At 61.5% G+C, this 461,373-nt stretch carries 411 protein-coding genes, 2 tRNA genes, 1 rRNA gene, 1 other RNA gene, 9 pseudogenes and 1 riboswitch (2 of these 425 running past the window's edge); of the genes and pseudogenes, 170 read left to right on the plus strand and 254 right to left on the minus strand.

Going from position 1 to position 461,373, the window contains the following annotated elements; all coding sequences use genetic code 11:
• Both PverR02_RS21820 and PverR02_RS21830 read right to left on the minus strand, forming a co-directional pair.
• Positions 1-663 (minus strand): 16S ribosomal RNA (locus PverR02_RS21820); it reaches 874 nt to the left of the window's first position.
• A gap of 417 nt (positions 664-1,080) precedes the next feature.
• Entirely contained in the window at positions 1,081-2,262 is a 1,182-nt protein-coding gene (locus PverR02_RS21830; protein ID WP_079444398.1) for a PDDEXK-like family protein, read from the minus strand.
• A gap of 134 nt (positions 2,263-2,396) precedes the next feature.
• On the opposite strand from PverR02_RS21830, the gene PverR02_RS21835 reads away from it, so the two are divergent.
• Positions 2,397-2,543, plus strand: coding sequence for a DUF2986 domain-containing protein (locus PverR02_RS21835; protein WP_017849362.1), 147 nt, complete (start codon positions 2,397-2,399; stop codon positions 2,541-2,543).
• A 24-nt stretch (positions 2,544-2,567) separates the two neighbouring features.
• Here the strand turns inward: PverR02_RS21835 and PverR02_RS21840 are convergent, their stop codons facing one another.
• From PverR02_RS21840 to PverR02_RS21880, 9 genes are all read right to left on the minus strand, one after another.
• Positions 2,568-4,625: a methyl-accepting chemotaxis protein gene (locus tag PverR02_RS21840; protein ID WP_079444399.1), complete on the minus strand. Its 2,058-nt coding sequence runs from the start codon at positions 4,623-4,625 to the stop codon at positions 2,568-2,570.
• A gap of 241 nt (positions 4,626-4,866) precedes the next feature.
• On the minus strand, positions 4,867-5,562 hold the full coding sequence (locus PverR02_RS21845; protein WP_026140332.1) for a tRNA (adenine(22)-N(1))-methyltransferase: 696 nt from the start codon (positions 5,560-5,562) through the stop codon (positions 4,867-4,869).
• A gap of 38 nt (positions 5,563-5,600) precedes the next feature.
• The gene (gene argE, locus PverR02_RS21850; protein ID WP_017849365.1) at positions 5,601-6,752 is read right to left on the minus strand and encodes an acetylornithine deacetylase; all 1,152 of its coding nucleotides are present in this window, start codon (positions 6,750-6,752) and stop codon (positions 5,601-5,603) included.
• Positions 6,749-7,426, minus strand: coding sequence for a DUF1028 domain-containing protein (locus PverR02_RS21855; protein WP_017849366.1), 678 nt, complete (start codon positions 7,424-7,426; stop codon positions 6,749-6,751). The genes argE and PverR02_RS21855 overlap by 4 nt, the downstream gene beginning before the upstream one ends.
• 9 nt (positions 7,427-7,435) lie before the next feature.
• Complete coding sequence (locus PverR02_RS21860) at positions 7,436-8,167, minus strand: class II aldolase and adducin N-terminal domain-containing protein (protein WP_079444400.1); 732 nt, start codon at positions 8,165-8,167, stop codon at positions 7,436-7,438.
• Positions 8,168-8,217: 50 nt separating this feature from the next.
• On the minus strand, positions 8,218-9,048 hold the full coding sequence (locus PverR02_RS21865; RefSeq protein WP_079444401.1) for an ABC transporter substrate-binding protein: 831 nt from the start codon (positions 9,046-9,048) through the stop codon (positions 8,218-8,220).
• A 27-nt stretch (positions 9,049-9,075) separates the two neighbouring features.
• A complete protein-coding gene (locus PverR02_RS21870; protein WP_017849369.1) occupies positions 9,076-9,948 on the minus strand; it encodes a phytanoyl-CoA dioxygenase family protein in 873 nt (290 codons plus the stop codon).
• A 25-nt stretch (positions 9,949-9,973) separates the two neighbouring features.
• Complete coding sequence (locus PverR02_RS21875) at positions 9,974-11,491, minus strand: amino acid ABC transporter permease/ATP-binding protein (RefSeq protein WP_046382612.1); 1,518 nt, start codon at positions 11,489-11,491, stop codon at positions 9,974-9,976.
• Positions 11,492-11,813: 322 nt separating this feature from the next.
• The gene (locus tag PverR02_RS21880; protein WP_017849371.1) at positions 11,814-12,788 is read right to left on the minus strand and encodes a LysR family transcriptional regulator; all 975 of its coding nucleotides are present in this window, start codon (positions 12,786-12,788) and stop codon (positions 11,814-11,816) included.
• A 196-nt stretch (positions 12,789-12,984) separates the two neighbouring features.
• Between PverR02_RS21880 and PverR02_RS21885 the strand changes: the two genes are divergently transcribed.
• The 6 genes from PverR02_RS21885 (at position 12,985) to PverR02_RS21910 (ending at position 19,231) form a co-directional block, all read left to right on the plus strand.
• The gene (locus PverR02_RS21885; RefSeq protein WP_017849372.1) at positions 12,985-13,407 is read left to right on the plus strand and encodes a RidA family protein; all 423 of its coding nucleotides are present in this window, start codon (positions 12,985-12,987) and stop codon (positions 13,405-13,407) included.
• Between the two features lie 54 nt (positions 13,408-13,461).
• Positions 13,462-13,911, plus strand: coding sequence for a type II 3-dehydroquinate dehydratase (locus PverR02_RS21890; RefSeq protein ID WP_079444402.1), 450 nt, complete (start codon positions 13,462-13,464; stop codon positions 13,909-13,911).
• 88 nt (positions 13,912-13,999) lie between these two features.
• Positions 14,000-15,250, plus strand: a complete 1,251-nt coding sequence (locus PverR02_RS21895; protein ID WP_046382610.1) for a flavin-containing monooxygenase — start codon at positions 14,000-14,002, stop codon at positions 15,248-15,250.
• A gap of 75 nt (positions 15,251-15,325) precedes the next feature.
• A complete protein-coding gene (locus PverR02_RS21900; protein WP_079444403.1) occupies positions 15,326-15,682 on the plus strand; it encodes a VOC family protein in 357 nt (118 codons plus the stop codon).
• Between the two features lie 341 nt (positions 15,683-16,023).
• A complete protein-coding gene (locus tag PverR02_RS21905) occupies positions 16,024-18,045 on the plus strand; it encodes an FIST N-terminal domain-containing protein (protein ID WP_079444404.1) in 2,022 nt (673 codons plus the stop codon).
• Positions 18,046-18,190: 145 nt separating this feature from the next.
• Entirely contained in the window at positions 18,191-19,231 is a 1,041-nt protein-coding gene (locus tag PverR02_RS21910) for an alpha/beta hydrolase family protein (RefSeq protein ID WP_079444405.1), read from the plus strand.
• Positions 19,232-19,285: 54 nt separating this feature from the next.
• On the opposite strand, the gene PverR02_RS21915 is transcribed toward PverR02_RS21910, so the two are convergent.
• Entirely contained in the window at positions 19,286-20,497 is a 1,212-nt protein-coding gene (locus tag PverR02_RS21915; RefSeq protein ID WP_046486823.1) for a YeeE/YedE family protein, read from the minus strand.
• A 139-nt stretch (positions 20,498-20,636) separates the two neighbouring features.
• Here PverR02_RS21915 and PverR02_RS21920 point away from each other — a divergent pair, with 139 nt between their 5' ends.
• Together PverR02_RS21920 and dmeF are read left to right on the plus strand one after the other, a co-directional pair.
• Positions 20,637-20,912 carry a metal/formaldehyde-sensitive transcriptional repressor gene (locus PverR02_RS21920; protein ID WP_017849380.1) on the plus strand — a complete coding sequence of 92 codons (276 nt, stop codon included), beginning with the start codon at positions 20,637-20,639 and terminating at the stop codon, positions 20,910-20,912.
• Entirely contained in the window at positions 20,909-21,829 is a 921-nt protein-coding gene (dmeF, locus tag PverR02_RS21925) for a CDF family Co(II)/Ni(II) efflux transporter DmeF (protein ID WP_017849381.1), read from the plus strand. Before PverR02_RS21920 ends, dmeF begins: the two co-directional genes overlap by 4 nt.
• Positions 21,830-21,853: 24 nt before the next feature.
• Here the strand turns inward: dmeF and PverR02_RS21930 are convergent, their stop codons facing one another.
• The 5 genes from PverR02_RS21930 to PverR02_RS21950 all read right to left on the minus strand — a co-directional run bounded on the left by PverR02_RS21930 (position 21,854) and on the right by PverR02_RS21950 (position 27,758).
• On the minus strand, positions 21,854-22,651 hold the full coding sequence (locus PverR02_RS21930; protein WP_046382606.1) for a DNA/RNA non-specific endonuclease: 798 nt from the start codon (positions 22,649-22,651) through the stop codon (positions 21,854-21,856).
• A 168-nt stretch (positions 22,652-22,819) separates the two neighbouring features.
• The gene (locus PverR02_RS21935) at positions 22,820-23,785 is read right to left on the minus strand and encodes a fimbrial protein (protein WP_079444406.1); all 966 of its coding nucleotides are present in this window, start codon (positions 23,783-23,785) and stop codon (positions 22,820-22,822) included.
• Positions 23,786-23,798: 13 nt separating this feature from the next.
• Complete coding sequence (locus PverR02_RS21940) at positions 23,799-26,348, minus strand: fimbria/pilus outer membrane usher protein (RefSeq protein ID WP_227778701.1); 2,550 nt, start codon at positions 26,346-26,348, stop codon at positions 23,799-23,801.
• Between the two features lie 113 nt (positions 26,349-26,461).
• The gene (locus tag PverR02_RS21945) at positions 26,462-27,142 is read right to left on the minus strand and encodes a fimbrial biogenesis chaperone (protein WP_046382604.1); all 681 of its coding nucleotides are present in this window, start codon (positions 27,140-27,142) and stop codon (positions 26,462-26,464) included.
• Positions 27,143-27,236: 94 nt separating this feature from the next.
• Positions 27,237-27,758 (minus strand): fimbrial protein, encoded by a 522-nt coding sequence (locus PverR02_RS21950; protein ID WP_017845895.1) that lies wholly within the window; start codon positions 27,756-27,758, stop codon positions 27,237-27,239.
• 462 nt (positions 27,759-28,220) lie between these two features.
• On the opposite strand from PverR02_RS21950, the gene arsA reads away from it, so the two are divergent.
• Complete coding sequence (gene arsA, locus PverR02_RS21955) at positions 28,221-29,981, plus strand: arsenical pump-driving ATPase (protein WP_079444407.1); 1,761 nt, start codon at positions 28,221-28,223, stop codon at positions 29,979-29,981.
• A gap of 147 nt (positions 29,982-30,128) precedes the next feature.
• Here arsA and PverR02_RS21960 read toward each other — a convergent pair whose 3' ends face one another.
• Complete coding sequence (locus PverR02_RS21960; RefSeq protein WP_017845893.1) at positions 30,129-30,404, minus strand: hypothetical protein; 276 nt, start codon at positions 30,402-30,404, stop codon at positions 30,129-30,131.
• Positions 30,405-30,703: 299 nt separating this feature from the next.
• Between PverR02_RS21960 and PverR02_RS21965 the strand changes: the two genes are divergently transcribed.
• Entirely contained in the window at positions 30,704-30,934 is a 231-nt protein-coding gene (locus PverR02_RS21965; protein WP_017845892.1) for a hypothetical protein, read from the plus strand.
• A 221-nt stretch (positions 30,935-31,155) separates the two neighbouring features.
• Here PverR02_RS21965 and PverR02_RS21970 read toward each other — a convergent pair whose 3' ends face one another.
• From PverR02_RS21970 to PverR02_RS21980, 3 genes are all read right to left on the minus strand, one after another.
• Positions 31,156-32,169 carry an isocitrate dehydrogenase gene (locus PverR02_RS21970; protein WP_079444408.1) on the minus strand — a complete coding sequence of 338 codons (1,014 nt, stop codon included), beginning with the start codon at positions 32,167-32,169 and terminating at the stop codon, positions 31,156-31,158.
• Between the two features lie 547 nt (positions 32,170-32,716).
• Complete coding sequence (locus PverR02_RS21975) at positions 32,717-33,961, minus strand: malic enzyme-like NAD(P)-binding protein (RefSeq protein WP_046382600.1); 1,245 nt, start codon at positions 33,959-33,961, stop codon at positions 32,717-32,719.
• A gap of 486 nt (positions 33,962-34,447) precedes the next feature.
• Complete coding sequence (locus PverR02_RS21980) at positions 34,448-34,678, minus strand: hypothetical protein (protein ID WP_017845889.1); 231 nt, start codon at positions 34,676-34,678, stop codon at positions 34,448-34,450.
• A gap of 141 nt (positions 34,679-34,819) precedes the next feature.
• Here PverR02_RS21980 and PverR02_RS21985 point away from each other — a divergent pair, with 141 nt between their 5' ends.
• Positions 34,820-36,481, plus strand: a complete 1,662-nt coding sequence (locus PverR02_RS21985; RefSeq protein ID WP_026139891.1) for a SulP family inorganic anion transporter — start codon at positions 34,820-34,822, stop codon at positions 36,479-36,481.
• 60 nt (positions 36,482-36,541) lie between these two features.
• Here PverR02_RS21985 and PverR02_RS21990 read toward each other — a convergent pair whose 3' ends face one another.
• The 3 genes from PverR02_RS21990 to PverR02_RS21995 all read right to left on the minus strand — a co-directional run bounded on the left by PverR02_RS21990 (position 36,542) and on the right by PverR02_RS21995 (position 38,706).
• Entirely contained in the window at positions 36,542-36,727 is a 186-nt protein-coding gene (locus PverR02_RS21990) for a ribbon-helix-helix protein, CopG family (RefSeq protein ID WP_017845887.1), read from the minus strand.
• A 131-nt stretch (positions 36,728-36,858) separates the two neighbouring features.
• On the minus strand, positions 36,859-37,026 hold the full coding sequence (locus tag PverR02_RS32235) for a hypothetical protein (RefSeq protein ID WP_158243621.1): 168 nt from the start codon (positions 37,024-37,026) through the stop codon (positions 36,859-36,861).
• Positions 37,027-37,320: 294 nt separating this feature from the next.
• A complete protein-coding gene (locus PverR02_RS21995; RefSeq protein ID WP_079444409.1) occupies positions 37,321-38,706 on the minus strand; it encodes an aminotransferase-like domain-containing protein in 1,386 nt (461 codons plus the stop codon).
• Between the two features lie 521 nt (positions 38,707-39,227).
• Here PverR02_RS21995 and PverR02_RS22000 point away from each other — a divergent pair.
• Positions 39,228-40,013: a sulfite exporter TauE/SafE family protein gene (locus PverR02_RS22000; protein WP_017845884.1), complete on the plus strand. Its 786-nt coding sequence runs from the start codon at positions 39,228-39,230 to the stop codon at positions 40,011-40,013.
• A gap of 22 nt (positions 40,014-40,035) precedes the next feature.
• The gene (locus PverR02_RS22005) at positions 40,036-40,788 is read left to right on the plus strand and encodes an SDR family NAD(P)-dependent oxidoreductase (protein ID WP_079444410.1); all 753 of its coding nucleotides are present in this window, start codon (positions 40,036-40,038) and stop codon (positions 40,786-40,788) included.
• A gap of 435 nt (positions 40,789-41,223) precedes the next feature.
• Here PverR02_RS22005 and PverR02_RS22010 read toward each other — a convergent pair whose 3' ends face one another.
• Positions 41,224-42,741, minus strand: a complete 1,518-nt coding sequence (locus tag PverR02_RS22010) for an efflux transporter outer membrane subunit (protein ID WP_079444411.1) — start codon at positions 42,739-42,741, stop codon at positions 41,224-41,226.
• A gap of 87 nt (positions 42,742-42,828) precedes the next feature.
• On the opposite strand from PverR02_RS22010, the gene PverR02_RS22015 reads away from it, so the two are divergent.
• The 3 genes from PverR02_RS22015 (at position 42,829) to PverR02_RS22025 (ending at position 47,831) form a co-directional block, all read left to right on the plus strand.
• The gene (locus PverR02_RS22015) at positions 42,829-43,449 is read left to right on the plus strand and encodes a TetR/AcrR family transcriptional regulator (protein WP_046382597.1); all 621 of its coding nucleotides are present in this window, start codon (positions 42,829-42,831) and stop codon (positions 43,447-43,449) included.
• 177 nt (positions 43,450-43,626) lie between these two features.
• On the plus strand, positions 43,627-44,748 hold the full coding sequence (locus PverR02_RS22020; protein WP_079444412.1) for an efflux RND transporter periplasmic adaptor subunit: 1,122 nt from the start codon (positions 43,627-43,629) through the stop codon (positions 44,746-44,748).
• Positions 44,745-47,831: an efflux RND transporter permease subunit gene (locus tag PverR02_RS22025; RefSeq protein WP_079444413.1), complete on the plus strand. Its 3,087-nt coding sequence runs from the start codon at positions 44,745-44,747 to the stop codon at positions 47,829-47,831. Before PverR02_RS22020 ends, PverR02_RS22025 begins: the two co-directional genes overlap by 4 nt.
• 242 nt (positions 47,832-48,073) lie before the next feature.
• Here the strand turns inward: PverR02_RS22025 and PverR02_RS32770 are convergent, their stop codons facing one another.
• The 3 genes from PverR02_RS32770 to PverR02_RS22035 all read right to left on the minus strand — a co-directional run bounded on the left by PverR02_RS32770 (position 48,074) and on the right by PverR02_RS22035 (position 49,363).
• Complete coding sequence (locus PverR02_RS32770; protein WP_082643913.1) at positions 48,074-48,328, minus strand: hypothetical protein; 255 nt, start codon at positions 48,326-48,328, stop codon at positions 48,074-48,076.
• Positions 48,320-48,395, minus strand: a tRNA-Asn gene (locus tag PverR02_RS22030). Before PverR02_RS22030 ends, PverR02_RS32770 begins: the two co-directional genes overlap by 9 nt.
• 83 nt (positions 48,396-48,478) lie before the next feature.
• Positions 48,479-49,363 carry a LysR family transcriptional regulator gene (locus tag PverR02_RS22035; RefSeq protein ID WP_046382593.1) on the minus strand — a complete coding sequence of 295 codons (885 nt, stop codon included), beginning with the start codon at positions 49,361-49,363 and terminating at the stop codon, positions 48,479-48,481.
• Positions 49,364-49,464: 101 nt separating this feature from the next.
• Here PverR02_RS22035 and lldD point away from each other — a divergent pair, with 101 nt between their 5' ends.
• Both lldD and PverR02_RS22045 read left to right on the plus strand, forming a co-directional pair.
• A complete protein-coding gene (gene lldD / locus PverR02_RS22040) occupies positions 49,465-50,607 on the plus strand; it encodes an FMN-dependent L-lactate dehydrogenase LldD (RefSeq protein ID WP_046382592.1) in 1,143 nt (380 codons plus the stop codon).
• A gap of 304 nt (positions 50,608-50,911) precedes the next feature.
• Positions 50,912-51,838 carry a GGDEF domain-containing protein gene (locus PverR02_RS22045; RefSeq protein ID WP_046382591.1) on the plus strand — a complete coding sequence of 309 codons (927 nt, stop codon included), beginning with the start codon at positions 50,912-50,914 and terminating at the stop codon, positions 51,836-51,838.
• A gap of 21 nt (positions 51,839-51,859) precedes the next feature.
• On the opposite strand, the gene PverR02_RS22050 is transcribed toward PverR02_RS22045, so the two are convergent.
• The 5 genes from PverR02_RS22050 to trhO all read right to left on the minus strand — a co-directional run bounded on the left by PverR02_RS22050 (position 51,860) and on the right by trhO (position 58,633).
• Positions 51,860-52,630 carry a TenA family transcriptional regulator gene (locus PverR02_RS22050; protein ID WP_186352193.1) on the minus strand — a complete coding sequence of 257 codons (771 nt, stop codon included), beginning with the start codon at positions 52,628-52,630 and terminating at the stop codon, positions 51,860-51,862.
• Positions 52,631-52,708: 78 nt separating this feature from the next.
• Positions 52,709-55,171, minus strand: a complete 2,463-nt coding sequence (locus tag PverR02_RS22055) for an EAL domain-containing protein (protein ID WP_079444414.1) — start codon at positions 55,169-55,171, stop codon at positions 52,709-52,711.
• Between the two features lie 71 nt (positions 55,172-55,242).
• The gene (locus PverR02_RS22060; RefSeq protein WP_046382588.1) at positions 55,243-57,060 is read right to left on the minus strand and encodes an ABC transporter ATP-binding protein; all 1,818 of its coding nucleotides are present in this window, start codon (positions 57,058-57,060) and stop codon (positions 55,243-55,245) included.
• Positions 57,053-57,655 (minus strand): DsbA family protein, encoded by a 603-nt coding sequence (locus PverR02_RS22065; protein WP_169881343.1) that lies wholly within the window; start codon positions 57,653-57,655, stop codon positions 57,053-57,055. Before PverR02_RS22065 ends, PverR02_RS22060 begins: the two co-directional genes overlap by 8 nt.
• 36 nt (positions 57,656-57,691) lie before the next feature.
• On the minus strand, positions 57,692-58,633 hold the full coding sequence (gene trhO / locus PverR02_RS22070; protein WP_017845867.1) for an oxygen-dependent tRNA uridine(34) hydroxylase TrhO: 942 nt from the start codon (positions 58,631-58,633) through the stop codon (positions 57,692-57,694).
• Positions 58,634-58,719: 86 nt separating this feature from the next.
• On the opposite strand from trhO, the pseudogene PverR02_RS32775 reads away from it, so the two are divergent.
• Positions 58,720-58,842, plus strand: a pseudogene (locus tag PverR02_RS32775) (outer membrane lipoprotein carrier protein LolA); the annotation flags it as partial.
• Between the two features lie 17 nt (positions 58,843-58,859).
• Here PverR02_RS32775 and PverR02_RS22075 read toward each other — a convergent pair.
• A complete protein-coding gene (locus PverR02_RS22075) occupies positions 58,860-59,153 on the minus strand; it encodes a BolA family protein (RefSeq protein ID WP_026139887.1) in 294 nt (97 codons plus the stop codon).
• A gap of 6 nt (positions 59,154-59,159) precedes the next feature.
• Positions 59,160-59,678 (minus strand): DUF2059 domain-containing protein, encoded by a 519-nt coding sequence (locus PverR02_RS22080; protein ID WP_010567461.1) that lies wholly within the window; start codon positions 59,676-59,678, stop codon positions 59,160-59,162.
• Positions 59,679-59,871: 193 nt separating this feature from the next.
• On the opposite strand from PverR02_RS22080, the gene PverR02_RS22085 reads away from it, so the two are divergent.
• Positions 59,872-61,260 carry a class II fumarate hydratase gene (locus tag PverR02_RS22085; protein ID WP_017845865.1) on the plus strand — a complete coding sequence of 463 codons (1,389 nt, stop codon included), beginning with the start codon at positions 59,872-59,874 and terminating at the stop codon, positions 61,258-61,260.
• Positions 61,261-61,753: 493 nt separating this feature from the next.
• On the opposite strand, the gene PverR02_RS22095 is transcribed toward PverR02_RS22085, so the two are convergent.
• The 3 genes from PverR02_RS22095 to pap all read right to left on the minus strand — a co-directional run bounded on the left by PverR02_RS22095 (position 61,754) and on the right by pap (position 65,613).
• Positions 61,754-62,710, minus strand: a complete 957-nt coding sequence (locus tag PverR02_RS22095; protein ID WP_046382585.1) for a DMT family transporter — start codon at positions 62,708-62,710, stop codon at positions 61,754-61,756.
• A gap of 108 nt (positions 62,711-62,818) precedes the next feature.
• A complete protein-coding gene (locus tag PverR02_RS22100; RefSeq protein WP_046483950.1) occupies positions 62,819-64,003 on the minus strand; it encodes a thiolase family protein in 1,185 nt (394 codons plus the stop codon).
• Positions 64,004-64,095: 92 nt separating this feature from the next.
• Entirely contained in the window at positions 64,096-65,613 is a 1,518-nt protein-coding gene (gene pap / locus PverR02_RS22105) for a polyphosphate:AMP phosphotransferase (RefSeq protein WP_046382583.1), read from the minus strand.
• 141 nt (positions 65,614-65,754) lie between these two features.
• Here pap and mnmC point away from each other — a divergent pair, with 141 nt between their 5' ends.
• The 5 genes from mnmC to PverR02_RS22130 all read left to right on the plus strand — a co-directional run bounded on the left by mnmC (position 65,755) and on the right by PverR02_RS22130 (position 73,179).
• Positions 65,755-67,740: a bifunctional tRNA (5-methylaminomethyl-2-thiouridine)(34)-methyltransferase MnmD/FAD-dependent 5-carboxymethylaminomethyl-2-thiouridine(34) oxidoreductase MnmC gene (gene mnmC / locus PverR02_RS22110; protein WP_079444415.1), complete on the plus strand. Its 1,986-nt coding sequence runs from the start codon at positions 65,755-65,757 to the stop codon at positions 67,738-67,740.
• 284 nt (positions 67,741-68,024) lie between these two features.
• Positions 68,025-69,797: an N-acetylglutaminylglutamine amidotransferase gene (locus PverR02_RS22115; RefSeq protein WP_079444416.1), complete on the plus strand. Its 1,773-nt coding sequence runs from the start codon at positions 68,025-68,027 to the stop codon at positions 69,795-69,797.
• A 3-nt stretch (positions 69,798-69,800) separates the two neighbouring features.
• The gene (gene ngg, locus PverR02_RS22120) at positions 69,801-71,546 is read left to right on the plus strand and encodes an N-acetylglutaminylglutamine synthetase (RefSeq protein WP_079444417.1); all 1,746 of its coding nucleotides are present in this window, start codon (positions 69,801-69,803) and stop codon (positions 71,544-71,546) included.
• A 161-nt stretch (positions 71,547-71,707) separates the two neighbouring features.
• Positions 71,708-72,892, plus strand: a complete 1,185-nt coding sequence (locus PverR02_RS22125) for an osmoprotectant NAGGN system M42 family peptidase (RefSeq protein ID WP_046382579.1) — start codon at positions 71,708-71,710, stop codon at positions 72,890-72,892.
• Positions 72,893-72,951: 59 nt separating this feature from the next.
• Entirely contained in the window at positions 72,952-73,179 is a 228-nt protein-coding gene (locus PverR02_RS22130) for a YheU family protein (RefSeq protein WP_003236706.1), read from the plus strand.
• Positions 73,180-73,188: 9 nt separating this feature from the next.
• On the opposite strand, the gene csrA is transcribed toward PverR02_RS22130, so the two are convergent.
• Together csrA and PverR02_RS22140 are read right to left on the minus strand one after the other, a co-directional pair.
• A complete protein-coding gene (gene csrA / locus PverR02_RS22135) occupies positions 73,189-73,386 on the minus strand; it encodes a carbon storage regulator CsrA (RefSeq protein ID WP_017845857.1) in 198 nt (65 codons plus the stop codon).
• Positions 73,387-73,555: 169 nt separating this feature from the next.
• Positions 73,556-74,371, minus strand: coding sequence for an SDR family oxidoreductase (locus PverR02_RS22140; RefSeq protein WP_046382578.1), 816 nt, complete (start codon positions 74,369-74,371; stop codon positions 73,556-73,558).
• A 331-nt stretch (positions 74,372-74,702) separates the two neighbouring features.
• Between PverR02_RS22140 and PverR02_RS22145 the strand changes: the two genes are divergently transcribed.
• Positions 74,703-74,855, plus strand: a complete 153-nt coding sequence (locus PverR02_RS22145) for a DUF3309 family protein (RefSeq protein WP_010208879.1) — start codon at positions 74,703-74,705, stop codon at positions 74,853-74,855.
• A 54-nt stretch (positions 74,856-74,909) separates the two neighbouring features.
• On the opposite strand, the gene PverR02_RS22150 is transcribed toward PverR02_RS22145, so the two are convergent.
• The 5 genes from PverR02_RS22150 to PverR02_RS22170 all read right to left on the minus strand — a co-directional run bounded on the left by PverR02_RS22150 (position 74,910) and on the right by PverR02_RS22170 (position 80,696).
• On the minus strand, positions 74,910-76,997 hold the full coding sequence (locus tag PverR02_RS22150; RefSeq protein ID WP_046382577.1) for an LTA synthase family protein: 2,088 nt from the start codon (positions 76,995-76,997) through the stop codon (positions 74,910-74,912).
• A gap of 414 nt (positions 76,998-77,411) precedes the next feature.
• Positions 77,412-77,603, minus strand: a complete 192-nt coding sequence (locus tag PverR02_RS22155) for a PLDc N-terminal domain-containing protein (RefSeq protein ID WP_010567448.1) — start codon at positions 77,601-77,603, stop codon at positions 77,412-77,414.
• A 67-nt stretch (positions 77,604-77,670) separates the two neighbouring features.
• Complete coding sequence (locus PverR02_RS22160; protein ID WP_017845854.1) at positions 77,671-78,201, minus strand: hypothetical protein; 531 nt, start codon at positions 78,199-78,201, stop codon at positions 77,671-77,673.
• A 41-nt stretch (positions 78,202-78,242) separates the two neighbouring features.
• Positions 78,243-78,758, minus strand: coding sequence for an ankyrin repeat domain-containing protein (locus PverR02_RS22165; protein WP_017845853.1), 516 nt, complete (start codon positions 78,756-78,758; stop codon positions 78,243-78,245).
• Positions 78,759-78,869: 111 nt separating this feature from the next.
• Positions 78,870-80,696 carry a long-chain-acyl-CoA synthetase gene (locus tag PverR02_RS22170; RefSeq protein ID WP_079444418.1) on the minus strand — a complete coding sequence of 609 codons (1,827 nt, stop codon included), beginning with the start codon at positions 80,694-80,696 and terminating at the stop codon, positions 78,870-78,872.
• Between the two features lie 395 nt (positions 80,697-81,091).
• Here PverR02_RS22170 and PverR02_RS22175 point away from each other — a divergent pair, with 395 nt between their 5' ends.
• A complete protein-coding gene (locus tag PverR02_RS22175; RefSeq protein WP_016970113.1) occupies positions 81,092-81,370 on the plus strand; it encodes a DUF3509 domain-containing protein in 279 nt (92 codons plus the stop codon).
• A 55-nt stretch (positions 81,371-81,425) separates the two neighbouring features.
• Here PverR02_RS22175 and PverR02_RS22180 read toward each other — a convergent pair whose 3' ends face one another.
• The 4 genes from PverR02_RS22180 to aroC form a co-directional block, all read right to left on the minus strand.
• Positions 81,426-81,692, minus strand: coding sequence for a response regulator transcription factor (locus tag PverR02_RS22180; protein WP_046382574.1), 267 nt, complete (start codon positions 81,690-81,692; stop codon positions 81,426-81,428).
• 210 nt (positions 81,693-81,902) lie between these two features.
• Positions 81,903-82,433 carry an acireductone dioxygenase gene (locus PverR02_RS22185; protein ID WP_017845848.1) on the minus strand — a complete coding sequence of 177 codons (531 nt, stop codon included), beginning with the start codon at positions 82,431-82,433 and terminating at the stop codon, positions 81,903-81,905.
• Positions 82,430-83,593 carry an MFS transporter gene (locus PverR02_RS22190; protein WP_079444419.1) on the minus strand — a complete coding sequence of 388 codons (1,164 nt, stop codon included), beginning with the start codon at positions 83,591-83,593 and terminating at the stop codon, positions 82,430-82,432. Before PverR02_RS22190 ends, PverR02_RS22185 begins: the two co-directional genes overlap by 4 nt.
• 52 nt (positions 83,594-83,645) lie before the next feature.
• Complete coding sequence (gene aroC / locus PverR02_RS22195; protein ID WP_046382572.1) at positions 83,646-84,737, minus strand: chorismate synthase; 1,092 nt, start codon at positions 84,735-84,737, stop codon at positions 83,646-83,648.
• Between the two features lie 142 nt (positions 84,738-84,879).
• On the opposite strand from aroC, the gene PverR02_RS22200 reads away from it, so the two are divergent.
• Together PverR02_RS22200 and PverR02_RS22205 are read left to right on the plus strand one after the other, a co-directional pair.
• Complete coding sequence (locus PverR02_RS22200; protein WP_079444420.1) at positions 84,880-85,842, plus strand: alpha/beta hydrolase; 963 nt, start codon at positions 84,880-84,882, stop codon at positions 85,840-85,842.
• Between the two features lie 99 nt (positions 85,843-85,941).
• The gene (locus tag PverR02_RS22205; RefSeq protein ID WP_017845844.1) at positions 85,942-86,748 is read left to right on the plus strand and encodes a hypothetical protein; all 807 of its coding nucleotides are present in this window, start codon (positions 85,942-85,944) and stop codon (positions 86,746-86,748) included.
• Positions 86,749-86,853: 105 nt separating this feature from the next.
• Here the strand turns inward: PverR02_RS22205 and prmB are convergent, their stop codons facing one another.
• Positions 86,854-87,762 (minus strand): 50S ribosomal protein L3 N(5)-glutamine methyltransferase, encoded by a 909-nt coding sequence (gene prmB, locus PverR02_RS22210; RefSeq protein ID WP_017845843.1) that lies wholly within the window; start codon positions 87,760-87,762, stop codon positions 86,854-86,856.
• A 240-nt stretch (positions 87,763-88,002) separates the two neighbouring features.
• Here prmB and PverR02_RS22215 point away from each other — a divergent pair, with 240 nt between their 5' ends.
• The 5 genes from PverR02_RS22215 to PverR02_RS22235 all read left to right on the plus strand — a co-directional run bounded on the left by PverR02_RS22215 (position 88,003) and on the right by PverR02_RS22235 (position 90,783).
• Positions 88,003-88,593, plus strand: a complete 591-nt coding sequence (locus PverR02_RS22215; RefSeq protein WP_026139885.1) for a cysteine hydrolase family protein — start codon at positions 88,003-88,005, stop codon at positions 88,591-88,593.
• A 140-nt stretch (positions 88,594-88,733) separates the two neighbouring features.
• Complete coding sequence (locus tag PverR02_RS22220; protein WP_046382569.1) at positions 88,734-89,054, plus strand: hypothetical protein; 321 nt, start codon at positions 88,734-88,736, stop codon at positions 89,052-89,054.
• Between the two features lie 75 nt (positions 89,055-89,129).
• The gene (locus PverR02_RS22225; protein ID WP_017845840.1) at positions 89,130-89,687 is read left to right on the plus strand and encodes a Smr/MutS family protein; all 558 of its coding nucleotides are present in this window, start codon (positions 89,130-89,132) and stop codon (positions 89,685-89,687) included.
• Between the two features lie 78 nt (positions 89,688-89,765).
• Positions 89,766-90,311 (plus strand): GTP cyclohydrolase I FolE, encoded by a 546-nt coding sequence (gene folE / locus PverR02_RS22230; RefSeq protein WP_017845839.1) that lies wholly within the window; start codon positions 89,766-89,768, stop codon positions 90,309-90,311.
• Positions 90,312-90,411: 100 nt separating this feature from the next.
• On the plus strand, positions 90,412-90,783 hold the full coding sequence (locus tag PverR02_RS22235; RefSeq protein ID WP_079444421.1) for a glutathione S-transferase N-terminal domain-containing protein: 372 nt from the start codon (positions 90,412-90,414) through the stop codon (positions 90,781-90,783).
• 16 nt (positions 90,784-90,799) lie between these two features.
• Here the strand turns inward: PverR02_RS22235 and PverR02_RS32780 are convergent.
• From PverR02_RS32780 to PverR02_RS22255, 4 genes and pseudogenes are all read right to left on the minus strand, one after another.
• A pseudogene (locus tag PverR02_RS32780) lies at positions 90,800-90,925 on the minus strand (outer membrane lipoprotein carrier protein LolA); the annotation flags it as partial.
• Positions 90,895-91,212: an AtuA-related protein gene (locus PverR02_RS22245; protein ID WP_046382567.1), complete on the minus strand. Its 318-nt coding sequence runs from the start codon at positions 91,210-91,212 to the stop codon at positions 90,895-90,897. The gene PverR02_RS22245 and the pseudogene PverR02_RS32780, both read right to left, overlap by 31 nt.
• The gene (locus PverR02_RS22250) at positions 91,209-92,534 is read right to left on the minus strand and encodes an acyclic terpene utilization AtuA family protein (RefSeq protein WP_079444422.1); all 1,326 of its coding nucleotides are present in this window, start codon (positions 92,532-92,534) and stop codon (positions 91,209-91,211) included. Before PverR02_RS22250 ends, PverR02_RS22245 begins: the two co-directional genes overlap by 4 nt.
• Before the next feature lies 1 nt (position 92,535).
• On the minus strand, positions 92,536-93,828 hold the full coding sequence (locus PverR02_RS22255; RefSeq protein WP_057003893.1) for a CitMHS family transporter: 1,293 nt from the start codon (positions 93,826-93,828) through the stop codon (positions 92,536-92,538).
• Between the two features lie 111 nt (positions 93,829-93,939).
• Here PverR02_RS22255 and PverR02_RS22260 point away from each other — a divergent pair, with 111 nt between their 5' ends.
• The gene (locus PverR02_RS22260) at positions 93,940-94,836 is read left to right on the plus strand and encodes a LysR family transcriptional regulator (protein ID WP_079444423.1); all 897 of its coding nucleotides are present in this window, start codon (positions 93,940-93,942) and stop codon (positions 94,834-94,836) included.
• A gap of 42 nt (positions 94,837-94,878) precedes the next feature.
• On the opposite strand, the gene PverR02_RS22265 is transcribed toward PverR02_RS22260, so the two are convergent.
• Positions 94,879-95,481, minus strand: coding sequence for a glutathione S-transferase family protein (locus PverR02_RS22265; RefSeq protein ID WP_017845833.1), 603 nt, complete (start codon positions 95,479-95,481; stop codon positions 94,879-94,881).
• A gap of 10 nt (positions 95,482-95,491) precedes the next feature.
• Positions 95,492-96,658, minus strand: coding sequence for an aminotransferase-like domain-containing protein (locus PverR02_RS22270; protein WP_017845832.1), 1,167 nt, complete (start codon positions 96,656-96,658; stop codon positions 95,492-95,494).
• Positions 96,659-96,739: 81 nt separating this feature from the next.
• On the opposite strand from PverR02_RS22270, the gene PverR02_RS22275 reads away from it, so the two are divergent.
• The 3 genes from PverR02_RS22275 (at position 96,740) to PverR02_RS22285 (ending at position 99,410) form a co-directional block, all read left to right on the plus strand.
• Positions 96,740-97,174: a MarR family winged helix-turn-helix transcriptional regulator gene (locus PverR02_RS22275; RefSeq protein ID WP_079444424.1), complete on the plus strand. Its 435-nt coding sequence runs from the start codon at positions 96,740-96,742 to the stop codon at positions 97,172-97,174.
• Between the two features lie 196 nt (positions 97,175-97,370).
• A complete protein-coding gene (locus PverR02_RS22280) occupies positions 97,371-98,702 on the plus strand; it encodes an NCS2 family permease (protein ID WP_164887040.1) in 1,332 nt (443 codons plus the stop codon).
• A gap of 66 nt (positions 98,703-98,768) precedes the next feature.
• On the plus strand, positions 98,769-99,410 hold the full coding sequence (locus PverR02_RS22285) for a LysE family translocator (protein ID WP_079444426.1): 642 nt from the start codon (positions 98,769-98,771) through the stop codon (positions 99,408-99,410).
• Here the strand turns inward: PverR02_RS22285 and PverR02_RS22290 are convergent.
• The 6 genes and pseudogenes from PverR02_RS22290 to uraH form a co-directional block, all read right to left on the minus strand.
• The gene (locus tag PverR02_RS22290; protein ID WP_079444427.1) at positions 99,391-104,655 is read right to left on the minus strand and encodes a dermonecrotic toxin domain-containing protein; all 5,265 of its coding nucleotides are present in this window, start codon (positions 104,653-104,655) and stop codon (positions 99,391-99,393) included. The genes PverR02_RS22285 and PverR02_RS22290 overlap by 20 nt on opposite strands.
• 587 nt (positions 104,656-105,242) lie before the next feature.
• The gene (locus PverR02_RS22300; protein WP_079444429.1) at positions 105,243-107,588 is read right to left on the minus strand and encodes a T6SS phospholipase effector Tle1-like catalytic domain-containing protein; all 2,346 of its coding nucleotides are present in this window, start codon (positions 107,586-107,588) and stop codon (positions 105,243-105,245) included.
• Entirely contained in the window at positions 107,576-108,091 is a 516-nt protein-coding gene (locus PverR02_RS22305) for a DUF3304 domain-containing protein (RefSeq protein WP_079444430.1), read from the minus strand. Before PverR02_RS22305 ends, PverR02_RS22300 begins: the two co-directional genes overlap by 13 nt.
• A 102-nt stretch (positions 108,092-108,193) precedes the next feature.
• On the minus strand, positions 108,194-108,949 hold the full coding sequence (locus PverR02_RS22310) for a DUF4123 domain-containing protein (protein WP_052735820.1): 756 nt from the start codon (positions 108,947-108,949) through the stop codon (positions 108,194-108,196).
• 297 nt (positions 108,950-109,246) lie between these two features.
• Positions 109,247-109,348, minus strand: a pseudogene (locus PverR02_RS33250) (IS110 family transposase); the annotation flags it as partial.
• A gap of 129 nt (positions 109,349-109,477) precedes the next feature.
• Complete coding sequence (uraH, locus tag PverR02_RS22315) at positions 109,478-109,831, minus strand: hydroxyisourate hydrolase (protein ID WP_079444431.1); 354 nt, start codon at positions 109,829-109,831, stop codon at positions 109,478-109,480.
• 389 nt (positions 109,832-110,220) lie between these two features.
• Between uraH and puuE the strand changes: the two genes are divergently transcribed.
• The 7 genes from puuE (at position 110,221) to PverR02_RS22345 (ending at position 115,968) form a co-directional block, all read left to right on the plus strand.
• Positions 110,221-111,147, plus strand: coding sequence for an allantoinase PuuE (puuE, locus tag PverR02_RS22320; RefSeq protein WP_079444432.1), 927 nt, complete (start codon positions 110,221-110,223; stop codon positions 111,145-111,147).
• Positions 111,144-111,659, plus strand: coding sequence for a 2-oxo-4-hydroxy-4-carboxy-5-ureidoimidazoline decarboxylase (gene uraD, locus PverR02_RS22325; protein ID WP_017845821.1), 516 nt, complete (start codon positions 111,144-111,146; stop codon positions 111,657-111,659). The genes puuE and uraD overlap by 4 nt, the downstream gene beginning before the upstream one ends.
• A gap of 41 nt (positions 111,660-111,700) precedes the next feature.
• Positions 111,701-112,702, plus strand: a complete 1,002-nt coding sequence (gene alc, locus PverR02_RS22330; protein ID WP_017845820.1) for an allantoicase — start codon at positions 111,701-111,703, stop codon at positions 112,700-112,702.
• A 141-nt stretch (positions 112,703-112,843) separates the two neighbouring features.
• A complete protein-coding gene (locus PverR02_RS22335) occupies positions 112,844-113,347 on the plus strand; it encodes an ureidoglycolate lyase (RefSeq protein ID WP_017845819.1) in 504 nt (167 codons plus the stop codon).
• A 51-nt stretch (positions 113,348-113,398) separates the two neighbouring features.
• Positions 113,399-114,682, plus strand: a complete 1,284-nt coding sequence (locus tag PverR02_RS22340) for a urate hydroxylase PuuD (RefSeq protein ID WP_079444433.1) — start codon at positions 113,399-113,401, stop codon at positions 114,680-114,682.
• Between the two features lie 107 nt (positions 114,683-114,789).
• Complete coding sequence (locus PverR02_RS32045; protein ID WP_152032038.1) at positions 114,790-115,167, plus strand: hypothetical protein; 378 nt, start codon at positions 114,790-114,792, stop codon at positions 115,165-115,167.
• A gap of 15 nt (positions 115,168-115,182) precedes the next feature.
• Positions 115,183-115,968, plus strand: a complete 786-nt coding sequence (locus PverR02_RS22345; RefSeq protein WP_026139882.1) for an outer membrane protein OmpK — start codon at positions 115,183-115,185, stop codon at positions 115,966-115,968.
• A gap of 46 nt (positions 115,969-116,014) precedes the next feature.
• On the opposite strand, the gene PverR02_RS22350 is transcribed toward PverR02_RS22345, so the two are convergent.
• Complete coding sequence (locus PverR02_RS22350) at positions 116,015-117,169, minus strand: patatin-like phospholipase family protein (RefSeq protein WP_017845816.1); 1,155 nt, start codon at positions 117,167-117,169, stop codon at positions 116,015-116,017.
• A gap of 30 nt (positions 117,170-117,199) precedes the next feature.
• Complete coding sequence (locus PverR02_RS22355) at positions 117,200-118,135, minus strand: lipid A biosynthesis lauroyl acyltransferase (RefSeq protein ID WP_046382554.1); 936 nt, start codon at positions 118,133-118,135, stop codon at positions 117,200-117,202.
• Positions 118,136-118,254: 119 nt separating this feature from the next.
• Between PverR02_RS22355 and minC the strand changes: the two genes are divergently transcribed.
• The 7 genes from minC to PverR02_RS22385 all read left to right on the plus strand — a co-directional run bounded on the left by minC (position 118,255) and on the right by PverR02_RS22385 (position 125,007).
• Positions 118,255-118,992 carry a septum site-determining protein MinC gene (minC, locus tag PverR02_RS22360; RefSeq protein ID WP_017845814.1) on the plus strand — a complete coding sequence of 246 codons (738 nt, stop codon included), beginning with the start codon at positions 118,255-118,257 and terminating at the stop codon, positions 118,990-118,992.
• A 200-nt stretch (positions 118,993-119,192) separates the two neighbouring features.
• Positions 119,193-120,005: a septum site-determining protein MinD gene (gene minD / locus PverR02_RS22365; RefSeq protein ID WP_003209098.1), complete on the plus strand. Its 813-nt coding sequence runs from the start codon at positions 119,193-119,195 to the stop codon at positions 120,003-120,005.
• Positions 120,006-120,008: 3 nt separating this feature from the next.
• Complete coding sequence (gene minE, locus PverR02_RS22370; RefSeq protein WP_003175252.1) at positions 120,009-120,263, plus strand: cell division topological specificity factor MinE; 255 nt, start codon at positions 120,009-120,011, stop codon at positions 120,261-120,263.
• Positions 120,264-120,359: 96 nt separating this feature from the next.
• Positions 120,360-120,995 (plus strand): RluA family pseudouridine synthase, encoded by a 636-nt coding sequence (locus PverR02_RS22375; RefSeq protein WP_015885133.1) that lies wholly within the window; start codon positions 120,360-120,362, stop codon positions 120,993-120,995.
• Positions 120,996-121,156: 161 nt separating this feature from the next.
• On the plus strand, positions 121,157-122,446 hold the full coding sequence (locus PverR02_RS22380) for a M18 family aminopeptidase (RefSeq protein WP_017845813.1): 1,290 nt from the start codon (positions 121,157-121,159) through the stop codon (positions 122,444-122,446).
• Between the two features lie 143 nt (positions 122,447-122,589).
• On the plus strand, positions 122,590-122,766 hold the full coding sequence (locus PverR02_RS32325) for a hypothetical protein (protein WP_017845812.1): 177 nt from the start codon (positions 122,590-122,592) through the stop codon (positions 122,764-122,766).
• Positions 122,767-122,838: 72 nt separating this feature from the next.
• Positions 122,839-125,007 (plus strand): mechanosensitive ion channel family protein, encoded by a 2,169-nt coding sequence (locus tag PverR02_RS22385; protein ID WP_079444434.1) that lies wholly within the window; start codon positions 122,839-122,841, stop codon positions 125,005-125,007.
• Between the two features lie 72 nt (positions 125,008-125,079).
• On the opposite strand, the gene PverR02_RS22390 is transcribed toward PverR02_RS22385, so the two are convergent.
• The 5 genes from PverR02_RS22390 to PverR02_RS22410 all read right to left on the minus strand — a co-directional run bounded on the left by PverR02_RS22390 (position 125,080) and on the right by PverR02_RS22410 (position 129,862).
• A complete protein-coding gene (locus PverR02_RS22390) occupies positions 125,080-125,301 on the minus strand; it encodes an MbtH family protein (protein ID WP_017845810.1) in 222 nt (73 codons plus the stop codon).
• 82 nt (positions 125,302-125,383) lie between these two features.
• The gene (locus tag PverR02_RS22395; protein WP_046382551.1) at positions 125,384-126,796 is read right to left on the minus strand and encodes an aspartate aminotransferase family protein; all 1,413 of its coding nucleotides are present in this window, start codon (positions 126,794-126,796) and stop codon (positions 125,384-125,386) included.
• A gap of 174 nt (positions 126,797-126,970) precedes the next feature.
• Positions 126,971-127,738, minus strand: a complete 768-nt coding sequence (locus tag PverR02_RS22400) for an N-acetylmuramoyl-L-alanine amidase (protein ID WP_079444435.1) — start codon at positions 127,736-127,738, stop codon at positions 126,971-126,973.
• Between the two features lie 124 nt (positions 127,739-127,862).
• Entirely contained in the window at positions 127,863-129,182 is a 1,320-nt protein-coding gene (locus PverR02_RS22405) for an ATP-binding protein (RefSeq protein WP_046382549.1), read from the minus strand.
• The gene (locus PverR02_RS22410; RefSeq protein ID WP_046382548.1) at positions 129,182-129,862 is read right to left on the minus strand and encodes a response regulator; all 681 of its coding nucleotides are present in this window, start codon (positions 129,860-129,862) and stop codon (positions 129,182-129,184) included. Before PverR02_RS22410 ends, PverR02_RS22405 begins: the two co-directional genes overlap by 1 nt.
• 177 nt (positions 129,863-130,039) lie before the next feature.
• Here PverR02_RS22410 and dsbD point away from each other — a divergent pair, with 177 nt between their 5' ends.
• The 3 genes from dsbD to dsbG are packed head-to-tail and all read left to right on the plus strand — an operon-like array spanning position 130,040 to position 133,364.
• Complete coding sequence (gene dsbD / locus PverR02_RS22415; protein ID WP_057003883.1) at positions 130,040-131,767, plus strand: protein-disulfide reductase DsbD; 1,728 nt, start codon at positions 130,040-130,042, stop codon at positions 131,765-131,767.
• Positions 131,767-132,627: a TlpA disulfide reductase family protein gene (locus PverR02_RS22420; RefSeq protein WP_046382546.1), complete on the plus strand. Its 861-nt coding sequence runs from the start codon at positions 131,767-131,769 to the stop codon at positions 132,625-132,627. The genes dsbD and PverR02_RS22420 overlap by 1 nt, the downstream gene beginning before the upstream one ends.
• Positions 132,603-133,364 (plus strand): thiol:disulfide interchange protein DsbG, encoded by a 762-nt coding sequence (dsbG, locus tag PverR02_RS22425; protein WP_046382545.1) that lies wholly within the window; start codon positions 132,603-132,605, stop codon positions 133,362-133,364. The genes PverR02_RS22420 and dsbG overlap by 25 nt, the downstream gene beginning before the upstream one ends.
• A 73-nt stretch (positions 133,365-133,437) precedes the next feature.
• On the opposite strand, the gene PverR02_RS22430 is transcribed toward dsbG, so the two are convergent.
• The 4 genes from PverR02_RS22430 to PverR02_RS22445 form a co-directional block, all read right to left on the minus strand.
• Positions 133,438-136,134, minus strand: a complete 2,697-nt coding sequence (locus tag PverR02_RS22430) for a hypothetical protein (protein ID WP_079444436.1) — start codon at positions 136,132-136,134, stop codon at positions 133,438-133,440.
• Positions 136,135-136,426: 292 nt separating this feature from the next.
• Entirely contained in the window at positions 136,427-139,132 is a 2,706-nt protein-coding gene (locus PverR02_RS22435; protein WP_079444437.1) for a hypothetical protein, read from the minus strand.
• Positions 139,133-139,280: 148 nt separating this feature from the next.
• Entirely contained in the window at positions 139,281-152,177 is a 12,897-nt protein-coding gene (locus PverR02_RS22440) for a non-ribosomal peptide synthetase (protein ID WP_079444438.1), read from the minus strand.
• Positions 152,178-152,222: 45 nt separating this feature from the next.
• Positions 152,223-152,975: a thioesterase II family protein gene (locus PverR02_RS22445; RefSeq protein WP_017845801.1), complete on the minus strand. Its 753-nt coding sequence runs from the start codon at positions 152,973-152,975 to the stop codon at positions 152,223-152,225.
• A 302-nt stretch (positions 152,976-153,277) separates the two neighbouring features.
• Here PverR02_RS22445 and PverR02_RS22450 point away from each other — a divergent pair, with 302 nt between their 5' ends.
• Complete coding sequence (locus tag PverR02_RS22450) at positions 153,278-153,829, plus strand: RNA polymerase factor sigma-70 (RefSeq protein ID WP_017845800.1); 552 nt, start codon at positions 153,278-153,280, stop codon at positions 153,827-153,829.
• 36 nt (positions 153,830-153,865) lie between these two features.
• Here PverR02_RS22450 and PverR02_RS22455 read toward each other — a convergent pair whose 3' ends face one another.
• Positions 153,866-154,654, minus strand: coding sequence for a substrate-binding periplasmic protein (locus PverR02_RS22455; RefSeq protein ID WP_079444439.1), 789 nt, complete (start codon positions 154,652-154,654; stop codon positions 153,866-153,868).
• 92 nt (positions 154,655-154,746) lie between these two features.
• Complete coding sequence (locus PverR02_RS22460) at positions 154,747-155,370, minus strand: TetR/AcrR family transcriptional regulator (RefSeq protein ID WP_046382540.1); 624 nt, start codon at positions 155,368-155,370, stop codon at positions 154,747-154,749.
• 154 nt (positions 155,371-155,524) lie between these two features.
• Between PverR02_RS22460 and PverR02_RS22465 the strand changes: the two genes are divergently transcribed.
• The 7 genes from PverR02_RS22465 (at position 155,525) to ppnP (ending at position 164,309) form a co-directional block, all read left to right on the plus strand.
• Positions 155,525-157,303 carry an acyclic terpene utilization AtuA family protein gene (locus tag PverR02_RS22465; RefSeq protein ID WP_079444440.1) on the plus strand — a complete coding sequence of 593 codons (1,779 nt, stop codon included), beginning with the start codon at positions 155,525-155,527 and terminating at the stop codon, positions 157,301-157,303.
• A 75-nt stretch (positions 157,304-157,378) separates the two neighbouring features.
• On the plus strand, positions 157,379-158,995 hold the full coding sequence (gene atuC, locus PverR02_RS22470; protein ID WP_079444441.1) for a geranyl-CoA carboxylase subunit beta: 1,617 nt from the start codon (positions 157,379-157,381) through the stop codon (positions 158,993-158,995).
• A gap of 517 nt (positions 158,996-159,512) precedes the next feature.
• Complete coding sequence (gene atuD, locus PverR02_RS22480; protein ID WP_079444442.1) at positions 159,513-160,670, plus strand: citronellyl-CoA dehydrogenase; 1,158 nt, start codon at positions 159,513-159,515, stop codon at positions 160,668-160,670.
• Positions 160,667-161,434, plus strand: a complete 768-nt coding sequence (locus tag PverR02_RS22485; protein WP_079444443.1) for an enoyl-CoA hydratase/isomerase family protein — start codon at positions 160,667-160,669, stop codon at positions 161,432-161,434. Before atuD ends, PverR02_RS22485 begins: the two co-directional genes overlap by 4 nt.
• Complete coding sequence (locus tag PverR02_RS22490) at positions 161,431-163,344, plus strand: acetyl/propionyl/methylcrotonyl-CoA carboxylase subunit alpha (RefSeq protein ID WP_079444444.1); 1,914 nt, start codon at positions 161,431-161,433, stop codon at positions 163,342-163,344. Before PverR02_RS22485 ends, PverR02_RS22490 begins: the two co-directional genes overlap by 4 nt.
• A gap of 73 nt (positions 163,345-163,417) precedes the next feature.
• Positions 163,418-163,960 carry an exonuclease domain-containing protein gene (locus PverR02_RS22495; RefSeq protein WP_079444445.1) on the plus strand — a complete coding sequence of 181 codons (543 nt, stop codon included), beginning with the start codon at positions 163,418-163,420 and terminating at the stop codon, positions 163,958-163,960.
• A gap of 64 nt (positions 163,961-164,024) precedes the next feature.
• A complete protein-coding gene (gene ppnP, locus PverR02_RS22500; RefSeq protein WP_017849400.1) occupies positions 164,025-164,309 on the plus strand; it encodes a pyrimidine/purine nucleoside phosphorylase in 285 nt (94 codons plus the stop codon).
• Between the two features lie 62 nt (positions 164,310-164,371).
• Here the strand turns inward: ppnP and PverR02_RS22505 are convergent, their stop codons facing one another.
• Both PverR02_RS22505 and PverR02_RS22510 read right to left on the minus strand, forming a co-directional pair.
• On the minus strand, positions 164,372-165,178 hold the full coding sequence (locus PverR02_RS22505) for an MOSC domain-containing protein (RefSeq protein WP_046382533.1): 807 nt from the start codon (positions 165,176-165,178) through the stop codon (positions 164,372-164,374).
• A 39-nt stretch (positions 165,179-165,217) separates the two neighbouring features.
• Entirely contained in the window at positions 165,218-166,153 is a 936-nt protein-coding gene (locus PverR02_RS22510; RefSeq protein WP_046382532.1) for a chemotaxis protein CheV, read from the minus strand.
• 551 nt (positions 166,154-166,704) lie between these two features.
• On the opposite strand from PverR02_RS22510, the gene PverR02_RS22515 reads away from it, so the two are divergent.
• The 3 genes from PverR02_RS22515 (at position 166,705) to PverR02_RS22525 (ending at position 168,983) form a co-directional block, all read left to right on the plus strand.
• On the plus strand, positions 166,705-167,154 hold the full coding sequence (locus PverR02_RS22515) for a hypothetical protein (RefSeq protein WP_169865368.1): 450 nt from the start codon (positions 166,705-166,707) through the stop codon (positions 167,152-167,154).
• A gap of 279 nt (positions 167,155-167,433) precedes the next feature.
• On the plus strand, positions 167,434-168,327 hold the full coding sequence (locus PverR02_RS22520) for a sensor histidine kinase (protein WP_046382531.1): 894 nt from the start codon (positions 167,434-167,436) through the stop codon (positions 168,325-168,327).
• Complete coding sequence (locus PverR02_RS22525) at positions 168,324-168,983, plus strand: response regulator transcription factor (protein ID WP_017849395.1); 660 nt, start codon at positions 168,324-168,326, stop codon at positions 168,981-168,983. Before PverR02_RS22520 ends, PverR02_RS22525 begins: the two co-directional genes overlap by 4 nt.
• Here PverR02_RS22525 and yegS read toward each other — a convergent pair.
• The 19 genes from yegS to PverR02_RS32910 all read right to left on the minus strand — a co-directional run bounded on the left by yegS (position 168,942) and on the right by PverR02_RS32910 (position 186,405).
• Positions 168,942-169,862, minus strand: a complete 921-nt coding sequence (yegS, locus tag PverR02_RS22530) for a lipid kinase YegS (protein ID WP_079444446.1) — start codon at positions 169,860-169,862, stop codon at positions 168,942-168,944. The two genes, PverR02_RS22525 and yegS, sit on opposite strands and share 42 nt — an antisense overlap.
• A gap of 173 nt (positions 169,863-170,035) precedes the next feature.
• Positions 170,036-170,428: a DUF2802 domain-containing protein gene (locus PverR02_RS22535; protein WP_046382529.1), complete on the minus strand. Its 393-nt coding sequence runs from the start codon at positions 170,426-170,428 to the stop codon at positions 170,036-170,038.
• The gene (locus tag PverR02_RS22540) at positions 170,429-170,911 is read right to left on the minus strand and encodes a chemotaxis protein CheW (protein WP_017849392.1); all 483 of its coding nucleotides are present in this window, start codon (positions 170,909-170,911) and stop codon (positions 170,429-170,431) included.
• Between the two features lie 80 nt (positions 170,912-170,991).
• Positions 170,992-171,804 (minus strand): CheW domain-containing protein, encoded by an 813-nt coding sequence (locus PverR02_RS22545; RefSeq protein ID WP_017849391.1) that lies wholly within the window; start codon positions 171,802-171,804, stop codon positions 170,992-170,994.
• Positions 171,804-172,592, minus strand: a complete 789-nt coding sequence (locus tag PverR02_RS22550) for a ParA family protein (protein ID WP_017849390.1) — start codon at positions 172,590-172,592, stop codon at positions 171,804-171,806. Before PverR02_RS22550 ends, PverR02_RS22545 begins: the two co-directional genes overlap by 1 nt.
• 50 nt (positions 172,593-172,642) lie before the next feature.
• Positions 172,643-173,530, minus strand: a complete 888-nt coding sequence (gene motD, locus PverR02_RS22555; RefSeq protein WP_017849389.1) for a flagellar motor protein MotD — start codon at positions 173,528-173,530, stop codon at positions 172,643-172,645.
• A 142-nt stretch (positions 173,531-173,672) separates the two neighbouring features.
• The gene (locus tag PverR02_RS22560; RefSeq protein WP_017849387.1) at positions 173,673-174,413 is read right to left on the minus strand and encodes a flagellar motor protein; all 741 of its coding nucleotides are present in this window, start codon (positions 174,411-174,413) and stop codon (positions 173,673-173,675) included.
• The gene (locus PverR02_RS22565; protein ID WP_079444447.1) at positions 174,413-175,537 is read right to left on the minus strand and encodes a protein-glutamate methylesterase/protein-glutamine glutaminase; all 1,125 of its coding nucleotides are present in this window, start codon (positions 175,535-175,537) and stop codon (positions 174,413-174,415) included. Before PverR02_RS22565 ends, PverR02_RS22560 begins: the two co-directional genes overlap by 1 nt.
• Before the next feature lie 48 nt (positions 175,538-175,585).
• The gene (locus PverR02_RS22570; RefSeq protein ID WP_079444448.1) at positions 175,586-177,847 is read right to left on the minus strand and encodes a chemotaxis protein CheA; all 2,262 of its coding nucleotides are present in this window, start codon (positions 177,845-177,847) and stop codon (positions 175,586-175,588) included.
• An 11-nt stretch (positions 177,848-177,858) separates the two neighbouring features.
• Positions 177,859-178,647, minus strand: a complete 789-nt coding sequence (locus PverR02_RS22575; RefSeq protein WP_017845401.1) for a protein phosphatase CheZ — start codon at positions 178,645-178,647, stop codon at positions 177,859-177,861.
• Positions 178,648-178,665: 18 nt separating this feature from the next.
• A complete protein-coding gene (locus tag PverR02_RS22580; RefSeq protein WP_003192908.1) occupies positions 178,666-179,040 on the minus strand; it encodes a chemotaxis response regulator CheY in 375 nt (124 codons plus the stop codon).
• Between the two features lie 168 nt (positions 179,041-179,208).
• Positions 179,209-179,949, minus strand: a complete 741-nt coding sequence (fliA, locus tag PverR02_RS22585; RefSeq protein WP_017845400.1) for an RNA polymerase sigma factor FliA — start codon at positions 179,947-179,949, stop codon at positions 179,209-179,211.
• The gene (gene fleN, locus PverR02_RS22590; protein ID WP_003192912.1) at positions 179,946-180,779 is read right to left on the minus strand and encodes a flagellar synthesis regulator FleN; all 834 of its coding nucleotides are present in this window, start codon (positions 180,777-180,779) and stop codon (positions 179,946-179,948) included. Before fleN ends, fliA begins: the two co-directional genes overlap by 4 nt.
• Positions 180,780-180,884: 105 nt before the next feature.
• Entirely contained in the window at positions 180,885-182,201 is a 1,317-nt protein-coding gene (gene flhF, locus PverR02_RS22595; RefSeq protein ID WP_017845399.1) for a flagellar biosynthesis protein FlhF, read from the minus strand.
• An 11-nt stretch (positions 182,202-182,212) separates the two neighbouring features.
• On the minus strand, positions 182,213-184,327 hold the full coding sequence (gene flhA / locus PverR02_RS22600; RefSeq protein WP_227778909.1) for a flagellar biosynthesis protein FlhA: 2,115 nt from the start codon (positions 184,325-184,327) through the stop codon (positions 182,213-182,215).
• Between the two features lie 278 nt (positions 184,328-184,605).
• Positions 184,606-184,818, minus strand: coding sequence for a cold-shock protein (locus PverR02_RS22605; protein ID WP_079444449.1), 213 nt, complete (start codon positions 184,816-184,818; stop codon positions 184,606-184,608).
• Positions 184,819-185,168: 350 nt separating this feature from the next.
• Positions 185,169-185,645, minus strand: coding sequence for a DUF6392 family protein (locus tag PverR02_RS22610; protein ID WP_079444450.1), 477 nt, complete (start codon positions 185,643-185,645; stop codon positions 185,169-185,171).
• The gene (locus PverR02_RS32390; RefSeq protein WP_227778704.1) at positions 185,645-186,283 is read right to left on the minus strand and encodes a PAAR domain-containing protein; all 639 of its coding nucleotides are present in this window, start codon (positions 186,281-186,283) and stop codon (positions 185,645-185,647) included. Before PverR02_RS32390 ends, PverR02_RS22610 begins: the two co-directional genes overlap by 1 nt.
• Positions 186,280-186,405, minus strand: a complete 126-nt coding sequence (locus PverR02_RS32910; protein WP_262377362.1) for a hypothetical protein — start codon at positions 186,403-186,405, stop codon at positions 186,280-186,282. Before PverR02_RS32910 ends, PverR02_RS32390 begins: the two co-directional genes overlap by 4 nt.
• A gap of 447 nt (positions 186,406-186,852) precedes the next feature.
• Here PverR02_RS32910 and PverR02_RS22620 point away from each other — a divergent pair, with 447 nt between their 5' ends.
• Positions 186,853-187,134 (plus strand): DUF6124 family protein, encoded by a 282-nt coding sequence (locus PverR02_RS22620; RefSeq protein WP_079444451.1) that lies wholly within the window; start codon positions 186,853-186,855, stop codon positions 187,132-187,134.
• 109 nt (positions 187,135-187,243) lie between these two features.
• On the opposite strand, the gene cspE is transcribed toward PverR02_RS22620, so the two are convergent.
• The 35 genes from cspE to PverR02_RS22800 form a co-directional block, all read right to left on the minus strand.
• Positions 187,244-187,447 carry a transcription antiterminator/RNA stability regulator CspE gene (gene cspE / locus PverR02_RS22625; protein ID WP_017845394.1) on the minus strand — a complete coding sequence of 68 codons (204 nt, stop codon included), beginning with the start codon at positions 187,445-187,447 and terminating at the stop codon, positions 187,244-187,246.
• Positions 187,448-187,825: 378 nt separating this feature from the next.
• A complete protein-coding gene (gene flhB, locus PverR02_RS22635; RefSeq protein ID WP_079444452.1) occupies positions 187,826-188,962 on the minus strand; it encodes a flagellar biosynthesis protein FlhB in 1,137 nt (378 codons plus the stop codon).
• A gap of 3 nt (positions 188,963-188,965) precedes the next feature.
• Positions 188,966-189,751, minus strand: coding sequence for a flagellar biosynthetic protein FliR (gene fliR, locus PverR02_RS22640; protein ID WP_057003870.1), 786 nt, complete (start codon positions 189,749-189,751; stop codon positions 188,966-188,968).
• Positions 189,752-189,755: 4 nt separating this feature from the next.
• Positions 189,756-190,025 carry a flagellar biosynthesis protein FliQ gene (fliQ, locus tag PverR02_RS22645; protein ID WP_003175300.1) on the minus strand — a complete coding sequence of 90 codons (270 nt, stop codon included), beginning with the start codon at positions 190,023-190,025 and terminating at the stop codon, positions 189,756-189,758.
• Positions 190,026-190,029: 4 nt separating this feature from the next.
• Positions 190,030-190,773: a flagellar type III secretion system pore protein FliP gene (gene fliP, locus PverR02_RS22650; RefSeq protein WP_046382522.1), complete on the minus strand. Its 744-nt coding sequence runs from the start codon at positions 190,771-190,773 to the stop codon at positions 190,030-190,032.
• Positions 190,773-191,207, minus strand: a complete 435-nt coding sequence (gene fliO, locus PverR02_RS22655) for a flagellar biosynthetic protein FliO (RefSeq protein ID WP_079444453.1) — start codon at positions 191,205-191,207, stop codon at positions 190,773-190,775. The genes fliP and fliO overlap by 1 nt, the downstream gene beginning before the upstream one ends.
• A 1-nt stretch (position 191,208) precedes the next feature.
• Entirely contained in the window at positions 191,209-191,676 is a 468-nt protein-coding gene (fliN, locus tag PverR02_RS22660) for a flagellar motor switch protein FliN (RefSeq protein WP_017845388.1), read from the minus strand.
• Between the two features lie 56 nt (positions 191,677-191,732).
• The gene (fliM, locus tag PverR02_RS22665) at positions 191,733-192,701 is read right to left on the minus strand and encodes a flagellar motor switch protein FliM (RefSeq protein WP_017845387.1); all 969 of its coding nucleotides are present in this window, start codon (positions 192,699-192,701) and stop codon (positions 191,733-191,735) included.
• A gap of 9 nt (positions 192,702-192,710) precedes the next feature.
• Complete coding sequence (gene fliL / locus PverR02_RS22670; protein ID WP_017845386.1) at positions 192,711-193,211, minus strand: flagellar basal body-associated protein FliL; 501 nt, start codon at positions 193,209-193,211, stop codon at positions 192,711-192,713.
• 200 nt (positions 193,212-193,411) lie between these two features.
• Positions 193,412-194,782, minus strand: a complete 1,371-nt coding sequence (locus PverR02_RS22675; protein WP_079444454.1) for a flagellar hook-length control protein FliK — start codon at positions 194,780-194,782, stop codon at positions 193,412-193,414.
• A 98-nt stretch (positions 194,783-194,880) separates the two neighbouring features.
• Complete coding sequence (locus tag PverR02_RS22680) at positions 194,881-195,225, minus strand: Hpt domain-containing protein (RefSeq protein WP_017845384.1); 345 nt, start codon at positions 195,223-195,225, stop codon at positions 194,881-194,883.
• A gap of 30 nt (positions 195,226-195,255) precedes the next feature.
• Entirely contained in the window at positions 195,256-196,974 is a 1,719-nt protein-coding gene (locus PverR02_RS22685; protein WP_079444455.1) for an ATP-binding SpoIIE family protein phosphatase, read from the minus strand.
• Positions 196,971-197,276: an STAS domain-containing protein gene (locus tag PverR02_RS22690; RefSeq protein ID WP_017845382.1), complete on the minus strand. Its 306-nt coding sequence runs from the start codon at positions 197,274-197,276 to the stop codon at positions 196,971-196,973. Before PverR02_RS22690 ends, PverR02_RS22685 begins: the two co-directional genes overlap by 4 nt.
• A 120-nt stretch (positions 197,277-197,396) precedes the next feature.
• Positions 197,397-197,846, minus strand: coding sequence for a flagellar export protein FliJ (fliJ, locus tag PverR02_RS22695; protein WP_017845381.1), 450 nt, complete (start codon positions 197,844-197,846; stop codon positions 197,397-197,399).
• Positions 197,847-197,849: 3 nt separating this feature from the next.
• Positions 197,850-199,208: a flagellar protein export ATPase FliI gene (gene fliI / locus PverR02_RS22700; RefSeq protein WP_017845380.1), complete on the minus strand. Its 1,359-nt coding sequence runs from the start codon at positions 199,206-199,208 to the stop codon at positions 197,850-197,852.
• The gene (gene fliH, locus PverR02_RS22705) at positions 199,198-199,962 is read right to left on the minus strand and encodes a flagellar assembly protein FliH (protein ID WP_079444456.1); all 765 of its coding nucleotides are present in this window, start codon (positions 199,960-199,962) and stop codon (positions 199,198-199,200) included. Before fliH ends, fliI begins: the two co-directional genes overlap by 11 nt.
• Positions 199,963-199,972: 10 nt before the next feature.
• The gene (fliG, locus tag PverR02_RS22710) at positions 199,973-200,992 is read right to left on the minus strand and encodes a flagellar motor switch protein FliG (RefSeq protein WP_010563975.1); all 1,020 of its coding nucleotides are present in this window, start codon (positions 200,990-200,992) and stop codon (positions 199,973-199,975) included.
• Entirely contained in the window at positions 200,985-202,763 is a 1,779-nt protein-coding gene (gene fliF, locus PverR02_RS22715; RefSeq protein ID WP_017845378.1) for a flagellar basal-body MS-ring/collar protein FliF, read from the minus strand. The genes fliG and fliF overlap by 8 nt, the downstream gene beginning before the upstream one ends.
• 16 nt (positions 202,764-202,779) lie before the next feature.
• A complete protein-coding gene (fliE, locus tag PverR02_RS22720; protein WP_046382518.1) occupies positions 202,780-203,109 on the minus strand; it encodes a flagellar hook-basal body complex protein FliE in 330 nt (109 codons plus the stop codon).
• Between the two features lie 131 nt (positions 203,110-203,240).
• Complete coding sequence (locus PverR02_RS22725; protein ID WP_079444457.1) at positions 203,241-204,617, minus strand: sigma-54-dependent transcriptional regulator; 1,377 nt, start codon at positions 204,615-204,617, stop codon at positions 203,241-203,243.
• Positions 204,618-204,623: 6 nt separating this feature from the next.
• Positions 204,624-205,835, minus strand: a complete 1,212-nt coding sequence (locus tag PverR02_RS22730; protein WP_032804228.1) for a sensor histidine kinase — start codon at positions 205,833-205,835, stop codon at positions 204,624-204,626.
• Positions 205,836-205,945: 110 nt separating this feature from the next.
• On the minus strand, positions 205,946-207,421 hold the full coding sequence (locus tag PverR02_RS22735; RefSeq protein WP_079444458.1) for a sigma-54 dependent transcriptional regulator: 1,476 nt from the start codon (positions 207,419-207,421) through the stop codon (positions 205,946-205,948).
• 169 nt (positions 207,422-207,590) lie between these two features.
• Complete coding sequence (gene fliT, locus PverR02_RS22740; RefSeq protein WP_046385203.1) at positions 207,591-207,887, minus strand: flagellar protein FliT; 297 nt, start codon at positions 207,885-207,887, stop codon at positions 207,591-207,593.
• A gap of 25 nt (positions 207,888-207,912) precedes the next feature.
• Entirely contained in the window at positions 207,913-208,302 is a 390-nt protein-coding gene (gene fliS, locus PverR02_RS22745) for a flagellar export chaperone FliS (protein WP_046382516.1), read from the minus strand.
• 140 nt (positions 208,303-208,442) lie between these two features.
• The gene (gene fliD / locus PverR02_RS22750; RefSeq protein WP_046382515.1) at positions 208,443-209,813 is read right to left on the minus strand and encodes a flagellar filament capping protein FliD; all 1,371 of its coding nucleotides are present in this window, start codon (positions 209,811-209,813) and stop codon (positions 208,443-208,445) included.
• 82 nt (positions 209,814-209,895) lie between these two features.
• Positions 209,896-210,258, minus strand: coding sequence for a flagellar protein FlaG (locus PverR02_RS22755; RefSeq protein WP_046382514.1), 363 nt, complete (start codon positions 210,256-210,258; stop codon positions 209,896-209,898).
• A gap of 72 nt (positions 210,259-210,330) precedes the next feature.
• Complete coding sequence (locus PverR02_RS22760; protein WP_046382513.1) at positions 210,331-212,010, minus strand: flagellin N-terminal helical domain-containing protein; 1,680 nt, start codon at positions 212,008-212,010, stop codon at positions 210,331-210,333.
• Positions 212,011-212,287: 277 nt separating this feature from the next.
• Positions 212,288-213,217 carry a ketoacyl-ACP synthase III gene (locus PverR02_RS22765; RefSeq protein ID WP_079444459.1) on the minus strand — a complete coding sequence of 310 codons (930 nt, stop codon included), beginning with the start codon at positions 213,215-213,217 and terminating at the stop codon, positions 212,288-212,290.
• Positions 213,218-213,496: 279 nt separating this feature from the next.
• On the minus strand, positions 213,497-215,092 hold the full coding sequence (locus PverR02_RS22770) for a flagellar hook-associated protein 3 (RefSeq protein WP_046382511.1): 1,596 nt from the start codon (positions 215,090-215,092) through the stop codon (positions 213,497-213,499).
• Positions 215,093-215,106: 14 nt separating this feature from the next.
• Positions 215,107-217,152, minus strand: coding sequence for a flagellar hook-associated protein FlgK (gene flgK / locus PverR02_RS22775; RefSeq protein WP_079444460.1), 2,046 nt, complete (start codon positions 217,150-217,152; stop codon positions 215,107-215,109).
• A 10-nt stretch (positions 217,153-217,162) separates the two neighbouring features.
• Entirely contained in the window at positions 217,163-218,428 is a 1,266-nt protein-coding gene (flgJ, locus tag PverR02_RS22780; protein WP_046382509.1) for a flagellar assembly peptidoglycan hydrolase FlgJ, read from the minus strand.
• Positions 218,429-218,432: 4 nt separating this feature from the next.
• A complete protein-coding gene (locus tag PverR02_RS22785) occupies positions 218,433-219,521 on the minus strand; it encodes a flagellar basal body P-ring protein FlgI (RefSeq protein ID WP_164887039.1) in 1,089 nt (362 codons plus the stop codon).
• 27 nt (positions 219,522-219,548) lie between these two features.
• Positions 219,549-220,244: a flagellar basal body L-ring protein FlgH gene (gene flgH / locus PverR02_RS22790; RefSeq protein WP_079444461.1), complete on the minus strand. Its 696-nt coding sequence runs from the start codon at positions 220,242-220,244 to the stop codon at positions 219,549-219,551.
• Between the two features lie 53 nt (positions 220,245-220,297).
• A complete protein-coding gene (flgG, locus tag PverR02_RS22795; protein WP_046382506.1) occupies positions 220,298-221,083 on the minus strand; it encodes a flagellar basal-body rod protein FlgG in 786 nt (261 codons plus the stop codon).
• Between the two features lie 67 nt (positions 221,084-221,150).
• Positions 221,151-221,891, minus strand: a complete 741-nt coding sequence (locus PverR02_RS22800; protein WP_046382505.1) for a flagellar basal body rod protein FlgF — start codon at positions 221,889-221,891, stop codon at positions 221,151-221,153.
• Positions 221,892-222,488: 597 nt separating this feature from the next.
• On the opposite strand from PverR02_RS22800, the gene PverR02_RS22805 reads away from it, so the two are divergent.
• Complete coding sequence (locus PverR02_RS22805; RefSeq protein WP_079444462.1) at positions 222,489-223,277, plus strand: hypothetical protein; 789 nt, start codon at positions 222,489-222,491, stop codon at positions 223,275-223,277.
• A 43-nt stretch (positions 223,278-223,320) separates the two neighbouring features.
• On the opposite strand, the gene PverR02_RS22810 is transcribed toward PverR02_RS22805, so the two are convergent.
• Positions 223,321-224,904, minus strand: coding sequence for a sigma-54-dependent phenylalanine hydroxylase transcriptional regulator PhhR (locus PverR02_RS22810; protein WP_017845359.1), 1,584 nt, complete (start codon positions 224,902-224,904; stop codon positions 223,321-223,323).
• Between the two features lie 256 nt (positions 224,905-225,160).
• Between PverR02_RS22810 and phhA the strand changes: the two genes are divergently transcribed.
• The 3 genes from phhA to PverR02_RS22825 all read left to right on the plus strand — a co-directional run bounded on the left by phhA (position 225,161) and on the right by PverR02_RS22825 (position 227,610).
• Positions 225,161-225,952 (plus strand): phenylalanine 4-monooxygenase, encoded by a 792-nt coding sequence (phhA, locus tag PverR02_RS22815; protein ID WP_046382503.1) that lies wholly within the window; start codon positions 225,161-225,163, stop codon positions 225,950-225,952.
• A gap of 105 nt (positions 225,953-226,057) precedes the next feature.
• Positions 226,058-226,414 carry a 4a-hydroxytetrahydrobiopterin dehydratase gene (locus PverR02_RS22820; RefSeq protein WP_017845357.1) on the plus strand — a complete coding sequence of 119 codons (357 nt, stop codon included), beginning with the start codon at positions 226,058-226,060 and terminating at the stop codon, positions 226,412-226,414.
• A complete protein-coding gene (locus PverR02_RS22825; RefSeq protein ID WP_079444463.1) occupies positions 226,414-227,610 on the plus strand; it encodes an amino acid aminotransferase in 1,197 nt (398 codons plus the stop codon). Before PverR02_RS22820 ends, PverR02_RS22825 begins: the two co-directional genes overlap by 1 nt.
• A 130-nt stretch (positions 227,611-227,740) precedes the next feature.
• On the opposite strand, the gene PverR02_RS22830 is transcribed toward PverR02_RS22825, so the two are convergent.
• Entirely contained in the window at positions 227,741-228,550 is an 810-nt protein-coding gene (locus tag PverR02_RS22830) for a UDP-2,3-diacylglucosamine diphosphatase (protein ID WP_057003858.1), read from the minus strand.
• Positions 228,551-228,687: 137 nt separating this feature from the next.
• Between PverR02_RS22830 and PverR02_RS22835 the strand changes: the two genes are divergently transcribed.
• From PverR02_RS22835 to PverR02_RS22845, 3 genes are all read left to right on the plus strand, one after another.
• The gene (locus PverR02_RS22835; RefSeq protein WP_057003857.1) at positions 228,688-229,440 is read left to right on the plus strand and encodes an AraC family transcriptional regulator; all 753 of its coding nucleotides are present in this window, start codon (positions 228,688-228,690) and stop codon (positions 229,438-229,440) included.
• Between the two features lie 96 nt (positions 229,441-229,536).
• The gene (locus PverR02_RS22840; RefSeq protein ID WP_079444464.1) at positions 229,537-230,421 is read left to right on the plus strand and encodes a DMT family transporter; all 885 of its coding nucleotides are present in this window, start codon (positions 229,537-229,539) and stop codon (positions 230,419-230,421) included.
• A gap of 127 nt (positions 230,422-230,548) precedes the next feature.
• Positions 230,549-230,830, plus strand: a complete 282-nt coding sequence (locus PverR02_RS22845) for a hypothetical protein (protein WP_046488286.1) — start codon at positions 230,549-230,551, stop codon at positions 230,828-230,830.
• Between the two features lie 41 nt (positions 230,831-230,871).
• Here PverR02_RS22845 and PverR02_RS22850 read toward each other — a convergent pair whose 3' ends face one another.
• On the minus strand, positions 230,872-231,159 hold the full coding sequence (locus tag PverR02_RS22850; protein WP_046382498.1) for a SelT/SelW/SelH family protein: 288 nt from the start codon (positions 231,157-231,159) through the stop codon (positions 230,872-230,874).
• 84 nt (positions 231,160-231,243) lie between these two features.
• On the opposite strand from PverR02_RS22850, the gene PverR02_RS22855 reads away from it, so the two are divergent.
• Positions 231,244-233,433, plus strand: coding sequence for a patatin-like phospholipase family protein (locus tag PverR02_RS22855; RefSeq protein WP_079444465.1), 2,190 nt, complete (start codon positions 231,244-231,246; stop codon positions 233,431-233,433).
• A 136-nt stretch (positions 233,434-233,569) separates the two neighbouring features.
• Here PverR02_RS22855 and PverR02_RS22860 read toward each other — a convergent pair whose 3' ends face one another.
• Both PverR02_RS22860 and recQ read right to left on the minus strand, forming a co-directional pair.
• Positions 233,570-234,004 carry a MarR family transcriptional regulator gene (locus PverR02_RS22860; RefSeq protein WP_017845349.1) on the minus strand — a complete coding sequence of 145 codons (435 nt, stop codon included), beginning with the start codon at positions 234,002-234,004 and terminating at the stop codon, positions 233,570-233,572.
• Positions 234,005-234,125: 121 nt separating this feature from the next.
• Positions 234,126-236,252, minus strand: coding sequence for a DNA helicase RecQ (recQ, locus tag PverR02_RS22865; protein WP_017845348.1), 2,127 nt, complete (start codon positions 236,250-236,252; stop codon positions 234,126-234,128).
• A 275-nt stretch (positions 236,253-236,527) separates the two neighbouring features.
• Between recQ and PverR02_RS22870 the strand changes: the two genes are divergently transcribed.
• From PverR02_RS22870 to PverR02_RS22880, 3 genes are all read left to right on the plus strand, one after another.
• Positions 236,528-237,115: a UPF0149 family protein gene (locus PverR02_RS22870; RefSeq protein ID WP_017845347.1), complete on the plus strand. Its 588-nt coding sequence runs from the start codon at positions 236,528-236,530 to the stop codon at positions 237,113-237,115.
• Positions 237,116-237,135: 20 nt separating this feature from the next.
• On the plus strand, positions 237,136-237,519 hold the full coding sequence (locus PverR02_RS22875) for a YbaN family protein (protein WP_079445037.1): 384 nt from the start codon (positions 237,136-237,138) through the stop codon (positions 237,517-237,519).
• A gap of 132 nt (positions 237,520-237,651) precedes the next feature.
• Positions 237,652-241,122, plus strand: coding sequence for a hybrid sensor histidine kinase/response regulator (locus tag PverR02_RS22880; protein ID WP_079444466.1), 3,471 nt, complete (start codon positions 237,652-237,654; stop codon positions 241,120-241,122).
• 8 nt (positions 241,123-241,130) lie between these two features.
• Here PverR02_RS22880 and rmuC read toward each other — a convergent pair whose 3' ends face one another.
• On the minus strand, positions 241,131-242,495 hold the full coding sequence (gene rmuC / locus PverR02_RS22885) for a DNA recombination protein RmuC (protein WP_164887036.1): 1,365 nt from the start codon (positions 242,493-242,495) through the stop codon (positions 241,131-241,133).
• Positions 242,496-242,670: 175 nt separating this feature from the next.
• Positions 242,671-242,994: an SEL1-like repeat protein gene (locus PverR02_RS22890; protein WP_057003854.1), complete on the minus strand. Its 324-nt coding sequence runs from the start codon at positions 242,992-242,994 to the stop codon at positions 242,671-242,673.
• 457 nt (positions 242,995-243,451) lie between these two features.
• Here PverR02_RS22890 and PverR02_RS22895 point away from each other — a divergent pair, with 457 nt between their 5' ends.
• The 4 genes from PverR02_RS22895 to PverR02_RS22915 all read left to right on the plus strand — a co-directional run bounded on the left by PverR02_RS22895 (position 243,452) and on the right by PverR02_RS22915 (position 246,620).
• Positions 243,452-243,757, plus strand: coding sequence for a hypothetical protein (locus tag PverR02_RS22895; protein ID WP_057003853.1), 306 nt, complete (start codon positions 243,452-243,454; stop codon positions 243,755-243,757).
• Positions 243,758-244,200: 443 nt separating this feature from the next.
• Positions 244,201-244,425 (plus strand): hypothetical protein, encoded by a 225-nt coding sequence (locus tag PverR02_RS22905; RefSeq protein ID WP_017845341.1) that lies wholly within the window; start codon positions 244,201-244,203, stop codon positions 244,423-244,425.
• A 280-nt stretch (positions 244,426-244,705) separates the two neighbouring features.
• Entirely contained in the window at positions 244,706-245,188 is a 483-nt protein-coding gene (locus PverR02_RS22910; protein WP_046382493.1) for a hypothetical protein, read from the plus strand.
• Between the two features lie 145 nt (positions 245,189-245,333).
• Positions 245,334-246,620, plus strand: a complete 1,287-nt coding sequence (locus tag PverR02_RS22915; protein WP_079444467.1) for an OmpP1/FadL family transporter — start codon at positions 245,334-245,336, stop codon at positions 246,618-246,620.
• A 64-nt stretch (positions 246,621-246,684) separates the two neighbouring features.
• On the opposite strand, the gene PverR02_RS22920 is transcribed toward PverR02_RS22915, so the two are convergent.
• From PverR02_RS22920 to cobO, 14 genes are all read right to left on the minus strand, one after another.
• Entirely contained in the window at positions 246,685-247,236 is a 552-nt protein-coding gene (locus PverR02_RS22920) for a glutathione peroxidase (protein ID WP_046488295.1), read from the minus strand.
• Between the two features lie 34 nt (positions 247,237-247,270).
• The gene (locus tag PverR02_RS32915) at positions 247,271-247,393 is read right to left on the minus strand and encodes a hypothetical protein (protein WP_017845337.1); all 123 of its coding nucleotides are present in this window, start codon (positions 247,391-247,393) and stop codon (positions 247,271-247,273) included.
• Positions 247,390-248,589, minus strand: coding sequence for an MFS transporter (locus PverR02_RS22925; RefSeq protein ID WP_162231515.1), 1,200 nt, complete (start codon positions 248,587-248,589; stop codon positions 247,390-247,392). Before PverR02_RS22925 ends, PverR02_RS32915 begins: the two co-directional genes overlap by 4 nt.
• Positions 248,590-248,652: 63 nt before the next feature.
• Positions 248,653-249,057: a MarR family winged helix-turn-helix transcriptional regulator gene (locus PverR02_RS22930; protein ID WP_017845335.1), complete on the minus strand. Its 405-nt coding sequence runs from the start codon at positions 249,055-249,057 to the stop codon at positions 248,653-248,655.
• Between the two features lie 42 nt (positions 249,058-249,099).
• Positions 249,100-249,828, minus strand: a complete 729-nt coding sequence (locus tag PverR02_RS22935; RefSeq protein WP_017845334.1) for an adenosylcobinamide-GDP ribazoletransferase — start codon at positions 249,826-249,828, stop codon at positions 249,100-249,102.
• Between the two features lie 2 nt (positions 249,829-249,830).
• Positions 249,831-250,406: an alpha-ribazole phosphatase family protein gene (gene cobC / locus PverR02_RS22940; protein ID WP_079444468.1), complete on the minus strand. Its 576-nt coding sequence runs from the start codon at positions 250,404-250,406 to the stop codon at positions 249,831-249,833.
• Entirely contained in the window at positions 250,403-251,458 is a 1,056-nt protein-coding gene (gene cobT, locus PverR02_RS22945) for a nicotinate-nucleotide--dimethylbenzimidazole phosphoribosyltransferase (RefSeq protein WP_079444469.1), read from the minus strand. The genes cobC and cobT overlap by 4 nt, the downstream gene beginning before the upstream one ends.
• Positions 251,455-251,976, minus strand: coding sequence for a bifunctional adenosylcobinamide kinase/adenosylcobinamide-phosphate guanylyltransferase (gene cobU, locus PverR02_RS22950; RefSeq protein WP_079444470.1), 522 nt, complete (start codon positions 251,974-251,976; stop codon positions 251,455-251,457). The genes cobT and cobU overlap by 4 nt, the downstream gene beginning before the upstream one ends.
• Before the next feature lie 91 nt (positions 251,977-252,067).
• Positions 252,068-253,519, minus strand: coding sequence for a cobyric acid synthase (locus tag PverR02_RS22955; protein WP_017845330.1), 1,452 nt, complete (start codon positions 253,517-253,519; stop codon positions 252,068-252,070).
• Positions 253,516-254,505, minus strand: a complete 990-nt coding sequence (gene cobD / locus PverR02_RS22960; RefSeq protein WP_079444471.1) for a threonine-phosphate decarboxylase CobD — start codon at positions 254,503-254,505, stop codon at positions 253,516-253,518. Before cobD ends, PverR02_RS22955 begins: the two co-directional genes overlap by 4 nt.
• A complete protein-coding gene (gene cbiB, locus PverR02_RS22965) occupies positions 254,498-255,406 on the minus strand; it encodes an adenosylcobinamide-phosphate synthase CbiB (protein ID WP_017845328.1) in 909 nt (302 codons plus the stop codon). Before cbiB ends, cobD begins: the two co-directional genes overlap by 8 nt.
• Positions 255,403-256,053, minus strand: coding sequence for a 5,6-dimethylbenzimidazole synthase (gene bluB / locus PverR02_RS22970; RefSeq protein ID WP_046382487.1), 651 nt, complete (start codon positions 256,051-256,053; stop codon positions 255,403-255,405). The genes cbiB and bluB overlap by 4 nt, the downstream gene beginning before the upstream one ends.
• On the minus strand, positions 256,050-257,417 hold the full coding sequence (locus PverR02_RS22975) for a cobyrinate a,c-diamide synthase (RefSeq protein WP_079444472.1): 1,368 nt from the start codon (positions 257,415-257,417) through the stop codon (positions 256,050-256,052). The genes bluB and PverR02_RS22975 overlap by 4 nt, the downstream gene beginning before the upstream one ends.
• On the minus strand, positions 257,414-258,025 hold the full coding sequence (cobO, locus tag PverR02_RS22980) for a cob(I)yrinic acid a,c-diamide adenosyltransferase (protein ID WP_079444473.1): 612 nt from the start codon (positions 258,023-258,025) through the stop codon (positions 257,414-257,416). The genes PverR02_RS22975 and cobO overlap by 4 nt, the downstream gene beginning before the upstream one ends.
• 80 nt (positions 258,026-258,105) lie before the next feature.
• Positions 258,106-258,349, minus strand: a riboswitch (cobalamin riboswitch).
• 99 nt (positions 258,350-258,448) lie between these two features.
• Here cobO and PverR02_RS22985 point away from each other — a divergent pair.
• Entirely contained in the window at positions 258,449-259,762 is a 1,314-nt protein-coding gene (locus PverR02_RS22985) for a PQQ-dependent sugar dehydrogenase (RefSeq protein WP_079444474.1), read from the plus strand.
• Positions 259,763-259,895: 133 nt separating this feature from the next.
• Here the strand turns inward: PverR02_RS22985 and PverR02_RS22990 are convergent, their stop codons facing one another.
• The 5 genes from PverR02_RS22990 to PverR02_RS23010 form a co-directional block, all read right to left on the minus strand.
• Positions 259,896-260,432, minus strand: coding sequence for a C40 family peptidase (locus PverR02_RS22990; protein WP_017845323.1), 537 nt, complete (start codon positions 260,430-260,432; stop codon positions 259,896-259,898).
• 144 nt (positions 260,433-260,576) lie between these two features.
• A complete protein-coding gene (locus tag PverR02_RS22995) occupies positions 260,577-261,206 on the minus strand; it encodes a C40 family peptidase (RefSeq protein ID WP_046382483.1) in 630 nt (209 codons plus the stop codon).
• 213 nt (positions 261,207-261,419) lie between these two features.
• Positions 261,420-262,124, minus strand: a complete 705-nt coding sequence (hda, locus tag PverR02_RS23000; protein WP_017845321.1) for a DnaA regulatory inactivator Hda — start codon at positions 262,122-262,124, stop codon at positions 261,420-261,422.
• A 203-nt stretch (positions 262,125-262,327) separates the two neighbouring features.
• Positions 262,328-263,401, minus strand: coding sequence for an AI-2E family transporter (locus tag PverR02_RS23005; protein WP_046382482.1), 1,074 nt, complete (start codon positions 263,399-263,401; stop codon positions 262,328-262,330).
• A gap of 43 nt (positions 263,402-263,444) precedes the next feature.
• On the minus strand, positions 263,445-264,485 hold the full coding sequence (locus tag PverR02_RS23010) for a DUF2066 domain-containing protein (RefSeq protein ID WP_017845319.1): 1,041 nt from the start codon (positions 264,483-264,485) through the stop codon (positions 263,445-263,447).
• 355 nt (positions 264,486-264,840) lie between these two features.
• Here PverR02_RS23010 and purM point away from each other — a divergent pair, with 355 nt between their 5' ends.
• The 4 genes from purM to PverR02_RS23030 all read left to right on the plus strand — a co-directional run bounded on the left by purM (position 264,841) and on the right by PverR02_RS23030 (position 267,739).
• The gene (gene purM / locus PverR02_RS23015; protein ID WP_017845318.1) at positions 264,841-265,899 is read left to right on the plus strand and encodes a phosphoribosylformylglycinamidine cyclo-ligase; all 1,059 of its coding nucleotides are present in this window, start codon (positions 264,841-264,843) and stop codon (positions 265,897-265,899) included.
• Positions 265,899-266,549, plus strand: a complete 651-nt coding sequence (purN, locus tag PverR02_RS23020) for a phosphoribosylglycinamide formyltransferase (protein WP_017845317.1) — start codon at positions 265,899-265,901, stop codon at positions 266,547-266,549. Before purM ends, purN begins: the two co-directional genes overlap by 1 nt.
• Positions 266,550-266,557: 8 nt before the next feature.
• Positions 266,558-267,271: a DUF3108 domain-containing protein gene (locus tag PverR02_RS23025; RefSeq protein ID WP_046382480.1), complete on the plus strand. Its 714-nt coding sequence runs from the start codon at positions 266,558-266,560 to the stop codon at positions 267,269-267,271.
• A 279-nt stretch (positions 267,272-267,550) separates the two neighbouring features.
• Entirely contained in the window at positions 267,551-267,739 is a 189-nt protein-coding gene (locus PverR02_RS23030) for a hypothetical protein (RefSeq protein ID WP_017845315.1), read from the plus strand.
• Between the two features lie 91 nt (positions 267,740-267,830).
• On the opposite strand, the gene PverR02_RS23035 is transcribed toward PverR02_RS23030, so the two are convergent.
• From PverR02_RS23035 to PverR02_RS23080, 12 genes and pseudogenes are all read right to left on the minus strand, one after another.
• Positions 267,831-268,376: a DUF2058 domain-containing protein gene (locus PverR02_RS23035; protein ID WP_017845310.1), complete on the minus strand. Its 546-nt coding sequence runs from the start codon at positions 268,374-268,376 to the stop codon at positions 267,831-267,833.
• Positions 268,377-268,401: 25 nt separating this feature from the next.
• On the minus strand, positions 268,402-269,235 hold the full coding sequence (mazG, locus tag PverR02_RS23040; protein ID WP_017845309.1) for a nucleoside triphosphate pyrophosphohydrolase: 834 nt from the start codon (positions 269,233-269,235) through the stop codon (positions 268,402-268,404).
• A gap of 152 nt (positions 269,236-269,387) precedes the next feature.
• A pseudogene (locus tag PverR02_RS33175) lies at positions 269,388-269,522 on the minus strand (hypothetical protein); the annotation flags it as partial.
• Positions 269,515-269,598, minus strand: a pseudogene (locus PverR02_RS32050) (nucleoside triphosphate pyrophosphohydrolase); the annotation flags it as partial. The pseudogenes PverR02_RS33175 and PverR02_RS32050, both read right to left, overlap by 8 nt.
• 152 nt (positions 269,599-269,750) lie before the next feature.
• Positions 269,751-269,885 (minus strand): annotated as a pseudogene (locus PverR02_RS33180) (hypothetical protein); the annotation flags it as partial.
• Positions 269,878-269,961, minus strand: a pseudogene (locus PverR02_RS32055) (nucleoside triphosphate pyrophosphohydrolase); the annotation flags it as partial. The pseudogenes PverR02_RS32055 and PverR02_RS33180, both read right to left, overlap by 8 nt.
• A 152-nt stretch (positions 269,962-270,113) precedes the next feature.
• Positions 270,114-272,357 carry a GTP diphosphokinase gene (gene relA / locus PverR02_RS23055; RefSeq protein WP_017845308.1) on the minus strand — a complete coding sequence of 748 codons (2,244 nt, stop codon included), beginning with the start codon at positions 272,355-272,357 and terminating at the stop codon, positions 270,114-270,116.
• Between the two features lie 134 nt (positions 272,358-272,491).
• The gene (rlmD, locus tag PverR02_RS23060; RefSeq protein ID WP_057003846.1) at positions 272,492-273,844 is read right to left on the minus strand and encodes a 23S rRNA (uracil(1939)-C(5))-methyltransferase RlmD; all 1,353 of its coding nucleotides are present in this window, start codon (positions 273,842-273,844) and stop codon (positions 272,492-272,494) included.
• Positions 273,844-274,746, minus strand: coding sequence for a cysteine synthase CysM (gene cysM, locus PverR02_RS23065; RefSeq protein ID WP_017845306.1), 903 nt, complete (start codon positions 274,744-274,746; stop codon positions 273,844-273,846). The genes rlmD and cysM overlap by 1 nt, the downstream gene beginning before the upstream one ends.
• 106 nt (positions 274,747-274,852) lie before the next feature.
• Positions 274,853-280,723, minus strand: a complete 5,871-nt coding sequence (locus PverR02_RS23070; protein ID WP_079444475.1) for an NEL-type E3 ubiquitin ligase domain-containing protein — start codon at positions 280,721-280,723, stop codon at positions 274,853-274,855.
• A gap of 71 nt (positions 280,724-280,794) precedes the next feature.
• Positions 280,795-281,385, minus strand: a complete 591-nt coding sequence (locus PverR02_RS23075; RefSeq protein WP_079444476.1) for a tRNA-uridine aminocarboxypropyltransferase — start codon at positions 281,383-281,385, stop codon at positions 280,795-280,797.
• A 6-nt stretch (positions 281,386-281,391) separates the two neighbouring features.
• Positions 281,392-282,285 carry a LysR family transcriptional regulator gene (locus PverR02_RS23080; protein WP_017845303.1) on the minus strand — a complete coding sequence of 298 codons (894 nt, stop codon included), beginning with the start codon at positions 282,283-282,285 and terminating at the stop codon, positions 281,392-281,394.
• A 149-nt stretch (positions 282,286-282,434) separates the two neighbouring features.
• Here PverR02_RS23080 and speB point away from each other — a divergent pair, with 149 nt between their 5' ends.
• Genes speB through PverR02_RS23100 form a run of 4 tightly spaced genes read left to right on the plus strand, consistent with a single transcriptional unit; the run spans position 282,435 to position 286,757 of the window.
• On the plus strand, positions 282,435-283,385 hold the full coding sequence (gene speB, locus PverR02_RS23085; protein WP_017845302.1) for an agmatinase: 951 nt from the start codon (positions 282,435-282,437) through the stop codon (positions 283,383-283,385).
• Positions 283,385-283,807, plus strand: a complete 423-nt coding sequence (locus tag PverR02_RS23090; protein WP_057003843.1) for a YybH family protein — start codon at positions 283,385-283,387, stop codon at positions 283,805-283,807. Before speB ends, PverR02_RS23090 begins: the two co-directional genes overlap by 1 nt.
• A gap of 21 nt (positions 283,808-283,828) precedes the next feature.
• Positions 283,829-285,340 carry a purine-cytosine permease family protein gene (locus PverR02_RS23095; protein WP_079444477.1) on the plus strand — a complete coding sequence of 504 codons (1,512 nt, stop codon included), beginning with the start codon at positions 283,829-283,831 and terminating at the stop codon, positions 285,338-285,340.
• Positions 285,341-285,374: 34 nt separating this feature from the next.
• Positions 285,375-286,757 (plus strand): sodium:solute symporter, encoded by a 1,383-nt coding sequence (locus PverR02_RS23100; RefSeq protein WP_017845299.1) that lies wholly within the window; start codon positions 285,375-285,377, stop codon positions 286,755-286,757.
• A 158-nt stretch (positions 286,758-286,915) separates the two neighbouring features.
• Here the strand turns inward: PverR02_RS23100 and PverR02_RS32920 are convergent, their stop codons facing one another.
• Both PverR02_RS32920 and ptrR read right to left on the minus strand, forming a co-directional pair.
• The gene (locus tag PverR02_RS32920; protein ID WP_017737772.1) at positions 286,916-287,038 is read right to left on the minus strand and encodes a PA1414 family protein; all 123 of its coding nucleotides are present in this window, start codon (positions 287,036-287,038) and stop codon (positions 286,916-286,918) included.
• 139 nt (positions 287,039-287,177) lie between these two features.
• Entirely contained in the window at positions 287,178-288,071 is an 894-nt protein-coding gene (gene ptrR, locus PverR02_RS23105; protein ID WP_079444478.1) for a putrescine utilization regulator PtrR, read from the minus strand.
• A gap of 105 nt (positions 288,072-288,176) precedes the next feature.
• Between ptrR and PverR02_RS23110 the strand changes: the two genes are divergently transcribed.
• A complete protein-coding gene (locus PverR02_RS23110) occupies positions 288,177-289,394 on the plus strand; it encodes a YbfB/YjiJ family MFS transporter (RefSeq protein WP_079444479.1) in 1,218 nt (405 codons plus the stop codon).
• Here the strand turns inward: PverR02_RS23110 and PverR02_RS23115 are convergent.
• Together PverR02_RS23115 and PverR02_RS23120 are read right to left on the minus strand one after the other, a co-directional pair.
• Entirely contained in the window at positions 289,306-290,748 is a 1,443-nt protein-coding gene (locus PverR02_RS23115) for an NCS1 family nucleobase:cation symporter-1 (protein WP_079444480.1), read from the minus strand. The genes PverR02_RS23110 and PverR02_RS23115 overlap by 89 nt on opposite strands.
• 372 nt (positions 290,749-291,120) lie before the next feature.
• Positions 291,121-291,957: a CvfB family protein gene (locus tag PverR02_RS23120; RefSeq protein WP_028617391.1), complete on the minus strand. Its 837-nt coding sequence runs from the start codon at positions 291,955-291,957 to the stop codon at positions 291,121-291,123.
• A gap of 322 nt (positions 291,958-292,279) precedes the next feature.
• Between PverR02_RS23120 and PverR02_RS23125 the strand changes: the two genes are divergently transcribed.
• From PverR02_RS23125 to PverR02_RS23135, 3 genes are all read left to right on the plus strand, one after another.
• On the plus strand, positions 292,280-292,459 hold the full coding sequence (locus PverR02_RS23125; RefSeq protein ID WP_003193095.1) for a hypothetical protein: 180 nt from the start codon (positions 292,280-292,282) through the stop codon (positions 292,457-292,459).
• Positions 292,460-292,666: 207 nt separating this feature from the next.
• Positions 292,667-293,389, plus strand: coding sequence for a TorF family putative porin (locus tag PverR02_RS23130; RefSeq protein WP_079444481.1), 723 nt, complete (start codon positions 292,667-292,669; stop codon positions 293,387-293,389).
• A 66-nt stretch (positions 293,390-293,455) separates the two neighbouring features.
• A complete protein-coding gene (locus PverR02_RS23135; RefSeq protein WP_079444482.1) occupies positions 293,456-294,322 on the plus strand; it encodes a DUF6279 family lipoprotein in 867 nt (288 codons plus the stop codon).
• A 32-nt stretch (positions 294,323-294,354) separates the two neighbouring features.
• Here the strand turns inward: PverR02_RS23135 and PverR02_RS23140 are convergent, their stop codons facing one another.
• Together PverR02_RS23140 and PverR02_RS23145 are read right to left on the minus strand one after the other, a co-directional pair.
• Positions 294,355-294,744, minus strand: coding sequence for a hypothetical protein (locus PverR02_RS23140; protein ID WP_046382471.1), 390 nt, complete (start codon positions 294,742-294,744; stop codon positions 294,355-294,357).
• Between the two features lie 213 nt (positions 294,745-294,957).
• Positions 294,958-296,304 carry a DEAD/DEAH box helicase gene (locus PverR02_RS23145; protein WP_017845291.1) on the minus strand — a complete coding sequence of 449 codons (1,347 nt, stop codon included), beginning with the start codon at positions 296,302-296,304 and terminating at the stop codon, positions 294,958-294,960.
• 193 nt (positions 296,305-296,497) lie between these two features.
• On the opposite strand from PverR02_RS23145, the gene PverR02_RS23150 reads away from it, so the two are divergent.
• The 6 genes from PverR02_RS23150 (at position 296,498) to PverR02_RS23175 (ending at position 302,879) form a co-directional block, all read left to right on the plus strand.
• On the plus strand, positions 296,498-297,787 hold the full coding sequence (locus PverR02_RS23150) for a mechanosensitive ion channel family protein (RefSeq protein ID WP_079444483.1): 1,290 nt from the start codon (positions 296,498-296,500) through the stop codon (positions 297,785-297,787).
• A 440-nt stretch (positions 297,788-298,227) separates the two neighbouring features.
• Complete coding sequence (locus tag PverR02_RS23155) at positions 298,228-299,451, plus strand: iron-containing redox enzyme family protein (RefSeq protein WP_227778707.1); 1,224 nt, start codon at positions 298,228-298,230, stop codon at positions 299,449-299,451.
• Between the two features lie 12 nt (positions 299,452-299,463).
• Positions 299,464-299,778: a Rieske 2Fe-2S domain-containing protein gene (locus PverR02_RS23160; RefSeq protein ID WP_017845288.1), complete on the plus strand. Its 315-nt coding sequence runs from the start codon at positions 299,464-299,466 to the stop codon at positions 299,776-299,778.
• Positions 299,779-299,786: 8 nt separating this feature from the next.
• A complete protein-coding gene (locus PverR02_RS23165; RefSeq protein WP_046382468.1) occupies positions 299,787-300,968 on the plus strand; it encodes an MFS transporter in 1,182 nt (393 codons plus the stop codon).
• Between the two features lie 11 nt (positions 300,969-300,979).
• Positions 300,980-302,197 carry an ATP-grasp domain-containing protein gene (locus PverR02_RS23170; protein WP_079444485.1) on the plus strand — a complete coding sequence of 406 codons (1,218 nt, stop codon included), beginning with the start codon at positions 300,980-300,982 and terminating at the stop codon, positions 302,195-302,197.
• Between the two features lie 4 nt (positions 302,198-302,201).
• The gene (locus PverR02_RS23175; RefSeq protein ID WP_017845285.1) at positions 302,202-302,879 is read left to right on the plus strand and encodes a phenylalanine--tRNA ligase beta subunit-related protein; all 678 of its coding nucleotides are present in this window, start codon (positions 302,202-302,204) and stop codon (positions 302,877-302,879) included.
• A gap of 37 nt (positions 302,880-302,916) precedes the next feature.
• Here PverR02_RS23175 and PverR02_RS23180 read toward each other — a convergent pair whose 3' ends face one another.
• From PverR02_RS23180 to PverR02_RS23195, 4 genes are all read right to left on the minus strand, one after another.
• Entirely contained in the window at positions 302,917-303,333 is a 417-nt protein-coding gene (locus PverR02_RS23180) for an Lrp/AsnC family transcriptional regulator (protein ID WP_017845284.1), read from the minus strand.
• A gap of 68 nt (positions 303,334-303,401) precedes the next feature.
• Complete coding sequence (locus tag PverR02_RS23185) at positions 303,402-304,277, minus strand: carboxylate/amino acid/amine transporter (protein WP_017845283.1); 876 nt, start codon at positions 304,275-304,277, stop codon at positions 303,402-303,404.
• Between the two features lie 202 nt (positions 304,278-304,479).
• Positions 304,480-305,079 (minus strand): FMN-dependent NADH-azoreductase, encoded by a 600-nt coding sequence (locus PverR02_RS23190; protein ID WP_017845282.1) that lies wholly within the window; start codon positions 305,077-305,079, stop codon positions 304,480-304,482.
• 151 nt (positions 305,080-305,230) lie between these two features.
• Positions 305,231-305,545: a hypothetical protein gene (locus tag PverR02_RS23195; protein ID WP_026139816.1), complete on the minus strand. Its 315-nt coding sequence runs from the start codon at positions 305,543-305,545 to the stop codon at positions 305,231-305,233.
• 49 nt (positions 305,546-305,594) lie between these two features.
• Here PverR02_RS23195 and PverR02_RS23200 point away from each other — a divergent pair, with 49 nt between their 5' ends.
• From PverR02_RS23200 to aqpZ, 5 genes are all read left to right on the plus strand, one after another.
• Positions 305,595-306,518, plus strand: coding sequence for a LysR family transcriptional regulator (locus PverR02_RS23200; RefSeq protein WP_017845280.1), 924 nt, complete (start codon positions 305,595-305,597; stop codon positions 306,516-306,518).
• A gap of 14 nt (positions 306,519-306,532) precedes the next feature.
• A complete protein-coding gene (locus PverR02_RS23205) occupies positions 306,533-307,336 on the plus strand; it encodes an alpha/beta fold hydrolase (protein WP_046382465.1) in 804 nt (267 codons plus the stop codon).
• Between the two features lie 3 nt (positions 307,337-307,339).
• The gene (locus PverR02_RS23210; RefSeq protein WP_017845278.1) at positions 307,340-307,903 is read left to right on the plus strand and encodes a peptidylprolyl isomerase A; all 564 of its coding nucleotides are present in this window, start codon (positions 307,340-307,342) and stop codon (positions 307,901-307,903) included.
• Positions 307,904-307,986: 83 nt separating this feature from the next.
• Positions 307,987-309,819: an ABC transporter ATP-binding protein gene (locus tag PverR02_RS23215; RefSeq protein WP_046382464.1), complete on the plus strand. Its 1,833-nt coding sequence runs from the start codon at positions 307,987-307,989 to the stop codon at positions 309,817-309,819.
• A 176-nt stretch (positions 309,820-309,995) separates the two neighbouring features.
• On the plus strand, positions 309,996-310,697 hold the full coding sequence (gene aqpZ / locus PverR02_RS23220) for an aquaporin Z (protein ID WP_046382463.1): 702 nt from the start codon (positions 309,996-309,998) through the stop codon (positions 310,695-310,697).
• A gap of 12 nt (positions 310,698-310,709) precedes the next feature.
• Here aqpZ and PverR02_RS23225 read toward each other — a convergent pair whose 3' ends face one another.
• Positions 310,710-311,834, minus strand: a complete 1,125-nt coding sequence (locus tag PverR02_RS23225; RefSeq protein WP_079444486.1) for a GNAT family N-acetyltransferase — start codon at positions 311,832-311,834, stop codon at positions 310,710-310,712.
• A gap of 284 nt (positions 311,835-312,118) precedes the next feature.
• Between PverR02_RS23225 and PverR02_RS23230 the strand changes: the two genes are divergently transcribed.
• A complete protein-coding gene (locus tag PverR02_RS23230) occupies positions 312,119-313,441 on the plus strand; it encodes a putative porin (protein WP_079444487.1) in 1,323 nt (440 codons plus the stop codon).
• A 120-nt stretch (positions 313,442-313,561) separates the two neighbouring features.
• On the opposite strand, the gene PverR02_RS23235 is transcribed toward PverR02_RS23230, so the two are convergent.
• From PverR02_RS23235 to aceK, 5 genes are all read right to left on the minus strand, one after another.
• Complete coding sequence (locus PverR02_RS23235) at positions 313,562-313,795, minus strand: anti-sigma factor family protein (RefSeq protein ID WP_017845273.1); 234 nt, start codon at positions 313,793-313,795, stop codon at positions 313,562-313,564.
• Positions 313,789-314,403 carry an RNA polymerase sigma factor gene (locus PverR02_RS23240; protein ID WP_017845272.1) on the minus strand — a complete coding sequence of 205 codons (615 nt, stop codon included), beginning with the start codon at positions 314,401-314,403 and terminating at the stop codon, positions 313,789-313,791. The genes PverR02_RS23235 and PverR02_RS23240 overlap by 7 nt, the downstream gene beginning before the upstream one ends.
• A gap of 86 nt (positions 314,404-314,489) precedes the next feature.
• Positions 314,490-315,611, minus strand: a complete 1,122-nt coding sequence (locus PverR02_RS23245) for a beta-ketoacyl-ACP synthase III (protein WP_017845271.1) — start codon at positions 315,609-315,611, stop codon at positions 314,490-314,492.
• A gap of 228 nt (positions 315,612-315,839) precedes the next feature.
• The gene (gene hrpA, locus PverR02_RS23250) at positions 315,840-319,751 is read right to left on the minus strand and encodes an ATP-dependent RNA helicase HrpA (protein ID WP_079444488.1); all 3,912 of its coding nucleotides are present in this window, start codon (positions 319,749-319,751) and stop codon (positions 315,840-315,842) included.
• Positions 319,752-319,821: 70 nt separating this feature from the next.
• The gene (gene aceK, locus PverR02_RS23255; protein ID WP_046489433.1) at positions 319,822-321,543 is read right to left on the minus strand and encodes a bifunctional isocitrate dehydrogenase kinase/phosphatase; all 1,722 of its coding nucleotides are present in this window, start codon (positions 321,541-321,543) and stop codon (positions 319,822-319,824) included.
• Between the two features lie 257 nt (positions 321,544-321,800).
• Here aceK and PverR02_RS23260 point away from each other — a divergent pair, with 257 nt between their 5' ends.
• Entirely contained in the window at positions 321,801-322,697 is an 897-nt protein-coding gene (locus PverR02_RS23260; protein WP_079444489.1) for a DMT family transporter, read from the plus strand.
• Between the two features lie 32 nt (positions 322,698-322,729).
• Here the strand turns inward: PverR02_RS23260 and PverR02_RS23265 are convergent, their stop codons facing one another.
• Positions 322,730-323,590, minus strand: a complete 861-nt coding sequence (locus tag PverR02_RS23265) for a DMT family transporter (protein WP_057003831.1) — start codon at positions 323,588-323,590, stop codon at positions 322,730-322,732.
• A gap of 425 nt (positions 323,591-324,015) precedes the next feature.
• On the opposite strand from PverR02_RS23265, the gene PverR02_RS23270 reads away from it, so the two are divergent.
• Both PverR02_RS23270 and PverR02_RS23275 read left to right on the plus strand, forming a co-directional pair.
• The gene (locus PverR02_RS23270) at positions 324,016-324,807 is read left to right on the plus strand and encodes a CPBP family intramembrane glutamic endopeptidase (RefSeq protein WP_079444490.1); all 792 of its coding nucleotides are present in this window, start codon (positions 324,016-324,018) and stop codon (positions 324,805-324,807) included.
• A 73-nt stretch (positions 324,808-324,880) separates the two neighbouring features.
• Positions 324,881-326,446 carry a methyl-accepting chemotaxis protein gene (locus PverR02_RS23275; protein ID WP_079444491.1) on the plus strand — a complete coding sequence of 522 codons (1,566 nt, stop codon included), beginning with the start codon at positions 324,881-324,883 and terminating at the stop codon, positions 326,444-326,446.
• A gap of 203 nt (positions 326,447-326,649) precedes the next feature.
• Here the strand turns inward: PverR02_RS23275 and PverR02_RS23280 are convergent, their stop codons facing one another.
• On the minus strand, positions 326,650-327,342 hold the full coding sequence (locus PverR02_RS23280; protein ID WP_046382458.1) for an alpha/beta family hydrolase: 693 nt from the start codon (positions 327,340-327,342) through the stop codon (positions 326,650-326,652).
• Between the two features lie 79 nt (positions 327,343-327,421).
• Here PverR02_RS23280 and ccoN (PverR02_RS23285) point away from each other — a divergent pair, with 79 nt between their 5' ends.
• The 14 genes from ccoN (PverR02_RS23285) to hemN all read left to right on the plus strand — a co-directional run bounded on the left by ccoN (PverR02_RS23285) (position 327,422) and on the right by hemN (position 341,602).
• Positions 327,422-328,846 (plus strand): cytochrome-c oxidase, cbb3-type subunit I, encoded by a 1,425-nt coding sequence (gene ccoN / locus PverR02_RS23285; RefSeq protein ID WP_017845263.1) that lies wholly within the window; start codon positions 327,422-327,424, stop codon positions 328,844-328,846.
• A gap of 10 nt (positions 328,847-328,856) precedes the next feature.
• Positions 328,857-329,465 (plus strand): cytochrome-c oxidase, cbb3-type subunit II, encoded by a 609-nt coding sequence (gene ccoO / locus PverR02_RS23290; protein ID WP_017845262.1) that lies wholly within the window; start codon positions 328,857-328,859, stop codon positions 329,463-329,465.
• Between the two features lie 3 nt (positions 329,466-329,468).
• Positions 329,469-329,675 carry a cbb3-type cytochrome oxidase subunit 3 gene (locus PverR02_RS23295; protein WP_017845261.1) on the plus strand — a complete coding sequence of 69 codons (207 nt, stop codon included), beginning with the start codon at positions 329,469-329,471 and terminating at the stop codon, positions 329,673-329,675.
• On the plus strand, positions 329,672-330,619 hold the full coding sequence (ccoP, locus tag PverR02_RS23300) for a cytochrome-c oxidase, cbb3-type subunit III (RefSeq protein WP_017845260.1): 948 nt from the start codon (positions 329,672-329,674) through the stop codon (positions 330,617-330,619). Before PverR02_RS23295 ends, ccoP (PverR02_RS23300) begins: the two co-directional genes overlap by 4 nt.
• A gap of 483 nt (positions 330,620-331,102) precedes the next feature.
• On the plus strand, positions 331,103-332,545 hold the full coding sequence (gene ccoN / locus PverR02_RS23305; protein ID WP_017845259.1) for a cytochrome-c oxidase, cbb3-type subunit I: 1,443 nt from the start codon (positions 331,103-331,105) through the stop codon (positions 332,543-332,545).
• A complete protein-coding gene (ccoO, locus tag PverR02_RS23310) occupies positions 332,545-333,153 on the plus strand; it encodes a cytochrome-c oxidase, cbb3-type subunit II (protein WP_017845258.1) in 609 nt (202 codons plus the stop codon). The genes ccoN (PverR02_RS23305) and ccoO (PverR02_RS23310) overlap by 1 nt, the downstream gene beginning before the upstream one ends.
• A gap of 6 nt (positions 333,154-333,159) precedes the next feature.
• On the plus strand, positions 333,160-333,345 hold the full coding sequence (locus PverR02_RS23315; RefSeq protein ID WP_016775513.1) for a CcoQ/FixQ family Cbb3-type cytochrome c oxidase assembly chaperone: 186 nt from the start codon (positions 333,160-333,162) through the stop codon (positions 333,343-333,345).
• Complete coding sequence (ccoP, locus tag PverR02_RS23320; RefSeq protein ID WP_017845257.1) at positions 333,342-334,319, plus strand: cytochrome-c oxidase, cbb3-type subunit III; 978 nt, start codon at positions 333,342-333,344, stop codon at positions 334,317-334,319. The genes PverR02_RS23315 and ccoP (PverR02_RS23320) overlap by 4 nt, the downstream gene beginning before the upstream one ends.
• A gap of 343 nt (positions 334,320-334,662) precedes the next feature.
• Positions 334,663-336,078: a cytochrome c oxidase accessory protein CcoG gene (ccoG, locus tag PverR02_RS23325; protein WP_017845256.1), complete on the plus strand. Its 1,416-nt coding sequence runs from the start codon at positions 334,663-334,665 to the stop codon at positions 336,076-336,078.
• A 15-nt stretch (positions 336,079-336,093) separates the two neighbouring features.
• Complete coding sequence (locus PverR02_RS23330; RefSeq protein WP_079444492.1) at positions 336,094-336,633, plus strand: FixH family protein; 540 nt, start codon at positions 336,094-336,096, stop codon at positions 336,631-336,633.
• 115 nt (positions 336,634-336,748) lie between these two features.
• Positions 336,749-339,199: a heavy metal translocating P-type ATPase gene (locus PverR02_RS23335; RefSeq protein WP_079444493.1), complete on the plus strand. Its 2,451-nt coding sequence runs from the start codon at positions 336,749-336,751 to the stop codon at positions 339,197-339,199.
• A gap of 22 nt (positions 339,200-339,221) precedes the next feature.
• Complete coding sequence (ccoS, locus tag PverR02_RS23340; RefSeq protein ID WP_046382456.1) at positions 339,222-339,440, plus strand: cbb3-type cytochrome oxidase assembly protein CcoS; 219 nt, start codon at positions 339,222-339,224, stop codon at positions 339,438-339,440.
• Entirely contained in the window at positions 339,433-340,116 is a 684-nt protein-coding gene (locus PverR02_RS23345) for a sulfite exporter TauE/SafE family protein (RefSeq protein ID WP_046382455.1), read from the plus strand. Before ccoS ends, PverR02_RS23345 begins: the two co-directional genes overlap by 8 nt.
• A gap of 103 nt (positions 340,117-340,219) precedes the next feature.
• Positions 340,220-341,602: an oxygen-independent coproporphyrinogen III oxidase gene (gene hemN / locus PverR02_RS23350; protein WP_017845251.1), complete on the plus strand. Its 1,383-nt coding sequence runs from the start codon at positions 340,220-340,222 to the stop codon at positions 341,600-341,602.
• A 5-nt stretch (positions 341,603-341,607) separates the two neighbouring features.
• On the opposite strand, the gene PverR02_RS23355 is transcribed toward hemN, so the two are convergent.
• On the minus strand, positions 341,608-342,105 hold the full coding sequence (locus PverR02_RS23355) for a hypothetical protein (protein ID WP_079444494.1): 498 nt from the start codon (positions 342,103-342,105) through the stop codon (positions 341,608-341,610).
• 155 nt (positions 342,106-342,260) lie between these two features.
• Here PverR02_RS23355 and fnr point away from each other — a divergent pair, with 155 nt between their 5' ends.
• A complete protein-coding gene (gene fnr, locus PverR02_RS23360) occupies positions 342,261-342,995 on the plus strand; it encodes a fumarate/nitrate reduction transcriptional regulator Fnr (RefSeq protein WP_017845249.1) in 735 nt (244 codons plus the stop codon).
• Between the two features lie 81 nt (positions 342,996-343,076).
• The gene (locus PverR02_RS23365) at positions 343,077-343,625 is read left to right on the plus strand and encodes an adenine phosphoribosyltransferase (protein WP_079444495.1); all 549 of its coding nucleotides are present in this window, start codon (positions 343,077-343,079) and stop codon (positions 343,623-343,625) included.
• Positions 343,626-343,695: 70 nt separating this feature from the next.
• Here the strand turns inward: PverR02_RS23365 and recR are convergent, their stop codons facing one another.
• The 4 genes from recR to dnaX form a co-directional block, all read right to left on the minus strand.
• The gene (recR, locus tag PverR02_RS23370) at positions 343,696-344,298 is read right to left on the minus strand and encodes a recombination mediator RecR (RefSeq protein ID WP_017845247.1); all 603 of its coding nucleotides are present in this window, start codon (positions 344,296-344,298) and stop codon (positions 343,696-343,698) included.
• A 66-nt stretch (positions 344,299-344,364) separates the two neighbouring features.
• Positions 344,365-345,399 (minus strand): NADP-dependent oxidoreductase, encoded by a 1,035-nt coding sequence (locus tag PverR02_RS23375; protein ID WP_046489424.1) that lies wholly within the window; start codon positions 345,397-345,399, stop codon positions 344,365-344,367.
• Between the two features lie 171 nt (positions 345,400-345,570).
• A complete protein-coding gene (locus PverR02_RS23380; protein ID WP_017527493.1) occupies positions 345,571-345,909 on the minus strand; it encodes a YbaB/EbfC family nucleoid-associated protein in 339 nt (112 codons plus the stop codon).
• 43 nt (positions 345,910-345,952) lie between these two features.
• Entirely contained in the window at positions 345,953-348,007 is a 2,055-nt protein-coding gene (gene dnaX, locus PverR02_RS23385) for a DNA polymerase III subunit gamma/tau (protein WP_079444496.1), read from the minus strand.
• A gap of 133 nt (positions 348,008-348,140) precedes the next feature.
• Between dnaX and PverR02_RS23390 the strand changes: the two genes are divergently transcribed.
• Positions 348,141-348,902: a substrate-binding periplasmic protein gene (locus PverR02_RS23390; protein WP_017845244.1), complete on the plus strand. Its 762-nt coding sequence runs from the start codon at positions 348,141-348,143 to the stop codon at positions 348,900-348,902.
• Between the two features lie 51 nt (positions 348,903-348,953).
• Positions 348,954-349,325, plus strand: coding sequence for a VOC family protein (locus PverR02_RS23395; RefSeq protein WP_057003821.1), 372 nt, complete (start codon positions 348,954-348,956; stop codon positions 349,323-349,325).
• Here the strand turns inward: PverR02_RS23395 and PverR02_RS23400 are convergent.
• Entirely contained in the window at positions 349,239-350,204 is a 966-nt protein-coding gene (locus PverR02_RS23400; protein ID WP_079444497.1) for a DMT family transporter, read from the minus strand. The genes PverR02_RS23395 and PverR02_RS23400 overlap by 87 nt on opposite strands.
• A gap of 102 nt (positions 350,205-350,306) precedes the next feature.
• On the opposite strand from PverR02_RS23400, the gene PverR02_RS23405 reads away from it, so the two are divergent.
• On the plus strand, positions 350,307-351,176 hold the full coding sequence (locus tag PverR02_RS23405) for a LysR family transcriptional regulator (protein WP_017845241.1): 870 nt from the start codon (positions 350,307-350,309) through the stop codon (positions 351,174-351,176).
• Positions 351,177-351,183: 7 nt separating this feature from the next.
• Here PverR02_RS23405 and PverR02_RS23410 read toward each other — a convergent pair whose 3' ends face one another.
• From PverR02_RS23410 to PverR02_RS23445, 8 genes are all read right to left on the minus strand, one after another.
• Entirely contained in the window at positions 351,184-351,774 is a 591-nt protein-coding gene (locus tag PverR02_RS23410; RefSeq protein ID WP_017845240.1) for an SH3 domain-containing protein, read from the minus strand.
• 1 nt (position 351,775) lies between these two features.
• Positions 351,776-352,822, minus strand: coding sequence for an N-acetylmuramidase family protein (locus PverR02_RS23415; protein ID WP_046382448.1), 1,047 nt, complete (start codon positions 352,820-352,822; stop codon positions 351,776-351,778).
• 244 nt (positions 352,823-353,066) lie between these two features.
• Positions 353,067-353,163, minus strand: an RNA gene (ffs, locus tag PverR02_RS23420) — signal recognition particle sRNA small type.
• Positions 353,164-353,296: 133 nt separating this feature from the next.
• A complete protein-coding gene (locus tag PverR02_RS23425) occupies positions 353,297-354,466 on the minus strand; it encodes a zinc-binding metallopeptidase family protein (RefSeq protein ID WP_017845236.1) in 1,170 nt (389 codons plus the stop codon).
• A 117-nt stretch (positions 354,467-354,583) separates the two neighbouring features.
• On the minus strand, positions 354,584-356,950 hold the full coding sequence (gene ligA, locus PverR02_RS23430; RefSeq protein WP_079444498.1) for an NAD-dependent DNA ligase LigA: 2,367 nt from the start codon (positions 356,948-356,950) through the stop codon (positions 354,584-354,586).
• 86 nt (positions 356,951-357,036) lie between these two features.
• Positions 357,037-357,900 carry a cell division protein ZipA gene (zipA, locus tag PverR02_RS23435; RefSeq protein ID WP_017845234.1) on the minus strand — a complete coding sequence of 288 codons (864 nt, stop codon included), beginning with the start codon at positions 357,898-357,900 and terminating at the stop codon, positions 357,037-357,039.
• A 259-nt stretch (positions 357,901-358,159) separates the two neighbouring features.
• A complete protein-coding gene (gene smc / locus PverR02_RS23440) occupies positions 358,160-361,648 on the minus strand; it encodes a chromosome segregation protein SMC (protein WP_046489415.1) in 3,489 nt (1,162 codons plus the stop codon).
• Positions 361,649-361,650: 2 nt separating this feature from the next.
• Positions 361,651-362,310: a GntR family transcriptional regulator gene (locus PverR02_RS23445; RefSeq protein WP_017845232.1), complete on the minus strand. Its 660-nt coding sequence runs from the start codon at positions 362,308-362,310 to the stop codon at positions 361,651-361,653.
• 280 nt (positions 362,311-362,590) lie between these two features.
• On the opposite strand from PverR02_RS23445, the gene xdhA reads away from it, so the two are divergent.
• From xdhA to guaD, 4 genes are all read left to right on the plus strand, one after another.
• The gene (xdhA, locus tag PverR02_RS23450; RefSeq protein WP_079444499.1) at positions 362,591-364,036 is read left to right on the plus strand and encodes a xanthine dehydrogenase small subunit; all 1,446 of its coding nucleotides are present in this window, start codon (positions 362,591-362,593) and stop codon (positions 364,034-364,036) included.
• Positions 364,029-366,428: a xanthine dehydrogenase molybdopterin binding subunit gene (gene xdhB / locus PverR02_RS23455; RefSeq protein WP_079444500.1), complete on the plus strand. Its 2,400-nt coding sequence runs from the start codon at positions 364,029-364,031 to the stop codon at positions 366,426-366,428. Before xdhA ends, xdhB begins: the two co-directional genes overlap by 8 nt.
• 190 nt (positions 366,429-366,618) lie before the next feature.
• On the plus strand, positions 366,619-367,458 hold the full coding sequence (gene xdhC / locus PverR02_RS23460; protein ID WP_079444501.1) for a xanthine dehydrogenase accessory protein XdhC: 840 nt from the start codon (positions 366,619-366,621) through the stop codon (positions 367,456-367,458).
• Positions 367,459-367,470: 12 nt separating this feature from the next.
• On the plus strand, positions 367,471-368,775 hold the full coding sequence (guaD, locus tag PverR02_RS23465; RefSeq protein WP_057003812.1) for a guanine deaminase: 1,305 nt from the start codon (positions 367,471-367,473) through the stop codon (positions 368,773-368,775).
• Between the two features lie 66 nt (positions 368,776-368,841).
• Here the strand turns inward: guaD and PverR02_RS23470 are convergent, their stop codons facing one another.
• Positions 368,842-369,606, minus strand: a complete 765-nt coding sequence (locus PverR02_RS23470; protein WP_046382440.1) for a GntR family transcriptional regulator — start codon at positions 369,604-369,606, stop codon at positions 368,842-368,844.
• 226 nt (positions 369,607-369,832) lie between these two features.
• On the opposite strand from PverR02_RS23470, the gene PverR02_RS23475 reads away from it, so the two are divergent.
• Entirely contained in the window at positions 369,833-371,023 is a 1,191-nt protein-coding gene (locus PverR02_RS23475) for a benzoate/H(+) symporter BenE family transporter (protein WP_046489409.1), read from the plus strand.
• 37 nt (positions 371,024-371,060) lie between these two features.
• On the opposite strand, the gene PverR02_RS23480 is transcribed toward PverR02_RS23475, so the two are convergent.
• On the minus strand, positions 371,061-371,405 hold the full coding sequence (locus PverR02_RS23480) for a YggL family protein (RefSeq protein WP_046382438.1): 345 nt from the start codon (positions 371,403-371,405) through the stop codon (positions 371,061-371,063).
• A gap of 237 nt (positions 371,406-371,642) precedes the next feature.
• Here PverR02_RS23480 and dacB point away from each other — a divergent pair, with 237 nt between their 5' ends.
• Positions 371,643-373,103, plus strand: a complete 1,461-nt coding sequence (gene dacB / locus PverR02_RS23485; RefSeq protein WP_079444502.1) for a D-alanyl-D-alanine carboxypeptidase/D-alanyl-D-alanine endopeptidase — start codon at positions 371,643-371,645, stop codon at positions 373,101-373,103.
• A 57-nt stretch (positions 373,104-373,160) separates the two neighbouring features.
• Here dacB and PverR02_RS23490 read toward each other — a convergent pair whose 3' ends face one another.
• On the minus strand, positions 373,161-375,545 hold the full coding sequence (locus PverR02_RS23490) for a sensor domain-containing diguanylate cyclase (protein ID WP_079444503.1): 2,385 nt from the start codon (positions 375,543-375,545) through the stop codon (positions 373,161-373,163).
• A gap of 139 nt (positions 375,546-375,684) precedes the next feature.
• Entirely contained in the window at positions 375,685-377,955 is a 2,271-nt protein-coding gene (gene rlmKL / locus PverR02_RS23495; protein WP_017845222.1) for a bifunctional 23S rRNA (guanine(2069)-N(7))-methyltransferase RlmK/23S rRNA (guanine(2445)-N(2))-methyltransferase RlmL, read from the minus strand.
• Positions 377,956-378,485: 530 nt separating this feature from the next.
• Here rlmKL and rmf point away from each other — a divergent pair.
• Positions 378,486-378,701, plus strand: a complete 216-nt coding sequence (gene rmf / locus PverR02_RS23500) for a ribosome modulation factor (RefSeq protein ID WP_002553055.1) — start codon at positions 378,486-378,488, stop codon at positions 378,699-378,701.
• Positions 378,702-378,825: 124 nt separating this feature from the next.
• Here the strand turns inward: rmf and PverR02_RS23505 are convergent, their stop codons facing one another.
• The 5 genes from PverR02_RS23505 to sctC all read right to left on the minus strand — a co-directional run bounded on the left by PverR02_RS23505 (position 378,826) and on the right by sctC (position 382,652).
• Entirely contained in the window at positions 378,826-379,854 is a 1,029-nt protein-coding gene (locus PverR02_RS23505) for a quinone-dependent dihydroorotate dehydrogenase (protein WP_046382434.1), read from the minus strand.
• A gap of 86 nt (positions 379,855-379,940) precedes the next feature.
• A complete protein-coding gene (locus PverR02_RS23510) occupies positions 379,941-380,402 on the minus strand; it encodes a transglycosylase SLT domain-containing protein (protein WP_046382433.1) in 462 nt (153 codons plus the stop codon).
• A 7-nt stretch (positions 380,403-380,409) separates the two neighbouring features.
• On the minus strand, positions 380,410-380,787 hold the full coding sequence (locus PverR02_RS23515; RefSeq protein ID WP_026139810.1) for a winged helix-turn-helix domain-containing protein: 378 nt from the start codon (positions 380,785-380,787) through the stop codon (positions 380,410-380,412).
• Positions 380,788-380,955: 168 nt separating this feature from the next.
• Positions 380,956-381,171, minus strand: a complete 216-nt coding sequence (locus tag PverR02_RS23520) for a FliM/FliN family flagellar motor switch protein (RefSeq protein ID WP_017845218.1) — start codon at positions 381,169-381,171, stop codon at positions 380,956-380,958.
• A gap of 14 nt (positions 381,172-381,185) precedes the next feature.
• Positions 381,186-382,652: a type III secretion system outer membrane ring subunit SctC gene (gene sctC / locus PverR02_RS23525; RefSeq protein ID WP_079444504.1), complete on the minus strand. Its 1,467-nt coding sequence runs from the start codon at positions 382,650-382,652 to the stop codon at positions 381,186-381,188.
• A gap of 273 nt (positions 382,653-382,925) precedes the next feature.
• Between sctC and PverR02_RS23530 the strand changes: the two genes are divergently transcribed.
• The 5 genes from PverR02_RS23530 to cobA all read left to right on the plus strand — a co-directional run bounded on the left by PverR02_RS23530 (position 382,926) and on the right by cobA (position 388,628).
• Positions 382,926-384,152, plus strand: a complete 1,227-nt coding sequence (locus tag PverR02_RS23530) for a CmpA/NrtA family ABC transporter substrate-binding protein (protein ID WP_079444505.1) — start codon at positions 382,926-382,928, stop codon at positions 384,150-384,152.
• A 13-nt stretch (positions 384,153-384,165) separates the two neighbouring features.
• A complete protein-coding gene (locus PverR02_RS23535; RefSeq protein WP_017845215.1) occupies positions 384,166-384,741 on the plus strand; it encodes an ANTAR domain-containing response regulator in 576 nt (191 codons plus the stop codon).
• Between the two features lie 235 nt (positions 384,742-384,976).
• Positions 384,977-386,188 (plus strand): nitrate/nitrite transporter, encoded by a 1,212-nt coding sequence (locus PverR02_RS23540; RefSeq protein WP_017845214.1) that lies wholly within the window; start codon positions 384,977-384,979, stop codon positions 386,186-386,188.
• Positions 386,188-387,858 carry a bifunctional protein-serine/threonine kinase/phosphatase gene (locus PverR02_RS23545; protein WP_079444506.1) on the plus strand — a complete coding sequence of 557 codons (1,671 nt, stop codon included), beginning with the start codon at positions 386,188-386,190 and terminating at the stop codon, positions 387,856-387,858. Before PverR02_RS23540 ends, PverR02_RS23545 begins: the two co-directional genes overlap by 1 nt.
• A gap of 26 nt (positions 387,859-387,884) precedes the next feature.
• Positions 387,885-388,628: a uroporphyrinogen-III C-methyltransferase gene (cobA, locus tag PverR02_RS23550; RefSeq protein WP_079444507.1), complete on the plus strand. Its 744-nt coding sequence runs from the start codon at positions 387,885-387,887 to the stop codon at positions 388,626-388,628.
• 60 nt (positions 388,629-388,688) lie between these two features.
• Here the strand turns inward: cobA and PverR02_RS23555 are convergent, their stop codons facing one another.
• The 8 genes from PverR02_RS23555 to ppsA all read right to left on the minus strand — a co-directional run bounded on the left by PverR02_RS23555 (position 388,689) and on the right by ppsA (position 396,788).
• The gene (locus PverR02_RS23555) at positions 388,689-389,672 is read right to left on the minus strand and encodes an OmpA family protein (protein ID WP_079444508.1); all 984 of its coding nucleotides are present in this window, start codon (positions 389,670-389,672) and stop codon (positions 388,689-388,691) included.
• A gap of 107 nt (positions 389,673-389,779) precedes the next feature.
• Positions 389,780-390,370 carry an RNA polymerase sigma factor SigX gene (sigX, locus tag PverR02_RS23560; RefSeq protein ID WP_046382425.1) on the minus strand — a complete coding sequence of 197 codons (591 nt, stop codon included), beginning with the start codon at positions 390,368-390,370 and terminating at the stop codon, positions 389,780-389,782.
• A gap of 87 nt (positions 390,371-390,457) precedes the next feature.
• On the minus strand, positions 390,458-391,282 hold the full coding sequence (locus tag PverR02_RS23565; protein ID WP_017845209.1) for a mechanosensitive ion channel family protein: 825 nt from the start codon (positions 391,280-391,282) through the stop codon (positions 390,458-390,460).
• 2 nt (positions 391,283-391,284) lie between these two features.
• Complete coding sequence (locus tag PverR02_RS23570; protein WP_005790375.1) at positions 391,285-391,530, minus strand: hypothetical protein; 246 nt, start codon at positions 391,528-391,530, stop codon at positions 391,285-391,287.
• A gap of 86 nt (positions 391,531-391,616) precedes the next feature.
• Entirely contained in the window at positions 391,617-392,612 is a 996-nt protein-coding gene (locus tag PverR02_RS23575; protein WP_017845208.1) for a zinc transporter ZntB, read from the minus strand.
• A 25-nt stretch (positions 392,613-392,637) separates the two neighbouring features.
• The gene (gene rraA / locus PverR02_RS23580; RefSeq protein WP_017845207.1) at positions 392,638-393,129 is read right to left on the minus strand and encodes a ribonuclease E activity regulator RraA; all 492 of its coding nucleotides are present in this window, start codon (positions 393,127-393,129) and stop codon (positions 392,638-392,640) included.
• 188 nt (positions 393,130-393,317) lie between these two features.
• Positions 393,318-394,307: an alpha/beta fold hydrolase gene (locus PverR02_RS23585; RefSeq protein WP_046382424.1), complete on the minus strand. Its 990-nt coding sequence runs from the start codon at positions 394,305-394,307 to the stop codon at positions 393,318-393,320.
• Positions 394,308-394,412: 105 nt separating this feature from the next.
• Positions 394,413-396,788 (minus strand): phosphoenolpyruvate synthase, encoded by a 2,376-nt coding sequence (gene ppsA / locus PverR02_RS23590; protein ID WP_026139809.1) that lies wholly within the window; start codon positions 396,786-396,788, stop codon positions 394,413-394,415.
• Positions 396,789-396,966: 178 nt separating this feature from the next.
• Between ppsA and ppsR the strand changes: the two genes are divergently transcribed.
• Positions 396,967-397,785, plus strand: a complete 819-nt coding sequence (gene ppsR, locus PverR02_RS23595; RefSeq protein ID WP_046382423.1) for a posphoenolpyruvate synthetase regulatory kinase/phosphorylase PpsR — start codon at positions 396,967-396,969, stop codon at positions 397,783-397,785.
• Between the two features lie 110 nt (positions 397,786-397,895).
• Here the strand turns inward: ppsR and PverR02_RS23600 are convergent, their stop codons facing one another.
• Complete coding sequence (locus tag PverR02_RS23600; RefSeq protein ID WP_079444509.1) at positions 397,896-399,320, minus strand: aminotransferase-like domain-containing protein; 1,425 nt, start codon at positions 399,318-399,320, stop codon at positions 397,896-397,898.
• A gap of 160 nt (positions 399,321-399,480) precedes the next feature.
• On the opposite strand from PverR02_RS23600, the gene PverR02_RS23605 reads away from it, so the two are divergent.
• From PverR02_RS23605 to PverR02_RS23625, 5 genes are read left to right on the plus strand one after another with little or no spacing between them, the layout of a single operon-like run.
• Positions 399,481-400,374, plus strand: a complete 894-nt coding sequence (locus tag PverR02_RS23605; RefSeq protein WP_162231523.1) for a DMT family transporter — start codon at positions 399,481-399,483, stop codon at positions 400,372-400,374.
• A 23-nt stretch (positions 400,375-400,397) separates the two neighbouring features.
• Positions 400,398-402,260, plus strand: a complete 1,863-nt coding sequence (gene moeB, locus PverR02_RS23610) for a molybdopterin-synthase adenylyltransferase MoeB (RefSeq protein ID WP_079444510.1) — start codon at positions 400,398-400,400, stop codon at positions 402,258-402,260.
• Positions 402,261-402,283: 23 nt separating this feature from the next.
• Entirely contained in the window at positions 402,284-403,198 is a 915-nt protein-coding gene (locus PverR02_RS23615) for a PLP-dependent cysteine synthase family protein (protein WP_017845200.1), read from the plus strand.
• 37 nt (positions 403,199-403,235) lie between these two features.
• Entirely contained in the window at positions 403,236-404,228 is a 993-nt protein-coding gene (locus tag PverR02_RS23620) for a serine O-acetyltransferase (protein WP_046382420.1), read from the plus strand.
• Positions 404,229-404,230: 2 nt separating this feature from the next.
• Positions 404,231-404,959 (plus strand): alanyl-tRNA editing protein, encoded by a 729-nt coding sequence (locus tag PverR02_RS23625; protein WP_046382419.1) that lies wholly within the window; start codon positions 404,231-404,233, stop codon positions 404,957-404,959.
• Positions 404,960-405,032: 73 nt separating this feature from the next.
• Here the strand turns inward: PverR02_RS23625 and PverR02_RS23630 are convergent, their stop codons facing one another.
• The 9 genes and pseudogenes from PverR02_RS23630 to PverR02_RS23670 all read right to left on the minus strand — a co-directional run bounded on the left by PverR02_RS23630 (position 405,033) and on the right by PverR02_RS23670 (position 415,620).
• Positions 405,033-406,160, minus strand: a complete 1,128-nt coding sequence (locus PverR02_RS23630) for a DUF4200 domain-containing protein (protein ID WP_152032040.1) — start codon at positions 406,158-406,160, stop codon at positions 405,033-405,035.
• A 188-nt stretch (positions 406,161-406,348) separates the two neighbouring features.
• On the minus strand, positions 406,349-407,833 hold the full coding sequence (gene prpD / locus PverR02_RS23635; protein ID WP_079444512.1) for a 2-methylcitrate dehydratase: 1,485 nt from the start codon (positions 407,831-407,833) through the stop codon (positions 406,349-406,351).
• Between the two features lie 199 nt (positions 407,834-408,032).
• Positions 408,033-408,215 (minus strand): annotated as a pseudogene (locus tag PverR02_RS23640) (PrpF domain-containing protein); the annotation flags it as partial.
• A 257-nt stretch (positions 408,216-408,472) separates the two neighbouring features.
• A pseudogene (locus PverR02_RS23645) lies at positions 408,473-408,655 on the minus strand (PrpF domain-containing protein); the annotation flags it as partial.
• A gap of 257 nt (positions 408,656-408,912) precedes the next feature.
• Complete coding sequence (gene prpF, locus PverR02_RS23650) at positions 408,913-410,103, minus strand: 2-methylaconitate cis-trans isomerase PrpF (protein ID WP_017848471.1); 1,191 nt, start codon at positions 410,101-410,103, stop codon at positions 408,913-408,915.
• Between the two features lie 11 nt (positions 410,104-410,114).
• Positions 410,115-412,709: a Fe/S-dependent 2-methylisocitrate dehydratase AcnD gene (gene acnD / locus PverR02_RS23655; protein WP_046382417.1), complete on the minus strand. Its 2,595-nt coding sequence runs from the start codon at positions 412,707-412,709 to the stop codon at positions 410,115-410,117.
• Between the two features lie 129 nt (positions 412,710-412,838).
• On the minus strand, positions 412,839-413,966 hold the full coding sequence (gene prpC / locus PverR02_RS23660) for a bifunctional 2-methylcitrate synthase/citrate synthase (RefSeq protein WP_079444514.1): 1,128 nt from the start codon (positions 413,964-413,966) through the stop codon (positions 412,839-412,841).
• A 41-nt stretch (positions 413,967-414,007) separates the two neighbouring features.
• Positions 414,008-414,901, minus strand: a complete 894-nt coding sequence (prpB, locus tag PverR02_RS23665; protein ID WP_017848474.1) for a methylisocitrate lyase — start codon at positions 414,899-414,901, stop codon at positions 414,008-414,010.
• Positions 414,898-415,620 (minus strand): GntR family transcriptional regulator, encoded by a 723-nt coding sequence (locus tag PverR02_RS23670; RefSeq protein ID WP_046382415.1) that lies wholly within the window; start codon positions 415,618-415,620, stop codon positions 414,898-414,900. The genes prpB and PverR02_RS23670 overlap by 4 nt, the downstream gene beginning before the upstream one ends.
• A 272-nt stretch (positions 415,621-415,892) precedes the next feature.
• On the opposite strand from PverR02_RS23670, the gene rloA reads away from it, so the two are divergent.
• From rloA to PverR02_RS23700, 6 genes are all read left to right on the plus strand, one after another.
• Positions 415,893-416,441 (plus strand): retropepsin-like aspartic peptidase RloA, encoded by a 549-nt coding sequence (gene rloA / locus PverR02_RS23675; RefSeq protein ID WP_026140213.1) that lies wholly within the window; start codon positions 415,893-415,895, stop codon positions 416,439-416,441.
• Positions 416,442-416,446: 5 nt separating this feature from the next.
• On the plus strand, positions 416,447-417,979 hold the full coding sequence (gene rloB / locus PverR02_RS23680; RefSeq protein WP_046382414.1) for an osmotic stress tolerance membrane protein RloB: 1,533 nt from the start codon (positions 416,447-416,449) through the stop codon (positions 417,977-417,979).
• On the plus strand, positions 417,979-418,965 hold the full coding sequence (locus PverR02_RS23685) for an alpha-L-glutamate ligase-like protein (protein ID WP_079444515.1): 987 nt from the start codon (positions 417,979-417,981) through the stop codon (positions 418,963-418,965). The genes rloB and PverR02_RS23685 overlap by 1 nt, the downstream gene beginning before the upstream one ends.
• Before the next feature lie 99 nt (positions 418,966-419,064).
• Entirely contained in the window at positions 419,065-420,408 is a 1,344-nt protein-coding gene (gene pabB, locus PverR02_RS23690; RefSeq protein ID WP_079444516.1) for an aminodeoxychorismate synthase component I, read from the plus strand.
• A 227-nt stretch (positions 420,409-420,635) separates the two neighbouring features.
• On the plus strand, positions 420,636-420,938 hold the full coding sequence (locus PverR02_RS23695) for a type II toxin-antitoxin system HigB family toxin (RefSeq protein ID WP_046382411.1): 303 nt from the start codon (positions 420,636-420,638) through the stop codon (positions 420,936-420,938).
• On the plus strand, positions 420,938-421,294 hold the full coding sequence (locus PverR02_RS23700; protein ID WP_017848481.1) for a helix-turn-helix domain-containing protein: 357 nt from the start codon (positions 420,938-420,940) through the stop codon (positions 421,292-421,294). Before PverR02_RS23695 ends, PverR02_RS23700 begins: the two co-directional genes overlap by 1 nt.
• A gap of 115 nt (positions 421,295-421,409) precedes the next feature.
• On the opposite strand, the gene thrH is transcribed toward PverR02_RS23700, so the two are convergent.
• Positions 421,410-422,027, minus strand: coding sequence for a bifunctional phosphoserine phosphatase/homoserine phosphotransferase ThrH (gene thrH / locus PverR02_RS23705; RefSeq protein WP_017848482.1), 618 nt, complete (start codon positions 422,025-422,027; stop codon positions 421,410-421,412).
• Between the two features lie 152 nt (positions 422,028-422,179).
• Here thrH and PverR02_RS23710 point away from each other — a divergent pair, with 152 nt between their 5' ends.
• The 3 genes from PverR02_RS23710 to PverR02_RS23720 all read left to right on the plus strand — a co-directional run bounded on the left by PverR02_RS23710 (position 422,180) and on the right by PverR02_RS23720 (position 425,587).
• The gene (locus tag PverR02_RS23710; RefSeq protein WP_046382409.1) at positions 422,180-422,914 is read left to right on the plus strand and encodes a phosphoadenylyl-sulfate reductase; all 735 of its coding nucleotides are present in this window, start codon (positions 422,180-422,182) and stop codon (positions 422,912-422,914) included.
• A 408-nt stretch (positions 422,915-423,322) separates the two neighbouring features.
• Positions 423,323-424,852: an NCS1 family nucleobase:cation symporter-1 gene (locus tag PverR02_RS23715; protein WP_079444517.1), complete on the plus strand. Its 1,530-nt coding sequence runs from the start codon at positions 423,323-423,325 to the stop codon at positions 424,850-424,852.
• A gap of 12 nt (positions 424,853-424,864) precedes the next feature.
• A complete protein-coding gene (locus tag PverR02_RS23720) occupies positions 424,865-425,587 on the plus strand; it encodes an aspartate/glutamate racemase family protein (RefSeq protein ID WP_046382407.1) in 723 nt (240 codons plus the stop codon).
• A gap of 15 nt (positions 425,588-425,602) precedes the next feature.
• Here PverR02_RS23720 and PverR02_RS23725 read toward each other — a convergent pair whose 3' ends face one another.
• Positions 425,603-426,526, minus strand: coding sequence for a LysR family transcriptional regulator (locus PverR02_RS23725; RefSeq protein ID WP_017848486.1), 924 nt, complete (start codon positions 426,524-426,526; stop codon positions 425,603-425,605).
• Between the two features lie 126 nt (positions 426,527-426,652).
• Between PverR02_RS23725 and PverR02_RS23730 the strand changes: the two genes are divergently transcribed.
• The gene (locus PverR02_RS23730; RefSeq protein ID WP_017848487.1) at positions 426,653-427,399 is read left to right on the plus strand and encodes a 3-oxoacyl-ACP reductase family protein; all 747 of its coding nucleotides are present in this window, start codon (positions 426,653-426,655) and stop codon (positions 427,397-427,399) included.
• Between the two features lie 18 nt (positions 427,400-427,417).
• Here the strand turns inward: PverR02_RS23730 and PverR02_RS23735 are convergent, their stop codons facing one another.
• Both PverR02_RS23735 and PverR02_RS23740 read right to left on the minus strand, forming a co-directional pair.
• Entirely contained in the window at positions 427,418-428,107 is a 690-nt protein-coding gene (locus tag PverR02_RS23735; protein ID WP_017848488.1) for an HAD-IA family hydrolase, read from the minus strand.
• Between the two features lie 90 nt (positions 428,108-428,197).
• On the minus strand, positions 428,198-429,166 hold the full coding sequence (locus tag PverR02_RS23740) for an NAD-dependent epimerase/dehydratase family protein (protein ID WP_079444518.1): 969 nt from the start codon (positions 429,164-429,166) through the stop codon (positions 428,198-428,200).
• 93 nt (positions 429,167-429,259) lie between these two features.
• On the opposite strand from PverR02_RS23740, the gene PverR02_RS23745 reads away from it, so the two are divergent.
• The 6 genes from PverR02_RS23745 (at position 429,260) to PverR02_RS23770 (ending at position 433,433) form a co-directional block, all read left to right on the plus strand.
• Positions 429,260-430,144 carry a LysR family transcriptional regulator gene (locus tag PverR02_RS23745; protein WP_046382404.1) on the plus strand — a complete coding sequence of 295 codons (885 nt, stop codon included), beginning with the start codon at positions 429,260-429,262 and terminating at the stop codon, positions 430,142-430,144.
• Between the two features lie 54 nt (positions 430,145-430,198).
• Positions 430,199-430,777: a DUF4337 domain-containing protein gene (locus tag PverR02_RS23750; RefSeq protein WP_017848491.1), complete on the plus strand. Its 579-nt coding sequence runs from the start codon at positions 430,199-430,201 to the stop codon at positions 430,775-430,777.
• A gap of 77 nt (positions 430,778-430,854) precedes the next feature.
• Positions 430,855-431,514 carry a M24 family metallopeptidase gene (locus PverR02_RS23755; RefSeq protein ID WP_079444519.1) on the plus strand — a complete coding sequence of 220 codons (660 nt, stop codon included), beginning with the start codon at positions 430,855-430,857 and terminating at the stop codon, positions 431,512-431,514.
• Between the two features lie 18 nt (positions 431,515-431,532).
• On the plus strand, positions 431,533-431,886 hold the full coding sequence (locus tag PverR02_RS23760) for a gamma-glutamylcyclotransferase family protein (protein WP_079444520.1): 354 nt from the start codon (positions 431,533-431,535) through the stop codon (positions 431,884-431,886).
• Between the two features lie 93 nt (positions 431,887-431,979).
• The gene (locus tag PverR02_RS23765; protein ID WP_046382401.1) at positions 431,980-432,315 is read left to right on the plus strand and encodes a hypothetical protein; all 336 of its coding nucleotides are present in this window, start codon (positions 431,980-431,982) and stop codon (positions 432,313-432,315) included.
• 77 nt (positions 432,316-432,392) lie between these two features.
• A complete protein-coding gene (locus PverR02_RS23770) occupies positions 432,393-433,433 on the plus strand; it encodes a DMT family transporter (RefSeq protein WP_046382400.1) in 1,041 nt (346 codons plus the stop codon).
• On the opposite strand, the gene PverR02_RS23775 is transcribed toward PverR02_RS23770, so the two are convergent.
• Entirely contained in the window at positions 433,430-435,022 is a 1,593-nt protein-coding gene (locus tag PverR02_RS23775) for a sensor domain-containing diguanylate cyclase (protein WP_079444521.1), read from the minus strand. The two genes, PverR02_RS23770 and PverR02_RS23775, sit on opposite strands and share 4 nt — an antisense overlap.
• A gap of 286 nt (positions 435,023-435,308) precedes the next feature.
• Positions 435,309-435,398: transfer RNA gene (locus tag PverR02_RS23780), tRNA-Ser, on the minus strand.
• Positions 435,399-435,718: 320 nt separating this feature from the next.
• On the opposite strand from PverR02_RS23780, the gene PverR02_RS23785 reads away from it, so the two are divergent.
• The 3 genes from PverR02_RS23785 (at position 435,719) to PverR02_RS23795 (ending at position 438,387) form a co-directional block, all read left to right on the plus strand.
• Positions 435,719-436,411, plus strand: coding sequence for a crotonase/enoyl-CoA hydratase family protein (locus PverR02_RS23785; protein ID WP_017848500.1), 693 nt, complete (start codon positions 435,719-435,721; stop codon positions 436,409-436,411).
• Positions 436,412-436,626: 215 nt separating this feature from the next.
• Positions 436,627-437,373 carry a lysophospholipid acyltransferase family protein gene (locus PverR02_RS23790; RefSeq protein WP_046382398.1) on the plus strand — a complete coding sequence of 249 codons (747 nt, stop codon included), beginning with the start codon at positions 436,627-436,629 and terminating at the stop codon, positions 437,371-437,373.
• Positions 437,374-437,415: 42 nt separating this feature from the next.
• Complete coding sequence (locus tag PverR02_RS23795; RefSeq protein WP_079445038.1) at positions 437,416-438,387, plus strand: magnesium and cobalt transport protein CorA; 972 nt, start codon at positions 437,416-437,418, stop codon at positions 438,385-438,387.
• Here PverR02_RS23795 and PverR02_RS23800 read toward each other — a convergent pair.
• From PverR02_RS23800 to PverR02_RS23810, 3 genes are all read right to left on the minus strand, one after another.
• Positions 438,365-439,108, minus strand: coding sequence for an amidotransferase (locus PverR02_RS23800; protein ID WP_017848503.1), 744 nt, complete (start codon positions 439,106-439,108; stop codon positions 438,365-438,367). The genes PverR02_RS23795 and PverR02_RS23800 overlap by 23 nt on opposite strands.
• Before the next feature lie 85 nt (positions 439,109-439,193).
• On the minus strand, positions 439,194-441,341 hold the full coding sequence (locus PverR02_RS23805; protein WP_079444522.1) for a 3-hydroxyacyl-CoA dehydrogenase NAD-binding domain-containing protein: 2,148 nt from the start codon (positions 441,339-441,341) through the stop codon (positions 439,194-439,196).
• 15 nt (positions 441,342-441,356) lie between these two features.
• Positions 441,357-442,562, minus strand: a complete 1,206-nt coding sequence (locus PverR02_RS23810) for an acetyl-CoA C-acetyltransferase (protein ID WP_046382396.1) — start codon at positions 442,560-442,562, stop codon at positions 441,357-441,359.
• A gap of 640 nt (positions 442,563-443,202) precedes the next feature.
• Between PverR02_RS23810 and PverR02_RS23815 the strand changes: the two genes are divergently transcribed.
• Positions 443,203-444,009: a c-type cytochrome gene (locus PverR02_RS23815; RefSeq protein ID WP_079444523.1), complete on the plus strand. Its 807-nt coding sequence runs from the start codon at positions 443,203-443,205 to the stop codon at positions 444,007-444,009.
• Position 444,010: 1 nt separating this feature from the next.
• Here the strand turns inward: PverR02_RS23815 and PverR02_RS23820 are convergent, their stop codons facing one another.
• The 14 genes from PverR02_RS23820 to PverR02_RS23885 all read right to left on the minus strand — a co-directional run bounded on the left by PverR02_RS23820 (position 444,011) and on the right by PverR02_RS23885 (position 455,573).
• Positions 444,011-444,814, minus strand: coding sequence for a transglutaminase family protein (locus PverR02_RS23820; protein WP_017848508.1), 804 nt, complete (start codon positions 444,812-444,814; stop codon positions 444,011-444,013).
• Positions 444,811-445,761, minus strand: a complete 951-nt coding sequence (locus PverR02_RS23825) for an alpha-E domain-containing protein (protein WP_026140215.1) — start codon at positions 445,759-445,761, stop codon at positions 444,811-444,813. Before PverR02_RS23825 ends, PverR02_RS23820 begins: the two co-directional genes overlap by 4 nt.
• Before the next feature lie 4 nt (positions 445,762-445,765).
• Positions 445,766-447,175 carry a circularly permuted type 2 ATP-grasp protein gene (locus PverR02_RS23830; RefSeq protein ID WP_046382394.1) on the minus strand — a complete coding sequence of 470 codons (1,410 nt, stop codon included), beginning with the start codon at positions 447,173-447,175 and terminating at the stop codon, positions 445,766-445,768.
• Between the two features lie 447 nt (positions 447,176-447,622).
• Positions 447,623-447,964: a ribonuclease E inhibitor RraB gene (locus PverR02_RS23835; RefSeq protein WP_003193463.1), complete on the minus strand. Its 342-nt coding sequence runs from the start codon at positions 447,962-447,964 to the stop codon at positions 447,623-447,625.
• 213 nt (positions 447,965-448,177) lie between these two features.
• Positions 448,178-448,414 carry a hypothetical protein gene (locus PverR02_RS23840; protein WP_079444524.1) on the minus strand — a complete coding sequence of 79 codons (237 nt, stop codon included), beginning with the start codon at positions 448,412-448,414 and terminating at the stop codon, positions 448,178-448,180.
• A gap of 103 nt (positions 448,415-448,517) precedes the next feature.
• Positions 448,518-449,123 carry an START domain-containing protein gene (locus PverR02_RS23845; RefSeq protein WP_079444525.1) on the minus strand — a complete coding sequence of 202 codons (606 nt, stop codon included), beginning with the start codon at positions 449,121-449,123 and terminating at the stop codon, positions 448,518-448,520.
• A gap of 40 nt (positions 449,124-449,163) precedes the next feature.
• Entirely contained in the window at positions 449,164-449,418 is a 255-nt protein-coding gene (locus PverR02_RS23850) for a YkgJ family cysteine cluster protein (protein WP_017848513.1), read from the minus strand.
• 162 nt (positions 449,419-449,580) lie between these two features.
• A complete protein-coding gene (locus PverR02_RS23855; RefSeq protein ID WP_046489326.1) occupies positions 449,581-450,072 on the minus strand; it encodes a hypothetical protein in 492 nt (163 codons plus the stop codon).
• 104 nt (positions 450,073-450,176) lie between these two features.
• The gene (locus tag PverR02_RS23860; protein WP_017848515.1) at positions 450,177-451,616 is read right to left on the minus strand and encodes an aminotransferase-like domain-containing protein; all 1,440 of its coding nucleotides are present in this window, start codon (positions 451,614-451,616) and stop codon (positions 450,177-450,179) included.
• 205 nt (positions 451,617-451,821) lie between these two features.
• Positions 451,822-452,637, minus strand: coding sequence for an OmpA family protein (locus PverR02_RS23865; protein ID WP_017848516.1), 816 nt, complete (start codon positions 452,635-452,637; stop codon positions 451,822-451,824).
• Positions 452,634-452,996, minus strand: coding sequence for a DUF4398 domain-containing protein (locus PverR02_RS23870; RefSeq protein ID WP_046382390.1), 363 nt, complete (start codon positions 452,994-452,996; stop codon positions 452,634-452,636). Before PverR02_RS23870 ends, PverR02_RS23865 begins: the two co-directional genes overlap by 4 nt.
• Positions 452,997-453,005: 9 nt before the next feature.
• Complete coding sequence (locus tag PverR02_RS23875) at positions 453,006-453,824, minus strand: substrate-binding periplasmic protein (protein ID WP_046382389.1); 819 nt, start codon at positions 453,822-453,824, stop codon at positions 453,006-453,008.
• Positions 453,825-453,891: 67 nt separating this feature from the next.
• On the minus strand, positions 453,892-454,821 hold the full coding sequence (locus PverR02_RS23880) for an electron transfer flavoprotein subunit alpha/FixB family protein (RefSeq protein ID WP_017848519.1): 930 nt from the start codon (positions 454,819-454,821) through the stop codon (positions 453,892-453,894).
• Between the two features lie 2 nt (positions 454,822-454,823).
• Positions 454,824-455,573, minus strand: a complete 750-nt coding sequence (locus tag PverR02_RS23885; RefSeq protein ID WP_017848520.1) for an electron transfer flavoprotein subunit beta/FixA family protein — start codon at positions 455,571-455,573, stop codon at positions 454,824-454,826.
• A gap of 530 nt (positions 455,574-456,103) precedes the next feature.
• Here PverR02_RS23885 and PverR02_RS23890 point away from each other — a divergent pair.
• A complete protein-coding gene (locus PverR02_RS23890) occupies positions 456,104-457,768 on the plus strand; it encodes an electron transfer flavoprotein-ubiquinone oxidoreductase (protein WP_017848521.1) in 1,665 nt (554 codons plus the stop codon).
• A 180-nt stretch (positions 457,769-457,948) separates the two neighbouring features.
• On the opposite strand, the gene PverR02_RS23895 is transcribed toward PverR02_RS23890, so the two are convergent.
• Positions 457,949-458,842: an AraC family transcriptional regulator gene (locus PverR02_RS23895; RefSeq protein WP_017848522.1), complete on the minus strand. Its 894-nt coding sequence runs from the start codon at positions 458,840-458,842 to the stop codon at positions 457,949-457,951.
• A 181-nt stretch (positions 458,843-459,023) separates the two neighbouring features.
• On the opposite strand from PverR02_RS23895, the gene PverR02_RS23900 reads away from it, so the two are divergent.
• Positions 459,024-460,076, plus strand: coding sequence for an NAD(P)-dependent alcohol dehydrogenase (locus PverR02_RS23900; protein WP_079444526.1), 1,053 nt, complete (start codon positions 459,024-459,026; stop codon positions 460,074-460,076).
• Here PverR02_RS23900 and PverR02_RS23905 read toward each other — a convergent pair whose 3' ends face one another.
• Both PverR02_RS23905 and araH read right to left on the minus strand, forming a co-directional pair.
• Positions 460,077-460,880 (minus strand): IclR family transcriptional regulator, encoded by an 804-nt coding sequence (locus tag PverR02_RS23905; RefSeq protein WP_046382387.1) that lies wholly within the window; start codon positions 460,878-460,880, stop codon positions 460,077-460,079.
• A 188-nt stretch (positions 460,881-461,068) separates the two neighbouring features.
• Positions 461,069-461,373: the 3' portion of an L-arabinose ABC transporter permease AraH gene (araH, locus tag PverR02_RS23910; RefSeq protein WP_079444527.1), read on the minus strand. The gene runs 664 nt beyond the window's last position; only the last 305 of its 969 coding nucleotides appear in the window; its start codon lies off the right edge, out of view; the stop codon is at positions 461,069-461,071.

Genomic DNA, 461,373 nt, shown 5'->3' on the forward strand with positions numbered 1-461,373 from the left:
ACCCTCTACCATACTCTAGTCAGTCAGTTTTGAATGCAGTTCCCAGGTTGAGCCCGGGGATTTCACATCCAACTTAACTAACCACCTACGCGCGCTTTACGCCCAGTAATTCCGATTAACGCTTGCACCCTCTGTATTACCGCGGCTGCTGGCACAGAGTTAGCCGGTGCTTATTCTGTCGGTAACGTCAAAACAATCACGTATTAGGTAACTGCCCTTCCTCCCAACTTAAAGTGCTTTACAATCCGAAGACCTTCTTCACACACGCGGCATGGCTGGATCAGGCTTTCGCCCATTGTCCAATATTCCCCACTGCTGCCTCCCGTAGGAGTCTGGACCGTGTCTCAGTTCCAGTGTGACTGATCATCCTCTCAGACCAGTTACGGATCGTCGCCTTGGTGAGCCATTACCTCACCAACTAGCTAATCCGACCTAGGCTCATCTGATAGCGCAAGGCCCGAAGGTCCCCTGCTTTCTCCCGTAGGACGTATGCGGTATTAGCGTCCGTTTCCGAACGTTATCCCCCACTACCAGGCAGATTCCTAGGCATTACTCACCCGTCCGCCGCTCTCAAGAGAAGCAAGCTTCTCTCTACCGCTCGACTTGCATGTGTTAGGCCTGCCGCCAGCGTTCAATCTGAGCCATGATCAAACTCTTCAGTTCAAACATCTTTGGGTTTTTAAGAAACCCTAAACTTGGCTCAGCAATCGTTGGTTACATCTTTGATTTCTCGCGGAGTAACTTGTGATGCTGATAATCTTGTTGACTATCAGTCTGACTCCACAAGCACCCACACGAATTGCTTGATTCAGTTGTTAAAGAGCGGTTGGTTAAGATCTTTCGTCTCAACCGAGGAGCGCACTCTACAGCACACTCTTCGAAGTAGCAACCCTAAAAGTTTTTAATTTTATCAACAAAATCAATTACTTAAGCCAGACCAGCAGCGAACTGCTCGTTAGCGGGAGGCAAATAATACAGGATTAAATTACGTGGTCAACCCCCGCCTGAAAATTCTTTTCCCTACTCAGGCTCGGGAGTCTGAGTAGGGCAAGTAGCTGTCCAGCGGCGCGGCCCCAAACCTCAGCCTGGCTGATCGGCCGTCATGCGGCCCGCGCCCGACGCTGCTGCGCCGTAGAGTTCATGCGCCTTGTACCAGAGGTCGTACAGGTCGTCTGCCATGCGCTCTGCCGCTTGCGCTCGCGTCCCCGATGCAAGCAGTGTCATCAGGTGCTCGTCGCTGGGGTGTTTCATATTGAGTTCGGTGGTGAAGCGCCAGAGCAAGCCATTTTCGCTGACGCCATCGTTCTCCAACAACAGCGTCAACATTTCCAGTTGCCCGAAATCGCGAGGATGGGATTCGGCATCGCAGCAATAGCCACAATAGAAGCGATGATTGAGCTCGATGTAGACCGAGCCCGCCATAAAGCCCAGCTCGTAGTGAAGGCCGTAATAACGGTTATCCCTGGCCGCGCTGTAGTAACGGTCGATAACCGCCGCGGTGGGCGCTTCAGAGGGCTTGGGCAGCGCGGGGTATTTATCTTCGACGCACTTGGCAACGGCTTGCCAGAGTTCCAGTTGCAGGTCTTTGAGCGTCTCGGTGAAGGCTCTCTGCAGGTCCTTGACCACGAGCAGGTTGTTGTCCTGGCGTAACGTCTGCTTGAGCGCGTCCATGTAGGCGTGTCCTTGGTTCTGGAAAGTCAGTTTTGCGATGAGGTCGATGTACTGCAGCAGGCTTTCTCGCACGCCCGCTTCGCGGATCACCCAAGGTTGGCATTGCGCAAGCCAGGGCAGGATGTCGGCGGCGTAGCTGATACGTTGGTAGTCGATCCCCAGGCAACTGCGCGTGTCGGCGTCGCGCCCGTCCAGGGTGAGGTACAACGGCGGGAACGTCTGGTAGCCCTCGCCCTGGAGCGCTTCCAGGTAACGGTGCAACTGGGCGTCCTGGTCCTCGGCGTTGAGCTTGTTCTCAATGATGATCGCCTGGCGCTTGCCGTTGCGGATCAGGATGTCGACATTGCGGTACTCGACATCCACCGTGACAGCGCGACAATCGAAGCCTTCTATATTCAACGCCGCGAGCCACAGCTCCAGCAGTTTCCCGCCCGCGGCGTGGGCGCCCTTGGGGTTAAGCAAAAAAGCCAGATAGCGAGAGTGCAGGCGGACCTCGTCCGAAGCGCTGCGCAACAGCGTGAACAGATTGAAGGGTTCAGGGCGATGAAGCGTGGCCCTGAGTGAGGCGGCGCGAGTGATCAATAGGTGCAAGGCTCATCTCCTTGTGCTTGCGATGCCTGAGGATGAGGCATTGTGCCACTATTTTATGACACCGCACCGTCAAAATCGGGCCCATTGTTTTTAGCTGATATCATTCGAGAATTGACCAGGTGGGTGAGACCAACATGAACCGTCGTAAAAAGATCAATCAGCTATTAAAGGCCAACGCGAAAAAGGCCAGTGCCAAATTGGCGCCGAAAACCAAGGACAAGTACATCAGCAAGGCTGACCGATTGAAACTCGAAGTAGAGTCCAGTCAGGACACAAACTAGACCGGCTTACACCCGGCGGCCTATTCAGCTCAGGCGGAAACGTGCGGTGTTGTCACTCAGCGCACGACTGCCCTTGCTCAACGTATCCGCTGCCTGATTCACCGCCCGCGCGCCATCGAGCAAGCGCCCCGCCGCCTGGTCCACTTGCTGGATATTGCCGCTCACCTCGTCCGCCGTCGTCGCTTGTTCTTCCACCGCCGCCGCGATGTGCGCCAGGGTGTCGGTGACGTTCTGCACGGCTCCAGCGATCTCGCCCAGCCGCGCGCCCAGCCCGGTAACGGATTCGGCATCGGTCAGCGCCTGGGCACAGGCGACGCTCATCAGTGTGACGGCCTGGCTGACCGTGGCGCGCAGGCTGTCGACGGTGCCGGCGATTTGCGCGGTGGAGGCCTGGGTGCGTTGCGACAGGCTGCGCACTTCATCGGCGACCACGGCAAACCCCCTGCCCTGTTCGCCGGCTCGCGCGGCTTCGATGGCGGCGTTGAGTGCCAACAGGTTGGTTTGCTCGGCGATACCTCGAATGGTGTCGACCACCGACTGAATCTGCTGGCCCTGTTGGCTCACTTGCTCCAGGGCGTTGGCGGTGTCGGTCAGGCGCTGGTTGAGTTGCTGGATGCTCGCCGTGGTGCGCTGGCTGTCGCGGCTGCTGTCTTCAGCGATGCGGCGGGTGTGTTGGGCACTGCCGGAGGCTTGCTCACAACTTTTGGCGACGCCCATGGAGGTGGCGGCCAATTGCGTCGCCGCCGCAGCGATCTGGCTGATCTGGTGTTGCTGGTCTTCGACGTCGCTGAGGGTACTGCCCGACTGCGAATTGAGCGTAAGCACCGCCGACCCGAGTTGCTGAGTCTCGTGATTGACCCCCAGCAGGCTGGTACGCAGTTGCACCACCGCCACGTTGAGCGCCGCGCTGATCGCCGCCAGCTCATCGCGACCGTCCACAGCCACTTCCACACACAGGTTGCCGTCGCGCAACGACTCAGCCAGCGTGGTGATACCGCTGGCACTGCGGCGGATCGACGCTTGCAGGCACATGAACAGGTACAGCGCCGCCAGGGCCAGCAGGCTGAAAACAGCCGCTACGGGGATGAATTGCTGCAAGGAGCGGTCGTGGTAATGGGTCAGGCGCGCATCCAGCGAGCCGAGAGACTGCTTGCGCAACGCGCCCAGGCTGCCGAGCATGGTGTCGACACTGCGCTCGAAACTGGCAGGGTCAAGCTTGATGGTGCCGCCAAACACGCCGTCGTCGAGCACTTTGAGCTCGCTGTCCAGTTGTTGCAGGCTGTTGTCGTACTGCGCGGTCCAGGGTTCCAGGCCGGCGTATGGCTTGGCCTTGAGCGATGCCGCAGCCTTGACCAACTGGTCCCGCGCATCGCCGATACGGCCGCGCAGGTCGCGCATCTGCAAGCGGCTTTGCAAGGTGAACTGGCCCGAGGCGATGGACGACTGACCGATACTGGCCATGCGCCCGATACGCTCGATCAGGTCCGGCGTGTGCTGGCTGGAAATCTGCATCAGCAGGTAAGTCTCCAACCAGGGGTCGAGGATCAGGCCGGCGTCGAGGGTGATCTGTTCACGCAGGGTTTGCATGGCGCTCAGCGCTGAGGTGAAGCGGTCGTAGCCGTCTGGCCACCAGCCGACGGTGCGCAGGGATTGCACATCCATCCCCTTGACCGCTGCCTGCAACGTATCGAAGCGGGCCAGGGTATCGGCGCTCGCGCCCTGTTTCTTGAGCGCGTCGCCCAGGGCTTGCAGGCTTTGCAGGATGAGCGGGTTGTTCGCATCCACCTGGTCCATCGCCGCCTTGGCTGCGGGAGTCGGTTCACGCAGCAGGTCCAGCGCTTTCCAGCGCGACGCCAGGTTGCGTTGGGCCGTTAATTGGCCATCTAGCGCGTCCAGGGTCAGCAGTTGAGAAACGCCGGACTTTTCGCTGGAAATCACCGCGAGTTTGTCGCGATAGTCCAGCCCGATCATCCAGAGGCTCCCGGCCAAGGGCAGCATGAACAGAATGAACAGAATCTGGAATTTGCGTGCGAAGCCGAAACGTCCGAGCAGGCGGATACCGGGTGACAAAAGACTGTGCATGGCCGACTACTCCCTAAAACCACCCACACGCGGCAACGATGGGTGACGCCTTGAAATGACTAACGGCAAAGTGCCATGTCATTGATTGGGAAGGCTCAAGCAAGATACGGGCCGCAGAGAGCGCCCCCCTGAACAGGCGGTGCGACACCCGAAAAATCGTGTGCCGTGCGCGAAGATGGGGCGAAAGCACTCAGCGCCGGGAACGACCGCGTAGCGAGTGGGTTCGATCAACCCGCTGCGGTCACGCCAGCAACGCGGTGATCCACTGCACTTGCCGGGCGACCTCTTGCACCTTGGCCGGCGGTAACGCCTGGCGGGCCTGTTCGAAACCGGCCAGGGTTTTCTGCTTTTGCCGCAGCAGGCGTTGCCACTTGGCCAGGAAGTCCGGGCTGCGGGCCTGCAGGTGCAGCGGGCCGAAGTACAACTCCTCGGCACTGTACACCCGCGGTTCGGCGCGCTCGGCGACGATGATCTCGTAGTAGAAGCGGTTTTCCCGCAACAACTCTTCGACCAGGATGCGGTAACCGTTGTCCATCAGCCATTGGCGCAACGGTTGTTCACCGCCGTTGGGTTGCAGGATCAGGCGCTCCTGGCCGGTGAGGCAGGCCTTGCCGCTGTCGAGGATGTCGCGGATGGTCTCGCCGCCCATGCCGCAGACGCTGATCGCACTGATCGCGTCGCCGGGTTCGATGGCTGCCAGGCCATCGGCCAGGCGCACGCTGACATGTCGCTCCAGGCCATTTTCACGCACGGTGCGTTCGGCGGCCTGGAATGGCGTCGCGGCCACCTCCCCCGCCACCGCCGCCGCGATCAGGCCGCGGCGCAGCAACGCCACCGGCAGGTAGCCATGGTCGGAGCCGATATCCGCCAACCGCGCCCCGGCCGGCACATGCGCCGCCACGCGTTCCAGGCGCATGGACAATGTGTGTTCGTTCAACTGGGGCCCCTTCTTCACCACGAGTGTCAGTGCGAGGGCTATTGACGCACAAACTCCACCACCCGCTCCAGCATTCGATCACAGGCATCCAGTTGTTGCAGGCTGATGAATTCATCCGCCTTGTGCCCCTGCTCCATGCTGCCCGGCCCGCACACCACGGTGGGAATCCCCGCCTGATCGAACAACCCGCCTTCGCTGCCGAAGGCGACGGTACCGAAGTCCCGCGAACCGCAAAACTGCGCGACCCACTCAGCGGCCTGGCTTTGCGACGAAGTCGCCAACCCCGGATAGCTGGACAACTCACTGAAACCGATCGCGCACTGCGCACTCACCGCCTGCATCGCCGGCAGCAGGGTGTGCTCGGCATACAACCGTAACTGGTGCGCCACCTGCCACGGGTCCTGGGCCGGCAGCGAGCGTACTTCGAAATCGAAGCTGCACTGCTGCGGCACGATATTCAGCGCCTTGCCGCCGCTCATCACCCCGGTTTGCACCGTGGAAAACGGCGGATCGAACGCCGCGTTCAGGTGTTGCGGCGCCTTGAGTTCTTCACCGAGCCGCACCAGCTCCCGGATCAAGCAGGCCGCGTATTCGATGGCGTTGACGCCCGACGGCGCATAGGCCGAATGACACGCCGCGCCATGCACATCGCAACGCATGGCCAATTTGCCTTTGTGCCCCAGCACCGGCTTGAGCTCGGTGGGCTCGCCGATCACGCACAACAGCGGCTTGACCGGCTGCGCGCAAAACCGTTCGATCAATGAACGCACGCCCAGGCACCCCACCTCCTCGTCATAGGACAGCGCGATATGCACCGGCATGCGCAACGACGCCCGCACCAGCGCCGGCACACAGGCCAACACACAGGCGATATAGCCCTTCATGTCGGCGGTGCCACGCCCGTACAACTTGCCGTCTTGTTCGGTGAGGTCGAATGGCGCCACGCTCCAGCGCTGGCCGTCCACCGGCACCCCATCGGTATGCCCGGACAACACGATGCCGGGCACATCCGCCGGGCCGATGGTCGCCAGCAGGTTGGCCTTGTTCTTGTGTTCGTTGAACACCAGTTCACAGGCGACGCCGTGGCCCTGCAAATAAGTACGCACGAAGTCGATCAACGCGAGGTTGGATTCGCGGCTGGTGGTGTCGAAACGCACCAGTTGCGCCAGCAGGTCACGGCTGTGGCTCATCGGTCATCTCCCGGCACCGCATAGCCCGGCGCGATGTGCGGGTGCAGGGCGCGGTCGAGGTAGTCTTGCAGTTGCCCGCGATAGGCCTGCCACAACTGATCGAGGGCGCCGATCGGCTCGGCATCGGCCCAGTCCACGCGCAGATTGACGATGGGCCAGAGCAGATCGTCGACCACCACCAGGGCCGCCGAATGCACCGGCCCCGCTTCGCCGCCGAGGGCCTGGCCTGCGTGCATCGCGGCGAGCAGCCGGTCAGCCAGATGCCCCGAGGCGTTTTCGAACGCGCCGACCATCGCGGCAATCACACCGGGATTGGCCAGCATGTTCCCGGCCGCAACACATTGCTCGCCGCTCTGCGCGGCATGCAGGCCGAGGGTCTGCGCGCCGCTGAAGTGCGCGGTGCGGCCCAGCCTATCGATCACCGTCACCTGCCGATAGTCGCGATGGTCCTGCCCGGCGAACACTGCCGCCACGGCTTCACTCGGCGTCATGCCCTGCTCCAGCAGGTCGAGAATCTGCGGGCCCAGGCTCGGCAAAGTGATGTTCTGCGACGCCACCGCGCCCACACCGGGGCGCAGCCACGGGCAACGCGCGCCCACGGCGATGCTCGACGAACTGATGGCGATCCCCAACTGGCCCGTCTCGGCACAGCGGGCAACAACGGAAAAGGTCATAGCGCTTCCTCAGTCGAGCACCGACGCATCGGCATCGATCATCATTTGCTTCATTTCTTCAAAATGCTGGCGCGAGAAATCGGTGATGCCTTCCCAGCCCCGCGCGGTTTTTTCCGCCACTTCATCGGACAACACGCGCAGCGGCTGCCCGGTGGACCACGCCGTGACGAGGATCTGGCAGGCGCGCTCCAGGGTCCAGATATCGTCGAACGCTTCATCGATGGACGAAGCGGTCACCATCACGCCATGGTTGCCCATCAACAGGCGGCTCTTGCCGTCGAGCAGGCCGACCAGGCGCGCGCCTTCGGCTTCGGTATCGGCCATGCCGCCGTAGAGTTCGTCCACCGCCACGCGGTTGAAATAGCGCGCGGTGTTCTGGTCGATCGCCGGGATGTGCGGCTTGGCCAGGCACGCCACCGCCGTGGTGTAGACCGGGTGCAGGTGCAGCACGGCGCGGGTGTGCGGCAGCAGTTGGTGGATCTGCCCGTGGATCGACCAGGCGGTGGCGTCCACGTTCGGGTGGTCGGCACAGTTGGGGTCATCGGCGTTCAATAGCAGCAGGTCGCTGGCGCGAATGCGCGAGAAGTGCTTCCACTTCGGGTTGAGCAAAAACTGTTTGCCATCGGCCGACACGGCAGCGCTGAAGTGGTTGGCCACCGCTTCGTGCATACCCAGGTGGGCGACGATGCGAAAGGTCGCTGCCAGGTCGATGCGCGTCTGTTCTTCGAGGGATAACGCCATGGATCGGTCTCCGCAGGGCGCGACCGCAAGACAGCGGCCGCGCAATAGGCTTACTTGGGCATCAGCGCCGCAAGGTCGGCATCGGTGGGGGCCTCGAAGTTGTACTTCTTGAGCAAGGCCGCGTATTCCGGCGTGGCGCGGTACTTCTCCAGGCCGTCGAGCAAGGCTTTTTTCACCGTGTCGTTGCCCTTCTTCACGCCGAAGCCGTTCAGCACCGGGTAGATCAAGGCGTCGGAGGAAATCACCACGCGGCTGCCCAGCTTGTCGATCACGCCACGGGCCACGGCCGCGTCGGTGATCTGCGCTTCGACCGCATGGGCCAGCAACGCCTGGGTGGTTTGCGGGTCGGTGCTGTACTCGCTGATCTGGATCGGCTTCAAGCCCTTGGCCACGCAGTACTCGGCCGACAGTTTGTTCATCTGCGCGAGCCAGGACGTAGCGCCCATGGAACCGATCTTGTGGCCGCAGAACTCCTCGGGGGTCTTGGGTTGGAAGGTGCTGTCCTTGAGGGTCAGGATCGACTCACCGCTTTTCAGGTAGGGGATCATGTCGATGACCTTGACCCGCTCGGCGGTGATGTACATCGACGAGTTGGTCACATCGAAACGCCCGGCCTGCAGGCCGGTGATCAGGTTGGGGAAACGCGTGTCGAGGGTCTCGACCTTGCGCCCCATGACCTTGCCCAGGCCGTCCATGAACTCGATATCGAAGCCCGCTGGCTTGTTGTTATCCATGTACTCATAGGGGAAGAACGTCACATCGGAACCGGCGATGATCTTGCCGTCCTGCTGGAACGCCGAAGCCGCCAACGAGGTCATCGCAACCGCTGCGCCCAGCAGGCACACGGCAAGGGGACGAACACTTTTACGAAACGCTGTCATGGTCAATACCTGCAAGGGGTTGGGAGGTTAGGCAGTGGCAGAATCTTGTCCGGCCTGTTGCACGAAGAAAGACGCGCCACGGGGTTTCTGCGGCAAGCGCAGTTGGTTGTCCGTGGAACGTATCAAGCCACTTTCTTCACCGGCCACCAGCAGGCCGGCATGTGCGCTGGGCAGAGGGTTTTCGCCGAATGGCAGCGCGTCTTCAGCGGCGTAGACGCTGATGAACAGGGTGCGCGGCAGTTCGGTCTCGTTAGGGCTGGAGGCATGCAAAAGCCGGGTGTGCATGAAGCACACGGAACCGGCCGGGCCGTAGCAGGCGACCGGTTGCCGACAGTGTTGCGCGACCACGGCATCGTCCACCGCGCCGGTGAAACGCTGGTTCTGCCAGTGCGACCACAGCGGGCCTTTATGGCTGCCGGGGATCACATTCAGCGGGCCGTTTTGCGGGGTCACTTCGCTGACCATCAGCAAGGCGGTGATGATGTCGTCGTTGCTGTGGGGCGTGAATAAAAAGTCCTGGTGCCACTTCACCTGGGTCGCGGTGCGGGGCAGCTTCGAGTTGATCTTGCTGTGGTGAAAGCGCGTGCCACTGGCGCCGATCAACTGCGCGGAAATCGCCGCCATGCGTGAATGCAACGCCACGCGCTCATACACCGGGGAAATCTCGGTGGGCGAACTGACCCGCCGCAGCGACGGGTGATCGGCGCGATGGTCGCCCTCCAGATCGAAGCGTGCGCGGCCATCCACGGTGGTGCCCCAGCCCTGGTCATGGCGGCGACTTTCCTCTACCCATTGGTCGAAGTCGTGCTGCAACGCGGCCACTTCGTCCATCGACAACACGCCTTCCACCACCAGGTAGCCGTCGCGCTGGAACTGCTCGATTTGATGTTGCTCGATCATTTTGTTTTTCCTGAACGTTAGAGGGTCACGCCAGCGAGACGTCCTTGAGGAACGCCTCCACGCGTGGGTTCTGGCCGCTGCGCAATACCGCAGGCGTGTCGTCGCAGACCACACGCCCCTTCTCCATGAACACGATCCGATCGGAGACCTTGAACGCGAAATTCATCTCGTGGGTGACGATCACCATGGTGATGCCCTCCTCGGCCAAGGCTTCGATGACTTGCAGCACTTCGTTGACTTTCTCCGGGTCGAGCGCCGAGGTGGGCTCGTCGAACAGCATGATCTGCGGGCGCATCATCAACGCGCGGGCGATCGCCACGCGTTGCTGCTGGCCGCCGGAGAGTTGGTGCGGGTACTTCCAGGCGTGGTCGAGCATGCCAACCTTGTGCAGCAGCGCGTAGGCCTGTTGCTTGAGCGCGTCGGTACGCCCCAGGCCGTGGTATTTCGGCGCCATCAGCAGGTTGTCGAGCACGCTCAAATGCGGGAACAGGTTGAAGCTCTGGAACACCATGCCGATGTTCAGGCGATGCTCGGCGTGTTCGACGTACTGCGGTTTCTGCGCGCCGGTTTTGTTCAGGTGGATGAACGGCTGGCCGTTGATCTTGATCTCGCCGTTGTCCAGTTGCTCCAGGCCGTTGAGCAGGCGAATCAAGGTGGTTTTGCCCGACCCCGACGGCCCGATCACCGACACCACTTCACCGGGCTGGACCTGCAGGTTGACCGAGCCCAGCACCTCAATGTCGTTGTAGGCCTTGTGCAGCCGCGTGGCTTGCAGCGCCGGGGCCCCGGTGGTTGCCGGGCGTTGCAGCGCAACCCGTTGTTGCGTGGCCAGCGCCAGCACCGCCGCATCGGGAACCCGCGACACATTGCGTTGGTTGACGTCGAGAAAGCGCTCCAGGCGTTTGAGCAGGAAGTCGAACACGGTGACGATAAACACGTAGAAAAACGCCACCGCCGCCATGGTTTCGATCACCAGGAAGTTCTGCGAATACAGGCGCTGGCCGACCATCAGGATTTCCGTCAGCGAGATCACCGACACCAGCGAGGTGAGCTTGACGATGGAGATGTATTCGTTGGCCAGGGACGGCAGCGCCACCCGCACAGCCTGGGGGATCACCACGCGCCATTGGGTGCCGAAAAACTTCAAGCCCAACGCCCGCGCTGCCTCGCCCTGGCCTTTGGGGATCGAGAGCAGACCGCCGCGATGGATCTCGGCCACATACGCCGTTTCGCAGATCACCAGGGCCAACAGGCCGGACCAGAACGGGTCGGCCAGAATCGCCGACGTGCCGGGCAGCGCTTGCGGCAGGTTGTAGATAAAGATCAACAGCACCAACAACGGCAGGCTGCGGAACAGCCAGATATAGCCACGCGCAGGAACGCTGAGCAGCCCATGTCTGGATTGCTTGGCCAGCGCCAGCAGAAAGCCCAGACCGATACTCAAGACCCAGGTCAGGGTGCTGAGCTTGATCACCGTCCACGTTGCGCGCCAGAACTCGGCGTCACCCAGCAGACCCAACATATAATTCCAGTCGAATGTCATCGTCGCGCTGCCCTGCCCCAAAAAAGAAGTTGATCTGCGTCAATGAATTCAGAGTCGTGGGGACGGGCCCTTGGGGTCAATTCGTAAAACCCGGTCCACTGGGTAGGCAGAACCTACGCAGCCCGCCGCCGCCCTCGAAACCACCAAAAATCAATGTGAGAGGGGGCTTGCCCCCGATAGCGGCGCATCAGCAACACATCAGCAAGCTGACCCACTGCAATCGGGGGCAAGCCCCCTCCCACATTGGATAGGCTGTAGGCCCTGACCGAAAGGGTGCGCGCCTGAACTCACCGCGCCGAACACGCCACCTTTTGGTGCAAATTCAGCTCACACTGCTGAGCGAGCGCACCGCATGCGGGTCAAAAAAGCTCGGCGGGGCCATGCCGGGGATGTACTGGTCGGACACAAACATGCGGCAGCGCTCGGCAAACGCCGACACCACACGCGACAGCTGGGTGTTGCTCGCCGTGGCGTAGCCCAGCTTCATCGGCCGGTGCGCGCCCGCCAGGCGCAGGCGGATCACGCGTTTGCCGTCCTGGGACAGGTTCGATTTGGGCCGCGCATTCGCGAAGGAATAACCGATCCCGTTGCCGACCATGGCGCGCACCGTTTCGAGGTTGGTGGAGCGCATGATGATGTTCGGCGTGGTGCCTGCCTGCATAAACAGGCTGAGGAAATAGTCGCGGCTCCAGGGCGTGTCGAGCAGCACCACCGGGTACGCCTCCAGGTCCTGCATGCTGACTGCCGACAGACTCGCCAGCGGGTGGTACTCGCCGACCATCACATACGGCGGCAGGTGCGCCAGGGGTTGGAAATCGATGTCGGGGCTGGTCACCAGGTCGTAGGTCAGGGCGATGTCCAGCTCGCCGCTGCGCAGTTTTTCCAGCAATTCCTCGTGGTTGCCTTCGGCCTGGGTCAGGCGCACGCCGGGAAACGCACGACCGAAACCAAACACCAGCTCGGGGGTGATCATCGGCGCCAGCGACTCCAGGCAACCCACGCGCAGCGGCCCGCGCACGGTGTTCAACGACTCCGAGGCGATGGTGTAGAGGTTGCTCACCTGCTCCAGGATCTGCTTGGCTTCTTGCATCACCAGGCGCCCCACGGCCGTCAGCGAAATGCCCTGGGCGTGATGCCGGATAAACAGCTGGATGCCCAGCTCGGCCTCCATGTGAGTGATCGCCGCCGAGATCGACGGCGACGAAACATGGATGCGTTCAGCCGCGGCACTGATGCTGCCGGCCTCGCCCGACGCGACGAAATATTCCAGTTGGCGCTGAGTGATACGACTGAGCATCAGGCCTGTACCTCGGTAATGACTGTATGCCCAGCGCGTTGCAGGGTTCATGCCGGGATAGGCGCGGGCCCTGCGCAGGGCGATGACCTGCACGGGCTTCGGTTTTTCCTAAGCACTACCCCGCACAAATGCTGGTTTCGTCCGGCGACCGGCGATGTGAAGCTGATTGCATCCCGCTGCCGACGAGTCGCTCGCCATGCCCACCCATACCCGTATCCGCATGTTCAATACCAAACAGACCTATCCCAACCAGGCGCTGGACAACGACCTGTGCCAGGCCGTGCGCGCCGGCAACACCATCTATGTGCGCGGCCAGATCGGCACCGATTTCGACGGCAACCTGGTCGGCCTCGGCGACCCGCGTGCCCAGGCCGAACAGGCCATGAAAAACGTCAAGCAACTGCTTGAGGAGGCGGGTTCCGACCTGTCCCATATCGTCAAGACCACCACCTATCTGATCGACCCGCGCTACCGCGAGCCGGTGTACCAGGAGGTCGGCAAATGGCTCAAGGGCGTGTTCCCGATTTCCACCGGGCTGGTGATTTCCGGCCTCGGTCAACCGGAGTGGTTGATGGAGATCGATGTGATCGCCGTGGTGCCGGACGACTGGAGCGTATGAAGGCGGCCGACGCCCACCTCGTGCTGCACCTCGCCGAATAAGCCGGAGAACCTCATGCCCCACACCGTGTACTTCCTCAATGGCCCCAACGCCAACCTCTATGGGCTGGGCAAGGACGGCACCTACGGCAGTGCCAGCTTCGCCAGCATCGAAGCGCGTTGCCAGGGCCACGCCGCGAAGTTGGACCTGACCCTGGACTTTCGCCAGAGCAACCATGAAGGCGTGCTGGTGGACTGGATTCAAGAGGCCCGCCTGAACGCCGACGCCATCGTGATCAACGCCGCCGGGCTGAGCTACAGCTCGGTGCCGATCCTCGATGCGCTGCTGGCGTTCGACGGCCCGATCATCGAAGCGCACATGAGCAATATCTGGAAGCGCGAAAGCTTCCGGCATCACTCCTACGTGTCCAAAGCCGCCACCGGCGTGGTCGCCGGGCTGGGCGCGCTGGGTTACCAACTGGCACTCACGGCGGTGGCCGAACTGCTCACAGAGCCGCCGCAGTGAACGGTATCACCCACGCGTCCACATTGGCGGTCCACCGCGACCGCGCCCGTTCTTTTCAGACAGACTTCTTACTATTCAGGCCCTTCCTATGTCAGTAGAAACCATCAACACCCTGGTAGTCGGCGCTGGCCAGGCCGGCGTCGCCATGAGCGAACACCTGTCCCTGATGGGCGTGCCGCATATCGTGCTGGAGCGCAGCCGCATCGCCGAGCGCTGGCGTTCGGAGCGCTGGGACTCGCTGGTCGCCAACGGCCCGGCCTGGCACGACCGCTTCCCCGGCCTGAAATTCGACGGCATCTCCCCCGAAGCCTTCCCGCCCAAGGAGCGCATGGCCGACTACTTCCAAGCCTATGTCGAAATGCTCAACGCCCCGGTGCGTACCGGCGTCGAAGTGCAGCAAGTGGAGCGCCATGTCGGGCGCCCCGGCTTCAAGGTGACCACCTCGGCGGGCGTGATCGAGGCCGCTAACGTGGTGGCCGCCACCGGCCCGTTCCAACGCCCCTCGATCCCGGACATCGTCCCCGCCACCGCGCCGCTGCATCAGTTGCATTCCTGCGCCTACAAGAACCCCGGCCAACTGCCCGAAGGCGCCGTGCTGGTGGTCGGCGCCGGGGCCTCCGGCGCGCAAATCGCCGAAGAACTGCAAAAGGCCGGCAAAACCGTGTACCTCTCGGTCGGCGAACACTACCGCCCTCCCCGCGCCTACCGCGGCCGCGACTACTGCTGGTGGCTCGGCGCCCTGGGCCTGTGGGACGAAGTCAAAATCCAGCCGAAGAAAAAACACGTGGCCTTTGCCGTCAGCGGCTACGAAGGCGGCAAGACCGTCGACTTCCGCCGCCTCGCGCATCAAGGGATCAACCTGGTGGGCGTCACCGAACAGTGGAACGCAGGCGTCATGACCTTCGCCCCAGGCCTGGCCGCCAACGTGGCGCAGGGCGATCGGGCGTACTTCGACGTACTGCGCGACGCCGATGCGTACATCGAGGCAAACGGCTTGCCGTTCCCCGAAGAACCGCAAGCCTGGGAACTGCTGCCCGACCCGCAATGCCTGCTGAACCCGACCCTCAGCCTGGACCTGGCCGAAGCCGGCGTGACCACGATTCTATGGGCCACCGGCTTCAAGTTCGACTTCAGTTGGTTGAAGGTGGATGCGTTCGACGAGAACGGCGAACCGTTCCACAAACGCGGGATTTCGGCACAGAGCGGGATCTACTTCCTGGGCCTGCCAAACCTGGTAAACCGGGCGTCGTCGTTTATCTATGGGGTTTGGCATGATGCGAAGTACGTGGCGGATCACATCGTGTTGCAGAACGAGTACATGGCGTATGGCAAGGCTTAGCGCCTTGTTCCCAGCGACATTTCAACGCTCGAACCGTTACAATCGCCGCTTTGGACATTCGCCAAGGAGGCAACCATGAGCGTTCGTGGTCAAGATCGACAGATCGACAATATCGAGTTCAATGTCAGCGACATTGCCCGCAGCAAAGCCTTCTACGGCAACGCCTTCGGCTGGACGTTCGTCGACTACGGCCCGACCTATACCGAGTTCAGCGATGGCCGGCTGACCGGTGGTTTCACCACCGGGGAGCCGGTTCGACCGGGCGGCCCTTTAATCATCTTGTATTCGGACAATCTGGCAGACACGCAACAGCGGCTCAAGGCTCTGGGCGCGGTGATCTCCCGCGAAATTTTTGCGTTCCCCGGTGGAAGCAGGTTCCACTTCATTGATCCCGACGGCTATGAACTGGCCGTGTGGACCGCGCAACCGTAGATCCAGTTGGAATACCAGCGGCTTCGACACTTTATGTTTGCCGACCTTGAGTTCAATGGCGCCCGCGACCAAAAGACAATTGCGCGCGCAAAGTATATTGGCCTCAATCAATGGGAAATCTGGCTGGAAGGTGTCAAGACCGGTGAAGTTGTCAGTCAACGCCCACACTGATCCGCGATAAAGGGGGCACACTTATTCGCCAGTTAAATGGCGGCAATAAATTGTCCTGTTCACTTTGTCGCACCCCCTCTGTTACGGCTCCAGCCCCCGCCATATCGGCCGATAACTTGATTAACCGCAAGCCCAACGCATGCGCCCCTCACTGGATCGAGCCCGCCGCCATGAACCCACTCAACCTTCTAAAAAAAGCCCGGGCCGATCGACAAGGCACCGCCACCCTCACCTGCACCGCCAATGAACTGGAGTCCTCATTGGCCAACCTGCGCATCGCGCCCGTGCTGATCACCGGTTTCATCTCTCCGCACCTGGACATCGACCAGATTGCCGCCAAGCTCAAGCGTCGCTTTCCCCACACCAGCATCAGCCTGTGTACCACCGCTGGCGAGTTGTGCAACGCGGCGAATTCGCTGTATTGCACCACCGGCGAGCGCTGGGACCGGATTGTCCTGCAGTTGTTCGACGACAGTCTGATCGCCTCGGCCGAGGTGGTGATGGTGCCGCTGGAGTGTGAGGACATCCGCAGCGGCGGCAAGCGCATGGGGATGAAGGAGCGGATTGCCAAGCTGACGAGCAATATCAAGCGGGTACAGGCACACACGCCGATCGACCATCGCGACACCCTGGCCTATGTGGTGTTCGATGGGCTGTCCGCGTCGGAGTCGTTTTTCATGGAGGCGCTGTATGAGTCGGGGCGCTTCCCCTGCCTGTTTGTCGGCGGTTCGGCCGGGGGTAAGTTGGATTTCCAGAAAACCCTGATCCATGACGGCCAGCGCAGTTATCAGAACCACGCACAGATCGTGTTCCTGAAAACCGCCGCGAATGTACGTTTTGGCGTATTTAAAAGCCAGAATTTCAAACCGGCTGACTTGACCTTCAGCGTGCTGACCGCCTCCGAAGAGGACCGCACGATTGACCAGGTGATCGACAGCGCGGGCAATATCAAGAGCATGGTGCAGGCGCTGTGTGACGCGTTCAGTTGCGCGCCCCAGGCGCTGGAAGCGAAGTTGGCGGATTTCTCGTTCGCCATCCGCGTGGGCAATGAATTGTTCGTGCGCTCCATCGCACGGATCGACTATGAACAGCAGATCGTCCAGCTGTATTGCGACGTGGCCCCCGGCGAGGAGCTGGTGATGGTGCGGCGCACGCCGTTGCGTGAGGCCACCCGCACGGACTACGCGCAGTTCCTGCGCGGCAAGGGCGGCCAGCCGGTGGCGGGCATTCTCAATGACTGCATTTTGCGCAGGCTGAACAACCCCAGCGAATTGGGCAGCATGGCCGGGACGTTTGGCGATGTGCCGCTGGCGGGGCTGTCGACCTTCGGTGAAATCCTTGGCCTGAACCTGAACCAGACCCTGACCGCGATTTTCTTCTTTCGAGTGGCCAAGGGCGCCAGCTACAGCGACGAATACCTGGACAACTTCATTGCGCACTACGGCGAGTTCAAAGCCTTCTTCCTACGCCGCCAGGTAAATAAACTGGCCGGATTGAACCATGTGGTGGTCAAGCAGATTGCCGCGTTCAAAAACAATGACTTCAGCGGCGCCCTGAATACCCGCGGGCTGGACAGCAATATCCTGCCGGTGTTCGAGGGCCTGGCAGACCTCGGCCAGGTGCTGGCCCAGGCCGAACGTCAACAGGCGGAAATCGCCTCGCAGATCAAGCATTACTCCGGCGAACTGCACGCCTCGATGGACGAACTGGTGGGCACCATCGACCAGCAGAACAGCGTGTCTGCAAAGGCCGGGGCGACGGTCGAGGGCTTGTCCAGCCAGGCGGATGATGCCGTGGTCGGCGCGCGGACCCTGGCCGGTTCGAGTTTGCGTATCCAGTCGATTGTGCAGGTGATTCAGCAAATCGCCGGCCAGACCAACCTGCTGGCGCTCAACGCCGCCATCGAAGCCGCGCGCGCAGGCGACCTGGGCCGCGGTTTTGCGGTAGTGGCGGATGAGGTGCGCAAGCTGGCGGAAATCACCCGCAAGAATGCGGCGGAAATCGGTGTGGATATCGACCTGCTGTCCGGCGAAATCCAGCGTGTTGCCCAGCAGATTGAAGACCAGTCCAGCGGCGTCGGCGCCTTGCGCGAAATGCTCGATGCGCTGGAGGCGTCAAGCCGCGCCACCGAGGGGACCGCGCAACGGACCAAGACGATTGCGGATACGCTGACTGGGCTTACGCATGCGTAGGTCCCCACGGGGTCGACGTCGGATGTTCGAGTAGCGAGAACAGCGTGTTCAGCCAGAGGGCGCGCGTGTTGGGCCGCTCGCGAGTATCTGGCTGGGCCGCCTTTCAGGCTATGATGCGGCGCTCACATCAAGGACGATAGAAACCGTGAAAACCGCCCTCACCGCTCTGCTCCTGATCTGCCTGACCACGCCCGCGCTCGCGGTCGACAACGCCATCGGCTTCCAAACCGCTACGCTGGCCGATGCTCACCATGAGCGTCCGCTGGAGATGGTCGTCTGGTACCCCGCCGCCACCACCGCAACCGCCGAACCGATCGCCGACAGCGTGGCTTTTATCGGCGCCCTTGCGGTGCCCAACGCGCCGCCGGCGAGCGGCGAGCATCCGCTGGTTGTGCTCTCCCACGGTTACGGCGGTAATTGGGGCAATCAGGCGTGGCTGGCCAGTGCATTGGCGCACCGGGGTTACATCGTCGCAGCGGTCAATCACCCGGGCACCACCACCAGGGATCGCAGCCCGCAAGCCGCCGCGCAGTTATGGCAACGGCCCAAAGACGTGAGCCGGGCCATCGATGCGGTGCTGGCGCAGCCGAAGCAATTTGGCGCGGTCGCCAAAAACCGGATCGCTGCGGCGGGCCATTCCCTCGGTGGCTGGACCGTGATGGAACTCGCCGGGGCGCGGTTCGACCCCGACCTTTTCGCCCAGGACTGCGACGCACACCCGAAGTTGGGCGGTTGCATCGTCTACCACCAGATCAACCCCGCCAACACGCCAGCCGCAAAGGCCCAACTGGCCGCGGACCTGCGCGACAAGCGCGTCAGCGCCGTGGTGTCATTGGACCTGGGCCTGTCACGCGGTATGACCGACGCCAGTCTGGCCGCATTGTCAGTGCCGACGCTGGTGATCGCGGGAGCGGTGCCCTCGGAGGATATGCCCGTCGAGTTGGAGTCCGCCGACTTGGCCAGGCGCCTGCCAACAGCCTCGACGCGCTACGTAGCGATCAGCGACGCGACCCACTTCAGCTTTATGTCGATCTGCAAGCCCGGCGCGGTGGTATTGATTGAGGAAGATTCGCCAGGCGATGGCGTGATCTGCCGGGACGGCGACGGCGCGCGGCCACGGCAGGTGATCCAGCAGCAGGTCGTCGCGCTGATCACACAGTTTCTGCAGCCGACACCGCGCAATTAAAACAAAGGGTGGCTCAAGACAAAACGCATCGGGGCAGCACGTGTGCGGGCATTCTCAGCACCCGCTCAACGCCACCTGCGGCCGCTCGCCGGCAAAGAAGAACGGGCGCAACCGCACGCCGACGCTGTTGCCGATGAACGCCGCCACCAGCCACACCCAGCCATGCAGGCTGCCGGAGGCGATGCCGCTGAAGTACGCGCCGATGTTGCAACCGTAGGCCAGGCGCGAGCCGTAACCGAGCAGCAGGCCACCGATCACCGCCGCCATCAGCGAGCGCGCAGGAATGTTCAGGTTGGGGGCGAAACGCCCGGCCAGGCCGGCGGCCAGGAGCGCACCGAGGACGATGCCGATGTCCATCACGCTGGTGATGTCTTCCCACACCGGCGCGGCCAGGGCCTTGGCGTTGCCCGGCATTTGCCAGAACGCCCAACTGCCCACCTCCACACCCAGGCCACTCGCCACCTTGGCGCCCCACAGCGCGAACGCCGAGGTGATGCCCCACGGTCGCCCGGCCAGGGCCAGGGTTGCGTAATTGAGCAGGGCCAGGCCAATCGCGCCCCACACCAAGGGCCAGGGGCCACGCAGGAAGCGGCGCAAGCCTTGATGCTCGCTGGTCACGCCGGCTTCCAGTTGACCATGACGGGCCTTTTCCAGGCGCACGCTGACGGCTGCGATAAGGCCGAACACTGCCAGGTTCAGAAGCAGCGCCGGCATGACGCCGACACTTTTGACGATGGACGTCGCCGGGAACGCCGGCAGTGCAAACCACCAGCCCACATGGTGCGTGGCGATCAACGAACCACAGATAAAGAAGAACAGCGTCACCAACATGCGCGCATTACCGCCGCCCACGGTGAACAGGGTGCCCGACGCACAGCCGCCGCCCAACTGCATGCCGATGCCGAAAATAAATGCGCCGAACACCACCGATACCCCGGCCGGCGCTACCAGCCCGACCACCGGCTGGCCGAACAACGTGCCCGCCCCCAGCGCCGGGAAGAACAGCAATACCGCTATCGCCAGCATCACCATTTGCGCACGCAAACCGGCGCCGCGCCGGTCATTGATAAACACGCGCCAGGCCGAGGTGAAACCGAAGGCGGCGTGGTACAGGGTCAAGCCCAGCGCCGCGCCGACGACCAGCAACAGCACCTGGCGCATGCCGACAAGGTTGTGCAGGAACACGGCGCCCAGCACCAGGAGCACAAAGGCCACCAGGGGCGCGACAGGCTTGCGCGCAGAGGTTGTGGAAAGAGAGGTGCTCATGAGGTATCTCAATTCATTTGAAGGGGGTTGATGACCAGACCGTCGAGTATAAACCGAGAGGGTCTGTCTCTCGGCGGAAGATTGCATAGGGGGGCGGGGTATGCCATGCTCCGCGCCTCGTAGGTAGGGGGGGTATATTTTGAGCCATATAGCGGCCAATAAAGACAGTCTGATCAAGCGCGTCAAGCGCATTGCCGGTCAGATTCAAGCGGTGGAAAGAGCGTTGGAATCGGACAGCGATTGCGCCAAGACCCTGCACCTGGTCGCCGCCACACGCGGCGCCATCAACGGCTTGATGGAAGAAATCATCGAAGAACATGCCCGGGCGCATGTGGCGGACCCATCCCTCAGCGAGGAAGAACGCAACCAGGGCGTCGAAGAGTTGCTTGAAGCCATTCGGCGGTACTCCAAATGAGCCTTGATCATACCCACGAGCATGTCTTCCTCGGCTCGGCCCACGAAGAAAACGCCAAGCGCACCTTATGGGTGGTGATGTTGACGGTGGTGATGATGGTCGCGGAAATCGCCGCCGGCGCCCTCACCGGTTCGATGGCCCTGCTGGCCGACGGTTTTCATATGGCCACCCACGCGGGTGCGTTGGGCATCGCCGCCGCGGCCTACGCCTATGCCCGACGCCATGCGTCGAGCCCGCGTTTCAGCTTCGGCACCGGCAAGGTCGGTGATCTGGGCGGCTTTGCCTCGGCGCTGATCCTGGCGCTGGTGTCCCTGGGCATCGGCATCGAGTCGGTCATGCGCCTGTTGCAACCGACCGACGTGCAGTTCGGCACCGCGACGCTGATTGCCGTGGTGGGGCTGGTGGTCAATATCGTCAGTGCGCTGTTGCTCGGCCACGGTCATAGCCACGGGCATGACCACGAACACGAACATGCCCACGGCCACCATGGCCACGATAACAACCTGAGATCCGCCTATGTGCATGTGCTCGCCGATGCACTGACCTCGGTGCTGGCAATCGCTGCGCTGCTGGCGGGGCGGTACCTGGGTTGGGTCTGGCTCGACCCGTTGATGGGTATCGTCGGCGCCATCGTGATCGCACGCTGGGCCTGGAGCTTGATGGGCGTGACTGCCGGCGTACTACTCGATCAGACCCATGAGCATGTTGCTGCGGAGATCCGGGAGCTGGTGGAACAACCGGGCGACGCGACGATTACCGACTTGCATGTCTGGCAGGTAGGGCCTGGTGTGCATGCGGCAATCGTGAGCGTTGTCGGCCGCTCCACAGCGGATGCCGACAGCATTCGCGAGCGCCTCAAACCGGTGCATGAAGTGAGTCATCTCACCGTCGAGTTTCGCACGCTCGATGTGGCGTAGCGCGACGCCGGGTGACTCCCCCTCTTACGTGCGCCCTACTGACCCGGAGACCGGAAGATTACCGAGCAACTTCAGCCCGGTACTCTTCACGAACGCGTCATAGTCCATTGGCCGCTGGATGCGCGTCTGCGCGTTGGGCAGCACGTAAGCCCAGGCGCGTTTCGACGAAGCGTCGTACACCAGCTTGAACAGGCGCGTCGGCACCCAGACCTGGTTGTCGCCGATGGTGCCGTAGCCGGGGTCAAACAACGGGCCGGTGAACACAAACACATCACCGCCAGCGCGCTTGGCGAACTTGCGCACATCCGCCTCGACCTTGCTCCAGATCTTACGGTTGTTGGTAGGGTCTTGCGGCACCATGTTCGACAGTGCAAACGACTGCGCCATGGCATGGGCGTTCGGTGCGTCGGCGGCCGGCGACTGGTGGCCACGGTCGACGGCCGGATGCTGGCTGTGGTAGTCACTCAACTCTGCACGGCCATCCTTGGGGATGCGCGGGTCGGGGTAGAACAGGTTGGTGCGCTCCTCGCCTTTGGCATCCTGCAATTGCTCGGCGTTCAGGCGCTCGACCACCACCAGCGGCGTCTTGCTGGTCTGCGAATAGAGCACCGCAAAATTGTCCGAACACAGGGCCAGGGGCCGCATGCTGGCGGGCACGGTGGCAGTGTTGATGGGTTTGGCGGCGGGGAAAAGATCGGCACAGCCATCAAAGGAGGCACGTTGTTCGGTGGCCGTGTAGAGGTCAGGCAGACTGCGGGCATGGGCCGCGGTCGAGAGTAAAACAAGGGCCGACAGCCCGACTGCAATGTTGCGTAGGTACATGTTCTAGATCTTTTGGCTGAGGATAAACCGACAACCATCAACGATGGTGCGGGGGCTGTTGACCGTGAAAAACCAGGTTAGTGCCGCAGGGCTGCGCCTGCTCTAGCCCCGGCATTACAGCAGAAAATTCCCACACCCCGCAGCGCTACGTCCGACCTCCGGGTTTGGTCAGTTGTAGGTCATGGTAAACGTCGCGGTGCTGTTGGCCTGGCCGGCGGTAACGTTGGCATCGGTCTGGTAGTAACGTGCCACCAACTGGATTGCATAGGGGCCGTCGCTGACCGTAGTGCCCGCGGCAATCGGCGTTCTAAGCGTGACGGGGGCATTGTTGTAGTAGAGCCTTACGCCAACTCCGGTTGCGGCGGTAGGAGACGCATTCAGTGCCAGCACCCCAGCAATCCCGGAGCTGTGGGCGTTGCCATCCAGGGCAACTTTGACCCGTGTATTGGCATCGCAGTCGAGCGGGATGGAAAAGTTGATTTCATCTCCCGCGCTTCCCGGGCCGGTGAACTGGCTTCGCGGCACATTGCCCATGGGCACAGGAATGGACGTATTGGAGACCGAACAAGCGACGGGAATGATGGTATTGCTGCCGGACAGGCTGGCGTAAGCAGCATAAAAATAATTAACGATACTGCCTGAGGCAAGTCTTCCATTCGTCAGAACACCGGCCCCAACTGCCCCCGAAGTGGTTTTTACCAACTGCACGGTAATTCCGGGTTCAGGCAGCGCAACAGTGCTGGGCCCGTTAAAGTTGACATCGTAAGGCATAGCGCCGCCGAAGAATAATACACGAATCCCCACACCCGCTATATTGGTGTTGTATACGTTATTCCCATATGCACTGATGACTCTGAACTGTTCCATTGCAAAGCGATGCACATAATTCACACTGCAGCCGTAAAAATACCGGCCACCATTGTAGGCGCCGGTATTGGCGGTTGCCAAAACCGTGCCGATGGGAGTATCACGCTGGACAATCAACGTTCCAAAATTTACCGTTCGCGTCAACGCCGACGACACGCCATTGTAAAAACGGCACGAAGCCAATGCGTTATTCGATAACACCGTTAAAACCCATGCCGCACTGCCAAAACAGAACAACCTAATCAGCGTCCGTTGTACACCCAGCATAAAAAGCCCTCCATTAATTGCATGACACCGATAACGTCCTGATGATTGAAAACGGCTGCGACCCTTCAATGGATATCGGTAAAACAAAAGCTGCCGTGCATTGTTGGTCCGCTTGCTCACCCCACTGAACCTTCACTTCACCCTGTTCCGGCATGCCGCTTAGATAAACCTCCCCTTCCAGGCCGACAATGCCGCTGCTGGCAAACGTCGTCGACTCTTGCACCAGCGTTGCGCTGGCGCCGAACGTGACGGGTTTTCCCTGATATGTGAGGGCCATCAGTACCCGGCTGCCGACGCGGGTCTGGAAATCCGCGAGCACCAAGGCGCCACGGGTCGGGATGACCGATTGGGTATTGGCCTCGATGTCGATGTCATCGGCCAGTGTTTCGGTGCTCAACGCAATGCGGTTGCGACGATAGGTGCTGACATGAGGAACCAGCGCATAACCGCGCCAATCGGTATTGACCCCGGTGTTGTTTTGCACTTTGACCCCGGCAGCGCCAGGCGCGCGCACCAGTGCCATGGTTTCGCCCTGGGGTTGGGAGAAAGTAATACCGAACGGGTGCGCAACGACGCCACCCTGTGCGCCATAGTTGAGTTGTCGGGAGTGTCGCTCGTAGTTGTAACCGAGCTTGGTTTCCGCGTAAGCGCCTTTATACGTCGCGTGAGCATTGCCGCTGTTGCCTTGCCCTGGGCTGGCATAACCCTGGCTGACGCTGTAGATCAGATTATCGTCCGGCAGCGTCGCGCCACTGAGCCCCAGTTCGTGGGCGGTCTTTCCCTGTGCATCGGTATTCAGGTTGTAATTCACCCAGCTATTACGCAGAGCACTCCCCAGCGGCAACTGGATATTGAATGCCAGTTGCTGGTCATTGCGCTTGCGCCCGTTATACGCGGGGGTCTGCGTGTAGGCATAACTCAAACCGTAGGTCACGCCGCCCCGGCTCAGGTTATAACCGGCACTCAGGCTCCGTTCGTAACCGGTTTGTCGCCAGAAGTCCTGCTGATAACCATTGATATAAAAGTTGCCGTATTCGCCCAGGGACTGATTGATATTGAGTTGCGCACGGCTGCGCCGGTTATACAGGCGTCGCCAGTCATTGAAGTTGCCGGGGTCGATCTCATTGGCTTCCTGGAAATCGTAATAACCGCTGGTGGAATAACGGTAACCGGCCAGGGTGAACGTGGTGTTGGTGGCCGCGACATCCTTCGCATATTGAAAGCGCACCGACTGACCATCGTGCCGGGAACCCTGGCGCAACTCGGTGCGGGCCTGGCTCACATCCATGGAAAGCGAGCCCCATTCGCCAAACCCGTGGCCGACGCCCAAGGACGTCGCCGAATACTTCGCCGAGGCAAGGACACCCGCGTACACGGTGGTGTCACCGGGCAACCCGTAAATCAGCGTACCCTGGGCAAATGCGGGGGTGCTGCTCTTGCTCGCCGTCGAACGGTATTCGCCCACGACCAACGAATACTTGAAGCGCCCTTCCCGGACCATCACCGGCACCGCCGAAAAAGGCTGAATCGAGCTGCGCACGCTGCCATCAGCCTCGGTGATGGTGACTTCCATATCGCCGCTGGAAGACGTGGGGTACAAATCCGTGATTTCGAATGCGCCAGCGGGCACATAAGTCTGATAGATGATGTAACCGTTCTGGCGCACCGTCACCTGGGCGTTGCTGCGGGCGATGCCTCTCACCACCGGGGCGAACCCACGCAGGCTGTCGGGGTACATGTTGTCGTCCGAGGCCAATTGAATGCCCTGATACTGCACGCTGTTGAACAACTCCCCCGGCGTGAAGCTGTCCCCCACGACCAACTGGCTCTTCAACGAATGCACATCACGCTGAAGGTACGTATTGAGGCTGGCCCATTGGGCTCGGCTGTCACCTTGGGTGTAAGTCGAGTAGTTACGTAGCCGCCAGGCGCCCAGGTTCAACCCGCTGCGCAGGTTCAGGTAGTAATTGTCATCGCTGCCGGAACGCCCTTCGCGCCGGGTGTTCGCGCCGCTGAAACTGTAATTGAGCAGCGCGGCCGGCAGGCCTTGGTCCCACTGTTCAGGATCAATCTGCCCGCGTGCTTCACGGGTGAGTGCCGCTTGGGGAATGCTGATGTCCAGACGGCGCTGATGAAAGTTGAACACGCTGCCCGCATCTGGAATGTATGCCTGCAGGTTGCTGATGGGGGTTTCCTGGGGCAGTTCGCGCAACGCAGGAAACGCCTGCAACTTGACGCCCATCTCCTGTAATTGTCGTGGGGTAAGTTCAGGTTGCAACAGACCGTCCAGCGCAACGAAGTTAATATCGCGACTGGCTATTCGTCGGTCGTTCAAGTAGAGGTCCACTGAATAACTTCCAGGCAACTGCCCGCCCTGATTGGAGAATGCGTCGAGGTCGACCCACGTTTGTTCTGCATTGTCGATCTCCAAGGCACTGGCATTGAAATACTCGCGCGCCAGCGCATTGGACGCACACAGCGTAATGCCTATCATGCATTTGAGTGCATGCGCGGCCAGCACCTTTAGTTTCAGGCGTAGCATTCCATTATTTATAGCGTTCATATAAGAAGCCCCGCAATCCGGGCAACACAGTGCCCGCCACCCCAACACCAAAGGGCGGTTGATCCAACGCATTAACGAAACAGGTAGCCGTTAAAACTAACAGCCCTTATGAATTAGAGTGGCGCACTGGCCTGCGGCGTAATACCGCCATAATCATTGATGGCTTGCCAACTGACGGCTCCACTTGCACCATCCGGCATCGGCCAGGCCAATGTACTTTTGGGAGCAACCATACCGGCATCGTTAATAACCTGGTCACCCACGCTCACGCGAAAAAAAGATACGTGATACGCCGTAGGGTTGTTGACCTGCAACGCTTTACCTACCCGAGTAAAGACCAGTGCCTTATAAGCATTCAGCGACTCTCCTGGCATTCCCGGCGGGCGATAGAAGAGTTTTATCCGACTCTTCACAGAAATCAGCAGTTGGTTTTCTTCGGTTTTTTCCGAGGCGGGAATCGACTTGATATTCACCCAGAACACCGACTCTCTGTCCTGCGGAAAATCCCCTCCGGTGCGAATGATGCGCAGCACATTCTCCTGCTCGGCATCCAGCCGAAACAGCGGCGGCGTCATGATAAACGGCGCCTTGCCAGGTGCAGTCTGCGCCCCGTCATCAACCCATGACTGAATCAGATACGGCTTGGTCTTCTCGGTGTTTTTCACCGAAATCGAGGCTTCTTTCCTTGAGCCGTCGTACACCACCCGCGTGCCCCCCACCACCACACCCGCAATAGCCGTATGCACCGTACCGACCAGCAGGCCGGCGGTTAACATGTATTTCAGCCACCCCATCGACGTATCTCCTACCGACGCTTTGCTCAAGCCTGCACGTGAGCAAACCCACTTGTTGAGAAGGCCGAGCAGCGTGCCCGGCCTGTCTTAGTGATCAGTTATAAATAACTGTGAAATCACTGACGGCGTTGCCGGAACCGGCCACCACTGGAGCGGTTGCCACATATTTGGCGAAGAAGTTGAAGGTGGTGTCGGCTACCGGAGAAAGAGGCTTGCTGACGGACGGGGAGCCCACGGGAATCAACGTAGCGGCATCCCCCTCATACACACCGATCGCCACACCCTCGGCGGTTCCAGCCCCACTCGTCAGGGCAATCAAACTGCTGTTATTCCCGTCGGTCGGGCCATCAAACTTTACGACCGCGCTGGTGGCCGTGGCCGGGCAGTTAGTCAGGACGATATCGAACCGGGTCGGGGCCGCGGTATCGCCGACATTGGCCAATGCCGTTGAACTGACCGTCCCCATTGTCACCGTCTGATTGGCAGTACCGGGTGTAACAGTACACGCGGCATCGGTGATCGTACCGGTGAAGTTAATAGTGCCGTCCGCCGCATGGCTGAGCGCCGAAAATGCAGAGCACGCCAACAATGTGCATACGATTAATTTTTTATTCACACGACTATTCCTTATCACGTCAAGTTATGCAGGCATTCAACTAACTACTGGGGAGCAAGTCTCAATGCCAACCTTTTTCTAGAGCAAACAGCTCCACAGGCGGATGACTGTCAGCCAGCTCGTCTTTGCTTTTCAGATTTGCCCTCTTGTTGTGAGAGAGCGGCGTCGATGATCAAGGCTTTTTAAAGAAATACCTACGTCGAAAAATCGGCGTGTGCTGTGGGGCTTTTCTCTGTTTTCCAATTATTTGAATTGCAGCACGCTCGACTATGTGATCCGCAGGGCAAAAACCAGCCAAACAGGCTGTTCACTTGGGCTGTGGATTACCGCCCTCTTCCGACAGAACACTCCTCTATCAGGACGGTAAAAATTACCGTTTGATTGATATGACCCCATTGGCGATTCTGAACATCGGTCTAAACTGCAAAACCCAGTCATGCTCCGCAAGGGAGTCAGCGTGCCATGCAGCCCACCCTCAAATTGCTCGATCAACCCACCCGATATATGTTCTTCACCGGCAAGGGCGGTGTCGGCAAAACGTCGGTCTCAACCGCGGTATCACTCGCCCTGGCCGAGGCCGGCAAGAAGGTACTGCTGGTCAGCACGGACGCCGCCTCGAACCTTGACGAGATGCTCGGCGTCGAGCTGAGCAATCAGCCTGTCGCGGTGCCGCACGTGCCTGGAATGTTCGTGCTCAATATCGACCCAGGGACCGCAGCAATTGACTATCGGGCCCGGGTGATCGAGCAAATGGGCGACCAGGCCCGCGATGAAGACATCGCCTTGGTGCGTGAGCAACTCTCCGGGGCATGCACGACCGAAATCGCAACCTTCGATGAGTTCTCCCACCTGCTGTCGCAGGGCAGCGCGGCGTATGACCACATCGTGTTCGATACCGCGCCCACGGGGCACACGCTCAGATTGTTGAGCCTGCCAAAAGCGTGGAGCGGCTTTCTAAAAGGCAACGATCGTGGCGCATCATGCCTGGGGCCGCACTCGGGCTTGAAAATGCAGGAGCAGTTGTTCAATCAGGCATTGGTGGCGCTCAATGATCCAGCCCTGACCACCGTTGTTCTGGTGACGCGCCCTGATAAAGGCGCCCTCAGCGAGGCTGCACGCTCCAGCGACGAACTCCGTGAACTGGGCTTGAACCACCAGCGCCTGGTGGTCAATGCTGTATTTAAACGCAGCGACTTGAATGACCCGATCGCCGCCGCGATCGAAGCTATGGGCCAGCAGGCGCTCGACGAGATGCCCGCATCACTGCGTCAGCTTTCAGCCGACTACATCCCACTCAAGGCCGTGGATTCGGTTGGCTTGCCCGCGCTTCGCGCACTGCTGACACCCGAGCTTGCTGTCCCAGCCAGCATTGCAAACCCAGTACCGTCGCGCCTGGAATATCACGCACTCGCGGAATTGATCGCCGAGTTAGCCCACGACCAGCGCGGCCTGATCATGGTCATGGGCAAAGGCGGTGTGGGCAAAACCACCATTGCCGCCGCCATCGCCCTGGGACTGGTACAGCATGGCAAGTCCGTACACCTGAGTACGACAGATCCTGCAGCGCATCTGGCGGTAACCCTCAATGCCGACGTGCAGGGACTCAGCGTCGGCCGCATCGACCCTAAGGTCGAGACCCAAAAGTACGTGGACAAGATCGTCGCCTCCCGCGCGCCAAGCCTGACGGAAGACGAAACCGCCTTGCTCATCGAGGATCTGCAATCCCCGTGTACCGAAGAGGTCGCGGTGTTCCACGCATTCTCCCGTGTGGTTGCGCAAGCCAGAAGCGCATTCGTGGTACTCGACACGGCCCCCACAGGTCACTCCCTGCTCCTGATGGACGCCACAGGCGCCTATCACCGCCAGATGGTTCGCGAATTCAAAGGCAAAGCCTCGGACCACATCGTCACGCCGTTGATGCGCCTGCAAGATGCGGACTACACCAAGATCATCCTCGTCACGCTGCCCGAAGCCACCCCGGTGTCGCAGGCGGCGGCGCTGCAGGATGACTTGCGCAGGGCCGACATCGAACCGTTTGCCTGGGTGGTCAATAAGTCGTTGCTGGCCACCGATACGACAGACCCGCTGCTACGAGCGCGCCTGGATAGCGAGCGCAAACAAATGGCGAGAGTGGCCGAAGAAACCAACCATGCTGTCATCGTAGTGCCGTGGACAGTGGAGCCGCCGGTTGGCGTCGCCGGGTTGAAGCGCTTGCTGGATTGAAGTGTCGCTCGGCTTGCTCACACCGTGCGCCTGGATGACTGGAACGACACCAGCAAAAAAGCCTGCATGGCTGCAGGCTTTTCTCTATCTGGCACGACCTGGCTGCGCTCAGCCAAGCGTACTGTCGATCAGAGCCGTGACTGCCTGTCAGTCTTCAGACCCTGCTCTCAGCACCGAGACAAAGCGTTCCAATGAAGGATCTTGCTCAGCGTGCCGCTTAATCCGGCCGATGAACATCCACTCATATTCCGCCCAAAAAACCCGAGCAGTCTTGGGGGCTTTGCAGTCGAATACAACTTGATAGATTCCTGTTTCTCGCTGCCGAACGACGACGCATTGCTCAAGGCCAACCAACAGTCGCTGCCCTGGCTCCAGGGGCGGAGCATTCAGCGCAAGGCGTTTCTCAATTGCTGTTTTGCGCATGATGACTGTCGTCCTTAAAATTCAGAAACCTTATGCATTGAATCAAAAGCAAAGCCAGCCGCATGGCGGTGTGCCTTGAACGCCAGGGCATCGGGCGGACCCGCGTGGCTCAGGCGCTTCGACAGCTCTGCACACGACTATCCTCCACTGGATCATATGTGCATAATATTATCATGCAGTGATAATAGAAAGGCAATCGACGTCGCCCTGGCCTCAGGCCCGGACGAGGTCTTTTGATTGATTGCCAGGAGGCAGAGACATGCATGAAAGCAGCACTACGTGAGCGCTTGGAGACCCGTATGAAACGTGAAGACGTAAAAACCAAATACGCTGAAGGCATTCAGTTTGATACCCATTTGATTGCCAACCCGGCCAACACCCAGGAGTGGATCGTCTTCTTTAAAAAGGATGCCGGAAGAAGCTTCTTCCTAGTCAATGACAACGAAGAAATCGAACCTTTTCGGTACCTTGATGATTTGATTCATGAGCTGCGCGAAATCGGTATCAAGGTAGCTGAAATTCATTTCTGAATTGTTTCCTTGGCACCTCGCGCATCTACAAGTGCGATCGCAGCAAATAATGATGTTGGATTAACGTCTATTAACGCCAACGTTACGGCAACAAAAGACTGCTGGAGGACTCGAGTATCGGAAGGTTTTCCAGCCAGCGGCCCTACGGGCAGGTCCGCGTGGAGCACACGTAGAAAGTCGCCAGCTCGCAGTGAGCTGGCGCGCGTTTCCTGACGCTCTACTCAGGCACGCAAGTAGGCCACCAAGGCATCGGCGAAGGACTCAGTGGTACCGGCCCCGCCCATATCGGGTGTCACTTGGTCACGGGAGTTTTCCAGAACAACGCGGATAGCAGTACGAATGCGCGTGCCCTTGTCCACCATGCCCAGGTAATCAAGCATGTCTGCGGCGGCCAATAACAATGCACACGGGTTCGCGATGTTCTTGCCGGCGATGTCCGGTGCCGAACCGTGGACCGCTTCGAAGATGGCAGCATCGGCGCCGATGTTGGACCCCGGCGCCAAGCCCAACCCACCGACCAGGCCTGCGCACAGGTCTGAAAGGATGTCGCCAAACAGGTTGGTGGTGACGATGACATCGAACTGATGGGGATTCATCACCAACTGCATACAGGCATTGTCGACGATCATCTCGTGGAATTCGATTTCCGGATAATCCTCGGCGACCTCACGCGCCACGTCAAGGAACAGCCCGGAGCACGACTTGATGATGTTGGCCTTGTGTACCGCGGTCACTTTTTTGCGGCCTTTGCTACGAGCCAGCTCGAACGCGTAGCGCACGATGCGTTCGGAGGCTGTGCGTGTTACGCGAATGCTTGCCAGAGCGACTTCGCCGTCTTCCGAAATACTTTGCCCTTCTGGCAGGTACGCCCCTTCGGTATTTTCACGCACCGTGATGATATCGATACCCTCGAAGCGCGAACGAGTGCCGGGGAAACTGATCGCCGGTCGGACGTTGGCGTAGAGATCGAAGTGGCGGCGAAGGTGGACGTTGATCGAGGAGAAGCCGCGGCCAATCGGCGTGGTCAGAGGGCCTTTGAGTGCGACGCCGTGTTTGGCGATCGTATCGATGGACGCGGGCGGCATCAGCTGCCCATGCTGCTGCAAGGCCTCCAAGCCGGCCTCAACGAAGTCGTACTGAAGATTGCAGTCAAGGGCATCGAGTACGCGTAGCGTCGCTTGCATGATCTCAGGGCCGATGCCGTCACCCTTGATGATTGCGATGGTTTTGCTCATGGTCTCTTCCTTAACAGCGCTGTGTCAGCCTGCTGTATTGATGGGGTCACTGAGACTGGTGTCACGAGTCTGCTGATAGGCATTGACTGTCTGACGGCTTTCACCGCGGCAGAGTGCTATGTTTCATCCTCCGCGCCGTGACCGCGCAGGTCATTGCGGATCAATTGACGAGCGACCTGAACGGGTGTCAGCTCTCGCTATGGATGCGGCGGTTACAGGTGAGCGCCCGGATCAAGCGTGCAGTCATTTGCTCCATCGATGACGCGCATAACATTAACATACAATGCTAATTCCACGTGGTAGAAAGCAGCGTTTTCCGGATGATACCAAGGTCTTAGAACGCCTGTGCGTGACAGGGTGAGATCGCTTTTAGGCAGGCATAAAAGGAAGACGGGTTGTGACTCGGATCATTCAGAACGGATGATCTTGCAAATGGCGGGCTGTCGATGTTCAGGAGCTGCGGCGGCCGGATGTCCGCCGAGTGCGACAGCTGCCAACCGTGCAAAAGGTCGTGCAACTGCCGCACATCAGCCTGATTGACCTCCGCTTACAGCGGGTAGTGCGCCGGGTAATGCAGCTTCGCAACACCGGTGTCGATAGCGGCCTTGGCCACTGCGCCGGCGATTGCCCCGAGCAGGCGAGCATCGAGCGCTTTGGGGAGAATGTAATCGCGCCCAAACTCAAGCTTGTCGACGTTGAACGCTCGCAGCACTTCCACAGGGGTTGGCTCTTTGGCCAATTGGCGCAGTGCTTCCACTGCCGCAATTTTCATCGCTTCGTTGATCCGGGTTGCCCGAACATCCAGGGTGCCGCGGAAGATGAATGGAAAGCCCAGAACGTTATTGACCTGGTTCGGGTAGTCGGAGCGACCGGTCGCCATGATCAAGTCATCACGCGTGGCCATGGCCAATTCGTAGCTGATTTCAGGATCGGGGTTCGAGCAGGCAAACACGATCGGCTTGGGAGCCATCGCCGCCAACGCTTCAGCCGGAAGCAGATTGGCGCCAGACAACCCCACGAACACATCGGCACCGTTCATGGCTTCCATCAACGTGCGCGGGCCACCGTCGTTAACGAATTGTGCTTTGTATTGGTTGAGGTCTTTGCGCGCCGAGTGGATGACCCCGGTACGATCGACCATGTACAGATTGCTTTTTTGCGCGCCAAGGCTGAGCAGCAGGCGCATGCACGCCGTGGCTGCGGCACCGGCGCCGAGGCAGACGATTCTCGCGTTCTCCAGCGTTTTGCCCTGAATCTCCAGCGCATTGAGCATGCCGGCCGCGGTGACGATGGCGGTGCCGTGCTGGTCGTCATGGAAGACCGGGATGTTGCACTGTTCGATCAGTGCGTCCTCGATTTCAAAGCACTCAGGGGCTTTGATGTCTTCCAGATTGATCCCACCGAAGGTGTCGGCGATACGCACGACGGTGTCGATAAAAGCCTGGGAACTCTCGGCATTGACTTCGATATCGATCGAGTCGATACCGGCAAAACGCTTGAACAGCAACGCTTTGCCTTCCATCACCGGCTTACTGGCCAAGGGGCCCAGATCGCCGAGGCCCAAAATGGCCGTACCGTTTGTGATCACGGCCACCAGATTGCCTTTTCCGGTAAAGCGATAGACGTTCTCCGGGTCCTTCGCGATTTCGCGAACGGGCTCGGCCACGCCAGGGCTGTACGCCAGTGCGAGTTGGGCGGCGGTATCGGCAGGCTTGGTCAGCGCAATGCCGATTTTTCCTGGGGTCGGGAATTCATGGTAATCCAGTGCAGCCTTCTTGAAGTCGGTAGTCATGCGAGCCCATAATTAGACGTTGATTACAATATTATGTTAACACTATTATAATACAAGGCAACGAGGTCCTGAGCCACAGACCAGGATCGAGTTGCCGGCTTGAATGCTGCTGACGAAGGGGTTTGTCAGCCAGCAGACCAACGCTATTGGCCCTAAGACTTCAGGGCGGGCCTGTATTTTTTGGCCAATAGAGCCCTCCTATGCTTGAACCCGTTTAGGCCACCTTGCGTGGCCTTTTTTTTGCGCGCTCGAAAGCCCGGCGCGCTACGCACCAAGCACGACACACTAGGACTCGGGGGTTTGCTTATCGCGTCTTGGAGCCGCCCTACGCACTTCGACAATCGCGTAAGGGCGTCGACGCGGCTCATGGGGCCGGATCAGCGTTGATCCGTGTCAGGCGATCGCGGAAAAGGATGGGGGGCGTCGATTCTTTCTTTAACAGAACTCAATCTTTACTGACCTGCTCAACCTTTCTGAGGGTGGCTGTCAGAAATGCACTTCGGCAGATTTGATACCCAGCTCGCGAAGCTCATGGATCAGATCATCGAGGCGTCCAAATGACTCCACTTCCTCGTTGTCATTGACCAGAAAATAGCTTCTCCCGGCATCCTTTTTGAAAAGAATGATCCACTCGTGCGTGTTGGCCGGGTTGGCTATCACATGCGTGTCGAAGTGCATGCCTTCCCCGTGTTTGGTTTTGACATCTTCGCGTTTCATGCGCGGTCTCCGAGCATAGGGCTCAGCTCTCTGAGCACTGAATCTAGAGCGTCGCCGGTGTTGTACCGAGGCTAGGCCAATTGCTTTGCTATTATCATAACGTGTGAATAGTATGCACATGCCACCAGAACGAGGCTAGTCATGATTGCGATACGAGAAGCTTGGAAAGCGGGCTTGTTAGGGCGCGAGCATTGGCTTGGAAATATCGTCTCAGGGATCATCGTCGGCGTCGTGGCGCTGCCCTTGGCCATGGCATTTGCCATCGCCTCCGGCGTCAAGCCGGAACAGGGGATCTACACGGCCATTGTGGGTGGTTTGCTGGTTTCGCTGTTCGGCGGAAGCCGGCTGCAGATTGCGGGCCCCACAGGCGCATTCATCGTCATTCTGGCCAGCGTGACAGCCAAGTACGGCGTTGATGGCTTGCAGGTCGCGACAATGATGGCCGGGGCAATTTTGTTGCTGCTCGGCATCACCAAACTTGGCGCACTCATCAAGTTCATCCCTGACCCGGTGATTGTGGGATTCACCGCCGGCATCGGGGTGATCATTTGGGTCGGGCAATGGAAAGACTTTCTGGGCTTGCCGAAAATCAGTGGCGAGCACTTCCACCAGCGGCTGTGGCACCTCATCCAGGCATTCCCCAACCTTCATGTACCCACGACACTGTTAGCCCTGCTGAGCCTGGCACTGGTGATCCTTGCGCCTAAACTGCCGGGTTTAAAGCGTGTTCCCGGCCCGCTGATCGCGATGGTCGTGGTCACGGCATTACATGCCTATTTTCAGTTCGACGGCGTGGCCACGATCGGCAGTGCATTTGGGGGCATTCCTCAAGGCCTTCCCCAAATCGGCCTTCCAGCAATAACGCTGCCCCAGGTCATTGAGTTGATTGGCCCTGCGTTTGCAATCGCGATGCTTGGGGCTATCGAGTCACTGTTGTCGGCGATTGTCGCCGACGGGATGGCCGGCACCAAACATGACTCCAATCAGGAACTGATCGGACAAGGCATCGCCAATCTGGTCACCCCTCTGTTCGGTGGCTTCGCTGCGACAGGGGCGATCGCTCGAACGGCCACCAACATCCGCAATGGCGGCAATAGCCCAATCGCGGGCATTGCCCACTCCCTCACGTTGATTTTGCTGATCTTCTTTCTGGCGCCGCTGGCTTCGGATATCCCGCTTTGCGCATTGGCGGCGATCTTGTTCGTGGTCGCTTACAACATGAGCGAACTGAAGCACTTCAAGCGCATGGTCAAACGCGCGCCCAAAGCCGACGTTGCCATCTTGCTAATCACCTTCGGCCTGACCGTATTCAGTGACCTGACGATCGCCGTGAACATTGGGGTGATTCTTGCCATGCTGCAATTCATGCGTCGCATGGCGTCCTCTGTCGAGGTACAGCTAATGGTCGAAGATGAGCTGGAGGCAGAGTTGCGTACAAATGGACATGCACATCTTCCTCCCGGTGTTTTGGTCTACACCATCGAGGGGCCTCTGTTCTTTGGCGCCGCAGAAACCTTTGAACGTGTTTTGGCGCAAACGCACACCGATCCCAGAACGTTGATTATTCGCCTGAAGCGCGTGCCGTTCATGGACATCACGGGCTTGCAAACGCTGCTCGAAGTCATTGAGCAACTGCACAAGCGCGGCATTGTCGTAAAGCTGTGTGAAGCCAATGAGAAAGTGCTTGGCAAGCTCGACCGGGCCGGGATTCTTCAGGTGCTCGGTTCACAGCATTATCATGCCGACTTCAATGGCGCACTGGTCAGTCATACCCAGATCAACGAGAGTCAGGGCGAGACGTAGGAGACAGTGAATGACGCGCGATGAGCAGGCACTTGTCGTGCCCGCTCAGACAGGGATGAATTACTTGGCATTGGCCGCAATTTTGCTTTTGGTCGCGTAGGACACGCCATGCGTCTCGAGGTAGTCCCGAATCAGCTGACGAACGACCTGAGAAGGTGTCAGGTCCTGAGACGCGCAAAGCTCCTCAAGGGCTTTTTTCTTGACGGGATCAATGAGCACAGTCAGTCGTGCAGTCTTGTTTTCCATGGAATTGCCTGTCGCCTAAATCGATCAATGATAATCAAATTATAATAGCAGGGCATTCATTTGTCACCGCTTAGGTTCGCTGCTGCACTGTTCGATCCGAAAGCCCGAGCACCTTCGAAAACACATGGTGGTCACGTAGCGGGGGCGATTACCAACTCCGACGGAAATCCTTTCTCCATCATCGAATGAAGCTCAAATGCGCTGGTGATCTTGAGTTTCGTGCCTTCACCAAACAGCAGCGGTAAAGGCCTGGCCGGATCGTATGCTGTTGCTTGTAGGGTTTTGCTCGCCGGAATCATGCCCTCCCTCCTCCGCCATATGGCTAAAAAAAACGCCAACAGCAAAGAAAGCCATCCGACGATGGGCAGCTAGATCACACGAACCCTAAAAAACCGCGAGGCCGAATGGGTGACTGGCCGCGCAAGGTTTTGGGCGAGTCGCATCATGAAAGGACTACGCTGACATCCGGTTTGCCAACTCTCGCGGCAGAGAAGGTGAGCCGAGGAACGTCGCACGAGCGGCGCTCAATCTTGAGAGCGCAAAAGACCTCAAGACAATCGCCTTCAGGCCTCCCACCGACCGCCCCACAACAATCAATAAAACAACCGCGGCTCCGGCGCAGCCAGCAGGCTGACCAACTTGGTCAACGCAAACCCCAACTCCGCACGGCTAGGGCCCATCAGGGCGATGCGTACCCCACGGGTGCTGGCGCTGCGCTGGGCCAGGAACTGGCTGCCACTGACCACGATCACGCCGTTGGCGCGCGCGAGGTTGGCGAACTCGTCGCTGGTCCAGGGCTCGGGCAATTCGAGCCATACATGGAAGCTGTTGGGTTGGGTGCGAATGTCGTACGAGCCCAGTAGCTGCCGCGCCAGGCGCTGGCGCTCCGCGGCTTCCTCCTGCTGCACCCGCACCAATTGCGCCCCACGGCCACTGGTGATCAGGTTGCTGGCCAATTGAGCCATCAACGGCGACGGCATCCACACACTGCTGCGCACCATGGACGACAGCCGCGATAGGGTTTGCGGCGGCGCGTACAGGTAACCGATGCGCAGGGCCGGTAACAAGCTCTTGGACAGGCTGGTCAGGTATACCGAGCGCTCCGGGGCATAGGCCGACAACGGCTTGTGCGCGGGGCGTGTCTCAAGAAAGCCGTAGATATCATCATCGATGATGTACAGATCAAATTCGCGGGCGATCTCGGCGATTTCCAGGCGACGCGATTCGGGCATGATCGAGTTGGTGGGGTTCTGGTGCGTGGCCACCGTCACCAGCAGCGTGGGCCGGTGCTCGATGCACGCGGCCCGCAGCGCCGCCGGCACCAGGCCGTACTCATCGACCTGCACCCCGTGCAGGCGACGACCCAGACTGTGGGCCAGGGAGATGATCCCTGGATAGCAATATTCCTCACACAAAATCATATCGCCGACGCTGGACAGGCCGCCGATGGCCACCAGCAAGCCGTGTTGGGCACCGGCGGTCAACACGATCTGTTGGGCGTTGGCGTCCGGCAGGCAGCGCTGCACCCACAACGCGCCGGCCTCCTTATGCACGGAATGGCCGCCGTCGGTGACGTAATCCAGGATCGATCCCAACTCGGGCGCCTGCGCCAACTCCTCGATTGCTCCTCGCAGCCAGTCGCTCATGCCGGCGTCGCAGGGCTTGATGATCGACAGGTCTATCTGCCCGGTATCTACCTTGGAGGCAACGCCGAGTCTGGCCACCGGCGCCAAGACAGCGCGGGTCGGCAGCACGAATGTGCCTCGCCCCACTTCCCCGATCACCAGGCCGCGCTTGGCCGCCTCGTCGTAGGAGCGGCCTATGGTGCCCGGCGTCACTTTCAACGCCTCAGCCAGTTCCTTGAGGGTAGGCAGGCGCTCGCCCGCGGCCAGGCGCCCGGAAGCGATGTCACGCGCCAGTGCGTCGGCGATCATCAAGTAAACCGGCTGACCATGGCCGCTGTATTCAGGAACCCACATAGGAACGACACCAGAAACAACTGAAGCGCGAAATCCTACCATGAAATTTTTCATAAGCGTAATCGCACAACAATCGACTCAATATTAGTCGATTCAAAACATTACACCGATCAAATACATGTCATTGATTTTCTATCGAAACACAAGACTTCAGCCGTCATCGCAAGGCAACGCGACCGAATTTTGCACGGAGCATCTGCGCCATAACGGAGGGAAAGTGCAGTCCGGCAGCAGCTGTTGCAGATTTTATTGCCAATTAAAATCAATAAAATCATCAGGTTATGATCAGTCAAGCGAAACAATGTCAATTTAGGTATCAAAAACATATTGAGTCGATTTATTTCAAGGAATTAGAATGATTGCATCGATTCAATATTTTTTACCCATCCACATCAAAATATGGAACTTCACCTGAAATGGAAAGCGCAAACCTCAAGACCGCAGTCGACGCCGCCACAGCCGCGCCGACCACCTTTACGAAGTCCTTTCCTGATCGCCACATTGACTAAACAGGTACCACCATGGAATTACTCGGATCGTTCTGGGCCCAGCACTGGATACTGGCCATCATGCTGCTGGGCACAATCGCTTTTGTCGCCGGCTTCGTAGACAGCATTGCCGGAGGGGGCGGGCTGTTCCTAGTGCCCGGTTTCCTGCTGGTGGGGCTGCCGCCGCAGGTAGCGCTGGGCCAGGAAAAGCTGGTCAGCACCCTAGGCACTCTGGCCGCCATCCGCAACTTCTTCGCCAACAGTAAGATGGTGTGGAAAGTGGCGCTGGTGGGCGTGCCGTTCGCGCTGCTGGGCGCTTACATGGGCGCCCACCTGATCGTGTCGATTTCCCCGGAAACCGTGGGCAAGATCATCCTGGCGCTTATCCCTCTTGGCATCTTGATCTTTCTCACGCCCAAGGACCGGCCGGTACAAGAGCACACACTCAGCAACCGCATGCTCTTCACCGTAGTGCCCCTGACCTGCTTGGTCATCGGTTTCTACGACGGCTTTTTCGGGCCGGGCACTGGCAGCATGTTCATCATCGCCTTCCACTACCTGCTGAAGATGGACCTGGTGTCCAGCTCGGCCAACTCGAAAAGCTTCAACTTCGCCTCCAACATTGGCGCGCTGGTCGCCTTCATTGTGGCCGGCAAGGTGGTGTACCTGCTGGCCCTGCCACTAGTGGCCTGCAACATCCTGGGCAACCACATAGGCAGTGCCCTGGCCATCCGTAAAGGCAACGATGTTGTGCGCAAGGTGTTGGTGCTTTCGATGCTTTGCCTGTTCGCCAGCCTTGGCGTGAAGTACCTGGCTTGATTCAACCCTCAAGGAGAACCTGATGAAAACTGCATTTGTGACCGGCGCTTCGGCTGGCTTCGGCAAGGCCATCTGCCGCGCATTGATCGCTGACAATTACCGCGTGATCGGCGGCGCCCGCCGCGCAGATAAATTGGCGGAACTGAAGCGCGAACTGGGCGAGCACTTCATTGCCCTGCCTCTGGACGTGACAGACGTCGCCTCGCTGGACGCGGCTTGCGAATCGATTCGCGACGCGTCGCTGCACATCGACCTGCTGGTGAACAACGCCGGCCTGGCACTGGGTATCGACCGCGCCCAGAGCGCCGATGCCAAGAACTGGGAACGCATGATCGCCACGAACGTCACCGGCCTGGCCATGGTCACCCACAAGCTGCTGCCGGCCATGGTGGAAGCTAACAACGGGCTGATCATCAACATCGGCTCCATTGCCGGCACGTATCCCTACCCGGGCGGCAACGTATATGGCGCCAGCAAGGCCTTCGTTAAACAGTTCAGCCTGAACCTGCGCGCAGACCTCGCAGGCACCAGGGTACGGGTCAGCAACATCGAGCCGGGGCTGTGCTCGGGCACGGAATTTTCACTGGTACGCCTGGCCGGTGACCAGGACGCGGTGAACGCGCTGTACCGCGACGTGGAGGCAATCCGCCCTGAGGATCTGGCCAACACGGTGGTGTGGATCGCAGGCCAGCCGCCGCACGTGAACATCAACTCGGTGGAAATCATGCCGGTAGCCCAGAGTTACGCCGCGCTGAACATCGCCCGCAACCTGTAGCCCGGGCATGCAGGTGGCTGGCACCAGGGCAGGGATTTATGCCGGGCCAAGCGCTCCAAGCGTTGCTATAACGCGCCACTACCCATGAAGGAGTCTTATGGATACCGCGCGACACCGCCAATACCCTGCTCACTTTCCGGTAGTCGCCCGTAAGTGCAGCTTTACCTAGGCCGTGGCCAGGCGAAACGACTGCAGTGACTTTCATGGGGCTTACCTCTGAATCGAAGGATCAGAGACGCATTCATGCTGTTCACGCTGTGCGCTTTGATCGGCCTGGCGAAATCCAAGGCAAAAAAAGCCTTCATCGCTGCAGGCTTTTCTCTATCTGGCTCCACGACCTGGACTCGAACAGAAAAATAAACATTTGTTCTACAATGAAATTATTCTGTTTTTTAGTCTATACATCCCTACGATCATCCTGATCCAGCCCGTATTTTATTGGAGTTCTTTCGATATCCCTGGATCAGGAAAAAACATTCGAGCTTCCGCTCTTTTTGAGACAACGCGAGCATCTGAGTCATCTCGCTGCCAACCGCCGCCCAATGCTTTGAACGTGGCCACTGCAGCGCGAGCCGATTCAGTTTGTGCCTGGGCTCTGCCATCAGATGCCGCTAGGAGATGCTCATCGGCATCCAGCACTTCGATCAAGCTGACCACGCCTTTTTCATAGGCGGCAAACGATGTCGCTCTGGCTTTCGCATACGCCGACTCGCCCTGGGCGAGCCGGGTCGATTGTTGCTCGCGGTTGATCCGTGCCGAAACAGCGCTTTCCACATCTTCGCAGGCCCGCAGAACGGACTGGCGGTAAGCGGCCAAGGCTTCGGCTTCCTGGCCCTTTGCCAAATCAATCTGGGCGTTGATGCGGCCAAAATCGAACAGCCGCCAGCGTAATCCCAGTGCCGCCGAAGCCTGACTGGCGCCGTTGCTGAACAGGTTCGCGCTGGATACCGATGTAGCACTGCCGAGCAGCGCTGCCACAGACAGTTTGGGGTAGTACTCGGACATGGCTTCGCCGATACGCGCGCTGGATGCCGCAAGACGGCGCTCCGCGACGATCAAGTCTGGACGCCGACGCAGCAGGTCGGCAGGAGCGCCCATGTCCGAGAGGCCTGGCACCTCAGGGATGGGCGCCAGCTTAGTCAACTGCGCGCTGTAAGTACCGGGCGCCTTGCCCAACATGACATCCAGCGCATTCATTGCCGTGTCAATGCCTGCTTGCAGTACCGGCACGGTGGCCTGCGCTTGGTTCAGCGCGCCTTGGGCCTGGCTCAACTGCAGTTCAGCCGCCAGGCCTTTTGCGTAAAGATGTTCGATGGTGGTGAGCAGTTGTTGTCGTGTGTCGACTTGCCGCCGGGCAATTTCCAGGCGTGCTTGCAGGCCACGGATGCTGATGTAAAGGTCGGCTGTTTGCGCGACCACTGCCAGGCGTGTGGCAATCGCTCCGGCTTGCGAGGCCTGATAATCGGCGAAGGCCGCTTCTTTACCTCGGCGCAGCCCGCCAAACACATCCAGCTCCCAGGCGGCATTCAAGTTCGCCTCATAGGCACTGCCGTAGCGATTATAGGAAGGGTCTGAATTCAGCACTTGGCCCAACGGCGTCTCCAATGACTGACGGGCTCGGGCCGCTTGACCGTTGACGGTAGCCGACGGCAGGAGGGCTGCGTTAGCTGCGCCCAAACCGGCGCGAGCCTGCTCGATCCTTGCGCTTGCCTGGGCTAAATCGAGGTTCTGTTCAAGTGCTCGATTTATCAGTTGACTGAGTATCGGGTCATTAAATGCATTCCACCAAGCAGCGAGATCGGCATTTGCGGCGTCCACTTGTCGTGCCTTGGACGTTTGCACCGAGAAATGCTCGGGCAATTCCACACTGGGTTTTGAGTAGTCGGGGCCCACTGCGCAACCTGCAACCATACCCAAACCCAGTAAGACGGCGAAACGAAGAGGAGGATGCATGGGGTACCTGCGAAAGGGTCGATTTGTGACGATATTACAATTTGGTCACAAGTTGTCAACCACCGTTGGGATGAGTAAGCTGCTCGCATGAATCAGCCATCAGTTTCTTCGCCCAGCGCCCGCGGCCCAGCCGATCACGACATTCGAGACCAGATTGTTGCGGCGGCCAACGAACATTTCAGTCAATACGGTTATGGCAAAACAACGGTTTCTGACCTAGCCAAGGCCATCGGCTTTTCCAAGGCTTACATCTACAAATTCTTTGAATCCAAGCAGGCGATTGGTGAAGCAATCTGTACAAATTGCCTGACTGAAATCGTTACGGCAGTGGAGCAAGCCATCAATGTAGACGGCATCTCGCCGACCGAACGTTTTCGGCGCCTGGTCAAAACCTTAATCGCTACAGGTGTGAGCCTGTTCTTTAACGACCGTAAACTCTACGATATCGCAGCGTTCTCCGCGTCGGAGCGATGGCCCAGCTCACAAGTCTATGACGCTCGGATCAAGAGCTTCGTGTTGCAAATCGTGCGTGAGGGGCGAGAGCTCGGCGAGTTTGAACGCAAGACTCCGCTGGACGAGACGGTAGAGGCGATTCATCTCGCTCTGCGGCCCTTCATCAATCCTCTGCTATTGCAGTACAACCTCGATTTTGTTGAAGAAGCCCCTTCTCTCATCTCCAATCTGGTTCTGCGCAGCCTGATGCCTTAAACCTCTGCTGACGGATGCGCTGCGCATCCGTATCAGCGTGTGCGCCTGAAAAAACTAGCTATCGAGCCTCTTTGCTTTGCTCTGATCAAGTGGGCGACGTTCATTCATCTCGGCAGTGACTATTGACAGAAATGGTCACTTGAATAAGCATGGTGCATCCGCTACCGAGAGGTCTTTATGATCCGGCGCCACCGCATGTCACTCATTTTCATTGTCTTGTTGCCGTTTGCCCTAGCGGCCTGCAACGAGGCCACGCCCGCCGATCCTCGCCTTCAAGTGCCCTTGGTACGCATCGGCGTGGTTCAACCCTCCGCGCCTGCAGCACGGGTATTCACCGGTATCGTCGCGGCTCGAGTTCAGAGCGATCTCGGTTTTCGGGTGCCAGGGAAAGTCTTGGAGCGCTTGGTGGACTCTGGGCAGAGTGTCAAACGTGGGCAGCCACTCATGCGTATCGATGCCAACGACCTGACGCTGACCGCGAGGGCGCAGCAGGAAGCGGTGCTGGCCGCTATGGCCCGAGCCCGGCAGACCTCCGATGATGAGCTTCGCTACCGTGATTTGGTGTCCGTCGGTGCGGTATCTGCCTCAGCTTACGCGGGGATCAAAGCGGCTGCCGACTCGGCGAAAGCTCAGCTAAACGCTGCCCAGGCTCAGGCTGATGTGGCGAAAAACGCGACCGGTTATTCGACGTTGGTGGCGGATGCTGACGGGGTGGTAGTGGATACCTTGGCGGAGCCGGGACAGGTAGTTGGCGCAGGACAGAGGGTGGTACGCGTTGCCCATTCAGGGCAGCGCGAGGCCGTGATCCAGTTACCCGAGACGCTACGTCCTGCGCTGGGCTCGGCGGCGACGGTTGAGCTCTACGGGCAGAACCAGCGTGCAGGCAGCGCCCATTTACGTCAGCTGTCCGACTCTGCGGACCAACAGACCCGAACGTATGAAGCGCGTTATGTGCTGGAGGGGGCGCTCTCCAACGCCACCCTGGGTTCGACTATCTCAGTGTCTATCGCTGACACGGATGTTGCTGATGCCAAGGAATTACAGGTGCCCATAGGGGCCCTCTACGACGCGGGTAAAGGCCCGGGTGTCTGGGTGGTTGAGGGAGAACCGGAGCATGTGGTGTGGCGCCCGATCAAGGTTCGCAGCTTGAACAACGAGGCCAGTGTGCGCGTGACGGGTGATCTCCAGGTGGGTGATCGTGTCGTCGCATTGGGTGCACACCTATTGAATGAGGGAGAGAAGGTCAGGACTGAACTTGCCGGTGCCACGCAAAAAACGGTGGTTGAGGTGAGTCGATGAGCGGCTTCAATCTTTCGGCGCTGGCAGTACGCGAGCGCTCAATCACCCTGTTTTTGATCCTGCTGATTTCTGTGGGTGGGTTGTACGCCTTCTTCAAACTGGGGCGTGCGGAAGACCCCGCATTCACCATTAAACAAATGACGGTGGTCACAGCCTGGCCTGGGGCGACGGCCCAGGAGATGCAGGACCAGGTGGTAGAAAAGCTGGAAAAACGCATGCAGGAACTGCGTTGGTACGATAGGACCGAGACCTTTACCCGGCCCGGCTTGGCATTCACCACGGTTTATCTGCTCGATAGCACGCCACCCTCAGCCGTCCAGGAGGAGTTTTACCAGGCGCGCAAGAAAGTCCTGGATGAGCAGAAGGGGTTGCCGTCTGGGGTGATCGGCCCGATGGTCAATGATGAGTATTCCGATGTCACCTTCGCGCTCTATGCGCTCAAGGCCAAGGGCGAGCCGCAACGTCTGTTGGTGCGCGAAGCCGAGAGCTTGCGCCAGCGTTTGCTGCATGTAGCGGGTGTGAAGAAGGTCAACATCATCGGTGAACAGGCCGAGCGCGTTTTTGTCGAGCTGTCCTACGAGCGCCTGGCGACGCTGGGCATTTCTGCACGAGACATCTTCAGTGCGTTGAACACGCAAAACATGATAACGCCGGCCGGTTCGGTAGAAGCGAAGGGGCCCCAGGTTTTCATCCGCCTGGATGGCGCGTTTGATGACCTGCAGAAGATTCGCAATACCCCGCTGACAGTGCAGGGCAGAACCCTCAAGTTGTCCGACGTGGCTGAGGTCAAGCGCGGTTATGAGGACCCCGCGACATTCCTGGTACGCAACAACGGCGAGCCAGCACTGTTGCTCGGCGTGGTCATGCGCGATGGCTGGAACGGTCTGGATTTGGGGAAGTCGCTGGACGCTGAGGCAACAGCGATCAATGAGCAGATGCCTTTGGGCATGAGCCTGACCAAGGTCACGGATCAGGCGGTGAATATTGACGCATCCGTCAACGAGTTCATGGTGAAGTTTTTTGCTGCCTTGGGCGTGGTGCTGCTGGTGTGTTTTCTCAGCATGGGCTGGCGTGTCGGCGTTGTGGTTGCCGCAGCGGTGCCGCTGACCCTGGCGGCCGTGTTCATTGTCATGGCGGCCACGGGCAAAGACTTCGATCGAATTACCCTGGGCTCGTTGATTCTGGCGCTGGGACTGCTGGTGGACGATGCCATCATTGCCATTGAAATGATGGTGGTGAAGATGGAGGAAGGCTACGACCGAATCAAGGCCTCCGCTTATGCCTGGAGCCACACGGCCGCGCCGATGTTGTCGGGGACGTTGGTGACGGCGATCGGCTTTATGCCCAACGGTTTTGCCAAGTCGACCGCTGGTGAGTACACCGCGAACATGTTCTGGATCGTTGGCATTGCGCTGATCACTTCCTGGGTGGTGGCCGTGGTGTTTACCCCTTACCTGGGCGTCAAACTGCTGCCGCAGATCAAGGTGCCTGAAGGTGGGCATACAGCGATTTACGGTACACCGAACTACCAGCGTTTCAGGCGCCTGCTGGGCAGTGTGATCCGCCGCAATGGCCTGGTGGCGACATCCGTCGTGGGCTTGTTTGTTGTTGCGATTATGGGCATGGGCGTGGTCAAGAAGCAGTTCTTTCCAACATCCGACCGACCTGAGGTGCTGGTTGAGGTGCAGATGCCTTACGGCACCGCTATCGAACAGACTGATATGGCGGCGGCCAAGGTCGAGGCGTGGTTGACTCAGCAGCCGGAAGCCAAGATCGTCACCGCTTACATTGGCCAGGGCGCGCCACGCTTCTATTTGGCGATGGCCCCTGAGCTACCCGATCCATCCTTCGCAAAAATCGTCGTCCTGACGGCGAATCAGCAAGAGCGTGAGGCGCTCAAGATTCGGCTCAGGCAAGCCACGACCGATGGTTTGGCGCCCGAAGCCCGCGTGCGGGTGACGCAGTTGGTATTCGGTCCTTACTCACCGTATCCGGTGGCCTTTCGGGTGATGGGCGCCGACCCCGCAGTGTTGCGGGATATCGCCGCGCAGGTGCGTGAGGTCATGACCGCCAGCCCCATGATGAGGACCGTCAACACCGACTTGGGCGAGCGCGTGCCGGCACTTCATCTCACGCTGGATCAGGATCGCCTGCAAGCATTCGGCTTGACCTCGACCGATGTCGCGCAACAGCTGCAATTTCTGCTCACGGGGGTGCCTGTCACCGAGGTGCGTGAGGACATTCGTTCGGTTCAGGTGGTCGCTCGCTCCGCTGGTGAGACGCGTCTTGATCCATCGAAAATTGCCGCCTTCACGCTGACCGGCGCCCAAGGCCAGCGCGTGTCGCTGTCCCAGGTAGGGGCGGTGGATGTGCACATGGAGGAGCCCATCCTGCGGCGGCGTGATCGGACGCCGACCATCACCGTGCGCGGTGACGTGGCTGAAGGTCTTCAGCCTCCCGATGTCTCCAACGCCTTGATAACGCAGCTGCAGCCCATCATCGAAAAACTGCCGGTGGGCTACCGCATTGAGTTTGCCGGCTCGATCGAAGAGTCGGGTAAAGCGAACAAGGCATTGCTGCCGTTGTTCCCGATCATGATTGCGCTGATGTTGCTGACCATCATCATTCAGGTGCGCTCGATGTCGGCAATGATGATGGTGTTCGCCACCGCGCCTTTGGGCCTGATTGGTGTGGTGCCAATTCTGCTGTTGTTCCAGCAGCCGTTCGGGATCAACGCCTTGGTGGGATTGATTGCCTTGTCAGGGATTCTGATGCGCAACACGCTGATCCTCATTGGCCAGATCCACTCTAATAAGCAAGCCGGTCTGTCGCCTTATGACGCAGTGGTCGAAGCCACTGTGCAGCGTGCACGGCCAGTGATTCTCACGGCGTTGGCGGCGATGCTGGCGTTCATTCCGCTGACCCATTCGGTGTTCTGGGGAACGCTGGCGTACACCCTGATTGGCGGTACGTTTGCCGGCACAGTACTGACCTTGGTGTTCCTGCCAGCGATGTACACCCTCTGGTTCAAGATCAAGCCCGAGCCCGCGCATGAGCTTGCAGCGAACACTCATGTTGCTTGATACCTGCGAGCCTGGGCTGCGGCACCATCATCTGCATCGCTGTGACCGTGCGAGCCGCCGGACGCTAATCGCACTTTGGGAGAACCACCACGGCGTGGCGTAGCCTTAAAGGTTCTGGCTACCGGGGTTGCTGTCAACGACAGCGCTTTGCCCGACCTTTTCTACGCCTGGGGAGAATTCGGCTCAAGGCTCGAATTGTTGGGCGTTCTGCGGCTGCGGATGAAATTATCCACCGATGGAAATCAGAAGCGCAGCTCGCTGGAGCGTACAAACACGTGCAGCGACAGCAAGACCGTCAGCCGGGTAAGCGCGCGGCCTTTATAGGTGTCGATCCGTTCCTGCAATTCAGGCAAGCGCGATAAGGGTTCTACCCTTGAAATGGCTGGCACCCACCGGGGTCCGACAGAACGCCAAAACGAAAAAACCCGCCAGAAGGCGGGTTTTTCGGGGTGTTCAGAGATTTTGAAAGCCTTCTCTGAAACCTTGTCTGGCTCCACGACCTGGACTCGAACCAGGGACCCAATGATTAACAGTCATTTGCTCTACCAACTGAGCTATCGCGGAATTCACCGTATGTTACTGATTAAAAAGGACAAGTCAAGCACTACCTGGCATTGCCGAACGCAATCGGATAACCCGTTCGGCTTTTACCCTGCGTGGGCCATTTCCTTGGCCAGGTCCAGCCAGGCGCGCGCTGCGGGTGGCAGGTGGGCGCTGGCGCGCCAGGCCAGGGCGATGTGCCAGTCGGTGTGGGGTTCGTCCAAGGGGATCAGGGCGATGCCGGCGTGCTGGTGCTTGTGCGCGAGCATGCGTGGCAGGAAGGCGACGCCCAAACCTGCCGCCACCAGGTCGACGATGAAGTCGATCTGCCCACTACGGGCGGTGACGCGGGGCGTCACGCCCTTGCGTTCGCAGGCGGCGAGGATTAATGCGTTCAGGGCAAAACCGGCTTCGAACAGAATGAACGGTGAATCCGCGAGGTCGGTGAAGTCGATGCGCTTGCGCCGCGCGAGCGCATGGCTCATGGGCAGCACGGCCATCAGCGGCTCATTGCGCACGGGCTGGTAGTCAAAGCCATCGTCTACCGGCAGCAACAGGGCCGCCAGGTCGACCTCCCCGGCTTCCAGGCATTCATGCAGTTTTTTGCTGCCGTGCTCGGTAAGTTCGATATCGATGTCCGGGTAGCGGTTGCGGTAGGTGGCGAACATAGACGCGAACAACACGCCGCATCCCACCGGCGGCAGGCCGATGCGCAGCACGCCGCGCTTGAGGTCGCGCAGGTCGTTGATCTCGGCGACCAGATCGCTGCGTTCGGCGAGCAGCACCAGGGCGCGACGGTAGGCAATTTCGCCTGCGGCGGTAAGTTCGTTCTTGTGTCCAAGACGATTAAGCAGCGGCGCACCCAGTTCTTCTTCCAGGGTCTTGACGGCCTTGCTCACCGTCGACTGGGTCAGCGACACCACCTGCGCCGCCTGGGAAAACCCGCCCTGGCGCACCACCTCAACGAAGACACGCAGTGTTCTCAGGTTCATCGGTATTCCTTTTGCGACTGGGCACTAGCGATAAAAGTTGTTTTTATCATGCCAGAAGTTTGCTTACCGTAACCCCCCTTTGCCCTGTGGAGTCACTGCTCATGATCATTTCGTCGGCATCCGATTACCGTGCCGCCGCCAAGCGCAAGCTGCCGCGCTTCCTGTTCGACTACATCGACGGTGGCGCCTACGCCGAACACACGATGCGTGCCAACAGTTCGGACCTGGCCGAGATCAGCCTGCGCCAACGCATTCTGCGCAACGTGGATAGCCTGAGCTTGAAGACCACGCTGTTCGGTCAGGAACATGCCATGCCGATCATCCTCAGCCCCGTTGGCTTGACCGGTATGTACGCACGGCGCGGCGAGGTGCAGGCGGCCAAGGCGGCGGCCAACAAAGGGATTCCCTTCTGTCTGTCGACGGTGTCGGTGTGTTCGATCGAGGAAGTGGCGTCGCAAAGCGCGCAGTCGATCTGGTTCCAGCTCTATGTGCTCAAGGACCGCGGCTTTATGCGTAACGCGCTGGAACGGGCGCAGGCCGCCGGGGTGACGACGCTGGTGTTCACCGTCGATATGCCGACGCCGGGCGCGCGTTACCGTGATGCACACTCGGGCATGTCCGGGCCGTATGCCTCGGCGCGCCGGATGCTGCAGGCCGTCACCAAGCCACAATGGGCCTGGGATGTCGGCGTGCTGGGCCGCCCGCACGACCTGGGCAATATCTCCAAGTACCTGGGCAAGCCCACCACCCTCGAAGATTACGTCGGTTGGCTGGCCAACAACTTCGACCCGTCGATCAGTTGGAAAGACTTGGAGTGGATACGCGAGTTCTGGAAAGGCCCGATGATCATCAAGGGCATCCTCGACCCGCAGGACGCCAAGGACGCAGTGAGCTTCGGCGCCGATGGCATCGTGGTCTCCAACCATGGCGGCCGCCAGTTGGACGGCGTGCTCTCCACCGCCAAGGCACTGCCGCCCATTGCCCAGGCAGTCGGCGATGACCTGACGGTGCTGGTGGACTCCGGCATCCGCTCCGGGCTCGACGTGGTACGCATGCTCGCCCTGGGCGCCAAGGCATGCCTGTTGGGACGTTCGACCGCCTATGCGTTGGCCGCCGATGGCCAGCACGGGGTGGAAAACCTGTTGGATATCTTCGCCAAGGAAATGCGTGTGGCCATGACGCTGACCGGCGTGACGTCGATCGAGCAGATCGACGCCACCACGCTGGTTCAGTACGGCGGGTAAAACCGCCGTCACCTGCCAAATAACTGACATCCTTTCGCCATGGCTGTTTTTGACCCCTTAAACAGCCTTTGATTTATAAGGATTTTATTCAAAATAAAACAAAGTGGCATGAATCTCGCTCTAGCCCTTTCAAGCAGGTTAAGCGATGACAAGACGTGTGGCAGTGCCCAAGGGCTATAACCCCCGGCAAAGCGGTTTAAACTGTTTCCAATGTTTTACGGAACTGAAGGAACAGTAAGACGCTTGGCACTCGCCACTCTCATCGAGCCTGTAAGACAGCTAAGTGCTTAGAGGCCGACTGCTTATGAAAAACCCGCCCCAGCTCCACGCAATTGACTTCGACAGTGCCAAATTGCAACGCCTGGGCTTTAGTCAGTCATCCCCTCTCTCGCACCGCCCCACCACGGTTGCTCAACTGCGCCAACAACTGGGCCTGCAACTGCAGACCAGCCTGGAACCGCAATGCATCCTCGGTCTGTTCTTTCGCGAGATCCAGCGCCTGGTGCCCCTGGACGCTCTGCACTACAGCCATCAGGCCAGTGACCTGCGCCTGGAATTCGGCCATCGCGGCCATCATTCGGTGAGCTACGCCTTGAGCCATGAAGGCGAACATCTGGGCGAGCTGGTATTCCGTCGCAACCAACGTTTGATGGAAGAAGAACTGAGTCAACTCGAATCGCTGCTGGCCACCCTGCTCTACCCGATGCGTAACGCCCTGCTCTATCGCGCCGCGACCCGCAGCGCCCTGCGTGACCCGTTGACCGAAACCGGCAACCGCATCGCCATGGACCAGACCCTGCAGCGGGAAATCGACATGGCGCGGCGACACTCGACCCCGTTGTCCCTGCTGATGCTCGACATCGATCACTTCAAACGCATCAACGACACTCACGGCCACGCGGCCGGCGACAAGGTACTGCGCGCCGTGGCTGCGTCGATCAAGGGCCAGTTGCGCAATGTGGACATGGTGTTCCGCTTTGGCGGGGAAGAGTTCCTGATCCTGCTCTCCAACACCGGCCGGGATGCGGCGGCGGTCGTCGGCGAGCGCCTGCGCCAGGCGACACAGGCCCAGGAATATTGGGCGGATGACATACGCATCGATCTGACGGTGAGCCTGGGCTGCTCGACGTTGTTGCCTGCCGAGTCTGCCGAAAGCCTGTTGCGTCGGGCCGACAGCGCCTTGTATGTGGCCAAGCGCGAAGGTCGCAACCGCTTGGCAATGGCGGGGTAACCCCCCGCCACGCGTTTCACATCACGCTTCGCTGGCGACGCGCACCAGGCGCTCGCGAACAGGCGCGGCCGCCGGTTTGTCTTTCTCCAGGCGCATGCAGTTTTCCAGGAACAGGTACATGTAGTTGTAGCTCTTGCACACGGCCTGGCGCAGCTCTGCCTGCAGTTGTCGGCTGGGGTTCGTACCGGCCAGGGTGCAGACAATTTCCAGCGCTTCCCAAGGGTGGGCATCGTCGTACTGGGCATGCATCTTCAGCCACTTCATCGCGCGCTTGCGGTCTTCCTCGGGGAAGGCTGCCGCATAAACGCCGGTGGAGCACACCAACGCGGACCACTCCCCCGTCGCGCCCTCGATGGCGTAGTTGGTGGCGGCGATCGCAACGATCAACGAATCGGCCGAACTGGTGTGCCAGCACCAATGGCTCAGTGCATGCAATTCCGGGGGTACGTTCTGTGCTTGCAGGTCTTCGAGGCTGACGCCGTGGGCGCGGGCCCAATGCAGCCAGTAATCGGCGTGGTTCAATTCCACCCGAATATTGCGCATCAGCCAACGCCGCGCCATATCCTCGCCAGGATGACGGGCAAACTTGGTCTTGGTGAGGTTCTGTGCCATATACAAGGCAAACTGTTCGACCACCGGCCAGCCACCGATCAGGTATTGGCGCATGGTCTTGGCGCTCAGCGTGTTATCACGCATGCGCTGATACAGTTCGTGTTCGACAACTCGGCGCTTGCTCTCGCTACAGTCCTGGATCAATTGCTGAGCCCAGGTGGGGTAACTCGAGGCTTCCATAAGCGGGCCGGTTCGGTTGAAGGTGTCGATCACTGTAAGGCTCCTTTTTAAGTGTGATTGTACAGACCAGCAAATGTTTCAGCGGAATGTGCCGGGCGCCTTGAATAACAGAGGCTGCGGCCGCACAGGTCGACACTGCAAACTATCAAAGGTAAACAATTGCGGGCGTTCAATCACATAGCCCTGAGCGTAATCCACACCAATCTCAAGCAATGCCTGTTCGATGTGCGGCGTTTCAACAAACTCAGCAATTGTGCGCTTACCCATGACGTGGCCGATGTGGTTGATCACTTCGACCATGGCGCGGTTAATCGGGTCGTCCAGCATATCCTTTACGAAACTTCCATCGATCTTCAGGAAGTCTACAGGTAAATGTTTCAGATAAGCGAATGAGGACATTCCGGCGCAGAAGTCATCCAGTGAGAAATGGCAACCTAAGGCTTTGAGTTCATTAATAAAGCGAATCGCACTGCCCAAATTGGCAATAGCGCAGGTCTCAGTTATTTCAAAACAAATCATTTCTGGCGGAACACTGTAAGCCGCGAACTTCTCGCGTAAAAAACCGAGAAAAGCGTCATCACCAATCGTTATGCCTGACAGATTAATCGCACACATTGCCATGGGCCGGCCCGGACGCTCATGCATGCAACGGGCAATCAGGTTGAACACGTTGTCCACCACCCAGCGATCCAGGGAACTCATCAACCCGTAACGTTCGGCGGCCGGAATGAAACTGTCGGGCAGAATGATGCGGCCGGCCTCGTCATGCAGGCGCAGGAGGATTTCAATGTGCCCATTGTCGGCGTCGGTGGGCCCCAGGGGCGCGATTTCCTGGGAGTACAGGCAAAAGCGGTTTTCTTCCAGGGCCATGTGCAGGCGCTGCACCCAGGCCATCTCGCCAAAGCGCAAGGACAGCTCGGAGTCGTCCGCGTGGTAGACCTGCACGCGGTTGCGGCCCTTTTCCTTGGCCATATAGCAGGCCATGTCGGCGGCGCGCAGCGACGTTTCCAGGGTGGTCGGCACCTGGGAGATATGCACCAGGCCAATGCTGACGGTGGTCATGAACGGCCGGCCCTTCCACACGAAATGCAGGTTCTGCACCGTGTGGCGCAGGCTTTCGGCGATTTTTTCCGCCACCGACGCCGGGCAGTTCTCCAACAGGATGCCGAACTCGTCGCCCCCCAGTCGCGCCAGGGTGTCACCTTCACGCAGATCCGATTGCAGCAGTGCGCAGATATGCCGCAACAGCTCGTCGCCTGCCGCATGGCCGCAGGTGTCGTTGACCAGCTTGAACTGGTCCAGGTCGAGGAACATCAAGGCATGCCGCCCGCTGTGCTCACGCGCGACCTGTTGCAGCACCTGTTCCAGGCGGAACTCGAACTCGCGACGGTTGGCCAGGCCGGTCAACGCGTCATGGGTCGCTTGCCACGACAGGTTGGCGATGTACTGACGTTCCTGGGTCATGTCGTGCAGCACCAGCACCGCGCCGCTGACTTTGCCGGCGCTGCGGATCGGCGCGCCCACCAGGGTCACCGAAACGGTGCTGCCGTCCAGGCGCTGGATGGTTTTGGAGTGTTCGCTGCCGCCGCTCAAGCGGCCCTTGGTGATGTGCTCGATCAGCGCAAAACCATCGGGCTGAGCATTTTCATCCAACAGGTTGAACAGTGCCGCCAGGGGCAGGCCCTGGGCATGGGCCGACGTCCAGCGCGTCAGGGCCTCGGCGGCCGGGTTCATGTAGGCAATGGCGCCATCGACATCGGTGGTGATCACCCCATCGCCGATCGACTCCAGGGTGATCTGTGCCCGCTCCTTCTCCACTTGCAGGGCATCGGCGAACGCGTGCCGCTGCGCCAACAACTTGTGGGTACGCAGCAGCGCCAGGGCGATCAGGCACAAGGCCGTGGCCAGGTTGGTGATCAGCAACAGCCGCAGGACGACGCGCGAGCCTTCACCCAAGGCATCGCTGAACGCCTTGGCCGCCGGCGTCACGCCGTCGTTGATGGCAAAGATATGCGCCTTCCATTGCCGCACATCGTCGTCATGGACCTGACCCGCGGTGATCGCCCGGTGCATCGACCGGGCCAAATCATCCAGCTGGACCAGGTAGCCATCGCCCACGGTCCACAGTTCGATGGCTTTTTCCAGGTAGCTGAAATGGCGAAAGTTGAGGTACAGCCAGATCACGCTGGAGACGTCGTCCGGGTGGTTGCCACCCTTGATGATCCCCTCGCGCGCCGCCTTGAGGTCGGGGGCGGGACGGTCCAGGGCGACACGCAGTTCATGCCCGCCCTGGGGCACGGCAATGGCTTGCTGGTATTTGAGGTAGGTGGCTTCGTCGCGATTATCGGCGTACAGCGTCAGATAGTAGATGGCGTCTTTCTGGCCCTTGGACCACAGGCTTTCGCCGCCCACATAGACGCGCACCGCTGAAAGCACATACAGACTGACACAGCCTAATAATGCCTGGAACAATACGACGGCAATAAAGGGCCAGACAATGCCCAACAACCTTGGCGTTCCGAGAGTCCGCTTCTGCTTCATGAAGTCCCTTGCACATGCACAGCTGAATACGCACGCGAACATCCGCTCCTAATAGCACAGCGTAGGCTAAATCAACGCACTTGTTGCAAGTGCCCGTAAAGTTTGGCGTACAAGCCACCCTCCGCGATCAGTTGCTGATGGTCGCCGTCCTCGGCGATATGCCCACCGTCGAACACCAGCACCCGATCAGCTTGTTTCACCGCCGAAAGCCGATGGGCAATGATCAGTGTAGTCCGCCCACTGAGAAACCGCGCCAACGCCTGGTGCAGGTTGTACTCGGTGGCGGCGTCCAGGGCCGAGGTTGCCTCATCCAGGATCACCACCTTCGGCTCGGCCAAGACCATGCGCGCAATCGCCAGGCGTTGGCGCTGGCCGCCGGAAAAGCGCACGCCAGAGCGCCCCACCACACTGTCCAGGCCCAGGGGCAACGCCTTGACGGTCGCCTCCAACTGGGCGATTTCCAGGGCCTGCCAACACGCCTGGTCACTGCGGTTGCGGCCCATGGTCAGGTTGGCACGCACGGTATCGTTGAACAGCGCGGGGTGTTGCAGCACCACCGCGACGTGCTCGCGGATGGTCTCCAGGCCGATTTCCTGCTGGGTTGCACCACCGAAACGAATACTGCCGGCCTGCGGTGTGTACAGCCCCAGCAGCAGTTGCACCAGGGTACTTTTACCGCCGCCGCTGGCGCCAACAATCGCGACCTTCTCACCGGGTTCGATGCTGAGGTTCAACTGGTCGAGCACCCGCTCTTCGCCATAGCCGAACGTCAGGCCACGCACGTCGATGCCGACCGTTTCGCGCCCAGTGAACGGGTCTGCGCCGCCGACATATTGCGGCTCATCGGCACGGGCGAGCAGCTCGTTGATCCGCGTCAGCGCCCCGCCCGCCGCGTAGTAGGCATATTGTAGGTTCAACAACTGCTCCACCGGGCCGATCATGAACCACAGGTAGCTGAACACGGCGAGCATCTGGCCGATGGACAGGTCGGAAAACAGCACGGTGAGCATGGCCGCCGCGCGAAAAATATCGATGCCGAACTGGAACAGCAAACCGCTGGCGCGGCTGGAGGCGTCGGTTTTCCATTGGGAGTGGATCGCATAGTCACGCACTTCCTGGGCGCGCTGGCCGAGGCGCCCGAGGAAAAAGCCCTGGCGATTGCCGGCACGCACTTCCTGGATGGCGTCGAGGGTTTCGGTCAACGCCTGGGTGAAGCGCGAGGTGCTGTCGTTTTCCAGTTTTTTCAGGTGTTTGACGCGCTTGCCCAACTGCACCGTGGCATAGATCACCAGCGGGTTGAACAGCAGGATCAGCAGCGCCAGTTGCCAGTGCATCCACACCAGAATCGCCGAGGTGCCGACCAGGGTCAGCATGGCCACCAGGAAACGGCTGAGGGTTTCGCCGACGAATTTGTCCAGCGTGTCCAGGTCGGTGACCAGGTGCGTGGTGACGGTGCCGCTGCCGAGGCTTTCGTACTCGCCGAGGGAAATACGCTTGAGCCGCTCGATCAGGCGCACGCGGATGCGGTAGACGATGTCCTTGGCCAGCCGCGCAAACAAGCGCGCCTGCACCACGTTGAACACCAGCGCACCACAGCGCAGGGCCAGCGTCACCAGCAGCATCAGGCCGATATAACCGGCGGCTTTCTGCCAGCCCAGGGGCAGCGCGTGGTTCATTACCTTGAGCGCGGCATCGCCATGGCCCAGCAGTACTTCGTCGACCAGCAAGGGCAACAACAGGGGGATGGGCACGCTGCACAGGGTCGCCAGTACGGCGACACCATTGGCGATCCACAGGGATTTCTTGTGACGCAAAGCCAGGCGGCGGATTTCCGCCCAGGTCAGTCGATCGACGCGGTGGGAGGGCTCTGTGTCAGGCTGATCAGGCACAGGCGGCTCGCTCCAGCCAGCGGCCGAGCAGCGGCGACAGCTCGGACAGCGGCTGGTAGCCATTGGTCAGCAAGGCCAACTGGCCATTGCGCTCGGCCAGCAACGTCGGAAAACCGGCGATCCCCAAATCCTGCACCCAGGTGAAATCGGCGGCGGTGGCGGCGTGCTGCTCAGCGCGGTCAAACGCCCCGGCGAACTCGATACGCGGTATGCCGGCTTTTTCCGCCAGCTCCACCAGAATACTGGCGAGGGTCACGTCGCGCCCCTCGACATAAAACGCATGCTGGATCAGCCCCAGCAGCTTCCACGCGCAATCCGGCGCCAGGCTGCGCGCGGTGACGATGGCGCGGCACGCCGGCTCAGTGTCGTAGACAAAACCGTCGGGCAGCGCGCCTTCATGCTTGAACGTCTGCCCGGTGGCGTCGGTGACCGCCTGCCAGTGTTCCAGGATATAGCGCCGGGTCGACGGGTCCAGCGCCGCGCCGCTGCCGGTGCGCAAGCCGCCCACCACCAGGTGCAACTCCACGCCGGCCGCCTGGGCCTGCTCGACCAACGCCTCGGCCACCGGAGCAAAGCCCCAGCACCAGGAACACATCGGGTCCATTATGTAGAGCAGGCGCGCGGACATGGTTCAGGCCTCGGAAGGGGTTTGCTTGTAGTTGTAGCCAATCGGGTGCGGCATATTGCGAGCCTTGGCCAATTCAATCTGCTTTTGCCGGTCGATCGCGCTGCGACGGGTTTTCTCCGGCAGCTTATCCCAGCAATGCGGGCAACTGATGCCCGCCACGTAGTGCTCGGATGCGCGGTCTTCCACACTAACCGGTGTGCGACAGGCATGACATTGATCGTAGTCGCCTTCGCTCAAGTCGTGGCGCACAGTGACGCGGTTGTCGAACACAAAGCAGTCGCCCTGCCATTTGGTCTCGGCCTGCGGCACCTCTTCGAGGTACTTCAGGATGCCGCCCTTGAGGTGGTAAACCTCATCGAAGCCTTCGCTGAGCATATAGCTGGAGGCCTTCTCGCAACGAATGCCGCCGGTGCAGAACATGGCGACTTTCTTGTGCTTGGCCGGGTCGAAGTTGGCTTTGATGTAGTCGGGAAATTCGCGAAAACTGGTGGTTTTCGGGTCGATCGCGCCTTCAAAGGTGCCGATGGACACCTCATAGTCGTTACGCGTATCGATCAACAGCACTTGCGGGTCGCTGATCAGCGCGTTCCAGTCCTGCGGCTCGACATAGGTACCGACTTTTTTGTTCGGGTCGACGCCTTCGACGCCCAGGGTCACGATCTCTTTCTTGAGCTTGACCTTGGTGCGATAGAACGGCTGCTCGTCGCAGTACGACTCTTTGTGGTCGATATCGACCATGCGCGGGTCGTTCTTCAGCCAGGCCATCAAGCCATCAATGCCTTCGCGGCTGCCGGAAACGGTGCCGTTGATGCCTTCTTCGGCGATCAGCAAGGTGCCTTTGATGCCGTTGTCGACCATCGCCTGCAGCAAGGGCTCGCGCAGGGCGACGTAATCTTCGAGGGTGACGAACTTATACAGTGCCGCCACGACAATCGGTTGAGTCATGGGTGTTCTCTCCAGGTGGCTACCCTCGTAAGGGGTGAACCGGATGCAAAAAAAACGCGCCGGCTAAGCGGCGCGTTGCGGATTCTATCAGGGATGAACCGTTAACTGTAGGAGCGAGCTTGCTCGCGAAGGTCGTGAACGATGACACGGATAACCTGACGCCCAGCGGCGCTCTGAGTTTTTTCGCGAGCAAGCTCGCTCCTACAGTAGATTCAACATCAACCCGTCAATGGCCGCCCGCGCAGGTCGGCGAGGCCGGGGCTGCGTCGGTTTTCGCCCATTCCTCAGGCGTATAGGTATGCAGCGCCAGCGCATGAAACTCGCTCATCAGGTCACCCAGGGTGGCGTAGACCTTCTGGTGGCGCTTGACGCGGTTAAGCCCTTCGAACTGCTGGCTGACCAGCACGGCCTTGAAGTGGGTCTGCAACCCACGGCTGTGCATGTGGCTTTCGTCCAGCACGCTCAGGTGGTCCGGGCCCAGGGCGGCAAGCGCCGTTTCGATACGCTGTTGCATGGTCATTCCTGCTTACTTCTTCTTGGCCGGTGCGGCGGCTTTAGGTGTCAGCTCGTTGGTCATGTCTTCCAACAGCTTGTTCACCACCGGCACGGCGCTTTCCAGCTTGGCCTGGGTCATCTGGGCCGATTGCTGGGTCAGTTGCGGCATTTTTTCCAGGACTTTCTTGCCCAGCGGCGACTGGTAGAAGGCAACCAGATCCTTGAGTTCGGATTCGCTGAAGTTGCTGGTGTAGAGCTTGACCATGTCCGGTTTCAGTTTTGGCCAGCCGATGGCCTGGTCCAGGGCGGCGTTGGCCTTGGCCTGGTAGCTGTCCAGTACGGACTGCTTGGCGGCAGGCGCTTTGGTCTGTTCGAAACGCTGGGCGAACATTTGCTGCACTTGCATGTACACCGGGGTCCCCAGCTTGTCAGCGTGGGCCAGGGTAAGGAAGGCTTCGGCACTGGCGTTGTGGCTGGCGGTATCGGCAAAAACCTGGCCGCTGGCGCAAACCAGAGCAACCGCGGTACAGATGGCACGAAGACGAGTCATCAAGTTTCCTTTTCTAGCAGGCGAGGTAAGACCCCAAGGGCGCCCATTCTGCGCCTAAAAAACGCCATGGCTCAACCCCACCGCTTGTCAGGCATGGATTTGCGGTGGATGAATCCGATGAAACGGCTTTTATGGAACCCCCAGGGCCGATCACGGCCTAAACTGCGCAAACGAACCTGAAGGAGTGTGCCCGATGAGCCGTATCGAAACCGACAGCCTGGGAGAAGTCCAAGTCCCGGATGACGCTTACTGGGGCGCGCAGACCCAACGCTCGCTGGTGAACTTCGCCATCGGTGAGCAGCGCATGCCCCTGGCGGTCTTGCACGCCCTGGCCCTGATCAAGAAAGCCGCCGCCCGGGTCAACAGCCGCAACGGCGACCTGCCCGCCGACATCGCACGCCTGATCGAACAAGCCGCCGACGAAGTGCTCGACGGCCAGCATGACGACCAGTTCCCGCTGGTGGTGTGGCAGACCGGCAGCGGCACCCAGAGCAACATGAACGCCAACGAAGTGATCGCCGGGCGTGCCAACGAGCTGTCGGGCAAGACGCGCGGCGGCAAGAGCCCGGTGCATCCGAACGACCATGTGAACCGCTCCCAGAGTTCCAACGACTGCTTCCCCACCGCGATGAACATCGCGGCGGTGCAGGCGGTCAACCAGCGACTGCTGCCGGCGATCACGCACCTGTCCGGCGGGCTGGCGGAATTGTCGGCGCGGCATATGAAGCTGGTGAAGACCGGTCGCACCCACATGATGGATGCCACACCGATCACCTTTGGCCAGGAACTCTCGGCGTTCATCGCCCAGCTCGATTACGCCGAACGCGCGATCCGCAGCGCCCTACCCCAGGTGTGCGAGCTGGCCCAGGGCGGCACCGCCGTCGGCACCGGGCTCAATTCGCCCCACGGCTTTGGCGAGGCGATTGCCGCCGAGCTGGCAGCCTTGTCGGGTTTGCCGTTCGTGACCGCACCCAACAAATTCGCCGCCCTCTCCGGCCACGAACCGCTGGTAACTCTGCACGGCGCCCTGAAAACCCTGGCCGTGGCCCTGATGAAAATCGCCAACGACCTGCGCCTGCTCGGCTCCGGCCCGCGCGCCGGGCTGGCGGAAGTCAAACTGCCGGCCAACGAACCGGGCAGCTCGATCATGCCCGGCAAGGTCAACCCGACCCAGTGCGAAGCGCTGTCGATGCTCGCCTGCCAGGTCCTGGGCAACGACGTGACCATCGGCATTGCCGCCAGCCAGGGGCATTTGCAGTTGAACGTGTACAAACCGGTGATCATCCACAACCTGCTGGAATCGATCCGCTTGCTGGCCGACGGCTGCAACAACTTCCAGGAACACTGCATCACCGGCCTCGAGCCCGACGCCGAACAAATGGCCGCGCACCTGGAACGCGGGCTGATGCTGGTGACCGCGCTCAACCCACACATCGGCTACGACAAATCGGCGCAGATCGCCAAAAAGGCTTACGCCGAAGGCCTGACCCTGAGGGAAGCCGCGCTGGCCCTGGGCTACCTCACCGACGAACAGTTCGACCAATGGGTACGCCCGGAAAACATGCTGGAGGCCGGACAATAAGCGCATAGCGCGTGCTTTTGCTTTGCTCTTGCTCTTGATCTGCTTTTGATCTTGATCTTAGGCGCCCCGTAAAACCACGCTGGCCGAACGCAGGTTTGAATCCGTGGGTAACCCGGCAGGACGCCGGGTTAGCCGTCCTGGGCCATGGATGGCCCATGACGGCGGCCCACGGATTCAAACCTGCGTTCGGGCACACCGAGCCTAAGCGAGGTGCCGAGTGGTGGGGCAAGAGCCCTTTTGGTTACTTTTGGGGCTCTTTTCCAAAAGTGACCCGCTGTAAGAGCGGAACCTATAGCAGCCGTTACCAAAGAAACGGATATGTACTCAACCCAAAAAAATGGTCGGCCCAGAGGCCGCCATCGGGGGCAAGCCCCCTCCCACATTTGGAACGAGGTGAACCTGTTAGATATGTATCGGCTGTCAGGGCGCCATCGCAAGCAACCCCCCTCCCACACTTAGGCCCGCGTACACCCGATAAAAACACCTGGGCCGATCAAGACACCAACCGCGCCCGCCGCGCCTTGAGCCCCGCAAACAACGACGGCGCCAACGCCACGGTCGCCGACCCCAACACCACCACCAACGCCCCCACATACCCCAGCGCATTGATCTCTTCAGCCTGCACAAAATCCGGCCACCACCACGCCGCCAGGGCCACCGCCACAAACGTCACCAACGGCGTCAGCGCCAGGGTCGCACTCACCCGCGAGGCTTCCCAATGGGCCAGGGCCTCGGCAAATGCGCCGTAGGCCACCAGCGTGTTCATGCAGCACGCCAGCAGCAGCCAGCCTTGCAGCGGGCTCAGCTGCAGGGCCTCCAGCGGATGCGCCCAAGGCGTGAGCAACACCGCGCACGACAGGTAGATCACCATCATCACCTGCAGCGAATTCCACACCGTCAGCAATTGCTTCTGGCCCAAGGCGTAGAACACCCAGATAGTAGTGGCGAGCAGAACCGTCAGTACCCCGGCGGTGTAGCTGCCCAGGGACGTCAGCAACTCCACCAGACGCTGGTTGAAGAACAGGCCAAAGCCGATGACCAGCACCACCAGGCCCAACACCTGGCCCAGGCTGAAGCGCTCTTTAAACACAAACACGCTGGCGACCATCAGGAAGATCGGCCCCATCTGCACCACCAGTTGCGCCGTGCCGGGGCTGAGCATGTTCAGACCCACCAGGTACAGCACGTAGTTGCCCACCAGCCCGCACACGGCCATCGCCACCAGCCAACCGCGGCGCGGCCCGAGCACGCGCAGGCTGGGCAAGCGCTTGACGGCGGCGAGGTAGACGAACAGGCAACTGCCGGCGACCGTCAGGCGAAACCAGGTGACGGTGATCGGGTCCATCACCTGCAACACTTGTTTGAGTTTGACCGGGAGAATGCCCCAGAGCAGCGCGGCCAGCAGGGTCAAGCAAAAGCCATAGACCCAGCGGCCGGAAGAGATGTGCATGAGTGCCCCAGAAGCCAGAGGAAGTGGAACCGGCATTCTAGGGGCAAGTACGCGGATTGGGATACGGCACTGTGCAAGTGCGGGAGCCGGCCTGCCCCCACAGTGGGCTCAGCGCACAGCTTCGAACAGCCCGGTCGCCCCCATGCCGCCGCCCACGCACATAGTGACGATGCCGTAACGCAGATTACGCCGCTGCAACTCACGCACCAGGTGCCCGACTTGCCGCGAGCCGGTCATGCCGAACGGGTGGCCGATGGAGATCGAGCCGCCGTTGACGTTGTATTTGGCATTGTCGATTTCCAGGCGGTCGCGCGCATACAGGCACTGGGAGGCGAACGCCTCGTTGAGTTCCCACAGGTCGATATCGGCCACCTGCAAGCCCTTGGCCTTGAGCAACTTGGGCACCGAGAACACCGGGCCGATGCCCATCTCGTCGGGCTCGCAGCCAGCCACGGCAAAGCCACGGAAAAACGCCTTGGGCTTGAGCCCCAGGGCCAGGGCTTTTTCCAGGCTCATCACCAGGGTCATCGAGGCGCCGTCGGACAATTGCGAAGAGTTGCCCGCGGTCACCGAGCCGTCTTCGGCAAACACCGGCTTCAAGCCCTGGAGACTGGCCAGGGTGGTGTCGGGGCGGTTGCAGTCGTCGCGCTCGACCACACCGTCGAGCACCTGCACGGCGCCGCTGTTCTTGTCCTCGACCGCGTACTTGACCGCCATCGGCACGATTTCATCGTTGAACAAGCCATCGGCCTGGGCCTGGGCGGTGCGCTGCTGGCTTTGCAGGGCATACCGGTCCTGGTCCTCGCGGCTGACGTGATAGCGGCGCGCAACGATTTCGGCGGTCTGGCCCATGGGAAAATAGAGGCCCGGCACCTGCGCTTTGAGCAACGGGTTGATCAGGTTGTCGGTGTTGACGCTTTTCATGGTCAGGCTGATGGACTCGACGCCGCCGGCGACAATGATATCGCTGCAGCCCGAGGCGATCTGGTTGGCCGCGATGGCAATCGCCTGCAAGCCCGAGGAACAGAAACGGTTGAGAGTCATCCCCGCCGTGCCGGTGCCCAGTTGCGACAGCACCGCGACGTTGCGCCCGATGTTGTAGCCCTGGGCGCCCTCGTTGGAGCCCGCGCCGACGATGCAATCTTCCACCGTGGCCGGGTCGATACCGTTGCGTGTCAGCAGCGCGTTGACGCAATGGGCCGCCATATCATCCGGTCGGGTCTGGTTGAACTTGCCGCGAAAGGACTTGGCCAGGCCGGTTCGCACGCTGTCGACGATCACTACTTCACGCATGGGGCTACCTCGATCTTGTCGTTGTTGGGAGAGCGCTCGAGAATAAATCCAGGCCCGCCCAACCGCGATGATCATTCACCCCGCCTATAGGCCTACTTCTTCTTGCCTTTCTGGTCGTGCTTGTCGGACTGGGCGAACGCCTCCTCCAACGCCAGGTTGATAGTGCGCAACACCTTGACCCGCGCCCAGCGCTTGTCATTGGCTTCGACCAGGGTCCACGGCGAGACCTCGGTGCTGGTGCGGTCGACCATATCGCCCACGGCGGCACGGTATTCGTCCCACTTCTCGCGGTTGCGCCAGTCGTCGTCGGTGATCTTGAAGCGTTTGAACGGGATCGCTTCGCGGGCCTGGAAGCGCTCCAGTTGGGTCTGCTTGTCGATGGCCAGCCAGAACTTGACCACGATCACTCCGGCATCGCGCAGTTGCTCTTCGAAATCATTGATCTCGCCATAGGCGCGCATCGAGTCCATCGGAGTGCAGAAGCCTTCGATGCGCTCCACCAGCACGCGGCCGTACCAGGAGCGGTCAAACACGGTGAACATGCCCCGTGCCGGAATCTGCCGCCAGAAACGCCACAGGTAAGGCTGGGCGCGCTCGTCCTCGGTGGGCGCGGCGATCGGCACGATGCGGTACTGGCGAGGGTCGAGGGCCGCGGCGACCCGGCGGATCGCGCCGCCTTTGCCGGCCGCATCGTTGCCTTCGAATACCGTGATCAACGCGTGCTTGCGCATGCGCTTATCCCGCATCAGGCCGGAAAGACGCGCCTGCTCGGTGATCAACTGCTCTTCGTAGTCTTCTTTTTCCAGGCTCAGGGTCATGTCGAGACTGTTGAGCAGGCTCACTTGGTCCACGGCCGCCGGCAACGGCGCCGGGTTCATGCCGCTGACTTTGCCCTTGGGTTGCCTCAGGGCGTTTTGCAGGCCCTCGAGCAGAATCTTGCCGACGGTGAGGCTGCGGTAATTGCTGTCGACCCCTTCGATCACATGCCAGGGCGCGTAGTCGCGGCTGGTGCGACGCAGCACACGTTCGCCGAAGTGGACGAACTTGTCGTAGGTCTTGGACTGCTGCCAGTCCAGCGGGCTGATCCGCCAACTGTGCAGCGGGTCGTCGGCCAGGGCCTTGAGCCGCGCCTTCATCTGTTTCTTGGACAGGTGAAACCAGAACTTGAAGATCACCGCGCCTTCGTCGCAGAACATCTTCTCCAGGCGTTCGGCGCCGGCGATGCCCTGGTCGAGCCGGGCGTCCTTGATTTCGCCCTGCACCCGGCTCTGCAGCATCTGGCTGTACCAGTTGCCGAAGAACACCCCCATGCGGCCTTTTGCGGGCAACTGCCGCCAGTAACGCCAGGCGGGCGGATGGGCCAGTTCTTCGTCGGTCTGCTGGTCGAAGGTACGCACTTCGATCAGACGCGGGTCCATCCATTCGTTGAGCAGTTTGACCGTCTCGCCCTTGCCGGCACCTTCGACGCCGTTGATCAGGATGATCACCGGGAAACGTTTCTGCTGTTGCAGCTCGAACTGCACTTCCAGCAAGGCTTCGCGCAGGGCCGGTACTTCGGTGTCGTAAGTGTCTTTGTCGATGGCATGACCGATTTCAGCGGATTCGAACATGAGCAGCTCCGTTTCAAGATCGCTCAAGACTAGCGGATTGAGCAGCAACACGCGGGAGGAAATTCCACATGCGCTTGCCGTGGGTCAATTCATTGCCGGTTGATCGGCTAGAATGGCCACCTTGCCTTTGCCGAGTCGCCCATGAACCCTGTAACCCACGCCCAGCTCGACTGGGATGACCAAGGTCGCCCGCATTCGCGGGTCTTCGACGATGTGTACTTTTCCGACCAGTCGGGCCTTGAAGAAACGCGCTATGTGTTCCTCGAACAGAACCGTTTGCAGGCACGGTTTGCCGCCTTGCCGGCGGGCGGGCGCCTGGTGATCGGCGAAACCGGGTTCGGCACAGGGCTGAATTTTCTCTGCGCCTGGCAGTTGTTCGAACAACACGCGGTGGCCGGCGCGCGCCTGCATTTTGTCAGCGTGGAAAAATACCCGCTGAGCCACGCCGACCTGCAACGCGCCCTACTCCTCTGGCCGGAACTGCAGCCGTTCGCCGCGCAATTGCTGGCGCAGTACATCGCCATCCACCCAGGCTTCCAGCGCCTGGTGCTGGATAACGGCCGTGTGACCTTGACCCTGCTGATCGGCGATGCGCTGGAGCAGTTGCCGCAGTTGGATGCACAAATCGACGCGTGGTTTCTCGACGGTTTCGCCCCGGCGAAGAACCCCGACATGTGGACCGCCGAGCTGTTTGCCGAACTGGCGCGCCTGGCGGCCCCGGGGTCGACCATCAGCACCTTCACCAGCACCGGCTGGGTACGGCGCCTGATCAATGCCGCCGGGTTCAAGATGAAGCGCACGCCGGGCATCGGGCATAAATGGGAAATCCTGCGCGGTGAATTCCTCGGCTGGCCGGCCGAGACGCCGTTGCCTGCCGCAGGTAAACCGTGGTTCGCCCGCCCGGCGCCGCTGCACGGCGAACGCAGCGCCCTGGTGATCGGCGGCGGCCTGGCCGGCTGCACCACGGCGGCCAGCCTCGCCGCGCGCGGCTGGAACGTCAGCCTGCTGGAACGCCATGCCCACCTGGCCGAGGAAGCCTCGGGCAACCCGCAAGGGGTGCTGTACCTCAAGTTGTCGGCCCATGGCACGGCCCTTTCGCAATTGATTTTGAGCGGGTTCGGCCACACCCGGCGCCTGCTCGAACACCTGCACCGGGGCGTCGACTGGGACGGTTGTGGCGTGCTGCAGCTGGCGTTCAACGCCAAGGAAGCCGAGCGCCAGGCACAGCTGGCCGCGGCGTTTGCGCCCGGTCTGCTGCAGCCGTTGGACCAGGCCCAGGCTCAAGCGCGCGCCGGGGTGGCGCTGGAACACGGCGGGCTGTTTTTCCCCGAAGGGGGCTGGGTACACCCGCCGGCCTTATGCGAATGGCAAGCCCGGCACCCGTTGATCAACGTGCTGACGCATCATGAGGCCCTTGAGTTGCAACGGGTCGACGGGCAATGGCAAGCCCTGGCCGGCGACACCCTGCTGGCCAGCGCCACGGTGGTGGTGCTGGCCGGCGCGGCCGAGATCAAGCGCTTCCCGTTCAGCGCCGAGCTGCCCCTCAAGCGCATTCGCGGGCAAATCACCCGCCTGGCGCAAACCCCAGACAGCCAGGCGCTGGCCACCGTGGTCTGTGCCGAGGGCTACGTGGCTCCGGCGCGCCTCGGCGAGCACACCCTGGGCGCCAGCTTCGACTTCAAGAGTGACGACCTGACGCCGACAGTCGCCGAGCATGTCGGCAATCTGGAGATGCTGCAGGAAATCTCCGTCGACCTGGCCCACCGCTTGATCGCCGACACACTGGCCGCCGATCAGCTCGAAGGCCGCGCCGGGTTCCGCTGCACCAGCCCGGACTACCTGCCGATTATCGGGCCGCTGGCCGATCGCGCCCTCTTCGACCAGGCCTACGCCGCGCTGCGCAAGGACGCCCGTCAGCCCCCCGAGGCCGAGTGCCCGTGGCTCGACGGCGTGTACATCAACAGCGGCCACGGCTCACGCGGCCTGGTGACCGCGCCGCTGTGCGCCGAACTGCTGGCGGCCTGGCTGGACGATGAACCCCTGCCGCTGCCCAGAAGCGTGGCCGACGCCTGCCATCCCAATCGATTCGCCGTGCGCGCGTTGATTCGCGGCACCGGCGGGTCATAACAACGGCGCGGTCAAGCGCCCGAGCGACACACTGTTGGCCCTCTTCAAACAGCCGGTCCACAACGGCAAACCGCGCAAAACTTGTATATTTGCCAACCCTATTTACCACCCGCAAATCCGCCGCCACACGCTGCGCAGGCTCACGCCCGAACAGTCAAGGCGGTTTGCCTTATAACAGATTGATCTAAAACTCCACTGATAGCCGTGTGTCAGTTTCTGGGTACGCGCCTTTTGGGCGTATTGAGTATTGACCCCTCCCCAACGGAAAAACCGGTAAGGAATTTATGTGCGGATTAGCTGGAGAACTACGTTTCGATGCCCAACCTGCCGACCTGGCTGCGATTGAGCGCATCACCCATCACTTGGCCCCACGCGGCCCCGACGCCTGGGGCTTCCATGCCCAGGGGCCGATTGCCCTGGGCCATCGACGCCTGAAAATCATGGACCTGTCGGACGGCTCTGCCCAACCGATGGTCGATGCACAGCTGGGTTTGTCCCTGGCCTTCAACGGCGCGATCTATAACTTCCCGGAACTGCGCCAGGAGCTCGAAGCCCTGGGTTACGCCTTCTATTCCGGCGGCGACACCGAAGTGCTGCTCAAGGGTTATCACGCCTGGGGCGAAGCCCTGCTGCCCAAGCTCAACGGCATGTTTGCGTTTGCGATCTGGGAGCGCGATGCCCAGCGGCTGTTCATCGCCCGCGACCGTCTCGGCGTGAAACCTTTGTACCTGTCGCGCACCGGCCAGCGCCTGCGCTTTGCCTCGACATTGCCGGCCCTGCTCAAGGGCGGCGATATCAACCCGGTGCTCGATCCGGTAGCGCTCAACCACTACCTGAACTTCCACGCCGTGGTGCCCGCGCCGCGCACGCTGCTGGCCGGCATCGAAAAACTGCCGCCAGCCAGCTGGATGCGTATCGACGCCCACGGCAACACCGAGCAGAAAACCTGGTGGACCCTGCCTTACGGCCCGCGTGAGGATGAGCAGCACTTGACCCTCGAAGACTGGACCGAGCGCGTACTCGACAGCACCCGCGCAGCCGTGGCCATCCGCCAACGCGCCGCGGTGGATGTCGGCGTGCTGCTGTCCGGCGGCGTCGATTCGAGCCTGCTCGTCGGCTTGCTGCGCGAGGTCGGTGTGCAGGACCTGTCGACCTTCTCCATCGGCTTTGAAGACGCCGGTGGCGAACGCGGCGACGAGTTCCAGTACTCGGACCTGATCGCCAAGCACTACGGCACCCGGCACCACCAACTGCGCATCGCCGAGCGCGAGATCATCGAGCAATTGCCAGCGGCGTTCCGCGCCATGAGCGAGCCGATGGTCAGCCACGACTGCATCGCCTTTTACCTGCTCTCGCGGGAAGTGGCCAAGCACTGCAAAGTGGTGCAGAGCGGCCAGGGCGCCGATGAACTGTTCGCCGGTTACCACTGGTACCCGCAGGTGGACGGCGCCAGCGACCCGTATGCAGCGTACCGCGAAGCGTTTTTCGATCGCAGCCATGACGACTACGCAGCCACCGTCGCGCCGAAATGGCTGACCGCCAATGACGCCGCCGGCGACTTCGTGCGCGAGCATTTCGCAATGCCGGGCGCCGATGCCGCCGTGGACAAGGCGCTGCGCCTGGACAGCACGGTGATGCTGGTCGACGACCCGGTCAAGCGCGTCGACAACATGACCATGGCCTGGGGCCTGGAAGCGCGCACACCGTTTCTCGACTACCGCCTGGTGGAACTGTCGGCCCGCGTACCGGGAAAATTCAAATTGCCCGATGGCGGCAAGCAGGTCCTCAAAGAGGCGGCGCGTCGGGTCATCCCGAGTGAAGTCATCGACCGCAAGAAAGGTTACTTCCCGGTGCCCGGCCTCAAGCATTTGCAAGGCGACACCCTGAACTGGGTCCGCGAGTTGCTGCTGGACCCGAGCCAGGACCGCGGCCTGTTCAATCCGGCCATGCTCGACCGCTTGCTCACCGACCCACACGGTCAACTCACCCCGCTGCGCGGCTCCAAGCTGTGGCAACTGGCGGCGCTGAACCTGTGGCTCAGCGAACAAGGAATCTGATCGATGAAACCTCTCGCAGCGGCTTACAGCCAACGCTTGCTCAAAGGCCAGGCGCCGACCTACGAGCGCCTGCAAGCGCGCCTGGCCGAAGACGGCAGCCCACTGGCCGCCGAGCCGATCGCGGTGCATTGCGGCTGGGGCCGGTTGTTGATCGGCCACACGTTTCCCGACCCGGCCAGCCTGGCCGAGGAACTGCTCAACGAGCAGGCCGGCGAGCGCGACATCGCACTGTACGTGGCGGCGCCCCAGCAGATCCTCGGGATCGATCCGCAGCAACTGTTCCTCGACCCGTCCGACACCTTGCGCCTGTGGTTCTCTGACTATCGTCCGTCGACCCGCGTGTTTCGTGGCTTCCGTATTCGCCGCGTCCAGACCGCGGCCGATTGGCAGGCGGTCAACCAGCTCTACCAGGGGCGCGGCATGCTGCCGGTCGACGCCGAGCGCCTGACGCCCCGCCACGCGGGCGGCCCGGTGTATTGGCTGGCCGAGGACGAAGACAGCGGCGCGGTGATCGGCAGCGTGATGGGCCTCAACCATCAGAAAGCCTTCCGAGACCCGGAACACGGTTGCAGCCTGTGGTGCCTGGCGGTCGACCCGCACTGCACGCGCCCCGGCGTCGGCGAAGTGCTGGTGCGCCACCTGGTGGAACACTTCATGAGCCGTGGCCTGAGCTACCTGGACCTGTCGGTGCTGCACGACAACCGCCAGGCCAAGAGCCTGTATGCCAAGCTCGGCTTTCGTGCCCTGGCCACCTTTGCGATCAAGCGCAAGAACGGCATCAACCAGCCGCTGTTCCTCGGCCCGGGCCCGCAGGCGGGGTTCAACCCTTACGCGCGGATCATCGTCGAAGAAGCCCATCGCCGTGGCATCGACGTGCAGGTAGACGATGCCGATGCCGGCCTGTTCACCCTCAGCCATGGCGGGCGCCGCGTGCGCTGCCGTGAATCGTTGAGCGACCTGACCAGCGCCATCAGCATGACCCTGTGCCAGGACAAAAGCCTGACCCACAAGGTGCTCAAGGCCGCCGGGTTGAAACTGCCGGCGCAACAGCGGGCGGGCAGCGCCGACGACAACCTGGAGTTCCTCGACCAACACCAGCGCATCGTGGTCAAACCGCTGGATGGTGAACAGGGCCAGGGCGTGGCGGTGGACCTGCAGACCATCGAAGAGGTGCAACAGGCGATTGAAGCAGCGCGTCAGTTCGACAGCCGGGTCTTGCTCGAAAGCTTCCACGCAGGCCTGGACCTGCGCATCCTGGTGATCGGCTTCGAGGTGGTCGCCGCGGCGATCCGCCGCCCGGCCGAAGTGGTCGGCGACGGCCAGCATTCCATCCGCGCCCTGATCGAGGCGCAAAGCCGCCGACGCCAGGCCGCCACCGACGGCGAAAGCAAAATCCCGCTGGACGCCGAAACCGAACGCACCCTGCACGCGGCCGGTCATGACTACTCCAGCATCCTGCCCCGTGGCGCGCAATTGGCCGTGCGCCGCACCGCCAACCTGCACACCGGCGGCTGCCTGGAAGACGTCACCGGGATCCTCCATCCGACGCTGGTCGACGCCGCCGTGCGCGCCGCGCGTGCCCTCGACATCCCGATGGTCGGCCTCGACCTGATGGTGTCGGCCGCCGATCAACCGGAGTACGTGTTTATCGAAGCCAACGAACGGGCCGGGCTGGCCAATCATGAACCGCAGCCGACAGCGGAGCGGTTTGTGGATTTGTTGTTTCCGCACAGTCAGCCGAGCGCTTGAAAGATGTATTGCCTGGAGCGGCGCTATCGCGGGCAAGCCCGCTCCCACAGGTGACCGCATTCCAAATGTAGGAGCGGACTTCCCCGCGCTGAAGCCAGCACCGCCACCGCCGCTAACCCCTCATCGAAACCATCGATGCCCTCAACCCATCAGGAGTTTCCATGACCCGAACCATTCCCGAACCGGACCTCAACTACCTGCAAAAAGTGCTGCTGGAAATGCTCGCCATTCCCAGCCCGACCGGGTTTACCGACACCATCGTGCGCTATGTCGCCGAACGCCTGGAAGAACTGGGCATCCCCTTTGAAATGACGCGCCGCGGCACCATCCGCGCCACCCTCAAGGGCCAGAAAAACAGCCCCGACCGCGCAGTGTCGGCGCACCTGGACACCATCGGCGCCGCCGTGCGCGCGATCAAGGACAACGGCCGCCTGACCCTCGCTCCGGTGGGCTGCTGGTCGAGCCGCTTCGCCGAGGGCAGCCGCGTCAGCCTGTTCACCGACAATGGCGTGATCCGTGGCAGCGTGTTGCCGCTGATGGCCTCCGGGCATGCGTTCAACACCGCCGTGGATGAAATGCCGGTGAGTTGGGACCATGTCGAACTGCGCCTGGACGCGTACTGCGCCACCCGCGCCGATTGCGATTCCCTGGGGATCGGCATCGGTGACTATGTGGCGTTCGACCCGCTGCCCGAGTTCACCGAGAGCGGGCATATCAGCGCGCGTCACCTTGACGACAAAGCCGGTGTCGCCGCGCTGCTCGCCGCCCTCAAGGCGATCATCGACAGCGGCGAACCCTTGCTGATCGACTGTCACCCGCTGTTCACCATCACCGAGGAAACCGGCAGTGGCGCGGCCGCCGCCCTGCCCTGGGACGTCAGTGAGTTCGTCGGCATCGACATCGCCCCGGTCGCCCCCGGCCAGCACTCCAGCGAACATGCGGTCAGTGTGGCGATGCAGGATTCCGGCGGGCCGTATGACTATCACCTGTCGCGCCACCTGCTGCGCCTGGCGGCGGATAACGACCTGCCGGTGCGCCGCGATCTGTTTCGTTATTACTTCAGCGACGCACACTCGGCGGTCACCGCCGGTCACGACATCCGCACCGCCCTACTGGCGTTCGGGTGCGATGCGACCCACGGCTACGAGCGCACCCACATCGACAGCCTCGCGGCCCTCAGCCGGTTGTTGAGCGCTTACATTCTCAGCCCGCCGGTGTTCGCCAGCGACGCGCAACCAGCGCAAGGGTCACTGGATCGGTTCAGTCATCAGATCGAACACGAGACCCAGATGGAGAGCGATACCCGCGTGCCGTCGGTGGACAGCCTGGTCGGCCAGAAGTCCTGACACTGGCAACAACGGTCCCGGCGCAGTAGCATCGCCGGGACTTAACCCCAGAGGCTTGTATGCTGATTCCCTACGACGCACTTGAAGTCGACACCCTGACCCGCCTCATCGAAGACTTCGTGACCCGCGACGGCACCGACAATGGCGACGACACGCCCCTGGAAACCCGCGTACTGCGCGTGCGCCAGGCACTGACCAAGGGCCAGGCATTGATCGTCTTCGACCCCGACAGCGAGCAATGCCAGTTGATGCTCAAGCACGACGTGCCCAAGCACCTGTTCGACTGAAGGTGCAGTTCAGGGATTGGGCAGCGGATGGCTGGCGGTGTCCTGGCGTTCGACGATCTTCTGGTACACCTCGGCGCGGTGGACCGACACCTCGGCCGGGGCTTGAACCCCGAACTTCACCTGGGAACCGTTGAGTTCGAGGATGTGCAAGGCGATGTCATCGCCGATGGAAATGATTTCGCCTACGGTGCGGCTTAAGACCAGCATGGCGGTTGTCCTTTTCGAGTGACAGGACCCCGACCTTGCGCGCTTGGGTGATGCTCAGCAACGGCTTGCGGTCAAATCAGGCACCACCTACAACGGTAGGTAACTTGCCTGACAGACCACATGATTTTTTGCGCCGAGCCCCGCTCCGAGATTTACGACAGTGCCCCGCTCAGCCTTTAATCGCCTGGGCCTTGGCGCGCATTTTGTCGGCCATCACGGTCATCTCGTCATACAGCAACTGCGGGTTTTTCTGCTTCAATGCCCAAGCCATCCGCCCTTGTTCGTGGGGCAGGATCATGAACTCGCCCTCGGCCACCCGCTGATAGATGTAATCGGCGATATCCGCCGCCGAGATCGGCGAGCTTTCCAGCAGCTTGCCCACCTGCGCCTTCATCGCCGGGGTCGGCCCACGGAACGAGTCCAACAGGTTGGTCTGGAAGAACGACGGGCACACCACGTGAACCCCGATTTCCTGTTGTTTGAGTTCCACCAGCAGGCTCTCCGACAACGCCACCACGCCCGCCTTGGCCACGTTGTAGTTGCTCATGGCCGGCCCTTGCATCAGCGCCGCCATCGAGGCGATGTTGATGATGCGGCCCTTGCTCTTTTCCAGCAGCGGCAGAAAGGCCTTGCAGCCCTTGACCACGCCCATCAGGTTGATTGCGATCTGCCAGTCCCAGTCTTCCAGCGACAGTTCGGCGAAGAACCCGCCGGAGGCCACGCCGGCATTGTTGACGATCACATCGATCCCGCCCAGCTTGACCTCGCAGGCCTGGGCAAAGGCGGTGAGCTGGCTGTAGTCGCGCACGTCGCAGCGTTGGACAAACCCATCGCCACCCGCCTCGCGCACCAACCTGAGAGTCTCTTGCAAGCCTGGCTCGCTGACATCCGACAAGGCCAACTGCCAACCCTCGCGGGCCCAGCGCAGCGCGATTTCGCGACCCAGGCCGGACCCGGCACCGGTGATCATCATGCGATTTTGCATAGGAAAATAGCCTTGTGGTTCACAGAAGAAGTGATCGGCAGTGTAGCGAAGGTTTTTCCTACACCCACGCACCATCCAATTGATGAATGCCCCGAGCAAACCACGGGCCGGGTCGGATACCACGGCACGCCCTAAGTTCAATCTTTTTCAACTAAGCGCAGGCATTCAGCGACGCATTAAAAGAAATAAGCAGGTCTTCGAAATGCTTTAAAAAAACACGGAATTTTCTGCGAAGCGGCACAGTCGGAGTTATTAAGGCGTCCGCGATTAAACCCACGGGCCTAACTTTAAACAACCGGTCCTTGCAGAAGGCCTATAAGGAAATACAATTATGAGCCTCATTTTAATCATCATCCTGATTCTCCTGCTGGTCGGCGGTTTGCCAGTGTTTCCGCACTCCCGTAGCTGGGGTTATGGTCCGTCGGGTATTCTCGGCGTAGTCCTGGTGGTGCTGCTGGTGCTGTTGTTACTCGGCAAGATATAAACGCCGGACAAAAAAAGAGGCCTTCATGAAGGCCTCTTTTTTATTGCCGGTCAATCAGTCCGGCTTGCCATCGACAACACCGGCGGTGTTATCCAGCAAACTTTTGGTCGCGGTCTGCAGGAACGATTCGAGCTTCTGTTTCAGCCCTGCCTCGTCCGGCGATTCCGCGATCACTTTACCGGTCGGCTCAGCGCCCAGTTCGTATTCCCACAGCTTCGGAGGCATTTCCTTAGGCAATACCAGCACGCGGTCGCCGGTGACCAGCGCCACGGTCTGATCGCTGCCCGAAGGCTTGATCACGCCGAAACCCTTGTCGCCTTCCGGCAGGTTGAGCAGGTCACGCCCCCAGCACTGGTGCAGGGTATCGCCACCCAGACGGCCCATGATGGTCGGCACGATGTCGATCTGGGTGCCCACGGTGTGGTCACGCACGCCGAACTTCTCTTGCATGCCCGGAGCAATCATCAGCATCGGCACGTTGAAGCGGCCCAGGTCCATCTCGGTGATCTGCTGCTCGTTGCCGAAACCGTGGTCGCCCACGATCACAAACAGGGTTTCCTTGAAGTACGGCTCCTTGCGGGCCTTTTCAAAGAACTGGCCGAGGGCCCAGTCGGAGTAGCGCATCGCCGTCAAATGCTCGTTGAGGCTGCCACGGTCGGTGACTTTCTCCACCGGCAACGGGGTCGGCAAGGCATACGGTGTATGGTTGGACAGGGTTTGCAGCAGGGCGTAGAACGGCTTGCCGCCTTCACGCGCTTTCAGTTCTTCCAGGCCACGGTTGAACATGTCCTGGTCGGACACGCCCCAGGTCGGGTCGGAGAACACCGGGTCGACAAAGTCGTTGCGGCCGATGAAGTTGGTCATGCCCTGGTTGCTGAAGAAACCCGACTGGTTGTCCCAGGCGAAATCGCCGTTGTAGACATACACGTCGTCAAACTTGCGCGCACTGAGCAGCTGCGGCAGGCCCGACAGCTTGTGGCTGCCTTCCGGGGTCTGCATCAGGTATTCGAAACCCGGCAGGTTCGGGAAGCACGCCATGGTGGCAAACATACCCTGGTGGGTGTGGGTGCCGTTGGAGAAGAAGCGGTCGAACAGCAGGCCTTCCTTGGACAGTTTGTCGAAGTACGGCGTGATATTGCCCGGACGCCCCAGGGCGCCCACCGAGTGACCGGCGAAGCTCTCCATCAGGATCACCACGACGTTCTTGATCGGCAGGGTTTTCTCGGCCGGTGGCGTGAAATCACGGCGCACGGCGGCGGTGTCGGTATCCACCAGCTTCTCTTGCGGCAACACCAGCATGTCGCGCACGGTCTGGGTGGCCAGTGGTTGTTCGAGGGTGGCCTTCCAGATGTTGGTGCGTTCTTCGGAGAAGCGCGACTTGGCCGCGGCGATCAACGACAACGTGCCATTGAGGCCCAATTGGTTGGCGAAGTTCGAGTCGGTGGTGTAGACGTCACCCCAACGCAGCGGCGGGCCCTGGCGCAGGGTGCCGCGAGCGGCGACCACGGCAACCAGCAGGCACACCACAAACACCGCGATGCGCGAATACCACGGCGCCACCTGGCGGGTGCCGATACTGCCGCCGCTGAACGGGCCGCGTGGGCGCGTCGCCCGGTCGGCGCCCTTGAAGGCCACGCTGAGGATCAGCGTGCCGACGGCCCAGGCCAGCAGATAGCGCACCACCGGAAAACCGTACCAGAGCATGCTCATCACGGTTTTCGGGTCTTCCTTCACGTACTGGAAGACCAGGCCGTTGAGGCGCTGGTGGAATTCGCGGTAGAAGTCCATCTCCATCAGGCCCAGGAACAGCGCGATGCTGGAGGCAAGGGTCAGCCAGAAACGGAAGAACCCCCGCGCGGCCATGGCCCGCACGCTGAACAGTGACAGCAGCAAGGGGATCGTCAGGTACACCACCAGGCGAATGTCCAGGCGCAGGCCGTTGGCGAACGCTTCCAGGAAGGTCGAGGCCGGTGTGTCGAGGATCATCTCGCGGTTGTAGGCCAGCAGCGCCAGGCGCAGCAGGGAGAACATCACCATCATGACCAGTGCACAAAGCAGCGTGTATGCCAGATGGGATTTGACGGTCGGTTGCAGCAGGCGATTAGAAGCTCGCTGCTGATTCAGGGCGTCCGGGTTTGCCATGTCGTTTCAGGACCCATTGGAGGTTTAAGTTGCGAAAAAGAGTGCAGTGGCGTCCGGCCCTCGCCCAGGCTGGCTGGGGTAGGCGGTAAACGCGATGGCGCAAATGGTGCCCGATCACTGCCGGCAACGCCATTAATTACTGAGCGCGTGCCGCAAACCTGCAACTGGCGGTGCTTGAGATAGAGCCGTTGCAGGGAGATAAAGCCGGCGAATTGTCTTGGATGAGATGTGAAAATTTCGTACAGCGAATATTTCGACACACAATATCAAGGCATTTGCTGAAACCATTGTGGGAGGGGGCTTGCCCCCGATAGCGGTGGTTCAGTCACTGTTGTAACGACTGATACACCGCTATCGGGGGCAAGCCCCCTCCCACATTTTCCGTGCCCGCTTCAGCTTGAGTGAAGCGGGCGCTCAGAACCGCACGTTGCCCCGCGGCCCGGCAATCGCCCAGATGATCAGGCCCAGGACCGGCAGCAGCAGGATCAACAGAATCCACAACACCTTGGCACCGGTGCTCGCGCCGCTTTTGAACACATTGATGATCGCCCAGATATCCAGCGCGAGGATGATCAGCCCGACCAGACCGTTGAAAGTGGAACCCATGGTGTCGCTCCTAAGTGAGGGCATGCCCTTGTAGGATAGCCAGCCCTGGCTGGGGTTCCGTTTTATTTCAGACGTGGACCGCGACCCGCAGGGCTTCCAGGGACGGTTCGCCGTGGATGCCGACTTCGGCGCACAGTTCCAGTACGCGCGGCAGGTCGTTGCCGTACACCAGCACGGCCTGGATCTCGTCATCCAGCGGCTGGCTGAAGTTCAGCAACACATAACCACCGTCTTGCGGGCTGAGCGCACTCATCTGGATCTGGATGCGATTGAGCGCGGTGAGGGCTTCGGTCTTGGCCAGTTGCTTGGGCTTGAGGTTGAACGCCACGCCGGGGCCGAACGAGGCGACGATCTGCGCAAACAGGTCGCCATAGGTGTCGGCCTGGAACAGCACCGTGTCCGGCAGGCTGCCGACCACCACCCACTCGCCCAGCGGAATCGGGAAAGTATCGTCGTAGTTGATGTCCGGGTTCGCCGCCAGAAAGGCCACCGGGTCGGCGTAGGCCTGCGCCGCTTCCTCGGCGATTCGCGCCACCTCGTCGTCGCCCATGACGCCGGCGCTGATTTTACGGATGAGTTCGACGAGGGCGTTTTTCATGAAGGGGTCCTGTGGCGGGCGGGTTTTCGAGGGCGCGTAGCCTACACCAGTTTCTGCAACTGCGCCGCCGTATCCACCGCGCCCATGGTCTGTGCCGCGGCCAATGCCGTGGCGCCCTGGGCGTCGGCAGTCTTGGGGTTGGCGCCCTGGCTGAGCAGGTAGTCGACCATTTCGACGCGGTTGAACATTGCGGCCATCATCAACGCCGTGCGGCCGTCGGACGACGACGCGTCAACCGGCGCGCCGCCTTCGATCAGCGCCTTGACCACGGGCAAGTTGCCCTTGAACGCCGCGCCGGCGATCGGCAGTTGATGCTTGTCGTTGGCGATCTGTGGGTCGGCCTTGAACTCCAGCAGCACTTTGACCGCGTCGGCGTGGCCGTGATAGGCGGCCAGCATCAGCAAGGTGTCGCCATTGTGGTTACGCAGGTTGGCTGGCAAGCCCTTGGCCAGCAGCGCGGCAAGCAAGGCGGCATCGCCTCTGCGCGCGACGTCGAAGACCTGCTCGGCAAATTCGGCGGCTTCGTCTTCGGTCATTTGTTTGGCATGGTCTGACATGTGGGGGCTCCTTGTCTGGTGCGGCTTCGGGTACTGAAGAGTAGGCGCCCAGTGTCGCGAGGGAGTTCCCCACTGTCATGGTTTTTTTGTCAACAGCCACCATAGGCAGAATCAATAGCGGAACTGTCCGCCCTGGATCTGCGCCAACAATTGCCCGGTGACCGGCACATAGCAATCCGAACCGGGCAGCCAGGCGTAGACCGGGTCGTTGCCGGCCTTGGCCGGGTCGAACGCTTCTTCCTTGAGCCGCACTTTCTGGTATTTGAACGTGCCCGTTGTCTCCATCTTCATCTTGATCCGCAGGAACAGCGGCACCGCATAGTGCGGCAACTGGCCATGAGCGAACTGCAGCAACTCGCGCATATCCAGGGCGGCCAGGGATTCGCTGGGGGTGATGGCGACCATGCCGGCGCGGCCATTGGTGTTTTCGATCTCGACACCGTAGGCCACCACCTCGGCGATCTGCGGGTGTTGCAACAGGATGTTCTCGACCTCGGTGGTGGAAACGTTTTCGCCTTTCCAGCGATAGGTGTCGCCCAGGCGATCGACAAATTGCGCATGGCCGAAACCGATGCTGCGCAGCAAATCGCCGGTATTGAAGTAACGGTCGCCCTTTTCGAACACGTCGGTCAGCACCACCTTGCGGTTCTTTTCCGGGTCGGTGTAACCGTCGAACGGGGCCTTTTCATCGATCCTCGCCAGCAACAGGCCCTGCCCGCCCGTTTGCACCTTGCGCATGAAACCATCGGCGCCACGCAGCGGCTCACCGTTGTCGTGGGCGTAGTCCACCAGCGCCCAGCGCTGCAGGCAGAAGCCGATGGTGTTGTCGAAATTCAACACATTGGTGAAGCCGATATTGCCGTCACTCGCGGCATACAGCTCACAGATATGCTCGACGCCAAAGCGTTGCTTGAACTGCGCCCACACACCGGGCCGCAGGCCATTGCCGACCATCTTGATCACCCGGTTGTCACGGTCCTGGGCGCTGGCCGGCTGGTCGAGCAGGTAACGGCACAGCTCACCGACATAACCCAGGGTGGTCGCGTTGAACTTGCGCACATCGCCCCAGAACTGGCTGGCGCTGAATTTGCGGCGAATCGCGAACCCCGACGCGCCGACGATCGCCGAGCCCCAGCACACGCAAAGGCCGGTGGCGTGGTACAGCGGCAAGGTGCAATACATGACGTCGGCGGGGCCCATGTCGAGGGCGATGCTGGCGAAGCTGACCGCGGTTTTGGTCCAGCGGCCATGTTTCATGATGCCGGCCTTGGGCAAGCCGGTGGTGCCGGAGGTGTAGATATAGAAGCACGGGTCGTTGAAAAAGATCTGCCGGGAACTGGCCGGGTTGTCCAGCGCGCACTCGGCGCTGGCCGCCATCAGGTCGATATAGCCGGCAGGCACCGCGCTGCCGGGTTGATCCGCGACAAACCAGGTGCGATCGGCCGCGATCGCCACTTGATCGCGCACCGCTGTGTAGGCCTCCACCAACTCCGCCCCCACCACAATCGCCACCGGGTTGACCAGATTCAGGCTGTGTACCAGCGCCGCCTGGGTTTGCGAGGTATTGAGCATGGCGCAGATGCCGCCCAGCTTGGCCACGGCCAGCACGTTGAGCAGCAATTCGGGGCGATTCTCAATAAACAGCGCCACCACATCGCCTTTGCGGATGCCCTGGCTCTGCAGGTGGTGGGCGATGCGGTTCGCACGCTGGTTGGCATCGCGGTAACTGAGCACGCTGTCGCCGTACAACAACGCCGCGCCGTCAGGGTTGCGCAGGGCGGCTTGCTCGAAATGCCAGCCCAGGCCACAGGGCTGCGCGGGGTCGGTGACATTCGCGGCACGCATGCCGCGGACCACCCGTGGCAAGGCGCGGACGATGGCGGGCACCTTACGCAGCAGCATGCTCCAGGTAATCATGTCGTTTTGCGGATGGCGCATGGAGGAACGTCCTTTTTCTTATTCTTCGTCGGGGCCAGAAACTCCGGCATTTTTTGCAGGCAGGAAGCCAAATGCTCAGGGGAAAATACGCCAGCCGTTCTTCGACTGTACACGCGGGATTTGAAATGTTTTGTATCCCGAAGCCGCAACCGACCCACAGGGAATTTTGCGACACATCGGCAGTCCCTATCAGTGACGAGGCGCCCGCCCGGCCGGATCGAGTAGCGCAAAATGCAGGATGCATGATGGCCATTCATGCAATTTGCACGAAATCAAAAATCCTGACTTTTTACAAGTTATTGATTTTTAAAGACTTTATATAAAAACGTGAGATGGCACAATCACTGCACCTATCACTCCATGCTTGCCAACTTGAGCCAACGGAGCTGATAGACATGAGCCTGATCCAAGATAAATTCGCCTCAGTATTCTCCCAATACGACGTCACCACTCAGCCACGCCCGGACGGCGGTATCCTGCTGACCCTGCGCAACAGCGAAGGCAAGCAGGTCAAGCGCTCGATCTCCTACCAGCAACTGCACACAGCCGATCAACTCACCTGGGTGATCAGTGCCATTCGCCGCGACCTGGCCGAACAAGCCAGCGAACTGCCGCAGATTTCCATGCTGCAGAGCCAGAACCGCTTTGCCCTGCCGACTTACCATTCGGCCTAAGACACACAAAAAAGGGCCGCGACGCCATCCAGCGTCGCGGCCCTTTTTCATGGGTTCAGGACAGGCCCAATCGGGCGGCTTCATTCATCGCTTGTACACGATTGTTGACTTGTAACTTGCCATAGATGTTACGCAGGTGGAATTTCACTGCGGCTTGGGACGTTTCACGAATCCGGCTGATTTCCCAGATGGTCTTGCCTTCGGAGGCCCAGCGCAAGATCTCCAATTCGGTCGGAGTCAGGGGCTTGCCGGACAAGGCCAAGCGTTTTCTGACATCGGTGGGCACGCTCAACGGCGCACCTGACGCCTCTGGATCACTCATCGCTTTCTCTCCTTATTGTTGGCTGATGCTTATCGCCTTTCGGATTCCTCCTATTGACAGGCGATACAAACATTAAGACCGGAGAGAGTTACATAATGGAGCGCGTCAAAGCGTAAGGCCGGCGATAAACAGCCAGGCCTTACAGATAAATAAGCTTCTTCCCACAACAACTTCCAACTCGTCGGGGTTGAAGATTCAAGTCGATTAAGCCTAGTCATCCAACCCAGGGAAACCAGCGGCGATATCGTCCCCGCTGAATTCAGGCACCCCGCCGCCTGCCGCATGGGACAGGCGCAGCGTCACGAAATGTGGGTGCTCGCCCATATCAAACCAATGGGGCATGCCGGCCGGGATCAGCAGCAGGTCATTTTTTTCACAGCGCACGCCGTACACATAGTCACCAATGTGCAAGGCAAACAGGCCTTGGCCGGCGATGAAAAAGCGCGCTTCATCTTCGCTGTAACGCCGTTCGGCAAGGAACTGATCGCGCAATGCCGCCTTCTGCGCAGGATCGCCGGGGGCATGCAGCACCTCGACGCAGGCGTAGCCGAGGGCGTCGATCCGTGGCTGATACGCCGCGATCATGGTGGCGTCGTCCGCGCCTTTTTCAATAACGGCGGGCTGCCAGCGCTCGAATCGCACGCCATGCTCGGCCAGGGTCGACGCGATATCGTCGAAGTGGGTCAGGACTTTGTTCGGTGTGTCCGGTGTGGCGACGTGGTAAACGGCTACATAACTCATAGGACGGTTCCTTGGTTCTGCTCGTGCAATCGAAAGCCGATGATAAGGGCGGCGGCCAGGGCCGCGACGCTGGCGATACTGAAGGTCAGGGCCGGCCCCAACAGGTTCCAGCTGTAACCAGCGTACAGCGCGCCAAGCGCGCCGCCGGTGCCGGCCAAGGCCGCGTATAACGCCTGGCCCTGACCTTGCTGGCGCGCACCGAAGCTGCGCTGCACAAAGGCAATCGCCGCCGCATGAAAACTGCCGAAGGTAGCCGCGTGCATCACCTGCGCCAGCAGCAGCACCCAGAAAAATTCCGCGAACGCGCCCAGCAACAACCAGCGCAGCGCCGCCAACAGGAAACTCGCCAGCAGCACCCGGCGCACCGAGAAACGCGTGAGGATGCGGCTCATGCCCAGGAACATCAACACTTCCGCCACCACCCCGAGGGCCCACAGCATGCCGATCACGCCACGGCTGTAGCCCAAGTGTTCCAGGTGCAGGGTGAGAAAGGTGTAATACGGGCCATGGCTCATTTGCATCAACGCCACGCAGGCGTAAAACGCCAGGACGCCGGGGCTGCGCAACTGCTTGAGGAAGCCCTCGCCCGCCAGGCGGGGGCCGTGGTTCGCCGGCTGCGCATTCGGCACCCACAGGCTGGCACCGATGATCCCGGCCATGATCACCACGACCACCACCGGGTAGATATCCAGGCTCAGCCAGTCGAACAGGCGGCCCATGATCACCACCGTGAGGATGAAGCCGATGGAGCCCCACAGGCGGATCTGGCTATAGCGCGAGGTCTGCTTATGCAGATGGGCCAGGGTGATCACTTCAAACTGCGGCAGCACCGCATGCCAGAAAAACGCATGCAGGGCCATGACCAGGGCCAGCCAGGCATAGGTTTTGCTGACGAAAATCAACGCAAAACTCACCAGCGTACACAGTGCGCCCACACGCACGATGGCCAGACGCTGGCCGGTATAGTCGCCCAGCCAGCCCCACAGATTGGGGGCCACGCAGCGCATCAGCATGGGGATGGCCACCAGCTCGCCGATACGCGCGCTGGAGAACCCCAGGTGATCGAAGTACAGCGCCAGGAACGGCGCCGTGGCCCCCAGCAGGGCGAAGTAGAAGAGGTAGAAGCTGGAGAGTCGCCAGTACGGAAGTGCTGGAGTCATGCAAGGGGCCGCTTTGCGGCAAGGCGCGAGCAAGCTCGCGCGCCACACACCGTCACAACTGGCCCAGTACCGGAGTACTCACGCGCACATCGGCGTTTTGCCCACGGTTGCGCAGCAGGTGGTCCATCAACACGATCGCCATCATCGCTTCGGCGATCGGCGTGGCACGGATGCCGACGCACGGGTCGTGACGGCCCTTGGTGATCACGTCCACCGGGTTGCCGTGTACATCGATCGAACGGCCCGGGGTGGTGATGCTCGACGTGGCCTTGAGCGCCAGGTGCGCAACGATCGGCTGGCCGGAGGAAATACCGCCGAGGATGCCGCCGGCATTGTTGCTGAGGAAACCCTGCGGGGTCAGTTCGTCGCGGTGCTCGGTGCCGCGCTGGGACACGCAAGCGAACCCGGCGCCGATTTCCACGCCTTTGACGGCGTTGATGCTCATCAGCGCGTGGGCCAGCTCAGCGTCCAGACGGTCGAAGATCGGCTCGCCGAGACCCGGTTTCACGCCCTCGGCGACCACGGTGATTTTCGCCCCGACCGAATCCTGGTCGCGGCGCAACTGGTCCATATAGGCTTCCAGCTCCGGCACTTTGTCCGGGTCCGGGCTGAAAAAGGCGTTGTCGTCGACGCTGTCCCAGGTCTTGAACGGGATTTCGATCGGGCCCAGTTGGCTCATGTAGCCACGGACGACGATGCCCTGGGTCGCCAGGTATTTCTTGGCGATGGCACCGGCAGCCACGCGCATCGCGGTTTCGCGGGCCGAGCTGCGGCCGCCGCCACGGTAGTCGCGTTCGCCGTATTTGTGGTGGTAGGTGTAGTCGGCGTGGGCCGGGCGGAACAGGTCCTTGATCGCCGAGTAGTCCTTGGACTTCTGGTCGGTGTTGCGGATCAACAGGCCGATGGCGCAGCCGGTGGTGCGACCTTCGAACACACCGGAGAGGATCTCGACTTCATCGGGTTCCTGGCGCTGGGTGGTGTGGCGGCTGGTGCCGGGCTTGCGGCGGTCGAGGTCACGCTGCAGGTCTTCCAGGGACAGCTCGAGGCCGGGCGGGCAGCCGTCGACAATGGCGACCAACGCCGGGCCATGGCTTTCGCCCGCGGTGGTGACAGTGAACAGCTTGCCGAAGGTATTGCCGGACATGCAGGGCGCTCCGTGAAATCAGTTGTAATCACTCAGCGGTGATAACCAAGCGCACCAGTATACGCGGGCCAACCGACTAGTTCATCCTCGAAACCTTACCGGTAGACGTTGGTCGAACCGGCACCTCCTGAATAATGGCGCAATGATGCTTCGAGTTTTGCTGTTTACCCTCACCCTGTTCACCGCCGTAGCGCATGCCGCGTCCCCCGTGGTGTTGCAACGGCCCATCAGCCTCGACACCGGCAGCGGCGAGCTGTTCGGCTCGCTGCTGCTGCCGCAGTCCGACAAACCGGTGCCGGTGGTGCTGATCATTGCCGGCTCCGGCCCGACCGACCGCAACGGCAACAGTGCCGACGGCGCGCGCAACGACAGTCTCAAGCGCCTGGCGTGGGTGCTGGCCCGGCATAACATCGCCAGCGTGCGCTATGACAAGCGCGGCGTGGCGGCCAGCCTGGCCGCCACGCCCGACGAACGCGACCTGACCCTCGACGCCTACGTGGCCGACGCCGTGGCCTGGGGCAAGCTGCTCAAGGCCGACAAGCGCATGGGCCCGCTGATCGTCCTGGGCCATAGCGAAGGCGCGCTGGTGGCCGCCCTGGCGGCACCGCAACTCGACCCGGCCGGGGTGATTTCCCTGTCGGGCAGCGCCCGCCCGGTCGACCAGGTGATCCGCCAGCAACTGGCCGGTCACCTGCCCCCGGCCCTGCAGTTGCGCAGCAATGAAATCCTCGATCACCTCAAGGCCGGCCAAGTGGATACCGATGTGCCTGGCCCGCTTGAAGGGATTTTCCGACCCAGCGTGCAACCGTATCTGATCAGCCTGTTTCGCGCCGACCCGTCGGCCGCCTTTGCCAGACTGCGCATGCCCGCGCTGATCATCCAGGGCACCAACGATATCCAGGTGGGTGTGGGCGATGCGCGGCAATTGAAGAACGCCAAGCCCGATGCCGAGCTGACGGTGATCGAAGGCATGAACCATGTGATGCGTATCGTGCCCAAGGAGGTGAAGCAACAGTTGGCGTCCTACAACGACCCGCGATTGCCCCTCGCCGCCGAGCTGGAAACCCGCCTGGTTGGCTTTATCGACGGACTTCAGCCCCGTTAACCGACTAATTGCCTCCAGTACTGGGAAAAACGGCCGATAAGCCGAAAGTCGACAGCAAAAAGCCTGTCGACTGGCTGGGCTAGGACAGGATCGCGCCGCATGACTAACACCGAAGCAACACCAGAACCTACCGCCGACACCCCGGCGGAACACACCGAGGTCGTCGACGCGGCGCCCCTGCCGTGGGCGGACGTACAGGCCGAACATTTCAAAATGCTGCGCCTGGCGCCCCTGCCCACCGACCGCTCCACCGGGGTACGCCCCTTGCGGTTTGTGCAATTTGGCTATGTCGAACGCCACGACCACCATCACAGCCTGTTGCGCATGGTCATCCAGTTGCCGGGCCAACGGGTGCGCCGCGAGCAGAATCACCTGGATATCTGGGTCGATCACGCTAAACACCGTGTGCATTTCGGCCCGGGCAACAGCCTGGAAATCGAACCGGCCAACCGTGGCATCGGCCGTTTCCTGGTGGCCCAGGGCGCCGCGTGGGCGAAGAAGAAGTGGTCGCACTACCGCGTCGACGGGGTGGACCTGGCCAACAAGGACGCCCTCAACGAAGCCACACGCCTGCGCCGCGATCACTTCCTGCGTATCCAGGGCTTTGATGTAGCCTACGCCGACGTGCAGCATCTGAAGGGCAACGTGCAGCCCGGCAAGGTCAGCGACGTGCTCGATAGCTGGAACACCGAGAAAGTGCAGTTCGTGGAAATCCTCGAAGCCGCGCAAATGCTGCAACAGGCCGAGCAGAACCTGACGGAGCAGGAAGTGAAGCTGCGCAAGGAAGAGGAAAAGGTCACCAAGTTCAAGCGTGAGGACAGCGGGCTACGCTTCACCATCACCTGTCTGGTGGCGTTTACCGTGTTTCAGGCGGGGTTGTTGATCTGGATTGCCACCCATCGGTGATGTGGGAGCGGGCTTGCTCCCGATAGCGCTGCATCAGTCAATGCATTCAGTGACTGACACGCCCTCATCGGGGGCAAGCCCCCTCCCACACGTCAGAGCGGTCGATTAAACCCGGGCGGCGAATACCGCCTGATGGTTGCGGCACTGCTCGGCCGTGAGCATGAACACACCGTGCCCGCCGCGCTGGAACTCCAGCCAGGCGAAGTCGACTTCCGGGTACAGCGCCTCGACATGCACCTGGCTGTTACCCACTTCGACGATCAACAAGCCCTTCTCGGTCAGGTGGTCCGCCGCTTCGGCGAGCATCCGCCGGACCAGGTTCAAGCCATCGTCGCCGCAGGCCAGGCCCAGTTCCGGTTCGTGCTGGTACTCGTCCGGCATGTCGGCGAAGTCTTCGGCGTCCACATACGGCGGGTTCGACACGATCAAGTCGAAGCGCTGGCCCGGCAGCCCGTCAAAACCGTCGCCCTGTACGGTATACACACGCTCGTCGACGCCATGGCGCTCGATGTTCTGATTGGCCACTTCCAACGCTTCGAACGACACGTCACCCAACACCACTTCGGCGTCCTGGAACTCGTAGGCACAGGCGATGCCGATGCAACCGGAGCCGGTACACAGGTCGAGAATGCGTGCCGGCGGCTGGGCCAGCCAGGGTTCGAAGCGGTTTTCGATAAGTTCGCTGATCGGTGAACGCGGGATCAGCACGCGCTCGTCGACGATAAACGACATGCCACAGAACCAGGCTTCGCCAATCAAGTAGGCTGTCGGCACCCGCTCATGAATGCGACGGTGCAGCAGCCGTTGCAAGTGGGAAACTTCCTCTTCTTCCAGGTTGCAATCCAGGTAGCTGTCGGCAATTTCCCAGGGCAGATGCAAGGCGCCGAGCACCAATTGCCGGGCGTCGTCCCAGGCGTTGTCGGTACCGTGCCCGAAAAACAGCTCTTCCCCATGGAAACGGCTGACAGCCCAACGGATATGGTCGCGCAAGGTGCGCAGGCGGGAAGTGATCACGGGGGCAGACTCCTGGAAAAAACGACTGGCGATTCTAACAGCCTTCGTCTGTAGCGACGACGTGCGAAAAACCTCAACCGTATGTCGGATTTCATCCAATTTGCCATCATTGCGTCAAACAACCGCACCGCTTGACACGGCTGCACGCCAGCAACGGCGTAGCTTACGATGGAAGCGATTCACAGAACCGCTCAGCCAGTGGACAATGGCGCAAAAGCCCCCCTCACAGGAGCCCCCAGAATGTCCGTTCCAAAGACGATGTTTCAAATCAGCGGTCGAGGTTATGCAGCGGCCAATCTCAGCCATGCGACCCTCGTGATCATCGACGCCCAGAAGGAATACCTCAGCGGTCCACTCGCCCTCGCGGGCATGGATGCGGCGGTGGGCAATATCAAGCAACTGGTCGCTGCGGCGCGCAACGCCGGTCGCCCGATCGTGCATGTGCGCCACCTGGGCACCGTCGGCGGCCTGTTTGACCCACAAGGCGAGCGCGGCGAATTCATTCCCGGCCTGGAGCCAATGGGCAACGAAACCATCATCGGTAAACTGCTGCCCAGCGCGTTCCACGGCACCGGCCTGGAAAAACACCTGCAGGACCTCGGTTCCCTGGACCTGATCGTCTGCGGCTTCATGAGCCACTCCAGCGTCAGCACCACCGTGCGCGCCGCCAAGAACCTGGGCTTTCGCTGCACCCTGGTGGAAGACGCCTGCGCCACCCGCGACCTGCCTTACAAGGGCGGCGTCCTGAGTGCCGAGCATGTGCAACAAACCGAAATGGCCATCATGGCCGACAACTTCGCCACCCTCGCCTTGACCAAAGACCTGATCTGATTGCCCCGAAATGAGCGGTGCGGCCGATTCGAGGCCCCGCTCATCTGCAAATGCCTGTCATTTGCTGCAATTACCTCTGGCGCCGGAACAACCTGTGTATCTTCCGGTCGAAGGGCCGATACCCTGGAGGAAAGGTCGGAATGAAGATATCCGATGGTTTTGATGCTCGTCGCTTGCGCCCCAAGGGCCCGAGCAACTGGCGTCTGCGCCTGGTAGCCGGCATTGCCGCGCTGCTGGCGATCATAGGTGTGCTGCTGGCGGTCGCCGGTGGCGCGGGCTTGTCGGGGCATTCCCCGGCGCTGGGCGAACTGAATGCCAGCCCCGGTGGCTCGGCGATGCTGTTGGTGGGCGGCCTGCTGGTGCTGTGGTTCGGCGTGTGGTTATGGCGCCGCAGCCGGCGGCGGATGCGCCAGCCGTTGTCGCTGAACATCGCCTCGCACCTGATGAAAAAGCACGACTGATGGCGCTTGGATAGCGTTTCCTGCGCCCCGGCCGCCGCGATTTAGGTAAACTGCCCGCCCCTCGCGGAGGCTGACATGCAAGACGACGATTTTTCCCTTTTCAAAAACGAGCTGCGCGGCGTCAAGCCGATCAAGCACGACCGCGCCGACACCGGCAAACCCAAGAGTGACCGAGCGCAGATCGCCAAGCTGCGCCAGGCCGCGACTGTACGCACTGACGCCACCACCGTGGACGGTCTGTCGGACCAGTTCGTGATTGACGTCGGCCCCGAAGACGAGCTGATGTGGGCCCGCGACGGCGTGCAGGAAAGCCAGATACGCAAGCTCAAGACCGGCCAGATCCCCTTCGAAGGCAGCCTCGACCTGCACGGCATGAGCGTGGAAAAAGCCCGGGAAACCCTCTGGGCCTTCCTCGCCGAAGCCACCCGGTTCGAAATCCGCTGCGTGCGCGTCACCCACGGCAAGGCCGTGCGCCTGGACGGCAAGCGGCCGATGATCAAGAGCCACGTCAACACCTGGCTGCGCCAGCATGCCCAAGTACTCGGCTTTACCTCCTGCCAGCCCCGCCACGGTGGCGCCGGCGCGGTGTATGTGATGCTCAAGCGCACCATGCTGGAAGGGCGCGACGAGTAACCCGTGCCATCGTCAGGCTTGCAGCGATGGGTCGGCCACCGTACCCTTGCGCTTTGCGAAAATCCCACAGGTAGTTTCATGTCCCTGGAACAGAATTACACCGCGATCCTCGGCCAACTCGGCGAGGACGTTACCCGCGAGGGCCTGCTCGACACGCCAAAGCGTGCCGCCAAGGCGATGCAGTACCTTTGCCGCGGCTATGAACAGACACTGGAAGAAGTCACCAACGGTGCCTTGTTCAGCTCCGACAACAGCGAAATGGTGCTGGTCAAGGACATCGAGTTGTACTCGTTGTGCGAACACCACCTGCTGCCGTTTATCGGCAAGGCCCACGTCGCGTATATCCCGAGCGGCAAAGTGCTGGGCCTGTCGAAGGTCGCGCGGATTGTCGACATGTATGCGCGCCGCCTGCAGATCCAGGAAAACCTCAGCCGCCAGATCGCCGATGCCGTGATGCAAGTGACCGGCGCCCTGGGCGTGGCCGTGGTGATCGAAGCCAAGCACATGTGCATGATGATGCGCGGTGTGGAGAAACAGAATTCGTCGATGATCACCTCGGTGATGCTGGGTGAGTTCCGCGAAAACGCGGCGACCCGCAGCGAATTCCTCAGCCTGATCAAATAACCGGTCGGGTAGGAAAAAGCCGGCGTTCATCGCCGGTTTTTTTTCGCCCCCACAAATCAAGTAAGATGCGGCCCTCTGTTCTGGGCAAGAGGTTTCAGCCATGTTCGTCAAAGCACTTCGAGTGGGCCTCGGCCACGTCATCATCGCGGGCGACTACATTACCCGTCCACGCAAAAAGCAGCGCCCCGCCGAGCAGCAAGCGCAGGTCAACGCGGCCGCCAAGGAACTGACCCTGTATCAGTTCCACGCCTGCCCGTTCTGCGTGAAGACCCGTCGCACCCTGCATCGCCTGAATGTGCCGGTAGCGTTGAAGGATGCGAAGAACAACGAACAGGATCGCCAGACCCTGCTGGAGCAAGGCGGCAAGATCAAAGTGCCGTGCCTGCGCATCGAAGAGAATGGCCAGACCACCTGGATGTATGACTCCAAGGTGATCATCGATTACCTGGACAAGCGCTTCGCCTCCGCCTGACAAACGCCCTCTCCTCTGTAGGAGCGAGCTTGCTCGCGAAAAACCTGAGGACGCCGCTGGGTGTCAGGTTCCCCTCGTTATCGTTGACGATTTTCGCGAGCTGGCTCGCGCCTACAGAGGGGGAATTTCCATGTCCAGTAATGCGGAGCCCAGGCACTTGCCATGGGCGTCCAGCGCCAGCGAACGGGTCACGCCGCCGCGCAAGATCCCCGGCAACACGAAGTTCAGCGCCTGCACGTTGGGCAATTCATAGCGTCGCACCGGCGCCGCACCCGGCTCCAACAGCCCGGCGAAGAACGCCGTCACGCGCGCTGCAGTGAGCTGTTCGCAGAGCAGCGGATAATCCTCAGGGCGATAGGCAATGATCGAAATGTTCGAGGTGTCGCCCTTATCCCCGGTGCGGGAATGGGCCAGGGTATGCAGCTTCATGCTTCGATCCTCGGGTTGACGGCGTCACGCGGCAACAACAACGAGGCCACCGCCACCACCTGGCGCACGCTCTTGCTGGCACCGCCGCCGCCGGACGGGCCGTTGGTGTAGAGGGTTTCCACTTCATTGCCGACCCGCACCGCTTCGCGGCGTTCCTCACAGCGCGCAGCGACGCGCAGGCGCACTTCCCACGGCTCGACGCGGCTGCGCGGGCCGTGCAGCGAGTCCATACCGATCAACTCGGCGCGCACGTCCTGCATCTTCACCCCCATCAGTTCCAGGCGCTTGAGCACCACCTCTCGCGCCAGTTCGGCGCGTGCGACGGCTCCCGGCCCGCCGTAGGACATCTGCCCCTCGCCGATCCAACCGTCCAGGTAACCCACGCTGACTTTCAACCGGTCCGGCCGCGCCCGTCCCGCAGCACCCTGGGCGCGTACCCGGTCGACGCTTTCCTCGATAAAGCTCACCTGGGAAAAGTCGGCCGTCACGTCCGGCGTCAGATAGGCCGCCGGGTCGTGTACTTCGTAGATCAATTGTTCAGTACACGTAGCGCGGCTGACGCGCCCGCCGGACCCGCTCACTTTGGTGATCACGGCGTTGCCCTCGGCATCAATCTCGGCCAGCGGGAAGCCCAGGCGCGCCAGGTCGTCTACGTCCTTGAACCCGGGATCGGCGAAATAGCCGCCGCTGACCTGCCCCGCGCATTCGAGCAAATGCCCGACCAACGTGCCGCGCCCCAGGCGCAACCAATCATCAGCCGCCCAGCCGAACGCAAACATCTGCGGCGCCAGAAATAGCGACGGGTCGGCCACGCGCCCGGTGATCACCACATCGGCCTCGGCGCGCAACGCCTGCAGAATGCCGTCGACGCCCAGGTAGACGTTCGCGGAAATCAGCCGCGCACCCAGCGAGCCAAGGGTCTGGCCGTTATCCAACACCTGCTCGGGGCGCAACACGTCGAGCACATCATCGCCCACCACCGCCACGACCTTGAGGCTCAGGCCCAGCTCATTGGCAATGCGCCGCACTTCAACGGCCGCCGACACCGGGTTGGCCGCGCCCATATTGGTGATCACGCGCAAGCGCCGGCGACCTGCCTGCTCACCGACAAAGGGCAGCACCCGGCGCATGCGCTCACTCAGCAACGGGTCATACCCACCCTGCGGATCGCTGATGCGTGCCTGTTGCGCCAAGGCGATGGTGCGTTCGGCCAGGCATTCGAAGACCAGGTAATCGAGGTCGCCCTGTTCGGCCAGTTCCACGGCAGGTTCGATGCGGTCGCCGGAATAGCCGGCGCCGGAACCGATGCGCAAGGTTTTCATCTCAAAATACTCCCAGGAGCAACGCGGTCAGGGTCATCAACACCGACGCGGCGAACAGAAACGGAATCGTGAAGCGCTGGTGATCGGCCAGCTCGATCTTGCACAGCCCCACCAACAGGAAGGTCGCGGGGGTCAGCGGGCTGACCGGGAAACCGGTGGTGTGTACGCCCAGCAGCGAGGCCTGGGCCACTTGCAGCGGGTCGACGCCCAGGGCCTTGCCGACTTCGGCGATCACCGGCATCACGCCGAAATAGTAGGAATCGGGGTCGAACAACATGCTCAGCGGCATGGAAATAAAGCCCACCACCGCCGGGATCAACTTGCCGTGGCCGGCCGGAATCTGCGCCACCGCCACTTCGGCAATCGCCTTGAGCATGCCGGTGCCTTGCATGATGCCGGTGAACACGCCGGCGGCGAGCAGGATACTGGCCATGGTCAGGGCGGTCTTGGCATGGGCGTCGATGCGTGCGCGCTGGGCGTCGACATTTGGGTAGTTGATGCACAGCGCGACCACGGTGCCGAGCATGAACATCACCACCGGGTCGACCCAGCCGGCGATCATCACCACCATCACCAGTACGGTGAGCATCAGGTTGACCCAGAACAGCCGCGGGCGTCGCAGCTTGATGTCGTCGTCGCTGAGCACCCGTTGCGGCACGGCATCCACCGTCGAACCGGCGCCCAGGCCAAGGCGTTTTTCTTCACGATGGCCGAGCCACCAGGCGCAGGCGAAGACAAAGATCAGGCCGACGATCTGCACCGGGATCAGCGGCTGGAACAGATCCGCCACCGGCACATGCAACGCCGCCGACGAGCGCAGCACCGGGCCGGTCCACGGCAGGAAGTTGACCCCGGCAGCCATCGCGCAGACGCAGGCGAGGATGCGTTTGTCGATGCCCAGCCGCGTATACAGCGGCAGCATCGCCGGCACCGTCACCAGAAACGTCACCGCGCCGGAACCGTCCAGGTGGACCAGCAAGGCGAGGGTCGCGGTGCCAACGACAATTCGTGTAGGACGCGTCCCTACCGTGCGCAGGATGCGATCAATGATCGGGTCAAGCATGCCGGCATCGGTCATGATCCCGAAAAACAGAATCGCGAACACAAACATGCCCACCACCGGGGCAACGTTCTTGATCCCGGTAATGATGAAGGCACTGGTTTGCAGGCCGAACCCGCCGAGCAGCGCAGCGATGATCGGCAAGGCGATCAGCGCCACCAGGGGCGAGAGGCGTTTGCTCATGACGGCAGCGAGCAAGCAAAGGATGGTAATGACACCCAGGGTAGCGAGCATGGGTTACTCCAGAGCGGCCTTGGTGGCCGGTTATTGTTTTCCCTGGAGTATTGGAAACGCGTTAGTCTTTGTAAATTGGAATATTCACCAGCTAGTGTTCGGAAAAACAAAATGAAGAACTCTATCCAACACATCCAAGCCTTCCTCGCTGTCGCGCGCACCGGCAGCTTTACCAAGGCAGCCAACGAACTGCACCTGTCGCCGTCCGCGCTCACCGTGCAGGTTCAGCAACTCGAGGACTGGCTCGGCGTCGCCCTGCTCGACCGCAGCCCGCGGCATGTCAGCATCACGGCCGCCGGCCAGGAAGCGCGCGGGCCGATGGAAAAGCTGCTGCTGGACCTGGACAACATCGTCACCGGCTCCCGCGACCTCGCGGCGTTACGTCGTGGCGTGGTGACCATCGCCGCCCTGCCCTCGGTGTGCGCCGGCGCCCTGCCACCCGCGCTGCGCCTGTTTCGCGAACGCTTCGGCGGGATCGAAGTGCGCCTGCATGACCTGGTGGCCCATCGCATTCATGCCCAGGTGCGCTCGGGCGAGGTGGACTTCGGCATCGGCGTGCGCGCACGGCTGAACCACGGGCTGGCGTTCGTGCCGGTATTGAATGATCGGCTGTGCGCGTTCGTACCGCTGGATCATCCCCTCGCCCGCTATCCGGCGCTGAGCCTGAGGCAACTGGCGGATCAGCCGATCATCCTGACCGGGCGCGACAGCAGTGTGCGCGAACACGTCGAGGCGTTATTTGACGAGACACGCCTGACGATGAACGCGGGCATGGAGGCCAACTACATGTCGACGGTGTTGGCGCTGGTGCGTCAGGGCTTGGGGATCAGTGTGTTGCCGGAGTCGGCGGCGGACAGCCTGGAGGGGTTGAAGCGCATCAGCATCGATCATCCCGGCGTGAACCGCGAGATCGGGTTGATCAGTCGCAGCGCGATGGCGCTGAGCCCGGCGGCGCAGCGCTGTTTCGACTTGCTGCATGACAAATTATCCGACACACCACTGAGCTAAATGTGGGAGGGGCTTGCCCGCTCCCACAATTGACCGAGTGAGTCAGTCGAGCATCGCCACATGTCTGGGATGGCTGGCCACACGCTTCAGCCATGCCTGCAGCGCCGGGTAAGGCGTCAAGTCAAAACCGCCCTCATGCGCCACATGGGTGTAGGCATATAGCGCAATATCCGCAATCGAATACTGCTCGCCCACCAGGTACGGCGTGCTTTGCAGTTGGCGCTCCATGACCTTCAACGCCTTGTAACCGCCCTTGTGGGTGGTTTTGTATTCGTCGAGGCGATCCTCGGGCATCCCCAAGTACAGTTGGATAAAGCGCGCCACCGCAATGTACGGCTCATGGCTGTACTGCTCGAAGAACTGCCACTGCAACACTTGGGTACGCAAGCGCGGTTCGGTCGGCAGAAACTCGCTGCCATCGGCGAGGAAGTTGAGGATCGCATTGGATTCCCACAGGCAGGTGCCGTCTTCGAGCTCCAGCACCGGGATCTTGCCGTTGGGGTTCTTGGCCAGGAATTCGGCGGTCTGGGTGTCGCCCTTGAGGATGTCGACATCCACCCATTGATACGGGATGCCCAACAGGTTGAGCATCAATTTGACCTTGTAGCAGTTGCCCGACTTGTAATCGCCATAAACCTTGTACATGGGGCTCCCCTTATGCCGCTCGCGCGTGCTGTGCTTGACGGACCACTGCGGCCAGGCGCTTGAGACCTTCGTCCAGACGGGACGGGTCGATATGGCTGAAATTGAGCCGCAGTGAGCCAAGGTGCTGGTCCGGCTCGGAAAAGAACGGTTCACCGGGCATGAACGCGACGTTCTGATCGAGCGCAGGTGCCAACAAGGTGCGGGTGTCGAGCGGCTGTTTCAAGGTCAACCAGAAGAATAATCCGCCCTGGGGCACTTGCCAGTCGGCCAATTCGCCGAAATGCCGCTCGAGTGCCGCCTGAAAAGCATCCCGGCGCGCGCGATAGAAACCGCGCAGCTCGACCAGATGCTGTTGATATTTTTCGCTGCCGAGCCACTGCATCGCCTGCCACTGGCCGACGCGGTTGGTGTGCAGGTCGGCCGACTGCTTGAGCTTGAGCAAGTGCGGGAACAGGTCGGGGCTGGCGATCAGGTAACCGACGCGCAGGCCGGGCAACAAGGTTTTCGACACGGTGCCGGTGTAGATCCAACTGGCCTTTTTCAGGCGGCCGGCGATGGGCTGCGCACTGCCGCCGTCGAAGGTCAGTTCGCGGTACGGTTCGTCTTCGATCAGGGTCACGTCGAATTCATCGAGCAGCGCCGCGACGGCTTCGCGCTTGGCCTCGCTGTAACGCACGGCCGACGGGTTCTGGAACGTCGGGATCAGGTAGATGAACGCCGGGCGGTAGCGTTCGAGACGTGAGCGCAACGCGGCCAGGTCCGGGCCGTCGGCTTCCAGTTGTACGGTGAGGCACTCGGCGCCGAACAGTTGGAAAATCTGCAAGGCCGCCAGGTAGGTCGGGCCTTCCAGGAGGATGTTCGTGCCCTTGTCGATATACAGCTTGGCCGCCAGGTCCAGGGTCTGCTGGGAACCGCTGACCACCAGCACCTGGCTGGCCTGGCACGGCACACCCAATGCACGCGCCTCGGCGGCGAGCAATTCACGCAGCTGCGGCTCGCCTTCGCTCATGCCGTATTGGCCGATGTTCACCGGCATGTCGTCCCAGTTCAACGCGGGCAACATCGCTTCGGCCGGCAGCCCACCGGCGAACGACATCATTTCCGGGCGCTGGGCCGCCGCGAGGATTTCACGGATCAAGGAGCTTTTGAGGCGCGTAACACGTTCTGAGAAGGCCATAGGGTCACCGGTAGCAAAGCCTGTGGAAAATACGTCAAACTGGTTGACCGAAATTACGACGACTTGTGTGGATACGTCAATATGCTTGACCTTAAAAACCAGACCAGCCAGCAAACCGCCATGGAAGCGTTCTTCTTCGGCTACCAGGCGTTCACCGCCAAGGCCGACGAAATGCTGGAGCGCCGGGGCCTGAGCCGGGTGCATCAGCGCATCGTATTTTTTATCGCGCGCTACCCCGGCCTGAGCGTGAAGGAACTGCTGGAATTGCTCGGCGTGAGCAAGCAGGCGCTGAACATGCCGCTGCGCCAATTACAGGAAATGCACCTGGTGCAGAGCATCGCGTCGGAGACCGACAAGCGCAAACGCCTGCTGGAATTGAGCGCCGAAGGCCTGCGTTTCGAGCAGTCCTTGCGCCGCGAACAGGTGAAGTTGTTGCAGCGCGCCTTCAATGAAGCGGGGGAAGCCGCGGTGAACGGCTGGCTGGCGGTCAATCAGGCGTTGAGTGCGGTGAATTAGCCTTTCATCCTTTTTTGCGCAGACAATCGAAAACATTATTTGCTTTTTTTGTATACAAAAGCATAATTCGCTTCGTGCGAGTTCCTGACCTATCAGTCAACAAACCCGCCAGTACCTCACAGCGCCTGCGCGCTGACCATAACAATAAAATGCTTGAGGAGTACTTGCTGTGGATAGCCGCAAATCCGAAGCCCCGCTGGACCTCGCCGCGCCGAACCTCTCCGCCGCCGACAGCGGCTGGCTCGAACGCCTGTTCAAACTGCGCGTGCATGGCACCACAGTGAAGACCGAGTTGATCGCCGGCCTCACGACGTTTATCACCATGGCCTACATCATCTTCGTCAACCCGAACATCATGGCCGATGCCGGTATCGATCACGGCGCCGCCTTTGTCGCCACGTGCATCGCTGCCGCGCTGGGGTGCCTGTTGATGGGCCTGTATGCCAACTGGCCGGTGGGCCTGGCGCCGGGCATGGGCTTGAACGCGTTCTTCACCTACACCGTGGTCGGGACCATGGGCTACACCTGGGAGACGGCCCTCGGCGCGGTGTTTATCTCCGGCGTGTTGTTCATGGTGCTGACGCTGTCGCGCATCCGCGAATGGCTGCTCAACAGCATTCCGGTGAGCCTGCGCCATGCGATGGGCGCCGGTGTCGGCTTGTTCCTCGGGGTGATCGGCCTGAAAACCGCCGGCATCATCGTCGACAGCCCGGCCACCCTGATCAAGCTCGGTTCGCTGCACGAGCCGGCACCGTTGCTGGCGGCCATCTGCTTTCTACTGATTGCCATCCTCAGCTACCACCGGGTGTTCGGCGCGATCCTCATCAGCATCATCGCCGTGACCCTCGCCGGCTGGGGCCTCGGGCTGGTGCACTACAACGGCATCCTCGCCACCCCGCCGAGCCTGGCACCGACCTGGTTAGCCATGGACGTGATGGGTGTATTCAATGTGAGCATGATCAGCGTGGTATTCGCCTTTCTGTTTGTACACATGTTCGACACCGCCGGCACCCTGATGGGCGTCGCGCAACGGGCCGGGCTGGTCAACCCCGACGGCAAGATCCACAACCTGTCCCGTGCGTTGAAGGCCGACAGCGCCTCCAGCGTGTTCGGCGCCATGGTCGGCGTGCCACCGGTGACCAGCTACGTGGAAAGTGCCGCCGGTGTCGCCGCCGGCGGCCGTACCGGGCTGACCGCCGTGACCGTGGGCGTGCTGTTTGTGGCGGCGATGTTTTTCGCGCCGCTGGCGGGCATGATTCCTGCGTATGCCACCGCCGGCGCGCTGATTTATGTGGCGATGCTGATGATGGCGAGCATGGCCCATATCAATTGGGACGACGCTACCGACAGCATTCCGGCGATCGTTACCGCGATCATGATGCCGCTGACCTTCTCGGTCGCCGACGGGATCGCCCTGGGCTTTATCACTTACGTGGCGCTCAAGGCCGGCAGCGGCAAGTACCGCGAAATTTCCGTCAGCCTGTGGGTGCTGTGCGCGATCTTTATCGCGAAATTCATCTTCCTCTAGGTCGGCAACCCCCGAAGAAACCGCCTCACCGTTGGGTGAGGCTTTTGCGTGAAAGGAGCACTGTGAATGAACCTGGAAACCTGGCTGCTGTTCAGCGGCGCCGCGCTGGTGGTGATCCTGATCCCCGGTCCCCTGTCGTTGCTGATGATCAGCAACAGCTTGAACTACGGCCTGCGCCGTTCGTACCCGGCGTTCCTCGGCGGCGTGTTTGCCTCGATCTGCCTGTTGAGTGCCTCGGCACTCGGCCTGGGTGCGCTGTTGCTCGCGTCGGAACAATTGTTCAGCGCCTTGAAGATAGTCGGCGCGCTCTACCTGTTTTACCTCGCCTGGCAGAGCTGGCAGCAATCGCGCCAACCGGCCCACGGCGCGGTGGTGCCCCTGGCCGTCGCCACGCCGCGTTTTCGCGCCTTGTTTGGCCGTGCGTTTGTGCTGGGCGCCAGCAACCCCAAGGACATCCTGTTCTTCGCCGCCTTCCTGCCGCAATTCCTCAGCAGCCAGCAGCCGTTTCTGCCGCAACTGCTGGTGATGATCGCCACCTGGTCCGTGCTCGACCTGTTGTGCAAGCTCGCCTACGGCCTTGGCGCCCACGGCGCGGCACGCTATCTGCGCAGCGGCAACGGCCAGAGCTGGTTCAACCGCACCAGTGCCGGGCTGTTCGGGGCGGCTGGCGCGGTCTCGCTGCTCAATGTCAGAGCGGGGTCACTTTGACAAAATACACGCTGGGGCGGACCGACCCCGTCGACTGCCACTGAATGCCGGCGGCGATCCGAACCAGACGGTTTTCCCGCAGCGCACTCTTGACCGCAGCCAACGCCAGCGAGGTCGGGTGTCTGATGATCGCGGCATTGAACCAATGGTCTGTCAGGCGGTTTTCCAACGGTACAGAGCCGCGCCCAAGCCAATGCAACGACACGTAGTACAGTTTGTTTGAACCGCAGCGCGAATGTGTCACGAGCAATTCATGGCTGGGCTTTTTGCCGCGCATGACCTGCAGTTCCTGCACGTCGAAGCCCTGCTGTTCGAGCACGCGCTTGACGGCTGCGCGCTGTGCAATCTCCCGCTGCGGCGCACGCGCGCGGCCGCCGGTGCGCAGGGTCGGGTCCAGGCCGGCGACGTTGAAGTCGACGCGAGTGAAGCCCGGTGCCTTGCCGTCGAAGCCGATATAGATCGATCGGCCGCTGCTTTCGGTGGGCCGCAGCATTCTCAGCAAATCATCGGTCTGGCCCAGCCGGTTGGCGGAGGGGGTCAACCAATTGTCCAGCGCTGCACGCACATTGAGCAGGTGGCTGGCCGTCGCCGAGCGAGAAGTATCGGCCAGTTCGACCAGCCGGGCGACGGCCATGCTGCGGCTATGGGTAGTAAGGTTCGGGAACGCCGTGGCGACAGACCGTTCCAACGGCGTGTCGAACAACGGCGCATGGAGCTGCCACTCGCCCGCCTGGGTGCGTGATACCGGGATGGGCTGTTCCTCCAGCGCAGTGTCTGTCCAACGCTCAAGGTCCGCCCGGGCCAGTGACACCAGCGGTTCATCCTTGGTAATGAATGCAAGGCCGCTCCAGGGCGCACTGTCCCCCGGCGCCAGCACCCGGTAATAACCCACCCCCGATGCTGTCGGGCGGTCGTACTGGGCGCCGATATAGATGACATCGTAGGGAAACCCCGGCGGGTCCATATGCACATGAAACGTGCCGAACGCCGAGGAGCCAGGCACTTGGCCCGTGGGCACGCGCGCGCGCCAGGCGAACCACTCGGTGTTCGGCGCAGACGAGCGATAAATGCGGCTTTCCGTAGCGGCGCGCACCGTCGGTGGGCGCCAGTCCGGTGGCGGCGTCACGGGTGGACGCCATGGGTTGAGCACCCCGGAACTGGTACCCGCGACCGGTTGCGGTGCATCCGCGCCGAGTAACCATTCCTTGGACTGGTGGATGTGCAAAATCAGTTCGTCCTGCCCCGGTGCCTGCGGGTTCTTCAGGCGAAACGCCGGTTCGTCTCCACGTCGGTAAAGGGGGTAAGTGTGGGTGTCGTCCGCCACAAAGAGCTCACCGTGTTTCACCTGTACGCCTGCCGTGTCCGGCCCTTTCAGCGCAACGGCGCCCTCAGGCACGCCGTTGATTTTGAAGCGATCCAAGGCCTTGAGCCGAGTCACGGGCGGCGTTGCCACGCGGGAAACCCCGGCATCCGTCGCCATCCGTAAACGATGTAGCCGCCCCAGCACGGCCCTCAGCGCCGGCCGCGCGACACCTGCGCCGACACGTCCGACTTTCCTGGGGCCGGGGACAAAGTTCAGCAACACGTCGATCACCATAAAGGCGCTCATGAAACCCACATCGACCGCGTCCCGGGGGTCGCCGAAACGGTGATAACGCCGTGACACCAGCAGCAGCTCATGGAAGTCATTGAACGTCCCGTACAACGGCGAAAAAAACCCCACCAGCGCCCGTGCGCGGGTATCGCCCTGCTCATTCAGGCGCTGGTTCCGATAGTGCTCCAACGCCTTGCCGGAATGACTGGCCGCTTGAGTGCGGCGTTGCAGCTCCTGCACGCTGGCGTGGTAGAGCAATGCCTGGGCGTTGCAGTGGGGCACGGCCACAAGCGCGAGCCAGTCCTGCGGAGCACTGGCGATCTGTTCAAGGGTCTGGGCTTCGATCTCCTCGAGCACCACCGCAGGTTCCAGGTGCTTGATGCCGAATGAGCGCACGAAGTCGATCCCCCGCCAGATGCCCTTCATCATGAAAAACGCCGGTATGGCTTTCAGCGTTTTGGCGGCCTGGGCGCGCGCATCGACACCCTCCGGTGGCTGGGGGAGCGCCTCGAATGCCCAGCCCGGCGCGACCTGCCGCGCCAGCGTCTTGACGTTATCCGCTAACGCACCGATGCGGTTCAATGCAGCATGGGCCTGTTGCAAGCTGCCGTACTCGGTCAGGACCAGGGCCGGCGGCGCATCGGGCCAGTAAACCACGCACAGGTCGGTACGCGGGTCATGTACCGCGACGATCCCTGCAACATAGCGATCATGCTGCAGGGTGTGGCCGACCAGATGGACCACATACAGTTGCAGCGCGGGCTGACTGCTCGACAGGTCCTGCGGCGTGCGTGCCGCCATCGCCGTCTTGAACAGGCTTTGTGCCGTTGCCGTCAGCCCCCGTTGCACCGCATCGAACAGGTGATATGCAGCGCCCGCTTGCAAGGCGCGATTCAATAACCCAGGGATACGTCCGTTGCTGAGCACACGGTCGGTTTCACGACGGGGATAATAAACTTGGTGGATCAGGGCATCGTAGCGGCCACCGATGTCCAGCGAAGACACCAGCCCGATCAAGTAAGCCGCATTGAGGCGCTGCTTCCACTCGGGTTGCAGATAACGCGCGTGATCGAATCGCCACTGCGTCCAGGGTGCCAGCGGGTCCAGGTTATGCAGCGCCAGTTGCAGCAGGCTGAAGGAGGTGCGCGTCGCGGTCGGGGTCAGCACGATGCGGCGATCGCCCACGGCGCAGCCACTGGTCCAGCCACAGAAAGCACCGTGGACATCATCGGGCATCTCAATCAACGCTTGGTCGATATCCAACTGCGGAAAAAAACCGTCCTCGCGCAAACGGGCGATCAAGGTGCGCCGGGCAAAGGTGTTCAGATCAGGCAGGCATTGCTCCAGCCGGCTTTTGAAGGCCAACGCGTTGCCCAGGTACAAGCGCAGCAAGCGCTTGAAGTGTTGACGCTGGGCCCGTGGTGCGTGCGCGAGCCAGGCGGGCAACGTTTTCGCCTCAGACGCCGCCGTGCGCAGCAGCTCAATATTGGCCAGCGCCTGGCTCAGGGCATTATTGGGCGGGATCTTCAACTGCGCTTCCAGATCGACCATCAGCAGCGCGCGGCTCAGGTCGGCATCCGTCACTTCGCTGAACACCCGCGTGATGTCCTCGCTGCTGCGGTGTAAGCGGTCGTAGCTCCCCAGCAGTTTCTTGAGCGCAGCCAGCGCGGGCTTGCCGTTGATTTCAACGTAGCGCACGCCGAGTGTTTGCGCGGCGGCATGGGCGCGCAGGTCGGCGCGTTTATCGTGCTCGACGCAGCGCCACAACACCGAGTCGTCTGGGCTGTTCAGGCTCGCCTTGAGGCTGCGGGTCAACGCGTCCAGCCCGGCAAACGCCTTGATCCCGCCCTCCACGCCGAAAGCGTAAAGCACCACCGGCAGTTGGCGCGACGAGCGCTCTAGCGCCGCAGCCGTGGTCACCACCCACACGTTATGGAGCGGGTAGAAAGCGTCCGGCGCACTGCCCACCGCGATCGACAGCACTTGGGCAAGACTGCCCGGGCGACGGCTGGCCAAGGGTTGGTCGACCACCTCGATCATCAGGTCGCGATGCGCCGTACTGATCAGCTTGAGGCGGTGTTGCAACTCCACCTCGCAACGCAGGGCCGCGGTTTGGGCCTGCATAAACAACGACACGCGCCTGGGCGTGCCCGCTCCCCCCGGACGTTCAGCCCAAAAAGCCAACTCCAGCAGCCGTTGCCCGGCATCTTGCATCAACGTATTCAACGCTTGGATATGCACGTCAATTTGGCTCATCAGCGACGCAATGACCCGGTACGCCAGGGTATCCGCGCTGGGATCAGCCGGGACCAGCAGCGCGAGCAGCGCATCTTCGTAGCGTGCGACCTGACGCTGCGCCGTGTGCAGGGCCAGGCCGGAGGCCGTGCTGGCGAAGATGATTTCTGCGCCTCGGCGTTGCCGGTCCCACTTGAGTAATTGCGCGCCGATCACGCCAAGCCGAGCGCCGCCAACCCATTGCTGCCTCGCCCCTTCGACCGCGGCCAGAAACGGTGCGGCATCCGGCAGTCGAGGCCGCCCTTCGGAAAACACGTAGCCGTCATTCATCTTCGCCGCACACGCCAACTCGTTGCTCCATTGCCCACTCAGCAAGGCCTCGGCACCCAGCGCCAGCGCATCGGCCATCAGCGGCAGGCCGCGCATAAAGGCGCTCGTCGCAGACAAGGCAGCGGGGCGGTACACGTTATCGCGCCGACTTAACGGCAGGCACTGCCAGAGTGCGTGGAACCGCGACCGGTCCAGCGCCAGCAGGCCGTCCTGCAGGGCGGCGAAGGACGGGTACTCGTAGAAGTTGCGGCCCCCACCCGGCAGGTAAACCACGTGCGGCGCATCGCTGGGGTCGCCCTCGCGATACAGATGCAGTGCCCCTGGGATCGCGACCGCCGATGCCCCCGGCCACAGCAACTGGCCGACGCGCAGCGTAGCCCAATCCCCGCCCGCACGTCGGCGCGCCTCGGCGCTGGGCGCATCGATCAGGGCCTGAACCATGGCGAATCCCGCACGCGATAGCTCGTCCAGTTGCCACGCCAAAAAGGCCCGGTCCGCAAACAGCTCCGTGTGCAACTCAACCCAGCGTTCCCGGCGTGTGAGCCAGGTGCCCTGCGCCAGGCAGTCCCAGTAGGCGCTCACCGCATGGGCGAGCCGCTCGAACAGCTGCAGCGCGACGACGCGGCGCAGGGCTTCCAGCGGCGTATACGGCAAGTGCCGTTCCGGCGCGTCTTTGACACTCAGGGCGGTGAATTGATTGACGTTGATCACCACCGTCGGCAGGACCAGCAACGCCAGCGCCCGCTCGGTCAGGCTCTCGACTTTGCGCGGCGCGGCGGGCGGCTTGGGCTCGCTGAACAAGAGGTGGTCCGGGTCCATTTCGAAGGCTTTGCGCAGCTCGGCGCGAATGACCGTCAAGACTTTCGGCGAACGGCCTATCAGCCGCGCCAGTGCGCGTGTCGCGGCGACGCAACGCGCGTCGGCAAGCGCAATTCGATTGATCAGGCGACTGGGGTGCGTGTAGGCGTTAATCCGCCGTATCAGTTGCTCGCGAATCGCCTGCGTTTGTACTTGGGCGGCAAGGTCCGGGTCGTCGGCATTAACGGTGTCGGGTGAAGCACTCGCGTGGTCGGGGGACGAGGTCATGGGGTTTTCTTCTGCATGAGGAAAACACCCAGCCTAGGCAGCGCCGCAGGGCAAAAGGCGCTAGATAGTTGCATGCGCAAGCGGCATAAAATCTATGGTCACCCCCATTTTTGCAATACTGATTAACGGGTGGTCCAGACAAAGCGTCAGCCAAGAGAGTTCGAATTCCCTACGGTTATTGAAGTCACCGAGTTCCTCGCGATATGTCAGCGCTTGAACATCCCCTCCGATATTGCTCCCATCGCAGAACATTGCGCAGTGGTTATCGAGCCGACGTCCATATATCTGGCAACTGCTCGCAGATCGACAGCAGGAAGTCGCTGATGACAATGCGATCCGCATTTTGCTTGAACAGCTACACAGCCATGAAGGTTTGCCACCCAAGGCCGACAGCGTCTGCCATTTGATCAATCAGCATCTGTTGGAACACCCTCAACTGCTCTGGCCAATTGGTTGGGCAGCCGAGAACAGTTGCGGGCTGAATGGGGTGGGAAGCGAGAAGGTGCAGCTCGATTATCAAAGCCATCAGTTGAAATTGGAACTGAGGTTTGTAGGGTAATCGACCAGAATGATTTATTTTTCGCGTCTTAAACGACACTATCCGGTTCGAACAAGCTGCCCGTCTTGCGCAACATGGCTGTGGTTCGTTCCATGCGTCGGGCAAAGTCATCCAGTTCAATCTGATGCTTTTGCTCCGACGCGACCTGACCCACATGGCTGCTTGGTTGCAGGAGTTGTTCCGCGCCTGGCAAGAACGGTACCACTAGGCCAGTGGCCTTATCGATCACCTGGTAGCCGATGGTCGCCGCCCCAATGCCCGCCGCCAGTCCGCCAACACCACCTAATACACCACGGCGCTTGATGCCATACACCGTAGCCCCGGCAATCATCGCCACGCCCAATATGCGACCGGCCACTACGACTGGGGACAGATCACGGCTATTGTCATTGCCGAAATAGATCATGCGGTAAAAGAAATAACCGGCCCACAACTCCCTCGACTTCAACTTGTCGTGCATGAACCAGGCCCGCGAGTCGTGTATCTGGTCATCGAACAACGCCACCAGTAGGGCCATCTCAGGGTCTGCACCGGACGTGCCTTGAGCATCACGGAACAGTTGCTTACTGCGCAGATCACCTGCCGTCTTGAGGGCGTCATGGTCCTTGGACTCGTCATTCTCGTTAAGTAAATAGATCGCATCGCGTAACACCACGTCGGTCACCGTGCCTTGCCAACTGGATTGCTCACGCTTCTGGCCGGTGTAGTCAGACTTGAATTCCTCGGCAGCTTGACTGAGTTGGGTCTGATCAATCTGCGGTTCATAGATTCGTGGGCCGGGATACTGAGGGTTATCCCGCCGCATTTTCACGGCATCAGCCTGGTCTTTTTTATACTGTTCGCGCTCAGTAGTTTCCTGATAGGGCGTCGCCTCTTTGGCTTGGGTGAAAAAAGGCTGGCGCTTATAGCTGTCGTTATTACCTTGAGGATCATTGACGTAACGACCAATACGCCAACCGGTGATCCAGCCCAGTTGATCGGCCAGGGTGTCTTCTACGGTGGTGTTCAAACGCAGCGGCTTATAGGCCGAGTCCTCGACGGATTCGTCAGCCGCAACACCTGATAGGGTTTTGAGGCGCCAGGCGTTGAAGCGCTCAATCAGTTGCTGACTGACCACAAACTCTGAGGAAGTCCCAGGCCCCATTTTTCTCCACAACCTCTCCGAGCTAGTATTAAACGTGTCCGGCAGTACCTCTTCTGGCACTTGCAGAGGGGCACCCGCTGCAAAAGCAGCGGCATACAAGTCGTGCAAGACAATCTGCGACACCAGCTCATGAGTACCTTCACGAGCTTTGCCCTGGTCATTTTTCGGGTAGCCGCCGCCCACATCCGAATGCACACCGGGGTACACCACTTCGTAGGTATTGGCCGGATACTGGCCGTTTTCGTTACGAATCGAATCCAACGGAAAGCATGAGCGTTGCTCGAAGCCCGCGACAAAATGCCGACAACACTTGACCAGTTCCGGGAACCGCTGCGCATCCGGTAGCAACTGGGTGTTATCGGCCCAGTCCATATGCCCAGCAAAGAATGGGGCTACATGGGCAATACCCACCGAGGCCACCGTGTCCAGCACGCCAAGAAACTCGACGCTGACAGGCAAGCCCAACAGTTCCTGTTTTGGCAGTTCATCCCCTTCTGGGGTGTCGAACAACTGACTCAACCAGGTAACAAAAGTGCGAGCCTCTGCCGCTCCCCGAGAGAAACCGTACACGTACAGTTTGACCGCCAGCACTTTAGGCTGGGCCTCGTCCTTGCGAGCGTGTAAAGGGGCCAGCAGCTCTTTCATGATTCGGCGGCGATTGCCTTCACCCAGAGCACTCATCAGCGGTGCCTTCCAGGTGCTCATGGCCTCGACCTTGGTCTTGGCGACAATGTCATCAATTCCGCTTTTATTGTTCAGAGCATAAGATAACGCGCTGGCCACCTGTACCAAGGCCCAGTTGATCCGGTCTTCCCCCCCAGTGGCATATTGCAGCCCGCTATCGCTGTAATCCAGTTCGCCAACTTCGGGGAATGGCGTGCCGACATCGGGCATGTAATACGAAAAATAACCCTGCCCCATCGCGTCTTTACCTCGTAGTGAGGCATGAAACAGCTTGGCGATATTAGTGGGATGACCATTCTGGGTGTCGCTCTTTTCGTTATTGTTGGTGCCATCGAAAAACAGACTGATATGCAGGCTATGACAACAGGTAAAACGCTGTGTGCGACGCCCTTGATCGTCACGTTTTTGTTGAAGCCGATTTTGCTCAGCAATTTGCTTATTGTAGTTATCTGTCACATCCGATGTTTTCGTCGGGAAACGCCCTGCAGCAGGAAAAACTGGCGGTCCCCAAGCTTTGTCTTTTGAATTATTGTTCACTTCGGACATAAGGCCGGCTCCTTCATTTGCGAGGGTTCTTTAATCGGGTAATGCTCTGAGTTAAATGCCCAACATGAGCTCGTAACCTTGATCTGGTTACAAACCAAAAAGTGTACCTTCAGGCCGCATCGCTCCGTTCCAGGCCACTCTGGAATATCCACGGTGGTGCTGTGGCGCTGATAGTTGGCTGCATGTTTGGCATAAACCTCTCTGAACTCATCTGATGTTACAGAGGGCATTTTTGCAGACGGCTCAGGATCGACCTCCCATTCAATCTGGGCCTTTAAGCCAGGACGCCATTTGACGGGCATGATGATGCAACACGAGCTTCCACCACCACCGTCCGCTCGGTAACCATTGACCGACATCCAGTTAATACCATGCATGGTATGGTTGATGGCTTGCAGGTTTCCCCCTGCCATTTCATTGTTCGCTGAAGAACACCCAGATAACGCGAACCCCAACAAGTAAAGCGCGACTTTTTGTGTTGTTTTTTTTATTATCGACTGCATCGCTAGCAACTTCCTTGCTGATTACCTTGACCGCGCAAACCATTCAAACCACTTGTGCATGCAATACACTCTTGTCCCAGCGCAAAGTGGTTATCCAGGCACCTAGGTTCTGCTTAAGTTCTGTTTCACATACTCGGTCAAATCGCCGAAATAATTTTCCTGACCCGCTTGCACAACAAGTGAGTGAATTAGCGCGAAACGCCGCTCTCGGCTCTCATCCAGGAAATCAAAGTTTTTGCCATTTAACAGTTGCTGTGCATCGCTGATACAACCAAGCAGGTCAAATTGTTGATCGTTCATTTCCACGAAGGGACTGACCTGGATATTGCTTTGATGGGTGAGCCTCGTGCCTTGTAACCACTGCGGCTGGTTATCCCGATCAAGCCAGCCCCAATAAGCAGCGGCTTGCAGAAACTCGGCGCGCTGCTGATCGGTGAGGATCGAGGACATCAGCAGGGGAAAGATGCGTGAATCGTAATACCGTAACAAACCGGTTTGTCCACCCCAAGCCAATTGCGAAAACCCTTGCAGGACTTTACTCAACACTTCGAAGGGCAATGACGAGATCACCACCATTAGGCGGCCATCGGTGGCATGCTCCACCAACTGTTCCAGCCAGGCCTTATGTCGCCACTGCGTCAAGTCCAGACGCATCAACAGAGGGGCCTGATCCAACAGGTTTTGCTCTGACGTGCCGGTGAACAACGAGAACCAGGGGACTTTTGGCGTTAGCATCTCCAAGGCAGGCACAGCACGGTGGCTCCATCCTGCTTGGTCGAGCAGTAGGTCAATCTGGCTTATGCCAATGTGGGCGCAGACATGTTCGATCTGTTCTTGCCATTGAGTGGGCATCGTCATGTCCATATTCCCTCGATTAATTATCGCGGATCAGTCCGGTCGAGGTTCTCGCGTCGGCGGGCAGACGCTCAAACGATGCGCCAAAGGCTGCACACATAAAAATCGAGAGTAAATAGGACATTTCCCAAAGATGAGAGCCTAGTCATGCAAAATATTTCATGGCGATCACACTGGAAACTACTCCCTGGTGCAATTGCCACAAAGCAGCACTGATGTACTTAGCGTGTCAGAAAGGCGATGAATGCGAGTCGCATATTTTTCAAGCGCGAACCGTTACAAGTAGGCAGAGTTTTGGTGTGAGCATTTTCTGCGAAAGACCTCGCGGCCCGACTTATCCTGGCCGTGCAGGTGGAAAGTGTGTTTACCGAGATCGATACCGATCAGTGCTGACTCGCTCATGATGATGGCCTCCGAAAACAAAACACCCCGTGAAAGCGTAGCCCTCACAGGGTGTTGGGAGTGACCATCTCATTAGCCCGCAGTGTGGGCGGGCAAAAAAACCAACGAAGAGCGTCGAGGGGATGATGCTCAGCTACCGCGATAGGTGGAATAGCTATAAGGCGAAATCAACAGCGGCACATGGTAGTGCTCCTGTTCGGCGCTGATGCCGAAGCGCAGCACCACCACGTCGAGGAACGCCGGCTCCGGCAATTGCACGCCACGCGCCCGGTAATAGTCGCCAGCGCTGAATTGCAGTTGGTACACACCGCTGCGGTAGCCGTCGCCTTGCAGCAACGGTGCGTCGCAGCGGCCGTCGCTGTTGGTGACGGCAGTGGCGACCAGTTCCAGTTGCGCGCCGTCGACGCGGTACAGCTCAACCGTGATGCTGCTGCCGGGACAGCCGTGAGCGGCGTCCAAAACGTGTGTGGTCAAACGTCCCATGGCGTGTACGCGCCTCCCGAGGTCAGTAGAAATGAGTGCCGCACTTTTTCAGGGCAGCGAAAAAGCTGGTGCGGGACGATTAAGACACTTTTAAAAAAAATTGTACACAATAAAAATCACAAACCTTGCGATCCTTCCACTGGCCTGGCGCGACCGGCCGATTCATGAGTCATCCTTGCTTTTAAACGACCTTTTGTCCATTAGCTGACCAGTCAGGCAAGTTTCTTGCTACACCCTTGAAGGTGAGCGTTGCGGAAAAAATGCAGAAATCCGGGCTTACAAAGTGGCGAATAAGTTGTATACAATCAATCATCGCTGTGACGCCACTCAGTCTTTTCACTGCCCGGCCGCCACACCCACCGCTACCACGCACAAGAAGGAAGACTGCAGTGAGCGCTGACTACCCACGCGACCTGATCGGTTACGGCAGTAACCCTCCTCACCCCCACTGGCCGGGCAAGGCACGCATTGCGTTGTCTTTTGTACTCAACTACGAAGAAGGCGGCGAGCGCAATATCTTGCACGGTGACCAAGAGTCCGAAGCCTTCCTTTCCGAAATGGTCTCGGCCCAGCCGCTGCAAGGCGAGCGCAACATGAGCATGGAGTCGCTGTACGAATACGGCAGCCGTGCCGGCGTGTGGCGCATCCTCAAATTGTTTAAAGCATTCGATATCCCGCTGACCGTCTTCGCCGTGGCCATGGCCGCCCAGCGCCACCCGGACGTGATCCGCGCGATGGTCGCCGCCGGCCATGAAATCTGCAGCCACGGCTACCGCTGGATCGACTACCAGTACATGGACGAGGCCCAGGAGCGCGAGCATATGCTCGAAGCCATCCGCATCCTCACCGAACTGACCGGCGAACGCCCGCTGGGCTGGTACACCGGCCGCACCGGTCCGAATACGCGGCGCCTGGTGATGGAGGAAGGCGGCTTCCTCTACGACTGCGACACCTACGACGACGACCTGCCCTACTGGGAACCCAACAACCCCACCGGCAAGCCGCACCTGGTGATCCCTTACACCCTGGACACCAACGACATGCGCTTCACCCAGGTGCAAGGCTTCAACAAGGGCGATGACTTTTTCGAGTACCTCAAAGACGCTTTCGACGTGCTCTACGCCGAAGGCGCCGACGCGCCGAAGATGCTTTCCATCGGCCTGCACTGCCGCCTGATCGGCCGCCCGGCGCGCCTCGCGGCGTTGCAGCGCTTTATCGAATACGCCAAGGGCCATGAACAGGTGTGGTTCACCCGCCGGGTCGACATCGCCCGCCACTGGCACGCCACTCACCCTTATAAGGGTGCGGCGCAATGACCAGGTTCCAGACCGTCAAACCGTCGACCTTGAGCCGCGATGCATTCATCAGCGCCTTTGCCGACATCTACGAACATTCGCCATGGGTGGCCGAAAAAGCCTTCGACCTGGGGCAGGACGCTTCGCTCGACGAGATCGAAACCCTGCACCAGCGCATGCGCGATATCCTGCTCAGCGCCGATCACGCCACGCAACTGGCGCTGATCAACGCTCACCCGGACCTGGCAGGCCGTGCAGCCGTCCAGGGCCAACTGACCGAAGCCAGCACTCATGAACAAGCCGGCGCCGGTATTCACCAATGCACGGCCGAAGAGTTCTCACGCTTCACCGAGCTGAATGAGGCCTACAAAGCCAAGTTCAAGTTTCCCTTCATCATGGCGGTAAAAGGCAGCAACCGGCATCAGATCATCAAAGCGTTCGAAACGCGCATCCACCACCCGGTCGACACCGAGTTCAAGTGCGCGCTGGACGAGATCAACAAGATCGCGTTGTTCCGCTTACTGACCCTCTAAACGACCATCCCCAGCCACTCTATCCAAGGCAGACAAGAAGAATGAAAGCGCAACCCGTACCTTTCGAGAAGTTCGTCAACCTGGCCGACGCCCGCCTCGGCACCAAAATCATCTCGGTGACCGATGACTGGTTCGCCGACGCCAACCGCCTGTTCCAGCCGACCCCGGCGGTGTGGAAGGAGGGCGTTTTCGATGACAACGGCAAGTGGATGGACGGCTGGGAGTCGCGCCGCAAGCGCTTCGAAGGCTACGACAGCGCGGTGATCCGCCTGGGCGCACCCGGCTCGATCAAAGGCGTGGACATCGACACTTCATTCTTCACCGGCAACTTCCCGCCGTCGGCCTCCCTGGAAGCCTGCTTCCTCGCCTCGGGCGAGCCGGATGACAGCACCCAGTGGGTGGAAGTGCTGTCGGCCGTCGAGCTGCAAGGCAACAGCCACCATTACCACGCGATCAACCACGACCAGGCCTTCAGCCACCTGCGCTTCAACATCTACCCGGATGGCGGCGTGGCCCGTCTGCGCGTGTACGGCGTACCGTTCCGCGACTGGTCCGCAGTGGGCGACAACGAACAGGTCGACCTGGCGGCGGCGCTGAACGGCGGTCGCGCCCTGGCCTGTTCCGACGAACACTTCGGCCGCATGGGCAACCTCCTCAACCCCGGCCGTGGCGTCAACATGGGTGACGGCTGGGAAACCGCGCGGCGTCGCACGCCAGGCAATGACTGGGTGATCGTCGCGCTCGGGCATGCGGGCGAGATCGAGAAAGTCATCGTCGACACCCTGCACTTCAAGGGCAACTACCCGGACACCTGCTCGATCCAGGCCGCGTTCGTGAAAGGCGGCACCGACAGCCAGATCGAAACCCAATCGCTGTTCTGGCGCGAACTGCTGCCGGCGCAGAAGCTGGAAATGCACGCCGAACACACCTTCGCCGAGCAGATCAAGGCGCTGGGGCCGATCACCCACATCCGCCTGAACGTGTTCCCGGATGGCGGTGTGAGTCGCCTGCGCGTCCTGGGCAAGGTCGCCAAGTCATGCTGAACCTGTAGGAGCAAGCTTGCTCGCGAAAAACTCAAGGACACCGCGTTCATTCAGGATGCACGCGTTATCGTTGACGACCTTCGCGAGCAAGCTTGCTCCTACAACGGTCCATCAATAACCCAACAGATTAAGAAGCCAGCCATGCGCACACTGATGATCGAACCCCTGACCAAAGAAGCCTTCGCCCCCTTCGGAGACGTGATCGAAACCGACGGCAGCGAGCACTTCATGATCAACAACGGGTCGACCATGCGTTTTCACAAGCTGGCAACGGTGGAAACCGCCCAGCCGCAAGACCACGCCATCATCAGCATCTTCCGCGCCGACGCGCTGGAAATGCCGCTGACCGTGTGCATGCTAGAGCGACACCCGCTGGGCAGCCAAGCCTTCATTCCGCTGCTCGGCAACCCCTTTCTGATCGTGGTCGCGCCACTTGGCGATGCACCTGTATCGGGCTTGGTCCGCGCCTTCGTCACCAACGGCAGGCAGGGCATTAATTACCATCGCGGCGTCTGGCACCACCCGGTGCTGACGATCGAAAAGCGGGATGACTTCCTGGTGGTTGATCGCAGTGGCACCGGCAATAACTGCGATGAGCATTTTTTCAAAGAGGATGAGCGGTTGATCCTCGCCCCCCACCAATAAGAGAAGGCCGGATCACCCGACAACAAGGGTGACAGGCGAGAGGTAAAGACTGTGGAAGCACATCTGTTGGAATGGCTGAACCTCAGCGTGCGCTGGGTTCATATGATCACTGGCGTGGCCTGGATCGGCGCGTCGTTTTACTTCGTCTGGCTGGAAAACAACCTCAACCGCGTCAACCCCAAGGACGGCCTGTCCGGTGACTTGTGGGCGATCCACGGTGGCGGTATCTACCACCTGGAAAAATACAAACTGGCCCCGCCGACCATGCCGGACAACCTGCACTGGTTCAAATGGGAAGCCTATTTCACCTGGATGTCGGGCGTCGCGCTGCTGTGCGTGGTGTTCTACCTCAACCCGACGCTGTACCTGCTCGCACCCGGCAGCAGCCTGAGCGGCACCGAAGGCGTGTTGCTGGGCATCGGCTCACTGTTCGCCGGCTGGTTCATCTACTCCTTTCTCTGCGACTCGGCCCTGGGCAAACGCCCGGCCCTGCTCGGCTTGATCCTGTTCGTGCTGTTGATCGCGGCGGCATACGGCTTCAGCACAGTGTTCAGCGGTCGGGGCGCGTACCTGCATGTGGGGGCGATCATCGGCACCATCATGGTGGGCAACGTGTTCCGCATCATCATGCCGGCACAACGCGCGCTGGTGGCGGCGATCGCGGAGCAGCGCACGCCGGACCCGGCCCTGCCGGCCAAAGGCTTGCTGCGTTCACGGCACAACAACTACTTCACCTTGCCGGTGCTGTTCATCATGATCAGCAACCACTTCCCGAGCACCTACGGCAGCCACTACAACTGGCTGATCCTGGCGGGGATCGCGGTGGCGGCGGTGTTGGTGCGGCATTATTTCAACACCCGGCACAACAGCCAGAAATATGCCTGGACCTTGCCGGTGGGCGCGTTGGCGATGATTTGCCTGGCGTATGTCACCGGGCCCAAGCCGATCACCGAAGTGGCCAAGGCACCGGCGGCCATCGAGTACCAGCCGTTGCCGGAGACCGCATTGGGCGGCGGCGAGAAACCCGTCGCACCGGCCGCCCCCGCTGCGGCACCCGCGCCGGCCCAGGCGACAGTCGACTTCGACAAGGTGCATGGGGTGATCCAGGCACGCTGCGCCGTGTGCCATTCGGCCAAGCCCACCAGCCCGCTGTTCAGCACCGCACCGGCGGGGGTGATGTTCGACACGCCGACGCAGATCCAGCAACAGGCCGCGCGCATTCAGGCGCAGGCCGTGGCGAGCCAGATCATGCCGTTGGGCAACATCACCCAGATGACCCAGCAGGAACGCGATCTGATCGGCACCTGGATCAACCAGGGCGCCCGCACGAACTGACTGACTCACACAGATCCCAATGTGGGCGGTTCTGAACGACCCGCCGTCGCCCACACTCATTGATTCCTTCGTCACAACAAAAACAATAACGAACAGGGAACGCCCACATGTACACCTTTGACCTGGGGACGGCCACAAGCCGTGCCCCATTCTCGCCCCACGCGCGCTCTAACAGCGCACTTGAGCCAAGGCTTTGGAGCCAGTATTCTCCGCGCCCGCTCGAATCGACTGAAAAAAAAACAGCGAATGTAAAAGCTGACTGCAAGGCCAACTTATCCCGGCCTGCGGGCGGCGGCCCAAGTGCGCAAAAGCCCTCTGAATTCGACTGCAGCCGTTGCAGCCGACGGGGATTTTTTTGGCTTTTTTTACACCTTGGCGCAGCTCTTGCTAAAAGCATTAAAGCTGACCGAACAGACGATTTTTTCAGCAAACCAAAAGGCGCCACACCAGAGCGCCTGCTTAGAAGAAAAACCATAAAACTTTAACTCGGGAGCAACCGAATGAAACCTATGTTCAAAGGCCTGATGCTGGCGGCAACCCTGCTGGCGGGCGGCCAAGCCGTTGCCGGCGACTTGTTGCAGTGGCAGAACAACAGCCTGACGTACCTGTGGGGCAAAAACTTCACCGTCAACCCGCAGATCCAACAGACCGTCACGTTTGAACACGCCGATGCGTGGAAGTACGGCGACAACTTCTTTTTCCTCGACCGCATCTTTTACAACGGCAAGGAAGACGGCAACGTCGGCCCCAGTACTTACTACGGCGAGTTCAGCCCGCGTCTATCGTTCGGCAAGATTTTCGACAAGGACTTGTCCTTCGGACCGATCAAAGATGTATTGCTGGCATTCACTTATGAGTTCGGCGAAGGCGATAACGAATCGTACCTGCTGGGCCCGGGCTTCGACCTGAACATCCCTGGTTTCGACTACTTCCAGTTGAACTTCTACCAGCGCCAGACCGAAGGCAATCGCCCGGGCGACGGTGTGTGGCAGATCACCCCGGTGTGGTCGTACACCCTTCCCGTGGGCAACTCCAACATCCTGATCGACGGCTATATGGATTGGGTGGTCGACAACGACAAGAACGCCCGTGGCACTTATCACGCCAACCTGCACTTCAACCCACAAGTCAAATATGACCTGGGCAAGGCGTTGAACTGGGGCGAGAAACAGCTGTACGTCGGCTTTGAATACGACTACTGGAAGAACAAGTATGGGATCGAAGATTCCGGCGCGTTCAAGACCAACCAGGATACCGCGAGCTTTTTGGTCAAGTACCACTTCTGACCACACCGCGGGCCTGATGGGGGAGCTGGCGTGCCTGCTCCCAAATTCAGCTAGGGGACAGCCCCAAAAACCGGGTTATCTCCTCGCGCTTGGCCAGCGCATCACTGCGCCCCAACTCGATCAACTCGCTGCAATACCCCGCCTCGAACAGCAAGTAACTAAGCACCCCCGCCCCGCTGGTCTTGGTCGCACCCGGCCCGCGCAGGAACAGGCGCAACGCCGCGGGCAATTCCTGCCGATGCCGCGCCGCGATTTCATCGATCGGCTGACTCGGCGCAATCACCAGCACATCCACCGGCGCCAGGCCCCGGGCCGCGCTGTCGGCGGGCTGAAAATGGCTGAACTGGTTCAAGCGCTCCAGCAACTCGATATCGCTTTCCAGGCTGTCAATGAACGTGCTGTTGAGCATGTGCCCACCGATCTGCGCCAGGGTCGGCTGCTGGCCGGTGTAGGCGCGCTGCGAGGCGTGTTCATGCTCGACGCCGCGCGGGTTGCCGCTGACACCCACCACCAGCACGCGGCTGGCGCCCAGGTGCAAGGCCGGGCTGATGGGGGCCGATTGCCGCACCGCGCCATCGCCGAAATATTCCTGGTCGAGCTTCACCGGAGCAAACAGCAAGGGGATCGCCGAACTGGCCAACAGGTGTTCGACCGTGAGCCGGCTGGGCACACCGATACGTCGATGGCGCAGCCAGGCATCGATGGTGCCGCCGCCCTGGTAAAAGGTCACTGCTTGCCCGGACTCGTAACCGAAGGCCGTGACCGCCACCGCCTTCAGGTGTTTTTCGCGGATGGCCTGGTCGATGCCATCCAGGTGCAGCATCTCGTGCAGCAGGTCCCGCAGCGGCGCGCTGTTGAGCAGCGCCACCGGGACCTGGGCGCCCAGGCCGAGCAGGCTGTGGAAACAGAAACGAGCGGCCTGGTGAATCACCCCCGGCCAATCGCTGCGCAGCACCAGGTGGCTGCGAAAGCCCTGCCAGAACGCCGTCAGACGCTCGATCGCCGCGCTGAAGTCCATGGCGCCGCTGGCCAGGCTCACCGCGTTGATCGCGCCGGCCGATGTGCCGACGATCACCGGAAACGGATTGGCCGCGCCCGGCGGCAGCAACTCGGCAATCGCCGCCAGTACCCCCACCTGATACGCCGCACGCGCCCCGCCGCCGGAAAGAATCAAGCCTGTAACCGGTTCAGCTGGGCGCATTGCGTCACTCCATGTAGAGAAAGGCGGGTCTTACCGACGGCGTTTTTCGTACAACCTGGGCTCACCCGGCGGCCGGCTCTTGAAGCGGCGATGGGTCCAGAGGTATTGCTCGGGGCATTCGCGCACCGAGGTTTCGACCCACTGGTTGATGCGCAGGCAATCGATCTCATCGGTTTCGCCGGGGAAATCGCTCAACGGCGGGTGGATCACCAGGCGATAACCGCTGCCGTCGGCCAGGCGCTCCTGGGTAAACGGCACCACCAGCGCCTTGCCCAGGCGGGCGAACTTGCTGGTAGCGGTCACGGTGGCGGCCTGGATGCCGAACAGCGGCACGAAGATACTTTGCTTGGCGCCGTAGTCCTGGTCCGGCGCGTACCAGATGGCGCGGCCGGCGCGCAGCAGCTTGAGCATGCCGCGCACGTCTTCACGCTCCACGGCCAGGGAGTCGAGGTTGTGGCGCTCGCGGCCACGGCGTTGGATAAAGTCGAACAGCGGGTTGCCGTGCTCGCGGTACATGCCGTCGATCGTGTGTTTTTGCCCGAGCAGGGCCGCGCCGATTTCCAGGGTGGTGAAATGCAGGGCCATGAGGATCACGCCCTTGCCGTCCAACTGAGCCTGCTTGAGGTGCTCCAGGCCTTCGACGTGGGCCAGCCGCGCCAGGCGCTGGCGCGACCACCACCAACTCATGGCCATTTCAAAGAAGGCGATGCCGGTGGAGGCGAAGTTTTCCTTGAGCAAATGTTTACGCTCTTGCGCGGACTTTTCCGGGAAGCACAGTTCCAGGTTGCGCGCGGCGATGCGGCGACGTTCGCCGGCCACGCGGTACATGCCCGCGCCCAGCAGGCGACCAATGGTCAGCAGCGCGCGGTATGGCAATTGAGTGACCAGCCACAACAGGCCGAGTCCCAGCCATAGCAGCCAAAATCGCGGGTGAAAAAATACAGCTCGAAAACGCGGGCGATCCATTACAGATTCCGGTAAAGACAAGGGCCGCGCATTCTACAACGGTTCGACTCGGCTTGCGGCCAGTGGTTGTTCTCGTTATAAGTCTCGACACTTTTCGTGACAAGCCGCTTTTGCCGACCATGAGCCAAACCGAACCGCTAGACCAAGATCCCGTGTTCCAGCTGAAAGGCAGCATGCTCGCCATTACCGTGCTGGAATTGGCCCGCAATGACCTCGACGCCCTGGACCGCCAGCTCGCCGCCAAGGTCGCCCTGGCACCGAACTTTTTCAACAACGCGCCGCTGGTGCTGGCCCTGGACAAGCTGCCAGCCGGCCAAGGCGCAATCGACCTGCCGGGCCTGATGCGCGTGTGCCGCTCCCATGGCCTGCGCACCCTGGCGATTCGTGCCAGCCGTATCGAAGACATTGCCGCCGCCATCGCTATTGAACTGCCAGTACTGCCACCGTCCGGTGCCCGCGAGCGCCCACTCGATCCGCTGGCCGGTGAAGTGAAGAAAAAACCGGAAAAACCGCCGGAGCCGACGGTCAAGCCGACCAAGATCATCACCTCCCCCGTGCGCGGCGGGCAGCAGATTTACGCCCAGGGCGGCGACCTGGTGGTGATCTCGTCGGTCAGTCCGGGCGCGGAACTTCTGGCCGATGGCAACATCCATGTATACGGCCCCATGCGCGGACGTGCCCTCGCCGGCATCAAGGGTGATACCAAGGCACGTATTTTTTGCCAGCAGTTGACCGCTGAACTCGTTTCGATCGCGGGTCAGTACAAGGTTTCCGAAGATTTGCGCCGCGATCCGCTGTGGGGCGCCGCGGTACAAGTCAGCCTGTCGGGCGATGTGTTGAACATCATCCGTCTTTAACGGATACTGCCGCATTTTCCAAGCATCTCTAGACTCTGATAGCACAGCGAAACCGGCAAGACTTGCGTAGGACTAGTTTGAAGTTGGCGTTTCCACGCGGAAACCACCTCTTTTCCCTACAAAGGCTGTCCGCCTGCAGCGAGTTCCAAGAGATGTTTTTCGGGGGCTGAAAAGTCCTTTTTCCTTAGGGGTGAAACACCTTGGCCAAGATTCTCGTGGTTACATCCGGCAAGGGTGGTGTGGGTAAGACCACCACCAGCGCCGCTATCGGTACCGGCCTCGCTCTGCGCGGCCACAAGACAGTCATCGTCGACTTCGACGTCGGTTTGCGTAACCTCGACCTGATCATGGGCTGCGAACGCCGCGTGGTGTACGACTTCGTCAACGTGGTCAACGGTGAAGCCAACCTGCAACAGGCCCTGATCAAGGACAAGCGCCTTGAGAACCTGTACGTACTGGCCGCCAGCCAGACCCGCGACAAAGATGCGCTCACCAAGGAAGGCGTAGGCAAAGTCCTCGCTGAACTGAAGGAAACCTTCGAATACGTGGTGTGCGACTCCCCGGCCGGTATCGAAACCGGTGCTCACCTGGCGATGTACTTCGCCGACGAAGCCATCGTGGTGACCAACCCGGAAGTCTCCTCGGTACGTGACTCGGACCGCATGCTCGGCCTGCTGGCCAGCAAGTCCCAGCGCGCCGAAAAAGGCGAAGACCCGATCAAGGAGCACCTGCTGCTCACCCGCTACAACCCTGAGCGCGTCAGCAATGGCGAGATGCTCGGCGTTGAAGACGTCAAAGAGATCCTCGCAGTGACCCTGCTGGGTGTCATTCCCGAGTCCCAGGCGGTGCTGAAGGCCTCCAACCAGGGCGTCCCGGTGATTCTGGACGACCAGAGCGACGCCGGCCAGGCGTACAGCGACGCGGTTGATCGCTTACTGGGCAAGACCGTGGAACACCGCTTCCTCGATGTCAAGAAGAAGGGATTCTTCGAGCGTATCTTTGGAGGCAACTAAACAATGAAATTTCTCGACTTCTTTCGCGCCAACAAAAAGCCAAGTACCGCGTCGGTAGCGAAAGAGCGTCTACAGATCATCGTGGCGCACGAACGCGGCCAACGCAGCACCCCGGACTACCTGCCAGCCTTGCAGAAGGAACTGGTCGAGGTGATCCGCAAGTACGTCAATATCGGCAACGACGACGTACATGTCGCCCTGGAAAACGACGGCAGCTGCTCGATTCTGGAACTCAATATCACCCTGCCCGATCGTTGATCGAAAGGGCGGTCGCCACGGCGGCTCCGTCACCTTGATCCCTTTGCGGGAGCCGGGTGATCGAGCCGCCGTTGGCGTTTGTTACGAGGCTGTTTAATGCCGTTGTCCAACATCCATATCCTCTACCAGGACGCCGCCGTCCTGGTGGTGAACAAGCCGACTCTGCTGCTCTCGGTGCCCGGCCGCGCCGACGACAACAAGGACTGCCTGATCACCCGCCTGCAGGAAAACGGCTACCCAGAGGCCCGAATCGTCCATCGCCTGGATTGGGAAACTTCCGGGATAATCCTGCTCGCGCGGGACGCCGACACCCACCGCGAACTGTCCCGCCAGTTTCATGACCGCGAAACCGAAAAGGCCTACACCGCCCTGGCCTGGGGTCAACCGGAACTGGACAGCGGCAGCATCGACCTGCCCCTGCGCTACGATCCGCCGACCAAGCCACGCCATGTGGTCGACCACGAGTTCGGCAAGCATGCGCTGACCTTCTGGAAGGTGCTGGAACGTTGCGGTGACTGGTGCCGCGTCGAGCTAACGCCGATCACCGGGCGCTCGCACCAGTTGCGGGTACACATGCTTTCCATCGGCCACCCGCTGCTCGGCGACGGCTTGTACGCCCATGAACAAGCCCTGGCCGCCTGGCCGCGCCTGTGCCTGCACGCGAGCATGCTGAGCTTCACCCACCCGCAAAGCGGCGAGCGGCTGCGCTTCGAGTGCCCGGCGCCCTTCTAAAGCTGTAAACACCGTCAAATGTGGGAGGGGATTGCAGTGGGTCAGTGAACAAATGCAGTGACTGACACTCCGCCATCGGGGGCAAGCCCCCTCCCACATTTGTGCTGTGCACTTCTCGCCATCGAACGGTAAACTCCGCGCATTGCTGTCTGGAGCTATTTATGCGCGAAGCGTTGAATCAAGGCCTGATCGACTTCCTCAAGGCCTCCCCTACTCCTTTTCATGCCACTGCGGCCCTGGCCCAACGCCTCGAAGCGGCCGGTTACCAGCGTCTCGACGAGCGCGACACCTGGACCACCGAAGCCAACGGGCGCTATTACGTGACCCGCAACGACTCCGCGATCATCGCCTTCAAGCTCGGCCGCCATTCGCCGCTGCAGGGCGGCATCCGCTTGGTCGGCGCCCACACCGACAGCCCGTGCCTGCGGGTCAAGCCACAACCCGAGCTGCAACGCCAGGGTTTCTGGCAACTGGGCGTCGAAGTCTACGGCGGCGCATTACTGGCGCCGTGGTTCGACCGCGACCTGTCCCTGGCCGGCCGCGTGACCTTCCGCCGCGACGGCAAGGTCGAAAGCCAGCTGATCGACTTCAAGCTGCCGATTGCCATCATCCCCAACCTGGCGATCCACCTGAACCGTGAAGCCAACCAGGGCTGGGCGATCAATGCCCAGACCGAACTGCCGCCGATCCTCGCGCAGTTCGCCGGCGACGAGCGCGTGGACTTCCGCGCCGTGCTCACCGAGCAGTTGGCCCGCGAGCACGGGCTGAACGCCGATGTGGTGCTCGATTACGAGCTGAGCTTCTACGACACCCAAAGCGCCGCCGTGATCGGCCTCAATGGCGACTTCATCGCCGGCGCCCGCCTGGACAACCTGCTGTCGTGCTACGCCGGCCTGCAAGCCTTGCTCACCAGCGAGACCGATGAAACCTGCGTGCTGGTGTGCAACGACCACGAAGAAGTCGGCTCCTGCTCGGCCTGCGGTGCCGATGGCCCGATGCTCGAGCAGACCCTGCGTCGCCTGCTGCCCGAAGGTGATGAATTTGTCCGCACCATTCAGAAATCGCTGCTGGTATCGGCCGACAATGCCCACGGCGTCCACCCGAACTATGCCGACAAGCATGACGCCAACCACGGCCCGAAACTCAATGCCGGCCCGGTGATCAAGGTCAACAGCAACCAGCGCTACGCCACCAACAGCGAAACCGCCGGTTTCTTCCGCCACCTGTGCATGGCCGAGGAAGTCCCGGTGCAGAGCTTTGTGGTGCGCAGCGACATGGGCTGTGGCTCGACCATCGGCCCGATCACCGCCAGTCACCTGGGCGTGCGGACCGTCGACATCGGTTTGCCGACGTTCGCCATGCACTCCATTCGCGAACTGTGTGGCAGCCATGACCTGGCACATCTGGTGAAAGTGCTCGGCGCGTTCTACGCAAGCCGCGATCTGCCCTGATCCAAAGGCCGAATGCAGTTAAACATGTGGGAGCAAGCCCCCTCCCACATTTGGCTTCGCGTGGACCTGATCTATATCACCTGCATTTCCCGCAATCCCACCTAGACTTGTCAGTATTCCCACTCTGAGAAGGCCATCGCCTCATGATCACCATGTCCTCCTTCCACGCCATGCTCATCCCTATCCTGATCGGCATGATCATGCTCGCGGTCGGCTTCAACTTTCGTGACAAGCCCCTCGGCGTGTTCGGCATGTGGATCGGCATGCTGTTGATTCTGGGCACCGTGGTTTACAAGATCCTCGCTAAACTCGCTGAATAACAAATGCACTCGCATTGGGCATAGGGGCCTCGTACACTCGGTCAATTCGTCGTTTTCAAGGTTGACCGCCTCGTGCTTTCCCGTCTGCTTGCCCTGCCCTGCTGTTTGCTGATCGCCCTGCTCACCCTGCTCCCGCTCGCCCCGGCCCAGGCCGTGGGTTTGCCCGGGCTGCTGGGTGGCACCAGCAAGCCGCAACCCCAGGCCGAGCTGCCGCTGGGGCAGTCGCTGGACGAGGTGATCAAGACCCTGGAAAACGACCAGCAACGCACCCAGTTGCTGAACGACCTGAAAAAGCTGCGCCAGACCACGCAAAAGGCCCAGCCGGCCGCCGAACAAGGCGTGCTCGGGCTGATCGGCAGCACGTTGTCCGGCCTTGAGCAGCAGTTTTCCGGCGCCGACAGCCCACTGGGACGCTGGTCCGACGAAGTGGACATGGCCACGGATGAACTCAAGGCCTTGATGCTGCCGGCCAGCGAATGGCTGCCGATCATCTTCGGTTTTGCCCTGATCCTCGCCGTGTGGAGCCTGCTGGCCGCCGCGCTGATCTGGCTCAGCCACCGGGTGCGCGAGCGCTTCGGCCTGACCGAAGAACTGCCGCAACACCCGCGCACCTGGGACATGCTGCGCTTCGCCCTGCGCAAACTGGGGCCGTGGCTGATCGCGCTGGTGATCACCGTGTACCTGAGTTACGCGTTGCCCTCGTCCCTGGGCAAATCCCTGGCGATGGTGCTGGCGTATGCGCTGGTGGTCGGCACCTGTTTCTCGGCGATCTGCGTGATCGCATTCTCCGTGCTGGACGGCCCCCATCGCCGTCACGCGTTGTATATCCTGCGGCGCCAGGCGTTCCGGCCGTTGTGGTGGATCGGCAGTTTCGCCGCCTTTGGCGAAGCCCTGGGCGACCCCAGGCTGGTCGCTGCGCTGGGCCAGCACCTGGCGCACACGGCGGCAACCGTCGCCAATGTGATGGCCGCGTTGTCCACCGGCGTGTTCATCCTGCGCTTCCGCCGGCCGATTGCGCACCTGATCCGCAACCAGCCGCTGTCCCGTCGCCTGACCCGCCGCGCCCTCAGCGACACGATCGAAATCATCGGCACCTTCTGGTACATCCCGGCCCTGCTGTTGGTCGGCATTTCACTGTTCGCCACCTTCGTCTCCGCCGGCGACACCAGCACCGCCTTGCGCCAGTCGCTGCTCTGCACGGTGTTGCTGGTGCTGTGCATGGTGATCAACGGCCTGGTACGCCGCCATGCCCTCAAGCCGCAACGCGGGCACAAGCGCCATGCGCTGTACTCCGAGCGCCTGAAGAGTTTCGTCTACACCCTCGCCCACCTGCTGGTGTGGCTGACGTTTATCGAGCTGGGGCTACGGGTCTGGGGCCTGTCGCTGATCCGCTTCACCGAAGGCGACGGCCATGAAATCAGCGTCAAGCTGTTCGGCCTCGGCGGCACGCTGCTGTTTGCCTGGCTGATCTGGATTCTCAGCGACACCGCGATCCATCACGCCCTCACCCGTTCGCGCAAAGGCCTGGCCAACGCCCGTGCGCAGACCATGATGCCGCTGATCCGCAACGTGCTGTTCGTGACCATCTTCATCATTGCCGCCATCGTCGCCCTGGCCAACATGGGCATGAACGTCACGCCGCTGCTGGCCGGTGCCGGTGTGATCGGCCTGGCCATCGGTTTTGGCGCGCAGTCGCTGGTGGCGGACTTGATCACCGGCCTGTTCATCATCATCGAAGACTCCCTGGCCATCGACGACTACGTCGACGTCGGCGGCCACCTCGGCACGGTCGAGGGCCTGACCATCCGTACCGTGCGCCTGCGCGACATCGACGGCATCGTGCATACCATCCCGTTCAGCGAGATCAAGAGCATCAAGAACTACTCCCGTGAGTTCGGCTACGCGATCTTCCGGGTAGCGATCCCCTACAACATGGAAATCGACGATGCGATCAAGTTGATGCGCGACGTCGGCCAGAAAATGCGCAACGACCCGCTGCAACGCCGCAATATCTGGTCACCGCTGGAGATTCAGGGCGTGGAAAGTTTCGAGTCGGGCAGCGCGATTCTGCGGGCGCGCTTCAAGACTGCGCCGATCAAGCAATGGGAAGTGTCGCGGGCGTTCAACCTGTCGCTGAAACGTCATCTGGACGAGGCCGGGCTGGACCTGGCCACGCCGCGCCTGAGTGTGCAAGTGGTGACCGGCGCGTCGGGCGGGCTGGAGAAAGACAAGAACGCCTGAGTCCTGAGGGTCAATGTGGGAGCAAGCGGTCGAGCCCCACATTGGATCTTCGCTGATGTCAGTGTCGCGGGCTCAAGCCAGCGCGGTGCCGTCCATTTTCTGGCGCAGGCTCAACGGACGCATGTCGGTCCAGACCTCTTCGATGTAGGCCAGGCACTCCTTCTTCATGCCGCTCTTGCCCACGGTGCGCCAGCCTTCCGGCACGGCCTTGTAGTCGGGCCAGATCGAATACTGTTCTTCATGGTTGACCACTACCTGAAACAGGATGTCGTCGCGGTCGAATACTGAGGTCATTGCTGTTCTCCATCGCTCAAAGGCCGGCTGCGCACCACGCGCAGCGCTGATATCTGTAGGAACGTACCAGGCGGGTAAAAAATTAGAGGCTGGCGACCGCCGCAGCCAGGGCACGCCCGAAGATCTCGGCGACCTGATCGATCTGGGCGGCACTGATCACCAACGGCGGCAGGAAGCGCACCACGCTGCCATGGCGGCCGCCCAGTTCCAGAATCAGGCCGCGCTTGAGGCATTCGCGCTGCACCAGCGGCGCCAGTTGGCGGTGGACCGGCGGGTGGCCCTGGATATCCGGCGCGCCGTTCGGGTCCACCAGTTCCACGCCGAGCATCAGCCCGCGCCCGCGAATATCGCCCAATTGCGCAAAGTCGCGCTGCAGGATGCGCAACTGCTCCGCCAGGCGCTCGCCCATCGCCGCCGCATGGCCGGCCAGGTCGTGCTCCTTGAGGTAGCGCATCACCGCCGACCCTGCCGCCATCGCCATCTGATTGCCACGGAAGGTGCCGGCATGGGCGCCCGGCAACCAGGTGTCGAGCCAGTCGCGGTACACCACCACCGCCAACGGCAGGCTGCCGCCGATGGCCTTGGACATCACCACCACATCCGGAATGATGCCCGCGTGTTCGAAGGCGAACATCTTGCCGGTGCGCGCGAAACCGCTCTGGATTTCATCGACGATCAACGCCACACCCGCCTGCTCGGTGATCCGCCGCAGGCCGCGCAGCCAGTCGAGGTCCGCCGGGATCACGCCACCCTCGCCCTGCACCACTTCGACAATCACCGCCGCCGGCAACAGCACCCCGGCTTCCGGGTCGTTGAGCAGGTTTTCCAGATAATGCAGGTTGACCCGCACGCCTTGCGCGCCGCCCAGGCCGAACGGGCAACGGTAATCGTAGGGGAACGGCAGGAATTGCACGCCATTGCCGAGCAAGGCGCCCAAGGGTTTCTTCGGCCCCAGGCTGCCCATCAAGCTCAGCGCGCCCTGGCTCATGCCGTGATAACCGCCCTGGAACGACAGCACCGTGCTACGCCCCGTGGCGGTGCGTACCAGCTTCAACGCGGCCTCCACCGCGTCAGTGCCGGTGGGGCCGCAGAACTGGATTTTCGCCTCCTGCGCCAACGCGGCCGGCAACAGGCCGAACAGGTCTTGCACGAATTGATCCTTGACCGGGGTGGTCAGGTCGAGGGTGTGCAACGGCAGTTCGTCGCTCAACACCTGCTGGATGGCGGCGATCACCACCGGGTGGTTATGTCCCAACGCCAAGGTACCCGCGCCGGCCAGGCAGTCGATGAAACGGCGGCCTTCCACGTCTTCCACGTAGATGCCCTTGGCGCGCTTGAGTGCCAAAGGGATGCGCCGCGGGTAGCTGCGGGCGTTGGACTCCTGCTGGCGCTGGCGTGCCAGCAGCGGGCTTTCGTCGAACTGGTAGAGCGTTTCCACGGGCGCCGGGCTGACCTGCACCCGAGCGTCTGCGATTTGGCTGGTAGCGACTGACATCTCTGGATCCCTCGATACGCGGGTGATGGTGACCAAACTGCCGATCCGTTGGCATCTGGCCCAAGGGCCTGCGCGCGGATTGCCTGTTGTGGAAACGCACCAGCGTCGAATGGATTTAGGAGTTGTGGCGGTTAACGGACGGATCAAGCGCCGCCAATTGAGCCGCGCTCGCTGTCAAAGGCCCCGATACTTGTCATTCAGCGCATACAAAATCGCACACGTCTCAGCATCCAGGGCCCCGCCGTAATCCCTGGGCCGAAAGTGCATTTGAAACGCGCGGGTCCGCAGCTCGAACGCCTGGCGATTCTGCGCCGGTTTATACCCGTAGCGCTGAAACGCCCGCTCCACTTCCACCTCGGGCGGTAACCCGACACAAAAGCGGCGCTGATACATCGCCCGCGTCGCGTCATCGAACCAGGCCCCCACGCCCGCCTCGAACAGGCCGCGCCAAGGCAAGCGCGGCCCCGGATCGCTCTTGCGCCAGTACGCCACATCCGAATGCCCGAGGATGTCGCTCGGGCCGATGTGCGGGTAACGCGCGAGAATGTCGCGCAGCAATTCAATCAATACCTCCACCTGCTCCCGAGGGTACGCAGGAAAGGTAAACACCCCGCCCTCATCCCGCGCCAGGTTGACGACCTCGATGCCGATCGCGCGGCTGTTGAGGTTGTCCCGTCCGCCCCAGTGGCTCGCCCCGGCATGCCAGGCGCGCTGGCCCTCATCCACCAGGCGGAACACGCGCAACTCGTCGTAACCGGCGGCGCGGTAGCCGGGCTCGGCCGGATCAGGCAGCAGATAGTGCGCGCTGACGCCGTGTCGCGTCAGGGTGTGCAGGGATGACATAAAGGGCGCGGCGGTGTAATGCAGGACCACTTGCGCCACGGGCTCGCCGTTGCGTGCGTTGAAGTCCTTGGCGGGAAAACTGGTATCGATGACCAACATAAGAAGCGTCCTTTTCGGTACAGGCCGAGTCATTCGGCCCGTTCAAGCGCAAAACAATGACCGCCATCCTGAAGGGTTGAACGTCAGGCGGGCGGTAACTATTTGGCACACGAAAGAACGCGGGTCAGCGCCGCAGCGGCATGCCCAGATCGACCCGCAGGCCATCCGGCTGGCTGTCGAACGTCAACGAGCAGGAGCAGCGCTGGACGATCGCCTGCACAATCGCCAGGCCCAGGCCGCAGCCCTCGCTGTTGCCGTTGCGCCAGAAGCGCTGGGTCAGGTATTGCAGGTCTTCGCTGGCGATCTGTTTGCCGTGGTCGCGCACGCGGAACACCACCTGATCGCCGGCCATCAACACACTCAGCTCCACCCGGGTATCGGCCGGGGTGTGGCGCAGGGCGTTGTCCAGCAGGTTGCGCAGGGCCGCGACGGCCAGGCCCACCGGCATTTCCAGCGGGGTATCGCTGAGGTCGTCCGGCAGGATCAGGTCGATGCGCTGGTTGTCGCCGGCGTTGGCATCCTGGATCGCCAGCCGTGCAACTTGCTCGGCACTCGACTGCACGCCGTCGTCGAACGACAGGCTGCCCTCCACCCGTGCCAGCAACAGCAATTGCTCGAGGGTGCGGTGCAGGCGGTCGGCGCCCTCCTCGGCATGGGCCAGGGACTGGTCGCGGGCCGCGCCGTCGGTCATGCGCGCCACTTGCAGGTGGGTCTTGATCGCAGTCAGCGGGCTGCGCAGTTCGTGGGCGGCGTCGCCGGTGAGGCGGCGTTCGCGCTCGATGGTCTTGGCAATGCGCTGCAACAGCTGGTTCTGGGTGTCGAGCAGCGGTTTCAGCTCGCTGGGCAGCGGGTGGATCTGCAACGGTTCGAGGGAATCGGCGCTGCGCCGCATCAATGCATCGCGCATGCGATTGAGCGGCTGCAGGCTTTGACCGATCCCCAGCCACAGCAGGCACAGGCAGCCCAACAACGCCACACCGACCGGCACCGAGGCCGCCAGCAGGATCGACAGGTTCAACGCCTCGCGCTCCACCTGGCGGTCGGCGGTGGTAATGAACAGATCGCCACGGGCCAGGGTGAAGCTGCGCCACGCCGCGCCATCGATGATCTGGTCGCGAAAACCGCTGCGATGGGATTCCAGCCCCTGGTCCGGCGTGGTGTGGCTGCGCGCCAACACTTCGCCGCGCAAGGAACTGACCTGACAGGCCATGCCGCCCGGCACGTTCAGTTGCTCGGCGCTGAAGTGCTTGCCCTCGGCGCTGCTCGCCAGGCCCGGCATCTGCTCCATCAAACCGGCGACCATACGCGCCGACGCGACCAGGCGCTGGTCGAGGGAGAACATCATCTGGTTGCGCAGATCGTTGAGCATCCAGGCCGCCGCCAGCGCCCAGATCAACACAAAAGCGGCACCGAGCTTGAAGGTCAGGCGCAGGCGCAGGCTCATCACGAAGCGCTCTCTCCACCATCCGCCGGCCCCAGGCGGTAGCCCAGGCCACGCACCGTTTCGACGATGCCGTTGCCCAATTTGCGCCGCAGATGGTGGATATGCACGTTGAGGGCGTTGCTTTCCAGTTCGTCGTTGAAACCGTAGACGCTGTCTTTGAGCTGTTCGCTGGAGAGCACGCGGCCCTTGTTGTGCAGCAGCGCCTGCAACAGCGCTTGTTCACGGCGGGAAAGGTCCACGGGCTGCCCGGCCAGCAGGGTTTCGCGGCTGCTCGGGTCGTAACTGAGGCGGCCGTGTTCGATCAGGTTGACGCTGCGCCCGGCCACGCGCCGCAGCAAGGTTTGCAGGCGCGCGGCGAGTTCGCGCAGGTCGAAGGGCTTGAGCAGGTAATCATCGGCGCCGGCTTGCAGGCCGTCGACGCGGTTGGTCACCGAATCCCGCGCGGTGAGGATCAGCACCGGAATTTCCAGGCCCTGGCTGCGCTGTTGTTGCAGCAACTTGAGGCCGTCTTCGTCGGGCAGCCCGAGGTCGAGCACCATGATGTCGAATTCGGCAGCCTTGAGCATCGCCCGCGCGGCGGCGGCGGTGGCCACGCGCTCGACGGTAAAGCCCTGGGCGCCGAGGCCGGCCACGATGCCGCTGGCGATCAGTTCGTCGTCTTCACAGACCAGTACGTGCATGCTGAACCCTTCATGAAAGATGCGGGGGATTAGAAGACAGATCGATTAAGCGCGCATTATGCCGGCAAAGTTCGCAACATCAGATAATCCCTACGCTCTAGAATAGCGTCCGGTTAATCATCGGTTAATCAACGCCACACATTGTGTGCCTCACTTGCATCGAACTAAGGCTTGACCATGCGGCATCTATTTACCTTACTGCTGATGTTGTTCGCGGGATTCGCCCAGGCTGCGCCGGGTAACCCGTTCGAGACCAAACCCGACTTCCTCCCGGTGGGCAAGGCCTTCACCTTGACGTCCGAACGCCTGGAGTCCGGCGAAACCCAGCTGTTCTGGCAGATAGCCGATGGTTATTACCTGTACCAACAACGCATGAAGTTCGACGGCCTCGCCGAAAAACCCGCGCTGCCCGAGGGTGAAGCCCATAGCGATGAGTTCTTCGGCGAACAGCAAGTATACCGCCAAGGCCTCGAAGTGAAGATTCCGGCGGGGACGACCGGCCAGGTCAAGCTGGGCTGGCAGGGCTGTGCCGATGCCGGCCTGTGTTACCCGCCACAGTCGATGACCGTGGACCTGGGCGGCAACCCGGCCGTCGCCGCCACCGCACAAGCCCAGGACCAGAGCCTGGCCAGCGGCCTGCAGCAGCGCAGCCTGGGGTGGAGCCTGCTGGTGTTCTTCGGCCTGGGCCTGTTGCTGGCGTTTGCCCCGTGTTCGTTGCCGATGTTGCCGATCCTCGCCGGCCTGGTGGTCGGCAGCGGGGCCAACCCGCGTCGCGGTTTTGCGTTGGCCGGCAGCTACGTGGTGTGCATGGCGCTGGTGTATGCCGCGCTGGGCGTACTGGCCGCGCTGCTCGGCAGCAACCTGGCGGCGCTGCTGCAAACCCCGTGGATACTCGGCAGCTTCGCGGCCTTGTTCGTGATCCTGGCCCTGCCGATGTTCGGCTTTTTTGAACTGCAACTGCCGGTGGCCCTGCGCGATCGCCTCGACAACGTCAGCCGCAACCAGAGCGGCGGCAGCCTGATCGGCGCCGGAGTGCTCGGCGCCCTGTCCGGCCTGCTGGTCGGCCCCTGCATGACCGCGCCCCTGGCCGGCGCCCTGCTCTACATCGCCCAGAGCGGCAACGCCCTGCACGGCGGGCTGATCCTGTTCGCCATGGGCATCGGTATTGGCGTGCCTCTGTTGCTGCTGGTGACCGTGGGCAACCGCTTCCTGCCCAAGCCGGGCACCTGGATGAACGTGCTCAAGGGCGTGTTCGGCTTCCTGTTCCTGGCCACCGCCGTGTTGATGATCCGCCCGGTGGTCGGGGAAAACCTGTGGCTCGGCCTGTGGGGCGCGCTGGCCATGGCCATGGCCTATTGCGGCTGGCGCCTGGCCCAGGATTTCGGGCGGGTCGCCATGCTGTCCGGCGCCGTTTCCGTGGTGCTCGGGTTGTGGGGCGGCTTGCTGCTGGTCGGTGCGGCAGGTGGCAGCGACGATGTGTGGCAACCGCTGAAGGTCTACAGCGGCTCGCGGATCAGCGGCGCGCCGAGTGCCCACGATGCGTTCATGACGATCAACGACCCGGCCGTGCTGCAAAGCCAGCTCGACAGCGCCAAGGCCCAGGGCCAATGGGTGCTGGTGGATTACTACGCCGACTGGTGCGTGTCATGCAAGATCATGGAAAAACAGGTGTTCGGCAAACCCCACGTAATGGACGCCTTGAAAGACGTGCGCCTGCTGCGCCTGGACGTCACCGCCGACAACGCCGCCAGCCGCGCACTGCTCGATCGCTACAAAGTGCCGGGGCCACCGAGCTTCGTATGGATCGGCCCGGACGGTGAAGAACGCCGCGCCCGACGCATTACCGGCGAAGTCGATGCCGATACGTTCCTGCAACGCTGGACCCAGACGCGGGACGCCCGCTGATGCTGACCCTGACCATCGGCACCTTCGCCATCGCCCTGAATCACATCCTGCTGATCGGCGCGCTGATTCTCGCCACCCTGGTGGGCTGGCGCGTGGCCAAGCGTGGCGGGGAGAACCCGGAGTCGGTGCTGTTCAGCCTGTTCCTGCTGGGCATGTTGACGGCCCGCGTCAGCTTTGTGCTGATGTACTGGAGTTACTACCGCAACGACCCGTTGCAGATCGTCGACCTGCGCGACGGCGGCTTTCTCGCCTGGCCCGGCGTCATTGCACTGATCCTCGGCGCGCTGCTGTATGGCTGGCGCCGCCCGGCCCTGCGCAAACCGTTGAGTGCCGGGGTCATCACCGGCCTGCTGTTCTGGGGCATGACCAGCCTGTCGCTGAGCCTGTATGACAAGGGCTCGCGCCTGCCGGACATCACCCTGCGCAACGCCAACGGCGAGGTGGTGCAACTGGGCGATTACCAGGGCGGCCCGCTGGTGATCAACCTGTGGGCCACGTGGTGCCCACCGTGCCGTCGGGAAATGCCAGTACTGGAACGCGCCCAACGCCAACGCCCCGACGTGACGTTCCTGTTCGTCAACCAGGCCGAAAGCATGCAAAGCGTCAGCACTTACCTGGCGACCCAGGGCCTGACCCTGGACAACGTCTTGTTCGACGCCAGCGGCCGCCTCGGCCAGGCCGTGGGCTCCATGGCCTTGCCGACCACGCTGTTCTACCAAGCCGATGGACGCCTGATCAACAGCCACCTCGGCGAACTGTCCCAGGCCAGCCTGGCCCGTGCCATGGAACCCTTCGACACCGCCCCCGCCGTCACGCCCCCTACAAGGAAACCGACATGCCCCGCCTCCGCCACCTGCTGACCCTGTTATCACTGAGCATGGCCGCCACCCTGGCCCAGGCCGAAGACTGGCCGGCCCCGATCAAACAGATCGAAGCCAAGGGCGCCAAGATCCTCGGCAAGTTCGACGCCCCCAGCGGCCTCACCGGCTACGCCGCGCAGTACCAGAACCGCGGCATGGCGCTGTACCTGAGCGCCGACGGCAAAAGCGTGCTCGCCGGCACCCTGTACGACGCCCAGGGCAATGACCTGAGCAGCGCGCCCCTGGAACAATTGGTGTACGCGCCGATGGCCAAGGAAGTCTGGGCGAAGATGGAAAAAAGCAGCTGGATCCAGGACGGCGACACCAACGCGCCGCGCACGGTCTACCTGTTCAGCGACCCCAACTGCCCGTACTGCAACATGTTCTGGGAACAGGCGCGGCCCTGGGTCAAGGCCGGCAAGGTGCAGTTGCGTCACATCATGGTCGGCATCATCCGCCAAGACAGCCCAGGCAAATCCGCCGCCCTGCTGGCCAGCCCAGACCCGCAAAAAGCCCTGCAAGAACACGAAGCCGCCGGCAAGGGCAGCAAGTTGCAGGCGCTGGACAAAATCCCGGCGGCGATTGAAGCCAAACTCGAGGCCAATATGAAGTTGATGGATGAGCTGGAGTTGTCGGCGACGCCAGCGATTTTCTATCTGGATGACAAGGGCGGCTTGCAGCAACAGCAAGGGGCGCCGTCGCCAGATAAGTTGATAAAAATTCTCGGGCCGAAGTAACCCCTCGACGGTTTACGGAAAAGGCCTCCGTTTCGAGGAGGCCATTTCCTTGATGCCCTTCAATGTCGCTTGATCAAACTTCTTCGACAGTCATACCTGTTATATCGTAGTCATTATTTGGATCTATCCCCATCCTAAGATTATCGAAGGTGAGTAGAGCATTGGTTGAAGTGGCGGTAAACACGCCTGCGAGCAACTGCCAAGTTCTGCCGGGTTCGGTTATTGGAGAAATTTCCAGCCCTTGGGCCACTAGTACCAAACGAGGCGCAGGAGCCCCATTTGTCTCACGGACCCAGACACTGAACTTATAGTCACGTCCCGCCTCCAGTTGGGTGAAGTCTTTGTATAACTTCACGCGCTGAGTGACAGGATTGGTCGTGTTGGTATAACCCCAGTCTTGCAGATAATACCCATTTGACGATCCGGGAACCGCCCCTGTTTTAAGCACCAGATCCTTGATATTTGCGGCACCCGGCCCTCTTTGCCAAGCATTCCAACCTTTGCCGTTCGGATCAAAGTCAGTGTGGTCATAAAATGCCTTATGGAACGCCAACCGCAACTGCGGAAAGGCAATCGCATTACCCACAACGCCACCCACATCTGGCGTCGCCTTGAACGCAATGACCAGATCGGTTCTATTCTTCAGTTTCTCCAGCTCTGCACGCGGGAGCAGCTTCGTCAATCCACCGGACACCTCAGTAATCGGCTCGGCAATGGACACTTTGATGGTGTAGGGCGCGCCATTTTCGGCAGTGCCCACGCATTCCAACCAACCAATCTGCCCCTGCAGAATGAACCACCACGGCTCTATGGTGATTTCAGCATCCCCAGTAAAACTACGCAGATCCAAAATACCGCCTTGAACGGCGGGAGGCGTCGCCTGCGGCACAACCGGCGTCGGCAGACGCACCGGAACACTGACGTGCAAGTTCAAATCAGCCGAGGTCTGCATCTGGCAGGCGCTGGTCACGGTGTAATTGATCTTCACCGTTTTGCCGATGCTCTCGATCACCGCTTCGCGCGGCACGAAAAAGATGACCGCGCCCGACGCGCTGCCCGGCTCGGCGGCCAACGGCCAGCAACTGCCGTTGGGGCGGGTCCAGCACACACTGATGCTCTGGCCGGGATGGCTGCCGACGTAATCCACCGCCACATGTACACCGTCGCGTCCGTTCCAGACGGTCAAGTCGCTGCCCACTGCCTCGGTGACGCTGGGCGCCAGCAACACACTGGGCTCTTGGACGATCGTGAAGGACTTCGGTGTAAATTCAAGGGCCGTCGCCCGATTGCACGCGCCATCGAAGCTTGCGGCAAAGTGCAGGACGAACTCACTGCAGTCCGCTAGTTTTTTCAGTTCTGCCCGTAGGATGGGCGCATCAACCCCCTCTCTGAGCCAGCGCGCCGTAAGGGGTTCATCCATCAGGATGTCAAACCGGTAAGGGCTGTCATCCAGACGCACGCCGGTCACCCACATCCAGCAACATTGCCCCTCGGCGGCGTACTCCCAGATCGGCACCAGCCCCGTGGCATTCGCCGTGAACGTCTTGAGGTTCAACTCTCCCGCCGTTGCCTCTTCGATATCCGGCGAGGTCAGTTGAGGCCCCAGTACCTTGATCACCCGCTCCGGAGAGTACTGGGGCAGAAAACCACCGAATTGAACGCTGTAGTTCAGTGTCAAGTTCCGGTTGAACAGCGCAGCGATGATCTCGGGAGGCACGTCAAATGACAGGCTCACCGCCCCCCGACTCACCTCCTGGCAACCGAGGGACACCGGCCCATAATTCGGCCCGGAAGCATAAGCGCACACGTAATCACCTTCGCTCATGCCGTCGTAGACCACGATTGCATGGCCGCCCTGGGTGGTATTGGTCGGGTTCACCTGCCAGTGACCGGGAGGTAGCTCCACCGACTCCCGTAGGTGCGGCGCAACCAGATGCAACTGCGGATCAACGCGCAGCAGCGTCGTAGAGCGCTGATGGAAATCCTGGGCATTGTCCGGCAGCGGGTTGTCAGCCGACACCGGCTCACCTGGCGCAGTGCCGTCCCAGATAACCCCCAAATGGCAGGTAAGGGACGAGTAGTCTTCCAGGCGTGAGAGCCAGCCACGCGACAAACTGAACTCGAACACAAACCCCGGATGCGCTTCCTCCGCGGTCACAAGGTGGTCATAGGCCACCCAATAAAACCTGAACGGCACCTGATGCTGATTACCGGCGACCACCACAAACAAGCGCTCCCCTTCCCGGATCATCGGCCAGGCCTTGATCCGGATGGTTTCATCGCCCTCGAAGGTGAACATGTTCAGCCACAACGTGCTCCACTCCAACTCGGCATGCACAAACTCAGGCATAGACTCACGCAGATCCTCTTCGCGGATGTGCTGGATCTCAAGCTCAAGCACCAGCGACTCTTTGCGCACACCACTGACGACAGCCTCATACCAGATCAGCACCGTATGCCCGATGCAGGTACTGATCCATTGCCACGGAATCTCGGCCACGTCGCCGCTCGCCACATTGATCGGCGGGAATGTCGGGGCAGCCTGGTCTTTGATCGCGAAATGCACAACGACCTGGGTGCTGCCGGCCGGCAGCGTCAGCGTCGCGGTCGTGCCTTGGGCTGCATCCAGGGGATAAAGCACACTGTTGTTCTGGGCGAATTCGATGATTGCAACGGGCAACTCCGCAGCGGCGGCGTTGGCTGTTGGAGGAGACGCAACCCTCGCCGTTTGCGCGGAAGGTGTAGTTTCAGGGATCGGTTTTTTAGCCACGATAAGACTCCTGTCCAGCGTTAGATAACCATCGGGGCTGGCCCTCGCGGGCCAGGAACTCTGTTTATCTAACGCTTGGATCAGGGCACTCGCCTACTGTCAGAATTGACAGTTACTACTTGAAAGCTGCGTAAAATCGACCAATGGTAGTTCCGCAAGTCCAACCTCGAAAACACCGCCCCCCCTGCTGGGCATACTAAAATGTTCCTGAAAAAACACAGGAACATTATTTAAAGCAATCATCCTGAAGAAAATAGAAGCGCCGCTTCTCCAGAGGCGCTCATACAAATGATTAGAAGTAGAGTTCCCAGTTATCCGTAAAGGAATGCTGCCGAGTATGCACAACTACTGTTGTGATCAATTCACCAGCGCCGCCCGTAAATTCAACCCAATTATCAACCGGGTCTCCAGCAGAGAACACGCGCTCGCCCAGCTTTCTTCCCAACGCATTATAAAACTCAAAGCTACCGTAATAGACATGTCGCATATAAGAAAACCTCAATTGCATATAGCCTGAGTTAAGCGTGAAATCCACCCGTTGAAGCGGCAGCTCTCCATCGCCGTTGCTACAGGAAAACGCAATGGCCTGTCCCGACGTCATCGTCGGATTGCCGCCGGAGGCCGCATGAACCCCCATGATCGCCTGATAATGCTTCACCGTCATAAGCGGCGTACGCAAGATACTTCCAACTGAATAGTAACCTCCAACAAGACTCTCGAATGTCTCTGTAACTTTCGAGATGACACGCACGATCAGCTCGCGCGACGGGCATACCACTGCGTCGCTCTCATTCGAACTGCCGTCTGGCGTCACGCTGAAGGTGAAGGTCATTGAGGAGCCATCCTTCGCCTTTTCCAATTCGGCACGCGCCACTGGGCTTGCCACCCCTGCGCCTGCCTCTGCCGCCGTAATGGTCCTGGCCGAATACACCATAAACGAGTAGGCAGTGCCGTCCTTTTTCGTACCGTTTGCCCGCAGCCAGCACTTCTGCCCAGCCCTCAGGAACCACATCGGATCTTCGAGGGAATTGGGATTTCCAGTGAATGCTCTCAGGTCCAGCGTAGCGTTCTGCGTCCTGGGAGGCGTCGCCTCCAGTAGGTTCGGGGTTTCCAGGCGCACCGGGTTGCTGATATTCAAGTTCAATGGCAGTGAAGCCTGCACCTTGCACGCGGTGGTCACGGTGTAAGTGATTGGCACGGTTTTGCCCATGCTTTCGATCACCGCTTCCGGCGGCAACTCGAAGATCACGGCTCCCGTAGTACTTCCGGGTTTGGACGCCAAAGGCCAGCAAGCGCCATTCGGCTTCTTCCAGCAAACGCTGATGCTGTGTTTGGTGTGGTTACCCACATAATCCACTTCGACGTGTACGCGATCGCGTCCGTTGTAGGCGGTCAAATCGGAACCCACCGCTTCGGTAACTTTGGGCGCGGCCAGCAGTAGAGGCTCTTGCTCGATCTTAAACGTCTGAACGGGGAACAAATGGCCGCTCGCTAGATCGCTGACCTCACAAAAGCTCACCGCAAAGTGCAGTTCAAAATCGCTGCAATCAGCCACCTTTTGCAGTTCAGCTCTCGGGATAGATGCATCGACACCGCGAGTCTTCCAATCATCCATGACAGGCTCAGCCTTCAAAATGTCGAATCGGTAGGCACTGCCGTCTTCACGCTCACCCGTGATCCACATCCAGCAAAGGTTCGAGCACTCAGCATAGGCCCACACAGGCACTGTCGCCGTTGCGTTCCGAGGGAAGGTGTTGAGGTCCACCGTACCGTTAGTCGCTTCTTCAATAACCGAGTGGGGAAACTGGGGGGTTAAAACGCTGACAACTTGTTCAGGTGAAGCCTGCGGTTCCTCACTGTTGGGGAACTGGACGGTGTAGGTCAGCGTCATCGACTTGTTGAAATAACAGGCAACGATACACGGCGGGAGCTTGACGGACGCCAACTCCCCATCATTTTCAAGCGTCACACAGCCCAACGGCTCAGCCCCGTGATCGGCCCCCCTCACATAGAAACAAATTTGGTCGCCTGCATAGGTTTCCAGGGTTGGGGCATCCACATTGCCCCCCTCTTTGGTGAGTTCGGGATTAAGGCACCACTTCTCGTTGTACAGCACAGATTGCCGCAAGTGCGGAGGCGGCAAGTTCTCAAGGCCGTGATCGACAATCAGAGCAGCCGTTCGACGACGCTGGATTTCAAGCGCGTTTCTCGGCAGGCGGGTCTCCAAGTGAGGATCAATATCGGCCGCAGGTTCAGCTGGCAAGCCGCTTGTGATCCAGGCACTTTGCAGGGTGATCGATCTCCAGGGTTTACGTCGTGCCAGCCAACCACGTGAAACAAAGAATTGGAGTACATGGCCTGGCATAGCCTCCTGCTCAGTCAACACGTAATCATAAACCACGGTGTAGAAGGTATACGGAACAACGTCTTGCTCGGTAACAGCAGTGCAATAAACCTTATCGCCCTGTTGGGCAAGCGGCGGAACCGGCACAAGAACCGTCTCATGGCCTTCGTGATCGTGCATGTCATAGGTGGGCGTGTTATGCACGATTTTTTCGTGGAGCAGGTAGGGGGCGAGCTCTTCACTTTCACTTGCTGGGTAAAACGATATCCCCACTTCCTTGACCAACGAAGTCACTGCCTGCCCTTGCGCCTTGCCGGTATAGAAAATGAGGGCCGTAAACCCCATGAGTTTCGTCAAGTAATCCAAGGGGATCGCTATCTTCCTTGCTCCTGACTCACCACTCGAATCCACAATATCAGCAAGGACCAGCTCAGGTGCCTCCTTTGCGCTGAACTTGACGGTGATAGTCGACGCGTCCATACGTGAGTCAACTGTCAGGTATGAATCCGGCATGTTGGCGGGAAGTACTGTGCTATCCACCTCACTGGAGATTGTCGGGGCGGCAACCTCCAGAGTTTTGGGCTTGAGCGATTTTGGCGTTGTTGCTTCGACCGCGGTTGAGGAGACTTCAGGCGGTATTTTTTCTTTAGTCATGACAAGAACTCCGTGTTCCAGGGGGATACCCTCAGCCCGTCTGAAGCCGAGGACTCTCCCTTTAGTGAGCGCCTTTGACTCTCCTTCGCCTACTGTCAGAATTGACAGTTCTTTTTAAGAAACAGCCCATTTCCGACCGATGGCAGCCTCACAAGCCCTCCAACTCCGCCATCAAATCACTCAACCGATCCACCTTCTCGGCACTGATCGCTGTCGCCGCCAGCCCATCGATGTACTCGGCCAACTGCGCCACCGTGCTGCACTCGAACATCGCCCGCAACGGCACATCCCGTTGCAACGTCTTCTGCACGCGCGAGGCGATCTGCGTGGCCAGCAACGAGTGCCCGCCCAGTTCGAAGAAGTTGTCCTGCACGCCCACCCGGTCAACCTTGAGCACCTCGGCCCAAATCGCGGCCAATGTCCCCTCCAGTGCCGTGCGCGGCGCCAGGTAGGCCTGGTCGTGCAACTGGCCGATCTCCAGGGCCGGCAGGGCGTTGCGGTCGAGTTTGCCGTTGGCGTTGAGCGGCAGGCGCTCGAGCCACAGCCAGTGCAGCGGCACCATGTATTCCGGCAGTTCGGCGCGCAGGCGTTGTTTGATGCGCTCCAGGCACTCGCCGGGGTCGAGGGTGGTGTCGGCGGCCACCAGGTAACCGACCAGGTGTTTGCCATTGACGCCCTCCTGCACCCCGACCGCCGCGTCGCGCACTGCCGCTTGTTCATGCAGACGCGCTTCGATTTCCCCCAGCTCGATGCGGTAGCCGCGGATCTTCACCTGATGGTCGATACGCCCGACGTACTCCAGCACCCCATCGCTGCGCCGCCGTGCCAGGTCGCCGCTGCGGTACAGACGCTCGCCCGCGGCGCCGAACGGGTTGGGCACGAACACCTGGGCGGTGCGCAGCGGGTCGCTGACGTAACCGCGCCCTACGCCGGTACCGGCGACGCACAGCTCGCCCACCGCGCCCTGCGGCACCAACGCCAGTGCAGCGTCCAACACGTACAAGCGGTTGTTGTCGGTCGGCGCACCAATCGGCAGGTAAGTGCCACGGGTCGAGGCCAGGTCGACACGGAAGAACGCCACATCATCCGAACATTCCGCCGGACCATAAGCGTTGACCAAGCCAATCTCGGGGTAACGCAGCAACCACTGCTGCGCCAGCTCCGGCGGCATGGCTTCACCGGTCGGCAGCATCCAGCGCAGGCCGTCCAGGCGGATGCGTGCCTCGGCCAGCATGCCCTGGATCAGCGACGGCACGCTTTCCAACACGCTGATGCCCTGGGCCTGCACATGGGCGAGCAAGCCCTGGGGATCGTGGGCGACGGCATTCGGCACGATATCCACCCGCGCGCCGAACAGCGGCGCGGCAAGGAACTGCCACACCGAAATATCGAAACTCTGCGAGGCGGTTTGCGCGATCACATCCACCGGGCTCAGGTCCAGATACGGCACCTTGCTCAACTGGTTGTTGAGCATGCCGCGCTGTTCGACCATCACGCCTTTGGGCTGGCCGGTGGAGCCCGAGGTATAGATCACATAGGCAAGGTTGTCCGGGCCACTGTAAATGCCGGGGTTCGCCCCACGAGCAGGCACCTCCTCCCACACCAGCAACTGGCATTCCACGCCTTGCAGCAGCTCAATGGCCTGCTCGCGACACGCCTCGGTACACACCAGCAACGGGGTGCGGCTCAGCTCGATAATCCGGCTCAGACGCTGACCGGGCAGCCCCGGGTCGAGCGGCAGGTAACCGGCACCGGCCTTGAAGCTACCGATGATCATGCCGAGCAAATCGAGACTGCGCTCCGCCAGCAATGCCACCGGCTGATCCAGGCCGACACCCGCGGCGATCAGTGCGTGGCCCAGGCCGTTACTGCGCCGGTTCAACTCGGCATACGTCCACTGTCGGTCGAGGCACGTGGCGACGATGCGTTGCGGATGCTGCGCCACCTGGGCTTCGAACAGCTCGATATAGCTGCGCTCCAGCGGGTAGGCGTGCTCGCTCCGGTTGCAGCCGTGTACCAGGAATTCACGCTCCTGCGCGCCCATCAATGGCAGCTCGGCCATGTCGCCATGAAACCCCTGCATCAGCGCCAGCAGCAGGCGCTTGAACTCACTCAACATGCCCTGCACGGTGCTTTCGTCGAAGTAACGCTGGTCGTAGGACAGGTGCAAACCAAGCTCATCGCCCGGATAGCACACGGCCGTCAGCGGGAAGTTGGTGTGGGTGCGGCCGGAGTCCGAGGTGGCGTTCAGGCTTTGCGCACGGTCGAGTACCGAGACTTCCACCGGGGCGTTTTCGAACACGAACAGGCTGTCGAACAGCGGTTGGCCCTTGGGCAATTCGCTGTGTTCCTGAAGGGTCACCAGCGGCAGGTATTCGTACTCGCGCAGTTGCATATTGCTGTCGAGCAGGCCATTCAACCAGTGGCGCACGCTGCACTGTTGGCCCTCCTCGGGCAGCTTCACACGCAGCGCGATGCTGTTGATGAACAGGCCGACGGTCCGTTGCATGTCCGGCATGTCCACCGGACGCCCGGCCACGGTAACGCCGAACAGCACGTCACGCTCGCCGCTCAAGCGCCGCAGCACCAGGGCCCACGCGGCCTGGGCAAAGGTGTTGACGGTCAGCTGATGGGCCTGGGCCAGTTCGCGCAGGTGTATACCGTCGCGGGCATCGAGGCGGGTGTAGCAATCGCCCACTACCATGCCGCCGCTGCCACCGGCGTGTTCGCGCAGGAACGGGCGGTCGCTGGGGATCGGCGTGGTGCGCTCGAAGCCCCGCAGGTTGTGCTGCCACCACTGGCGCGCCGCACTCAGGTTCTGGCGTTGCAGCCAGGCGATGTAGTCGCGATAACGCGGCGGCGTGGCCAGTTGCGCGTCGTGGCCTGCGCCGAGGGCCGTGTAGAGGTCGAAGAAGTCATTCATCAACAACGAACGGCACCAGGCATCGATGAGGATGTGGTGGTTGCTCATCATGAACCAGTAGCGCGCTTCAGCGACGCGGATCAGACGCAGGTGGAACGGCGCCTGGTTGAGCAGATCGAAACCGGCTTCGCGCTCGGCCTTGAGCAGCGCTTGCAGGCGCGGTTCCTGTTCGGCCTCGGCAACGGCGCGCCAGTCCAGGTACTCGATCGGCGTACTGCCGGGTTTGTGGATCACTTGCAGCATGTCCTCGCCGACGTTCCAGCAGAACGAGGCGCGCAAGGCTTCGTGACGGGCGATCACCGCTTGCCAGGCCTGGGCGAAACGCTCGGGGTCGAGGGCGCTGTCGATGCGGTAGCGGTCCTGCATGTAGTAGAGGCCGGTGCCCGGTTCAAGCAGGGTATGCAGCAGCAGGCCTTCCTGCATCGGGGTCAGCGGGTACACGTCTTCGATCGCACTGGCGGGCACCGGCAAGGCGTCCAACTGCGCCTGGGTCAGGCGCGCCAGGGGGAAGTCGGAAGGCGTGAGGCCGCCGGCGCCGTCCTTGAGGCAATGGGCGATCAGGCTGTGCAGTTCGTCCAGGTAGGCCGCGGCCAAGTCGCCAATCGTCTGCTGATCGTGGCGTGCGCGGCTGAAGGTCCAGCGCAGCACCAGTTCGCCGCCGTACACCTGGCTGTCGACACTCAGTTCGTTGGGCAGCGGCGCATCCGGGTCATGGGCGAGGCCGGCGGATTCCTCCAGCGGGTGGAACAGTGCATCGGCGCCGAAGCTCTGGTCGAACTGGCCGAGGTAGTTGAAGGTGATGTCGGCACTCGGCAGTGCGGCCATCGTCTGTTTGCACACGTCGTCCGCCAGGTAGCGCAGCACGCCGTAGCCCAGGCCTTTGTGCGGCACGCCGCGCAGTTGCTCCTTGATGGCTTTGATCGATGCGCCCTGCTCCGCCAGCGGCGTCAGGCGCACCGGATAGGCGCTGGTGAACCAGCCGACGCTGCGGGTCAGGTCGATCTCATCGAACAGGGTTTCGCGGCCGTGGCCTTCCAGCTGGATCAGCGCCGAGGCGTGACCGCTCCAGCGGCACAGTACGCGGGCCAGGGCGGTCAGCAGCAGGTCGTTGACCTGGGTGCGATAAGCGCTGGGGGCCTGTTGCAGTAACTGGCGGGTGCGTTCGGCGTCCAGGCGCACGCTGAGCGTCTCGGCATCGCGATGGCGCAATGCGCCGTGCGGGCGCGCCACCGGCAAGGGCACCGCCGCACCGGCCAAGCGCTCCTGCCAGACGCACAATTCTTCGCGCAGGGATTCGCTGCCGGCATAGGCCTGCAAGCGGGCGGCCCAGTCGCGCAAGGCACTGGTCTTGGCCGGCAGGCTGACGGATTGGCCGTCGCTCAATTGGCGATAGACGTTTTGCAGATCCTCAAGCAACACACGCCACGACACACCATCCACCACCAGGTGATGGATCACGATCAGCAGGCGCTGCTGGCCTTGCGGGCCGTCCACCAGCAACGCGCGCAACAGCGGGCCGTGGGCCAGGTCGAGGCTGCGTTGGGTGTCGCTGAATAACGCGCTGCACTGTTGCAGATCACACACTTGCGCCTGCATCAGCACACCGCCCTCCGGCACGGCCAGGTGTTCGGCGTGCCATTGCGCGTCGCGCCGGGTGAAGCTCAGGCGCAGCGCGTCATGCTGTTCCAGCACCGCCAGCAGGGCTTGCTCCAGGCGATGGGGATCGAGCAGTTGCAGCGGTTTGAGCACCAGCGCCTGGTTCCAGTGTTGACGCGCGGGAATCTCTGTCTCGAAGAACCACTGCTGGATCGGCGTGAGCCCCGAGCGGCCGCTCAGCACGCCTTGCTCGGCGCTGACCTGCTCGGCGCGCGTGGCGACGGCGGCCAGGGTCTGTACGGTCTGGTGCTGGAACAAATCCCGCGGGCTGAAGTGAATCCCGGCCTGGCGCGCACGGCTGACCACCTGGATCGACAGGATCGAATCGCCGCCCAGTTCAAAGAAGTTATCGTCGAGACCGACCTGCTGCACGTTCAACACCGCGCACCAGATCGCCGCCAACGCCTGCTCCAGCGCGTTGCGCGGCGCCACGTAGTGTTGGCGATTCGCCTCGGCATCCGGCGGCGGCAAGGCGCGGCGGTCGAGCTTGCCGTTGGCGGTCAGCGGCATGCTGTCCAGCACGAGCCAATGGGCGGGCACCATGTAGTCCGGCAGTTGCGCTTTGAGGTGCGCCTTCAAGGCGTCGCGCAAGGGGCCGTGCTCGGCGTCGCTGGCCAGATAGGCCACCAGCTGTTTGCCGCTCGGCGAATCCAGCGCCAGCACCACCGCTTCGCGCACGGCGGGATGTTCGAGCAGGCGCGTTTCGATCTCGCCCAGTTCGATGCGGAAACCACGGATCTTCACCTGATGGTCGATCCGCCCGAGGTATTCCACCTGGCCATCGCTCAGTTGGCGCACCAGATCGCCGGTGCGGTACAGGCGACCGCCATGGGCCGCGAAGGGGTCCGCGACAAAACGCTCTGCGGTCATCCCCGGACGCTGGTGATAACCCTGCGCCAGCCCTGCCCCGCCGACGTACAACTCGCCGCTCGCGCCTTGCGGCACCAGGGCCAGGTCGGCGTCGAGAATATAGGCCACGCGGGCGCCGACGATGCTGCCGATCGGCACGCTGCCGACGCCCTCCGCCAAGTGCTGCGGTGCGAGGCCGGCCAGCGGCATCACCACGGTTTCAGTCGGGCCGTAGGCGTTGAAAAACACCTGCGGCTGGAACGCCGCGCGGATGCGCTGCAGGTGTTCGCCGGTCAGCGCCTCGCCGCCGGTGATGCACAACCGCACTGGCAAGGTCTGCCGCTGGGTCGCCAGCCATTGCGCCAACTGGCTGCCGTAGCTCGGGGTGAAGCCCAGCACATTGATGCGATGGGTGCGGATCAGCCCGCAGATCTGCTCGGCATCCCACTGGCCCTGGGCGCGCAATACCAGTTGTGCGCCGCTGAGCAACGGCACCAGCAAACGCTCGGTGGCGGCGTCGAAGTTGATCGAATAGAAGTGCAGCTCACAGTCATCCGGGCGCATGCCGAAACGCTCGATCACGGCCTGGCAGTGCATGGCGATTTCGCCGTGGCACACCACCACGCCTTTCGGCTTGCCGGTGGAGCCGGAGGTGTAGATCAGGTACGCCGGGTGTTGCGGCAGGCTGAGAAACGGCGGCTCACTGGCCGGGTAGTTCGCCAGCACCGGCAGGTCGTCTTCCAGGCACCAGCACGCCAGCGTCGCCGGCAGTTCACCGAGGGCGGCGAACATCGCCGCATCACTGAGCAGCAAGCCGATGCCGCTGTCTTCGATCATGTAATGCAGGCGGTCCAGCGGGTACTCCGGGTCCAGCGGCACATAGGCGCCGCCGGCCTTGAGAATCGCCAGCAGGCCGATGACCATTTCCAGGGAGCGCGGCAACGCCAGGCCGACGCGCACCTGCGGGCCGACGCCACGCTCGCGCAGCATCCAGGCCAGGCGGTTGGCGCGGGCATTCAGTTCGCGGTAGCTGAGGGTCTCACCGGCAAACGTCAGTGCCGGCGCGTCGGCACGGGCCAGTGCCTGCTGGTTGAACAGTGAGTGAAGGCACTGGTCGAGGCGCTGTTCAGCCGCGTCGCTCCCCAGGCTGCGCTGCAATGCGTGCTGCTCGTCGGCACCCAGCATCGGCAGTTCGCTGAGGCGTTGCTGCGGGTCGGCGATCAGCGCTTCGAGCAGGTTGCGCCAATGTTCGGCCATGCGCGCAACGCGCGGCTCATCGAACAAATCGGTGCTGTAGGTCAGGCAGCATCCCAGGCGATGGTCAAGGTCGGTGACTTCCAGGTTGAGGTCGAACTTGGTCGCACGCGCATCGTTGGCCAGGTACTCGACGCTCATCCCGCCCAGTTGGCGGCGCTGCTGGAATTCCCAACGCTGCACGTTGCACATCACTTGGAACAGCGGGTTGTACGCCGCGCTGCGCGGTGGTTGCAGCGCTTCCACCAGATGGTCGAACGGCAGGTCCTGGTGAGACTGGCCCTCGATCACGGTGTGACGAACTTGCTCGAACAACTCACCGACGCTCATCTGCCCGTCGAGCCGGCAACGCAGTACCTGGGTGTTGAGGAAGGCGCCGATCAGCCCTTCGCTTTCCGGGCGAATCCGATTGGCCACCGGAGCGCCGATGCGCAGGTCGGTCTGGCCGCTGTAGCGGTAGAGCAACACCGCCAGGGTGGCGGTCATGCTCATGAACAGGGTCAGGCCGTGCGCAGCATTGAAGGCCCGAACGCGCGCGGCCAGTTCGTCGCTCAAATCAAAACGGTACAGCCCGCCGCGGTGGCTTTGCACCGGCGGCCGCGGGCGGTCGCCGGGCAGTTCCAGCAGCGGATGCTCATAACCCAATTGCGCGATCCAGTAATCGAGCTGGCGCTGGCGCTCGCCGGACTCCAGCCACTGGCGCTGCCACACGCTGTAGTCGAGGTACTGCACCGGCAGCGGCGCCAGCGGCGAGTCGCGCTCATCGATGAAGGCTTCGTACAGCGCGCTGAGTTCACGGGCAAAGATGTCCATGGCCCAACCTTCGGTGACGATATGGTGCAAGGTCAGCACCAGGTAATGTTCCTGCGCGCCGGCCTTGACCAGGCACACGCGCAACAGCGGCCCGGTTTCCAGGTTGAACGGCGTGTGCGCCTCGACATCGGCCAGCTGCTGCAAGCGTTGCTCGCATTCGAGGTGGCTCAGCGCCGAGAAGTCCTGCCAGCCCATGCGCAGGCCGGTCTGCGCCGACACCTGCTGATGGGCCACGCCATCGACGCTCGGGAAGGTGGTCCGCAGGGTTTCGTGACGCATGACCAAGGCCTGCAACGCGGCCTCGAAACGCCCCACGTCGAGCACCCCGCGCAAACGCGCCATGCCGCCGACGTTGTACGCCGGGCTGTCCGGCTCCAACTGCCAGAGGAACCACATCCGCTGCTGGGAATAGGACAGCGGCACCGGCCGGCTGCGGTCGACCTGGGCGATGGCGGTCTGTTGGTTGCGTTGGCCGGCGGCCTGGATCTGCCCGACCTGCTCGGCAAACGCGCCGAGTTCGCTGGCTTCGAACAGGGTGCGCAACGGCAGCTCGACGTCACACGCCTGGCGGGTGCGCGAGATGATTTGCGTGGCCAGCAACGAATGGCCGCCGAGGGCGAAAAAATCATCGCGCAGGCCGATCCGCGGCAGGCCCAGCACTTCGCGCCAGATCGCCGCAATCTGCTGCTGCAACGGGCTCTCGGGTTCAACATGTTCGCGGGTTTGCCACACCGGCTCGGGCAGCGCACGGCGGTCCAGCTTGCCGCTCGGGCTCAGGGGCATGGCGTCCAGGCGCATCAGGTGCGCGGGCACCATGTATTCCGGCAACCCGGCGGCCAGGGCGGCTTTGACGGTTTGGGCGTCGAGCGCGGCAGTGGCGGTGTAATAGCCGATCAATTGATCATCGCGCACCAGCACCACGGCCTGGGCGATACCGTCGAGGGCCAGCAGGCGCGCTTCGATTTCTTGCGGTTCGACGCGAAAGCCGCGCAACTTGACCTGCTGATCGAGACGACCGAGGTAGTCGAGCACGCCGTCAGCGCTCCAGCGTGCGCGGTCACCGCTGCGATACAGACGGCTGCCCGGCGCGCCCAAGGGGTCGGCGACAAAACGCTCGGCAGTAAGCCCGGCGCGGCCGAGGTAACCGCGTGCCAGGCCGATGCCGCCGATGCACAGCTCGCCCGGCACCCCCGCCGGCAACGGGTTGAGCTGCTCGTCGAGCACGCGGCAGATCACATTGCCCAACGGTCGGCCAATCGGCGAACGCTCGCCATCCTCGGCGCGGCAGTGCCAATGGGTGACGTTGATCGCGGTTTCGGTCGGGCCATAACGGTTGTGCAACTGCACCGCCGGCAACCGCGCAAGCACACGGTCACGCAACTCGGCGGGCAAGGCTTCGCCGCCGCAGAACAGACGGCGCAGGCTGGTGCATTCGGCCGCCAACGGCTCGTCGATAAACAGCTGCAACAGCGGCGGCACAAAGTGCAGAGTGGTCACGCCATGGGCCTGCACCAGTTGCGCGATGCGCTGCGGGTCGCGCTGCTCGCCCGGCCCCGCCAACACCAGGCGGCAGCCGGTGATCAGCGGCCAGAAGCACTCCCACACCGACACGTCGAAACTGATCGGGGCTTTTTGCAGCAGCACGTCGCTGTCATTCAGCGCGTAGGTGGCCTGCATCCACTGCAAGCGCTCGGCCAGGGCCGCATGAGTGTTGCCCACGCCCTTGGGCTGGCCGGTGGAGCCGGAGGTGTAGATCACGTAGGCGAGGTGCTCGCCGTCCAGATGCAGGCCCGGCGGCTGGGTCGGCCAGCGGTCGAGGTGCAGGCTGTCCATGGCGATCACGCACACGTCTTCGGCCGTGGGTAATTGCGCCAGCAACGCGGTCTGGGTCAGCAGCAGGTGGACGCCACTGTCCTTGAGCATGTAGGCCAGGCGCTCGGCGGGGTAATCCGGGTCCAGCGGCACGTAGGCGCCGCCGGCCTTGATGATCGCCAGCAGGCCGATCAACAGTTGCGGCGAACGCTCGGCGGCGATGGCCACGCACACGTCGGGGCCGACGCCCTTGTCGCGCAGGTAATGGGCCAGGCGGTTGGCCTGGGTGTGCAGTTGGGCAAAGCTCAGGCTGCCGCCCTGCCAGACCAGCGCGGTGCGGTCCGAGGTGTGTTGGTTGAGCTGTTCGGGCAACCATTGCCGGGCCGGCGCGCAAGGCGCTTCGCTCCAGGGCCGCTGTTCGTCGTGTTGCATCAATTTGAGGTCGCCGAGGGCCCGCTGCGGTTGCTCGCACACGGCGTGCAGCAGGTTGATGAAGTGCTCGGCCAGGCGTTGGATGGTGGTGCTTTCGAACAATTCGTCGGCGTAGTCGAACGCCAGGCTCAGGCGCCCGTTGCGGTCTTCTTCGCTGTGCAATTGCAGGTCGAACTTGGCTTCGCGGCTGTGCCACGCCAGTTCTTCGGCGAGCAGGCCCGGCAGGCGACGCAAAGCGCCGAGGTCGCGCTGCTGATGGTTGAACATCACCTGGAACAGGCCCTGTTCACGGGCGTGGGGGAACGCTTCGAGCAGTTGTTCGAAGGGCAGATCCTGATGGGCCTGGGCGCCCACTGCCGCCTGGCGCGTGGCCGCCAACAGCTGGTTGAACGGCAGGCGCCCGTCCAGCTCGGCGCGCAGTACCAGGGTGTTGATAAAGAAGCCGACCAGGCCTTGGGTTTCCTGGCGCGGGCGGTTGGCGCTGGGCACGCCGATGCGGATGTCGCGCTGGCCGCTGTAGCGGTAGAGCAAGGTCTGGAACGCCGCGAGCAACAGCATGAACGGCGTCGATTGGTTGGCCTGGGCAGTCTGGCGAATCGCCGCGCTGAGGCTTGCGCCCAGACGCACGCTGTGGCGCGAAGCACTGTTGCGTTGCCGCGCTGCACGCGGGTGATCGGTGGCCAGGCTCAAGGCTGGGTGTTCGTCTCCCAACTGCGCCTTCCAGTACGCCAGTTGCCGCTGGCCTTCGCCCTCGGCCAACCATTGGCGCTGCCAGTTGCCGTAGTCGGCGTATTGCACGGCCAGTGGCGGCAGTTGCAGGGGCTGGCCCTGGGACGCCGCGGCGTACAGGCGCGAGAACTCATCGATGAGGATATTCAGCGACCAGCCGTCGGCGATGATGTGATGCAGCGTCACCAGCAACTGATGGTCTTCGTCGTCCAGGCGCACCAGGCTCACCCGCAGCAACGGGCCGTTTTCCAGGTCGAACGCGGTGTGCGCCTGCTCCTCGCGGATCTGCTGCGCACGGGCTTCGCGCGCGGCGGCGGGCAGGTCACCAAGGTCGATGACGTGCAAGTCGAATGCGCTGCTGGCCAACACCCGTTGGAAGGCTTGCCCATCCCGTTCGTAGAAGCGCGTGCGCAGGGCTGGGTGGCGCTGGATCAGGTGCGCGAAGCTGGCGCGCACCGCGTCTGCATCCAGCTCGCCGCGCAGGCGCAGGGCACCGGGGATGGTGTACGCGTGGCTCTGCGGGTCGAGTTGCCAGGTGATCCACAGGCGATTCTGTGCGAGGGATTGCGGCAGTTCATCCTCATGCGACAAGCACTGGATCGTGCCTTGGGCGACGCCGCCATCCTGCTGCAACTGTGCCACATCGGCAGCGAAGGCCGACAAGGTCGGCGCTTCGAACAGCAGGCGCAGGTTCAGTTCCAGGCCCAGGGTTTCGCGCAGGCGCGCAACCACTTGGGTCGCGCTGATGGAATTGCCGCCGAGCAGGAAGAAGTGGTCATCCGCCGCTACCGTCGCCACCTGCAACTGCTCGCACCAGATCGCCGCGATCTGGGTCTGCAAGGTGGACGCCAGCGCGACATCACTGGCCGCGCCTTGCAGACCGGGGAACTGCGCATAGCTGTCGAGGCTGCCATCGGCGTAACGCAACGCACATGCCGAACGCTGCAGCTTGCCGCTGGAGGTCTTCGGCAACGCGCCGGGGTTGAGCAACACCACCACGCACGGCGCCTCTTGATAGGCTTCGGCCACGGCTTGGCGGATCGCCGTGATCAGCGCTTGCGGCGCGAGGATTTTCTGCACGCTGCGGCTGATCTCAGCGGCGATACCGATGCCTTCCTGGCCCTGCTCATTCACCGCGAACGCCGCAACCCGGCCTTTGCGCACCACCTCCACTTCGCGCTCGATGGTCTGCTCGATGTCCTGCGGGTAGAGGTTGTGGCCGCGCACGATCAGCAGGTCTTTCAAGCGCCCGGTGATGTACACCTCGCCCTCGCGGATAAAGCCCAGGTCGCCGCTGCGCAGCCAGGTGCGGCCGGCGTGCTGGACGAAGGTCTTGGCGCTGGCTTCGGGGTTGCGCCAGTAGCCGTGGGCAATGCTCGGGCCGCTGGCCCAGAGTTCGCCGACGCAGTTGTCAGGCAGTTCGCTCAAGGTGTGGGGATCGGCGATCAGCACCGCGTGGTCCGGCTGATGTGTACCGCAACTCATGATCGCCGCGCCCTGCCCCGGCTCGGCGCGGTTGGCGGCCAGCGCCTGGGCATCCAGGCGCAGGGCCGGGATGCCGTGGCCACGGCGGCCGCCGGCGACAAACAGGGTTGCTTCGGCCAGGCCGTAGGAGGCGAAGAAGTTGTTCGCGGTGAAACCGCACGGGGCGAACTTCTCGGCGAAGCGTTCCAGGGTGTCGAGGCGGATCGGTTCGGAGCCGGAATACGCCACGCGCCAGCGCTTCAAATCCAGGCGTTCCAGGGCCGATTCGCTGACCCGGTCGCTGCACAAGCGGTAGGCGAAATCCGGGCCGCCGCTGATGGTGCCGCCGTATTCGCTGATCGCTTCCAGCCAGCGCAAGGGCCGGCCGAGGAAGTACGCCGGCGACATCAATACGCAGGGCACGCCGCTGAAGATCGGTTGCAGCAGGCCGCCGATCAGGCCCATGTCGTGGTACAGCGGCAGCCAGCTGACGATCACGTCATCCGGGTTCAGGTCGATGCCGAAACCGCGCCGGATCAGCAGTTCATTGGCGACCAGATTGCCGTGGCTGACCTGCACACCCTTGGGCAAGGCGGTGGAGCCCGAGGTGTATTGCAGGAAGGCGATGTCGTCGGCTTGTACATCGGTGGCGACCCAGCGCTCGGCAAGCGCGCTGTCGAGGGTGTCGACCGCCAGCAGCGGCGGCGCGTTTTCGATCTGCGCCAAGTCATCGCCGAGGCTGGCGATGGTCAGCAACAGGCGCGGTTCGGCGTCGGCGATGATCGACAGCAAGCGCGCCTGGTGATGGTGACGAGCGGACTCCGGCGGATAGGCCGGCACCGCGATCACCCCGGCGTACAGGCAACCGAAGAACGCCGCCACATAGTCCGGCCCGCTGGGGAACAACAATACGGCACGGTCGCCCAGGTCGGCGTTGGCCTGCAGGGCGGCGGCGATGGCACGGGCGCGTCGGTCGAGGTCGCGGTAGCTGAGGACCACGTTGTGTTCGGCGGACTCAGCGAGGAAACGCAGAGCGATCCGCTCCGGAGTCTGCGCGGCGCGGCGTTGAAGGGACTGGGCCAGGGTGCGGGGAAGTTCGAAGGCGTCCATCATGGGGGTTCCTGCCTGAAATCGGCTTACGGGAAAATCGGGAAGGGTTCAGCCGGCGGTCAGTCGCCGCGCCGCGCCATTGCGCCAGCGCGCCAGGTGTTCCTCGGCGTAGCGCCGCACACAGCGCAGCACCGCGCTTTCGTGCTGCACCAGAAAGAAGTGGTGGCCGTCGAACAGGTCCAGGGAAAAACCGCTGGCGGCGTCTGCCTGCCAGTCGAGTAACTGGTCGGCGCGCACGCTGTCCTGCTTGCCGCCGAACACATGGATCGGCATGCCCAGCGGCTCGCGTCGGCCATAGGCGAAGCTGCCGCACAACAGGAAGTCGGCGCGCAGGATCGGCAGCATCAACTGCATCAATTCGCGGTTGGCCAGGGCTGCTTCGGCGGTGCCTTGCAGGTCGCGCAGGCGGGCGATCAGTTGCTCATCGGTCTTTTCGCGGGCGTACTCGCTGACGTCGCGCCGCGCCGGGCCGGCGGTGCCGGACGCAAACAGCGCCAGCGGCGCAGGCACGTTGCGCGCTTTGAGCGCGTGCGCCAGCTCGAACGCCAGCAGGCCGCCAAGGCTGTGGCCGAACAACGCGTAGGGGCCGTTCAGGTCACGACTGATTTCATCCGCCAACTGCGCAGCCAAGGCGCCGATGTCGCGTTGCAACGGCTCGTCCATCCGCATGCCGCGCCCCGGCAACTCCAGCGGGCACACCTGCAACCAGTCCGGCAGAACACGCCGCCAACGCACGTACACCATGGCGCTGGCCCCCGAATAAGGCAGGCAGAACAGGCGCAGTCGAGTCGGTGCGCTCATCGCTCGACGCCCCCCACCTGAAACGCGCCATATGCACGATAAAAACCCATCTCGCCCTCCTGCGGGTGCTGATCCTTGGCCGTTTTACCAACGAACCTGTCACCCAGAAGAACGGACGGCGCTGCCAAATAATTAGTCGTCGAGGACGAGCGAGACGGGGTTCACACCTTCAGCCCACGGACAAAATCAGTCAGACTTCTCATTTGACAATAATTATCATTCAGCATAATTTGTTGCCCGATGTGTAGGAGGCCTCAGCACGGACGCCCTCCCCTAACCTCTTTGCGATCAAGGTGATTTCCATGACGGAACAAGTATCCACAGGCAGGTGCGACTCACCGCTGCTCCAGGCATTCGTCGATAATCGGCTGATTCTGGTAAAGATCGCAGCACGTATTACCGGCTGCCGCTCCCGGGCCGAAGACGTCGTGCAGGATGCCTACTTCCGGCTGCAATCGGCGCCGACGATCACCTCATCGTTCAAGGCGCAATTGAGTTATCTGTTCCAGATCGTGCGCAACCTGGCGATCGATCACTATCGCAAGCAGGCCCTGGAGCTCAAATATTCGGGGACCGAAGAGGAAGGCTTGAATGTGGTGATTCAGGGCGCGTCACCGGAAACTTCGCACATCAATTTCAACACCCTGGAGAACATCGCCGACGCCCTGACGGAACTGCCCCAGCGCACCCGCTATGCGTTCGAGATGTACCGCCTGCACGGCGTGCCGCAAAAGGACATCGCCAAGGAACTCGGCGTCTCGCCGACCCTGGTCAACTTCATGATTCGCGATGCGCTGGTGCATTGCCGCAAGGTGTCGGGCAGTCACAGCGATACATTTGCACGGCGGCTCTGAAACTCGCCCCGGCGCGAAGCCTGGTCTCCCGAAACCTCAGGGCACCGCCGTCACATCGATGCGATAGGGCTCGAATATCTTCAACAGCTCGCCGTCATCGCGCAAACGTTTGAGCAGGCCGGCAAACGCTGCGCTGCTGATCGGCGCCTTGGGCCGCAGCAACGCGTAGTGGTGGTACACCTGGTCGACGCGCTCCGAGATCAGGAACTGGGCGGCCATGTCGACGTTGCGCGCCAGAAAATCACTCAGGTACGAGCGGGTCACCAGGGCGATATCGGCGCGACCGCGCGCGACCATCAGCAGGTTACTGTCATGGGAGTAGGTCAACGTCGCGTTGAAGTGCTCGGCCATGAACTTGGGGTCGGCATTGAAGTTGGCGAAGGCGTAGTGATAACCGCTGAATACCGCCAGGCGCTTGCCGCCAAGGCTGGCGAAATAATTCTGGTCGCGATCGGGCTCACGCTGGGCGACGAAGATTTCGGCATCTTCCAGGCCCATGTCGACCGTGGTGTGAGGAATCTTCTGCCAGCCCCAGTCGGGGTTTTCGAAAATCGCCACGTCGACCCGGCCCTGCTCGAAATCGCGAAAGCGTCGCGGGATCGAGGTCGGCACCAACACGAACTGATAATCGGTTTGCGAGGCGTTCAGGGCTTCGACCAACTGCGGCAGCAATCCGGTGTCGGCGCCCTGCTCGGGGCGCACGGTGTACGGCGGAAAATGCGCAGCGCCGATCCTCACCAATTGCGCAGCCGAAGCCGGCATCCACGCAACGGTGCCCAGTGCCCATAAAGTAAGTCCTGCAGCCAGTCGCCATGGCGAAAACATTAAGGCACACACCGTTTAACCTGCTGATGGCAATAAGCTAGGCGTTTTTGTCTGGCGAGACAACTTCCACCGGAAAATTAATAGCTTGCGCCTCAATCAGCCTTCAAAACCATCAACAACGCCTCTTCGGCCAACTGCTCGAGGGTCAAGCTGCCCTCGGCGCGGAACCAAGTGGTGGTCCAGGACAAGGCACCGGTGAGGAAGCGCCGGGCGATAAACACATCCCCCTTGATATAGCCGGCGGCCTTGGCCTCGCCCAGCACCTGCAGCCAGATCGCTTCATAGACATCACGCAAGGCCAGCACCTGGGCCTGGCCCTCGGCCGACAGCGAACGCCACTCGTACACCAACACCGCCATGGCTTCGCCGCTGCCGCCCATGATCGACTGCAATTCGCAGCGAATCAGCGCCAGCACGCGCTCGCGCACCGTGCTAGCCTCTTCCAGCGACGCACGCATCAGCGCAGTGTTGTAGCGGATGGTTTCTTCCATCACCGCGCGCAGGATCTCGTCCTTGCTCTTGAAGTGATGAAAGATGCTGCCGGACTGGATGCCCACGGCACCGGCCAGGTCGCGCACGGTGGTGCGCTCGAAGCCCTTGTTGCGAAACAGGTGAGCCGCGGTTTGCAGCAACTTGCCCCGGGCACTGTCGGGGTCGGTCAATTGGCCGCCGTCGACCATGGCGCGCATCACCCGCAGGGCTTTGTGCTCATCCATGCTGCTCTCCTTTACGTCTGCTGACATCTTGGGCGGCAATTTAGGCCGTGCCTGCCAGCCAAGCAAGCGCTTGGCTGAAAACTTGTGTCCGGAGTTTACAAACCAAGCGCTTGCTTGGTAGTCTCGTCTCCAGCCATTCGAGGAAGGATTTCTCATGAGCAAGACGGTTCGCATCGGCTGCGCCAGCGCCTTCTGGGGCGACACCTGCACCGCCGCCGCCCAGTTGGTACACGGCGGCAAGCTGGACTATCTGGTGTTCGACTACCTAGCGGAAGTCACGATGTCGATCCTCGCCGCTGCGCGGATCAAAGATCCCCAGGCCGGCTACGCCACGGACTTTGTCGAGGTGCTGTCGCCGCTGCTGGCCGAGATCCAGCGCCAGGGCATCCGTGTGATCAGCAACGCGGGGGGCATCCACCCCCAGGCCTGCGCCGCCGCCCTGCAAGCGGCCTGCGACGCGGCGCAACTGCCGCTGAAAATCGCCGTGCTGCTGGGCGATGACCTGCAACCCCAACTCAAACACCTGCGCGGCAGCGTCGACATGTTCAACGGCGCGCCGCTGCCGCCGCTGTGCGTGTCCGCCAATGCCTACCTCGGCGCGCCGGGCATTGTCCGCGCGCTTGAGCTGGGGGCGGATATCGTCATCACCGGGCGGGTGGTCGACAGCGCGGTGGTCAGCGCCGCGTTGGTGCATGAATTCAACTGGTCATGGCAGGACTACGACCGCCTCGCCCAGGCCGCCCTGGCCGGGCATATCGTCGAATGCGGCGCGCAGTGTACCGGCGGCAACTTCACCGACTGGCGCGACGTGCCGGATTACGAGCACATCGGTTTTCCCATCGTCGACGTCAGCGCCGACGGCCAGTTCACCGTGAATAAAGTCGCGGGCAGCGGCGGGTTGATCAGCGAGCTGAGCGTGGCCGAACAACTGCTCTACGAAATCGGCGACCCGCGCGCCTACTTGCTGCCCGATGTGATCTGCGATTTCAGCCAGGTCAAATTGCAGCAGCAAGGCAAACACAGTGTGCGTCTGCACGGTGCCAAGGGTTTGCCGCCGACCGCTCAATACAAAGTCAGCGCCACTTACCCGGATGGCTTTCGCTGCACCGCCAGTTGCCTGATCGCCGGGATCGACGCGGTGGCCAAGGCCGAGCGGGTCGCCCAGGCGATTATCGACAAGACGTCGGAGCTGTTCAGCCAACGCGGTTGGGCGCCCTACACCGAGGTGAACATCGAACTGCTCGGCAGCGAAGCCACCTACGGCGCGCATGCCCGACGCCGGGACTGCCGCGAGGTGGTGGTGAAGCTGGCGGTGCGCCACCCGAGCAAGCCGGCGCTGGTGCTGTTCGCCCGCGAAATCGCCCAGGCCGCCACCGGCATGGCACCGGGGCTGACCGGCATCGTCGGCGGGCGGCCGACGGTGTATCCGTTGATTCGACTGTTTTCGTTCCTGATCGATAAATCGTCCTGTGAGCTGGCGATTGATTTGCAGGGTGAACGCCACGCTTGCGCGCTTCCGGCCACCCACGCACTGGGCACGCCGGCGGCCGCCCTCGAACCGCCCAAACCCCAAGGCCGCGCCGATGCCAGCGTACCCCTGGTGAAACTCGCGGTGGCCCGTTCCGGCGACAAGGGCAACCACAGCAACATCGGGGTGATTGCCCGCGACCCGGCGTACCTGCCGTGGATCGCCGAAGCCCTGACCCCCGCCGTGGTCGTCGACTGGATGGGCCACGTGCTCGACCCGGTCCACGGTCGCGTCGAACGCTGGTACCTGCCCGGCAGCCACAGCCTCAACTTCCTGCTGGAAAACGCCTTGGGCGGCGGCGGCATCGCCAGCCTGCGCATCGACCCGCAGGGCAAGGCCTTTGCCCAGCAGTTGCTGGAAATCCCCATCGCCGTGCCGCAGCACATCGCCGATCAACTCACGTAAAGGAGCGTTGCCGTGGCCTTCGACTCGATCTTCAAAGCCGACCTGCCGGATGTCCTCAAAGGGGAGTCATAAACCATGCCGGTGATCGAAACCCTGATCGACGCCCACAGCCCAGACTTTGTGCGCAACCGTGAAGCGCTGCTGGCGAGCCTGCAGCAACTGCGCCTGTTGGAGCAGAACCTGTTGAGCAAGGCGCAGGAAGCCAAGCCCAAGTTCGACAAACGCGGGCAATTGCTGCCGCGTGAACGCCTCAACCTGCTGCTGGACCCTGGCGCGCCGTTCCTGGAACTGGCCAGCCTGGCCGGCTACAAACTCCATGACGACAAGGACGGCAGCGCCGCCGGCGGCGGGTTGATCGCCGGCATCGGTTACGTCAGCGGCGTGCGCGTGCTGGTGGTGGCGAATAACAGCGCGATCAAGGGCGGCACTATTTCCCCCACGGGCCTGAAGAAATCCCTGCGCCTGCAACAGATCGCGATGGAAAACCAACTGCCGGTGGTGACCCTCGCCGAAAGCGGCGGTGCCAACCTCAACTACGCGGCGGAGATTTTCGTCGAAGGCGCGCGCAGCTTCGCCAACCAGGCGCGCATGTCGGCCATGGGCTTGCCGCAGATCACCGTGGTCCACGGCTCGGCCACGGCGGGCGGCGCGTATCAGCCGGGGCTGTCGGATTACGTGGTGGTGGTGCGCGGCAAGGCCAAGCTGTTCCTGGCCGGCCCGCCGCTGCTCAAGGCCGCGACCGGCGAAGTCGCCACCGATGAAGCACTGGGCGGCGCCGAGATGCACGCGCAAATCGCCGGCACCGCGGAATACCTGGCGGAAAACGATGCCGACGGGGTGCGGATCGTGCGCGAGATCGTCAGCCTGCTGCCGTGGAACGAGCGCCTGCCGTCGATGCCCAAACGCACGTATGCCGAGCCGCTGTACCCCATCGACGAACTGCTCGGGCTGATCCCCGATGACCCGAAAAAACCCTACGACGTCCGCGAAATCCTCGCACGCCTGGCCGACGGTTCGAACTTCCTCGAGTTCAAGGGCGAGTTCGACGCACATACCGTGTGCGGCCACCTGCACATCCAGGGCCGCGCCGTCGGCGTGATCGGCAATAACGGCCCGATCACGCCCAAGGGCGCCAGCAAGGCCGCGCAATTCATCCAACTGTGCGACCAGAGCCGCACGCCGCTGCTGTTCCTGCACAACACCACCGGCTTTATGGTCGGCACCGAGGCGGAACAGCAAGGCGTGATCAAGCACGGCGCGAAGATGATCCAGGCGGTGGCCAATGCCCGTGTGCCCAAACTCACCGTGGTGGTCGGCGGCTCCTACGGCGCCGGCAACTACGCCATGTGCGGCCGCGGCCTCGACCCGCGCTTCATCTTCGCCTGGCCCAACAGCCGCACCGCCGTGATGGGCGGCGCCCAGGCCGGCAAAGTGCTGCGCATCGTCACCGAAGCCAAACAACGGAAAGACGGCCTGACCCCCGACCCCAAGATGCTCGACATGCTGGAACAAGTCACCGCACAGAAACTCGACAGCCAATCCACCGCACTGTACGGCAGCGCAAACCTATGGGATGACGGCCTGATCGACCCACGGGATACCCGCACGTTGCTGGGGTTCCTACTCGATATCTGCCAGGAAGCCGACATGCGGACGTTGCAACCGAACAGCTTTGGCGTAGCACGGCTCTAAAGTCATCAAGACAACAAAACCCTGCTGTTGCTCTGCTTTTGCTCTGCTTTTGATTTTGATCTTAGGCGCCCCGTCAAACCACGCTGGCCGAACGCAGGCTTGAATCCGTGGGTAACCCGGCAGGACGCCGGGTTAGCCGTCCTGGGCCAGGGATGGCCCATGACGGCGGCCCACGGATTCAAGCCTGCGTTCGGGCACACCGAGCCTAGGCGAGGTGCCGAGTGGTGGGGCAAGAGCCCTTTGGTTACTTTGGGGCTTTTCCAAAGTGACCCGCCGTAAGGGCGGAACCCATAGCAGCCGTTACCAAAGAAACGGATATGTACTCAACCCAAAAAAATGGTCGGCCCAGAGGCCGCCATCGGGGGCAAGCCCCCTCCCACATTTGGAGCGAGGTGAGCCCAATTTCGAGCGAGGTGAGCCCATTGGATATCTACCCGCTGTAAGACCGCCAGCAAACCAGCTCCCACAGATGGAGCCATGCACACCCGAAGAACGCCCACACGGAGAACAATAAAAAATGATCTTCACCCAGGAACACCAGGCACTGCGCCGCACCGTCCGCGCCTTCGTCGACCGCGAGATCAACCCCCACGTCGACGAATGGGAAAAAGCCGGCCGCTTCCCCATCCACGATATCTTGCGCAAGGCCGGCGACCTCGGCCTGCTGGGCATCTCCAAACCCGAACAATTCGGCGGCATGGGCCTGGACTACAGCTACTCCATCGTCGCCGCCGAAGAATTCGGCAGCATCCGCTGCGGCGGCATCCCCATGTCCATCGGCGTACAGACCGACATGTGTACCCCCGCCCTCGCCCGCTTCGGCTGCGACGCACTGCGCGAAGAATTCCTGCGCCCGGCGATCAGCGGCGCGCAAGTCGGTTGCATCGGCGTCTCGGAAGCCGGCGCCGGTTCCGATGTGGCCGGGCTGAAGACCCAGGCACGCAAGGACGGCGACGACTACGTGATCGACGGCAGCAAAATGTGGATCACCAACTCGCCGAGCGCCGACTTCATGTGCCTGCTGGCCAACACCTCCGACGACAAGCCGCACCTCAACAAGTCGCTGATCATGGTGCCGATGAACACACCGGGGATCAGCGTCAGCCCGCCCTTGGAAAAACTCGGCATGCACAGCTCCGAGACCGCCCAGGTGTTCTTCGACGGCGTGCGTGTGCCGCAACGCAACCGCATCGGCCATGAAGGCACGGGGTTCATGATGCAGATGCTGCAATTCCAGGAAGAACGCCTGTTTGGCGCGGCCAATATGATCAAGGGCCTGGAGTCCTGCATCGACAGCACGATCGAATACTGCAAGGAGCGCCAGACCTTCGGCAAAGCGCTGATCGACAATCAGGTGATTCACTTTCGCCTGGCCGAACTGGCCACCGAAATCGAATGCCTGCGCGCCCTGGTCTACCAGGCCACCGAGCAGTACATCAAAGGCCAGGACGTGACGCGCCTGGCCTCCATGGCCAAGCTCAAGGCCGGGCGGCTGGGCCGCGAAGTCAGCGACAGTTGCCTGCAATACTGGGGCGGCATGGGCTTTATGTGGGACAACCCGGTGGCCCGCGCCTATCGCGATATGCGCCTGGTGTCGATTGGCGGCGGCGCCGACGAAATCATGCTGGGCATCATCTGCAAACTGATGGGCACCCTGCCGGGGAAAAAACCATGAACACCCTGCTGCTCGAACCCCATAACGGGGTGCTGCACATCACCCTCAACCGTCCGCAAAGCCGCAACGCGATGAGCCTGGAGATGGTCAATGAACTGCGCGCGGTGCTGGCGCAGTTGGACGATCAGGTGCGCGCGCTGGTGATCAGCGGCGCGGCCGGGCATTTCTGTGCCGGGGCGGACGTGAAAGACCTGCTCGGCGCCAGCGACAAGGCGCAATTGCAGGCGCTGAACCGCGCGTTCGGCACCTTGCTGCAGGAAGTTGAAGCCGTGCCCCAAGTGGTGATCGTGGTGCTGCAAGGCGCGGTGCTGGGCGGTGGCTTTGGTTTGGCGTGCGTCAGTGATATTGCGCTGGCTGATCACCAGGCGCAGTTCGGCTTGCCCGAGACCAGCCTGGGCTTGCTGCCGGCGCAGATCGCGCCGTTTGTGGTCAAGCGCATCGGTCTGACGCACGCGCGCCGGCTGGCGCTGACGGCGGCGCGGTTCGACGGGGTCGAGGCTGAGCGCTTGGGCGTGGTGCATTTTGTCGAGCGTGATCCGCAGGCGTTGGCCGAACGCCTGGATGAAGTGCTGGGCCAGGTATTGCGTTGCGCGCCGGCGGCGAATGGGCGGACCAAGGCCTTGCTGCTGGCCAGCGCGGAGCAACCGCTGGGGCCGTTGCTGGATCAGGCCGCCGCGTGGTTCGCCGAGGCGGCGACGGGCGAAGAAGGGATCGAAGGCACCCAGGCCTTTGTGCAACAGCGCAAGCCACGGTGGGCCGAATGAACAAGATCCTGATCGCCAACCGCGGCGAAATCGCCTGCCGCATCCAGCGCACCGCCCAGGCCTTGGGCTATCGCACCGTAGCGGTCTACAGCGACGCCGACGCCCAGGCTGCGCACGTGCAGATGGCCGACGAAGCCGTGAATATCGGCCCGGCGCCGGTGCAGCAGTCCTACCTGAATATCCCGGCGATTCTCAGCGCAGCCCAACGCACGGGTGCCGACGCGGTCCACCCCGGCTACGGCTTTCTCTCTGAAAACCCCGATTTCGCCCGCGCCTGCATAAACGCCGGGCTGACCTTTATCGGCCCCAGCGTCGAGGCCATCGAACTGATGGGCAGCAAGCGCCGGTCCAAACTCGCCATGCTCGAGGCCGGTGTCCCGTGCATCGCCGGCTACCAAGGCAGCGCCCAGGACGACGCCACGTTGCAAATAGAAGCTGAACGCATCGGCTTCCCGCTGATGATCAAGGCCAGTGCCGGCGGCGGCGGCCGAGGTATGCGCCTGGTGCATCAGCGCGAACACCTGCAAGAGCAACTGCGCAGCGCCCGCTCCGAAGCCCTGAATGCGTTCGGCAGTGACGAACTGATCCTGGAACAGGCGCTGATCGAGCCGCGCCACGTCGAAATCCAGCTGTTCGGCGACAGCCACGGCAACCTGATCCACCTCGGCGAACGCGACTGCTCGGTCCAGCGCCGCCATCAGAAAATCATTGAAGAGGCGCCCTGCCCGGTGATGACCCCGGCCCTGCGCCAGGCCATGGGCGACGCGGCGCTGAAGGCCGGGCGTGCGGTGAATTACGTCGGCGCCGGCACGGTGGAGTTCCTGCTCGACCGCGACGGCCGGTTCTACTTCCTGGAGATGAACACTCGCCTGCAAGTCGAACACCCAGTCACCGAACTGATCAGCGGCCTCGATCTGGTCGACTGGCAACTGCAAATTGCCGCCGGCCAACCGCTGCCGTTACAGCAAGCGCAGGTCAGCCTCAGCGGCCACGCCATGGAAGTGCGCCTGTACGCCGAAGACCCGGCCCAGGGCTTTCTGCCGCAAACCGGTGCGGTGTTGCGCTGGGAACCGGCCGCGGGCGTGCGGGTCGACCACGGCGTTCTCGAAGGCCAGCGCATCAGCCCGTTCTATGACCCGCTGCTCGGCAAGATCGTCGCCCATGGCGCCACCCGCGAGGAGGCGCGGCGCAAGCTGCTGCGCGCCGTGGAGGACACGGTGCTGCTGGGCATGGCGAGCAACCAGCAGCTGTTGACCGACCTGCTCAAGCACCCGAAGTTTATCCACGGCGACTTCAGCACCGCGTTGATCGCCGAACACTTCAGCGAGATCCGTCGCCCCCGCGCATCCGCCGAACAGTTGGCCCTGGCCGCCGTGCTGTTTTATCAACACAGCGCTCAGGCCCATGCCCCGGCCTTATCGGGGTGGCGTAACGGCGCTGACGTGCCGTGGAGCTATCAGTTGGCCGTCGACGATGCGGTCCAGGACATCACGGTCAGCGTCCTCGCCGACCATCACCTGCAGGCCAACGGCATCGACATCCGCCACCTCAGCAGCGACGGCCGCTGGGCCACCGCAGTGATCAACGGCATCCGCCGCCGCAGTGCCTACCACCTCGACGGTGCCCAGCTGTGGCTACCGGGCGTGAGCGTGACCAACCGCAACCACCACGTTGCCAACCGCCAGCCCCCAACCGGCGGCGGCAGGGTCGAGGCGCCGATGGACGGCGCCATCGTCGATGTGCGCGTGCGCGCCGGTGAACGCGTCACTCAGGGGCAACTGCTGCTGGTGCTCGAAGCGATGAAAATGGAGCATCCGCTGAAGGCCGGCATCGACGGTGTGGTCAAGGCCGTGCAGGTCATGGCCGGCGATCAGGTGCGCAATCGCCAGGTGTTGCTGGAGATCGAATAAAGCCTGGGCGGAACTACGCGGCCGGGCTACGCTCTATCCCCATCAGGACGGGAAGAGTACGGGAACCTGCACGATGCCTCATTGGCTGATTATTGACCTTGAAGCCACAACGGATGACGGCGGCTGGCCCGTGACGGAGATGGAAGTCATCGAGATCGGCGCAAGCCTGGTCAACCGCCAGGGCCGCGAGTTGGATCATTTCCAGCGTTTTGTGCGACCGCAGCGGCGTCCATTGCTGACGCCCTTCTGCCGCAAGCTGACCCATATCACCCAGGCGAACATGGACAGCGCCGCGCCTTTCGGCGAAGTGTGGGCGCTGTTCGAGCGCTGGCTGGGCCAGCATCAGGCACACCTGGAAGGTTGGGCCAGCTGGGGCGACTACGATCGCCAGCAGCTCGAGCTGGAGTGGCAGCGCCATGGCCTGAGCAGCGCGCTGGCCCAAACGCCCCATATCAACCTCAAGCAACGCTTTGCCAAGGCCAGGCGCCTGGACAAGCCAACGGGGCTCAATAGCGCCCTGCAATTGGCGGGAATGCAGTTCAATGGCCAGCAACACCGGGCGCTGGAAGATGCGCGCAACACCGCACGCCTGTTACCGCTGATTTTGCCGGTCTAGGCAGCTCCCTTGCCCTTGGGCATACTGGCCGACCTTTCCAGACCCTTTTTCCGAGGATTCGCCCATGTTTAAAGTCAACGAGTACTTCGACGGCACCGTCAAGTCGATCGCTTTCGGCACCGCAGAAGGTCCGGCGACCATCGGCGTCATGGCCCCGGGTGAATACGAATTCGGCACCGCCCAGCGTGAAATCATGCACGTGGTATCCGGCGCCCTGACCGTCAAGCTGCCCGACAGCAGCACCTGGGAAACCTTCGCCGCCGGCAGCCTGTTCCACGTTCCGGCCAACAGCAAGTTCCAGCTGAAGGTCGCCGTGGACACCGCTTACCTGTGCGAATACCGCGGCTAAGCAATTCCCGCGCGAAAAAAATGCCCGTCTCGCAGGAGACGGGCATTTTTTTGGGGGACGCATTATTCGAGGACAGTCACCGGCATGCCCACTTCCAGGCGGCCCACGCCATCGTTGACCAGGTTCTGGCCGAACATCGCGCCGTCTTCGGTCTTGCGATAGGCCTCCAGCGTCACGAAGGGTTCGCGGTCGGCACTGCGCTCGCCGGTCTGCGGGTCGATGGTGGTCAGAATGCAGCGTGAGCACGGCTTGACCACACGAAACTCGACATCGCCGATGCGCAGGCGTTTCCAGCCGTCTTCGGCGAACGCATCGCCACCGTCGATCACCAGGTTGGGGCGAAAGCGCAGCATTTCCATGGGCCGACCGACGTGCCGGGACAGGTCGTCCAGGGAGGCCTGGCCGATCAGCAGCAACGGGTAACCGTCGGCGAACGCGACCTGATCATCGTCCTTGCCATAACCGGCTTGTGTGGTGCGCGCGCGCTCCAGCGGGATGTGGACCAACCGCGTCGGCTTGCCGATAAAGTCGCTGACCCAGGCGGCGGCGGCATCGCCGGCATCCGGCACGCGCAAGGTGTCGCGCCAGATGGTCACACCGCGCAGTTCAGCCTCGCTGCCGGGCAACGCCACGTCCAGCGCTGCGTAGCCAGGCGAACTGAGGGTCAGGCCACCGCTGCGGTTCCACAGCGCCGACAGCTGGCTCATCGTCGCCACGGCGCGCTGCGTCAAAAAACGCCCGCTGGCTTCGTCCACCAGCATCCAGCGTCGATCGCCATCCAACCCGAGCTTGTCCAGGCCGATCTGCTGCAACGTTTCGGCCTTGCCGGATTTCAAAGGGTAACGGTACAGCGCGCTGAGACGGAGCATGAGCCTGCATTCCTGAGGGGCAAAACCGTCACCCTAAGGTCAAGCCGGCGCTTCGTCCAGCATCAGTCGCTGACGCACCACATCCACCAGCTTGTCCGGCTGGAATTTGGACAGGAAGTTATCGCACCCGACCTTCTTCACCATCGACTCGTTGAAACTGCCCGACAGCGAGGTGTGCAGCACCACGTACAGCTCACGCAGGCGTGGGTCATTGCGGATCTCGGTGGTCAGGCGGTAGCCGTCCATCTCAGGCATTTCGGCGTCGGTGAAGATCATCAGCAATTTGTCGGTCATCACCTGGCCGCTGTCGGCCCAGGCCTTGAGCATGTTCAGCGCCTTGAGGCCGTCACTGGCGATGTGCATCTTCACGCCCAACTGGCCCAGGGTGTCGCGCAACTGCGACAGCGCGACATTGGAGTCGTCCACCAGCAGCACTTCACGGCCACGGGCGCGCTCCAGTATCGGGTCATCGAGTTTATCGCGGGAGACCTTGGCGTTGTATGGCACGATCTCGGCGAGGACTTTTTCCACGTCGATGATTTCCACCAACTGGTCATCGACCTTGCTGATGGCCGTGAGGTAGTGCTGGCGCCCGGCGCTGGTCGGCGGCGGCAGGATGGCTTCCCAGTTCATGTTGACGATGCGATCGACGCCGCCCACCAGGAACGCCTGCACCGAGCGGTTGTACTCGGTGACGATGATGGTGCTGTTGGGCCCCGGCACCAGCGGGCGCATGCCGATGGCCTGGGACAGGTCGATCACCGGCAGGGTCTGGCCCCGCAGGTTGACCACGCCGCACACAAACGGGTGGCGCTGAGGCATCAGGGTCAGCTTGGGCAGTTGCAAGACCTCCTGCACCTTGAACACGTTGATCGCGAACAGCTGCCGCCCGGCCAGGCGAAACATGAGAATCTCCAGGCGATTCTCACCCACCAATTGTGTGCGTTGATCTACCGTGTCGAGAATGCCGGCCATTAAAAGCTCCTGATATGCGCGCAGGTCGCGCTAAGGGATTATGCGGTTCGCTAAGCTTGTTATCGGCGGCAAGCGCCAGACCTTGACCCCTGTAAAATGCCACGCAAATCCATTGATGTCACACTGACATCATGCTTTACTGCACAGGCCTCTTCATTGGGCAGAATAGCAACATTGCGCGACATTCAAATCGGCGCAAGGTTCCGCTGCGTAAGGGATTCCCCTAGGCACAATCAGGCCCAACCTGATATTCGCGATATCTAATTGCCATTAATGTGACGCCATTCTCATTGCATGAATGGAGTCAGGCTTTTGTTTGCCATCGTAAGCCCAAGGTCCGCGGGCCTTCCAGACACTCACCTGTCGGCAATCGAAGTTGCGCAATCGGCCCCGATGACGAGGGCAGTGCGCGCCTCGCATGATCATTCAAATAAACGTCCTACTAAAGTCTCAGAAGCGCCCTACAGATTTCAGTCATCTTTCAGCGGTAGTTTTACGCTATTCACGCAGTGCGACATCTCATCGCCCGACCGTATGCTGTGGAGACTTGCATGATGAATAGCGCGAACGAGTGGCAAACCACACTTCCCGAATTCCTGCTAGAGGCCGAAAAGCTGCTGAGAAAGTCGGAAGAGTGCTTGAGCCATCTGCATTTGATTCGTAATGACAGCGATGCCATCGACTGCATGAAATTCAGCCTCACGGCGCTCGCCGAAAAAGCCGATGACCTGGCTCTGCAGGCGATCAGCGAGTTCTCGCGACATATCCAAGACCTGATTGCCAACGCGCAGAGCCCTTTGCAACTGCACGATCAGGCCCTCGATGCCTTGAACAACTGCCTGACGTTACTGGCGTGGCAGCTGGAGTTGATCGACACCCGCACCGGTGAGTTGAGCCTGGATGAAAGTGAACAAACCTCACTGATTGCGACGGTCACTCTCCAGATCCCGCAGAAGGACTTCACCAATAAGCCGCAACAGCGTCTGCACCACGTTTCATGAATGACTGCGCCGTTAAGCACTAAGGTGTCGCTTTCACCCAGCGTCTTGCCCAAAAACGACAAGAATAACTAATGTGCCCTGCAATAAGTGGCGACAACCAAGTTGCCCGCGCTATAAAGCCAATCCATACCAAATAACCGCCAACATATAACTATTCTTAATAGGCATGCCCCCACACCGTGCAAATGACGCCTGGCGACCAACGGTAAGCAAAGTGGTACCATGCCGCCCTCGAAGTGACCTAACGTCATGATGCATAAAACGTGAAAAGCATCCGCTATGTACGCCAGCCTCAAGTCACTCCTCGTCAAATCCGCTTCCCGCAGCAATGCCCGTCGACTGGTTCTCGTGTTGTGCCTGTGCTCACTGCTGCTGGGGCTGTGGGCCTACGCTCGCTCCACGCCCTTGCCATTGATGGTGTTACTGATCAACGTGGCCACCCTGGTGCTGGTGGGCCTGCGGCAGTGGAACTCACGTAAATCGATCAAGTTCCAACCCCAGGAACTGGCCGATCGCCTGTTGCAAGTCCAGGAAAACGAGCGGCACCGCCTCAGCCGAGAGCTGCACGACGATATCGGTCAATTGCTCACCGCCGCCAAGCTGCAAAGCGAATGGCTCAAGCGCCGCCTGCCGGAAGACCTGCAGGGCCAATGCACAGTGCTGTGCAACACCCTGAACGAGACCTTGGCCAAGGTGCGCGACGTGTCCGCCATTCTCAACCCGCGTCAGTTGGCCAGCCTGGGCCTGGAAGCCAGCCTGCGCGCGCACCTGCTCAAGACCCTGGGAAACACCTCGATTCATTGGAGCCTGGAATGCCAGCAACGGCTGACCGGCATTCCCGAAGAAATGGCCGTGGCCGCTTTTCGCATCACCCAGGAAGCGGTGACCAACATGCTGCGCCATGCCCAGGCGCAAAACCTGCTGGTTCGCCTGCAACGCCTGCCCCAGGGCCTGTCGCTGTTTATCAGTGATGACGGCCAGGGCTTTTCGCCCGCCAGCAACCCAGGCCTGGAAGGCCAACGGGGCATGGCGGGCATGTCCGAGCGGATTGATCAACTGGGGGGCACCTTGTCCGTCAGCAGCCAGCCAGGCAAAGGCACGCGGATCGACGCACTTTTCCCCTGGGCGCCGCGCGCCCTCGAACGGGCCAGTCCCCTGAAGGTTCTCGAGTGACCCGCACTTTACTCCTGGTGGATGACCACGCACTGATCAGGGCCGGCGTCCGCGCGCTGGTCCTGGACATTCCCGGCTACACGGTGATTGGCGAAGCCAGCGATGGCGCGCAGGTGCTGGAAACATTCAGCGCCCTGCTGCCGGATATCGTGCTGCTGGACCTGTCGATGAAACACACCGGCGGCCTGGATGCGTTGCACCAGCTCAAGACGGCCTACCCCAAAAGCAAGGTGCTGATCCTGTCGATGCACACCGACCCGGAGCTGATCATGCGAGCCCTGGAGGCCGGCGCCCATGGCTACCTGCTCAAGGACACCAGCGCCAACGAACTGGAGCAGGCACTGCTGGCGCTGAGCAATGACGAGCGCTACCTGAGCCCGGCGATTGCCCACACCGTGATCAGCCAGGCGCTGGTACGCAATCAGGCCCCGTCCTCCCCGGTCGTCCACAACCACAACCTCACCGCTCGCCAGTTGGAAATCCTGCGCCTGGTGGTGCGTGGCAAATCCACCCGGGAAATCGCCCACGGCCTCGGGTTGAGCATCAAGACCGTGGAAGCCCACCGCTCGCAAATCATGAAGCGCCTGCAGATATTCGATGTGGCGGGCCTGGTGTTATTTGCCGTGCGCGAGCAGATCATCAGCCTGGACGACTAAGGGCGAACCCGGCGGCAGATGGACGCGCAGGGCCTTGGGCACGACCTCGAAATGCAGGTCATCGCCTTGCAGCGGTTCGCCATCCAGGTTGATATACAAACCTTGCGCGACCTTGATCTTGACCCACGGCAGGCGCGCGCGGACAAACATGGTGTCCAGGCCCCAGCCATTCTTCATCAGTTCACGCAGGGTGCCGACCACTTCCTGGGGGGCCGGCAAAATGCTGATGTCCAGCAGCCCATCGTCCGCCAGTGCGTCGGGACACAGCACATGCCCACCGCCTGCCTGGCGGCCGTTGCCGATGCCCAGCGCGAGCAGCTCGCCTTTCCAATGGAAATCCGGGCCTTCCAGCTCGCCATACGCGGCCTTCAACTCACTGAAGCGCGACAAGCCGGTGAACAGATAGGCCGCGCCGCCCAGCACTTTCTTCAGTTCTTCGGAGGTATTGGCGGTGACCTGGCTGCCGAAGCCGCCAGTGGCCATGTTGAGGAATACTTGCCCGCCGACGCGGCCGAGATCGATCGCCCTGGCCGGCACATCCAGCAACGCCAGGGCCTGATCGGGCTGCAGCGGCACACCGGCGGCGCGGGCAAAATCATTGGCGGTGCCCAACGGCATCAGCACCAGGCTCGCGTCGGTCCCGGCCTGGGCCATCGCCTCGGCCACATCGCGCAAGGTGCCGTCACCGCCGCCGGCAATGATGTGCGTGTACCCGCCGTCCAGGGCCTCGTTGACCAGCCGCTGCGCGTCGCCGCCCTCCCATGTCACCCGCACCGCCAGCTCCCAGCCCTGCTCACGCCGAGCCAGCACGGCAGCGCGCACGTCCTCGTTGAGGGCTTGCTTGCCGTGGAGGATCAACAGGGCTTTGTGGGTGGTCATGGGGGGAGCTCTCCTGGGGTCAAAGGTGCTTGAAGGATGTTGACCTTTGAGGAGATAAAAAAAGCCATCGGGTTTGCAATTTAATTGGCCAGGGGCGACGCCAGGCTGCTTTCCTGTAAGCGCGGGCAAGCCAGCGCCTACAGTTGGATCGCTAGATACCCATCAGCGCGCAATCAGCTTTTGTGCAACTTACTCATCAACTGCGCCTCAGCCTGGGTCAAGCCGCACGACTGCGTCAGCTCATCCACGGTCGCGCCCATGCCAACCAGCTTCGCCGCCTGGGCAAAAGACAGGCTGGAGGGATCACGCTGTTCAATCTGCGCCAGCTTGTCCGGCAACGGCCCGAGGATCGCGCGCAGTTCATGCACCTCATCCCCGACCCGCACCGCACTTTGCTGGAAGTGATCGACGCGCTTGGCCAACTCCACCACGCGCCGGTCACGCACGGCATCGCGTTCGGCCTGTTGCACCACCCACTCGCGTTGCTGGCGCACATAGCGCAGCAAAAACGCCAACGTCCCGGCCCACAACAGGGCCAGGACGATCACCGCTGCTTCAAGGAACAATCAGATGTTCTCCAGATCCGACCATTCTTCTTCGCTCATCATTTTGTCCAGCTCGACCAGAATCAGCAGTTCGCCGTTCTTGTTGCAGACGCCCTGGATGAACTTGGCCGACTCTTCGTTACCCACGTTCGGCGCGGTTTCCACTTCCGATTGGCGCAGGTAAACCACTTCGGCCACGCTGTCGACCATGATCCCGACCACTTGCTTGTCGGCCTCGATGATGACGATGCGGGTGTTGTCATTGACTTCGGTCGGTATCAGACCGAAACGCTGGCGGGTGTCGATCACCGTCACCACGTTGCCGCGCAGGTTGATGATGCCCAGCACGTAGCTTGGCGCACCCGGAACCGGAGCGATTTCGGTGTAGCGCAGCACTTCCTGCACGCGCATGACGTTGATGCCGTAGGACTCGTTGTCCAGTTTGAAGGTAACCCATTGCAGGATCGGATCATCCAAACCTTGTGCGGACGCTGACTTATTCATACCCCTGACCCCTTCAAATGCCGTTGGACACGGCGTGTGTGCTTCTTTGGCCGCACAACCGTGCGGCCGATCTTGTTCAATTAACTGCGTTGCTGGCCCGGCATCGACTTGACCGCGCCGCTGGCGATCAACTCGGCCAGTTCGGCGACGTCGAGCAACGCGCACATGTGTTCGATCACGGTGCCCGCCAACCAAGGGCGCTGGCCCCGTTGGCTGCGCCATTTGATTTCATTCGGGTCCAGGCGCAACGAGCGGCTGACTTGATGCACGGCCAGCCCCCACTCGTAGCCTTGCACCGAAATCACGTATTGCAAGCCCTGGCGGAAATCATCGCGGTAGCGGTCGGGCATCACCCAGCGCGCGGTGTCCAGCACCTTGAGGTTGCCGGCCTGGCTGGGCAGGATGCCGAGGAACCACTCCGGTTGCCCGAACAGCGGTGTCAGCTCCTGGCCTTCCAGGGAATAGATCGAGCCCAGGCACACCAGCGGCACCGCCAGGGTCAACCCGGCGACGTCGAACAGCAGGCATTCGAACGGCTCGGCGGCCCACGCCGGGCGGCCGTCGCCGGTGACCGGCGGCGGCGTGATGCTCGGCGGCAGGTGGACTTCAACCACCGGCTCGACCACCACCGGTGCGACCGGCACAGGCGCAACCACTACAGGCGCAACCACGACCGGTGGACTCGGCACCATCACCTGCGCATCACGCGCCTGTTCTTCCAGCACCGCCAACTGGAATTCATCCAGTGTGCTTTGTGCGTCTACGGCGGGTTCGAGGACCAGCAGCGGTTCCGGCAGTTCTTCCTCGGTCGCGTCCTGCAGCAAGGCATCCAGGTAGGATTCCAGTGCCAGTTGCGGCCGCGTCTTGACCTTGAGTTCGACAGGACGGTTCATCACGCCACCTGCGCCACAAGCTGTTGCGACAGCAGGTGCTTGAGCAGCGCGCGGTACGCCAGCACGCCGCGACTTTTACCGTCGAACTGCGAAGGGGTCAGGCCGGCGCGGCTGGCGTCGCGCAGGCGCGTGTCCACCGGGATATAGCCCTGCCAGATGGTGTCCGGGTAGGCATCGCGCAGTACGCGCAAGGTGCCGAGGGACGCCTGGGTGCGGCGGTCGAACAACGTCGGCACGATGCTGAACGGCAGCGCCTGTTTGCGTGAGCGGTTGATCATCGCCAGGGTGCTGACCATGCGTTCCAGGCCCTTGACCGCGAGGTGCTCGGTCTGCACCGGGATCACCAACTGCTGGCTGGCCGCCAAGGCGTTGACCATCAGCACGCCGAGCAACGGCGGGCTGTCGATGATCGCGTAGTCGAAGTCCTGCCACAGTTGCGCCAGGGTCTTGGCGATCACCAGGCCCAGGCCGCTCTGCCCCGGCGACTGGCGCTCAAGGGTGGCCAGGGCGGTGCTCGACGGCAGCAGGGAAATGCTTTCATTGCTGGTGGGCAGCAGCAGTTGCCCGGGCAGATCGCTCGGCACGCTGCCCTTGTGCAGGAACAAGTCGTAGCAGCTGTGCTCCAGCGCGTCCGGGTCGTAGCCGAAATAGCTGGTCATCGAGCCGTGGGGGTCCAGGTCGACCACGACCACGCGCTTGCCCGCCTCGGCCAGCAAGCCGGCTAAGGCGATGGAGGTGGTGGTCTTGCCGACTCCACCTTTTTGATTGGCAACTGCCCAGACTCTCATTCGGTTGATTCCTCCCGGCGGGCACAGGCGCGACCGAGACAGTGCATAGGTTATTGAGCCGGTGACGGAGAATTGACGGAGCTTTGCCGTACCGGCGGCTTTGCAAGGGCCGGTGCAGTTTGTGTGCCAGCCCGCTTCAATGCCGCGTCCGGGGTTGCATTTGCCGTGCCGGTGCCGGTCAGGCTGCGGCGCACATCCAGGTTGCGCGAGACCACCAGCACCACCCGGCGGTTGCGGGCGCGGCCTTCCGCCGTGGCGTTATTGGCCACCGGCTGGAACTCGCCGTAGCCGACCGACGCCAGGCGACCGGGGTTCACGCCCTGCATCGCGAGCATCCGCACGATGCTCGCCGCCCGGGCCGACGACAGCTCCCAGTTGGTCGGGTACTGCGCGGTACTGATGGGGATATTGTCGGTGAAGCCTTCGACGTGGATCGGGTTTTCAAACGGCTTGAGGATCGCCGCCACCTTGTCGATGATGGTGAACGCCTGGTCGCTGGGCATGGCATCGGCGCTGGCGAATAGCAGGCTCGAATTGAGCTCGATCTCCACCCACAACTCATTGCCGCGCACGGTCATCTGGTTGGAGCTGATCAAGTCGCCGAACGCGGCGCTGATATCGTCGGCGATGCTTTTCAGCGGGTCGCCGGTGCCGCCCATGCCGGCGGAGGTCTCATCGCTGTCGTTGACCAGCGGCTTGGCCGGGGTCACGGTCTTGGGCCGCTCTTCGCCGATCGGGATCGGCTTGAGCGAACGATCGGCGTCGTTGAACACGCCGATCAGCGCTTGGGAAATGACTTTGTACTTGCCTTCGTTGATCGACGAGATGGAGTACATCACCACGAAAAACGCGAACAGCAAGGTGATGAAGTCCGCGTAGGACACCAGCCAGCGTTCATGGTTGACGTGTTCTTCAGGCTCGCGACGGCGACGGCTCACAGACGATTACCTCCGCAAAACGAATCACCTGCAGGAGCGGGCTTGCTCGCGAAAAATCCGAGAGCAACGCGTTCATCCAAGATGCCCGCGTCATCGTTGACGATTTTCGCGAACAAGCTCGCTCCTACACGTTTCATGTACATCAATCCATGAAGCCCTGGAGCTTCAATTCGATGGAGCGCGGGTTCTCGCCCTCGGCAATCGACAGGATGCCTTCGAGCAACATTTCACGGTAACGCGACTGGCGCAGGGCAATCGACTTGAGCTTGCTGGCCACCGGCAACAGCACCAGGTTGGCACTCGCCACACCGTAGATGGTGGCGACAAACGCCACGGCAATGCCGCTGCCCAGTTGCGACGGATCGGCGAGGTTGCCCATCACGTGGATCAGGCCCATCACCGCACCGATGATGCCGATGGTCGGCGCGTAGCCGCCCATGCTTTCAAAGACTTTGGCGGCGTTGATATCGCGGCTTTCCTGGGTGTAGAAATCCACTTCCAGGATGCTGCGAATCGCCTCCGGCTCGGCGCCGTCCACCAGCAATTGCAGGCCTTTGCGCGCGTAGCTGTCGGGCTCGGCATCGGCCACGCCTTCCAGGCCCAGCAGGCCTTCCTTGCGTGCGGTGAGGCTCCAGTTGACCACGCGGTCGATGCCGCCGGCCAGATCGACGCGCGGCGGGAAAATAATCCAGATCAGGATCTGCATGGCACGCTTGAACGAACTCAAGGGCGACTGCAGCAATGCCGCGCCGACGGTGCCACCGATCACGATCAGCGCCGCCGGGCCGTTGGCCAGGGCGCCGAGGTGCCCGCCTTCGAGGTAGTTGCCGCCGATGATCGCGACAAACGCCATGGTGATACCGATCAGACTCAGTACATCCATCAGAGGCAGGCCTCCACCAAATGCCTGCCGATATCGTCCAGGCTGTAGATCGCGTCGGCCAGCTCAGCCTTGACGATGGCCATCGGCATGCCATAAATCACGCAACTGGCTTCGTCCTGGGCCCAGATCGCACTGCCGCCCTGCTTGAGCAGGCGCGCGCCTTCGCGACCGTCGGCGCCCATGCCGGTGAGCACCACCGCCAGAACTTTGTCGCCGTAGGACTTGGCTGCCGAACCGAAGGTGATATCCACGCAGGGTTTGTAGTTGAGGCGCTCATCGCCCGGCAGGATTTTGATCGCGCCACGGCCATCGACCATCATCTGCTTGCCCCCAGGCGCCAGCAGCGCCAGGCCAGGACGCAGGATGTCGCCATCCTCGGCTTCCTTGACGCTGATGCGGCACAGCTTGTCCAGGCGCTCGGCGAAGGCCTTGGTGAACGCGGCGGGCATGTGCTGGATCAGCACGATCGGCGCCGGGAAGTTGGCCGGCAGTTGGGTCAAGACCCGTTGCAGGGCAACCGGGCCGCCGGTCGAAGTACCAATGGCAACCAGCTTGTAGGCCTTGCGTTTCGGCGCCGGCGAATGGGCGCTTGGCGCAGGTGCCCGCACGGTTGCCGCGGCAGGCCGGGCAACCGCTGCCGGCGCCGGGCGACCGAACGCCGTGCTGGTGGGCGCCGCCGGAGCCGCGACCGGCGCAGGCGCCGGGGCGCTGAACAGGCTGCGACGGTTGCTGCGCGAAATGCTGTGGACCTTCTCGCACAGCATCTGCTTGACCTTCTCGGGGTTGCGCGAGATGTCTTCGAAATTCTTCGGCAGGAAGTCCACCGCACCGGCGTCCAGCGCATCCAGGGTGACCCGGGCGCCTTCGTGGGTCAGCGAGGAGAACATCAATACCGGGGTCGGACAGCGCTGCATGATGTGTCGGACTGCGGTGATGCCATCCATCATCGGCATCTCGTAGTCCATGGTGATCACGTCCGGCTTCAACGCAATGGCTTGATCAATCGCCTCTTTACCGTTGGTGGCCGTGCCGACCACCTGGATCGTTGGATCGGCGGAAAGAATTTCCGAGACGCGGCGGCGGAAGAAACCCGAATCGTCCACCACCAGGACCTTGACTACCATAAACACTCCGTTAGGCGGGGCAGGCAATACCGCCCTGCCCCACCAGAATCAAATACGCCGTGCGGCGTAACGCTTGAGCATGCTCGGAACATCGAGAATCAACGCGATACGACCGTCACCGGTGATGGTCGCACCCGACATGCCCGGGGTTCCCTGCAGCATTTTGCCCAAAGGCTTGATGACCACTTCTTCCTGGCCGACCAGTTGATCGACGACAAAGCCGATGCGCTGGGTGCCCACGGAGAGAATCACCACATGGCCTTCGCGCTGCTCTTCATGGGCGGCCGAGGCGACCAGCCAGCGCTTGAGGTAGAACAGTGGCAACGCTTTGTCGCGCACGATCACCACTTCCTGGCCGTCCACCACGTTGGTGCGCGACAGGTCGAGGTGGAAGATCTCGTTGACGTTGACCAGCGGGAAAGCGAAGGCCTGGTTGCCCAGCATCACCATCAGGGTCGGCATGATCGCCAGGGTCAACGGCACCTTGATGACGATCTTCGAGCCCAGGCCCTTGGTCGAGTAGATATTGATCGAACCGTTGAGCTGGCTGATCTTGGTTTTCACCACGTCCATGCCCACGCCACGGCCCGACACGTCGGAAATCTCGGTCTTGGTCGAGAAGCCCGGCGCGAAAATCAGGTTGTAGCACTCGGTGTCGGTCAAGCGGTCGGCGGCATCCTTGTCCATCACGCCACGCTTGACGGCGATACCGCGCAGGATCGCCGGGTCCATGCCTTTGCCGTCATCGGTGATCGACAGCAGGATATGGTCACCCTCTTGTTCCGCCGCCAGAATCACCTTGCCGTTACGGGACTTGCCCGCGGCCTCGCGCTCTTCCGGGGTTTCCACGCCGTGGTCGACGGCGTTGCGCACCAAGTGGACCAGCGGGTCGGCCAGGGCCTCGACAAGGTTTTTGTCGAGGTCGGTTTCTTCACCCACCAGTTCCAGGTTGATTTCTTTCTTGAGCTGGCGAGCCAGGTCACGAACCAGGCGCGGGAAGCGACCGAAGACTTTCTTGATCGGCTGCATCCGCGTCTTCATCACCGCGGTCTGCAGGTCGGCAGTGACCACGTCGAGGTTCGACACGGCCTTCTGCATGGCTTCGTCGCCACTGTTCAGGCCCAGGCGCACCAGGCGGTTACGCACCAGCACCAGTTCGCCGACCATGTTCATGATGTCGTCCAGGCGCGCGGTATCCACACGCACCGTGGTTTCGGCTTCGCTGGCAGGCTTGTCGGCCGCAGCGGCGGCCGGGGCACGCGCGGCAGCGGCAGGAGCGGCGGCAGCCGGGGCCGGGGCCGGCTTGGCGGCAGCAGGTGCCGCGGCTTTGGCCGGTGCCGGTTTGGCCGCCACCGGGGCTGCCGTCGCCGCAGCGCCAGCGGCCACTTCGGCGAACTTGCCCTTGCCGTGCAATTCGTCGAGCAGGGCTTCGAATTCGTGATCGGAAATCAGCCCGTCGCCGGCAGGTGCGGCAGCGGCAGCGGCAGCAGCCGGTGCAGCAGCAGTTGCGGCGACTTCCGGCAAGGCATCGGCAGCAAAGGAGCCCTTGCCATGCAACTGGTCGAGCAACGCTTCGAATTCGTCGTCGGTAATGTCGGTGCCGGCGGCGGCGGTGGCTGCCGGAACTTGCGAGGCACTCGCAGGTGCTTGCGCCTCAGCCGCAGGTGCAACGGCGTCGGCAGCGAACTGGCCCTTGCCGTGCAACTGATCGAGCAGGGATTCGAATTCTGCGTCGGTAATGTCTTCGCCGGTCGGCGCGGCGGGCGCGGCAACTGCAGCGACCGCTTGCGGCGCTTCGGCTTCGGCCTTGACCGCATTGAGGGAGTCGAGCAGTTGCTCGAACTCGCTGTCGGTGACATCCGCTTCGGCTTCGACCACAGGCTCCGGAGCCGCTTCCACCACCGGCGCGGCCGCGGTGTCGGCAGGTTCCGCCAGACGCGCCAGGGCGGCCAGCAGTTCCGGGGTGGCTGCGGTGATCGGGGCACGTTCGCGAACTTCGCTGAACATGCCGTTGACCGCATCCAGCGCTTCGAGAATCACGTCCATCAGCTCCGAATCAACGTGACGCTCACCCTTGCGCAGGATGTCGAACACGTTCTCGGCGATGTGGCAGCACTCCACCAGCTCATGGAGCTGGAGGAAGCCGGCGCCCCCTTTTACAGTGTGAAAACCGCGAAAAATTGCATTGAGCAGGTTCGCATCATCCGGTCGGCTTTCCAGCTCGACCAGTTGTTCGGACAGTTGCTCTAAAATTTCGCCGGCCTCTACAAGGAAATCCTGAAGGATTTCTTCATCGGCGCCGAAGCTCATGGGTGTGCTCCTTAGAAGCCTAAACTGGATAACAGGTCATCTACGTCATCCTGACCTGACATAACGTCTTCACGTTTATCGGCATGAATCTGCGGACCTTCACCCTTGGCGAGATGTTTTTGTGGATCTTTTTCCGAGAGGATCGCTTCGCGGTCATGTTCGATGCCGGCGAAACGATCAACTTGGCCTGCCATAAGCACCAATTTGAGCAAGTTGCTTTCCACTTCGGTGACCAATTGGGTCACGCGCTTGATCACCTGACCGGTGAGGTCCTGGTAATCCTGGGCGAGCAGAATGTCATTGAGGTTGCTGGACACCGTGTGGTTGTCCTGTTCGCTGCGCGACAGGAAACCCTCGACCCGACGGGCCAACTCACGAAACTCCTCAGCCCCCACTTCCCGACGCATGAAGCGGCCCCAGTCAACGCTGAGGGCCTGGGCTTCGTTGGCCATGCCGTTGACCAGAGGCGTGGCGTTTTCCACCAGGTCCATGGTGCGGTTGGCCGCCGCTTCAGTCAGCCTGACCACATAGGACAGGCGCTCAGTGGCATCGGTGATTTGCGAAATTTCTTCAGCCTGGGGCATGTGCGGGTCAATCTGAAAATTGACGATCGCACTGTGCAGCTCGCGCGTGAGCTTGCCCACTTCCTGATACAGGCCGCGGTCACGGGTCTGGTTAAGCTCATGGATTAACTGCACCGCGTCGCCGAACTGGCCTTTTTCAAGGCTCTCGACCAGTTGGTGAGCATGCTTTTTCAGGGTCGACTCAAAGTCCCCCTGTGACGTTTCTTTATGCTCCATAGCTCCCCCGCGATGGCATTAGCCGTGGATGCGTTCGAAGATTTTTTCGATCTTCTCTTTCAAGGCCAATGCAGTGAATGGCTTGACCACGTAGCCGTTGACCCCGGCCTGGGCGGCTTCGATGATCTGCTCACGCTTGGCTTCGGCGGTCACCATCAACACGGGAAGGCTGCGCAGTTTTTCATCGGCGCGCACATGGCGCAGCAAGTCGATACCGGTCATGCCGGGCATGTTCCAGTCGGTTACCAGAAAGTCGATGCTCCCGCTGTTGAGGATCGGAATCGCCGTAAGGCCGTCATCCGCCTCGACCGTGTTGGTGAACCCCAGGTCACGCAACAGGTTTTTTATGATCCGCCGCATCGTTGAGAAGTCATCAACGATGAGGATTTTCATGTTCTTGTCCAATTCGACCTCCAAGCAGTCTTAAAACGCGTCCAGCACCTGGACGCGCCATTTCAATCAACAGGCGTTACACAAAAAGGACTGCCCAGGGCACCACGAAACTCACCCGCGAAAACCAAGGGCCTCGCGGTAGTGTCTGCAGTGTCCCCACACTGCCTGTCAGCGCGCGCGCCACTCTCCCAGGCGTCCCCGCAAGCGGGCTGCGCACTGGCTGTGCAGCTGGCTGACACGCGATTCGCTGACCCCCAGGACCTCACCGATTTCCTTGAGGTTCAGCTCTTCGTCGTAGTACAGCGCCAACACCAGTCGCTCACGCTCCGGCAGATTGGCAATCGCGTCCGCCAGCGCCCCCTGAAAGCGTTCATCTTCCAGGTCGCGCGACGGTTCGAGATGAGCACTCGCGCCGTCCTCGTGCAGCCCTTCGTGTTCGCCGTCCTGCAACAGGTCGTCGAAACTGAACAGGCGGCTGCCCAAGGTATCGTTCAAAATCCCGTAATAATCGTCGAGACTCAATTGGAGTTCGGCCGCAACTTCGTGATCTTTAGCGTCGCGACCGGTTTTTGCTTCAATTGCACGAATTGCGTCACTGACCATGCGCGTATTGCGGTGTACCGAACGCGGCGCCCAATCCCCTTTACGCACTTCATCGAGCATCGCACCACGGATACGGATACCCGCATACGTCTCGAAACTCGCACCCTTGCTCGCGTCGTATTTGGTCGATACTTCGAGCAGGCCGATCATGCCGGCCTGGATCAAGTCTTCGACCTGGACACTGGCGGGCAGGCGTGCCAGCAAGTGATAGGCAATGCGCTTGACCAGCGGCGCATAGCGCTCGATCAATTCGCCCTGACGGTCACGTGCCGAATTTTTGTAAAGGTTATAGCCGCTGGCTGTCATAGCACCGGTCCTGCGCTCGTCTGATGCACCAATCGCTCGACGAAAAACTCCAGATGCCCCCGAGGGTTGGCGGGCAACGGCCAGGTATCGACCTTCTGAGCAATAGCCTTGAACGCCAACGCGCATTTCGAACGAGGGAACGCTTCGTAGACCGCACGCTGCTTTTGCACGGCCTTGCGTACACACTCGTCATAGGGAACTGCGCCGACGTATTGTAAGGCGACATCGAGAAAGCGATCAGTGACCTTGGTCAACTTGGCGAACAGGTTGCGTCCTTCCTGCGGGCTCTGGGCCATGTTGGCCAGCACGCGGAAGCGGTTCATGCCGTAGTCGCGGTTGAGCAGTTTGATCAGGGCGTAGGCGTCGGTGATCGAGGTGGGTTCATCGCAGACCACCAGCAGGACTTCTTGCGCGGCGCGCACGAAGCTGACCACGGACTCGCCAATCCCGGCGGCGGTGTCGATCACCAGCACGTCGAGGTTGTCGCCGATATCGCTGAACGCCTGGATCAGGCCGGCATGCTGCGCAGGGCTCAAGTGGACCATGCTCTGGGTGCCCGAGGCGGCCGGCACGATGCGGATGCCTCCAGGGCCCTGCAGCAGCACGTCGCGCAGCTCGCAGCGACCCTCGATCACATCGGCGAGGGTGTGTTTGGGCGTGAGCCCCAGCAAAACGTCAACGTTCGCCAACCCAAGGTCAGCATCCAGCAGCATGACACGACGGCCAAGCTCTGCCAGGGCCAGGGACAAATTCACTGACACGTTAGTTTTCCCGACGCCACCTTTGCCGCCGGTCACCGCGATCACCTGTACGGGATGCATGCTGCCCATTTTAATTCTTTACCTTGTCTTGCTTAGACGCAGGCTACATGGCTTGGCCGCGTGAATCGCTTGCAGACCATCGATGTAGATACATTTCATGGTGTTCATGCTGCCTCAACCCACCCGCTTTGCCGGGTTGTGGTAAAGGTCAGCGAACATATCGGCCATCGCTTCCTCGCTAGGCTCTTCTTGCATTTGCACGCTGACGGCACGGCTGACCAACTGATGACGGCGCGGCAGATGCAAATCATCCGGAATCCGCGGCCCGTCGGTCAGGTAGGCGACCGGAAGTTCATGACTGATAGCCAGGCTCAGCACCTCGCCCAGGCTCGCGGTTTCGTCGAGCTTGGTGAGGATGCATCCGGCCAGGCCGCAGCGCTTGTAGCTATGGTACGCAGCGGTAAGAACTTGTTTTTGGCTGGTGGTTGCAAGCACCAGGTAATTTTTTGCCTTGATGCCACGCCCGGCCAGGCTCTCCAGCTGCATGCGCAACGCCGGATCGCTGGCTTGCAGGCCGGCGGTATCGATCAGCACCACACGTTTGCGCAGCAACGGATCGAGGGCGTTGGCCAGGGACTGGCCCGGGTCGACGTGGGTCACCGACACATTGAGGATGCGGCCCAGGGTCTTGAGTTGCTCCTGGGCACCGATGCGGTAGCTGTCCATGCTTACCAGCGCGATGTTCTGGGCGCCGTACTTGAGCACGTAGCGCGCCGCCAGCTTGGCCAGCGTGGTGGTCTTGCCCATGCCGGCAGGGCCGACCATGGCGATCACGCCGCCCTCTTCCAGGGGTTCGAGTTCCGGGGTGACGATCATCCGCGCCAGGTGGGCCAGCAACATGCGCCAGGCCTGGCGAGGCTCTTCGATTTCGGTGGTCAGCGCCAGCAGGTCGCGAGACAACGGGCCGGACAGGCCGATGCGTTGCAGGCGACGCCACAGGTTGGCCTGTTGCGGCTTGCTGCCTTGCAGTTGGGTCCAGGCCAGCGAACCGAGCTGCACTTCCAGCAGCTCGCGCAGGCCGTTGAGCTCAAAGCGCATCGAGTCGAACACACGCTGGTCGACTGCGGCGGCCGGGGCAGGCGCGGCAGGACGCGGCGGTTCGATGAACGTCGGCTCGACCAGCGGCTCGGCGGCAGTCAGCGGCAGGCCGGCGAACAACTGGCGATTGGTGGTCGCATCGCTGTCACCGCGCATGCTCAGTTCGGCCTGGGCCGAGACAATGCGCGAGGCCGTCTTGCGCAGCTCGTCTTCAAGCTCCATGTTCGGGACACGCGGGGCCAGCGCCGAAGGGGTGTAATCCAGGGCAGCCGTCAGCTCGACACCGCCGGCAATACGACGGTTACCGATAATCGCAGCGTCGGCGCCCAGCTCGTCACGTACCAGTTTCATGGCCTGACGCATATCGGCGGCGAAAAAACGCTTTACTTGCATAACCCACTACCTCAGCCGTTGGGCCCTACTGTCGCGACGATAGTCACTTGCTTGTTGTCAGGGATTTCCTGATAAGCCAAAACGTGCAAATTCGGCACTGCCAGGCGTCCAAACCGCGACAACATCGCCCGGACCGGGCCTGCCACCAGCAGAATCACCGGCTGGCCCTGCATTTCCTGACGCTGCGCTGCTTCGATCAATGAACGCTGCAGTTTTTCAGCCATGCTTGGCTCCAGCAGAACGCCCTCTTCCTGGCCCTGTCCTGCCTTCTGAATACTATTGAGCAATATTTGTTCCAACCTTGGCTCCAAGGTGATCACAGGCAGCTCAGACTCAATCCCTACAATGCTTTGTACGATAGCGCGGGATAATCCAACGCGCACGGCGGCCACCAACGCGGCAGTATCTTGACTCTTGGCGGCATTGTTGGCGATGGCCTCGGCGATGCTGCGAATGTCGCGCACCGGCACCTGTTCGGCCAGCAGCGCCTGCAGCACCTTGAGCAATTGCGACAGCGACAGCACGCCCGGCACCAGCTCTTCGGCGAGCTTGGGCGAGGCTTTGGCCAGCAAACCCATTAGTTGCTGGACTTCTTCGTGGCCGATCAGCTCGTGGGAGTGCTTGTACAGAATCTGGTTGAGGTGCGTGGCGACCACGGTGCTGGCGTCCACCACGGTGTAGCCGAGGGACTGCGCCTGACTGCGCTGGCTGACTTCGATCCAGACCGCCTCCAGACCAAAAGCCGGATCTTTGGCGGTTATACCGTTCAACGTGCCGAACACCTGGCCCGGGTTGATCGCCAGCTCGCGGTCGGGGTAGATCTCCGCTTCGGCGAGGATCACGCCCATCAGGGTCAGGCGGTAGGCGCTGGGGGCCAGGTCGAGGTTGTCACGGATATGCACAGTGGGCATCAGGAAGCCCAGGTCCTGGGACAGCTTCTTGCGCACGCCCTTGATCCGCGCGAGCAATTGGCCGCCCTGGTTGCGGTCGACCAACGGGATCAGGCGGTAGCCGACTTCCAGGCCGATCATGTCGATCGGGGTCACATCGTCCCAGCCCAACTCCTTGGTTTCCTGGGCGCGGGCCGGCGACGGCAGCAGTTCCTGCTGGCGCGCGATTTCTTGCTGGGCCTTCACCTTGACCAAGTTCTGCTTTTTCCAGAACAGGTAGGCGCCACCGGCGGCCATCGCCGCCATGCTCAAGAACGAGACGTGGGGCATGCCGGGCACAATGCCCATGATCGCCATGATGCCCGCCGCCACGGCCAGCGCCTTGGGCGAGGCGAACATCTGCCGGCTGATCTGCTTGCCCATGTCTTCGGAGCCCGACGCACGGGTCACCATGATCGCCGCAGCTGTGGATAACAACAGTGATGGCAATTGCGCCACTAAACCGTCACCGATGGTCAGCAGGGCGTAGACCTTGCCCGCATCGCCGAAGGTCATGCCGTGCTGGAAGATCCCGACCGCCATGCCGCCGATCAGGTTGATGAACAGAATCAACAGGCCGGCGATGGCGTCACCGCGCACGAATTTGCTGGCACCGTCCATGGAACCGTAGAACTCGGCCTCCTGGGCCACTTCCAGGCGGCGCGATTTGGCCTGGTTCTGGTCGATCAGGCCGGCGTTGAGGTCGGCGTCGATGGCCATCTGTTTGCCGGGCATGGCGTCGAGGGTAAAGCGCGCGCTCACCTCGGAAATCCGCCCGGCGCCCTTGGTCACTACCACGAAGTTGATGATCATCAGGATCGCGAACACCACGATACCGACCACGTAGTTACCGCCGATCACCACCTCACCGAAGGCCTGGATCACCTTACCGGCGGCGGCATGCCCGTCCTGGCCGTGGAGCATGACCACGCGGGTCGACGCTACGTTCAACGCCAGCCGCAACAGCGTGGCGATCAGCAGAATGGTGGGAAACACCGCGAAATCCAGCGGCCGCAACGCATAGACGCAGACCAGCAGGACCACGACGGACAAGGCGATGTTGAAGGTGAAGAACACGTCGAGCAGGAACGGCGGCATCGGCAACATCATCATTGCCAGCATCACCAGCAACAACAACGGCACACCCAGATTGCCCCGCGAGAGGTCAGTCAGGGTGCTGCGGGCCGTGCTGAGCATTTGAGAGCGATCTACCACCGGTACTCCTCGCATCCTTGAAGCAAACTTTTGACGCCGGGAGGCGTCCTGGAGGCGCTATTGCAAGAAGCCTTCCAACTTTTGTTTTGCGACTCAGATCGCGAGGCAGTGGCGCGTGCGGACTGACAGGGCACAGGGATTTGCGCGGGCGGACCGACTCAAACGTGGGAGCCGGCTTGCCCGCTCCCACATATCGATCTGCGGACACCCGCTGCTGACAGAGAAATCTTCGACGAAGATGAGGGTTGCCGCGCGCGTGCTCAGAGCACGCGCACGCCAATGGCTCGTAGGTCTTTTGCGCCTTTTGGGCCTAGCATGACTTCGTATTCCACCCGCTGACCTTCTTCGAGCACGGTGAGGTCACTACCCCTGAATGATGAGACGTGGACATAAAGATCAGGCCCCCCTCCGTCCGGCGTAATGAACCCAGAGCCTTTCTCAACGTTGAAGAACTTCACGGTGCCTGTTTCCATTTCCTTTCTCCTGCCTACCCATCAGAACCCGAAGCCCTATCAAACCTCCAAGCGCTGACGATGGCTACTGTCAAAGTTAACAGGTAGACGCTGACGCCAAGTGGTAAGCACGTCAGGCACACGATCAGCGCCACTTTCGGGCTTGGTATGTACGCCGTAAGCGTCGAATCACCGATACCCCTTTTCACTAAGTTTTGACACTGGGAGGCGACTTGGAAGCGGGGCGGCAAGAAGCCTTCCAACTGCTGCTTGAGGGTGACCAGATGAGGGAGTTCATAGACAGGTGCGTTGCGATATCGGCCAGCGAGTGTATTCACCAACTGACCGAAATCGAAGTAATGAAGCAAAGATCAATCGTGGCCCTTATCAATCAATGTAAACACCAACGTTTTTACCTGAAAAGTGGAGTTGTACTTGCAAATCAGCTTGATATTCGGATACATGCTCGGATCAAGGCGATAGGCATCCCATCCTCCAGTCATGCCCACGGGCTGTGGGATTTTTACAGGATCACTCCATTCTAGAGGGGCGCCGAAATGAGACCGGATGTCAGATTTTGTCATCATAGAGGTGAGCGGCTTGGGTAGACCGCCTTTGTACTCAACCGTGGAGGGAGTGCTTTTAATCAGAGTGATGAATAGCGTTTCCAGTCGCTTGGTTTCAGCCCAAAAACTCAGGGATAGGCCTAATGTTGGTTCTAGATATAATCGATCCCGCCCTTCATAGAGTTCCCGTAGCGGCTGGCTCGGTATCAGCCCCTCGGCAATCAAAACTTCGTAGCGCCTGCCAAGACTCTTGATCCAGCCCTCGATAGTTGTTGCATTCATCAATACCACCCCTGTTCTTTGTTGAGCCTATGCAGTTGCTCTCGAGCCACTTCAACGCCGGCTTCGGTGAAGCCCTCGGCCCAGGCGCCAAGGTCGCTGCCGCGTGTTCCGGCGACCCTCCCGACAGCGCCCGCAGTGCCGGTCGAAGCCATGACGGCCGTGGTGCCAAAGTTTGTCGCGTGTTCAGGGCTGGTTCCTGCCGCCGTGGAACCGACCGGCACCGAAACGCATGACTTGGCGAACACACACGCATCAGCGGCACGATTCATTATGCCGGGGGTGGATAAGTTGGAAACGGGCGGGTTGGGGGTGCTTGGTCCGGTCCAAGTGAAGGCGACACGCTGGGGTTGCGTTTCGAACACCTGACACTTGAAGCGCTGGCAGGCGATCAGCTCCGGTGGCGGGTCGCATTTGCACAGACAGAGATCGCCCTCTAGCGCCGCTTGTTTGCCGCCCCAGTCTTCGTGCAGGTGAGGCCCAACGAGCGCGATGACGCCTTCAGTGCCGCATGCCGGACAAGCGACCCGGTCACCCTCCCTGGCGATCATTTGGCCGTTGAAGCTGGTGCGCTCCAGGCCACTGATCACTTTGCCGCCTGCTGTGGTCGTCGCGCCAGTGGTGATGTTGTAGCGCTTCACATCTGGCTCTCTACGCGATATCCAGGCTGCAGAAGGTCAGGGATGCCATCGTCGTCCGCGTATTCCACCACCTGAGCCAGGTTTTGCAGGTTGCTGATCAGTGTGTTATCGGAGCTGTTCATGTCACTTCCTTTTTTTGCGTGCAGAGGCCTCACACACCATCGTGGTGTTGAGTCGTGCAGAGGGGATCGCGCCGGGAGTGGCGCCAGGAAGAGGCTGCTGAATGATGAAGGACCAAACAACTGACCGTTCGGCTAGGTGTTTGTAAAAACAGAAACTTCCGACAAGTGTTTGAGGTTGTCCCTAGGAAACTCGCTCTCTAGTCTCCGTACTTCGCTGCACGCGCAGCGGTCGGGCGTCGCGGCCCATGTAAATTCAGGCGCAAAGTGCCATTGTCCGCTTTCAGTTGACGTCTTTTTATCGTCTACTGTGCGGCGCTATGGTGGCTGTGCGCGGGATACCTTCGGGTATGCCGGTTTCCTGATTCCGGTCCGCGAACCTGCGTACAGCTGCCACCCCATCGCATCGCGGCGATCAGTGGCAGCTCCACTTAAATCAGGAGCGTCACAATGGTTGAACCAACCCCAAATCCCCCGCGCGGCACCAATACCCCACCCACCGTGCTGTTCACCCTCATCGACGGCATCAGCACCGAAGACCTGCTGGTCAACCTCACCGAAACCCTGGCTTGCGCACACGCCCTGACCTGCGACTTCGCCTTTGATCTGGAAGGATCACGGCGAGAAGGGGCGCTGGGAATTGCGCAATTGGTTGAGGTAGCGCGGTTATTGGCCGAGCGAGTACTGGATGACATCGAGCCATCAGCCGAGACAGAACTGGGTAAACCCTAGACAGGCATCCAACCCAGTGATCGTTCCCGCCAGTGGGAACGATCAACTTTTGCTTCAAGGGGGCAGAACGCTGATGGGCGCGGCGAAGGGATGCTATCAGTGGCGATCTTTATACAGGACGCACATTCTCGGCCTGCGGGCCTTTTTGGCCCTGCGTCACGTCGTATTCCACTTTTTGATTTTCTTCCAAACTTTTGAAACCGGTGCCGGTGATTGCTGAATAGTGGACAAACACGTCCGTGCTGCCGTCGTCGGGAGAAATAAAACCAAACCCCTTCTCCGCGTTAAACCATTTCACAGTGCCCGTTGCCATGGCCGTTCTCCGTACACTTCAATTAAGAACTTACACAGGTGTCGTCAGATCAGTTGAATGTCGCATGCATAGATGCCCGCCGGTCGATGGATCATCCAAAACTGCACTTTCTGCCCCTCCGAAAGCAGGCATCCATCCGAACTGCACAGATCTACCAACACATCGTCTCCCCCACTATCCAACGCAATCGAACCCAATCCGGTCTGCTGGTCATAAGACTTAACCCGGCCTGTGAATAGCTGCATCGCCCCACTCCCGGCATTTTACTTCGCAGTACCTGAGGCAATAGAACCGCGAGAAGGCGAAAGTGACGACTGTCAAAGTTGACAGGTCAGGAAGGTTTACGACGAATGGCACGGTGCCAATTTGAACAGTTGGTCAGGAATCGCGCCGCAAATCCGGCGGAATCGGCAGGTCCTTGAGCGGATCGGGGCGCTTGCCTTTGCCCGCACGGTACTGGCGGATCTGGTAGACGTAGGCCAATACCTGGGCCACGGCCAGGTACAGCCCGGCGGGGATTTCCTGGTCGAGGTCGGTGGAGTAGAAGATCGACCGCGCCAGTTCCGGCGACTCCAGCAACAGGATGTCGTTGGCCACGGCGATTTCGCGGATTTTCAGCGCCGTGAAATCGCTGCCCTTGGCCAGCAGCATCGGCGCGCCGCCCTTCTCCGGGTCGTACTTGAGGGCCACGGCGTAGTGGGTCGGGTTGGTGATCACCACGTCGGCGTCGGGCACCGAAGCCATCATCTTGCGCTGGGACATTTCGCGCTGCAGTTGGCGAATGCGCTGCTTGACCTCGGGGCGGCCTTCCTGATCCTTGTGTTCGTCGCGCACTTCCTGCTTGGTCATCAGCAGTTTCTTGTGGCTTTCCCACAGCTGGATCGGCGCATCCACGGCGGCGATCAGGATCAGCCCGGCGGCCATCCACAACGCACTCCAGCCCACCACTTGCACGCTGTGGATGATCGCCGACTCCAGCGGCTCATGGGCGATGCGCAGCAGGTCATCGATGTCGGAGGACAATACCACCAACGCCACGAACAGAATCAGGATGAACTTGGCCAGGGCCTTGAGCAGTTCCACCAACGCCTTGGTGGAAAACATGCGCTTGAGCCCGGCGGCGGGGTTCATGCGGCTGAATTTTGGCGCCATGCTGTTCGCGGCGAACAGCCAGCCGCCAAGGGCGACGGGGCCGATCAGCGCGGCCAGGAGCAAGGTGATCAAAATCGGCTGCACGGCCAGGATCGCGATTTTCCCCGAATGCAGCAGGTACTGCCCCATGGCGCCGGGGCTGAGCAGCACTTCACGGGGCAGGCTGAAGTTGAGTTTCATCAACTCCATCAGGTCGAGCGCCAGGCCGCCGCCGTAGATCAGCAAGGCGCCGGCACCGGCCATCATCGTCGCGACGGTGTTGAGCTCTTTGGAGCGGGCAATCTCGCCCTTTTCCCGGGAGTCCTTTTTACGTTTCTCCGTGGGGTCTTCTGTTTTGTCCTGACCACTCTCGCTCTCGGCCATGGCTCAGCGCGCCCGTGCCAGATCACGTAAGAACTGCAAGGCGTCGCTCGCCAGCGGTTGATACTGATTGAGAATGTCGGCCATGCCGATCCAGAAAATCCCCATGCCCAACACCAGGGTCAACGGGAAACCGATAGAGAAGATATTCAGCTGCGGCGCCGCGCGGGTCATCACCCCAAACGCGATGTTGACCACCAGCAGCGCGGTGATCGCCGGCAGCACCAGCAACAGCGAAGCACCCAACACCCAACTGAGGCGCCCCACCAGTTCCCAGAAGTGATTGACCACCAACCCAGAGCCGACCGGCAAGGTGGTGAAACTTTCGGTCAGCACCTCGAACACCACCAGGTGGCCGTTCATGGCCAGGAACATCAAGGTCACCAGCATGGTCAGGAATTGCCCGATCACCGCCGCCGACACGCCGTTGGTGGGGTCGACCATCGACGCAAAACCCATACCCATCTGGATCGAGATGATTTGCCCGGCGATCACGAATGCCTGGAAGAACAGTTGCAGGGAGAAGCCCAGCAGCGAGCCGATCAGGATCTGCTCGGCAATCAGCATCAGCGCACTGAGGTCCAGCGCATTGACCGCAGGCATCGGCGGCAAGCCCGGCACCAGCACCACGGTGATCGCCACCGCGAAGTACAGCCGGATGCGCCGTGGTACCAGGGTGGTGCCGAACACCGGCATGCTCATCAGCACCGCCGTGACCCGGAACAGCGGCAAGATAAACGACGCGACCCAGGTGCTGATCTGGGTGTCGGTCAACGCCAGCAGCGATTGCATGCGGTCAGCCGATCAACTGCGGAATACTGCCGTACAGCTGCAGGATATATTCCATGAAGGTTTGCACCAGCCACGGGCCGGCGACAATCAACGTGACCAGCATCACCAGCAGGCGCGGCAGGAAGCTCAGGGTTTGTTCGTTGATCTGGGTCGCGGCCTGGAACATCGCCACCAACAGGCCAACCAACAGGCTCGGCACCACCAGCACGGCAACCATCATCGTGGTCAGCCACAACGCTTCACGGAACAGGTCGACGGCAACTTCTGGGGTCATAGCCCTACACTCCGCCGAAACTGCTGGCCAACGTGCCGATGATCAGTGCCCAGCCGTCCACCAGCACAAACAGCATGATCTTGAACGGCAACGAGATGATCAGCGGCGACAGCATCATCATCCCCATGGCCATCAGCACGCTCGCCACCACCAAGTCGATGATCAGGAACGGGATAAAGATCATGAAACCGATCTGGAACGCCGTCTTCAGTTCCGAGGTGACGAACGCCGGCACCAGGATCGTCAGCGGCGCCTGGTCCGGCGTGGCGATGTCGGTGCGCTTGGACAGGCGCATGAACAGCTCAAGGTCGCTGGAGCGGGTCTGCGACAGCATGAAGTCCTTGATCGGACCTTGGGCCTTGTCGATGGCGTCTTGCGCCGTGAGCTTTTCCGCGAGGTAAGGCTGCAGGGCTTGCTGGTTCACCTTGTCGAAGACCGGCGCCATGATGAACATCGTCAAGAACAGCGCCATGCCCGTGAGGATCTGGTTCGATGGCGTCTGTTGCAGGCCCAGGGCCTGACGCAGGATCGAGAACACGATAATGATGCGGGTGAAGCTGGTCATCAGCATGACAAACGCCGGGATAAAACTCAGCGCCGTCATGATCAGCAGGATCTGCAGGCTGACCGAATACTCCTGGGCCCCGGCCGCGTTGGTGCCAAGCGTAATCGCCGGGATCGACAACGGGTCGGCGGCGAACGCCAATGGCGCGGCCAGCCACAGCATGAGCGTCAATAAAACGCGCATTACTTCTTATCCTTCTGATCCTTGCCCAGCAACTCCATCAGGCGTTGGGCGAATTCTGGCGTGGCGGCTTGGGTCGGGGCGACGTTGACCGGGGTCTTGAGCACATGCAGCGGGGTGATGCGGCCGGGGGTGAGGCCCAGCAGGATCTGTTCCTCGCCCACCTGCACCAGCACCAGCCGATCACGCGGGCCGAGGGCGCGCGAGCCGATCATCTCGATGACCTGGGCGTTGCCCGGGCCAATGTTCTGCACCCGACGCATCAGCCAGGCCAGCACGAAAATCAGCCCGACCACCAGCAGAAGGCCCAGTACCAGTTGGGTCAACTGACCGCCGATACCGCTGCTCACCACCGGTGCCGCCGCCTGCGCGACCGGCTCGGCCGCGAGGGCGCTCAATGGCAGCGCCAGCAACAGTCCCGCCATCGAATACTTCATGTCAGCGCAGCTTCTTGATGCGTTCGCTCGGGCTGATCACGTCGGTCAGGCGAATGCCGAACTTTTCGTTGACCACCACCACTTCGCCATGGGCGATCAGCGTGCCGTTGACCAGCACGTCCAGCGGCTCGCCGGCCAGGCGGTCAAGCTCGATCACCGAGCCCTGGTTGAGCTGCAGCAGGTTGCGGATGTTGATGTCGGTGCTGCCGACTTCCATGGAGATCGACACCGGGATGTCGAGAATCACGTCCAGGTTCGGGCCGTCGAGGCTCACCGGGTCGTTGTTCTTCGGCACGCTGCCGAATTCTTCCATGGGCAGGCGGTTACTGGCCGGTGCAGTAGAGGCATCGGCCGCCAGCAGCGCGTCGATATCGTCCTGGCCGACATCGCCGGTTTCTTCCAGGGCCGCAGCCCATTCGTCGGCCAGGGCCTGGTCTTCGGCGGAAGTGTTTTCGTGTTCGGTAGCCATTACATGTCCTCGGCGGAGCAAACATTCATAAATAGGGGTGCATCAATACGGGTGACTCAACGCCGGTTGATCGGCTCCACCACTTGCAGCGCCAGGTTGCCCTTGTGGGAACCGAGCTTGACCTTGAACGACGGCACGCCGTTGGCGCGCATGATCAGTTCTTCCGGCAACTCGACGGGAATCACGTCGCCCGGTTGCATGTGCAAGATATCCCGCAGGCGCAACTGACGACGCGCCACGGTGGCGCTCAGCGGCACGTCGACGTCCAGCAGGTCTTCGCGCAGGGCCTTGACCCAGCGTTCATCCTGATCGTCGAGGTCGGACTGGAAGCCGGCATCGAGCATTTCGCGCACCGGCTCGATCATCGAGTACGGCATGGTCACGTGCAGGTCACCGCCACCGCCATCGAGTTCGATGTGGAACGTCGACACCACAATCGCTTCGCTGGGGCCGACGATGTTGGCCATGGCCGGGTTCACTTCCGAGTTGATGTACTCGAAGTTGACTTCCATGATCGCCTGCCAGGCTTCCTTCAAGTCGATGAAGGCCTGCTCCAGCACCATCCGCACCACTCGCAGTTCCGTGGGGGTGAATTCCCGGCCTTCGATCTTGGCGTGACGGCCGTCGCCGCCGAAGAAGTTGTCCACCAGCTTGAACACCAGTTTGGCGTCGAGGATGAACAACGCCGTGCCGCGCAATGGCTTGATCTTGACCAGGTTGAGGCTGGTAGGCACGTACAGCGAGTGTACGTATTCACCGAACTTCATCACCTGCACGCCGCCCACCGCCACGTCCGCCGAGCGGCGCAGCATGTTGAACATGCTGATGCGGGTGTAACGGGCGAAACGCTCGTTGATCATTTCCAGGGTCGGCATGCGTCCACGGACGATGCGATCCTGGCTGGTCAGGTCATAACTTTTGACGCTGCCGGGTTCGGCAGCCGTTTCGGTCTGTACCAGACCATCGTCCACGCCATGCAGCAGCGCATCGATTTCATCCTGGGACAGCAGGTCTTGCACGGCCATGTGGTGATCCTACTGCAATACGAAATTAGTGAAGAGCGCCTGCTCGACCACCACTTTGCCGAGCTCTTTCTGGGCCACTTCCTGCACGCTGGCAGTGACCTTCTGGCGCAGCATTTCCTGGCCCACCGGGGTGGCCAGGTTGTCGAAGCTTTGCGCGGAAAACAACATCACCAGGTTGTTGCGGATCACCGGCATATGCACCTTGAGCGCATCAAGGTCCGCCTGGTTGCGCGCCAGCAAGGTGATGCTCACCTGCAGGTAGCGTTGACGACCGTTCTGGTTGAAGTTGGCGACAAAGGCCGGAAGCATCGGTTCGAAGATTGCCGGTTGCTTGACGTTGCTGGCAGTTTCGGCGGCGGGCGCCGGTTTGCTCGCACTGCTGTGCATGATGTACCAAGTGCCGCCCACAGAGGCGCCGATGGCCAGGACCAGGGCCAGGACAATCAACAGGATAAGCTTGAGCTTACCCTTGCCTGCAGGTGCTTTTGCTGCGTCGTCGCTCTTCGCCATGCCAATAATCCGTCACTATTCGGGGATTCATAGATCTACGGAAAGGCAAGAGCAAGTGTTATGCCAGAGTTGTCAGGCAGAGCAGGACAGCGGCCATGCCCCCTCCCACCTTTGGATTGCGATCGACTCAGGCCAGGCTTAATGGTCGTGATCATCAGGGGCAAGCCCCCTCCCACACTCAGGCCGGTGTTGGCCCTGAATCAGGCGTAGTAGTCGACGGCGCTGGAGCCGATCACGGTGGACGTCACCGGCGCGACGGCCGCTGCCACTTCGGCGTGATCGGCAACGTCGCCGTTGTCACCCCGACCGCCACGGCCACTGACACCGTTCGCCTGGTTCTGTTGCTGTTGGCCCTGGCCCTGCCAGCCGCGGGATTGGTCGGACACGTTGACGTCGACCTGCCCCATGCCCTGCTGGGCGAACATCTCGCGCAACCGGCCGGACTGGCTTTCCAGCGCGTCACGCACCACGGCGTGACCGCTCATGAACGTGACCTGGGCCTGCTGGTCCGCTGTCATGTTGACCTTGATATCCAGGCGCCCGAGTTCGGCCGGTTGCAGCTGGATCTCCGCCGACTTGAGGTTGGCGCTGGACAGGTACATCACGCGGTTGACGATTTCCTCGGTCCAGCCGCTCTGGTGCATGGCCAGCGGTGCGTTGGTCACCGGCGGCAACGCGTTGGCGGTTTTCGGCGTGGCGGCCTGGGTCAGCGCGGCCAGGCGGTTGGCGAAGTCATCGACACGGGTGTCGCTGCTGGCGCCCTTCAAATCCTTGAGGCCTTCTTCGATCAACCCGCCAAAGGCTTTGTCGCCGCCCTGGTCGGTGCTGTCCTTGCTGGCTTGCTGATCCACCATGTTAGCCAGGCCCGTGGCGAAGTTCTGCGCGACAGTCGGCTGGTCCTGGGACGTCGGCGCGGCTTTCTGCGGCGTCTGGCTGCTGGCCGACACATGGCCGCCCTGCTCCATCGCCAGGCGTACCGCCGGCAGGGCGTCCAGAGGGTCTGCCGCGGGATCGAAGGCTGGCTTGGCCGCATCGGTCACTGCCGGCGGTGTCGTGACCAGCGGCTGGGCCTTGTCATCCTTGGCGGCGGCCGGGGCTGGCGTTTCCACCGGCACCGGCACAGCAACTGGCGTGACCGTGACAATCAACGCGGGGTCAACCACCGGCGCAACCGTCGGGTCTGCCGCGGGCTGCTGCGCCAGGGCCGGGTCGGCGGGCGGGGTTTGATCACTGCTGGCGCTGTCGGCCGGCTTGGCCGGCGGGTCGGCAGGCAAGGGTTTGCCGCTATCGGCAACCGCTGGCGTACCGGCGGCAGGTTTATCGTTGTTCGCGACAGGCTTATCGTTGCCGGCAACCGGTTTGGCACTCGCGTCGGCAGGCTTGTCGCGCGTGGGTTTGGCCGAGTTGTCGTCGGCCTTGGCCGAGGGCTTCGAACCTTGGCTGGCGAACACCTGAGCAAAGCCAGGGCCCTTATCCCGTGGCTCCGCAGCCGCCGCCGGTGGATTGGCGGCAGGCGCTTGAGGCTTGGCCGCGGAGGCAGCCTGAAGGAGCGAATTAGGGGCGACTGGCATAGGTAAGGTCTCCACTGCATGGGGATCGGGGATGCAGTATCAGGAGATAGAGCAAGAGTCGGGCCAGCTCCTATCGAAAAGCCGTCCCGCGCCTGAAATTAAAGCTGAAAGCGCTGGCGCTCCGACTCATACAGCGGCTTGACCAGCGCAAACTCATGATCGATCTGATCGACCAAGGCCCCCAGGTCCGCCGCCGCCTCGACGGACTCAACCTCCAGGCGCTGGCACAAGTGCGCCAACCGCACCGCCCCGAGGTTGCCACTGCTGCCCTTGAAACTATGGGCGATAAGCGCCAATGCCTTGGCATCGTCGCGCGCCTTGCGCAGCGCTTCGACGCGCTTTTGCGAATCATCGAGAAAGGTATCGAGCAACTTGGGGTACTCGCCTTCCATGACTTCCTGCAAACCCGATAACACGTCCGGGTCCAGATGAACCTCAACCACTTGTTCGCTCCTTGATCAAGAATCGGCGGATTATGCCAGAGCCTCCCAGCAAAACTCTACGCAGACGCTACGCCCGCCGTCGGACCAGCGTACATCGCTGCTCAGTTGCCGTACCAGGCTCAAGCCGCGACCGGACAGGCGGTCGACATCCAGCGGGCGCGCCAGTACCTGTTCCACATCGAACCCGGGGCCGCTGTCTTCGATGCGCAAGCTCATCCTGCCGCCGGTAACGGTGGGCGCCACCTGCACCTGCACGCGCACATAACCGCTGTTGAGCTGCATCAGCCGTTCGTTGCGCTCGCGGTAATACTGCGCGAACCCTTTGGCATCGCGCTTGAGCCGCGAGTCCAGGCCCAGCACGCCATGCTCCAGAGCGTTGGAATACAGTTCGGCCATCACGCTGTAGAGCGCCCCGCTCTGCTCGCGCAGGCCGTGGATCTCGAGCAGCAGTTGCAGCAGATAGGGCAACGGGTTGTAACGCTTGAGGGTCTCGGCGCGGAATTCAAAGCCCACCGACCAATCCAACGGGCACGACTGGCCGCTGTCGGCGTACAACGGCCCCGTCGCGCGCATCGACTGGCCGGCCTGCAGGGTGATTTCGACCATGCTCACATCATCCCGCACCTCACCACGAAACGCCGCCAGAGCCTGCTCGATATCCTCGAACAGGCGGTCGGGCTCGCGATTGGCGGCAAACACCTGCTGCAAGCGCTCGGCGCCGAACAACTGTTCGTTGGCGTCGGCGGTGTCCAGTACACCGTCGGAGAGCAGAAACACGCGGTCGCCCAGGGCCATCGGCCAGACTTCGGTATGATCCTCGAACGCCTGCGCCGACAGCACACCCAACGGCAAATGCCGTGACACCAACGGTGTCCGCTTGCCGGTGGCGACTTCATGTACATAGCCATCAGGCATGCCGCCATTCCAGACCTCCACCACGCGCCGCTGCGTGCTCAGGCACAACAGCGCGGCGCAGCAGAACATGTCCACCGGCAGGATGCGTTTGAGCTTGGCGTTCATCTCCCGCAGGATCTGCGTCAGCCCGTAGCCCTTGGCCGTCATGCCGTAGAACACTTCCGCCAACGGCATCGCGCCGACCGCCGCCGGCAGGCCATGCCCGGTGAAATCGCCGAGCAGCACATGCATATCACCCGCCGGCGTGTAGGCCGCCAACAACAAGTCACCGTTGAACAGCGCATACGGCGATTGCAGGTAACGGATGTTCGGCGCCGCATTGATACAGCCGGAATGGGCAACCTTGTCGAACACCGCCTTGGCCACGCGTTGCTCATGCAGCAGGTAGTCGTGGTGCTTGGCGATCAGGTCGCGCTGCTGCAATACCGTGGCCTGCAGGCGGCGCAGGCGGTCCATCGCATTGATCTTGGCCGCGAGGATCAGCGGGTTGTAGGGCTTGGGCAAGAAGTCATCGCCACCGGCATCCAGGCATTCGGCCAGGGCTTCGCTTTGGCGCAGGGAGGTGAGGAAGATGATCGGCACCAGGGCTTCGCCCGCCAGTTGCTTGATCCGGCGCGCGGCCTCAAAGCCATCCATCACCGGCATCAGGGCGTCCATCAGCACCAGTTGCGGGCGTTCGCGGGCGAACAGGTCGACCGCTTCCACACCGTTGCTGGCGGTGAGCACGTGGTGGCCCTGGCGCCGGATGATGGTCGACAGCAACAGCAAGTCGGTGGCGCTGTCTTCGGCGATCAGGACGGTCAGCGGTTCGAGGACCGGAGCCAGAGCGCTCAATTGATATCGAACAGTTTATCGAAGTTGGATATCGCGAGGATCTTGCGCACGTCGGAGCTGATGTTGATCACCTGGACTTCCGCATCATCGCCCCCGGCATGATCGCGCAGCAGCAGGAGCATGCCCAGGGCGGAACTGTCCATGTAGGTGGTTTCCTTCAGGTCGACCACGTACACGTCCGGCACCTTGTAGAAACGCTCGTAGGCCTCACGAAAGATCTGGTGGCTGCCGAAATCGAACCGGCCTTTGATTGCAATCGTCAACTTCGTCCCATCCAGGGATACTTCTGACACGACTGACATGTGACTGCTTCCTTGTCATGGGTCTAGATAGAAGGTGTAGCAGGCGAATGGGCTATGGGCAACACGGCGAATCAAATATGGGAGACAAGCCCCTTCCCACATTGAACAGCGGGCCTGGCGCTAGTAGGGATTCTGCCGCGGCAGGCGCTGGGACAACTCGTCGAGCAGCTTCTGCTCGCGCTTATCCTCGATCGCCCGCGCTTCGTCGATGTAGCGCTGCACCAGCTTGCGCAAGCCTTCGACCCGGGCATACGCCTGCTGCCAGCTCTCGCGGGCCTTGTCGAGGTTGTTCTGGTGCCAGGCCAGGCTCTGGCGCTGCTGGCCGACGGCGGTCTCAAGTTGGTTGAGAAAGCCCTGGTAGCCCATCAGCCACTGGCCGGACACGCCTTTGGTGCCGCGCTCGATCCACTGCTGCTGGTACTCGCCGCGAAAGCGCTCCAGGTCGCCGAGCTTGCTTTCTGCCAGGCGCACCTGGCCCTGGAAGTAACCCAGGCGCTGGACCGCGGTTTTTTCGGCCTTTTCGGCCATGTCCACCACCGGGGCCAGGCGTGACGAGCGGCTGCTGGCCATGGCTTAGCCGCCTGGCGCGGGGGCGAAGATGGACTGCAAGTGCGCTTCGCTTTCGCCCATGCTGATGTTGTCGTTGAGGCCCTGGCGCAGGTAGGTGACCAGTTGCGGTTGCAGGGCAATCGCCAGGTCGGTCTCACGATCGCCACCGGCCACATAGGCGCCGACGCTGATCAGGTCGCGACTCTGCTGGTAGCGCGACCACAGCTGCTTGAACTGCTGGGCGCGGGCCATGTGCTCGGGCGTGACCACTGACGGCATCACCCGGCTGATGGAGGCTTCAATGTCGATCGCCGGGTAATGCCCCTCTTCCGCCAGGCGCCGCGACAGCACGATGTGACCGTCGAGCACGCCGCGCGCCGAGTCGGCGATCGGGTCCTGCTGGTCATCGCCTTCAGACAACACGGTGTAGAACGCAGTGATCGAGCCTCCGCCCGCCTCGGCATTACCGGCGCGCTCGACCAGCTTGGGCAGCTTGGCGAACACCGACGGCGGATAACCCTTGGTGGCCGGCGGCTCGCCGATGGCCAGGGCGATTTCCCGCTGGGCCTGGGCGAAACGCGTGAGGGAATCCATCAGCAACAGGACGTTCTTGCCCTTGTCGCGAAAATATTCGGCGATGCGCGTGCAGTACATGGCCGCGCGCAAACGCATCAGCGGCGCATCGTCGGCCGGGGAGGCAACCACCACCGAACGCTTGAGGCCTTCTTCACCGAGGCTGTGCTCGATGAACTCCTTCACTTCCCGGCCCCGTTCGCCGATCAGCCCCACCACGATGATGTCGGCCTCGGTAAAGCGGGTCATCATGCCGAGCAACACCGACTTACCCACGCCGGTACCGGCGAACAGGCCCAGGCGCTGGCCGCGACCGACCGTCAATAAACCGTTGATGCTGCGAATGCCCACGTCCAGCGGCTGGCTGATCGGGTTGCGCTTGAGCGGGTTGATGGTGGGGCCGTCCATCGGCACCCAGTCTTCGGCCTTCATGCCGCCCTTGCCGTCCAGCGCGCGACCGGCGCCGTCCAGCACGCGGCCGAGCATGCTCATGCCCATGGGCAGGCGGCCGGTATCGGCCAGCGGCACCACGCGGGCACCGGGGGCGATGCCCGCCAGGCTGCCGACGGGCATGAGGAAAATCTTGCTGCCGGAAAAGCCCATGACTTCGGCTTCGACCTGCACCGGGTGGTAGCTGTCGTCGTTGATCACCAGGCAGCGGCTGCCCATGGCGGCACGCAGGCCTTCGGCTTCGAGGGTCAGGCCGACCATGCGCAGCAGGCGCCCTTCGAGAATCGGCTGGCCGGGCAACCCGGTGGCCTCGATATAACCGCCCAGGCGCTTGGCGAAGCTGGTGCGATCAAGGCGCATCGGCGGCGTCCAGGTCCACGCTCATGTCCGGTTCGGCCGGGTTCAGGAGCTGCTCGTGGACCTGATCCAGCAGCTGGGCCATGATCTGGCTGATGCGCGTTTCCACGGTGGCGTCGATGCGGCTGTATTCGGTCTCGACGCGGCAACCACCGGGCTGCAGATCGGCATCTTCGACGATGCGCCAGGTTTCTTCATGGCGCTCGCGCAGGGCTTTGACCTGTTCGAAATCCTGCGGGTTGATGTGCAGCCGCACATTGCCGACGCCCAGGGGCAGCAGCTTGAGGGCTTCGCGCATGACGCTTTCGATCTGGCTGGAGTCCAGCACCAGTTCACGCTGGATCACCTGACGGGCGATGTGCTCGACCAGCCCAACCATGGCTTTTTCGATCTGCGAATCCTGCTCGGCGATGGGCTCGAACAGGCTGCCCATCAGGCGTTCGAGGCTGGCCAGCTTGACGCTCAAGGCGACTTCGGCTTCCTGGCGGACCTTGAGCGTGGCGCTGCGAAAACCATCTTTTTCGCCAGCGGCAAAGCCTTCGTTGTAGGCCTCCTGGCGGATGCTTTCCAACTCTTCCAGGGTCAGTGGTTGGACTTCCTCCAGCGGCACTTCTTCCATTTCCGCCGGCGGTTCTTCCACAGGCTCGGGTTCGGGCTCCGGCACATGCGGATCGAAGCTGGGCAACGACCAGATGTCGAACCCGCCCACGTCCCGCGCGCGAATCAGATCGCTGGGCGTCTCATCTTTGTTCGACATGCGAGGCGCCTTAGATCATTTCTTCGCCGCCCTTCCCGCCGAGAACGATTTCTCCGGCTTCGGCCATACGGCGGGCAATGGTGAGGATTTCCTTCTGGGCGGTTTCCACGTCGCTGACGCGCACCGGGCCTTTGGCTTCCAGGTCGTCGCGCAACAGTTCCGAGGCGCGCTTGGACATGTTCTTGAAGATCTTCTCCTTGACGCCTTCGTCCGAGCCCTTGAGGGCCAGTACCAGCACGTCGGAGGAGACTTCGCGCAACAGCGCCTGGATGCCACGGTCGTCGACATCGGAGAGGTTGTTGAACACGAACATGAGGTCTTCGATCTGGCCGGACAGGGTGTCGTCGATCTCGCGGATCGAGTCCATCAACTGGCCTTCGACCGAGCTGTCGAGGAAGTTCATGATGTCGGCGGCGCGCTTGATACCACCCAAGGTGGTGCGCGAAGCATTCGAGTTGCCCGAGAACTGCTTCTCGAGAATCGTGTTGAGTTCTTTCAGGGCCGCCGGCTGCACGGTGTTCAACGACGATACGCGCAGGATGATGTCCAGGCGCACTTTATGGTCGAAGTGGCCGAGCACTTCGCCAGCCTGGTCCGGGTCGAGGTACGCCACCACGATCGCCTGGATCTGCGGGTGTTCGTAGCGGATCACGTCGGCGACGGCGCGCGGCTCCATCCATTTGAGGCTGTCGAGGCCGCTGGTGTTGCCGCCCAGCAGGATGCGGTCGATCAGGCCGTTGGCTTTGTCTTCGCCGAGGGCCGAGGTGAGCATCTTGCGGATGTAGCTGTCGGAGCCGACACCCAGGCTGGTCTGGTCGCCGACGATCTCGACGAACTCGCTCATCACCTGTTCGACCTGCTCACGGTGAACGTTGCGCATTTGCGCCATGGCCACGCCGACCCGTTGAACCTCTTTGGGGCCCATGTGGCGCAGCACTTGGGCGGCGTCGGTTTCACCCAGGGACAGCAGCAGGACTGCGGCTTTGTCGACCTTGGTGAGTTTGGCAACAGCGGCTCGATTATCACTCATCTGCGTTAATCCACTCTTTCACGACCTGGGCCACACGGCCCGGGTCTTCTGCCACCAGACTCTTGATTGCGTTCAACTGAGCGTCATAGCCTTCGCTCGGGCTTGGCAACAGGATGCTTTGCGGGCCGCCGAGGCTGACGCGGTCGTTGGCCAGTTCGCCGTCCAGGCCGCCCATGCCACCCAACTCGACGTCGCCGCCAGCGAAGGCCGCCAGTTGTTTCTTGCCATTGCCGGTGATGTTGTTGAGCACCGGACGCAGTACGCCGAACACCAGCACCAGGATGAACAACACGCCCAGCACTTGCTTGACGATGTCCCAGAACCACGGCTGGGTGTAGAACGCCGCTTCGGCGATCACTTCGCCACGCTCGGCGGAGAACGGCATGTTGATCACGCTGACGCTGTCGCCACGGCTGGCGTCGAAACCGACGGCATCCTGCACCAGGCGGGTGAAGCGCGCCAATTCGTCGGCGCTCCACGGTGCGCGGGTGACGGCGCCGTCAGCGGCGTTGACCTTGACCTGGTCATCGACCACCACCGACACCGACAGGCGGTTGATCCGGCCCTGTTGCTGCTTGGTGTGGCTGATGGAACGGTCGAGTTCGAAGTTCTTGGTCGACTGGTTACGCTTGTCCGCCGGGTACGGAGCGAGCATCGGCTGGCCGGTGGCCGGGTCCATGATCTGCTGGCCGTTGGCGTCCAACAGTGGCTGGCCGGGAGCGATGGCGCCCGCGGTCGCGGCGGCGCCGCCGGTGGTTTGCGGTGCCGAGGCCGGGGCCGGCGGCTGGTTGCTCAGGGCACCCGGTACGCCTTGCGGGCCGTTGCTGGCGGTGCGTTGTTCGCTGGTGGACTGCTCGCTGCGCAGGGCCGGCTGGTCCGGGTTGAATTGCTCGGAGGTCGACTCGACGGCACTGAAATCCACGTCGGCGGACACTTCAGCCTTGTAGCGGTCGTTGCCCAGCACCGGTTGCAGGATGTTGTGGACACGCTGGGTGAGCATGCTTTCCATGCGGCGGCTGTAGTCGAACTGCTTGCCGGCCTGGGTCAGCGCAGAATTTTCGGCCATGTCGGACAAGAGGTTGCCCTTCTGGTCGACCACGGTGATTTGCGACTTGCTCAATTCGGGAACGCTGGTGGCCACCAGGTTGATGATCGCCAGCACCTGGCCAGGCTCCAGGGAGCGGCCGGAAAACAGTTCGACCAATACCGAGGCACTTGGCTTGCGCTCGTCACGCACAAACACCGAACTCTTCGGAATCGCCAGGTGGACCCGCGCGCCCTTGACGTTATTGAGGCTGGAGATGGTGCGCGCCAGTTCGCCTTCCAGGCCACGACGGTAGCGGGTGGCTTCCATGAACTGGCTGGTACCCAGGCCCTGGTCCTTGTCGAGGATCTCGAAACCGATGTTGCTGTCGGACGGGGTCACGCCGGCAGCGGCCAGCTTCATGCGCGCCCGGGCGACGTCATCGGCCTTGACCAGCAGTGCCCCGGAGTTGGGCTCCACGGTGTAGGCGATGTCGGCGGCGGCCAGGGTTTCCATGATCTGCTTGGAGTCCATACCGGCCAGGCTGCCGTACAGCGGCCGGTAATCGGGTTGCTGCGACCACAGCACCACAGCAAAACCAATCGCCACGCTGGCCGCCAGGCCGACCATCAGGCCCACCTGACGCAGCATGGTCATTTCCGAGAGGTTTTCCAGGAACGACAGGCCAAACAGCGGCGGCTTGCCGTCTGTCTTGGCGGGTACGTTGTCCACGACTGCTTCTGCCATGACTTAAATCTCGTCCTTAAACCGGCATCTGCATGATGTCTTGATAAGCCTGGACCAGTTTGTTGCGCACCTGGGTCAAGGCTTGAAAGGACACACTGGCTTTCTGCGAAGCGACCATCACGTCGGTCAGGTCCACGCCGCTCTTGCCGATCTCGAATGCGGTCGCCAACTGGTTGGAGGCTTGCTGGGTGTCACTGACTTTGTTGATGGCCTGGCCGAGCATATCGGCGAAACTGCTTTGGCCCAATTCCGGCGCTTGTGCGACGGATTTCGGTTGAGCCATGGCGTCCATTTGCATGGAGCGCATATCCAACATCAACCGATTGAACTCAATACCCTGGCTCATGACCTTCTCTCTCCGACGACCCGCAATTTTTTGACACTACGCAGCGGTTACTAGGGGTGGTAGCAACAAGGGTGCCAGCTCTGTATCAACCTGTAAGAAAAGGCGACAAAACTTGTCGGCCTTGTTACCGCTCAGATAGCAAACAGATAAGCTTCCACGTCCATCCCCGCATCCCGCATCTGCGCCAACTTGTAGCGCAGGGTGCGTGGGCTGATGCCCAGGCGCTCGGCCGCTTCTTTACGGCGGCCGCGTTCGGCGCGCAGGGTGTCGATGATCATCTGGAATTCGCGGCGGCGCAGATCATCGCCCAGGGCCCCGGCGGATTCGGCTTCGGCGACCAGCGGCGCGGGCGCCAGGCTCGGTAACGGCGCGGCGCCGCTGCCCATGGCCAGACAGAAGTCCTGGGGCTGGATCAAGCCGCCCTGCTGCAGAATCAACGCGCGCTGAATGGCGTTATCCAGTTCCCGCACGTTGCCGGGCCAGGGGTAGCCGATCAGGCATGCCTGGGCTTCGGCCGACAGCCGCGCCTGGGCGTGCTTCATTTTTTTGACGTGGTTGTTCAGCAGGCGCTCGGCCAGCGGGATGATGTCCGCCGGGCGCTCGCGCAGCGGGCACCAGGCCAGGGGGAATACCGAGAGGCGGTAGAACAAGTCTTCACGAAAGCGCCCCGCCGCCACTTCACCCGCCAGGTCGCGGTTGGTGGTGGCGACCACGCGGATATCCAGCTGGATCGGCTTGCGCGCACCGACCCGCTCCACTTCACGCTCCTGCAGCACCCGCAGCAGTTTGGCTTGCAGGCCCAGGGGCATTTCCGAAATTTCGTCGAGCAGGATGGTACCGCCGTCGGCCTGCTCGAACTTGCCCGCCTGGGCCGCGATGGCGCCGGTGAAGGAGCCCTTTTCGTGGCCGAACAGCGTGGCTTCGAGCATGTTGTCGGGGATCGCCGCGCAATTGATCGCGATAAAGGGCTGCTGGGCGCGCCCCGATTGCTGGTGGATATAGCGCGCCAGCACTTCCTTGCCAGTGCCCGACTCGCCGGAAATCAACACGGTGGAATCACTGCGCGCCACGCGGGCCGCGAGCTCCAGCAATTGTGCGCTGGCCGGCTCAAAAGCAATCGGGCCGTCTGCCTCGCCGACAGGAATCACCCCCAGGGCATGCCGCGCCACCAGCTCGATCAGCGCCTTGGGCTCGAACGGCTTGACCAAGTAATCCGCCGCGCCCTGGCGCATGGCATCCACTGCGCGCTCGACGGCGCCATGGGCGGTCATCAGCAGCACCGGCAACTGCGGCTGGCGTGCGCGCAGCAGCGCGAGCAACTGATGGCCGTCCATGCCAGGCATGTTCACGTCGCTGACCACCAGGCTGAAGGCCTCTTGCTCCACCGCCGCCAAGGCGTCCTCGGCAGAACCGACCGCCCGATAGTCATGGCCCGCCAGCAGCAGCGTGTCAGCCAATGCCTCACGCAGGGCACGATCGTCTTCCACCAACAGAACCTTGATAGCCATAGCCTTTTACTCCGCGCTTGCCGCGCATGAAAACAGCGGCAAGGTCATCAATGCACAAGTGCCACGCCCCAAGCGGGAACGCAGTTGCAATTCTCCCTGATGGGCGCGCGCCACGGCCTTGACCACCGTCAGGCCGAGGCCCGTACCGTTGGTCTTGGTGGTGAAAAACGGTTCGCCCAGGCGCTGCAGCACCTGCGGCTCGATACCGCTACCGCTGTCGCTGATGCACAGGCGCAGGGTTTGCGCACGGGCGTACACATGCACCTTGAGCCGCGCACCGGGGCCGCTGGCCTGGGTCGCGTTTTCGATCAGGTTGAGCAGCGCGCCGACCAGGGTGTCGCGGTTGCACAGCAATTCGCCTTGGTGGCTGTCGCACTGCCAGCGCACATTGGCGTCCTGCACATGGGTGGCGGCCGCCGCTTGCAACGCCTGCATCAGGCCGGACGGCGTGATGCGGTCGGTCAGCGGCAATTCGCCGCGGGCAAACACCAACATGTCGCGCACCTGGTGCTCCAACTCATGCAAGCGCTCCTTGAGGCGTCCGGCAAAACGCTGGTGGGTGTCGGCGGGCAATTGCTCATCAGTCAAATGACTGGCGTAGATCAACGCCGCCGACAACGGCGTGCGGATCTGATGCGCCAAAGAAGCGACCATCCTACCCAGCGACGACAAGCGCTCATGGCGCGCCAGTTGGTCTTGCAGGTGACGGGTTTCAGTCAGGTCGTTGAGCAGCACCAGTTGACCGGGCTCCGCGTCCAGGGAGCGAGTGGCGATGGACAAGCGGCGCCCATCCTTGAGGGAGATTTCATGGCCGTCATCTTCACGCGGCGCGAAGCAGCGGCTGATGACATGGCGCCACAGTTCGCCCTCCAACGGCAGTCCGAGCAGGTCGCAGGCGGCCGGGTTGGCTTCGCGCACACGGCCCTGGTCGTCGATGACGATCACACCGCCAGGCAACAGATCGAGCAGGTTCTGCAGACGGTTGGCCAGGCGCTCTTTCTCGGCCAGCTCTTCCATGCGCTGGGCACTGACCACCGCCAATTCGCCCTTGAGCTCGGAGACCCGCGCTTCCAGCAGGCTGTAGGAGTCGGTCAACTGGCTGGACATCTGACTGAACAGCGAGAACGCCTGCTCAAGGCCATGCCGGCTGAGCTGTTCGGCGGACGGGACAGGCCCCTGGAGTTCAGGGGCCGAAGGTAGTTGGGCGGCGTGGGGCATCATGCTCTCTCGCTTGGCTGACCGTCAGTTAAACGGAACGTTGCGAGGGCTGTAGCAATACCCGTGCCTAAAAAAATGCGCTTAGTTTTCAGTTACTTGAAAAACAGGCGTCAATCATCTGCCTGTTCATCACCGTCTCGACGGCTCATCCCGTACTTGCGCATCTTTTCCACCAGGGTGGTTCGACGGATGCGCAGGCGCTCGGCGGCACGCGCGACGATGCCGTTGGCGTCGTCCAGGGCTTGCTGGATCAGCCCTTGTTCAAGGTTGCCGAGGTAGTCTTTGAGGTCAAGGCCTTCGGGCGGCAGCATGGCATTGGCACCGAAGTCCGGCGTATGACCGTTGATGGCGATCCGCTCTTCCATGTCGCTGCGCAGGCTGTCCACCAGATGCTCGTCTTCTTCGTCGACGTAGCGGAATTTCTTCGGCAGCTCGACCACGCCGATCACACCGTAGGGATGCATGATCGCCATGCGCTCCACCAGGTTGGCCAGCTCGCGGACGTTGCCCGGCCAGCCGTGACGACACAGGGACATGATCGCTGCCGAATTGAAGCGGATCGAACCGCGCTTTTCGTGCTCCATGCGCGAGATCAGTTCGTTCATCAGCAGCGGGATGTCTTCCACGCGCTCACGCAGCGGGGCCATCTCGATCGGGAACACGTTGAGGCGGTAATAGAGGTCTTCGCGGAAGCTGCCGACCTCGATCATGCTTTCGAGGTTCTTGTGGGTGGCCGCAATGATCCGCACGTCAACGCTCTGGGTCTTGTTGCTGCCCACGCGTTCGAAGGTGCGCTCCTGCAACACGCGCAACAGCTTGACCTGCATCGGCAGCGGCATGTCGCCGATTTCGTCGAGGAACAGCGTGCCGCCGTTGGCCAGCTCGAAACGCCCGGCACGGCTGGTGATCGCCCCGGTAAAGGCGCCCTTCTCGTGGCCGAACAGTTCGCTTTCGAGCAGCTCTGCCGGGATCGCCCCGCAATTGACCGGCACAAAGGGCCCGTCGCGGCGCTTGGAGTGATAGTGCAGGTTGCGCGCGACCACTTCCTTGCCGGTGCCCGACTCGCCGAGGATCAGCACACTGGCGTCGGTATCGGCCACTTGCTGCATCATCTGGCGCACGTGCTGGATCGCCCGGCTGGTGCCGACGAGGCTGCGGAACAGGTTGGGTTCGCGGTGACGACCGCGCTCACGGGCCTGGTCGTACATCTCGCGATAGACCTGGGCGCGGTGCAGGGAGTCGAGCAATTTGCTGTAGCTGGGCGGCATTTCCAGGGCGGACAACACCCGGCGGCGCTGGTCTTCCGGCAGGTCGAGCGAAGAAATATCGCCCATCAGCAACACCGGAAGGAACTCATCCCAGGTTGACAGTGTCTTTAACAAGCCCAGAACTGCGCCAGGAGCGTTTACCGTCCCGATCAGTACACAAATGATTTCACGGCTCGAGGACAACGAGCTGACCGCCTGCTGCCAATCATGGCTACCGCAGGGCAGATTTTCTTCGCCAAGAAAATTTAAAATCACCGCTAAATCGCGGCGGCGGACGCTATCGTCATCAATCAGCAGAATTTTGGTTTCACGCCACATGCAATAGCAACTTCCCTAGTAAAACGCTCTGCCCAGAGTACGGGCTATCTAGATGCCTGTAAGACTTCTTACCTTACTAGACGTCTGAAATCTGAAAACAGCACTAGTTAAGTCAAAAATGCTGGCACAGTCAAATATATGACGCGCCGTTCGGATTAACTGCGCCCGTTCAACCGAACAGATGGTAAACCTTTGACGCATTTTTCGCTTGGTTGATCTGCGACATCTCTTCGAAAATTGCCTGGCGCTCGCCCATCGTTACTTCAAGCAATTGCTGATACACCGCCAGCAGGCTCTCCAGCTTCTCCCGCAGCGCATCTTCGTCCACCGGCGGCTCACTGAGCACTTCATCAATCGCTGCGCGGCACCCCAGGTCCAGCTCGCCAACGGCTTCCCAGTTGCGTTCAGCAAGCGCGCCGATAAGGGCTTCGCGGGTTTCATCGATGCGTTGCAGTGCGCGGCTCATGATGCGTACCTCAAGGCGGTCCGCCTTATTGTGGAGCGATGGCATCCCAACCTTCCTTGACAGTGATCAGCAAGCGAGCAACTTCATCGATCACTTCTGGATCATTGTCGGCATTCGCTCTCAGCAGACGTACGTTCATATAGTCGTACAGGGCTGCCAAACGCTGGATTGTGGCCGGGTCTTCAGCCTTGGTTTCGTCCAGGCCCTGACGCAAGCCTGTGATGATGTCGATAGCCTTAGTCAGCAACAGCCCCTTTTGTGGGATATCACCACGCGCCATTGCGCCTTTGGCCTGGGCGAGACGCTCAAGCCCGCCCTCCATCAGCATTTGGATCAAGCGATGAGGGCTGGCCTCGGACACTTGGGCGTGGGAATTGACCTTCTGATATTGGCGAAGGGCTCTCATCGGGTTCATGTTGCTACCTCATTACAGACCACAGACGAATAGGTTTACTCTACTCAGTATTTCGACTGCACTGACAAAAACTTTAACTCAAAACAAAAAACCTCCGCCTTTGGGCACACCGTTCACCGAGCTCCCTACGCTGTCAATCCTCAGTTTGACTTCGGATTATTCAGCGCATTCAGGGTTGTCATGATGCTGGAGCTGGTGCTGTTGATTTGCGCAATCATGCTGTCCATTGCAGCGTACTTGGCGGTCAGCGATGTCTGCAAAGAATCCATCCGGCGATCCAGAGCACTCTGCTCAGTGGTCAGATCCGTCAATTTGGTGTTGAGATCTTTCGCGCGCGAGGCCAGCGTGCCCGTGGTGCCGACATAGCTTGATGTTGCGCTGTTCATTCGGCTGATCAAGCCCTTGTCACCAGTGAACATCTTGGCAATATCAGCGGCGCCAGTCACTACAGCCTTGTCCCAGGTCTTGTCGTCAAGACTGAGCAGGCCGGTCTTCTGGTCGGTGGTAACGCCCATCTGGGCCAGGCTGCTGATGGAGCCACCGCCCGAACCGTTGACCAACTCGGCACGCAAACCGTTCACCAACTGACGCATTGACGCGTCACCCGTCAAGGCTGCTGCAGTAGTGGTCGACGCGTCGCCTGTGGCCGTGACCTTGGTTTGCGCGTTGATTGAGGTCATCAGCGCATTGTAGGCCGTAACGAACGACTGCACCGATGTCTTCAGGGTGTCAGTGCTGCTACCCACAGTGATAGTGGTCGTGGTCGGTTTGGTCGGGTCTTCAGTCAGTAACTCAAGGCTCACACCACTGATCGCAGAGGTAATCTTGTTGGTGGTGGACTCCATCGCAACGCCATCAATAGAGTACTTGGCGTTCACCGGCACCTTGCCAGGATCATAATCGGCAGCCAGTTCGGAGTTGCCACTCAGGGTGATCGCCGTGCCATCACCACTATTGCTGGAGCCAATGACCAGACGGGCGCCCTTCGAGTCACTCAGAACGTTGGCACTGATACCTTGCGCCGATAACTGGGTGTTGATGGAGTCACGTACCTGTTGCAGGGTCGCGCCGCCAGGGATAGTCACATCGTAACTTTTACCCGACTGATTGATGGTCAGCGTCTGGTTGTCGTCGGAGCTATTCGCCTTGGCGGAGGTTCCACCTTCGAATACCTTGCTCGTAACTTTTGACGTGGTCGCCAGATTACTCACCACAACGGTGTACTTACCGCTGGATGCGCCGTCACCCAGAGTGACCTTGACGTTTTTATCTTCAGAACTGGTAGCAGCCAAGCCATTGAACGAGGAAATATTGTTCAACTTGGTGATCGCCGCCTGGAAAGCCTCCAGCGCAGTCTTCACCGTACCGACAGCCGACAATTGGACTGTCGCATCTTTTTGTTGACTGGTAATCTGGGTCTGTTTGGGTGCTCTCTCAGCACCCACCAGCGACTTGACGAGGGCTTGCGTGTCGTAGCCCGAACCTGGGCCGGAAATTGTTGAACTAGCCATTTGCTATTCTCCTTGTCCTGCGGCTGCTGCTTTAATGGCGCACTAATGCTTAACAGCAATCAGAAACATGTTTCGTGCCAACTCAAGCCTTGGTATCAAACAACAGGCTGCTGGCTTTGCTCAAATCCTGGGCCAATTTCAGCGCAGTCTCTGAGGGAATCTGGCGGATTACCTCTCCGCTGTCAGTGGCGATGACTTTGACGACGACGGTATGGGTGGTGTCGTCAATGGAGAAGTCGAGGTTGCGCTGACTCTCCTGCACAAACTTGCGGATATCTGTTACCGCTTTTTCCAACGCTGCGCGTTGGGGCTCGTCGGCAGGAGCCGATTCATCCTTTGCCGCAGGAGTAGCCTTTGCCGCTGGGACATCCTGGGCGACAGACTTGCCGCTGGCCGGAACCGCTACAGCCGGGTAAGACGCGTTAAGCTTAATGCTCATGTCCATGTCATCACCTCAAAACTGAAAAAACGAAAGGGCACGTATACGCACCCTTCCGTCAGTTAACCGCTAGCGCTATTACTGAAGCAGCTTCAGTACAGCAGATGGCAGTTGGTTAGCCTGGGCAAGGATCGCAGTGGATGCCTGTTGCAGGGTTTGTTGCTTGGTAAGCTCAGCAGCTTCGGCAGAGAAGTCAGCATCTTCTACGCGGCCTTTGGCAGCGCTGGAGTTCTGCGAAATGCTCTGCAGGTTAGCGGTGGTACTGTCGAAGCGGTTTTGTACGGCACCCAGCTGCGAACGCTGGCTGTCGATCTGCTGCATGGCGCCGTCAAGAGCCTGGATAGCCTGTTGCGAGCTGGCAGCGGTCAGAACACTGAGATTGGAAACTGTGGTTTCCAGGGTAGTGGAAGTAGTGGTGCCAGCAGTCAGCCCCAGAGCAGTCAGACCAGTACCCGCGCTACCGTCAGCTACAACGATGTCTTTCTTGGAGAACAGAGCCAAGCTGCCATCAGAGTTTTTGCTGGCAGTAGCGCCAGTGCTTGCACTGTTGATCGAGGAAACGATCGCGTCAGCGGTATCGCCAGCCTTGAACTTCACTTCAACGCCGTTCAGGCTGATCGAAGTATCTGCGCTCAATTTGGCTTGGGAAGTACCAGCCGACAGACCCAGAGCCGACAGAGAGCCAGCAGTGGTGTTGGACAGGGCCACGTCAGCGCCGCCTGCGGATTTAACCTGGATGCGGCCGTCTGTACCGATAGTAGCGTCGCCAGTACCACCTACAGCAGTTTTGATGCTGGTCAGTACGCTAGTGATGGTTGCGTTGGCAGCCCATGTCACAGCCTTGCCGTTAACACTGATTGCACCAGCAGCGCTCAGCGTAGTCGCACCGGTTGCAGCTGAAGTAGCAGTCGTCGTGTCGGTCAAGCCTACAGCGGCACCACCTGTAACAGTGATAGCACTGCTGGAGCTCAGAGTCATTTTGTTGCCTGTGTCATCCCATACAGCGGTGGCACCGGTGTTGGCAGCGTTGATCGCAGTGGCGATGGCTGCACCTTTGTCTGCGACAGAAATAGCAACGTTTTTGCCGTTGATGGTCAAGGTTGATGCTGCGGCAGCGCCAGCGCCACCGGAGTTAAGCGCAGCGGTAGCAGCACCCGTAACCTTGGCACCCGACAGGGACGCACCGATGGCAGTAGCGCTGATACCCGCCAGAGCGCCGCCGTTAACGCTGGCTTCGCTGTAGGTACCTTTCAGGGCTGTGGCGCTGATGTCGGTCATACCGAACGAAATAGTTTCGTTGGCATTGGCACCGATTTGGAAAGCGACGTTGTTGAACGTACCGTCCAGCAGGTTACGACCACCGAAGGTAGTGGTGTTGGCAATACGGGTCAGCTCACCCACTTTCGCAGTGAATTCTTGCTGCAGAGAAACACGGTCAGCGTCGCTTTTATCACCGTTCGCCGCTTGCAGGGCGAGTTCACGCAGACGCTGCAGGGTGTTGGTGGATTCTTGCATCGCGCCTTCAGCTGTCTGGGCGATCGAAGTACCGTTGGCGGCGTTAGCAATTGCAACGTTCAAGCCTTTAACCTGGTTACCCAGACGGTTGGCGATCTGCATGCCGGCGGCGTCATCTTTGGCGCTGTTGATCTTCTTACCAGTCGACAGACGGTTCATCGCAGTGCTCAGAGCGTCGGAAGCTTTGTTCAGGTTCTTCTGGACACCCAGGGAAGTGATGTTAGTGTTTACTGATAATGCCATGACAAAATCCTCGTTGATTGGATGCTTCGGCTTCCGGCCCTGGCAACCGCCGGGTGTGGCCTAGAGAACCTACGTAATAGTTATCGTCGTGGTAGCCGGTTGCTTGAGGAGTTTTTTGATTTTTTTTACTAGCACCGTGCCACCCCTTGTAATTCAAGGGCTTAGTTCGGCAAAAAGGCCTGATTTCATTGGTTTTTCTGGCGTCAAATAAAAAACGCCGATGATCGTTCGATCATCGGCGTCTTCATGCTTGAAGCGCGTGCAACCTATTTAAGCGTCACGGACGATAGAGAATCGCCGAGCCCCAGGACAGGCCCACCCCAAATCCGCTGATTGCCACGCGTTTCCAGGTGGAGTCCATCGCGTGCTTTTCCAGCAGCAACGGAATGCTCGACGACACGGTGTTGCCGGTCTCGACCATGTCCTTGATGAACTTGTCCACTGGCGCATCTTCGAAACGCCGCGCCACGGCGTCGACGATCGCCGCACTGCCCTGGTGAATGCAGAAGGCATCGATGTCGTCGGCCTTGAGGTCCGACTCATCGAGCAGCGCGTGCAAGTGCGCCGGCACTTTGAGCAAGGCGAAGTTGAACACCTGGCGGCCATTCATGAAGAACACGCCGTCGCTGACTTTCAAGTGCGGTGCGCCGGAGCCGTCGGTGCCGAACTTGGCTTTGCCGAGCAACCACGAGGCATCTTCACCCATCCAGGTCGCAGTGGCGGCATCGCCGAACAGCATGGTGGTGTTGCGGTCTTCCGGGTCGACGATCTTCGAATACGGATCGGCGGTGATCAGCAGGCCGTTCTTCAGGCCGGTGGCCTCCATGAAGCCCTTCATCGCGTAGATGCCATAGACGTAGCCGGAGCAACCCAGGGAAAGGTCAAAGGCAGCGACGTGAGTCGGCAGGCCAAGTTTGTCCTGGACGATGGCGGCGGTGTGGGGCAAGCCCTCTTCGTCGCCGTTCTGGGTGACGACGATCAGCGCGTCGATGGACTCACGCTTCAACTGCGGGTTGTTGGCAAACAATGCATTGACCGCTTCGACACACAGGTCGGAGGTCTCCTGCCCAGCTTCCTTGCGCGGCAGGAATGCCGACCCGATCTTGCCAATGATGAACTCTTCATCCTTGGCGAATTTGGCACCCTGGGCGTAATTATCGATCCCGTCGGCCGGCACGTAACTGGCGATGCTTTTTATGCCAATCATTGTGGCTTCCCAATACTAAATAGCTGGAGAACACCCCTCGGACGACGCCTGGAGTGCTGACAATAAAGGGGATAACCCCATGACAATTTCGCTGAAAGCCGCCCAGCAAGGACCCTGTGACGACTTATCCTTTTCATACGATACAGTGAAGATGCGCTTTATGACTCACAGGTCACTCAATTTTGTGCGGTTTGTGCAAAACCTTCAAAAAATTGCGAGCCAAAAATGACAACGGCCCAGCCTGTTTCCAGGGTGAGCCGCTGCGTGACCGCCAGCTGATTACATCTTATTGAACAGGCTCAACTGGGAAATTTTCACGAACGCCAGTTGCGATGCCTGCAACATGGTTTGCTGCAAACTCAGATTGATCGCGGCATCAGCGAAGTCAACGTTACCCAACGCGTTCATCGTCGTGGCATTCGCCAGGCTCAGGCTGGTGTTCTCCTGCGTCTGGATATCCAGGCCGTTAAGTCGCGCACCAATAGAGCCACGCACTTGGTCGATCTGGCTGTAGGCATTGGTCAGATTGCCGATGGACCGGGCGACCACATCCTTGAGTTCCTTCTGCGCCGCAGGATTACCATCCGACGGTGCTTCAAGGGTTTTGCGCAAATGGCTGAGGGTGTCGAGAACGTTTTCATTCTTGTTACTGGTGGCCCCGATCGTAAACTGGTCGCCATCAGCCGGCGCCGGCGCGGTGGTAACGCCAAACGTCACGCCTGCGGTCGTAATCGAGGTGTCGCCTACGGCCAAGGTGCCGTTGGCGATGGCCTTGCTGTCCGCCGTAAATGGTTGTGCATAGACATTGTAGACACCCGCCGCCCCAAACTTGACGACCATACCGGAGTTGGGAAAGGTGCTGGCGTAAGCAGTCGGATCAGTCACCTGACCACCGCTCAATTGCGCCGAGGTCGGATTGCTTGGGGTACGCGAAACACTGAATGTGTCCGGCTTGACCGACAAGCTGAATTCTCGATCCTTGACCAGCGCATCCGAGGCTGCGCCTGGTGCCACGCCTTCGCCCAAGTTCAAGCCAATGTCGAACTTGACCCCGCGCAGCTTGATGGTCGAAGCGCCTTCCTTGGTCGAGTCAAAGGTACCGTTACCGGGAATTTCGGAGGTGATGTCGTTGCCGGCACTGTCGCTCACCGTGTACTGGGTGCTGCTGGTGAACGTCAGCTTATACGGCTGGCCGTCGGCAAAGCTGCTGTTGTAGCTAGCCCCAGAAGCAATCAAACCGGCCGATACAGTCACTTTGTTGTCATCGACCGCCGGCGGCACGAGCACGCGCGTCGTTTGGGTACGGCCGGTGTTCGCCGAATTTTCGAGCATGGCCTTCGCGGTATCCCCCATCGATATCGACAGGTTTTCCGCCACTTTCAGACTCAAGGGGACGTCATCCCCCTGGTAGCTGTAAGTGCCATCATTGTTACGCAAGTAAGGCTGCGTGTCGGTCTTGCTCCCGGAGAACAGGTAGTTACCATTGGCATCCTTGGTATTGAGCAGGCCTAGCACCTGGTCTTCGATCGAACCGACCTCGGCGGCAATCGATTTACGGTCAGCGTCACTGATCCCGACGTTACCGGCCTTGAGTGCCAACTCACTGGCCTTTTGCAGCGCAGTATTAATGTTTTCCAGTACGCTGTCTTCGGTGTTCAGCGAATTCTTCAACGTATCGATATTGCCGTTGAACTGCCCCAGCATGTCTTTCTGCTGCTGCAGCATCAACAACCGTGCCGCCGCCACCGGATCATCCGCCGCCGTTTGCACCCGCACGCCGGAACTTGCCTGGTCCTGCGCCTTGACCACACTGGAATAGTTATCCTGATACTTGGCGGAGCTGGTTTCAAAATATTGCTGTGTAGAAATACGCATCGCCGCAGTCTCCTTTAAAGGGCATTCATCAGGGTGGTGAAGGTTTCTTGCGCAGCCTTGATGATCTGCGACGACGCGGTGTAGTACTGCTGAAACCTGATCATGTCGCCGGCCTCGTCATCCAGGTTAACCCCGGACACTGAGTTGCGCGCTTCCTTGTTGGCGCTGAGCAACGCGCCAGTAGCCGTGGTGTCGACGCCAGCCTGGCTCGCCTTGGAACCGACCTGCGACACGAGGCGACTGTTCGCCGCAACCAGGCTCACGCCCGTGTTTCCGTCCCCCATCCCGACACTAGCCTTGGTCTGCAGGTCGAGCAGGGACTGGGCGTTACGGCCGTCGGACTTACCGCCGCTGTTGAAGGCAAAGGTGGTGCTGTCACCCGCGGCCGGAGAACCGTTGACTGTCGTGTCGAACTTGAAGCTCTTGCCCGGGATCGCAGCGCCGGCGGCGTCACGCATCGGCACATCCACGGTGATCTTGTTGCCCTGCCCCGGAATAATGGTGCCGGAGCCAATCGGGTTGCCCTGCGCATCATTCAGGGTATAGGACTGAGTACCGTCGGTGGCCGGTTTGCCGAAGACCATTTTTACCGGCATCGAGTTCTCGATGCCTGCACGCAACTGTGCGGTGTCGGCGCCGCCATGAATATCCAGGGGCGCGGTCAAGACGGGCTGGGTAAACGTCCCCGTGCCACTGTTGGTGCTGCTGCTGGTGCCCGCCAGCGGCCCGGCAAACGCCAGCTTGTTCGCGTCGGTGAGCGCGACGCCGATACCGCTTGCGCCAGTGGCGGTCGGACTGACCTTGAAACTGTCGCCCAACGCCATCGGACCTTTGCCGTCCAGCGACAGGGTGAAACCATCGATCTGAGTCGGCGGCGTGGCGCTGAGATCAACGACCCCCATGGCCTTGCCATCCGAGCGCAGCACCGTCACCTTGTTGAGGTTGGTGCTGTCGCTAAAGGTCATCTTGTAATCGAAGGTCGAGAGCTTGCTGCTGTCACTGATCGATACATTCAGGTTACCTGAACCCGCACTATTCCCCGCAGTACCCTGGCTGCGCGAAGCGATGGCGACTGCGCTGTTGACATCCTTGAACAAGGACACACCAAAGTCGCCGTTCAAATCCAGGCCTTGACCAAGCTGATTGTTAAAGGTGTCCGCAGTCGCGATGGCGATACGCCCCAGGTCATTGATCGCCGGCATCAAGGCATCATTGCGATACCGCAGCAGGCCACCGATGCTTCCGCCACTGACCACTGACCCCAGGTCCATGGCGGTGCCGCTCACATTCAGTTGGATGGTGTATTGACTATTGTCGGTGCTACTTGGCACCGCCGAAATAGTGTTGGAAGTCCCCCCCTCTACCAGCGACTGGCCGCTGCCAGTGTTCACGCTGAACTGGCCATTCTTCTCAGTGACCGTTACCCCAATCAACTCATTCAGCGAGCGAACCGCCTCGTTGCGCGAGTCAAGCAAGTTGGCTGGCGCATTGCCCGACGCGCCCTGAACCTGGAAGATCTGTTTGTTGAGCGCGGCAATCGATGAAGTCAATTGATTGACCTGATCACTCATGGTGCTCAACTGGCTGTTGATGGTTTCTTTCTGCTGAGTCAGCTGGGTAGAGATGGAGTTGAAGCGATTGCTCAAGGTCTGTGCATTGCTGACCAACAGTTGCCGGGCGGAAAGATCGTTGGGGTTGGACGATGCCGTCTGCAGGGTCGCGAAAAAGGAGCTGAGCACCGACGACAGGCCGGTGTTTTTGTCCGACAGTACCTTATCCACGGCACCGATCTGGTCCTGATACGCCTTGGCGTCATTATTCAGCGCAGTACTGTTCTGGTAAGCCGAATCCAGGTACTCGTTGTACACGCGCCGCACATCCGCCAACGTCGTGCCACTGCCGATGAACACACCGCCGTACTGGTTCGAAGCGCTGGCGCTCTGAGTGGTCTGCTGACGCGAGTAGCCTGCGGTATTGGCGTTGGCGATGTTGTTACTTAAGACCGACAACGATCCTTGAGCGGCGTTTAGCCCCGACATCCCGATATTGAGCAAACTCATGATTCAGACCTTATAAATGAGTGGTCGCGCCCGCGGCAGCGTAGTTCTGGTAGCTGTTCATCGTTTTGGCAATCTGCGAAATCTTGCTGGCGTAATCCGGATCGGTGGCATAGCCGGCTTTTTGCAACTCGCGCACAAACTGTTCCGGGTTGTCGGCTGACTTCACAACTTCTTTATAGCGATCATTGCTTTGCAACAACGTCACCAGGTCATGGAAGCTGTCCTGGTAGGAATCGTAGGAACGGAACTGCGCCGTTTCCTTGACCATCGCGCCATCGCGAAACTCGCTGGTGATCGCACGGGCCTGGCCGCCCTGCCAGCTCTGGCCGGCCTTGATACCGAACAGGTTGTGGCTGCTGCTGCCGTCGTCGGCGCGCATCACCGACTTGCCCCAACCGGTTTCCAGGGCGGCCTGGGCCACCAGGTACTTCGGATCGACACCGATACGCGCCGCGGCAGCCTTGGCCATCGGCAACATGGTGGCGACAAATTCGTCCTGGGAACTGAAGGCTTTCTTCGCCGGGGCCAACGGCGGCTGGGCCACGGCGCGGCCGTAGACCTGCATGCGGCCGCTGGGCACGGCAAAACTGCGTGCGCTGCTGTTGATCACGTTGTCATCGGCGACGCTGTTACGCAGTGGCGCGCGATTGGCATCGATCGCGACCGGCGCGCTCGGCACGATGCCGGCGAGCAGTCGATCGGTCAGTTTGCTCGGCAAGGCGAGGCGGCGCTGGTTCATCAGAGCCACGTCGTTGGTGTGAGCGCTGGCGCCTTCGGGGACAGCCACGCGGTAGGCCCACAGTGGGCGCTGGCCATTGGAGCGGCCCAGCGGCCCGGTCGCCTGGGTGCCGGCGGCGATTTCCGTCGGTACGTCGACTTTCTTCACCGGCTCAGCCGCCGCCGGGCCCTGCAAGGTGGCCGCCTGGGCGTCCACCGGCTTGTTCTTCTGCATCTGACGCATCAGCACGTCGGCCAGGCCGATACCACCGCCTTCGCGGGACATCGAGACAGCCAACTGCTGGTCGTACATTTCCTGGTACTGCTTGGCGGCCGGAGTGTTCAGCGGATTGTCCTTGCCCAGGGCGTCGGTGGCCGAGCGCATCGACTTGAGCATCTCGCTGAGGAACAGCGACTCGAACTCCTGCGCCACTTTGCGCATGTTGCCGTCGCTGTTCTTGTCGGCGCCGACCTTGAGCTGGTTAAGCCGGTTCAGGTCGGAATAAGACCCCGAGTCCGCCGTGCTGCTGATCCCGCTGTTGCGCATATCCATGGCCATGGCCTCAGATCACAATCAGGTCGGCTTGCAAGGCGCCGGCCTGTTTCAATGCTTCGAGGATCGCCATCAAGTCGCCGGGCGCCGCGCCCACCTGGTTCACCGCGCGGACAATCTCGTCCAGGGTGGTGCCGGGGCCGAACTTGAACATTGGCTTGGCTTCTTGCTGGGCGTTCACCCGCGAGCGCGGTACCACGGCGGTCTGGCCATTGGACAACGGCCCAGGCTGGCTGACGATCGGGTCTTCGGTAATGGTCACTGTCAGGCTGCCGTGGGTCACCGCGGCCGGCGACACTTTGACGTTCTGGCCGATCACGATAGTGCCGGTGCGCGAGTTGATAATGACTTTGGCCACTGCCTGGCCGGGGTCGACCTCGAGGTTTTCCAGGATCGACAGGTAATCCACGCGCTGGCTTGGGTCCAGCGGCGCAGTGACCCGGATCGAGCCGCCGTCGATGGCCTGGGCGACGCCAGGGCCGAGCATGTCGTTGATCTTGTCGACCACGCGCTTGGCGGTGGTGAAGTCGGAACGGTTGAGGTTCAGGGTCAGGCTGTTGCCCTGGTTGAAACCGCTGGGCACGGTGCGTTCAACCGTGGCGCCGCCAGGGATGCGCCCGGCCGATGGCACGTTCACCGTAATCTTCGAACCGTCGCGACCTTCAGCGTCAAACCCGCCCACCACCAGGTTGCCCTGGGCGATGGCGTAGACGTTGCCGTCGATACCTTTGAGCGGCGTCATCAACAGGGTGCCGCCGCGCAGGCTTTTCGAGTTACCGATGGACGACACGGTAATGTCCACCACCTGACCCGGCTTGGAGAACGCCGGCAAGTCGGCACTGATGGACACGGCCGCGACGTTTTTCAGCTGCACGGTGCCCGAGCCCGACGGCACCTTGATGCCGAACTGCGAGAGCATGTTGTTGAAGGTCTGCAGGGTGAACGGGGTCTGGGTGGTCTGGTCACCCGTACCGTTAAGCCCGACCACCAGGCCGTAGCCGATCAACTGGTTAGAACGCACGCCGGAAATGCTGGCGATGTCTTTCAGGCGTTCAGCCTGGGCGACTGCGCTCAGGGACAGCAACAGTGCCGCCGCCATCAGCTGTTTGAATTTCAAAGTGGCCACCTAGAAAGGGAACAGCGGGCTAAGGAAGAAACGGTCGAACCAGCCCGGCTGACTCGCATCAGCAAACGAACCCGTACCCGAGTAGGTAATGCGCGCATCGGCAATACGCGTCGAAGGCACCGTGTTGTCGGTGGCAATGTCATCGGCACGGACCATGCCGGCGATGCGTACCAGCTCGTCACCACTGTTGAGGGTCATCCACTTCTCACCGCGCACGGCGATGATGCCGTTGGGCAATACATCGGCCACCGTCACGGTGATCGAACCGGTCAGGCTGTTGTTCTGCCCAGCGGAGCTCTTGCCGTTGGTGGCGCGGTCACCGCTGTAGCCTGCGCTCAAACTCAAGTCGCCACTGCCCAAGGGGTTGTTGGTGTTCGGCACGGCACCAAACAACGAGGTCAGGCCAATACCGGTCTTGCTGGTCTTGCCCACCTGCGAGTTGGCGTTCTTGCTGGCCGTGGTCTTCTCGTTGAGGGTGATGGTGATGATGTCACCGACCCGGAACGCCTTGCGGTCGCTGTACAGGTTCTGTTCGAAACCGGCCTGGTAGATCGAGCCGTTATTGGCCGCCGCCGGCAGCGGTGTGCGTGGCAACACCGGCGCGTAGTACGGGTCATTGGGTTTTGGCGTCGGGGCGACACAGCCCGCGAGCACGGCAATCCCACTCAATGCCAGAACGGAAACATAGCGATTCATGACCCTAACCTCACGGTGTTGCAGGCGCCCTCAGGAGCGCCCCATAGACTTGATTACAGATTCTGCGTAACGAACGAAAGCATCTGGTCGGCGGTGGAAATCACCTTGGAGTTCATCTCGTAGGCGCGCTGAGTGGTGATCATGTTGACCATCTCTTCCACCGTGCTGACGTTGGAGGTTTCCAGGGTGCTTTGCAGCGTGGTGCCGAAGCCGTTCAAGCCCGGAGTGCCGATTTGCGGCGCGCCACTGGAGGCGGTTTCCAGGAACAGGTTGCCGCCGATGGCTTGCAGGCCGGCCGGGTTGATGAAGTCGGCGGTTTGCAGGTTGCCGATCACTTGCGACGCCGGGTTGCCCGCCACGGTGATGGACACGGTGCCATCGTTGCCGACGGTGAAGGTCTGGGCATTGGCCGGCACGATAATGGCCGGTTCCAGGGCGAAACCGTTGGACGTGACGATCTGGCCGTTGGAGTCCAGGTGAAAAGAACCATCACGAGAGTAGGACGTCGTCCCGTCTGGTTGCAGGATCTGGAAGAACCCTTTGCCGTTGATCGCCATATCCAGAGGCTGACCGGTTTGCTGCAGGTTACCGGCCGTGAAGTTCTTCTGGGTGCCGACGATCTTCACACCGGTACCCAATTGCAGGCCCGACGGCAGTTCGCTGTCCTGGGTCGACTGGGCGCCTGGCTGGCGCTTGATCTGATAGAGCAGGTCCTGGAACTCGGCGCGATCACGTTTGAAGCCCGTGGTCGAAACGTTCGCCAGGTTGTTGGAGATGGTGGTCAGGTTGGTGTCCTGGGCGGACAGACCTGTTTTGGCAACCCATAGAGCCGGAAGCATGCTGTTCTCCTTCGTGCGCCTGTTTGTTGGCGCTGCGCCGCAAAATTAGTATTCAGTGAAACCGCTATCAGCTCATCGCCAGAACGCGGGTCATGGCCTGGTCGTCTTCTTTAGCGCTGTTCATCATCTTGATGTGCAGCTCGAACTGCTTGGAAAGCGCCAGCACCGCGGTCATTTCTTCCACCGCATTGACGTTGCTCGCCTGCAGGAACCCCGAGGTCAGCTTGACGTTCGCGTCGGCCTGGGCCGGCTGGCCGTCCTTGGTGTGGATGGTGCCGTCCAGGCCTTTGGTCATGTTCTTGAGGTCGGGCTGGACCAGCTTGATCCGGTCCACTTCAGCCATCACCCGCGGGCCTTCACCCATTGCGCGGATGCTGACGGTGCCGTCGGCGCCTACTTCGATCTTCTGCTGCGGCGGCACGGCGATCGGACCACCGTTGCCCATGATCGGCATGCCATTGCCGGCCCGCAGCACGCCGAGCGCATCCACATTCATGCTGGCGCTGCGCACGTAGGCTTCGCTGCCATCGGGGGTTTGCACGGCCATCCAACCGTCACCGCTGACCGCCACATCGAGGTCACGACCGGTTTCGATCATGGCACCCGGAGAGAAGTCGGTGGCAGGCCGCTCGGTCATGGCAAACGCCCGCGCCGGAAAGCTGTCACCGAACACCGGCATCGAGCGCGCCTGCTCAAGGTCACGCTGGAAGCCGTTGGTGGAAATGTTCGCCAGATTGTTGGCATGGGCCTTCTGCGCCAGAGCATTCTGGCTGGCGCCGGTCATTGCCACGTAAAGGTACTTGTCCACGCTCTATCCTCTTTCTGACGGACGCTTGCCGCCCACCGCTGTACTGATGAGGCTTAAGCAATTTGCGAACCAACTTTCAAAAAGTGCAGAAAGCCCAGGCGGGGCAAGGGTTTGCGGCAAGGCGTGAAAAAAGGCAGGCCCAGGCGGAGTCGAAAAAACGGCGGAGTTATGCCGCAGACGGCAACGCTTGGTGTCCCGCAGGCTTTTCCCGGCGCTCAAGCGCTACGCATGGGTGGAGCGCGGAGCACGCCGAACCGCTGAAACACTTGGCAAGCCACTGGGCACTTGCCCTCCCCGTTGGCCACCTCGAAACGACGGGGCCGAGGTTTTGTTGTCCGACCATTACAAGCGCCAAAAAAACCATATGCCTGACGGCCCCGTAAATGCGTGAGTACATATGTAGCTGGCTTGTTTTTTATAAAACCCCGACAAAGCCAACTCCAAACAAGAATAGTCCGATAGCTTTTTACATTTACTGATCAAAACCCACTTGGCGTTCAAATACAGCACCCGTAACTTCGGTGCGACGCAAAGCGGTCACGACTACTTTCCGATCATTCGCACCTTATCAACTTATTATTTTCCAAGGATACTGAAATGCCTGGCATTGATAATGCACCCCATACGCACATGACGACAACTTGGCAAAAACAATTTTCTTATAACGAAATTCTAGACCGGTTCGAGCCATTAAGCAGCCTATCACCCGAACAACGGCGCGAGTTGGAGATACACCCGGAGCTGAATCCTAACAATAAAGAATACTGGGAAAGCCGAGCTGGGGAGTACGATGCCGGGACACTGCCGCCCTGTTGCGACCTAGACCCGACGAACTCGGCGTTCCTGGAGCTGCTGGACAACATCCCCGGCAGGACCATCGAGACCGGCCTGGGCGTGTCCGCCAACGATGTACGCAGCGGCAAGTTTGGAGCGTTATCGCACAGCGCACTCAGGGAACTGGAAAAACTGGATAAGAACCAAAACTACCAATTGGTCTCTCGCGTTAAAGAGGAGAATGACTCAATAAGCGGATCATTGGCATGGTTCCCTGAAAACGGCGGCAGCCCCATTGAAATCGAAAGTTCTACAGAGGGGACGGTATTTCCGCCCAATGGCTCAGCGTTACTTGAACATATCGACTTATCAATGCTTATACCCACCTATAACAACGAAGGGATTTCTGCCAACGAACTGAGATCCGGAAAGTACGGGCGTCTTCCTCCGGAGATCAATCAGAGCCTTGAAAAACTGCAGAACCATAAAGACTACGCACTGACCACACTCTTTTCCCCCCCACCCAATGAAGCGCCTTACATGGCCTGGGTTGAGAAAGAAACAGATGACACCGTGCTCATCCATCAAGATCCAAGCTACGCGATGTATTGACGCCGCCGTGTCACCCCTCGCAGAAAAACCCTGGACATGGCGTCTATCGAGCAGCGTGTTCAGGGGTTTTGCCCTCTTTGCCCAAACCATAATCCCGCAACTTGTTGGCAATCGTTGTATGGGAAACGCCCAAGCGCTTGCCCAACTGCCGACTGCTGGGATGTTCGGCATACAGACTTTCCAGCACGGCCTTTTCAAACCGGCCGACGATGGCTTCCAGGCCGCCCTCCAGAGAGAAATCGCCAAGCGGCTGACGCACGCCATAGTCCGGCAGACGAATGTGTTCAGCCTTGACCGTCCCGCCCTCACACAGCGACACCGCCTGGAACAGGACGTTTTCCAGCTGCCGTACATTGCCCGGCCAGTGGTAATGGCTGAGTCGCTCCATGGCCGCCGAAGCCAGTTTGGGCAACGGGCAGCCGATCTGCCGGCTGGCTTGATCGAGGAAGTGTTCCACCAGCGGCGCCAGGCCATCGAGGCATTCGCGCAGCGGCGGGATATGCAGCGACAGCACGTTCAGGCGGTGATAAAGGTCCTGACGGAATTCGCCCCGCGCGCAGAGTTCCGAGAGGTCCACCTGGGTTGCGCAGATCACCCGCACATCCAGGTACACCTCTTCATCGCTGCCGACTCGGCGAAAGCAACCGTCCTGCAGGAACCGCAGCAACTTCACCTGCAGGCGTGCGCTCATTTCCCCGACGCCATCAAGAAATAGCGTACCGCCCGCCGTCAGCTCCAGCAGCCCCAGCTTGCCCTCGGCCCGTGCCCCTTCAAAAGCGCCGGGGCCGTAGCCGAACAGCTCGGTCTCGGCCATCGACTCCGGCAAACCGGCACAATTGAGCGCCATCAACGGCGATTGGCCACGAGGGCTGGCCAAGTGACAGGCGCGGGCAAGCAGCTCCTTGCCGGTGCCGGTTTCGCCTTCTATTAGTAGCGGCGCATCCAGCGGCGCCATGCGTCGGGCCTCACGGACCACGGCAGCCATGACCTTGGAACTCTGGAAGATGCTGTCGAAGCCACGCAGCTCCTGCTTGCGCACATTGTAGATGCGCTCACCGACGCGGTCGGCACGGTGCAGGGTCAACACTGCGCCGGCCATGGCTTCGCTGTCGTCGTGTTCGGCGGATTGCAGCGGCGCGATGTCCGCCAGGAATACGTCACCCTTGACCTTGACCCGCAGGCCATTGATCCGCGATTTGCTCGCGCGCACCAGTTCCGGCAAGTCGAAATCCTCGGCGTAACGCGACAGCGGGATGCCCGGCACCTCGTCCACCCGCACCCCGAGCAACTGCGCGGCCGCGCGGTTAGCGGCGACGATCGAGCCGCCCATGTCGATGGACAGCACCGGAAACTCCAGGGCCCCGAGCAACGCATTGAGCTCCATGTGCCGACGTTCGCTGGGCATGAGCCCCACACGCTTTACGCCAAACACCCCGGCAATCGCCTCGAACTGCGGGCGCAAGGCCTGGAATTGCATGTTCACCAGATTCGGACAGAACAGGTAGATGGCATTGCCATGCTCACCGCCGACCTCGCCCTTGGCGACGTTGACGCCGTACTCCACCAACAGGTTGAGAATGTCCCGCAGGATGCCGATGCGGTTCTGGCAATGCACTTTGATACGCATGAAAAGGCCCGAAGAAGGGTAGGCGCCGCGTCTTTTTGTCGCTGGGCGCAGATAGTCGTCAAGATTATGTGACAGTCAGTCGTCTTTTCACAGCCCAACACATCAATGAACAGCCAATTCGTAACGAATACTTTACGAATATCGGTAAATTTTCCTACGGCCCCCTTATGCAGGTCGCTGAAATCTCGCCCCAATCGGGTTATCAATACGTACATCGCAGGACATAACAAGAACGAATGCCTAGCAGGAGAGCCGTATGAAGCAGACGCACTACGTGGCCCGCGAGCCCGATGCGCAAGGTTTTATCCACTACCCGCCGGAAGAACACGCGGTGTGGAACACCCTGATCACACGCCAGTTGAAGGTGATCGAGGGCCGGGCCTGCCAGGAATACCTGGACGGCATCGACAAGCTCGGCCTGCCCCTGGACCGCATCCCGCAACTGAGCGAAATCAACACGGTGCTGGCCGAGACCACCGGCTGGCAAGTCGCCCGCGTGCCGGCGCTGATCCCCTTCCAGACGTTCTTTGAGTTACTCGCCAACAAGCAGTTTCCGGTGGCGACTTTTATTCGCACCCGTGAAGAACTGGACTACCTGCAAGAGCCGGATATTTTCCACGAGATCTTCGGCCACTGCCCGCTGCTGACCAATCCCTGGTTCGCCGAATTCACCCACACCTACGGCAAGCTCGGCCTCGCGGCCACCAAAGAGCAGCGCGTGTACCTGGCGCGCCTGTACTGGATGACCATCGAGTTTGGCCTGGTGGATACGCCCGCAGGCCGGCGCATCTACGGTGGCGGTATTTTGTCGTCGCCCAAGGAAACGGTGTACAGCCTGTCGTCCGAACCCGAGCACCAGGCCTTCGACCCGCTGGAGGCGATGCGTACACCGTATCGCATCGACATCCTGCAACCGCTATATTTTGTCTTGCCCGAGCTCAAGCGCCTGTTCGATGTCGCCCAGGAAGACATCATGGGCATGGTCGAGCGCGGCATGCAGTTGGGTCTGCACGCACCGAAGTTCCCACCCAAACCCAAAGCGGCGTGAACCGTAGGTTTTGATACCAGGTGAATCTGTTCCCTGGCCCCGCGTTGCTTTAGGGTGACGCCACTGACGACCGTTTTCCAGACACTCGAATTCAGGACACCCCACATGACCACCTTGAACCAAGCCCACTGCGAAGCCTGCCGCGCCGATGCCCCGCAAGTCAGCGATGAAGAACTGCCGGTGCTGCTCAAGCAGATCCCCGACTGGAACATCGAAGTCCGCGATGGCGTCATGCAACTGGAAAAGGTTTTCCTGTTCAAGAACTTCAAGTTCGCCCTGGCCTTTACCAACGCCATGGGCGCCATTTCCGAAGCCGAAGGTCACCACCCAGGCCTGCTCACCGAGTGGGGCAAGGTCACGGTGACCTGGTGGAGCCACTCCATCAAAGGCCTGCACCGCAACGACTTCATCATGGCCGCGCGCACCGACGAAGTGGCCAAGGATGCCGAGGGCCGCAAATAATGCACTTCGATGCGATTGGCCGCGTGCCCGGCGACCCGATCCTCGGGCTGATGGACCTGTATGCCCAGGATGCCAACCCGAACAAGTTCGACCTCGGCGTGGGCGTGTACAAGGACGACCAGGGGCTGACACCGATCCTCCCTTCCGTGAAACTCGCCGAGCAGCGCCTGGTGGAGCAGCAAACCACCAAGACCTACATTGGCGGCCACGGCGACGCTGCGTTCGGCAGATTGATCAGCGAACTGGTGCTCGGCGCCGAGTCCACGCTGCTGCGCGCACACCGTGCCGGTGCGACCCAGACTCCAGGCGGCACCGGCGCCCTGCGCCTGAGCGCCGACTTTATCGCCCACAGCCTGCCCGGCCGCGGCGTATGGCTGAGCAACCCGACCTGGCCGATCCACGAAAGCATCTTCGCCAAGGCCGGGATCAAGGTCAGTCACTACCCTTACGTCGGCGCGGACAATCACCTGGATGTGAGCGCGATGCTGGCGACCTTATCCACGGTGCCCGAGGGCGACGTGGTGCTGCTGCACGCCTGCTGCCATAACCCGACCGGTTTCGACCTGTCCCAGGCTGACTGGCGCCAGGTCCTGCAGATCGTGCGCGAGCGCCACCTGCTGCCGCTGATCGACTTCGCCTACCAGGGCTTTGGCGACGGCCTGGAGCAGGATGCCTGGGCGGTGCGCCTGTTCGCGAGCGAGCTGCCGGAAGTGTTGATCACCAGCTCCTGCTCGAAGAACTTCGGCCTGTATAGCGACCGTGTCGGCGCGCTGATCGTGTGTGCGGCGGATGCCGAAAAGCTGACGGATGTGCGCAGCCAGTTGGCGAATATCGCGCGCAACCTGTGGTCGACTCCGCCGGATCACGGCGCGGCAGTCGTCGCGACGATCCTCGGCGATGCCCAGCTGAAGGCACAGTGGAGCGACGAAGTCGAAGCCATGCGCTCGCGCATCGCACAGTTACGCGCCGGGCTGGTGGAGGCCCTCGCGCCACACGGGCTGGCCGAACGCTTTGCACATATCGGCGCGCAACGTGGGATGTTTTCCTATACCGGCTTGAGCGCCGAACAGGTCAAGCAACTGCGCGAGAAACACAGCGTGTATATGGTCAGTTCGGGGCGGGCCAACGTCGCGGGGATCGATGCGACGCGATTGACGCTGCTGGCGCAAGCCATTGCAGACGTTTCGTACACTTAACCGAAGAAATGCAAAACCCAATGTGGGAGGGGGCTTGCTCCCGATAGCAATGGATCAGTCGCCAAATACAGTGACTGACACTGCGCAATCGCGAGCAAGCCCGCTCCCACTTGTTGGGCCGAGCCAGGCCTTAACCCGCGACCATCTCCGATTTCAGCTGCGCCTCTTTAGCCTGCGCATCCGCCAACCGATACAACTCGATATGCCCGTCCCAGTGCTCGATCAACGCCGAGCACGACTCCACCCAATCCCCGCAGTTGAGGTAATCCACCTCGCCCACCTTGCGAATCTCCGCATGGTGAATATGCCCGCACACCACCCCATGCAATTCGCGCCGGGTCACTTCATGGGCGATGGCTTCTTCGAAATCGCTGATAAAGCTCACCGCCGTCTTCACCTTGTGCTTCAGATACGCCGACAGCGACCAGTAACCGTAGCCATACCGCGCACGCCAGTGATTCAACCAACGGTTCAACGTCAGGGTGAACTCGTAGGCCGAGTCGCCGAGGAACGCCAGCCAGCGGTGATAGCGCGTGATCACATCGAACTGGTCGCCGTGGATCACCAGGAGATGGCGGCCATCGGCGGTGACATGGATGGCTTCGTCCACCAACTGGATGTTGCCCAGGATCAGCTTGGAGTAGCGGCGCAGGAACTCGTCGTGGTTGCCGGTGACATAGATCACCTCGGTACCGCGCTTGGCCATGGTCAACAGGCGGCGGATCACGTTGGTATGGGCCTGGGGCCAATACATGCCGCCGCGCAGTTTCCAACCGTCAATGATATCGCCCACCAGGTACACCTTGTCGGCGTGGTAGCCCTTGAGGAATTGCGCCAAGTGTTCGGCCTGGCAATCCCGAGTGCCCAGATGTACATCGGAAATCCACAGGGTACGAACCCGTTGCTTGCGGCTGGGTGTAGCGAATTCGGCACGGGTCATGGGCATCCCTCGACGGTGTTTTCGCGAGCTTGCGCCCTGGCGATTAATAGCCCATGACAGCTGTGCGTCAGTCTGATGACAGCGCCCGCCGACGGCGAAGCGTTGTAGACTGGCAACCTGCTGCCCAGGAGAGCGCGATGAGAGCGTCCCTCACGCTACGCCACTACATCGAAGCACCCATTGCCCACAGCCATGACCATGCGCAGTTGGTCTTCGGCCTGTCCGGGCACCTGGACCTTGAAGTGGAAGGGCGCGGCAGCCAGGTCCGCGAGAGCAGCGTGATGGTGTTGCCCTTCTCGGCCCACCACACCTGCGGCAGTCGCGATGGCAGCCGATGCCTGGTGCTGGACGTGCCCACCGAACACTGGGTGCTGCAATCGTTGGGCGAGCATGCCGATGCCAGCCGCCGCCTGCTCGACCAACCGGCGCGTCTGGCCCTGGATTCGCGGCAAAGCCAGTTGGTGCAATGGCTGGCGCACAGCCCGGTGGACGACCCGCTGATCGTCCAGCAAGGCGCGGTACTGCTGCTGGCCAGCCTCAATCATCCGCTGCCCCCCAGCGTGCCGGGCCGCCGCCTGCCCTACGCCGCGTTCAATGCACATATCGAACGGCACGCCGCCCACCCTCTGCAAGTCGCGGACCTGGCACGCCTCGCCGACCTGTCGGTAGCGCGCCTGCATGCCCGTTTCATCGCCGAGTGCGGGCAGACGCCCATGGACTTCATCCGCAGTCGCCGCCTGCATAAGGCCTTGGGCCTGTTAAGGGAAACGCCGTTGCCCATCGGCGAAATTGCCGAGCGCGTCGGCTATGCCTCGCAAAGCGCGTTTGCCGCAGCGATGCTGCGCGAATTCGGCGCCGCGCCCAGCGCGCTGCGGCGCACCACAAAATAGCGAGTCCTGCGCTAAAAATCGCCAGTCGGGCGACAGACACTCACGCCCCCAGCCTCTAGACTGCGCGCCTGTCACCCCGTTGGTTCAAGGATCCCAATGACTCCCCGCTCAGCCCTCGGCGCCCTGCATATCGGCGCATTGATGTTTGGCCTCACCGGCGTATTCGGCAAACTCGCGGCCGCCTCGCCGACCATCATCGTGTTCGGCCGTGCCGCGTTTGCGGTGATTGCCCTGGCGATCTTTGCGCGGTTCGCCAGCAATGCGCCGTGGAAACAGCTGCAGATGCGCGACTGGCGCCGGCTGCTGATCAGCGGTGTATTGCTGGCGGCGCACTGGGTCACGTTCTTCATCGCGGTCAAGGTCGCCGGCGTGGCCGTCGCCACCCTGGGGTTTACCGCGTTCCCGGCGTTTACCGTGATCCTCGAAGGCTTGATCTTCCGCGAGCGCATCCGCGCCAACGAAGTGCTGCTGGTGGCCCTGGTCACGGTGGGCCTGGTGCTGGTGACACCGGACTTCAACCTCGCCAGCCAAGCCACGGGCGGCCTGCTCTGGGGCATCGCCTCGGGGTTGCTGTTCTCCCTGCTGTCACTGAATAACCGCGCCAGCTCCGGGCGGGTTCCAGCGGTACAGGCGGCGCTGTGCCAGAACGTGGTGGTCGCGCTGTGCCTGCTGCCCGTGGCGACGCCGGGGCTGGCGGATGTGCGCGCGCTCGACTGGCTGTGGATCGGCCTGCTCGGTGTGTTCTGTACCGGCCTGGCCCACAGCCTGTTTGTCGCCAGCCTCGCGGTGATCAAGGCCCGCACCGCCTCGGTGGTGTTCGCCATGGAACCGGTCTACGGCATCACCGTCGCCTGGCTGCTGTTTGCCGAAACCCCGACCTTGCGCATGCTGCTGGGCGGCGCGCTGATCATCGTCGCCATCGTGCTTTCCGGCCTGCTGGGCAGCGCCAGCCAGGCCAAACAGCCGGCTGCAACGGCCTGATCTATACTCTGCCCATCCGCAACAGTGTGTCGTCGTCGACGGATAAAGACTTCTCGACGACAGCCAGGGTGTTTAACGGTGCTGCAAGCGAGTGGTCACGCCATTAACGCTATGCAGGAGTTGCATCATGGAAACACTTATCAGCTTGCTGGTTCAGATCATCAGCGGTGCCGTCGGCGGTAATCTGGCGGGGATGACCAAGCAGAGCCTGGGCACCGGGCTCAATACCTTCCTCGGCGGTGTCGGCGGCCTGGTGCTGGGCCAGCTCGTCTCGGCGCTGACGGGCACATCCGGCGGCGAAGCGATGGATGTGGCGACGGTCGGCAGCAACATCGTTGGCGGTGGCGTCGGCGGCCTGGTGCTGACGTGGGTCGTCGGTTTCATCAAGAGCAAGATGGCCGCCAAGTAGGGGCGCATCGCCCGGTCACCGCCCCTGTGCGGCGGTGACCTTCACACCTTGCGATCGTTGTGCCCCAGGTCGCGCTGCGGGTCGATCTGGTCGCGCACGCGCTGCTTGAGCACCTTGGCCTCCGGAAAGCCGCCGTCAGCCTTACGCTCCCAGATCTGCACACCGTCGCAGGTGATGCGAAAAGCGCCGCCGGTAGCCGGTTCCAGCGCCACTTTGCCCAGGTCGTCGGCAAAGGTACTCAACAGCTCCTGGGCCAACCATGCGGCGCGCAACAGCCACTGGCACTGGGTGCAATAGGTGATGACGATCTCGGGTTTGTTCGGCGACATAATTTGACAGGTTCCTGGCGTAACGGGCTGGGAGGGTCGGGTGGCTATAATACCGGCCTTTATCGTCCAGCCCTGAGATTCATGATGCGCCGCCTGTTGTCCTGCCTGTTGCTGTGCCTGCTGCCCCTTCTTGCCGAGGCGGTTGAAACCCCACGCCCGAAAATCGGCCTGGTGCTGTCCGGCGGCGCCGCACGCGGGCTGGCCCACATCGGCGTGCTCAAGGCCCTGGAGGAACAAGGGATTCATATCGATGCAATTGCCGGCACCAGCATGGGCGCGGTGATCGGCGGGTTGTACGCGTCGGGCTACAAGATCGATGAGCTGGAAAAGCTCGCACTGGGTATCGATTGGCAGCAGGCACTCTCCGATGCGCCACCCCGGGAGGACGTGCCGTTTCGCCGCAAGCAGGATGACCGGGACTTCCTGGTCAAGCAGAAACTCAGTTTCCGCGACGATGGCAGCCTCGGCCTGCCGCTGGGCGTCATCCAGGGCCAGAACCTCGCGCTGCTGCTGGAAAGCATGTTTGCCCACAGCAGCAACACGCGAAATTTCGACAAGCTGCCGATCCCCTTTCGCGCCGTCGCAACCGATATCACCACTGGCGAAAAAGTGGTGTTCAGCAAAGGCCACCTGCCCCAGGTGATCCGCGCCAGCATGTCGATCCCGGCCGTGTTCGCGCCAGTGGAACTCGACGGCCGGCTGCTGGTGGACGGCGGCATGACCGATAACATCCCGCTGGACGTGGCGCGGGAGATGGGCGTCGACATCGCCATCGTGGTGGACATCGGCACGCCGCTGCGCTCGCGCAAGCAACTGGCCACGGTGGTGGACGTGCTCAACCAGTCCATCACCCTGATGACCCGGCGCAATTCCGAAGAACAACTCAAGGCCCTGCACCCCAAGGATGTGCTGATCCAGCCGCCTCTGGCCGCCTACGGCGTCACCGACTTCGGCCGCGCCAAGGACATGATCGACGCCGGCTACCGCGCCACCCGCGCCCTCGATGTGCGCCTGGCCCACCTGCGTCCCGCCGAGCCGATCGACCCGGAACTGGTGGCCGCGCGCGCGCCGGGCGAACGGACTCCGATCATCACTGCGATCAGCGTGGAGAACGACTCGAAAGTCAGCGACGACGTGATCCGCTACTACATCCGCCAAACCCTCGGCGAGCCGCTGAACCTGAGCCGCCTGCAAGTGGACATGGGCACCTTGTATGGCCTGGATTACTTTGAACAGGTGCAATACCGCGTGGTGAAAAAAGGCCACGACAACACCCTAGTGATCAGCGCACGCGGCAAACGCAGCGGCACCGACTACCTGCGCCTGGGCCTGAACCTGTCGGACGACATGCGTGGCGACAGCGCCTTCAACCTCGGCGCCAGCTACCGCATGAATGGCATCAACCGCCTCGGCGCGGAATGGCTGACGCGGGTGCAGATCGGCGATCGGCAAGAGCTGTACAGCGAGTTCTACCAACCGATGGACACCGGCTCGCGCTATTTCGTCGCCCCTTACCTCAAGGCCCAGGCGCAGAATGTCGAACTGATTCTGGACAACGACCCCATCTCCGAATACCGCCTGGAACGCTACGGTTTCGGCCTGAACGTCGGGCGCCAGATCGGCAACAGTGGCGAGCTGCGTTTCGGCGTCGGCGAAGCCTGGGGCAAGGCGGATGTACGCATCGGCGACCGCGACCTGCCAAGCGTGAGCTTCAGCGAAGGCTTCTACGAACTGAAGTACTCCTTCGACTCCCTGGACAACGTGTACTTCCCCCACACCGGCGAAGACATCGGCCTGGCTTGGCGCGAGTTCGAACCGGGGCTGGGGTCCGATCAACGCTACCGGCAATGGGAATTCAAGCTGGACAAGGCCATGAGCCACGGCCCGGACACACTCGTACTGGGCGGCCGTTACGGACGCACCATGGATAATACGGACGTGGTGATATCCAGCTTCCTACTGGGCGGCGCACGGCAGCTGTCAGGCTTCCGCCAGGACGCGATCTCGGGGCAGAACGTCAGCTTGATGCGCGCCGTGTACTACCGCCGCCTGACGCCGCGCTCATACTTGCCGCTGGATTTCCCGCTGTACCTGGGCGCGTCGCTGGAACGCGGACGGGCGTGGAACAACGACAATGAGTTCGACAGCGGTTATATCAACGCCGCGAGTATTTTCCTGGGCTTCGACACACCGTTGGGGCCGCTGAATTTCAGCTACGGGTTCAACGACGACAATCAGCAGGCGGTGTACCTGAACCTCGGCCAGACCTTCTGAAACGCTGACCGTAAAAACCAAGATGGGAGCTGGCTGGCTTGCGATGGCGGTATTTCAGTCGCCAGATCAATTGACTGAATGTCCGTTATCGCAGGCAAGCCAACTCCCACCTATTCGATCTCTGTTGCGCCTGACGTCAGGACTTTTCCAGATTCGCCAGAATGTGCCCATGCACGCGCATGCACACCCGCAGGTCCTCTTCATTCACGCCCACGAACAACTCATGGCGCAATGCAGTGGCGATGGTTTCAATCTGCTCGATCAACGGTCGGGCGCTGTCACACAGCAGGATGCGCTTGGCGCGCCGGTCTTCCACCACCGCCTGGCGCTGCACCAGCCCTTGGCTTTCCAGGCTGTCGAGCAAGCGTGCCAGTGTCGGCCCTTCGACGCCGACACTTTGTGCCAGCTCACGCTGCGTCGGCGCTTCTTCGAAACGCGCCAAGTGCAGCAGCACCAGCCAGCGTGCCTGAGACAAGCCCAGCCCCGCCAAACGGCGGTCCAGTTCGGCGCGCCAACCTCGGGACATTTGCGCCAACTGCATGCCAAAACGGTGTTGATCGGTTAACGGCATAAAAAACTCATGGTTTAGACTGAAAACAAAGTATGACTAATTATTAGTCAGCTAAGCATGAGCCATGTCAGTAGGCAAGCGCTCGTCTGTACTGATTCGTTTCATCGTCGCAATTGGCACACTAAATTTCGAACTCAGACTGCAACGCGGCACGCACACAGTACAAAACACCCTCGGGAACCCGCCCCGTGAACAGCGGTGCAATCTCCGCAACTGGTGGCAGTTCGCCTTCACCGTCCAGGAAGGCATCCTGGATTTCACCGAGCAAATCTTCTGGCAAATCAAGGGCCTGCTCTAACGACAACTGTTGCTTACCGATGGATTCGGCCAGCAGCGTGTAGACGTTTTTTTCCGAGCATTGCAACTGGCCAGCGATCTGGATCGGGGTCATGCCGGCCCGCGCCAGGCTGATCAATTCGTGGCGAATATCGGCAATTTCCTTCGGCGCTTCGGCCTGGCCGCCGAGCACTTCGAGGAAGGCCTGGCCATAACGTTCCAGCTTGCGCGCGCCCACGCCACTGACCCGGCCCATTTCGGCCAGGGTGGTCGGCTGCTCGCGCAACATCTCCAGCAAGGTCGAGTCGGGGAAAATAACGTAAGGCGGCACGCTGTGTTCCTGCGCCAGCTTGCGCCGCAGGGCACGCAAGGCTTCCCACTGTTCACGCTCCTCGAAGCGCACCAGTTGGCTGGCCTGGCTGGTACTGCTCTTGGCAGTGGTCTGCGGCTTGAGGTCGCGGCGCAGTTCCAGGCTCACTTCCCCCTTGAGCAACGGCCGGCAACTGTCGTTCAGGCGCAGGCCGCCGTAGCCTTCGATGTCGATGTCCACCAGGCCGCGCGCGACCATCTGGCGGAACAGCGATCGCCATTCGCCTTCGGCACGGGCCTTGCCGACGCCGTAGACCGAGAGTTTCTCATGGCCGAAGCTGCGCACCTTCTCGTTGTCCTTGCCCAGCAACACATCCACCAGATGGCCGACGCCATAACGCTGGCCGGTGCGGTAGATGGCGGACAAACCCTGGCGCGCCGGTTCAGTGGCATCCCAGGTTTGCACGCCGTCGACACAGTTGTCGCAATGGCCGCAGGGTTCGGGCATGTCTTCGTCGAAATACGCCAGCAAGGTCTGGCGGCGGCAACGCGTCTCTTCGCAGAGTGACAGCATGGCGTCGAGCTTGTGCTGTTCCAGGCGTTTGTGGCGCTCGTCACCTTCGGAGTTCTGCAGCATTTGCTTGAGCATCACCACGTCTTGCAGGCCGTAGACCATCCACGCATCGGCCGGCAGGCCATCACGCCCGGCGCGCCCGGTTTCCTGGTAATACGCCTCGAGGGATTTGGGCAGATCCATATGGGCCACGAAGCGCACGTTGGACTTGTCGATGCCCATGCCGAACGCGATGGTTGCCACCATGATCAGGCCTTCCTCGTTGAGGAAGCGCTTCTGATGATAGGCACGCAAGTCGTTGGGCAAGCCTGCATGGTAGGGCAACGCCGGATAACCCTGCTCGCACAGGAAGGCGGCCACTTCGTCGACCTTCTTGCGCGACAGGCAATAGACGATGCCCGCATCGCTGCGCCGCTCGGACAGGAACGCCAGCAACTGCTTGCGCGGCTGCTCCTTGGGCACGATGCGATAGAAAATATTCGGCCGGTCAAAGCTCGACAGGAAGCGCTCGGCGTTCTGCAAATGCAGGCGCTCGACGATTTCTTCGCGAGTGCGCTTGTCGGCGGTGGCGGTCAGGGCGATACGCGGGACGTCGGGGAACAGTTCCGCCAACTGCCCCAACTGCAAATATTCGCGACGGAAATCATGCCCCCATTGCGATACGCAGTGCGCTTCATCGATGGCGAACAGGGCGATTTCCAGGCTCTGCAAGAAGGCCAGCATGCGCGGCTGCACCAGGCGCTCGGGGGCCAGGTAAAGCATTTTCACTTCGCCGCGCTTGATACGCGCGGCCAGGTCGCGCTGCTGTTCGGCGCTGAGCGTGGAGTTCAATGCGGCGGCAGCAACGCCGAGCTCCTCAAGGGTCGCCACCTGATCGTCCATCAGCGCGATCAACGGCGACACCACCACGGCAAGGCCGTTACGTAGCAACGCCGGCACCTGGAAACACAACGACTTGCCCCCGCCGGTCGGCATCAGGACGAGGGCATCACCGCCATTGGCCACGCGCTCAATGATCGCACCCTGGCGGCCACGAAAACTGTCGTAGCCGAAGATGTCCTTGAGGACGCGTTGAGCCTGCTCGAGCATGTAAAACTCCAAATATCGCCGAAATCCCTCCATACAGGCTGGCCGAAAAAGCGCGTATCTACGGAAAATAATCCGTAAGCGAAGTTTTCTCGGGTTGGCGCTGGCCTGCAGGGGGCATCACAAAACGCGGCAGTATACCCGAGCGTCGGCCGGCAAAGGGCGCGGCTGACGAACAGCGGCCGCTATCTAAAACCGGCCAAATATGCAGTGTGGCTGGCCTGGGCGCTCAAGAAAGCCTAGAATTCAGCATCGTTTATTCCCAAGGTAGTCCTTCAATGTCCTTCGCTGAGCAACTAACCCGCCTGCAAGCCTTCCTCGACGCCGATGAGCTGCATGACGAGGCGCTGGACTACGTGGCCGCCCACGGCTACCTGACCGCCCTGTCGATTTCTTCCGACATCGTGCCGGACCGTGAGTGGATCGACGCCTTGTTCGCCGAAGAGCCTCATTACGCTGACGCCGCCCAGCGCGAAGAGATCGAAGCCACCCTGCTCGCCCTCAAGGCCCACATCGGTCGCCAACTGGCCTCCGACGAGGAATTCGAGCTGCCGTGCGACCTCGACCTGGGCGAAGAGCCGGACGACTCCGACCTGCGCGGCTGGTGCATCGGCTTCATGGAAGGTGTGTTCCTGCGCGAAGCCGCCTGGTTCGAAACCGCCGAAGAAGAAGTCAGCGAAATGCTGCTGCCGATCATGGTCGGTTCGGGCCTGTTCGACGACCAGCCGGAGTTCTCCGACATCGCCGCCGACGCCAATCTGATGGACGACATGATCGTACAGATCCCGGAAGCCCTGACCGCCCTGTACCTGCTGTGCAACGCCCCCGACGAAAAACCGGCGCTCCTCAAGCCACGTCACCACTGAGTCGCACGCCCGTGATCGCCATGGGCAAGCGCTCGCCGCTCCTGCGTTACGCACTGCTGGCTATCGGCTGGCTGAGCGTAACGCTGGGCGTGATCGGCATCTTCCTGCCGGTATTGCCCACCACCCCCTTCCTGCTTCTTGCCGCCGCCTGCTTCGCGCGCAGCTCCCCGCGTTTCTACGCCTGGCTGGTGGAACACCCGCGCCTGGGCCCATGGATTCGTGACTACCTGGACGGCAATGGCATCCCGCTCAAGGGTAAGGTCTACGCCATCGGCCTGATGTGGCTGAGTATCGGTTTTTCCTGCTACCTGGTGCCTCTGCCGTGGGCCCGCGGCTTCATGCTGACCAGCGCGGTACTGGTGACGATCTACATCCTGCGCCAGAAAACCCTGCCGCCGCGCTGAGCCTCTTTAACACCGTGCTCTGCGACATTAGTGCTCACAAGACCTTGGTCGACACTGACTAATCCCCAGGCATCATGCGAGACTGTCCAACCGGGCCCGAAATGCCTGGGCGTGTTTCTGTCCGGAGTTACCATGACGCTGTCCAGCGGGCTGATCGCCGCCGTTGCCTTGGCCTATATGGCCATTATGTTTTCCATCGCCTTTTACGGTGACCGCCGCCATGCGCCGTTGCCGCCGCGCATGCGTGCCTGGGTGTACAGCCTGTCGTTGGCCGTTTATTGCACCAGTTGGACCTTCTTCGGCGCCGTAGGCCAGGCGGCCGAACAACTGTGGGCGTTTATACCTATCTACCTGGGACCGGTGCTGTTGCTGGTATTCGCCCCCTGGGTCCTGCAAAAGATGATTCTGATCAGCAAGCAGGAAAACATCACTTCCATCGCTGACTTTATCGCCGCACGCTACGGCAAATCCCAGTCGTTGGCCGTGGTGGTCGCGCTGATCTGCATGGTCGGCGTGTTGCCTTACATCGCCCTGCAACTGAAGGGCATCGTACTCGGGGTGAACCTGCTGATCGGCGCCGGCGCGGATACCACCGGCACCCGCGCCCAGGACACGGCGCTGATCGTATCGCTGGTGCTGGCGCTGTTCACCATTGTCTTCGGTACGCGCAACCTCGATGCCACCGAACACCACCGCGGCATGGTGCTGGCGATTGCCTTCGAGTCGCTGGTCAAGCTGTTCGCGTTTCTCGCAGTCGGCGTGTTTGTGACCTACGGCCTCTACGACGGTTTCGACGACTTGTTCAGCCAGGCGATGTTGGCACCACGCCTGGAGGAATACTGGAACGAAACCGTCAACTGGCCAACGATGGTGGTACAGACCGGCGTCGCGATGATGGCGATCATCTGCCTGCCCCGGCAGTTTCACGTCACCGTCGTGGAAAACATCGACCCCCAGGATTTGCGCCTGGCCAAATGGGTTTTCCCTGCGTACTTGATCCTCGCCGCGCTGTTTGTCGTACCGATCGCCCTCGGCGGCAAAATGCTCTTGCCCGGCTCGGTGCTACCCGATTCCTACGTGATCAGCCTGCCCTTGGCTGAGGCCCATCCGATCCTCGCCCTGCTGGCGTTCATTGGCGGCGCGTCAGCCGCCACCGGCATGGTGATTGTGGCGAGCATCGCGTTGTCGACCATGGTGTCCAACGACATGCTGCTGCCTTGGCTGTTGCGCCGCTCCAGCGCAGAACGGCCGTTTGAAGTGTTCCGCCACTGGATGCTCTCGGTACGCCGCGTCAGCATTGTGCTCATCCTGCTGCTGGCGTATGTCAGCTACCGATTGCTCGGCTCCAGCGCGAGCCTGGCGACGATCGGCCAGATTGCCTTCGCCGCGGTGACCCAACTGGCACCTGCCATGCTCGGCGCGCTGTATTGGAAACAGGCGAATCGACGCGGCGTGTTTGCCGGCTTGGCGGCAGGCACGTTCCTGTGGTTCTACACCTTGGTCCTACCGGTTACCGCGAAAAGCCTGGGCTGGTCGCTCAGCCTTTTCCCCGGCCTGACCTGGTTGCATTCCCACCCGCTCGGCTTGCCCCTCACGTCGCTGACCCTGGGCACCGTGTTCTCCCTGGCGGGCAACTTCACACTGTTCGTCTGGGTCTCGATGCTTTCGCGTACCCGGGTGTCCGAACACTGGCAGGCCGGGCGCTTCATCGGCCAGGAAACCAGCCAGCGCGCCAGCACTCGCTCCATGTTGTCGGTCCAGATCAGCGACCTGCTGAGCCTGGCGGCGCGCTTTGTCGGCGAAGAACGCGCGCAGCAGAGTTTTATCCGCTTCGCCTATCGCCAGGGCAAAGGCTTCAACCCCAACCAGAATGCCGATAACGATTGGATCGCGCATACCGAACGCCTGCTGGCGGGTGTACTCGGCGCCTCTTCGACTCGCGCAGTCGTAAAGGCCGCGATTGAAGGTCGGGACATGCTGCTGGAGGACGTAGTACGGATCGCCGACGAAGCCTCCGAAGTGCTGCAATTCAATCGGGCCCTGCTGCAAGGCGCCATCGAAAACATCACCCAGGGCATCAGCGTGGTGGATCAGTCCCTCAAGCTGGTGGCGTGGAACCGCCGTTACCTGGAGCTGTTCAACTACCCCGAGGGATTGATCAGCGTCGGCCGGCCGATTGCCGACATCATTCGCTATAACGCCGAGCGCGGCTTGTGCGGACCGGGTGAGGCCGAAGTGCATGTGGCGCGACGCCTGCACTGGATGCGCCAAGGCCGCGCGCACACCTCCGAACGCCTGTTCCCGAATGGACGGGTGATTGAACTGATCGGCAACCCGATGCCCGGCGGCGGTTTCGTCATGAGCTTCACCGACATCACCGCGTTCCGCGAGGCCGAACACGCACTGACCGAGGCGAACGAGGGCTTGGAACGACGGGTCACCGAGCGGACACACGAGCTGTCGCAGCTCAACGTGGCGCTCACCGATGCCAAGGGCGTGGCCGAGTCCGCGAACCAATCGAAGACGCGCTTTCTCGCAGCGGTCAGCCATGACCTGATGCAACCGCTGAACGCCGCACGCCTGTTCTCCGCAGCCCTCTCCCACCAGAACGACGGCCTGTCGAACGAAGCCCGGCAACTGGTGCAACACCTCGACAGCTCGCTACGTTCCGCCGAAGACCTGATCAGCGACCTGCTGGACATCTCGCGCCTGGAAAACGGCAAGATCAACCCGCAACGCCAGCCGTTCGTGCTCAACGAACTGTTCGACACCCTCGGCGCCGAATTCAAGGCGCTCGCCCAGGAACAAGGCCTGCGCTTCCGCTTGCGCGGCAGTCATTTGCGCGTGGACAGTGACATCAAGTTGCTGCGCCGGATTTTGCAGAACTTTCTGACGAATGCTTTCCGCTATGCCGACGGTCCAGTTCTGCTGGGTGTACGCCGACACCAGGGCGAGTTGAGCCTGGAAGTCTGGGATCGCGGCCCCGGCATTCCGCAGGATAAACAGAAGGTGATTTTCGAGGAGTTCAAACGCCTGGACAGCCACCAGACCCGCGCCGAAAAGGGCCTCGGCCTGGGCCTGGCGATTGCCGATGGCCTGTGTCGCGTATTGGACCATCGCCTGAGCGTGCGCTCATGGCCGGGCAAGGGCAGCGTATTCAGCGTGCGCGTGCCGCTGGCTCGCAACCAGACCAGCACACCGGTCAAGACCGCGCAGGAAACCGGTCTGCCCCTGAGCGGCGCGCGGGTGCTGTGTGTGGATAACGAAGAAAGCATCCTGATAGGCATGCGCAGCCTGCTGACGCGCTGGGGCTGCGAAGTATGGACCGCCACCGACCAGGCACAATGCGCGGCGCTGCTGGCCGACGGCGTGCGCCCACAACTGGCGCTGGTGGATTACCACCTGGACCACGGAGAAACCGGCACGGAGTTGATGGGCTGGCTACGCACACAGTTGGCGGAGCCGATTCCCGGCGTGGTCATCAGCGCCGACGGTCGTCCGGAGATGGTGGCGCAAGTGCATGCGGCGGGGCTGGATTATCTGGCCAAACCGGTGAAGCCGGCGGCGTTGCGCGCCTTGCTCAGCCGGCATCTGCCCCTTTGATCAGCCACCTATTCGGGCAGGTGCGCCACCCCGTCGGAGTCGGTCATTGCCCGCTCCAACAGGTCGGCGGGCAAGCTTTTGCTGGCGCGGGCGCCGAGCAACCTTAACTGTTCGGTGCGGCTGACCAGATTACCGCGACCATCTGTCAGCTTATTCCGCGCTGCGCTGTAAGCCTTATCCAACTGCTGCAGACGGTTGCCCACTTCATCCAGGTCCTGGATAAACAGCACGAACTTGTCGTACAGCCAGCCGGCGCGCTCCGCGATTTCCCGGGCGTTCTGGCTCTGGCGTTCCTGCTTCCACAGGCTGTCGATGACCCGCAGGGTGGCGAGCAAGGTGGTGGGGCTGACGATGACGATATGACGGTCGAAGGCTTCCTGGAACAGGTTGGGCTCAGCCTGCAAGGCCGCCGAAAAAGCGGCTTCAATCGGCACGAACAGCAACACGAAATCCAGGCTGTGCAAGCCCTCCAGGCGTTTGTAGTCCTTACCGGCCAAACCTTTGACGTGATTGCGCAGGGACAGCACATGCTGTTTGAGCGCCGCCTGGCCGATCACCTCGTCGTCCGCCGCCACGTACTGCTGATAGGCCGTCAGGCTGACCTTGGAGTCCACCACCACCTGCTTGTCACCGGGCAACATGATCAGCACGTCCGGCTGGAAGCGCTCACCGTCCGGACCTTTCAGGCTGACCTGGGTCTGGTACTCGCGACCCTTCTCCAGGCCGGCGTGTTCCAGCACGCGCTCAAGGATCAGTTCACCCCAGTTGCCCTGGGTCTTCTGGCCTTTCAGCGCACGGGTCAAATTCGTGGCTTCGTCCGACAGACGCAGGTTCAGTTGCTGCAGGCGTTCAAGCTCCTTGCCCAGGGAAAAGCGTTCACGGGCTTCATTCTGATAGCTTTCTTCGACACGCTTTTCGAAGGACTGGATGCGTTCTTTCAAGGGATCGAGCAACTGTCCGAGGCGCTCCTGACTGGTTTCGGCGAAGCGCTGTTCGCGCTCGTCGAAAATCTTCCCGGCCAGTTCGGCGAACTGCGCCCGCAATTCGTCCCGCGAGCCCTGCAGGTCGGCGAGGCGTTGCTGATGGCTGTCCTGTTGCTCGCGCAGCTCCGCACGCAAGGCCGCCGATAACGCGTCGAGGCGACGCAGTTCGGCTTCCTTGGCGCTGCGGTCGAGGTTCCAGGCGTGGGCGGCGTCGCGGGCATTGTCGCGATCGATCTGCAGCAATTCGACTTCGCGGCGCACGGCGGCCAGGTCTGCCTGCTTGGCGGCGTTGGCCTGGCTGAGGTCGCTGATTTCGTCACGGCTGGCGTCCAGTTGGGCCGCCAACCCTTCCTGGGCCAGTTGCGCGGTGGTCAGGCGCTCTTCAAGCAATTCCCAGCCGGCCATGCGCGCAGCCAGACGGCGCTGGAGCTGCCAGCACACGGCCAATAACGGCACTGCCGCGCCAGCAAGTCCCAGGGCAATACTGGTCCAGTCAAAAGCCATAGCCATGTCTGCCATCACCGAAAAAGAGCAAGGTTAACCAAGCAAGGGGATTGAGGACAGCTCAGTCTTCGACCTGGCCCAATTCACGCTGGGCGCGGCGGTCACCGGCACGGGCAGCCAGGCGCAGCAGGTCGTGGCCGATGCGGCGGTCGCGGGCATTGTCGCATTCGCGGCACATCAATTGGCCGAGTCGGCTTTGCGCTGCGACCACGCCATCACGGGCCGGCTGTTTGAGCAAGCGCCCGGCAAAATGTTTGATGTTGGTGCTGTGACCAAGACGCGGGCTGTCGAGCAACCACAAGGCCACTTTCAAGGAGAAACGTTTGGGTGGGGTAACAACCGGAGGGGTGTCGGTAACAGAAGATGATACTGAGCGAAACTTCATAAAGCACTGCGGGACAGAACGGAAGGCGCGCCACTCTACTCTTTTTTTCGTACAGGTAAAGCCGAAAAAACCCTGCACGCCCGTGCTAGAGCAAGCGCTCGGGACAATCCACAGAAGCTGTGGATAACTCAGTGGACAACCCACCTTTAACTCGCGCAAAGCCCCATGGAATGGGGGCCGCAGTCAAACTGACGATTTTTTCACCAATAAAAAAAAGCGATATTTTTCATTGACTTAAATTTTCATTACAGGCAAATGGGGCCCTATGGAAACACTTGACAGAACGGTGACACATACCGTGAACAATGTGTACAAGTCCCTTTGCTCCGGTTATATCGCCAAGGTTTTTTGATCCGACACGGCTTGAACATGTTACCGGCACGACCAGGCAGGGACTTTTCAAATTCAATGCGGGTCGCCACACTGCCGCACCTACAACGCAACCATGTACGGGTCGATGAAAGGAATTCTGTTATTCACCGTGTTGCTGCTGGCCATTTGCGCGACCTCCCTGGGAATCAACGCCGCTCTGCCTTCGCCGGACGGCGCATTGTTTGCGATCGCGATCCTGCTCTCCGCCGCGTTCACCGCCGCCAGCCTGTGCATCGAGTTGGGCGAAGGCCGGATCAATGACATGGGCGACGTCATGAAAATGATCGAGACCGGCCAGTCCCTGCGCCTGACCCTGGCCGCGTATGCGCTGGGCTGCTCGCTGGCGGCAGCGGTCACGGTGCTGGTGTATCACGGGGTGCTGGAGGGCTGACTGAAGTTTTTTTACCGATACGCTTCCATTCCCCACTTCGATCCGTTACTATCCGCGGCGTTAGTACCAAGCTGAAAGTCAATTCTGGTCGAACAACTCCCCTGAACAACACGGGATCGACCACCTTGATGGTTTCCAGGTATCACTTGCGACGACACAGCCTTTGAACAAGCAAAGGGTATCGCGAAGTCTCAATACTCTGACCGAACCAACCTGCCAATTGATCAGGATCTTCACCCCGGGCCCAGAACCTTAGCCCCTGTTGTGTTGCCTGCCCTCCTAAGTACCTACCTGCCAGCCCAAGCGCGCCTAAACTATTAGCGCTTCAAACTGGCTGCTTTGTTCCAGTCGGGTTCTTCGTTCGATCAATAGTGATCGACGTCACTGGAACGTTTTAACGTTGCGCGGTTCTTAACCGTGTCATTTGTAGGAACACCCATAATATGTCCACTCAAATCCATACTCAGGACGCCATTCGCGCCCTCACCAACGCTTTTGCACCAATGAACTGCCTGATCATGGCCGCTCGCAAAGGCTGCTTCAGCTTCACCCTGGTCAACGAACACGGCATCGCTCGTCACAGCGAACGCCTGTACCCCGATCAATACTCCAGCGCAGAGCCGCTGCAGGCCGTGATCGAGCGTACCCGTCAGGCACTGATTGCCTGATCGACCGAAGTCGCTGAAACCCAAAAACCCTGTTTAACAAGCAGGGTTTTTTATTGCCCGGCATTCAGGTTTTGAATATTTGCACTCAGCACGAATAGATATAAACGTTATAACTGAATAAAGAAGATGTTTTTAAAACAGTCCTTTACACCACGAATATGACACTACACTTCAACTCAAGCGGCATGATCCGCTTCCGACGGGCCTGAGATCCGATCCACCGCTGCCAAGCCCCCACCCGCTCAGGCTTCGTCGACCACTTTCACGGACAGAGGCGAGTATGGGTATCGCTGCCAGCGAATTGTGTCGTTATGTGATCAGGCCGACGCTTGTTTACCTCGGGCGCCACGACCAGACCGCTGAATCCCTGCTGCTGGGTATTGCCGCCAGCCAGTCGGAACTTGGCTCCGCCTTGCACGACCGTCGCGGCCACGGCCTCTACAGCATCTCCGACCAGCGTCACCGCGCCCTATGGGACACCTACCTGGCGCTGGACCCCGAACGCGCCAGCCTGGTACGCGGCCTGGCCAGCCAGCACGCCTTCCTTGGCGCGCCCCAGCTTGAGCTGACCGTCAACCTGCGTTATGCCACCGCCATCGCCTGGTTACTGGTGGAACAACAGCGCCCCGCCTTGCCCGAACCGGGTGACATATTGGCCATGGCGCGTATCTGGAAAGAAATATTTCACCCTCAAGGCCGTCTTCGCGATTTCACCCACGCCTGGAAAACCTGTGTTTCATCCATGAATCAGGTGACCTGCTGATCGGGCAATTTACAAAATCCGGCAAAATGCGGCGATTTTGGTAGGATTGTCCTACAAAACAGCTCTATCTCCTGTGTTACAGCCTATAGCGCGATATGTAATTTGTTGATACTTTCCGCTGCGGTGATCACACGGAGTTCTAATAATGAAAAAAGTAATGCTCAAGACCACACTTAGCCTCGCCGTTGCCATGGCCTCTTCCTACGTCTTCGCAAGTGGCTTTGCCCTTAACGAACAAGACGTCGCCGGGATGGGTACGGGCTTCGCAGGACGCTCTTCTACTGCCGAAAACGCAAGCACTGTCTACGGTAACCCAGCCGGTATGGCTCGCCTGGAAGGCCAACAAATTACCGGCGGTTTCGCGGTGATCGATGCCTCCACCGATATCAAAGATGCCGGCGGCCGTTCCAGCGGGACTAACAAAGGCGACATGGTGCCTTTCACTGGCGTGCCTTTCGGCTTCTACACCAACAAACTCAACGATCAATGGTCTATCGGCTTCGGTGTTTATGCACCGTTCGGCCTGAAAACCGACTACGAAAGTGGTTTCCAGGGTCGCGGGTTTGGCAACAAGAGCGAAGTATCGGTCATCACCTTCCAACCGACTGTCAGCTACGCGTTCAATGATCGCGTTTCCATCGGTTTTGGTCCGACCATCAACCGTATCGACGGCACCCTGGAATCGCGGCCGAGCCTGGCTGGCCTGGGGATGCCAGGCGACAACAAAGTCAAAGTCAAAGGCGACGACACCGCCCTGGGCTTTAACGCCGGTATCCTGGTTCAAGCCACCGATACCACTCGCGTCGGCCTGACCTACCACTCGGCAGTGAAGTACAAACTCGAAGGCCACACCGACGTCACCAAAGCGTCCACGGTTCCATCGGGAGTGCTGGCCAATAACCGCTACGACGCCTCATTGAAAGTCGACACGCCTGAATCCTGGGACCTGTCGGTCACTCAAGACCTCAGCGACGCCTGGAAACTGTATGCGGGTGCGACCTGGACTCGTTGGAGTCGCTTGAAAGACATCACCATCAAAAACGAAGGTGTGACAGCGACTAACGGAGGCGCACTGGCACCTGCGCTTGTCGGCACTATCACTGAACCGCAGAACTGGCACGACACCTGGGCTTACGCCTTGGGTACCTCGTATCAGCTCACCAAGCAGGTGGTACTGCGTACCGGCCTGTCCTTCGACCAGTCGCCAACCAACAACACCGATCGTTCGCCGCGCATTCCTACCGGTGACCGGACCATCTTCAGTGTTGGTATGGGTTACGCAGTGATGGATAACATGACCGTTGACCTGGCTTACTCCTACCTCAAGGAAGAGCCGGTCAAAGTCAACAAATCCAACGCGCTGGGTTCCTACAGCTCCAAATACGAAAACAGCGCCAACGGTTTCGGCCTGGGCGTGACTTACAAGTTCTGACCTGCTCGCGCATAAAAAGCCCCGCTCTCCGGCAAAGGAGGCGGGGCTTTTCAATGGGTAACGATCAGGGTTTCGACGCCAACGCTGCCTCTACCGCCTTGAGCAAGTCCGGGCTGTCCGGCTTGGTCAGGCTGGAAAAATTGGCGATCACCTTGCCCTGGCGATCCACCACGTACTTGTAGAAATTCCACTTTGGCGCGCTGCTCTGCTGCGCCAGCACCTTGAACAGATGCACTGCGTCCGGCCCCTTGACCGCCTGCGGCTCGGTCATGGTGAAGGTGACGCCATAATTCACGTAGCAGACCTTGGCGGTTTCCTCGCCGGTCTTGGCTTCCTGCTTGAAGTCATCGGACGGCACACCAATCACTTCCAGCCCCTGGTCCTTATAGCGCTGGTACAGAGCCTCAAGGCCTTTGAATTGCGGCGCAAAGCCGCAGAAGCTGGCGGTATTGACGATCACCAAAGGCTTGCCGGCAAAGCGTTGGCACAGGTCGATGGATTCCTTGGCGCGCAACTTGGGCAACTGCCCCTCCAGCAACGGCGGGCAACCGGCGGCCATCGCCGCACCGCTAAAAGCAGCCATCAGGACGGGTACTGCAAGCCAGCGCATCTGCATGTCGTGTGTCCTTCAAAATAGTCAGACCACGAACTTAACAGATCGACATACCCAGTTGCATCAACGCCAGCCCACCGCGCTGCCAGCCCCACCATGCCAGAAGCAGCAGCAGCGTTGCCGCCGCTGCCCCAACGAACCAATACCCATTGGAACTCATGCCGCCTCCATCTGCGTCTGCAACCGCGCCACCGGCCGCTCGCGCACCGGCCAGTTCAGGGCGGCGGCGAGCAGGCTCAAGAGAATCGCCACTTGCCAGATCAAATCGTAGTTGCCGGTTCGATCATAGACCACCCCGCCCAACCAGCCACCGAGGAACGAACCGAGCTGATGGAACAGGAACACGATCCCACCGAGCATCGAGAGGTTTCGCACACCAAACAGCGTGGCGACCGTGCCGTTGGTCAGCGGCACGGTGGACAGCCACAGGAAGCCCATCGCCATACCGAACAGGTAGGCCGTGACTTCAGTCACCGGCGCCCACAGGAACAGCACGATCACCACCGCGCGCAACAGATACAAAGCGGTCAGCAGGCGCGGCTTGGACATGCGCCCGCCGAGCCAGCCGGCGGTGTAGGTGCCGGCGATGTTAAACAGGCCAATCAAGGCCAATACGGTGGTGCCGGTAGTCGCCGGCAAATGCTGATCGACCAGGTAGGCCGGCAGATGCACGCCGATAAACACCACTTGGAAACCGCAGACGAAAAAACCGAACGCCAGCAACCAGAACCCGGAGTGAGAACAGGCTTCCTTCAGTGCTTCACGCAAGGTTTGCTGGCCGGCCATGACGGGCAGCGGCCGATCCTTGAGCATGCTCACCAGCGGCAGAATCAGCGCCACCATCAAGCCCAACGCCAGCAGCGCCGCCGACCAGCCCAGCCAACTGATCAAACCCAGGGTGCCCGGCACCATGGCGAACTGGCCGAAAGAACCGGCGGCGCTGGCAATGCCCATGGCGATGCTGCGTTTTTCCGGCGGCACCGCACGGCCGACCACGCCCAGGATCACCGAGAATGAAGTGCCGGACAGGCCGATACCAATCAACAAACCGGCGCTCAACGACAGTGACCAGGCCGAGTCGGACATGCCCATCAATACCAGGCCGACGGCGTACAACACCCCGCCAACCAGCACGGCCTTGCTCGCCCCAAAACGGTCGGCCAGGGCGCCGGTGAACGGCTGCGCCAAGCCCCAGATCAGGTTCTGCAGGGCGATAGCGAAGGCAAACGTCTCACGGCCCCAGCCGAATTCGGCGCTCATCGGTGCCAGGAACAGACCGAAGCCATGCCGTACACCCAGCGACAACGCCAGGATCAGCGCACTTCCCACAAGAATCCAGCCACTGGTGCGCCACATCGAAGTCATTTCTTATTCTCCATTTACGGGTATATACCCGCTTATAGTCGAACAAACCCGCGCTCAGGCAAGTTCATCCAGCAAGGCCAACAGGGTTTCGCGTTTTTCCGCGCCCAGCCGATCAATCAATTTCTGCTGCGCCGCTTCCCACGCTGGCAACGCTGCGGCCAGTCGTTCTGCACCGGCTTCGGTCAACAGCACCAGGCGGTTGCGCAGATCGTCGCCTTCGACCAACCGCACCAGGCCTTCGCCTTCCAGCACGCGCAGGTTGCGCCCCAAGGTACTGCGATCCAGGCCCATGGCGTCGGCCAGGCTGGAAATGCTCGGTTGATCGAGACGCTGCAAATTGCACAGCAGAGAATACTGGGCGACGTTGATCCCGAAGCCGTCGAGAGCGCCGTCGTAATGCCTGCTGACGCCACGGGCGGCACGTCGCAGGTTGGTGCATAAACATTGGGAGGCAAGCATGGAACGTGTATATACCCGCGATTAAGGAAATGCAAGCAAGTGTTACAGCGCCAATCCGACCACAACCGCCACTTCCAGCAGCTCCAGCAGGGCGCCAGCGGTGTCCCCGGTGGTGCCGCCGAGACGCCTGACCATCAACTGACGCAAGCCGATAAAACACAGCGCCGCGAGCAGGACCGCGATCCCACCGCTGAAACCACCGATCAGCAGGCAGGCCAGGCCGCTGAGGATCAGCACCTGCTGGCCGACAATCCTTGGTAAGTGATCCGACAATGCCTGGCCCAATCCTCCGGCACGCACATAGCGCGTGGTGAGAAACAGCGCGAGCATCGACGCACGCCCGATCAGTGGCGCGAGGATCAGTGCCGCGCCGTTGTGCTGCTCGATCAGCGCCACCAGGGCGGTGAACTTGAGCAGTAATACCAGGCCGAGGGTGACCACGGCGATCGGCCCGCTGCGCGGGTCCTTCATGATGGTCAGGGTGCGTTCGCGATCGCCAAACCCACCGAGCCAGGCGTCCGCGCTGTCCGCCAGCCCGTCCAGGTGCAAGCCGCCGCTGAGCAACACCCAGGCCGTCAGTAACAACGCGGCATGCAGCAACAACGGCGCGCCCGCCAACGCGAGGTTCAGGCCCCACAACAGCAGGCCGAACAACAGGCCCACCAGCGGATAAAACAGCAGTGAGCGCCCCAGTTCCTGCGGTTGCGGCATGCCCGGCAGACGAATCGGCAGGCTGCTCAGGAACTGCAGGGCGATCCAGAACGGCAGCATGTTCAGCGCCCTTCCTTCAACGCGCCGTCGGCCGCAACCTGCAGGCTGAACAGTGCGCCATGGGCGACTTCGACATTCAGCAACTGCGCTCGGGGTAAACCGCGCGCCCGGGCCAGCAGCAGACGCATCACCCCACCGTGGCTGATCAACAACACACGCTGTCCGGCATAAGCCTGATGCAAGCGTGAGACCGCGCCGAGAACCCGATCGGAAAAGTCGCTGACACGTTCACCGTCAGGTGGCGTGAAGCTATAGGGGTCGGCCCAGAACGCGCCCAGCCCGTCGGCGTCGGTCTCCATCAACGCCGCCGCGCCCTGCCCTTCCCAGGCGCCGAAGTGCAATTCCTGCAGGGCCTTTTCCAGGCTCACCGGCACGTTGAGTGTTGCGCCCAGTTCTTGCGCGAACCGCGCACACCGCTGCAGCGGCGAACTGATCAATCGGTCCCATGGGCCCTGCCCGGCCACCGCAGCATGCATCTGCGCCCAGCCGTTTGCGGTGAGCGCATCGTCGAGGCTGCCGCGCAGGCCACCGCCCAATTCGGTTTCGCCGTGGCGCAACAGGTCCAGGTGCAAGGTCATGCCGGGCGGTCCGCCACGGCGGCTTCGGCGAATGTCGCCATCTGCCCGTGCAGCGCGCAGGCCAGGCGCAGCAGCGGCACCGCCAACGCCGCGCCGCTGCCTTCGCCGAGCCGCAGGCCGAGTTCGAGCAACGGTTGCGCGTCGAGGCAGTGCAGCACGTGGCGATGGCCAGGCTCGGCGCCGCGATGGCCGAACACCAGCCACTCCCGGCACGCCGGGTTCAGCCGCGTGGCGACCAACGCGGCGACGCTGCAGATAAAGCCGTCCACCAGCACCACGATGCCGTCCTGGGCGCAGGCCAGATAGGCACCGACCAACGCCGCGATCTCCAACCCGCCGAGGTTGAACAGGGTGTGCAGCGCATCACCGCGTTGCGCGGCATGCACCGCCAGTGCGCGTTCGATGACGGAGACTTTGTGGCTGACACCTTGGGCATCCAAGCCGGTACCCGGCCCGGTCAAATCACTCACCGGGCAATCAAGCAAGGCACACGCCAACGCGCTGGCGGCGGTGGTGTTGCCGATCCCCATCTCGCCGCCGATAAACAGCTGCGCGCCGCTCGCCAACGCACGGCGCGCGCTGTCGCGACCGGCCAGCAGCGCCAGCCGCCCTTGCGCCTCGGTCATCGCCGGGCCGTTGACGAAGTTGGCGGTGCCCGCTGCGATATTCAGGTGACGCACGCCGGGCAGGTTCAGCGACGGCGTCACCGTGCCGAGGTCGATCACTTCCAACTGCGCCGCCAGTTGCTGCGCCAATACGCTGATGGCCGCACCGCCGGCGACAAAGTTATGCAGCATCTGCCCGGTGACTGCCTGGGGATACGCCGACACACCTTCGGCCACCACACCGTGGTCGCCGGCAAAGATGGCGATCCACACCTGCTCCATCGCCGGTTTGACCCGGCCTTGCAGGCCGGCCAACTGCACCGCCAACGCTTCCAGGCGGCCGAGGGAGCCGGCCGGCTTGGTCAATTGCTGTTGGCGCGCCAAGGCGTGTTGATACGCCGAAGCGTCGCTGGCCTTGCACGGGTTGAGCCACCAGGTTTCCGTCATAACGCAGTACCTTTCAAAGTCAGGGGCAGGCCGGCAACGGTCAGGACAACGCGCTGACACCGTTCGGCCAAGGCTTGATGCAGCCAACCGGCTTCATCCACATAGCGGCGAGTCAATTCGCCCAGCGGCACGACACCCAAACCGGTCTCGTTGCTGACAAACAGGATTTCACCTGGCAATGAGGCCAGGCTTTCGAGCAATTGGTCACGCTCAAAAGCCAGGCGCTCGGGGTTATCGAGCAGCAGCAGATTGGTCAGCCAGAGCGTGAGGCAATCCACCAGCAGGCAGCGCTCGGGCGTGGCGTTTTCGCGCAGCACCCGTGCCAGTTCGATCGGTTCTTCGATCAGGCCCCAGTGATCCGGGCGGCGCTGGCGATGCAGGGCGACACGCTGGTTCATCTCACCGTCCAGCGGTTGGCTGGTGGCGATATAAATGACGGGCAACGCGCTGTCGCTGGCGAGTTTTTCCGCCAGGCGGCTCTTGCCGGAACGGGCGCCGCCGAGAATCAGTTGGAGCATGGGATGGCACCTCGGTATTCGAGCCGGGCTCGGTCAACGGTGGGAGCTGGCGTGCCAGCAATGCTGACACCTCGGTGTCTCAGGCAAGCCCTCAAATCCCACACAACCTGCGCAACAGCGCGGTATCCAGATGCTGTTCCACCAGATCGGCCAACCGTTCGATGTCGCGCTCGCGCAAGGCGTGGTAATCGACCTCTTGCACCGCCTGCACACCGGCCCAGCGCAACAAGGCGCTGCACGCGGCCGGGGTTTCGAACACACCGTGCAGATAAGTCCCGAGGATTTGCCCGTCAGCGCTCTGGGCGCCGTCATGTCGGCCATCGTCCAGATGCACAGCAGGACGTTCCAGAGCCGCGCCGGACGTCACGCCCGCATGGATCTCATACCCACTGACCTCGGCGTCCTCCAGCAACAGGCGCCCACGCACATTGCGCAACTGCTTCTCTTGCGCCAGCGTCGTACTGAACGCCAGCAGCCCCAGACCGTCACTGGAGCCGGCCGGCCCCTCAAGCCCGAGCGGGTCATGCACCTGCTCGCCGAGCATCTGCAACCCGCCGCAAATTCCCAGCACCTTGCCGCCGTAGCGCAAGTGCCGCGCCACCGCAGTGTCCCAGCCATTGGCGCGCAGGTACGCGAGGTCACTGCGCACGCTTTTCGAGCCCGGCAGAATAATCAGGTCGGCGGCGGGAATCGGCTGGCCCGGGCCGATGAACTGCAAGTCCACCTGGGGATGCAGGCGCAGCGGGTCAAAGTCGGTGTGGTTGCTGATGCGCGGCAACACCGGCACGACCACCTTGAGCACCTCGGCCGCCTTGTCGATCTGACGCTGGTCGATGCCGTCTTCGGCCTCCAGGTGCAGGTCCATCACGTAGGGCAATACGCCAACCACCGGTTTGCCGGTGCGCGCTTCCAGCCAATCCAGGCCCGGCTGCAACAAGGCGATATCGCCGCGAAAACGGTTGATGATGAAGCCTTTGACCCGCGCCTGTTCGGTCGGCGAAAGCAATTCAAGGGTGCCCACCAGATGCGCGAACACGCCGCCGCGATTGATGTCGGCGATCAGCAGCACCGGGCAATCCACGGCCTCGGCGAAGCCCATGTTGGCGATGTCATTGGCGCGCAGGTTGATCTCCGCCGGGGAGCCTGCGCCTTCGACCATCACCACCGGGTAGGCGTCGCTCAAACGCGTGTGGGACGCCAGCACCGCCTGCATCGCGATGGCTTTGTAGTCGTGATAGGCCACTGCGTTCATGCTGGTCACGGCGCGGCCATGGATGATCACTTGGGCACCGGTGTCGCTGTTGGGTTTGAGCAGCACCGGGTTCATGTCGGTGTGCGGCGCCAGGTTGGCGGCCTGCGCCTGCACCGCCTGGGCACGGCCGATTTCGCCGCCTTCGGCCGTCACCGCGCTGTTGAGCGCCATGTTCTGCGGCTTGAACGGCACCACCGCCACGCCCTGGCGCACCAGCCAGCGGCACAAGGCGGTGACCAGGGTGCTTTTACCGGCATCGGACGTCGTGCCTTGCACCATCAGCGTACTCATACCGCGTCCTTGTAGGCGATCAGGGCCTGTTCCAGGCGCTGCCAATCGGCGTCGGTGTCGGGCAGGCCGAAACGCAGGCTGCTGTCGTGGACAAACAGGCGCAGTAGAATGCCGCGCTGGGCCATGAAGTTGTGCATGCGTTCGGCGTGAGGGGTGATCAGCCATTGAAACAGGGCGCAGCCGCCCTGGGGTTGGAAGCCTTGGCGCTCGAGCAAATCGAACAAGCGCTGGCCGGCTTCCAGGCAACGGTTGCGTTGCCGGGTGTGCCCGGCGGTATCGCGCAGACACGCTTGGCCGATCACCCGCGTCGGCCCGCTGACCGCCCACGGCCCGACCTGTTCGGCCAACAGCTTGAGCAACTTGCGCTCCGCCAGCACAAACCCCAGGCGCACACCGGCCAGGCCGAAGAACTTGCCGAACGAACGCAGCACGATCAGGCCGACCTGATGGGCCTGGCTAGCCAGGCTCAGGTGCGGCGTGACGTCCATGAACGCTTCGTCCACCACCAGCCAACCGCCGCGCTGGGCCAGCCGCGCATGCCAGTCGAGCAGCCGTTGCGGGGTCAGGCTCAGGCCCGTGGGGTTATTCGGGTTGACCACCACCAGCACGTCCAGGCTGTCGAGAAAGAAGTCGACCTCCTGCTCCTGCACTTCGCGCACCACGTAGCCGGCGCGACGCCAGGCCTCGGCGTGCTCGGCATAGCAAGGTGACAGCACGCCGACCTTGCCGCCCCGGCGCAAGCGCGGTAGCAGTTGGATCGCCGCCTGGGAACCCGGCACCGGCAATAAATGCGCAGTGCCATAGTATTCGCTGGCGGCTTGCTCCAGACCGTCGTCGGTTTCCGGCAGACGCGCCCAGGCGCGCAACGGAATCTCGGGGACCGGCCACGGCCAGGGCGCCAGGCCGCTGGACAGGTCGAGCCATTCGGCCTCGGCAATCCCATATTCAATCGCCGCCTTACGCAGCCGGCCACCGTGCTCAAGCATACAATTGCCCCCCGACGCATAGGATCAGCAGCCACAACCATACGCCGCGCTGCACCAGTTGCCAGCCGCGGTCGATGGCGTCCGCATCCGCCGCCGGGCCTTCGCCCAGTGGCGGACGCTGGTGCAGCTCACCGTGATAGATCGCGGCACCGCCCAACTCGACGCCCAAGGCACCTGCCCCCGCCGCCATCACCGGACCGGCGTTGGGGCTGTCCCAGGTCGGGCCCTGACGGCGCCAGCATTTGATGGCCAGCCTGGTTTTACCGAGTACGGCGTAGGTCAACGCCACCAGGCGTGCCGGAATATAGTTCAGTACATCGTCGATCCTGGCCGCCGCCCATCCGAAACGCTCGAAGCGTTCGTTGCGATAGCCCCACATGGCGTCAAGGGTGTTGCTCAAGCGGTACAGCACCACGCCCGGCACACCCGCGACGACAAACCAGAACAGTGCGGCAAACACCGCGTCGCTGCCGTTTTCCAGCACCGATTCGGTGGCGGCGCGAGCGACTTCAGTGCGATCCAGTTCACTGGTCTGGCGACTCACCAGGTAACTCACGCGCCGCCGGGCTTCGTCCAGGTCATCACCGCGCAGGGCCTGGGCCACCGGGATCACGTGCTCGCCGAGACTGCGCATGCCGAGGGCACAGTACAACGCGAGGATCTCCAGCACCCAGCCGATGTAAGGCGCCCACGACAACGCGGTGGCCAACAGCGTCAACGGCACCACCGCAATAAACCAGGCGGTCACGCCATGGCTGCGCCAGCCACGGCCACCGCTGTTGAAACGCTGCTCGATGCGCGCGGCGAAGTTGCCGAACGCCACCAGCGGATGCCAGCGCCTGGGCTCGCCCAGCAGCGCATCCAGCGCCACCGCAGCGACACACAGCAAGGCCACACTCATTGACGCACTCCCCAGGTATTTTCATACAACATGTCGCTCAGCGGGCGCGGTTCGGCCCAGCCTTCGAGCTGCAACATCGGTGCCGGATAGAACGCTTCGACCGGCCCCAGGCACAACACCGCCAAGGGTTTCGCGCCGGGCGGCAAGCCCAGCAGGTCGGCCAGGGCCTGCGGTTCGAACAACGACACCCAACCCATGCCCAGCCCTTCGACCCGCGCGGCCAGCCACAGATTCTGGATCGCGCAGGACAGCGAGGCCATGTCCATTTCCGGCAAGGTACGCCGGCCGAAGATATGTCGCTCGCGCTCATCCATCAGCGCCGCCACCAGCACTTCGGCGCAGTCGTGGATGCCTTCGACCTTGAGCTTCATGAACGTATCGGAACGCTCGCCCAAGGCCTCGGCGGTGCGTATGCGTTCTTCCTCCACCAACTGTTGAATCCGCCCACGCAATGGGCGGTCGCTGATGCGGATAAAACGCCACGGCTGCATCAAGCCGACGCTCGGCGCCTGGTGTGCGGCCTGGAGCAAGCGCTGCAGCAGTTCGGGAGCCACGTCACCGCCGCTGAAGTGACGCATGTCACGGCGTTCGGCGATGGCACGGTAGACGGCGTCGCGCTCGGCCTGGGGGAAAGCGTTGTCGGTCATGAGCCTATCGCGGGCAAGCCCGCTTCCACCGTGGATTCGTGCTGTGGCGCAGCGTGCGGTGCGACTCGCTCGGGCGCAAACAGAGCGGCCACGGCCCGGGGGTTGGAGGGGAAGTAGAAGTGAACGTAGGAAGCGGTCAGCCGCCCCTGTCGATACACCGCCTCGGCCCCGCGCCCGCCATTGGGGCTCACGCCACGGGCAATGGGCACCCAGTCGGTGCTGGTCAGCGAGTGGTGATAGGTGTGCCCACGCAACACGCCCTCGGGCAATTCGACGCTTTGCAGAGCCAGCGCCGCGAGCTTCTTTTGCATCACCGCAGCGCCCTGCAGCAGGCCGACCAGTCCGGCGCGGAGGCCGTCGACATCGGTGAGCGAGTCCAGTAGATAGAGCATGCCGCCACACTCGGCGAGCAGCGGTTTGCCGGCAGCGTGATGGGCACGGATCGCCTCCAGCATCGCGGTGTTTTCCGACAGCGCCTGGTGATGCAATTCCGGGTAACCACCGGGCAGATAGAGGCTGTCGGCGTCTGGCAATTGGCGATCATGGATCGGCGAGAAGAAGCTCAACTCGGCGCCCATCGCCCGCAGCAGATCGAGGCTGGCACCGTAAGTGAAGGCGAAGGCTTCGTCACGCGCGACGGCGATCCGCACGCCAGCCAGCAACGGTTCGGCGCGGGTTACCGGCGGTGCGGCAAAGGTGACCGGCGGCGGCAACGCAACCTCGCAACTGCTGCCCAACGCTTGGGCGGCGGCGTCCAGGCGCAGGTCGAGGTCATTCAGTTCGCTGGCTTGCACCAGGCCCAGGTGGCGACTGGGTAATTCGATAGCAGTCTCGCGGGACAACGCGCCATACCAGCGCAGGCCTTCGGTGAGGCTGCCTTCGAGCAATTGCGCATGGCGCAGGGTGCCGACGCGGTTGGCCAGCACGCCGGCGAACGGCAAGTCCGGCTGATAGCGTGCCAGGCCGAGGGCCAGGGCGCCGAAGGTCTGCGCCATGGCCGTGCCATCGATCACGCCGAGCACCGGCACACCGAAGTGCCGCGCCAGGTCGGCGCTGGAAGGTGTGCCGTCGAACAGCCCCATCACGCCTTCGATCAGGATCAGGTCCGCCTCCCCCGCTGCTTCCCACAGTAGGCGGCGACTTTCCTGCTCACCCACCATCCACATGTCCAATTGATACACCGGCGCACCGCTGGCGCGCTCGTGGATCATTGGGTCGAGGAAGTCCGGGCCGCATTTGAACACACGCACCTTGCGCCCCAGGTTGCGGTGCAAGCGCGCCAGCGCGGCGGTGACCGTGGTTTTGCCCTGGCCGGACGCCGGTGCGGCGATCAAGACAGCCGGGCAATGGCGGGGCTGATTCAAAGTTCGACGCCTTTCTGTGCCTTGATACCGGCCTGGAACGCATGCTTGAGCATGCCCATGTCGGTGACGGTGTCGCCCATTTCGATCAGTTCAGGCTTGGCGCCACGGCCGGTGACCACCACGTGCTGCATCGGCGGGCGGGCCTGCAGGTCGCTGAGGACTTGATCGAGGTCGAGGTAGCCGTGCTTGAGCGCGATGTTCAGCTCATCCAGCACCACCAGGCCGATGCTCGGGTCTTGCAGCAATTGGCGGGACACCGCCCAGGCGGCCTCGGCGGCCGCGATGTCGCGCTGGCGGTCCTGGGTTTCCCAGGTAAAGCCCTCGCCCATTACATGGAAACGCACTTGCTCGGGGAAACGGCGGAAGAACAGTTCTTCGCCGGTGCTGTTGCGCCCCTTGATGAACTGCACCACGCCGCACTGTATGCCGTGGCCCATGGCGCGGGCCAGCATGCCAAACGCCGAGCTACTCTTGCCTTTGCCGTTGCCGGTCAGCACCAACAGCAAGCCGCATTCGTTCGGGGAATTGGCGATGCGTTCATCGATCACGGCTTTTTTGCGCAGCATGCGCGCCAGATGGCGTTCGTCGCGCTCGGGGGAATCGGTCATGGCAGCTCTCCGTTGGGGCTGGACAAAAAACGGCGGGCAGGAAAAAACAACAACAGACAGCCAAGCATCGCCCACCGTGATGCTGTTGGATGATCCAGGCCGGTCTCCGGGCTCATGAGTGGCGCGCTAGAGCGCACGCCGACGGCGCGCCTTCCCATATCGCGGGCGATACAGTGGCAAACAGCACCGTCTTGACTCATTTACCGTTGCGGGGGCAGCGCCGGAATCGCGGCAGCACTGTGTACAAGTGCGCTCACTCACCGGCTTCCCTGTTTCACTCAGTCGACCCGTGGGTCACAGAGCACCTGGAACAAGCGGCGAAGGTTAGTGGGTTGGGGGTGGAGCGTCAATTAAAGCTGGCCTTGCACTTGAACCATCGCCGCATCGGGCGCCTCTACCCTTACAGGCATCCAGGAGAAAACCATGCATAAAACAAGACTCGCCTTACTGATCATGCTCGCGGGCACCCTCGCCGCCTGCGGGGAAAGCTCGACCCTGAAGGTGTCCGATGGCACCGGGCCTTCACCGCAGCTGCCGGAGCCGAACAAGACCCTGATCCCCACTGTGAACATCGCCCCGGCCATCGGCTGGCCGGCGGGCACCCAGCCCACGGCCGCCGCCGGCACCCAGGTGGTGGCGTTCGCCGAAGGCCTGGACCACCCGCGCTGGCTGTATGTACTGCCCAATGGCGATGTGCTGGTGGCGGAAACCAACGCGCCGCCCAAGCCGGACGACGCCAAAGGCGTGCGGGGTTGGGTGATGCAGACAGTCATGGGCCGCGCCGGCGCCGGTGTGCCGAGCCCGAACCGCATCACCCTGCTGCGCGATGCCGACCATGACGGGGTCGCGGAGACCCGCACCGTGTTCCTGGAAAACCTCAACTCGCCCTTCGGCATGACGCTGGTGGGCAATGACCTGTACGTGGCCGATTCGGACAAGCTGTTGCGCTTTCCCTATCAGACCGGCGAAACCGCGATCAAGGCCGCCGGCAGCAAGGTCATCGACCTGCCAGCGGGCAGCATCAACCATCACTGGACGAAAAACGTGGTGGCCAGCAAGGACGGCAGCAAGTTGTATGTGAGCGTCGGTTCCAACAGCAACGTCGCCGAGAACGGCCTGGAAGCGGAACAAGGCCGCGCGGCGATCTGGGAAGTCGACCGCGCCAGCGGCCAGCACCGTATCTTCGCCTCCGGCCTGCGCAACCCGAACGGCATGGCCTGGGAACCGCAGAGCGGCAAGCTGTGGACGGCAGTGAACGAGCGCGACGAGATCGGCAGCGACCTGGTGCCGGACTACATCACCTCGGTCCAGGATGGCGCCTTTTATGGCTGGCCCTTCAGCTATTACGGGCAGCATGTGGATGTACGCGTCACACCGCAGAACCCGGACCTGGTGGCCAAAGCCATTGCGCCGGACTACGCCGTAGGCCCACACACCGCCTCGCTGGGCCTGACCTTCGCCGAGGGCAGCAAACTCCCAGCGCCCTTTATCAACGGTGCGTTTATCGGCCAGCACGGCTCGTGGAACCGCAAGCCGCACAGCGGCTACAAGGTGATCTTCGTACCGTTCGAGGGCGGCAAGCCGAAGGGGCCGCCAGTGGACGTGCTGACCGGGTTCCTCAACAGCGAAGAACAAGCCATGGGACGACCGGTTGGCGTGGTCATCGACAAGCAGGGCGACTTGCTGGTGGCGGACGATGTGGGGAATAAGGTGTGGCGGGTTTCTGCGGCTAAGTAACTATTACAAATGTGGGAGGGGCGGTGCGACGATTCGTCTTGCCCACGATAGCGGTGGGTCAGTCACTGAATGCATGGACTGACACGCCCTCATCGGGAGCAAGCTCCCTCCCACATTTGGATCCTGGTTTGGCTTAGGGGTTGCGGGCCAAGTGCTCAGCCGGCAACACGCGCTTGGCGCTCAGGTAGGCGTTCTGCCAGTAGGCTTTGGACAAGGTGTCCAGCTTCACCGTACCGCCCGTCTGCGGCGCATGCACAAAGCGCCCTTCGCCGACATAGATCCCGGCGTGGCTGACCTGCGAGCCGCCACCCGTGGCGAAGAACAGCAGGTCACCGGTTTGCAGGTTCTGTGCGCTGACGTCCTGGGCGCGCATCACGATCAGTTCGCGCGTGGTGCGCGGCAGAGAGATACCCGCGGCATCACGGTAGACAAACCCGATCAACCCGCTGCAATCGAAACCGGAGTCCGGCGTATTGCCGCCCCAACGATAAGGCGTACCGACCAGGCCCAGCGCGCGGAACAGCACGTCTTCAGCGACCGGCGAACTCTGGCTGGAATAGTTGAACACTGGTTTAGGCTTGGCCGCTACGGGCGCAGGCTGCGGGCGGCTTGCGCAGGCGCTGAGCAGCGCGGCGCAAACAATAAGAATCAGGCGGGCCGAGGTCGACATGTGCAGAACAATCCTGGTCTGGATGCGGCTTTCGCTGCCGAACGCTGAAAACCAGAACGCGCAAGCATGGCTTGCGCGAACGGATTACAACAATGTCCAGAGATTCTAGCGCTTACACGTCAAACTTCAAGTATCACTTTAACTTTACTTGCTAGCGGTAATCGTCGTCGGGGCCATGGCGAGTGCGCGCTTGGCTTCGATGAAGGTTTTGCTCCAGTAGCTGTCGCCCAGGCTGTCGACTCGAACACCACCGCTGCGGCGGCTGCTGGAGTGGATAAACTGGTTATCGCCCAGGTAGATACCGGCGTGACTGACGCGACCGCGGCCACTGGTACTGAAGAAAAGCAGATCCCCAGGCTTGAGGTTGTTACGCGCGACCAACGGTGCATTCACGTTGATCATTTCGCGGGTGGAGCGTGGCAGGTTCATGCCAGCTTCTTCGCGAAACAGGTAACCGATAAAACCGCTGCAATCAAAACCGGCTTCAGAGGTACCGCCGAAACGGTAACGGGTACCGATCAGGGACATGCCGCGTTCGAGGATGCTGTCGGCCAGAACGGGAAGCTGATAAGGCTTGTTGCCAGCGAAGGCGGCCAGTTCTTTTTCGGTTGCCAGCTCTTCCTCATAAACAGTGGAAGACTGCGCAGCAACGAATTTTGCCTGATTTTTATACTGTTGATTGTGCTGCTCGGCCACTTGTTGAGGGTGGGAGGCGCAACCAAACAACAGAGCGACAAGTGCGAGAGGCACGAGGGGTGCGAAGCGATTTAGCATGGGCACGACCGTGGCTGATGTGTAAAGAAGTCGAGACTATGCCTTCTATCACATCGATTTGCAAATTCAATCGTGATCCATGTGACTTACTGTTTGCGTTATGACATCTAAGCCCTTAATACCCTTTGCGCGTGTTTTGCGTGGCCAAGCCGGCCAAAACGCAGGTTTCCTGGCGCCTGAAATTTGCCGAAGCCCCCGAAATACAAGGGCTGGCTACCAGCCGAGGGTTTCCTTGAGGAAGGGAATCGTCAGCTTGCGCTGGGCCTGCAAAGAGGCCTGATCGAGCTGCTCGAGCAAATCGAACAATGCGCTCATGCTGCGGGTGCCGCGGGTGAGGATAAAGTGCCCGACCTCGTCGGTGAGGTGCAGGCCGCGACGGGATGCACGCAATTGCAGGGCACGCAATTTGTCCTCGTCGGACAGCGGGCGCATCTGGAAGATCAGCGCCAGGGTCAGGCGCGACTTGAGGTCGGCCAGCTTGACCGGCAACTCACGGGGCGAGGTCGAAGCCGCGATCAGCAGGCGGCGCCCGCTGTCGCGCAGGCGGTTGAACAGATGAAACAGCGCCTCTTCCCAATCCGCCTTGCCGGCGACGGCCTGCAGATCGTCCAGGCACACCAGTTCGTATTGTTCGAGGTTGTCGAAAATCCCGATCCCGCGGTCCATCAACTCCGCCAACGGCAGGTAAACCGCCGGTTCGCCCATCTGCTCGAAGCGCAGGCACGCGGCCTGCAACAGGTGGGTGCGCCCCACGCCTTGCTTGCCCCACAGGTAGATCAGGCTTTCAGTCCACCCGGCGTCGGCTTCGCAGAGCCGCTCGACATAGCCGAGTGCTGCGGCGTTGGCGCCTGGGTAGTAATTGATAAAGGTGGCGTCGTCACGCAGACGCACACCTAAGGGCAGCTGAATCGGTTTCATGCTGACTGAACGGCTCCGATCGAACCGTTAGTGGCCTCTGTGAAAAGTTTGCAAAGTTTATACCCGTGACGCCGGGCGCACAATGCAGCAGACCATAAGCAAAATCAAAGGTTTGCGTTAACTTGTTGGATTTACGCAAATTGTTTGACGCCACAGCGCCAGAAACAACAAACCCGGCCTGGGCCGGGTTTGTGACACCGCGATTACAAATCGGGGTCTTCAACGCCCCCGTACATATCCGAATCCTTGTACAGATCGTGGACATGACGCACCAGCACCATGATCACCGCCGCCACCGGCAGCGCGAGCAGGATGCCGGTGAAGCCGAACAACTCACCGCCAGCCAGGATCGCAAAGATCACCGCGACCGGGTGCAGGCCGATGCGATCACCCACCAGCAACGGGGTCAGCACCATGCCTTCGAGGGCCTGGCCGACCATGAACACCGCGACAATCCCGAGCATCGGGTACAGGTCACCGCCAAACTGGAACAGCCCGGCCACCAGCGCCGCACCGATACCGATCACAAAGCCCATGTACGGCACGATCGCGGCCAGACCGGCAATCAAGCCAATCAACAGGCCCAGCTCCAGGCCGATCGCCATCAAGCCGGCGGCATAGATAATCCCCAGGGCCAGCATCACCAGCAGTTGGCCGCGCACGAACGCCCCCAAGACCTCATGACACTCCCCGGCCAGGGACACGATGCGCGCTTCACGGTCACGCGGCAGCAGGCTGCGGATCTTGGCCATCATGATGTCCCAGTCCCGCAACAGGTAGAACGCCACCACCGGGATCAACACCAGATTGGTCAGCCAGCCGATCAGCGCCAGGCTGGATGCCGTGGCCTGGCTGAGAACCACGCCGACGATGTCGGTGGTCTGGCCCATATGCTCGCTGATCGCAGCCTTGACCTTGTCGAACTTCCAGAAGCCATCCGCCAGCCCCAGCTTGGCCTGGGCCCACGGCATCGCCGTGTGCTGCAGCCAGTCGAGCATCTGCGGCGCCAGTTCATACAAACGGAACAACTGCTTGGCCAGCATCGGCACCAGCACCAGCACCAACGCCGTGATGATCAGCGTAAACAGCGCAAACACCGTGACCACCCCCAAAGTCCGCGACAGGCCGGCTTTCTCCAGGCGATCCACCACGGGATCGAACAGATAGGCGAGCAACAGCGCGACCAGGAACGGCGTCAGGATCGAATGCAGCAAGAACACAAAAACGCACAGCAGGGCGATCCCGCCAAGCCACACCCAACGACGCGTATCCGCCATACACCACTCCATCTTTTATCGGCTGCTATATAAAGCAGAACATTTACCAGCGAAAACGCAGTTGCGCCTGCGGCTCAGGGGCGACGACCGGCTGGGTGCCGTCCACTGGCGGTTGCGCAGCCAGTGCTTCACCCGCGGGAATCTCCTGCAACCTGGCCAGGCTCAGTTGAGTACGCAACTGATCGGCGCTGCCATTGACGCGATACACAATACGATTGCCATCCACGCGCTGCGGCTGGCCGCCAAACGGCTCGAGCAAGTGGCCCAACGCGGCGTAGCGCTCCAGGGTCATGCCCTGCACTTCGAGCAATTGCTCGGTGCTCGCGCCCGGCTTGACCACAAAGCGCGGCGCCAGTTTCTGGCTGACCGCCAGCATCACAGCATCGGCCACGGCGGCGGTGTCGGCGCCTTGCGCGGTGCCCTGCTCGCTCTTGTCGCCCAACCACAGGCGCCATTTGGCCTGCCATTGGCTGCCCTCCTGGCGCGCATGCACTGCGAGCATCGCATCGGCGCCGTAGCGTTCCGAGGCTGCACGCAACGGCGTGGCGTCCGCGCTTTCGAGGTTGGGCGCGGTGGCGACCACCTGTTCATCCAAATCCCCCAACGGCAGGCGCAGCGGCAAGCCGCGATGTTGCGCCGCACGGCGCAGCGCCTGCGCGACGGCCTGGCCATCCCCGACCAGGTTGCTGCCGTCGGTAGAGTCATTCAGCCACCAACCCAGGATCGACGGCCGATTGCTGCCCCAGATCGACAAGCCGGCCTCACGCAAGGCGCGATCGGTGCTGACGGGGTCGAAATCCACTTGCAGGCTTTCCGGCGGGCCGGCGTCGTAGCCGTATTGCGTGATGATTTGTTGCGGGTCCTTGCGCACCGCCGCCAGGCCGGGGCCTTCGGCGGCCTTGGCGTCGCCAGTGAGGCGGATCACCAGGGTCTGTACGGCGCGCTGGGTCGCCTGGTCGCGTTCTTGCGGTGACTGGCTGCTGACCGGCTCCAGTACTTGATAAAGGCCATTGAGGGTTTCGGCATGACTCGCCAGGCTGACCAACGACAAGCAGCCTACAAAAAACACATTACACAGACGCATGGAAGATTCCCGAACGACAAAATTAGCGGCTGGAACAGACCGCGTGATCTCGGTTTGCCAAGGCTGTGACCACAGCGATCGGTAAAACATTCACGGGGTCTCGGTAAGTTTTCCTACTGTCATAACGATAGCGGGTTCAAGGCTATACCTTAATACGGAGCTGGGCAGACCCGATTAGCATTTTTTTAACCGGCTTTTTTATCTATGTGGCTCTGCCCGTCGGCCCGAGGATGGCCGCTGACCCTCAAGCCTGATAAAATCGCGCGCCTTCGCAGACCGTCAATGGCTGGGCCTTTTCACAAGAGCCCTTGCCCAATCGGTCGTTACCCCTGAATCCCCCCTAAAGGCCTGGATCATGAGCAAGCAACCCTCCCTGAGCTACAAGGACGCCGGTGTAGACATCGACGCCGGTGAAGCATTGGTCGAACGCATCAAGAGCGTCGCCAAGCGCACTGCGCGCCCCGAAGTCATGGGTGGCCTGGGCGGTTTTGGCGCCCTCTGTGAAATCCCGGCCGGCTACAAACAGCCCGTGCTGGTTTCCGGCACCGACGGCGTGGGCACCAAACTGCGCCTGGCCCTGAACCTGAACAAACACGACAGCATCGGCATCGACCTGGTCGCCATGTGCGTCAACGACCTGGTAGTGTGCGGCGCCGAGCCGTTGTTCTTCCTGGACTACTACGCCACCGGCAAGCTCAACGTCGAAACCGCGACCCAAGTGGTCACCGGCATCGGTGCCGGTTGCGAATTGTCGGGTTGCTCCCTGGTCGGCGGCGAAACCGCTGAAATGCCAGGCATGTACGAAGGCGAAGACTACGACCTGGCCGGCTTCTGCGTCGGCGTGGTCGAAAAAGCCGAGATCATCGACGGCTCCAAAGTGGCTGCCGGCGACGCCCTGCTCGCCCTGCCGTCGTCCGGCCCGCACTCCAACGGCTACTCGCTGATCCGCAAGATCATCGAAGTGTCCGGCGCCGACATCGAGAACATCCAGCTCGACGGCAAGCCCCTGACCGACCTGCTGATGGCGCCGACACGCATCTACGTCAAGCCACTGCTCAAGCTGATCAAGGACACCGGCGCGGTCAAAGCCATGGCCCACATCACCGGCGGCGGCCTGCTGGACAACATCCCGCGCGTCCTGCCCAAAGGCGCCCAGGCGATTGTCGACGTGGCCAGCTGGCAGCGTCCTGCGGTATTCGACTGGCTGCAAGAGAAAGGCAACGTCAACGAAACCGAAATGCACCGCGTGCTGAACTGCGGCGTGGGCATGGTGATCTGCGTGGCGCAAGAGCACGTGGAAAGCGCGTTGAACGTGCTGCGCGAAGCCGGCGAACAGCCTTGGGTCATCGGCCAGATCGCTGCTGCCGCCGAAGGCGCGGCTCAGGTTGAACTGAAGAACCTTAAGGCGCACTGATGTCTGCAACCTGTGATGTCGTGGTGCTGCTCTCCGGCACCGGCAGTAACTTGCAGGCCCTGATCGACAGCACGCGCACCGGCGACAGCCCGGCGCGCATCGCTGCGGTGATCTCCAACCGCAGCGACGCCTATGGCCTGCAACGCGCCAGGGAGGCAGGCATTGCCACGCGCACCCTGGATCACAAGGCTTTCGAAGGTCGCGAGGCCTTCGACAGCGCCCTGGTCGAACTGATCGACGCCTTCAACCCCAAACTCGTGGTACTGGCCGGCTTCATGCGTATCCTCAGCGCTGATTTCGTGCGGCACTACGCTGGGCGGCTGTTGAATATCCACCCTTCCCTGCTGCCCAAGTACAAAGGCATGCACACCCATCAGCGCGCCCTCGACGCGGGCGACAGCGAGCATGGCTGCAGCGTGCATTTTGTCACCGAGGAACTCGACGGCGGGCCTCTGGTCGTACAGGCAGTGGTTCCGGTAGAGTCTGACGACTCGGCGCAGACGCTTGCGCAACGGGTTCATACGCAGGAACACAGGATTTACCCGCTGGCTGTTCGCTGGTTTGCCGAGGGGCGGTTGATTCTTGGTAAACAGGGTGCATTATTGGACGGTCAGTTACTCGCGGCCAGCGGCCACTTGATTCGAACCTAGGAGATTTTATGCGTCGCGCCTTGCTCTTCGCTTTTGCGCTGTTCGCCTTGCCTGCGGTGCAAGCAGCAGATTTACATCCTTTCTCCGCCAGCTACACCGCCGACTGGAAACAGTTGCCTATGAGCGGTTCGGCCGAGCGCAGCCTGACCCACAATGGCGATGGCACCTGGACCTTGAACTTCAAGGCTTCCATGATGATTGCCAGCCTCACCGAAACCAGCGTGATCCAATTCGACAAGGACGCCCTGCAGCCGAAGAGCTACACCTTCGAACGCGGCGGCCTGGGCAAGGCGAAAAGGATCAACCTGGACTTCGACCAGACCGCCAAGAAAGTCACCGGCTTTGAAAACAAAGACCCGGTCAACGTTGCCCTGCAAAGCGGCATGCTCGACAAGTCGACCTACCAGTTGGCGCTGCAGCGCGATGTCGCGGCCGGCAAGAAGAGCATGAGCTACAACGTGGTTGAAGGCACCGACGTCGACACCTACGACTTTCGCGTGATCGGCCCGGAAAAGGTCCAGACCAAAGCCGGCTCCATCGACGCGATCAAGGTCGAGCGCGTGCGTGACCCGACCCAAAGCAAGCGCATCACCCAGATGTGGTTTGCCAAGGACTGGGGCGGCATCCTGGTTGCCCTGCGTCAGGTGGAAACCGACGGCAAGGAATACAACATCATGCTGCAAGACGGCACGGTTGACGGTCAGCCTGTCAAAGGCAGCTGATTGAACTGATACGTTGGAAAAGAGCCTCGCGCAATGCGGGGCTTTTTTTCGCCTGGAATATTCAGGCAAGGCCGTTATTGCCTGACGCAATCATGAAGCTTTTTTCATAAAACCCAGCCGCCTGTGGCGCAATGTCGCGGTTTACGCGGCCTGCACAATTGTTGCTATTTCTGTAAAGGACTGTTGCAGGAAAAATCGGTTTACTTAGCAAGCTAACAAAACATATAACAAATGCCTGCGACGACTTGCCGCAGATCAACCTGAGATTGGAGCAAGCAGATGACTGTAAAAGTGACTGAGCGCGACGACGAACATATGTCCCACGAAGCATTGGGCCATGGGATTCACATCTGGGACGTACACCAACAAGACCTGCTGGTCGGCATGTTTCATAACGAGAGCGACGCTCATAACTATAAAAACGAGCTCGAAACCCTTGAGATGAAACGCCAGGCACAAAGCTCCTGACTATTTGCCAGACTCAGGCGCCAGGCCCACGCAGCCTGGTTGCCTGAAAACAAAAACCCCGCCGGTGAGCGGGGTTTGTTGTTTTACAGCCTTACCACATCAGATCATCCGGGATCTGGTAGGCGGCGTAAGGATCATCCTCATCCGGCACCTGGCTTTCGGTGAGGATATTGAGCTGGACGATACGCTCCGGTGCGCGCTCCTGGATCTTCAGCGCCGCTTCGCGCGGGATCACCTCGTAACCGCCGGCGTGATGCACGATCGCCAGGGAGCCGTTGCTCAGCTTGTTGCGCATCAGCGTGTTGACCGACAGGCGCTTGACCTTCTTGTCATCCACGAAGTTGTAGTAGTCCTCGGTGGTCAGCTTGGGCAGGCGCGAGGTCTCGATCAGTTGCTTGACCTGGGCCGTGCGGGCCTTGGCCTCGGCTTTCTCCTGCTGCTGGCGGTTCAGTTCCTGGTCGCGCTTGACCTTCTCGGCCATGGCTTCCTGGGCCAGGCGTGCCTGGGTGTCATCGGCCTCGGCCTGGCCTTTGTGGACCAGACGTTGATGTTTCTGTTTCTCTTTGCCGACCTGCTTGGCCTGCTTTTGGTTGACCAGACCTGCTTTGAGCAACTGGTCGCGAAGGGAAAGGCTCATGGTGCTTACTCACTTAGGCAACTGCTCAACCGCAGCTGGACACGTTCTTTTCCTGGCGTTTGGCTTCGCCCCACAGGGCGTCCAACTCTTCGAGGGTGCAATCTTCCATGGATTGACGCGTATCGCGCAATGCCTGTTCGATAAATCGGAAACGTCGCTCGAATTTGGCATTGGCACCGCGCAAGGCGGTTTCCGGGTCGACCTTGAGGTGACGGGCCAGGTTGACCGCGGCAAACAGCAAGTCACCGACTTCATCGGCGATGGCCACTGCATCGTTATCGGCCATGGCTTCGAGCACTTCATCCAGCTCTTCGCGCACGTTATCCACCACCGGCAACGCAGCGGGCCAGTCGAAACCGACCTGGCTGGCGCGCTTCTGCAATTTGGCGGCACGGGACAGCGACGGCAAGGCGGTGGGCACATCGTCGAGCAGGGACAGTTGCTCGGGGGCGTCGGACTTTTCCGCGCGCTCCTCGGCCTTGATCTGCTCCCAACGCGTCTTGACCTGCTCTTCGCTCAACTGCGGGATATCCAGCGGCGCGTACAGATCGCCGGTGGGGAACACATGGGGATGACGTCGAATCAGCTTGCGGGTAATGCTGTCGATCACCCCGGCAAACTCGAAGCGCCCTTCTTCCTGTGCCAGCTGGCTGTAATACACCACCTGGAACAACAGGTCGCCCAACTCGCCTTGCAGGTGATCGAAGTCGCCACGTTCGATGGCGTCGGCGACTTCGTAGGCCTCTTCCAGGGTGTGCGGGACGATGCTCGCGTAGGTTTGCTTGATGTCCCACGGGCACCCGTATTGCGGGTCGCGCAGGCGATTCATCAGGTGCAGCAGGTCTTCAAGTGAATACATCATTCTATTTCCGATCAGGTATGAACACCGCCGATCAACTGTGGGAGGGGGCTTGCCCCCGATTGTGGTGGATCAACCAAAAATCTGGTACCTGACACTCCGCTTTCGGGGGCAAGCCCCCTCCCACATTCAGCCTGCATTCATCCAGATGCTCATGGGGTACGGTTGCGCCGCGTCTCGATGATGTTCGGCAACTGGGAAATCCGCCCCAGCAACCGCCCCAACGCGTCCAGCCCCGGAATCTCGATGGTCAGGGACATCAACGCGGTGTTGTCCTCCTGTTTGCTTGATGTCCCACGGGCACCCGTATTGCGGGTCGCGCAGGCGATTCATCAGGTGCAGCAGGTCTTCAAGTGAATACATCATTCTATTTCCGATCAGGTATGAACACCGCCGATCAACTGTGGGAGGGGGCTTGCCCCCGATTGCGGTGGATCAACCAAGAATCTGGTACCTGACACTCCGCTTTCGGGGGCAAGCCCCCTCCCACATTCAGCCTGCATTCATCCAGATGCTCATGGGGTACGGTTGCGCCGCGTCTCGATGATGTTCGGCAACTGGGAAATCCGCCCCAGCAACCGCCCCAACGCGTCCAGCCCCGGAATCTCGATGGTCAGGGACATCAACGCGGTGTTGTCCTCCTGTTTGCTTGATGTCCCACGGGCACCCGTATTGCGGGTCGCGCAGGCGATTCATCAGGTGCAGCAGGTCTTCAAGTGAATACATCATTCTATTTCCGATCAGGTATGAACACCGCCGATCAACTGTGGGAGGGGGCTTGCCCCCGATTGCGGTGGATCAACCAAGAATCTGGTACCTGACTCTCCGCTTTCGGGGGCAAGCCCCCTCCCACATTCAGCCTGCATTCATCCAGATGCTCATGGGGTACGGTTGCGCCGCGTCTCGATGATGTTCGGCAACTGGGAAATCCGCCCCAGCAACCGCCCCAACGCGTCCAGCCCCGGAATCTCGATGGTCAGGGACATCAACGCGGTGTTGTCCTCCTTGTTCGAGCGGGTGTTGACGGCCAGCACGTTGATCCGCTCGTTGAGCAGCACTTGCGACACGTCGCGCAGCAGACCGGAACGGTCGTAGGCACGGATGATGATGTCCACCGGATAGGTGAGCACCGGCACCGGGCCCCAGCTGACCTGGATGATCCGCTCCGGCTCGCGCCCGCCCAGTTGCAGCACCGAGGCGCAGTCCTGGCGGTGAATGCTCACGCCACGGCCCTGGGTGATGTAGCCGACGATGGCGTCGCCCGGCAGCGGCTGGCAGCAACCGGCCATTTGCGTCATCAGGTTGCCGACGCCCTGGATCTGGATATCGCCACGCTTGCCGGGCTTGTAGCCGGTGGCTTTGCGCGGGATCAGTTCCAGCTGTTCGTTGCCGCGCTCCGGCTCCACCAGTTGCTGGGCCAGGTTGACCAGTTGCGCCAGGCGCAGGTCGCCGGCACCGAGGGCGGCGAACATGTCTTCGGCGATCTTCATGTTGGCCTTTTCGGCCAGCTTGTCGAAGTCCACCTGAGGCAGGCCCAGGCGCGCCAGTTCGCGTTCGAGCAGGCTTTTGCCGGCGGCGACGTTCTGGTCGCGCGCCTGCAGCTTGAACCAGTGGACGATCTTCGCCCGCGCCCGCGAGGTGGTGATGTAACCCAGGTTCGGGTTCAGCCAGTCGCGGCTCGGCGTACCGTGCTTGCTGGTGATGATCTCGACCTGCTCGCCGGTCTGCAGGCTGTAGTTGAGCGGCACGATGCGCCCGTTGATCTTGGCGCCCCGGCAGTTGTGGCCGATCTCGGTGTGCACGCGGTAGGCGAAGTCCAGCGGCGTGGCGCCCTTCGGCAGGTCGATGGCGTGGCCGTCGGGGGTGAAGATGTAGACCCGGTCCGGCTCGATATCCACCCGCAGCTGTTCGGCCAGGCCGCCGATGTCGCCGAGTTCTTCGTGCCACTCCAGCACTTGGCGCAGCCAGGAGATCTTCTCTTCGTACTGGTTGGACCCGGCCTTGACGTCGGTGCCCTTGTAGCGCCAGTGCGCGCACACGCCCAGCTCCGCCTCTTCGTGCATGGCGTGGGTGCGGATCTGCACTTCCAGCACCTTGCCCTCGGGGCCGATCACTGCAGTGTGCAGCGAGCGATAGCCGTTTTCCTTGGGGTTGGCGATGTAGTCGTCGAACTCCTTGGGGATGTGCCGCCACAGGGTGTGGACGATACCGAGCGCGGTGTAGCAGTCGCGCATTTCCGGCACCAGCACGCGCACTGCGCGCACGTCGTAGATCTGGCTGAAGGCCAGGCCCTTGCGCTGCATTTTGCGCCAGATCGAATAGATGTGCTTGGCGCGGCCGCTGATGTCGGCGTCGACGCCGGTAGCCTGCAACTCGGCGCGCAGTTGGCCCATCACGTCGGTGATGAAACGCTCGCGGTCGAGCCGGCGCTCATGCAGCAGCGTGGCGATCTGTTTGTATTGGTCGGGTTCGAGGTAGCGGAAGGACAAGTCCTCCAGCTCCCACTTGATATGGCCGATACCCAGGCGGTGCGCCAGCGGTGCGTAGATGTCGAAGACTTCGCGGGCCACGCGGTTGCGCTTTTCGTCGTCGGCGGTTTTCACCGCACGGATCGCGCAGGTGCGTTCGGCCAGCTTGATCAAGGCGACGCGCACGTCGTCGACCATCGCCACCAGCATCTTGCGCAGGTTTTCCACCTGGCCCTGGGTGCCCAGCACCATGGACTGGCGCGGGCTGAGGCTGGCGCTGATGGCGGCCATGCGCAGCACGCCGTCGATCAGCTTGGCCACCACGGAGCCGAAGCGCTGGCCCACGGTGGCCAACGGGATATGCCCTTCACGCACGCCGCGATAGAGCACGGCAGCGATCAGCGAATCCTGGTCGAGCTTGAGATCGGCGAGGATCTCAGCGATTTCCAAGCCGGTGCGAAAGCTCGAAGTGCCTTCGGCCCACAGGTTCTTGGCCGCATTGTCTTGCTGTTCAGACTCACGAGCGAACTCGCAGGCTGCTTTCAAGGCTTCACGGTCCAGTGCCGGGTCGACACTGATGGCATGATCCAGCCATGCCTCGAGATTGATACTGCCGTCGGTGTTGATCGGCTGGTGTGCTCTCACCTGTACCATCTTGCTTACCTTCCCTACGACGCACCTTCGATGCGCCAAAAATCATCGCTGACCTGCTTTATCACTAAAGCTCACACACTCCCTGGCAGGTCACGGCCCAGGAGAATGCAGGCCAGTCGGATTAAACGGGCATCCTAGCCCGCCTCAAATAACGCCATCGCCTCGACATGCGCGGTTTGCGGAAACATGTCGAGGATCCCGGCACGTTTTAGCCGGTAACCCTGCTTGACCAACTCAACCGTGTCCCGCGCCAGCGTCGCCGGATTGCAGGACACGTACACCAGGCGCTTGGCCCCCAGGCTGGCGAGCTTGCGCACAACCTCCAGGGCACCGTCGCGAGGTGGGTCCAAGAGTACCGCAGAAAAGCCCTGTTTGGCCCATTCCGCGTCAGTCAACGACTGGGACAAATCGGCCTGAAAAAACTGCACATTATGCAAATTATTGCTGACGGCATTCAGCGCCGCACGCTCGACCATGGCCTGCACGCCTTCCACCGCGACCACTTCGCGCACCTGGCGCGCAAGTGGCAGGGCGAAGTTGCCCAGGCCGCAAAACAGGTCCAGCACGCGCTCATCGGCTTGCGGCGCCAGCCATTCGAGGGCCTGGGCCACCATCGCCGCGTTGACCCCGGCGTTGACCTGAACAAAATCGCCGGGCCGATACGCCAGCTCCAGATCCCACGGTTCCAACCGATAACCCAGGGCCTGGTCAGGCTCGACCGGCTCCGGCTGGCCCTCGCCATGCAGCCACAACTGGGCCTCATGGAAGGCGCAGAATTCTTTGAGGATCAGCAGATCGGCGTCGGACAACGGCGCCATATGGCGCAGCAATACGGCGATGGACGACCCGCTGAACAGCTCCACATGCCCCAATGCCTGCGGTTTGCTCAAGCGCCGCAGCATGTTGGGCAAACGCTGCATGATCGGTTGCAAGGCCTGTACCAGCACCGGGCAATCGTCGATGGCGACGATGTCCTGGCTGGCCACGGCGCGAAAGCCCACTTCCAGGGTCTTGGCCTTGGCGTCCCAGCGCACCGCCACGCGGGCGCGACGCCGATAGCCCAGCTCCGGGCCACTCAACGGTGCCGCCCACGCCTGCGGTTCGACCCCTGCCACACGCGACAGTTGCTCGGCGAGCATGCGCTGTTTCAGGGCAAGTTGTTCAGCATGGGGCAGGTGCTGCACGCTGCAACCGCCGCAACGGCCGAAGTGCGCGCACGGCGCCGGGCGCCGCAGTTCGCTGGGCTTGAACACACGCTCGGTGCGCGCCTCGACCACTTTGCCGTGGGCGCCCAATACCCGCGCTTCGACCTCTTCACCGGCCAGCGCACCGTTGACAAACCAGGTGCGGCCTTCAAAGAACACGATGCCACGGCCGTCATTGGCCAGGCGCTCGATGGTCAGGCGTTGCTTCTTGCCCACCGGAATCTGTGGGGTACGGCTGCCGCCCGTCGGCTGGAAGCGCAGGCCTCTCTCGTGCTTGGCCATCAGTTGGGTTCGTCGAAAATGCCGGTCGACAAGTAACGGTCGCCACGGTCACAGATGATCGCGACGATCACCGCGTTTTCCACTTCCTTGGACAATCGCAACATGCCGGCCACGGCGCCGCCGGAGGACACACCGCAGAAGATGCCTTCTTCACGGGCCAGGCGGCGCGTGGTGTCTTCGGCTTCACGCTGGGCCATGTCGATGATGCGATCCACGCGCGTGGCGTTGTAGATCTTCGGCAAATACTCTTCGGGCCAGCGGCGAATCCCGGGGATCGACGCGCCTTCCATCGGTTGCAGGCCGACGATCTGGATCGCCGGGTTCTGCTCCTTGAGGTAGCGCGAGTTGCCCATGATGGTGCCGGTGGTGCCCATGGAGCTGACGAAATGGGTAATCGTGCCCTGGGTCTGGCGCCAGATTTCCGGGCCGGTGGTGGTGTAGTGCGCCTCGGGATTGTCGCCGTTGGCGAACTGGTCCAGCACCTGGCCACGGCCTTCGGCGGCCATGCGCTCGGCGAGGTCGCGGGCGCCTTCCATGCCTTCTTCCTGGCTGACCAGGACCAATTCGGCACCGTAGGCGGTCATCGCGGCCTTGCGCTCGGCGCTGCCATTGTCGGGCATGATCAGCACCATCTTGTAACCCTTGATCGCCGCGGCCATGGCCAGGGCAATCCCGGTGTTACCGGAGGTGGCTTCGATCAGGGTGTCGCCCGGCTTGATCTGCCCGCGCAGCTCGGCGCGCGTGATCATCGACAGCGCCGGACGGTCCTTGACGGAACCGGCCGGGTTGTTCCCTTCGAGCTTGAGCAACAGGGTATTGCTGGTTTCACCCGCCATGCGTTGCAAGCGGACCAGGGGCGTGTTGCCGACGCAATCGGCGATTGTAGGGTACTGCAAGGTCATGGCGTATTCGCAATCCAGACTGCGGGGCGAACATCATACCGGGAAAGCCTGGCGCGCCATATCACGCAAAGTGCGGTGCTTATGGCTTAAAGGCATAAGCACGCAATCAGCCGGTCACGAAGCGGGTCCACTCCTCGCGCGTCAGTTGCTCAATCAATTGCTCCTCGTCGTGCGCCCTCAAGGCTTGCACCTTACGCACCAGCAGCAGGTACGCGCCTTCGCTCATCTCCGCACTTTCGACTTGCGCCTGCGCACGCTCCATTTCTCGATCGTATTGCCCAAGGCGCGCGTCGAACCGCGATCGGTATTTACGCGCCAGAAACTGCCGCCAATATTCTGCTTGCACCAATAAAGCCGGCCAGTCGAACTGAGCCTCGGCGGCCACGATCATTCCGTGCATCCTGGTGATTGAGTTCGCATTGGGACCGCCCAGTGTCCTGGCCAAACGCTCTTCGAATCCAAGGGGTAAATCCAGGCTGTGCGCCAACGCAATGCGGCTGGCAAGGATCATGCTGCTCACCACATCCCACGTTTGATGGCGGTCGAAACGCAACACCATCTCATCGATGGCCTGCAACCGTTTCAGGGCTCGAAAGTAATTCAAGAGTGGCGCCGCATCACCGTCCGTGTCGCGGGCGAGCAGTTCGATCGGCAGGAACTCAAGCTCCAGCGCATTGAGTGATAACAGCCAGCCATCCACCCCACGATTGAGCTCGAAGCGGTGCTGAAACAGGATCACGGCCAGCTGCTCGTTATGGGTTGCACTCTCGATCAACTGCCACACGCGGCGCGTCAGGTCTTCTCGCAGCGCCCGAAAGCCGGTGGCGATGAGCGACGGATAGGCCGCGATACATGCCAGCAGCTCAAAAAAGCGATCAGACATCGGGCGTTGCTGCAGTTGCGCCCAAAGTGCCTGGTAGTGGGGAACCTCAGCGAAAGGCAGCACCGCCAACCATGTGTCGGGACGTGTGGATGCCGCTGCGGGCTGGGCGCCCAGGCCAAAATCGATATCCGCCTGCCCCGGCCACTCACGGTAGCGGCGCATCATTTGCAGGGAGCCCTGTGAAAGCGGGTTGCCTTGCAAATTCATCGCTCGATGAACATTTGGGTAAATGAACAAATCGAGGCTGGTCAAGATCGATATTCGATTGTCACGCAAATCAAAGACCTCCAGTGATCGCAAGATGGCGGCGCCAAGGGGCAGGCTTTCAATTTGCGTATTGCGCAGGTTAAGCACGCGCAACTTCTTCAACCCATGCAGCTTCAAGCGCTGCCCCAGTCTCAGTGGGTTTACCGATAAATCCAGTGTCACCAGGCTGGTCATTTCAGCGAGCAGTATTACGTCCCCCAGTTGAAGCTTGAGCCGATTATTCGAGAGGTTGAGCAGCGATAAATAGCCCAGCTGTGCCAACCCGACGGGAAGGCGCTGCAGATGATTACCGTTGAAAAACACCCAGCGAAGCTGCGGAAAACACCTGAAAAAACTGGTTGGAATGGTTTCCAGCCGATTGTTTTTCAGGCTCAACAGTTTTACATGACCGAAATAGGCGCCCAGCGGCGGCAAATCATTTAATGCCAAGTCATCCAGGATGAGTTCATACGGTACCCCGCGAACGGAGTCTTCTTTAGCCCAGCAGCGCTGAATGCGCGCCGCCGCCTCACGTTGTGCGGGCAAGTCCTCGGGCTTCCCCTGTCGGCACCATCGCTCAAGGTTGGCATTCAAGACGGCGCGCTCTCTGAACATGAAGTTGATCGCGCTTTCCCGCTCTCGGACGGAATCACTCAGGCCCTGGAGCAGCGCGAAGGCCTGCTCATCGGTTTTCGCCGGAAACAGCTGCCGCAGCTTGGCGACGTGTTCACGGTCCACCGGCCCCCAATGATCACCGCCGCTCAGCGGGTAACCCATGCGCCCATCCGCCAGGCGCCGTGGCGGGACGTACCAGGGGCGTCGCTGTGGGTCGAACAGGCTGAGGGCGCGTTGCGAACGCTGTTCGATCTCCCGGCGCAGCGCATCGTGGGTGTAGTGCAGCGCTTCACGTTCAATCGACGGTAATGCGTCCAACAGCACCGCCAGGAACGCCCCGGGACGCCCGGTCGGTTGCCGTTCACCGTTCGCTTGAAGAATGTAGGCCTGATAATCCACGTCGACCGCTTCCAGTATCCGTCTGAGCGCGCCGTCGACCGGGCCGATGCTATCGATCAGGCGACCGCGCTCCCACACCTCGACCCGCAGGTGGTTCGGCCATCCGTCGATGTCCGGCAATGTATGCAGGATCAGTCTCGAGGTGTCTTCACTCGCTGCAGCCGGCAGATACAATCCCTCCAGCGCCCTGATCTTGCGCGCGACGCTCACCCGCCAACGCGCGGCCGACATCAGGCTCAAGGGGATGCGGCCGGCCTGCAGGCTGAGGCGCTCCTGCGCGGTGACGTCGCGCACCAGTTCTTCGGCGAGTGCCGCCGTCAAACTGGGAAAATCGCGCTGCAGCACCTGCGCCAATGGATCGCCCGATGGCTGCTGTTTTTGGCCCAGCGCCTTGAAAAACAAGCGCTCCATGTGGGGCCGGTTGCGCGCGACCTCGGCCTCGAGCACCGCGACCTGCTCGGCGCGGGTGGCCGCCGCCGGCCCCACCAACGTCTCGGCGCTGTCGGCACCGACCTCGCCGAGCAACCTGTCGAAAAAATCCCGCCCCGTATCCACGCCGGTGTTGATCCGTTGATGCCGCATGAAGCGCTCGACGGTCTCCACCACGATTGCCGGCGCGCGCTCATTGCGCAGATGTATCCGGCGCAGGACGTCCGCTGTCACCCCGCTGATCTGCTGAATCTGCTCGATGGCATCCGCCGGCACTGCACGGGTAAACGGCCCCAGGCGCTGGAACGCCTTGGCGCCGTCCCACGTCAGCGGGTTTTCCCATTCGTGCCGCCAGGCGCCGGCACCGTTGTGGCTCAACAGCGGGGCATACGCATCGTTCAGGGACGGGTGCAATAGGCGCCATGGCTGCTCCGCCACCTTGAAATAAGCATCGTCCAGCCACAGGTAGCGCTCCGCCCCAAAGTGGTAAAGGCCAAGGGCATCAGGCTCTGCGGCGATACGGGCGGTATCGACATGACTGACGTAGTGCGCGATCTCGCGCCGGTCGGGATAAAACGCGCCATCCGGCGCACGATGGCGCAACAGGGCGCGAGCGACCTGACGCCGAAAGTCGGCAACGCTGTGCTCCGCGCTCAAGCCGAGTAGACGCCGGTCATCGTCGGACAGCTGGCGCATGATCGCCAGATAGAAACCGTTGGCACCACTCAGCATGGCGCCGGTGCGCGACTCACGGTGGTAATACGGCGAAAATCGCCCTTGGCCCTGATCAATGACCACCACGCTGCGGTCCTGCGCCCCCTGCGAAACATAGGGCAGCGCTTGCGTGGCCGGGCTGACGAGCAACGCCTGGGCGCTGCCGTCGCGCAGCACGCTGTGGGCGAAATGCGCGGCCCAATCCTGGGTTTGCCGGTCAAATCGGCGCGGATGAAAAAGCCCATCGACGATGGCTTCGCGGCGCGTCACCAGGCGTGCGGCGCGCAATGCGTCATAAAGCGCCTCGGGTTGCAGTTGCGACTGCAGCAGCTGGGTTTGCTGATGCTCCGATAACGGGTGTTCGCGCAACACCTCGAGCAACCGCGCCATGCTCAGTTCGGGGTGCAAGGCCCGTAGTTGGGTAATCACCGCCGGTACGGGCTGGTCGGGGCTGACGCGCTCGGGCAACAATTTGAGTACCGACGCACTGGCGCCCACCGCGTCAGCACGGCAGGTGTCGGCAAACCGCGTGAGCGCGTCAAACAGGTCAATCCTCAAGGCCTTGGCTTTCGTCGCCAATTGCTGGCGAAGCAACTGCGCGTCACCCGAAACAAGCGTCGGCACCAACGCCACAATGGCCTGTGCCACATGGGCGGTGAAGCGGCGCGGCGTGGCATAGGCGAACTCATGATTTTCCAGCGCGGTCAGCGTAACCACTGCCGTTGTCGCACGCGTTGCCTCCTTATTGTAGCGACGCACCTCCAGGCCCTGATGGTCTTCAATGCTCAACGACATTCCCGCCGGCCAACCCTCCAACTGAGTGAGCAGCGGCGCCATGACGTCCAGCGCGTCGACGGGCGCGGGGCGGCTGGGGTCGGCGTCTGCGGCCAGCCAATCGATCAGCCGGTCGGCGCGCAACCGATGCACGGCGTCGACCAAAGACGCCGACGCCGGCGCGCCCTCCCATACCTGGTTCAAGGTCTGTGCCGAGGTCGCGCTCGTTTCGAGCAAAATCTCGATTTGCCGTGGCAATACGTCCTGGCTGCCGAGCATTCTTTCGAGCACCTGCGGGCTCGACAGATGCCGGTGTTCAGGCACGGCGCTGTAGCGCTGGGACAAGCGTTGATACAAGTGCTGATGGCGACGCAGCACGCTGCGCCCCAAACGCGTATGCAATCGACCACTGATCAGTAAATCGGCAAGGTCGGCAAACCCCTGGAGCAATTCGGCAGGCTCGCCGAGCAGCGCCTGCCGCCCCCCTTCGACCAACGCTTGCTCCATCGCTATGAACATCGCAAACGCCCTCACCCGCCCCAACCCTTTTAACGCCCCCGGCACCGGGATCAGCAGCACATCAAGGATTTCCCCGATCAGGGTCTGGAACAGCTCGATCATGGTGGGCATGAAACCGGGCGTCTGGTGCGCCAATTCCTGCAGATTGGCGCGACTGCGTTCGCGATAGAAATCGTTCAGGCTCAGCGCCGGGGACTTTTGCACGACGTTGCGCACATAGCCGACTTTATCGACGATGTTGACGCTCGGAATGACACGGGCCAGCCAGTCGACCAGTTTTTCCAACCCCTCAAGGTCGCGACGCGGCTGCGCGGTTTTACCGATTTGCTTGAGTCGCGCACAGTCACGCAGCCACATGATCTGATACAGCCAATCGACCCGCCCCGCGCGGTAGGCCGCATGAAACTCCGCATGAAACACCTCGCAAGCTTGCCGATGGCTGGCATGATGACGCAGCGACCCGCCGGGGCGATTCGGGATAAAACTGAAAGCCCCCTTGCAACCGCTGACGGAAAAAACGATGTGGGGAATGCTCAAGCTGTCGCCGGGAGGCTGGCCGGCGTAATGCCCGACCAAGCCGATCGATTGGGGCAACCAACTGATGTTGTCCGTCCCATGGGGCACGAAAAGCAGCATTTCCTCTACGCGCTCCCAGCGCGCTTCTCCCGCCAGCGCACGTTTCACCTGCTGGTATTTGTCCCGGTCGACGCGGCTGGCTTCGGTGTTTCTCAAGGCCTCGATGAGGGCGAACTCAAACTCGGCATTCGCCAACCGCATGATGCTGCTGCCCAGCGAGGCGTTGGCCTGCAGCGCCTGGTCGAGACGGCGACGCAGTTGCCCGCCGAGATCGAGCCGGCGCACCAGCGCAATGAATTCGCCGGCGGTCGCGTTGATGTTCCTGTCGAGGTAACTGGCATCGGCCAGGCCGGTGCGGCCGGGGTAGCTCCAGCCGGTCAGGCCGTCATAGTTCATACAGGCGGCGTCCCATAAGGTCACGCTAGAGATCTTGATCTCATCGCCTTTCAATTCGCGCCGGACGCGACCGGAGTGCTTGAGGTAGCGGGTATTGATCTTCGCCACCTTGGGGTCGATGTACTGGCCGGTCAGGGTCATCAACGCGCTGCGCAACGACTCCAGGGCATGTAGCTCGAACGCTTCGGTGAGTTGGCGGATGCCCTGCTCCATGGTGTGCTGGGCATCGATCCAGGCCCTTTGCAGGCGCACGTACTCACGTTTTTCGGCAAGATCGAGCCCGCCGAGAAGGCCGTCGAACTCAGCTCTCAAGCCATCCAGGGCTTGCAGGACTGACCACTCCAGGCCGGCCATCAAGGGTGCGCGCTGCTGCGCGATAAAAGCGCTCAGCGTGTCCTGCGGTGTGGGGGTAATCGGCTCGCTCATGGCTCTGCTCCTGAAAAGCTCAGCCTATCGCCTCGCCGTCAGCGTCTCAGGTAGCTATGTAGCGCCATGGATCAGCTGTGGTTCTTGTCGAAAACCGCCGGCCCCATCGCCGCAATCTGGCCCTCGATCAACGCATCGAAGGGTTTGAGTAACGGCTCGAAAGAAGTGGGCGCCTCCAGCACCTGCAACGCCTGCACAATCGCCTCCACCGTCGACAAGGCACCGGGGCCCGGCGCCTTGCGCAGCCGGTAGCGCGAGACGGCGCCCGCGGCCAGCGTCACCCTGGGCAGCGCCGCCAGCAGCGGGTTGAGGTGCAACAGCTTGCGCGCCTTGCGCCAGGTGCCGTCGGGGACCACCAACAACAACGGCTCGTCGCTCGGCCCATAAGCCTGCAGCGGCTGGGCATCGTCTGCCGGAAACAACAGGCGCGCCTGATAGCCGGGCGGGTTCAGCAAGCTCGGCAGATCGTCGAATACCTCGCCCACCACCAACTGCGCATTGTTCAAGCCCAACGCCGCCAACCGCGCGGTATTGAGCGCATGGTTGACCTCGCTCGGGTGCTGCAGCAGCAACACGCGGGTGCGACTGTCGAGGCTGGGGATCAGCGCGCACAGGCAATGGGTGGCGGGCCGCAGGCAACGGGAACACTGGGGTCTGGACATGGTTTTTCAGGCCTGGTTGAGCTGGGTTTTGAGCAAGTCGCGAAACGTCTGGATCAGCGGCTCGCGGCTACGGCCACGGCGCATGATCATCGAGAACGGCGCCTGGTAGCCGAAGGTCGCCGGCAGCAGCACGCGCAGGTCGCCCTTGTCGGCCCAGGCCTGGGCGTAGTGTTCGGGCAGGTAGCCGATGTAGGCGCCGGACAGCACCAGGATCAGTTGCGCCTCCATACTTTCCACGGTGGCGGCGCTGTGCTTGAAGCCGTGGCGCGCCAGTTCCGCCTGGCTCCAGTAGCCGCGCCCGACCATGCGCTGCTGGGTGATCACCTGTTCGGGGATGCGCCGCTCATTGAACAGCGGGTGCCGGGTGCTGCAATACAACCAGTGTTGTTCACGGTACAGCGGCATGTAGATCAGCCCGCTCATGCGGTTGGAGAACGCGCCGATGGCCAGGTCCAGGCGGTTGTCCTGCACACCCAGTTGCAGTTCGTAAGGGCTCAGCACCGACAAATGCAGGTGCACCGCCGGGTGTTCCAGGCTGTAGGCGCCGATCACCTCGGCGAACGGCAGGGCCTTGTCGCTGACAGTGGAGTCGAGCACGCCGAGCTTGAGCGTGCCGCGCAGCTCGCCTTTGAGCGCGGCGGCGTATTGCTCGAAACCTTCCAGTTCGCCCAGTAGCCGCAGGGTCTCCTGATGGAACAACTCGCCCTTGCTGGTCAGGCTGAACCCGCCCCGGCCACGGTGGCACAGCACCAGGCCCAACGCCGATTCGAGCTGGCTCATATAGGTGCTGATCGCCGAGGTCGACAGGTTGAGCTCGTGCTGTGCATTGGCGAACCCCTGGTGGCGCACGACGCTGACGAAGATGCGCAGGAGTTTCAGGTCAGGCAAGGCGTTGGCCATGGTCGGCTCCGGGGAGGTGATCGCAGTAGTCTACCTGCCGGCATTAGTTTAGAAAAATCTGAACTAAGTATTTGCCTCTGCCGATTCTTCCCACTCCGGGCTTTTCGCAGAATCGGCCGCTAATAAACACAACACGATGAGGCAATCCCGTGGACAAGATTTTCCACCAACCACTGGGCGGCAACGAAATGCCGCGCTTCGCCGGCATCGCCACCATGATGCGTCTTCCCCATTTGCAATCGGCCAAGGGCCTGGATGCGGCCTTTATCGGCGTGCCGCTGGACATCGGCACCTCGCTGCGCGCCGGCACCCGCTTCGGCCCCCGGGAAATCCGCGCCGAATCGGTGATGATCCGCCCGTACAACATGGCCACCGGTGCCGCGCCGTTCGATTCGCTGTCGGTGGCCGATATCGGCGACGTGGCGATCAACACCTTCAACCTGCTCGACGCCGTGCGGATCATTGAAGAAGCCTACGACGAGATCCTCGAACACAACGTCATCCCCATGACCCTGGGCGGCGACCACACCATCACCCTGCCGATCCTGCGGGCGATCCACAAAAAACACGGCAAGGTCGGGCTGGTCCACATCGATGCCCATGCCGACGTCAACGACCACATGTTCGGCGAGAAGATCGCCCACGGCACCACCTTCCGCCGCGCAGTGGAAGAAGGCCTGCTCGATTGCGACCGCGTGGTACAGATCGGCCTGCGCGCCCAGGGCTACACCGCCGAAGACTTCAACTGGAGCCGCAAGCAAGGCTTTCGCGTGGTGCAGGCCGAAGAATGCTGGCACCACTCCCTCGCGCCGTTGATGGCCGAAGTGCGCGAAAAAGTCGGTGGCGGCCCGGTGTACCTGAGCTTTGACATCGACGGCATCGACCCGGCCTGGGCGCCCGGCACCGGCACCCCGGAAATCGGCGGGCTGACCACTATCCAGGCGATCGAAATCATCCGTGGCTGCCAGGGCCTCGACCTGATTGGTTGCGATCTGGTAGAAGTTTCGCCGCCTTACGACACCACCGGCAACACCTCGTTGCTGGGCGCCAACCTGCTGTACGAAATGCTCTGCGTACTGCCCGGCGTGGCGCACCGCTGATGAGCACCCATGAGGTGTTGAAAGCGGCGGCCGACCTAGTATCGGCCTTCGCACGCAACGACCGCGAGGCTTACTTCGGCGCGTTCAGCGCCGATGCCAGCTTCGTGTTCTACACCCTGCCCCAGCCGCTGCTCAGTCGCGATGCCTACCAGGCATTGTGGGACAGCTGGCGTCGGGACGAGGGGTTCGAGGTGCTGTCCTGCGTCTCGAGCAACGCCGTTGTCAGCCTGCAGGGTGATGTGGCGATTTTTATGCATGACGTGGCCACCGAGCTGCGCATGAACGGGGAGCAATTCAATAGCCAGGAACGCGAGACCATTGTCTTCAGACGGCAAGGGTTGGACGTACAACAAAAACAAGGCCTGTGGCTGGCCTGTCACGAACATTTGTCCGCTATGCCGGAAGGGCTGCCGCCCCCTTAGCCAATGTGATCGGAGCTGATCATGAATAATAAAAACAACGAAAACAGTATTCGCAAGATAGAAACCAACGGGGTCGAACAGATCCCGGACCATGAACGTACCGCCGGGCCCAAGGATCTGTTTCGCCTGATCTTCGGCGGTGCCAATACCTTTGCCACAGCGGTGTTGGGTGCCTTTCCGGTGCTGTTCGGCCTGTCGTTCCAGGCCGGTGTCTGGGCGATTGTGCTGGGCGTGCTGGTGGGTGCGCTGATCCTGGCGCCCATGGGCCTGTTCGGGCCGATCAATGGCACCAACAATGCTGTGTCGTCCGGGGCGCACTTCGGTGTCCACGGGCGGATCGTCGGCTCGTTTCTGTCATTGCTGACGGCGATTGCCTTCTTCTCACTGTCGGTGTGGAGTTCGGGCGATGCGCTGGTCGGCGGTGCGAAGCGGCTGATCGGCCTGCCGGAAACCGACCTGACCCTGGGCCTGGCCTACGGCGTGTTTGCCATCCTGGTGCTGACGGTCTGTATCTACGGCTTTCGCTTCATGCTGTGGGTCAACCGCATCGCGGTGTGGGCGGCGAGCCTGCTGTTTCTGCTGGGGATCTTCGCGTTCGCGCCGACCTTCGACAGCCACTTCGCCGGCAGCGTGGCCCTCGGCCAGAGCGGCTTCTGGGCCGCGTTTATCGGTGCGGCGCTGGTGGCCATGAGCAACCCGATCTCCTTCGGCGCGTTCCTCGGTGACTGGTCGCGCTACATCCCGCGTGAAACGCCGAAAATTCGCGTCATGCTGGCGGTGGTCGCGGCACAGATCGCCACCTTGATCCCGTTCCTGTTCGGCTTGGCCACGGCGACCATCGTCGCGGTCAGGGCACCGGACTACATCGCGGCCAACAACTACGTCGGCGGTCTGCTGGCGGTGGCGCCGAGCTGGTTCTTCCTGCCGGTGTGCCTGATCGCGGTGATCGGCGGCATGTCCACCGGCACCACGTCGCTGTATGGCACGGGGTTGGACATGTCCAGCGTGTTCCCGCGCCTGCTGTCGCGGGTCAAGGCCACGCTGCTGATCGGGGTGATGTCTATCGCCTTCATCTTTATCGGACGTTTCGCCGCCAACCTGGTGCAGAGCGTGTCGACCTTCGCGGTGCTGATCATCACCTGCACCACCCCGTGGATGGTGATGATGATCATCGGCCTGATCGTGCGTCGCGGCTTCTACTGCCCGGACGACCTGCAGGTATTTACCCGCGGCGAACGCGGCGGGCGCTACTGGTTCAGCCACGGCTGGAACTGGCGCGGCCTGGGGGCCTGGATTCCGAGCGCGTTGGTGGGGCTGTGCTTCGTCAACCTGCCGGGGCAGTTTGTCGGGCCATTGGGCAACCTCGCCGAGGGCATCGATATCAGCCTGCCGGTGACATTGGGGCTGGCCTCGGTGGTGTACCTGAGCTTGCTGCGCCTGTTCCCGGAACCGGCCGCCGTGTACGGCCCTACCGATCCACGCAGCGAACGCACGGACGTGCGCGCTGAACCGGCGCTGCAAAAAGCCGCCTGATTTCCATAAAAAAGATAATCGGAGACCCGCCGTCATGGCTTTGGATTTATTCGTCGTCCTCATCTACGCCGCCGGCATGCTCGTGCTCGGCTATTACGGCATGCGCCGCGCCAAGACCCACGAAGACTACCTGGTCGCCGGACGCAATCTCGGCCCGTCGCTGTACATGGGCACCATGGCCGCCACGGTATTGGGCGGCGCGTCCACCGTCGGCACCGTGCGCCTGGGGTATGTCCACGGCATCTCCGGCTTCTGGCTGTGCGCCGCGCTGGGCATGGGGATCATCGCGCTGAACCTGTTCCTGGCCAAGCCGTTGCTCAAGCTGAAAATCTTCACCGTCACCCAGGTCCTGGAAAAACGCTACAACCCCATGGCCCGCCAGGCGAGCGCGGTGATCATGCTGGCCTACGCGCTGATGATCGGCGTGACCTCGATCCTGGCCATCGGCACCGTGCTGCAGGTGCTGTTCGGCCTGCCCTTCTGGATTTCGGTGCTGCTCGGCGGTGGCGTGGTGGTGATGTACTCGACCATCGGCGGCATGTGGTCGCTGACCTTGACCGACATCGTGCAGTTCGTGATCAAGACCGTCGGCCTGATGTTTATCCTGCTGCCGATCTGCCTGTACCGCGTCGGCGGCTGGGACGAACTGGTGGCCAAGCTGCCGGCGTCGAACTTCAGCTTCACCGCGATCGGCTGGGACACGATCATCACCTACTTCATGATCTACTTTTTCGGCATCCTGATCGGCCAGGACATCTGGCAACGAGTGTTCACCGCCCGTGACGAAAAGGTTGCCCAGTATGCAGGCACTTTCGCCGGTTTCTACTGCATTCTCTACGGCCTGGCCTGTGCGTTGATCGGCATGGCGGCCCATGTGCTGATTCCCGATCTGGATAACGTCAACAACGCGTTCGCCGCGATCGTCAAAGTGTCGCTGCCCGATGGCATTCGTGGGTTGGTGATTGCGGCGGCGTTGGCGGCGATGATGTCGACGGCCAGCGCCGGCTTGCTGGCGGCGTCCACCGTGTTGACCGAGGACCTGCTGCCACGTTTGCGCGGCGGCAAGCAGTCGAGCCTGAACATCAACCGCCTGTTCACCCTGCTGACCGGTATCGCGGTGCTGGGCATCGCGCTGGTGGTGAACGATGTGATCAGTGCCCTGACCCTGGCTTACAACCTGTTGGTGGGCGGCATGCTGATCCCGCTGATCGGGGCGATCTTCTGGAAGCGCGCGACAACTTCGGGGGCGATTACGTCCATGACCCTGGGCTTCGTGACGGCGTTGGTGTTCATGTTCAAGGACGGCTTGGACGCGAACACGCCGATCTACTACAGCCTGGCGGTGGCGTTGGTGAGTTTTGTCGGGGTGAGCCTGTTGTCGCGCCGACCTGAAACGGAACCGGCGCGAGCCGCCTGAACAAGCACGCGGGAAATCAGGTTTTCTTCAGCGGGTGCGACGTCGGATGTCGCACTCGTTTTTTTTGCGTGGCGTACCAAGCATCGCGAGGGCGGGTTTGCTTGCTCCCACACAAGCCCGTTCCTACATAGATTCTGCGGTGTTCCGACGACTGCGGTTCAACGCCGACGTGGACGACGCTGCTCATCATCCGTGCGAATGGGCACCGGCTGCAGCGGGGGCTCGATCAGGCCCAGCGCAACGCCAAGGTCGTGGAGCCAGGTTTGGATTTTCTCTTTCATGATTGCCCCCTTTGAGGGTAGTGCGGGTCGGCGGAAATTCTTTCGCCTCTTCCTACAAATAATAGCCCTAACTCCTACACATTGCATGAACGAAACCACAACGAACTATTACCAAATTCATGCAAATACGACAGATCGGTCAGGCGATCGCCCGGCTATCTTGCAGGAACCCTGCCTGGCCTTCGCGCTGCAGTTCGATCCATGCGTTGAGATTAGCGCCGAGCATACCCTTTCGCCACATCAGCCAGGTGGTCGCAGTGGCAAAAGGCTCAGATAGGGGATGAACGGACACGCTGTCCTTGCCTGGCAGGCTGTCGAGTATCGATTCGGACATCAAGGCCACGCCGGAACCGGCGATCACGCAGGCGAGCATGCCTTGATAAGACTCGATCTCAATGGCACGGCCCATCGCCACGTGCTCGTGGGAAAACCACGTCTCCAAACGTCGGCGATAGGAACAACTGCGTCGGAAGGTGAACACTGCGCGGCCGGCAACATCCTGAGGGCCGAGTACTGGCGGGTGGTCGGCTTCGCAAATCAGCATCAGCTTTTCGTCGCACAAGGGCACACCGTCCAGGGACGCGATAGTCAGCGGGCCGTCGACCAGCGCCGCGTCGAGACGCCCGGTGATCAAGCCTTCGAGCAGCTCGCCGCTGGGCGCCGATTGCACCTGCAGATTCACCATCGGATACGCCTTGTGATAGCGCGCCAACAGTTTCGGTAAGTGAATCGCCGCGGTGCTGTACATGCTGCCCAGCACAAAGTCACCGGCCGGTTGCCCGCCTTGCACGGCACCGTGGGCTTCGTCGTGCAGCGCCAGCAGACGGGTGCTGTAGTCCAGCAACACTTTGCCCGCAGGGGAAAGCTGCAGGCGTTGACGCTCACGAACAAACAACTCGACGCCCAGTTGCTCCTCCATCTGCTTGAGCCGGGTCGACAGGTTCGATGGCACGCGGTGCAAGCGCTCGGCAGCGCGGGTGATGGAGCCCTCTTCCGCCACGGCCTGGAAAATGCGCAATTGACTGAACTCCATACCTTTCTCCAAAACTGAACAAGTTGCTCACTATTATTCATTTTTACAGAAAGTCAATCCACCTTAGCCTGCACGTCATTCGCTTTCCCGCAGGAAACCTTGCACATGTCGCCGTTGACTCGCCTCCTCGCCAGCTTTATCGCCCTGATGATGGCCATGGGCATTGGCCGCTTCGCCCTCACCCCGCAAATGCCACATCTGCTCAGCGAGGGGCAGATTGATCTGACCGGTGCCGGACTGATCGCCGCCGCCAACTACCTGGGTTACTTCGTCGGCGCGGTGGATTCGATTTTCGCGCGCAGCCATCACCCTGTACGCGGTCGTTTGTACGGCGGGTTGTGGTTGTGCGTGCTGCTGACCCTGGCGTCGTACTGGGCCCATGGGTTCTGGCCGCACCTGCTGTTGCGCTTCGGCACCGGCGTGGCCAGCGCCTGGGCGCTGGTGATGATCACCAGCCTCAGCCAACCGCTGGCGATTGCCGCCGGGCGGCCGCGCTTGGGCGCCCTGGTGTTTGCCGGGCCGGGCCTGGGGATTCTGTTGACCGGCCTGCTCGCGCTGGGTTCGAACCTGCTGGGACAAAGCTCCGCAACCCTGTGGCTGGTCTACGGCGGGGTGGCGCTGCTGATGCTGCTGGCGATCCTGCCTTTCCTGCCTCAACCGAGCGTCACTGACACGCCCGTCAGCGACGCGAGCAGCAATGCGAGCATCGCGCACCTGGGTTGGGTTTATTTCCTCTACGGCCTCGGCTACATCATCCCGGCGACCTTTCTGTCCCAGATGGCCAGCGCGCAGTTCAAGGGCGCCTGGCAGGCAGACCTGTTCTGGCCATGCTTTGGCCTGGCGGCTGCGCTCGGGGTGGTCGTGGCGAGCCTGCGCCGCAAGGCCGCGAACACAACCCGCCGCTGGCTGATGACAACCTTATGGTTGCAAGCGGCGGGCGTATTTACCTGCTTGCTCGGCAACGGCTGGGGCCTGGCGCTGGGCGTATTGCTCTGCGGCGCACCGTTTCTGGCGTGTATGCAGTTGGTGATGGCACGCTTGCGCGAGGTGGCGCCCCACGGCTACCAGCGCAGCACTGGGGTGCTGACCGCGAGCTTTGCCATCGGACAACTGAGCGGCCCATTGCTCGCGTCGATAAGCAGCCACCTGAGCGGCGGCCTGCAACCGGCGCTGGTGATCGCCGGTTGCGGGTTGTTATTGGCCGGCGCGCTGTTGCTGCGCCCGGCCGCGGCAGTCAGCCAGCCATCAGCGGCGTTGGCACGCGAGCCTGTTCGCGCCGAGCGAGCACCAGGAAAAACAGCCCACCCAGGAAGCAACCGGTGAACCAGGCGAAGTTGGCCATGCCCTGCAAGGCCGGGGTGAACGTGATCGCGACACCCACCAGCGTCGCCGGCAACAGAGCCTTGACCGCCGTCCAGTTCACGCCGCCGTCGAAGTAATAACGCCCGCTCGGGCTGTCATCGAACAGCGCATCCACGTCGATCTGCTGTTTTTTGATCAGGTAGAAGTCCACCAGCAAAATCCCGAACAACGGCCCGATAAACGCGGCGAGGATGTCCAGGGTGTAGTGGATCATCAGCGGGTTGTTGAACAGGTTCCACGGGGTGATAAAGACTGAAGCCACCGCTGCAATCATGCCGCCGGCGCGCCAGCTGATTTTGCTCGGCGCAACGTTGGCGAAGTCGAACGCCGGGGACACGAAGTTAGCGACGATATTGATGCCGATCGTGGCCGTGACAAAGGCAAAGGCGCCCAGCAACACGGCCATGCTGTTGTCGATACGCGACACGGTGGCGATCGGGTCGTGGAGCATTTCACCGAATACCGGCAAGGTGCCCGAGACGATCACCACGGTCACCAGGGAGAACGCCAGGAAATTCACCGGCAGCCCCCAGAAATTACCGCGACGCACATCCTGCATGCTGCGACAGTAGCGGCTAAAATCGCCGAAGTTCAGCGTCGGCCCGGAAAAGTACGACACCACCAACGCCGTCGCCACAATCACCTGGCCAAAAGCCTGCCAGCCCGACAAAGATTTTTCCGCCAGGGTAAAGCTGATATTCGCCCAGCCCGCCTTCCACACGATCCAGCCGGCCAAGGCGAACATCACCGCATAGACCACCGGCCCGGCCCAGTCGATAAAGCGCCGGATAGACTCCATGCCCGCCCAGAATACGGCCGCCTGCAACACCCACAAGCTGAGGAAACCAAACCAGCCCAGGTAGGACAGGCCCGCGAAGTGCGGCTCTGCATACACGGCCATCTGTGGGAAAAAGCGCAGCACCACGATGATCAGCGCACTCGACGCCAGATACGTCTGAATCCCGTACCACGCCACCGCGATCAAGCCGCGTATCACCGCCGGAATATTCGCACCGAACACACCAAACGCCAGTCGGCAGATCACCGGGTACGGTACGGCCGCTTGCTGGCTCGGCCTGGCCACCAGGTTAGCGATCAATTGCACGATGCAAATACCCGCGAGCAACGCAATCAGCACCTGCCAACTGGCCAGCCCGAGGGCGAACAGGCTGGCGGCGAAGACATAGCCGCCGACGCTGTGTACGTCGCTCATCCAGAAGGCAAAGATGTTGTACCAGGTCCACTTCTGCGGCAGTGGGCCCAGGTCCTGGTTGTACAGGCGCGGGCTGTAGCCTTTGGGCAATTGTTCGGTCATCGCTTGGCTCCTCGAAATACCCGCCTGCGCTGCCGTAACGGGATGCATACGGAAGGCGGCGCGGTTTGTATACGAAAGAGTCAGCAGAATGCGTGCCAATGGCACACAATCCCCACTGGCCGGGGTGCCAAAGGATGTATAGAGAGTTAGATCGGTGTATACCGCTCAGCAACGGTGCACGCCTTAATCCTGTACACAATCACTTGCACACCCGTTGTGCACACAGGTGCCTGACTGCGCACTAGGCGGCGCTGAGGAATGTGTTCAAGTTGCTCAGGTCATCTGCGCCGTAGGCCGACAGAACAAGGATTTACGGGGCATCGGCACAGCTTCTGTAGGAGCGATTCGCTCCTACAGAAGAGCAAACCGCACTCAGCTCAGTTCAATGCGATCGGCATGAATCACAATCTGGCCCTGCTTGTAGAGCGCACCAATGGCCTTCTTGAAGTTGCCTTTGCTGACGCCGAACAAGTTGCTGATCACCGCCGGGTCGCTTTTATCGCTGACCGGCAGGCTGCCGTTGTTTTCGCGCAACTTGGCGAGGATCTTCGAGTTGAGGCTGGAAGCCGCTTCCTGGCCGACCGGTTGCAGGCTCAGGCTGATATTGCCGTCGGCGCGGATTTCCTTGATAAAGCCCTTCTCTTCCTTGCCCGGACGCAGGAACTTGAACACTTCGTTCTTGTGGATCAGGCCCCAGTGCTTGTTGTTGATGATCGCCTTGAAGCCCATGTCCGTGGCCTCGGCCACCAGCAGGTCGACTTCCTGGCCAACCTGGTAGTTGGCGGGCGTCTTGTCCAGGTAGCGGTCAAGGCGCGCGGTGGCGGTGATGCGCTTGGTGTGCTTGTCGAGATAGACATGCACCACGCAATATTCGCCAGCGGTCAATTGACGCTTTTCTTCCGAATACGGCAGCAACAGATCCTTGGGCAAGCCCCAATCGAGGAAGACACCGATGCTGTTGACTTCCACAACTTTCAAACTGGCAAATTCGCCAACTTGAACTTTTGGTTTTTCAGTGGTGGCGATAAGTTTGTCATCGCTGTCCAGATAAATGAATACGTTAAGCCAGTCTTCATCTTCACTGGGAATATCTTTGGGGATATACCGATTAGGCAAGAGGATTTCACCGTCTTGCGCACCATCCAGGTACAAACCAAAGTTAGTGTGTTTAACCACTTGCAAGCTGTTGTAGCGCCCGACTAAAGCCATTTCCAATACCCTCATTGCGTGGGCGGCATTCTACCCGAGTTGCGTCCGGCACGCGCGCACGCCTGAAAATTCGCGGGTTCGCATGGCATTCTACCGGCACCGCCCCGCTCGTCTGATCAATCGGCTGAATTCCGCCGCGCCGGCGGCGCCCGACAGACCGCGTGGTTTCGAGTTAAAACAGTAAGTTAGAGGCTTATTTCGACGACGAACTTTGCCGATTTCAGCCAGCGCACCAAATACAAGGGGATATTTACCAAGCAATTGTCAAGCATTTCCTGTACGATGCCTGGCCAAGTTAATTTTCTACAGGTTAGTGGCCGCCATGCGCGTAAAAGCATCCAACAGCAAAGCAAAGCCAGCTCCCGCCGTCGAAACCAGCGAGTCGATCAACAGCCAGATCGCTGCGTTCCTCAAGTCCGGTGGCGAAATCCAGCAGATTGCCAAGGGCGTCAGCGGCCAGACTTTCGGCCCGTCCAAGCAGATCAGCCTGGGCAAGAAGTAAGCTGACCGCGCAACACACCTGGTCCCTAAGCGTCTTGCCAACAAGGCGCTAGGACTAGAGCCCGAAACACCCCATTGCTTCTCCCGCGACACAAAATCGACCAACGGACCTCACCGTCCGGCATTCGCCGGTATGCTTGCACACGTCTAGCACGGGCATCTGCCTGATACCTTCCGTTACTGCTCCTCGCTTTTCATGGAGTGAAGCATGCTCAAAACCTGTATTTTCCTGCTCGCCGCCCTCGCCGCCAGCCCTTTGGCCGAAGCGCAGATTTTCCAGCGCGAATTGGGCGACTTCGATCTGAAACTGGGCACCACGCCCAGCCGCAGCATGGCCCAGGGCCTGGTCAAGCCAACATCGCCGGGCAGCGACGCCTTCCACGGCGGCCTCGACCTGAGCCACGACAGCGGCCTGTACATCGGCCAGTTCTCACCGAACATGGGCCTGTCTTCGGCGAGCAACCTTGAAATCGACTCGTACATGGGGTTCAAACACCCCTTCGACCAGACGCTCGGCTACGAAGTGGGGTTGATCCACTACAGCTATCCCTCGCTCAGCCCCCTTGACAGCCAGGAGTTCTATGGCGGCCTGAACCTGCTGGGCAATCGCTTCGGCGCGTCCTTCAGCAACGACCCCGACCGCCAGGACAGCACCCTGTTCGCCGACCTTGGCGGCACACAGCCGTTCGGCATCGGCGTCAGCATGAAGTACACCACGCATCAACTGGGCAGCCCGGTCTCGGTGGACGGCGGTTCGATCCGCAGTTTCAGTGACTGGTCGGTGCAATTTTCACGGGCGTGGATGGGCGTTGACCTTGACCTGATCTACAGCGACTCCAGCCTCAACGGCGGCGACTGCTCGGCCTACTCCGGACACAATTCGCAATGCGATGGGCTGTTGACCTTGAAGGCAGCGCGGACGTTTTATTGATGGGCTGAACTGTCGCACCCAGCGCGGGTTCACATGCATTAACCCCCTCTGCGCAAGGACCCGCCCATGCTGAGCCGGCTCAACTTTCTGCTGCCATTCGTGATCCTGAGCCTGGTGCTTGGCGGCTGCAACCGCGTGGGTTTGGCCTACCGCAATCTCGACGTGATCATCCCGTGGACCCTCAGTGACTACCTGGACATGAACGCCGGGCAGAAACGCTGGTTCAACGACACCCTCCAGCAACACCTGGCCTGGCATTGCACCACGCAGTTACCAGGTTATCTGGACTGGCTCGACCGCCTGCAACAGATGGTCGACAACCATCAGGTCAGCGACAGCGCCTTGCAGAGCCATACCGACGAAGCCAAACAGGCGGTGAGCGAGATCGCGCGCGCGATCACGCCGTCGGCGGTCCACTTGCTGCGCGGGCTGGACGACCAGCAGGTCAAGGACATGAACGACGCCCTGGCCAAAGACCTGCGCAAACGCCAGGACGAATACCTGAAACCGCCCCTGCCGCGACAGATCCAGGCGCGCGCCGAGCGCATGAGCAAGCGCCTCGATGCGTGGATCGGGCCGCTCAGCGCCAGCCAGCAGCAACGGGTGGTGGCCTGGTCTGCGGAGCTGGGTGACCAGAACCAACAGTGGATCGGCAACCGCGCCCGCTGGCAGGCGCAGTTCATCGACGCTGTGCAACAACGCCACGACCCTGACTTTGCGCAGAAAATGCAACAATTGTTGGTGGACCGCGAACGCGCATGGACCCCGGAATATCGACAGGCCGATGCCCAGACGGAAACAGCCGCGCGCAGCCTGATCGTGGATCTAATGGCGCAAAGCAGCGTACAACAACGCCAGAAATTGACGCACAAAATCGCGGGCGTGCGCAGCGATTTCAAGGCGCTCAAATGCCTCAACGCCGCCGCTGACTAGAACGTGGGAGCAACATCGCGCCCACAGGCCCTTCAGGCAATCGCCGCCTTGGACGCCACGTCGTCGAACGTCGCCGGTTCCAGCGCATCCGCCTGCTCATCGAGCACCTGACGCGGGTGAGCGTGGCCCGGTATCGAGCTGTCGATCAACGCCAGCAATTGGGCTCCTCGTGGCGTCAGGATAAAGTTCTCACCATTACCCCCCTCGTCCTCGGGCCGCGACTCGATAAACCCGCGCTTGAGCAACAGCGCCTCGTAATCCGCAGCGGTTTTTTTCAACACATCCAGATTGCCGGTGGACTCGCCCGCCATGACCTTCTCGGCGGCCTCCTGCTCGGCGTACTTACGCGGGGCAAAGCTACCCTCGCCATTCTGCACTTCATGCAACAGCCGTTCGATCAGATCCCAGTTGTAAGTCGTCATCCTGATTCCTCCTGCGGGCCAAAAGGAAAAGCAGCCCGTTCAGAGTTGGGACACGTCTCGTCAGCGGCCGTTCAGCCGAATGGACAGACGTCACTTCTGTGTACTTTCCAGACGTTCGCCGCCTCAACTGGGCAGAAAGAAGCTGCGGCCAAGGCAAAAAACCGCAGGCAAAAAAAACCGGACAGCGTCCGGTTTTTTTATCGCGGCCCAGCCTTATTCGGCAGCCGGTGCTTCTGGCTTGCGGCGCTTGAGCGGCGCCATGCCGTCCTTGCTGACCAACGACAGGTTGTCGGTCTTCGGCCGGTTGGCGATCTTGCGCTTGGTCGGCGACTTGGCACCGGCCTTCTTCTTGTCACCCTTGCCGTCGACTTTTTTCTTCTTCACGCCTACGGCCTTGCCCGAAGCCTTGACCTTCTTCGGCCCGGTGTAGGTGCCTTTGACTTCCTTGATGGTGCGGCGCTCGAACGACTGCTTGAGATAGCGCTCGATGCTCGACATCAGGTTCCAGTCGCCGTGGCAGATCAGTGAGATCGCCAGGCCATCGTTGCCAGCACGCCCGGTGCGACCGATACGGTGGACGTATTCGTCGCCGCTGCGGGGCATGTCGAAGTTGATGACCATGTCCAGGCCGTCGACGTCCAGGCCGCGCGCGGCGACGTCGGTGGCGACCAGGATCTTCACCCCGCCTTGCTTGAGGCGGTCGATTGCCAGCTTGCGGTCCTTCTGGTCTTTCTCGCCGTGCAGGACGAACGCCTTGTAATCCTGCGCCACCAAGCGGCCGTAGATGCGATCAGCCGCAGCGCGGGTGTTGGTGAACACGATGGCCTTCTGATAGGTCTCGTTGGCCAACAGCCAGTTGAGGATCTGTTCTTTGTGGACGTTATGGTCAGCGGTGATGATCTGCTGGCGCGTGGTCGCGTTCAGGTCGCTGACATTGTTGACCTGCAGGTGCTCGGGGTTGTTCAGGACCTTGGCAACCATGTCGCGCAGGGTCGAACCGCCGGTGGTGGCGGAGAACAGCATGGTCTGCTGACGATTCACGCACTCGGCCACCAGGCGCTGCACGTCATCGGCAAAGCCCATGTCGAGCATGCGGTCGGCTTCGTCGAGCACCAGCACTTCGACTTCCTTGAGGTCGAGGTTGCCAGCGTTGAGTTGCTCGATCATGCGGCCCGGGGTGCCGATAAGGATGTCCGGGACCTTGCGCAGCATGGCGGCCTGAACCTTGAAGTCTTCGCCGCCGGTGATCAGGCCGGACTTGATGAAGGTGAACTGCGAGAAACGTTCGACTTCTTTCAGGGTCTGCTGGGCCAGCTCGCGGGTCGGCAGCAGGATCAGGGTCTTGATGCTGACGCGGACTTTGGCCGGGCCGATCAGGCGGTTAAGAATAGGCAGGACGAAAGCGGCCGTCTTGCCACTCCCGGTTTGAGCCGTCACCCGCAGGTCACGCCCTTCGAGCGCGAGCGGGATGGCCGCTGCCTGCACAGGCGTAGGCTCGACAAATTTAAGCTCGGCCACGGCTTTGAGCAGGCGTTCGTGCAGGGCGAATTGGGAAAACACGGGTGCTACCTCGAAGAAATACAAAATATCAGCTGCATAGGGTAACGGTTTCGAGCGTCCAAACCGAGTTTCTTTACGCGAACAGGGCTAATCAGCTGCTTTTTTGTTAAGGCGTTTGTCTGTAACGCCAATGTAGCTGCTCTTAAATGCTCTAATCGACCGGTCTTGTCTTACAGAAGAATCGGTTTCACCCATGGATATCAAACAGCTCTGGCTCAACGTCAAAGACCTTTGGAACGCCCTCGATGAACACCCGCTGCTGCATTCCAGCCTGGGCTTGCTGGTGTTGTTGGTGGTGGCACTGTTGCTCGGACGGGTGGCGCGTTACCTCATTCTGCATGCGGTCAAATTGCTCGGCCGGCAACCGGCCCTGCACTGGCTCAACGACTTGCGCCACAACAAAGTCTTCCACCGCCTGGCGCAGATGACCCCATCGCTGGTGATCCAGTTCGGCCTGCACCTGGTGCCGGACCTGAGCAAGACCGCAACGCTGTTCATCGGCAACGTGGCGTTGGCGTTCACCATCCTGTTCGTGGTGCTGGCCATGAGCGCGCTGCTCAACGCCCTGCTGGACATCTATGCGCGCACCGAACATGCACGTACCCGCTCGATCAAGGGCTATGTGCAGTTGGCGAAGATGATTCTGTTCGTGTTTGGCGCGATCATCATCGTCGCCACCCTGATCGACCGCTCGCCGCTGTTGCTGCTGTCCGGCCTGGGTGCGATGTCGGCGGTTATCTTGTTGGTCTACAAGGACACCTTGCTGTCGTTCGTCGCCAGCGTGCAGTTGACCAGCAACGACATGCTGCGGGTCGGCGACTGGATCGAAATGCCCCAGGTCGGCGCGGACGGTGACGTGGTGGACATCACCTTGCACACGGTCAAGGTGCAGAATTTCGACAAGACTATCGTCTCGATTCCGACCTGGCGCCTGATGTCCGAGTCGTTCAAGAACTGGCGCGGCATGCAGGCGTCAGGCGGGCGTCGGATCAAGCGCAGCCTGTTTATCGATGCCAGCGCCGTGCGCTTCCTGCGCGACGATGAAGAAGTCCGCATGACCCAGGTCCACCTGCTCACCGACTACATCAGCCGCAAGCAGGCCGAACTCAAGGCCTGGAACGAAGCCCAGGGCCAAAGCGCGCAGTTGTCGGCCAACCGCCGGCGCATGACCAACCTCGGCACCTTCCGCGCGTATGCCCTGGCTTACCTGAAAAGCCACCCGGACATCCAGCCGAACATGACCTGCATGGTGCGTCAGATGCAAACCACCGCCCAGGGCGTGCCGCTGGAAATCTACTGCTTCACCCGCACCACGGCGTGGTCGGATTACGAGCGGATTCAAGGGGATATCTTCGACTACCTGCTGGCGGTGCTGCCGGAATTCGGCTTGAGCCTGTATCAACAGCCGAGCGGCACGGACCTGCGCAGCGGGCTGTTCGCAATGACGCAGAACACCACGACCGCCCAAGCGCTGGAGCGCTGACAAGGCAGACGGCGCGGGGCTCGCGTGCCCCTCGCCGGTCGAATCACCACGCGCCCCCGCGCCCAATCAGGCCTTGCGCTACAGGCCAGGCCAACTCGGTAAATAACCGAGGAACATGTCTAGTTGCCGCACGCGGCAAAATCAAACCGACGCCGCAACTAAGAAAACTCTACCTATACGTTTAGTGAATTTCACTATTCAGGCACCCGGTTTTTAATCTGTTTTTAGAAAAACCAAAGCTATAGCATCTGGCCATCGAACAACTCTGTGAGAAGGCGTTACTTATGTTATGGACAACTAAGCTTTCAGATGATGCGGCACACTTTGTATTAAGTTCGGATGCGGAAGCATTGACTCATTACTGCGGTGCAACTGCCTTTTCTCAACCTCGCGACTTTTATACCGACAGCCCCTACCAGCGGCCTTCAAGGCCGCAGGACGTGACCGATTCGATTATCAGCAGTTGCCTGACAAGCGAGCAACTCTCACACAGCCAGCATCTTTTGGCGCAACGTTTATTATTGAATATCTATGAGCAAGACTTGGTCTTTTTACCCAAGCCGCCCATGGCGCTGGATCTCAAGGTATTCAAGGAATTTTATGACCCATTGCATGCCGCGTCGGGTAAAAAGATTCGTCCGTTATTGGAGCACTACCTCTACAACTGGCTCAAGGAAGAGGTGCACATCAACGGCCCCTGGTGCCTGGACGCCTTTGTCGCCCACACCGACAAGGTCTTGGACGATGTGGCCCGCTCCGATTCAAAACTCCATGAAGTCCTGACCACCAGCCGCCATCCCGAACGTGCCGCGCGGTTCTTCATGACGCAATGCGCCGGCGACTTCCTCAGTGAAGCCTCGGCCATGGCGCGCAATGTGCTGGGCAACAGCGGCGTGTACACCAGCGAGCTGTTCAAGATCCTGATCGACGAATACGGCTACGGCATCGACAAGAAAAAGCACAGCACCATTTTTGAAGACATGCTCAAAGACATGGACATGTCCCCTCACGTGCATCACTACTGGCAGTTCTATACCCCGGCCTCGCTGTCGCTCACCAACTACTTCCACTACGTGTCGGCCAACCATGGCGAGCTGTTCCGCTATATCGGCGCCATGTACTACACCGAAGCCACCTTGGCCCTGACCACCCAGCATCAGTCGCGCGCCATCAAGACCATCTTCAACGGCACCGTCTCCACCGAATACTTCGACGAGCACTCACACATCGATGTGCATCACGGAAGAATGGCCCTGCAACGCCTGATCCTGCCGATGATCAAGCAGTTCGGCAACGCGATCATCCCCGACCTTATCCGCGGTTTCGAGGAGTTCCGCTTACTGCAGGACATCGCCGACGAAGAGCTGTATGCCCATATCAAGTGGCATGACGAGTTGGACGAACACCGTGCCCAAGCCAGCGCCCTCCAAGGCCGCAAGCCAGTGGACCTGACGATCACCGAGCCTGAACACGAGCTTTCGGTGCTGCATACCCACCCCAACGATGAGCTGTTCTGGGTCGAGTCCGGCGAGCTGGATTTCGTCGCCAGCCCCGAACTGAGCGTGCGCCTCAAGGCCGGGGAAGGCGTGGTGATTCCCAAGGGCATGCTGCATGGCACCCGCGTCGTCAGCCCGTCCTGCACTTACACCGTCACGGCCATTTGAGGACGCCGCCCCATGAAAGCCATCAGCCTGAACCTCAGCCACACCCACTATGTGGCGGTGGAAGGGAAAACCTACTTTCTCAAGCGCCATGCACATTCGACTCAACTGCTGCCGACCGCCTGCCCCCATCGCGGCGGCCCGCTGCACATGGGGGAAGTGACGGGTGACGGGCAAAGCGTGATCTGCCCCTGGCACGACAACGCCTACAAGGTCTGCAACCTGGAAAAGAAGTCGCTGCCCACCGTTCGCGTCAGAAACCAGATCAGCACCGTCATTGGTGACACCGAGCGGTGCGTACCTCTCCTTAAACTCTCTCGTTACGACTGATGGTGCCCATGAATAATAAATCGACCCTTGCTGCGTTTTATTCGATCGTGACCCTCTTCACCGGCCTGGACATGGCGATTGTGATTGCCATGGTCTGGTTCGGCCTGGAGACCACCGGCTCGACCTTCCTGGTGGGCGCCACCTTATGCGTGGCGACCGTGGTGCCGTATCTGTGCGAGCAGTACATCGGCCGGTTCTTCACCATTGAACTGAGCATGAAACGGCTGTTGTACATTCGCCTGACCGCGTTCGCCGCCGTGCTGGGGCTGTCGTTTACCGACGCGGCGCTGTTGCCGATCGGCTTCCTGGCGATTGCCTTCGTGGTGGGAGTCACCGACTACTTCACCATCAGTACCCTGGAATCGAAAAACACCAAGCTGGTGCTGGCCGGGCTGACCAACAGCGACACCTCGGCGCGCTTGATGCAAACCTCCATCCAGATCGGGGCCTTCGGTGGAGCGCTGCTGGGCGGGGTGATTGTGGATGTGTTCACGGTCAACCAGACCCTGCAGATCATCAGCCTGGGGGCGATCCTGTCGTTGGCGGCGATTCTTTTTGTCGCGGCCACGCCCACCGCCGACGCCACCGAGCAAGTCGCCGACACCCACACGGCGCAGTCTCTACAGTTGCCGCGCAACCTGTACATCCTGATCATCGTGTTGAGCATGATCGGCTTCCATATCGGCGCCTTCAACAGCCTGGTGCCGATCGTGTTCCAGAAGCTCAACGAATGGAACGCCACCCTGTTTGGCGTCGCCAGCGGCCTGGCGGGCCTCGGTGCGTTCAGTGCCGCGGTGCTGCCACGGATCAAGCTCAACAGCTACAGCGCGATCCTGCTGGTGATCCTGGCCGACGTGGCAATCGTCTATTTCCATAACCTCTACGTGATGATGGCCGCCGCTTTCCTGCTGGGTTTCTGCATCAACAGCCTGCGCATCCAATTGCGTAAAACCCTGATCGAGTCGGCGCCCAACGCACGGATCGCCGACGTGATCGCCGCCAAAAGCTCGCTCTACTACCTGCTGGTCAGTGGCTCGGCGCCGATGATCCTGACGTTCTTCACCACCACAAGCTTCCTCGGCCTCGAAGGTGCGCGCGTGCTGATGATCGTTTCCGCCGCGCTGTTGGCCGCTGCCGTACTGGCGTGGAACCTCACCCCTGCCGTCGCGGCCACCGCCACCACAAAATAGGAGTACCTGCTTTGGAAACCGTACTGATCGTTGACCCGTTCTCCACAGGTAAACTCTACGCGCCCTTGCTCAAGGCTCAGGGCGTGAGGTGCTTTGCCGTGATTTCCACCGACAGCTTGCCCGCGCATTTCACCGATGACCTGATCAGGGAAAACTTCGAGGCGGTCTACCACTGGGAAGAGGGTTTGCTGGAGATCCTCGAACCGCTGTCACTGAGCGCCGTGATCGCCGGTTGCGAAACCGCGATCTACCTGACCGACTACCTCACCGAAGTCCTGCGCGTTCCCGGCAACAGCCGCGTCACCAGCGACCTGCGTCGCAACAAGTTCTCCATGCAGCACGCCCTGAAAAAACACGGGCTGGCGAACATCGAATCGCAACTGCTGAGCTCACCGACGCGCATTGCAGAGGTGGTTGCCACGCTGGACGACAAGACCACCTACGTGGTCAAGCCGCTCAATTCCGCCGCCACCGAAGGCGTGGTGTTCGCCCAAGGCCGGGCCGGCGTCAAGAGTGCCTTGGACACTGCGGCCTGGCAGCGCAAAAACGACCTGGGGGAAATCAACCTCGGTTTCATCGTGCAGCCGTTCGTGTCGGGCCCGGAATATGTGGTGGATATGGTCGCCTTTGACGGCGTATACATCATTGCCTCGGTGTGCAGGTACACCAAGGTCCAGAGAAACGGCAGCATGTTTGTCTACGAAAGCCTGGACACCCTCGACCCCCGCGCCGAAGACCTGCAACCGCTGACCGACTATGCCCGCCAGGCGGCCGCGGCGCTGAGCATCGAGGTCGGCCCGATTCATATGGAGATCATCTGGTCTGCCCACGGCCCGGTGATGATTGAAGCCGGCGGCCGCTTGCATGGCGGCATCGCACCGCTGCTGTTTCAACAGGTGTATCACCCGGATTTGCTCTCGCTGGCCATCGACAGCTACCTCGGCCGCCCACGCCCGCGCGCCGATGCGGTCAGCCAGATCAGCCACGGTCGGATCGGGTTCTTCTGCTCCGACGAACAACGCACCTTCGCCACGCCCTCGCCGCAGGCCCTGCAGAGCGTAATGGAGGACGAGGCCTATTGCGGCCACCGCTACTTCATCCGCCCGGGCGACACCACGCCGGTCACGATCGACTTCGCCACCTGTCCGGGGCTGTTCTGGCTGCAACACCTCTCGGCGCCGCAACTGGACATCAGCAGCGCCAATCTACGTAAACAGCTGTGGTGTTAAGACCATGAAAAGTCGTTTGATCATCCGAAAGTCAGCCAGTGATCTGGGCATCAACAACGCGTGCGCGGCGGTTATCGAAGACATTACCGTGTCGGACGACCAGAGCTTCGTCAGTGTCCTGCAAAGCAACCTGAATCACGTTGCGTCCCACCTCAACGAGCTGGACTCCAACGTCATTTACGAAGGTTTTGCCAAGCAACTCAAGAAGCTCGGCTACGAAAACACCGTGAGCGCCAACGAGAAACTGTTGCGGCGCTTCATCGCCAAGGGCGTATACCCCATCAACAACATCGTCGATGCCTATAACGCCGTGGCGATCCGGCATGGGGTCAGCATCGGCGTACACACCTACCATCGGCGGGATGACATCTACGTCATGCGCTCGGAGGCGCCCAGGGCTTTCCGCCCGCTGTTCGCCAAGAAGGAGATTACGATTCCAGCGGGCGATATCGTCTATACCTGCGGTGACGTGCCCCTGGCGAGCATCGGCAAGGTCGACGCCGACGCCCATGACTTCAGGCTGACGAAGGACTCGTCGAGCCTGCTGGTGGTGGTGCTGGGGCACGACGATACGCCGTTGGCCTTCAACCAGGCCGTCATCGAAGAGTTCGTCGACACCCTGCGCCAGCGAATGCCGGCCTTGAGTCATCACTTTCTCGAGACCGTACACGATCACGCCTGAGGCTGGAACCGCATAGCCGCTGCCAGAACAGCAGCGGCTACCGCCAGGCCTTGAGCACCGGGTTGACCACCACCTCGCGCACATGCTCGATCTTCAGCAGGTTGTCCTTGAACACCATCAGCTCTTCAAAGTTGCGGTATTTGACCTCGAGCATCATGTCGACGTCGCCGAACAGCGAATAAGCCTGAACCACTTCACGGAACTGGTAGATCTTCGGAAACACCAGGTGGCAGTTGCTGCCATTGAGCGTGAGCATCAAAAACGCCGATTGCTGGGCTTCTTCATCGGCGGCGACGTTGATGGTGAAGCCGAGGATAATGCCCTTCTCGATCAGTTTCTGAACCCGTGATTCCACGGCGGTTCGCGACTTGTGAACTTGTCGCGCCAGCTGCGCCAGGCTGACCCGGGAGTCGTCCTTCAAGGCAGCAATGATCTGTTCGTCAACCTTGTCCACTCTGCCGCCCCCACACTTTTCTCTTCTATAACAGACTTTCATTCCCGCTCACGCCTGCCCTGGGCCTATCACCTCGCAGACTGTACGCCAGGCCCGGGCTTTATGCCCAACCGACTGATCCACACTGCCGCCAGAATCACCAAACCGCCCAGGGCCAGGCGGCCCAACGGCTCGTGCTGGTTCCAGATCAACAGGTTCAATAACAGCCCCACCGGCACATGCAGGTTGTTCATCACCGCCAGGGTCCCGCCGTTGACCAGGCACGCGCCCTTGTTCCACCAGTACATGCCCAGGGCCGTGCTGACCAGCCCGAGGAACACCAGCACGCCCCACTGCAGCGGCGCTTCGGGGAGGAAATCAGCCTTGCCGAACACCAGGAATGCCGGCAACACCACCAGCAGCGCACCGAGGTAGAAATAACCGAAGCGCCGGTAGTGCGGCAGATCACTGGGGTAGCGCGCCACCAACTGCTTGTACATGACTTGCCCGGCGGCGTAGGTGAAGTTGGCCAGTTGCAGCAGCAGGAAGCCCCCAAGGAAGTGCGGGGTGACTTGATCGAAGCGGATGACCGCCGCACCCGCCACCGCGACCAGCGCGGCGACCAGGGCCCAGGGGTTGAAGCGCCGGTTGAGGGCGTCTTCGATCAGAGTCACATGCAGCGGCGTGAGGATGGTGAACAGCAGCACCTCGGGTACCGTGAGCACGCGAAAGCTCAGGTACAGGCAAACGTAGGTCACGCCAAATTGCAGCGCACCGATGACCAGCATGCCGCGCATGAAGGTCGGCTGCACCGAGCGCCAGCGCGTCAGCGGAATGAACACCAGCCCGGCCAGCAGCACGCGCACCAGCACCGCGAAGTAGCTGTCGACGTGACCGGCAAGGTATTCGCCGATCAAGCTGAAGGAAAATGCCTGTATCAGGGTGACAACCAGTAAGTAGCCCATGCGCGCCTCGTATCGAATGGGCGGGACATTAAAGGTTTTCGGCGGCTCACGAAACTCGGCGCAAAAAAAACCCGACCTCGCGATAGCGGCAGTCGGGCAGGAGCACTCAGGAGCAACAAGTGCAAAGGGAGGTTTTTACGCGGACTTGAAGGGTTTGCGTGGTGAGATATAAACACCGCGCGATTATGTGACGATTAAAGGATCACGCGACTTGCGCCAGCAACGCCTTGGCGTGGTTGATGCCTTTTTCCTGGAAGTCGCCGCTCAGGTTCACCCCTTCGGCGTGAATGAACGTCACGTCATGAATCCCGATGAATGCCATCACCTGACGCAGGTAAGGTTCCTGGTGATCGGAGCTTGCGCCGGTGTGAATCCCGCCCCGGGCGGTGAGCACGATGGCCCGCTTACCGATCAACAGCCCCTGGGGGCCGGTGGCGGTGTACTTGAAGGTCACACCTGCGCGCAACACATGATCCAGCCAGGCTTTGAGGGTGCTGGGGATGGCGAAGTTGTACATCGGTGCCGCCATCACCAACACGTCGGCGGCGAGCAATTCGTCGGTCAAGGTGTTGGAGCGATCCAGGGATGCCTGTTCGCTGGCGCTGCGCTGATCCGCCGGTTTCATCCAGCCGCCGAGCAGGTTGGCGTCCAGGTGCGGAAGCGGGTTGAGCGCCACGTCGCGCACGGTGATCTGATCCGCCGGGTGCGCAGCCTGCCATTGGCTGATGAACTGCCGGGTCAGTTGGCGGGAGATCGAATCCTGCTGGCGGGCGCTGCTTTCGATGATCAGTACGTTGGACATGGCTGCGTAGGCTCCATCTGTAATTGCTGTAAGTCGATGGAGAAAAGATTAACCAGAGCCAATTCGATAAAAAAGCGCAAAAAACTGCTACAACCCATCTAGAAATTTGTTTATAAGCGGAGTATTGCTGTAGGCATGCTCCGCTGTCGCTTTATTTCGGTGCACATTCCAGTGCGATACGCATCTTGATGATCGCGCGGTTGAACTTGACGGTGGTGTTGGTGCTTTTGCCCGCCGGCACGCTGACAGTACGGCGACGGGGTGATTCCGGGCCGTTGGTGAAAGTCACCGAACACAGCGCGTCGCGCGTGCCGTAGTTGTTCAGTTGGATCGAACTGATGTCTCCGTCCACGTCGGACGCGGTGTAATCCACGCTCACGCCGTCGATCTTTTTTGTCACATCGATGGGGTAGGCAAACGCACTGAGCGGCAGCAGTGCCAGCACCACACAACACAATTTTCTCATTCGGCAGTCTCCAATAAGGACTGTCAGCTTAGGACAAGAGGAGCTCATCTTGAAAGCGCCCCGCGTTACCCTCGATCAATGGCGCACGCTGCAAGCCGTGGTCGACCATGGCGGCTTCGCCCAGGCGGCCGAAGCGCTGCACCGTTCGCAGTCCTCGGTGAGCTACACCGTGGCCCGCATGCAAGACCAGCTCGGGGTGCCGCTGCTGCGCATCGACGGGCGCAAGGCCGTGCTCACCGACGCCGGCGAAGTGCTGTTGCGCCGCTCCCGGCAGTTGGTGAAAAACGCCAGCCAACTCGAAGACCTCGCCCACCATATGGAACAGGGCTGGGAAGCCGAAGTACGCCTGGTGGTCGATGCCGCCTACCCGAATGCACGCCTGGTGCGCGCCCTGACCGCCTTTATGCCGCAAAGCCGCGGCTGCCGCGTGCGCCTGCGCGAAGAGGTGTTGTCGGGGGTTGAAGAGCTGTTGATCGAAGGCGTGGCCGACCTGGCGATCAGCAGCTTCAACATCCCCGGCTATCTCGGCACCGAGATGAGCAACGTGGAGTTTGTCGCCGTCGCTCACCCCGAGCATGCCTTGCACCGCATGAACCGCGAACTGAGCTTCCAGGACCTGGAAAGCCAGATGCAAGTGGTGATCCGCGACTCCGGGCGCCAGCAGCCGCGCGATGTCGGCTGGCTCGGCGCCGAACAGCGCTGGACCGTCGGCAGCCTCGCCACGGCCGCCAGTTTCGTCGGCAGCGGCCTGGGCTTTGCCTGGTTGCCCCGGCACATGATTGAGCGCGAACTCGCCGAAGGCGTGCTCAAGCAGCTACCCTTGGAGCAGGGTGGCAGCCGTCACCCTACGTTCTACCTGTACTCGAACAAGGACAAACCCTTGGGGCCAGCGACGCAGATCCTCGTGGAGCTGCTGCGCACATTTGACACCGCCCCCCTGGATGCGCCTTTCGCCGCACCGCAGCAAGCCTGAAACGGAGTTCATGCATGGCCTGGTTCGAACATGAAGGGTGCAGCCTGCATTACGAGGAATATGGTCACGGCACCCCGCTGATTCTGATCCACGGCCTGGGCTCCAGCAGCCAGGATTGGGAACTGCAGATTCCGGTGCTGGCCCGGCATTACCGCCTGATCGTGGTGGACGTGCGTGGCCATGGGCGTTCCGACAAACCCCGGGAGCGCTACAGCATCAAAGGTTTCACCCTCGACCTGATCGCCCTGATCGAACACCTGGACCTGCCCGCCGCGCACGTGGTGGGCTTGTCCATGGGCGGCATGATCGCGTTTCAACTGGCGGTGGACGAACCGGCGCGGGTCAAGAGCCTGTGCATCGTCAACAGCGCGCCCGAGGTCAAGGTGCGCAGCGCCGACGATTACTGGCAATGGGCCAAGCGCTGGACCCTGGCACGCGTCCTCAGCCTGGCCACCATCGGCAAGGCCCTGGGCGACCGGCTGTTTCCCAAACCGCAGCAAGCCGACCTGCGCCGCAAGATGGCCGAGCGCTGGGCAAAAAACGACAAACATGCTTATCTCGCCAGCTTCGATGCAATTGTGGGCTGGGGCGTGCAGGAACGACTTTGCAGAATTGCCTGTCCAACCCTGGTCATCAGCGCCGACCACGACTACACCCCTGTGGCGCACAAAGAAATCTATGTAAAACTGCTGCCCGATGCGCGGCTGGTGGTCATCGAAGATTCCCGCCATGCCACACCCTTGGATCAACCCGATGTCTTTAACGCTACCCTGCTCGATTTTCTAAAGACAGTCGAAACCACTACCCAGGATCACTGACCCATGCTGAAAAAAATCGCCTTCTTTGCCGGTTCCGTTCTGTTCGCTGCCAACCTGATGGCCGCCGAGCCCGCCAAGGCGCCCCACGTATTGATCTCCACCACCAACGGCGACATTGAAATCGAACTGGACCCGGTCAAGGCGCCGATCAGTAGCAAGAACTTCCTGGCCTACGTCGACAAGGGCTTCTACACCAACACGATTTTCCACCGTGTGATCCCGGGCTTCATGGTCCAGGGCGGCGGGTTCACTGCGCAGATGGCGCAAAAAGACACCAACCCACCGATCAAGAACGAAGCCAGCAACGGCCTGCATAACGTGCGTGGCACGCTGTCGATGGCCCGCACCTCGAACCCGGATTCGGCCACCAGCCAATTCTTCATCAACGTCGCGGACAATGCCTTCCTCGATCCAGGCCGCGATGCCGGTTATGCCGTGTTCGCCAAAGTGGTCAAAGGCATGGACGTGGTCGACATCATCGTCAACTCGCAGACCACCACCAAACAAGGCATGCAGAACGTGCCAATCGATCCTGTCCTGATCAAGTCGGCCAAGCGCATCGACTGAGGTCCGCAGGTAGTTCCGCGCGGCGCTCACAAGGCGTCGCGCGCCTTTGAACAGGAGAGCCCGCCGGGCGGGCGTCAACCCTAATGCTCTATCGTCGTTTCGAACAACTGATCGATATTTTCCGCGACGCGCCCAGCGCCGCCCCTCCCGATAAAGTCCTGCCTTTCTACCTCTACTACCTGCGTCAGGTGTGGCCGTGTTTCGCCGCGCTGTTGGTGGTGGGCCTGATCGGCGCACTGATCGAAGTCGCGCTGTTCAGCTACCTGAGCCGCATCATCGACCTGGCCCAGGGCACGCCGCCCGCGAACTTTTTCCAGATCCACAGCACCGAGCTGATCTGGATGGGCGTGGTCGCCCTGCTGCTGCGCCCGATCTTCGGCGCCCTGCATGACCTGCTGGTCCACCAGACCATCAGCCCCGGCATGACCAGCCTGATCCGTTGGCAAAACCACAGCTACGTGCTCAAGCAGAGCCTGAATTTCTTCCAGAACGACTTCGCCGGGCGCATCGCCCAGCGCATCATGCAAACTGGCAACTCCCTGCGCGATTCCGCCGTGGCGGCCGTGGATGCGATCTGGCACGTGGCGATCTACGCCATCAGTTCCCTGGTGCTGTTTGCCGAAGCCGACTGGCGCCTGATGATCCCGCTGGTGACCTGGATCGTCTGCTACAGCCTGGCATTGCGCTACTTCGTGCCGCGGGTGAAAGCGCGTTCGGTGATTTCCTCCGAGGCGCGCTCCAAGTTGATGGGCCGCATCGTCGATGGCTACACCAACATCACCACCTTGAAGTTGTTCGCGCATACCCAATCCGAGCAGGAATACGCCAAGGAAGCGATCATCGAGCAGACCGAAAAAACCCAGTTGGCCAGCCGCGTGGTGACCAGCATGGACGTGGTGATCACCACCATGAACGGCCTGCTGATCGTCACCACCACCGGCCTGGCCCTGTGGTTGTGGACCCATTCGCTGATTTCCGTGGGCGCGATTGCCCTGGCGACCGGCCTGGTGATTCGCATCGTCAACATGTCCGGCTGGATCATGTGGGTGGTCAATGGCATTTTCGAAAACATTGGCATGGTGCAGGACGGCCTGAAAACCATCGCCCAGCCGCTGGCCGTGGTCGACCGCGACAACGCTCCACGCCTGACCGTGCCCCATGGCGAAGTGCGCTTCGAGCAGGTGGATTTCCACTACGGCAAGAAGAGCGGGATCATTGGCGGCCTGAACCTGACCATCGAGGCCGGTGAAAAAATCGGCCTGATCGGCCCCTCCGGTGCAGGCAAATCGACCCTGGTCAACCTGCTGCTGCGCCTGTACGACCTGCAAGGCGGGCGCATCCTGATCGACGGTCAGAACATCGCCGAGGTCGCCCAGGAAAGCCTGCGCGAACAGATCGGCATGATCACCCAGGACACGTCGCTGCTGCACCGCTCGATCCGCGAGAACCTGTTGTATGGCAAGCCGGACGCCAGCGACGAAGAACTCTGGGCGGCCATACGCAAGGCGCGTGCCGATGAGTTCATCCCGCAGCTGTCGGACGCCGAAGGCCGCACCGGGCTGGATGCCCATGTGGGCGAGCGCGGCGTGAAACTGTCCGGCGGGCAACGCCAGCGCATCGCCATCGCGCGGGTGCTGCTCAAGGATGCGCCGATCCTGATCATGGACGAAGCCACCTCGGCGCTGGACTCGGAAGTCGAAGCGGCGATCCAGGAAAGCCTGGAAACCCTGATGCAAGGCAAGACGGTGATTGCGATTGCGCACCGCTTGTCGACCATTGCGCGGATGGACCGCCTGGTGGTGCTGGAGAAAGGCCAGATCGCCGAGACCGGCAGCCATGCCCAGTTGCTCGCCCACGGCGGATTGTATGCGCGGCTGTGGCAGCACCAGACCGGAGGCTTCGTCGGCATCGACTGAAACTGCCGGGCCTACACAACTCAAAAGGTGGGAGGGGCTTGCTCCCACATGGGTGTCCTGGATTTGTGCCGCAACCGTGCTGTACTCAGTGCAGTGCCAAGACGGGCGCTGAAGTAAATCGCAGGGAGCATCACTGATTTACTGATTCGGTAGAGCGATCTATCAAGGACGGGTACATGTCTTTGTTCAAGCGTTCAGTCACAGAAGGTTTAGGTACGTTTTGGCTGGTGCTGGGCGGTTGCGGGAGTGCGGTGTTGGCCGCGGCGTTTCCCGCAGTCGGCATCGGGTTGTTGGGGGTGGCCCTGGCCTTCGGGCTCACGGTACTGACCATGGCGGTCGCCATCGGGCACATCAGCGGTTGTCACCTCAACCCGGCGGTATCGGTGGGGCTGGTCGTGGGCGGCAGGTTTCCGGCCAGGGAGTTACCGGCGTACATCGTTGCCCAGGTCATTGGCGGCATTGTCGCCGCGGCGCTGTTGTATGTGATCGCCAGCGGCAAACCGGGGTTCGAACTGGCGTCAGGCCTGGCCTCCAACGGCTATGGCGAGCATTCGCCTGGCGGCTATTCAATGGCAGCGGGGTTTGTCTGTGAGCTGGTGATGACAGCGATGTTCGTGCTGATCATCCTCGGCGCCACCGACCCGCGTGCCCCGAAGGGCCTCGCCCCCATCGCCATCGGCCTGGCGCTGACCTTGATCCACCTGATCTCGATTCCCGTGACCAACACCTCGGTCAACCCGGCCCGCAGTACGGGACCGGCGCTGATCGTGGGCGGGTGGGCGATCCAGCAATTGTGGATGTTCTGGCTCGCGCCGATCCTCGGCGCGGTGATCGGCGGCGTGGTCTATCGATGGTTGGGCAAGGAGGAGCCGGCCTGAGGCAAAACGGGTTCAGCCCTGCCGATACGGCAGGGCTGCCCTCGCCTCTTCGGCATACGCCAGAATCCCCACCCGCTCGCGCTCCAGGAAGTCTTCGACGGCCGTCTTCAACCCTGGATGACGCAGGTAGTGCCACGACCGGGTGATCACCGGCTCGAACCCGCGAATCAATTTATGCTCGCCCTGGGCACCGGCATCGAAGCGCTGCAAGCCGTGGGCGATGGCGTAATCCATGCCTTGGTAGAAGCAGGTTTCGAAATGCAGGCGGTCGAATTCCGCCAGGCAGCCCCAGTAACGCCCAAAGAAGCTGTCGCCGCCGATCAAGCTGAACGCCATCGCGACCGGGCGCGTGCCTTGTTTGGCCAGCACCACGCGGATCGCTTCGGGCATGCGTTCGGCCAGCAGGCTGAAAAACGCACGGGTCAGGTACGGCGCCTGGCGGCGCACCGCGTAGGTGTTGGCGTAGCAGGCGTAGACGAAATCCCACTGCGCCTCGCTCAGTTCATGGCCTTGCAACCATTCGAACTCGATGCCCTGCCCCGCCACCTGTTCGCGTTCCTTGCGCATCTGTTTGCGCTTGCGCGAACTCAAGGCGTCAAGGAAGTCCTGGAAATCCCGGTAGCCGCGGTTCTGCCAGTGAAACTGACAGCCCAGGCGCGGCAACCAGCCCGGCTGTCGGGCCAGGGCGTCATCCGCCAGCGGGTCGGTGAAGTTGATATGGGCGCTGGAGAGCCCTTCGATTTCCAGGTAACCGGGCAGGCTGCCGAGCAACTCGAAACCGTCTTCGGCGCTGGCGGCCAACAGGCGCGGGCCGCTGACCGGGCTGAACGGCACGGCGACCAACAGCTTGGGGTAGTAATCGATACCGGCCCGCTCGCAGGCCTGCGCCCAACCGTGGTCGAAGACGTACTCGCCAGAGGAATGCCATTTGCGATAACCGGGCAATGCCGCCACCAGCCGATCACCGTCCCAGTGCAGTAAATGCTCAGGCTGCCAACCCGAATGCGGGCCGAGGCTGGCGCTGTCTTCCAGCGCGCTCAGGAACGCATGTCGCACGAAGGGCTGGGCCTGCGGCACCAGGGCGTCCCAGGCCTGCGGGGCGATTTCGGACAGGCTGTCCAGGCGTTGCAGCGGCATAGGCATCCTCACTACTTCAGGGCGTGAAAGCCTCGCGAGTATCGCTTATCGCCGCTGCCGACACACCTCCAAATCGCCGGACAAGGCTCTAAACCAATAGTTCCGTTCATAAATAATTTGTCATCTACCTGACATCAGTTCGCCACTGCGCCGTCATAAACGATCGCGATACTGACGCCTGTTTTTAGCGCGCCTGGTTCTACCCCGGCAGTTATTTTTCCGTCCGTCATCGGTCGGTTGTGTCCTGGATGGTTTGCCATCCCTCCTCACTTTCGGAGATTGATATGCGTCTTGCTTCCACTAAAACTGCGGCGGCCCTTTGTGGCGGCTTGCTGCTGGCCCTGAGCGTTCCGGCCAGCGCTGCAGTCGACGCTAAATTGCTCGACATGCTCAAGGCCAACGGTCAAATCTCGGCTTCGCAGTACACTGAACTGCAAGCTGAGCTGGCCAAGGATCAGAAAGAAAAGCAGATCGCACAGCAAGCTCAACAAGAGACCAACGAACAGATCGCGGCCACCGCGAAAAAAACCAACGACCTGAGCGTGTTCGACCAGAAACTTGCCTGGGCCGCCAAGACCCAGTTCAAGGGTGACGTGCGCTTCCGTCAGGAAACCGTGAAGATCCAGGGCGAATCCAACAACGGTGGCCGTGACAAGGACCGTCAGCGTATCCGTGCCCGTCTCGGCGCCTACACCGAGATCAACGACCAGGTCGACACCGGCATTCGTATCGCCACCGGCAGCAGCGACGATGCACGCTCCACCAACCAGGACCAGGACAACTACTTCGACAAGAAGTCGATCTGGCTGGACCTCGGCTACATCGACTACCACCCGAAGCAGATCAAGAACCTGCACGTCATCGGCGGCAAGATGCTCCAGCCATGGGTGAACATGGGCGACGTGATCTGGGATAGCGATATCAACCCGGAAGGTCTGGCCCTGACCTACAAATACCCGCTGGGTAGCAGCGCCGAGCTGTTCGGCAGCCTCGGTAACTACAACCTCAAGGACAACGTCGACGGCGACGGCGTGCAATTCCGCCACGACCTGCGCCTGACTTCCGGCCAGTTGGGCACGCGTTTCTCGGTGACCGACAACCTGAAAATGACCCTGGGCGGCAGTATCTACGCCTACCAGAACGACGAAAACAGCACCTGTACGAGCAGCACCACGCCTTGCGCACTGGCGGTCAACGGCAACTCGGCGAACGAACAATTCCGTCTGTACGAAGGTTTTGCCCAAGCCGACATCGGTGGCCTGGCCGTGCCGCTGGCGTTCTACGGTCAGTACGTGAAGAACAACGATGCTTCCACCGATCAGGACACCGCCTGGTTGCTGGGTGCCAAGTCCAAGGTGTTCGGTTTCAACCTGGACTACAACTACCGCGATACGCAACGTAACGCTGTGGTAGGCGCCTTCACCGATTCGGACTTCGCCAACGGCACCACCGGTTCGCGCGGTCATAAGATGAAGGTCAGCTACGACATCGACAAGAACTTCGCTGTCGGCGCCACGTACTTCCTGACCAAGGCTGACTACGCCAGCCGCACGCAGCGTGATGCCAACACCAACACCCTGCAGTTGGATGCTGAAGCCAAGTTCTAACTGTAAGTGCGACACGCCTTGGGCCAGGATGGCCCGGGGTGGCTGTAACAGCCTGGCGTGGGTAAATCGGTCCCCATCATCCGTCCGATTCTCCCACGCGAGTCTGCCTTCCCCCCGCCGTTACTGATCCTTGCGCCGCTCGGCGGCCAGCCGTTCAGCCAAGGCATCCACATCCTGTACCGGCGCCTGCGGCATGATCCGCAATGTAGCCTGCAGCAAGCGCATCTGACGGATAAAACGCCGGCAATTAGGGCAGAACATCAAGTGATGACGCACCAGCAGCCGCTCGCGAAAGGTCAACTGACCATCGAGAAAGTCACTGGAACGCGCCACTTGCTCTTTACACGTCAACATTCGCCGGTTTCCTCAAAATGCTCCACCGTGGCGAAGACTTTAAGCCGTGCGCGATGCAACAGCACCCGCACATTGGAGAGCGAAAGCGTCAGAAGATTACAAATCTCCTCCAACTCCAGGCCCTGGCGTTCACGCAGCACCAGTACGCTGCTTTGCAATTCCGACAAACTCAGCAACGTATGTTCCAGGCATTTACGCAGTTCGTCCTCCGTGAGCAGGGCTTCCGGGGTGTCCTGGTGCCAGGCAAAAGGGGCGACCGCCCAGTGACCGTCATCCGCGCTGAAACGCTCATCGCCGATCGTGCCGTGGGGCGAGGGCAAATCATCGAGCAACACTTCGCGACGATTCTGTTTGTAGCGGCTCTTGGCAGCATTGGCGGTGATGGTCAGCAGCCAGGTTTTGAGGCTGGAGCGCCCTTCGAACTTGGGCAGGTTGCGTACCACCGACAGCCAGGCGTCCTGTACCACTTCGTCGGCATGACGCTGACCGGCAATCGCGTAGGCCACCGCGCGCATGGCGCTTTGGTATTGGCTGACCAATTCCTTGTAGGCCCGCTGCTCGCCCTTGAGCAAGCGTTCAAGCAGGTGCGCGTCGTCCGCTACTGCCATTCGAGACCTCGGTTTCCAAGTGAGAACGCGATCGGTGTGGGGGCTGGTTTGCCAGCGCCCACATTTGATCGCGGCGAGCCGCAGGATCAGCGTTTGCGCAGGATCACGCTGCCGATCGAATAGCCAGCGCCAAACGAGCTGAGTACCGCCACGGCGCCTTTGGGCAGGTCGTCCTGGTAAGTGTGGAACGCAATCACCGAACCCGCCGAGCTGGTGTTGGCGTAGGTGTCGAGAATCACCGGTGCTTCTTCCACCGTGGCTTCACGCCCCAGCAGCTTCTTCACGATCAGGTGGTTCATGCTCAGGTTGGCCTGGTGCAACCAGAAGCGCTTCACGTCGTTCACGTTCAACTGGTTTTCTGCCAGGTGCGTGCCGATCAACTCAGCGACCATCGGGCAGACATCCCGGAAGACTTTACGGCCTTCCTGCACGAACAGCTTGTCGGGCGCGCCGATGCCCTCTTCCGCCGCGCGGTTGAGGAAGCCGAAGTTGTTGCGGATGGTATTCGAGAACTTGGTCAGCAGCTTGGTGCTGACCACGTCGAACTGGTGCTCGGAGGTCGCCAGGTCAGCGCGCTCGAGGATCACCGCAGTGGCCGCGTCACCGAAAATGAAGTGGCTGTCGCGGTCGCGGAAGTTCAAGTGGCCGGTGCAGACTTCCGGGTTGACCATCAGGATCGCCCGGGCCTGGCCCAGCTTGATGCTGTTGGCGGCGTTCTGGATGCCGAAGGTCGCCGAGGAACACGCCACGTTCATATCGAAGCCGAAACCGGCGATGCCCAGGGCTTCCTGGACTTCGATGGCGATGGCCGGGTAGGCGCGTTGCAGGTTGGAGCAGGCGACGATCACCCCGTCGATGTCGGCGGCGGTCTTGCCGGCGCGCTGCAGGGCCTGTTCGGCGGCGCCGATGGCCATCTGGCAGAGCACCGACCATTCGTCGTTGCTGCGCTCGGGCAGGCGCGGGGTCATGCGCTGCGGGTCCAGGATGCCGTCCTTGTCCATCACAAAACGGCTCTTGATGCCCGACGCCTTCTCGATGAAGGCTGCGCTGGACTCGGTCAGCGCCTGCACGTCACCGCGCTCGATGGCGGCGGCGTTCTCCGTGTTGAACTGCTGCACGTAGGTATTGAAAGACTGCACCAGCTCTTCGTTGGAGATGCTGTTGGCCGGGGTGTACAGGCCAGTGCCGCTGATGACGACGTTATGCACGGTCGTTCCTCTAAATCTGTCAGGCAGAAGATATTGGTACCGTCGTACCAAACTGTAAGTCGTTTGATTCCGTCCAGCGGGCATCAAACTGGCAACGCTTTATTCCATCGCGCCGCGGCTGCACACCAGCCCATCACGACGCTCCCGGCATTTATAACCGCGAAGTTTGCCACAACCCTGGGGATTTGGCGCCATATCCCGGATAAGCGCCATTGCCCATTGGTGTGATTACGCTTCGACCAGGCTCCATTGCTTGCTCAGGCGCTTGTCGGAAATCGGCACCCGGGTGCCCAACTGCTGGGCAAACAACGACACCCGATATTCCTCCAACCACCAGCGATAGAGCGCTAGCTGGGGGTCGTGCTTGCCTTCCTGGGCATGCTTGTTCAAACGGTTCTGGTACTGCGCCCACAGGCCCGCCAGCTCGCCGCTCCACACCCGATCTTTTTGCACCTGGCTGGGCAGTTTTTCCAGACGCAGCTCGATCGCCTTGAGGAAACGCGGCAACTCCTTGAACCACTGCGCCGGAGTTTCGCGCACAAAGCCGGGATAAACCAGATTGCTCAGTTGCAGCTTGATATCGTTCAAGGCCACCGCCTGGGCCAGGTCGATCTTGCCTTTGAAGCGCTTTTGCAGGCCGTGCCAGAGTTTCAATACGTCCAGGGTCAAGCGCGCCAGGCGCTCGGCGTGTTCGGTCCAGCCGCCACGCTTGCGCTCGGCCAGCGCCGCCAGCCCGGCGCCGTCACGCGGCAGGCTGGCTTCGCCTTCCAGCACGCAGCTGTCGAGGCTGGCCAGCAAAATATCTTCCACCAGCGCCTCGATGCGCCCCAGTTCGCGGTACATCAGGCCCAGCTCGGTCAGGCCGGGCAATTTGCCGCGCAGGAATTTTGCCGGTTCGGCCAATTGCTGCATCAGCAGGCGCTGCAAGGCGCGACGGTGCTGGAACTCGGCCTCGGCGGCGGTGGAGAAACGTCCTTCCTTGACCGTGCCGTTTTCTTCCACCAGCGCCGGGTACACCGTCATCGACAGCCCGGCGATCTTTTGCTGGGTCTTCTCGGCCACCGCCGCGAACACCTTGGCTTCCACCGGCTGTTGGCTTTTTGCCGTCTGCGGCACGGCCAACGCGGCCTGGCTGGCCTCGGCAAAGCGCGCGGTCAGTTCGGCCAGGTCGCGGCCTTCGCCGAGAAACTTGCCCTGGCCGTCGACCACTTCCAGGTTCATCTTCAGGTGGCTTTCCACCTGCTGCGCGGCCTCGGCCCAGGCTTCATCGCTGACGCGCGCGCCGGTCATGCGCAGCAGTTCGCGCCCCAGCGCCTGGGGCAGCGAGCCCTGGGCGAATTCGATACGTTGCAGGGCGGCCCTGACGAAGTCCGGCACCGGCACGAAATTCTTGCGCAGGGCCTTGGGCAGGTTGCGCACCAGGGCGATGCACTTGGCTTCGATCACCCCCGGCACCAGCCATTCCAGGCGTTCGGCGGGCAAGGCCGGCAACAGCGGCGCCGGCACGCGCAAGGTCACGCCGTCACGCGGGTGGTTGGGTTCGAAGTGGTAACTCAAGGCCAGCGCCAGATCGCCCAGGTGCAGGGTGTCCGGGTAATGCGCGGCGGTGACTTCGCTGGCGTCGCGGGCCAGCACGTCTTCCTCGCGCATGATCAGCAATTGCGGGTCTTTCTGGCTGTTGACCTTGTACCAGCTGTCGAACGTCGCGGTCTGGTGGATCTCCGCCGGCAAGCGCGCATCGTAGAACGCGTACAGCGTCTCTTCGTCGGCCAGGATGTCGCGCCGACGCGCCTTGGCTTCCAGCTCGTCGAGCTGCTCCAGCAGTTGCTGGTTGGCGATCAGGCACTTGGCCCGGGACTGAATCTCGCCGCGCACCAGGCCTTCGCGGATAAACAACTCGCGCGACACCACTGGGTCGACCGGCCCGTAATGCACCGGCCGGCGCCCGACCACGATCAGCCCGAACAGGGTGATCTGCTCGAACGCCACCACTTGGCCGCGCTTCTTCTCCCAATGCGGTTCGAAGTGGTTTTTCTTGATCAGGTGCCCGGCCAGCGGTTCGATCCAGTCGGCATCGATCTTCGCCACCATGCGTGCGTACAGCTTGGTGGTTTCGACCAGCTCGGCGGTCATCAGCCACTGCGGACGTTTCTTGCCGATGCCCGACGACGGGTGAATCCAGAAGCGCCGCTGACGCGCACCGAGGTAATCGCCGTCTTCGGTTTTCTGCCCGATCTGACTGAGCAGGCCCGACAGTACGGCTTTGTGCAGTTTCGCGAAGTCGGCCGGGTCCTTGTTGACGGTCAGCTGCATGTCGCGGCAGATCAGGCTCAACTGGCGATGGGAATCGCGCCACTCGCGCAGGCGCAGGTAGTTGAGGAAGTTCTTGCGACACCAGTTGCGCAGCGGGCTGGCGGTCAGTTCCTGGCGCTGCTCTTCAAAGCCACGCCACAGATTGACCAGCCCGGCGAAGTCCGAATCGGCGTCCTTCCATTGTGCGTGGGCCTGGTCGGCGGCCTGTTGGCGTTCCGGCGGGCGCTCGCGCGGGTCCTGGATCGACATGGCGCTGGCCACGATCAGCACTTCCTGCAGGCTGCCCAGCTTGGCGGCTTCGAGCAGCATGCGGCCCATGCGCGGGTCCACCGGCAGGCGCGCCAACTGGCGGCCCAGCGGGGTCAGTTGGCTGTTGCGGTCGACCGCCGACAGTTCTTGCAGCAGGTTGAAACCATCGCTGATGGCCTTGCCGTCCGGCGGTTCGATAAACGGGAAGTCGCTGATTTCGCCCAGGCGCAGGTGCAGCATCTGCAGGATCACAGCCGCCAGGTTGGTGCGCAGGATCTCCGGGTCGGTAAATTCCGGACGGCCGATAAAGTCTTCTTCGCTGTACAGCCGGATGCAAATCCCCGGCTCGACCCGGCCGCAGCGGCCTTTACGCTGGTTGGCGCTGGCCTGGGAGATCGCCTCGATGGGCAGACGCTGCACCTTGGCGCGGTAGCTGTAGCGGCTGATGCGCGCGGTGCCGCTGTCGATCACATAACGAATGCCCGGCACGGTCAGCGAGGTTTCGGCGACGTTGGTCGCCAGCACCACGCGCCGGCCCGGGTGGGACTGGAAAATGCGCTGCTGTTCGGCCGGTGACAGGCGCGCATACAGCGGCAAAATCTCGGTGTGCTTGAGCTGGGCCTTGCGCAGCATGTCGGCGGCATCGCGAATCTCGCGCTCGCCCGGCAGGAACACCAGCACGTCGCCAGGGCTGCGCCGCTCGCTGCGCTCGTAGGCGGCGATTTCATCGAGGGTGGCGAGGATCGCCTGGTCGACGGTCAAGTCGTCCTCGACGCGGTTGCCCTCCTCGTCCTGTTCCAGGGTCAGCGGGCGATACCAGGTGTCCACCGGGAAGGTGCGGCCCGACACTTCGACAATCGGCGCATCGTCGAAATGCTTGGAGAAGCGCTCCAGGTCGATGGTGGCCGAGGTGATGATGACTTTCAGGTCCGGGCGACGCGGCAACAGGGTTTTCAGGTAGCCGAGCAGGAAGTCGATGTTCAGGCTGCGTTCGTGGGCTTCGTCGACGATGATCGTGTCGTAGCGTTCGAGGTAGCGGTCGTTCTGGGTTTCCGCCAGCAGGATGCCGTCGGTCATCAGCTTGATCAGGGTGTTGGAATCACTCTGGTCTTCGAAGCGCACCTGATAACCGACCAGTGCGCCGAGCGGCGTGGCCAACTCTTCGGCAACCCGGCTGGCGACGCTGCGCGCTGCGATCCGACGCGGCTGGGTGTGGCCGATCAGGCCGTATTGGCCGCGACCGATCTCCAGGCAGATTTTCGGCAACTGGGTGGTCTTACCCGAACCGGTCTCGCCGGCGATGATCAGCACCTGATGCTTGAGCAACGCCGCCTTGATTTCGTCGCGCTTGGCGGCGATCGGCAGGCTGTCGTCGTAGCGGATCAGCGGCAGGCTGGCGCGCCGCGCCGTGACCTGGGCGCAGGACGCCTGCATGCGCGTCACCCACTGCGCCAGCTTCTCCTCATCGGGCTTCTTGCGCAGCTCGAGCAACTGCCGCCGCAAACGGTGGCGGTCGGCGAGCATGGCGTGATCGAGGTTTTTCAGCAGTTGGTCGATAGCGGGCGCTTGGTCAGTCATCAGGTGCGTTTTGGTCGTCTATTTATGCAGGGGGCGGATTGTCGCAGAAAACCGCCGGCATGCGCGCCCCTCATTCGTTCTCGCGCTCCTTGCGCCGGTATGGAAACACATCAATGACCTTTCCGGCGCGAATCGCGTCCTGCAGGCCCTTCCAGTAGTCAGCATCGTACAACTCGCCGTGCAGTTGATCGAACAGCTTGCGCTGGCCGGCGTCGGCGAACAGGAACGGCGGGAACTCTTCGGGGAACACATCCAGCGGGCCGATGGAGTACCAGGGCTCCGAGGCCATTTCATCCTCCGGCGTGCGGGGCGCGGGGATGTGGCGGAAGTTGGCTTCGGTGAGGTAGCAGATCTCGTCGTAGTCGTAGAACACCACACGGCCGTGGCGGGTGACGCCGAAGTTCTTCAGCAGCATGTCGCCGGGGAAAATGTTCGCCGCCGCCAGTTGCTTGATCGCCAGGCCATAGTCTTCCAAGGCTTCGCGCTCCTGGGCGGGGCTGGCGTTGTCGAGGTAGAGGTTGAGCGGGGTCATGCGCCGTTCGGTCCAGCAGTGGCGGATCAGCACGGTGTCGCCTTCGACGGCAACGGTGCTGGCGGCCACGTCGAGCAATTCGGCCAGGCACTCGGGCTCGAACTTGCTCAACGGAAAGCGAAAATCGGCGAACTCCTGGGTATCGGCCATGCGCCCGACGCGGTCGACGCTTTTGACCAGGCGGTACTTCTCGATCACGGTGGCGCGGCTGACGTTTTTCGACGGCGAGAAGCGGTCCTTGATGATCTTGAACACCGTGTTGAAGCCCGGCAACGTAAACACGCTCATGACCATGCCGCGGATACCGGGAGCCATGATGAACTGATCGTCGGTGGTGGCCAGGTGGTTGATCAGCGCGCGATAGAATTCCGACTTGCCGTGCTTGTAGAAGCCGATCGAGGTGTACAGCTCGGCAATGTGCTTGCCCGGCAGGATGCGCTTGAGGAAGCCGATGAACTCCGCCGGCACCGGCACGTCGACCATGAAGTAGGAGCGGGTGAAGGAAAAAATGATCGACACATCGGCTTCGTCGGTGATCAGCGCGTCGATCTGGATGCCCTGCCCTTCGCGGTGCAGCAGCGGAATCACGAGGGGCCACTGCTCGTCGCGGGTGTAGATGCGTCCGACAAGGTAGGCACCCTTGTTGCGGTAGAGCACCGAGGAAAACAGCTCGACCTTCAGCTCAGGGTCCTTGCACACCCAGTCCGGCAGGTTCTCGCGCAGTTGCACTTCGAGGCGGCGCAGGTCGGCCGGCAGGTCCGCGTAGGGCTCGCTGAAGCTGTAATCAGCGAAAATCTGCGCCAGCATGTCGGAAATTTTGCCGACTGGGGTGTAGACCCGGGTTTGCGCCGCCCTCGCCCGGCGCAGGCTCGGCCGCGTGGTGTGGACGAACATGCAGCCGTCACTGATCAGGTCATGGCTGAACAGGCCACAGAAGATCGAGTTGTACCAGGTCTCGGACAGCTCATCGTCAAAGCGCAGGTCGATCAGGCCGATGTAGGCGCTTTTCACCAACGGCCAGGCCTCGATGTCCATCAGGGTGGCGTCATCGAAGCTCGCCCGCAGGCGGCTCGTCACTTCGCTGACTTTCTCCTCATACAGGTTGATACGCGCCGCCGAAGCCGCCTGGCCCTGCTGCCACTGGGCCTTTTCGAAACGTTCACGGGCACCATCGGTGATCTGGCGGAAGTGCTCGCGGTAATCGTCGAAGCCATCGAGGATCATCTGGGCGATAGCGAGGGCGGGTGTGCGCTGCGACATGCGGGAAACCTCGGACGGGTATCTGGAAGCCCAGAGCTTAGCCAGTGAATGCAGGCAGGAGAAGCAGTCATTTAGCATGTTGGCTTGTGGACTTTCGTTCATTTCGCCGATTGATGGGCGTTGTTGGAAACACTCAGCGCTGCCCCCCGCGCAAATTGGCCAGCAGAGGCCGGTGACGCGGTTTTTCCGGTAATCAGCGATTGTGTCGAGCCGGGCGCTGGGCAACACTCGCCGTCCGATTGATGTAGGAGTTTTCCGTGAGACCTGTCGACACCCTATACCTGCTGGGGCTGGCCGCGATCTGGGGCGCGAGTTTCCTGTTCATGCGTATTATCGCCCCGGAAATCGGCACGCTGCCGACCGCGTTCTTCCGCGTGTCGATTGCCGCCGCCGGGTTGCTGGTGATGCTCGCGGTGATGCGCGTGAACTGGGACTTCCAAGGCAAGTTCAAGACCATCCTGCTGCTGGGCGTGATCAACTCCGGCATACCCGCGACCCTGTACTCCGTGGCGGCCCAGGTGTTGCCGGCGGGTTACTCGGCGATCTTCAATGCCACCACGCCGTTAATGGGCGTGCTGATTGGCGGATTGTTTTTCAGCGAACGCCTGACGCCATCGAAAGTCGCCGGGGTGTGCCTGGGCCTGTTTGGCGTGGGCGTGCTGACCCGCGCCGGGCCGGTGGCGTTTGACCTGGAATTGTTGATGGGCGCGTTGGCCTGCTTGTTGGCCACCACTTGCTACGGCTTTGCCGGGTTTCTCGCGCGCCGCTGGCTGGATCAGCGCGGCGGGCTCGACAGTCGGCTCGCGGCCCTGGGCAGCATGCTCGGCGCGACCTTGTTCCTGCTGCCGCTGTTTGCCTACAGCGCCATCGTTCATCCGCCGGCAAGCTGGGGCGGTTGGCACGTGTGGTTGTCGTTGCTCGGGTTGGGGCTGATGTGTACGGCGTTAGCCTACGTCCTGTACTTTCGCCTGCTGACAGCCATTGGCCCGGTGCGATCGATGACCACCACGTTCCTGATCCCACCGTTCGGGGTGCTGTGGGGCGCGTTGCTGCTGGATGAGCCGCTGTCGATGGCGCATCTGTATGGCGGGATATTGATCGCGGGGGCATTGTGGTTGGTGTTGCGGCCAGGGAAATTGGCCAAAGCGCTGTAGGAGCATGCCTGCCCCTACAGCGTGTCCGCTGGTTAGCGTTGACGGAACACAAAAACCAGACCAATGATGATCAACCCCATCCCCAGTAAGCTCAACCACGCGAGCCGATTGCCGAAGATCAGGTAATCCATCACCGCCGTCACCGCCGGCACCAGGTAGAACAGGCTGGTGACATTGACCAGGTTGCCGCGGGCGATCAGGCGGTACAGCAACAGCGTCGCCAGCAGCGACACCACCAGGCCCATCCACAGCACCGGCAGGTAAAAACTGGCGGTGTGTTCAAAGTGGAACGGCTGGAACGGCACGAACACCGAGCACAACACCAACCCGGCCAGGTATTGCACGGGCAGCGTGCCCAACGGGTTATCGGTGATGCGCTTCTGCATGATCGAGCCGAAGGTCATGCTTGCCAGGGCCAGCAAACCGAACAGCATCCCGGCCAGGGACATCCGCGACAACCCGATGCCTTGGTACACCACCATGATCAAGCCGGCCAACCCCAGGCCCAGACCGAACATCCGGCGCCAGGAACGCTGGCGCTCCATCAGCACCACGGTCAGGATCGGCTGCACGCCCATGATGGTCGCCATCATCCCCGGCGTGACGTTGAGGTCCAGGGCCAGCAGATAGAAAATCTGGTACGCCCCCAACAACACCAGCCCCGTCGCCGCCGCATACCACAGCGGCTTGCCGGGTTGTGGCAGTTTCAGCTTGAGGATCGGTACCAGCATCACCAGCCCCGCCAGGGCGATGGCAAAACGGATCAGCAAAAAGGCAAAGGGCGACGCATGGGCCAGGCCCAACTTGGAGAAAATCGCCCCGCTGCTCCACAGCAATACGAACAGGCTCGTCGAGGCCGCCGCGGCCACGGATTGTTTCGACATAACAGACATGGTTACCACCTGTAATCAGGCAAAAAAGCCGATTCAGCCAAGCAAGGCTGAAACTCAGTAGGTTTTTTTCAGGCGGGCATAGGGCAACAGCAATCAGCTGATCAGCCCGAAATGCCAACACCCGGCGGTGATACGACTGCGTACACCGGCGTGCTACTGACAGGTGGGGGGTAGTGGCTGATCTGCGCAGGCTGCAGGTTCCCGCACGGCACGACCACAGCGCTGGACGCTGAATCGACTACCGCTATGCACAGGAATGCAGGCATGGGCTGATCTTTTGAGGAGGTGAAGACGCGGCGACTATAACCAACCGCCGACATATTTTGCAATCGCTCCGACAGCGCCCTTTTCGCGTGACGGCATTTTCATTTTGGCGCCGGAACCCACTCGCTATACTACCGAGCAGTTTTTTCCAAGGATGTCACATGACCGCATTGCCCTGGGTGTATCTCGTCCTCCTGTCCATCGGCTATGCACTGGCGTTGCTCTACGGCCAACTGGGTGTGCTCGCGGCCATCTCCGTGGCGCTGTTGTTGATCGCCGGGTATGCGGTACGCCAACAACGTACCCCGTGGGCGCGCTACGTCGGCCACGGGTTGTTCATCGTCTTGGCCTTGGGCCTGGCGATGCACTGGCTACCGGGGTTCTACAACGGGCGTGGTATCGCCCCCCAGCGTTTCAGCGCCGATGCCGTGCCCTTCTCGATGTACCTCAACCAAGACAAACCACTGATCGGTTTCTGGCTGCTGCTGGCCTGCCCGTGGATTGTGGCGCGGCGTTCATTGCGCCTGTCGATCTGCGTCACCGCCCTGGCGCTGGCGCTGACGGCCATGGCGGCGCTGGGCGGCGCGGCGTTGCTGGGGATCATCAGTTGGGCGCCGAAGTGGCCGGAGCAGGCGTGGCTGTGGGTGCTGAATAACCTGTTGCTGGTGACGCTGGTGGAAGAAGCGCTGTTTCGCGGCTACATTCAGGGCGGCCTGAGCCAGCGCCTCAAACACTTGCCCTACGGCGAAAACCTCGCATTGCTGCTGGCCTCGCTGCTGTTCGGCCTGGCGCACCTGAGCGCGGGCTGGCAGTGGGTGCTGCTGGCCAGCATCGCCGGGGCCGGTTATGGCCTTGCTTATCGTTTTGGCGGCCTGGGTGCGGCAATTGCCACGCATTTCGGCCTGAATTTGCTGCATTTCGGACTGTTTTCCTACCCAATGCTCGCCGGCTGATTATTACGAAAATAAGTTAAATAAATGATCGCCACCGCCGATACCCCTTGAAAGCCTTGCGGATTGAATAACCATGCGTAATAACCAACCCGTTACCCAGCGCGAACGTACCTTCCCCGCTCAGCAACGGTTGATCTCCACCACAGATGCCAAGGGTGTCATCACTTATTGCAACGACGCTTTCGTCGAAATCAGTGGTTTCTCCCGCGACGAACTGGTGCGTGCCCCGCATAACCTGGTACGCCACCCGGACGTTCCGGCGGCTGTGTTCGCACACATGTGGTCCACGCTCAAGCAAGGCTTGCCATGGATGGGCATCGTCAAGAACCGCTGCAAAACCGGCGATCACTACTGGGTCAACGCCTATGTAACGCCGGTGTTCGATGGCAACCAGGTGATCGGCTATGAATCGGTGCGCGTCAAGCCCACCGCCGAGCAGGTCCGCCGGGCCGAAGCGCTCTACCACCGCATCAATCAGGGCAAGCCCGCCATTCCCCGGCGGGACAAGTGGCTGCCGGTGCTGCAGGACTGGCTGCCATTTATTCTGGTCAGCCAGTTGAGCTTCATGATTGGCGCATCGCTCAATTCTCAATGGGGCTTTGCCCTCGCGGCAGGGTTGTCGGTGCCGCTGGGCCTGCTGGGCCTGAGCTGGCAACAGCGCGGCCTCAAGCGTTTGCTGCGCCTGGCCGAACAGACCACCTCCGACCCGTTGATCGCGCAGATGTATACCGACAGCCGTGGCGCCCAGGCGCGACTGGAAATGTCGATCCTCAGCCAAGAGGCACGTCTGAAGACCTGTCTCACGCGCTTGCAGGACACCGCCGAACACCTCAACGAGCAGGCCGCGCAGTCCAACACCCTGGCGCACAACAGCTCCAGCGGCCTGGAACGCCAGCGTGTGGAAACCGAACAAGTGGCTACCGCGGTCAACCAGATGGCGGCGACCACCCAGGAAGTCGCCAGCCATGTGCAGCGCACGGCCGATGCCACCCAGGAAGCCAATCGCCTGACCGGGCGCGGCCGCGATATCGCCGGGGAAACCCGCGAGGCGATTCAGCGGCTGTCGGCCGCGGTTGGCGAGACGGGCGTGACGGTCACCCAACTGGCCAAGGACAGCGATGAAATCGGCGGCGTGGTCGACGTGATCAAAGGCATCGCCGACCAGACCAACCTGCTGGCCTTGAACGCCGCGATCGAAGCGGCGCGTGCCGGTGAGATGGGCCGTGGTTTTGCGGTGGTCGCCGATGAAGTCCGCCAATTGGCGCAGCGTACCGCTGAATCGACCGGGCAGATCCATACCCTGATCGCCAAGCTGCAGCAGACCGCCGCCGCTGCCGTACAAACCATGGACGCCGGGCATCGCCAGGCCGAAGAAGGCGTGGCGCGGGTGATGGAAGCGGACCAGGCACTGGTGGGCATCAGCGAAGCGGTGGCCAACATCACCGACATGACCACCCAGATCGCCGCCGCCACGGAAGAGCAAAGCTCGGTGGCCGAAGAGATCAGCCGCAATATCAGCACCATCGCGCTGTTGGCGGACCAGACCTCGGAACAGGCATTGAACTCGGCGCAGTTGAGTGAAGAGCTTACTGTTACCGCCAATACTCAGTATTCGCTGGTAGAGCGTTTTAACCGTTAAACCGCTATCGGGGGCAAGCCCCCTCCCACATTTAACCGCGTACATACCTTGGAATGCAGTCGAATGTGGGAGAGGGCTTGTTCCTTCCCACATTTAACCGTGTACACACCTTGGAATGCGGTCGAATGTGGGAGAGGGCTTGTTTCCTCCCACATTTAACCGTGTACACCTCATGTGGGAGGGGGCTTGCCCCCGATAGCGCTCTAACAGGCGCCGATAAACTGAGCCACTTGCACCGCCGCCGCCTCCAAATGCTGCTCATGGCTGAACCCTGAAGCCTTCAACGGTTTCAAATCATGATCCCCCGCCGCCAGCCACAGCACCTCGATGCTCGGTGACAAGTCATACCCCTGCACCGCGGCTCGATTACCCAAGGCATCGCGTTCGCCCTGCACAATCAATGTCGGCGTGTTCAACCCGGCCAAATGCGCGACTCGCGGCTTTTCCGGCTTGCCCACCGCATAGAACGGATAGCCCAGGCACACCAAGGCATCGGCCTCCAATTCATCGGCGAGCAAACTGGCCATGCGCCCGCCCATGGACTTGCCACCAATGGCCAGTTTCCCAGCGGCATGGCGTCGCACCTCGGCATACACCTCGCGCCAGCTTTCCAGCAGTTTCGGCGCCGGGTTGGGCGGGCGTTTGCCCCCGTCCAACCGGCGCTGGGCCATGTAGGGAAACTCAAAGCGCACCACATTGACGCCATGCCTGGCAAGGCGCGCAGCCATGTCGTTCATGAAAGATGAGTCCATCGGTGCGCCGGCACCGTGGGCCAGGATCAGCGTCACAGGCGTATGCGCTGACGCACCCGAGGCGATATCCCACAGCCAGCCATGCTCCTGCACACACCGTGCCCATTGATCCCCGTCAATACTGGCCTTGTGCTCTTTGCCCATGCTTACCTCGCTTTTTAGTCTGCCTATAACTCCAGCCCAAGTGTCGCATCTGCTTGGGTTGAACCGTGGATGGGGAACCATGAACACTACTTTAAGTACCGCCTATAACTACAAGGTGGTCCGCCAATTCGCGATTATGACGGTGGTGTGGGGCATCGTCGGCATGGGGCTCGGGGTTTTTCTCGCGGCTCAATTGGTGTGGCCTGCACTCAACTTCGACTTGCCTTGGACCAGCTTTGGCCGCTTGCGCCCGCTGCACACCAACGCGGTGATCTTCGCCTTCGGGGGTTGTGCGCTGTTTGCCAGCTCCTTCTACTCGGTGCAGCGCACCTGCCAAACCCAGCTGTTCGCGCCGAAAGTCGCGCAGTTCTGCTTTTGGGGCTGGCAACTGGTCATTGTCCTGGCAGCGATCACCTTGCCACTGGGTTACACCAGTTCCAAGGAATACGCCGAGCTGGAATGGCCGATCGACATCCTGATCACTATCGTCTGGGTGGCTTATGCCATTGTGTTCTTCGGCACTGTGGCCAAGCGCAATACCAAGCACATCTATGTCGGTAACTGGTTCTTCGGTGCGTTCATCATCACCGTGGCCATCCTGCATATCGTCAACAACCTGGAAATCCCGGTCAGCCTGACCAAGTCCTACTCGCTGTACGGCGGTGCGACGGATGCCATGGTGCAGTGGTGGTATGGGCATAACGCAGTAGGTTTCTTCCTGACTGCCGGCTTCCTCGGGATGATGTACTACTTCGTACCCAAGCAAGCCGAACGTCCGGTGTATTCCTATCGCCTATCCATCGTCCACTTCTGGGCGCTGATCACCCTGTACATCTGGGCCGGTCCGCACCACCTGCACTACACCGCGTTGCCGGACTGGGCACAGTCGTTGGGCATGGTGATGTCCCTGGTGCTGCTGGCGCCAAGCTGGGGCGGCATGATCAACGGCATGATGACCCTCTCGGGCGCCTGGCATAAGCTGCGCAGCGACCCGATCCTGCGCTTCCTGGTCGTCTCGCTGGCGTTCTACGGCATGTCGACGTTCGAAGGGCCGATGATGGCCATCAAGACCGTCAACTCGCTGTCGCACTACACCGACTGGACCATCGGCCACGTACACGCCGGCGCGCTCGGCTGGGTGGCGATGATCTCCATCGGCGCGCTGTATCACATGATCCCGAAAGTCTTCGGCCGCGAGCAGATGTACAGCGTCGGCCTGATCAACGCGCACTTCTGGCTGGCCACCATCGGCACCGTGCTCTACATCGCCTCGATGTGGGTCAACGGCATCGCCCAGGGCCTGATGTGGCGTGCGATCAACGAAGACGGCACCTTGACCTACTCCTTCGTCGAAACCCTGGTGGCCAGCCACCCTGGCTTCGTCGTGCGACTGGTGGGCGGTGCGGTGTTCCTCAGCGGCATGTTGCTGATGGCTTACAACACATGGCGCACCGTGCGCTCGGCACAACCTGTCGAAGCCACCCCTGCCGCGCAGACGGCCTGAGGAGTCAGTGATGAAACACGAAACGATTGAAAAGAACGTCGGCCTGCTGATGCTGCTGATGGTGCTTGCCGTGAGCATCGGCGGCCTGACCCAGATCGTCCCGCTGTTCTTCCAGGACGTGACCAACAAACCGGTGGAAGGCATGAAGCCCTACACCGCGCTGCAACTGGAAGGCCGCGACATCTACATCCGCGAAGGTTGCGTACAGTGCCACTCGCAGATGATCCGTCCGTTCCGTGCCGAGACCGAGCGCTACGGGCACTACTCGGTTGCGGGCGAAAGCGTCTGGGATCACCCGTTCCTGTGGGGCTCCAAGCGTACCGGGCCAGACCTGGCGCGCGTCGGCGCACGCTACTCGGACGACTGGCACCGCGCGCACTTGTACAACCCGCGCAACGTAGTGCCTGAGTCGAAAATGCCGGCCTACCCATGGCTGGTGACGGCACCGCTCGACAGCAGCCACACCGAAGCCAAGCTCAAAGTGATGCGTACCCTCGGCGTGCCCTACACCGACGACGACATCAACGGCGCAGTGGCCAGCCTCAAGGGCAAGACCGAGATCGACGCGCTGGTTTCGTACCTGCAAGTCCTCGGCACCGCCATCAAGAGCAAGAGGTGAGCCATGGGATTTGAATTCGATGCGGGCACCATCCGCGGCCTCGGCACGCTAGTCGTCGCCATCGCCTTTATCGGCCTCTCGCTGTGGGTATTCAACAACCGACGCAATGCGGAATTCGAGCAGGCACGCCTGCTGCCGTTTGCCGACGAACCCACCGCCACCCCATCCGACGCTCAAGAAGCGCCTGCAACAAGGAGCAATCGGCCATGACTACCTTCTGGAGTACATGGATCTGCGTACTGACCATCGGCAGCCTGATCGGCCTGACCTGGCTGCTGTTCGGCACCCGCAAGGGCGAGACCAAGGGCAGTGTCGACCAGACCATGGGCCACGCCTTCGACGGCATTGAGGAATACGACAACCCGCTGCCTCAGTGGTGGTTCATGCTGTTCGCCGGCACCCTGCTGTTCGCCGTCGGCTACTTGATCCTCTACCCGGGCCTGGGCAACTGGAAAGGCGTCCTGCCGGGCTATGAAGGCGGCTGGACCTCGACCAAGGAATGGGACAAGGAAATGGCCAAGGCCGACGCCAAGTTCGGGCCGATCTTCGCCAAATTCTCGGCCATGCCAGTGGAAGAAGTCGCCAAAGACCCACAAGCGCTGAAAATGGGCGGGCGCCTGTTCGCCTCCAACTGCGCGGTGTGCCACGGCTCGGATGCCAAGGGCGCGTATGGCTTCCCGAACCTGGCGGACAATAACTGGCGCTGGGGCGGTTCCGCCGAGGCGATCAAGACCACCATCATGGGCGGTCGCCACGCGGCGATGCCGGCCTGGGGCGAAGTGCTGGGCGAAGACGGTGTGAAAAACGTCGCCGCCTATGTGCGTCACGACCTGGCCAAGCTGCCACTGCCAGCCGACAGCGGCGCCGACCTGGTCGCCGGCCAAGCCACGTTCAACACCACCTGCGTGGCCTGCCACGGTCCGCAAGGCCACGGTGTCGAAGCCATGGGCGCGCCGAACCTGACCGCGCCAAGCGGCTTTATCTACGGCACCAGCCTGGCGCAGTTGCAGCAAACCATTCGCCACGGCCGCCAAGGCCAGATGCCGGCGCAGGAAGTGCTGCAAGGCAATGACAAGGTTCACCTGCTGGCCGCTTATGTTTACAGCCTCTCCCACAACGCTGACGGCGCAACGCCGCAACGCCAGGCAGAGTAACGCTCCACCCCTGAACTGCCGCCCCTGATCCGGGGGCGGTAGCTCAACCTTCCTACGCGACCAAGTGTCGCACCCTTCCAAAGCACTGCTTTCCCCTCCTGCCATTCGGGTCTACGCTTGTCTGCACAGCGGATCGGTACAGACCGGTCGACGGTCGACTTGCACGCGCTGGGTTGCACACTTCTGCAGGGATGACAGGCGCAAAGGCTGGCAGCGACCGGCTGTCGTGCCACTGACCGTTCATCGCTTCAGCAGCGTGTCGACACACAGCGAGTCACCCGCCGACGCGTCACGCAAAAATTCCTGTCCGATCGATCAGTTTTTGATTTCGGACTTTGTCCTTACATCAAACATGGAAAGGGCGCAGAATCTGGCGTGGCACGCATTGACACAGGTCACCCTTGCGTTGCAATGGCACCTCGGTTTCTACATACTTGCGACCGATTTTTACCTATAAAAAAACCTAAACCGTGGAACCTTAGAATGAGCACAGCAATCAGTCCGACTGCTTATAACTATAAGGTAGTCCGCCAGTTCGCCATCATGACGGTGGTCTGGGGGATCCTTGGCATGGGGCTCGGGGTCTTCATCGCCTCGCAACTGGTCTGGCCGGAATTGAATTTCGGCTTGCCATGGACGACCTTCGGCCGCCTACGCCCGCTGCACACTAACCTGGTGATTTTCGCCTTCGGCGGATGTGCATTATTTGCCACCTCCTACTATGTCGTGCAGCGAACCTGCCAGACGCGACTGATTTCCGACGGCCTCGCCGCCTTCACCTTCTGGGGATGGCAAGCCGTGATCGTCGGGGCCGGCATCTCGTTGCCGCTGGGCTACACCACCACCAAGGAATACGCCGAGCTGGAATGGCCCATCGCCATTTTGCTCGCGATTGTCTGGGTGATCTACGCGGTGGTGTTCTTCGGCACCATCGCCAAGCGCAAGACCAAGCACATCTATGTGGGTAACTGGTTCTACGGTGCCTTCATCCTGGTGACGGCGATGCTGCACATCGTCAACCATGCGTCGTTGCCGGTCACCCTGTTCAAGTCCTATTCGGCCTACGCCGGAGCGACGGATGCGATGATCCAGTGGTGGTACGGCCACAACGCCGTGGGGTTCTTCCTCACCACCGGTTTCCTGGGGATGATGTACTACTTCGTGCCGAAACAGGCCGAACGTCCCATCTACTCTTACCGTCTGTCCATCGTCCACTTCTGGGCGCTGATCACCCTGTACATCTGGGCCGGTCCGCACCACCTGCACTACACCGCGCTGCCGGATTGGGCACAGTCGTTGGGCATGGCGATGTCGATCATCCTGCTGGCGCCAAGTTGGGGCGGCATGATCAACGGCATGATGACCCTCTCGGGCGCCTGGCATAAGCTGCGCACCGACCCGATCCTGCGCTTCCTGGTCGTCTCGCTGGCGTTCTACGGCATGTCGACCTTCGAAGGGCCGATGATGGCCATCAAGACCGTCAACTCGCTGTCGCACTACACCGACTGGACCATTGGCCACGTACACGCCGGCGCGCTCGGCTGGGTAGCGATGATCTCCATCGGCGCGCTGTACCACATGATCCCGAAAATCTTCGGGCGTGCGCAGATGCACAGCGTTGGGTTGATCAATACGCACTTCTGGCTGGCCACCATCGGCACCGTGCTCTACATCGCCTCGATGTGGGTCAACGGCATTACCCAAGGCCTGATGTGGCGTGCGATCAACGATGACGGCACCCTCACCTACTCCTTCGTCGAAGCGCTGCAAGCCAGCCACCCGGGCTACATCGTCCGTGCCCTGGGTGGCGCGTTCTTTGCCTCCGGCATGCTGTTCATGGCCTACAACGTCTGGCGCACCGTGCGTGCCTCCGACCCTGCAGAAGCCGAAGCCGCCGCCAAGATCGCCGTTGTGGGAGCCCACTGATGAAGCACGAAGTAGTCGAGAAGAATATCGGCCTGCTGGCCTTCTTCATGGTCATCGCCGTGAGTATCGGCGGCCTGACCCAGATCGTTCCGCTGTTCTTCCAGGACGTGACCAACAAGCCGGTCGAAGGCATGAAACCGCGTACCGCCCTTGAACTGGAAGGCCGCGACATCTACATCGCCAACGGCTGTGTCGGCTGCCACTCGCAGATGATCCGTCCGTTCCGCGCCGAAACCGAACGTTATGGCCACTACTCCGTGGCCGGTGAAAGCGTGTGGGACCACCCGTTCCTGTGGGGTTCCAAGCGCACCGGGCCGGACCTGGCCCGTGTCGGCGGACGCTACTCCGATGACTGGCAACGCGCGCACTTGTACAACCCGCGCAACGTTGTGCCTGAGTCGAAAATGCCGGCGTACCCGTTCCTCGTGGAAAACAAGCTCGACGGCAAGGACACCGCGAAGAAGATGGAAGTCTTGCGCACCCTGGGCGTGCCCTACACCGACGAAGACATCGCCGGTGCAGCCGCAGCCGTGAAGGGCAAGACCGAAATGGACGCATTGGTGGCCTACCTGCAAGGCCTTGGCACCATCATCAAAAGCAAACGGTGATTCTTCATGGATATCGGGATGATTCGTGGCCTGGGCACCGTTGTCGTGATGGTGGCCTTTATCGGCCTGGCGCTGTGGGTGTTCAGCCCCAAGCGCAAGTCGGAGTTTGACGACGCAACCATGCTGCCCTTTGCGGATGACCCCGAAGCCATCAAGCACGTCGAGCAAGCTTCTAGGAGTAACAAAGAATGACTACGTTCTGGAGTCTGTACGTCACAGTCCTCAGTCTGGGTACCATTTTCGCCCTGACCTGGCTGCTGCTGTCGACCCGCAAGGGCCAGCGCGCCGAGCAAACGGACGAGACTGTCGGCCACTCGTTCGACGGTATCGAGGAGTACGACAACCCACTGCCGAAATGGTGGTTCATGCTGTTCGTCGGCACCATCGTCTTCGCCCTCGGCTACCTGGTGCTGTACCCCGGCCTGGGCAATTGGAAAGGCCTGCTGCCGGGCTACAACTACCTCGACAACGACAAGCAGACCGCCTTCGCCAACGGCCAGACCGGCTGGACCGGCGTGCATGAGTGGGAAAAGGAAATGGCCAGGTCGGACGCCAAGTTCGGGCCGATCTTCGCCAAATTCGCCGCGATGCCGATTGAGGAGGTTGCCAAAGACCCGCAGGCCCTGAAGATGGGCGGCCGTCTGTTTGCCTCCAACTGCTCGGTATGCCACGGTTCGGACGCCAAGGGAGCCTACGGCTTCCCTAACCTGACCGACGCCGACTGGCGCTGGGGCGGCGAGCCCGCGACCATCAAGGAAACCATCATGAAAGGCCGCCACGCGGTGATGCCGGCCTGGGCCGAAGTCATCGGCGAACAAGGCGTGGCCGACGTGGCGGGCTTCGTGGTGACCAACCTCGACGGCCGCAAACTGCCGGAAGGCGCCAAGGCCGATGTGGCCAACGGCGGGAAACTCTTCGCCGCCAACTGCGTGGCCTGCCACGGCCCGGCCGGTAAAGGCACACCCGCCATGGGCGCACCCGACCTGACTCACCCGGGCGCGTTCATCTACGGTTCAAGCTTCGCCCAACTGCAGCAGACCATCCGTTACGGCCGCCAGGGCCAGATGCCTGCACAGGAACTACTGCAAGGTAACGACAAGGTGCATTTGCTGGCCGCATATGTTTACAGCTTGTCCCATGGGGATAAGAAGGCTCAAGAGCAGTAAGCTTCATCAGAAACACAAAAGCCCCGTACAGTACAAACTGGCGGGGCTTTTTTCTGGCAGCTATACGGGCCAATGAAATCGATGCGTTGATCGCCGCTATTGCTCTGGTTCATGGGTTAACCCATGGGACGAATGACCGCTCCACGCGCAAAAACCGTCCATACTTCACAAGTCAATTGATCCACGTCACCTACACCATCAATTGATTTCCCCCAACGCGACCAAAGGTCGCACCCTTTGCGCGTCATCGGGGGCGTATCATTACGCCACTGCAAGACCCTTCATTTGACCCCGACCGGCACGTACTGGCCGAGGCAAATCTCCACCGCCGTGGGATGCAATGATGAGCAAGCAAATACCGGTACAAGACGTTACTCCACCTGCCAAAAACTCCAACAACGGTGTCGACCTCTACGCGTCGCGAGAGAAAATCTACACCCGCGCCTTCACGGGCCTGTTCCGCAACCTGCGCATGCTTGGCGGCGCCGGTCTGTTCCTGCTCTACTTCGGCACGGTGTGGCTGAACTGGGGTGGCCACCAGGCCGTGTGGTGGGACCTGCCGGAACGTAAGTTCTTCATTTTCGGTGCGACCTTCTGGCCCCAGGACTTCATCCTCCTCTCGGGCATCCTGATCGTCGCGGCCTTTGGCCTGTTCTTCATCACGGTGTACGCCGGGCGCATCTGGTGCGGGTATACCTGCCCGCAAAGCGTGTGGACGTGGATCTTCATGTGGTGCGAAAAAGTCACCGAAGGCGACCGTAACCAGCGCATCAAGCTGGACAAGGCGCCGATGGGCGCCAACAAGTTCCTGCGCAAGTTCAGCAAACACACGCTGTGGCTGCTGATCGGTTTTGTCACCGGCATGACCTTCGTCGGTTATTTCTCGCCGATCCGCGAACTGGTGTTCGACTTCTTCACCGGCCAGGCCGATGGCTGGTCGTATTTCTGGGTCGGTTTCTTCACCCTCGCCACCTACGGCAACGCCGGCTGGCTGCGCGAGCAGGTGTGCATCTACATGTGCCCCTATGCGCGCTTCCAAAGCGTGATGTTCGACAAAGACACCCTGATCGTCTCCTACGACCCACGTCGTGGCGAAGTGCGTGGCCCACGTAAAAAAGGCGCCGACTACAAGGCCCAGGGCCTCGGCGATTGCATCGATTGCACAATGTGCGTGCAGGTGTGCCCGACCGGCATCGACATCCGCGATGGCCTGCAGATCGAATGCATCGGCTGCGCCGCGTGTATCGACGCCTGCGACAACATCATGGACAAGATGGATTACCCGCGCGGCCTGATCAGCTACACCACCGAGCACAACCTGTCGGGGCAGAAAACCCACAAGCTGCGTCCGCGCCTGATCGGCTATGCGCTGGTATTGCTGGCGATGATGAGCCTGTTGGCCACGGCATTTTTCATGCGTCCGCTGGTGGGTTTCGACGTCAGCAAAGACCGTGTGCTGTACCGCGAAAACGCTGAAGGACGGATCGAGAACGTCTACAGCCTGAAAATCATGAACAAAGACCAGCGCGACCACACGTATGTGCTTGATGCTGCCGGGCTGCCGGACCTCAAGCTGCAAGGCCGCCGCGAAATCAAGGTGGCTGCCGGCGACATCGTCAGCATGCCGGTCGAACTGTCGAGTGCGCCGGAGCAATTGCCGTCGAGCACCAACGAGGTGAAATTCATCCTCAAGGATGCCGATGACGCCAGCGTCCACATTGAAGCCAAGAGCCGATTCATCGGCCCACAAGTTCGTTAACGAGAGAGCTGAACAATGCCCGTAGCCACTGCCGCAAGCCCCTGGTACAAGCACCTCTGGCCCTGGATCATCATTGGTATCCTGGCTTGCTCGGTGACCTTGACCTTGTCCATGGTGACCATTGCAGTGAACAACCCGGACAATCTGGTCAACGACAACTACTACGAGGCCGGCAAAGGCATCAACCGCTCCCTGGACCGCGAACGCCTGGCCCAGACCCTGCAACTGCGCGCCAAGGTGCATCTGGATGAGCTGACCGGTGAAGTCGAACTGCGCCTCACCGGCTACAGCAACCCGAGCACCCTGGAACTGAACCTGATTTCGCCGACTCAGCCCGAGAAGGACCGCAAGATCAACCTGGCCCGCAGCGACAGCGAACCCGGTCGCTACATCGGCCAGGTCACCGACAAGGTCGAAGGTCGGCGCTTCGTCGAACTGCTCGGCGTGGAAGGCGACAGGACCTGGCGCTTGTTCGAAGAAGAACAGGTCAACCACGACAAGGACTTGCTGCTCGGGGATGAACCGCTGCAGGGTGCTGAAGACCTGAAGAAGTAAACAGGCTGCGCTTCACGCATCGCGGGCAAGCCCGCTCCCACATGGACACCGCGATCCACTGTGGGAGCGGGCTTGCCCGCGATGAGGCCCTACCCGCCACCAAAGATCTAACGCCATGACCACCCCAACCCCCTGCTACCACTGCGCCCTGCCCGTTCCACCCGGTAGCCGCTTCACCGCCGTGATCCTCGGCGAGCGCCGCGAACTCTGCTGCCCGGGCTGCCAGGCCGTGGCCGAAGCGATCGTGGCGGGCGGGTTGGAAAGCTATTACCAGCACCGCAGCGAAGCCTCGGCCAACCCCGAGGCACTGCCGGTGCAATTGGTCGACGAACTGGCGCTGTACGACCGCGCCGATGTGCAAAAACCCTTCGTGCGCCACGATGGCGAACTGGCCGAAGCCACGCTGTTGATGGAAGGCATCAGTTGCGCGGCCTGTGGCTGGCTGATCGAAAAACACCTGCGCAGCCTGCCCGCCGTGGCCGAGGCGCGCCTGAACCTGTCCAACCATCGCCTGCAGGTACGCTGGGCCGACGGGCAACTGCCGCTGAGCCAACTGCTCAGTGAGCTGCGCCATATCGGTTACGCCGCCCACCCCTATCAGGCAGATCGCGCCGCCGAGCAATTGGCCGGCGAAAACCGTCTGGCCTTGCGCCAACTCGGCGTTGCCGGGTTGCTGTGGTTCCAGGCGATGATGGCGACCATGGCCACCTGGCCGGAATTCAATATCGACCTCAGCGCCGAACTGCACGTCATCCTGCGCTGGGTCGCGATGTTTCTGACCACGCCCATCGTGTTCTACAGCTGTGCGCCGTTTTTCAAGGGCGCCATGCGCGACCTGCGCACCCGCCACCTGACCATGGACGTGTCGGTATCCCTGGCCATTGGCGGGGCTTACCTGGCCGGCATCTGGACCGCGATCACCGGCGTCGGTGAACTGTATTTCGATGCGGTGGGCATGTTCGCGCTGTTCCTGCTGGCCGGCCGCTACCTGGAGCGGCGGGCCCGCGAACGCACGGCCGCCGCTACCGCGCAGTTGGTCAACCTGCTGCCTGCCTCATGCCTGCGTTTGAACGCTGAAGGCCAGAGCGAACGCATCCTGCTCCCCGAGCTGGCCCTGGGCGACCGCGTGCTGGTTCATCCCGGTGCCGTGCTGCCGGCGGACGGGGTGATTCTCGACGGCCAGTCGAGCATCGACGAATCCCTGCTCACCGGCGAATACCTACCGCAACCGCGTCAAGTCGGCGATGCGGTAACGGCCGGCACCCTCAACGTCGAGGGCGCGCTGACCGTCGAAGTGCGCGCCCTGGGCCATGACACACGCCTGTCCGCCATCGTGCGCCTGCTGGAGCGGGCCCAGGCCGAGAAACCGCACCTGGCGCAAATCGCCGATCGCGCCGCACAGTGGTTCCTGCTCGGCTCGCTGGTCGCCGCCGTGCTGATCGGCCTGTTGTGGTGGCAGTTGGACGCGTCGCGGGCGTTCTGGATCGTCCTGGCAATGCTGGTGGCGACCTGCCCGTGCGCGCTGTCGCTGGCCACGCCGACCGCCCTGACGGCCGCCACCGGCACCCTGCACAAACTCGGCCTGCTGCTGACCCGCGGCCATGTGCTGGAAGGCCTGAACCAGATCGACACGGTGATTTTCGACAAGACCGGCACCCTCACCGAAGGGCGCCTGGCGCTGCGTGCGATCCGCCCCCTGGGAGCGTTGAACAGCGACCAGTGCCTGGGCCTCGCCGCCGCCCTGGAAAATCGCTCAGAACACCCGATCGCCCGCGCCTTCGGGCGCGCGCCCCTGGCCGCCGACGAAGTGCTCAGTGCCCCCGGCCTCGGCCTGGAAGGCTGGGTGGGCGAACGGCAACTGCGCATCGGCCAACCGGGCTATGTGTGTGAACTCAGCGGCTGCCCGATCCCCGCCGCGCCGGATGAAGCCGGGCAATGGCTGCTGTTGGGCGACCGCGACGGCGCCCTCGCCTGGTTCGTCCTGGATGACCGCCTGCGCAGCGACGCCCCGGCCCTGCTGGCGGCCTGCAAGGCACGCGGCTGGCGCACGCTGCTGCTGTCGGGCGACAGTTCGCCGATGGTCGCCAGCGTCGCCGCCGAACTGGGCATCGACGAAGCCCACGGCGGCCTGCGCCCCGATGACAAGCTGCAAGTGCTGCAACAACTGCACAAAGAAGGGCGCAAAGTGCTGATGCTCGGCGACGGGGTGAACGATGTGCCGGTGCTGGCCGCCGCCGATATCAGCGTGGCCATGGGCTCGGCCACCGACCTGGCAAAAACCAGCGCCGACGCGGTGCTGCTGTCCAACCGCCTCGACGCCCTGGTGCAAGCGTTTACCTTGGCGCGGCGCACCCGTCGGGTGATCATGGAGAATCTGCTGTGGGCCGGGCTGTACAATGGCCTTATGCTGCCGTTTGCCGCGCTCGGCTGGATCACGCCGATCTGGGCCGCGGTCGGCATGTCCCTCAGTTCGTTGACCGTGGTGCTAAACGCCCTGCGCCTGACTCGCCTGCCGAGCGCGCCGACCGCCAGCACCCCCTCAGTAACCCGCCCGTTGCCGGCTTGAGCCGCGCGGGCATGGAGCGCAGATGCCAGCTTTATACGTGATGATTCCGGCGGCGCTGCTGATTGTGGCCATCGCCATCTACATCTTCTTCTGGGCGGTGGACAGCGGCCAGTACGACGACCTCGACGGCCCGGCCCACAGCGTGCTGTTCGACGATCAGGACCCAAACCACCTGGCCGCCGTCGACGAGGCCAACAGCCCCGAGCCCCCGACCGACCCGAAAGATCCACCCCATGCTTGATCTGGCGCCGCTGCTGGTCTCCGCGCTGATCCTTGGCCTGCTGGGGGGCGGCCATTGCCTGGGCATGTGCGGCGGCCTGATGGGTGCGCTGACCCTGGCGATCCCCAAGGAGCAACGCAGCCGCAGGTTCCGCCTGCTGCTCGCGTACAACCTGGGGCGCATCCTCAGCTACGCCACCGCCGGCCTGCTGATCGGCCTGGCCGGCTGGGCCGTGGCCAACAGCCCGGCGGCGATGTTCATGCGCGTGCTGGCCGGCCTGCTGCTGATCAGCATGGGCCTGTACCTGGCCGGCTGGTGGAGCGGCCTCACCCGCATCGAAAGCCTCGGTCGCGGCCTGTGGCGGCACATCCAGCCGGTTGCCAACCGTTTGTTGCCGGTGTCCAGCCTGCCCCGCGCCCTGCTGTTGGGCGCGCTGTGGGGCTGGTTGCCGTGCGGGTTGGTCTACAGCACCCTGCTGTGGGCCGCCAGCCAAGGCAATGCGCTGGACAGTGCGGTGCTGATGCTGGCGTTCGGCCTGGGTACCTGGCCAGTGCTGCTGGCGACCGGGCTGGCCGCCGAACGCGTCACGGCATTATTGCGCAAACGCAGTGTGCGTACCGCCGGCGGCGTGCTGGTGATTCTGTTCGGTATCTGGACCTTGCCCGGCCCACATCAGCACTGGCTAATGGGCCACTAAAAGGCCATGTGGCATAGCGCCGCTCCCCGTTGACGCAAATCAAGATGCCATATCCGCCACGCCCCTAGACTCGGCCGACTAGTCTATCCGGGGGAACGCCCGCATGCTCGACGCCATTCGTTGGGACAGCAACCTGATTCATCGCTACGATTTGGCGGGGCCACGCTACACGTCCTACCCCACCGCAGTGCAATTCGACAGCCAGGTCGGCTCCTTCGACCTGCTCCACGCCCTGCGCGACAGCCGCAAGGCTGCACGCCCGTTGTCGCTGTATGTGCACGTGCCGTTCTGCGCCAACATCTGCTACTACTGCGCCTGCAACAAAGTCATCACCAAGGACCGCGGCCGCGCCCAGCCCTACCTGCAGCGCCTGGAACAAGAGATCCAACTGATCGCCTGCCACCTCGATCCGAAACAGACCGTGGAGCAACTGCATTTCGGCGGCGGCACCCCGACTTTTCTCAGCCATGACGAACTGCGCCAGGTGATGGCCTGCCTGCGCAAGCATTTCAACCTGCTCGATGACGATTCCGGCGACTACAGCATCGAGATCGACCCGCGCGAAGCCGACTGGGCAACCATGGGCCTGCTGCGCGAGCTGGGCTTCAACCGCGTCAGTATCGGCCTGCAAGACCTCGACCCGGAAGTGCAACGGGCGGTCAATCGCCTGCAAAGCCTGGAAGAAACCCGCGCCGTGATCGATGCCGCGCGCACCTTGCAGTACCGCTCGATCAATATCGACCTGATCTACGGCCTGCCCAAACAAACCCCGATCAACTTCGCGCGCACCGTGGAAGAAGTGATCAAGCTGCAACCGGATCGCCTGTCGGTGTTCAACTACGCGCACTTGCCGGAACGCTTCATGCCTCAGCGGCGGATCAACGCCGATGACCTGCCGTCCCCGGCGGCAAAACTGCAGATGCTGCAAACCACCATCGAACAGTTGACCGACGCCGGCTACCGCTACATCGGCATGGACCACTTCGCGCTACCGGACGACGAATTGGCCATTGCCCAGGAAGAAGGCACCCTGCAACGCAACTTCCAGGGCTACACCACCCACGGCCATTGCGACCTGATCGGGCTCGGGGTGTCGGCCATCAGCCAGATCGGCGATCTGTATTGCCAGAACACCAGCGACCTCAATAGCTACCAGAACGCCCTGGCCGACGCGCAACTGGCGACCAACCGCGGCCTGGTCTGCACCACGGACGATCGGTTGCGGCGGGAAGTGATTCAGCAATTGATCTGTAATTTCAGCCTGACATTCGAGCAGATCGAACAGGCGTTCAATATCGATTTTCGCGGCTACTTCGACGAGATCTGGCCGCAACTCGAAACGATGGCCGACGACGGCCTGATCGAACTGGACGCACAAGGCATTCGCGTTCTACCGGCCGGGCGGCTGCTGGTGCGCTCGGTGTGCATGGTGTTCGATGCCTACCTGGAACATCAGAACCGGCAGCGCTTTTCGCGGGTGATCTGAAGGTTCTATGCCATCGCCAGGGAGGCCGCCTTCATGGCGTCTTCGCCGCTCAGGCCTTTCATGGCTTTGGCCAGCGAGGCTTGCGCGGTCACCAGGCTCGCCTGCAGTGCGCTGAGTGAGGCTTGCAGGTTGCTGGCCTTGACCCGCGCCTGGTCAGGCGTCAGGCTCGTGTCCGCCATCACTGCGGCCAGCTCGGCCTGTTTCTTGGCGATCTGCTCCTTGATCTGACGGATCATTTTCAGCGTTTGCTGAATGTTATCCGGCAGGCCACTCTCTTCGATATCGCTGTTGGCTTTCTTCGCGGTACCCGCCGCCTTCAATGCCGCTCCGGAAATAGTCACGGTCACGCCCTCGACCGCCTTGGCCGGACGCAGCGGCGCCGACGTGGCGTCCTCAAGTGCTTTGGCTGCCTTGGCTTCTTTAGCCTCCGCCACCAGGTCCTTGGGCTCGCGAACCGCCGGAACCGGCAGCTTGGCAGCAGAGTTTTCACCGATGGAAAGCATGATGTGAGCCTCCAGGCTCTAAGGGACACTGACTTGTATCGGCATCGATACAATAATCTTTATCCCGGCATCGGTTTTTCGTCCATGCTGGCCTCTTCTACCCACAGTGCGTTACCCTTATGTCTTATGTGTGTTTTCCCACAAGGATTTAAGAAATGTCCGAGCCCGTTAAGCTGCGCGCTAACAGCCAGGCCCATTGCAAGGATTGCAGCCTGGCCCCCCTCTGCTTACCACTTTCATTGAATCTGGAAGACATGGATGCGCTGGACGAAATCGTTAAACGTGGACGCCCACTGAAAAAAGGCGAGTTTCTATATCGCCAGGGCGACAAGTTCGATTCTGTCTATGCAGTACGTTCGGGTGCATTGAAGACCTTCAGCCTGAGCGACAGTGGCGAAGAGCAGATCACCGGCTTCCACCTGCCGAGCGAGCTGGTCGGGTTGTCGGGGATGGACACCGAGATTCATCCGGTGTCGGCTCAGGCACTGGAGACCACATCGGTGTGCGAAATTCCTTTCGAACGCCTGGACGAACTGGCCCTGCAACTGCCGCAACTGCGCCGCCAACTGATGCGTGTCATGAGCCGCGAGATCCGGGACGACCAGCAAATGATGCTGCTGTTGTCGAAGAAAACCGCCGACGAGCGCATCGCCACCTTCCTGGTCAACCTGTCGGCGCGGTTCCGTGCCCGTGGTTTCTCGGCCAACCAGTTCCGCCTGAGCATGTCGCGCAATGAAATCGGCAATTACCTGGGCCTGGCGGTGGAAACCGTGTCCCGGGTATTTACCCGTTTCCAGCAGAACGAACTGCTTGCCGCCGAAGGCAAGGAAGTACACATCCTCGACCCGATCCAGCTGTGTGCGTTGGCGGGCGGCTCCCTGGAGGGCTGATCCAGACACTTGCGGCCGCGCCAATCGGCCAGGCCGCAAGGTATACTTCGAGTCCGTTTTCCGCCCCTGGACTCTGCGACGATGACCTTCGATTCGTTCGACATCAAATCCCTGATCCGCCCTGTCATCGACTTCCCCAAGCCTGGGGTGATCTTTCGTGACATCACGCCGCTGTTCCAGTCGCCCAAGGCCCTGCGCCTGGTGGCCGACACCTTCGTCCATCGCTACGTCGAAGCCGATTTCAGCCATATCGGTGCGATGGATGCCCGGGGTTTCCTGATCAGCTCGATCATCGCCTACCAATTGAACAAACCGCTGATCCTGTTCCGCAAACAGGGCAAGCTGCCGGCCGACGTGTTGGCCGAGGGTTACCAGACCGAATACGGCGAAGCCTTCCTCGAAGTGCATGCCGACAGCCTGTGTGAAGGCGACTCGGTGCTGATCTTCGATGACCTGATCGCCACCGGCGGCACGCTGATCGCCGCAGCAAACCTGGTGCGGCGCATGGGCGCGAAGGTGTTCGAAGCGGCGGCGATTATCGACCTGCCGGAACTGGGTGGCACGCAACGCCTGGAAGATATGGAGATTCCGACGTTTTGCCTGACGCAATTTGCGCTGAGCGAGCGTTGAGGATTATCACCGACACCACTCAACCCATGTGGGAGCAAGCCCCCTCCCACACCTTGACCTGCCGCGTGGCTTAAAGCGCGATGGGTTTGCGACCGGCAAACGAATGCGCCAGGGTGCCGCCGTCCACCAACTCCAGCTCGCCACCCAGCGGCACACCGTGGGCGATCCGCGAGGTGACCAGGCCTTTGTTGCTCAGCAGTTGGGCGATGTAATGCGCAGTCGCTTCACCCTCCACGGTCGGGTTGGTGGCCAGGATCACTTCAGTAAACGTGCCCTGCGCTTCGATCCGCGCCACCAGTTGCGGAATGCCGATGGCTTCCGGGCCCAGGCCGTCCAACGGCGACAGATGGCCTTTGAGCACGAAATAGCGCCCGCGATAACCGGTCTGTTCCACCGCGTACACGTCCATCGGCCCTTCCACCACGCATAACAGCGTGTCATCGCGACGCGGGTCGGCGCATTGCGGGCAGAGTTCTTCCTCGGTGAGGGTGCGGCACTGGCGACAGTGACCAACGCCCTCCATGGCCTGGCTCAAGGCCTGGGCCAACCGGGTGCCGCCGCTGCGATCACGCTCCAGCAGTTGCAGCGCCATGCGCTGGGCGGTTTTCTGGCCGACACCGGGCAAAGTGCGCAGGGCGTCGATCAGTTGGCGAATCAGGGGGCTGAAGCTCATGGGCGAAGGGTCCGACAAAACAACGAGACGCGGTTTATACCCGCGCCCCGGATTAGCGTCAAATGCTCAATCCTGCGCGACGCGCACCACCAACTTGCCGAAGTTGCGTCCTTCGAGCAAACCGATAAAGGCTTGAGGTGCGTGTTCCAGGCCGTCGACCATGTCTTCGCGGAACTTGATCTTGCCGTCGCGTACCCACGGCGCCATGGCGCTGAGGAATTCCGGCTGGCGATCGCCGTAGTCATCGAACACGATAAAGCCCTGGATACGCACGCGTTTGGTCAGCAAGGTGCGTTGCAGCGCCGGCAGTCGATCAGGGCCGCTGGGCGCTTCATGGGCGTTATAGCCGGCGATCAGCCCGCATAGCGGGATCCGCGCCTTGGGGTTGAGCAGCGGCAGCACGGCATCGAACACCTTGCCGCCGACGTTTTCAAAGTAAATATCCACGCCCTTGAAACAGGCCAGGGCCAATTCATTGGCGAAGTTCTCGCTTTTGTGATCGATGCAGGCATCAAAGCCCAGCTCATCCACCACGTAACGGCACTTGTCGGCCCCGCCCGCGACACCCACCACGCGCAGGCCCTTGAGCTTGGCCACCTGGCCCACCACCGAGCCCACCGCACCGGACGCGGCCGCCACCACCAGGGTTTCGCCGGCCTTGGGCTGGCCGATGTCCATCAGGCCCATGTAGGCGGTCATGCCCGGCATGCCCAGCACGCCCAACGCCATCGACGGGCTGGCCAGACCGTTGGGCACCGGCATCAGGTTGCGACCGTCGCTAATGCTGTGGCTTTGCCAGCCGGTGGAGCCGACCACCAGGTCGCCCGCTTCGAATTTCGGGTTGCGCGACTGCTCGATACGGCTGACAGCGCCACCCGTCATCACTTCGTCGATTTCCACCGGAGCGGCGTAGGACGGAGCATCACTCATGCGCCCGCGCATGTAGGGGTCGAGGGACAGGTACAGCGTCTTCAACAGAACTTGGCCGTCTGCCAGTTCCGGCAGGGTCACACGTTCGAGGCGGAAGTTTTCCGCAGTTGGCGCGCCGTGAGGGCGCGAGACCAGGACAATGCGCTGGTTAAGCATCGGTTCTTGAGGCATCGGGGGGGCTCCGTTATCGAGGGTCGAATTCAATGGCATCAAGTGCAGACACTGGCCAAGGCACCGAGGTTCGACAAAGTTACCCTTGCGTAGCCGCTACGCAGGGGAAAACAGCCAAAAAAAAATGCCAGGCGCGATGCCTGGCATTCCAGTCTAGCCAAGGCTGGCCGATCAGAACGGCAGTTTCATGCCCGGTGGCAGTTGCATGCCAGCGGTCACGCCGGACATTTTGTCCTGGCTGTTGGCTTCGATCTTGCGCACAGCGTCATTGACGGCCGCGGCGAACAGATCTTCCAGCACTTCACGGTCGTCATCGCTGACGCCTTCGAGCAGGCTCGGGTCGATGCTCACGCGCTTGATGTCGTGACGACCGGTCATCACCACGCTGACCATATCGCCACCGGCTTTACCGGTGACTTCGGCGTTGGCCAGCTCTTCCTGCATCTTGGCCATCTTTTCCTGCATCTGCTGTGCCTGCTTCATCAGGCCGGCCATGCCACCTTTCATCATGGGAATCACCTCAAAAGTACGTGGATCAATAAGTAGCCCGGTGTCATGACGCCTGGGGCACCGGGGCTTCGACAGGTTCAATAGTATCGTGACGGACGACCGCGCCGAACTGTTGCATCAATTGTTGGATGAGCGGGTCACCGTGGATCGACTCCTCGGCCTCGCGCTGGCGATTGAGGCGTCGGCGGGTCGCGGCCTGGGCCGGGGTTTCCTGCTCGGGCTTGATCAACTCGATGGTGATGCTCAGCGTGCGCTCATGATACTGGTTGAGGGCATCGTTGAGCCGGCGCTGCTGGGTCGCGTTGAACAGGGCGCTGTGGGCCGGGTCCAGGTGCAGCAACCAGTGGTCGCCCTCGATGGCGATCAGGGTGCAGTTGGCGGCGATACTGCCGGTCATGCCGGAAATCGGCAGTTTCGGGAACAGCTCCAGCCATTGCAGGGCCAGGCCGGTGGCCGGTGCGGCAGCGGGTTCCGCTTCGGGCTCGGGGGCCGGCTCGGCGGTGTGTTCGCTGGCCAGTTCGTCGAGGTAGCTGTAGGCCGAATCGATGTCCGGCTCGATGTAGTCTTCGTCCAGCGGCGGTTCGTCGTCCAGGTCGATGCCAGGCGTTGCGGCGTCCACCTGGGCGACGGTCGGCTCGGGGACGGGCGCACTGACCCATTCCGGCGCATCCGGTACCACGCTGTCCGGCATTGGCGTAGGCATCGGCGTCAGCTCGGGCTGCTCGCCGGCGGTTTCCAGCACGGGCTCCACGGCGGGCTGCAGCTCGACCTCGGGTTCAGCCTCTGCCGGGGCATTCCAGGGCAGGTCGACCACCGGGGCCGGTTCGGGCTCGACAACCGGCACCGGCGCGATCACCGGCGCGACAACCACCGGCTCAGGCACCGGCGCAACCGGCGCAGGCGCAGCAACCGCTGGCGCGACCACCGCCGTGCCAGCCACTGATTTGGCGGAATCAACTGTGGCCTGGCTGATCCCCACTGGCTTTAGCGGCTGTCTCGGCGCGTCCGTCGCGTCGGCGGGGCGGAAGGCCAGCATGCGCAGCAGGACCATTTCGAAGCCGCCACGCGGGTCTGGTGCGAGGGGCAAGTCGCGGCGACCGATCAGGCCCATCTGGTAGTAGAACTGCACGTCTTCGGCTGGCAACGCCTGGGCCAGGGCCAACACGCGGTCGCGGTCGCCGTGGCCGTTGTCGACGCCTTCGGGCAGAGCCTGGGCGATGGCGACGCGGTGCAGCACGTTGAGGATTTCCGAGAGCACACCGTTCCAGTCCGGGCCCTGTTCCGACAAGTGGCGCACGGCTTCGAGCAACGCCTTGGCGTCGCCTTCGATCAGCGCGTGCAGCACGTCGAACACCTGGCCGTGGTCGAGGGTGCCGAGCATGGCACGCACATCGGCGGCCATGACCTTGCCTTCACCAAAGGCAATGGCCTGGTCGGTGAGGCTCATGGCGTCACGCATCGAACCATCGGCGGCACGACCGAGCAGCCACAGCGCGTCGTCTTCGAACGGTACGTTTTCGACACCCAGCACGTGGGTCAAGTGCTCGACCACGCGCTCCGGGGTCATGTTTTTCAGGGAGAACTGCAGGCACCGCGACAAAATCGTTGCAGGGAGTTTCTGCGGGTCGGTGGTCGCCAGGATGAATTTGACGTAGGGCGGCGGCTCTTCCAGGGTTTTCAACAATGCGTTGAACGAATGACTGGAAAGCATGTGGACTTCGTCGATCAGGTAGACCTTGAAGCGGCCACGGCTCGGCGCGTACTGCACGTTATCGAGCAGCTCGCGGGTGTCTTCGACCTTGGTGCGGCTCGCGGCGTCGATCTCGATCAGGTCGACGAAACGCCCTTCGTCGATCTCGCGGCATACCGAGCAGGTACCGCAGGGCGTCGAGGTGATGCCCGTCTCACAGTTCAGGCACTTGGCAATGATTCGGGCAATGGTAGTCTTGCCGACACCGCGAGTACCGGTAAACAGGTAGGCGTGGTGCAGCCGTTGGCTGTCCAAGGCATTGATCAGAGCCTTGAGCACATGGGTCTGGCCGACCATTTCGCGGAACGAGCGCGGGCGCCATTTACGTGCAAGAACCTGATAACTCATCGAAAACCGTCGCAACTGAGAAGCGGAAGCCGGTAATGCTAGCGGAGCAAGGGGGAAATTGCATCCGGCACGCTTGCCTTATCTGCCTAAGATTGCCTGAGCGGCCCCGAAAAGGCCTGAACCCGGAGAGTGTATGCGCGTAGTCCTGGGCGCCTTATGGATGCTCACCACCGCCAGCCTTGCGGCGCCCGCGCCGTTGCGTTTCTCGGTTTCCGACAGTTGGGCGATGCCTATGGTGCAAGTGGAGGACGGCCAGCCCACCCAGGGTATTTTGTATGACCTGATGTCGAGCCTGGCCACCCAGGTCGGCCGCCCGGCCGAGTTCCACGTACTGGCGCGGGCGCGCATTGCCGCGGCCATGGCCCATGGCGACATCGATGTGCGCTGTTATGTCGCCCAGGCCTGGCTCGACAACCTGTCTGGCGACTACCTCTGGAGCCTGCCGTTGCTGGTCCAGCGCAACGTATTGGTCAGCGTCCGCAACCAGCCGGTGCAATTGGCCCGGCTGGCGCCGCAGTCGATCGGAACGGTGCTCAATTACCGCTACCCCACGCTCGACCCATTGTTCGCCAAAGGCCAACTGAGGCGCGACGACGCCCGCAGCGAAGAACAAGTGCTGCACAAACTGGTGGCCGGGCGCTTCAAGTATGCGGTGAGCAATGAATGGATCGTCGACCGCTTCAACCAGCACCTGCCGATGGAACAGCGACTGCACAAAGTCGCCATCATCGAGGAGCAAAGCCTGGGCTGCGCCGTGCGCAACGACCCGGACCTGCCAGTGCAACAAATCCTGCGCACCCTGCTGCGGATGAAGATGTCAGGCGAAATCGACGACATCATCCAGCTGTACACCGGCGAAAACGCCGTGCCCCTGCACGCTCCTGACAAGAACTGACAGCGCCGCCTTTTAGACTGGGCTCAACCACCCCGTCCTCAAGGAGCCTCCATGAACGCCGTCGCCCAATACTTCCTGCTGTATGTCGACAGCCCCGCCACCAGCGCCAACTTCTACAGCCGCCTGCTGGACAAGCCACCGGTTGAATTGAACCCGACCTTCGCCCTGTTCATTCTCGATAATGGCGTCAAGCTCGGCCTGTGGTCGCGCCACAGCGTAGAGCCGGCCACCCAGGTCACGGGCGGTGGCGGCGAATTGGGTTTCCCCCTGCCCGACAACGCCGCCGTGGATGCCCTGCATGCCCAATGGCTGGCGCGGGGCGCCACGATCATCCAGTCACCGACCGTCCTGGACTTTGGCTACACCTTTGTCGCCCAGGACCTCGACGGTCATCGGTTGCGCGCGTTCTGCATGAGCAACTGAGCCGCGCCGCCAACGGCCTTCGAGGCTGATGGCCGCCACACTGGCGAGCACGATCATCGCGCCGAGCATCACCTGCCCGGCGACGTGCTCGCCCAGCAATATCGCCGCCATCGCCATGGCCACCGGCGGAATCAAGTACATCGCCACCGATGCACGGCTGACCTCGACATGCTTCAACACATAAGCCCAGGCCAGGTACGCCAAGGCACTCGGGAAAATGCCCAGCACCAGCACCGCCAGGTTTTCCGGCCAGGGCGCCTGCGCCACGGCGGCGGGCAGGCCTGGCAGGTTCACGCAGAGCATCAAGGTGCCCGACCACACCATGTAGCACGCCAGGGTCAGCGGGCTGTAGCGGTGGGCATAGTGTTTCTGGATGGCGAAATACACGCTCCATGACACCGCCGCCAGCAGGATCAACAGGCCACGCGGGTCGATGTCACCCACGCCCTGCTCACCCCAGATCACCACCAGCACGCCAAGCAACCCCAGCAATACACAGCTCCAGCGCCAGACACTGACCCGCTCCCTCAAGCAAAAAAACGCGATCAGCACACTGAACAGCGGCGCCGACTGCGCCAACACACTGGACGCCGCCGCCGTGACCCATTGCTGCCCATAGTTGAGGCAAGTGTGATGCAGGAACACCCCGAAAAAACCCAGCACCAGCAACCACGGCACATCTCGCAGGCGCGGCCGACCGATATCCAGCACCAACGCGACGCCGCCCATAAACACCGAGGCAATCAAAAATCGCAGCAACGCCAGTTGACCCGGACTGTAGCTGCGCAGCCCCATGTGTACGCCAATCGGCGAATAGGCCCAGCAGAGGATCACGCTGGCGATGACTAGCGTAAGCTTTAGGCGTGACGGGGAATTCATCAACGGCATCCAGAAACAGAGAAGGAATGCCGCCAGTCTTGGCCGGGTCACGCCGTAGGACAATTAAGCGTTTCTGACTTCTGAAATCAGTGGAACTGAGCAATGGAAATGGCCCAACTGAAGATGGTGCGAGCCGTGGCGCAAACCGGCAGCGTGGCTCAGGCCGCGGCGCAATTGCATTGCGTGCCGTCGAACATCACCACGCGCATCAAACAGCTGGAAAGCGAATTGGGCACGCCACTGTTCATCCGTGCCGGACGCGGGCTGGCGATCAGCGCCGCCGGTGAAATCTTCCTCGATTACTGCGAGCGCATCCTGGCCCTGGTGGACGAATCCAAACGCGCGGTGGACGCCAACGCTATCCCGCGGGGCACCTTGCGGATCGGCGCAGTGGAGTCCAGCGCCAGCGGCCGCCTGCCACCGCTGCTGGCGGAATACCATCGACGCTACCCCGACGTCAGCCTCGAACTGGTGACCGGCGCCTGGGGCCAACTGCTCGACGACCTGCAACACCACCGCCTGGACGTGGCGCTGGTGGCCGCCGGCAACAAACGCTCCAAGCTCGAACACAGCGTGGTCTACAGCGAACGCCTGGTGCTGATCGCCAGCGCCTGCAGCGCACCGATCAAGCGTGCCGAGGACCTGGCAGGGCGTACCCTGCTCGTCTGGCCGCCCGGCTGCCCTTATCGCGCCGCCTTGGAAAACTGGGTCAAGCCCCATGACTTCAAGCCGACCATCGCCAGCTATGCCAGTTGGGGCACGATCATCGGCTGCGTCAGCGCGGGGATCGGCGTGGCGCTGGCGCCGGAGGGCATTCTGGCGCGCTATGAGCAGGCCAATCAGCTGGCGTCATACCGGTTCGAAGAACTGGCGGCCGTGGATAACCTGCTGTTCTGGCACAAGGACACCCAGCGACATCTGGCCCGGGATGCATTCGCCGGGCTGCTGCGCGAAACCTTCGGCCAACCCTGAGCTAACATCAGCTTTTCGGGGCAGCCAATCGCGCGTACTGATCCTGGCTGATCCAGCCGATGAACGACCGATCCTGAGCATTGACGAACTCGACCTGGGCCCAGCCGTCCTTGAACGCCAGCACGCCGACCACATCCCCTTTGACGATATACGCACGCTTGGCCGCCTTGGCGCCCGGGGTCTTCAGCAAGTAGGCCTTGTCGGCGGACACGGTCACCAGGCCGATCCATGGCTTGTTGGCAGTCTGGCTCAGGTCCAGGCCGGTGGCGATTTCCGGCATCAACACACTGATGCAACCGGGATGCTGACGACCCTGTTCGACGGTCAGGGTCACACCGTCGGACGAAGGCGCCACGCTGCCGGGGTAGGCATCGTCAAGCCAGGTGGTCAACGCGTCGGGCTGGCCTTGCAGGTAGAACGCACAACCACGGGTCACGCCCTCGCCCAGTTCTTCGGCGTAGAAACCTTCGACCTGATGCTCGGGCGTCACCGCCAGCATCAACCCTTCGTACTTGCCCGAATGCAACACAGCGGAACCGGCGAATACCGGCGCCACGGCACACCACGACAACACACCCATCGCGAGATAACGGATCATCTTATTTTTTCCTCTCAAGTGCGTCGTAGGCTTTTTTCATGAGGTCATCATAGTTGCCGTAGTCCTCGCCGTTATAGTTACGGGCCATGGCGGTAAAGTCTTTGGCTTTCATGGCTTTCATCAATGCCGGGCTGTGGCTGCACAAGGCGAGGAAAGCCTTTAGTTGATTACCGGCATTAACTTTTAATGCGGCAACGAACTCAAATACGCTTGTGTAACCGCATGCCGCGAAATTGAACCCCATGATCTGAAACATGCCCCATGACGCCGACATCAAGGCAGCTTCCTGATTCAGCGCAAATGCGGTGGCCATGGTTTCCCAGGCCTTGATCTGATCCTTGTTATTGACCTGCCACTGCGGCCCGGCCTTTCTGACGTAGGGGTACGACAGCAGCGGGTGCGCCTGGTCGTAGATACGCTTGGTGTACTTGCGAAACTGGTGCCCCTCAAAGGCGATCACCGGCAACTTGGCCGGGCCGAACCCGGAACGCCCACCCGATTCCACGGTGGCGAAGGCCCTGATGATATTGACGGAAATACCATTGCCCAACTGCGTAGCGGCGTTCTGGAAGTCGCTATCGCTCAGGGTAATACCCCCGTCGCACGTGGCCTGAAGTATCAACTGCCGATTGCGCCGCTCGGCCTCGACCATCGCGCGCATGCGGTCCAGGTACACATTGACCGTGGCCTGCACCGCATCGCCGCTGTTGTTGCCGAACACATTGAGAAAGCTCGGGATACGCATCGTCGGGAAGGCCTTCACCGGCACCTTCACCGCTTCCTCGATCAGGCTGTTGAACGTGCGGCCGGTGGGGTCGATCACGCCATCGGGATGGGCGTACTTGAGATGGCGGAACTGATACTGGCTGATGCACTGCACCAATTGGCCGTCGCACTTGCCGTTTTCAGCCAACGGAAACCCCATCTTGGGGATGATCAAATTGAATAAATACTGAATGCACTGAACATCGGCGGGCAAGTTACGGGCTTTACCGGGCGCGCCAACTGAAGCACTAATAAGACGGGGTAACCCTTGCAGGCTTTTCATCACATACATCCTTGTTAGTTAAAGAAGTGATAGCACTTCAATATCAAATCAGCGCCATTGTCATACTCTGAAACAAGTGGCCGGCGGAAACTAACAAGGTGGTTTGAGGTTGTCCAGCAGGGCTTTTTAACGGTGTGAAATAGCCGTCATACGCTGCGCAGTAAAACAACGGCAGATGACTGAAAAGAAGCTGGAAGGATGTGAAACAGAAGAGGTACGGCAAGGAGGAGCGTTATGGAGGCAACCCCACCAGCCACACCCCGGCACACAATGTTCCCGCTGTGGCTGCTGCCTTCCGGCTCTGACCAGGTTCACGGGTAATCGTTGCGGGGGGACCGATGGGGTCACCATAACGACGCTGGCATCTCGGCAAGCCGCGCCATTGTACCGATCTGATCGGAAGTTACAACCGTTAGTACGGGATTAAAAAATGAAGAGGTTCAAGCACTTGCCCTAACCGTCCGGATCTCTCCTTCATGCCTGTGCCTGCAGGGCCTCATCCGCCCTGCCGCCCTCTTCCTGGATGACCAGGTGAATGAAGTGCAGCTTGGCGATCACTGCCGGTGGCAGTACGAAGGGGTAGAAATCCGGCTGGCCCATGGCGCGGGACAGTTCGTTGAGCATGCCGGCCAGTTCGATCCAGGCGTTGACGAATGACAGGAACGCCGCGCCGCCGGGGTGTTCGGGGTCGTAGAGGGTGGTGCGGGGGAACGGCTGGTAATCCAGGTCCATTTCGCGGGCGCTCATGCCGAAGCCCAGGGCGGTGTCGACGGCGTCCATCATGTGCAGATAATGCGCCCAGGTTTCGGCCCAGTCTTCCCAGGGGTGCATGGTGGCGTAGGCGCTGACGCAGGTGTGGTGCCAATCCGCGCGCGGGCCGTTCTGGTAGTGCTGGTCGAGGGCGTCGGCGTAACTGGCGCGTTCGTCGCCGAACAGGTGGCGAAACGCTGGAAGCCAGTGGCTGTTGGCGATCAGCCGATCCCAATAGTAATGGCCGACTTCATGGCGAAAGTGGCCGAGCAAGGTGCGGTACGGCTCGCGCATCTGCACGCGGATTTTTTCGCGGTGGGCGTCGTCGGCTTCCTTGATGTCGAGGGTGATCAGGCCGTTGGCATGGCCGGTGGTCGGCGCGTTGCCTTCCAGGTCGATGCCGACGAAGTCGAAGGCCAGGCCGTTGTCTTCGTCGACGCTTTTGGGCACGACCTGCAGGCCCAGGCTGATCAGTTGCGCCACCAGCCGGCGCTTGGCCGTCTCGACCTTGCCCCAGCGCTCGGGGTTTTCTGCGATCGACAGGTCGGGAATGGTGCGATTCAGGCTGCACGCCACGCACAGCGCGGCGGTGCTGTGGGCGGGAATCAGCCAGTTGCAGGCGGCCGGGCTGTCGAGGTTGGCGCAGCGGCGGAAAGCGCCGGCGTCGGGGTTGTCGTCCAGCAGCCAAGTGTCGGCGACCGGGCCCGCGTGCAATGAAGACAGGCGGCTTTGTTGCGGTGGGTAGCCGAGCAGCGCCGAGCAGGCCAGGCATTGGCTGTTGCGAAAGAACAACGACTGGCCACACCGGCACTGCCAGACCTTGCTGTTGCGCGAGGATTCGGCCATGAACGGTGCGGCGATGCGCGAACTGAGTTGCTCGAAGAAGCGGTACATGGCGATCTCTCCCGGGGTGACGAAGACTAGATCATTTCGCGCCCGGGATCGTTCCACTTTCTTCGAAGGGCCGCTTCGCAGCCCAGCGGGAGCAAGCGCCCGCGCCACAGGAAGTTGTCAGACGGTGATGTTGTGCCGAGCCAGAAAGTCCACGAAGGCGTCTTCGTCCAGAACCTTCAGGCCCAGTTCGCTGGCCTTGGCCAACTTCGAACCGGCACCCGGCCCGGCCACCACGCAATAGGTTTTCGCCGACACCGAACCGGCCACCTTGGCGCCGAGGCTTTCGAGCTTGTCCTTGGCCACGTCGCGGCTCATCCGCTCCAGCGAGCCGGTCAGCACCCAGGTGTGCCCCGCCTCCGGCAAACCTTCGATCACTTTTTTCGCGCTCTGCCAGTGCATGCCGAATTCCTCGAGTTGCTGCTCGATGGCCAGGGCACGCTGGGCGTGGTCGGGGTTATCGAAGAACTCGCGCACGGCCTTGGCCTGCTTCTCGGGCAGCGCCTGGCGCATATCGAGCCAGTCGGCCTTGATCACGCCTTCGAGGGAGCCGAACTTGTCCGCCAGTTTCTGCGCGGCGCCGGGGCCGACGCTGGGCACGTTGAGTTTGTCGAGCAAACCGCCGAGGGTGGTGCTGGCGGCGAACTCCGCGCTCAGGTCGCCTTGGTCCTGCAGTTGCAGGCCGCACTTTTCCGGCGCCAACAGCGCGCCGATCACGTCCTGGTTGTGGCGGTCTTCAAAGAAGCTGTGGATCTCGTGCGCCACTTCCAGGCCCACGTCCGGCAGGTACGTCAGCACTTCCGGCAAAGCGCGCTGCACGCGCTCCAGGGACGCCAGGGAGCGCGCCAGCACCTTGGCGGTCTCCTCGCCCACGTCGGGAATGCCCAGGGCGTAGATGAAACGTGCCAGGGTCGGCGTCTTGCTGTGTTCGATGGCGCTGATCAGCTTTTTGCTGGAGACATCGGCGAAGCCTTCCAGGTCGATGATCTGTTCGTACTTGAGCATGTACAGATCCGCCGGCGAGGCGATGAGTTTTTCGTCGACCAATTGCTCGATGGTCTTGTCGCCCAGGCCGTCGATGTCCATCGCCCGGCGCGAGACGAAATGGATGATCGCCTGCTTGAGCTGCGCCCCGCAGGCCAGGCGACCGACGCAGCGGTACACCGCGCCTTCGCTGACGGTTTCCTTGCCCTTGCTGCGCTTGACCAGTTGCGTGCGCTCGACGTGGGAGCCGCACACCGGGCAGCTTTCCGGGATATGCACCGCGCGGGCGTGTGCCGGGCGGCGCTCGGTGACCACTGAGACGACCTGCGGGATCACGTCCCCGGCGCGGCGGATGATCACCGTGTCGCCGATCATCAGGCCCAGGCGCGCCACTTCATCCATGTTGTGCAGGGTGGCGTTGGACACGGTCACACCCGCGACCTTGACCGGTTTCAGACGCGCCACCGGGGTGACGGCGCCGGTGCGGCCGACCTGGAATTCCACGTCGAGCAGCTCGGTCAGCTCTTCCATGGCCGGGAATTTGTGCGCGATCGCCCACCGCGGCTCACGAGCGCGGAAACCCAGTTCGCGCTGGGAGGCAATGCTGTTGACCTTGAACACCACACCGTCGATTTCATAGGGCAGGTTACTACGCCGCTCGCCGATATCGCGGTAGTAGTCCAGGCATTCCTGGATGCCCTTGGCCAGTTTCAGCTCATGGCTGATCGGCATGCCCCACTTCTGCAGCTGCTGCAAATTGCCGATGTGGGTGTCGCTGATATCCGCCGTCACCTGGCCAATGCCATAGCAGCAGAACTCCAGCGGGCGGCTGGCGGTGATTTTCGAATCCAGCTGGCGCAGGCTGCCGGCGGCGGCGTTGCGCGGGTTGGCGAAGGTCTTGCCGCCGACTTCCAGTTGCGAGGCGTTCAGGCGCTCGAAACCGGCCTTGGACATGAACACCTCGCCGCGCACTTCCAGGGTCGCCGGCCAGCCGCTGCCGTGCAGCTTCAACGGGATATTGCGCACGGTACGCACATTCACGCTGATGTCTTCGCCGGTGGTGCCGTCGCCCCGGGTGGCGCCGCGCACCAGTTCGCCGTTCAGATACAGCAGGCTGACCGCCAGGCCATCCAACTTCGGCTCGCAGCTGTATTCCACCGCAGCACCGCCGCCAAACAGGTCGCCGGTCGGCAGGTCGAGGCCTTCGGTCACCCGGCGATCGAACTCGAGCATGGTGGTTTCATCGAAGGCGTTGCCCAGGCTGAGCATCGGAATCTCATGCTTGACCTGAGTGAACGCCGACAACGCCGCACCGCCGACCCGCTGCGTCGGCGAATCACGCGTGACCAGCTCCGGATGCTCGGCCTCCAGGGCCTTGAGTTCCTGGAACAAGCGATCGTACTCGGCGTCCGGGATGCTCGGCTCGTCGAGGACGTAATAACGGTAGTCGTGCTGATCCAGTTCAGCGCGCAATTCGAGGATGCGGGTGTGGGCGGCGGTCATGGGTGTTCTCTCATAAAGCAAAAGAGCAGCCGAAGCTGCTCAAATGTTGGTGCGCTTATTCTATCGACAACGCTTGAGGCCAAACCTCAGCGTTTCTGTGTCAGGGCGCGACGCTCGAACTCGACGATGCGCTGACGGTAGTGTTCGATGGTCTGGGCGGTCAGGACGCTGCGCTGATCGTCCTTCAGTTCGCCGTTGAGCTCCTGGGACAGCTTGCGTGCTGCGGCAACCATCACGTCGAAAGCCTGTTTCGGATGACGCGGACCCGGCAGGCCGAGGAAGAAGCTCACCGCCGGGGTGCTGAACAGGTCGATGTCGTCCAGGTCGAAGGTGCCCGGCTTGACCGCGTTGGCCATCGAGAACAGCACTTCGCCATTACCGGCCATGCTTTCGTGGCGGTGGAAGATATCCATCTCGCCAAAGCGCAGGCCGCTTTCCAGGATGTTCTGCAACAGTGCCGGGCCCTTGAAGCCAGCGGCGTCGCGGCAGATCACGCTGATCACCAGGACTTCTTCGGCGGCCGGCTGATCGTTCACCGACTGGCGCGGCGCACTCTTGGCCGGGCTCTCGTCAGGGAAATCGTCATCGCGGCTGCTGAAGCTCGGGCCGTCGTCCACGCCCAGGTTCAGGTCGCCCTGATGCGGCTCGGCGGCGGCGGCACTGCCACGTTTGCCACGCTTGGAAGACGGCTCGCGGGCTTCGCGCACAGGGGCGCTCATGGACGGCAAGTCATGTTCGTCCAGTTGCGGTTCCTTGTGGGTATCCAGCACACGTGGCGGCCCCAGCAGCTCGGCGCTGCCGTCGTCGTCGGGCAAGTTGGACAGGTTGCGGTCCAGACGGAACTTGAGCTTGCCCTTGCCGCCGCGCATACGGCGCCAGCCATCAAAAAGAATACCGGCAATGACAATAATGCCGATGACGATCAGCCACTCGCGCAGACCGATTTCCATGTAATCCCGTGCCTCTAATAAAAAATGCTGAAAAATAAGGGGTTTAGCACCGTGCAAACCGCTTTAAAACGTGGCGCCAACTCTATGTTCTGACTGACGTTTTGCCCACGCATACGAAAAATTGACATTAAACTAGCACGACCAAAGATAACTTTACACCGTCTGTCAAAATGCCTTGAACAAATATGCCAATTTGCCACTTTCGTCAGACCGGTAAACCGCCCTACATCGCGCTGATAATCTTCGTTGCCGGCATGGCTCAGGAATCCACCATCGCCATCGCCTCTTCGACATCCACCGCCACCAATCGCGAACAGCCCGGCTCGTGCATCGTCACCCCCATCAACTGATCCGCCATTTCCATGGCGATCTTGTTGTGGGTGATATAGATGAACTGCACGGTCTGGGACATCTCTTTGACCAGGCGTGCGTAACGTCCAACGTTAGCGTCATCCAGTGGCGCGTCAACTTCATCGAGCATGCAGAACGGCGCCGGGTTCAACTTGAAGATGGCAAACACCAGGGCCAATGCGGTCAGGGCTTTTTCGCCGCCGGACAACAAATGGATGGTGCTGTTCTTCTTGCCCGGAGGCCGCGCCATGATCGTTACCCCTGTATCGAGTAGATCTTCGCCCGTCAGTTCCAAGTAAGCGCTGCCGCCACCGAAAACTTTTGGGAATAACGCCTGTAAACCGCCGTTAATCTGATCAAAGGTATCTTTGAAGCGGTTGCGGGTTTCCTTGTCGATCTTGCGGATCACGTTTTCCAGGGTGTCCAGGGCTTCCACCAGATCGGCGTCCTGGGCGTCCAGATAACGTTTACGCTCGGACTGTTGCTGGTATTCGTCGATGGCGGCGAGGTTGATCGCACCGAGTCGCTGGATACGCGCGGCAATCCGCTCAAGTTCTTCTTCGGCGTCTTTCTCGTTGGCCTGGGCGGTCAGGGTGTTGAGCACGCCGTGCAGGTCGTAGCCGTCTTCGAGCAGTTGGTCCTGCAGGGTTTTGCGCCGCACGGTCAGGGCCTGCCATTCCATGCGCTGTTGCTCGAGCTGGCCGCGAATCAGTTGGGATTGCTGCTCGGCCTGGGTGCGGCGTTTTTCCGCGTCGCGCAGTTCGCGGTCGGCGTCTTCCAGGGCGATTTGTGCGGTCTTGAGTTCTTCGTCGACGGTCATGCGCTTGTCGAGCAGCTCTTCGAGTTTGAGCCGCAACTCTTCCAGGGGCGCTTCACCCTCCTCAAGGTTGAGGCTCAGTTGCTCACGCTTTTCGGTCAGGCGCTCGGACTGCATCTCCAGGCGCTCCAGGGCCTGGCGCGTGGAATCGTGCTGGGCGCGCAGGGAGCCGAGGCGCACCGCCAACTGGTGGGCGTGGTCCTTGTGCTGGCGCGCTTCCTGGCGGACCCGGTCGAGGCGTTCGCGCAGGCTGTCGCGCTGGGCCAGCAGCAATTCGCGCTGCTCGGTGTCGACGGCCATGCTGTCGAGGGCTTCCTGCAATTGCAGGCGCGCCTCGCCGATCTGTTCGTGTTCGAGGGCGCGCTGCTCGCCCATCTCGGCCACTTCTTCGTCGAGGCGAGTGCGGCGCAGGGTCAGTTGCTCGACCTTGGCCTTGCTCGCCGACAACTGGGCTTTCAATTCGCCCTGCTGGCGCGCTTCGTCCTGCAACAGGCGGCGCAGGTGTTCGCGGCCGGTCTCTTGCTGGCGCTGGGTGGCGCGCAGGGTTTGCAGTTCGGTTTCCAGGCTTTCCAGGGTGGCTTCGCGCTCTTCACGCTCGGCGATCAGCTTGACGATTTCCTGGCCACGGGCCAATACGCCACTTTCCGCCTCACTGGCGCGGCGCACCCGCAGGAAGTGGCGGCCGACCCAATAGCCGTCGCGGCTGATCAGGCTTTCGCCGGCGCCCAGTTGACCGCGCTGGGCCAGCGCCTGCTCGAGGGATTCCACCGGTTTGACCTGGCCCAGCCACGGCGCCAGGTCAAGCGCCGCCTCGACTTTATCCAGCAGGCTGCCCGGCACGCGCGCGCCATCGGCGGCGGGGCTGAGCAAGCGCAGATCGCCCTGGGCAAAACCGGCCAGGTCGAAGCCGGCAAAATCATCCACCAGCACCGCTTGCAGGTCGGCGCCGAGCACGGTTTCCACCGCCAACTCCCAACCGGCCTCGACCTTCAAGCCCTCCGCCAGACGCGGGCGTTCGGCCAAGTGCTGGTCACGCAGCCATTCGGCGGTGCCGGTGCCAGGGTCCAACGCGGCCTGCTGCAAGGCTTCGAGGGACGCCAGGCGCCCGTTGAGCCGCTGCAGATCGCCCTGGGCCTGTTGCTGGGCCTGGGTCGCCTGTTGCAGTTGCTGACGCAATTGCTCCAGGCGCTCCACTTGCTGTTCTTCGCTGGCTTCCAGCTCTTCGAGGGTCATTTCGCTTTCGGCGAGTTGCTCGCTCAGCTCCAGGATCGCCGCGTCTTCCGGGTCGGCGGCGAGTAGCACGCGCTCTTCCTGCAGGCGACGCTGGCGCTCGGCCAGGCGCTCCATGCTGGTTTCCAGTTGCTGGATGCGCGACTGCTGCACCTCAGCCTGGCGGCGCGGTTCGGCGGAGCGCAGGTTGAAGGTGTCCCACTGCTCCTGCCAGCCGTGCATGGTGGTCTCGGATTCTTCCAGAGTGGCGGCGGCTTCTTCGGCAGCGGCGCTGGTGATTTCCTGTTCGGGGGTGAGCATGTCCAGCTCTTCGCCGAGGGTCAGCAGCAAGGTGCGGTCGTGGCCAAGGTGGGACTCGGTCTCCAGGCGCGCGCGCTCGGCTTCCTTCAGATCGTCCTGCAACTGGCGCAGACGTTGCTGGCCGTGCTGGATGCTCTGCTCAACCCGGGCGATGTCGCCGCCCACCGAATAGAAGCGGCCCTGCACCAGATTGAAGCGCTCGGACAGGTCATGATGCCCGTCGCGCAGGCGCTCGATGCTGGCGTCGGCGTTGCGTTGTTCGGCCACCAGGGCTTCGAAGCTGATTTCCTGGGTGCCGATGATCGCTTCGCGCTGGCCGACCTGATCGTTCAGCGCCTGCCAGCGCAAGGCCGACAGTTGTGCCTTGAGCTGACGCTCTTCGCCCTTGTATTCCTGATACTTCTCGGCGGCCTGGGCCTGACGGTGCAGGCGCTCCAACTGGCGCTCCAGCTCTTCGCGCAGGTCGGTCAGGCGGGCGAGGTTTTCATGGGTGCGGCGGATACGGTTTTCGGTCTCGCGACGGCGCTCCTTGTACTTGGAGATGCCGGCAGCTTCTTCGATAAAGTTACGCAGGTCTTCGGGCTTGGCTTCGATCAGCTTGGAGATCATGCCCTGTTCGATGATCGAGTAGCTGCGCGGGCCAAGGCCGGTGCCGAGGAAGATATCGGTGATGTCCCGACGGCGACACTTGGTGCCGTTGAGGAAGTAACTGTTCTGGCTGTCGCGCGTCACTTTGCGGCGGATGGAAATTTCCGCGTAGGCCGCGTATTCGCCGACCAGGGTGCCGTCAGAGTTGTCGAACACCAGTTCGATGCTGGCCTGGCTCACCGGCTTGCGACTGGTGGAGCCGTTGAAGATGACGTCGGTCATCGACTCGCCACGCAGGTTTTTTGCCGAGCTCTCGCCCATCACCCAGCGCACGGCATCGATGATGTTCGACTTGCCGCAGCCATTGGGCCCGACCACCGCCGCCATGTTACTGGGGAAGTTCACCGTGGTCGGGTCGACGAAGGATTTGAACCCCGCCAGTTTGATGCACTTGAGCCGCACGCTTAGGCGTCCGCCAACGCAGCGATCACCAGCGAGCAACTGCGCTGGCCGTAGGCCGACAGCACCAGGCGAATCTGCGGCAAGTCACGGGCGAGCACGGCGGCGAGCAATTGCTCGAACAGCGCGAGGTATTCGCTCATGGAGGCCTTGCGTTGATCCAGGGCCAGGTAATAGGCGCGGTTCATCGCCGGCTGCAGGTTCTCGACGGTTTCCTGCAAATACGGATTGTTGGCGAAGGGGTACGCGGCACGCATCACATTGAAGCTTTCTGCGACGAAGGCGCGGATGTCCTGGCGTTCGAAATTGCTCACCAGGCGCTGCTGGATCTGAACGAACGGCGCCATGTCGGCCTGGGTCTGCCAGCCCTGCGCCACCGCATTGCCGAGCAGGATGTACAGCTCGGCCATCAACGTACACAGGCTCTGCACCTTGTGCGCGGTGAGTTCGGTGACGTGGGCGCCACGGCGCGGCAGGATCGCGATCAGGTGGCGACGTTCGAGGATCAGCAAGGCTTCACGCACGGAACCGCGGCTGACATTGAGTGCCAGCGTAACCTTCTGTTCCTGGATCCGTTCCCCAGGCTTGAGATCGCCGCGAATGATACGTTCGGCGAGGTGGTGAGCGATTTGCTCGGCGAGACTGTCCGGCGCCTTGAACGTCATGTTTTCCCTTCAAAATCTTCTATCGATACAAGCGCGCCAGTGTAGCGCAAATGCCCGCTGATGGCGCTCGGCCCACCTTCAAGAATTTGGCATGAAATAAGCAACGATGAACCGCCAGAAGCCCCCAAAAACGCCGGTTCCAGAAGACTGGACCATAATTGATAGGGTTGTGACCGCATTTTCTTGACCTTTAGGTCAGAAAATCATTGACCGAAAAGTCAGACATGACTAGATTCGGCGCAAAGCGGTTAACAACAATAATGAGTCTGCGAGGCCTTCCGTGATCCAGTTTTTACTTAACCAGGAACTCCGTAGCGAGCACGCCCTGGACCCCAACCTGACCGTGCTCAACTACCTGCGCGAGCATGTGGGCAAACCCGGCACCAAGGAAGGCTGTGCCAGCGGCGATTGCGGCGCCTGCACCGTGGTGGTCGGCGAACTGCACAGCGATGAGCAGGGCGAGCGGATTCGCTATCGCAGCCTGAATGCGTGCCTGACGTTCGTGTCGTCGTTGCACGGCAAACAGTTGATCAGCGTCGAAGACCTCAAGCACCAGGGCCAACTGCACAGCGTGCAACAGGCGATGGTGGAGTGTCACGGTTCGCAATGCGGCTTCTGCACCCCCGGTTTTGTGATGTCGTTGTTCGCCCTGCAAAAAAACAGCGACGCGCCCGACCGCGACAAAGCCCATGAAGCCCTGGCCGGCAACCTGTGCCGCTGCACCGGCTATCGCCCGATCCTCGCCGCCGCCGAACAGGCCTGCTGCAACAAACCCCAGGATCAGTTCGACAGCCGCGAGGCCCAGACCATCGCCCGCCTCAAGGCTATCGCGCCGACGCACACCGCTGAACTCAACAGCGGCGACAAACGCTGCCTGGTGCCGCTGACCGTCGCCGACCTGGCCGACCTCTACGACGCCTACCCCCAGGCCCGCCTGCTGGCCGGTGGCACCGACCTGGCGCTGGAAGTCACGCAGTTCCACCGCACGCTGCCGGTGATGATCTACGTCGGCAATATCGACGAGATGAAGCGCATCGAGACGTTCGACGATCGCCTGGAAATCGGTGCCGCCGCCGCCCTCTCCGATTGCTACACCGCGCTGCGCCACGAATACGCGGACTTCGGCGAACTGCTGCAGCGCTTCGCCTCCCTGCAAATCCGCAACCAGGGCACCCTGGGCGGCAACATCGGCAACGCCTCGCCGATCGGCGATTCGCCGCCGCTGCTGATCGCCCTCGGCGCGCAGATCGTGCTGTGCAAGGGCAACGTCCGTCGCACCCTGGCGCTGGAAGATTACTTCATCGACTACCGCGTCACCGCACGCCAGGACAGCGAGTTCATCGAGAAGATCATCGTGCCCAAGGGCCACACGCGGTTTCGGGCGTACAAGGTATCCAAGCGCCTGGACGACGACATTTCCGCGGTGTGCGCGGCGTTCAACCTGAAGATCGACGACGGTGTGATCAGCGACGCCCGCGTCGCCTTCGGCGGTATGGCCGCCACGCCCAAACGCGCACAGCACTGCGAAACCGTGCTGATCGGCGCGCCCTGGAATGCCGCCACCGTGGAGCACGCCTGCGCCGCCCTGGCCGAGGATTTCACCCCGCTGTCGGACTTTCGCGCCAGCAAGGAATACCGCCTGCTCAGCGCGCAGAACCTGCTGCGCAAATACTTCATCGAGCTGCAAACGCCGCACATCGAAACTCGGGTGACCGCTTATGTCTAACCATCACGCCGTGGCAAAAACCCAGGCCGAACTGGCCGAGCTGTTTTCTCAGGACCTGACCTCCGGCGTCGGCCGCAGCGTCAAGCACGACAGCGCCGCCAAGCACGTATCCGGCGAAGCGCAGTACATCGACGACCGCCTGGAATTCCCCAACCAGTTGCACCTGTATGCGCGTCTGTCCGACCGCGCCCACGCCAAAATCCTCAACATCGATACCGCGCCCTGCTACGCCTTCGACGGCGTGCGTATCGTCATCACCCACGAAGACGTGCCGGGGCTCAAAGACATCGGCCCGCTGCTGCCGGGTGATCCGCTGTTGGCCATCGACACCGTGCAGTTCGTCGGCCAGGTGGTGCTGGCCGTGGCCGCCCGCGACCTGGAAACTGCGCGCAAAGCGGCGCTGGCCGCAGTGATCGAATACGAAGACCTGGAGCCGGTGCTGGACGTGGTCGAGGCCTACCGCAACCAGCATTTCGTGCTGGACAGTCACACCCATCAACGCGGCGATTCGTCGACAGCGCTGGCGGCCGCGAAGCATCGCATCCAGGGCACGCTGCATATCGGCGGCCAGGAACACTTCTACCTGGAAACCCAGATTTCCTCGGTGATGCCCACCGAAGACGGCGGCATGATCGTCTACTGCTCCACGCAAAACCCCACCGAGGTGCAGAAGCTGGTGGCCGAAGTGCTCGACGTGTCGATGAACAAGATCGTCGTCGACATGCGCCGCATGGGCGGCGGTTTCGGCGGCAAGGAGACTCAGGCCGCCAGCCCGGCGTGCCTGTGTGCGGTGGTCGCGCGCCTTACCGGGCAGCCGACCAAGATGCGTCTGCCGCGCGTCGAAGACATGCTGATGACCGGCAAGCGCCACCCCTTCTATATCGAATACGACGTCGGCTTCGACGACAGCGGGCGCTTGCACGGCATCCAGTTGGAGCTGGCGGGTAACTGCGGCTGCTCGCCGGACCTGTCGAACTCGATTGTCGACCGCGCCATGTTCCACGCCGACAACGCGTATTACCTGGGCGATGCCACGGTCAACGGCCATCGCTGCAAGACCAACACCGCGTCCAACACCGCCTATCGCGGCTTCGGCGGCCCGCAAGGGATGGTCGCCATCGAAGAAGTGATGGACGCCATCGCCCGTCATCTGGCTCTCGACCCGTTGGCGGTGCGCAAGGCCAACTATTACGGCAAGACCGAGCGCAACGTCACCCACTACTATCAGACCGTCGAACACAACCTGCTCGAAGAGATGACCGCCGAGCTTGAGGCCAGCAGCCAATACGCCGAGCGCCGCGAGGCGATCCGCCGCTACAACGCGCACAGCCCGATCCTGAAAAAAGGCCTGGCGCTGACCCCGGTGAAATTCGGCATTTCCTTCACCGCCAGCTTCCTCAACCAGGCCGGTGCGCTGATCCATATCTACACCGATGGCAGCATCCACCTGAACCACGGCGGCACCGAGATGGGCCAGGGCTTGAACACCAAGGTTGCGCAAGTGGTGGCCGAGGTGTTCCAGGTGGACATCGACCGCGTGCAGATCACCGCCACCAACACCGACAAGGTGCCCAACACCTCGCCGACCGCCGCCTCCAGCGGTGCCGACCTGAACGGCAAGGCCGCGCAGAACGCCGCCGAAACCATCAAGCAACGCCTGGTGGAATTTGCCGCGCGCCACTACGCGGTGAGCGAAGCGGACGTGGCATTCCACAACGGCCATGTGCGCGTGCGCGAGCAGATCCTGAGCTTTGAAAGCCTGATCCAGCAGGCGTATTTCGCCCAGGTGTCGTTGTCGAGCACCGGCTTCTACAAGACCCCGAAAATCTTCTACGACCGCAGCCAGGCGCGCGGTCGGCCGTTCTACTACTTCGCGTTCGGCGCGGCCTGCTGCGAAGTGATCGTCGACACCCTGACCGGCGAATACAAGATGCTGCGCACCGACATCCTCCACGACGTCGGCGCTTCGCTGAACCCGGCCATCGACACTGGCCAGGTGGAAGGCGGCTTTATCCAGGGCATGGGCTGGCTGACCATGGAAGAGCTGGTGTGGAACGACAAGGGCAAGCTGATGACGAACGGCCCGGCCAGCTACAAGATTCCGGCCGTGGCCGACATGCCCTTGGATTTGCGCGTGAAGCTGGTGGAAAACCGTAAGAACCCGGAAGACACGGTGTTCCATTCCAAGGCCGTGGGTGAGCCGCCGTTCATGCTCGGGATTGCCTCGTGGTGCGCGATCAAGGATGCGGTGGCGAGCCTGGGTGACTATCGCCACCAGCCGAACATCGATGCGCCGGCGACGCCTGAGCGGGTGTTGTGGGGCTGTGAGCAGATGCGGAAGTTGGGGGCTGCGAAGGCGGTTGAGGCTGAAACCGAGATGGCTTCGCTGTAAATCGAGGTGCTGCCATCGGGGGCAAGTCGAATCGTCGCACCGCCCCTCCCACATTTTTCACCTGTGAATACATTCAAGTATGGGAAGGGGCTTGCCCCTCCCACATTTTTGATCTGTGAATACATTCAAGTGTGGGAGGGGGCTTGCCCCCGATGACGGTAGAACTGACAACAGAAATGTTGAGGTAGACATGAACAACTGGATCAGCGCCCTCGCCAACCTGCAAAACCAAGGCGAGCCCTGCGTACTGGTCACCATCATCGAAGAGCTCGGCTCCACGCCGCGCAATACCGGTTCGAAGATGGTCATCAGTGCCGCACACACGTTCGACACCATCGGCGGCGGGCACCTGGAATACAAAGCGATGCAGATCGCCCGCGACATGCTCGCCCGCGGCCAGCAACACACCCATCTGGAGCGCTTCAGCCTCGGCGCGAGCCTGGGCCAGTGCTGCGGCGGCGCGACCGTGCTGCTGTTCGAACCCATGGGCCAGGTGCAGGCACAGATCGCCGTATTTGGCGCCGGCCACGTCGGCCGCGCCCTGGTGCCGTTGCTGGCGAGCCTGCCGTGCCGGGTGCGCTGGATCGATTCGCGCGAGCAAGAGTTCCCGGAATACATCCCACAAGGCGTGCGCAAAATCGTCAGCGAAGAACCGGTCGACGAAATTGCCGACCTGCCCGTAGGCAGTTACTGCATCGTGATGACCCACAATCACGCGCTGGACCTGGAACTCAGCGCCGCCCTGCTCAAGCGCAATGACTTTGCCTACTTCGGCCTGATCGGTTCAAAGACCAAGCGCGTCAAGTTCGAGCACCGCCTGCGGGATCGCGGCGTCGACGCCGCACAACTGCAACGCATGCGCTGTCCCATGGGCCTTAGCGAAGTGAAGGGCAAATTGCCGGTGGAAATCGCCATCTCCATCGCCGGCGAAATCATCGCCACCTATAACGCCCATTTCGGCCAGCACACCGCGAGCGCCGAACCCATTGCCCAACTGCTGCCGGCTTCGCGTCGCAGCCAAGCTATCTAAATTGAGATCACCATGCCTTCGACTCGCAAAGCCTACCGCGCCGCCATCCTGCACAGCCTCGCCGACCCCGCCGAAGTGGGGATCGAGGCGTCCTATGAGTATTTCGAAGACGGCCTGCTGGTCATCGACAACGGCCGGATCAGCGCCCTGGGCCACGCCCACGACCTGCTGCCGCACCTGCCCGCCGAGGTCGAAATCACCCACTACCAGGACGCGCTGATCACCCCCGGGCTGATCGATACGCATATCCACCTGCCGCAAACCGGCATGGTCGGCGCTTATGGCGAACAGTTGCTGGACTGGCTCAACACCTACACCTTCCCCTGCGAACGCCAGTTCGCCGACAAGGCCCATGCCGAGGACGTCGCGGAGATTTTCATCAAGGAACTGCTGCGCAACGGCACCACCACCGCGCTGGTGTTCGGCAGCGTGCATCCGCAATCGGTGCAGGCATTCTTCGAGGCCGCCGAAAAACTCGACCTGCGCATGATCGCCGGCAAGGTGATGATGGACCGCAACGCCCCCGACTACCTGACCGACACCGCCGAATCCGGCTACCAGGAGAGCAAGGCGCTGATCGAACGCTGGCACGGCAAGGGCCGCCTGCACTATGCGGTGACGCCGCGCTTCGCACCTACCAGCACGCCGCAGCAATTGGCGCTGGCCGGGCAACTGCTGGGCGAATACCCCGACCTGTACATGCAGACGCACATCAGTGAGAACAAGCAGGAAGTCGAGTGGGTCAACGAGCTGTTCCCCGAGCGCAGCGGCTACCTGGATGTGTACGACCACTACCAGCTATTGGGCGAACGCTCGGTGTTTGCCCACGGCGTGCATCTGTGCGATGACGAATGCGCGCGGTTGGCGCAGACCGGCTCGGCAGTCGCATTCTGCCCGACCTCGAACCTGTTCCTCGGCAGCGGGCTGTTCAACCTGCCGATGGCCGAGAAGCACAAACTCAACGTGGGCCTGGGCACTGACGTCGGCGGCGGCACCAGCTTCTCGTTGCTGCAGACGTTGAACGAAGCCTACAAGGTCATGCAACTGCAAGGCGCGCGACTGAGCCCGTTCAAGTCGCTGTACCTGGCCACCCTGGGCGGTGCGCGGGCGCTGCGGTTGGAGGACAAGATCGGCACGTTGCAGCCGGGTACCGATGCGGACTTCCTGGTGCTGGATTACAACGCCACGCCACTGCTCAGCTATCGCATGAAGCAGGCCAAGGACATTGCCGAGAGGTTGTTTGTATTGATGACGTTGGGGGATGACCGGGCGGTGTTGCAGACCTATGCGGCCGGCAATTTAGTCCACCAACGCTAATTTCAGATATGCCACAAACCCAAATGTGGGAGGGGGCTTGCCCCCTCCCACATTTTTTGATCGGGCTTAGAGTTTGACCGAAGAACGCCCCGGCTTCTTGCTCTGCAACAAATGCGAGAACACCGCATGCAAATCATCCGACGCGCTTTCCTCGTCGAGGTTGAGCTTGCTGTCGATATGATCCATGTGATGCATCATCAAATTCACTGCCAGCGCCGCGTCTCGGGCTTCGATCGCATCAATCAACTGACTGTGTTCATCGTAGGAACAGTGCGAACGGTTGCCGCTTTCGTACTGCGCGATGATCAATGAGGTCTGGGACACCAGGCTGCGCTGGAAGCTGATCAGCGGCGCGTTCTTCGCCGCTTCGGCCAGCTTCAGATGGAATTCGCCGGAAAGGCGGATACCGGCACCGCGATCGCCGCGGGAGAAGCTGTCGCGTTCGTCATTGACCATCTGCCGCAACTCGGCCAACTGCTCCGCCGTGGCGTGCTGCACCGCCAGCTCCGTGATCGCCCGCTCGACCAGGCGCCGGGCCAGGAACACCTGGCGCGCTTCTTCGACACTCGGGCTGGCCACCACCGCGCCGCGATTGGGCCGCAGCAGTACCACGCCTTCATGGGCCAGGCGCGACAGCGCGCGGCGAATGATGGTGCGGCTCACGCCAAAGATTTCGCCGAGTGCCTCTTCGCTCAATTTGGTACCGGGTGCCAGGCGTTGTTCGAGAATCGCCTCGAAGATATGCGCGTAGACGATATCGTCCTGGGTTCCGCTGCGGCCGGTCTTGCTGGCTCGCGGTTGTTTCTTGAGAGGTTGCAACTGTTCGTTCATGGGCACTCGGATCGGGAGAACGGCGGCGAATTAACGGTAATACGGCAACAAAGAGGCGCTGGCAAGTATCAGCTAAAATCAGCGCACATTGTACACAACCCCATGCGCCAACACACTGTACGGCTGTTTGCGAGCCCGGCTGTATTGCAATGAGTCGTTACGTTTGAGTTTAGGCTTGAATCTGCGCCTTCACTGGCAAACTCCCAGGTAAAAGGAACACCTCGCCATGACCGACGCCACCCAAGCGCCCTTGCGCCCACTGGCCGACACTTCTCCCTCGGCCATCGTCGCCGGTTTCATCGCCATGATGACCGGCTATACCAGCTCCCTGGTGCTCATGTTCCAGGCCGGCCAAGCCGCCGGTTTGACCAGCGCGCAGATTTCCTCGTGGATCTGGGCGATTTCCATCGGCATGGCGGTGTGCAGCATCGGCCTGTCCCTGCGCTACCGCACACCGATCACCATTGCCTGGTCGACACCCGGCGCAGCGCTGTTGATCACCAGCCTCGGCGGCGTCAGTTACGGCGAAGCCATCGGCGCCTACATCACCTGCGCGGTGCTGGTGACGCTCTGCGGGCTGACCGGCAGCTTCGAAAAACTGGTCAGACGCATCCCGGCGTCGCTGGCGGCGGCGTTGCTGGCGGGGATTCTGTTCAAGATCGGCAGCGAGATTTTCGTCGCCGCGCAGCATCGCACCGGCCTGGTGCTGGGGATGTTTTTCACCTACCTGCTCATCAAACGCCTGTCGCCGCGGTATGCGGTGCTCGCCGCGCTGGTGATCGGCAGCGTGCTGTCCGGGCTGATGGGGCTCCTGGATTTCAGCGGTTTTCACCTGGAAGTGGCAACGCCGGTCTGGACCACGCCGCACTTCTCGCTGGCGGCGACCATCAGCATCGGCATCCCGCTGTTCGTGGTGGCGATGACCTCGCAGAACATGCCGGGTGTCGCAGTGTTGCGCGCCGACGGCTATAACGTGCCAGCGTCGCCGCTGATCACCGCCACCGGCCTGGCCTCGCTGGTGTTGGCGCCGTTCGGCTCCCACGGCATCAACCTGGCGGCGATCAGTGCGGCGATCTGCACCGGGCCCCACGCCCATGAAGACCGTAACAAGCGCTACACGGCGGCAGTCTGGTGTGGCGTGTTCTACGGCATTGCCGGGGTGTTCGGCGCCACATTGGCGGCCTTGTTCGCAGCATTGCCCAAGGAACTGGTGCTGTCGATTGCGGCATTGGCGTTGTTTGGCTCGATCATCAATGGCTTGAGCATCGCCATGAATGAGCCGAAGGAACGGGAAGCGGCGCTGATCACCTTTATGGTCACCGCGTCAGGCTTGACGTTGTTTTCCATCGGGTCGGCGTTTTGGGGGATCGTGGCGGGGGTGTTGACGCTGCTGATTCTGAACTGGCGCAAGGCATAAAAAAACGGCGACCCTCAGGTCGCCGTTTTGTTTAGTATCACTTAGCCGCGTTGATCGGCTTTTCCGGATACCACACGTCCATCAACGGGCTGACTTCAGCCTTGGTCAGCTCGGAACGGGTTTTCAGCCAGGCGTCAACGGCAGCACGCTGCGCTTCGGAGACCGAGCCACGCTTCTGCAGGCAAACCAGACCGTAGTCATCGCCGCCGACATAGCCCAGACCGTTGGCTTCCATGGCTTCTTTGATGAATGCTTCGAGGAAAGCGTCGATAGCTTCTTCACTCAGGCCTTCGTTGAAGTCCAGGTTCAGTTCGAAACCCAGCTCTTGAAATTCATCAACGCACAGTTTTTTGCGCAGACGCTGGGAACGGTTAGTCGCCATTGGAACAATCCTCATAAGTAATAACGGGCGGCACTTTAGCAGCTTAAGGCAGCGATTGCCCGACTCTCTGGGACAGGCGGCGAAATGCCTGGAAAAAAAACCCCGATTAGCAGCTATCGTTCAGCTACAAGTGGTTCCAGCTTGGGGCATAATGCCGACACTTTCATGACTACTGAGGGATTTTCTTACATACCCCTCGCCTTTTTCACCCTCCTCAGCAGTAGGGTTTTATTCCTTATGATCAAATCTTTGCGTCCATTGCTCCTTGCCGGCGTTCTCCTGCCGCTGGCTTTTTCCGCCACCGCCACCCCGATCAATAACACCCTGCCACCCAACGTTGCACAGGCCCTGCAGAAGGCCAAGTTGCAGAACACCGCATTGTCCCTGGTGATGCTGCCGTTGAACGGCCCCGGCACCCCCACCGTCTTCAATGCCGACGTCTCGGTGAACCCGGCCTCCACCATGAAGCTGGTCACCACCTACGCAGCCCTGGAAATGCTCGGCCCCAACCACCAGTGGAAGACCGAGTTCTACACCGACGGCACCCTCAGCGGTGGTGTATTGCGCGGCAACCTGTACCTCAAGGGCGGCGGCGATCCCAAGCTGAACATGGAAAAACTCTGGCTGCTGATGCGCGACCTGCGGGCCAATGGCGTGCAGCAAGTCACCGGCGATCTGGTGCTGGACCGTAGCTTCTTTATCCCGCCGCAACTGCCGGAGTTCAATGACGACGGCAATGACGAGAACAAACCGTTCCTGGTCAAGCCCGATGCCTTGCTGGTCAACCTCAAGGCCCTGCGCTTCGTGACCCGCAACGATTCCGGACGCGTGATCGTGTCGGTCGAGCCGCCGATCGCCAGCATTCGCATCGACAATCAGGTCAAGGCGTCCAACGCCAAGCAATGTACCGGCGACGTGCGCTACAACCCGGTGACGGCGGCGGATGGCAGCATCACCGTGACCGTCAGCGGCCAGTTGGGCGATGGCTGCAGCTCGCAGACCTACTTGTCGTTGCTCGACCACGCCACGTACACCGCCGGCGCCGTGCGGGCGATCTGGCAGGAATTGGGCGGCACCATCCAGGGCCGTGACATCCAGGCACCGGTGCCCAAGGACGCCAAGGTACTGGCGCGGGCCTTCTCACCGGACCTGGCGGAAATCATCCGCGACATCAACAAATACAGTAACAACACCATGGCCCAGCAGTTGTTCCTGAGCCTGGGCGCGCAGTTCCGCAACGACGCCGACGGCGACGATGCCAAGGCCGCGCAACGCGTGGTACGCCAGTGGCTGGCGAAAAAAGGCATCACCTCACCGCACTTGGTGATGGAGAACGGTTCGGGCCTGTCCCGTGCCGAACGCGTCAGCGCGCGTGAGATGGCGGCCATGTTGCAAGCCGCGTGGAGAAGCCCCTACGCCGCGGAATACATCAGCTCGATGCCAATCGCCGGCACCGACGGCACCATGCGTAAACGCCTGAAGACCACCGCCATGCGCGGTGAAGCCCACGTCAAGACCGGTACCTTGAACACCGTGCGCGCCATCGCCGGGTTCAGCCGCGACAACAACGGCAATACCTGGGTGGTGGTGGCGATCCTCAACGATCCGAAGCCGTGGGGTGCGTCGTCGGTGCTCGACCAGGTGCTGCTGGACCTGTACCGCCAGCCAAAGCTGGCGGCAGCGGCGCCAGTCCTCTAGACACCGCCACAACCTGTGGGCAAACCCGCGCCCACAGGTTGTGTACGACGTCGACATTCACACCGGCAAGCGTTCCGCTTCGACCCGATCCCTGCCCGCCTGCTTGGCCACGTACACCGCCGAATCCGCGCGCAGCAGTAACCCGTCGATCCCCTCATCGACCCGCCAACTGGCCACCCCGAAGCTGGCGGTGACGACTCCCACCGTCCCCATCGGCGCATCGCGCAGCGCCCGCCATAGCTCCATCGCCAAACCGTAGGCCTGGGCGCCGTCGGTGTTGGGGCACAACACCATGAACTCCTCGCCACCCAGGCGACAGAACACATCGGTGCGGCGCAAGCGCTGGCTGATGCGCTTGCACAGTTCCTGCAACACCCCGTCGCCGACCGCATGGCCGTACTGGTCGTTGATACGCTTGAAGTGATCGATATCCAGCATGATCACCGACAACGCCCCCGAGGTGCGATTGAGGCGGACCATCTCAGCCTTGAGACGATCCTGGAAATACCGACGGTTATGGATCCCGGTGAGGGCATCGGTGATGGACAGCGCGCGCAGTTCTTCTTCCACGCGCTTGAGATCGGAAATGTCCGACACATAGCCATGCCACAGCGTACCGCCGCCCGGCAGTTCTTCCGGCGTGGCCTCACCGCGGATCCAGCGCAGGCCCCGTTGCGGCAGTTGCACGCGGTACTCTTCGCGCCAGTGGCTCAATTGCAGCGCGGATAAGCGGATCGACGCACGCACCCGCTCGACGTCCAGCGGGTGGATGCGCTCCAAGACCTGCGTTGCATCCCGTTGCAGCACCCCTGTGTCGATCTCATAGATATCGCGCATGCCATCACTGGCGTAGACAAACCGCCACTTGTCCTGGGGTTCCAGAGTGAATTGGAAGATCCCGCCCGGGACATGGGCGCTGAGTTTTTTCAGCAGACGGTCGCGCACGGCCAGGGCCTCGTAGGCGCGTTTTTGCTCGGTGACATCCAGGTACATCGCCAGGTGCCCGACCCATAAGCCATGGTCATCCAGCAACACGGTGCCCAACATATTCACCGTCAAACGGCTGCCATCCTCGCGCACCAAGGTCCACTCGCGCGCCTCGTGCGGGCTGCCCGGGCTCTCCACCAGCATCGCCTGGCTCGGCGGGATTCGCCGGCCCAACGCAATGCTCAGACTCGCCGCACGCACATCCAGCTCCGCCGCCACATGCAGGCTCTCCAGGGTCGAGCGGCCGAGTATGTGCTCGGCCTTGAACCCCAGCATCTGCTCGGCACCGGCGTTGAAGGTGTTGATCACGCCGTGCAAGTCGGTGGCAATGATCGCAACCTGCGTCGCGGCGTTCAGCACACTGCGTAACTGGCCATGGGCGCTGCGCAGTTCCTGCTCGCGCAGGCGTAGCTGCACGGTACGCTGCTCCACCAGTTTCAAGGCGCGCTGACGCTGGCTGACCAACATATAGAGCAAGACACTGAGCAACAGGCTGAAGAGCCCGCCCACGGCCAGGATCGGGACCAACGACGAGCCGTTGCCCTGTTCGAACACCTGGCTGGGGCGCAGGTTCAGGGCGTAGACATGATCGCCGAGGGTGAGGCGACGCGCGGCGACCAGATCGCTGTCGGCCAGGGCATTGCTGGATTCGTACAACAGGCGCCCTTGCTGGTCGGAAGTGTCGACGATCTGCGTCACCAGATTATCGCGATCCGACTTGGGCAAGCCGTCGGCCATCAACTGGCGCATGCTGATCACGGCCATCACAAAGCCGTAGGGTTCTGTTCCGCCTGGGGAGACGACCGGCGCGACCAATAACACGCCGGTGGCATAGGCCGGCTCCACCCCCACCAACTGCATGGGCTGGGACACGGCCAGCTTGCCGCTCGCTTGTGCGCGCTCCAGGGTCGAGCGCCGCAGCGGCTGGGCCAGCAGGTCAAAGCCCAGCGGCGAACCGAGCAGGCTTCGGGTCTGGCTGTACAGGACCGGCACGTATTCATCGCGCTCCGCCGCCGGGGCCAACTCACCGCGTGAATTCAGTTCCCGTATGCTGAACGGCAGACCGCGCTGGCGCGATACGTCCTGTTCAAACTGAGCGCGCTGATCACGCATAACCCGCGGCGCCCAGGCATAGGCCCGGGAACGCAGCAGCAAAGGCTGGGCGAAACCGTCGAACTCGTCGCGGGACACATCATTGGAATTGACGAAGAAGCGTTGCAGGCTGGTCAGGCGTTGCTCCTGGTCCTCGAAACGCTCCTGCAGACGGGTGAATCGCTCATTGACCAACAGCTGGAAACGCTGGCGCCCCTGCTGTTGATAGAGGTCGGATGTCGCCCAGGCGACGATGATCGTCAAGGCGCTACCGCCCAGAAACACCACCAATGCCATCAACCAAGCCGATACCTGCTCATTGATAAAACCTAGGATCTTCGGGCGAACGGCTTGCAACGGCATAGGCAACACTCACAACGCCAGCGTGTGGGGGGATCACTTTGGCCGGACATTTAGTTATAGCGAGCGGCCCTCCGTTTGACCAGCGTAAAAAAGCCGCAAGACCGGATAATTCCAGGCTTGCGGCTGATGAGTGGAGCAATCAGCGAGCAGTGATTTTCCAGGCCCGATGGATCTTCGCGTTACGCGCAAAATCCGGGTCGAGGGTCTTGTCGCTGATCTCCTCGACCGCGTAGCGTTCGCTGAGGTTGTCCTCAAGCACGAACTTGCGGAAGTTGTTCGAGAAGTACAGCACGCCGCCCGGTGCCAGGCGCGCCATGGCGAGGTCGAGCAGTTGCACGTGGTCGCGCTGCACGTCGAAGATCCCTTCCATGCGCTTGGAGTTGGAGAAGGTCGGCGGGTCGATGAAGATCAGGTCGAACTCATCGCGACTGGCTTCCAACCACGCCATCACATCACCCTGCTCCAGGCGGTTCTTGTCGGAGAAACCGTTGAGGGAGAAGTTGCGGCGCGCCCAGTCCAGGTAGGTCTTGGACAGGTCGACGCTGGTCGTGGTGCGCGCGCCGCCCTTGGCCGCATGCACGCTGGCGGTGGCGGTGTAGCAATACAGGTTGAGGAAACGCTTGCCGGCCGCCTCTTTCTGGATACGCATACGCATCGGCCGGTGGTCGAGGAACAGGCCGGTGTCGAGGTAGTCGGTGAGGTTGACCAGCAGCTTCACGCCGCCTTCGCTGACCTCGGTGAACTTGCCCTGGGCGCTCTGGCGTTCGTACTGCTTGGTGCCGCTCTGACGCTCGCGGCGCTTGACCACCACGCGGCTCTTGTCGATGTTCAGCGCCTGGGGAATGGCCGCCAATGCGTCGAACATGCGCGCGGAGGCTTTTTCCGGGTCGATGGATTTCGGCGCGGCGTATTCCTGCACGTGGACCCAATCGTGATACAGGTCGATGGCCATGGAATATTCCGGCATGTCGGCATCGTAGACGCGGTAGCAATCCACGCCCTCACGCTTGGCCCACTTGCCCAGTTGCTTGAGGTTCTTTTGCAGGCGGTTGGCAAACATCTGCCCGCCTTCGCTCAGGCGCGCCTGTTCGACCACGGGGGCCGGCGCCGGTGCAGGTTTGATCGGGTTGCCGTTCTTGTTGTACTGACGCTCTTGCGGCTCGGTCGGGGCCTGGTCGTAGGCGGCTTGTTCACGTTCGGCCTGGCGCTGCTCCGGGGTGCGGCGCTCGCCGGTGACGAACTGGTCCGGGTTGACCTTGATCAGCAGCAATTTGCACGGCAAAGCGCCGTTCCAGAACGAATACTGCTTGTGACTGCGGATGCCCATGCGCTTGCCCAGGTCCGGCGCGCCGGTGAACACCGCCGCCTCCCAGCCCATGCACGCCTGGCGCAGACGCTCGCCGAGGTTCTGGTAGAGGTACAACAGGCTCGCTTCGTCGCCCAGCCGCTCGCCGTAGGGCGGGTTGCAGATCACCAGGCCTTTCTGGTTCTGGTCCGGGCGCGGCTCGAACGTGCCGACTTCGCCCTGGTACACCTTGATCCAATGGCTGAGACCGGCACGCTCGATGTTGTTGCGAGCAGGCTGGATCAAGCGCGGATCGGCTTCGTAGCCGCGAATCCACAACGGCGGCTTGTTCATGCCGATGGCAGCGCGCTCGCTGGCCTCGGTGTGCAGTTTCTTCCACAACGCCGGGACGTGACCGAGCCAGGTGGTGAAACCCCACAGTTCGCGATTGAGGTTGGGCGCCATATCGGCGGCGATCATCGCGCCTTCCACCAGGAAGGTGCCGACGCCGCACATCGGGTCGGTCAACGCGCCGCCTTCCGCAGCGATGCGCGGCCAGCCGGCACGGATCAGGATGGCTGCAGCGAGGTTTTCCTTCAACGGTGCCGCACCCTGCTGCAGGCGGTAACCGCGCTGGTGCAGGCTGTGGCCGGACAGGTCGAGGGAGAGGATCGCTTCGCCACGGTCCAGGCGCAGGTGGATGCGCAGGTCCGGGTTGATCTTGTCGATGGACGGACGCTCGCCGGTCGGGGTGCGCAGCTTGTCGACAATCGCATCCTTGACCTTCAGCGCGCCGAAGTGGGTGTTGTCGATGCCCGAGCCGTGACCGCTGAACTCCACCGCCAGGCTGCCGTCCGGGACCATGTGATCGGCCCAGTCGATATCCAGCACGCCATGGTAGAGGTCTTCGGCGTCCTTCATCGGGAAGCGCTTGAGGACCAGCAACACGCGGTTGGCCAGGCGCGACCAGAGGCACAGGCGGTAGGCGGTTTCCATGTCGGCCATGCCGCGCACGGCCGAGGTGTGCTCGCGGGCTTCCTCAAGGCCAAGCCCGACGGCTTCCTCGATCAGCAGGCCTTCGAGGCCCTTGGGGCAGGTGAGGAAGAGTTCAAAACGGTCCGACATGGGCAATCCAGGCTTTTCAGCAATAAATGAACGGGCGACGCATCGCCGGCTCGGTTTTCAATCAAGCACTTTTCTTGAAGAGTGCCCGCGTGGCACGAATGTGCCGTCCCACCCCGTCTGGCGGGCCTGTGGGCCTTGATTGACGGGGCAGAGAGATAAGTGATGCAACAAAAAGAAATATTCAGACCCTTCGTCGAATAATAACCGACTGCAACGGGCGGGCTTTTTCAGCAAGGGATTAAGCCATTCTCTTCGTAAGGCACATCATAGCCGGCTTTGCCCAATAAAAGGGGCGAAAAGCCATCCCAGCTTATGGCTATAACATCGTTATTGTTACGTGCTTATGACAAAACGATCATTGAATCCATGTGACCTATTGGTTAGAACTCAACACAGGTCAGCGCCACAACGACGCTGGCACATTGGCTCGCCACGCCGGCAGCGGGCCGCACCAACGGCAGAAAAACTCTGCCCGGCCTCAGACGAGGCCGAAGGATATCAAGACAGTCAACAAGTGAGGGAAACACCCTATGAGAAGACTTAAGCGTGATCCGTTGGAAAGAGCATTTTTACGCGGATATCAATACGGCGTTCATGGCAAATCCCGTGAGCTTTGCCCATTTACTCTACCGTCGGTACGCCAAGCCTGGATCAACGGCTGGCGAGAAGGACGCGGCGACAACTGGGACGGTATGACAGGCACTGCGGGCATCCACAGACTCAACGAACTTCACGCGGTCGGCTAATCAAGGGCATTCAATTCCGACACCAGCACGAATATAGCTAACGACTTAACCACGCACGCCCTATCCAGGCGGCGGGCTTCGGCCCAGGGGCTCCTCTTGAGGAGCCCTTTTTATTGAGCGTGTGTCAGGCCTTTTTGGGCAATGCCGCGATCGCGTCCACCGCCTCGCGAATCAGCGCCGGGCCTTTGTAGATAAAGCCGGAATACAGCTGCACCAGGCTCGCGCCAGCGGCGATCTTCTCGGCCGCGTGCTTGCCTTCGGTGATACCGCCGACCGCGATGATCGGCAAACGCCCGGCCAGCTCGGCGGCCAGCACCTTGACGATGTGCGTGCTCTTGTCACGTACCGGAGCGCCCGACAAGCCGCCCGCTTCGTCGCCATGGGCCAGGCCTTCAACGCCGACACGGCTGAGGGTGGTGTTGGTGGCAATCACCGCATCCATGCCTGACTCCACCAGCGCCTGGGCAACCAGCACGGTTTCTTCATCCGTCATGTCCGGGGCGATCTTGATCGCCAACGGCACACGCTTGCCATGGCGCACGGCGAGGTCTTCCTGGCGCAGGCGCAAGGCTTCGAGCAATTGCTTGAGGGAATCACCGAACTGCAGGCTGCGCAGGCCCGGGGTGTTGGGCGAGCTGACGTTCACCGTGACGTAGCTGGCGTGGGCGTAGACCTTGTCCAGGCAGATCAGGTAGTCATCCACCGCGCGCTCCACCGGCGTGTCGAAATTCTTGCCAATATTGATCCCGAGGACGCCCTTGTACTTCGCCGCCTGGACCCGCGACAGCAGGTGATCGACACCGAGGTTGTTGAAGCCCATGCGGTTGATGATCGCCTCGGCCTCCGGCAGGCGAAAGATGCGCGGCTTGGGGTTGCCCGGTTGAGGGCGCGGGGTCACGGTGCCGATTTCGACGAAACCGAAACCCAACTGCGCAAAGCCATCGATGGCCGTACCGTTCTTGTCCAGGCCGGCAGCCAGCCCGACCGGGTTGGGAAAGTCGAGCCCCATCACCGAAACCGGCATTTTCGCCGGTGCCTTGCATACCAGGCCATTGAGCCCCAGGCGGCCACCGGCACCGATCAGGTCCAGGGACAGATCATGGGAAGTCTCCGGGGAGAGTTTGAACAACAGCTGGCGGGCCAGGGTATACATGGGCGGGCTAGACTCGGATGGCGGCGATAAGTGGCGGCGATTATAGCCGGGCTGGCGGCCTGCGTGCGAGGCGTGCCGCCCAATCGTCAGTAGCGATGCGCGACCAACGCTTCGTAACGGGCCCAGACCTTCTGTGCGTACTGCAAGCGCAACGCCTCACGCTGTGGACCAGGCCCCGGGCCTGCGTTATAGGCGCCGATGGCCGTCCAGTTATAGCCGAAGCGCTGAACGAACTCGGCAAGAATCGAGGCCCCGACCTCTATTGACAGGCACGGCTCACTCAACAGCCGGTCTTCGGTGATGCCTAATTTGAGCAAGCGGGGCAAGTGAACGCTGTTGATCTGCATCAGGCCGATATCGCGGGAGCCATTGCGATTGTTGTAATTCATCGCGCCCGCACGGTAACCCGACTCTACGGCAGCAATGGCTTGCAGCAATTCCGGCTCAAGATCGTAGCGACTGGCCACCTCATCCCAACAATACGCCAGCGCCTTATTGCTGCCCATCAGCACCACCAGCAACAGGCCCTTGCGCCACGCATTGCGCATCCCGAGGCTACCTGCCACAGGCCGAACAAACGGCGATGGGCGGCAATGAGGCGCGCTCGGCTGGCCGCACCGGGCATGTAAAGCGATAGCCCCTGCCATAGATCGTCTTGATAAACCCTTTGTCGGCGCGCAGATGTTTACGCAACGAATAAATGCAGCGTGTCAGCGATTCCTCCGACACCTCCCCCTGGCGCCAAGCCATTTCAAGCAAACAGTCTTTGGTCATCAGCGCACCACCGGACACCAACAACAAGCGCAGCACTTGCCATTCCTTGGGCGGCAACTGGATATCCACGCCCTCGCCGGTCAAGCGTCCATCGCCATGCAGGGTCCAGCGGCCAAAGACCAGGGAAATCGTCATCCCTCCATCATTCACCACGGCCATACACACCTCTGCATCCAACCACTGACATTGAAATCCTGATTTCCAGAAATGGCGCATACGCCGACTGCACGACTATAAAAAAAGCCTCCCCGAGCCACCCTAGGAGAAAGCCCATATCAGCAGGGCTTTCCGGAATCGCCTTGTAAGAAATCTCACTGGAACTGATAACTAAGGCGATACCCACTCCTGGTAGACCTCAAGCAGCTCAACCCCCAGGCGGTCTTCCAACTGCACCAGCTCGCCCAGAGCCAGTAACTGACCGTTGACGCGCACTTCCACGCAATGGATGACCTCCGGTGCCAGCGGCAGCACTTTCCCCGGTGCAAACAACGCCAGCCGCTTGCGCGTGATCAGTTGTTCCTGCAAAAGAATTTCCAGATGCATGACGAGCGCCTACCTCATTGATCGACATCGCGAATCGACCGCACAAACGCACGGTGCACCCGTTCGTATTGCGGCTGAGTCAGCGGTGGCGGCCCGACGGTGCCATCCAGGGTCTTGAGCTCGTTGCCCACGGCCCGGGCCTGAATCACAAACAGCCGTACTTCGGCACGCTGGCCACGCGCAGTGGCACGCCCCTGCGCATCAACATCCCGGCGAAACCCGCCCAACCACAGGCGTTTCCCCTGCGGCATCCGAACGACACTGCTGACGCTGACCCGCCCGACTGCGGTCATTTTCTGACGCCGCCCCGCCTCGCCCATCTGGCGGTCATCCTCAAGGCTCAGCAGCATCTCGATCTCGTTCGCCTCGGCAAACCGCGGCAACGCGCTGACCTGGGTGCCATAGCGTATGGGTTTCCAGTCGGTGCGAGCGACGGCGGGCCCCGGCACGTAGAGTGTGTGGTTATCCTGGAACACCGCAGGAACGTTCTCCTGGGTGAGAATCACCGGCAGTGTCACCACCCGCGCGCGCCGTCGTCGCTCCAGCACGGCGATCTGCGCCATCAGGCGATTGTCCTCCAACGGCTCCAACACCCGGGTCGCCGAAGTTGATGTGTGGGTTTCCTCGGCCCAGGCCTGGTCGATTTTCTTCAGTTCGTCACGGTCCACGTCCACCAGCCACAGCGAAACCTCGATCGCGCGCTTGGGCACATCCAGCTCCGCCACCAATTGTTCGATAAAACGCACCTGGGCAGGCTTGCCCTTGATCAGCAGGCTGTTGGTATCCGGGTAAGGAATCACGGCCAGGCTCTTGTCGGCCAGCAAGCCGGGCGGCCGTTGCGCGGGCGCCTGTTGTTCGCGGGAAAGCACGGTCTCGATCAGCGACGCCATGCCCGGCACATTGACCTTTTCCTCGCCCATGACGTACTCGCGGTCCGCCACATGGGTATTGAGCACCTGCACCACGCCAAACGCCTGCTGGCCCACACGGAGCGCGGCCCGCTGGCGGTCCATCAATTGCGTAAGGTGCAGCACCTGGTCGACATAGTTCGCCGGCCCGGACACATAGAACATCCGGCCCCCGCTCTCCCGCAGCGGGTAGCGGGACTCATCGAGCCCCGAGCGACGCATGAACTCGCGCAGCCTTGAGACGGAAATATGCCGCAGCGTCACCGCCGAGCTCTTCGCTTCATCTGCTGCGTAGAGGTAGAGCACCTGCCCGTCGCTGTACCAGATCAGGTGATGCTGCTCGGCTACCGCCTCCAGCACCTGCTGTGCCCGGCTGAAATCGTAGGTTCCGTCAACGCGTTGCCGAGCCGCCGCCCGGCTGACAACGACCGGCAGGCCGAGAGGCAGCGACAACGCGCTGAAAAACGTGTGCAGGCTTTCGTCCCGCGCCTGGTAAGTCTCACCCCGGGCAGACGCACAGCCCAGCATCAACACCGCGTAAAACAGCCAGCGGCACAGCCGATGGGCGGCCATCGTTGTCGGAGAATCAGCGTACACCGTGGGGTTTCCTGGGCAGTCTGGCATAGGGAAGCGGCCATACTGAAAGCCTGTGGCGTTTCAATCTTGATGGAAAGTTGACGGCGTAACACGCCGTTCCGCCCGTGGCATGTGCCTTGCTATGCACTCTGTATCAGAGCGCGCGCCAACGTCGGAGCGGGCTTACGGACAAAGGCGTCGTTACCCGCAATGGCTCGCGCCGCCATCTGAGGGAGCGACGCTTTTTTTTGAACGAAAAGGTAGGTGTTGATGAACGATTCGGACGGCAACAGCCCGATAAACGACCCGCTGGCCTGGGTCAACGGCAGTGACGCCCCGGAAAAGAGCAGCCTCGACCTGGGCTTCATGGCCTTGAGCGACTGCGCCTCGCTGGTGGTCGCGGCCACCCAGGGCTTCGCGCAACCCTATGGCTTGACACTGAACCTCAAGCGTCAGTCGTCGTGGGCCAACCTGCGCGACAAACTGGTCAGCGGCGAACTGGATGCCGCCCACAGCCTGTATGGGCTGATCTACGCCGTACACCTGGGCATCGGCGGCGTGGCCGCCACCGATATGGCGGTACTGATGGGGCTGAACCAGAACGGGCAGAGCATCAACCTGTCCCACGACCTGCAACAGCAAGGGGTGGTCACTCCTGAGGCACTGGATCGCCACGTGCACCAAAGCCGAACAAAACTGACCTTCGCCCAGACGTTTCCCACAGGCACCCACGCCATGTGGCTGTATTACTGGCTGGCGAGCCAAGGTATCCATCCATTGCAGGATGTGAACAGTGTGGTGGTACCGCCGCCGCAAATGGTGGCGCACCTATTGGCCGGGCGCATCGACGGTTTTTGTGTCGGTGAACCCTGGAGCGCCAGTGCGGTGAAGCAGAACCAGGGCTTCACCCTGGCGACCAGCCAGGCGATCTGGCCGGACCACCCGGAAAAGGTGCTCGGCTGCACCCAAGCGTTCGTCGACCAATACCCCAACACCGCCCGCGTACTGGTGATGGCGATTCTGGAGGCCAGCCGCTTTATCGAGGCGAGCCACGAAAACCGCCGTTCCACCGCGCAGCTGCTCAGCGCCCGCGAGTACCTCGACGCGCCACTCGACTGCATCGAGCCGCGTCTGCTCGGGACTTACGACGATGGGCTTGGCAACCAGTGGCAAGATCCCCACGCACTGCGCTTTTTCGCCGATGGCGAGGTGAACGTGCCCTACCTCTCCGACGGCATGTGGTTCATGACCCAGTTTCGCCGCTGGGGCCTGTTGCGCGAAGACCCGGACTACCTCGGCATTGCCCGCCAAGTGCAGCAACTGGAGCTGTATCGCCAGGCAGCCGATGCCGTCGGCGTCACCGCGAACGCCCAGGACATGCGCAGCAGCCAACTGATCGACGGCAAGATCTGGGATGGCTCCGCCCCCGCCGCCTACGCCCGCAGCTTCCGCCTGCATGCCCTGGCCGACCACACCAGCCGCCACGCCTTGCGCTGACAGGAGGACCGATATGTTGCGAATCCTGTTGATCAACGACACACCGCGCAAGGTCGGGCGCCTCAAGGCGGCACTGACCGAGGCCGGGTTTGAGGTGATCGATGAGTCGGGCCTGACCATCGATCTGCCTGCGCGCGTCGAAACGGTGCGGCCGGACGTAATCCTGATCGATACCGAGTCACCCGGCCGCGATGTGATGGAGCAAGTGGTGCTGGTCAGCCGCGACCGACCGCGTCCGATCGTGATGTTTACCGACGAACACGACCCGGACGTCATGCGCCAGGCCATCAAATCCGGCGTCAGCGCCTACATTGTCGAAGGTATCCAGGCCCAACGCCTGCAGCCGATCCTCGACGTGGCCATGGCCCGCTTCGAAAGCGACCAGGCCCTGCGCGCCCAGCTGCAGGCCCGCGATCAACAGCTGGCCGAGCGCAAGCGCATCGAACTGGCCAAAGGCATGCTGATGAAAATGAAGAACTGCAACGAGGAAGAGGCCTACACCCTGATGCGCCGCCAGGCCATGAGCCGCCAGCAGAAACTGATCCAGGTGGCGGAGCAGATCATCGCCATGAGCGAGTTGCTGGGCTAACCCTCCTCGACAGCGGCTACGGCAGATTGGCCCAGGACTTGCTAAGTATTCAATACAGGTAACCAACGGCGGTTGCCCCTTCACGACAAAGACGTCGCACACCCGGTTTGCCCTCGCGGACCCGGTGGCGGCGTTTTTTTGTTTTGGCCCTTTGACACAGGGCCGGTGGGGCGGCCGTAGCCGGCTGTTCCATCACCAGGCCTTCTTACAAGACTCCCAACCGTTGAGGTGCGTGATGAAATCAAGCTTCTGGAAATCCGGGCACACCCCGACCCTGTTTGCCGCGTTCCTGTATTTCGACCTGAGCTTCATGGTCTGGTACCTACTGGGCCCGCTGGCGGTGCAGATTGCCGCCGACCTGCACCTGACCACGCAACAACGCGGCCTGGTGGTGGCGACCCCCATCCTGGCAGGCGCGGTGCTGCGTTTTCTGATGGGCATGCTGGCGGACAGACTCTCGCCCAAGACCGCCGGGCTGATCGGCCAGGTGATTGTGATCGCCGCACTCTTCGGCGCCTGGAAACTCGGCATCCACAGCTATGAACAAGCCCTGTTGCTGGGGCTGTGCCTGGGGATGGCCGGAGCGTCCTTCGCGGTCGCCCTACCGTTGGCGTCCCAGTGGTATCCCGCGGAGCACCAGGGCAAAGCCATGGGCATCGCCGGCGCTGGCAACTCGGGCACTGTGTTCGCAGCCATATTGGCACCGGTACTCGCGGCGGCGTTCGGCTGGAGCAATGTGTTCGGTTTCGCCCTGATTCCGTTGATCCTGACCCTGATCATCTTCGCCTGGCTTGCGCGCAATGCCCCCGAACGCCCGAAGGCCAAATCCATGGCCGATTACTTCAAGGCCCTCGGCGACCGTGACAGCTGGTGGTTCATGTTTTTCTACAGCGTGACCTTCGGCGGCTTTATCGGCCTGGCCAGCGCCCTGCCCGGCTACTTCAACGACCAATACGGCCTGAGCCCGGTGACCGCCGGCTACTACACCGCCGCCTGCGTGTTCGGCGGTAGCCTGATGCGCCCACTCGGCGGCGCCCTGGCCGACCGATTCGGCGGGATTCGCACGTTGCTGGGCATGTACAGCGTGGCGGCGATCTGCATCGCTGCGGTGGGTTTCAACTTGCCCAGCTCCTACGCGGCCCTGGCACTGTTCGTCTGCACCATGCTCGGCCTTGGCGCCGGTAATGGCGCGGTGTTCCAGTTGGTGCCCCAGCGTTTCCGCCGTGAGATCGGCGTAATGACCGGCCTGATCGGCATGGCCGGCGGTATCGGCGGCTTCGCCCTGGCAGCAGGCATGGGTGCGATCAAACAAAGCACCGGCAGCTATCAACTGGCCCTGTGGTTGTTCGCCAGCCTTGGCGTACTGGCCTGGTTCGGCCTGCACGGCGTCAAGCGCCGCTGGAGAACCACCTGGGGCTCGGCTGCCGTGACCGCCGCGCGCGTCTGATGAGCCTGCACCTGAGCGTCGCCCAGGCCAGCACCATCGGCCCGCGCGCCGAGAACCAGGACGCCCTGCGCGTGGTCACGCCCCTGGCGGAGCTGGCCGCGAGCAAGGGTTACCTGTGCGCCATCGCCGACGGTGTCAGCCAATGCGCCGACGGCGGTCTGGCCGCACGCTCGACCTTGCAGGCGCTGGCCCTGGACTATTACGCCACGCCGCAAACCTGGGGTGTGGCCCAGGCGCTCGAACGTCTGTTGCTGGCGCAGAATCGCTGGCTGCGGGCCAATGGCGGTGGCCAGCCGTTGCTGACCACCCTCAGTGCCCTGGTGTTTCGCGGGCAACGCTTCACCTTGGCCCACGTCGGCGACTGCCGGGCGTATCGCTGGCTGGACGGCGAATTGCAGCGCATCAGCGAAGATCATGTATGGGAACAGCCGGGCATGCAGCATGTGCTCAAGCGCGCGCTCGGCCTGGATCAACACCTGGTGCTGGATTTTCTCGACGGCCAATTGCGCGAGGGCGAATGCTTCCTGCTGCTCAGCGATGGGGTGTGGGCGACTTTGGGTGATCACAGCATCAGTGCGATCCTGCGCGAGCAGACCGACCTCGATCTGGCGGTACACACCCTGGTCACCACCGCACACCTGGCCGGCAGCCAGGACAACGCCAGTGCCCTGCTGGTACGCATCGATAAACTCGGCGCCGCGACCCTGGGCGACGCGCTGGTGCAATTGCAGCAATGGCCGCTGCCACCCGCGCTGAAAGCCGGGCAACAGTTCGAAGGCTGGCAGGTGGAAAGCGTATTGGCGCAGAGCCGCCAGTCGTTGCTGTACCGGGTCCGCGATGCCCAGCAGCAACCCTGGTTGCTGAAAACCCTGCCCCTCAGCCGTGACGATGACAACGACGCCGGTCAAGCCTTGCTGTCGGAGGAATGGTTTCTGCGGCGGGTGGCCGGGCGCGCGTTTCCTGAAGTCCACGCGGCCAGCGGGCGTCAGCACTTGTACTACGTGATGCGTGAATATCCGGGGCAAACCCTGGCGCAATTATTCCTGCAACAGGGCCCATTGCCCCTGGCGCAATGGCAATTCGTGGCCGAACGTTTACTGCGGGCGGTGGGTCTGTTGCATCGTCGGCAAATACTGCACCGTGACATCAAACCGGAGAACCTGCTGCTGGGTGACGATGGTGAGTTGCGCGTACTGGATTTCGGCCTGGCCTACTGCCCGGGTCTCTCCGAGGATCGCGCGCATGTACTGCCCGGCACACCAAGCTTTATCGCGCCCGAAGCGTTCCAGGGCGACCGTCCCACAGCCCAACAAGACTTATACAGCGTAGGTGTCAGCCTGTATTACTTGCTGACTGGGCATTACCCCTACGGTGAAATTGAGGCTTTCCAACGGCCCAGATTCACCCAACCGGTCAGCGCCAGCCGCTACCGCCCCGACCTGCCGGACTGGTTACCGCTCAGCCTCGAGCGCGCGGTGGCGGCTCAACCTGCACAACGCTATGAAACCGCCGAAGAATGGCTGCTGGTGCTGGAGCAGGCAGACCGACGGGAACTGAGTGTCCGCCCCCGGCCGTTGTTGGAGCGGGAACCCTTGAAGGTCTGGCGCACCCTGGGGTTGCTCTCGATGCTGATCAATCTGACGCTTCTTTACTTACTCTTTCACCGCTGACGTCATCTCTAGACGAGGGAAAACACATGAACGCAAAAGTCTGGCTGGTGGGCGCGGGCCCTGGCGACCCGGAGCTGTTGACCCTCAAGGCGGTTCGGGCGATGAACTGCGCCGATGTGGTGCTGATCGATGATCTGGTCAACCCGCAGGTACTGGAACACTGCGCGGCAGCGCGGGTGATCACCGTCGGTAAACGTGGGGGCTGCCGCTCAACGCCGCAGGACTTCATCCACCGCCTGATGTTGCGCTACGCCCGCCAGGGCAAGTGCGTGGTGCGGCTCAAGGGCGGCGACCCGTGCATTTTCGGGCGAGGTGGCGAAGAGGCGATGTGGCTGCGCGAACGCGGCGTCGAAGTCGAGTTGGTCAACGGGATCACAGCCGGGCTGGCGGGCGCGACGAACTGCGCGATTCCACTGACCTTGCGTGGTGTCAGCCGCGGCGTGACGCTGGTCACAGCGCACACCCAGGACGACAGCAGCCTTAATTGGCGCGCGCTGGCGGAAGGCGGGACGACGCTGGTGATCTATATGGGGGTGGCGAAGCTGGAAGAGCTTCGTCAGCAGTTGCTGGAAGGTGGGATGGCCGCGGATATGCCCGTGGCAATGATCGAAAATGCCTCATTGCCGCAGCAGCGGGAGTGCCGTAGCCATTTGTCGCAGATGCACGAGGATGCACAGGCGTTCGCCCTGAAGAGCCCGGCGATCCTGGTGATCGGCAGTGTCGCCGCCACCTCGCAAGCAGCGAGCGTCGCATCGGCAGCCAGCGCCTGAGGCAAACCCCAGGCGAAAAAAAACCCGGCCGAAGCCGGGTTTTTTTCTACTACTCAGTAATTACTGAGCAGCTTGAGCTTCAACAGCAGCTTCTACGCGACGGTTGATAGCGCGGCCAGCTTCAGTTGCGTTGTCAGCAACTGGGCGGGATTCGCCGTAACCTACCGAGCTAATGCGGCTAGGAGCTACGCCGTCTTTAACCAGGACTTGCTTAACAGCGTCAGCACGACGCTGGGACAGCTTCTGGTTGTAGGCGTCTGGGCCCACGGAGTCAGTGTGACCAGCCACTTCTACGTGGGTAGCTGGGTACTGATTCATGAAGTCAGCCAGGTTTTTCACGTCGGCGTAGCTGTTAGGCTTAACCACGGACTTGTTGAAGTCGAACTTAACGTCCAGCTCAACACGAACAACGTTGGCAACCGGTGCTTCTGGCTCTGCAACTGGCTCTGGAGCTGGTGCTGGGGTAGGAGCTGGAGCAACTGCGCCAGCGTTACCGCCGAAGTTCACACCCAGGCCGACCAGTGCGGAGTAATCCCACTTGCCGTTGTCCAGTGCGTAGTCAGCTTCAACACCGGCACGAGCGTACAGGTTGTTGGTGAAGTAGTACTTCACGCCAGTACCAGCGATGAGCTGGGTAGTTTGGTCGCGACCGCTGTGGCCGTCAGCACGAACGTTGCCGCGGCTCTGGTGACCGACACCGCCTTCTACGTATGGACGCAGGGAGTCGACGCCAGCTTGACCGAAGTGATACTGGGCCACGAGGCTGGTGGTATCGCCTTTGATCTTCTGGCTACCGGTACCGTCGTTCGAACGGGTGTGGTTGGTCTTGTCGTAGGACAAGTCCAACGACAGGTCGTCGGTCAGGAAATAACCAATGCGAGCGCCTGGGTTGAAGCCGTCTTCGATATGATTGACGCTATCGTTGTACTGCTTCTTGTAGAACAGCTCGCCTTCAACTGCGCCTTGGCCTTGTGCCAGAACGCCGAAAGAAGTAGCGGCAATAAGAGAACCAATGGCCAAGCCCAAGGTGTTTTTCAGTTTCATCCGTTAAATCCCCATCTGGTGATTGTAAAGCAGTCCCACAAACCGGGGGACAACTCGGCGACAAGTCTAACAGAACTTGCCTACACGTAAGAGATATTTGCCACGCACTAAGTTTCAGTCTCGCCCGCAAATTTCTCACGTAATTTATCAAGAGCACGTTTGTAACGCATTTTTGTAGCACTCAAACCCATATGCATGATGTCAGCGATTTCCTGAAATTCCAGCTCTGCGACAAAACGTAGCACCAGAATTTCGCGGTCAATCGGGTTCACATGCACCAACCAGCGATCAAGTCCGCCCTTCTCCTCGGGTGCCGGCGTCTTTTCTTCAGACGCCTCCTCAAGGGGGTCCAGACTCAAGGCGTCCATCAAGCGACGCTTTCGCCGTTCCTTACGATACTGCGTGATGCACTCGTTGTACGTGATGCTGTAGAGCCAGGTCTTGAACTTCGATTTGCCCTCGAAGTTCTTCAGGCCATACAACACCTTGAGCATCACTTCCTGACAGACATCATCCGCATCTCTATCGTTCCCTAAATACCTTGAACAAACGTTGAACAGAGTGCGTTGATATCTGCGCATCAATTCTTCATACGCGCGTGTTACGTGAAACAGCTCCGTGTGCGAGCGCGCGACCAACTCCTCATCAGAGAGCTCACGGGGGTCATAGCGCGTGGACAGCGTTTGGGCTTTATTCAAAACAAGTCGTGCCGACAGTCAGGTCAATGTCCGCCACAGCCCGGTCACCCGGGTTCGCGGCGGCGTACATTAGCAGGGTTTGCCGGGTTAGCGGCTACTGACCTGCTGCTCCAGGAGAATCCGATTGGACAGCGACACCAGGTCGCCGTCATCGGTCAGCACAGTTGTCTTGACCGTACCGATCTCCTCGATTTGCCCCTCGACCTCGCCCACACGCACGTGCTGCCCTACCTGATACAACTCACGCACATAGATTCCCGCCAGAATCTGACCGGCAATTTCCCGACTTCCCAGACCCATGGCCAGCGCAACGGCCAGACCAACGGTAATCAAAACAATCACAATCACGTGGTTGAGCAGGTCAGTCTTGACCTCCAACTGGCTGATCGCGACGGAAATACTGATGATGATCACGAGCCCTTGGGCGATTCGCCCCAGGCCTGCCGCGTAGTCCAGCCCGACCCCTTCAGCGGCCCCGCGTACCAATCCGTTGGCCAATTGCGCAAGCAGAACGCCGACGAGAAGCACCAGCGCGCCGCCGAATACCTTCGGCAAATACAGTGCCAGCATGTCCAGCGTAGCTGAAACTCGCTCAAGGCCAAGGGATTGAGCCGCAGAAACCAAAAAAATCAACAAAACGAACCAGTAAACGATCTTGCCGATCAAGGTCGAGATCGGCACCTGCAGCCCGGCGCGGCCGAGCAGCTTGGTCAGGCCGGTGCCTGCCATCAAACGGTCCAGACCGAGTTTGGCGAGCAGCTTGGACAGCAGGGTGTCGAGCAGCTTGGCCACGACAAAACCCAGCAATACCAGGACCAGCGCCCCAAACAGGTTGGGAATGAAATTCGCCACCTTGGTCCACAATGCGGTCATCGCGGTGACCAGGCTCTGGGTCCAGAGATCAAGTTCCATATTCAATCAGCCTTATCAGCAGTGCGAGCAAGAGGTTTACGACGGGAAACCGGCGAGACGTGGGCCGAACCATTGTTCAGGGCCATCATCAACGCCGGCAGCCAACGACCGAGCAGACCGAACAGATCCCCCGCCCCGACCTGACGGTTGGCGGTTTTCAACACGCGGCCCAGGCAGGCATCGTCATCCCGGTTGGATGGCGAAGCATTGAGCATGTCACGCAAAGACTGTTCGAACGGATCGTGCATAAAGACCTCTCGCAAGTGTTTTAAAAGACGAGGGTTAAATTCCTGAGGTCACATCGGCCCCTTCCTACGTTCAGGTCATATTCAGCTCAAACCCAGCGCAATCGTCGAAATAGCCACCATTGTCCGAGCGCCACCGAGACCATCAACAGGCAGGCAATCACAAATCCATAAGGGCTGGCGGAGAACGGTATGCCCCCCACATTGATACCTAACAAGCCGGTCAGAAAACTCATCGGCAGGAAGATCCCGGTGATGATCCCGAAGCGGTACATTGTACGGTTCATGCGTACGCTCAAGCGCCGATCTTCGGCCTCCAGCACAAGCCCCACGCGCTCCCGGGTCAATTCGAGTTCTTCCAGGTAGCGGGTCAGGCTGTTGTTCAATTCGTTCCAATAGTCGGCATCGTCATCACAGAACCACGACAATTTGATCCGCGTCAGTTGGGCAAAGATATCCCGCTGCGGCGCCAGGAATCGCTTGAGCCCGGCCGCTCGCCGACGGATCTGCAAAATGCTGCCATGCTCCGGGGTATACCGTTCGTCGGTATCGAGTTTTTCTTCCTCTACGTCGACGATTTCAGACAGGTCGGACACCAGGTCCTGGACTTTGTGCGTCAGGTACTGCGCCATATACAGGATGAGTTCAGACGCGGTTTTTGGCCCCTTGCCATCCGCCAACTGCACCAGCAACTCATCGGTGGCGCGCAGCGGGCGCAAGCGCAGGGAAATCACCCGGCTGGCAGCGGCGAAGATACGCACCGAAACCATGTCTTCCGGCTCAGCGCCAGGGTTGAGGTTGACCCCGCGCAGGAACAGCAGGAGTTCCGCGTCCGGCAACGGCAACAGGCGCGGGCGGGTGTTCTCCTCCAGCAGCAGGTCACAGGCGAACTCACTCAAGCCACTGGCCTTGCGCAGCCAGGTCTGGGTTTGCGGGTGGCTGCGATCCCAATGCAGCCACAGGCTTTCCTGGGGCTGCAGTTGCAATTGGTCAAGCTCAGTTCGGGCAATCGAACGCGCACCGCCTTTACCATCCAGCACCAGGGCATGCACCAGGCCCCACTGCGCGTTTTCTTCCTCGAACATCCTCACCCCTGTCGGTTATTGCGGTTTATTCAGGCATTTTCAGCGGGCTGGGCGACACGATCACGCCATTATTGTCGGCGTAGATGTATTCACCCGGACGGAATGTCACACCGGCAAAGGTCACTGCCACGTTCAAGTCGCCAATGCCGCGCTTGTCAGTCTTCATCGGGTGGCTGGCCAACGCCTGCACGCCGAGGTCGGTCTGGGCGACGACGTCGACATCCCGGATGCAACCGTAGATCACCAGCCCTTCCCAACCATTTTTCGCGGCTTTCTCGGCGATCATGTCGCCCAGCAGCGCGCGACGCAGGGAGCCACCACCGTCGACCACCAGCACCTTGCCGGCGCCTGGCTGGTCGGCCTGCTCCTTGACCAGGGAGTTATCTTCGAAGCATTTGATGGTGACGATCTCGCCGCCAAAGGAATCGCGGCCGCCGAAGTTGCTGAACATTGGCTCGGCCACCTGCACCAGTTCCGGGTAGGCGTCGCAAAGATCGGGAGTGACGTAGTGGTTCATTGAAAATTTCCTTTCTGTCAAAGACGTGTCTTTCGAAAGAGGCGCCGGCCGAAGCAGCAGCAAAACATCCCATCCGTTTCGCCGTTACGCAATAGCCACTGCGCGACTGAATATGACCAGAAGCATTTAACGCGTCATATCTTAGCCGCAACCAAAGACGAGCGAAACGCCCTTGGCAGAGCGCTGCGTCAAACTACGACCAATGCATCAGCCTGAGCACCCAACAATGGTGTCAGCGGATCTTTCAGCCATTGCGCCACCAACGGCCAGACCTCGGCCTGGGCCGCTTTGCTGACCAACATCTCCACATGCCCGAAATCCCCGGTAAAACCTTGTTGGCGCCCCAGGCGCAGGTATTGCCGCGGCGCCGAGCCGACTTGTTCGTACAGCTTGCGGCAGGCCCAGTCCGGGTCCTGCTGGTCGCCGGCGGCACTGACGACCAGCAGCGGCACGTCGACTTCCGCCAGGCCTTTCCACCAATCACGGCCGGCCTCGCCAAACCGGCCGAAGAGGCCATGCCAGCGCATGCTCTCGATCATTACGCCCACCGGCTCGTCCTCGGGGCCGCGCTTGAGCCGCGGGCCGGACAACTGGCCAAAGCGCTTCAGGAGCAAGCGAGCGCCCCACTCCAGCGGTGGAATTTTCAACGGCCAGTAGGTGCGACTGACCTGGCTGCCGAACAGCGCCACTGAAGCCACCGCCGGCGCACCGAGGTACTGGCCACCCAAGGCCGCCGCCAGGGTGGTGCCGCCCAGGGAATGCCCGATCCAGTGGGGAATCTGCGCGCTCTGTTCGCGCACGAACGCACCGATGGCCGGCAAATCGTAGCGGGCGTAGTCCGCGACCCGATTGCGGGTGTAGTCCTGGTTGCGCTTGGACAGGCCGTGGCCGCGCATTTCCGGTATCCACACATCGAACCCCTGGCGTGCCAGGTAGGCGCCCAGGCCGACGCCTTTGGGCGAGTACCAGAAGCGCCGGTTGGAAAAGCTGCCATGTAACAAAATCACAGGGATGCCGCGGTTTTGCGCGACATCGGCCAGGCCCAGACGCGTCACGGCCAGCTCGACGGTGCCGTCGGGGCTGTTGCCGGGTTTGAGCCGGTACACATCTTCACTCAGGTCGCCACGACGTTCAGCGCTGATCAGGGCGACGGGAAACAGGTTGCTGCTGCTTTGCATAATGCTCTTGCACAAAAAAGGGCGGCGTCCGGAAGGAGTTCCGCCCTGTACAGATAAGAATGCCGGCCAACCTGACGATTGACCGGCACTTTTGACGCGTCGACCTTAGGCGGACGCTTGGCCTTCCGCCAGGAAGAACCAGGTTTCCAGCACCGAATCGGGGTTCAGCGAGACGCTTTCGATGCCCTGCTCCATCAGCCATTTGGCCAGGTCAGGGTGATCGGAAGGGCCTTGGCCGCAAATGCCGATGTACTTGCCGGCCTTGTTACAGGCCTGAATGGCGTTGGCCAGCAGCTTCTTGACCGCAGGGTTACGCTCGTCGAACAGGTGCGCGATGATCCCCGAGTCGCGGTCCAGGCCCAGGGTCAGCTGGGTCAGGTCGTTGGAGCCGATGGAGAAACCGTCGAAGAACTCCAGGAACTCTTCGGCCAGAATGGCGTTGGATGGCAGCTCGCACATCATGATCACGCGCAGGCCGTTTTCACCACGGGACAAGCCGTTTTCGGCCAGCAGGTCCACCACCTGGCTCGCTTCGCCCAGGGTACGGACGAACGGCACCATGATCTCGACGTTGGTCAGGCCCATCTCGTTGCGCACGCGCTTGAGGGCGCGGCACTCGAGTTCGAAGCAATCACGGAACGCTTCGCTGATGTAACGCGAGGCGCCACGGAAGCCCAGCATCGGGTTTTCTTCTTCCGGCTCGTAGAGCTTGCCGCCGATCAGGTTGGCGTATTCGTTGGACTTGAAGTCCGACAGACGCACGATGACCTTTTTCGGGTAGAACGCCGCGGCCAGGGTGCTGATGCCTTCCACCAGCTTCTCGACATAGAAGCCCACCGGGTCGTTGTAGCCAGCGATGCGCTTGTCGACGCTGTCCTTGATTTCCGGCGGCAGGCCGTCGTAGTTCAACAGGGCCTTGGGGTGGACGCCGATCATGCGGTTGATGATGAATTCCAGGCGAGCCAGGCCCACACCGGCGTTCGGCAGTTGCGCGAAGTCGAAGGCACGGTCCGGGTTGCCGACGTTCATCATGATCTTGAACGGCAGGTCAGGCATCGCATCGATGGAGTTTTGCTTGATGTCGAAGCCCAGCTCGCCTTCGAAGATGAAGCCGGTATCGCCTTCGGCGCAGGACACGGTCACACCCTGGCCATCCTTGAGCAGTTGGGTGGCGTTGCCGCAACCGACTACCGCAGGAATCCCCAGTTCACGGGCGATGATCGCCGCGTGGCAGGTGCGCCCGCCACGGTTGGTGACGATGGCGCTGGCGCGCTTCATCACGGGTTCCCAGTCCGGGTCGGTCATGTCGGAGACCAGCACGTCACCGGGCTGGACCTTGTCCATCTCGGACACGTCCTTGATGATCCGCACCTTGCCGGCGCCGATGCGCTGACCGATGGCGCGGCCTTCCACCAGCACAGTGCCGGTTTCCTTGAGCAGGTAGCGTTCCATGACGTTGGCCGAAGTGCGGCTCTTCACGGTTTCCGGACGCGCCTGCACGATGTACAGCTTGCCGTCGTCGCCGTCTTTGGCCCACTCGATGTCCATCGGGCACTGGTAGTGCTTCTCGATGATCATCGCCTGTTTCGCCAGCTCGCTGACTTCAGCGTCGGTCAGGCAGAAGCGCGCGCGCTCGGCCTTATCCACGTCGACGGTTTTCACCGAGCGACCGGCCTTGGCCTCGTCGCCGTAGATCATCTTGATGGCCTTGCTGCCCAGGTTACGGCGCAGGATGGCCGGGCGACCCGCTGCGAGGGTGCCCTTGTGTACGTAGAATTCGTCCGGGTTTACCGCGCCTTGTACGACTGTTTCGCCGAGGCCGTAGGCGCCGGTGATGAACACGACGTCACGAAAGCCCGATTCGGTATCCAGGGTGAACATCACACCGGCGGTGCCGGTTTCCGAACGCACCATGCGCTGCACGCCGGCAGACAGGGCCACCAGCTTGTGGTCGAAACCTTGGTGTACGCGGTAGGAAATGGCGCGATCGTTGAACAGCGAAGCGAACACTTCCTTGGCTGCGCGGATCACGTTTTCCACGCCGCGGATGTTGAGGAAGGTCTCCTGCTGGCCCGCGAAAGAGGCGTCGGGCAAGTCTTCGGCGGTGGCCGAGGAGCGCACGGCGACAGCCATGTCCGGGTTGCCGGCCGACAGCGTGGCGAACGCCGTGCGGATTTCTTCGTTGAGTTTCTCGGGGAACTCGGCTTCCATGATCCACTGACGGATCTGGGCGCCGGTCTTGGCCAGGGCGTTGACGTCATCGACGTCCAGAGCGTCCAGCGCGGCGTGGATCTGGGCGTTGAGGCCGCTCAGTTCGAGAAAATCACGGTAAGCCTGGGCGGTGGTGGCAAAACCACCTGGCACCGAGACGCCAGCGCCTGCAAGATTACTGATCATCTCGCCGAGGGATGCGTTCTTGCCCCCTACGTGCTCCACATCATGGACGCCGAGCTTATCGAGGGAAACTACGTACTCTACCAAGGTGATCTCTCCACTTTCTGTATTGGAAAAGCTCAGGACGCCGGCTGCTCAGTAGGAGCATTCGCCAGCGCTTGTGGCCTGGACCTGGAAAATAAGTGAGAATGCGGCCCACAGAGGGACGGCAAAATCGCGCCTATCATATCCAAGATTCGCCATCAGCTTAAGGCCCAGGGCTCAAATGAAACGATCTGCTTTCTTTATTTCCGACGGCACCGGCATCACAGCCGAAACACTGGGCCAAAGCCTGCTCGCGCAGTTCGAAAACGTTACTTTCGCCAAATTCACGCGGCCGTATATCGACAACGCGGATAAAGCGCGGGCCATGGTACAACAAATCAATCTGGCGGCAGAAAAAGACGGCTTTCGTCCGATCATTTTCGACACCATCGTCAATCAAGACATTCGTGAGATCCTTGCTACGTCCAATGGTTTCATGATCGACATTTTCTCGAGCTTCCTGGCGCCGCTGGAACAAGAGTTGAGTGAACATTCCTCCTATTCCGTCGGAAAGTCCCATTCCATTGGGCATAACTCCAACTACATGGAGCGTATCGAGGCGGTGAACTTCGCCCTCGACAACGACGACGGAGCCCGCACCCACTACTACGACAAGGCCGACATCATCCTGGTGGGCGTGTCGCGCTGCGGCAAGACCCCGACTTGTCTGTACATGGCCATGCAATTCGGCATCCGCGCGGCCAACTACCCGCTGACCGAAGACGACATGGAACACCTGACGCTGCCGACGGCCCTGCGCGCGCATTCGCACAAGCTGTTCGGGTTGACCATCGACCCGGACCGCCTGACGGCCATCCGCAACGAGCGCAAGCCCAACAGCCGCTACTCCAGCTATGCCCAGTGCGAATTCGAAGTGCGCGAAGTGGAAAATCTGTTCCGTCGAGAGAACATTGCGCACATCAATTCCACGCATTTCTCGGTGGAAGAGATCTCGGCGAAAATTCTGGTGGAGAAAGGCGTCGAACGCCGCTTTAAATAATCTGTTTGTCTGAACCGACACCATCGCGAGCAAGCCCGCGCCCACAGGAAAATGCATTCCAAAGGTGGGAGCGGGCGTGCTCACGATGAACGATAACTCGGCGAACCCGCCTAAAGGTGAAAGCGCCCACCGCCCTGCCCCAACGCAGTGGCCAGCGCATCAAACCCCGCCCGCAACAACTGATCATCTCCCGACGTATTGCAGATACTCGCCCGGATAAACTGCGGCACTGCGGTCTGCCCCACGGCAAACGCCTCGGCGGTGGCGATCAGGTAATTATTCTGCTTGAGTTCGGCCTCGATTTCCGACGCTCGCCAAGGCTCCGGGACTTCAATCCAGAAGTGCGGGCTATTGAGGTGCGTGCGGTATTCCAGGCCGGCCAACAGGCCCTGCACCAACACCTTGCGTCGGCTGATCTCGTTGATCTGCTGGCGCAGCAGGTATTCCGCCGTGCCGTTCTCGATCCACTGGGTCGCCAGCTCCAGGGTCACCGGCGTGGCCATCCAGCAGGTCGAACGCAGCGCCGCCGAAATACGGCTGACCAATGCCGGCGGCGCATGCACATAGCCGACACGCAGCCCCGCCGACACGGCCTTGCTCAAGCTGCTGATCAAAATCGTACGCTCGGGCGCGAAATAGCTCAGGGGCGGCGGCCGGTCTTCCACCAGCACACCGTGGGCTTCATCCTCAAGAATCAGCAGGTTGTGCTCACGACAGACTTTGACCAGCGCCTCGCGGCGTGCGACCGATAACACGGCAGTGGTCGGGTTCTGGATAGTGGGCGTGCAGTACAGCGCCGAAACCCGGTGATTGCGACAGACCTCATCGAGTGCCCCGGGCAGCACACCTTCGTCATCCATCTCCAGGCCGATCAGGCGCACACCGAGCATGCGCGCGGCGGTGATCAGCCCCGGATATGTCAGTTGCTCGGTGACCACCGTGTCGCCGGCGCGCAGCAGCGCCATCATCGCGCAGAGCAACCCGTGCTGGCCGCCGTTGACGCAAATGACCTGCTCGGGGATGGGATGAAAATCGCGCTGCACCAGCCACTGCGCACCCGCTTCGCGGTAACGCGGCAGGCCGGCGTCCGGCGTGTAGGCACTGATGTCCTGGAGAAACTTGGCGTTGGTCGACAGGGTCTGGAAACTCTGCGCCAGGAACACCGTCTCCTGCCCCGGGATATGCATGTTGCGGCTCATGTCGAAGTATTGGCGCGGCTCCTCGCTGAAGTTGCGGAAACCTTCATCCCGTTGGCGCTCCATCCCACGCTTGCGCACGAACGTGCCGTCACCTACCCGTGCCACCACCAACCCCAGGCGTTCCAGCTCGCCGTAGGCCCGGCTGATGGTGCCGATGGTCACCCCCAGATTGTCGGAAAGTACCCGATGGGGCGGCAGTTTCCGTCCCGGTTCAATCAAGCCCTCGAGGATGCCCCGTTCCATGACATCGGACAGGCGCTTGTACTTGACGCCCTGCCCATTGGACAACCCCTCACGCATAATTGACACCATGTCAATATTTGTTTTGACAGCCATCTTTAGCCCTAATAGTGTGCTTTTACGGGTTCAATCGCCGAAAAAAATAACTCATTACAAGTTCAATATAGAGTTCAATTCCGGCTCAGGGAAGCAATAAACGATGCCAATGTCCGCCGTTCTCGAAAACGCTGCAAAAACCAAAACTCAAAAACAGTGGTTGGCCGGCCTGGTGACCAGTGTGATGTTTCTCATCGTTTGCCTGAGTTGGGGTACCACTTGGCTCGGCATCAAAATCGCCGTGGAGAGCGTGCCGCCGCTGACCTCCGCCGGCTTGCGCTTCCTGATCGCGTTCCCGCTGTTCCTGTGTTTTGCCATGGTGCGCCGCGAGCCGATCCTGTTCCCCCGGGAAAGCCGTTGGTTCTTCGTGTTCGTGACCCTGTCCTACTTCAGCGTGCCCTATTACCTGCTCAACTACGGCGAAATGCATGTTTCGTCCGGCCTCACCGCGCTGCTGTTCAGTTGCATGCCGGTGTTCATCCTGATTTTCTCCGCGCTGTTCCTGCGCGAGCGCATCTACTTTTCCCAAGTGGTCGGCATCGGTATCGGCTTCGGCAGCCTTTACATGATCATCAGGAGCCAGGGCCTGCACCTGGACCACGCCGAGTTCTTCGGGGTACTGGCAATTCTGAGCGCCGCGATCATGCATGCCTTGTGCTACGTCATTACCAAGCAAAAAGGCAGCGCGATCAGCGTGATCACTTACAACACACTGCCCATCGGGATCGCCGGGCTGATGCTGTTCGTCGCCGGCCTGTGGTTTGAAACACCGACTTTCGAAGCCATCACCCTGCGTTCGTGGGGCGCCCTGTTCTACCTGGGCCTGGTCGCATCGGTGGGCGGGTTCATCGTGTATTTCATGCTGCTCAAGCGCCTGAGCCCGATCATCCTCTCGTTCGTGTTCATCATCTTCCCGGTGTTCGCGGTGATCATCGGCGCCTGGTACGAAGGCGTGGCGATTTCCCGCGACCTCATGCTGTATTCGGCCATTCTGCTGGCCGGTTTTGCGATCACCAAGTTGCCCATCGAAAAACTCATGGCCAAGAAAAATTGAGCCTCTTTGAACGCGAGAGAAACATGGACGTCCTCCGCCCAGAAGCCCTGGAACAGATCTATGCCCACGCCAGCCGCAGCTACCCCGAGGAATGCTGTGGCTTCGTCTTCGCCGACGGCAGCGTGTACCTGGGCCGCAATATCCAGAACGAGCTGCACCGCAAGAACCCCGAGATGTACCCACGCAGCGCGGCCAACGGCTACACCTTTTCCGTGGCCGACACGCTGCTGCTGAACAAGGCACTTCGCAGCGACAACCCGGTGGTGGTGATCTACCACTCCCACCCTGACGTCGGTGCCTATTTCAGCGACGAAGACCAGGACAAGGCGCTGTTCATGGGCGAGCCGATCTACCCCGTCAGCTACCTGGTGGTGGATGTTCGCCAGGGCCAGGCCCTGGGCTCGAAGCTGTTTGCCTGGGATGGCAAGCATTTCGCCCTTCAACCCTTCAACGACCTGCACACGGAGTTGTCCATGAACGCTGTCTCTTTCCCCGACATTCTGGTTCGCGTGGCCAAGCTGCCGGAATCGACCCTTGAGGGCACCGGATCGACATTGCGCGAAGTCATTGAAAACCTCTGCGACAGCCACCCGCAGTTGCGTATGCACCTGTTCCACGAGAACAACAACCAGCTCAAGGAACACTTCCTGTTTACCGCCGAGGAAGCATTGATCGAAGCAGACGACCGGCTACCGGAAAAGGCCAGGATCGAAGTGTTGCTCGCCACCTCCGGCGGCATCGACGTCGACAGCCTGAGCAATGAAGAAGTGCAGCGCTACGTGCGCCATATCACCCTGCCCGGCGTCGGTCGCGAAGGCCAGTTGAACCTGAAAAAAGCCAAGGTGCTGATCATCGGCACCGGCGGCCTGGGCTCGCCCATCAGCCTGTACCTGGCGGCAGCCGGCATCGGCACCCTGGGGCTGGTGGATTTCGATGTGGTCGAGAGCAGCAACCTGCAACGCCAGATCGTCCACGGCAACAGCACCCTGGGCATGTCCAAGGTCGCGTCCGCCAAGCAACGCTTGCAAGACCTCAACAGCCACATCCAGATCAATGCCCACGACACCGCGCTGACCGCCGACAACGCCCTGGAACTGGTCGGCGCCTACGACCTGGTGATCGACGGCACCGACAATTTCGACACGCGCTACCTGGTCAACGACGCCTGCGTGCAGTTGGGCAAACCCCTGGTGTTCGGCGCCATCTACCGTTTCGACGGGCAGATCAGCGTGCTCAATTACAAAGGCGGGCCCTGCTACCGCTGCCTGTTCCCCAAGGCACCACCAGCGGAACTGGCGCCCAATTGCAGCGCTGGCGGAGTGATCGGCGTGCTGCCGGGGGTAGTCGGGATGATCCAGGCGACCGAGGCGATCAAGTTGCTGATCGGCATCGGCGAACCCTTGTCCGGCCGCTTGATGCGCTTCGATGCACTGGCGATGAAATTCAGCGAGATCCGCTTCAAGCGCCGCGCCGACTGCCCGTGCTGTTCGGAACTGCGCCACAGCGCACCCCTCGCGCCGACAGTCTGCGCCGACGCCGTACCGAGCAAGCCCAGCCTGGCCGAAGAGCGCTACATCAAGCCGCGGGTACTCAAACAACTGCTCGAACGCCACAGCAGCGCCGACGTATTGCTGGACGTGCGCGACGCCAGCGAACTGGAGGTCTGCAAGTTGCCGGGCGTGGTGCATATCCCCCTCGCCGAACTGGACGGTCAGCTCGACAGCCTCAGCCGAGACAACACTCACTACCTGATCTGCTACGCCGGAACCCGCGCCGAGCAAGCGGCCAGCACCCTGCTGGCGGCCGGCTTCGCCAACACCAAAGTTCTGCAAGGCGGCATGAAACATTGGGTTCGCGACGTCGAACCCGATATGCCTTTGTACTGATCACGGCCCTGGGTAACGACCTGATGCTGCATAACTCAATTCTCGACGCCATCGGCCACACACCGATCGTGCGCCTGGCGCAGTTTTCCGAAGACCTCGGCATCGAGGTCTACGCCAAACTGGAATCGCTCAACCCCGGCGGCAGCCACAAGGCGCGCATCGCCTTGGGCATGATCCTCGACGCCGAGCGTCGCGGCGTGCTGATGCGCGACTCCGGGCAAACCATTATCGAACCCAGCGGCGGCAACACCGGCATTGGGCTGGTGATGGCTGGCAACGTGCTCGGCTACAAAGTGGTGCTGGTGATCCCGGATAACTACAGCCCCGAAAAGCAGAAACTGCTGCGCCTGTATGGCGCCAAGGTGGTGCTGTCGGACAGCCGCCTCGGCAACAATTCCCATGGTGAGAAATGCATGGAGTTGCAGTTGGAAAACCCCAGCTACGTGATGCTCAACCAGCAACGCAACGGCGCCAACCCGCAGACGCACCGCGACACCACCGCGCCGGAGATCCTCAGCGCCTTCGGTGAGCAGCGCGTGGATTACTTCGTCAGCGGCATCGGCACCGGCGGCCATATCACCGGCATCGGCGAAACCCTCAAGGCCGCCTGGCCGGCCCTGCGCGTGATGGGCGTGGAACCGGAGGAATGCGACCTGCTGAAAAACCAGCACGCCCCCCACCATATCCAGGGCCTGTCGATCGGCTTGATCCCGAGCATCCTCAACCTGGACGTGCTGGACGGCATGCTCAAGGTGTCGCGCGTGGAATGCCTCGACATGATGAAACGCATCATGCGTACCGATGCCATCAGCCTGGGCCTGTCCTCGGCCGCCAATATGGTGGCCATCGCCAAGCTCGCCCCGGAGTTACCGCCCGAAACGGTGGTGTTGACCATGGTCTACGACAATGCCGACAGCTACCTGCCCAGTTTCGAATAACCGGTTATCCAACCATCCAGAATGCGGGGGTGCCTCCATGGGCGGCTTTATCGACATGCAACATCTGCACGATGAATTGCTTACCCACCTCATCAAGACCCTGACGCCCACGCAGATGAAGCAGCTGGAGCCGCACTTGGCGCCGTTGGTCCAGAGCGCCGCCCAGGCGGTGGCCGAGGACCTGATTGCCTACGCCTACCGCGACCCGGCGTCGCGCGGACGCGGCGAGTTGATCCTGGAATCCTATGCCTCGTTCAAGGCGGTGCTGTTCTACCGGCTGGCGCACCGGGTGTGGCATTTTCCCGACCAGACCAACGGGATGTTTTCGCGCATTGCCCTCAAGCTCAGCAACCAGGGCAAGATCCTCTCCGGCGCGGAGATTCACCCGGCAGCGCGCATCGGTCGGCGCTTTGTGCTCGACCATGGCTACGGCACGGTGATCGGTGAAACCTGCGAGATCGGCAACGACTGCTACATCCTCTGCGGCGTGACCCTCGGCGCTCGCGGCATCGCCAACAACCCCGACGGCAAGCGCCACCCGCGCCTGGGCAACAACGTCGAAATCGGCTCCGGCGCCCGCGTGCTGGGCTACGTGCAGATCGGCGACAACGTGTTCATCAGCCCAGCGTGCGTGATCACCCAGGACGTACCGGCGGGGACCAAGGTCAAGGTGGTCAACCAGATCCAATTGCAAAAGAACGACGAATCGGAGCACAGCAGCTACCTCGGCGCCTTCGCTCTCGATGAGCGCCTGCACGTGGTCGGCGAGATCAACGCCAACCACAAGGTCACGGTGCTGGACGCCGACTTTCACCCGTTGCAGGGGCTGATGCTCGAACCCACGGTGAAAGAACGCCATCACCTGCAATTTCGCCTGCGCCACATCGAAATGGGCGACCGCCTGCCACGCCTGCCGCTGAACCTGAAAGTCTGCGGGCCGGAATTTGAAATCACCCTGCTTTCCCCCCCTGGCTTGAGCGCAATGGTGCGTCACCTGCTGCAAGCCAGCCCATTGATTGTCGGAGGTTGAACATGTCTGTGCACACCATGGAAACCCTGGCGCTGTTTGACAGCGCGCCCTACCAGAACGCCTTCAGCGCCCGGGTGATTGCCGTCAGCGAACACGGCATCGCCCTGGAGCACACGCTGTTCTACCCTACCGGCGGCGGGCAACCCGGCGACAGCGGCCACTTCACCCTGGACGACGGCACGCGCGTGGACATCCTCGGCACGGTGCGCGACCCGGTGCAGCGCTCGATCATCTGGCACCAGGTGGAACACTGTCCCGAGCAGTTGAGCGCCGGGGCCCAGGTGGATGCCAGCCTCGATTGGGAACGGCGCTACCAGCACATGAAAATGCACACCTGCCTGCACCTGCTGTGTTCGCTCATCGACGCCCCGGTCACCGGCTGCAGCATCAGCGCCGACAAAGGGCGACTGGATTTCGACCTGCCGGAAATGACCCTGGACAAAGACAGCATCACCCGCGATATCAACGCGCTGATCGAACAGGCTCATCAGGTGAAAACCCTGTCGATGCCCGCGTCGGAGTACGCAACCCTGCTGCAGATCACCCGCACCCAAGCGGTAGCTCCGCCCGTGATCCAGGGCTCGGTGCGCGTAATTGAAATTGCCGGAATCGATATCCAGCCATGCGGCGGCACCCATGTGATCAACACCGAAGAAATCGGCCGGGTGTTTTGCGAGAAGATCGAGAAGAAGAGCAAGCATAACCGTCGGGTTATTTTGCGCTTTGAATGAATGTTCAGCAGAACGGGGTCGATGCAGGTGCGGGCTTACCGCCCCACATTGACCCGTTTTTCTATCGCTGAACTTAACCCTTCAGCGCTTTGATCTGGTTATTCAGCTGCTCGATTTGCTTCTGCAGTTCGGAAATCACCTTGGAAAATTCAGCCATCATCTGGTCGATGCGTGTGCGAAGTTGCTCATTGTCGCGTGCGAGATCCTCGAGGGTACGAGGCGCCTGGTTTGATTCATCGGACCGGGCCGACGGGTTGCTTTCGTTGGACTGCGCCGCGCCTTGCTTGCCTTGGCCCGAAGAAGCCCCCTGATTGGCCTGACCCTGACCCTGCGCCGCGCCTTGCTTGCCTTGACCGGAAGAAGCACCCTGATTGGCCTGCCCCTGACCCTGCGCTGCGCCTTGCTTGCCCTGACCGGAAGAAGCACCCTGATTGGCCTGCCCCTGCCCCTGCCCCTGACCCTGCGCCGCGCCTTGCTTGCCTTGACCGGAAGAAGCACCCTGATTGGCCTGACCCTGACCCTGACCCTGCGCTGCGCCTTGCTTGCCCTGACCGGAAGAAGCTCCCTGATTGGCCTGACCCTGACCCTGACCCTGACCCTGACCCTGCCCCTGCCCCTGCGCTGCGGGAGGCATCCGGGTCTGGGGAGTATCCGCGCCCAACCTCTTACTCAAATCACCGATCTGGTCTTGAAGCCCTTTAACGACCGAATTGAAACCGGACTCCAACTTATTGAGCCTATCGCCCAGTTGCTTATTTTCGGCAGTCAAGCGCTCAAGGGAGGGAGGAGCATCCCGCCCGGCCCCTTGTGTATTGTCCATACGGCCGCGCGCTTCAGGCGACGTGCCGTTCTGCTTCGCCGCAGGATCACCACGAGTACTGGGGTTCGACGGTGCCGCCTCTTTTCCAGACGCTGCCTTCACCTTGGGGTGCTGCGCAAGCTGGTTCACTTGCTCCTGAAGCTTCATGATTTGCGGCGTTAACTTGGCGACCATCTGATCATATTTTTCGGCCAACTGTTTGTTCTGGCCAGAGAGGTGTTCCAGATGAGCGGGTACCGCGTTTTTTGCCGCAGACGACGCCTTGGCCAGAGGACTGTCAGGTACTCTGAGGCTCTCGTCGGCGCGACGGAGCCTGGCGTTCGGCGACATGTCATAGCCGACGGTGTTGGGCATTGGCGGGCGATTGTTTACGCTATTCATAAAAGGGCCTTTTCAGATTCAGGTGTTTGATCCACAAGCATCGCTTGCCAGATGACCCGCGCCTGCAGGGCATCTGACACCTGATTGGCTTCTATCTGAAAACGGTTCCGAAGATGTAGGACGCATCAATCGCAAAGTATGTCTGTGTCAAAACCTGCCCTTCGCGAGCGTGCGCAACCACGGCGCGTTCATATCACCCATAAATCCACAAAGCGATTCACCGGCGTGGCTTCAAGCCGCGCCTGATCCTTGCACAACGCAAAAATCTCGGCACTGCGCTGGGCCGTAAAGCGCGTCGCCAGGTTGGCCTTGAACTTGTCTTCCAGCAACGGAATACCGTCCACCCGGCGCCGACGATGCCCAATCGGGTACTCCACCGCGACCTGCTCGGTGTGGGTGCCATCGTTGAAGAACACCTGCACCGCGTTGGCGATGGAACGTTTGTCCGCCTCCAGGTATTCGCGGCTGTAGCGGGGCTCTTCGAAGATCACCATCTTTTCGCGCAGCTCGTCGATGATCGGGTGCGCAGCGTGGAACTCATCTTCGTACTGCTCGGCCACCAGCGTGCCGAAGGCCAGCGGCACGGCGGTCATGTATTGCAGGCAGTGATCGCGGTCGGCCGCATTGGCCAATGGGCCGACCTTGGAAATGATCCGAATCGCCGACTCATGGGTAGTGATCACGATGCGTTCGATGTCGTGCAGGCGATCCACAACCTGCGGGTGCAAGGTCACCGCAGCTTCGCAGGCGGTTTGCGCGTGGAACTCGGCGGGAAAGCTGATCTTGAACAGCACGTTTTCCATCACATAGGTGCCGTAGGGTTGGGACAGGCTGAAGGTGCGCTTGTCTTCGGGCTTGAGCGCCAGGTCCTTGTTGGTGTGACTGAACAGCACATCGTAGAAGCCCCATTGCGGCGCGCTCAACACCCCGGGGATGCCCATCTCGCCGCGCAGCGCGATGTCTGCCAACCGCACACCGCGACTGGAGGCATCGCCCGCCGCCCAGGATTTGCGCGAACCGGCATTCGGCGCGTGCCGATAGGTGCGCAATGCCTGACCGTCAACAAAGGCGTGGGACAGCGCCGACAGCAGTTGCTCGCGGTTGGCGCCCATCAGCTTGGCGGTGACCGCCGTCGAGGCGACTTTCACCAGCAGCACATGGTCAAGACCGACACGGTTGAAGGCGTTTTCCAGGGCAATCACACCCTGGATCTCGTGGGCCATGATCATCGCCTCCAGCACTGCGCGCACGGTCAGCGGCGCGTCGCCATTGGCCACGCGTCGTTGCGAGAGGTGATCGGCCACGGCGAGGATGCCGCCGAGGTTATCCGAGGGGTGGCCCCATTCGGCGGCGAGCCAGGTGTCGTTGTAGTCGAGCCAGCGCACGATGCAGCCGATGTCCCAGGCGGCCTTGACCGGGTCGAGCCGGAACGACGTGCCCGGCACCCGCGAGCCGAACGGCACCACCGTACCCTCGACCAGCGGCCCCAGGTGCTTGGTGCATTCCGGGAACCGCAGCGCCAGCAGGCCGCAACCGAGGGTGTCCATCAGGCAGTTGCGCGCAGTGTCCAGCGCGGCTGGGGAGTCGATCCGGTAGTTGAGGACGTAGTCAGCGATGTCCCGCAAAACCTGGTCGTAGTCGGGGCGGGTGTTCTGGTCGACGTTGGCGCTCATGGCTGTTCTCCAAAGTGGGTGGGGGGGCAGTCCTCGGGCTCACGGTTACTGGAAGCAGATCTTCGATGCCTGCCTTGGAATAGAGATCCCTTGTGGGAGGGGGCTTGCCCCCGATGACGGTGGGTCAGTCAATGAATGTGTCGACTGGTACACCGCTATCGGGGGCAAGCCCCCTCCCACATTGGATGTGTATCGAGCCTTAGAACGCGTCGCCTGGGACGCGCACGAAGCCTTCCATCAACACCCGCGCGCTACGGCTCATGATGGCCTTCTTCACCACCCATTCGCCGTTGACCTGGGTGGCTTCAGCGCCGACCCGCAAGGTGCCGGACGGATGCCCGAAGCGCACCGCGTTGCGTTCTACGCCGCCCGCCGTCAGCGATGTCCTGCAAAACCTGGTCGTAGTCGGGGCGGGTGTTCTGGTCGACGTTGGCGCTCATGGCTGTTCTCCAAAGTGGGTGGGGGGGCAGTCCTCGGGCTCACGGTTACTGGAAGCAGATCTTCGATGCCTGCCTTGGAATAGAGATCCCTTGTGGGAGGGGGCTTGCCCCCGATGACGGCGGGTCAGTCAATGAATGTGTCGACTGGTACACCGCTATCGGGGGCAAGCCCCCTCCCACAGGGGATTGGTGTTGGGTTTTAGAAGGCGTCGCCTGGGACGCGTACAAAGCCTTCCATCAACACCCGCGCGCTACGGCTCATGATAGCCTTCTTCACCACCCATTCGCCGTTGACCTGGGTGGCTTCAGCGCCGACCCGCAAGGTGCCGGACGGATGCCCGAAGCGCACCGCGTTGCGTTCCACGCCGCCCGCCGTCAGCGATGTCCTGCAAAACCTGGCCGTAGTCGGGGCGGGTGTTCTGGTCGACGTTGGCGCTCATGGCTGTTCTCCAAAGTGGGTGGGGGGGCAGTCCTCGGGCTCACGGTTACTGGAAGCAGATCTTCGATGCCTGCCTTGGAATAGAGACCCCTTGTGGGAGGGGGCTTGCCCCCGATGACGGTGGGTCAGTCAATGAATGTGTCGACTGGTACACCGCTATCGGGGGCAAGCCCCCTCCCACATTGGATGTGTATCGAACCTTAGAACGCGTCGCCTGGGACGCGCACGAAGCCTTCCATCAACACCCGCGCGCTACGGCTCATGATGGCCTTCTTCACCACCCATTCGCCGTTGACCTGGGTGGCTTCAGCGCCGACCCGCAAGGTGCCGGACGGATGCCCGAAGCGCACCGCGTTGCGTTCCACGCCGCCCGCCGCGAGGTTGACCAAGGTCCCGGAAATCGCCGCCGCCGTGCCGATCGCCACCGCTGCGGTGCCCATCATCGCGTGGTGCAACTTGCCCATGGACAAGGCACGCACCAGCAGGTCGATATCGCCGGCCTTGATCGCCTTGCCGCTGGAAGCCACGTAGTCCGCAGGCGGTGCCACGAAGGCCACCTTCGGCGTGTGCTGACGCTGGGCGGCCTCGTCCAGATGCTTGATCAGGCCCATGCGCAACGCGCCATAGGCCCGCACCGTCTCGAACATCGCCAGGGCTTTCGGGTCGCCGTTGATCGCGCCTTGCAGCTCGGTACCGGTATAGCCCAGGTCTTGCGCGTTGATGAAGATCGTCGGGATACCCGCATTGATCAGCGTGGCCTTGAAGGTGCCGACGCCCGGCACCTCCAGGTCATCGATCAGGTTGCCGGTGGGGAACATCGAACCACCGCCGCCCTCTTCTTCAGCGGCCGGGTCCAGGAACTCCAACTGCACTTCGGCGGCAGGGAAGGTCACGCCGTCCAGTTCGAAGTCGCCGGTTTCCTGCACCGCGCCGTCGGTGATCGGTACGTGGGCGATGATGGTCTTGCCGATATTGGCCTGCCAGATCCGCACCACGGCCACGCCGTTGCGGGGCACGCGGGCCGGGTCGACCAGGCCCGCGCTGATGGCGAAGGAACCCACCGCCGCCGACAGGTTGCCGCAGTTGCCGCTCCAGTCGACGAACGGTTTGTCGATGGCGACCTGGCCGAACAGGTAGTCCACGTCATGCTCGGCGCGGCTGCTCTTGGCCAGGATCACGGTTTTGCTGGTGCTCGACGTGGCGCCGCCCATGCCGTCGATCTGCTTGTCGTAGGGATCGGGGCTGCCGATCACCCGCAACAGCAGGGCATCGCGCGCAGCACCCGGGACCTGCGCCGACTCAGGCAGGTCCTGGACGCTGAAAAACACACCCTTGCTGGTGCCGCCACGCATGTAGGTGGCGGGGATCTTGATTTGCGGTACGTGTGACATGGTTATCCTCTTCAGGCGGTCGCCGCCGATTCCAGGAAGTCCTGGGCAAAACGTTGCAACACGCCGCCCGCCTCGTAGATCGACACTTCTTCAGCGGTGTCCAGGCGGCAGGTCACCGGCACTTCGACACGTTCGCCATTCTTGCGGTTGATCACCAGGGTCAACTGCGCGCGCGGGGTGCGTTCGCCGACCACGTCATAGGTTTCGCTGCCGTCGATCTTCAACGTGTGACGGTCGGTGCCCGGCAGGAACTCCAGCGGCAACACGCCCATGCCCACCAGGTTGGTGCGGTGAATGCGTTCGAAACCTTCGGCGGCAATCGCTTCCACACCCGCCAGGCGCACGCCCTTGGCCGCCCAGTCGCGGGACGAACCCTGACCGTAGTCGGCGCCAGCGATGATGATCAGCGGCTGCTTGCGCTCCATGTAGGTTTCGATGGCTTCCCACATGCGTGTGACCTTGCCTTCCGGCTCGATGCGCGCCAGGGAACCCTGCTTGACCTTGCCGTTCTCGACGACCATTTCGTTGAACAGTTTCGGGTTGGCGAAGGTCGCGCGTTGCGCGGTCAGGTGGTCGCCGCGGTGGGTTGCATAGGAGTTGAAGTCAACTTCCGGCAGGCCCATTTTCGCCAGGTATTCGCCGGCGGCGCTGTCGAGCATGATCGCGTTGGACGGCGACAGGTGGTCGGTGGTGATGTTGTCCGGCAGCACTGCCAGCGGGCGCATACCCTTGAGCGGCCGCGCACCGGCCAGCGCACCTTCCCAGTACGGCGGACGGCGGATATAGGTGCTTTGCGGGCGCCACTCATACAGCGGCGCGACTTTCGGGCCGGTGTCTTCGTGGATCGCGAACATCGGGATATACACTTTGCGGAACTGCTCCGGCTTGACCGACGCCTTGACCACCGCGTCGATTTCTTCGTCGCTCGGCCAGATGTCTTTCAGGCGGATTTCCTTGCCGTTGGCGTCGAGGCCCAGCACGTCCTTCTCGATGTCGAAACGGATGGTGCCGGCAATCGCATAGGCCACCACCAGCGGCGGCGAAGCCAGGAACGCTTGCTTGGCATACGGGTGGATACGCCCGTCGAAGTTGCGGTTACCCGACAACACGGCGGTGGCGTACAAGTCACGGTCAATGATCTCTTGCTGGATCACCGGGTCGAGCGCACCGGACATACCGTTGCAGGTGGTGCAGGCAAAGGCCACCACGCCGAAACCGAGTTTTTCCAGTTCGTGCCCAAGGCCGGCTTCTTCGAGGTACATGGCCACGGTTTTCGAACCGGGCGCCAGGGACGACTTGACCCACGGCTTGCGGCTCAGCCCCAGCTTATTGGCGTTGCGCGCCAGGAGGCCGGCGGCGATCACGTTGCGCGGGTTGCTGGTGTTGGTGCAACTGGTGATCGCGGCAATGATGACCGCACCGTCGGGCATTTGCCCCGGTACTTCTTCCCACTGGCCGGAGATGCCTTTGGCGGCGAGGTCGCTGGTGGCGACACGGGCGTGCGGGTTGCTCGGGCCGGCCATGTTGCGCACGACGCTGGACAGGTCGAAGGTCAAGCCGCGCTCGTATTTCGCGCCCTTGAGGTCGTCGGCCCACAGGCCGGTCTGGCGAGCGTATTGCTCGACCAGGGCGACTTGTGCGTCTTCACGGCCGGTGAGTTTCAGGTAGGCAATGGTCTGCGGGTCGATGTAGAACATCGCCGCGGTGGCGCCGTATTCCGGGGCCATGTTGGAGATGGTCGCGCGGTCGCCCAGGGTCAGTGCCGATGCACCTTCGCCGAAGAACTCGAGCCATGCGCCCACCACTTTCTGTTGACGCAGGAACTCGGTCAGCGCCAGCACCATGTCGGTGGCGGTGATACCGGGTTGCAGCTTGCCCGTCAGCTCCACGCCGACGCTTTCCGGCAGGCGCATCCACGAGGCGCGGCCGAGCATCACGCTCTCGGCTTCGAGGCCGCCGACGCCGATGGCGATCACGCCGAGGGCATCCACGTGCGGAGTGTGGCTGTCGGTGCCGACGCAGGTGTCGGGGAACGCCACGCCGTCACGCACCTGGATCACCGGAGACATTTTCTCCAGGTTGATCTGGTGCATGATGCCGTTGCCCGGCGGGATCACGTCGACGTTCTTGAAGGCTTTTTTGGTCCACTCGATAAAGTGGAAGCGGTCTTCGTTGCGGCGGTCTTCGATGGCGCGGTTTTTCTCGAACGCGTCCGGGTCGAAACCACCGGCTTCGACGGCCAGGGAGTGGTCGACGATCAGTTGGGTCGGCACCACCGGGTTGACCTGGGCCGGGTCGCCGCCTTGCAGGGCGATGGCATCGCGCAGGCCGGCGAGGTCGACCAGGGCGGTCTGGCCGAGGATGTCATGGCACACCACCCGCGCCGGGAACCAAGGGAAGTCGAGGTCGCGCTTGCGCTCGATCAGTTGGCTCAGGGAAGCATTGAGGGTGGCCGGGTCGCAACGACGCACCAGGTTTTCCGCGAGTACGCGGGAGGTGTAAGGCAAGGTGGCGTAGGCGCCGGGGGTGATTGCATCGACAGCCGCGCGGGCGTCGAAGTAATCGAGGCGGCTGCCGGGGAGCGATTTGCGAAATTCAGTGTTCATCGTCAGGACTCGGTCACGGTGATTACAAAAAGAACCCACTGATCCAGATTTGAAATGCGATTCAAATGTGGGAGGGGGCTTGCCCCCTCCCACCTTTTGACCTCATTTCAATCCTGGAATCGTCGGCCTTCAGCGACGTTCGATTGGCACGAACTTGCGCTGTTCGACGCCGATGTACTCAGCGCTTGGACGGATGATGCGGTTGTTGGCGCGCTGTTCGAACACATGCGCGGCCCAGCCGGTGAGGCGCGAGCACACGAAGATCGGGGTGAACAGCTTGGTCGGGATGCCCATGAAGTGGTACGCCGAGGCATGGTAGAAGTCGGCGTTGGGGAACAACTTCTTCTGCTCCCACATGACCTTGTCGATGGCTTCGGAGACCGGGAACAACACTTTGTCGTCCACTTCTTCGGCGAGCAGTTTCGACCAGCCCTTGATCACTTCATTACGCGGGTCGCTGTCTTTGTAGATCGCGTGACCGAAGCCCATGATCTTGTCCTTGCGCGCCAGCATGGCGAGGGTGCCGTCGACGGCGTCCTCGGCCGACAAGAAGCGCTCGATCATTTCCATCGCCGCTTCGTTGGCGCCGCCGTGCAGCGGGCCGCGCAGCGAACCGATGGCGGCGGTGATGCACGAATACAAGTCAGACAGGGTCGACGCACAGACACGCGCGGTAAAGGTCGACGCGTTGAATTCGTGCTCGGCGTACAGGATCAGCGACACGTTCATCACTTTGACGTGCAACTCGCTCGGCGCCTTGCCGTGCAGCAGGTGCAGGAAGTGACCGCCGATGGAAGGTTCGTCGGTCACACAGTCGATGCGTTTGCCGTCATGGCTGAAGCGGTACCAGTAGCACATGATCGCCGGGAAGGCAGCGAGCAGACGGTCGGTGACATCGCGCTGTACGCTGAAGTCCTGCTCCGGCTCGAGATTGCCGAGGAACGAGCAACCGGTACGCATCACGTCCATCGGGTGAGCGTCGGCCGGGATGCGCTCGAGCACTTCCTTGAGCGCCTGGGGCAGGTCACGCAGCTTGCTCAGCTTGGTGCTGTAGGCAGCCAGTTCGGTCTTGGTCGGCAATTCGCCGTACAGCAGCAGGTAGGCGACTTCTTCGAACTGCGCATCAGCGGCCAGTTCGCGCACGTCGTAGCCGCGATAGGTCAGGCCGGCACCGGCCTGGCCCACGGTGGACAGTGCGGTCTGCCCGGCCACCTGGCCACGCAGGCCAGCGCCGCTCAGTACTTTTGCTTCAGCCATGGTTACTCTCCAATTTTGTAGTTATCCGGGAGGCGCGTTCGTTACTTCTTGGCGGCGAACAGCGCGTCGAGCTTCTGCTCGAAGGTGTGGTAGTCGATGCGATCGTAAAGCTCCATGCGGGTTTGCATGGTGTCGATCACGTTCTGTTGGGTGCCGTCGCGACGGATCGCGGTGTAGACGTTTTCGGCGGCCTTGTTCATGGCGCGGAAGGCCGAGAGCGGGTACAGCACGATGGAAACATCGGCAGATTTCAGTTGATCGACGGTGTACAACGGGGTTGCACCGAACTCGGTAATGTTAGCCAGGATCGGCGCCTTTACCTTTGACGCGAACAGCTTGTACATGTCCAGCTCGGTGATGGCTTCCGGGAACACCATGTCGGCGCCGGCCTCGATGCAGGCGGCGGCGCGGTCCAGGGCGGATTCCAGGCCTTCGACGGCCAGCGCATCGGTACGCGCCATGATCACGAAGCTGTCATCGGTGCGCGCATCCACGGCGGCCTTGATGCGGTCGACCATTTCCTGCTGGGACACGATTTCTTTGTTCGGGCGATGACCGCAGCGCTTGGCGCCGACCTGGTCTTCGATATGGATGGCAGCGGCGCCGAACTTGATCATCGACTTGACGGTGCGTGCCACGTTGAACGCCGAGGAGCCGAAACCGGTGTCCACGTCCACCAGCAGCGGCAGGTCGCACACGTCGGTGATGCGGCGCACGTCGGTCAGCACGTCATCGAGGCCGGTGATGCCCAGGTCCGGCACGCCGAGGGAGCCCGCGGCCACCCCGCCACCCGACAGGTAGATCGCCTTGAAACCGGCGCGCTTGGCCAGCAGTGCGTGGTTGGCATTGATCGTGCCGACCACCTGCAATGGGTGTTCGCTGGCGACCGCGTCACGGAAACGCTGGCCTGGAGTGCGGTTGTTATTGGAACTCATGACTCACCTCGCTGAGTGGCTGTCTGGGGAGCACCGCCTGGGAAGTGGCGGGCGATATTGCGTTTGGAGGCGCCGATGTGACGACGCATCAACAACTCGGCCAGTTCACCGTCGCGATCGGCGATCGCGTCAAGAATACGGTGATGCTCGGCAAAGGCCTGGCGTGGACGATTGGGGGTCGCGGAGAACTGGATGCGGTACATACGCACCAACTGGTACAGCTCGCCGCAGAGCATTTGGGTCAAGGTGCGGTTGCCCGCGCCCTGGATGATCCGGTAATGAAAGTCGAAGTCACCTTCCTGCTGGTAATAGCCCACACCCGCCTGGAACGCCGCATCCCGTTCGTGGGTGTGCAGCACCTGGCGCAGTTCTTCGATCTCCGCATCGGTCATGCGCTCGGCGGCCAGGCGGCACGCCATGCCTTCGAGGGATTCGCGGATTTCATAGAGTTCGATCAGTTCCGCGTGGCTCAACGACACCACGCGAGCGCCCACATGGGGCACGCGCACCAGCAGGCGCTGGCCTTCGAGACGGTGGATCGCCTCACGCAACGGGCCGCGGCTGATGCCGTAGGTGCGCGCCAGTTCCGGCTCGGAGATCTTGCTGCCGGGGGCGATCTCGCCTTTGACGATAGCGGCCTGTATACGCCTAAAGACGTTCTCCGACATTGTCTGGGATTCTTCCGGGGAGACCACCGGAGCTTCCGATTGATCCAGCATATTGTCGACACCTTTAAAAGCAATGCCGCAAAAACTAGCCAATAAGCCCTACTTAGTCAAAGAATAAATCAACATTGTCGACAATCGTCTAATAACCGCCGTTGTAAGCAACAAGGGCATGGCCGCCTGCCAGCGCTGGCGCCAAAAAAGCATCATGTTAGAATAGACGCCGCTTTTGCCTGACATCTCTTGATGAAACGGCGCACGAGGGAGCTTGCGCAGCAATGCCAGTCGCCTTGAATTGAACATCGCACTGCACCGCCTCAGGATTTATGAGACTCAAGCCCTTCCCCCGATTGTTTTGCCTACTGTTCATACCAGGACTTATGCCGGGGCTATGCGCTGCCGCCGAGAAGACCGTGTATGGCCTCAACGAATACGCCAAGCTGGCGGATATCGACCTGGAAGTGGCGGCCAAACTCGACACCGGCGCCAAGACCGCCTCGTTGAGCGCCCGCGATATCAAACGCTTCAAGCGCAACGGCGAATCCTGGGTACGCTTCTACCTGGCCATCGACACTGCCCATTCCCACCCCATCGAACGCCCACTGGCCCGCGTCAGCAAGATCAAGCGCCGCGCCGGTGACTACGACCCCGATGAGGACAAGAACTACACCGCCCGTCCGGTGATTGCCCTGGATATCTGCATGGGCAGCGCTTTACGCAGCATCGAAGTGAACTTGACTGACCGCAGCGCTTTCCAATACCCGCTGCTGATCGGCTCCGAAGCGTTGAAACGCTTTGATGCGCTGGTCGACCCCAGTCTTAAATACGCAGCGGGCAAACCTGCCTGCGCCGCCGACGCTCATACCGCCGAGTAAACCGAATGCGCTCTCTGACCCTGCACCTGAAAATCCTCATCACCCTCCTGGTGGTGCTGGGTATTTCGGTCACCGCCTACCAGATCTTCGTGCTGGGCATTCCCGTCACCGAGGACGCCACCGACGACTTGTGGAACATCGACGCCAAGGTCGAGTTCGTCGCCAACCCGAAAGACCCGGTGAAGATCCAGATGTTCGTGCCGCCCCTGAGCCGCGACTTCGTCAGCCTCAATGAGAGTTTCATCTCGAATAACTACGGGGTCAGCGTCAACCGCATCGATGGCAACCGCAAGGTCACCTGGTCGGCGCGCCGGGCCAAGGGCAAGCAGACCCTGTATTACCGCCTGGTGCTGACCAAGCGTTACAGCGGTGAAAAGGTCAAGATCAAGGGCCCGACCTTCCGCGACAGCATCGCCGTGGAAGGCCCGGAAAAAATCGCCGCCGAAGCCCTGCTCGCGCCGATCCGCCAGCACTCGGCCGATGTGGAAACCTTTATTACCGAAGCCATCAAGCGCACCAACAACCTCAACGACGACAACGTCAAGCTGCTGCTGGCGGGCGACCCGTCGACACCGCACAAGGCCAAGATCGTCGAACTGCTGCTGTCCATCGCTCACGTGCCGGTGGAAAAGGTCCACACCATCCGCCTCGTCGCCGACCAGCCGCAAACCCCGGAACTGTGGCTGCGCAGCTTCAATGGCAATGACTGGCTGTACTTCAACCCGGAAACCGGTGAACCAGGCCTGCCCGCCGACCGCCTGCTGTGGTGGACCGGCGATGAAAACCTGATCACCGTCGATGGCGGCAAGAAAGCCATGGTCACCTTCAGCCTGAACAACAGCGAAATGAACGCGATCCGCCTGGCCAAGCTGACCGACGAAAACACCGACGCCAACTTCCTCGAATACTCGCTGTACGGCCTGCCGCTGCAAACCCAGCAGACCTTCATGATCATGGTGATGATCCCGATCGGCGTGCTGGTGATCCTGATCCTGCGCAACCTGATCGGCCTGCAGACCCTGGGCACGTTTACCCCGGTGCTGATCGCCCTGGCGTTCCGCGAGACTCAGTTGGGCTTCGGGATTGTGCTGTTTACGATCATCACCGCGCTGGGCTTGTCGCTGCGCTCGTACCTGGAACACCTGAAGTTGCAGATGCTGCCGAGGCTGTCGGTGGTGCTGACCTTCGTGGTGGTGCTGATCGCGGCCATCAGCCTGTTCAGCCATAAACTGGGGCTGGAGCGCGGGCTGTCGGTGGCGCTGTTCCCGATGGTGATTCTGACCATGACCATCGAACGCCTGTCGATCACCTGGGAAGAACGCGGCGCCAGCCATGCGCTGAAAGTGGCGATCGGCACGCTGTTCGCGGCGTCCCTGGCGCACCTGATCATGAGCGTGCCGGAGCTGGTCTACTTTGTGTTCACCTTCCCGGCGATCCTGCTGATCCTGGTGGGCTTCATGCTGGCCATGGGGCGTTATCGCGGCTACCGCCTGACCGAGCTGGTGCGCTTCAAGGCCTTCCTCAAGGCTGACTCGTAATGTTCGGCTTCTGGAAGACCTGGAAGGCCCTGGAAGCGCGGGGCATCATGGGCATCAACCGGCGTAATGCGGACTACGTGCTCAAGTACAACAAGCGCAGCCTGTACCCGATCGTGGATGACAAGATCATCACCAAGGAACGGGCGCTGGCGGCCGGCATCCATGTGCCGGAAATGTACGGGGTGATTTCCACCGAGAAGGAAATCGACAAGCTCGACGAGATCATCGGTGGACGCAACGACTTCGTGATCAAGCCGGCCCAGGGCGCCGGCGGTGACGGCATCCTCGTCATCGCCGACCGCTTTGAGGGGCGTTATCGCACGGTGTCCGGCAAGATCATCAGCCATGAGGAAATCGAGCATCAGATTTCCAGCATCCTCACCGGCCTGTACTCCCTGGGCGGCCACCGCGACCGCGCGCTGATCGAGTACCGCGTGGTGCCCGACCAGATTTTCAAGAGCATCAGCTACGAAGGCGTGCCGGATATCCGCATCATCGTGCTGATGGGCTACCCGGTGATGGCCATGCTGCGCTTGCCGACCCGCCAGTCCGGCGGCAAGGCCAACCTGCACCAGGGCGCGATCGGCGTGGGCGTCGACCTGGCCACCGGCCTGACCCTGCGCGGCACCTGGCTGAACAACATCATCACCAAACACCCTGACACTACCAACGCGGTGGATGGCGTGCAACTGCCCAACTGGGACGGTTTCATGAAACTCGCCGCCGGTTGCTATGAGCTGTGCGGGCTGGGCTACATCGGCGTGGACATGGTGCTGGACCAGGAAAAAGGCCCACTGATCCTCGAACTGAATGCGCGGCCGGGGCTGAATATCCAGATCGCCAACGACTGCGGCCTGACCCTGCGCACCCACGCGGTCGAGGCACGACTGGAAACCCTGAAAGCTGCCGGCGTGACGGAAACGCCGGAAGAACGGGTGAAGTTCGTGCAGGCCATGTTCGGGCACATCCCCGCCGTCGAAGGCTGAGCCGGCCTTCGATCTGTCTATCCCCGACATCCCCTCTAGGACCAAATCCTACGGGGGTCTACAATCCCCTCCCCCACGCCATCAGCTGATCCACCCCGCATGTCGACCTGTTCCGTACACCCACTGCCCTACCGGGCCAACCCCGCCGAGTATTTTGCGGCGATTCGCCATGCCCCTGGCGCGGTGCTATTGGACAGCGGCCGCCCGACCGCCGAGCGGGGCCGTTATGACCTGCTCAGCGCCTGGCCCGAAGCGACGCTGGCGGTGCAGTCTGACGAGAGCGGCAGCGAGTTCCTGCAACGCCTGCGGGAAAACCTTACACAGTTGGGTGAGGCGGCATTGCCGGCTGGCTACGAGTTACCGTTCGCCGGCGGCCTGATCGGTTACCTGAGCTACGATTTCGGCCGGCACCTGGAACAGTTGCCGCACCGCGCGGTGGACGATCTGCACCTGCCGGACGCACGTTTTGGGCTGTACGCCTGGGCCCTGGTCAGCGATCACCAGGCGCAGACCAGCCAGTTGGTGTTTCACCCGACACTGGCCGATGGCGAGCGGCGGCGGCTGATCAAGCTGTTCAGCCAGCCAGCCGCCGAGATAGCCGCCGACTTCAAGCTCCACGGCCCCATGACACCCGACATCAGCGCCCAGACCTACGCCCAGGCCATCGCCCGCATCCACGACTATATTCGCGCGGGCGACTGCTACCAGGTCAACTTCACCCAGCGCTTTCGCGCAGCGTGCAGCGGCGATCCGTGGGCGGCCTACTGCGCCTTGCGCGAAGCCTGCCCGACGCCATTCTCCGGGTTCCAGAGCCTGCCGGATGACGGCGCGGTACTGAGCCTGTCGCCGGAACGTTTCGTCAGGATCAGCCAGCGCCAGGTCGAAACCCGCCCGATCAAAGGCACCCGCCCGCGCGGCCTGACGCCTGAAGAAGACGCCGCCAACGCCGCCGAACTGCTGGCCAGCCCCAAGGATCGTGCCGAGAACCTGATGATCGTCGATCTGTTGCGCAACGACCTCGGGCGCACCTGCCGCACCGGCTCGGTGAAAGTGCCGGAGTTGTTCAGCCTGGAAAGCTACCCCAACGTGCATCACTTGGTCAGCAGCGTCACCGGCGAATTGGCCGACGACAAGGACGCCCTGGATCTGATCGCCGGCAGCTTCCCTGGTGGCTCCATCACCGGCGCACCGAAGATCCGCGCAATGCAGATCATCGACGAACTGGAGCCAACCCGCCGCGGTCTGTACTGCGGCTCGCTGGTGTACCTGGACGTGCGTGGCGAGATGGACAGCTCCATCGCCATCCGCAGCCTGCTGGTCAAGGACGGCCAGGTGTGCTGCTGGGGCGGCGGCGGGATCGTCGCCGATTCGCAATGGCAGGCGGAATATCAGGAGTCGCTGACCAAGGTGCGGGTGTTGTTACAAACGCTGGAAAGCCTCTAGCGCAGCGCCCTTCCTGGCTTCGGGACGTAGCGCCCGAGCGCAGAAAAAACCTGAATCAGAAGCGCTGTGGACGGCGTACCAGCTGGAGGATAGCGTCCGGTTTCGACCGTCCACCCGCCATCTGTGAAGGATCACATGAAGCGATTGCTTACTCGTCAGAAAATATTTCCAAGATTGCATCTGCACTTGCCTGAGCCTAATATCTCCCAAATTGGGAGGTCCGACTCATGCGGATAATCGCGTTCTCGACCTTACGTCTCTTCTGGGAGAGCCACCCAGCTTGTATCGACGCCAAAACACCGCTGGTCGAGTTGTATCGCCATATGGAGAAGGCTGCATACCCAACGCCGCAAGCGCTCAAGGCGGAGCTCGGAACCGCGAGCATCCTCAAAGGCAGCAGGGTTGTATTCAACGTGGGCGGCAACCGGTATCGAGTGATCATGGCGATCAATTATCAGCGTCAGCTTGGGTTCATACGTTTCGTGGGAACCCACGCACAGTACGATCAGATCAACGCGGAGACCGTGTGATGAACATCAAACCCATACATTCCCAAGAAGACCTCACCGCCGCGCTCGCACGCGTCGAACAGATATGGGAAGCGCCAATCGGCTCGCCTGAGGGCGATGAGCTGGAAATTCTTGCGGTCCTCATTGAAAAGTACGAGGCCGAACATTATCCGATGCCGCCGTCGGACCCGGTGGAAGCCATCCGCTTTCGCATGGAGCAGCTCGGCATGACGGCGCGCGACCTGGAGGCCTTCATCGGCACCAGCGGCCGGGTGTCCGAAGTGCTCAACCGCAAGCGCAAGCTGAGCCTGTCGATGATCAAGCGCCTGCATGAAGGCTTGAGCATCCCGTATGAGCGATTGCTGGCAGGGGCTTAAGATCTCTGGCGGCTGTAAGCCCGCGCCCACATTCGACCGCGTTTCCAGAGGATAAACGCGGTCGAATGTGGGAGCGGGCTTGCTCGCGATGGGGCCGCCAACTGCGCGGAACGACTTACAGGCTCAACGGCCGGTTCGAAGCCTTGATGAACTCGTTCTTCAGCTCTTCAAACGTATGCACCGCCGGGAACTGCGGGAACTCGCGGATCACATTCTCCGGCGCATGGAACAGAATCCCGCGGTCGGCCTCGCCCAGCATGCTGGTGTCGTTGTACGAATCGCCGGCAGCGATCACGCGGTAGTACAGGCTCTTGAACGACAGTACCGACTGGCGCTTGGGGTCTTTCTGGCGCAGTTGGTAACTGACCACGCGGTCGGTTTCGTCAGTGATCAGGCGGTGGCACAACAGGGTCGGGAACCCCAGCTGGCGCATCAGCGGCTGGGAGAATTCGTAGAAGGTGTCCGACAGGATCACCACCTGGAAGCGCTCGCGCAGCCAGTTGACGAACTCGATGGCACCGTCCAGCGGCTTGAGGGTAGCGATCACTTCCTGGATATCGGCGAGCTTGAGCCCGTGTTCGTCGAGGATGCGCAGGCGTTGCTTCATCAGCACGTCGTAGTCGGGAATGTCCCGGGTGGTCGCCCGCAGGGATTCAATACCGGTTTTTTCGGCGAAGGCGATCCAGATTTCCGGAACCAATACCCCTTCCAGGTCGAGACAGGCAATTTCCACGAGACACTCCTATTTGTATTGTTCAAGTCGAGCGAGCAAAAAGACTGCCGAACTCTAGCGATTCAAGGCGGCGGCCGCAACGCAGGGCGGATTTTGATACCATCACTCTCCTATAGAGCGCTCAGCGCCACTGACCTGTAGGAACCGTCCTGATGAACCAAGCCTTCGATGTCGTTGAACTCGCCACGACCTATGCCAACAAATCTGCCCAGGACATTCTCAAGCTGGCGTTCAGCCAGTTCGGCGATGACCTGTGGATTTCCTTCAGCGGTGCCGAGGATGTGGTGCTGGTGGACATGGCCTGGAAGCTGAACAAGAACGTCAAGGTGTTCAGCCTCGACACCGGCCGCCTGCACCCGGAGACCTACCGTTTCATCGAACAGGTGCGCGAGTTTTACAAGATCGACATCGAGCTGATCTCGCCGGACCAGAGCAAACTGGAACCCTTCGTCAAAGAGAAAGGCTTGTTCAGCTTCTACAAAGACGGCCATGGCGAATGCTGCGGCGTGCGCAAGATCGAGCCGCTGCGCCGCAAGCTCTCCGGCGTGCGCGCCTGGGCTACCGGCCAGCGCCGCGATCAGAGCCCCGGCACCCGCAGCCAAGTGGCTGCGCTGGAAATCGACACGGCCTTCTCCACCCCGGAGCGCACCCTGTACAAGTTCAACCCACTGGCGCAGATGACCAGCGAAGAGATCTGGGGTTATATCCGCATGCTGGAGTTGCCGTACAACAGCCTGCACGAGCGCGGTTTTATCAGCATCGGCTGCGAGCCCTGCACCCGCCCGGTGTTGCCAAACCAACACGAGCGCGAAGGCCGCTGGTGGTGGGAAGAAGCCACGCAGAAGGAATGCGGGCTGCATGCCGGGAATCTCATCAGCAAGGCCTAAGCGCTGACGCAGTCAACCATGTGGGAGGGGGAGCAAGCCCCCTCCCACATTTGTTTTGTACCGAGCGTAAAAATGTACACACAAATGTAACCATCGGTGCCATTTATGTGTGCAATCCACCGACCTTCGCACCAAAACGTAACATCTCCTCTCTGCCGCTGTTTATTCTCTAAACAGAGGTTCTGCCCCGTCAAAAATAAATACCTGTTCAAACGGTCAATTTATATCGCTTTGAATTCAGTCAGTTATTTATAGAACCTATAAAAACGAAATTAACCAAGGTTTTCATAGATCGAAAACTGGCACGTATGTGGCTTAAGGTGAAGTACGCTTTGTATACAATAAATACAAAACATACATACACTTTCCCGCTGCGGCTTTGCTGCAGCAGTGCTGGAGCCTGCCGGAATGCGTACACGCCTCTCGAACACCCTCGCACTGGATCTGCCCTCCTCCGCCCTCAACCCCGAGGCCGCGAGCCCCGGCCCGCTGGTACTCAGCCCGCGCCTGCACAACCGGGACCTGGCGCCGACCAAGGTCGAAGGCCGACGCTGGGGGCGCTACAGCATCTTTGCGTTATGGACCAACGACGTACACAACATCGCCAATTACTCGTTCGCCATTGGCTTATATGCGCTGGGCCTGGGTGGCTGGCAGATTCTGTTATCCCTGGGGATCGGCGCGGCGCTGGTGTACTTCTTCATGAACTTGTCGGGTTATATGGGGCAGAAGACCGGGGTGCCGTTTCCGGTGATCAGCCGCATCAGCTTCGGCATTCACGGCGCACAGATTCCGGCCTTGATCCGTGCGGTTATTGCGATTGCCTGGTTTGGTATCCAGACCTACCTGGCCTCGGTGGTGTTCCGAGTATTGCTGACGGCGATTCATCCGGGGTTTGCCGACTATGACCACAACTCGATCCTGGGCCTGTCGACCCTGGGCTGGGTGTGCTTTGTGACGATCTGGTTCGTGCAACTGGTGATCCTGGCCTATGGCATGGAGACCGTGCGTCGCTACGAAGGCTTCGCCGGGCCGGTGATTTTGCTGACCGTCGCTTCGCTGGCCGGTTGGATGTACTTCCAGGCCAACGGCCACATCGCCTGGTCGATCCGCGAGCCGCTCACCGGTGGCGAGATGTGGCGCAATATCTTTGCCGGCGGCGCGCTGTGGCTGGCGATCTACGGTACGTTGATCCTCAACTTCTGCGACTTCGCACGCTCTTCGCCGTGCCGCAGGACCATCCAGGTCGGCAACTTCTGGGGCCTGCCGGTGAACATCCTGGTGTTCGCCGCCATCACCGTGTTGCTCTGCGGCGGGCAGTTCCAGCTCAATGGCCGGGTGATCGAAAGCCCGACCGAGATCATCGCGGCGATCCCCAATACGTTCTTCCTGGTACTCGGCTGCCTGGCGTTCCTGATCGTCACCGTGGCGGTGAACATCATGGCCAACTTCGTCGCCCCGGCCTTTGTGCTGAGCAACCTGGCGCCCAAGTACCTGAACTTCCGCCGCGCCGGGTTGATCAGCGCAGCCGTGGCGGTGCTGATCCTGCCGTGGAACCTCTACAACAGCCCGCTGGTGATCGTGTATTTCCTTTCCGGCCTGGGCGCGCTGCTCGGGCCGTTGTACGGGGTGATCATGGTCGATTACTGGCTGATCCGTAAAAGCCAGGTCGATGTGCCGCAACTGTACAGCGAAGACCCGAATGGCGTTTATTACTACAGCCGTGGTGTGAATATGCGCGCGGTGGCGGCATTTATTCCTGCGGCGGTGATCGCCATCCTGCTGGCGCTGTTGCCGGGGTTTGCCAGTGTCTCGCCGTTTTCCTGGTTGTTTGGCGCCGGTATTGCAGGGCTGTTGTACCGGCTGATCGCCAAGCGCCAAGCGTTCTACGCTGATGTCAGCGGTGAAAGCATTGCAGTCGATAACGTCAGTCATTAAAAAGGACATTCCATGCGTATCCTCGTGGTCAACGTCAACACCACCGAATCCATCACCCAGACCATCGCCGAGCAAGCGCGGTCCGTGGCCTCGCCGGGCACCGAGATTATCGGGCTCACGCCGTACTTCGGCGCCGAATCGGTGGAAGGCAATTTTGAGAGCTACCTGGCGGCCATCGCGGTGATGGACCGCGTGATGGCCTACGACCAGCCGTTCGATGCGGTGATCCAGGCCGGGTATGGCGAACATGGGCGCGAAGGCCTACAGGAATTGTTGAATGTGCCGGTAGTGGACATCACCGAAGCGGCAGCCACCACCGCGATGTTCCTCGGCCACGCCTACTCGGTGGTGACCACCCTGGACCGCACGGTGCCGCTGATCGAGGACCGCCTGAAACTCGCCGGCCTGTATCAACGCTGCGCCTCGGTGCGGGCCAGCGGCATGGCGGTGCTGGAGCTGGAAGAACACCCGCTGGCGGCCATGGAGGCCATCGTGCGGCAGGCGGAACTGGCGATCCGCGAGGACAAGGCCGAGGTGATCTGCCTGGGATGCGGCGGCATGGCCGGGCTGGACGAACGCATTCGCCAGCGCACCGGGGTGCCGGTGGTGGACGGGGTAACGGCGGCGGTGACGATTGCCGAAGGGTTGGTGCGATTGGGGTTGTCGACGTCGAAGGTCAGGACCTACGCCACCCCGCGGCCGAAGACTGTCATCGGCTGGCCGCGCAGCCGATAGAACAGGTCGCGGCGATCAAATCGCGCTGAAGCGCTGCGCCAGTCCCGCGATTAAAAACTGCTCGAGGATGAAGTCGACAAACGCCCGGGTCTTGCCGGGCAGCAGTTTGTGTTCGGCGTAGTAGAGGGAGATGTTGCCGTCGTCGACGTACCAGTCGGGCAGCACCCGCACCACCGCGCCACTGTCGAGGAACGGCACTGCCATCGGCATGCTCACCAGCGCAATGCCCATCCCCTGGGCACTCGCGCAACAGGCGGCCTCCGAGTCGCTCAGGGTCATGCGCGGCTTGAGCGCCAATGGACGCTGTTCGCGCTCGCGGCTGGTCAGTTGCCAGGAGCGCACGCGGCCGGTTTGCGGGGAGCGGATCAGGATGCCCAGGCAGCGCGCCAAATCCTCGGGCGCCAGTACCGGCGGGCGTTGCGCCAGGTAATCCGCTGACGCCACCAACACCCGGTGCGCGGGCGTCAGCTTGCGTGCAACCACGCCCTGGGGCAGCTCAAAACCACCGCCGATGGCCGCATCGAAGCCCTGGCCAATCAGGTCGACCTGGCGGTTGTCAAAATGCCAATCCGGGCTGATATCCGGAAAACGCCGGACGAATTCCCCCAGCAACGGCATGACATAACGATTACCGAACACCGTGCCCATGCTGACCTTGAGCGTCCCCACCGGCCGCCCCTCGGCGCTGGCCAGGTTGGCCACGGCGTTCTGAATGGTGATGAGGCTGTCGCTGACTTCGGCGAGGAACCGCTTGCCGGCTTCGGTCAGGGTCAGGCGCCGGGTGCTGCGCTGGAACAGCCGCACCCCCAGGCGCGCTTCCAGCTTGGCGACACTTTTGCCCACCGCCGCCGGGGTCAGGCTCAAGCGCCGGGCCGCTTCGGCAAAGCTGCCGCCTTCGGCGCTGCGCACAAAGCATTCGATACTGCCGAAGCTCTCCATATCTGCCCACTCTAAACTTTTGGTTTACACAGACTATAGCAATCCGGGTCTACCGACAGCGGCGGGTGAGGTCGATACTCGGCTGCATCCACAAGGCATCCCGCCTTGAACAGTGAGGAGATCAACATGACTACCCAGAACCTCAGCGGCAAAGTCGCCTTGATTCAAGGCGGTTCACGCGGCATCGGCGCCGCCATCGTCAAGCGTCTTGCGGCGCAAGGTGCGGCCGTCGCCTTTACCTACGTCAGTTCCGCCGCCAAGGCCGCAGAACTGCAGAACAGCGTGATCAGCGCCGGCGGCAAAGCCCTGGCGATTCAGGCCGACAGCGCCGATGCCACGGCGATTCGCAACGCGGTCAACGCCACGGTCCAAGCCTTTGGGCGCCTGGATATCCTGGTGAACAACGCCGGCGTGCTGGCCATCGCGCCGCTGGAAGACTTCAAACTGGAGGACTTCGACCAGACCCTGGCAATCAACGTGCGCAGCGTATTCATCGCCACTCAGGAAGCGGCCAAGCACATGGGCGAAGGCGGCCGCGTGATCAACATCGGCAGCACCAACGCCGAACGCATGCCCTTTGGCGGCGGCGGGCCGTATGCGATGAGCAAGGCGGCGCTGGTCGGCCTGACCAAGGGCCTGGCGCGGGACCTGGGGCCACGTGGCATCACCATTAACAACGTGCAGCCAGGGCCGGTGGACACCGACATGAACCCGGCGAACAGTGAGTTCGCCGAGAGCCTGATCGGGTTGATGGCGGTGGGCCGTTATGGCCATGTCGAGGAGATCGCCAGCTTTGTGGCCTACCTGGCCGGGCCGGAAGCGGGTTACATCACTGGGGCCAGCCTGACCATCGACGGTGGCTTCAGCGCATAACCGCCTGTAAGCACCGGGTCAGGACATGGGCGGCAGGCCGTAGGCGGCGAGGTCGAAGTCCGCGAGTTTGCGGATGATCTGGTCGGCGTGGTGGTACTTGCTGTCGGCCATGGCTTCGTCGGGCACGGCGATGGCGGTCATCCGGGCCGCCTTTGCTGCGGTGACGCCGAACGGCGAGTCTTCAAACACCAGGCAATCTTGCGGCGCGATGCCCAGGCGCCGCGCGGCGGTGAGGAAGATGTCCGGCGCGGGTTTGGCGGCACCGACTTCCGGGTCGTCAGCCGTGACGATGGTGCCGAACAGGCCAAACCATTCGCGGTGCAGCGTGGTCTTGTGGCCAAAGGAGTTGCGCGACGAACTGGTGCCCACCGCAATCGGAATATTGTGCGCGTTCAGGTGCCGTACCAACGCTTCGGCGCCGGGCATGCCCAACGCCCTGGGGAAACGCTCGCTCATCAGCGGCTCACGGATTTCGAGGAACTCAGCCGCCGTGATCGGCAGGTCCAGCGCCTTGACCACGTAGTCGGCCAGGTCCTGGGCCCCGCGCCCGATGATGTGCTGTTTGATCCCCCAGTCATAGGTACGTCCGAAGCGTTCGGCGATGATCTGCGTCACTTCGGTGTAGATGCCTTCGGTATCCAGCAACAAGCCGTCCATATCGAAAATCACGGCCTTGATCGGACCGACTGCGCTACGCGGTGCATTCATCGTGACGAAACCCTGGAGGTAGGACTAAAAGGATTCAGCACAATAACGGCCCCGCTTGTCGGCAGGCAACCTTTTAGGCCGTGCGCCTGATCAGGCTGGCGTGGGCAGGCAGCCCAGGCTGGTCAATGCGGCCTCCACCGCGTGCTCCAACGGCGTATGGGGTTCGTGGCCCAGGGCCGCAAGCAAGCGTTGGTTATCCATACGCAACGGGGTTTGCCACAGATAACGCATCTCCTGTATCTCGCGAAAGGTCACGACAAACGGCGCAGCCAACTTCAACAGCCACCAGGGAAATACGCCTACACGCGGTTGCAGGCCCGTCCTGCGTAACACTACGCGCTGGATCGCCTGGCTCATCTGCGTGCCATCACTGTCCACGTGCCCGGCCATATGAAAGCAGGCAAAGGCTTCGAGGGCGGCGCGGCGCTCAATCAACTCGAGCATGGTGCGCGCCACATCCGGCAGGTAGGCCCATTGGTGGGCGACGCCTGGCGCACCTGGGGCGCTGACCGCGCGCACCGGTTTACCGGGTTTGACCAGGCCTTGGGAGAACCAATTGTTGGCCGCTCCGGCGCCGAAAAAATCCCCGGCACGCACGATCACTACACGAGCGCCCTCGCGGGAAGACTGAAGCAAGCGCTGCTCCAGTTGCACACGTATCGCGCCCTTGCGGGTCAGCGGGTGCTGGGGTGAGTCTTCGGAAAGCACCGGGAACGCATCCGGCCCGAAGTTGTAGACCGTGCCGGGCAACACGATGGTCGCGCGCTCGGCGATGGCGGCTGCAATGGTGTTGTCGATCATCGGCAACACCTGCTCGGCCCAATTGCGATAGCCCGGCGGGTTCACCCCATGGATGATCACCGCGCAGCCACGGGCCGCAGCGATGACGTCCTGGCGATTGAGCGCATCGCCTTTGAGCCAGGTATAGGCAGCATTCTGGCTACGGGCCTTGGCAACATCCCGGGTCAACGCACACACCTGCCAGCCCGCCACGCTCAACTGTCGCGCCACTTCGCCGCCGATACCGCCGGTTGCACCCAATACCAGTACCTTGCTCATCACCCGCTCCCACGTTGGTTGGAGTGGCCATTCTGTTCGTAGCCTGGCTATAGAGGAATTGCCGAAGACCATCCAGACGCTATACATTTACGCATGGCATTGAACATTGGTTGGGAGCTTTACCGATCGTTTCTTGGCGTACTCAAGGAAGGATCGCTGTCGGGGGCCGCACGGCAGCTCGGCATCACACAGCCCACCGTCGGTCGGCACATTGCCGCGCTGGAAACGGCCCTGGGCGTGGTGCTGTTCACTCGCTCCCCCACCGGCCTGCTGCCGACGGCAGTGGCTCACACCATGAGGGCCCACGCCGAGACCATGGAGCGCACGGCCGCCGCCCTGGAACGCAGCGCCTCCTCCCAGGGCGACGAAGTGCGCGGCGTGGTGCGTGTCTCCGCCAGTGAAGTGGTCGGCGTGGAAGTACTGCCGCCGATCATCACGCGGTTGCGCCAACAGCATCCTCAGCTCAAGGTCGAACTGGTCCTGACCAACCGCCTGAGCGACCTGCTGCAATTGGAAGCCGACATCGCCGTGCGGATGGTCCGCCCCAGCCAGGAGCAATTGCTGGCACAGCGCATCGGCCTGATCGAAGTCGGCCTGCATGCCCGCGACGATTACCTGCACCAGCACGGTACGCCGCAAGAGCTGAAAGACCTGACCGACCACGCGGTGATCGGCTACGACCGGGAAAACGCGTTTATCCGCAGCCTGGCCGTCAAAGGCTTCGAGCGCGGCACCTTCGCCCTCAGCAGCGACAGCGACCTGGCGCAACTGGCGCTGATCCGTGCCGGCGCCGGCATCGGCGGATGCCAGGTCAAGCTGGCCCAACAAGACACGCGCCTGCGCCGGGTACTGCCGGAGGCATTCGCGCTCAAACTCGACACCTGGGTCACCATGCACGAAGACCTGCGCAACAGCCCGCGCTGCCGGGCGACGTTTGATGCGCTGGTGGCGGGTTTGCAACGTTACGTACAGGATTGAGACAGCTTCGCTGAGGAACAATGAAAATCCCTCAATCCCTTCACGGCCGCCGCCATGACCGAAGCCTTCGAAGTCCCCAGCCCCCACGAAAAACACATCGAACACACCACCGAACATGCCCACGCGCGCGGTGACAATTTCGCCAGCCGCATTGCCGTGATGACCGCGCTGATGGCCACCCTTGGCGCCATGCTCAGCTACCAGGCCGGCTCCACCGAAAGCGAAGCGGCGATGGACAAGAACAACGCTGCCATTTTCAAGACCGAAGCCGCCAACCAGTGGAACTACTACCAGGCCAAATCAAGCCGGCAAAACCTGGCGGAACTGGCTACCCATATTCCCGGTGTGGACGCTGCGCATTACAAGGATGAGAGCGAGCGCTACAAGGGCCAGAAGGAAGACGTGCGCAAACAGGCCGAAAAGCTTGAGGCAACCTCACGGGAATGGGATCAGAAATCCGAAGAAGCCCTGCACCAGCATCACCGCTGGGCCCAGGCGATGACGGCGATTCAGATCGCGATTTCGTTGGCGGCGATCACGTTGTTGACGCGCAAGGAATGGTTGAAGCGCCTGTCGTATACCGCGGGCGGTGTGGCCTTGGTGCTGGGCGGCCTGGCGGGGCTGCATTTCTGATAATTTCGCTTGGGCGCCCAACACCCGTCGCTATATAGTAAACCGCATAACGCTAACCACCGCACAAGGAGATACCGGTGTCCGCACAACCCAAAGAAGCCGTGGGCGCAGCCTACAGTATCGAATCCATGCGTTACGCCCAGGCCATGACCTGGCAGGCCATCGAACAACTGGCCCAACGCATCCGCCCCGGCATGCTCGAATCCGAAGCGCGCGAGTTGGGCAAACACGTCCTCGCCGACCTCGACATGCAGCGCATCTGGCACCCGCTGCTGGTGCGCTTCGGCGCCAATACCCTCAAGGCCTTCAAGCAACACTCCGACGGCGACCCGGTACTGGGTGAAAACGATATTTTCTTCATCGACATGGGCGCCGTCTGGCAAGGTCACGAAGGCGACGCCGGCGCCACGTTCACCACCGGCACCGACCCGGACATGATCGCCTGCGCCAACGCGGCCAAAGCGCTGTTCGACCGCGTGCAAGCGCGCTGGAAAAACGACCAGGTCATCGGCCTCGAACTCTACCGCTACGCCGAGGCACAAGCCCAGGCCATGGGCTGGCAGTTGAACCTCGACATCAAGGGCCACCGCGTCAGCGACTTTCCCCACGCGATCCATCGTGGCGGCAACCTCGGCGACTTCGAGCACTACCCGAATGCAGGGTTGTGGATTCTGGAGATCCAGATCGCTCACCCGAGCAAGCCGTATGGCGCATTCTATGAAGACCTCCTCGCTTAATCGTTCAAAGGAACCAGAATGGAACGCTACGCCGAATTTCCCGAGCTGTTGTTTTCCTACGGCACCCTGCAGGACAAAGCCGTCCAACTCGCCAACTTCGGCCGAGAACTGGCAGGCCAGCACGACGCCATGTTGGGCTACTCGAAAAACTGGGTAGAAATTACCGACCCGCAAGTGCTGGCCACCAGTGGCAAGACCCACCACCCGATCGTCGCGCCGAGCACCGAACAAGGCGCCAGCGTTGAAGGCATGGTGTTTCAGATTAGCGAGCAGGAGTTGGCGGCGGCGGATGCGTATGAAGTGTCCGACTACAAGCGGGTCAGCGTGGCGCTGGCATCGGGCCTCACGGCTTGGGTGTATGTGCAAGCCTGAACGACGGGCGATTGATTTCAATCTGTTACAGGAGCGTTTAGAGTATCGCCCCCCGAGAATTGAATCTCGGGATTCAGTCCATGGAGTTACTCAGTGAAGTACGTCAGTAAAGTGGTTGCAGCAGCTGTTCTCGGTTTCACCCTCGCCGGCTGCACCGGCACCGCCATCAAATCCCCGCAATACGACAGCAGCCAATACACCGTGCTGGGTCACAGTGAAGCCAGCGCCACCGGCATCATGCTGTTCGGTGTTATCCCGATCGGCCAGAACAGCCGTTTCGTCCGCGCCCAGACGGCTGCCATCCAGGCAAAAGGTGGCGACGCGCTGATCAATACCGAAGTCCAGGAAAAATGGTTCTGGGCTTGGGTGCTGAGCGGTTACACCACCAAGATCTCCGGTGATGTGGTCAAGCTGAAAACTGCACACTAAGCCGGACGTTGCTCTATTTGCGCGGGATTTGACCTGAGCAAGCGACGTATCATGGGCCAACCTTTCGAGGATGGCCCATGAACCTCAGTATCCTTTACGCACTCGCCGCCGCCGCGCTGTTCGGCGCCAGCACCCCGCTCGCCAAAAGCCTCGGCCTGGGCCTCTCGCCCGTGCTGCTCGCAGGCCTGCTTTACCTCGGCAGCGGTGCCGGACTCGCCATCGTGCGCCTGATCCGCGATCGCGGCTGGACCCCCACCGGCTTGACCCCCTCCGAATGGCCCTGGCTGCTCGGCGCCATTGCGTTCGGCGGCATCCTCGGGCCCGTGGCCCTGATGTTCGGCCTGACCCGCACCTCGGGCGCCACCGCGTCGCTGATGCTCAACCTTGAATCGGTATTGACCGCGTTGATCGCCTGGCTCGTGTTCAGGGAAAACGCAGACCGTCGCATCGTCCTCGGGATGATTGCGATTGTGCTGGGTGGCGTGGCGTTGTCATGGCCCCAAGGCGGCGCCGACAGTCACGATTGGACCGGGCCGCTCGCCGTGGCGGTGGCCTGCCTGTGCTGGGGCATCGATAACAACCTGACACGTAAAGTGTCGGCCTCGGACGCATTGTTTATCGCCGGTGCCAAAGGCTTGATCGCGGGCGTGGTCAACTGCAGCCTGGCGCTGTATCTCGGCGCGCAGATCCCCGGCCTGGCGCAGCTCGCGCCGATCTTGCTGGTCGGGTTTCTCGGCTATGGCATCAGCCTGGTGCTGTTTGTGCTGGCCTTACGCGGGCTGGGCAGTGCGCGTACCGGCGCTTATTTCTCTACCGCGCCGTTCCTCGGCGCCGCGCTGGCCTTGCTGGTACTGGGCGAGTCGGTGAACGGCGCGTTCTGGATTGCAGCAGCGCTGATGGCCGCCGGGGTGTGGCTGCACCTGACCGAGCGCCACGCCCATGCACATCAGCATGAGGCGACGGAACACGGGCATCGGCATGTCCACGATGAACACCATCAACATGAACACCCGTTCGAGTGGGACCCGGCGATGCCGCACAGTCACCTGCATACCCATAGCCCGATCAAGCATAGCCATCCACATTTTCCGGATATTCATCATCGGCATCGGCATTAAAGGCTTGACCCGATAGCCACAGCCTCCCATCGAGCCTGCTCCGCTACCACCCGATTACGCCCGCTTTGCTTGGCCTGATACAAAAGCTGATCAGCCCTCTCCAGCACAGCGGATATCGAATCGCCACCGGGATGCCATAGCGCGACGCCCATCGAAACGGTGATGTGCCCGACCGTTTCGATGTTGGCGGCATCGATCGAGGCACGCAGTCGCTCGGCGACATCCGTTGCAACCTGAAGCGAACTATTGGGTAACAACAACACGAACTCCTCGCCACCGACCCGACAAGGCAGGTCGTTGGACCGTGAATTCTGCTGCATGAGCCTCGCAATGGCGCGCAGCGTTTCATCGCCCACGCCATGGCCAAATGTATCGTTCACGCGCTTGAAGTGATCGATGTCCATGGACACGACCGCGAACGCCTTGTAGGCATCCTGCCAGCGCAACAGAACGTCCTGCATCGCCCGGCGATTGGCCAGCCCGGTCAACACATCGGTTTGCGCTTGCTGGTTGAGTTTGCCGATCTTTTCCTGCAGCAGGGTGGCACCGAGCAGCAGCGCTCTGCGAATCTGCCAGCTTTCGAAATAGCGCGTCGGGATTGCGCTGATACGTTCGTAGCTATCCGGCGAATCCAGCCGTTTGGCGCAATCGGCAAGCCTGGACAACGGCACCGAGATTCGCGCGCCCAGCCACCAGATCAACACGATTCCGAACAGCGCCAGCGGCGCGATGCCCTGCGCCACCTTGGCCATGGTGTGTCGCAGGATGGCTTGGATGTTATCGAGCGGCTGCTGCGAGATCACCCCCCAACCGCTGATGGGCACCCTGGCGAAACCGGCGAGCATTTGCACGCCATCGGCATCTATCGCCTGCAATGTTCCCCCGTCGCGACTGAGCGCCGCGTCGTCGATCAACCCCTTTCCAGCGACAGTCCCGATGTGCTCGGGATCGGAGTGATAGAGCACCCGGCGGGCGCTGTCGACAAGATAGACATGCGCCCCGTCCTTGCGCACATTGGTGTCCATCAGCGCCTGGAGCGTATTCCTCTGCTCAAGTCGGACACTGCCCCCGATCAGCCCCAGGTACTCTCCTTTCGCGTCGAATATGGGGTGGCTGACAAAGACCACCAGATTGCCAGCCATGGACTTGAACGCGTTGCTGATTATCGGCACGCGAAGGCTGAGAGGCTCGCGGTGTTGCAGCGTGCGCCCATCGAGGTGGAGGTTTTCGGGAGCCGAGGCAATGATTGTCCCCGTCGCATCGGCGATCAACACGGAGTTGAAACTGGCGTCTTGCCCAAACAGTCGCTGGGCTTCCTCCGTCAAATTCTGCTTATCGCCAAACGCTTTGCCAATGACGAACGAGCTGTATTTCAATTTATCGAGGTCGGAATTGAGTACCTGCTCCACACTCCGGGCGATCCGAGAGGCGTAGGCCTTGTTCACTTCCAGCGCATTCTCGATCAACTCCTGCTTCTGAATCGTGAACGTCACCCAAAAACTGTTGGCCAGGGTTGCGATTGCCGAAAGCATTACAAAGATAAGAATCAGAATACGAAGGTTGAGTTTCGGCTTCGGTCGGGTGGTCATATTACGCAGTCCGGATGGGCGGAAGAATTGCAAACGATTCGATGCAGGATGAATCGTCCTTGTTTTCGCAGGCACCTCTTCGACCATCGTTGACCGAAGCAGCCCGTTTAACCAGCCTGGAAGCCCACCTGCCAATTCTGAACGCGCCGAGCGGGCGTGTCCGAAGGCTGACGGAAAAAAACAGCGTCAGTCCCACATTGGGCCTATATGGCCTTTTTTTCAGCCGCAAGAAACCACAAACCCCCGACTTTCACTAGGAAAATCAGGGGTTTGTGTTTGCAGAATGTGGCGGTGAAGGAGAGATTCGAACTCTCGATACAATTTCTTGTATACACACTTTCCAGGCGTGCTCCTTAAGCCACTCGGACACTTCACCGTATCTCGTCAAACCAGTTCAGTCTGTCGAGGCGCGCTAATGTAGTCGAAAGACTTGCTGATGGCAAAGGTTTTTTTCAGAATTTTCATGCGGTTAGACCGGTATTCCGTGACGGGCCAGGCGAGGGCGATGATTCTGCCATTCTCAGGCATCGACGGCACGCGTCTGGGACGGTTGCTGCGCCCTGCCCCAGGCGGTTTACCGCCGGGTATAGAGGGAAAGCCTGACTGGCCAGTCAGTCACAGCGCTTTACCAGGCCGGGCGTGGTGAGTAACGTCTGCGCATGCACCTCTATAACAAGTCCTACAAGGAACCACGTCATGAGTGAGTTGATCTCCTACCACCTGGAAGACGGTATCGCGACCCTGACCTTGAGCAACGGCAAGGTGAATGCCATTTCTCCGGCGGTGGTCAGTGCATTTAATGAAGCGCTGGATCAGGCCGAGAAGGATCGGGCGGTGGTGATCATCACCGGAACGCCGGGGATTCTGTCGGGTGGCTATGATTTGAAAGTGATGACCGCCGGCCCTAAAGAAGCGATCGGCCTGGTGACGTCGGGCTCGACGCTGGCGCGGCGCCTGTTGGCGCATCCGTTCCCGGTGATCGTCGCGTGCCCTGGGCATGCGGTGGCCAAGGGCGCGTTCCTGCTGTTGTCGGCGGATTATCGGATCGGGGTCGAGGGCCCGTTCAGCATTGGCCTGAATGAAGTGGCGATCGGCATGACCATGCACCATGCGGGGATCGAATTGGCGCGCGATCGTCTGCGCAAGTCGGCGTTTCAGCGTTCGGTGATCAACGCCGAGATGTTCGACCCGCAAGGCGCATTGCAAGCCGGTTTCCTCGACAAGGTGGTGGCGCCAGAAGCGTTGCACACAGCGGCACTGGAAGCGGCGCGGCAGTTGAAGAAGCTCAATATGAACGCCCACAAGCAGACCAAATTGAAAGTGCGCAAAGCCCTGCTCGAAGCCTTGGATGAAGCAATCATCCAGGACCAGGGCCATATTTTGAGCTAAGCCGCCTGCATGTGCCGTATCAAAGCCCGACCTTGAGTCGGGCTTTTTCTTACAAAAACAACCGACTAATCCTTGGCCGCTCTAGTCTGCCCCTGCTGGCACTTATTGAAACATGTACTTAAACATCGCCTATCTCCTACCTCTATCGGGGCAATTGCCGAATACAGTGTACATCCGTACACTGCGCCACCTTTTGTCTCGATGGTGCCGTGTCGATGCTGTTTCTGTTGCGTATGTCGTTGATGGGCCTGCACTTTATCCTCGCCGGCGGCTTGGGCGTGTTGCTGGGGATCTGTCGGCCGTTCAACCCGGACAATAGCCGTCTGTGCGCGCGCCTGTATGCGCTGCCGGCGATGCGAATACTGGGGCTGCGCGTCAAGGCCGATGTCGATTCGCTGCGCAACAAGCCCGGCAGTTGTCTGATCATCGCCAACCACCAGTCCAACTATGACCTGTTTGTGCTGGGCACCGTGGTGCCGCACCGCACCGTGTGTATCGCCAAGAAAAGCCTGAAATGGGTGCCGTTGTTCGGCCAACTGTTCTGGCTGGCGGGCAACGTGCTGATCGACCGCGGCAATGCGTACAAGGCACGCCGTGCGATGCTCACCACCACCCGGACGCTGCAGCATAAGGACACGTCGATCTGGGTCTTCCCGGAAGGCACGCGCAACCTGGGCAAGGGCCTGCTGCCGTTCAAGAAAGGCGCGTTCCACATGGCGATTGCCGCTGGCGTGCCCATCGTGCAGGTGTGCGTGAGCAATTACGTCACCCATATGCAACTCAATCGCTGGAACAGTGGCGATGTACGCATACGCTCGCTGCCGCCGATTCCTACCACCGGACTGACTGCGGATGACATCCCGGCGTTGATGCAAGCCTGCTACGCGCAGATGGATGAATGCATCAAGGCGATGGACCACGAACTGCAAAGTGCCATAACAATAGAACTCGCTTCCAGCTAAGCTGCCCAACATCTGTTCCCCTGATAAGAAGTGATCGGCACCATGGGTAGAGTTGTTGCGGCCGCTGTTTACAGCGCCGGAAAGAAAGTTACTGATATCACCCTCGACGAAGGCGCGGCCTGGGCCGCCAAACCCGGGCATTTTGTCTGGATCGGCCTGGAAGAGCCCGACGCCCGCGAGCTGGGCAACCTGCAACGCCAGTTCAACCTGCATGAACTGGCCATCGAAGACGCCCTGGAAAAACACAGCCGCCCCAAGCTGGAAACCTTCGGCGACGCGCTGTTTATCGTCACTTATTCTCCAGTGCGCGAGAACGGCAAGCTGGAGTTTATCGAAACCCATATCTTTGCCGGCAACGGCTACATCATCACGGCGCGCAACGGGCACTCGGCGTCCTACGGTTTTGTGCGCCAGCGCTGTGAGGCACGGCCATTGTTGCTGGAGCATGGGGAAGATTTCGTACTCTATGCGCTGCTGGATTTCGTCACCGAAAACTACCAGCCGGTCAGCGAGGCGATCCACGCCGAGATCGATGAGCTGGAACGCAACGTGCTGTGCAGCTCACTCAATGAGCACGATATCCAGAACCTCCACGGCCTGCGCCGTGACGTGCTGCGCCTGCGCCGCTACGTGGCACCGATGGTGGAGATCAGCGAAGAGCTGCAGAAGCTGAGTTTTCCATTCATCGACAAGAACATGCGCCCGTATTTTCGTGATGTACAAATCCACGTCACACGGCAGATGGAAGACCTGGCCACCCTGCGCGACATCGCCAGCCAGACCATCGAGATCGGTGTGTTGCTGGAGGCATCGCGCCAGAGCCTGGTGCAGCGCAAGTTCGCCGCGTGGGCGGCGATCCTGGCGTTCCCCACCGCGGTGGCGGGGATTTACGGGATGAACTTCCAGAACATGCCCGAGCTGCAATGGCATTACGGTTATTTTGGCGTGCTGGGGTTCATCGCCGTAGGGTGCAGCGGCTTGTGGATCAGCTTCAAGCGTTCGGGCTGGCTTTAACCTTGGCTTCAGGCTTGTGCGCGACGAAGCGCATCATCCACTCCGCCACGGTCACACCGTGGTGGTCGCGCTCGAGGCTAGCCACGCCATTCTTGTAGACCTTCTCGCCCAAGGTTGTCTGAAGAATCTCCAACAGCTCGCGGGAATAGTCGTGGATGAACTCGGGGTGCCCCTGGAAGCACAGCACCTGATCGCCGATGTGGTACGCCGCAAACGGGCAAAACTCGCTGGAAGCGATGACCGTGGCATTGTCCGGCAAGGTGGTCACCTGGTCCTGGTGGCTGATCAACAACGTCAGCTCCGGTACCTCAGGGCTCATCCACGGCGCCTTGGCATCGATTTTGTAATCGTGGATGCCCATGCCCCAGCCCTGGCCGGCGCGCTCGGTCTTGCCGCCTAGCAGCAACGCCAACAATTGGTGACCGAAACAGATGCCCAACAACTTGTCGCCGCGCTCATAACGGTCGAGCAGGTAGGTTTTGAGCGTCTGAATCCAAGGGTCGGTGCCAAACGAATCGGCCTTGCTGCCGGTTACCAGATACGCGTCAAACACTTCATCATCCGACGGGTATTCACCCTGCACCACGTTGTACACGACAAACTCGGCCGGGATCGGCTGCTTGGAGAACAGGCGCTTGAACATCTGCCCGTAACCTTGGTACTGATCGATCAAGCCTGGACGCAGGATATCGGTTTCCAGGATGCAGACGCGTAGCGACATAAAAAATACCTGACACGGCGATGGGAATATTGAACACCTCCAGAGCCTGCCTTGAAATGTACCTGCAAAGCAAGCCCCGCATCGATCACCGAAATACTTCACCCTGTGCGGCTTTCTGCAGCAACAACGCCGGCGGCGAGAAGCGCTCGCCATACTGCTCGGCCAGGTAGCGCGCCCGTGCAATAAAGTCGTTCAAGCCGTACTGGTTGATAAATTGCAAAGCGCCACCACTCCACGCCGCAAAGCCGATACCGAAGATCGAGCCGACGTTGGCGTCCGCGGTGGACATCAACACGCCCTCCTCCACGCAGCGCACGGTTTCGATGGCCTGGATGAACAACAAACGGTCGCGCACGTCCTGCGCTGAAATGCGTTGGTCGGGGCGTTCGAAGCGGCTTTTCAGTTCCGGCCACAAATACTTCTGCCCACCTGCGGGGTACTCATAGAAACCGCCCCCCGCCGCCTTGCCCATGCGCTGGTATTCGTTGACCAACAGATCAATCACCTGCGTCGCCGGATGGGTTGGCACGGCTTTACCTTCAGCCTGCAGATCCTTGGCTGTCTGCTGTCGGATATGGCTCATCAGGCTAAGCGACACTTCGTCGGACACCGCCAGCGGCCCCACCGGCATACCGGCCTTGCGCGCTTCAGTCTCGATCATCGGCGCAGCCACGCCTTCGCCGAGCATGGCAATGCCTTCGTTGGTGAACGTGCCGAACACCCGCGAGGTGAAGAAGCCGCGACTGTCGTTGACCACAATCGGGGTTTTCTTGATTTGCAGGACGAAGTCGAAACCACGGGCCAGGGTTTCGTCCGAGGTCTGTGTACCCTTGATGATTTCCACCAGGGGCATCTTGTCCACCGGGCTGAAGAAATGCAGGCCGATGAACTTGGCCTGATCCGGCACGGCCGTGGCCAGGCCACTGATAGGCAAGGTGGACGTGTTGGAAGCGATCACCGCGTCCGGGCCGACCACGTTTTGCGCGGCCGCAGAGACTTTGGCCTTGAGCTCACGGTCTTCGAACACCGCTTCGATGATCAGGTCGCAGCCGGCCAGGTCGGCGTCAGACTGCGTAGGATGGATACGCGCCAAGGTGGCTTCGCGCTGCTCGGCGGTCAATTGCCCACGGCTGACCTTCTTGTCCAACAGTGTGGCCGAGTGCGCCTTGCCTTTCTCGGCGGCTGCGAGGTTGATGTCCTTGAGCACCACTTCAACGCCTGCACAGGCGCTGACATAGGCGATCCCCGCGCCCATCATCCCGGCACCGAGCACGCCGACCTTGCGCGTCAGGTAAGGCGCAAAACCCTCAGGACGCGAACGCCCGGCGTTGATGTCATTGAGCTGGAACCAGAAGGTGCCGATCATGTTTTTCGCCACCTGCCCGGTGACCAACTCGGTGAAGTAGCGGGTTTCGATCAGGTGCGCGGTGTCGAAATCCACCTGGGCACCTTCCACCGCCGCGCAGAGAATTTTCTCCGGCGCCGGCAAGCAGCCATTGGTTTTGCTGCGCAGGATCGAGGGCGCGATGGCGAGCATCTGCGCGACTTTCGGGCTGGACGGCGTGCCTCCGGGGATCTGGTAAGCCTTGTTGTCCCAAGGCTGCGCGGCGTCGGGGTGGGCGAGAATCCAGGCGCGAGCCTTGGCCAGCAGTTCGTCGCGATCCACTGCCAGCGCGTCGATCAAGCCCGCTTGCAGGGCCTGCCGTGGGCGGATCTTCTTACCTTCGAGCAAATACGGCAGGGCTTTTTCCAAGCCCAACAGGCGCACCATCCGCACCACGCCACCGCCGCCCGGCAGCAGGCCCAGGGTGACTTCCGGCAGCCCCAGTTGTAGCGACTGGTCGTCCAGCGCGACCCGGTAATGACACGCCAGGCAAATCTCCCAGCCGCCGCCGAGGGCCGCGCCATTGATGGCGGCGACCACCGGTTTGCCAAGGGTTTCCAGGCTGCGCAGTTGCGCCTTCAGTACCCGCACACTGTCGGAAAATTCCTTGGCGTGGGCCTTGTCGACCTTGATCAGTTCATTGAGGTCGCCACCGGCAAAGAACGTCTTCTTCGCCGAGGTGACGACCACGCCGGCGATCCCGTCCTTTTCCGCTTGCAGCCGCGCCACGGTGGCCGCCATGGCCTCGCGGTACACAGCGTTCATGGTGTTGGCGCTCTGGCCGGGCATGTCGAGGGTCAGGACCACGATCTGGTCCTGGCCTTTTTCGTAACGAATGGCTTGGGTCATGACAATTCCTTGGGCTCAGAGGCGTTCGATAATGGTGGCGATGCCCATGCCACCGCCGACACACAAGGTGGCCAGGCCGTAGCGTTGTTGGCGCACTTCCAGTTCGTCGAGCAAGGTGCCGAGGATCGCGCAACCGGTAGCGCCCAGCGGGTGGCCCATGGCGATCGAGCCGCCGTTGACGTTGACCCGGGCGGCGTCGATGCCCATGTCTTTGATGAACTTGAGTACCACCGAGGCGAACGCCTCGTTGACCTCGAACAGGTCGATGTCTTCGACGCGCAGCCCGGCCTTGGCCAACGCCTTGCGCGTGGCTGGCGCCGGGCCGGTGAGCATGATGGTAGGGTCGGTGCTGGTGACCGCCGTGGCGACAATCCGCGCCCGCGCTTGCAGGCCCAGCTCGCGGCCCTTGGCCTCGGAGCCGATCAACATCAACGCGGCACCGTCGACGATACCGGAGCTGTTGCCGGGGGTATGGACATGGTTGATCCGCTCGACATGGCTATAGACCCGCAGCGCGGTGGCGTCGAAGCCCATCTGCCCGATCATCTCAAAGCTGGGCTTGAGCTTGCCCAGGCCTTCGAGGGTGGAGTCGGCACGGATAAATTCATCGTGGTCCAACAGCACAAGGCCGTTCTGGTCCTGCACCGCGATCAGCGACTTATTGAAGGAACCGTCTGCGCGTGCCCGGGCCGCTTTCTGCTGGGAATGCAGGGCGAAGGCGTCGACGTCTTGACGACTGAAGCCTTCCAGGGTCGCGATCAAATCCGCGCCAATGCCCTGGGGCGTGAAATGGCTGTGCAGATTGGTTTGCGGATCGAGCACCCAGGCGCCGCCATCGCTGCCCATGGGCACGCGGGACATCGACTCGACGCCACCGACCACCACCAGGTCTTCGAAGCCGGAACGCACTTTCATCGCGCCCAGGTTCACCGCCTCGAGGCCCGAGGCGCAGAAGCGGTTGACCTGGACACCGGCGACGCTGACGTCCCAGTCCGCCACCAGCGCGGCGGTCTTGGCGATGTCCGCGCCCTGGTCGCCCACGGGGGTGACGCAGCCGAGGACGATGTCATCGACCTGGCGGGTATCGAGGTCGCTGCGCCGGGCCAGCGCCGTCAACAAACCCGCCACCAGGTTTACCGGCTTGACGCTGTACAAGGCACCGTCGGCCTTGCCTTTGCCCCGGGGCGTGCGTATCGCATCAAAGATCAAAGCTTGGGTCATGACATCCTCGAACCGCTGTACATGTGTGCCCTTACCTTAGGCCCGATTGACACGGTTTCAATGACGGATGCGCTCATTGCGTTTGACCCCCTCGCTCGGACGAACGGTAGCAGATGAGTGCAACCGTTTGATTAATCGTTTTAGCGGTCTAGCCAAGGCATTGGCGCCAAGATGGCGATAGGCCTCATACCTTTTTCAGTAAAAAATATGACAAGTTGATATGAAATGGATCTAAGCCACGCAGAACGAGGGCTCTAAGGTTCACTCAGTAGGAAGTTGCTGCCGGGTTTTGCTGGAGCAGCTGTAAGAAAAGCGACACGTCACGTTGCGATACTGAAATAAACCGGCACGCATTTGACGCTCAGGAATAACAACAAAAGGCAGTCAGCCATGTTCAAGCATTCGAAAATACGTCAGGCGGGACTTATTCTGTTCGCCACCACACTGATTCTGATCTTGCCCAACCTGACCAAGGTGCTTGGGTGACGAATCACACGCGCCATTCTGTACATCAGGCTTGCAGTTTTTGGCAGCTCCTGCGGGGACATTGCGTATAGCGGTCCTGTTGCAGGGGCTGCCGTTTTGCCTGGGAATTTTCCGGTATCTTAGGCGCCACTTCTTCTCGCACCGGGCCCCTCTCTTGAAATCGATCCTCGCCCTCTTCGCCTTGTTCCTCGCCCTGCCCGTTGCCGCCGCGCAGTTGACCATCGAGCTGGACCACACCAGCAAGACCTGGCAGACCGAAGACCTGCTCAAGCACCCCGATGCACAGACGGTGCATATCGTTGATGACGTTTCCTACAAGCGAAGCATGACGTATCGCGCAGTCCCGCTGGCGGTACTCCTACCGGGTCTGCAGACGGAAAACCATCTGCAGGCCATCGCGCTCGACGGGTTCGCCGCCGAACTGAGCGCCGCGCCTTTGCTGGAAACACACGGCGCCCGCGCCTGGCTGGCGGTGGAAGATCCCACCGATCCGTGGCCCGCGCTGGCCGCCGACAAGCCGAGTGCCGGGCCGTTCTACCTGGTGTGGACGAACCCTCAGGCCGGGCACATCAGCCCCGAGCAATGGCCGTTCCAGATCTCCGGGATCAAGCAGTTGAAGACGGTTGCCGAGCGTTTTCCGGCGTTGCTGCCCGATCCGAAGCTGGGTGCGAATGATCCGGTCAACCAAGGTTTTGCGCTGTTCCAGAAAAACTGCCTGGCCTGTCACCGCCTCAATGGGGCTGGCGATGCACAGGTAGGGCCGGACCTGAACATTCCCTACAACCCCACCGAATATTTCAGCGGCGATTTCCTCAAGCGCTATATCCGCGACCCACAAAGCCTGCGGCGCTGGCCCCAGGCGAAAATGCCGGCCTTCGCCGCCGGCGTGTTGCCCGACAGCGAGCTGACGTTGCTGGTGGGGTATTTGAAGCATATGGCCGGGCGTAAGCAGCAGCCCTGAGCTATTGCTGCTGCACCGAAACCAGCGGCGTCGGCGCCACCGACACCTTGGCATGCATCTGCTCATGCCCGCCGCCGCGCCGCATGCCGCGTACCGGGCAGGCGTCCAGATAATCCAGGCCCACGGCCAGTTTCAGGTGCCGCTCCGGCCGCGCCAGTTGGTTGGTCACGTCAAAGCTGTACCAGGCGTCGTCCAGCCAGGCTTCGGCCCAGGCGTGACTGGCCAGGTGCGTGCTGTCCTCGGTGTACAAATACCCCGACACATACCGCGCTGGAATCCCCAGGCTGCGCGCGCAGGCCAGGAACGCGTGGGTGTGGTCCTGGCACACCCCCGCACGCCCCGCGAAGGCCTGCGCGGCGCTGGTGTCGACCTCCGTGGCGCCGGGCGTGTAGACCATCGAGTGGTTGAGCGCGTGCATCAGGTCGATCAAGGCGCTGCGGTCGCGGCGCTGATGGCAATGCTGCTCGGCAAAGCGGCGCAGGGCTTCGTCGGGCTCGGTCAGCCGCGTACTGCGCAGGAACGGGTAGGCCGACTGGCTCTCGTGCTCAGCCTCGCGCAACTCGTCGATATCGACCTGACCACGGGCGCCGATGATGATGGCGTCGTGAGGCTCGTCCAGGGTCAGCACATGCAGGATATTGCCGAACGGGTCGACCTGGGCACGCACCGGACGCGGTAGATCCAGTTGCCAACTGAGTACGTGCTGGCGTTCGCTGTCGTGGGGCGTAAGGCGCAGGTACTGGATGCTGGCGCGCACCTGATCGTCGTAGTGGTAGGTGGTTTCGTGGCTGATGGAGAGTCTCATGCCGCCTCCAGGTAGGAACTGTAGATGGCGTCGCCCAACTGGCGGACCAAGGGAATAAAGTCGGTCAGCCAGGCATGCAGGCCTTCCTCGAGGATTTCGTCGATGGCGGTAAAGCGCAGGCGCGCATCCATTTCGGCGGCCAGGCGCTGGGCCGGGCGGCCGTTGAGGCCGGGCAGGCTGGCGAGGATCTGGTCGATCTCTTCGCTGCAGGCCCGCAGCGAACGCGGCACATCGGCGCGCAACAGCAACAGCTCCGCCACTTGCCGGGCGCCGGGGGCGTCGCGGTAGATCTCGGTGTAGGCCTCGAACGACGACAACGCACGCAACAAGGCACTCCACTGGTAGTACGCGTGGGCTGTGCCATCGCTGACCGCTTCGGCCTGGTCGCCAGCCATTTCATAGCGTGCGTCCAGCAGGCGCAGGGTGTTGTCGGCGCGCTCGATGAAAGTGCCCAGACGGATAAAGCGGAAAGCATCGTTGCGCATGATCGTGCCGTAGGTGGCGCCGCGAAACAGGTGCGAACGCTCCTTGACCCACTCACAGAACCGGCTCATGCCGTAGCGGCTCAAGCCTTGCTGGGCGATGTCGCGGATATCCAGCCAGGTGGCATTGATGTTTTCCCACATGTCGGCCGTGATTCGCCCACGCACCGCATGGGCGCTGGCCCGCGCAGCACCGAGGCAGCTGTAGATGCTGGCTGGGTTGGCCGCGTCCAGGGCGAAAAAGTGCAGCAGGCGTTCGGCGTGCAGCTCACCGTGTCGCGCGTGGTAGTCGTCCAGCGTGCCGGTGATCAGCAACGGCATGGCCAGTTCATGCAGGCCGTCGCCGCGCCCGTCCTGGGGCATCAGCGACAGCGAATAGCTGACGTCGAGCATGCGCGCGAGATTTTCCGCGCGTTCGAGGTAGCGCGACATCCAGTACAGATCCGAGGCAGTTCTACTCAACATAGCATCAGTCCTCAACCACCCAAGTGTCTTTGGTGCCGCCGCCCTGGGACGAGTTGACCACCAGTGAACCTTCGCGCAGCGCCACGCGGGTCAGGCCGCCGGGCACCACGCGGGTTTCCTTGCCGGACAACACGAACGGGCGCAGGTCGATATGGCGCGGGGCGATACCGTTTTCGACGAAGGTCGGGCAGGTGGATAAACACAGGGTCGGCTGTGCGATATAGGCGTGGGGCTTGGCCTTGATACGCGCGCGGAAGGCTTCGATTTCCGCCGCCGTGGAAGCCGGACCGACGAGCATGCCGTAGCCGCCGGAGCCTTGGGTTTCCTTGACCACCAGGTGCGGCAGGTTAGCCAGTACGTGGGACAGTTCGTCGGGCTTACGGCATTGGAAGGTCGGAACGTTCTTCAAGATCGGTTCTTCATCCAGGTAAAAACGGATCATCTCGGTGACAAAGGGGTACACCGACTTGTCATCCGCCACCCCGGTGCCGATCGCGTTGGCCAACACCACATTGCCCGAACGATAGGCGGCAAGCAGGCCGGGGACGCCGAGCATGGAGTCCGGATTGAAGGCCAGCGGGTCGAGAAACGCATCGTCGAGGCGGCGATAGATCACGTCCACGGCCTTGGGGCCGTCGGTGGTACGCATGAAAACGCGGTCATCGCGCACGAACAGGTCGGCGCCCTCCACCAGTTCCACGCCCATTTCCCGGGCGAGGAAAGCATGCTCAAAGAACGCACTGTTGAAACGCCCGGGGGTCAACACCACCACGCTGGGGTTATCCAGGGGGCTGGCGCTTTTCAGGGTGTCGAGCAGCAAGTTGGGGTAGTGGTCGATCGGCGCGATACGCTGGGCCGCGAACAGTTCGGGGAACAAGCGCATCATCATCTTGCGGTCTTCGAGCATGTAGCTGACGCCGCTGGGCGTGCGTAGGTTGTCCTCCAGCACGTAGTAAGTGCCGTCACCATCACGCACGAGATCGACACCGGAGATGTGGGAATACAGATCGCGGTGCAGATTCAAGCCCTGCATAGCCAACTGATACTGCTCGTTGGCCAGCACCTGTTCGGCGGGAATGATCCCGGCCTTGATGATGCGTTGTTCATGGTAGAGGTCGGCGAGAAACATGTTCAGCGCCTTGACCCGCTGAATGCAGCCACGTTCGACAATCCGCCATTCACTGGCGGGAATGCTGCGCGGGATGGTGTCGAAGGGAATCAGGCGCTCGGTGCCCTGCTCATCCCCGTAGAGGGTGAAGGTGATCCCGGCGCGGTGAAACAGCAAATCGGCTTCACGCCGGCGCTGGGCCAGCAGTTCAGCGGGGGTTTCGGCCAACCAGCGGGCGAACTCGCGGTAATGAGGGCGAACCTGCCCTGCCCCATCGTACATTTCGTCGTAATAAGTGCGGATCATGCCGTACTCCTTGTCACCCGGACGCAAGAATCATCGCAAGGCCCGTGCCAGCGGCATAAACACTTAAGAATCAGTGAGTTAAATAATAGCGGGGAGCTAAGCGCACCATCCTGGTGCGCGGAATGCCCGGTGTCTTGTCACGCGCTTCATCACAATGCGGGCTTTGACTATCAACAGCATAGCCAGTGTTGATTTCACTGCCCGCCCCCCGGTGCGGATAATCACCGTCATCTGCTGAACAGGACTCGTCCTACAGCCTTACCCATCGCGCAATCGGTACCGTGTGATCTCGTGTATCGACCGACTCCTCCGGTCTTCCCTTTCGACCACCCCACTCGGGTGGTTTTTTTTGCCTGGAAATACCGCGCGAGTTGCGTCTGATTTCAGACGCCACAAACAAAATCGGCCGACCCAAAGGTCAGCCGATACGCTGTGTTTCTCATACTGCTACATGGGTAACCCACGCACCTCCTGCTTGACGCCCCATCCTTCGATGATCCCGCCCAGCGGCTCGACCACTGCTTCAAAGTCTTGCTCGAAGTCTCCTATGCCGTCGTAGGTTGCAAACATGATCTTGCTCAGTTCCAGGTACCAGGCGCCATCGTCGCGCGCGCTGACCTGGGCATTCAGGGATTCGCCACGAAACCGACCCGCAGCCCTGCGCGCCCGTTCCTCGTCCGGGAAAATGGCGTAGAACTCGATGGGGTGGAACCGTGAAAAATCGAAGCCGCCTTCTTTCATGCGGCGCAGAACGTTGGTGCTGATGTCTTCTTGATAGGCTGTGCTCATGAAACGTCCTCCTCAAACCGATGGATAGACTTTCCGTGCTTCCCGAAGCCCACGCCTTACTGGCGCGGGTACTACGGCAATGACATCACCGCTGGAAAACAAGCATGTAGCTGACAAGACCAGACCTTAGCGATTCATTCGCTGATCTCACTTGCAGAGTAGCGCGAAGCTATCACCTCCACCAGAGGCGCTTGAATGGCAGACAGGGAATGTTCAGACGACGGGAGAGATGTCGAGGATCTGGATACTGTTCTGGTCTTTGAGGATCTTGACCGTCGGTTCGGGTTTACGGCCTTCCAGGTCATTGAGGTCCAGTTCGGCGGCCACCGGCACCAGCTTGTCGCGAATCAAGTGTGCCGCATCTTCGAGGCTGGGCTTGTGCTCGCAGGTGAACTGCTCCACGGACTGCACGCCGTGATCATCAACGAAGGTAATCTGCCACTTTTGCATCGGTGCCTCCTCGATAAAGCCCGCGTGTGGGCTTACCTCTATCTGGACCTTGAGGGCTCGCTAAACGTTCCACTCAAGGTCGCAGGCACCGGGTCTGCCGCGCTTACTTCTCGGCGCGTTCCCTGAGGGCTTTCAAGGTGTTGAACGGGGCGTCCACCACGAACTTGTTGGCCAACCACGAAGGCACGCTGCCGCCTGGCTCGGTGTGTACCTGGTAGGTCACTTCGGTTTCGTTGGCGCCTTTAGGCACCAGTTTCCAGTAGCCATCGACCTGGGCCACGCGCACATAGCCCTTCACTTCCGGCTGATAGGTCGGCACTTCCAGCAGCGTGCGGGTCACGCTGCCGTCGGCGGCCTTGGCCGTGGTGATTTCCAGGATCGAATCGCGGTCGGTCACTGGGAACGGGGCCTTGAATTGGGTGTAGGTCCAGCTCTTGACGCCCTCCTGCTTGAGCAGTTTTTGCGACTTGCAATCATGAATCCAGGCGCAGGCACCGACCGCATCTTCCTGCAAGGCTTCGATCTTGGCCACGGGGGCCTTGATCACTGTCACACCGCGATACGCCTTGTACTTGGAACCGGCGACTTCGCTCAGCGACACCTTGATCCCGTCCTCATCCTTGGCGACTTGCCAATCCTCAGCCTGAGCAGTGGCAGCAAACAACACCGTAAAACCGCACAACACAGCCATTCGTTTCAGCGAACCCATTGTTGTATTCCTTATTGTTGAAGTTCCGATAGTAAAGCCATCAAGCCGCCGTCATCTGCTCCCACCAGCCGATCAACCTGATCGCATCGGCCTGGTCGGTGCCGCAGACCTCGATATCCGCCTTGAAATCACTGCACACCGCCGGCCGTTCCGGTTGCCCGAACAGCAGGCATAACTGTTCGACCGACAGGTGCAGGCAGCGTTCGCCCGCGGGTTTGCCGTGGGGCATTCCCGGCAGCGGTGAACTGATGGAGGGGGCGATGCAGCAAGCGCCACAGCCTTCACGGCATTTCATGAGCAACAGGTCCTCGACGGCTCAATAGGGACGGCCGGGCTAGAGTACGCCCTTAAACAGCCGTTTTAAAATGGTCTAACAGGGGTTTTTCGCAGAAAATAAAAGTGACTGACCAGTCTGCGACAGATGGTCGAGTGTCGACGTCACCTTCGCCGGAAAAGTTTATTGCTTGAATTCGAAATCCAGCGCCGCGCCTTCCACCTCACGCCGTTCTTCGTTGCGCAGTTGCAGCTTCATCTCATTGCTGAGCAGGCGACCGTTGATCTGGAATGCACTGTTGTCAGTCGGCTTTTCGCCAAACATCGGCGGTAACAACGGTACGTTTTTCGGCGCCGGCATGCTGCCGATGGGCTGCAAATGCCTGACCATGTCGGAGGGCAGGGACAAGTCCAACTGTGCCGGTGGCAAGTGGGTCTGGGCCACTTCGTGGGCGGACTTGGACTTGCTCGCAACCGGCGCGCGTTTTTTTGCCGATGCGTTTTTTTTGTTGGTCGCCGGGGCTTTTTTCGCCGGGGTCGGTTTTTTTGCGGGGGTTGTGTGCTCGGTACTCGCGGTCGGTGCGGGGTCCGCCACAGGCGTCGCCGCCAGCGTGACGCCGACGTGACTCAGGCTGAGCAGGCTAATCACTAAAACAGCGCGAAAAATAGAAGTCATATTGCCAACAGCATTAACGGCAGAAGGCCATATGCTCGCTTGTTGAGGGCAGCATGACAAGCGCGGTGATTGGCCAGCTATCAGAACTGGCTACTTGGCGAGCCTCACAAGCCGGCCGCTGTCTCCAGGCATAACTGACTGGCGAGCATCCCCAAAGTCATCAGCGCCCGCTCTGCCTCGCGATTCCACGGCGTGCCGCAGTTAAGACGAATACAGTGGTTGAACTGTTCCGTATTACTGAAAATCAACCCCGGTGCGATGCTGATGCCCTGTTGCAATGCACGCACATGCAGTTCCTGGGTATTGACCCGCCCCGGCAAACTGACCCACAGGATAAAACCGCCGGTCGGACGGGTCATCTGGGTGCCTTCGGGAAAATACTGCTGAACCGCCAGTTGGAACGCGCTGAGGTTCTTGCGGTACTCCTGGCGGATGTAACGCAAGTGCCGATCGTAACCGCCGTTCTCCAGGTACGCGGCGACGCCCATCTGGGTGACGCTGCACGCCGAATGGGTGCTGAACATCTGCAAACGCTGGATTTCCTGCTGATACTTGCCAGCGATCATCCAGCCGATACGCACGCCGGGTGACAGGGTTTTGGAAAAGCTCGAGCAATAAATCACCCGGTCGAGGCGATCGTAGGCTTTCAGGGCTTTGGTGCGCCCCAGTTCGAACATCAGTTCGCCGTAGATATCGTCTTCGACGATCTGGATATCGAAATCCGAGGCCAGGCGCAGCAAGTGTTTCTGCCGCTCCTCGGGCATGGTGCCGCCCAACGGGTTGCTCAGGCGCGTGGTCAGCACCAGGGCTTTGATCGACCACTGGTTAGCGGCCAATTGCAGGGCTTCCAGGCTCATGCCGGTGGCGGGGTCGCTGGGGATCTCGATGACCTTGAGGCCCAGCAGATCCGCCAATTGCAGCAAGCCGTAATAGGTCGGCGACTCGGCGGCGATCAGGTCGCCCGGCCGCGTCAGCACCCGTAACGACATCTGCAGGGCATCGACGCAGCCGTGGGTGATCACCACTTCGGAGGGGTCCACCACCACGCCGGCATCGCGCATGCGGATCGCCACCTGGCGGCGCAACGGCTCGAAGCCGGGGCTGAACATGTAGCTGAACGCCCGCGGGCTCTGGAAGCGCGTGACCTTGGCCAACTGCTGGTGCAGTGCGCGTACCGGCAAGTAATCCACACTCGGCACGGCCGCGCCCAGCGGGAATACGCCTTCGCGACGCGACTCCACCAACACTTGCTGAATGATGCTGCTGCGCGTCACCAACCCCGGGCGCTCGACCCGGGCGATATCCGGCGTCGGCGCCGTCAGCGCCGGTGTCTGGTGTACGTAATACCCGGACTGCGGCCGTGCGCGAATCAAGCCCTGATCTTCCAGGTTGGCGTAAGCCTGCAACACCGTGGCATGGCTGACGTTGAGCTGGGAGCTCATCTTGCGCACCGAAGGCACGCGCTCGCCCGGTTGATAGACACCGCGCCGGATATCCTCAGCCAGTTGCTGGGCGATACGTTGGTAAAGCAACAGATTGGTCATGACGCAGCACTCGATTTCACGGCTATTTTATTTTTGTGTGAAACATACCGGCACAGTTTAGAAGTGTACGGGGACAGTTGCCACAATAGTCGAGCGCGAGCGGCAGTGATAGAAAAAACTGTAAGGGTGGCCTGAGGCGTTTCGGGTACCCCCGAAAAAATGTGGGAGGGGGCGCCCCCTCCCACATTTTGCTTGCGCCAGGTTCCTAGCGGGCGGCGCCCAACTGGCCCTTCGCGTCGGAGAACACGATCTCTACCCGGCGGTTCTGCGCGCGGCCGCGCTCGGAAGCATTGGCCTCCACCGGGTACTGGTCGCCATAGCCTTCGACCTGGATGCGCTTTTCGTCGATCCCCAGGTCCACCAGCACATCCGCCACCGATTGCGCGCGGTCGCGGGACAGTTGGAGGTTTTCCTGCTCGCCGCCGGTGCTGTCGGTGTAACCCTCGATACGCACGATGCGCTTGGGGTTCAGTTGCAGGAACTGGACGATTTTCAGCACGGTGCGGTTGGCCGAGTTTTTCAGTTCGGCTTCACCGGTGTCGAACAACACGTCGCCCAGGGTCATCACCAGGCCGCGATCGGTCTGGGTGGTGGCCAGGCTGGCGATCTGTTCCTCAAGCCATTTGCCCTGCTGCTGCACGCTGATCAGCTTGCTCTCGCGCAGGGCCAGTTGCAGGCGCTGGCGTTCCAGTTCGAGTTTGGCGCCACGTTCCTGATTGAGCGCCTGCTCGGTGTGTTCGCGGGCGATCGCGCTGTAGCGCTGGCTGAGGTAGGCGTAATGCACCACGTCGGCACCGCTGCCCCAATAGCTGGACAAGCGATCGGCACGGGCCAGGGACTCTCCGGCGCGGATCACGTCCTTGGGCGCGAAGCGCAGCACGTTGGCGTCTTCCTTGACCTTCTGGAAGTCGCTGCCCGCCTGTTGCAGGGCCTGCTCGCCATTCGGGTGGCTGGCGCAACCGCCCAGGGCCGCGCTGCCCAGCAGCACGACACAACTCAAGCCACGGATCATCGGGCTCATTGGGCTTCTCCCAGCTGCAATTGCTTGCGCAGGCGGGTGATACGGGTATTGAGCACGTTCAGTTGTTCCTGACTCTTGCGGGTCAACACTTGGGCTTCGGCGAGACGCGCATCCAGCTCAGCCTGTTCGGCCCGCATGCGCGCGTTCTTGTAGGACTGGTCGGCCATATCAGCCTGAGCCTGGGCGAATTTACCTTCAGCCAGTTTCAGTTCGGACGATTCATCGGAGTTGGCACCCACGGCGTTGGCTTGTTCCAACGCTTGCTGGGTGAGGCGTATTTGTTCATTCGGCGCAGGATCGGCTGCACATCCCGCCAGAGCAACGACGGCGAGGGCCGCTAAAAAAGGTCGAAAAATCACTGAAAATCCCTACTTTGTTGGGGTGCCGACGGGTTGCTGCAATTGCGCTTTCCAGCGCTCCAGATTGCGCTGCAGCGCAGCTTGCGCCACACCAGACCCGGACAATTCTGTCATCTTTTTCGCCAGCTGTCCGCGCAGCCAGGGGTCATTGCACGCGGAGTTGTGGGAAATCGCCAGGTACAGGCCAGGCTGATCGACGGGCACGTCGCGGGCGAACAGGTCATTGCTCATGCCCAGGGTCTCGGCCATGGCCATGCCGGAGTAACGCCCGGCGAGTACGTAGTCCACTTCCCCCAGCAGCAGTTTCTGAAACGCCGGAGTCAAGGTGGGCAGGCGTTGCAGGGTCAATTGCTGGGCGGCGAAGGTTTCAAAGTCGTGGCTCAACCGCGCCCGTTCCGACACCGCGCCCTGATGGCCGTGCAGGTCCGCGGCCGTGGCATAGGCCAGCGCCGAGTCCTTGCGGGTCCAGACCAGATAGTCGATCTGCACCAGCGCCGGGTGGAGGTAGTCGAGGGTTTCCAGCTCGCCGATATTCAACGGCGCATCGGCCAGCAGATCCATGCGCCCGCTGCGCACTTCGTCCAAGGCCTGGGAACGCTTGCCGCCATAGAGCAGGTCGATTTTCAGCCCAAGGTCCTGGGCCACTTGCTGCAACATGTCGGCGGTGGCGCCGATCAAGTGCGTGGGGTCCTGGGGATCGCGCCAGAGCAAAGGCGGAGCGTCCGGGCTGCCGGTAGCCACCAGGCGCTCGCATTTGCCGGCCGCCAGCGACAGGGTCGGCAGCAACAGTGTGAAACCCAGCAGTGTGGCCCAGGGGCGCAATTCCATGGCGAGGTGCTCCGATAATAAAAAGCCCGGTCAAAAGACCGGGCTCTTTATAAGTGAAGCGACTGGATTAGACCAGCTTCTCCAATTCAGGTACGGCTTCGAACAAGTCCGCCACCAGGCCGTAATCAGCCACCTGGAAGATCGGTGCTTCTTCGTCCTTGTTGATCGCCACGATCACCTTGGAGTCTTTCATGCCGGCCAAATGCTGGATCGCGCCGGAGATACCGACGGCGATGTACAGCTGTGGCGCAACGATCTTGCCGGTCTGGCCGACCTGCATGTCGTTGGGCACGAAACCTGCGTCGACCGCAGCGCGGGAAGCGCCGACGGCAGCGCCCAGCTTGTCGGCCAGGGCGTACAGGTGCTTGAAGTTGTCGCCGTTCTGCATGCCACGCCCGCCGGAAACGACGATCTTGGCAGCGGTCAGCTCAGGACGATCCGACTTGGCCAGCTCTTCGCCGACGAAGCTGGAAATGCCCGCGTCATGGGCCGCGGAGACGGCTTCAACGGCGGCCGAACCGCCTTCGGCGGCAACCGGGTCGAAACCGGTGGCGCGCACGGTGATGACCTTGACCGCGGCGGTCGATTGCACGGTGGCAATGGCGTTACCGGCGTAGATCGGGCGCTTGAAGGTGTCGGCGCTTTCGACCGAGATGATCTCGGAGATCTGGTCAACGTCCAGTTGCGCGGCAACCCGCGGCAGGATGTTTTTGCCGTTGGAGGTGGCAGCGGCCAGGATGTGGCTGTAGCCAGCACCCAGCTCGGCGACCAGAGGCGCGACGTTTTCCGGCAGTTGGTGAGCGTAAGCGGCGTTGTCGGCCAGCAGTACTTTGCTCACGCCAGCGACTTTCGCCGCGGCTTCAGCCACGGCGCCAGCGCCCTGACCTGCAACCAGCACGTGGATGTCACCACCGATTTTCGCCGCGGCGGCCACGGTGTTCAGGGTGGCCGGAGCCAGTACCTTGTTGTCGTGTTCAGCGATTACCAAGATAGTCATGATTAGATTACCTTCGCTTCGTTTTTCAGTTTCTCGACCAGTTCAGCCACCGACTTGACCTTGATGCCCGCGCTGCGTGCAGCCGGCGCTTCGACTTTGACGGTCTTGTTGGTAGAGGCGGTGGAAACGCCCAAAGCATCCGGAGTCAGCACTTCGAGAGGCTTCTTCTTGGCTTTCATGATGTTTGGCAGAGACGCGTAGCGCGGCTCGTTCAAACGCAGGTCGGTGGTGACGATGGCCGGCAGTTTCAACGAAACCGTCTGCGCGCCGCCGTCGATTTCGCGGGTCACGGCAACGCTGTCGCCGCTCACTTCGACTTTCGAGGCGAAGGTGCCCTGGCCGTAACCGGTCAGTGCAGCCAGCATCTGGCCAGTCTGGTTGTTGTCGCTGTCGATGGCCTGTTTGCCGAGGATCACCAGCGATGGCTGTTCCTTGTCGACAACGGCTTTGAGCAACTTGGCCACGGCCAGGGAGGTCAGTTCTTCAGCGGACTCGACCAGGATGGCGCGATCGGCGCCCAGGGCCAGGGCGGTACGCAGCTGCTCTTGAGCAGTGGTCGGGCCGATGGTAACCACGACGATTTCAGTCGCCACGCCTTTCTCTTTCAGGCGCACGGCTTCTTCCACGGCGATTTCGCAGAAAGGGTTCATCGACATCTTGACGTTAGCGAGGTCGACGCCGGAATTGTCCGCCTTGACGCGAACTTTCACGTTGTAATCGACAACGCGTTTGACAGCTACAAGAACCTTCATGGATTCCTCGTTACTCTCCGGTGAAAAGAAAGTCGCCTAGGCGAACCTGGCGGTTGATGCTCATCGGCACACAAGGGCACCTTCAAAACCTTCGGCAAGTGACGCAGCGATGGAGAGTGATGACCGTTCGTCAGTGGTGACTGGGAGGTCATTCATGATCGCGACGTGTAAACTGCGCGCCAGCATTGGGCACGCGTCACTCTTTTTCGCCTTCGCCTGTCTTTAAAGGTGCTCTTGAAACCTACAGTCAGCCTACGGCGAGCGCAAAACCGACCGTATCTTGACCGGAACGCCTATTCTGGTCAATACGGCAAAATGGCCAGTCATAAGCCCCGTTGCTTTGATTTACCTAGCTTCCAAGCAATTCAAACAAACGTTTGTATTGGACGCTGAGAGTGGTGTAGATATAATGCGCCACCTAGAGAGAAAGGTGGTCATCCGCCTGCCCAGTGAACGCAGCGATGACGCTTACGACACCCAACCTCCACCCATTAGAAAAAAAGCCTGTGAGCCTGAGTAGGAGATAGCCTGTGGAACGCGAATACATGGAATTCGACGTGGTCATCGTCGGCGCTGGCCCGGCGGGCCTGTCTGCCGCCTGCCGACTGAAGCAGAAGGCCGCCGAAGCCGGTAAGGAAATCAGCGTCTGCGTGGTCGAGAAAGGCTCCGAGGTCGGCGCACATATCCTTTCCGGTGCCGTGTTCGAACCACGCGCCCTGAACGAACTGTTCCCGGACTGGAAAGAACTCGGCGCTCCGCTCAACACCCCGGTGGTGCGCGATGACATCTATGTGCTGCGCAGCGCCGACACCTCGACCAAGGTGCCTGACTTCTTTGTGCCCAAGACCATGCACAACGAAGGCAACTACATTATCTCCCTGGGCAACCTGTGCCGCTGGCTGGCCCAGCAGGCCGAGAACCTCGGCGTGGAAGTCTACCCAGGCTTCGCCGCGCAGGAAGCGCTGTTCGACGAAAACGGCGTGGTGCGCGGGATCATCACCGGCGACCTCGGCGTCGACCGCGAAGGCAAGCCGAAGGAAGGCGTCTACACCCCCGGCATGGAACTGCGCGGCAAGTACACGCTGTTCGCCGAAGGCTGCCGTGGCCATATCGGCAAGCAACTGATCCAGCGCTTCAAGCTGGACAGCGACGCCGACGCCCAGCACTACGGCATCGGCCTGAAGGAAATCTGGGAAATCGACCCAGCCAAGCATCAACCCGGCCTGGTGGTCCACACCGCCGGTTGGCCGCTGGACATCATGAGCAACGAGAACACCGGTGGCTCGTTCCTCTATCACCTGGAAAACAACCAGGTGGTGGTCGGCCTGATCGTCGACCTGTCCTACAGCAACACTTTCCTGTCGCCGTTCGATGAGTTCCAGCGCCTCAAGCACCACCCGGTGCTGGCCCAGTATCTGGAAGGTGGCAAGCGCGTCAGCTACGGCGCGCGCGCGCTGGCCAAGGGCGGCATCAACTCGTTGCCGAAGATGGTGTTCAAGGGCGGCGCATTGATCGGCTGTGACCTGGGCACCATGAACGTGGCCAAGATCAAAGGCAGCCACACCGCGATGAAGTCCGGCATGCTCGCCGCCGATGCCGTGGCCGAGCGCCTGTTGGCCGACGCCGAAGGCGGCGACGAGCTGACCAACTACGTCGACGCGTTCAAAGCCAGCTGGCTCTACGAAGAACTGTTCGCCACCCGTAACTTCGGCCCGGCGATGCACAAGTTCGGCCCGATCATCGGTGCCGGCTTCAACTGGTTCGACCAGAACATCCTCGGCGGCAAAATGCCGTTCACCCTGCACGACACCAAGCCGGACTACGCCTGCCTCAAGCTGGCCAAGGACTGCCAGAAGATCGACTACCCCAAGCCCGACGGCAAGCTGAGCTTCGACAAACTGAGCTCGGTGTTCATCTCCGGCACCAACCACGAAGAAGAACAGCCGTGCCACTTGAAACTCAAAGACCCGAGCATCCCGATCGGCACCAACCTGCCGCTCTACGATGAACCGGCGCAGCGCTACTGCCCGGCCGGTGTGTATGAAGTGGTGACCAAGGAAGACGGCGAGAAGCGCTTCCAGATCAACGCCCAGAACTGCGTACACTGCAAGACCTGTGACATCAAGGACCCTTCGCAGAACATCACCTGGGTCACGCCGGAAGGCGCAGGTGGGCCGACTTACCCGAATATGTAAAAGGGTTGCATGACCCAGGAGGCTCCCAGATCGGGAGCCTTTTTTGTGGCTGGCATCAACTCAATGTGGGAGGGGGCTTGCCCCCGATAGCGGTGGAACAGTCAGCACATCGATGGCTGACCCACCGTCATCGGGGGCAAGCCCCCTCCCACATTTTTAATCCCGTTGAGCCAGGGAGAATCAGGCAGCGCGCTCTTCGCCCGGGTTGCGTTCGAAATAGCGCTTATATTCGCGGCTGAACTGCGACGTACTCTGATACCCCACCCGATGCGCCGCCTGTGCCACGCCCATGCCTTCCACCAGCAACAACTGCTGCGCCTTGAGCAAACGCAAACGCTTCAGATACTGCACCGGCGACAACAAGGTGCAGCGCTTGAAGTGTTCATGAAAGGTCGACGCACTCATGTGCGCGTAACCTGCCAACGTCTCGATATTCAGCGGCTCGGCGTAATGAGCATGCAGGTGATTCAACGAGGTGGCGATCCGCGAGAACTGCCCCTGCTGTTCCACCAACGCCCGCAACACATCGGCCTGGGGCCCGCGCAAGGCGGTGAAGAGTAATTCGCGCACACGCGCCGGGCCCATGATCCGGCTTTCCAACGGATCGTGCAGGCATTGCAACAGGCGCTCGACGCAACCGCGCATGGCGTCATCCAGCACCACCGAACTCATCGACTCCAAAGTCTGCGCCGTCGGCGGCGGCCCGGCCTGCATGCCCATGGCCATCACCAATTCGCCCAACACCACCCGGTCAATCCCCACCGTCACCCCCAGCAGCGGTGCGTCGGGCGCCAGGGCGAACGTCTCGCACTCGAACGGCACCGGCATCGCCTGGATCAGGTAGTGCCCCGCGCCGTACTCCAGGGTACGCGGGCCCAGGTACGCGACTTTGCTGCCCTGGGCGACGAACATCAGGCTCGGCTCATAGATCTGCGGCCCGCGCGCGACGTCGCAACTGGCGCGCAGCACCTGCACGCCCGGCAGGTGGGTCGGGGAGAAACCGTCGCAGGGCGTCAGCCTCTCGATCAAGGAAACCAGGGTGGCGTTGGCGTCGAGATGGCGGGTCAACAACATGGCAAAAAACTTCGCGAATAAGGGATGAGAGCATCATCGCAGGTCTGGCGCGCCGTGCATCCAAACCAGGCGTACTGCCGGACGAATAGGCATGAGACTCGGAGCAATCGCCATGGCCGCCTCCGGGGTCGGCGCGGAAAATGGCCCACCTCACTTGTCACTGCTTCTGCGAGGTTCACTCATGTACACCGCTATCGGTTATGCCGCCCAGTCGGCCACCACTCCCCTCGCCCCCATGTCGTTTGAACGCCGCAGCCCGCGCGCCGATGACGTGGCGATCGAAATTCTGTACTGCGGCGTCTGCCACTCTGACATCCACCAGGCCCGCAACGAATGGGGCATCGCCGTGTACCCGCTGATGCCGGGCCATGAGATTGTCGGCAAAGTCACCGCCGTCGGCGTCAGCGTCACCGCGCATAAAGTCGGTGACCTGGTCGGCGTCGGCTGCATGGTCGACTCGTGCCGCCATTGCGACGCCTGCCAAGCGGACCTGGAGCAATACTGCCTCGAAGGCCCGACCATGACCTACGCCACCCCGGACCGTGTGGACGGCAGCAACACCATGGGCGGCTACTCCGACAGCATCGTGGTCAGCGAACACTTTGTGGTGAAGATCCCGGCCAAGCTCGACCTGGCCAGCGCCGCACCGCTCCTCTGCGCCGGCATCACCACCTACTCGCCGCTCAAGCACTACGGTGTGAAGGCCGGCGATAAAGTCGGGATTCTCGGCATGGGTGGCCTGGGCCATATGGGCATCAAGTTCGCCAAGGCGATGGGCGCCGAAGTCACGCTGTTCACCCGCTCCGCGAGCAAGGCCGAGGAAGGCCGCCGCCAGGGCGCGGATCATGTGATCGTGTCCACCGACGCCGCGCAAATGCAAGCCGCCGCCGGGCACTTCGACTTCCTGCTGGACACCATCCCGGTGCAGCACGACCTGAACCCCTACCTCGATGTGCTGCGCTTTGACGGCGTGCATATCCTTGTTGGCCTGATCGAGCCGGTGGACCCGCCCGTCAACGCCGCCAAGTTGGTGCTGGGGCGTAAAATGCTCGCCGGTTCGCTGATCGGCGGCATCGCCGAAACCCAGGAAGTCCTGGATTTCTGCGCCGAGCATGGCATCACCTGCGACATCGAAATGCTCGACATTCGTCAGATCAACGAGGCGTTCACGCGCATGATCGCCGGCGATGTGAAGTACCGCTTTGTCATCGACATGGCGACCTTGAAGGCCTGATCAGGCCTTCGCGCCCAACTCCGCAGACAGCCGCGCCGCAACCTGTTTGATCACAGGAATCAGCTCGGCCATTTTCTCCAGCGGCATGTAGGGCACGGTACTGGCGATGCTGATGCCGGCGACGATTCGCCGGCTGGCATCGCGCACCGGTGCCGCCACGCAGCGGATCGACGGTTCGTTGTCTTCCAGGTCGAACGCATACCCGCCCAGCACATACTCATGCATGCGCTGCTCGAACTGCGCCCAGGATTGCTCGGGGTGTTGCGGCCACTGCAGGTTTTTCCCTGCCGCCGGCTGGCTGACTTCGTACAGGCGCTGCCACTCTTCGACGCTGTCATCCAACAGCAACGCCTTGCCGATGCCGGTCCGCGCCAGCGGCATGCGATGGCCGACCCGCGAGCGCATTTCCGGACCGTTGCGCCCGGGGTTCTTGTGCAGGTAGAGCACGTCGTCGTCTTCGCGAATCGCCAGGTGGATGGTGTCACCGGTCAGCGCCGACAACTCATCCAGGTACGGCACCGCCAGGGTCACCAACGGCAACTCTTCGCGCGCCTGAAACCCCAGCTCGATCAGCTTCGGCCCCAGCAGGTAACCGACTTGCGGCACCACGCGCAGGTAGCGCTCCTCCACCAGGCAACTGGCCAGGCGGTGCGTGGTACTGCGGGTGGTGCCGATGCGCCGGGCGATCTCTTTCAGATCCCGCGCACCAGCCGCCACCGCCTGCACCACGCCCAAGCCACGCAGCAAGGTCTGGGTGCCAGTGGGGGCGGCGTCTTTGACGGGGGTGTGGGCGGTTTCCTGCATATCGGGCCTATGTGGTGGTACGAAAACGAGCGGCATTATGGCAAATACCGAACCTCAATACAGTTGAGATCCAAATGTGGGAGGGGGCTTGCCCTCGATAGCGGTGTGCCAGTCTGCACATCTGTTACTGATAGACCGCCATCGGGGGCAAGCCCCCTCCCACACTTAGATCTTCACATGGCATGAATTCAGCGCTGCTTCATGCGGTCGATAATAACCGCCAGCAGCAGGATCGAGCCGCGGATCACGTACTGGTAGAAGGTGTCGATGTTCTTCAGGTTCATCGCGTTCTCGATGATCGCCAGGATCAGCACCCCGGCGATCACATGGCGGATCATGCCGATGCCGCCGCTGAGCGACACCCCGCCCAGCACACAGGCGGAAATCACCGTCAGCTCGAAGCCCTGGCCGATCATCGGCTGGCCCGAGGTCATGCGTGACGCGAGGATCACCCCGGCCAACGCACCGATCAGGCCATGCACGGCAAAGATCA

The sequence above is a fragment of the Pseudomonas veronii genome (assembly GCF_002028325.1).
GTDB lineage: Bacteria > Pseudomonadota > Gammaproteobacteria > Pseudomonadales > Pseudomonadaceae > Aquipseudomonas > Aquipseudomonas veronii.

Coding starts and splice junctions, on each gene's coding strand:
- rloB (WP_046382414.1), top strand. CDS start 416,447: ATGCGCTCTCTGACCCTGCACCTGAAAATCCTCATCACCCTCCTGGTG.
- PverR02_RS23100 (WP_017845299.1), top strand. CDS start 285,375: ATGGCTTTGGATTTATTCGTCGTCCTCATCTACGCCGCCGGCATGCTC.
- PverR02_RS23875 (WP_046382389.1), bottom strand. CDS start 453,824: ATGGAATTGCGCCCCTGGGCCACACTGCTGGGTTTCACACTGTTGCTG.
- PverR02_RS23125 (WP_003193095.1), top strand. CDS start 292,280: ATGCGCGTAAAAGCATCCAACAGCAAAGCAAAGCCAGCTCCCGCCGTC.
- flgH (WP_079444461.1), bottom strand. CDS start 220,244: ATGAATCGCTATGTTTCCGTTCTGGCATTGAGTGGGATTGCCGTGCTC.
- PverR02_RS23395 (WP_057003821.1), top strand. CDS start 348,954: ATGAACGCCGTCGCCCAATACTTCCTGCTGTATGTCGACAGCCCCGCC.
- PverR02_RS32910 (WP_262377362.1), bottom strand. CDS start 186,405: ATGAACAGCTCCGATAACACACTGATCAGCAACCTGCAAAACCTGGCT.
- PverR02_RS21985 (WP_026139891.1), top strand. CDS start 34,820: ATGATTGCGATACGAGAAGCTTGGAAAGCGGGCTTGTTAGGGCGCGAG.
- ppsR (WP_046382423.1), top strand. CDS start 396,967: ATGAAACGATCTGCTTTCTTTATTTCCGACGGCACCGGCATCACAGCC.
- PverR02_RS23010 (WP_017845319.1), bottom strand. CDS start 264,485: ATGCGTCTGTGTAATGTGTTTTTTGTAGGCTGCTTGTCGTTGGTCAGC.
- PverR02_RS21975 (WP_046382600.1), bottom strand. CDS start 33,961: ATGACTACCGACTTCAAGAAGGCTGCACTGGATTACCATGAATTCCCG.
- PverR02_RS22405 (WP_046382549.1), bottom strand. CDS start 129,182: ATGAGCCTGCGCCTGCGCCTGACCTTCAAGCTCGGTGCCGCTTTTGTG.
- PverR02_RS22580 (WP_003192908.1), bottom strand. CDS start 179,040: ATGAAAATCCTCATCGTTGATGACTTCTCAACGATGCGGCGGATCATA.
- PverR02_RS23265 (WP_057003831.1), bottom strand. CDS start 323,590: ATGTCTGTTATGTCGAAACAATCCGTGGCCGCGGCGGCCTCGACGAGC.
- ligA (WP_079444498.1), bottom strand. CDS start 356,950: ATGACCGCCGCCCACACCCGCATCCTCGAATTGCGCGCTGAACTGGAT.
- fleN (WP_003192912.1), bottom strand. CDS start 180,779: ATGGGCAGCATGCATCCCGTACAGGTGATCGCGGTGACCGGCGGCAAA.
- PverR02_RS23445 (WP_017845232.1), bottom strand. CDS start 362,310: ATGACGTTCAAGGCGCCGGACAGTCTCGCCGAGCAAATCGCTCACCAC.
- dmeF (WP_017849381.1), top strand. CDS start 20,909: ATGAGCCTTGATCATACCCACGAGCATGTCTTCCTCGGCTCGGCCCAC.
- PverR02_RS23330 (WP_079444492.1), top strand. CDS start 336,094: ATGCCCGTAGCCACTGCCGCAAGCCCCTGGTACAAGCACCTCTGGCCC.
- cobA (WP_079444507.1), top strand. CDS start 387,885: ATGAACGCAAAAGTCTGGCTGGTGGGCGCGGGCCCTGGCGACCCGGAG.
- PverR02_RS22905 (WP_017845341.1), top strand. CDS start 244,201: ATGTCCACTCAAATCCATACTCAGGACGCCATTCGCGCCCTCACCAAC.
- PverR02_RS23490 (WP_079444503.1), bottom strand. CDS start 375,545: ATGCCGTTGCAAGCCGTTCGCCCGAAGATCCTAGGTTTTATCAATGAG.
- PverR02_RS23630 (WP_152032040.1), bottom strand. CDS start 406,160: ATGAATAGCGTAAACAATCGCCCGCCAATGCCCAACACCGTCGGCTAT.
- PverR02_RS22015 (WP_046382597.1), top strand. CDS start 42,829: ATGAATCAGCCATCAGTTTCTTCGCCCAGCGCCCGCGGCCCAGCCGAT.
- ccoO (WP_017845258.1), top strand. CDS start 332,545: ATGAAGCACGAAGTAGTCGAGAAGAATATCGGCCTGCTGGCCTTCTTC.
- recR (WP_017845247.1), bottom strand. CDS start 344,298: ATGAGCTTCAGCCCCCTGATTCGCCAACTGATCGACGCCCTGCGCACT.
- fliJ (WP_017845381.1), bottom strand. CDS start 197,846: ATGGCCAGCAGCCGCTCGTCACGCCTGGCCCCGGTGGTGGACATGGCC.
- PverR02_RS22860 (WP_017845349.1), bottom strand. CDS start 234,004: ATGCCGTTAACCGATCAACACCGTTTTGGCATGCAGTTGGCGCAAATG.
- PverR02_RS22045 (WP_046382591.1), top strand. CDS start 50,912: ATGAAAAACCCGCCCCAGCTCCACGCAATTGACTTCGACAGTGCCAAA.
- atuC (WP_079444441.1), top strand. CDS start 157,379: ATGCCGGTGATCGAAACCCTGATCGACGCCCACAGCCCAGACTTTGTG.
- PverR02_RS22225 (WP_017845840.1), top strand. CDS start 89,130: ATGCAAGACGACGATTTTTCCCTTTTCAAAAACGAGCTGCGCGGCGTC.
- PverR02_RS22570 (WP_079444448.1), bottom strand. CDS start 177,847: ATGAGCTTCGGCGCCGATGAAGAAATCCTTCAGGATTTCCTTGTAGAG.
- PverR02_RS22540 (WP_017849392.1), bottom strand. CDS start 170,911: ATGAATAAGTCAGCGTCCGCACAAGGTTTGGATGATCCGATCCTGCAA.
- PverR02_RS23110 (WP_079444479.1), top strand. CDS start 288,177: ATGTCGCCGTTGACTCGCCTCCTCGCCAGCTTTATCGCCCTGATGATG.
- PverR02_RS23700 (WP_017848481.1), top strand. CDS start 420,938: ATGAACATCAAACCCATACATTCCCAAGAAGACCTCACCGCCGCGCTC.
- PverR02_RS23475 (WP_046489409.1), top strand. CDS start 369,833: ATGACCGACGCCACCCAAGCGCCCTTGCGCCCACTGGCCGACACTTCT.
- PverR02_RS23795 (WP_079445038.1), top strand. CDS start 437,416: ATGGGTAGAGTTGTTGCGGCCGCTGTTTACAGCGCCGGAAAGAAAGTT.
- PverR02_RS22620 (WP_079444451.1), top strand. CDS start 186,853: ATGGTTGAACCAACCCCAAATCCCCCGCGCGGCACCAATACCCCACCC.
- PverR02_RS22955 (WP_017845330.1), bottom strand. CDS start 253,519: ATGAGTACGCTGATGGTGCAAGGCACGACGTCCGATGCCGGTAAAAGC.
- PverR02_RS22310 (WP_052735820.1), bottom strand. CDS start 108,949: ATGACGATGCCCACTCAATGGCAAGAACAGATCGAACATGTCTGCGCC.
- fliH (WP_079444456.1), bottom strand. CDS start 199,962: ATGTCGAACAAAGATGAGACGCCCAGCGATCTGATTCGCGCGCGGGAC.
- pabB (WP_079444516.1), top strand. CDS start 419,065: ATGTCGACCTGTTCCGTACACCCACTGCCCTACCGGGCCAACCCCGCC.
- PverR02_RS21980 (WP_017845889.1), bottom strand. CDS start 34,678: ATGAAACGCGAAGATGTCAAAACCAAACACGGGGAAGGCATGCACTTC.
- cbiB (WP_017845328.1), bottom strand. CDS start 255,406: ATGAGTGTGGCCTTGCTGTGTGTCGCTGCGGTGGCGCTGGATGCGCTG.
- PverR02_RS21960 (WP_017845893.1), bottom strand. CDS start 30,404: ATGCGCAAAACAGCAATTGAGAAACGCCTTGCGCTGAATGCTCCGCCC.
- fliO (WP_079444453.1), bottom strand. CDS start 191,207: ATGAAGTATTCGATGGCGGGACTGTTGCTGGCGCTGCCATTGAGCGCC.
- PverR02_RS23685 (WP_079444515.1), top strand. CDS start 417,979: ATGTTCGGCTTCTGGAAGACCTGGAAGGCCCTGGAAGCGCGGGGCATC.
- PverR02_RS22095 (WP_046382585.1), bottom strand. CDS start 62,710: ATGCACATCTCTTCCGGCCGCTGGGTCTATGGCTTTTGCTTGACCCTG.
- PverR02_RS22220 (WP_046382569.1), top strand. CDS start 88,734: ATGAAGATATCCGATGGTTTTGATGCTCGTCGCTTGCGCCCCAAGGGC.
- PverR02_RS23860 (WP_017848515.1), bottom strand. CDS start 451,616: ATGACCAATCTGTTGCTTTACCAACGTATCGCCCAGCAACTGGCTGAG.
- PverR02_RS23080 (WP_017845303.1), bottom strand. CDS start 282,285: ATGGCCAACGCCTTGCCTGACCTGAAACTCCTGCGCATCTTCGTCAGC.
- PverR02_RS22490 (WP_079444444.1), top strand. CDS start 161,431: ATGAACAAGATCCTGATCGCCAACCGCGGCGAAATCGCCTGCCGCATC.
- PverR02_RS23235 (WP_017845273.1), bottom strand. CDS start 313,795: ATGTTGACGTGTAAAGAGCAAGTGGCGCGTTCCAGTGACTTTCTCGAT.
- flhF (WP_017845399.1), bottom strand. CDS start 182,201: ATGCAAGTAAAGCGTTTTTTCGCCGCCGATATGCGTCAGGCCATGAAA.
- PverR02_RS22520 (WP_046382531.1), top strand. CDS start 167,434: ATGTACGCCAGCCTCAAGTCACTCCTCGTCAAATCCGCTTCCCGCAGC.
- PverR02_RS22510 (WP_046382532.1), bottom strand. CDS start 166,153: ATGGCCGGCATTCTCGACACGGTAGATCAACGCACACAATTGGTGGGT.
- PverR02_RS22260 (WP_079444423.1), top strand. CDS start 93,940: ATGAAGAACTCTATCCAACACATCCAAGCCTTCCTCGCTGTCGCGCGC.
- PverR02_RS22355 (WP_046382554.1), bottom strand. CDS start 118,135: ATGGATCGCCCGCGTTTTCGAGCTGTATTTTTTCACCCGCGATTTTGG.
- PverR02_RS23600 (WP_079444509.1), bottom strand. CDS start 399,320: ATGGCTGTCAAAACAAATATTGACATGGTGTCAATTATGCGTGAGGGG.
- fliI (WP_017845380.1), bottom strand. CDS start 199,208: ATGCGCCTTGATCGCACCAGCTTCGCCAAGCGCCTGGGCGGTTATATC.
- PverR02_RS23005 (WP_046382482.1), bottom strand. CDS start 263,401: ATGGCGGATACGCGTCGTTGGGTGTGGCTTGGCGGGATCGCCCTGCTG.
- PverR02_RS21865 (WP_079444401.1), bottom strand. CDS start 9,048: ATGACAGCGTTTCGTAAAAGTGTTCGTCCCCTTGCCGTGTGCCTGCTG.
- flgK (WP_079444460.1), bottom strand. CDS start 217,152: ATGAGTTTGCTCAATATCGGGATGTCGGGGCTAAACGCCGCTCAAGGA.
- PverR02_RS22445 (WP_017845801.1), bottom strand. CDS start 152,975: ATGAGCGCACCGACTCGACTGCGCCTGTTCTGCCTGCCTTATTCGGGG.
- PverR02_RS22725 (WP_079444457.1), bottom strand. CDS start 204,617: ATGGCTATCAAGGTTCTGTTGGTGGAAGACGATCGTGCCCTGCGTGAG.
- PverR02_RS22870 (WP_017845347.1), top strand. CDS start 236,528: ATGTCCTTCGCTGAGCAACTAACCCGCCTGCAAGCCTTCCTCGACGCC.
- PverR02_RS23835 (WP_003193463.1), bottom strand. CDS start 447,964: ATGAGCACAGCCTATCAAGAAGACATCAGCACCAACGTTCTGCGCCGC.
- PverR02_RS22995 (WP_046382483.1), bottom strand. CDS start 261,206: ATGCTAAATCGCTTCGCACCCCTCGTGCCTCTCGCACTTGTCGCTCTG.
- PverR02_RS22875 (WP_079445037.1), top strand. CDS start 237,136: ATGGGCAAGCGCTCGCCGCTCCTGCGTTACGCACTGCTGGCTATCGGC.
- ccoP (WP_017845257.1), top strand. CDS start 333,342: ATGACTACGTTCTGGAGTCTGTACGTCACAGTCCTCAGTCTGGGTACC.
- PverR02_RS21930 (WP_046382606.1), bottom strand. CDS start 22,651: ATGTACCTACGCAACATTGCAGTCGGGCTGTCGGCCCTTGTTTTACTC.
- PverR02_RS23900 (WP_079444526.1), top strand. CDS start 459,024: ATGTACACCGCTATCGGTTATGCCGCCCAGTCGGCCACCACTCCCCTC.
- PverR02_RS23575 (WP_017845208.1), bottom strand. CDS start 392,612: ATGTTCGAGGAAGAAAACGCGCAGTGGGGCCTGGTGCATGCCCTGGTG.
- PverR02_RS23505 (WP_046382434.1), bottom strand. CDS start 379,854: ATGTATACCCTGGCCCGCCAGCTGTTGTTCAAACTCTCCCCGGAGACT.
- PverR02_RS22690 (WP_017845382.1), bottom strand. CDS start 197,276: ATGTCAGTCGTGTCAGAAGTATCCCTGGATGGGACGAAGTTGACGATT.
- cspE (WP_017845394.1), bottom strand. CDS start 187,447: ATGGCAACGGGCACTGTGAAATGGTTTAACGCGGAGAAGGGGTTTGGT.
- PverR02_RS22185 (WP_017845848.1), bottom strand. CDS start 82,433: ATGAGTTATGTAGCCGTTTACCACGTCGCCACACCGGACACACCGAAC.
- PverR02_RS22730 (WP_032804228.1), bottom strand. CDS start 205,835: ATGCCCCACGCCGCCCAACTACCTTCGGCCCCTGAACTCCAGGGGCCT.
- PverR02_RS22245 (WP_046382567.1), bottom strand. CDS start 91,212: ATGAAGCTGCATACCCTGGCCCATTCCCGCACCGGGGATAAGGGCGAC.
- PverR02_RS22845 (WP_046488286.1), top strand. CDS start 230,549: ATGGAAACACTTATCAGCTTGCTGGTTCAGATCATCAGCGGTGCCGTC.
- prpF (WP_017848471.1), bottom strand. CDS start 410,103: ATGTCACACGTACCGCAAATCAAGATCCCCGCCACCTACATGCGTGGC.
- PverR02_RS23240 (WP_017845272.1), bottom strand. CDS start 314,403: ATGGCAGTAGCGGACGACGCGCACCTGCTTGAACGCTTGCTCAAGGGC.
- fliT (WP_046385203.1), bottom strand. CDS start 207,887: ATGAGCCGCGCACTGCAACGCATCGATGAAACCCGCGAAGCCCTTATC.
- rraA (WP_017845207.1), bottom strand. CDS start 393,129: ATGAACCACTACGTCACTCCCGATCTTTGCGACGCCTACCCGGAACTG.
- PverR02_RS23740 (WP_079444518.1), bottom strand. CDS start 429,166: ATGAGCAAGGTACTGGTATTGGGTGCAACCGGCGGTATCGGCGGCGAA.
- PverR02_RS23670 (WP_046382415.1), bottom strand. CDS start 415,620: ATGCTGGATCAATCGGAAGCTCCGGTGGTCTCCCCGGAAGAATCCCAG.
- PverR02_RS23295 (WP_017845261.1), top strand. CDS start 329,469: ATGGGATTTGAATTCGATGCGGGCACCATCCGCGGCCTCGGCACGCTA.
- PverR02_RS22805 (WP_079444462.1), top strand. CDS start 222,489: ATGCCTGGCATTGATAATGCACCCCATACGCACATGACGACAACTTGG.
- ngg (WP_079444417.1), top strand. CDS start 69,801: ATGAAACCTCTCGCAGCGGCTTACAGCCAACGCTTGCTCAAAGGCCAG.
- moeB (WP_079444510.1), top strand. CDS start 400,398: ATGGACGTCCTCCGCCCAGAAGCCCTGGAACAGATCTATGCCCACGCC.
- PverR02_RS22505 (WP_046382533.1), bottom strand. CDS start 165,178: ATGCTCCGTCTCAGCGCGCTGTACCGTTACCCTTTGAAATCCGGCAAG.
- PverR02_RS22160 (WP_017845854.1), bottom strand. CDS start 78,201: ATGAAAAACGCCCTCGTCGAACTCATCCGTAAAATCAGCGCCGGCGTC.
- PverR02_RS23185 (WP_017845283.1), bottom strand. CDS start 304,277: ATGGGCTACTTACTGGTTGTCACCCTGATACAGGCATTTTCCTTCAGC.
- PverR02_RS23905 (WP_046382387.1), bottom strand. CDS start 460,880: ATGCAGGAAACCGCCCACACCCCCGTCAAAGACGCCGCCCCCACTGGC.
- PverR02_RS22550 (WP_017849390.1), bottom strand. CDS start 172,592: ATGAGAGTCTGGGCAGTTGCCAATCAAAAAGGTGGAGTCGGCAAGACC.
- PverR02_RS21835 (WP_017849362.1), top strand. CDS start 2,397: ATGAACCGTCGTAAAAAGATCAATCAGCTATTAAAGGCCAACGCGAAA.
- PverR02_RS23715 (WP_079444517.1), top strand. CDS start 423,323: ATGCGTACACGCCTCTCGAACACCCTCGCACTGGATCTGCCCTCCTCC.
- PverR02_RS22065 (WP_169881343.1), bottom strand. CDS start 57,655: ATGTGTTCCTGGTGCTGGGGCTTTGCTCCGGTGGCCGAGGCGTTGGTC.
- fliA (WP_017845400.1), bottom strand. CDS start 179,949: ATGACAGCCAGCGGCTATAACCTTTACAAAAATTCGGCACGTGACCGT.
- PverR02_RS21900 (WP_079444403.1), top strand. CDS start 15,326: ATGAGCGTTCGTGGTCAAGATCGACAGATCGACAATATCGAGTTCAAT.
- PverR02_RS22465 (WP_079444440.1), top strand. CDS start 155,525: ATGAGCAAGACGGTTCGCATCGGCTGCGCCAGCGCCTTCTGGGGCGAC.
- dnaX (WP_079444496.1), bottom strand. CDS start 348,007: ATGAGTTATCAGGTTCTTGCACGTAAATGGCGCCCGCGCTCGTTCCGC.
- PverR02_RS22560 (WP_017849387.1), bottom strand. CDS start 174,413: ATGGATGTACTGAGTCTGATCGGTATCACCATGGCGTTTGTCGCGATC.
- PverR02_RS22200 (WP_079444420.1), top strand. CDS start 84,880: ATGATGCTTCGAGTTTTGCTGTTTACCCTCACCCTGTTCACCGCCGTA.
- PverR02_RS23140 (WP_046382471.1), bottom strand. CDS start 294,744: ATGACGACTTACAACTGGGATCTGATCGAACGGCTGTTGCATGAAGTG.
- PverR02_RS22235 (WP_079444421.1), top strand. CDS start 90,412: ATGTTCGTCAAAGCACTTCGAGTGGGCCTCGGCCACGTCATCATCGCG.
- PverR02_RS23315 (WP_016775513.1), top strand. CDS start 333,160: ATGGATATCGGGATGATTCGTGGCCTGGGCACCGTTGTCGTGATGGTG.
- PverR02_RS23720 (WP_046382407.1), top strand. CDS start 424,865: ATGCGTATCCTCGTGGTCAACGTCAACACCACCGAATCCATCACCCAG.
- PverR02_RS23160 (WP_017845288.1), top strand. CDS start 299,464: ATGAAAGCCATCAGCCTGAACCTCAGCCACACCCACTATGTGGCGGTG.
- PverR02_RS22190 (WP_079444419.1), bottom strand. CDS start 83,593: ATGACTCCAGCACTTCCGTACTGGCGACTCTCCAGCTTCTACCTCTTC.
- PverR02_RS23790 (WP_046382398.1), top strand. CDS start 436,627: ATGCTGTTTCTGTTGCGTATGTCGTTGATGGGCCTGCACTTTATCCTC.
- PverR02_RS23825 (WP_026140215.1), bottom strand. CDS start 445,761: ATGTTGAGTAGAACTGCCTCGGATCTGTACTGGATGTCGCGCTACCTC.
- fliF (WP_017845378.1), bottom strand. CDS start 202,763: ATGGCAGAAGCAGTCGTGGACAACGTACCCGCCAAGACAGACGGCAAG.
- PverR02_RS23840 (WP_079444524.1), bottom strand. CDS start 448,414: ATGCAAAAGTGGCAGATTACCTTCGTTGATGATCACGGCGTGCAGTCC.
- hemN (WP_017845251.1), top strand. CDS start 340,220: ATGCTCGACGCCATTCGTTGGGACAGCAACCTGATTCATCGCTACGAT.
- PverR02_RS22175 (WP_016970113.1), top strand. CDS start 81,092: ATGAGCCTGATCCAAGATAAATTCGCCTCAGTATTCTCCCAATACGAC.
- PverR02_RS22735 (WP_079444458.1), bottom strand. CDS start 207,421: ATGTGGCGTGAAACCAAAATTCTGCTGATTGATGACGATAGCGTCCGC.
- hda (WP_017845321.1), bottom strand. CDS start 262,124: ATGAAACCGATTCAGCTGCCCTTAGGTGTGCGTCTGCGTGACGACGCC.
- PverR02_RS22605 (WP_079444449.1), bottom strand. CDS start 184,818: ATGGAAACAGGCACCGTGAAGTTCTTCAACGTTGAGAAAGGCTCTGGG.
- relA (WP_017845308.1), bottom strand. CDS start 272,357: ATGGTACAGGTGAGAGCACACCAGCCGATCAACACCGACGGCAGTATC.
- pap (WP_046382583.1), bottom strand. CDS start 65,613: ATGTTCGAATCCGCTGAAATCGGTCATGCCATCGACAAAGACACTTAC.
- recQ (WP_017845348.1), bottom strand. CDS start 236,252: ATGCTCGAGCAGGCTCAACGCGTCCTCAAGGACATCTTCGGCTACGAC.
- PverR02_RS23230 (WP_079444487.1), top strand. CDS start 312,119: ATGCGTCTTGCTTCCACTAAAACTGCGGCGGCCCTTTGTGGCGGCTTG.
- PverR02_RS22755 (WP_046382514.1), bottom strand. CDS start 210,258: ATGGACATGAGCATTAAGCTTAACGCGTCTTACCCGGCTGTAGCGGTT.
- PverR02_RS21940 (WP_227778701.1), bottom strand. CDS start 26,348: ATGAACGCTATAAATAATGGAATGCTACGCCTGAAACTAAAGGTGCTG.
- PverR02_RS22765 (WP_079444459.1), bottom strand. CDS start 213,217: ATGATTGGCATAAAAAGCATCGCCAGTTACGTGCCGGCCGACGGGATC.
- fliM (WP_017845387.1), bottom strand. CDS start 192,701: ATGGCCGTGCAAGACCTGCTGTCCCAGGATGAAATCGATGCGCTGCTG.
- PverR02_RS23710 (WP_046382409.1), top strand. CDS start 422,180: ATGAACCAAGCCTTCGATGTCGTTGAACTCGCCACGACCTATGCCAAC.
- folE (WP_017845839.1), top strand. CDS start 89,766: ATGTCCCTGGAACAGAATTACACCGCGATCCTCGGCCAACTCGGCGAG.
- PverR02_RS23530 (WP_079444505.1), top strand. CDS start 382,926: ATGAACGATTCGGACGGCAACAGCCCGATAAACGACCCGCTGGCCTGG.
- cobC (WP_079444468.1), bottom strand. CDS start 250,406: ATGACCTTGCACCTGGACCTGTTGCGCCACGGCGAAACCGAATTGGGC.
- PverR02_RS21870 (WP_017849369.1), bottom strand. CDS start 9,948: ATGATCGAGCAACATCAAATCGAGCAGTTCCAGCGCGACGGCTACCTG.
- PverR02_RS23375 (WP_046489424.1), bottom strand. CDS start 345,399: ATGCCTCAAGAACCGATGCTTAACCAGCGCATTGTCCTGGTCTCGCGC.
- PverR02_RS22855 (WP_079444465.1), top strand. CDS start 231,244: ATGCGCCGCCTGTTGTCCTGCCTGTTGCTGTGCCTGCTGCCCCTTCTT.
- purM (WP_017845318.1), top strand. CDS start 264,841: ATGAGCAAGCAACCCTCCCTGAGCTACAAGGACGCCGGTGTAGACATC.
- PverR02_RS22515 (WP_169865368.1), top strand. CDS start 166,705: ATGATGAATAGCGCGAACGAGTGGCAAACCACACTTCCCGAATTCCTG.
- PverR02_RS23565 (WP_017845209.1), bottom strand. CDS start 391,282: ATGGAACTTGATCTCTGGACCCAGAGCCTGGTCACCGCGATGACCGCA.
- PverR02_RS22205 (WP_017845844.1), top strand. CDS start 85,942: ATGACTAACACCGAAGCAACACCAGAACCTACCGCCGACACCCCGGCG.
- PverR02_RS22850 (WP_046382498.1), bottom strand. CDS start 231,159: ATGTCGCCGAACAAACCCGAGATCGTCATCACCTATTGCACCCAGTGC.
- PverR02_RS23075 (WP_079444476.1), bottom strand. CDS start 281,385: ATGTCCAGACCCCAGTGTTCCCGTTGCCTGCGGCCCGCCACCCATTGC.
- PverR02_RS22410 (WP_046382548.1), bottom strand. CDS start 129,862: ATGCACGTACTGGTCTGTGAAGACGACGAACTGATCGCCAGCGGCATC.
- minE (WP_003175252.1), top strand. CDS start 120,009: ATGAAATTTCTCGACTTCTTTCGCGCCAACAAAAAGCCAAGTACCGCG.
- PverR02_RS23470 (WP_046382440.1), bottom strand. CDS start 369,606: ATGAACGAACAGTTGCAACCTCTCAAGAAACAACCGCGAGCCAGCAAG.
- PverR02_RS22390 (WP_017845810.1), bottom strand. CDS start 125,301: ATGACCTCAGTATTCGACCGCGACGACATCCTGTTTCAGGTAGTGGTC.
- mnmC (WP_079444415.1), top strand. CDS start 65,755: ATGAACCCTGTAACCCACGCCCAGCTCGACTGGGATGACCAAGGTCGC.
- PverR02_RS22165 (WP_017845853.1), bottom strand. CDS start 78,758: ATGTCAGACCATGCCAAACAAATGACCGAAGACGAAGCCGCCGAATTT.
- PverR02_RS22910 (WP_046382493.1), top strand. CDS start 244,706: ATGGGTATCGCTGCCAGCGAATTGTGTCGTTATGTGATCAGGCCGACG.
- PverR02_RS22835 (WP_057003857.1), top strand. CDS start 228,688: ATGAGAGCGTCCCTCACGCTACGCCACTACATCGAAGCACCCATTGCC.
- PverR02_RS23725 (WP_017848486.1), bottom strand. CDS start 426,526: ATGGAGAGCTTCGGCAGTATCGAATGCTTTGTGCGCAGCGCCGAAGGC.
- PverR02_RS22455 (WP_079444439.1), bottom strand. CDS start 154,654: ATGTTTTCGCCATGGCGACTGGCTGCAGGACTTACTTTATGGGCACTG.
- PverR02_RS22565 (WP_079444447.1), bottom strand. CDS start 175,537: ATGGTAGTCAAGGTCCTGGTGGTGGACGATTCGGGTTTCTTCCGCCGC.
- PverR02_RS22130 (WP_003236706.1), top strand. CDS start 72,952: ATGCTGATTCCCTACGACGCACTTGAAGTCGACACCCTGACCCGCCTC.
- rmf (WP_002553055.1), top strand. CDS start 378,486: ATGAGAAGACTTAAGCGTGATCCGTTGGAAAGAGCATTTTTACGCGGA.
- PverR02_RS23270 (WP_079444490.1), top strand. CDS start 324,016: ATGACCGCATTGCCCTGGGTGTATCTCGTCCTCCTGTCCATCGGCTAT.
- PverR02_RS22085 (WP_017845865.1), top strand. CDS start 59,872: ATGAGCCGTATCGAAACCGACAGCCTGGGAGAAGTCCAAGTCCCGGAT.
- PverR02_RS21840 (WP_079444399.1), bottom strand. CDS start 4,625: ATGCACAGTCTTTTGTCACCCGGTATCCGCCTGCTCGGACGTTTCGGC.
- PverR02_RS23545 (WP_079444506.1), top strand. CDS start 386,188: ATGAGCCTGCACCTGAGCGTCGCCCAGGCCAGCACCATCGGCCCGCGC.
- cobT (WP_079444469.1), bottom strand. CDS start 251,458: ATGACGGAAACCTGGTGGCTCAACCCGTGCAAGGCCAGCGACGCTTCG.
- PverR02_RS23335 (WP_079444493.1), top strand. CDS start 336,749: ATGACCACCCCAACCCCCTGCTACCACTGCGCCCTGCCCGTTCCACCC.
- uraH (WP_079444431.1), bottom strand. CDS start 109,831: ATGGGACGTTTGACCACACACGTTTTGGACGCCGCTCACGGCTGTCCC.
- guaD (WP_057003812.1), top strand. CDS start 367,471: ATGCCTTCGACTCGCAAAGCCTACCGCGCCGCCATCCTGCACAGCCTC.
- PverR02_RS22150 (WP_046382577.1), bottom strand. CDS start 76,997: ATGGCAAACCCGGACGCCCTGAATCAGCAGCGAGCTTCTAATCGCCTG.
- PverR02_RS23115 (WP_079444480.1), bottom strand. CDS start 290,748: ATGACCGAACAATTGCCCAAAGGCTACAGCCCGCGCCTGTACAACCAG.
- PverR02_RS23190 (WP_017845282.1), bottom strand. CDS start 305,079: ATGTCCAACGTACTGATCATCGAAAGCAGCGCCCGCCAGCAGGATTCG.
- PverR02_RS21915 (WP_046486823.1), bottom strand. CDS start 20,497: ATGAGCACCTCTCTTTCCACAACCTCTGCGCGCAAGCCTGTCGCGCCC.
- PverR02_RS22760 (WP_046382513.1), bottom strand. CDS start 212,010: ATGGCATTATCAGTAAACACTAACATCACTTCCCTGGGTGTCCAGAAG.
- PverR02_RS23380 (WP_017527493.1), bottom strand. CDS start 345,909: ATGATGAAAGGTGGCATGGCCGGCCTGATGAAGCAGGCACAGCAGATG.
- PverR02_RS22125 (WP_046382579.1), top strand. CDS start 71,708: ATGACCCGAACCATTCCCGAACCGGACCTCAACTACCTGCAAAAAGTG.
- fliG (WP_010563975.1), bottom strand. CDS start 200,992: ATGAGTGATAATCGAGCCGCTGTTGCCAAACTCACCAAGGTCGACAAA.
- PverR02_RS22825 (WP_079444463.1), top strand. CDS start 226,414: ATGCACTTCGATGCGATTGGCCGCGTGCCCGGCGACCCGATCCTCGGG.
- PverR02_RS23585 (WP_046382424.1), bottom strand. CDS start 394,307: ATGCAAAGCAGCAGCAACCTGTTTCCCGTCGCCCTGATCAGCGCTGAA.
- PverR02_RS22275 (WP_079444424.1), top strand. CDS start 96,740: ATGCTTGACCTTAAAAACCAGACCAGCCAGCAAACCGCCATGGAAGCG.
- prpC (WP_079444514.1), bottom strand. CDS start 413,966: ATGGCTGAAGCAAAAGTACTGAGCGGCGCTGGCCTGCGTGGCCAGGTG.
- PverR02_RS23415 (WP_046382448.1), bottom strand. CDS start 352,822: ATGAAAAGCCTGCAAGGGTTACCCCGTCTTATTAGTGCTTCAGTTGGC.
- PverR02_RS22920 (WP_046488295.1), bottom strand. CDS start 247,236: ATGCAGATGCGCTGGCTTGCAGTACCCGTCCTGATGGCTGCTTTTAGC.
- PverR02_RS22005 (WP_079444410.1), top strand. CDS start 40,036: ATGAAAACTGCATTTGTGACCGGCGCTTCGGCTGGCTTCGGCAAGGCC.
- PverR02_RS23175 (WP_017845285.1), top strand. CDS start 302,202: ATGAAAAGTCGTTTGATCATCCGAAAGTCAGCCAGTGATCTGGGCATC.
- purN (WP_017845317.1), top strand. CDS start 265,899: ATGTCTGCAACCTGTGATGTCGTGGTGCTGCTCTCCGGCACCGGCAGT.
- xdhC (WP_079444501.1), top strand. CDS start 366,619: ATGAACAACTGGATCAGCGCCCTCGCCAACCTGCAAAACCAAGGCGAG.
- bluB (WP_046382487.1), bottom strand. CDS start 256,053: ATGACCGACAACGCTTTCCCCCAGGCCGAGCGCGACGCCGTCTACCGT.
- csrA (WP_017845857.1), bottom strand. CDS start 73,386: ATGCTGGTCTTAAGCCGCACCGTAGGCGAAATCATTTCCATCGGCGAT.
- alc (WP_017845820.1), top strand. CDS start 111,701: ATGAAAGCGCAACCCGTACCTTTCGAGAAGTTCGTCAACCTGGCCGAC.
- minC (WP_017845814.1), top strand. CDS start 118,255: ATGAGCCAAACCGAACCGCTAGACCAAGATCCCGTGTTCCAGCTGAAA.
- PverR02_RS22890 (WP_057003854.1), bottom strand. CDS start 242,994: ATGAAGTTTCGCTCAGTATCATCTTCTGTTACCGACACCCCTCCGGTT.
- PverR02_RS23695 (WP_046382411.1), top strand. CDS start 420,636: ATGCGGATAATCGCGTTCTCGACCTTACGTCTCTTCTGGGAGAGCCAC.
- PverR02_RS23895 (WP_017848522.1), bottom strand. CDS start 458,842: ATGTTGTTGACCCGCCATCTCGACGCCAACGCCACCCTGGTTTCCTTG.
- PverR02_RS23035 (WP_017845310.1), bottom strand. CDS start 268,376: ATGAGCCTTTCCCTTCGCGACCAGTTGCTCAAAGCAGGTCTGGTCAAC.
- yegS (WP_079444446.1), bottom strand. CDS start 169,862: ATGACCACCCACAAAGCCCTGTTGATCCTCCACGGCAAGCAAGCCCTC.
- aroC (WP_046382572.1), bottom strand. CDS start 84,737: ATGTCCGGCAATACCTTCGGCAAGCTGTTCACTGTCACCACCGCGGGC.
- PverR02_RS22820 (WP_017845357.1), top strand. CDS start 226,058: ATGACCACCTTGAACCAAGCCCACTGCGAAGCCTGCCGCGCCGATGCC.
- PverR02_RS22935 (WP_017845334.1), bottom strand. CDS start 249,828: ATGCTGCCGTTCTGGATCGCCCTGCAGTTCCTGAGCAGCCTGCCGATT.
- rloA (WP_026140213.1), top strand. CDS start 415,893: ATGAGACTCAAGCCCTTCCCCCGATTGTTTTGCCTACTGTTCATACCA.
- PverR02_RS23510 (WP_046382433.1), bottom strand. CDS start 380,402: ATGCGCAATGCGTGGCGCAAGGGCCTGTTGCTGGTGGTGCTGATGGGC.
- PverR02_RS23070 (WP_079444475.1), bottom strand. CDS start 280,723: ATGAGCGAGCCGATTACCCCCACACCGCAGGACACGCTGAGCGCTTTT.
- PverR02_RS22925 (WP_162231515.1), bottom strand. CDS start 248,589: ATGTGGCGCACCAGTGGCTGGATTCTTGTGGGAAGTGCGCTGATCCTG.
- PverR02_RS22840 (WP_079444464.1), top strand. CDS start 229,537: ATGACTCCCCGCTCAGCCCTCGGCGCCCTGCATATCGGCGCATTGATG.
- PverR02_RS22050 (WP_186352193.1), bottom strand. CDS start 52,630: ATGGAAGCCTCGAGTTACCCCACCTGGGCTCAGCAATTGATCCAGGAC.
- ccoP (WP_017845260.1), top strand. CDS start 329,672: ATGACTACCTTCTGGAGTACATGGATCTGCGTACTGACCATCGGCAGC.
- PverR02_RS22100 (WP_046483950.1), bottom strand. CDS start 64,003: ATGCGTGAAGTAGTGATCGTCGACAGCGTGCGAACCGGCCTGGCCAAG.
- PverR02_RS22345 (WP_026139882.1), top strand. CDS start 115,183: ATGAAACCTATGTTCAAAGGCCTGATGCTGGCGGCAACCCTGCTGGCG.
- PverR02_RS22450 (WP_017845800.1), top strand. CDS start 153,278: ATGACGGAACAAGTATCCACAGGCAGGTGCGACTCACCGCTGCTCCAG.
- PverR02_RS22575 (WP_017845401.1), bottom strand. CDS start 178,647: ATGGAGCATAAAGAAACGTCACAGGGGGACTTTGAGTCGACCCTGAAA.
- PverR02_RS23130 (WP_079444481.1), top strand. CDS start 292,667: ATGCTCAAAACCTGTATTTTCCTGCTCGCCGCCCTCGCCGCCAGCCCT.
- ccoS (WP_046382456.1), top strand. CDS start 339,222: ATGCCAGCTTTATACGTGATGATTCCGGCGGCGCTGCTGATTGTGGCC.
- PverR02_RS21995 (WP_079444409.1), bottom strand. CDS start 38,706: ATGTGGGTTCCTGAATACAGCGGCCATGGTCAGCCGGTTTACTTGATG.
- PverR02_RS21945 (WP_046382604.1), bottom strand. CDS start 27,142: ATGGGGTGGCTGAAATACATGTTAACCGCCGGCCTGCTGGTCGGTACG.
- PverR02_RS23855 (WP_046489326.1), bottom strand. CDS start 450,072: ATGACTTCTATTTTTCGCGCTGTTTTAGTGATTAGCCTGCTCAGCCTG.
- fliL (WP_017845386.1), bottom strand. CDS start 193,211: ATGGCGAAGAGCGACGACGCAGCAAAAGCACCTGCAGGCAAGGGTAAG.
- PverR02_RS22250 (WP_079444422.1), bottom strand. CDS start 92,534: ATGAAAACCTTGCGCATCGGTTCCGGCGCCGGCTATTCCGGCGACCGC.
- PverR02_RS23885 (WP_017848520.1), bottom strand. CDS start 455,573: ATGAAGGTTCTTGTAGCTGTCAAACGCGTTGTCGATTACAACGTGAAA.
- PverR02_RS21890 (WP_079444402.1), top strand. CDS start 13,462: ATGCCCCACACCGTGTACTTCCTCAATGGCCCCAACGCCAACCTCTAT.
- PverR02_RS23570 (WP_005790375.1), bottom strand. CDS start 391,530: ATGCACGATCCGTTCGAACAGTCTTTGCGTGACATGCTCAATGCTTCG.
- uraD (WP_017845821.1), top strand. CDS start 111,144: ATGACCAGGTTCCAGACCGTCAAACCGTCGACCTTGAGCCGCGATGCA.
- PverR02_RS23030 (WP_017845315.1), top strand. CDS start 267,551: ATGACTGTAAAAGTGACTGAGCGCGACGACGAACATATGTCCCACGAA.
- rlmKL (WP_017845222.1), bottom strand. CDS start 377,955: ATGTCGGACCGTTTTGAACTCTTCCTCACCTGCCCCAAGGGCCTCGAA.
- PverR02_RS23830 (WP_046382394.1), bottom strand. CDS start 447,175: ATGATCCGCACTTATTACGACGAAATGTACGATGGGGCAGGGCAGGTT.
- PverR02_RS22265 (WP_017845833.1), bottom strand. CDS start 95,481: ATGTACAAGGTTTATGGCGATTACAAGTCGGGCAACTGCTACAAGGTC.
- PverR02_RS23540 (WP_017845214.1), top strand. CDS start 384,977: ATGAAATCAAGCTTCTGGAAATCCGGGCACACCCCGACCCTGTTTGCC.
- ccoN (WP_017845263.1), top strand. CDS start 327,422: ATGAACACTACTTTAAGTACCGCCTATAACTACAAGGTGGTCCGCCAA.
- PverR02_RS22010 (WP_079444411.1), bottom strand. CDS start 42,741: ATGCATCCTCCTCTTCGTTTCGCCGTCTTACTGGGTTTGGGTATGGTT.
- PverR02_RS23865 (WP_017848516.1), bottom strand. CDS start 452,637: ATGAGCCCGATGATCCGTGGCTTGAGTTGTGTCGTGCTGCTGGGCAGC.
- fliR (WP_057003870.1), bottom strand. CDS start 189,751: ATGCAATCGCTGCTGGCGTTGACCGACACCCAGATCAGCACCTGGGTC.
- cobD (WP_079444471.1), bottom strand. CDS start 254,505: ATGCTTGAGCACGGTGGCCGGCTGCGTAAGGCGGCGATTGAATATGGG.
- PverR02_RS23745 (WP_046382404.1), top strand. CDS start 429,260: ATGGCATTGAACATTGGTTGGGAGCTTTACCGATCGTTTCTTGGCGTA.
- PverR02_RS23760 (WP_079444520.1), top strand. CDS start 431,533: ATGGAACGCTACGCCGAATTTCCCGAGCTGTTGTTTTCCTACGGCACC.
- PverR02_RS23390 (WP_017845244.1), top strand. CDS start 348,141: ATGCGCGTAGTCCTGGGCGCCTTATGGATGCTCACCACCGCCAGCCTT.
- PverR02_RS21935 (WP_079444406.1), bottom strand. CDS start 23,785: ATGCTGGGTGTACAACGGACGCTGATTAGGTTGTTCTGTTTTGGCAGT.
- fnr (WP_017845249.1), top strand. CDS start 342,261: ATGTCCGAGCCCGTTAAGCTGCGCGCTAACAGCCAGGCCCATTGCAAG.
- PverR02_RS22035 (WP_046382593.1), bottom strand. CDS start 49,363: ATGAACCTGAGAACACTGCGTGTCTTCGTTGAGGTGGTGCGCCAGGGC.
- PverR02_RS23775 (WP_079444521.1), bottom strand. CDS start 435,022: ATGACCACCCGACCGAAGCCGAAACTCAACCTTCGTATTCTGATTCTT.
- PverR02_RS22460 (WP_046382540.1), bottom strand. CDS start 155,370: ATGGATGAGCACAAAGCCCTGCGGGTGATGCGCGCCATGGTCGACGGC.
- PverR02_RS21965 (WP_017845892.1), top strand. CDS start 30,704: ATGAAACGTGAAGACGTAAAAACCAAATACGCTGAAGGCATTCAGTTT.
- PverR02_RS23095 (WP_079444477.1), top strand. CDS start 283,829: ATGAATAATAAAAACAACGAAAACAGTATTCGCAAGATAGAAACCAAC.
- PverR02_RS23150 (WP_079444483.1), top strand. CDS start 296,498: ATGGATATCAAACAGCTCTGGCTCAACGTCAAAGACCTTTGGAACGCC.
- PverR02_RS23615 (WP_017845200.1), top strand. CDS start 402,284: ATGCTGCATAACTCAATTCTCGACGCCATCGGCCACACACCGATCGTG.
- PverR02_RS22115 (WP_079444416.1), top strand. CDS start 68,025: ATGTGCGGATTAGCTGGAGAACTACGTTTCGATGCCCAACCTGCCGAC.
- PverR02_RS22495 (WP_079444445.1), top strand. CDS start 163,418: ATGCCTCATTGGCTGATTATTGACCTTGAAGCCACAACGGATGACGGC.
- PverR02_RS23215 (WP_046382464.1), top strand. CDS start 307,987: ATGCTCTATCGTCGTTTCGAACAACTGATCGATATTTTCCGCGACGCG.
- dacB (WP_079444502.1), top strand. CDS start 371,643: ATGATCAAATCTTTGCGTCCATTGCTCCTTGCCGGCGTTCTCCTGCCG.
- PverR02_RS22350 (WP_017845816.1), bottom strand. CDS start 117,169: ATGCGCCCAGCTGAACCGGTTACAGGCTTGATTCTTTCCGGCGGCGGG.
- PverR02_RS21880 (WP_017849371.1), bottom strand. CDS start 12,788: ATGCTCAGTCGTATCACTCAGCGCCAACTGGAATATTTCGTCGCGTCG.
- PverR02_RS23280 (WP_046382458.1), bottom strand. CDS start 327,342: ATGGGCAAAGAGCACAAGGCCAGTATTGACGGGGATCAATGGGCACGG.
- PverR02_RS23620 (WP_046382420.1), top strand. CDS start 403,236: ATGGGCGGCTTTATCGACATGCAACATCTGCACGATGAATTGCTTACC.
- PverR02_RS23405 (WP_017845241.1), top strand. CDS start 350,307: ATGGAAATGGCCCAACTGAAGATGGTGCGAGCCGTGGCGCAAACCGGC.
- PverR02_RS22145 (WP_010208879.1), top strand. CDS start 74,703: ATGAGCCTCATTTTAATCATCATCCTGATTCTCCTGCTGGTCGGCGGT.
- PverR02_RS23805 (WP_079444522.1), bottom strand. CDS start 441,341: ATGACCCAAGCCATTCGTTACGAAAAAGGCCAGGACCAGATCGTGGTC.
- PverR02_RS22610 (WP_079444450.1), bottom strand. CDS start 185,645: ATGAATGCAACAACTATCGAGGGCTGGATCAAGAGTCTTGGCAGGCGC.
- flhB (WP_079444452.1), bottom strand. CDS start 188,962: ATGGCCGAGAGCGAGAGTGGTCAGGACAAAACAGAAGACCCCACGGAG.
- PverR02_RS22270 (WP_017845832.1), bottom strand. CDS start 96,658: ATGGCCTTCTCAGAACGTGTTACGCGCCTCAAAAGCTCCTTGATCCGT.
- PverR02_RS22830 (WP_057003858.1), bottom strand. CDS start 228,550: ATGACCCGTGCCGAATTCGCTACACCCAGCCGCAAGCAACGGGTTCGT.
- PverR02_RS22285 (WP_079444426.1), top strand. CDS start 98,769: ATGAACCTGGAAACCTGGCTGCTGTTCAGCGGCGCCGCGCTGGTGGTG.
- PverR02_RS23090 (WP_057003843.1), top strand. CDS start 283,385: ATGAGCACCCATGAGGTGTTGAAAGCGGCGGCCGACCTAGTATCGGCC.
- PverR02_RS22440 (WP_079444438.1), bottom strand. CDS start 152,177: ATGATGGACGCCTTCGAACTTCCCCGCACCCTGGCCCAGTCCCTTCAA.
- PverR02_RS23750 (WP_017848491.1), top strand. CDS start 430,199: ATGACCGAAGCCTTCGAAGTCCCCAGCCCCCACGAAAAACACATCGAA.
- trhO (WP_017845867.1), bottom strand. CDS start 58,633: ATGACTCAACCGATTGTCGTGGCGGCACTGTATAAGTTCGTCACCCTC.
- PverR02_RS22990 (WP_017845323.1), bottom strand. CDS start 260,432: ATGTCGACCTCGGCCCGCCTGATTCTTATTGTTTGCGCCGCGCTGCTC.
- fliN (WP_017845388.1), bottom strand. CDS start 191,676: ATGGCTACCGAACACGAAAACACTTCCGCCGAAGACCAGGCCCTGGCC.
- PverR02_RS23120 (WP_028617391.1), bottom strand. CDS start 291,957: ATGGCTTTAGTCGGGCGCTACAACAGCTTGCAAGTGGTTAAACACACT.
- PverR02_RS23365 (WP_079444495.1), top strand. CDS start 343,077: ATGACCTTCGATTCGTTCGACATCAAATCCCTGATCCGCCCTGTCATC.
- ccoO (WP_017845262.1), top strand. CDS start 328,857: ATGAAACACGAAACGATTGAAAAGAACGTCGGCCTGCTGATGCTGCTG.
- hrpA (WP_079444488.1), bottom strand. CDS start 319,751: ATGACTGACCAAGCGCCCGCTATCGACCAACTGCTGAAAAACCTCGAT.
- PverR02_RS22485 (WP_079444443.1), top strand. CDS start 160,667: ATGAACACCCTGCTGCTCGAACCCCATAACGGGGTGCTGCACATCACC.
- PverR02_RS32325 (WP_017845812.1), top strand. CDS start 122,590: ATGATCACCATGTCCTCCTTCCACGCCATGCTCATCCCTATCCTGATC.
- prpB (WP_017848474.1), bottom strand. CDS start 414,901: ATGAGTTCCAATAACAACCGCACTCCAGGCCAGCGTTTCCGTGACGCG.
- PverR02_RS23735 (WP_017848488.1), bottom strand. CDS start 428,107: ATGAATGCACCGCGTAGCGCAGTCGGTCCGATCAAGGCCGTGATTTTC.
- PverR02_RS23555 (WP_079444508.1), bottom strand. CDS start 389,672: ATGAAACTGAAAAACACCTTGGGCTTGGCCATTGGTTCTCTTATTGCC.
- flgG (WP_046382506.1), bottom strand. CDS start 221,083: ATGCTTCCGGCTCTATGGGTTGCCAAAACAGGTCTGTCCGCCCAGGAC.
- PverR02_RS32920 (WP_017737772.1), bottom strand. CDS start 287,038: ATGAAAGAGAAAATCCAAACCTGGCTCCACGACCTTGGCGTTGCGCTG.
- PverR02_RS23810 (WP_046382396.1), bottom strand. CDS start 442,562: ATGACCCAAGCTTTGATCTTTGATGCGATACGCACGCCCCGGGGCAAA.
- PverR02_RS23135 (WP_079444482.1), top strand. CDS start 293,456: ATGCTGAGCCGGCTCAACTTTCTGCTGCCATTCGTGATCCTGAGCCTG.
- aqpZ (WP_046382463.1), top strand. CDS start 309,996: ATGTCTTTGTTCAAGCGTTCAGTCACAGAAGGTTTAGGTACGTTTTGG.
- PverR02_RS23625 (WP_046382419.1), top strand. CDS start 404,231: ATGTCTGTGCACACCATGGAAACCCTGGCGCTGTTTGACAGCGCGCCC.
- PverR02_RS32235 (WP_158243621.1), bottom strand. CDS start 37,026: ATGATTCCGGCGAGCAAAACCCTACAAGCAACAGCATACGATCCGGCC.
- prpD (WP_079444512.1), bottom strand. CDS start 407,833: ATGAGCGCCAACGTCGACCAGAACACCCGCCCCGACTACGACCAGGTT.
- PverR02_RS23165 (WP_046382468.1), top strand. CDS start 299,787: ATGAATAATAAATCGACCCTTGCTGCGTTTTATTCGATCGTGACCCTC.
- PverR02_RS23520 (WP_017845218.1), bottom strand. CDS start 381,171: ATGCATCTGGAAATTCTTTTGCAGGAACAACTGATCACGCGCAAGCGG.
- PverR02_RS22025 (WP_079444413.1), top strand. CDS start 44,745: ATGAGCGGCTTCAATCTTTCGGCGCTGGCAGTACGCGAGCGCTCAATC.
- PverR02_RS23770 (WP_046382400.1), top strand. CDS start 432,393: ATGAACCTCAGTATCCTTTACGCACTCGCCGCCGCCGCGCTGTTCGGC.
- PverR02_RS22880 (WP_079444466.1), top strand. CDS start 237,652: ATGACGCTGTCCAGCGGGCTGATCGCCGCCGTTGCCTTGGCCTATATG.
- PverR02_RS23195 (WP_026139816.1), bottom strand. CDS start 305,545: ATGAGAAAATTGTGTTGTGTGGTGCTGGCACTGCTGCCGCTCAGTGCG.
- PverR02_RS22335 (WP_017845819.1), top strand. CDS start 112,844: ATGCGCACACTGATGATCGAACCCCTGACCAAAGAAGCCTTCGCCCCC.
- atuD (WP_079444442.1), top strand. CDS start 159,513: ATGATCTTCACCCAGGAACACCAGGCACTGCGCCGCACCGTCCGCGCC.
- fliQ (WP_003175300.1), bottom strand. CDS start 190,025: ATGACCCCAGAAGTTGCCGTCGACCTGTTCCGTGAAGCGTTGTGGCTG.
- PverR02_RS22435 (WP_079444437.1), bottom strand. CDS start 139,132: ATGACTAAAGAAAAAATACCGCCTGAAGTCTCCTCAACCGCGGTCGAA.
- PverR02_RS22895 (WP_057003853.1), top strand. CDS start 243,452: ATGAAAGGAATTCTGTTATTCACCGTGTTGCTGCTGGCCATTTGCGCG.
- PverR02_RS23785 (WP_017848500.1), top strand. CDS start 435,719: ATGAGTGAGTTGATCTCCTACCACCTGGAAGACGGTATCGCGACCCTG.
- PverR02_RS21860 (WP_079444400.1), bottom strand. CDS start 8,167: ATGGCGTTATCCCTCGAAGAACAGACGCGCATCGACCTGGCAGCGACC.
- PverR02_RS23345 (WP_046382455.1), top strand. CDS start 339,433: ATGCTTGATCTGGCGCCGCTGCTGGTCTCCGCGCTGATCCTTGGCCTG.
- ppnP (WP_017849400.1), top strand. CDS start 164,025: ATGTTTAAAGTCAACGAGTACTTCGACGGCACCGTCAAGTCGATCGCT.
- PverR02_RS22985 (WP_079444474.1), top strand. CDS start 258,449: ATGCATAAAACAAGACTCGCCTTACTGATCATGCTCGCGGGCACCCTC.
- PverR02_RS23480 (WP_046382438.1), bottom strand. CDS start 371,405: ATGGCGACTAACCGTTCCCAGCGTCTGCGCAAAAAACTGTGCGTTGAT.
- PverR02_RS23210 (WP_017845278.1), top strand. CDS start 307,340: ATGCTGAAAAAAATCGCCTTCTTTGCCGGTTCCGTTCTGTTCGCTGCC.
- PverR02_RS22305 (WP_079444430.1), bottom strand. CDS start 108,091: ATGCAGTCGATAATAAAAAAAACAACACAAAAAGTCGCGCTTTACTTG.
- PverR02_RS23275 (WP_079444491.1), top strand. CDS start 324,881: ATGCGTAATAACCAACCCGTTACCCAGCGCGAACGTACCTTCCCCGCT.
- PverR02_RS22420 (WP_046382546.1), top strand. CDS start 131,767: ATGCTGACCCTGACCATCGGCACCTTCGCCATCGCCCTGAATCACATC.
- PverR02_RS32045 (WP_152032038.1), top strand. CDS start 114,790: ATGTACACCTTTGACCTGGGGACGGCCACAAGCCGTGCCCCATTCTCG.
- zipA (WP_017845234.1), bottom strand. CDS start 357,900: ATGGAAATCGGTCTGCGCGAGTGGCTGATCGTCATCGGCATTATTGTC.
- PverR02_RS21875 (WP_046382612.1), bottom strand. CDS start 11,491: ATGACATTCGACTGGAATTATATGTTGGGTCTGCTGGGTGACGCCGAG.
- rlmD (WP_057003846.1), bottom strand. CDS start 273,844: ATGGCCAAGCACGAGAGAGGCCTGCGCTTCCAGCCGACGGGCGGCAGC.
- PverR02_RS22915 (WP_079444467.1), top strand. CDS start 245,334: ATGAAAAAAGTAATGCTCAAGACCACACTTAGCCTCGCCGTTGCCATG.
- PverR02_RS22170 (WP_079444418.1), bottom strand. CDS start 80,696: ATGCGCCATCCGCAAAACGACATGATTACCTGGAGCATGCTGCTGCGT.
- PverR02_RS23845 (WP_079444525.1), bottom strand. CDS start 449,123: ATGGGTTCGCTGAAACGAATGGCTGTGTTGTGCGGTTTTACGGTGTTG.
- PverR02_RS23535 (WP_017845215.1), top strand. CDS start 384,166: ATGTTGCGAATCCTGTTGATCAACGACACACCGCGCAAGGTCGGGCGC.
- PverR02_RS21905 (WP_079444404.1), top strand. CDS start 16,024: ATGAACCCACTCAACCTTCTAAAAAAAGCCCGGGCCGATCGACAAGGC.
- dsbG (WP_046382545.1), top strand. CDS start 132,603: ATGCCCCGCCTCCGCCACCTGCTGACCCTGTTATCACTGAGCATGGCC.
- PverR02_RS21855 (WP_017849366.1), bottom strand. CDS start 7,426: ATGACCTTTTCCGTTGTTGCCCGCTGTGCCGAGACGGGCCAGTTGGGG.
- PverR02_RS22675 (WP_079444454.1), bottom strand. CDS start 194,782: ATGCCAGTCGCCCCTAATTCGCTCCTTCAGGCTGCCTCCGCGGCCAAG.
- lldD (WP_046382592.1), top strand. CDS start 49,465: ATGATCATTTCGTCGGCATCCGATTACCGTGCCGCCGCCAAGCGCAAG.
- PverR02_RS22785 (WP_164887039.1), bottom strand. CDS start 219,521: ATGGCGGCGGCACTGTTGCTGTCCCTGAGCGCAGTCGCCCAGGCTGAA.
- PverR02_RS22000 (WP_017845884.1), top strand. CDS start 39,228: ATGGAATTACTCGGATCGTTCTGGGCCCAGCACTGGATACTGGCCATC.
- fliD (WP_046382515.1), bottom strand. CDS start 209,813: ATGGCTAGTTCAACAATTTCCGGCCCAGGTTCGGGCTACGACACGCAA.
- PverR02_RS22545 (WP_017849391.1), bottom strand. CDS start 171,804: ATGAACCGTCCTGTCGAACTCAAGGTCAAGACGCGGCCGCAACTGGCA.
- PverR02_RS22400 (WP_079444435.1), bottom strand. CDS start 127,738: ATGTTGGTCATCGATACCAGTTTTCCCGCCAAGGACTTCAACGCACGC.
- PverR02_RS21990 (WP_017845887.1), bottom strand. CDS start 36,727: ATGGAAAACAAGACTGCACGACTGACTGTGCTCATTGATCCCGTCAAG.
- PverR02_RS22770 (WP_046382511.1), bottom strand. CDS start 215,092: ATGCGTATTTCTACACAGCAATATTTTGAAACCAGCTCCGCCAAGTAT.
- PverR02_RS21970 (WP_079444408.1), bottom strand. CDS start 32,169: ATGAGCAAAACCATCGCAATCATCAAGGGTGACGGCATCGGCCCTGAG.
- PverR02_RS22810 (WP_017845359.1), bottom strand. CDS start 224,904: ATGCGTATCAAAGTGCATTGCCAGAACCGCATCGGCATCCTGCGGGAC.
- PverR02_RS22300 (WP_079444429.1), bottom strand. CDS start 107,588: ATGTCCGAAGTGAACAATAATTCAAAAGACAAAGCTTGGGGACCGCCA.
- PverR02_RS23820 (WP_017848508.1), bottom strand. CDS start 444,814: ATGAGACTCTCCATCAGCCACGAAACCACCTACCACTACGACGATCAG.
- PverR02_RS21885 (WP_017849372.1), top strand. CDS start 12,985: ATGCCCACCCATACCCGTATCCGCATGTTCAATACCAAACAGACCTAT.
- PverR02_RS23025 (WP_046382480.1), top strand. CDS start 266,558: ATGCGTCGCGCCTTGCTCTTCGCTTTTGCGCTGTTCGCCTTGCCTGCG.
- mazG (WP_017845309.1), bottom strand. CDS start 269,235: ATGTATTCACTTGAAGACCTGCTGCACCTGATGAATCGCCTGCGCGAC.
- flgJ (WP_046382509.1), bottom strand. CDS start 218,428: ATGGCCATGGATATGCGCAACAGCGGGATCAGCAGCACGGCGGACTCG.
- PverR02_RS23850 (WP_017848513.1), bottom strand. CDS start 449,418: ATGAAATGCCGTGAAGGCTGTGGCGCTTGCTGCATCGCCCCCTCCATC.
- ccoN (WP_017845259.1), top strand. CDS start 331,103: ATGAGCACAGCAATCAGTCCGACTGCTTATAACTATAAGGTAGTCCGC.
- PverR02_RS22080 (WP_010567461.1), bottom strand. CDS start 59,678: ATGACTCGTCTTCGTGCCATCTGTACCGCGGTTGCTCTGGTTTGCGCC.
- PverR02_RS22380 (WP_017845813.1), top strand. CDS start 121,157: ATGCGCGAAGCGTTGAATCAAGGCCTGATCGACTTCCTCAAGGCCTCC.
- PverR02_RS23410 (WP_017845240.1), bottom strand. CDS start 351,774: ATGATCCGTTATCTCGCGATGGGTGTGTTGTCGTGGTGTGCCGTGGCG.
- PverR02_RS23730 (WP_017848487.1), top strand. CDS start 426,653: ATGACTACCCAGAACCTCAGCGGCAAAGTCGCCTTGATTCAAGGCGGT.
- xdhB (WP_079444500.1), top strand. CDS start 364,029: ATGTCTAACCATCACGCCGTGGCAAAAACCCAGGCCGAACTGGCCGAG.
- PverR02_RS21895 (WP_046382610.1), top strand. CDS start 14,000: ATGTCAGTAGAAACCATCAACACCCTGGTAGTCGGCGCTGGCCAGGCC.
- PverR02_RS23515 (WP_026139810.1), bottom strand. CDS start 380,787: ATGGCCGTGGTGAATGATGGAGGGATGACGATTTCCCTGGTCTTTGGC.
- PverR02_RS22180 (WP_046382574.1), bottom strand. CDS start 81,692: ATGAGTGATCCAGAGGCGTCAGGTGCGCCGTTGAGCGTGCCCACCGAT.
- PverR02_RS22140 (WP_046382578.1), bottom strand. CDS start 74,371: ATGCAAAATCGCATGATGATCACCGGTGCCGGGTCCGGCCTGGGTCGC.
- cobO (WP_079444473.1), bottom strand. CDS start 258,025: ATGACCGATTCCCCCGAGCGCGACGAACGCCATCTGGCGCGCATGCTG.
- PverR02_RS22075 (WP_026139887.1), bottom strand. CDS start 59,153: ATGACCATGCAACAGCGTATCGAAACGGCGCTTGCCGCCCTGGGCCCG.
- PverR02_RS23400 (WP_079444497.1), bottom strand. CDS start 350,204: ATGAATTCCCCGTCACGCCTAAAGCTTACGCTAGTCATCGCCAGCGTG.
- PverR02_RS22375 (WP_015885133.1), top strand. CDS start 120,360: ATGCCGTTGTCCAACATCCATATCCTCTACCAGGACGCCGCCGTCCTG.
- PverR02_RS23880 (WP_017848519.1), bottom strand. CDS start 454,821: ATGACTATCTTGGTAATCGCTGAACACGACAACAAGGTACTGGCTCCG.
- PverR02_RS22395 (WP_046382551.1), bottom strand. CDS start 126,796: ATGTCAGTCGCTACCAGCCAAATCGCAGACGCTCGGGTGCAGGTCAGC.
- flhA (WP_227778909.1), bottom strand. CDS start 184,327: ATGCTCAGCACGGCCCGCAGCACCCTGACTGACCTCTCGCGGGGCAAT.
- argE (WP_017849365.1), bottom strand. CDS start 6,752: ATGAGCCACAGCCGTGACCTGCTGGCGCAACTGGTGCGTTTCGACACC.
- PverR02_RS22290 (WP_079444427.1), bottom strand. CDS start 104,655: ATGACCTCGTCCCCCGACCACGCGAGTGCTTCACCCGACACCGTTAAT.
- aceK (WP_046489433.1), bottom strand. CDS start 321,543: ATGTCGCAGCGCACACCCGCCCTCGCTATCGCCCAGATGATCCTCGAT.
- cysM (WP_017845306.1), bottom strand. CDS start 274,746: ATGACCTTGCAGTACCCTACAATCGCCGATTGCGTCGGCAACACGCCC.
- PverR02_RS32915 (WP_017845337.1), bottom strand. CDS start 247,393: ATGAGTTCCAATGGGTATTGGTTCGTTGGGGCAGCGGCGGCAACGCTG.
- PverR02_RS23355 (WP_079444494.1), bottom strand. CDS start 342,105: ATGCTTTCCATCGGTGAAAACTCTGCTGCCAAGCTGCCGGTTCCGGCG.
- PverR02_RS22055 (WP_079444414.1), bottom strand. CDS start 55,171: ATGAAGCAGAAGCGGACTCTCGGAACGCCAAGGTTGTTGGGCATTGTC.
- PverR02_RS23425 (WP_017845236.1), bottom strand. CDS start 354,466: ATGTACCGCTTCTTCGAGCAACTCAGTTCGCGCATCGCCGCACCGTTC.
- PverR02_RS22255 (WP_057003893.1), bottom strand. CDS start 93,828: ATGCTCGCTACCCTGGGTGTCATTACCATCCTTTGCTTGCTCGCTGCC.
- ptrR (WP_079444478.1), bottom strand. CDS start 288,071: ATGGAGTTCAGTCAATTGCGCATTTTCCAGGCCGTGGCGGAAGAGGGC.
- dsbD (WP_057003883.1), top strand. CDS start 130,040: ATGCGGCATCTATTTACCTTACTGCTGATGTTGTTCGCGGGATTCGCC.
- cobU (WP_079444470.1), bottom strand. CDS start 251,976: ATGCTCCAACTGATTCTCGGCGGCGCCCGTTCCGGCAAGAGCCGCCTG.
- fliS (WP_046382516.1), bottom strand. CDS start 208,302: ATGAACCCGATGAGAGCCCTTCGCCAATATCAGAAGGTCAATTCCCAC.
- PverR02_RS23225 (WP_079444486.1), bottom strand. CDS start 311,834: ATGCCGCTGCAACGCCTGGACAGCCTGTCCGAAATCGCCCCGCAGGCC.
- fliP (WP_046382522.1), bottom strand. CDS start 190,773: ATGCGCGTTTTATTGACGCTCATGCTGTGGCTGGCCGCGCCATTGGCG.
- PverR02_RS22020 (WP_079444412.1), top strand. CDS start 43,627: ATGATCCGGCGCCACCGCATGTCACTCATTTTCATTGTCTTGTTGCCG.
- fliE (WP_046382518.1), bottom strand. CDS start 203,109: ATGAGCCAGGGTATTGAGTTCAATCGGTTGATGTTGGATATGCGCTCC.
- ccoG (WP_017845256.1), top strand. CDS start 334,663: ATGAGCAAGCAAATACCGGTACAAGACGTTACTCCACCTGCCAAAAAC.
- phhA (WP_046382503.1), top strand. CDS start 225,161: ATGAAGCAGACGCACTACGTGGCCCGCGAGCCCGATGCGCAAGGTTTT.
- PverR02_RS23800 (WP_017848503.1), bottom strand. CDS start 439,108: ATGTCGCTACGCGTCTGCATCCTGGAAACCGATATCCTGCGTCCAGGC.
- arsA (WP_079444407.1), top strand. CDS start 28,221: ATGCAGCCCACCCTCAAATTGCTCGATCAACCCACCCGATATATGTTC.
- PverR02_RS22215 (WP_026139885.1), top strand. CDS start 88,003: ATGTCCGTTCCAAAGACGATGTTTCAAATCAGCGGTCGAGGTTATGCA.
- sctC (WP_079444504.1), bottom strand. CDS start 382,652: ATGGCCGCCCATCGGCTGTGCCGCTGGCTGTTTTACGCGGTGTTGATG.
- PverR02_RS22930 (WP_017845335.1), bottom strand. CDS start 249,057: ATGCTTGCCTCCCAATGTTTATGCACCAACCTGCGACGTGCCGCCCGT.
- PverR02_RS22155 (WP_010567448.1), bottom strand. CDS start 77,603: ATGGGTTCCACTTTCAACGGTCTGGTCGGGCTGATCATCCTCGCGCTG.
- PverR02_RS23205 (WP_046382465.1), top strand. CDS start 306,533: ATGGCCTGGTTCGAACATGAAGGGTGCAGCCTGCATTACGAGGAATAT.
- acnD (WP_046382417.1), bottom strand. CDS start 412,709: ATGAACACTGAATTTCGCAAATCGCTCCCCGGCAGCCGCCTCGATTAC.